The organism is Actinoallomurus liliacearum, assembly GCF_039542035.1.
In the GTDB taxonomy this organism is placed as follows: Bacteria; Actinomycetota; Actinomycetes; order Streptosporangiales; family Streptosporangiaceae; genus Actinoallomurus; species Actinoallomurus liliacearum.
This window is the reverse complement of the sequence record NZ_BAABHJ010000023.1, coordinates 111,265-555,425: the sequence shown is the minus strand read 5'-3', so window position 1 is coordinate 555,425 and position 444,161 is coordinate 111,265. Positions and strand designations below refer to the sequence as shown.

General features: G+C 71.1%; 404 protein-coding genes, 2 tRNA genes and 5 pseudogenes (1 of these 411 running past the window's edge). 184 read left to right on the top strand and 227 right to left on the bottom strand.

The window, feature by feature from the left end; all coding sequences use genetic code 11:
* The coding region (locus ABD978_RS30670; RefSeq protein WP_345357496.1) for a helix-turn-helix domain-containing protein at positions 1-310 on the bottom strand (310 nt) is incomplete at its 3' end.
* 521 nt (positions 311-831) lie between these two features.
* Here ABD978_RS30670 and ABD978_RS30665 point away from each other — a divergent pair.
* Positions 832-1,482 (top strand): choice-of-anchor C family protein, encoded by a 651-nt coding sequence (locus ABD978_RS30665; protein ID WP_345362461.1) that lies wholly within the window; start codon positions 832-834, stop codon positions 1,480-1,482.
* A gap of 103 nt (positions 1,483-1,585) precedes the next feature.
* Here ABD978_RS30665 and ABD978_RS30660 read toward each other — a convergent pair.
* Both ABD978_RS30660 and ABD978_RS30655 read right to left on the bottom strand, forming a co-directional pair.
* Positions 1,586-1,659: transfer RNA gene (locus tag ABD978_RS30660), tRNA-Ile, on the bottom strand.
* Positions 1,660-1,759: 100 nt separating this feature from the next.
* Positions 1,760-3,151, bottom strand: coding sequence for a cation:dicarboxylate symporter family transporter (locus ABD978_RS30655; protein ID WP_345362458.1), 1,392 nt, complete (start codon positions 3,149-3,151; stop codon positions 1,760-1,762).
* A 132-nt stretch (positions 3,152-3,283) separates the two neighbouring features.
* Between ABD978_RS30655 and ABD978_RS30650 the strand changes: the two genes are divergently transcribed.
* From ABD978_RS30650 to ABD978_RS30625, 6 genes are all read left to right on the top strand, one after another.
* Positions 3,284-4,909 (top strand): sensor histidine kinase, encoded by a 1,626-nt coding sequence (locus ABD978_RS30650; protein WP_345362455.1) that lies wholly within the window; start codon positions 3,284-3,286, stop codon positions 4,907-4,909.
* Entirely contained in the window at positions 4,906-5,592 is a 687-nt protein-coding gene (locus ABD978_RS30645; protein ID WP_345362452.1) for a response regulator, read from the top strand. The genes ABD978_RS30650 and ABD978_RS30645 overlap by 4 nt, the downstream gene beginning before the upstream one ends.
* Before the next feature lie 174 nt (positions 5,593-5,766).
* A complete protein-coding gene (locus tag ABD978_RS30640) occupies positions 5,767-6,306 on the top strand; it encodes an ATP-binding protein (protein ID WP_345362449.1) in 540 nt (179 codons plus the stop codon).
* A gap of 183 nt (positions 6,307-6,489) precedes the next feature.
* A complete protein-coding gene (locus ABD978_RS30635; protein ID WP_345362446.1) occupies positions 6,490-9,393 on the top strand; it encodes a helix-turn-helix transcriptional regulator in 2,904 nt (967 codons plus the stop codon).
* 89 nt (positions 9,394-9,482) lie between these two features.
* On the top strand, positions 9,483-10,718 hold the full coding sequence (locus ABD978_RS30630) for an alpha/beta fold hydrolase (protein ID WP_345362443.1): 1,236 nt from the start codon (positions 9,483-9,485) through the stop codon (positions 10,716-10,718).
* A complete protein-coding gene (locus tag ABD978_RS30625; RefSeq protein WP_345362440.1) occupies positions 10,715-13,375 on the top strand; it encodes an FAD-dependent oxidoreductase in 2,661 nt (886 codons plus the stop codon). The genes ABD978_RS30630 and ABD978_RS30625 overlap by 4 nt, the downstream gene beginning before the upstream one ends.
* A gap of 250 nt (positions 13,376-13,625) precedes the next feature.
* Here ABD978_RS30625 and ABD978_RS30620 read toward each other — a convergent pair whose 3' ends face one another.
* Positions 13,626-15,959, bottom strand: a complete 2,334-nt coding sequence (locus ABD978_RS30620) for an ATP-binding protein (protein ID WP_345362437.1) — start codon at positions 15,957-15,959, stop codon at positions 13,626-13,628.
* A 300-nt stretch (positions 15,960-16,259) separates the two neighbouring features.
* Positions 16,260-17,645 carry an FAD-binding oxidoreductase gene (locus ABD978_RS30615; RefSeq protein ID WP_345362434.1) on the bottom strand — a complete coding sequence of 462 codons (1,386 nt, stop codon included), beginning with the start codon at positions 17,643-17,645 and terminating at the stop codon, positions 16,260-16,262.
* A gap of 85 nt (positions 17,646-17,730) precedes the next feature.
* Between ABD978_RS30615 and ABD978_RS30610 the strand changes: the two genes are divergently transcribed.
* Together ABD978_RS30610 and ABD978_RS30605 are read left to right on the top strand one after the other, a co-directional pair.
* Positions 17,731-18,894 carry a MalY/PatB family protein gene (locus ABD978_RS30610; protein WP_345362431.1) on the top strand — a complete coding sequence of 388 codons (1,164 nt, stop codon included), beginning with the start codon at positions 17,731-17,733 and terminating at the stop codon, positions 18,892-18,894.
* A gap of 167 nt (positions 18,895-19,061) precedes the next feature.
* On the top strand, positions 19,062-20,228 hold the full coding sequence (locus tag ABD978_RS30605) for a sulfite oxidase (protein ID WP_345362428.1): 1,167 nt from the start codon (positions 19,062-19,064) through the stop codon (positions 20,226-20,228).
* Positions 20,229-20,327: 99 nt separating this feature from the next.
* Here ABD978_RS30605 and sigE read toward each other — a convergent pair whose 3' ends face one another.
* A complete protein-coding gene (gene sigE, locus ABD978_RS30600; protein WP_345362425.1) occupies positions 20,328-20,945 on the bottom strand; it encodes an RNA polymerase sigma factor SigE in 618 nt (205 codons plus the stop codon).
* Positions 20,946-21,276: 331 nt separating this feature from the next.
* Here sigE and ABD978_RS30595 point away from each other — a divergent pair, with 331 nt between their 5' ends.
* Positions 21,277-24,297, top strand: coding sequence for an AfsR/SARP family transcriptional regulator (locus ABD978_RS30595; RefSeq protein ID WP_345362422.1), 3,021 nt, complete (start codon positions 21,277-21,279; stop codon positions 24,295-24,297).
* On the opposite strand, the gene ABD978_RS30590 is transcribed toward ABD978_RS30595, so the two are convergent.
* Positions 24,251-24,766, bottom strand: coding sequence for a CHAP domain-containing protein (locus tag ABD978_RS30590; protein ID WP_345362419.1), 516 nt, complete (start codon positions 24,764-24,766; stop codon positions 24,251-24,253). The genes ABD978_RS30595 and ABD978_RS30590 overlap by 47 nt on opposite strands.
* A gap of 150 nt (positions 24,767-24,916) precedes the next feature.
* Positions 24,917-24,992, bottom strand: a tRNA-Asn gene (locus ABD978_RS30585).
* Between the two features lie 134 nt (positions 24,993-25,126).
* Between ABD978_RS30585 and ABD978_RS30580 the strand changes: the two genes are divergently transcribed.
* A complete protein-coding gene (locus tag ABD978_RS30580) occupies positions 25,127-25,462 on the top strand; it encodes a YtxH domain-containing protein (RefSeq protein WP_345362416.1) in 336 nt (111 codons plus the stop codon).
* Positions 25,463-25,593: 131 nt separating this feature from the next.
* Here ABD978_RS30580 and ABD978_RS30575 read toward each other — a convergent pair whose 3' ends face one another.
* The 6 genes from ABD978_RS30575 to dnaG form a co-directional block, all read right to left on the bottom strand.
* A complete protein-coding gene (locus tag ABD978_RS30575; protein ID WP_345362413.1) occupies positions 25,594-26,058 on the bottom strand; it encodes a hypothetical protein in 465 nt (154 codons plus the stop codon).
* An 11-nt stretch (positions 26,059-26,069) separates the two neighbouring features.
* Positions 26,070-27,356 carry an MGH1-like glycoside hydrolase domain-containing protein gene (locus ABD978_RS30570; protein WP_345362410.1) on the bottom strand — a complete coding sequence of 429 codons (1,287 nt, stop codon included), beginning with the start codon at positions 27,354-27,356 and terminating at the stop codon, positions 26,070-26,072.
* A 166-nt stretch (positions 27,357-27,522) separates the two neighbouring features.
* Positions 27,523-28,749, bottom strand: coding sequence for an iron uptake transporter deferrochelatase/peroxidase subunit (gene efeB, locus ABD978_RS30565; RefSeq protein WP_345362407.1), 1,227 nt, complete (start codon positions 28,747-28,749; stop codon positions 27,523-27,525).
* Entirely contained in the window at positions 28,746-29,873 is a 1,128-nt protein-coding gene (efeO, locus tag ABD978_RS30560; RefSeq protein ID WP_345362404.1) for an iron uptake system protein EfeO, read from the bottom strand. The genes efeB and efeO overlap by 4 nt, the downstream gene beginning before the upstream one ends.
* Positions 29,874-30,064: 191 nt before the next feature.
* Entirely contained in the window at positions 30,065-31,207 is a 1,143-nt protein-coding gene (gene rpoD / locus ABD978_RS30555; protein WP_345362512.1) for an RNA polymerase sigma factor RpoD, read from the bottom strand.
* 71 nt (positions 31,208-31,278) lie between these two features.
* Positions 31,279-33,159, bottom strand: a complete 1,881-nt coding sequence (gene dnaG, locus ABD978_RS30550; protein ID WP_345362401.1) for a DNA primase — start codon at positions 33,157-33,159, stop codon at positions 31,279-31,281.
* A gap of 250 nt (positions 33,160-33,409) precedes the next feature.
* Here dnaG and ABD978_RS30545 point away from each other — a divergent pair, with 250 nt between their 5' ends.
* Positions 33,410-34,672 carry an ABC transporter ATP-binding protein gene (locus ABD978_RS30545; protein WP_345362398.1) on the top strand — a complete coding sequence of 421 codons (1,263 nt, stop codon included), beginning with the start codon at positions 33,410-33,412 and terminating at the stop codon, positions 34,670-34,672.
* A 60-nt stretch (positions 34,673-34,732) separates the two neighbouring features.
* On the opposite strand, the gene ABD978_RS30540 is transcribed toward ABD978_RS30545, so the two are convergent.
* The 4 genes from ABD978_RS30540 to ABD978_RS30525 form a co-directional block, all read right to left on the bottom strand.
* Positions 34,733-35,173 (bottom strand): carboxymuconolactone decarboxylase family protein, encoded by a 441-nt coding sequence (locus ABD978_RS30540; RefSeq protein WP_345362395.1) that lies wholly within the window; start codon positions 35,171-35,173, stop codon positions 34,733-34,735.
* An 82-nt stretch (positions 35,174-35,255) separates the two neighbouring features.
* Positions 35,256-36,116, bottom strand: a complete 861-nt coding sequence (gene sigJ / locus ABD978_RS30535; protein ID WP_345362392.1) for an RNA polymerase sigma factor SigJ — start codon at positions 36,114-36,116, stop codon at positions 35,256-35,258.
* Positions 36,117-36,186: 70 nt separating this feature from the next.
* Positions 36,187-37,422: an NAD(P)/FAD-dependent oxidoreductase gene (locus tag ABD978_RS30530; protein WP_345362389.1), complete on the bottom strand. Its 1,236-nt coding sequence runs from the start codon at positions 37,420-37,422 to the stop codon at positions 36,187-36,189.
* Positions 37,423-37,499: 77 nt separating this feature from the next.
* The gene (locus ABD978_RS30525) at positions 37,500-38,891 is read right to left on the bottom strand and encodes a deoxyguanosinetriphosphate triphosphohydrolase family protein (protein ID WP_345362386.1); all 1,392 of its coding nucleotides are present in this window, start codon (positions 38,889-38,891) and stop codon (positions 37,500-37,502) included.
* 33 nt (positions 38,892-38,924) lie between these two features.
* On the opposite strand from ABD978_RS30525, the gene ABD978_RS30520 reads away from it, so the two are divergent.
* Positions 38,925-39,428 (top strand): NUDIX hydrolase, encoded by a 504-nt coding sequence (locus tag ABD978_RS30520; protein ID WP_345362383.1) that lies wholly within the window; start codon positions 38,925-38,927, stop codon positions 39,426-39,428.
* A 76-nt stretch (positions 39,429-39,504) separates the two neighbouring features.
* Entirely contained in the window at positions 39,505-41,145 is a 1,641-nt protein-coding gene (locus ABD978_RS30515; RefSeq protein WP_345362380.1) for a M48 family metallopeptidase, read from the top strand.
* 105 nt (positions 41,146-41,250) lie between these two features.
* Here the strand turns inward: ABD978_RS30515 and ABD978_RS30510 are convergent, their stop codons facing one another.
* The 6 genes from ABD978_RS30510 to ppdK form a co-directional block, all read right to left on the bottom strand.
* A complete protein-coding gene (locus ABD978_RS30510) occupies positions 41,251-41,610 on the bottom strand; it encodes a DUF7144 family membrane protein (RefSeq protein ID WP_345362377.1) in 360 nt (119 codons plus the stop codon).
* Between the two features lie 303 nt (positions 41,611-41,913).
* Entirely contained in the window at positions 41,914-43,488 is a 1,575-nt protein-coding gene (locus tag ABD978_RS30505) for a cellulose binding domain-containing protein (protein ID WP_345362374.1), read from the bottom strand.
* An 84-nt stretch (positions 43,489-43,572) separates the two neighbouring features.
* Positions 43,573-45,204, bottom strand: coding sequence for a cellulose binding domain-containing protein (locus ABD978_RS30500; protein ID WP_345362371.1), 1,632 nt, complete (start codon positions 45,202-45,204; stop codon positions 43,573-43,575).
* A gap of 283 nt (positions 45,205-45,487) precedes the next feature.
* Positions 45,488-45,907: a PPOX class F420-dependent oxidoreductase gene (locus ABD978_RS30495; RefSeq protein ID WP_345362368.1), complete on the bottom strand. Its 420-nt coding sequence runs from the start codon at positions 45,905-45,907 to the stop codon at positions 45,488-45,490.
* 39 nt (positions 45,908-45,946) lie between these two features.
* Positions 45,947-46,891 (bottom strand): YdcF family protein, encoded by a 945-nt coding sequence (locus ABD978_RS30490; protein ID WP_345362365.1) that lies wholly within the window; start codon positions 46,889-46,891, stop codon positions 45,947-45,949.
* A gap of 33 nt (positions 46,892-46,924) precedes the next feature.
* A complete protein-coding gene (ppdK, locus tag ABD978_RS30485; protein WP_345362362.1) occupies positions 46,925-49,585 on the bottom strand; it encodes a pyruvate, phosphate dikinase in 2,661 nt (886 codons plus the stop codon).
* Between the two features lie 216 nt (positions 49,586-49,801).
* Between ppdK and ABD978_RS30480 the strand changes: the two genes are divergently transcribed.
* Positions 49,802-51,685: a glycoside hydrolase family 15 protein gene (locus tag ABD978_RS30480; protein WP_345362359.1), complete on the top strand. Its 1,884-nt coding sequence runs from the start codon at positions 49,802-49,804 to the stop codon at positions 51,683-51,685.
* A gap of 184 nt (positions 51,686-51,869) precedes the next feature.
* Here the strand turns inward: ABD978_RS30480 and secF are convergent.
* The 5 genes and pseudogenes from secF to ABD978_RS30455 all read right to left on the bottom strand — a co-directional run.
* Positions 51,870-52,379: pseudogene (secF, locus tag ABD978_RS30475) on the bottom strand (protein translocase subunit SecF); the annotation flags it as partial.
* 15 nt (positions 52,380-52,394) lie between these two features.
* Entirely contained in the window at positions 52,395-54,029 is a 1,635-nt protein-coding gene (secD, locus tag ABD978_RS30470) for a protein translocase subunit SecD (RefSeq protein WP_345362356.1), read from the bottom strand.
* A gap of 100 nt (positions 54,030-54,129) precedes the next feature.
* Positions 54,130-54,684, bottom strand: coding sequence for a hypothetical protein (locus tag ABD978_RS30465; RefSeq protein WP_345362353.1), 555 nt, complete (start codon positions 54,682-54,684; stop codon positions 54,130-54,132).
* 62 nt (positions 54,685-54,746) lie between these two features.
* Complete coding sequence (locus ABD978_RS30460) at positions 54,747-56,192, bottom strand: ATP-binding protein (protein ID WP_345362350.1); 1,446 nt, start codon at positions 56,190-56,192, stop codon at positions 54,747-54,749.
* A gap of 94 nt (positions 56,193-56,286) precedes the next feature.
* Positions 56,287-56,745 (bottom strand): ATP-binding protein, encoded by a 459-nt coding sequence (locus tag ABD978_RS30455; protein WP_345362347.1) that lies wholly within the window; start codon positions 56,743-56,745, stop codon positions 56,287-56,289.
* 234 nt (positions 56,746-56,979) lie between these two features.
* Here ABD978_RS30455 and ABD978_RS30450 point away from each other — a divergent pair, with 234 nt between their 5' ends.
* Both ABD978_RS30450 and ABD978_RS30445 read left to right on the top strand, forming a co-directional pair.
* Positions 56,980-57,801, top strand: a complete 822-nt coding sequence (locus ABD978_RS30450) for a helix-turn-helix domain-containing protein (protein ID WP_345362344.1) — start codon at positions 56,980-56,982, stop codon at positions 57,799-57,801.
* Positions 57,798-57,983 carry a DUF397 domain-containing protein gene (locus tag ABD978_RS30445; protein WP_345362341.1) on the top strand — a complete coding sequence of 62 codons (186 nt, stop codon included), beginning with the start codon at positions 57,798-57,800 and terminating at the stop codon, positions 57,981-57,983. Before ABD978_RS30450 ends, ABD978_RS30445 begins: the two co-directional genes overlap by 4 nt.
* 67 nt (positions 57,984-58,050) lie before the next feature.
* Here the strand turns inward: ABD978_RS30445 and ABD978_RS30440 are convergent, their stop codons facing one another.
* Entirely contained in the window at positions 58,051-58,944 is an 894-nt protein-coding gene (locus ABD978_RS30440; RefSeq protein ID WP_345362338.1) for a LysR substrate-binding domain-containing protein, read from the bottom strand.
* A gap of 114 nt (positions 58,945-59,058) precedes the next feature.
* Here ABD978_RS30440 and ABD978_RS30435 point away from each other — a divergent pair, with 114 nt between their 5' ends.
* From ABD978_RS30435 to ABD978_RS30425, 3 genes are read left to right on the top strand one after another with little or no spacing between them, the layout of a single operon-like run.
* The gene (locus ABD978_RS30435) at positions 59,059-59,838 is read left to right on the top strand and encodes an enoyl-CoA hydratase/isomerase family protein (protein WP_345362335.1); all 780 of its coding nucleotides are present in this window, start codon (positions 59,059-59,061) and stop codon (positions 59,836-59,838) included.
* 28 nt (positions 59,839-59,866) lie between these two features.
* On the top strand, positions 59,867-61,432 hold the full coding sequence (locus ABD978_RS30430) for an acetate--CoA ligase (protein ID WP_345362332.1): 1,566 nt from the start codon (positions 59,867-59,869) through the stop codon (positions 61,430-61,432).
* An 11-nt stretch (positions 61,433-61,443) separates the two neighbouring features.
* On the top strand, positions 61,444-62,787 hold the full coding sequence (locus ABD978_RS30425) for an MFS transporter (RefSeq protein WP_345362329.1): 1,344 nt from the start codon (positions 61,444-61,446) through the stop codon (positions 62,785-62,787).
* A gap of 69 nt (positions 62,788-62,856) precedes the next feature.
* Here the strand turns inward: ABD978_RS30425 and ABD978_RS30420 are convergent, their stop codons facing one another.
* Both ABD978_RS30420 and ABD978_RS30415 read right to left on the bottom strand, forming a co-directional pair.
* Positions 62,857-64,245, bottom strand: coding sequence for a glycine--tRNA ligase (locus ABD978_RS30420; protein WP_345362326.1), 1,389 nt, complete (start codon positions 64,243-64,245; stop codon positions 62,857-62,859).
* Between the two features lie 234 nt (positions 64,246-64,479).
* Positions 64,480-65,004 (bottom strand): hypothetical protein, encoded by a 525-nt coding sequence (locus tag ABD978_RS30415; protein WP_345362324.1) that lies wholly within the window; start codon positions 65,002-65,004, stop codon positions 64,480-64,482.
* 404 nt (positions 65,005-65,408) lie between these two features.
* On the opposite strand from ABD978_RS30415, the gene ABD978_RS30410 reads away from it, so the two are divergent.
* On the top strand, positions 65,409-66,020 hold the full coding sequence (locus ABD978_RS30410) for a hypothetical protein (RefSeq protein ID WP_345362321.1): 612 nt from the start codon (positions 65,409-65,411) through the stop codon (positions 66,018-66,020).
* Between the two features lie 578 nt (positions 66,021-66,598).
* Here the strand turns inward: ABD978_RS30410 and ABD978_RS30405 are convergent.
* From ABD978_RS30405 to ABD978_RS30370, 8 genes are all read right to left on the bottom strand, one after another.
* Complete coding sequence (locus tag ABD978_RS30405) at positions 66,599-67,012, bottom strand: hypothetical protein (RefSeq protein ID WP_345362318.1); 414 nt, start codon at positions 67,010-67,012, stop codon at positions 66,599-66,601.
* A 38-nt stretch (positions 67,013-67,050) separates the two neighbouring features.
* Complete coding sequence (locus ABD978_RS30400; RefSeq protein WP_345362315.1) at positions 67,051-67,731, bottom strand: WXG100 family type VII secretion target; 681 nt, start codon at positions 67,729-67,731, stop codon at positions 67,051-67,053.
* A gap of 1 nt (position 67,732) precedes the next feature.
* Positions 67,733-68,113, bottom strand: coding sequence for a hypothetical protein (locus ABD978_RS30395; RefSeq protein WP_345362312.1), 381 nt, complete (start codon positions 68,111-68,113; stop codon positions 67,733-67,735).
* 728 nt (positions 68,114-68,841) lie between these two features.
* Positions 68,842-69,984: a S8 family serine peptidase gene (locus ABD978_RS30390; RefSeq protein WP_345362309.1), complete on the bottom strand. Its 1,143-nt coding sequence runs from the start codon at positions 69,982-69,984 to the stop codon at positions 68,842-68,844.
* A complete protein-coding gene (locus tag ABD978_RS30385) occupies positions 69,932-71,332 on the bottom strand; it encodes a WXG100 family type VII secretion target (RefSeq protein WP_345362306.1) in 1,401 nt (466 codons plus the stop codon). The genes ABD978_RS30390 and ABD978_RS30385 overlap by 53 nt, the downstream gene beginning before the upstream one ends.
* Before the next feature lie 13 nt (positions 71,333-71,345).
* Positions 71,346-71,795: a hypothetical protein gene (locus tag ABD978_RS30380; RefSeq protein ID WP_345362304.1), complete on the bottom strand. Its 450-nt coding sequence runs from the start codon at positions 71,793-71,795 to the stop codon at positions 71,346-71,348.
* 197 nt (positions 71,796-71,992) lie between these two features.
* Positions 71,993-73,180 (bottom strand): glycoside hydrolase domain-containing protein, encoded by a 1,188-nt coding sequence (locus ABD978_RS30375; RefSeq protein ID WP_345362301.1) that lies wholly within the window; start codon positions 73,178-73,180, stop codon positions 71,993-71,995.
* Between the two features lie 115 nt (positions 73,181-73,295).
* Positions 73,296-73,577, bottom strand: a complete 282-nt coding sequence (locus ABD978_RS30370; protein WP_345362298.1) for an antibiotic biosynthesis monooxygenase family protein — start codon at positions 73,575-73,577, stop codon at positions 73,296-73,298.
* A 9-nt stretch (positions 73,578-73,586) separates the two neighbouring features.
* Between ABD978_RS30370 and ABD978_RS30365 the strand changes: the two genes are divergently transcribed.
* The 7 genes from ABD978_RS30365 (at position 73,587) to ABD978_RS30335 (ending at position 77,878) form a co-directional block, all read left to right on the top strand.
* On the top strand, positions 73,587-73,913 hold the full coding sequence (locus ABD978_RS30365) for a DUF6703 family protein (protein WP_345362295.1): 327 nt from the start codon (positions 73,587-73,589) through the stop codon (positions 73,911-73,913).
* 59 nt (positions 73,914-73,972) lie between these two features.
* Positions 73,973-74,863, top strand: a complete 891-nt coding sequence (locus ABD978_RS30360) for a metal ABC transporter substrate-binding protein (protein WP_345362292.1) — start codon at positions 73,973-73,975, stop codon at positions 74,861-74,863.
* Complete coding sequence (locus tag ABD978_RS30355) at positions 74,860-75,615, top strand: metal ABC transporter ATP-binding protein (protein ID WP_345362289.1); 756 nt, start codon at positions 74,860-74,862, stop codon at positions 75,613-75,615. Before ABD978_RS30360 ends, ABD978_RS30355 begins: the two co-directional genes overlap by 4 nt.
* Complete coding sequence (locus ABD978_RS30350; protein WP_345362286.1) at positions 75,612-76,433, top strand: metal ABC transporter permease; 822 nt, start codon at positions 75,612-75,614, stop codon at positions 76,431-76,433. The genes ABD978_RS30355 and ABD978_RS30350 overlap by 4 nt, the downstream gene beginning before the upstream one ends.
* On the top strand, positions 76,430-76,798 hold the full coding sequence (locus ABD978_RS30345; RefSeq protein ID WP_345362283.1) for a Fur family transcriptional regulator: 369 nt from the start codon (positions 76,430-76,432) through the stop codon (positions 76,796-76,798). The genes ABD978_RS30350 and ABD978_RS30345 overlap by 4 nt, the downstream gene beginning before the upstream one ends.
* 116 nt (positions 76,799-76,914) lie before the next feature.
* Positions 76,915-77,151 (top strand): hypothetical protein, encoded by a 237-nt coding sequence (locus ABD978_RS30340; protein WP_345362281.1) that lies wholly within the window; start codon positions 76,915-76,917, stop codon positions 77,149-77,151.
* A 538-nt stretch (positions 77,152-77,689) separates the two neighbouring features.
* Complete coding sequence (locus ABD978_RS30335) at positions 77,690-77,878, top strand: hypothetical protein (protein WP_345362278.1); 189 nt, start codon at positions 77,690-77,692, stop codon at positions 77,876-77,878.
* A 174-nt stretch (positions 77,879-78,052) separates the two neighbouring features.
* Here the strand turns inward: ABD978_RS30335 and ABD978_RS30330 are convergent, their stop codons facing one another.
* Together ABD978_RS30330 and recO are read right to left on the bottom strand one after the other, a co-directional pair.
* Complete coding sequence (locus ABD978_RS30330) at positions 78,053-78,877, bottom strand: isoprenyl transferase (RefSeq protein WP_345362275.1); 825 nt, start codon at positions 78,875-78,877, stop codon at positions 78,053-78,055.
* A gap of 15 nt (positions 78,878-78,892) precedes the next feature.
* Positions 78,893-79,711 carry a DNA repair protein RecO gene (gene recO / locus ABD978_RS30325; RefSeq protein WP_345362272.1) on the bottom strand — a complete coding sequence of 273 codons (819 nt, stop codon included), beginning with the start codon at positions 79,709-79,711 and terminating at the stop codon, positions 78,893-78,895.
* Positions 79,712-79,828: 117 nt separating this feature from the next.
* On the opposite strand from recO, the gene ABD978_RS30320 reads away from it, so the two are divergent.
* The 3 genes from ABD978_RS30320 to ABD978_RS30310 all read left to right on the top strand — a co-directional run bounded on the left by ABD978_RS30320 (position 79,829) and on the right by ABD978_RS30310 (position 81,640).
* Positions 79,829-80,245: a hypothetical protein gene (locus ABD978_RS30320; protein ID WP_345362270.1), complete on the top strand. Its 417-nt coding sequence runs from the start codon at positions 79,829-79,831 to the stop codon at positions 80,243-80,245.
* Positions 80,246-80,351: 106 nt separating this feature from the next.
* Positions 80,352-81,389 carry a M4 family metallopeptidase gene (locus ABD978_RS30315; protein ID WP_345362267.1) on the top strand — a complete coding sequence of 346 codons (1,038 nt, stop codon included), beginning with the start codon at positions 80,352-80,354 and terminating at the stop codon, positions 81,387-81,389.
* Complete coding sequence (locus tag ABD978_RS30310) at positions 81,386-81,640, top strand: protealysin inhibitor emfourin (RefSeq protein ID WP_345362264.1); 255 nt, start codon at positions 81,386-81,388, stop codon at positions 81,638-81,640. Before ABD978_RS30315 ends, ABD978_RS30310 begins: the two co-directional genes overlap by 4 nt.
* Before the next feature lie 85 nt (positions 81,641-81,725).
* On the opposite strand, the gene leuA is transcribed toward ABD978_RS30310, so the two are convergent.
* The 3 genes from leuA to ABD978_RS30295 form a co-directional block, all read right to left on the bottom strand.
* Entirely contained in the window at positions 81,726-83,435 is a 1,710-nt protein-coding gene (gene leuA / locus ABD978_RS30305; protein WP_345362261.1) for a 2-isopropylmalate synthase, read from the bottom strand.
* Positions 83,436-83,717: 282 nt separating this feature from the next.
* Positions 83,718-84,485, bottom strand: coding sequence for a dimethylargininase (gene ddaH, locus ABD978_RS30300; protein WP_345362258.1), 768 nt, complete (start codon positions 84,483-84,485; stop codon positions 83,718-83,720).
* Positions 84,486-84,767: 282 nt separating this feature from the next.
* Entirely contained in the window at positions 84,768-85,382 is a 615-nt protein-coding gene (locus ABD978_RS30295) for a zinc-ribbon domain-containing protein (protein ID WP_345362255.1), read from the bottom strand.
* A gap of 154 nt (positions 85,383-85,536) precedes the next feature.
* Here ABD978_RS30295 and ABD978_RS30290 point away from each other — a divergent pair, with 154 nt between their 5' ends.
* Positions 85,537-86,172: a hypothetical protein gene (locus ABD978_RS30290; RefSeq protein ID WP_345362253.1), complete on the top strand. Its 636-nt coding sequence runs from the start codon at positions 85,537-85,539 to the stop codon at positions 86,170-86,172.
* Between the two features lie 184 nt (positions 86,173-86,356).
* On the opposite strand, the gene era is transcribed toward ABD978_RS30290, so the two are convergent.
* The 6 genes from era to ABD978_RS30260 form a co-directional block, all read right to left on the bottom strand.
* On the bottom strand, positions 86,357-87,280 hold the full coding sequence (gene era / locus ABD978_RS30285; RefSeq protein WP_425550778.1) for a GTPase Era: 924 nt from the start codon (positions 87,278-87,280) through the stop codon (positions 86,357-86,359).
* 51 nt (positions 87,281-87,331) lie between these two features.
* Positions 87,332-87,661: a cytidine deaminase gene (locus ABD978_RS30280; protein WP_345362250.1), complete on the bottom strand. Its 330-nt coding sequence runs from the start codon at positions 87,659-87,661 to the stop codon at positions 87,332-87,334.
* Positions 87,662-88,050: 389 nt separating this feature from the next.
* Entirely contained in the window at positions 88,051-89,361 is a 1,311-nt protein-coding gene (locus tag ABD978_RS30275; protein WP_345362247.1) for a hemolysin family protein, read from the bottom strand.
* A complete protein-coding gene (ybeY, locus tag ABD978_RS30270; protein ID WP_345362244.1) occupies positions 89,358-89,840 on the bottom strand; it encodes an rRNA maturation RNase YbeY in 483 nt (160 codons plus the stop codon). The genes ABD978_RS30275 and ybeY overlap by 4 nt, the downstream gene beginning before the upstream one ends.
* A gap of 4 nt (positions 89,841-89,844) precedes the next feature.
* The gene (locus ABD978_RS30265) at positions 89,845-90,894 is read right to left on the bottom strand and encodes a PhoH family protein (RefSeq protein ID WP_345362241.1); all 1,050 of its coding nucleotides are present in this window, start codon (positions 90,892-90,894) and stop codon (positions 89,845-89,847) included.
* 116 nt (positions 90,895-91,010) lie between these two features.
* Positions 91,011-91,361 carry a histidine triad nucleotide-binding protein gene (locus tag ABD978_RS30260; protein ID WP_345362238.1) on the bottom strand — a complete coding sequence of 117 codons (351 nt, stop codon included), beginning with the start codon at positions 91,359-91,361 and terminating at the stop codon, positions 91,011-91,013.
* A gap of 313 nt (positions 91,362-91,674) precedes the next feature.
* Between ABD978_RS30260 and ABD978_RS30255 the strand changes: the two genes are divergently transcribed.
* Together ABD978_RS30255 and ABD978_RS30250 are read left to right on the top strand one after the other, a co-directional pair.
* Positions 91,675-92,214 carry a SigE family RNA polymerase sigma factor gene (locus ABD978_RS30255; RefSeq protein ID WP_345362235.1) on the top strand — a complete coding sequence of 180 codons (540 nt, stop codon included), beginning with the start codon at positions 91,675-91,677 and terminating at the stop codon, positions 92,212-92,214.
* On the top strand, positions 92,214-92,861 hold the full coding sequence (locus ABD978_RS30250) for a hypothetical protein (protein WP_345362232.1): 648 nt from the start codon (positions 92,214-92,216) through the stop codon (positions 92,859-92,861). The genes ABD978_RS30255 and ABD978_RS30250 overlap by 1 nt, the downstream gene beginning before the upstream one ends.
* Before the next feature lie 8 nt (positions 92,862-92,869).
* Here ABD978_RS30250 and ABD978_RS30245 read toward each other — a convergent pair whose 3' ends face one another.
* Positions 92,870-93,601, bottom strand: coding sequence for a 16S rRNA (uracil(1498)-N(3))-methyltransferase (locus ABD978_RS30245; RefSeq protein WP_345362229.1), 732 nt, complete (start codon positions 93,599-93,601; stop codon positions 92,870-92,872).
* Positions 93,598-94,614, bottom strand: a complete 1,017-nt coding sequence (locus tag ABD978_RS30240; RefSeq protein WP_345362226.1) for an Lrp/AsnC family transcriptional regulator — start codon at positions 94,612-94,614, stop codon at positions 93,598-93,600. Before ABD978_RS30240 ends, ABD978_RS30245 begins: the two co-directional genes overlap by 4 nt.
* Before the next feature lie 38 nt (positions 94,615-94,652).
* Between ABD978_RS30240 and ABD978_RS30235 the strand changes: the two genes are divergently transcribed.
* On the top strand, positions 94,653-96,251 hold the full coding sequence (locus ABD978_RS30235; protein WP_345362223.1) for an MFS transporter: 1,599 nt from the start codon (positions 94,653-94,655) through the stop codon (positions 96,249-96,251).
* A 48-nt stretch (positions 96,252-96,299) separates the two neighbouring features.
* Here ABD978_RS30235 and dnaJ read toward each other — a convergent pair whose 3' ends face one another.
* Both dnaJ and hrcA read right to left on the bottom strand, forming a co-directional pair.
* Entirely contained in the window at positions 96,300-97,430 is a 1,131-nt protein-coding gene (dnaJ, locus tag ABD978_RS30230) for a molecular chaperone DnaJ (RefSeq protein WP_345362220.1), read from the bottom strand.
* On the bottom strand, positions 97,431-98,444 hold the full coding sequence (gene hrcA / locus ABD978_RS30225; RefSeq protein WP_345362217.1) for a heat-inducible transcriptional repressor HrcA: 1,014 nt from the start codon (positions 98,442-98,444) through the stop codon (positions 97,431-97,433).
* 135 nt (positions 98,445-98,579) lie between these two features.
* On the opposite strand from hrcA, the gene ABD978_RS30220 reads away from it, so the two are divergent.
* The 4 genes from ABD978_RS30220 to ABD978_RS30205 all read left to right on the top strand — a co-directional run bounded on the left by ABD978_RS30220 (position 98,580) and on the right by ABD978_RS30205 (position 101,942).
* The gene (locus tag ABD978_RS30220) at positions 98,580-99,386 is read left to right on the top strand and encodes an MBL fold metallo-hydrolase (protein WP_345362214.1); all 807 of its coding nucleotides are present in this window, start codon (positions 98,580-98,582) and stop codon (positions 99,384-99,386) included.
* Between the two features lie 152 nt (positions 99,387-99,538).
* A complete protein-coding gene (locus ABD978_RS30215; RefSeq protein WP_345362211.1) occupies positions 99,539-100,360 on the top strand; it encodes a DUF3097 domain-containing protein in 822 nt (273 codons plus the stop codon).
* A gap of 92 nt (positions 100,361-100,452) precedes the next feature.
* Entirely contained in the window at positions 100,453-101,079 is a 627-nt protein-coding gene (locus ABD978_RS30210) for a DUF4870 domain-containing protein (RefSeq protein WP_345362208.1), read from the top strand.
* 188 nt (positions 101,080-101,267) lie between these two features.
* Positions 101,268-101,942: a DUF4870 domain-containing protein gene (locus tag ABD978_RS30205; protein ID WP_345362205.1), complete on the top strand. Its 675-nt coding sequence runs from the start codon at positions 101,268-101,270 to the stop codon at positions 101,940-101,942.
* Positions 101,943-101,951: 9 nt separating this feature from the next.
* Here the strand turns inward: ABD978_RS30205 and hemW are convergent, their stop codons facing one another.
* The 3 genes from hemW to ABD978_RS30190 form a co-directional block, all read right to left on the bottom strand.
* On the bottom strand, positions 101,952-103,160 hold the full coding sequence (gene hemW / locus ABD978_RS30200; protein WP_345362202.1) for a radical SAM family heme chaperone HemW: 1,209 nt from the start codon (positions 103,158-103,160) through the stop codon (positions 101,952-101,954).
* A gap of 111 nt (positions 103,161-103,271) precedes the next feature.
* Complete coding sequence (locus ABD978_RS30195; RefSeq protein ID WP_345362199.1) at positions 103,272-103,733, bottom strand: ATP-binding protein; 462 nt, start codon at positions 103,731-103,733, stop codon at positions 103,272-103,274.
* 224 nt (positions 103,734-103,957) lie between these two features.
* Positions 103,958-104,515, bottom strand: a complete 558-nt coding sequence (locus ABD978_RS30190) for a CGNR zinc finger domain-containing protein (RefSeq protein WP_345362196.1) — start codon at positions 104,513-104,515, stop codon at positions 103,958-103,960.
* Positions 104,516-104,604: 89 nt separating this feature from the next.
* On the opposite strand from ABD978_RS30190, the gene ABD978_RS30185 reads away from it, so the two are divergent.
* Complete coding sequence (locus ABD978_RS30185) at positions 104,605-105,423, top strand: MBL fold metallo-hydrolase (protein WP_345362193.1); 819 nt, start codon at positions 104,605-104,607, stop codon at positions 105,421-105,423.
* 88 nt (positions 105,424-105,511) lie between these two features.
* On the opposite strand, the gene ABD978_RS30180 is transcribed toward ABD978_RS30185, so the two are convergent.
* Both ABD978_RS30180 and lepA read right to left on the bottom strand, forming a co-directional pair.
* On the bottom strand, positions 105,512-106,366 hold the full coding sequence (locus ABD978_RS30180) for an LLM class F420-dependent oxidoreductase (RefSeq protein ID WP_345362190.1): 855 nt from the start codon (positions 106,364-106,366) through the stop codon (positions 105,512-105,514).
* A gap of 67 nt (positions 106,367-106,433) precedes the next feature.
* Positions 106,434-108,257, bottom strand: coding sequence for a translation elongation factor 4 (lepA, locus tag ABD978_RS30175; protein WP_345362187.1), 1,824 nt, complete (start codon positions 108,255-108,257; stop codon positions 106,434-106,436).
* A gap of 209 nt (positions 108,258-108,466) precedes the next feature.
* Here lepA and rpsT point away from each other — a divergent pair, with 209 nt between their 5' ends.
* On the top strand, positions 108,467-108,736 hold the full coding sequence (gene rpsT / locus ABD978_RS30170) for a 30S ribosomal protein S20 (protein ID WP_345362184.1): 270 nt from the start codon (positions 108,467-108,469) through the stop codon (positions 108,734-108,736).
* Positions 108,737-108,883: 147 nt separating this feature from the next.
* On the opposite strand, the gene ABD978_RS30165 is transcribed toward rpsT, so the two are convergent.
* The 3 genes from ABD978_RS30165 to ABD978_RS30155 form a co-directional block, all read right to left on the bottom strand.
* Positions 108,884-109,387: a hypothetical protein gene (locus ABD978_RS30165; RefSeq protein ID WP_345362181.1), complete on the bottom strand. Its 504-nt coding sequence runs from the start codon at positions 109,385-109,387 to the stop codon at positions 108,884-108,886.
* 95 nt (positions 109,388-109,482) lie between these two features.
* Positions 109,483-110,463: a DNA polymerase III subunit delta gene (gene holA, locus ABD978_RS30160; RefSeq protein WP_345362506.1), complete on the bottom strand. Its 981-nt coding sequence runs from the start codon at positions 110,461-110,463 to the stop codon at positions 109,483-109,485.
* 129 nt (positions 110,464-110,592) lie between these two features.
* The gene (locus tag ABD978_RS30155) at positions 110,593-111,081 is read right to left on the bottom strand and encodes a nitroreductase family deazaflavin-dependent oxidoreductase (protein ID WP_345362178.1); all 489 of its coding nucleotides are present in this window, start codon (positions 111,079-111,081) and stop codon (positions 110,593-110,595) included.
* A 128-nt stretch (positions 111,082-111,209) separates the two neighbouring features.
* Between ABD978_RS30155 and ABD978_RS30150 the strand changes: the two genes are divergently transcribed.
* The gene (locus tag ABD978_RS30150; RefSeq protein ID WP_345362175.1) at positions 111,210-112,208 is read left to right on the top strand and encodes an LLM class flavin-dependent oxidoreductase; all 999 of its coding nucleotides are present in this window, start codon (positions 111,210-111,212) and stop codon (positions 112,206-112,208) included.
* 366 nt (positions 112,209-112,574) lie between these two features.
* On the opposite strand, the gene ABD978_RS30145 is transcribed toward ABD978_RS30150, so the two are convergent.
* The 6 genes from ABD978_RS30145 to hflX all read right to left on the bottom strand — a co-directional run bounded on the left by ABD978_RS30145 (position 112,575) and on the right by hflX (position 121,974).
* Positions 112,575-114,674 carry a ComEC/Rec2 family competence protein gene (locus ABD978_RS30145; RefSeq protein WP_345362172.1) on the bottom strand — a complete coding sequence of 700 codons (2,100 nt, stop codon included), beginning with the start codon at positions 114,672-114,674 and terminating at the stop codon, positions 112,575-112,577.
* Between the two features lie 994 nt (positions 114,675-115,668).
* Positions 115,669-116,463 (bottom strand): ComEA family DNA-binding protein, encoded by a 795-nt coding sequence (locus ABD978_RS30140; protein ID WP_345362169.1) that lies wholly within the window; start codon positions 116,461-116,463, stop codon positions 115,669-115,671.
* A 61-nt stretch (positions 116,464-116,524) separates the two neighbouring features.
* Positions 116,525-117,376, bottom strand: a complete 852-nt coding sequence (locus tag ABD978_RS30135; protein ID WP_345362166.1) for a DegV family protein — start codon at positions 117,374-117,376, stop codon at positions 116,525-116,527.
* Positions 117,377-117,680: 304 nt separating this feature from the next.
* On the bottom strand, positions 117,681-118,424 hold the full coding sequence (locus ABD978_RS30130) for a TMEM175 family protein (RefSeq protein WP_345362163.1): 744 nt from the start codon (positions 118,422-118,424) through the stop codon (positions 117,681-117,683).
* A 465-nt stretch (positions 118,425-118,889) separates the two neighbouring features.
* Positions 118,890-120,101, bottom strand: a complete 1,212-nt coding sequence (hutI, locus tag ABD978_RS30125) for an imidazolonepropionase (RefSeq protein ID WP_345362160.1) — start codon at positions 120,099-120,101, stop codon at positions 118,890-118,892.
* 463 nt (positions 120,102-120,564) lie between these two features.
* Positions 120,565-121,974: a GTPase HflX gene (gene hflX, locus ABD978_RS30120; protein ID WP_345362157.1), complete on the bottom strand. Its 1,410-nt coding sequence runs from the start codon at positions 121,972-121,974 to the stop codon at positions 120,565-120,567.
* 221 nt (positions 121,975-122,195) lie between these two features.
* Here hflX and aceB point away from each other — a divergent pair, with 221 nt between their 5' ends.
* The 6 genes from aceB (at position 122,196) to ABD978_RS30090 (ending at position 130,267) form a co-directional block, all read left to right on the top strand.
* Entirely contained in the window at positions 122,196-123,797 is a 1,602-nt protein-coding gene (gene aceB / locus ABD978_RS30115) for a malate synthase A (RefSeq protein ID WP_345362154.1), read from the top strand.
* 39 nt (positions 123,798-123,836) lie between these two features.
* Positions 123,837-125,279 (top strand): FAD-linked oxidase C-terminal domain-containing protein, encoded by a 1,443-nt coding sequence (locus ABD978_RS30110; RefSeq protein ID WP_345362151.1) that lies wholly within the window; start codon positions 123,837-123,839, stop codon positions 125,277-125,279.
* Positions 125,280-125,322: 43 nt separating this feature from the next.
* A complete protein-coding gene (locus ABD978_RS30105) occupies positions 125,323-126,507 on the top strand; it encodes an FAD-binding oxidoreductase (protein ID WP_345362148.1) in 1,185 nt (394 codons plus the stop codon).
* Complete coding sequence (gene glcF, locus ABD978_RS30100; protein WP_345362145.1) at positions 126,507-127,769, top strand: glycolate oxidase subunit GlcF; 1,263 nt, start codon at positions 126,507-126,509, stop codon at positions 127,767-127,769. The genes ABD978_RS30105 and glcF overlap by 1 nt, the downstream gene beginning before the upstream one ends.
* Positions 127,770-127,771: 2 nt before the next feature.
* The gene (locus tag ABD978_RS30095) at positions 127,772-129,403 is read left to right on the top strand and encodes an L-lactate permease (protein ID WP_345362142.1); all 1,632 of its coding nucleotides are present in this window, start codon (positions 127,772-127,774) and stop codon (positions 129,401-129,403) included.
* Between the two features lie 120 nt (positions 129,404-129,523).
* Positions 129,524-130,267: a hypothetical protein gene (locus tag ABD978_RS30090; RefSeq protein WP_345362139.1), complete on the top strand. Its 744-nt coding sequence runs from the start codon at positions 129,524-129,526 to the stop codon at positions 130,265-130,267.
* 22 nt (positions 130,268-130,289) lie between these two features.
* On the opposite strand, the gene ABD978_RS30085 is transcribed toward ABD978_RS30090, so the two are convergent.
* Positions 130,290-130,892: a TetR/AcrR family transcriptional regulator gene (locus tag ABD978_RS30085; RefSeq protein ID WP_345362136.1), complete on the bottom strand. Its 603-nt coding sequence runs from the start codon at positions 130,890-130,892 to the stop codon at positions 130,290-130,292.
* Positions 130,893-131,012: 120 nt separating this feature from the next.
* Here ABD978_RS30085 and ABD978_RS30080 point away from each other — a divergent pair, with 120 nt between their 5' ends.
* The 5 genes from ABD978_RS30080 (at position 131,013) to ABD978_RS30060 (ending at position 138,234) form a co-directional block, all read left to right on the top strand.
* Positions 131,013-131,993, top strand: coding sequence for an aldo/keto reductase (locus ABD978_RS30080; protein WP_345362133.1), 981 nt, complete (start codon positions 131,013-131,015; stop codon positions 131,991-131,993).
* A gap of 172 nt (positions 131,994-132,165) precedes the next feature.
* Positions 132,166-132,840, top strand: coding sequence for a response regulator transcription factor (locus tag ABD978_RS30075; RefSeq protein WP_425550781.1), 675 nt, complete (start codon positions 132,166-132,168; stop codon positions 132,838-132,840).
* Positions 132,841-132,848: 8 nt separating this feature from the next.
* Positions 132,849-134,345, top strand: a complete 1,497-nt coding sequence (locus ABD978_RS30070; RefSeq protein WP_345362127.1) for a HAMP domain-containing sensor histidine kinase — start codon at positions 132,849-132,851, stop codon at positions 134,343-134,345.
* A 437-nt stretch (positions 134,346-134,782) separates the two neighbouring features.
* Positions 134,783-136,096: a bifunctional glycosyltransferase family 2/GtrA family protein gene (locus tag ABD978_RS30065; RefSeq protein ID WP_425550777.1), complete on the top strand. Its 1,314-nt coding sequence runs from the start codon at positions 134,783-134,785 to the stop codon at positions 136,094-136,096.
* Complete coding sequence (locus ABD978_RS30060) at positions 136,093-138,234, top strand: glycosyltransferase family 39 protein (RefSeq protein ID WP_345362124.1); 2,142 nt, start codon at positions 136,093-136,095, stop codon at positions 138,232-138,234. The genes ABD978_RS30065 and ABD978_RS30060 overlap by 4 nt, the downstream gene beginning before the upstream one ends.
* A gap of 190 nt (positions 138,235-138,424) precedes the next feature.
* On the opposite strand, the gene ABD978_RS30055 is transcribed toward ABD978_RS30060, so the two are convergent.
* Positions 138,425-139,042: a LysE family translocator gene (locus ABD978_RS30055; protein WP_345362122.1), complete on the bottom strand. Its 618-nt coding sequence runs from the start codon at positions 139,040-139,042 to the stop codon at positions 138,425-138,427.
* Between the two features lie 105 nt (positions 139,043-139,147).
* Between ABD978_RS30055 and ABD978_RS30050 the strand changes: the two genes are divergently transcribed.
* Positions 139,148-139,600, top strand: a complete 453-nt coding sequence (locus ABD978_RS30050) for an Lrp/AsnC family transcriptional regulator (protein WP_345362120.1) — start codon at positions 139,148-139,150, stop codon at positions 139,598-139,600.
* Between the two features lie 567 nt (positions 139,601-140,167).
* On the opposite strand, the gene ABD978_RS30045 is transcribed toward ABD978_RS30050, so the two are convergent.
* Entirely contained in the window at positions 140,168-140,332 is a 165-nt protein-coding gene (locus ABD978_RS30045; protein ID WP_345362118.1) for a hypothetical protein, read from the bottom strand.
* 375 nt (positions 140,333-140,707) lie between these two features.
* Between ABD978_RS30045 and ABD978_RS30040 the strand changes: the two genes are divergently transcribed.
* Positions 140,708-141,931 (top strand): helix-turn-helix domain-containing protein, encoded by a 1,224-nt coding sequence (locus ABD978_RS30040; RefSeq protein ID WP_345362116.1) that lies wholly within the window; start codon positions 140,708-140,710, stop codon positions 141,929-141,931.
* 36 nt (positions 141,932-141,967) lie between these two features.
* Positions 141,968-142,105 carry a hypothetical protein gene (locus tag ABD978_RS30035; protein WP_345362114.1) on the top strand — a complete coding sequence of 46 codons (138 nt, stop codon included), beginning with the start codon at positions 141,968-141,970 and terminating at the stop codon, positions 142,103-142,105.
* A gap of 56 nt (positions 142,106-142,161) precedes the next feature.
* Here the strand turns inward: ABD978_RS30035 and ABD978_RS30030 are convergent, their stop codons facing one another.
* The 5 genes from ABD978_RS30030 to ABD978_RS30010 form a co-directional block, all read right to left on the bottom strand.
* Complete coding sequence (locus ABD978_RS30030; RefSeq protein WP_345362111.1) at positions 142,162-143,820, bottom strand: ABC transporter family substrate-binding protein; 1,659 nt, start codon at positions 143,818-143,820, stop codon at positions 142,162-142,164.
* Complete coding sequence (locus ABD978_RS30025; protein ID WP_345362108.1) at positions 143,817-144,620, bottom strand: ABC transporter permease; 804 nt, start codon at positions 144,618-144,620, stop codon at positions 143,817-143,819. The genes ABD978_RS30030 and ABD978_RS30025 overlap by 4 nt, the downstream gene beginning before the upstream one ends.
* Positions 144,617-145,597, bottom strand: coding sequence for an ABC transporter permease (locus ABD978_RS30020; protein ID WP_345362105.1), 981 nt, complete (start codon positions 145,595-145,597; stop codon positions 144,617-144,619). The genes ABD978_RS30025 and ABD978_RS30020 overlap by 4 nt, the downstream gene beginning before the upstream one ends.
* A gap of 150 nt (positions 145,598-145,747) precedes the next feature.
* Positions 145,748-145,903 (bottom strand): DUF397 domain-containing protein, encoded by a 156-nt coding sequence (locus tag ABD978_RS30015; RefSeq protein WP_345362102.1) that lies wholly within the window; start codon positions 145,901-145,903, stop codon positions 145,748-145,750.
* Positions 145,900-146,712 (bottom strand): helix-turn-helix domain-containing protein, encoded by an 813-nt coding sequence (locus tag ABD978_RS30010; RefSeq protein ID WP_345362099.1) that lies wholly within the window; start codon positions 146,710-146,712, stop codon positions 145,900-145,902. The genes ABD978_RS30015 and ABD978_RS30010 overlap by 4 nt, the downstream gene beginning before the upstream one ends.
* A 126-nt stretch (positions 146,713-146,838) precedes the next feature.
* On the opposite strand from ABD978_RS30010, the gene ABD978_RS30005 reads away from it, so the two are divergent.
* The gene (locus ABD978_RS30005; protein ID WP_345362096.1) at positions 146,839-147,270 is read left to right on the top strand and encodes an ATP-binding protein; all 432 of its coding nucleotides are present in this window, start codon (positions 146,839-146,841) and stop codon (positions 147,268-147,270) included.
* A gap of 154 nt (positions 147,271-147,424) precedes the next feature.
* Here ABD978_RS30005 and ABD978_RS30000 read toward each other — a convergent pair whose 3' ends face one another.
* Genes ABD978_RS30000 through ABD978_RS29990 form a run of 3 tightly spaced genes read right to left on the bottom strand, consistent with a single transcriptional unit; the run spans position 147,425 to position 150,233 of the window.
* Entirely contained in the window at positions 147,425-148,459 is a 1,035-nt protein-coding gene (locus ABD978_RS30000) for an acyl-CoA dehydrogenase family protein (RefSeq protein ID WP_345362093.1), read from the bottom strand.
* 2 nt (positions 148,460-148,461) lie between these two features.
* Positions 148,462-149,631: an acyl-CoA dehydrogenase family protein gene (locus tag ABD978_RS29995; protein ID WP_345362090.1), complete on the bottom strand. Its 1,170-nt coding sequence runs from the start codon at positions 149,629-149,631 to the stop codon at positions 148,462-148,464.
* 8 nt (positions 149,632-149,639) lie between these two features.
* Positions 149,640-150,233 carry a TetR/AcrR family transcriptional regulator gene (locus tag ABD978_RS29990; RefSeq protein WP_345362087.1) on the bottom strand — a complete coding sequence of 198 codons (594 nt, stop codon included), beginning with the start codon at positions 150,231-150,233 and terminating at the stop codon, positions 149,640-149,642.
* Positions 150,234-150,427: 194 nt separating this feature from the next.
* Here ABD978_RS29990 and ABD978_RS29985 point away from each other — a divergent pair, with 194 nt between their 5' ends.
* The gene (locus tag ABD978_RS29985) at positions 150,428-151,456 is read left to right on the top strand and encodes an ADP-ribosylglycohydrolase family protein (protein WP_345362084.1); all 1,029 of its coding nucleotides are present in this window, start codon (positions 150,428-150,430) and stop codon (positions 151,454-151,456) included.
* Positions 151,457-151,643: 187 nt separating this feature from the next.
* Here the strand turns inward: ABD978_RS29985 and ABD978_RS29980 are convergent, their stop codons facing one another.
* Genes ABD978_RS29980 through miaA form a run of 3 tightly spaced genes read right to left on the bottom strand, consistent with a single transcriptional unit; the run spans position 151,644 to position 153,946 of the window.
* Positions 151,644-152,201 carry a YcxB family protein gene (locus ABD978_RS29980; protein ID WP_345362081.1) on the bottom strand — a complete coding sequence of 186 codons (558 nt, stop codon included), beginning with the start codon at positions 152,199-152,201 and terminating at the stop codon, positions 151,644-151,646.
* Between the two features lie 42 nt (positions 152,202-152,243).
* Positions 152,244-153,059: a diaminopimelate epimerase gene (dapF, locus tag ABD978_RS29975; RefSeq protein ID WP_345362078.1), complete on the bottom strand. Its 816-nt coding sequence runs from the start codon at positions 153,057-153,059 to the stop codon at positions 152,244-152,246.
* Positions 153,047-153,946, bottom strand: a complete 900-nt coding sequence (gene miaA / locus ABD978_RS29970; RefSeq protein WP_345362500.1) for a tRNA (adenosine(37)-N6)-dimethylallyltransferase MiaA — start codon at positions 153,944-153,946, stop codon at positions 153,047-153,049. Before miaA ends, dapF begins: the two co-directional genes overlap by 13 nt.
* A gap of 229 nt (positions 153,947-154,175) precedes the next feature.
* On the opposite strand from miaA, the gene ABD978_RS29965 reads away from it, so the two are divergent.
* Together ABD978_RS29965 and ABD978_RS29960 are read left to right on the top strand one after the other, a co-directional pair.
* Complete coding sequence (locus ABD978_RS29965; protein WP_345362075.1) at positions 154,176-154,856, top strand: carbohydrate-binding protein; 681 nt, start codon at positions 154,176-154,178, stop codon at positions 154,854-154,856.
* A gap of 141 nt (positions 154,857-154,997) precedes the next feature.
* Positions 154,998-155,231 (top strand): antitoxin, encoded by a 234-nt coding sequence (locus ABD978_RS29960; protein ID WP_345362072.1) that lies wholly within the window; start codon positions 154,998-155,000, stop codon positions 155,229-155,231.
* On the opposite strand, the gene ABD978_RS29955 is transcribed toward ABD978_RS29960, so the two are convergent.
* Both ABD978_RS29955 and miaB read right to left on the bottom strand, forming a co-directional pair.
* On the bottom strand, positions 155,226-155,903 hold the full coding sequence (locus ABD978_RS29955; protein ID WP_345362069.1) for a class III extradiol ring-cleavage dioxygenase family protein: 678 nt from the start codon (positions 155,901-155,903) through the stop codon (positions 155,226-155,228). The two genes, ABD978_RS29960 and ABD978_RS29955, sit on opposite strands and share 6 nt — an antisense overlap.
* 7 nt (positions 155,904-155,910) lie before the next feature.
* Positions 155,911-157,401: a tRNA (N6-isopentenyl adenosine(37)-C2)-methylthiotransferase MiaB gene (gene miaB / locus ABD978_RS29950; RefSeq protein WP_345362066.1), complete on the bottom strand. Its 1,491-nt coding sequence runs from the start codon at positions 157,399-157,401 to the stop codon at positions 155,911-155,913.
* A 191-nt stretch (positions 157,402-157,592) separates the two neighbouring features.
* Between miaB and ABD978_RS29945 the strand changes: the two genes are divergently transcribed.
* From ABD978_RS29945 to ABD978_RS29925, 5 genes are all read left to right on the top strand, one after another.
* Positions 157,593-158,375 (top strand): amino acid ABC transporter ATP-binding protein, encoded by a 783-nt coding sequence (locus ABD978_RS29945; protein WP_345362063.1) that lies wholly within the window; start codon positions 157,593-157,595, stop codon positions 158,373-158,375.
* An 80-nt stretch (positions 158,376-158,455) separates the two neighbouring features.
* On the top strand, positions 158,456-159,310 hold the full coding sequence (locus ABD978_RS29940; protein ID WP_345362060.1) for a glutamate ABC transporter substrate-binding protein: 855 nt from the start codon (positions 158,456-158,458) through the stop codon (positions 159,308-159,310).
* Between the two features lie 73 nt (positions 159,311-159,383).
* Complete coding sequence (locus tag ABD978_RS29935; RefSeq protein ID WP_345362057.1) at positions 159,384-160,073, top strand: amino acid ABC transporter permease; 690 nt, start codon at positions 159,384-159,386, stop codon at positions 160,071-160,073.
* Entirely contained in the window at positions 160,070-161,023 is a 954-nt protein-coding gene (locus ABD978_RS29930) for an amino acid ABC transporter permease (protein WP_345362054.1), read from the top strand. The genes ABD978_RS29935 and ABD978_RS29930 overlap by 4 nt, the downstream gene beginning before the upstream one ends.
* Positions 161,024-161,213: 190 nt before the next feature.
* The gene (locus tag ABD978_RS29925) at positions 161,214-163,229 is read left to right on the top strand and encodes a S9 family peptidase (RefSeq protein ID WP_345362051.1); all 2,016 of its coding nucleotides are present in this window, start codon (positions 161,214-161,216) and stop codon (positions 163,227-163,229) included.
* Positions 163,230-163,362: 133 nt separating this feature from the next.
* Here the strand turns inward: ABD978_RS29925 and rny are convergent, their stop codons facing one another.
* Together rny and ABD978_RS29915 are read right to left on the bottom strand one after the other, a co-directional pair.
* Positions 163,363-164,934 carry a ribonuclease Y gene (rny, locus tag ABD978_RS29920; protein WP_345362049.1) on the bottom strand — a complete coding sequence of 524 codons (1,572 nt, stop codon included), beginning with the start codon at positions 164,932-164,934 and terminating at the stop codon, positions 163,363-163,365.
* A gap of 433 nt (positions 164,935-165,367) precedes the next feature.
* Positions 165,368-166,342 carry a DUF6597 domain-containing transcriptional factor gene (locus ABD978_RS29915; RefSeq protein WP_345362046.1) on the bottom strand — a complete coding sequence of 325 codons (975 nt, stop codon included), beginning with the start codon at positions 166,340-166,342 and terminating at the stop codon, positions 165,368-165,370.
* Positions 166,343-166,377: 35 nt separating this feature from the next.
* Between ABD978_RS29915 and ABD978_RS29910 the strand changes: the two genes are divergently transcribed.
* Positions 166,378-166,824, top strand: coding sequence for a VOC family protein (locus ABD978_RS29910; RefSeq protein WP_345362043.1), 447 nt, complete (start codon positions 166,378-166,380; stop codon positions 166,822-166,824).
* 52 nt (positions 166,825-166,876) lie between these two features.
* Here the strand turns inward: ABD978_RS29910 and ABD978_RS29905 are convergent, their stop codons facing one another.
* The gene (locus ABD978_RS29905; RefSeq protein ID WP_345362497.1) at positions 166,877-167,512 is read right to left on the bottom strand and encodes a regulatory protein RecX; all 636 of its coding nucleotides are present in this window, start codon (positions 167,510-167,512) and stop codon (positions 166,877-166,879) included.
* Between the two features lie 261 nt (positions 167,513-167,773).
* The gene (gene recA, locus ABD978_RS29900) at positions 167,774-168,889 is read right to left on the bottom strand and encodes a recombinase RecA (RefSeq protein WP_345362040.1); all 1,116 of its coding nucleotides are present in this window, start codon (positions 168,887-168,889) and stop codon (positions 167,774-167,776) included.
* A 194-nt stretch (positions 168,890-169,083) separates the two neighbouring features.
* On the opposite strand from recA, the gene ABD978_RS29895 reads away from it, so the two are divergent.
* The 4 genes from ABD978_RS29895 to ABD978_RS29880 all read left to right on the top strand — a co-directional run bounded on the left by ABD978_RS29895 (position 169,084) and on the right by ABD978_RS29880 (position 172,125).
* Entirely contained in the window at positions 169,084-169,956 is an 873-nt protein-coding gene (locus ABD978_RS29895; protein ID WP_345362037.1) for an ATP-grasp domain-containing protein, read from the top strand.
* A 68-nt stretch (positions 169,957-170,024) separates the two neighbouring features.
* On the top strand, positions 170,025-170,417 hold the full coding sequence (locus ABD978_RS29890) for a hypothetical protein (RefSeq protein WP_345362034.1): 393 nt from the start codon (positions 170,025-170,027) through the stop codon (positions 170,415-170,417).
* Positions 170,418-170,420: 3 nt separating this feature from the next.
* Complete coding sequence (locus tag ABD978_RS29885) at positions 170,421-171,626, top strand: glutathionylspermidine synthase family protein (protein WP_345362031.1); 1,206 nt, start codon at positions 170,421-170,423, stop codon at positions 171,624-171,626.
* 49 nt (positions 171,627-171,675) lie between these two features.
* On the top strand, positions 171,676-172,125 hold the full coding sequence (locus ABD978_RS29880; protein ID WP_345362028.1) for a DUF350 domain-containing protein: 450 nt from the start codon (positions 171,676-171,678) through the stop codon (positions 172,123-172,125).
* 26 nt (positions 172,126-172,151) lie between these two features.
* On the opposite strand, the gene ABD978_RS29875 is transcribed toward ABD978_RS29880, so the two are convergent.
* Positions 172,152-172,571 carry a rhodanese-like domain-containing protein gene (locus ABD978_RS29875; protein WP_345362025.1) on the bottom strand — a complete coding sequence of 140 codons (420 nt, stop codon included), beginning with the start codon at positions 172,569-172,571 and terminating at the stop codon, positions 172,152-172,154.
* Positions 172,568-172,762 carry a DUF3046 domain-containing protein gene (locus ABD978_RS29870; RefSeq protein WP_345362022.1) on the bottom strand — a complete coding sequence of 65 codons (195 nt, stop codon included), beginning with the start codon at positions 172,760-172,762 and terminating at the stop codon, positions 172,568-172,570. Before ABD978_RS29870 ends, ABD978_RS29875 begins: the two co-directional genes overlap by 4 nt.
* A 68-nt stretch (positions 172,763-172,830) precedes the next feature.
* On the opposite strand from ABD978_RS29870, the gene ABD978_RS29865 reads away from it, so the two are divergent.
* Complete coding sequence (locus tag ABD978_RS29865) at positions 172,831-177,315, top strand: ATP-dependent helicase (RefSeq protein ID WP_345362019.1); 4,485 nt, start codon at positions 172,831-172,833, stop codon at positions 177,313-177,315.
* Positions 177,316-177,401: 86 nt separating this feature from the next.
* Positions 177,402-177,797, top strand: coding sequence for a DUF6193 family natural product biosynthesis protein (locus tag ABD978_RS29860; protein ID WP_345362016.1), 396 nt, complete (start codon positions 177,402-177,404; stop codon positions 177,795-177,797).
* Between the two features lie 338 nt (positions 177,798-178,135).
* Here ABD978_RS29860 and ABD978_RS29855 read toward each other — a convergent pair whose 3' ends face one another.
* Positions 178,136-179,746, bottom strand: coding sequence for a serine/threonine-protein kinase (locus ABD978_RS29855; protein ID WP_345362013.1), 1,611 nt, complete (start codon positions 179,744-179,746; stop codon positions 178,136-178,138).
* 244 nt (positions 179,747-179,990) lie between these two features.
* Between ABD978_RS29855 and ABD978_RS29850 the strand changes: the two genes are divergently transcribed.
* A complete protein-coding gene (locus ABD978_RS29850) occupies positions 179,991-180,758 on the top strand; it encodes a hypothetical protein (RefSeq protein ID WP_345362010.1) in 768 nt (255 codons plus the stop codon).
* A gap of 212 nt (positions 180,759-180,970) precedes the next feature.
* Here the strand turns inward: ABD978_RS29850 and ABD978_RS29845 are convergent, their stop codons facing one another.
* From ABD978_RS29845 to ABD978_RS29835, 3 genes are all read right to left on the bottom strand, one after another.
* A complete protein-coding gene (locus ABD978_RS29845) occupies positions 180,971-181,099 on the bottom strand; it encodes a hypothetical protein (protein WP_345362007.1) in 129 nt (42 codons plus the stop codon).
* A gap of 30 nt (positions 181,100-181,129) precedes the next feature.
* Positions 181,130-181,723, bottom strand: coding sequence for a hypothetical protein (locus tag ABD978_RS29840; protein WP_345362004.1), 594 nt, complete (start codon positions 181,721-181,723; stop codon positions 181,130-181,132).
* Between the two features lie 346 nt (positions 181,724-182,069).
* Complete coding sequence (locus tag ABD978_RS29835; RefSeq protein ID WP_345362001.1) at positions 182,070-183,803, bottom strand: protein kinase domain-containing protein; 1,734 nt, start codon at positions 183,801-183,803, stop codon at positions 182,070-182,072.
* A 363-nt stretch (positions 183,804-184,166) separates the two neighbouring features.
* Here ABD978_RS29835 and ABD978_RS29830 point away from each other — a divergent pair, with 363 nt between their 5' ends.
* Complete coding sequence (locus ABD978_RS29830) at positions 184,167-184,367, top strand: hypothetical protein (RefSeq protein WP_345361998.1); 201 nt, start codon at positions 184,167-184,169, stop codon at positions 184,365-184,367.
* Positions 184,368-184,551: 184 nt separating this feature from the next.
* Here the strand turns inward: ABD978_RS29830 and ABD978_RS29825 are convergent, their stop codons facing one another.
* A complete protein-coding gene (locus tag ABD978_RS29825) occupies positions 184,552-185,742 on the bottom strand; it encodes an ROK family transcriptional regulator (protein ID WP_345361995.1) in 1,191 nt (396 codons plus the stop codon).
* Between the two features lie 218 nt (positions 185,743-185,960).
* On the opposite strand from ABD978_RS29825, the gene ABD978_RS29820 reads away from it, so the two are divergent.
* The 6 genes from ABD978_RS29820 (at position 185,961) to ABD978_RS29795 (ending at position 191,919) form a co-directional block, all read left to right on the top strand.
* On the top strand, positions 185,961-187,247 hold the full coding sequence (locus ABD978_RS29820; RefSeq protein WP_345361992.1) for an extracellular solute-binding protein: 1,287 nt from the start codon (positions 185,961-185,963) through the stop codon (positions 187,245-187,247).
* Positions 187,248-187,259: 12 nt separating this feature from the next.
* Positions 187,260-188,231: a carbohydrate ABC transporter permease gene (locus tag ABD978_RS29815; protein ID WP_345361989.1), complete on the top strand. Its 972-nt coding sequence runs from the start codon at positions 187,260-187,262 to the stop codon at positions 188,229-188,231.
* A complete protein-coding gene (locus ABD978_RS29810) occupies positions 188,228-189,070 on the top strand; it encodes a carbohydrate ABC transporter permease (RefSeq protein ID WP_345361986.1) in 843 nt (280 codons plus the stop codon). The genes ABD978_RS29815 and ABD978_RS29810 overlap by 4 nt, the downstream gene beginning before the upstream one ends.
* On the top strand, positions 189,070-190,530 hold the full coding sequence (locus tag ABD978_RS29805) for a glycoside hydrolase family 3 protein (RefSeq protein WP_345361983.1): 1,461 nt from the start codon (positions 189,070-189,072) through the stop codon (positions 190,528-190,530). The genes ABD978_RS29810 and ABD978_RS29805 overlap by 1 nt, the downstream gene beginning before the upstream one ends.
* A gap of 104 nt (positions 190,531-190,634) precedes the next feature.
* A complete protein-coding gene (locus tag ABD978_RS29800) occupies positions 190,635-191,102 on the top strand; it encodes an RrF2 family transcriptional regulator (protein ID WP_345361980.1) in 468 nt (155 codons plus the stop codon).
* 22 nt (positions 191,103-191,124) lie between these two features.
* Positions 191,125-191,919 carry a DNA-formamidopyrimidine glycosylase family protein gene (locus tag ABD978_RS29795; protein ID WP_345361977.1) on the top strand — a complete coding sequence of 265 codons (795 nt, stop codon included), beginning with the start codon at positions 191,125-191,127 and terminating at the stop codon, positions 191,917-191,919.
* Positions 191,920-191,965: 46 nt separating this feature from the next.
* On the opposite strand, the gene ABD978_RS29790 is transcribed toward ABD978_RS29795, so the two are convergent.
* The 14 genes from ABD978_RS29790 to ABD978_RS29725 all read right to left on the bottom strand — a co-directional run bounded on the left by ABD978_RS29790 (position 191,966) and on the right by ABD978_RS29725 (position 207,654).
* A complete protein-coding gene (locus tag ABD978_RS29790) occupies positions 191,966-192,433 on the bottom strand; it encodes a Dps family protein (protein ID WP_345361974.1) in 468 nt (155 codons plus the stop codon).
* A 180-nt stretch (positions 192,434-192,613) separates the two neighbouring features.
* On the bottom strand, positions 192,614-192,985 hold the full coding sequence (locus ABD978_RS29785; protein ID WP_345361971.1) for a helix-turn-helix domain-containing protein: 372 nt from the start codon (positions 192,983-192,985) through the stop codon (positions 192,614-192,616).
* A 111-nt stretch (positions 192,986-193,096) separates the two neighbouring features.
* Complete coding sequence (locus tag ABD978_RS29780; RefSeq protein ID WP_345361968.1) at positions 193,097-194,371, bottom strand: CinA family nicotinamide mononucleotide deamidase-related protein; 1,275 nt, start codon at positions 194,369-194,371, stop codon at positions 193,097-193,099.
* Positions 194,343-194,951, bottom strand: coding sequence for a CDP-diacylglycerol--glycerol-3-phosphate 3-phosphatidyltransferase (gene pgsA, locus ABD978_RS29775; RefSeq protein ID WP_345361965.1), 609 nt, complete (start codon positions 194,949-194,951; stop codon positions 194,343-194,345). The genes ABD978_RS29780 and pgsA overlap by 29 nt, the downstream gene beginning before the upstream one ends.
* Positions 194,948-196,390, bottom strand: a complete 1,443-nt coding sequence (locus ABD978_RS29770; protein ID WP_345361962.1) for a MiaB/RimO family radical SAM methylthiotransferase — start codon at positions 196,388-196,390, stop codon at positions 194,948-194,950. The genes pgsA and ABD978_RS29770 overlap by 4 nt, the downstream gene beginning before the upstream one ends.
* A gap of 751 nt (positions 196,391-197,141) precedes the next feature.
* Positions 197,142-197,879: a helix-turn-helix domain-containing protein gene (locus tag ABD978_RS29765; RefSeq protein ID WP_345361959.1), complete on the bottom strand. Its 738-nt coding sequence runs from the start codon at positions 197,877-197,879 to the stop codon at positions 197,142-197,144.
* A gap of 142 nt (positions 197,880-198,021) precedes the next feature.
* Positions 198,022-200,592, bottom strand: coding sequence for a DNA translocase FtsK (locus ABD978_RS29760; protein ID WP_345361956.1), 2,571 nt, complete (start codon positions 200,590-200,592; stop codon positions 198,022-198,024).
* Between the two features lie 259 nt (positions 200,593-200,851).
* Positions 200,852-202,531 carry a ribonuclease J gene (locus ABD978_RS29755; protein ID WP_345362494.1) on the bottom strand — a complete coding sequence of 560 codons (1,680 nt, stop codon included), beginning with the start codon at positions 202,529-202,531 and terminating at the stop codon, positions 200,852-200,854.
* Between the two features lie 115 nt (positions 202,532-202,646).
* Positions 202,647-203,585 carry a 4-hydroxy-tetrahydrodipicolinate synthase gene (dapA, locus tag ABD978_RS29750; protein ID WP_345361953.1) on the bottom strand — a complete coding sequence of 313 codons (939 nt, stop codon included), beginning with the start codon at positions 203,583-203,585 and terminating at the stop codon, positions 202,647-202,649.
* A 475-nt stretch (positions 203,586-204,060) separates the two neighbouring features.
* Positions 204,061-204,252 (bottom strand): hypothetical protein, encoded by a 192-nt coding sequence (locus tag ABD978_RS29745; protein WP_345361950.1) that lies wholly within the window; start codon positions 204,250-204,252, stop codon positions 204,061-204,063.
* Positions 204,253-204,442: 190 nt separating this feature from the next.
* Positions 204,443-205,552, bottom strand: a complete 1,110-nt coding sequence (locus ABD978_RS29740) for a glycoside hydrolase family 18 protein (protein WP_345361947.1) — start codon at positions 205,550-205,552, stop codon at positions 204,443-204,445.
* Between the two features lie 97 nt (positions 205,553-205,649).
* Positions 205,650-206,069, bottom strand: a complete 420-nt coding sequence (tsaA, locus tag ABD978_RS29735; RefSeq protein WP_345361944.1) for a tRNA (N6-threonylcarbamoyladenosine(37)-N6)-methyltransferase TrmO — start codon at positions 206,067-206,069, stop codon at positions 205,650-205,652.
* Between the two features lie 86 nt (positions 206,070-206,155).
* Positions 206,156-207,127 (bottom strand): zinc-binding dehydrogenase, encoded by a 972-nt coding sequence (locus tag ABD978_RS29730; RefSeq protein ID WP_345361941.1) that lies wholly within the window; start codon positions 207,125-207,127, stop codon positions 206,156-206,158.
* Positions 207,128-207,192: 65 nt separating this feature from the next.
* Positions 207,193-207,654 (bottom strand): MarR family transcriptional regulator, encoded by a 462-nt coding sequence (locus ABD978_RS29725; protein WP_345361938.1) that lies wholly within the window; start codon positions 207,652-207,654, stop codon positions 207,193-207,195.
* 96 nt (positions 207,655-207,750) lie between these two features.
* Here ABD978_RS29725 and ABD978_RS29720 point away from each other — a divergent pair, with 96 nt between their 5' ends.
* Positions 207,751-208,578 carry an alpha/beta fold hydrolase gene (locus tag ABD978_RS29720; protein WP_345361935.1) on the top strand — a complete coding sequence of 276 codons (828 nt, stop codon included), beginning with the start codon at positions 207,751-207,753 and terminating at the stop codon, positions 208,576-208,578.
* 107 nt (positions 208,579-208,685) lie between these two features.
* Here ABD978_RS29720 and ABD978_RS29715 read toward each other — a convergent pair whose 3' ends face one another.
* Positions 208,686-209,654, bottom strand: a complete 969-nt coding sequence (locus ABD978_RS29715; RefSeq protein ID WP_345361932.1) for a DMT family transporter — start codon at positions 209,652-209,654, stop codon at positions 208,686-208,688.
* Between ABD978_RS29715 and ABD978_RS29710 the strand changes: the two genes are divergently transcribed.
* The 3 genes from ABD978_RS29710 to ABD978_RS29700 all read left to right on the top strand — a co-directional run bounded on the left by ABD978_RS29710 (position 209,653) and on the right by ABD978_RS29700 (position 212,279).
* Entirely contained in the window at positions 209,653-211,050 is a 1,398-nt protein-coding gene (locus ABD978_RS29710; protein ID WP_345361929.1) for an aminotransferase-like domain-containing protein, read from the top strand. The two genes, ABD978_RS29715 and ABD978_RS29710, sit on opposite strands and share 2 nt — an antisense overlap.
* A gap of 73 nt (positions 211,051-211,123) precedes the next feature.
* The gene (locus tag ABD978_RS29705) at positions 211,124-211,663 is read left to right on the top strand and encodes a CGNR zinc finger domain-containing protein (protein ID WP_345361926.1); all 540 of its coding nucleotides are present in this window, start codon (positions 211,124-211,126) and stop codon (positions 211,661-211,663) included.
* 52 nt (positions 211,664-211,715) lie between these two features.
* Complete coding sequence (locus tag ABD978_RS29700) at positions 211,716-212,279, top strand: GNAT family N-acetyltransferase (protein ID WP_425550776.1); 564 nt, start codon at positions 211,716-211,718, stop codon at positions 212,277-212,279.
* Between the two features lie 122 nt (positions 212,280-212,401).
* On the opposite strand, the gene ung is transcribed toward ABD978_RS29700, so the two are convergent.
* Together ung and ABD978_RS29690 are read right to left on the bottom strand one after the other, a co-directional pair.
* A complete protein-coding gene (gene ung / locus ABD978_RS29695) occupies positions 212,402-213,091 on the bottom strand; it encodes a uracil-DNA glycosylase (RefSeq protein ID WP_345361923.1) in 690 nt (229 codons plus the stop codon).
* A 61-nt stretch (positions 213,092-213,152) separates the two neighbouring features.
* The gene (locus tag ABD978_RS29690) at positions 213,153-213,638 is read right to left on the bottom strand and encodes a MarR family winged helix-turn-helix transcriptional regulator (protein WP_345361920.1); all 486 of its coding nucleotides are present in this window, start codon (positions 213,636-213,638) and stop codon (positions 213,153-213,155) included.
* 151 nt (positions 213,639-213,789) lie between these two features.
* Between ABD978_RS29690 and ABD978_RS29685 the strand changes: the two genes are divergently transcribed.
* The 8 genes from ABD978_RS29685 to modA (ABD978_RS29650) all read left to right on the top strand — a co-directional run bounded on the left by ABD978_RS29685 (position 213,790) and on the right by modA (ABD978_RS29650) (position 220,966).
* Complete coding sequence (locus ABD978_RS29685; protein ID WP_345361917.1) at positions 213,790-215,415, top strand: MFS transporter; 1,626 nt, start codon at positions 213,790-213,792, stop codon at positions 215,413-215,415.
* A 25-nt stretch (positions 215,416-215,440) separates the two neighbouring features.
* Entirely contained in the window at positions 215,441-216,307 is an 867-nt protein-coding gene (locus ABD978_RS29680; protein ID WP_345361914.1) for a 1,4-dihydroxy-2-naphthoate polyprenyltransferase, read from the top strand.
* Between the two features lie 168 nt (positions 216,308-216,475).
* Positions 216,476-217,075: a malonic semialdehyde reductase gene (locus ABD978_RS29675; RefSeq protein ID WP_345361911.1), complete on the top strand. Its 600-nt coding sequence runs from the start codon at positions 216,476-216,478 to the stop codon at positions 217,073-217,075.
* Positions 217,076-217,170: 95 nt separating this feature from the next.
* Positions 217,171-217,557 (top strand): TOBE domain-containing protein, encoded by a 387-nt coding sequence (locus ABD978_RS29670; RefSeq protein WP_345361908.1) that lies wholly within the window; start codon positions 217,171-217,173, stop codon positions 217,555-217,557.
* Entirely contained in the window at positions 217,554-218,339 is a 786-nt protein-coding gene (gene modA, locus ABD978_RS29665; RefSeq protein ID WP_345361905.1) for a molybdate ABC transporter substrate-binding protein, read from the top strand. The genes ABD978_RS29670 and modA (ABD978_RS29665) overlap by 4 nt, the downstream gene beginning before the upstream one ends.
* Entirely contained in the window at positions 218,336-219,112 is a 777-nt protein-coding gene (gene modB, locus ABD978_RS29660; protein WP_345361902.1) for a molybdate ABC transporter permease subunit, read from the top strand. Before modA (ABD978_RS29665) ends, modB begins: the two co-directional genes overlap by 4 nt.
* Positions 219,100-220,143, top strand: a complete 1,044-nt coding sequence (locus tag ABD978_RS29655) for an ABC transporter ATP-binding protein (protein ID WP_345361899.1) — start codon at positions 219,100-219,102, stop codon at positions 220,141-220,143. Before modB ends, ABD978_RS29655 begins: the two co-directional genes overlap by 13 nt.
* Positions 220,144-220,219: 76 nt before the next feature.
* Positions 220,220-220,966, top strand: a complete 747-nt coding sequence (modA, locus tag ABD978_RS29650; RefSeq protein WP_345361896.1) for a molybdate ABC transporter substrate-binding protein — start codon at positions 220,220-220,222, stop codon at positions 220,964-220,966.
* 16 nt (positions 220,967-220,982) lie between these two features.
* Here the strand turns inward: modA (ABD978_RS29650) and ABD978_RS29645 are convergent, their stop codons facing one another.
* On the bottom strand, positions 220,983-221,621 hold the full coding sequence (locus ABD978_RS29645) for a TetR/AcrR family transcriptional regulator (protein ID WP_345361893.1): 639 nt from the start codon (positions 221,619-221,621) through the stop codon (positions 220,983-220,985).
* Positions 221,622-221,718: 97 nt separating this feature from the next.
* On the opposite strand from ABD978_RS29645, the gene ABD978_RS29640 reads away from it, so the two are divergent.
* From ABD978_RS29640 to mca, 3 genes and pseudogenes are all read left to right on the top strand, one after another.
* Complete coding sequence (locus tag ABD978_RS29640; protein WP_345361891.1) at positions 221,719-221,850, top strand: hypothetical protein; 132 nt, start codon at positions 221,719-221,721, stop codon at positions 221,848-221,850.
* Positions 221,851-221,860: 10 nt separating this feature from the next.
* Complete coding sequence (locus ABD978_RS29635) at positions 221,861-222,001, top strand: hypothetical protein (RefSeq protein WP_345361888.1); 141 nt, start codon at positions 221,861-221,863, stop codon at positions 221,999-222,001.
* 123 nt (positions 222,002-222,124) lie between these two features.
* Positions 222,125-222,966, top strand: a pseudogene (gene mca / locus ABD978_RS29630) (mycothiol conjugate amidase Mca).
* 15 nt (positions 222,967-222,981) lie between these two features.
* Here the strand turns inward: mca and ABD978_RS29625 are convergent.
* Entirely contained in the window at positions 222,982-224,205 is a 1,224-nt protein-coding gene (locus ABD978_RS29625) for a PP2C family protein-serine/threonine phosphatase (protein WP_345361885.1), read from the bottom strand.
* A gap of 163 nt (positions 224,206-224,368) precedes the next feature.
* Here ABD978_RS29625 and ABD978_RS29620 point away from each other — a divergent pair, with 163 nt between their 5' ends.
* On the top strand, positions 224,369-225,103 hold the full coding sequence (locus tag ABD978_RS29620) for a hypothetical protein (protein ID WP_345361882.1): 735 nt from the start codon (positions 224,369-224,371) through the stop codon (positions 225,101-225,103).
* On the opposite strand, the gene dapB is transcribed toward ABD978_RS29620, so the two are convergent.
* The 6 genes and pseudogenes from dapB to ABD978_RS29590 form a co-directional block, all read right to left on the bottom strand.
* The gene (gene dapB, locus ABD978_RS29615; protein WP_345361879.1) at positions 225,100-225,837 is read right to left on the bottom strand and encodes a 4-hydroxy-tetrahydrodipicolinate reductase; all 738 of its coding nucleotides are present in this window, start codon (positions 225,835-225,837) and stop codon (positions 225,100-225,102) included. The two genes, ABD978_RS29620 and dapB, sit on opposite strands and share 4 nt — an antisense overlap.
* Positions 225,838-225,977: 140 nt before the next feature.
* Positions 225,978-226,621 (bottom strand): annotated as a pseudogene (locus tag ABD978_RS29610) (Glu/Leu/Phe/Val dehydrogenase dimerization domain-containing protein); the annotation flags it as partial.
* A gap of 147 nt (positions 226,622-226,768) precedes the next feature.
* Complete coding sequence (locus tag ABD978_RS29605; protein ID WP_345361876.1) at positions 226,769-228,097, bottom strand: M16 family metallopeptidase; 1,329 nt, start codon at positions 228,095-228,097, stop codon at positions 226,769-226,771.
* Positions 228,094-230,451, bottom strand: coding sequence for a polyribonucleotide nucleotidyltransferase (locus tag ABD978_RS29600; protein ID WP_345361873.1), 2,358 nt, complete (start codon positions 230,449-230,451; stop codon positions 228,094-228,096). Before ABD978_RS29600 ends, ABD978_RS29605 begins: the two co-directional genes overlap by 4 nt.
* A gap of 216 nt (positions 230,452-230,667) precedes the next feature.
* Entirely contained in the window at positions 230,668-230,937 is a 270-nt protein-coding gene (gene rpsO / locus ABD978_RS29595) for a 30S ribosomal protein S15 (RefSeq protein WP_252776688.1), read from the bottom strand.
* A 240-nt stretch (positions 230,938-231,177) separates the two neighbouring features.
* Positions 231,178-232,146: a bifunctional riboflavin kinase/FAD synthetase gene (locus ABD978_RS29590; RefSeq protein WP_345361865.1), complete on the bottom strand. Its 969-nt coding sequence runs from the start codon at positions 232,144-232,146 to the stop codon at positions 231,178-231,180.
* A 100-nt stretch (positions 232,147-232,246) separates the two neighbouring features.
* On the opposite strand from ABD978_RS29590, the gene ABD978_RS29585 reads away from it, so the two are divergent.
* The gene (locus ABD978_RS29585) at positions 232,247-233,620 is read left to right on the top strand and encodes an ArnT family glycosyltransferase (protein ID WP_345361862.1); all 1,374 of its coding nucleotides are present in this window, start codon (positions 232,247-232,249) and stop codon (positions 233,618-233,620) included.
* Here ABD978_RS29585 and ABD978_RS29580 read toward each other — a convergent pair.
* On the bottom strand, positions 233,617-233,772 hold the full coding sequence (locus ABD978_RS29580; RefSeq protein WP_345361859.1) for a hypothetical protein: 156 nt from the start codon (positions 233,770-233,772) through the stop codon (positions 233,617-233,619). The genes ABD978_RS29585 and ABD978_RS29580 overlap by 4 nt on opposite strands.
* An 85-nt stretch (positions 233,773-233,857) precedes the next feature.
* On the opposite strand from ABD978_RS29580, the gene ABD978_RS29575 reads away from it, so the two are divergent.
* Positions 233,858-234,397 carry a CGNR zinc finger domain-containing protein gene (locus ABD978_RS29575; protein ID WP_345361856.1) on the top strand — a complete coding sequence of 180 codons (540 nt, stop codon included), beginning with the start codon at positions 233,858-233,860 and terminating at the stop codon, positions 234,395-234,397.
* A gap of 45 nt (positions 234,398-234,442) precedes the next feature.
* Here ABD978_RS29575 and truB read toward each other — a convergent pair whose 3' ends face one another.
* The 8 genes from truB to rimP all read right to left on the bottom strand — a co-directional run bounded on the left by truB (position 234,443) and on the right by rimP (position 242,458).
* Positions 234,443-235,309: a tRNA pseudouridine(55) synthase TruB gene (gene truB, locus ABD978_RS29570; protein ID WP_345361853.1), complete on the bottom strand. Its 867-nt coding sequence runs from the start codon at positions 235,307-235,309 to the stop codon at positions 234,443-234,445.
* Positions 235,306-236,334 carry a DHH family phosphoesterase gene (locus ABD978_RS29565; protein WP_345361850.1) on the bottom strand — a complete coding sequence of 343 codons (1,029 nt, stop codon included), beginning with the start codon at positions 236,332-236,334 and terminating at the stop codon, positions 235,306-235,308. The genes truB and ABD978_RS29565 overlap by 4 nt, the downstream gene beginning before the upstream one ends.
* The gene (rbfA, locus tag ABD978_RS29560; RefSeq protein ID WP_345361847.1) at positions 236,331-236,813 is read right to left on the bottom strand and encodes a 30S ribosome-binding factor RbfA; all 483 of its coding nucleotides are present in this window, start codon (positions 236,811-236,813) and stop codon (positions 236,331-236,333) included. Before rbfA ends, ABD978_RS29565 begins: the two co-directional genes overlap by 4 nt.
* A 71-nt stretch (positions 236,814-236,884) precedes the next feature.
* Positions 236,885-237,184, bottom strand: a complete 300-nt coding sequence (locus ABD978_RS29555; protein ID WP_345362488.1) for a DUF503 domain-containing protein — start codon at positions 237,182-237,184, stop codon at positions 236,885-236,887.
* A gap of 188 nt (positions 237,185-237,372) precedes the next feature.
* On the bottom strand, positions 237,373-240,492 hold the full coding sequence (infB, locus tag ABD978_RS29550) for a translation initiation factor IF-2 (protein WP_345361844.1): 3,120 nt from the start codon (positions 240,490-240,492) through the stop codon (positions 237,373-237,375).
* A gap of 118 nt (positions 240,493-240,610) precedes the next feature.
* Complete coding sequence (locus ABD978_RS29545) at positions 240,611-240,850, bottom strand: YlxR family protein (protein ID WP_345361841.1); 240 nt, start codon at positions 240,848-240,850, stop codon at positions 240,611-240,613.
* Between the two features lie 40 nt (positions 240,851-240,890).
* Positions 240,891-241,913 (bottom strand): transcription termination factor NusA, encoded by a 1,023-nt coding sequence (gene nusA / locus ABD978_RS29540; protein ID WP_345361838.1) that lies wholly within the window; start codon positions 241,911-241,913, stop codon positions 240,891-240,893.
* Between the two features lie 11 nt (positions 241,914-241,924).
* Positions 241,925-242,458, bottom strand: coding sequence for a ribosome maturation factor RimP (gene rimP / locus ABD978_RS29535; protein WP_345361835.1), 534 nt, complete (start codon positions 242,456-242,458; stop codon positions 241,925-241,927).
* A gap of 167 nt (positions 242,459-242,625) precedes the next feature.
* Here rimP and ABD978_RS29530 point away from each other — a divergent pair, with 167 nt between their 5' ends.
* The 4 genes from ABD978_RS29530 to ABD978_RS29515 all read left to right on the top strand — a co-directional run bounded on the left by ABD978_RS29530 (position 242,626) and on the right by ABD978_RS29515 (position 247,027).
* On the top strand, positions 242,626-243,129 hold the full coding sequence (locus ABD978_RS29530) for a hypothetical protein (RefSeq protein WP_345361832.1): 504 nt from the start codon (positions 242,626-242,628) through the stop codon (positions 243,127-243,129).
* A gap of 309 nt (positions 243,130-243,438) precedes the next feature.
* On the top strand, positions 243,439-243,894 hold the full coding sequence (locus ABD978_RS29525) for a ferritin-like domain-containing protein (RefSeq protein WP_345361829.1): 456 nt from the start codon (positions 243,439-243,441) through the stop codon (positions 243,892-243,894).
* 376 nt (positions 243,895-244,270) lie between these two features.
* A complete protein-coding gene (locus ABD978_RS29520; RefSeq protein WP_345361826.1) occupies positions 244,271-245,599 on the top strand; it encodes a threonine/serine exporter family protein in 1,329 nt (442 codons plus the stop codon).
* A 423-nt stretch (positions 245,600-246,022) separates the two neighbouring features.
* Positions 246,023-247,027: an acyl-CoA dehydrogenase family protein gene (locus ABD978_RS29515; RefSeq protein WP_345361823.1), complete on the top strand. Its 1,005-nt coding sequence runs from the start codon at positions 246,023-246,025 to the stop codon at positions 247,025-247,027.
* On the opposite strand, the gene ABD978_RS29510 is transcribed toward ABD978_RS29515, so the two are convergent.
* The gene (locus tag ABD978_RS29510; protein ID WP_345361820.1) at positions 247,028-247,207 is read right to left on the bottom strand and encodes a hypothetical protein; all 180 of its coding nucleotides are present in this window, start codon (positions 247,205-247,207) and stop codon (positions 247,028-247,030) included.
* A gap of 288 nt (positions 247,208-247,495) precedes the next feature.
* On the opposite strand from ABD978_RS29510, the gene ABD978_RS29505 reads away from it, so the two are divergent.
* The 4 genes from ABD978_RS29505 (at position 247,496) to ABD978_RS29490 (ending at position 252,539) form a co-directional block, all read left to right on the top strand.
* The gene (locus ABD978_RS29505) at positions 247,496-248,638 is read left to right on the top strand and encodes a lysylphosphatidylglycerol synthase transmembrane domain-containing protein (RefSeq protein ID WP_345361817.1); all 1,143 of its coding nucleotides are present in this window, start codon (positions 247,496-247,498) and stop codon (positions 248,636-248,638) included.
* 92 nt (positions 248,639-248,730) lie between these two features.
* Positions 248,731-249,798 carry an LLM class flavin-dependent oxidoreductase gene (locus ABD978_RS29500; protein ID WP_345361814.1) on the top strand — a complete coding sequence of 356 codons (1,068 nt, stop codon included), beginning with the start codon at positions 248,731-248,733 and terminating at the stop codon, positions 249,796-249,798.
* A gap of 19 nt (positions 249,799-249,817) precedes the next feature.
* The gene (locus tag ABD978_RS29495) at positions 249,818-250,894 is read left to right on the top strand and encodes a phenylacetate--CoA ligase family protein (protein ID WP_345361811.1); all 1,077 of its coding nucleotides are present in this window, start codon (positions 249,818-249,820) and stop codon (positions 250,892-250,894) included.
* 40 nt (positions 250,895-250,934) lie between these two features.
* Positions 250,935-252,539: an AMP-binding protein gene (locus tag ABD978_RS29490; protein ID WP_345361808.1), complete on the top strand. Its 1,605-nt coding sequence runs from the start codon at positions 250,935-250,937 to the stop codon at positions 252,537-252,539.
* A 4-nt stretch (positions 252,540-252,543) separates the two neighbouring features.
* Here ABD978_RS29490 and ABD978_RS29485 read toward each other — a convergent pair whose 3' ends face one another.
* The 3 genes from ABD978_RS29485 to ABD978_RS29475 all read right to left on the bottom strand — a co-directional run bounded on the left by ABD978_RS29485 (position 252,544) and on the right by ABD978_RS29475 (position 255,234).
* Positions 252,544-253,461: a DMT family protein gene (locus ABD978_RS29485; RefSeq protein WP_345361805.1), complete on the bottom strand. Its 918-nt coding sequence runs from the start codon at positions 253,459-253,461 to the stop codon at positions 252,544-252,546.
* A 177-nt stretch (positions 253,462-253,638) separates the two neighbouring features.
* Complete coding sequence (locus ABD978_RS29480) at positions 253,639-254,052, bottom strand: Zn-ribbon domain-containing OB-fold protein (protein WP_345361802.1); 414 nt, start codon at positions 254,050-254,052, stop codon at positions 253,639-253,641.
* A 24-nt stretch (positions 254,053-254,076) separates the two neighbouring features.
* Positions 254,077-255,234, bottom strand: a complete 1,158-nt coding sequence (locus ABD978_RS29475) for a thiolase C-terminal domain-containing protein (protein ID WP_345361799.1) — start codon at positions 255,232-255,234, stop codon at positions 254,077-254,079.
* A 322-nt stretch (positions 255,235-255,556) separates the two neighbouring features.
* Between ABD978_RS29475 and ABD978_RS29470 the strand changes: the two genes are divergently transcribed.
* Positions 255,557-256,171, top strand: a complete 615-nt coding sequence (locus tag ABD978_RS29470; protein ID WP_425550775.1) for a flavin reductase family protein — start codon at positions 255,557-255,559, stop codon at positions 256,169-256,171.
* Complete coding sequence (locus tag ABD978_RS29465; protein WP_345361796.1) at positions 256,171-257,322, top strand: acyl-CoA dehydrogenase family protein; 1,152 nt, start codon at positions 256,171-256,173, stop codon at positions 257,320-257,322. The genes ABD978_RS29470 and ABD978_RS29465 overlap by 1 nt, the downstream gene beginning before the upstream one ends.
* Positions 257,323-257,366: 44 nt before the next feature.
* On the opposite strand, the gene ABD978_RS29460 is transcribed toward ABD978_RS29465, so the two are convergent.
* Entirely contained in the window at positions 257,367-257,666 is a 300-nt protein-coding gene (locus ABD978_RS29460; RefSeq protein ID WP_345361793.1) for a hypothetical protein, read from the bottom strand.
* Between the two features lie 340 nt (positions 257,667-258,006).
* Between ABD978_RS29460 and ABD978_RS29455 the strand changes: the two genes are divergently transcribed.
* On the top strand, positions 258,007-259,362 hold the full coding sequence (locus tag ABD978_RS29455; RefSeq protein WP_345361790.1) for a hypothetical protein: 1,356 nt from the start codon (positions 258,007-258,009) through the stop codon (positions 259,360-259,362).
* A 28-nt stretch (positions 259,363-259,390) separates the two neighbouring features.
* Here ABD978_RS29455 and ABD978_RS29450 read toward each other — a convergent pair whose 3' ends face one another.
* A complete protein-coding gene (locus ABD978_RS29450; protein ID WP_345361787.1) occupies positions 259,391-260,512 on the bottom strand; it encodes a hypothetical protein in 1,122 nt (373 codons plus the stop codon).
* A gap of 233 nt (positions 260,513-260,745) precedes the next feature.
* Here ABD978_RS29450 and ABD978_RS29445 point away from each other — a divergent pair, with 233 nt between their 5' ends.
* From ABD978_RS29445 to ABD978_RS29435, 3 genes are all read left to right on the top strand, one after another.
* On the top strand, positions 260,746-261,639 hold the full coding sequence (locus tag ABD978_RS29445) for a polysaccharide pyruvyl transferase family protein (RefSeq protein WP_345361784.1): 894 nt from the start codon (positions 260,746-260,748) through the stop codon (positions 261,637-261,639).
* A 132-nt stretch (positions 261,640-261,771) separates the two neighbouring features.
* Positions 261,772-262,581, top strand: a complete 810-nt coding sequence (locus tag ABD978_RS29440; protein WP_345361781.1) for an ArsR/SmtB family transcription factor — start codon at positions 261,772-261,774, stop codon at positions 262,579-262,581.
* 61 nt (positions 262,582-262,642) lie between these two features.
* Positions 262,643-263,152 (top strand): hypothetical protein, encoded by a 510-nt coding sequence (locus tag ABD978_RS29435; RefSeq protein ID WP_345361778.1) that lies wholly within the window; start codon positions 262,643-262,645, stop codon positions 263,150-263,152.
* Between the two features lie 89 nt (positions 263,153-263,241).
* On the opposite strand, the gene ABD978_RS29430 is transcribed toward ABD978_RS29435, so the two are convergent.
* Positions 263,242-264,273 (bottom strand): SDR family oxidoreductase, encoded by a 1,032-nt coding sequence (locus tag ABD978_RS29430; RefSeq protein WP_345361775.1) that lies wholly within the window; start codon positions 264,271-264,273, stop codon positions 263,242-263,244.
* A 103-nt stretch (positions 264,274-264,376) separates the two neighbouring features.
* Here ABD978_RS29430 and ABD978_RS29425 point away from each other — a divergent pair, with 103 nt between their 5' ends.
* Positions 264,377-265,834: an MFS transporter gene (locus tag ABD978_RS29425; RefSeq protein WP_345361772.1), complete on the top strand. Its 1,458-nt coding sequence runs from the start codon at positions 264,377-264,379 to the stop codon at positions 265,832-265,834.
* A gap of 5 nt (positions 265,835-265,839) precedes the next feature.
* On the opposite strand, the gene ABD978_RS29420 is transcribed toward ABD978_RS29425, so the two are convergent.
* Positions 265,840-266,469, bottom strand: coding sequence for a hypothetical protein (locus ABD978_RS29420; protein WP_345361769.1), 630 nt, complete (start codon positions 266,467-266,469; stop codon positions 265,840-265,842).
* An 84-nt stretch (positions 266,470-266,553) separates the two neighbouring features.
* Here ABD978_RS29420 and ABD978_RS29415 point away from each other — a divergent pair, with 84 nt between their 5' ends.
* The 4 genes from ABD978_RS29415 (at position 266,554) to ABD978_RS29400 (ending at position 269,783) form a co-directional block, all read left to right on the top strand.
* Positions 266,554-266,967: an RpiB/LacA/LacB family sugar-phosphate isomerase gene (locus ABD978_RS29415; RefSeq protein WP_345361766.1), complete on the top strand. Its 414-nt coding sequence runs from the start codon at positions 266,554-266,556 to the stop codon at positions 266,965-266,967.
* A 23-nt stretch (positions 266,968-266,990) separates the two neighbouring features.
* Positions 266,991-267,530 carry an NUDIX domain-containing protein gene (locus ABD978_RS29410; RefSeq protein WP_345361763.1) on the top strand — a complete coding sequence of 180 codons (540 nt, stop codon included), beginning with the start codon at positions 266,991-266,993 and terminating at the stop codon, positions 267,528-267,530.
* 98 nt (positions 267,531-267,628) lie between these two features.
* Entirely contained in the window at positions 267,629-269,050 is a 1,422-nt protein-coding gene (locus ABD978_RS29405) for a pyridoxal phosphate-dependent decarboxylase family protein (protein ID WP_345361760.1), read from the top strand.
* A gap of 316 nt (positions 269,051-269,366) precedes the next feature.
* On the top strand, positions 269,367-269,783 hold the full coding sequence (locus ABD978_RS29400; protein ID WP_345361757.1) for a hypothetical protein: 417 nt from the start codon (positions 269,367-269,369) through the stop codon (positions 269,781-269,783).
* Positions 269,784-269,954: 171 nt separating this feature from the next.
* Here ABD978_RS29400 and ABD978_RS29395 read toward each other — a convergent pair whose 3' ends face one another.
* From ABD978_RS29395 to ABD978_RS29370, 6 genes are all read right to left on the bottom strand, one after another.
* Complete coding sequence (locus ABD978_RS29395) at positions 269,955-271,238, bottom strand: serine/threonine-protein kinase (protein WP_345361754.1); 1,284 nt, start codon at positions 271,236-271,238, stop codon at positions 269,955-269,957.
* Positions 271,239-271,297: 59 nt separating this feature from the next.
* Positions 271,298-272,332, bottom strand: a complete 1,035-nt coding sequence (locus tag ABD978_RS29390; RefSeq protein ID WP_345361751.1) for a LacI family DNA-binding transcriptional regulator — start codon at positions 272,330-272,332, stop codon at positions 271,298-271,300.
* Positions 272,333-272,420: 88 nt separating this feature from the next.
* A complete protein-coding gene (locus ABD978_RS29385) occupies positions 272,421-273,848 on the bottom strand; it encodes a GH1 family beta-glucosidase (RefSeq protein ID WP_345361748.1) in 1,428 nt (475 codons plus the stop codon).
* Complete coding sequence (locus tag ABD978_RS29380) at positions 273,845-274,720, bottom strand: carbohydrate ABC transporter permease (protein WP_345361745.1); 876 nt, start codon at positions 274,718-274,720, stop codon at positions 273,845-273,847. The genes ABD978_RS29385 and ABD978_RS29380 overlap by 4 nt, the downstream gene beginning before the upstream one ends.
* Positions 274,717-275,682, bottom strand: a complete 966-nt coding sequence (locus ABD978_RS29375; RefSeq protein WP_345361743.1) for a carbohydrate ABC transporter permease — start codon at positions 275,680-275,682, stop codon at positions 274,717-274,719. The genes ABD978_RS29380 and ABD978_RS29375 overlap by 4 nt, the downstream gene beginning before the upstream one ends.
* A 91-nt stretch (positions 275,683-275,773) precedes the next feature.
* On the bottom strand, positions 275,774-277,087 hold the full coding sequence (locus tag ABD978_RS29370; protein WP_345361741.1) for an ABC transporter substrate-binding protein: 1,314 nt from the start codon (positions 277,085-277,087) through the stop codon (positions 275,774-275,776).
* 248 nt (positions 277,088-277,335) lie between these two features.
* Between ABD978_RS29370 and ABD978_RS29365 the strand changes: the two genes are divergently transcribed.
* Positions 277,336-277,752, top strand: coding sequence for a TIGR03668 family PPOX class F420-dependent oxidoreductase (locus ABD978_RS29365; RefSeq protein ID WP_345361739.1), 417 nt, complete (start codon positions 277,336-277,338; stop codon positions 277,750-277,752).
* Between the two features lie 281 nt (positions 277,753-278,033).
* Here the strand turns inward: ABD978_RS29365 and ABD978_RS29360 are convergent, their stop codons facing one another.
* Entirely contained in the window at positions 278,034-279,116 is a 1,083-nt protein-coding gene (locus tag ABD978_RS29360; protein WP_345361737.1) for a helix-turn-helix domain-containing protein, read from the bottom strand.
* Between the two features lie 205 nt (positions 279,117-279,321).
* Positions 279,322-279,885: a TetR/AcrR family transcriptional regulator C-terminal domain-containing protein gene (locus ABD978_RS29355; RefSeq protein ID WP_345361735.1), complete on the bottom strand. Its 564-nt coding sequence runs from the start codon at positions 279,883-279,885 to the stop codon at positions 279,322-279,324.
* Positions 279,886-279,956: 71 nt separating this feature from the next.
* Here ABD978_RS29355 and ABD978_RS29350 point away from each other — a divergent pair, with 71 nt between their 5' ends.
* Entirely contained in the window at positions 279,957-281,204 is a 1,248-nt protein-coding gene (locus ABD978_RS29350; RefSeq protein WP_345361732.1) for an FAD-dependent monooxygenase, read from the top strand.
* A gap of 477 nt (positions 281,205-281,681) precedes the next feature.
* Here ABD978_RS29350 and ABD978_RS29345 read toward each other — a convergent pair whose 3' ends face one another.
* Positions 281,682-282,275, bottom strand: a complete 594-nt coding sequence (locus ABD978_RS29345) for an HAD family hydrolase (RefSeq protein WP_345361729.1) — start codon at positions 282,273-282,275, stop codon at positions 281,682-281,684.
* Positions 282,276-282,433: 158 nt separating this feature from the next.
* Here ABD978_RS29345 and ABD978_RS29340 point away from each other — a divergent pair, with 158 nt between their 5' ends.
* A complete protein-coding gene (locus tag ABD978_RS29340; protein WP_345361726.1) occupies positions 282,434-283,111 on the top strand; it encodes a TetR/AcrR family transcriptional regulator in 678 nt (225 codons plus the stop codon).
* 60 nt (positions 283,112-283,171) lie between these two features.
* Here the strand turns inward: ABD978_RS29340 and ABD978_RS29335 are convergent, their stop codons facing one another.
* From ABD978_RS29335 to ABD978_RS29315, 5 genes are all read right to left on the bottom strand, one after another.
* Positions 283,172-283,741, bottom strand: a complete 570-nt coding sequence (locus tag ABD978_RS29335; RefSeq protein WP_345361723.1) for a ferritin-like domain-containing protein — start codon at positions 283,739-283,741, stop codon at positions 283,172-283,174.
* 76 nt (positions 283,742-283,817) lie between these two features.
* Entirely contained in the window at positions 283,818-285,965 is a 2,148-nt protein-coding gene (locus ABD978_RS29330; protein WP_345361720.1) for an MMPL family transporter, read from the bottom strand.
* Positions 285,966-286,118: 153 nt separating this feature from the next.
* Positions 286,119-287,534 (bottom strand): MFS transporter, encoded by a 1,416-nt coding sequence (locus ABD978_RS29325; RefSeq protein WP_345361717.1) that lies wholly within the window; start codon positions 287,532-287,534, stop codon positions 286,119-286,121.
* Between the two features lie 66 nt (positions 287,535-287,600).
* Complete coding sequence (locus ABD978_RS29320) at positions 287,601-288,176, bottom strand: TetR/AcrR family transcriptional regulator (protein WP_345361714.1); 576 nt, start codon at positions 288,174-288,176, stop codon at positions 287,601-287,603.
* Positions 288,177-288,351: 175 nt separating this feature from the next.
* The gene (locus ABD978_RS29315) at positions 288,352-289,461 is read right to left on the bottom strand and encodes a thiolase C-terminal domain-containing protein (RefSeq protein WP_345361711.1); all 1,110 of its coding nucleotides are present in this window, start codon (positions 289,459-289,461) and stop codon (positions 288,352-288,354) included.
* Positions 289,462-289,553: 92 nt separating this feature from the next.
* On the opposite strand from ABD978_RS29315, the gene ABD978_RS29310 reads away from it, so the two are divergent.
* The 4 genes from ABD978_RS29310 (at position 289,554) to ABD978_RS29295 (ending at position 293,186) form a co-directional block, all read left to right on the top strand.
* A complete protein-coding gene (locus ABD978_RS29310) occupies positions 289,554-290,351 on the top strand; it encodes an SAM-dependent methyltransferase (protein WP_345361708.1) in 798 nt (265 codons plus the stop codon).
* Positions 290,348-291,523 carry a DUF2332 domain-containing protein gene (locus ABD978_RS29305; protein WP_345361705.1) on the top strand — a complete coding sequence of 392 codons (1,176 nt, stop codon included), beginning with the start codon at positions 290,348-290,350 and terminating at the stop codon, positions 291,521-291,523. The genes ABD978_RS29310 and ABD978_RS29305 overlap by 4 nt, the downstream gene beginning before the upstream one ends.
* A 93-nt stretch (positions 291,524-291,616) precedes the next feature.
* On the top strand, positions 291,617-292,078 hold the full coding sequence (locus ABD978_RS29300; protein WP_345361702.1) for an Lrp/AsnC family transcriptional regulator: 462 nt from the start codon (positions 291,617-291,619) through the stop codon (positions 292,076-292,078).
* Positions 292,079-292,217: 139 nt separating this feature from the next.
* Complete coding sequence (locus ABD978_RS29295) at positions 292,218-293,186, top strand: DMT family transporter (protein WP_345361699.1); 969 nt, start codon at positions 292,218-292,220, stop codon at positions 293,184-293,186.
* On the opposite strand, the gene ABD978_RS29290 is transcribed toward ABD978_RS29295, so the two are convergent.
* Positions 293,140-293,439 (bottom strand): Dabb family protein, encoded by a 300-nt coding sequence (locus tag ABD978_RS29290; protein WP_345361696.1) that lies wholly within the window; start codon positions 293,437-293,439, stop codon positions 293,140-293,142. The two genes, ABD978_RS29295 and ABD978_RS29290, sit on opposite strands and share 47 nt — an antisense overlap.
* Positions 293,440-293,512: 73 nt before the next feature.
* A complete protein-coding gene (locus ABD978_RS29285; protein ID WP_345361693.1) occupies positions 293,513-294,745 on the bottom strand; it encodes an amidohydrolase family protein in 1,233 nt (410 codons plus the stop codon).
* A 63-nt stretch (positions 294,746-294,808) separates the two neighbouring features.
* Between ABD978_RS29285 and ABD978_RS29280 the strand changes: the two genes are divergently transcribed.
* The 3 genes from ABD978_RS29280 to ABD978_RS29270 all read left to right on the top strand — a co-directional run bounded on the left by ABD978_RS29280 (position 294,809) and on the right by ABD978_RS29270 (position 298,331).
* Positions 294,809-295,321, top strand: coding sequence for a MarR family winged helix-turn-helix transcriptional regulator (locus ABD978_RS29280; RefSeq protein ID WP_345361690.1), 513 nt, complete (start codon positions 294,809-294,811; stop codon positions 295,319-295,321).
* Between the two features lie 386 nt (positions 295,322-295,707).
* Positions 295,708-296,766: an LLM class flavin-dependent oxidoreductase gene (locus ABD978_RS29275; protein ID WP_345361687.1), complete on the top strand. Its 1,059-nt coding sequence runs from the start codon at positions 295,708-295,710 to the stop codon at positions 296,764-296,766.
* Positions 296,767-296,825: 59 nt separating this feature from the next.
* Positions 296,826-298,331 carry an AMP-binding protein gene (locus ABD978_RS29270; protein WP_345361684.1) on the top strand — a complete coding sequence of 502 codons (1,506 nt, stop codon included), beginning with the start codon at positions 296,826-296,828 and terminating at the stop codon, positions 298,329-298,331.
* Positions 298,332-298,347: 16 nt separating this feature from the next.
* On the opposite strand, the gene ABD978_RS29265 is transcribed toward ABD978_RS29270, so the two are convergent.
* Complete coding sequence (locus ABD978_RS29265; protein WP_345361681.1) at positions 298,348-298,788, bottom strand: MarR family winged helix-turn-helix transcriptional regulator; 441 nt, start codon at positions 298,786-298,788, stop codon at positions 298,348-298,350.
* A gap of 82 nt (positions 298,789-298,870) precedes the next feature.
* On the opposite strand from ABD978_RS29265, the gene ABD978_RS29260 reads away from it, so the two are divergent.
* Positions 298,871-300,052 carry an MFS transporter gene (locus ABD978_RS29260; RefSeq protein WP_345361678.1) on the top strand — a complete coding sequence of 394 codons (1,182 nt, stop codon included), beginning with the start codon at positions 298,871-298,873 and terminating at the stop codon, positions 300,050-300,052.
* Positions 300,053-300,078: 26 nt separating this feature from the next.
* Positions 300,079-300,837, top strand: coding sequence for an SDR family NAD(P)-dependent oxidoreductase (locus ABD978_RS29255; protein WP_345361675.1), 759 nt, complete (start codon positions 300,079-300,081; stop codon positions 300,835-300,837).
* 13 nt (positions 300,838-300,850) lie between these two features.
* Here the strand turns inward: ABD978_RS29255 and ABD978_RS29250 are convergent, their stop codons facing one another.
* The gene (locus ABD978_RS29250; protein WP_345361672.1) at positions 300,851-301,756 is read right to left on the bottom strand and encodes a cyclase family protein; all 906 of its coding nucleotides are present in this window, start codon (positions 301,754-301,756) and stop codon (positions 300,851-300,853) included.
* 26 nt (positions 301,757-301,782) lie between these two features.
* Between ABD978_RS29250 and ABD978_RS29245 the strand changes: the two genes are divergently transcribed.
* Entirely contained in the window at positions 301,783-302,988 is a 1,206-nt protein-coding gene (locus tag ABD978_RS29245; protein ID WP_345361669.1) for a serine hydrolase domain-containing protein, read from the top strand.
* A gap of 10 nt (positions 302,989-302,998) precedes the next feature.
* Here the strand turns inward: ABD978_RS29245 and ABD978_RS29240 are convergent, their stop codons facing one another.
* Both ABD978_RS29240 and ABD978_RS29235 read right to left on the bottom strand, forming a co-directional pair.
* Entirely contained in the window at positions 302,999-303,730 is a 732-nt protein-coding gene (locus ABD978_RS29240; protein ID WP_345361666.1) for an SDR family NAD(P)-dependent oxidoreductase, read from the bottom strand.
* An 8-nt stretch (positions 303,731-303,738) separates the two neighbouring features.
* Complete coding sequence (locus ABD978_RS29235) at positions 303,739-304,365, bottom strand: isochorismatase family protein (protein WP_345361663.1); 627 nt, start codon at positions 304,363-304,365, stop codon at positions 303,739-303,741.
* Between the two features lie 79 nt (positions 304,366-304,444).
* On the opposite strand from ABD978_RS29235, the gene nfi reads away from it, so the two are divergent.
* Positions 304,445-305,116, top strand: coding sequence for a deoxyribonuclease V (nfi, locus tag ABD978_RS29230; RefSeq protein ID WP_345361660.1), 672 nt, complete (start codon positions 304,445-304,447; stop codon positions 305,114-305,116).
* A 92-nt stretch (positions 305,117-305,208) separates the two neighbouring features.
* Here nfi and ABD978_RS29225 read toward each other — a convergent pair whose 3' ends face one another.
* Positions 305,209-306,849, bottom strand: a complete 1,641-nt coding sequence (locus tag ABD978_RS29225) for a penicillin-binding transpeptidase domain-containing protein (RefSeq protein ID WP_345361657.1) — start codon at positions 306,847-306,849, stop codon at positions 305,209-305,211.
* A gap of 130 nt (positions 306,850-306,979) precedes the next feature.
* Between ABD978_RS29225 and ABD978_RS29220 the strand changes: the two genes are divergently transcribed.
* Genes ABD978_RS29220 through ABD978_RS29200 form a run of 5 tightly spaced genes read left to right on the top strand, consistent with a single transcriptional unit; the run spans position 306,980 to position 312,323 of the window.
* A complete protein-coding gene (locus tag ABD978_RS29220; RefSeq protein ID WP_345361654.1) occupies positions 306,980-307,378 on the top strand; it encodes a Zn-ribbon domain-containing OB-fold protein in 399 nt (132 codons plus the stop codon).
* Positions 307,375-307,713 (top strand): VOC family protein, encoded by a 339-nt coding sequence (locus ABD978_RS29215; RefSeq protein ID WP_345361651.1) that lies wholly within the window; start codon positions 307,375-307,377, stop codon positions 307,711-307,713. The genes ABD978_RS29220 and ABD978_RS29215 overlap by 4 nt, the downstream gene beginning before the upstream one ends.
* Before the next feature lie 46 nt (positions 307,714-307,759).
* Positions 307,760-309,334: a class I adenylate-forming enzyme family protein gene (locus tag ABD978_RS29210; protein ID WP_345361648.1), complete on the top strand. Its 1,575-nt coding sequence runs from the start codon at positions 307,760-307,762 to the stop codon at positions 309,332-309,334.
* On the top strand, positions 309,331-311,562 hold the full coding sequence (locus ABD978_RS29205; RefSeq protein ID WP_345361645.1) for an acetate--CoA ligase family protein: 2,232 nt from the start codon (positions 309,331-309,333) through the stop codon (positions 311,560-311,562). The genes ABD978_RS29210 and ABD978_RS29205 overlap by 4 nt, the downstream gene beginning before the upstream one ends.
* A complete protein-coding gene (locus tag ABD978_RS29200) occupies positions 311,562-312,323 on the top strand; it encodes a glucose 1-dehydrogenase (RefSeq protein WP_345361642.1) in 762 nt (253 codons plus the stop codon). The genes ABD978_RS29205 and ABD978_RS29200 overlap by 1 nt, the downstream gene beginning before the upstream one ends.
* Here the strand turns inward: ABD978_RS29200 and ABD978_RS29195 are convergent.
* From ABD978_RS29195 to ABD978_RS29180, 4 genes are all read right to left on the bottom strand, one after another.
* On the bottom strand, positions 312,317-313,078 hold the full coding sequence (locus ABD978_RS29195; protein ID WP_345361638.1) for an enoyl-CoA hydratase/isomerase family protein: 762 nt from the start codon (positions 313,076-313,078) through the stop codon (positions 312,317-312,319). The genes ABD978_RS29200 and ABD978_RS29195 overlap by 7 nt on opposite strands.
* Positions 313,079-313,096: 18 nt before the next feature.
* Complete coding sequence (locus tag ABD978_RS29190; RefSeq protein WP_345361634.1) at positions 313,097-313,702, bottom strand: 3,4-dihydroxy-2-butanone-4-phosphate synthase; 606 nt, start codon at positions 313,700-313,702, stop codon at positions 313,097-313,099.
* Positions 313,703-313,938: 236 nt separating this feature from the next.
* Positions 313,939-314,418 carry an FAD-dependent monooxygenase gene (locus ABD978_RS29185; protein WP_345361631.1) on the bottom strand — a complete coding sequence of 160 codons (480 nt, stop codon included), beginning with the start codon at positions 314,416-314,418 and terminating at the stop codon, positions 313,939-313,941.
* Between the two features lie 166 nt (positions 314,419-314,584).
* Positions 314,585-315,364 carry an alpha/beta fold hydrolase gene (locus ABD978_RS29180; protein ID WP_345361628.1) on the bottom strand — a complete coding sequence of 260 codons (780 nt, stop codon included), beginning with the start codon at positions 315,362-315,364 and terminating at the stop codon, positions 314,585-314,587.
* A gap of 59 nt (positions 315,365-315,423) precedes the next feature.
* On the opposite strand from ABD978_RS29180, the pseudogene ABD978_RS29175 reads away from it, so the two are divergent.
* Positions 315,424-315,819, top strand: a pseudogene (locus tag ABD978_RS29175) (response regulator transcription factor); the annotation flags it as partial.
* 67 nt (positions 315,820-315,886) lie between these two features.
* Here the strand turns inward: ABD978_RS29175 and ABD978_RS29170 are convergent.
* Both ABD978_RS29170 and ABD978_RS29165 read right to left on the bottom strand, forming a co-directional pair.
* On the bottom strand, positions 315,887-316,435 hold the full coding sequence (locus ABD978_RS29170; RefSeq protein WP_345361625.1) for a hypothetical protein: 549 nt from the start codon (positions 316,433-316,435) through the stop codon (positions 315,887-315,889).
* Positions 316,436-316,693: 258 nt separating this feature from the next.
* On the bottom strand, positions 316,694-318,094 hold the full coding sequence (locus ABD978_RS29165) for an amidase (RefSeq protein ID WP_345361622.1): 1,401 nt from the start codon (positions 318,092-318,094) through the stop codon (positions 316,694-316,696).
* A gap of 96 nt (positions 318,095-318,190) precedes the next feature.
* Between ABD978_RS29165 and ABD978_RS29160 the strand changes: the two genes are divergently transcribed.
* Together ABD978_RS29160 and ABD978_RS29155 are read left to right on the top strand one after the other, a co-directional pair.
* Positions 318,191-318,748, top strand: a complete 558-nt coding sequence (locus ABD978_RS29160; protein ID WP_345361619.1) for a TetR/AcrR family transcriptional regulator — start codon at positions 318,191-318,193, stop codon at positions 318,746-318,748.
* Positions 318,749-319,165: 417 nt separating this feature from the next.
* Positions 319,166-320,611: a GAF domain-containing protein gene (locus ABD978_RS29155; RefSeq protein WP_345361616.1), complete on the top strand. Its 1,446-nt coding sequence runs from the start codon at positions 319,166-319,168 to the stop codon at positions 320,609-320,611.
* A gap of 47 nt (positions 320,612-320,658) precedes the next feature.
* Here ABD978_RS29155 and ABD978_RS29150 read toward each other — a convergent pair whose 3' ends face one another.
* Positions 320,659-320,886: a DUF397 domain-containing protein gene (locus ABD978_RS29150; RefSeq protein ID WP_345361613.1), complete on the bottom strand. Its 228-nt coding sequence runs from the start codon at positions 320,884-320,886 to the stop codon at positions 320,659-320,661.
* A gap of 230 nt (positions 320,887-321,116) precedes the next feature.
* Here ABD978_RS29150 and ABD978_RS29145 point away from each other — a divergent pair, with 230 nt between their 5' ends.
* The gene (locus ABD978_RS29145; protein ID WP_345361610.1) at positions 321,117-321,773 is read left to right on the top strand and encodes an enoyl-CoA hydratase/isomerase family protein; all 657 of its coding nucleotides are present in this window, start codon (positions 321,117-321,119) and stop codon (positions 321,771-321,773) included.
* A 351-nt stretch (positions 321,774-322,124) separates the two neighbouring features.
* A complete protein-coding gene (locus ABD978_RS29140) occupies positions 322,125-322,532 on the top strand; it encodes a hypothetical protein (RefSeq protein WP_345361607.1) in 408 nt (135 codons plus the stop codon).
* 10 nt (positions 322,533-322,542) lie between these two features.
* Here ABD978_RS29140 and ABD978_RS29135 read toward each other — a convergent pair whose 3' ends face one another.
* The 4 genes from ABD978_RS29135 to ABD978_RS29120 all read right to left on the bottom strand — a co-directional run bounded on the left by ABD978_RS29135 (position 322,543) and on the right by ABD978_RS29120 (position 328,337).
* Positions 322,543-323,376, bottom strand: a complete 834-nt coding sequence (locus ABD978_RS29135; RefSeq protein WP_345361604.1) for a TIGR03619 family F420-dependent LLM class oxidoreductase — start codon at positions 323,374-323,376, stop codon at positions 322,543-322,545.
* A complete protein-coding gene (locus tag ABD978_RS29130) occupies positions 323,373-324,977 on the bottom strand; it encodes a hydantoinase B/oxoprolinase family protein (RefSeq protein ID WP_345361601.1) in 1,605 nt (534 codons plus the stop codon). The genes ABD978_RS29135 and ABD978_RS29130 overlap by 4 nt, the downstream gene beginning before the upstream one ends.
* Positions 324,970-327,033 carry a hydantoinase/oxoprolinase family protein gene (locus ABD978_RS29125; protein ID WP_345361598.1) on the bottom strand — a complete coding sequence of 688 codons (2,064 nt, stop codon included), beginning with the start codon at positions 327,031-327,033 and terminating at the stop codon, positions 324,970-324,972. Before ABD978_RS29125 ends, ABD978_RS29130 begins: the two co-directional genes overlap by 8 nt.
* A gap of 140 nt (positions 327,034-327,173) precedes the next feature.
* Positions 327,174-328,337: a hypothetical protein gene (locus ABD978_RS29120; protein WP_345361595.1), complete on the bottom strand. Its 1,164-nt coding sequence runs from the start codon at positions 328,335-328,337 to the stop codon at positions 327,174-327,176.
* A 257-nt stretch (positions 328,338-328,594) separates the two neighbouring features.
* Between ABD978_RS29120 and ABD978_RS29115 the strand changes: the two genes are divergently transcribed.
* Both ABD978_RS29115 and ABD978_RS29110 read left to right on the top strand, forming a co-directional pair.
* Positions 328,595-329,365 carry an SDR family NAD(P)-dependent oxidoreductase gene (locus ABD978_RS29115; protein WP_345361592.1) on the top strand — a complete coding sequence of 257 codons (771 nt, stop codon included), beginning with the start codon at positions 328,595-328,597 and terminating at the stop codon, positions 329,363-329,365.
* Between the two features lie 47 nt (positions 329,366-329,412).
* Complete coding sequence (locus tag ABD978_RS29110; RefSeq protein ID WP_345361589.1) at positions 329,413-330,027, top strand: hypothetical protein; 615 nt, start codon at positions 329,413-329,415, stop codon at positions 330,025-330,027.
* An 8-nt stretch (positions 330,028-330,035) separates the two neighbouring features.
* Here ABD978_RS29110 and ABD978_RS29105 read toward each other — a convergent pair whose 3' ends face one another.
* Entirely contained in the window at positions 330,036-330,677 is a 642-nt protein-coding gene (locus ABD978_RS29105) for a PaaI family thioesterase (protein ID WP_345361586.1), read from the bottom strand.
* A gap of 162 nt (positions 330,678-330,839) precedes the next feature.
* On the opposite strand from ABD978_RS29105, the gene ABD978_RS29100 reads away from it, so the two are divergent.
* Complete coding sequence (locus ABD978_RS29100) at positions 330,840-331,955, top strand: alcohol dehydrogenase catalytic domain-containing protein (RefSeq protein WP_345361583.1); 1,116 nt, start codon at positions 330,840-330,842, stop codon at positions 331,953-331,955.
* Here the strand turns inward: ABD978_RS29100 and ABD978_RS29095 are convergent, their stop codons facing one another.
* Positions 331,956-335,312, bottom strand: a complete 3,357-nt coding sequence (locus ABD978_RS29095) for an NACHT N-terminal Helical domain 1-containing protein (protein ID WP_345361580.1) — start codon at positions 335,310-335,312, stop codon at positions 331,956-331,958.
* Between the two features lie 158 nt (positions 335,313-335,470).
* Positions 335,471-336,343, bottom strand: coding sequence for an LLM class F420-dependent oxidoreductase (locus ABD978_RS29090; RefSeq protein WP_345361577.1), 873 nt, complete (start codon positions 336,341-336,343; stop codon positions 335,471-335,473).
* A gap of 103 nt (positions 336,344-336,446) precedes the next feature.
* On the opposite strand from ABD978_RS29090, the gene ABD978_RS29085 reads away from it, so the two are divergent.
* The 6 genes from ABD978_RS29085 (at position 336,447) to ABD978_RS29060 (ending at position 342,998) form a co-directional block, all read left to right on the top strand.
* Positions 336,447-337,259, top strand: coding sequence for an alpha/beta fold hydrolase (locus ABD978_RS29085; RefSeq protein WP_345361574.1), 813 nt, complete (start codon positions 336,447-336,449; stop codon positions 337,257-337,259).
* The gene (locus ABD978_RS29080; protein WP_345361571.1) at positions 337,256-338,506 is read left to right on the top strand and encodes an LLM class flavin-dependent oxidoreductase; all 1,251 of its coding nucleotides are present in this window, start codon (positions 337,256-337,258) and stop codon (positions 338,504-338,506) included. Before ABD978_RS29085 ends, ABD978_RS29080 begins: the two co-directional genes overlap by 4 nt.
* Positions 338,507-338,512: 6 nt before the next feature.
* The gene (locus ABD978_RS29075) at positions 338,513-339,388 is read left to right on the top strand and encodes a TIGR03619 family F420-dependent LLM class oxidoreductase (protein ID WP_345361568.1); all 876 of its coding nucleotides are present in this window, start codon (positions 338,513-338,515) and stop codon (positions 339,386-339,388) included.
* Between the two features lie 174 nt (positions 339,389-339,562).
* Positions 339,563-340,759: an RNA-guided endonuclease InsQ/TnpB family protein gene (locus ABD978_RS29070; protein WP_345361565.1), complete on the top strand. Its 1,197-nt coding sequence runs from the start codon at positions 339,563-339,565 to the stop codon at positions 340,757-340,759.
* Positions 340,760-340,863: 104 nt separating this feature from the next.
* Positions 340,864-341,862: a M56 family metallopeptidase gene (locus tag ABD978_RS29065; protein ID WP_345361562.1), complete on the top strand. Its 999-nt coding sequence runs from the start codon at positions 340,864-340,866 to the stop codon at positions 341,860-341,862.
* Between the two features lie 185 nt (positions 341,863-342,047).
* The gene (locus ABD978_RS29060) at positions 342,048-342,998 is read left to right on the top strand and encodes a polymorphic toxin type 44 domain-containing protein (protein WP_345361559.1); all 951 of its coding nucleotides are present in this window, start codon (positions 342,048-342,050) and stop codon (positions 342,996-342,998) included.
* Positions 342,999-343,087: 89 nt separating this feature from the next.
* On the opposite strand, the gene ABD978_RS29055 is transcribed toward ABD978_RS29060, so the two are convergent.
* Positions 343,088-343,975: a PhzF family phenazine biosynthesis protein gene (locus ABD978_RS29055; protein WP_345361556.1), complete on the bottom strand. Its 888-nt coding sequence runs from the start codon at positions 343,973-343,975 to the stop codon at positions 343,088-343,090.
* Between the two features lie 72 nt (positions 343,976-344,047).
* Here ABD978_RS29055 and ABD978_RS29050 point away from each other — a divergent pair, with 72 nt between their 5' ends.
* On the top strand, positions 344,048-344,944 hold the full coding sequence (locus tag ABD978_RS29050; RefSeq protein WP_345361553.1) for a LysR family transcriptional regulator: 897 nt from the start codon (positions 344,048-344,050) through the stop codon (positions 344,942-344,944).
* 544 nt (positions 344,945-345,488) lie between these two features.
* Here ABD978_RS29050 and ABD978_RS29045 read toward each other — a convergent pair.
* Together ABD978_RS29045 and ABD978_RS29040 are read right to left on the bottom strand one after the other, a co-directional pair.
* The gene (locus ABD978_RS29045; RefSeq protein WP_345361550.1) at positions 345,489-346,220 is read right to left on the bottom strand and encodes a dienelactone hydrolase family protein; all 732 of its coding nucleotides are present in this window, start codon (positions 346,218-346,220) and stop codon (positions 345,489-345,491) included.
* 321 nt (positions 346,221-346,541) lie between these two features.
* A complete protein-coding gene (locus ABD978_RS29040) occupies positions 346,542-347,198 on the bottom strand; it encodes a maleylpyruvate isomerase N-terminal domain-containing protein (protein WP_345361547.1) in 657 nt (218 codons plus the stop codon).
* 178 nt (positions 347,199-347,376) lie between these two features.
* Between ABD978_RS29040 and ABD978_RS29035 the strand changes: the two genes are divergently transcribed.
* Positions 347,377-347,859: an SMI1/KNR4 family protein gene (locus ABD978_RS29035; protein ID WP_345361544.1), complete on the top strand. Its 483-nt coding sequence runs from the start codon at positions 347,377-347,379 to the stop codon at positions 347,857-347,859.
* 217 nt (positions 347,860-348,076) lie between these two features.
* Here the strand turns inward: ABD978_RS29035 and ABD978_RS29030 are convergent, their stop codons facing one another.
* Complete coding sequence (locus ABD978_RS29030) at positions 348,077-349,369, bottom strand: M18 family aminopeptidase (RefSeq protein ID WP_345361541.1); 1,293 nt, start codon at positions 349,367-349,369, stop codon at positions 348,077-348,079.
* A gap of 169 nt (positions 349,370-349,538) precedes the next feature.
* Between ABD978_RS29030 and ABD978_RS29025 the strand changes: the two genes are divergently transcribed.
* Entirely contained in the window at positions 349,539-351,716 is a 2,178-nt protein-coding gene (locus ABD978_RS29025; RefSeq protein ID WP_345361538.1) for an MMPL family transporter, read from the top strand.
* Positions 351,717-351,882: 166 nt separating this feature from the next.
* Here ABD978_RS29025 and ABD978_RS29020 read toward each other — a convergent pair whose 3' ends face one another.
* The 3 genes from ABD978_RS29020 to ABD978_RS29010 are packed head-to-tail and all read right to left on the bottom strand — an operon-like array spanning position 351,883 to position 355,913.
* Positions 351,883-354,246, bottom strand: a complete 2,364-nt coding sequence (locus ABD978_RS29020) for a transketolase-like TK C-terminal-containing protein (RefSeq protein WP_345361535.1) — start codon at positions 354,244-354,246, stop codon at positions 351,883-351,885.
* A 9-nt stretch (positions 354,247-354,255) separates the two neighbouring features.
* Positions 354,256-355,257 carry a 1-aminocyclopropane-1-carboxylate deaminase gene (locus ABD978_RS29015; protein ID WP_345361530.1) on the bottom strand — a complete coding sequence of 334 codons (1,002 nt, stop codon included), beginning with the start codon at positions 355,255-355,257 and terminating at the stop codon, positions 354,256-354,258.
* Entirely contained in the window at positions 355,254-355,913 is a 660-nt protein-coding gene (locus tag ABD978_RS29010; RefSeq protein ID WP_345361527.1) for a GntR family transcriptional regulator, read from the bottom strand. Before ABD978_RS29010 ends, ABD978_RS29015 begins: the two co-directional genes overlap by 4 nt.
* A 182-nt stretch (positions 355,914-356,095) precedes the next feature.
* Here ABD978_RS29010 and ABD978_RS29005 point away from each other — a divergent pair, with 182 nt between their 5' ends.
* Both ABD978_RS29005 and ABD978_RS29000 read left to right on the top strand, forming a co-directional pair.
* Positions 356,096-356,920 (top strand): HipA family kinase, encoded by an 825-nt coding sequence (locus ABD978_RS29005; protein ID WP_345361524.1) that lies wholly within the window; start codon positions 356,096-356,098, stop codon positions 356,918-356,920.
* On the top strand, positions 356,917-357,291 hold the full coding sequence (locus ABD978_RS29000; protein WP_345361521.1) for a DUF3037 domain-containing protein: 375 nt from the start codon (positions 356,917-356,919) through the stop codon (positions 357,289-357,291). Before ABD978_RS29005 ends, ABD978_RS29000 begins: the two co-directional genes overlap by 4 nt.
* A gap of 123 nt (positions 357,292-357,414) precedes the next feature.
* On the opposite strand, the gene ABD978_RS28995 is transcribed toward ABD978_RS29000, so the two are convergent.
* Both ABD978_RS28995 and ABD978_RS28990 read right to left on the bottom strand, forming a co-directional pair.
* Positions 357,415-358,170: an enoyl-CoA hydratase/isomerase family protein gene (locus ABD978_RS28995; RefSeq protein ID WP_345361519.1), complete on the bottom strand. Its 756-nt coding sequence runs from the start codon at positions 358,168-358,170 to the stop codon at positions 357,415-357,417.
* A complete protein-coding gene (locus ABD978_RS28990) occupies positions 358,167-359,360 on the bottom strand; it encodes a CaiB/BaiF CoA transferase family protein (protein ID WP_345361516.1) in 1,194 nt (397 codons plus the stop codon). Before ABD978_RS28990 ends, ABD978_RS28995 begins: the two co-directional genes overlap by 4 nt.
* Positions 359,361-359,451: 91 nt before the next feature.
* Between ABD978_RS28990 and ABD978_RS28985 the strand changes: the two genes are divergently transcribed.
* Entirely contained in the window at positions 359,452-359,985 is a 534-nt protein-coding gene (locus ABD978_RS28985; protein ID WP_345361513.1) for a P-loop NTPase family protein, read from the top strand.
* A 61-nt stretch (positions 359,986-360,046) separates the two neighbouring features.
* Here ABD978_RS28985 and ABD978_RS28980 read toward each other — a convergent pair whose 3' ends face one another.
* The 10 genes and pseudogenes from ABD978_RS28980 to dxr form a co-directional block, all read right to left on the bottom strand.
* Positions 360,047-360,889 (bottom strand): RpnC/YadD family protein, encoded by an 843-nt coding sequence (locus tag ABD978_RS28980; protein ID WP_345361510.1) that lies wholly within the window; start codon positions 360,887-360,889, stop codon positions 360,047-360,049.
* Positions 360,890-361,012: 123 nt separating this feature from the next.
* Positions 361,013-361,242: pseudogene (locus ABD978_RS28975) on the bottom strand (GNAT family N-acetyltransferase); the annotation flags it as partial.
* Positions 361,243-361,297: 55 nt separating this feature from the next.
* Positions 361,298-361,708 (bottom strand): threonyl-tRNA synthetase editing domain-containing protein, encoded by a 411-nt coding sequence (locus tag ABD978_RS28970; protein WP_345361507.1) that lies wholly within the window; start codon positions 361,706-361,708, stop codon positions 361,298-361,300.
* Positions 361,709-362,136: 428 nt separating this feature from the next.
* The gene (locus tag ABD978_RS28965) at positions 362,137-362,979 is read right to left on the bottom strand and encodes a GNAT family N-acetyltransferase (protein WP_345362482.1); all 843 of its coding nucleotides are present in this window, start codon (positions 362,977-362,979) and stop codon (positions 362,137-362,139) included.
* A 238-nt stretch (positions 362,980-363,217) separates the two neighbouring features.
* Positions 363,218-364,801, bottom strand: coding sequence for an alpha/beta hydrolase (locus ABD978_RS28960; RefSeq protein WP_345361504.1), 1,584 nt, complete (start codon positions 364,799-364,801; stop codon positions 363,218-363,220).
* Positions 364,802-365,036: 235 nt separating this feature from the next.
* Positions 365,037-366,590, bottom strand: a complete 1,554-nt coding sequence (locus ABD978_RS28955; RefSeq protein ID WP_345361501.1) for an alpha/beta hydrolase — start codon at positions 366,588-366,590, stop codon at positions 365,037-365,039.
* 194 nt (positions 366,591-366,784) lie between these two features.
* A complete protein-coding gene (locus ABD978_RS28950) occupies positions 366,785-368,434 on the bottom strand; it encodes an alpha/beta hydrolase (RefSeq protein WP_345361498.1) in 1,650 nt (549 codons plus the stop codon).
* A gap of 235 nt (positions 368,435-368,669) precedes the next feature.
* On the bottom strand, positions 368,670-369,827 hold the full coding sequence (gene ispG, locus ABD978_RS28945) for a flavodoxin-dependent (E)-4-hydroxy-3-methylbut-2-enyl-diphosphate synthase (protein ID WP_345361495.1): 1,158 nt from the start codon (positions 369,825-369,827) through the stop codon (positions 368,670-368,672).
* A gap of 112 nt (positions 369,828-369,939) precedes the next feature.
* A complete protein-coding gene (locus ABD978_RS28940) occupies positions 369,940-371,121 on the bottom strand; it encodes a site-2 protease family protein (protein WP_345361492.1) in 1,182 nt (393 codons plus the stop codon).
* The gene (gene dxr, locus ABD978_RS28935; RefSeq protein WP_345362479.1) at positions 371,118-372,359 is read right to left on the bottom strand and encodes a 1-deoxy-D-xylulose-5-phosphate reductoisomerase; all 1,242 of its coding nucleotides are present in this window, start codon (positions 372,357-372,359) and stop codon (positions 371,118-371,120) included. Before dxr ends, ABD978_RS28940 begins: the two co-directional genes overlap by 4 nt.
* Before the next feature lie 330 nt (positions 372,360-372,689).
* Here dxr and ABD978_RS28930 point away from each other — a divergent pair, with 330 nt between their 5' ends.
* Together ABD978_RS28930 and ABD978_RS28925 are read left to right on the top strand one after the other, a co-directional pair.
* Positions 372,690-373,790, top strand: a complete 1,101-nt coding sequence (locus tag ABD978_RS28930) for a peptidase (RefSeq protein ID WP_345361489.1) — start codon at positions 372,690-372,692, stop codon at positions 373,788-373,790.
* Between the two features lie 64 nt (positions 373,791-373,854).
* Positions 373,855-374,892, top strand: coding sequence for a trypsin-like serine peptidase (locus ABD978_RS28925; protein ID WP_345361486.1), 1,038 nt, complete (start codon positions 373,855-373,857; stop codon positions 374,890-374,892).
* Between the two features lie 111 nt (positions 374,893-375,003).
* Here ABD978_RS28925 and ABD978_RS28920 read toward each other — a convergent pair whose 3' ends face one another.
* A complete protein-coding gene (locus tag ABD978_RS28920) occupies positions 375,004-376,311 on the bottom strand; it encodes a DMT family transporter (RefSeq protein ID WP_345361483.1) in 1,308 nt (435 codons plus the stop codon).
* 328 nt (positions 376,312-376,639) lie between these two features.
* Positions 376,640-376,783, bottom strand: coding sequence for a hypothetical protein (locus tag ABD978_RS28915; RefSeq protein WP_345361480.1), 144 nt, complete (start codon positions 376,781-376,783; stop codon positions 376,640-376,642).
* A gap of 206 nt (positions 376,784-376,989) precedes the next feature.
* On the opposite strand from ABD978_RS28915, the gene ABD978_RS28910 reads away from it, so the two are divergent.
* Positions 376,990-377,451 carry a hypothetical protein gene (locus ABD978_RS28910; protein WP_345361477.1) on the top strand — a complete coding sequence of 154 codons (462 nt, stop codon included), beginning with the start codon at positions 376,990-376,992 and terminating at the stop codon, positions 377,449-377,451.
* A gap of 196 nt (positions 377,452-377,647) precedes the next feature.
* On the opposite strand, the gene ABD978_RS28905 is transcribed toward ABD978_RS28910, so the two are convergent.
* The 7 genes from ABD978_RS28905 to ABD978_RS28875 form a co-directional block, all read right to left on the bottom strand.
* Positions 377,648-378,361: an NERD domain-containing protein gene (locus ABD978_RS28905; RefSeq protein WP_345361474.1), complete on the bottom strand. Its 714-nt coding sequence runs from the start codon at positions 378,359-378,361 to the stop codon at positions 377,648-377,650.
* A complete protein-coding gene (locus ABD978_RS28900; RefSeq protein ID WP_345361471.1) occupies positions 378,354-379,040 on the bottom strand; it encodes a TIGR00266 family protein in 687 nt (228 codons plus the stop codon). Before ABD978_RS28900 ends, ABD978_RS28905 begins: the two co-directional genes overlap by 8 nt.
* Positions 379,041-379,058: 18 nt before the next feature.
* Positions 379,059-379,679, bottom strand: coding sequence for a hypothetical protein (locus tag ABD978_RS28895; RefSeq protein ID WP_345361468.1), 621 nt, complete (start codon positions 379,677-379,679; stop codon positions 379,059-379,061).
* On the bottom strand, positions 379,676-381,568 hold the full coding sequence (locus ABD978_RS28890; protein ID WP_345361465.1) for a TraM recognition domain-containing protein: 1,893 nt from the start codon (positions 381,566-381,568) through the stop codon (positions 379,676-379,678). Before ABD978_RS28890 ends, ABD978_RS28895 begins: the two co-directional genes overlap by 4 nt.
* Positions 381,569-381,599: 31 nt before the next feature.
* Positions 381,600-381,923, bottom strand: a complete 324-nt coding sequence (locus ABD978_RS28885) for a hypothetical protein (protein ID WP_345361462.1) — start codon at positions 381,921-381,923, stop codon at positions 381,600-381,602.
* Between the two features lie 28 nt (positions 381,924-381,951).
* Positions 381,952-383,178 (bottom strand): hypothetical protein, encoded by a 1,227-nt coding sequence (locus ABD978_RS28880; protein WP_345361459.1) that lies wholly within the window; start codon positions 383,176-383,178, stop codon positions 381,952-381,954.
* An 82-nt stretch (positions 383,179-383,260) separates the two neighbouring features.
* Positions 383,261-383,839, bottom strand: a complete 579-nt coding sequence (locus ABD978_RS28875; protein ID WP_345361456.1) for a hypothetical protein — start codon at positions 383,837-383,839, stop codon at positions 383,261-383,263.
* Between the two features lie 170 nt (positions 383,840-384,009).
* On the opposite strand from ABD978_RS28875, the gene ABD978_RS28870 reads away from it, so the two are divergent.
* The 3 genes from ABD978_RS28870 (at position 384,010) to ABD978_RS28860 (ending at position 389,147) form a co-directional block, all read left to right on the top strand.
* A complete protein-coding gene (locus ABD978_RS28870) occupies positions 384,010-384,705 on the top strand; it encodes a hypothetical protein (protein ID WP_345361453.1) in 696 nt (231 codons plus the stop codon).
* Positions 384,706-385,109: 404 nt separating this feature from the next.
* Positions 385,110-388,505: a C40 family peptidase gene (locus tag ABD978_RS28865; protein WP_345361450.1), complete on the top strand. Its 3,396-nt coding sequence runs from the start codon at positions 385,110-385,112 to the stop codon at positions 388,503-388,505.
* A 174-nt stretch (positions 388,506-388,679) separates the two neighbouring features.
* Positions 388,680-389,147 (top strand): hypothetical protein, encoded by a 468-nt coding sequence (locus ABD978_RS28860; protein ID WP_345361447.1) that lies wholly within the window; start codon positions 388,680-388,682, stop codon positions 389,145-389,147.
* A 147-nt stretch (positions 389,148-389,294) separates the two neighbouring features.
* Here ABD978_RS28860 and ABD978_RS28855 read toward each other — a convergent pair whose 3' ends face one another.
* Together ABD978_RS28855 and ABD978_RS28850 are read right to left on the bottom strand one after the other, a co-directional pair.
* Positions 389,295-393,332: a hypothetical protein gene (locus ABD978_RS28855; RefSeq protein ID WP_345361444.1), complete on the bottom strand. Its 4,038-nt coding sequence runs from the start codon at positions 393,330-393,332 to the stop codon at positions 389,295-389,297.
* Entirely contained in the window at positions 393,317-395,758 is a 2,442-nt protein-coding gene (locus tag ABD978_RS28850; RefSeq protein WP_345361441.1) for an ATP-binding protein, read from the bottom strand. The genes ABD978_RS28855 and ABD978_RS28850 overlap by 16 nt, the downstream gene beginning before the upstream one ends.
* Before the next feature lie 228 nt (positions 395,759-395,986).
* On the opposite strand from ABD978_RS28850, the gene ABD978_RS28845 reads away from it, so the two are divergent.
* A complete protein-coding gene (locus ABD978_RS28845; protein WP_345361438.1) occupies positions 395,987-397,993 on the top strand; it encodes a CpaE/TadZ family protein in 2,007 nt (668 codons plus the stop codon).
* 51 nt (positions 397,994-398,044) lie between these two features.
* Positions 398,045-399,685, top strand: a complete 1,641-nt coding sequence (locus ABD978_RS28840; protein WP_345361435.1) for a hypothetical protein — start codon at positions 398,045-398,047, stop codon at positions 399,683-399,685.
* Positions 399,686-399,706: 21 nt separating this feature from the next.
* On the opposite strand, the gene ABD978_RS28835 is transcribed toward ABD978_RS28840, so the two are convergent.
* Entirely contained in the window at positions 399,707-400,165 is a 459-nt protein-coding gene (locus ABD978_RS28835) for a hypothetical protein (RefSeq protein ID WP_345361432.1), read from the bottom strand.
* A gap of 69 nt (positions 400,166-400,234) precedes the next feature.
* A complete protein-coding gene (locus ABD978_RS28830) occupies positions 400,235-401,239 on the bottom strand; it encodes a hypothetical protein (RefSeq protein WP_345361429.1) in 1,005 nt (334 codons plus the stop codon).
* A 233-nt stretch (positions 401,240-401,472) separates the two neighbouring features.
* Between ABD978_RS28830 and ABD978_RS28825 the strand changes: the two genes are divergently transcribed.
* Entirely contained in the window at positions 401,473-402,630 is a 1,158-nt protein-coding gene (locus ABD978_RS28825) for a hypothetical protein (protein WP_345361426.1), read from the top strand.
* Between the two features lie 67 nt (positions 402,631-402,697).
* Here the strand turns inward: ABD978_RS28825 and ABD978_RS28820 are convergent, their stop codons facing one another.
* The 3 genes from ABD978_RS28820 to ABD978_RS28810 all read right to left on the bottom strand — a co-directional run bounded on the left by ABD978_RS28820 (position 402,698) and on the right by ABD978_RS28810 (position 405,593).
* Positions 402,698-402,949 (bottom strand): hypothetical protein, encoded by a 252-nt coding sequence (locus ABD978_RS28820; RefSeq protein WP_345361423.1) that lies wholly within the window; start codon positions 402,947-402,949, stop codon positions 402,698-402,700.
* Positions 402,950-403,853: 904 nt separating this feature from the next.
* Positions 403,854-404,741 carry a sigma-70 family RNA polymerase sigma factor gene (locus tag ABD978_RS28815; RefSeq protein WP_345362476.1) on the bottom strand — a complete coding sequence of 296 codons (888 nt, stop codon included), beginning with the start codon at positions 404,739-404,741 and terminating at the stop codon, positions 403,854-403,856.
* Between the two features lie 309 nt (positions 404,742-405,050).
* A complete protein-coding gene (locus ABD978_RS28810; RefSeq protein ID WP_345361420.1) occupies positions 405,051-405,593 on the bottom strand; it encodes a hypothetical protein in 543 nt (180 codons plus the stop codon).
* 304 nt (positions 405,594-405,897) lie between these two features.
* Between ABD978_RS28810 and ABD978_RS28805 the strand changes: the two genes are divergently transcribed.
* Positions 405,898-407,097: an EamA family transporter gene (locus tag ABD978_RS28805; protein WP_345361417.1), complete on the top strand. Its 1,200-nt coding sequence runs from the start codon at positions 405,898-405,900 to the stop codon at positions 407,095-407,097.
* Between the two features lie 160 nt (positions 407,098-407,257).
* On the opposite strand, the gene ABD978_RS28800 is transcribed toward ABD978_RS28805, so the two are convergent.
* Entirely contained in the window at positions 407,258-408,751 is a 1,494-nt protein-coding gene (locus ABD978_RS28800) for a DMT family transporter (protein ID WP_345361414.1), read from the bottom strand.
* 343 nt (positions 408,752-409,094) lie between these two features.
* Between ABD978_RS28800 and ABD978_RS28795 the strand changes: the two genes are divergently transcribed.
* Complete coding sequence (locus ABD978_RS28795; RefSeq protein WP_345361411.1) at positions 409,095-409,457, top strand: hypothetical protein; 363 nt, start codon at positions 409,095-409,097, stop codon at positions 409,455-409,457.
* A 141-nt stretch (positions 409,458-409,598) separates the two neighbouring features.
* Positions 409,599-410,999, top strand: a complete 1,401-nt coding sequence (locus ABD978_RS28790) for a sensor histidine kinase (protein WP_345361408.1) — start codon at positions 409,599-409,601, stop codon at positions 410,997-410,999.
* Here the strand turns inward: ABD978_RS28790 and ABD978_RS28785 are convergent.
* Both ABD978_RS28785 and ABD978_RS28780 read right to left on the bottom strand, forming a co-directional pair.
* Positions 410,901-411,260, bottom strand: coding sequence for a response regulator (locus tag ABD978_RS28785; protein WP_345361405.1), 360 nt, complete (start codon positions 411,258-411,260; stop codon positions 410,901-410,903). The two genes, ABD978_RS28790 and ABD978_RS28785, sit on opposite strands and share 99 nt — an antisense overlap.
* Positions 411,261-411,326: 66 nt before the next feature.
* Positions 411,327-412,307: a S16 family serine protease gene (locus ABD978_RS28780; RefSeq protein ID WP_345361402.1), complete on the bottom strand. Its 981-nt coding sequence runs from the start codon at positions 412,305-412,307 to the stop codon at positions 411,327-411,329.
* A 48-nt stretch (positions 412,308-412,355) separates the two neighbouring features.
* On the opposite strand from ABD978_RS28780, the gene ABD978_RS28775 reads away from it, so the two are divergent.
* Positions 412,356-413,081, top strand: a complete 726-nt coding sequence (locus ABD978_RS28775) for a response regulator transcription factor (RefSeq protein ID WP_345361399.1) — start codon at positions 412,356-412,358, stop codon at positions 413,079-413,081.
* On the opposite strand, the gene ABD978_RS28770 is transcribed toward ABD978_RS28775, so the two are convergent.
* Together ABD978_RS28770 and ABD978_RS28765 are read right to left on the bottom strand one after the other, a co-directional pair.
* Positions 413,038-413,790 (bottom strand): hypothetical protein, encoded by a 753-nt coding sequence (locus ABD978_RS28770; protein ID WP_345361396.1) that lies wholly within the window; start codon positions 413,788-413,790, stop codon positions 413,038-413,040. The genes ABD978_RS28775 and ABD978_RS28770 overlap by 44 nt on opposite strands.
* 14 nt (positions 413,791-413,804) lie before the next feature.
* Positions 413,805-414,605 carry a hypothetical protein gene (locus tag ABD978_RS28765; protein WP_345361393.1) on the bottom strand — a complete coding sequence of 267 codons (801 nt, stop codon included), beginning with the start codon at positions 414,603-414,605 and terminating at the stop codon, positions 413,805-413,807.
* Positions 414,606-414,944: 339 nt separating this feature from the next.
* Between ABD978_RS28765 and ABD978_RS28760 the strand changes: the two genes are divergently transcribed.
* Complete coding sequence (locus ABD978_RS28760; protein WP_345361390.1) at positions 414,945-415,445, top strand: GNAT family N-acetyltransferase; 501 nt, start codon at positions 414,945-414,947, stop codon at positions 415,443-415,445.
* Between the two features lie 71 nt (positions 415,446-415,516).
* Here the strand turns inward: ABD978_RS28760 and ABD978_RS28755 are convergent, their stop codons facing one another.
* A complete protein-coding gene (locus ABD978_RS28755) occupies positions 415,517-417,622 on the bottom strand; it encodes an MMPL family transporter (protein ID WP_345361387.1) in 2,106 nt (701 codons plus the stop codon).
* Positions 417,623-417,733: 111 nt separating this feature from the next.
* Here ABD978_RS28755 and ABD978_RS28750 point away from each other — a divergent pair, with 111 nt between their 5' ends.
* Positions 417,734-418,489 (top strand): TetR/AcrR family transcriptional regulator, encoded by a 756-nt coding sequence (locus ABD978_RS28750; protein ID WP_345361384.1) that lies wholly within the window; start codon positions 417,734-417,736, stop codon positions 418,487-418,489.
* Here the strand turns inward: ABD978_RS28750 and ABD978_RS28745 are convergent.
* Positions 418,447-419,094 carry a thiaminase II/PqqC family protein gene (locus ABD978_RS28745; protein ID WP_345361381.1) on the bottom strand — a complete coding sequence of 216 codons (648 nt, stop codon included), beginning with the start codon at positions 419,092-419,094 and terminating at the stop codon, positions 418,447-418,449. The genes ABD978_RS28750 and ABD978_RS28745 overlap by 43 nt on opposite strands.
* A 45-nt stretch (positions 419,095-419,139) precedes the next feature.
* Entirely contained in the window at positions 419,140-419,841 is a 702-nt protein-coding gene (locus ABD978_RS28740) for an adenylate kinase family protein (RefSeq protein ID WP_345361378.1), read from the bottom strand.
* 246 nt (positions 419,842-420,087) lie between these two features.
* Here ABD978_RS28740 and ABD978_RS28735 point away from each other — a divergent pair, with 246 nt between their 5' ends.
* The gene (locus ABD978_RS28735) at positions 420,088-420,306 is read left to right on the top strand and encodes a hypothetical protein (RefSeq protein WP_345361375.1); all 219 of its coding nucleotides are present in this window, start codon (positions 420,088-420,090) and stop codon (positions 420,304-420,306) included.
* Positions 420,307-420,413: 107 nt separating this feature from the next.
* Here the strand turns inward: ABD978_RS28735 and ABD978_RS28730 are convergent, their stop codons facing one another.
* The 5 genes from ABD978_RS28730 to ABD978_RS28710 form a co-directional block, all read right to left on the bottom strand.
* Positions 420,414-421,610 (bottom strand): extracellular solute-binding protein, encoded by a 1,197-nt coding sequence (locus tag ABD978_RS28730; RefSeq protein WP_345361372.1) that lies wholly within the window; start codon positions 421,608-421,610, stop codon positions 420,414-420,416.
* A gap of 291 nt (positions 421,611-421,901) precedes the next feature.
* Complete coding sequence (locus ABD978_RS28725) at positions 421,902-422,198, bottom strand: hypothetical protein (RefSeq protein ID WP_345361369.1); 297 nt, start codon at positions 422,196-422,198, stop codon at positions 421,902-421,904.
* 527 nt (positions 422,199-422,725) lie between these two features.
* Positions 422,726-424,216, bottom strand: a complete 1,491-nt coding sequence (locus ABD978_RS28720; RefSeq protein ID WP_345361366.1) for a CoA-acylating methylmalonate-semialdehyde dehydrogenase — start codon at positions 424,214-424,216, stop codon at positions 422,726-422,728.
* A complete protein-coding gene (locus ABD978_RS28715) occupies positions 424,213-425,475 on the bottom strand; it encodes an aspartate aminotransferase family protein (RefSeq protein WP_345361363.1) in 1,263 nt (420 codons plus the stop codon). Before ABD978_RS28715 ends, ABD978_RS28720 begins: the two co-directional genes overlap by 4 nt.
* A gap of 97 nt (positions 425,476-425,572) precedes the next feature.
* Positions 425,573-425,848, bottom strand: a complete 276-nt coding sequence (locus ABD978_RS28710) for a 4a-hydroxytetrahydrobiopterin dehydratase (protein ID WP_345361360.1) — start codon at positions 425,846-425,848, stop codon at positions 425,573-425,575.
* A 42-nt stretch (positions 425,849-425,890) separates the two neighbouring features.
* Between ABD978_RS28710 and ABD978_RS28705 the strand changes: the two genes are divergently transcribed.
* The 3 genes from ABD978_RS28705 to ABD978_RS28695 all read left to right on the top strand — a co-directional run bounded on the left by ABD978_RS28705 (position 425,891) and on the right by ABD978_RS28695 (position 429,753).
* Positions 425,891-427,597, top strand: a complete 1,707-nt coding sequence (locus tag ABD978_RS28705) for a PucR family transcriptional regulator (RefSeq protein WP_345361357.1) — start codon at positions 425,891-425,893, stop codon at positions 427,595-427,597.
* 152 nt (positions 427,598-427,749) lie between these two features.
* On the top strand, positions 427,750-428,826 hold the full coding sequence (locus tag ABD978_RS28700; protein WP_345361354.1) for a DmpA family aminopeptidase: 1,077 nt from the start codon (positions 427,750-427,752) through the stop codon (positions 428,824-428,826).
* Positions 428,827-428,964: 138 nt separating this feature from the next.
* A complete protein-coding gene (locus tag ABD978_RS28695; RefSeq protein WP_345361351.1) occupies positions 428,965-429,753 on the top strand; it encodes a DUF6082 family protein in 789 nt (262 codons plus the stop codon).
* 266 nt (positions 429,754-430,019) lie between these two features.
* Here the strand turns inward: ABD978_RS28695 and ABD978_RS28690 are convergent, their stop codons facing one another.
* Positions 430,020-430,880, bottom strand: coding sequence for a helix-turn-helix domain-containing protein (locus tag ABD978_RS28690; protein ID WP_345361348.1), 861 nt, complete (start codon positions 430,878-430,880; stop codon positions 430,020-430,022).
* Positions 430,881-431,233: 353 nt separating this feature from the next.
* On the opposite strand from ABD978_RS28690, the gene ABD978_RS28685 reads away from it, so the two are divergent.
* Entirely contained in the window at positions 431,234-431,668 is a 435-nt protein-coding gene (locus ABD978_RS28685; protein WP_345361345.1) for an ATP-binding protein, read from the top strand.
* A gap of 65 nt (positions 431,669-431,733) precedes the next feature.
* Here ABD978_RS28685 and ABD978_RS28680 read toward each other — a convergent pair whose 3' ends face one another.
* Positions 431,734-432,444 (bottom strand): hypothetical protein, encoded by a 711-nt coding sequence (locus ABD978_RS28680; RefSeq protein WP_345361342.1) that lies wholly within the window; start codon positions 432,442-432,444, stop codon positions 431,734-431,736.
* Between the two features lie 314 nt (positions 432,445-432,758).
* On the opposite strand from ABD978_RS28680, the gene ABD978_RS28675 reads away from it, so the two are divergent.
* The gene (locus ABD978_RS28675) at positions 432,759-434,204 is read left to right on the top strand and encodes a glycerophosphodiester phosphodiesterase (RefSeq protein WP_345361339.1); all 1,446 of its coding nucleotides are present in this window, start codon (positions 432,759-432,761) and stop codon (positions 434,202-434,204) included.
* Positions 434,205-434,266: 62 nt separating this feature from the next.
* Here the strand turns inward: ABD978_RS28675 and ABD978_RS28670 are convergent, their stop codons facing one another.
* Entirely contained in the window at positions 434,267-435,478 is a 1,212-nt protein-coding gene (locus ABD978_RS28670; RefSeq protein ID WP_345361336.1) for a glycosyltransferase 87 family protein, read from the bottom strand.
* 432 nt (positions 435,479-435,910) lie between these two features.
* Between ABD978_RS28670 and ABD978_RS28665 the strand changes: the two genes are divergently transcribed.
* The 4 genes from ABD978_RS28665 (at position 435,911) to ABD978_RS28650 (ending at position 439,690) form a co-directional block, all read left to right on the top strand.
* On the top strand, positions 435,911-436,942 hold the full coding sequence (locus tag ABD978_RS28665; protein ID WP_345361333.1) for a S1 family peptidase: 1,032 nt from the start codon (positions 435,911-435,913) through the stop codon (positions 436,940-436,942).
* Positions 436,943-437,091: 149 nt separating this feature from the next.
* Positions 437,092-437,622 carry a PadR family transcriptional regulator gene (locus tag ABD978_RS28660; protein ID WP_345361330.1) on the top strand — a complete coding sequence of 177 codons (531 nt, stop codon included), beginning with the start codon at positions 437,092-437,094 and terminating at the stop codon, positions 437,620-437,622.
* A gap of 65 nt (positions 437,623-437,687) precedes the next feature.
* Positions 437,688-438,359, top strand: a complete 672-nt coding sequence (locus ABD978_RS28655; protein WP_345361327.1) for an ABC transporter ATP-binding protein — start codon at positions 437,688-437,690, stop codon at positions 438,357-438,359.
* Positions 438,356-439,690 (top strand): FtsX-like permease family protein, encoded by a 1,335-nt coding sequence (locus tag ABD978_RS28650; protein ID WP_345361324.1) that lies wholly within the window; start codon positions 438,356-438,358, stop codon positions 439,688-439,690. The genes ABD978_RS28655 and ABD978_RS28650 overlap by 4 nt, the downstream gene beginning before the upstream one ends.
* Positions 439,691-439,702: 12 nt before the next feature.
* Here the strand turns inward: ABD978_RS28650 and ABD978_RS28645 are convergent, their stop codons facing one another.
* Together ABD978_RS28645 and ABD978_RS28640 are read right to left on the bottom strand one after the other, a co-directional pair.
* Positions 439,703-441,196 (bottom strand): DUF2079 domain-containing protein, encoded by a 1,494-nt coding sequence (locus tag ABD978_RS28645; protein WP_345361321.1) that lies wholly within the window; start codon positions 441,194-441,196, stop codon positions 439,703-439,705.
* Between the two features lie 5 nt (positions 441,197-441,201).
* Positions 441,202-441,612 (bottom strand): HIT family protein, encoded by a 411-nt coding sequence (locus tag ABD978_RS28640; protein WP_345361318.1) that lies wholly within the window; start codon positions 441,610-441,612, stop codon positions 441,202-441,204.
* A 56-nt stretch (positions 441,613-441,668) separates the two neighbouring features.
* On the opposite strand from ABD978_RS28640, the gene ABD978_RS28635 reads away from it, so the two are divergent.
* Both ABD978_RS28635 and ABD978_RS28630 read left to right on the top strand, forming a co-directional pair.
* Positions 441,669-442,373 (top strand): ATP-binding cassette domain-containing protein, encoded by a 705-nt coding sequence (locus ABD978_RS28635; RefSeq protein WP_345361315.1) that lies wholly within the window; start codon positions 441,669-441,671, stop codon positions 442,371-442,373.
* Positions 442,370-443,062 (top strand): hypothetical protein, encoded by a 693-nt coding sequence (locus tag ABD978_RS28630; protein WP_345361312.1) that lies wholly within the window; start codon positions 442,370-442,372, stop codon positions 443,060-443,062. The genes ABD978_RS28635 and ABD978_RS28630 overlap by 4 nt, the downstream gene beginning before the upstream one ends.
* Positions 443,063-443,213: 151 nt before the next feature.
* On the opposite strand, the gene ABD978_RS28625 is transcribed toward ABD978_RS28630, so the two are convergent.
* Positions 443,214-443,717, bottom strand: a complete 504-nt coding sequence (locus ABD978_RS28625; RefSeq protein ID WP_345361309.1) for a DivIVA domain-containing protein — start codon at positions 443,715-443,717, stop codon at positions 443,214-443,216.
* 120 nt (positions 443,718-443,837) lie between these two features.
* Between ABD978_RS28625 and ABD978_RS28620 the strand changes: the two genes are divergently transcribed.
* Positions 443,838-444,161, top strand: partial view of a YflT domain-containing protein gene (locus ABD978_RS28620; RefSeq protein WP_345361306.1) — the 5' portion only. The gene runs 144 nt beyond the window's last position; only the first 324 of its 468 coding nucleotides appear in the window; it begins with the start codon at positions 443,838-443,840; the stop codon falls past the right edge of the window.

The following is a 444,161-nucleotide window of genomic DNA, read 5'->3' as shown; positions in this document are numbered from 1 at the left end:
ACCCCGGCTCATTCGCCCGCTCCGCCAACGCCAACATCGCCGACCGCTCCTTCTGATCGGCAACCCCATACAAACTCAGCAGATCCGACACATCCCGCGACCGGAACCGAACCCGCCCCAACTCCATCCGGCTGATCTTCGAATGCGACGCCCGGATCGCCTCACCGGCCTCCTCACACGTGATCCCCCGCGCCTCACGCAACCGCCGCAACTGCGACCCCAGCACAATACGCAGCACCGTCGGCCCACCACGATGATGACCGAACATGCTGCTCACGGCCTTCTCGCCATCAGGCGCAGAACCGATCATGCGCTCCCCTCAGGACACCGGAATCCGCCCAGTGTCCCACGCGCAGTGACGGATACAAGCCTCAAAGTAGCGTCGGCCCGTCGAAACCGCGTAGAACGTCGAGCCCGGCATCCGCTCGCCCGGATGCCGATGTGACTCCTGAGAACCAAGGGGACCGGGGATGCCCCCGGGAACCCCCGCGCGAACTGCGCGGCGACGGGATTCGGCCGCCGGCGCGGCGTTCGACGGGCGGCCGGCCCGACGCATTGCCCGCAGCAGGCTTTTACTTTCCACCCTGACCACATCCGGCCAAAACCACTGATCCCGACATAGGCCACAAGGCGGTCGGCGACGCCTCGCCGCACGACCGGTAAACGACGAGCAACAGGCCGTCCATATCCCCTCCAGGTTCCGATCGCTCGAATACAGAGCAAGATCACTTGATTACAGTGCGTGACAGGTGAATTCGATCGGGCGTTCCAATGCCCATTCCGGCCAATCGATACGCCGCGTACAGACCACGCCGAGACCAGGAGAAAAGCATGGCGGTTTCATTGACCCTCAGCCCACGCGTCAGGCGGACGATCACCGCGCTTCCGGCGGCGGCCACCCTCACCCTGTGCATGACCGCCGCCCAGTCCGCCCACGCCCAGAACACCGCGATGCCGCCCTTCTCCAACGGCGGCTTCGAGAACCCGGTCGTCCCCGCGAACTCCTTCACGACGTTCAACACCGGGGCCGAGATCAGCCCCTGGAGGGTCGCCGACGGAAACGTCGACCTGATCGGCTCCGGCTTCTGGCAGGCCGCGGAGGGGAACCAGTCCATCGACCTCGACGGGAACACCGCCGGAACGGTCGAGCAGTCCGTCCCCACCCATTTCGGCGGCTGCTACAACGTCACGTTCTCCCTCGCCGGGAATCCGGACGGCGGGCCGGCGGTCAAGCGCGGATTCCTGCGAGTGACGCAGCACGGCATGGGCCACCCGGCGAACCAGCGGAACTTCGCCTTCGACACGACCGGCAAGACGCGGGCGGACATGGGATACGTCCCGCAGCGGTTCAGGTTCCGCGCCCTCGGCCCTGCGGTCACCCTCGCCTTCGGGAGCGCCACGGCCGGCGCCTTCGGCCCGGTGATCGACGCCGTCTCGGTCAGCCCGACGCACCCGATGGACTGCCGCTTCGGCCACATCTGATTCTCATCGACCGACGCCTCGCGGCGGCCTCACCCGACGGCCGGCGCGAGGCGTCCGTCTTGCCGCCTTCGGCTCAGCGAGGTGATCGAACTGCTTGAGCGAGTGGGGCGGGTGGGACTCGAACCCACGACCAAGGGATTATGAGTCCCCTGCTCTAACCGGCTGAGCTACCGCCCCGAGGGTAGCGAGCATCAAGCCCCACTACCTTGCCTGCCCACGAACGCCCGCGCAACTCGAACACGGTCGAGTCGCGCGGGCGTTCGACGGCCAGGGTGAGTCAGGCGTTCGCGGGGGCGGGCGTCGCCGTGTCTCCCGGCGCGGCCGGCGGGGGGACGGTGCCGGGCTCGGCGGACGGCCGGTCGTCCAGGAGGGTCGTCTCGTCGAACGGCACCTGCCCGGCGAGGACCTCACGGGCGCGGTCGCGGTCGAACTCCCTGGTGACCGTTCCGATGATGACGGTCGCGACCGCGTTGCCGGCGAAGTTGGTGACGGCCCGGGCCTCCGACATGAAGCGGTCGATGCCGACGATGAGGCCGACGCCGTCGACGAGGTCGGGCCGGTGGGACTGCAGGCCGCCGGCGAGGGTGGCCAGACCCGCACCGGTGACCCCGGCGGCGCCCTTGGAGGCCACGACCATGAAGACGAGCAGCGATATCTGCTGGCCGATCGACATGGGCGCGCCGGTCGCGTTGGCGATGAAGAGGGACGCCATCGTGAGGTAGATGGCGGTGCCGTCGAGGTTGAAGGAGTAGCCGGTCGAGACGGTGAGGCCGGAGACGGACCGGCTCACGCCGAGATGCTCCATCTTCGCGATGAGGCGCGGGAGCGCGGTCTCGGAGGACGAGGTGGAGACGATGAGCAGGAACTCACGGCCGAGGTAGCGCAGCAGGGCGAAGACGTTGATCCGCGCGACGAGCCACAGCACCGCGCCCAGGATGACGGAGACGAAGATCGCACAGGTGAGGTAGAAGCCGATCATGATGACGGCAAGGCTCTTGAGCGCGTCGAGGCCGGTGGCGCCGACCACGGCCGCCATCGCGCCGAACGCCCCGACCGGGGCGGCCCACATCACGATCGCCAGGATCCGGAACACCAGGCGCTGAATGTGCTCGACGCCTCGAAGGACCGGCGCGCCGGCGCGGCCCATCGACTGGAGGGCGAAACCGGTGAGCAGCGCGACCAGCAGCGTCTGCAGGACCTGGCCCTCGGTGAAGGCGGACACGAGGGTCTTGGGGATGACGCCGAGCAGGAAGTCGACGGCTCCCTCACTCGCGTCGGACGCCTGCGCGTGACCGGACTGGCGCAGCGCCTGGGTGAGGTGCAGGCCCGCTCCGGGGTGGAGCAGGTTGCCGACGACGAGCCCGATCGCCAGCGCGACGGTGGACGTCAGGAGGAAGTAGCCGAGGGCGAGGCCGCCGACCGCACCGACCTTGGCGGCCTTGGCGACCGAGCCGACACCGAGCACGATCGTGCAGAAGATGATCGGACTGATCATCATCTTGATGAGGTTGACGAAGCCGGTCCCCAGCGGCTTGAGCTCGACCGCGAACCCGGGCGCGGTGAGACCGACGACGACACCGGCGATCACCGCCGCGATCACCATCAGATAGAGGAGATGGGTGCGTTCGCGGCGTCGTCCAGGCGCACGGTCTTGGGGCTCGGCAGACATGTCCGCCTCCTTCGTAGCGGGGGAAATCTGCCTGGACTATGCGCAGATCCGGTGCCTCAGTCACCGTTGCGTTCATTTCGTTCGTGAAACACCCGTTCACGGCACCGAAACACAGCGTGCACACTTGCGTGCATGCGATGGGTCTTCCGGCCTGCCGGTCGGCGGCGTCAGAGCCTGGCCGGCCGGCTCTTCGTCATGCAGATCATCGTGGTCACCTCGGTCGTCGCGGGGGGCGCGGTGCTCGCCTACCTGTACGCCGCGGCGAGCACGAAGGACACGGCGCGGCGGCAGGTGTCGGCCGTCGCCGCCGGAGTCGCCGACGCGCCCACCGTGGCCGCCGCCGTGGAGGGTCCGGATCCGTCACGGGTGTTGCAGCCGTATGCCGAGCAGGTACGGCGGGACGCCGGGGTGGCCTTCGTGACGATCATGAGCCCGACGGGCATCCGGTACACGCATCCCGACCCCCGGATGATCGGCCGGCCGTTCCTCGGCCACATCGAGCGGGCGCGGGCCGGTCGCGCCTTCACCGAGACCTTCACCGGAACCCTCGGGCCGTCGGTGCGACGCGTGGCCCCGGTGTTCGACCGGGAGCACCGGGTCGTCGCGCTGGTCAGCACGGGGATCACGGTGCGGATCCTCGACCGGCGGGTCCGGGACCAGCTGCTGGCGCTGGTGCTGCTCGCCCTGCTCGCACTGGGGGTGGGCGGCGCGGGGACCTATCTCGTCAACGCGCGCCTGCGTCGGCACACCCACGGGATGGACGCGACGCAGCTGAGCCGCATGTACGAGTACCACCACACGATCCTGCACACCGTACGGGAGGGGCTGCTGCTCCTCGATCCGCGCGCACGGGTGGCCCTCGCCAACGGCGCCGCGCGGGAGTTGCTCCGCCTGCCCGAGGATGTGGAGGGACGCGGGGTGGCCGAACTGGCCCTGCCGGAGAGCCTGCGTGACTCTCTCTCCTCCGACGGCCCGTGCGTGGACGAGATCCACCTGACCCGGGAACACGTCGTCGTGGTGAACAAATCGGCCGTCACCTCGGGCACGCGTGACCTCGGCAGCGTCGTGACCCTGCGGGACCACACGGAGCTGCAGGCGCTCAGTGGCGAGCTCGACTCGGTACGGGGCTTCGCCGAGTCGCTGCGATCCCAGACGCATGAGGCGGCCAACCGGCTGCACACCGTCGTGTCGCTCATCGAGCTCGGACGACCGGAGGAGGCCATCCAGTTCGCTACTGCCGAACTGGAGCTCACCCAGCGCCTCACGGACCAGGTCGTGAGCGCGATCGCGGAGCCGGTGCTGGCGGCGCTGCTGCTCGGCAAGGCCGCCCAGGCGAACGAGCGCGGCGTCGAACTGGTCGTGACACCGGACACCGAGATCGACGACACGGCGATCCCGGAGACGCTCGGCTCCCGCGACCTGGTGACGATCCTGGGCAATCTGCTCGACAACGCCGTCGATGCCGCCGTGGAGGCCGGCGGCCACTCCCCCCGGGTGTTCGTCACCGCCCGCGTCTCGGGCGCTGAGCTGCTGCTGCGTGTCGCCGACACGGGCGGCGGCGTCGGCCCGGACTCGGTGGAGGAGATCTTCGAGCGCGGCTGGTCGACGAAGGAAGGGGCGCGCCCGTCCGGGCGCGGGCTGGGGCTGGCCCTCGTCGCCCAGGTCGCCCATCGCCATGGCGGACGGATCGTGGTGGGCCGGGAGGTCGGCGCGGTGTTCACCGTGGCGCTGCCGCTGGCACGAGAGGCGACGGCGTGATCAGCGTCCTGGTGATCGAGGACGACCCGGTGGCCGCGGACGCGCACCGGATGTACGTCGAGCGGGTTCCCGGCTTCGAGGTCGCGGGCGTCGTGCACTCGGGCGCGGAGGCGTTCCGGGTGTTGGACCGGGGGCCGGTCGACCTCCTGCTCCTGGACTTCTACCTGCCGGACTGTCACGGGCTGCAGCTCTGCCGGCGGCTTCGCGCCGCCGGCCACCTGTCGGATGTGATCGCCGTGACCTCGGCACGTGACCTGACCACCGTACGAGCGGCGGTCTCGATCGGCGTCGTGCAGTACCTCCTCAAGCCGTTCACCTTCGCCACGCTCCGTGCCAAGCTCGAACGCTACGCGCACTTCCACGCGACCGTCGCCGGATCCGGCGAGGCGGCCGACCAGCAGGAGGTCGACCGGGCGCTCGCCACGCTCCGTAGTGCGGACCGGCCCGCCCTGCCCAAGGGGATGAGCGCCTCGACGCTGGACACGGTGACGACCGCTCTGCGGACCGCCGGGGAAGGGCTGACGGCCGGTGCGGTCGCGGCCGCCACCGGGTTGTCGCGCGTCACCGCACGCCGCTACCTGGAGTACCTCGTCGACGCCGGGCGGGCGGCCCGGGCCCCGCGGTACGGCCAGGTCGGCCGCCCCGAGCTGTACTACCGCTGGGCTACGACGCCGGGGCGATGAGCCCGGACGGCGGGGGCCGGGGAGGCCGGTTCCCGCGCGTCTCGTGAGTGCGATTGGGACGCGCATTTGCACGTGCATCTGATTGTGCATCAGTTCTTGCATCTGTTCGCGCTCCGGGGGAAGATAGCCGATCAAGCCCTACTCGGCCCGTCCGAGTCGTCTGGAGGCCGCCAGATGCCCCCTTATCGCACGAGCTGTACCTCTACCCGGCACGAACTCGCCGAGGAGCCCCCCTCCCCGACGGGCGTGCGCGACAGCGCGCACGTGCTGCCTCAGCTCACTGCGTTCGGACCGGTGTTCGGCCACTCACAGGACGCCATGTGCCCGCTGCGGGCCAACGGCGCCGCTCCCGGCGTCGCCCGCGAGTTCACCATCGGCACGCTGCGGGCCTGGGGACTGGCCGACCTGGCGGACGACGCGACGGTCATCGTCTCCGAGCTCGTCACCAACGCCCTGCGCTACGGCCTGCCCGCCGGCTTCGTGACCACCGACGACCGGCCGATCAGGCTGACGCTCGTACGCCACGGCACCCTCGTCGTGTGCGTCGTCGCGGACGCCAGCCGCCAGGAACCCCTCGTACGCGACCCCTGCGACATCGCCGAGAACGGCCGCGGGCTGCACGTCATCGAGGCCCTGAGCCGTACGTGGGGCTGGACGCCTCTTCCCCGGGCCGGCAAGGCGGTATGGGCCGCCCTCGCGGTCCCGCAGGCGTGAACCTTTCCCACGGCGGCATGCTTCTCGGAGTAACAATCTGATTACCTGCGTCCTGACACGCGGCTGACCAGGTACGACCTGAAAGACCATACGGACGCGAAAAGCCGTGTCTCGGTAAACTGCCGCTGACGACCTCTTGGGTCGGAGAAGGGCCGCGAAGCACCTCCACCGCAAGGGAACGGTATGGATCGTCGTGTCGGCGGGACGACCGGCGCATCGTCGACCGCGGGCGCGACGGGAGAAGTCGATCCCCCGCTGGTCGGACGCCGCGACGTCCTCGAGGGCTTCGGGCGGCTTCTCGACACCGCCGCCGACGGCACCTGCAGGTTCGTCGGCCTGGCGGGCGACCCCGGTGCGGGGAAGACGCGGCTGCTCGACGAACTGGCCGCCGAGGCCGCCCGACGCCGGCTGCCCGCCCTGTCCGGCCGGGCCACCGAGTTCGAGGAGATGCCGTTCGGCGCCGTGCTCGACGCGCTGGACGACCGTCTGGAGACGATAGCGAAGGAGCTGCCCGAACGGCTCGGCGCACCGGCGGCCGGGCTGCTCGCCACCGTCTTCCCCGCGCTCTCCGTGGCCGCGCCCGGTGACGTCGGCACGATGGCGCCGGCCACCAACCGGTACCACCTGTACCGCGCCGTCCGGCGGCTGCTGGAGGAGCTGGCCGCTTCCGACGGGCTCGTGCTGGTCCTCGACGACGTGCACTGGGCGGACGAGTCGACGGTCGAGCTGCTGGACCACCTGACACGTCATCCGCCGCGCGGACGGATGCTCGTCGCCGTGGCCTACCGGCCGGCCCAGGCCTCGCCCAGGCTGGCCGCGCTGATGGAGACCGCGACGCGGATCCCCGTGGACCCGCTCAGCGAGGCGGAGGTCGGCGAGCTCCTCGGCCCGGAGGTCAGCCGGGCACGCCGCAGTGCGCTGTACGAGGCCAGCGGCGGAAATCCCTTCTACCTCGACGCGCTCGCCCGCATGGGCACCGGCGTCGGGACGCCCGACGGCACGGGCGAACCGACCGAGATCGGCGAACTGCCGCACGCCGTACGCGCGGCCCTGGGCATGGAGCTGAGCGGCCTGTCCGCCACCGCGCTGCTCGTCGCGCGGGCCGCCGCCGTCGTCGCGGACGAGTTCGAACCCGCCCTGGTCGCGGTGACGGCCGAGACGTCCGAGGACGGCACTCTCCAGGCGATCAACGAGCTGGTCGCACGGGACGTCGTACGACCGGCGGCGCCGGGCCGGTTCCGGTTCCGGCATCCGCTCGTCCGGCACGCGGCGTACGAGTCGGCGGCGGCGGGCTGGCGGCACGCCGTGCACGCCCGGATCGCCGCCCGGCTGGCGGACCTGCGCGCCCCGGCGACGGCGCGTGCCCCCCACGTCGAGCGGTCCGCCAGGATCGGCGATCAGACGGCCATCGCGACGCTCGTCGAGGCGGCCCGCTCGGTCGCCGCGCAGGCTCCCGCGACCGCCGCGCACTGGCTGCAGGAGGCCCTCCGGCTCGTTCCGGACACCCCGGACATGCGGCTCGCCCTGCTGCTGGAGCTCGCGCGGGCGCAGGCGGTCAGCGGCCGGATCGCCGAGGGGAAGGACACCGCGCGGGAGCTGCTGCGCCTGTTGCCGCCCGACGACTTCGCACGCCGCGCCCGTGCCGCCCGGCTGTGCGGCATCATGGAGCGCCAGCTCGACCGGCCGCACGAGGCCCGCGCGCTCCTCCTCGACGAGCTGCGGCGGATCCCCGACACCCAGGCCCCGGCCGCCGTCGAGCTCCGCGTGCGGCTGGTGACCGAGAGCCTGATGCGCAGCGACTTCCGCGCCGCCCAGGCCGTCCTCGACCTGATGCCGGAGAACGCCGACGGCTGGGAGCCCAGTCTCGTGCTGGCCGTCGCCGCCGTGCGCCCGATGCCCGCCTACGCCGCCGGGCTGATCGACGACGCCGCCCGCTACGCGACGGTGGCCGCCGGCCTCATGGCGGTCTCGCCGGACGACCACCTCGCCGACTGGCTCGACACCGACATCTGGCTCGGTTGGCTGGAGCTGATGATGGGCCGGTACGCCGACGCCCTGCAGCACTTCGGCCGTTTCCTGACGGTGGCCCGCACCACCGGGCAGAGCTCGATGCTGCCGCACATCATGGCCGGTCAGGCGCAGACGCTCACCATGCTCGGCCGGTTGGAAGAGGCGGCGGCCGCCGCCGAGGAGGCCACGGAGGTCGCCCGCCTCCTGCGCTCGAGCGAGTCGCTGGGCTTCGCGATGACGCAGCAGTGCCTGGCGGCGAGCTGGTCCGGCGACCACGAGTCGGCCGTGCGGCTCGGCGACGAGCTCGTCGGCCTGCGGCTCGGCCGCGGAGAGTGGTGGGCCGCCATGGCCCGGTACGCCCGCGGGATGGCGCTGATCCACGCCGGGCGCCTGGACGAGGGCGCGGAGCAGCTCATCGCCGCCTGCGGTGACTTCAACGATCCCCAGCTCGATCCCGGCACGCTGGTGGCCTGCTGCGAGACGCTCGCCGACGTGGACGCCACGCGGGAACGGCCGCGGGACGCCACAGGCTGGGCCGACCGCGCCGACGTGCTCGCCCGGCCCGGTCTGGAGACGAACGGCGGCTTCGCCATGCTGGCCCGCGCGCACGCGCTGACGGCCTCCGATCCGGACCTGGCGGCCGAACAGGCCCAGGCCGCGGCCGCCATCCTCGACAAGGGCGGCATGCGGATCCACGCCGGACGGGCGAGGCTCCGGGCCGGGATCGCCTACACGGCGGCCGGCGAACGCACTCAGGCCCGGGCCGAGCTCGGCGCCGCCGCGGAGACCTTCACCGCGTGCGGCGCCCGCACCCTGCACGCCCAGGCCGTACGGGCGCAGCGCAAGGTCGGCGTGCGCGTGCCGGGCGCGACCGGCCGGGCGGCCGGCCCGCACGGCCTGTCGCGGCGGGAGTTCGAGGTGGCGACGCTGGTCGCCGAGGGGTGCACGAACCAGCAGATCGCCGAACGGCTGTTCCTCAGCATCCGGACGGTCGAGACGCACCTGTCGCACATCTTCGCCAAGCTCGGTGTGTCGTCCCGGGTCGGTATCGTCAGCGCGCTGAACCAGAACCCTTAGTCGCCCTAGGGCGGAATCAGGGTTTACCACGATGATGCGCGCGCACTTGCGCCTGCCATTGTGTGTCCGGAGGCAGGGAGGTGAGAGTCATGGAGCGACGTGTCCCGGCGCGATACACCCTCGAGGGCGTGTCCGGAGCCGAGGTGTCCGTGCATCCGTTCGCGACGCAGGACGGTCTCGGGCTCAACCTGACCCGGTTCCGGCGCAGCGATTGCGACGACGTCGTGCTCCTGCTGCACGGCCTCACGGCGTCCATCGACATGTTCATCATGCCCGAGCACCGCAACCTGGTGAGCGCCCTGCTGGACAACGGGTTCACCGACGTCTGGGCGCTCGACTTCCGCATGAGCTCCCGGCTGCCGTACGACGCCGAGACGCATCGCTACACGCTGGACGACATCGCGGCCTGGGATCATCCGGCCGCCCTGGCGGAGCTGCGCCGGCACGTCGGCGACCGGCGGGTGCACGTGATCGCGCACTGCCTGGGGTCGCTGTCGTTCTCCATGAGCCTCTTCGGCGGCGCCCTCGACGGCATCACGAGCTTCGTGAGCAACAGCGTCTCGCTGGTCCCCCGGGTCCCGGCCTGGTCGCGGTGCAAGCTCACGGCCGGCCCCGGTCTGTCGGAGTACCTCATCGGCCTGTCCTTCCTGGACTCACGCTTCGGTGAGGCACCGCCGCTCACCCGGGGCTGGATGGTCTCCCGTCTCGTCTCGCTGTTCCACCGCGAGTGCGACGTTCGCGACTGCCACATGATCAGCTTCATGTGGGGCAGCGGTCATCCGGCCCTCTACGAGCACGACAACCTGCTGCCGGTCACCCACCAGCGGATCGCGGACCTGCTCGGCCCGACCGGAGTGCACTACTTCCGGCACATCCGCAAGATGGTGTCGGCCGGTCAGGCCGTCAAGTACCACCCGGGCGACCCGCGCCACGCCGCGCTGCCCGACGCCTACCTGACGCGGGCGAACGAGGTCACCACCCCGGTCCTCCTGCTGTCGGGCGATGCCAACCGTGTCTTCCCGGGCGCGAACGCGGCCTGTCACGCGGCGCTCGAGCGGGCCCGCCCCGGGTTGCAGGAGTTCGCCTCCCTTCCCGGCTACGGCCACATCGACCCCTTCATCGGCGAGAACGCGCACGTGGACGTCTTCCCGAAGATCCTCGACTTCCTGAAGCGGCACTCCTCGGAAGCGAGCGCAGCGAGTGAGCCGATGAACGCAGCACCCTTGGTCACCCCTCCGACGAAGGAGGTCTCGCGATCGAGCGGAGCGAGTGAGCCGATGAACGCAGCACCTCTGGTCAACCCTCCGACGAAGGAGGTCTCATGAACCGCGAACACACCGACGTGGTGGTGGTCGGTTCCGGCTTCGGCGGCTCCGTCGCCGCCTACCGCCTGGCCGAGGCGGGCCTGTCCGTGGTGGTCCTCGAACGGGGGCAGGACTACCCGCCGGGCACCTTCGCCCGTACGCCGGCGCAGATGAGCCGCGCGTTCTGGGACCCGGCGGAGGGGCTGTACGGGCTGTACGACGTCTGGGGGTTCCGCGGGTTCGACTCGGTCGTCTCCAGCGGCCTGGGCGGCGGTTCGCTGATCTACGCCAACGTCCTGCTGCGCAAGGACGAGGAGTGGTTCGTCAAGGAAGAGGCGCTCCCTGAGGGCGGGTACGAGACCTGGCCGGTGAGCCGGCAGGAGCTGGATCCGCACTACGACGCGGTCGAGGGCATGCTCGGGGGCACGCCCTACCCGCTCGACCATCCGGCCTTCGCCGGCACCGCCAAGGCCCATGCGATGCAGGACGCGGCGGCCGAGCTCGGGCTCGACTGGCAGCTGCCGTCACTGGCGGTCAGCTTCGCACCGACGCCGGGGGCCGAACCCGGGCTCGGGCTGCCGATCACCGACCCCAAGTACGGCAACCTGCACGGCGTGCAGCGCCGGAGCTGCCGGCTCTGCGGGGAGTGCTACCTGGGCTGCAACGACGGGGCGAAGAACAGCCTGGACCACACCTACCTGTCCGCCGCCCGGCACCACGGCGCGGACCTGCGCACCCTGCACGAGGTCCGCGAGATCAGGCCGCGACCGGAGGGCGGCTACGAGGTCGACTACGTCCACCACGATCCCCTCACGAAGGCCCGCAAGCCGGAGTCCCGGACCATCTCCTGCGACCGTCTGGTGCTGGCCGCCGGCGCGTACGGCACGACCTACCTGCTGCTGCGGAACAAGGCGCGGTTCCCGGGGCTGAGTGACGCGCTCGGCACGCGGTTCTCCGGCAACGGCGACCTGCTGACCTTCCTGCTGCGGGCCAAGGACCGGGACCGGCTCCGGCCGCTCGACGCCAGCCTGGGCCCCACGATCACCAGCGCGATCCGGCTCCCCGACGAGGTCGACGGCGTGCCGGGCGCGGGGCGCGGCGCGTACATCGAGGATGGCGGCTATCCGAACTTCGTCGGCTGGATGGTGGAGGAGGCCGACATCGCGCACGAGATCTCGCGGATCGTCCGCCTGATGCGCGAGCGGTTCGCGGCCTTCTTCTCCCATGCGCCGGACACCAACCTGTCCGGTGAGGTGTCCGAGCTGATCGGCGACGGGGCGCTGTCGGTCAGCTCGCTGCCGCTGCTCGGCATGGGCCGCGACGTCCCGGACGGCGTGCTGCGGCTGCGCGGCGGCCGGCTCGACGCCGACTGGACGACGAAGACGAGCGAGGAGTACTTCGCGCGGATGCGTTCCACGATGAAGCGGATCGCCGCCGTGCTCGGTGCGACCTACGCCGACAACCCGATCTGGTTCCGCAAGCGCATCATCACGGTGCACCCGGGGGGCGGGGCGCCGATGGGGCGGCACCCCGGTGAGGGGGTCTGCGACCCGTTCGGGGAGGTGCACGGGTTCCCCGGCCTGTACATCGCGGACGGGGCGGCACTGCCCGGCGCGGTGGGGCCGAACCCGTCACTGACGATCGCGGCACTGTCCGACCGGATGTGCACGCGGTTGCTGGAGGACACCGGGCGCGTACACGGGACGCGCCCGGTTGGAGGGGCGGTGAACGGCACGACGCGTGGTTCCGAGGTTCACAGGGGTGCCGAAGAGCGCACGTCGCTGTCGTTCACTGAGGAGATGAAGGGGTTCTTCGCCGAGGGTGAGCATGCTCCCGGGGCGGGAGAGCAGGCGGGCCGGGATCATGGGCATCGGCTCGGGTTCCGGCTCACCATCACCGTCGACGACGTGGACCGCTTCCTGGAGGAGCCCGAGCACACCGCACGGGCTGAGGGATGGATCGACGCCGCTGTCTGCGGGGGCCGGTGTCAGATCGAGCGGGGCTGGTTCAACCTGTTCTGTCCGGGGAGTGCGCCGGACCGCAAGCTCATGCGGTATCGCCTGCACTTCACCGACGCCAAGGGCCGGCCCCGCACCCTCTCCGGGTGGAAGGACATCCGCCACCGCGCGGCGACGCGCGTCTGGCCGGACACCACGACGCTGTTCTTCCGCATCTTCGAGGGGCACGTGATGGAGAGCGACGACGACGAGGCGGCCATCGCCGGCGCCGGCATCCTGCGCCTGGGGCTGGACGACTTCGCCCGGCAGCTCACCACGTTCCGCACGGAGGGGCCGAACGGCCTGGCCGCCCTGGAGCGCTTCGGCCACTTCTTCCTGAGCGAGCTGTGGGACGTCTACCGCCCGAAGCTGTTCCACGGACACGCGCCGGACACCACCGACGCCCCTCAGACCGCCGCCGGCTCCGCGGCCACCGCAACCGACCCGGAGGCCGCTGCGGACTTCAAGAACGGCACGGCCCCGCAGGCCACCGGGGACGCGCAGGCCGTGGCCGACGCGCAGGCCGTGGCCGACGCGCAGGCCGTCGGGGACTTCGAGGTCGTCGCGAACTCCGAGACCCTCGCGTTCCCAGAGTTGGTCGCTGCCTCGGAGGTCGCCACGGACTCCCAGGTCGCCGCGGACTCCGAGGCCGCGGCGGGCAACGAACCCAGCCCGGCCTAGGGGACCGGCGCTGCGAAGGGACCCACGACGCGGCGGGCGGGATCCCGCGACGGGGAGTGTCGCTCGGGTCCCTCCGCCGCGTCGTGGCCGCTGGCCGCCGTCCCGTCACCCGGCCCGACCGGCGGGCGGGCCGGGTGACGGGCGAGCCGACGGCCGGACGGGGGTGGAGACGGGTGCGGTGCGGACGGAGACGGGACCGTCCGCGCCGCGCCTCGCCGACGTCGCCGTCACCGTTGGCGCGTCGGATCGCTCAGTCCCGCTGGTCCGGGTGACTCTGCGCGGTGACCCAGGCGGCGATCTGGGCCCGCGAGGCGAAGCCGAGCTTGGTCATGATGCGCTCGACGTGGCCCTCGGCCGTTCGGTGCGCGATCACCAGCTTCGCCGCTATGTCCTTGTTGCGCATCCCCTGGGCGACGAGCCGGGCGACCTCCATCTCCCGAGGGGTCAGTACCGACGGTGATCGCCCCCCTGCGGGCGACACATCGGTGTGTGGCCTCTCCTCCAGGGCGTAGGACAGCGCCTCCTCGTACGAGAGCGCGGCCCCCTGATCGACCGCGGCCTCGAAGGCGCGGTCGCCGAGAACCCCGCGGATACGCGACCGGCACGCGTCGCGGTACCGGCCGAGGTGCCCGAAGCCCGAAAGCGGCGCACCGACCGCGTTCCACACCGTCTCCAACGCCCCGACCAGCCGCGCCGCCCGCTCGTGGTCCTCTTCCGCGGCGGCGATCCAGCACAGCACCTCCATGCTCACCCCGCTTCCGAGCGGATCATCGAGGGTGCGATGGAACCGAAGGCTCTCCTGCTCCAGCTCACGGGCGTGCCGGATATCGCCTTGACGCCATGCCTCGACGCCGAGCGCCATCGTCGCGTACGCCCTGGCCCATCGCTCGCCGAAGAGGTCGGAGACCGCCAGGCACTCCTGCGCGGTCGACACCGCGCGCGCCGCGTCGCCGCGGTAGGAATGAGCGAGCGACAGCCGGATGAGCGTCAGCAGCAGACCCACCTGATCACCGGTGGCCCGGTGGCGAGCCACCGCCTCCTCATACAGCGCGATCGCGGAGTCGGTGTCCTGGCGGCACATGGCGATCATGCCGGAGTAGAGCGCGACGTAGGCGAGAACCGATTCCAGGCCGAGACGCTCCCCGATGGCCCTGCTCTCGTCGAGCATCGCCGCCGCCGCGTCGATGTCGTTCTGGATGACCGCGAGCCATCCGTCCGCCCAGAGCGCCCGCGCTCGGTCCTCGTCCTCCTCGGAGTGGACGGCGAGCGCGTGATCGAGCCAGCGACGTCCTTCACCGAGATAGAGACCGGTGATCCAGTGGTACAGCAGATCGGTCCCGAGCCGCACCCCGGCCCGTGCCTCTCCCGGCTCGGTGAAGCAGAACTCCAAGGCGACGCGCAGATTGGCGTGCTCGACATGGAGCCGCGCGGCCAAGGCGACCTGATCCGGTCCGACCAGCTTCGCCTGCGCCTGTGCCGCCAGCTTCTGGTAGTAGTCACGGTGCCGACGCCGTAGTGCGGCCTCCTCGCCGGACGCGATGAGCCGTTCACGCCCATACTGGCGGACGGTTTCGAGAAGCCGGTAGCGCTTCACATCCAGCCGGTCTTCGGACACGAAGATTGATTTGTCTACGAGCCCGGCCACCACCTCGACGATCTCCTCCCGGAGGATGCCCTCGCCGACGCACACCTCTTCGGCCGCCGCCAGGTCCAGGCCACCGCTGAAGACCGAGGCACGCGCCCACAGCAGTCGCTCCTGGTCGGTACAGAGTGCGTAACTCCAGTCGATCAGCGCTCGGAGCGTCTGGTGCCGCGGCAACTCATTGGCCGAGCCCGTCACGAGAAACTTGAATCGATCGTCCAGCCGGTCCAGCAACTGCCGTGTCGACAGTATCCGCAGCCGCACGGCGGCCAGCTCGATCGCCAGCGCGATCCCGTCCAGCCGGCGGCAGATCCGTTCCACGACCTCTCGATCGGCCTCGGTGAGCTGGAAGTCCGGGACCACCGCCGCCGCCCGTTCGGCGAACAGCATTACCGCGTCGGATGGCGCGGACGGCCGGGCAGCGCGGTCGGGCAGCGACAGCGTCGGCACCATGAACATCTGCTCGCCCGCGACGCCCAGCGGCTGCCGGCTGGTGGCGAGAATTCGCAGATCCGGAGCCGAACGCATCAGTGCCTGAGCCAGGGCGGCGCAGCCACGCAGCAGGTGCTCACAGTTGTCCAGGACGATGAGCATTCGCCGGTCGCGCAGATGGCCGACGAGCACCTCCAGTGGCGTCCGGCGCGAGTGGTCGTGAATTCTCAGGGCTTCGCTCGTGGCCTGAACGAGCAGTTCTGAGCTCTCCAGATCGGCGAGCTCGACCAGCGATACGCCATCCGGAAACGCCCGCTGCACCTCTGCGGCGACCCGGCGGGCGAGGCGGGATTTGCCGACCCCGCCCACTCCGGTGAGCGTCACCAGATGAGCGCCGGCCAGCAACCTTTTGACCTCGGCGATCTCATGTCTGCGGCCGACGAAGCTCGTCACCTCGACCGGCAGCCCACGCGTCGCTCGCGGCGGGGCGGCCGTTCCGGGGCCGTTCATCAGCGCTCGCCTCGGCCGACAGGGCGAGGTACCTGCCACGACATTGCAGTACAAGCCTAGGGGGTGTCCGGATGGCGGGCCAGCCGGCGACCTGGGTGGTCCGAGATCGTGGCTGGTGGGCATACGGCTCGGTCAATGGCGCTTTCCGGCCGCCCCATAAGGGAGAGAACCCGGCGACCCGGGCGGTGGCGGTGGCGTTTCCCGAGACTTCGGTATCTGCGGAGCGGGCCGGCCTTCCGTCCGAGGCTCTTCGTGCTCGGCGCCGCGCGGAGGCGATCGTCATTCGGACGGACGGAGGGGTCAGGCGAAGACTTTGCCGGGGTTGAAGATGCCGGCGGGGTCCAGTGCCTGTTTGATCGCGCGGTGCATGCCGAGCACGACCGGGCCGACCTCCTCGGCCATGCCCCGGCGTTTCAGCAGGCCGACGCCGTGTTCTCCGGTCACGGTGCCGCCCAGTCCGATCGCCTCGTCGACGATCCGCTCGAACGCCGCCTGGGCGCGTTCCCGCGCCGCGTCGTCGTCCGTCGGCGTGATCATCAGCGGGTGGAGGTTGCCGTCCCCGGCATGCGCGACGTTCGCGATCTGGATGTCGTGCTCGGCGGCGATCCGCTCGATCCGGCCGAGCATCTCCGGCACCAGCATGCGGGGCACGCACACGTCCTCGGTGAGCACCGGCCCGAGCCGCTCGACGGCCGGGTACGCGAGCCGGCGGGCCGCGAACAGCGCCTCCGCCTCCTCCGGGTCGGTCGAGCGCGCGCTCCACGTCGCTCCGGCGGCCGCGAAGCACCCCAGAATGGCGTCGGCCTCCTCCTCCCCCGCCTGGCCGGGCGTGTCGCTGCGGCCGAGCAGCAGGACATCGCCCTCGTCGGCCAGTCCCATGTGCTTCCACTCGTCGACGGCGCGCAGGCAGTGCCGGTCGATGAGTTCCAGGGCGCTGGGCACCACGCCGGCGGCGGTCACGGCGCTGACCGCCTCCCCCGCCGCCACGAGCGAGTCGAAGTACCCCACGATCGTGCGCTCGGCCGCGCGGGCGCCCCGGAGCCGCACGGTGATCTCGGTGATGACGCCGAGGGTGCCCTCCGAGCCGACCAGCAGGCCGGTCAGGTCGTACCCGGCCACGCCCTTGGCGGTGCGCCGGCCCAGCCGTACGACGTCGCCGCGTCCGACGACGGCCTCGAGCCCGAGGACGTAGTCCCGCGTCACGCCGTACTTCACGCAGCACAGGCCGCCCGCGTTGGTCGCGACGTTGCCGCCGATGGTCGACCACGGGGCGCTCGCCGGGTCCGGCGGGTACCAGAGCCCGTGCTCGGCGCAGGCCCTGCGCAGGTCGTCGTTGACGACACCGGGCTGTACGACCGCGATCCGCTCGTCCGGATCGATTCGGATGATCTCGTTCATCGCCTCGAACGACAGCACGACGCAGCCGTCGATCGCGTTGGCGCCGCCGGACAGACCCGTGCCGGCCCCGCGCGCGACCACCGGCACGCCGAGCCGCGCGCACCGGGCGACGACCTCCCGTACCTCCGCCGTCTCCCGGGGCCGTACGACCGCGACCGGCATGCCGTGCGGCGCCCACTCCGCCTCGTCGTGCGCGTAGGAGGCCAGCACGTCCGGGTCGCGGACCACCCTGCCGCCGGGGAGCGCCCGCTCCAGCTCGACCGCCAGGTCCGCCGAGATCGCCGTCATACGCCGCACCCTACGCCCGGCATGATCTCCGCGAACGGCGACGGGCAGACTGGGCGGTGACCACAAACCCCGAAAAGGTGGTGCAATGCCCGCGAATCCCCTCACCGCGTACGAGCTGACCGACCTGCGCGAGCGGCACAGCGTCAAGTGGCGCGAGTACCCCTCCGATGTCCTGCCCATGTGGGTGGCGGAGATGGACACCCCGCTGGCCGAGCCCGTCGCCGAGGCGCTCACGAGGGCGGTCGGCCGGGGTGACACCGGGTACGCGGCCGCGGGCCGGTTGCCGGAGGCGTTCGCGGACTTCGCCGCCGACCGCTACGGCTGGCGGACCGAACCGGACGCGATGCGGCTGGTGCCCGACGTGATGTCCGGGATCAAGGAGGTCCTGGAGATCGTCTCGGCGCCCGGCGACCAGGTGGTGGTCAACACCCCCGGCTATCCGCCGTTCTTCTACTGGCTGGAGCGGATCGGCCGCAAGGTCGTCCGCAACCCCCTGGCCTGCGGTCCGGACGGATACCGGATCGACCTGGACCTGCTCGAGCGCGACTTCGCCGCGGGGGCGCGGGCCTACCTGCTGTGCAGCCCGCACAACCCCACCGGCAGGGTCTTCACCCGCGACGAACTGCTGGCCGTCGCGGACCTCGCCGACCGGTACGACGTGCGGATCGTCGCCGACGAGATCCACGCGCCGCTGACCCACCCGGGCGCGCGGCACGTTCCGTTCGCCTCGCTGGACGCCCCGGCCGCCGCCCGCTCGATCGTGCTGGCCTCGGCGTCGAAGGCCTGGAACCTCGCCGGCCTCAAGGCGGCCCTGGCCGTCCCCGGGCCCGACGCCCGCGCCGACGTCGCGCTGATCCACGAGGAGGTGAGCGAGAGCGCGGGCCTGTTCGGGGTGATCGCCTCGGAGGCTGCCTTCACCCACGGCCGCCCGTGGCTCGCCGACCTGCTCGCCGGGCTCGACGCCAACCGCCGGCTCCTCGGCGACCTGCTCAAGGCGCACCTGCCCGGCGTCGGCCACCACCCGCCCCAGGCCACGTACCTGGCCTGGCTGGACTGCCGCGCGCTGGGGCTCGGGGACGACCCCGCCGAGACCTTCCTGCGGCACGGCCGGGTGGCGCTCTCGCCCGGCCCGAATTTCGGCCCGGCCGGGCACGGTTTCGCCCGCCTGAACTTCGGCACGTCGCCGGACCGCGTCACCGAGGCCGTACGCCGCATGGCGGCCGCCCTGGAGGCGGCGGACCCGCGATGACGCGGCCGAGCGCCCGGGTCTGAGCCGGCGCGGCCGGGAGATCACCTTCACCGCTGGAACACGGACGATTACTCCACTACATTGGTCGGAAAACAATAGATCAAGGAGTTTCCGTGGACCTCACTGAAGAAGGTGACTGTCGGCCGTCACGACGCACGATCCTCCGCATGTCGGCCGGCCTGGGCTTGGGCCTGGGCTCGGCGATGGCCGGTACGGCCGCCGGGACGGCCCGCGCCGACGACGGCCCGATCCTCAAGCCGCTGCCGCCCGAGCTGTTCATCGTGTACGGCACGAACGCCGAGACCCGGTGGGAGGCGATGCGCGGGCAGGGGTACCTCACGCCGACCGACCGCTTCTTCGTCCGCAACCACACCCGCACTCCGCTGATCGACGTGCGCACCTGGCGACTCCGCCTGTTCGGCAGCGGCCTGCACGGCTCCCCCACCCTCGACCGGCCGGTCGAGTTCTCCTACGAGGACCTGCTCGGGATGCCGGCCCGGACCATCGACGCGTTCATCGAGTGCACCGGGAACGGCCGGAACCTCTACACGACGCAGCAGCACCAGTCCGTATCGGGCACGCCGTGGCTGCTGGGCGGGGTCGGCGTCGCCCGCTGGCGCGGTGTCCCGCTGGCCCACGTCCTCGAACGCGCCGGGCTGACGCACCGGGCCGTGGACGTCATGCCGCGCGGCCTCGACCCCGACTTCATCGACGGCGGACGGAACATGGGGCGGGTGCGCAGGCCACTGCCGGTCGCCAAGGCGCTCGACGACGTCCTGCTGGCCTATGAGATGAACGGCCGGCCGTTGCCCCCCGACCACGGATTCCCCGTACGCCTCGTGGTGCCCGGCTGGGTGGGGATCGCCTCGATCAAGTGGGTCGGCGACATCGAGGTCTCCGCCTCCCCGCTGTCCTCTCCCTGGAACACCACCTACTACCGGATGTTCGGCCCCGGCTACCCGCCGGAGGGCAGCGCTCCGCTCACGCGGCAGGTGACCAAGAGCGCGTTCGAGCTGCCGTGGAACGCGCGGCTCGAGGCCGGGCGGACCGTCTCGCTACACGGCCGATCATGGTCCGGCGAAGGGGCCGTACGCCACGTCGAGGTCAGCACCGACGGCGGCCGGACCTGGCGGCGGGCCGCCACCCACGGACGTCGCGGCGCCCTCGGGTGGGTCCGCTGGGAGATCACCTGGCGCCCGCCGGGCCCGGGCTCGTACGAGCTGCTGGCGCGCGCCACCGACGCCACCGGGACCGCGCAGCCGGACGTCGCGCCGTACAACACGTTCGGCTACCTGTTCGGGGCGGTCGTGCGCCACCCGGTCACGGTGGCCTGACACCCCCGCGTGCCGCTGAGGCCGGTCCGCGCGCTACCTGAGACCGGCCCGCGCGCCGGCCGGTCACGGCGGCCTGCGGGCCGGGTCCGCGCGGGCTCGTTACGAGGTCGTCCAGGCCGGGTTGGTGCGCATGCGGCTCGCGCTGCGGCGCGGCTTGCGGCGGGCGGCGCGTTTCTCGGCCGCCTCCGGCTCGGGAGCCCGGTGCGCCAGCGCGTCGCGGAGCTGGGCGCGGCCGCGGTGGATGCGGCTGCGGACCGTGCCCATCTTCACGCCGAGGGTCGCGGCGATCTCCTCGTAGGACAGACCCTCGATGTCGCACAGCACCACGGCGGCGCGGTACTCCGGCGGCAGCGCGTCCAGAGCCGTCTGAATGTCGTCGTCGAAGTGACGGTCCTCGTACGCCTGGGCGGGGCTCGGCTCGCGGCCCTTCAGCCGCTCGGCCGCGTCGTCGGCGAGTCCCTCGAACCGGATGCGCTGCCGGCGGCGGACCATGTCGAGGAACAGGTTGGTGGTGATCCGGTGCAGCCACCCCTCGAACGTTCCCGGCGTGTAGTTCGACAGCGAACGGAACACGCGCACGAACACCTCTTGCGTGAGGTCCTCGGCGTCGTGCTGGTTCCCCGTCAGCCGGTAGGCGAGGCGGTAGACGCGCGCGGAGTGCTCACGCACGATCTCGTCCCAGCTGGGCGGCGTCCACGCCACCGTGTCACCCTTCACCCGTCACCCCCGATATCACTGTTCGCGGTCAAAGTCTGTCCCGTCGGGGGTAAGAGCGGTGTAAGGGAGACCCGTCATGGGACGACTCCTTCCCCGGCCGTTCGGCTGCCTTTCCTCCGACGTTGTCCAGCATGGCAGCCCGGCGCCCGGCCGACGTCGCCCGTCAGATGGGTGTACGCCCGCCCCGGCGTCGGTCGAGGGGCGGAGGCGGAGACGGCCGCCTCCTCCTCAAGGGGGAGGAACCGGCCCGGGAAAACCTTGATCATCCACACCGTAGTCGGCATCCTGGGCGCGGGGCGGCTACTCGCGCCGGACGCCCCCTGGAGCGGCGATGGAGATTCGCATCCTCGGCCCGTTCGAACTGCTCGACGGTGAACGACGGGTTCCGATCGACGCGCCCAAGCAGCGCGCCGTGCTCACCGCTTTAGTCCTGCGCGCGAACCGGGTGGTGCCGGCCGAAGAGCTCGCCGAACTCGTGTGGGGGGACGACCCGCCGTCGAGCGCGCGGCTCACCCTCCAGGGGTACGTCCTGCGGATCCGCCGCGCCCTGGCGGCCGTCCCCGACCTGACGATCCATACCGAACCCACGGGATACCTGCTGCGCGTCGACCCCGACCGGATCGACGCGCACCGGTTCGCGCGCCTCATCGAGGACGCGGCACGGGCGGCCACGGGCGGCGACACGGCCGCCGAGGCGGACCTGCTGCGGGAGGCCCTCGCGCTGTGGCGGGGAGAGCCCCTCACGGACGTCGGCTCCGACACCCTCCGGCGTGAGGAGGCGGGCCGGCTGACCGAGATGCGGGCGAGCGCGATCGAGCGGCGCGTCGACGCGGACCTCCGCCTCGGACGGCACCTCGAACTGATCGGCGAGCTGACCGCGCTCGTGGCGGCCCACCCCTTCCGGGAGGAGTTCCGCGCCCAGCTGATGCTCGCCCTCTACCGCGCGGGGCGCCGGGCGGACGCCCTCGAGGCGTACCGGGACGCGCGGGCCGTCCTCACGCGGGAGCTCGGGGTCGAGCCGGGCCCGCGGCTGCGGCGGCTGGAGCAGGCCGTGCTGACCGCCGACCCCGCGCTGGATCCGGCGCCCCGCGAGGAGCACAGCCCCTGCGTGCTGCCACCGGACGTGCCGCACTTCGTCGGCCGGCAGGCCGAGCTGGCCCGGCTGCTCGCATCCCCGCGAACGGACGCCGGCCCGGCCGTGTGCGCCGTGGCGGGCATGGCCGGGGTGGGCAAGACGTCGCTCGTCGTGCACGCCGCCCACCGGCTGGCCGAGCGGTACCCCGACGGGCGGATCCACGTCGACCTCGGCGGCACCACCGGGCATCCGATGGATCCGGCGGTGGCCCTCGACCGGTTCCTGCGCCTGCTCGGCGTGTGGGGCGGCCGGATCAGAGGCGGCGTCGACGATCGCGCGGCGCTGCTGCGCGACCGGCTGGCGGGCCGCCGCGTGCTCCTCGTCCTCGACAACGCGGCCGACGAGGCGCAGGTACGGCCGCTGATCCCCGGGACGCCGGGCTGCGCGGCGTTCATCACCAGCCGGACCCCGCTCATCGGACTGGAGTACGCCGAGTTGCTCGACCTGGACGTGCTGGACCCGGACGACGCCGTGGACCTGCTGGCCGGGGTCGTCGGACGGCAGCGGATCCTGGCGGAGCAGGACCGCGCCCGCACTCTCGTCGCCCAGTGCGGCCACCTGCCGTTGGCCGTACGGATCGCGGCGGCGCGGCTGGCCGGGCGTCCCGAGTGGACCCTGGACCGGCTGGCCGGCCAGCTCGCGGACGAGCACCGGCGGCTCGACCGCCTGGCCGCCGGGGACCTGGAGGTACGGTCCAGCATCGCGCTGAGCCAGGACGCGCTGCCGGCCGCGCACCGGCGGCCGTTCCACCTGATCGGGCTGCTCGACCTGCCCGAGATCACGCCCTGGATGGTGGCGGCGCTCCTCGACCGGCCGGTGGCCGAGGCCGAGGACGTCACCGACGCCCTCGTCGACGCGCGCCTGCTGGAACCCGGCCGCGCGGACGCCCCGGACGGCCCCCACTACCGCTGCCACGACCTCGTCCGGCTGTTCGCCCGCGAACAGGCCCTCGAGTCCGAACCGCCGCGCGAACGGGACGCGGCCGTGCTCCGGGTGCTGCGTACGCTGCTGGACCTCGCGGAGGCGGCCGACGACGCCCTGCCGAGCCGACGGCTGCGCCTGCCCGACCCGCGTCTGAGCGATCCGCACCTGGGCGATCCGCGCCAGGCCGGTGCTCGTCCGGCCGACCCGCGCCGAACGGGGTTCGCCGGGGTGGCACCGGCGGAGCCGCTCGCGTGGTTCGAGGCCAACCGCCAGACGCTGACCACGGCCGTGCACCGGGCGGCGTCCGCCGGGGAGGCCGAGCTGTCCTGGCGGCTGGCCGCCTCGCTGCTGAGCTTCCACGACCTGCGGGGCCACTGGGACGACTGGCACCGTACCCACGAGGTCGCGCTCGCGGCCGCCCGTGCCCGGGACGACCGCTGGGGGGAGACCGCGATGCGCTACGGTCTCGGCCTCCTCGCCGCCGCCCAGGATCGCTACAAGGACGCGGCCGCGCACCTGACCGCCGCCGTCACCGGCAGCCGGCGGCTCGACGCGCCGGTCCGCGCGGCCAGGGCCCTGGGCGCGCTCGGTGACGTCCACCACATCTGCGACCGGCTGGACGACGCCTTCGCCTGTTTCCAGGAGGCCCTGGAGATCGCCGACCGGCACGGCGACCTGACCGGCCGGGCCAACGGCCTGCTCAACCTGGGCCTGGTGCACCGTGATCAAGGCGACCCGGTCGCCTCACTCGCCCATCTGGACCAGGCCCTGGCGACCTTCCGCTCGGCGGGCGACGAGTACGGGGAGGCGCACGTCCTGCGCTTCCTCGCCGCGACGCACTACCACTCCCGTACCGACCTCGGGGCCGCGCACCGGCACGCGACGCACGCGATCGGGCTGTTTCGGCGGTTCGGCGACGGCCTCGCCGAGACGAGGTCGCTGCGTCTGCTGGCCATGGTGCTGACGGCCGAGGGGCGCCCGCGGTCCGGGGCCGACCTCCTCGATCGCTGTCTCGCGGCCTTCCGGGAACAGGGCGACCTGTTCGGCGAGGCGTCCACGCTGTGGGCCCTCGGCGAGGCGACGCACGAGAGCGGCGACACCGTACGGGCGATCGCGTGCCTGGAGCAGGCGCTGGCCCTCTTCCGCCGGCTCGACGTGCCGCTGTGGGAGACGCGCACCCGGGCCCGGCTGGCGGCGGTGCGCGGGGAGGGCGCCGACCCTGCCGACGGCTCCCTCCCCACCACCGTCACCGATGCGGGACCGCCCCGGGCGTCCAACCCAGGTAGTGGCTGAAGTGGCTCACGCTCGACGCGTGCCCGATCTTGCCGCTGATGCTGGTCGAGTAGAACCCGCCGTTGCCGTCGGCGATGCCGACGTGGCCGTACGAGCTGATGTTCCAGTACACGAAGGACCCGGCCGGTGGCTTGGTGCCGCTGTGGTGCGGTGCGCCGTTCCAGTGGGCGATCGCCGAGGCCCACACCCCGGTCGTGCCGTAGGCGTTCTCCACCGCCTTCTCGCAGTAGTGCTCCCAGCCGGTGCTGCCGACGTGGTTCTTCATCCACTGCACCGCGCCGGCCGGGGTGCCGTCGCCGGCGCTGAGCGGCGACACCTGCCCGGCCGAGAAGACGCTCGCGGGCGCCTTCGCGGTCACCGTACGGACGGGCGCCGCGTGCGCGGTCGCCGGGACGCCGGCGGCGACGAGGACCGCGGCGGGGACGAGTGCGGCTCCGGCACGCAGCCGGCGCCAGGAAGGACGACGCATCTGCCAACCTCCAGGGGGTGAGGGGGACATGCGCCGAGAAGCGTCGCAATCGCCGCTTGTACATCGCTTGTGCGATTGAGAACCGCCGGCCGCCGAAGACGCCCCTGGAGATGCGAATGGGCCGGGCTCACCGAGCCCGGCCCATTCGACTGGCTCCCCCGACTGGACTCGAACCAGTAACCTGCCGGTTAACAGCCGGACGCTCTGCCAATTGAGCTACGGGGGATCACACGAGAGGCCGCCCTGACCGCTGGCCGCCCCATCGCGCACAAGGTTAGCGCATTTCGCACGTGCTCGTTTCGCCGACTGGCCCGCCCTCTTCGGGGTATGTCCTACGGCGACTCAGCAGAGGAGTTGATCATGAAACACCGCGCTGTGTTCCTCGCCGGAGCGGCGACCGGGTACGTACTGGGAACGCGCGCCGGCAAGGAGCGCTACGAGCAGATCAAACGGATGTCCCGGCGTGTCGCCGAGCATCCCCGCGTGCAGGAGGCCGCCGGCGTGCTGCGCGCCCAGGCCGGCGAGCTCGCCGAGTCGGCGCGGCACAGGTTCGGCGACAAGGTCCAGACGGTGAGCGGTATGGTCCAGGAGAAGGTCCCCGGCATGCGCCGGGCCGAGCCGTCCGCCCCCACGGACGCGACCGACCGGACCCGCCAGCCCGCCCATCCCGGCGACACACCCGCCGACGTCACCTGACCACGACCGCGAGCGGGCGCGCCATCCGCACCCGCGGGGCCTCGGGCGCCCGCTCGCGCACTCCTGCGGCTCCTGGGGCCTGCCTCGACGTCCCCGCCCGGACGGCGGGGCCTGGAGACAGGCCCTACCTACTACAGGCCCGTCTGGCGGCGGATCTCCTCCAGCGCCTGCTCGGCCTGGGCCAGCAGGCCCGGATCGGCGGGGTCGAGGCCGCGGTCGAAGACGAACGACCAGCGCACCTCGCCGTCCGCCCGTGGCGGCCGGCGGCCGACGACCCGTACGCCTCCCCCGGGCAGCTTGACGTGGGTGCTGACGACGACGGTGGCGGTGACGCGCTCCCGGACGGTCTCGGGCACCGAGCCCGGCTCCGTGAGCGGCACGGTGTGCCGCCGGCCGCCGACCTCCCGTACGGCCAGGACACCGTCCTGCCAGGTGGCCTGCTCCACGCGCTCCCAGGGCAGCCGGGTGACCTCGTCCGTCCCGGGGAGGTAGAGGGCGGCATCGCTCGCGACCGTCTCACCACCGACCGCCAGGACGCGCTCGCCCCGCTGGAGGACCACGCCGTCCGGAACGCTCTTCCGCCACGTCAGTCGCATGACAGATCACGCTACAGCGCCTGGCCGGCGCTCCGGCGCGCGGCCAGCAGATCCAGCAGGAGCGCCGCCGACCAGCTGAAGTCGTGGCTGCCCTGTCCGCTGCCGTCGAACGGATCGTAGAACTCGCGGAAGCCGGACTGGCGCACCAGCCGGACGGTGGAGCCGAACAGCAGGTCCGCGACTCCGCCCAGGTCGTGGGCGCAGGCGCCGGACCACAGGAGCCAGTTGGTGTTGACCCAGGTCGGCCCGCGCGAGTAGGTCCCGCGGTCGAACGCCGCCGACTGGACGTCACAGGTCGGGACCGGATAGCCGGCCGCGCCGGCGAAGCGCGCCGACAGCAGCAGGTCGGCCAGCGCGCGGACGATCTCCGCCGGCAGCTCCGGGTCCAGGAGGGGCGCGAACCCGGCCTCGGTCGTCTCCGGGATCAGGCGCCCGGTCCGCAGGTCCCGTGGCCGGAAGCAGCCGGCCGATTCGTCCCACAGCCGGTCCAGGAGGGCGCCATGGATGCGCTCCGCGGCCTCGCGGTGCGGCCGCGGATCGGCCCCGGTGAGGTCGGCCAGCTCGGCCAGCGCGTGCGTGGAGGCCAGGTAGACGGCGTTGAACAGCGGATCCTCGACGACGAAGGGATGATCGTCCCGGAGATACTCCGCGCGATATCCGGCGGCCCGCATCCCGGCCACGAGCGCGACGTAACGGTCCTGATCTCCCCCGTGATAGGTCCGGCCCCGCGGGTCGACGGCGGCCAGCGGCGGGTCCCAGGCCGGGCTGTCGTCGAGCCCCGACTCCCACGGGTGGCACAGGCTCACCAGGCCGCTGCCGCCGATGTCCCGGTCCCGCGCGAGGTAGGCGTGCTGGGCGACCAGGCACGGGTACAGCGGGACGAGGAACGCCCGGTCCGCGCCGTCGGACGCCTGCGCCATCCGCAGCGCCGTGAGGGCGTGCAGCGGCGGCTGGGCGAGCGCGGAGGTGAGCACACCGCGCGGTGCGGCGGGCTGCTCGACGCTGCGCCACAGCTCGGGTCCGGGGAAGTAGGCGTCCCGTGGTTCCGTGGAGCTGAAGACGATGTGCGGCAGCAGGCCCGTCGCCCACTGGCCGCGGAACAACGACAGGAACTCGGTTCGGGCGCGGTCGGGCCGGTGGTGGGCCAGGCCCATGCCGACGAAGGCGGAGTCCCAGCTCCACTGGTGCGGGTACAGGCCCGGCGACGGCACCGTGGCCGTGCCGGTCCAGTTCGCGTCCAGCACGCGGGCGGCGGCCACCCAGAGGGCCGTCTCGTCGCCGGTGAGCCGTGGCCCCATTGAGCCAGAGTACGGCTCCGCGGCGTTCCCGGCGATGCCCGGCCTCGGCCATCTCGAAACGCCGGAACCGGACCGGCTGCGACCCGGCCGGCTCCGAGCCGGTCGCCATCGGCCGGGCGAGCTCCGACCGGTGACTTCGAGGCGGCCGCCTCCGGCCGGCCGAGCCCTAGGAGAAGAGGGCGTCGCCCCAGAAGCCGCCCTTGCGGACTCCGGGCGGGCAGGCCCAGATCCCCGACCCGACGTGCTGGATGTACTCGTTCATGTGGTCGGAGGCGGCGAGCTTGTTCTGCAGCACGACGAACTGCTTGCGCGGGTCCCGCTGGTAGGCGATGAAGAACAGGCCCGCGTCGAGGCGGCCGAGCCCGTCGGTGCCGTCCGTGAACGAGTAGCCGCGCCGCAGGATGCGAACGCCGCCGTTGCCGTCCGGGTGCGCGAGCCGGACGTGCGAGTCGGCGGGCAGCTTGTCGAGCGGCACCGGGTCGTGCTCGCGCTTGGCGCCGTACGCGTTGCCCTCCCCCTTCGTCCGGCCGAAGGTGTCCTGCTGCTCCTGGAGGGACGTACGGTCCCAGGTCTCGATGTGCATGCGGATGCGCCGCGCGACGAGGTAGGAGCCGCCGGCCATCCAGGACGGCCCGTCGGCGCCGGCGGCCCAGACGTGCTGGTCCAGGGCCTTGGCGTCGGTGCCGGCGATGTTGCGGGTGCCGTCCTTGAAGCCGAACATGTTCCGCGGCGTCTGCCGGTCCGGCGTCGTCGAGGAGGTCTTGCCGAAACCGAGCTGGGACCAGCGCACGGAGACGACGCCGAAGCCGATGCGGGCGAGGTTGCGGATGGCGTGCACGGCGACCTGGGGGTCGTCGGCGCAGGCCTGGACGCAGATGTCGCCGCCGCTGCGGGCCGGGTCGAGGTTGTCGCCGGGGAAGTGCGGCAGGTCGATCAGGGCGGCCGGCCGTTTCGCCCGGAGACCGAACCGGTCCTTGCCGTCCTTCTCGAAGAGCGTCGGGCCGAACCCGATCGTCAGGGTCAGCCGCGCCGGTGGCAGGCCGAGCGCCTCGCCGGTGTCGTCGGGCGGCGCCTCCCCCAGGCCGCCGGCGGCCGAGCCGTACGGGTGGCCGCCGGTGAACGCCGCGGCGGCCGCGGTCCACTCCTTGAGCATCCGGATCAGGCGGGCGCGGTCGTCGGTGACGACGTCGAACGCGGCGAAGTGCAGCCGGTCCTGGACGGGCGTGGCGATCCCGGCCTGGTGCGCGCCGTGGAACGGGACGGCCTCCTCGTCGGCGGACCGGTGGTCCTCACCGGCCTGGGCGACGCTGACCAGGCCCGCGCCGACGGCGGCGCCGGCCGCGAGCGTCGCGCCGGAGTAGCCGAACAGCCGGCGTCTGCTGAGGCCCGTCACTTGGCCACCACCGCCGCCAGCTTCGACAGCGGCTCGCCGAGCGCGTTCACCTCGTCCGACAGGTCCTTGCGGTCCTTCGCGCCCACCGTGTCGTAGGCGACGTAGCCGTCGCCCTTCTCGAACTTGGTGAGCAGCTTCTGCACCTTGGCGAACTCGTCGTCGAGCGTCGTCGCGAGGTCGGGGTTCCGCTCCTTGACGATGGCCTTGAGCAGCTCGTACACCTTCTGGGCGCCGTCGACGTTGGCCTTGAAATCGACCAGGTCGGTGTGGGAGAACGTCTCCTCCTCACCGGTGACCTTGCCGGTCGCCACCTCGTCGAGCAGTTCCTTGGCTCCGTTGGCCATCGAGGTGGGGGTGATGGACGCGGTGCCGACCTTCGCCTTGAGCGTCTGCAGGTCCTTGACGAGCTGGTCGGCGTAGGGGCCCTCGCCCTTGACCGAGCCGGTCTTCCACAGCGCCTTCTCGATCTGATGCCAGCCGGTCCACTTGTCACCCGGCTTGAGGTCCGCCTCGCGGAGGTCGACCTTCGGGTCGATGTCGCCGAAGGACTCGGCGACCGGCTCGATCCGCTCCCAGCCCACGCGGGACGGGGCGTACAGCGCCTTGGCCTGCCCGACGTCGCCCGCCTTCACCGCGGCGGCGAACTTCGTCGCCTTGGCCAGGGTGTCGTCGACCTGCTCGGCGACGTAGGTCCGGTACGCGGCGACGGCCTGGTCCAGGCGCGGGTCGACCGACTTGCCCTGGCCGGTGACGGTCAGCGGCTGGGAGGGGCCCTTGCCCGTCATGCCGGCGCTGCACATGACCTTGTACGTGCCGGCGGAGAGCTGGACGGTGACCTCGGCACCGGTGCCGGGCCCGATGTTCTCGCGCTCCGTGACGATCTTGCCGTCCGGGGCGAGGATCTCCAGCTCGTTCACCTGCGAGCCCTTGTTGGTCACCTTGAACGTCACCGCTCCCGCCGACGCGGTCTTGGCGCCGAGGTCGCAGGAGGAGTCGGTGGCCGTCACCTCGATGGCGCCCGAGCCGCCCTTGGCGCCCGCTGCGTCGTCCTTCCCGCACGCCGACAGCGTGGACAGCGAGATGAGGGCGGCGCCCGCGGCGGCGAGCACGTGGACAGGACGCATGCGGTCTCCAAGGGGGCGAAGGACGGTCAGGCGCCTGGACGAGGAGCGGGCACGCCTGTTTTAGGTCTACCTAACTTAGCTTTACCTAACCTGTCCTCGTCAAGCAGGAGCGGGGCCGGCGTGATGTGAACATCACCACGCCGGCCCCGCCCGGGACCGCTTGAACCGCCTTCTCAGGGGCGGCCGGGGAGCTAGTCGAGGTACTCCCGGAGCATCTGGGCACGCGTCGGATGCCGCAGCTTCGCCAGGGTCTTGGACTCGATCTGCCGGATGCGCTCCCGCGTCACGCCGAACTCCCGGCCGACCTCCTCGAGCGTCCGTGGATGGCCGTCCGTCAGGCCGAAGCGCAGCTGGATGATCCGCTGCTCCCGGTCCGACAGCGACCCCAGGATGCCGCCGAGCTGATCCTGCAGGAGGATGAACGCCGCCGCCTCCATGGGCACGACGGCGTCGGCGTCCTCGATGAAGTCGCCGAGGTCGGAGTCCTCCTCACCGATCGGCGACTGCAGGGACACCGGCTCCTGCGCGACCCGCTGGATCTCGACCACCCGGTCGGGCGGCAGTCCCATCTCCACCCCGATCTCCTCGGGAGTCGGCTCCCTGCCGAGATCCTGGTGGAGCTGGCGCTGCACGCGCACCAGCTTGTTGATGGTCTCCACCATGTGCACCGGGATCCGGATGGTCCGGGCCTGGTCGGCGATCGCCCGTGTGATCGCCTGGCGGATCCACCAGGTCGCATAGGTCGAGAACTTGTACCCCTTGGTGTAGTCGAATTTCTCGACCGCACGGATCAGCCCGAGATTTCCCTCCTGGATGAGATCGAGGAACAGCATTCCGCGGCCGACGTAACGCTTGGCGATGGACACCACCAGGCGCAGATTGGCCTCGATCAGTCGTTGCTTCGCCCGTACCCCGTCATGGGCGAGCAGTTCGAGGTCGGAGCGTTCGACGGGAGCGATGATGGCCGCCTTGGCCAGCTTCTCCTCGGCGAACAGTCCCGCCTCGATCGATTTGGCGAGTTCTACTTCTTCTTCTGCCGTGAGCAGCGGTACGCGTCCGATCTCGCGCAGGTAGATCCGGACCAGGTCGCTTGTCGGCGCCCGCCTTCCGAGGTCGTCCCCATCAGCTCGCGCTGAGTCCTCGTGTCCGCTCGGGGACTCGAGAACCTCCACCCCCTGCTCCGCGAGCATCCGGACGACCCGGTCGGCCGACTCCGCCGGCAGGTCGGAACGATCGATCGCGGCGGCGACGTCGTCCACCGTTATTCCACGTTCTCTGCCACGTGCGACGAGGTCCGCCACCTGGTCAACCGGCGGCGTCTCGCTAGGCAGCACCGAAGGGCCCACGGTGACAGTGTGCGGCAAGGGACCCTTATTCCGGGGGACCTATTTTTGCGTCCCAGGGGTCACAGAGAACTGATGGCTCGCTCGCGCAACATCTTTCGCTGCAGCTCAAGGGCCATGAGATCGCCGAAAAGGCGGTTGTGCTCTTCCCGGTGCTCGACCGGATTCAGCCGTCCGAGTTTGGACTGCAGTTTGGCGATCTCCCGCGTGACCTGGATCTCCTGCAATCTGGACAGCATTGCAGCGGCATATCGGTCATCCGGATCTCCGCTGGAGCGCAGCGGTTCCACGGCGAACGCGGTGACCAGAGCCCTGACCTCGTCGTTCGGCGCGGCGTCCCGCAGCCGGCCGGCCCATTCCGGTCCGCTCTGCGCCGTCACGACGCCGCCGAGCTCCGCGATCAGCGATCGCACCGCGGCGTGACCCGGGACGAGCAGTGCGTCGGCGGGCATGGCGTCGAAGGCCGGACCGAGCAGCGCGGGCCGCTGCACCGCGAGCTTCAGCGTCTCGCGCTCGACCTGGACCACCGGGTCGTTCAGGTCATGCGCCGGGCGCTGCGGGACCGGAGCCGGCTCGGGCCGCCGCCGGCGCGCGTCGCCCCGCCGGCCGTCGCCCGGACGGCCGGAGCCGTGCTCGCGCACCCGCCGGAGGACGAACTGCTCGTCGAGGAAGCCGGTCCACTTGTCCAGGTCGATGGCGTAGCGCTCGCGCATGCCCCGGTCCCTGATGCCCGCGATGATCGGCGCGGCGGCGTCGATCGCGGCGAGCCGGCCCTCGGTGGTGTCGAGGTCGTACTTGGCGATCGTCGCCTGGACCGCGAACCGGAACAGCGGCACGCGGGAGGCGACCAGGTCGCGCACTGCCGCGTCACCGTGCTGGAGTCGCAGGTCGCACGGGTCGAGGCCGTCCGGCTGCACGGCGACGAACGTCTGGGCGGCGAACCGGTGCTCCGTCTCGAAGGCGCGCAACGCGGCCTTCTGGCCGGCGGCGTCGCCGTCGAAGGTGAAGATCACCTCACCGCTGGCCTCGTCTTGGTCCAGCAGCAGCCGGCGCAGGATCTTGATGTGCTCGTCGCCGAAGGAGGTGCCGCAGGTCGCGATCGCGGTGCCGACGCCCGCCAGGTGGCAGGCCATGACGTCGGTGTAGCCCTCGACGATCACCGCCTGCCGCCGCTTGGCGATGTCCTTCTTCGCCAGGTCGGCGGCGTACAGCACCGAACCCTTCTTGAACAGCGGCGTCTCGGGGGTGTTGAGGTACTTGGGACCGTCGTCGCGCTCCTCCAGCCGGCGCGCGCCGAACCCGATGACGTCGCCGGTGAGGTCGCGGATCGGCCAGATCAGCCGGCCGCGGAACCGGTCGATCGGCCCGCGCCGCCCCTGGCTGGCCAGCCCCCCGGTGACGAGCTCCTTGTCGGTGAAGCCCCGGCCGCGCAGGTGCCGGACGAGCGCCTCCCACTCGTTCGGCGCGTAGCCGACGCCGAACCGCTCCGCGTCCTCCCGGCCGAAACCCCGCTCGGCGAGGAAGCGGCGGCCGAGCTCGGCCGCCGGGGTGAGCAACTGCTCGGTGAAGAACTCCGCGGCGGCCCGGTGCGCCTCGATCAGACGGGTGCGCTCGCCCTTCTGCCGATTGGGGACGTAGCCGCTGTCGGCGTAGCGGAGCTGCACGCCGGCCTTCGCCGCCAGGCGCTCGATCGCCTCGGCGAACGACAGGTGCTCGATCTTTTGCACGAAAGAGATCGCGTCACCGCCTTCCCCGCAGCCGAAGCAGTGGAACATCCCGTTCGAGACGTTGAAAGATGGCGATTTCTCGTCGTGGAACGGGCAGAGGCCCTTGAGCGCGCCGCCGCCCGCGTTACGGAGCTGGACGTACTCCCCCACGACCGCGTCGATCGGCGACCGTTCACGTACGAGGGCGATGTCTTCATCACGGATCCGGCCTGCCACGTCGGCAGTCTAGTCCTGACCTCGGACACCGCGGGCCGTACCGGACACCCCCGGAGGGGGCCGCGTGACCTGATCAATTGGCGCGCCAACGGTCTGGACAAATCACGGAAAGGCGCGATGTACTTACTCAACTTCGGCGGCAATGGCGGATGTCGCCGTCACTCTGCATCGAGTGGTTCGGGGACCGCGATCAACCCGCGGGAGCGACGGAGGGCCGCCATAGGTCGTCCCGGCGACACAAGGTGGAAGCATGACCGAAGTCGTCCTCGACGCGGTGAACAAGGTCTACCCGGACGGTTTCCACGCCGTGCGGAACGTGAGCCTGCGCGTACCCGACGGCGAGCTGTTCGTGCTGCTCGGCCCGTCCGGCTGCGGGAAGTCGACACTGCTGCGCATGGTCGCGGGCCTGGAGGAAATCACCTCCGGTGACCTGTGGCTCGGCGGCAGATATGCTAACGGCCTCCCGCCGCGCGACCGCGACCTGGCGATGGTGTTCCAGAGCGGCGCGCTCTACCCGCACCGCGACGTCCGGGGCAACATCGCCTTCCCGCTGGAGATCTCCGGGGACGCGTCGCCGGCCTCCCAGGAGCGCATCGTCGAGCTGTCGCGGGCGCTCGGCATCGAGGAGACCCTCAACCGCCTGCCCTCGACGCTGTCCGGCGGCCAGCGCCAGCGCGTCGCGATGGGGCGGGCGCTGATCCGCGAACCCGGCATCTTCCTGATGGACGAGCCCCTGTCCAACCTGGACGCGGGCCTGCGCACCGAGCTCCGCATGGAGATCAGCGCCCTGGTCCGCAGCATCAAGGTCACCACTCTGTACGTGACCCACGACCAGACCGAGGCGCTCACGCTCGCGGACCGGGTGGGGATCATGCGGCAGGGCGTGCTGCAGGACGTCGGCACCCCTCAGCAGGTGTACGACGACCCCGCGACGATGTTCGTGGCGGCGTTCCTGAGCGCCCCGCCGATCAACCTCATCAGGACGGGCGTCTGGGCGGACCAGGAGGAGGGGATCATCCTCGGCCTCGGGAACCAGCGGCTGGTCCTGCCCTGGTCCGATCCCCGCGCGCCCACGCTGGTGTCGCACCACGGCAGGTACCTGACGGTCGGCTTCCGCGCCGACGCCCTGCGGCCCGCGGCGGACGGCCTGATCGCGGGCCGGGTACGGGCGCTGGAGTTCCACGGTTCCGAGTGGCTCGCCTACGCGGAGGCCGGCCTGCCGCACGTCGACCCGGAGGCCCCGTACGAGAACGACCCGCCGTGGGCGAGCCCGGAACCGAGCTCCGGCGAGGGCGTGCTGCGCCGGATCCTGCGGTCCGCCGGGATCGTCGCCGAGGAGCCCACGCCCGAACCGGGCCGGCACGACGGCCATCACCGCCGGTCGGACGTGGTGTTCCGGCTCGAGTCGCGGTCCGGAGTGTCGGCGGGCGACGCCATCCGGCTGGCCATCGACACCGACCGCATGCTGCTGTTCGGCGAGGACGGCCGCCGCGTCGACCCCGTACGCCGCTGACCGCTGCGGACCCGGTGGCGCGCCGTCGCGTGGACGGCGCGCCGGCCTCGCGGGAACGCGTCAGTCCCGGTTCGGGGGCTGGGTGTGCATGGTCCCGGCGACGCGGTTCCACATGTTGATCTGCGCGACCTGGGCGACGAGGAACGCCGCCTCGTCCGGTTTGAACGCGTCGGTCACCGCGTTCCAGATCTCGTCGGAGACCTCCTCGGGGCCCCTGGTGGCGGCCTCGGCGTAGGCCAGCGCGGCCCGTTCCGCCTCGGTGTACAGCCGCGACTCCCGCCAGGCGGGCAGCTGAATGATCCGGTTCAGGTTCTCGCCGAGTTCGAGCGCCTCGTGCGTGTGCATGTCGATGCAGAAGAGGCAGCCGTTCAGCTGCGAGGCTCGGATCTTGACGAGCTCGCGGACGGTGGCGGTCAGAGGTCCCCTGCGGATCGCCTGCTCGGCCTGGAGGAACGCCTTGTAGACCTCGGGTGCCAGTTCGGCGACGTTCAAGCGCGACATCGCGTCAACCCTTCTCGGTGGTGGTTCTTCGCCAGGGAGACGAGACGGTACCGTCCGGTGTGACGGGTTCCCGGCAGGAATTTCAGGAAGCCACGCTGACGTGCGTCAGCTTCTCCGGATTGAGCACCCGCCGGATCGCCAGGATCCGGCCGTCGGCGGCGATGTCGAACGTGTCGATCACCGCGACCGCGCCGTCCCGGAAGATCGCCAGGGCGGGCTCGCCGCCGATCTCACAGGGGACGGCGTGGCCGAGCGCCCAGCGAGCGCGCACCCGCTCCAGCACCTCGGCCACCTTCCGGCCGCCGACGATGAGCTTGCGCGCCGCCGAGACCTTGCCACCGCCGTCGGTGACGTAGACGACATCGGGGTGCAGCAGCTTGACCAGCCCCTCCAGGTCACCGGTCTCGTACGCCGCGCGGAAGGCCGTGAGCACGCGCTCCCGCTCGGGCCGGGTCGCGCGCGGCCGCTCCTTGGCGGCGGCCGCCCGGCGGCGCGCCCGGGAGGCGAGCTGCCGGCTGGCCGCGGGAGTGTTGCCCAGCACGCCCGCCACCTCGTCGAAGGGCACCTCGAAGACGTCGTGGAGGACGAACGCGACCCGCTCCGGCGGTGTCAGCTCCTCCATGACGAGGAGCATCGCGGTGCCGACCGACTCGTCGACCAGCACCGGCTCGGCGGCGTCCGGCCCGGTCAGCAGGGGCTCCGGCAGCCAGGGACCGACGTAGGCCTCCCGGCGCACCCGCGCCGAGCGGAGGATGTCGTACGACCGGCGCGCCGAGACCGTCACCAGCCACGCGCGTACGTCCGCGACCTGGGACAGGTCGGCGGCCGCCGCGCGCAGCCACACGTCCTGCGCGACGTCCTCCGCGTCGGCGACGGTGCCGAGCAGCCGGTACGCCACCCCGAACACCGCCGGGCGGTGCTCCGCCCACTCCTCGTCGGTCACGGGCCGACGGTACCCGGCGCGCTCACATCGGCTCGGCGAGGGGTGCCACCGGGCCCGCCGGGCGGAGTGCTCACACCAGGTCGGCGAGGGGTACCCCCGGGTCCGCCAGCCGCGCGGCGTCCACCGGACGGCCCGACCGGATCAGCGCCTGGATGTCCCCGGCGACGTCCCAGACGTTGACGTTCATCCCGCCGACGACCCTGCCGCCCGACAGCCAGAACGCGATGAACTCCAGCTCGTCGGTGTCGCCCGAAACGTACGCGGCCGGGTCGGTCCCGCGGTACACGACCTGGTCATAGCCGCCGACCCAGGCGCCGGACGCCTCCATGCCCAGCTCGTACTGGTCGGTGTAGAAGTAGGGGACGCGGTCGTACACGACCGGTCGTCCCAGCATCGCGCGCGCCGCCGCGGGGCCGCCGTTCAGGGCGTTCGCCCAGTGCTCGACCCGGATCCGCCGGCCCAGCAGCGGGTGGTCCGCCTTCGCGACGTCGCCGGCCGCGTAGACGTCCGGGTCGGAGGTGCGCAGCGACGCGTCGACCACGATGCCGTCGTCCACCTCCAGGCCCGCCTCCTCCGCGAGCGCGCTGTTGGGCACCGCGCCGACACCGACGATCACGACGTCGGCGGGCGTCTCCGCGCCGCCCGTCGTGAGGACGGACGACTCGGTGATCTTGGCGACGTCACCCGTGACGAACTCCACGCCGTGCCTGCGGTGCAGGGCCGCGAAGACCTCCCCGAGCTCCGTGCCCAGGGAGCGGCGCAGCGGCGTGGACGGCGCGATGACCCGTACCTCGTTGCCGTACGCGCGGGCGGCGGCCGCCGCCTCCAGCCCGATCCAGCCGGCGCCGACGACCGCGACCCGCCGGTCCCCGGGCTCCAGCGCCGCGCGCAGCCGCTCGGAGTCGGGCGCGTCCCGTACGTAGTGGACGTGCTCGAGGTCGGCGCCGGGAACGGCCGGGCGCCGGGCGGACGCGCCGGTGGTGAGGAGCAGCTTGGTGTAGCCGACACGCTCGCCGTCCGCGAGCCGTACCTCGTGGGCGGCGCGGTCCAGCCCGCTCACCCGGACGCCGAGACGTAGCTCCACGTCGTTGTCTGCGTACCAGGACTCCTCGTGGACGTACGCCTTGTCGAAGGGGTCCTTGCCGGCCAGGAATCCCTTCGTCAGCGGCGGCCGCTCGTACGGCCGCCGCGTCTCCTCGCCGATCAGGACGACGCGTCCGGTGAAACCCTCCTCCCGCAGCGTCTGCGCGGCCTTCGCGCCGGCCAGGCTCGCACCGACGACGACGTAGGTCTCGGGGACGGGCATGGGCTCCTCCACTTTCTGGATCAGGGTCAGCCCAGTATCCTCCGCGCGCCCGTCTCGGGAGGGCGCAGCGCGAAGCGTCAGCCGAGGAGTTCGCGATGCCAGGCGAGCGCCGACGTGTCGGTCAGCGAGGCGAGCTGGTCGACGACGACGCGCAGCCGCGCGCGGTCGTCGGCGGCCTCGGCGTAGAACCCGCGGAACACCGGGTCGAGAACCCGCGGGGCCTGGCGCGCGACGGCATCGGCGAGTTCGGCGATGAGCTCCCGCTGCCGGGCCTGCAGCGCGCCGTGGTCCGCGCGCCCCATCACGTAGCGCGCCGCGACGCCCTTGAGCAGGGCGCACTCCAGCCGCCGCCCGCGCGGCACGACCAGGTCCGCCGCGTACCGCGTGAGCGGGCCGGTGCCGTACGCCTCGTGCGTGGCCCGCTCGGTGGCCCGGCAGAACCGGCCGATCAGCTCGCTCGTGAGGTTCTTCAGCGCGGCCGCCGCGCGCAGCGTGCCGTCGTAGGCGCGCGGCCAGTACGGCTCGGCGAGCAGTTCGGTGAACCGCTCCTCCAGTTCGGCGACGCCCGCCTCGCAGTAGAGCCGGGCGGTCAGCTCGCAGACGGCCCGGCGTTCGGCCGGGTCGGCCAGCCGCTCCAGCCGGATGTGCCCGGCGTGCAGCCCGTCCTCCAGATCGTGCACGGAGTAGGCGACGTCGTCGGCCCAGTCCATGACCTGCGCCTCGAAGCAGAGCCGCGCCCCGCCGGCGGGACGCGTATCGCTCGGCCGCTCACGCTCCTCACCCGCTCCGCGGGCACCCCGTCCCTCGGCGCCCACTCCGCTCGCCGCGTCGGATTCGCCCGCGCTCTCGGGTCCCTCACCGTCCTCACTCGCCGCGTCGGGTTCGCTCCCTGGAGCGCCGTCCCGCAGCCAGGCGAAGACCCGCCGGTCGTCCTCGTAGACGCCGTACTTCGCGCCGTCACCGACCGGCGTCCTCCTCGGCCAGGGATACTTCATCGCCGCGTCGAGCGCCGCCCGGGTGAGGTTCAGGCCGACACTGCGCCCGTCCGGCGCGAACGACTTGGCCTCCAGCCGGGTCAGCAGGCGCAGGCTCTGCGCGTTGCCCTCGAACCCGCCGCACGCGGCCGCCACCTCGTCGAGCGCCGTCTCGCCGTTGTGGCCGAACGGCGGATGACCGAGGTCGTGGGACAGGCACGCGACCTCCACGAGGTCGGGGTCGCAGCCGAACGCCTTCCCGAGCTCCCGGCCGATCTGCGCGCACTCCAGGGAGTGCGTGAGGCGGGTCCGCGGGCTGTGCTGACCGCGCTGGTCGCCCGCCGCCGGCTCGACCACCTGGGTCTTGGCCGCCAGCCGGCGCAGCGCCGCGCTGTGCAGCACCCGCGCCCGGTCCCGTTCGAACGGCGTGCGCTCGCGCCGCTTCGGCGGCTCGGGCGCCCAGCGCGCCGTGTCCTGCTCGGTGTAACGGGTCATCGGAGTCCGAGCGTATCCATCTAGAGTGCGGGCATGCCCGATGGACCGTACCGACGCCGCAGCGCCCGCGTGCTCCTGATCGACGACACCGATCGCGTCCTCCTGCTCCGCCTGCTCCATGACCACCGCCGCCGCGCGCGCGGTCACTACTGGCTGACGCCCGGAGGAGGCGTCGACGACGGCGAGGCGCTCCACGAGGCGGCGGCCCGGGAGCTGCGCGAGGAGATCGGCCTCATCGTCGCCCCGGAGGACCTCGGGACGCCGGTGGCGACGACCTCCGGGTACGCGGAGTTCAGCTGGGCGAAGGGAACGTTCCGCGACGACTTCTTCCTCCACCGGGTCACCGCGCACGAGGTCGACACCGGCGGCCTCCAGCCGTACGAGCTGAAGCACGTCAGCGGGCACCGGTGGTGGACCGTGGACGAGCTGGCCGCCACCACGGAGGCGGTCTACCCGTTCGGGCTGGTCCCGCTGCTGCGCGACCTCCTCGCCGGCCGTCGCCCGGCCGAGCCCGTCCTGCTGCCCTGGCACCACTGAACCGGCCGTGCCAAACGTCACCGCGGCAGGTTAAGGTCCTCTTCACCTCCCTGTCCGCACGTCTCGAGGGCCGCCCATGCTCACCACGTTCCGCGCCGCGGTCGCCGTCGTACTGCTGGCCGGCTTCTACGTGCTCGTCGCCGCCATCACCACCGGAACGGTCTTCTTCGACTTCTACGCGGTGAAGTACGGCCACGCGGGCGGCTTCAAGGTCGCGGCGCTGGCCACCTTCGGCGTCCTGGCGATGCTGCGCGGCGTCTTCGTCGTCGGCCGCCGCAAGGACGAGGAGCAGCCCGGCGTCGCGGTGACGCCCCACGACGAGCCGGAGCTGTGGCGCACGGTCACCGAGCTCGCCCACCAGGTCCGGACCCGGGTGCCCGACGAGATCCGCCTCGTCCCCGACGTGAACGCCGCGGTCAGCGAGAACACCCGGCTCCTCGGCCTCATCCCCGGGCGACGGTACATGTACATCGGCATCCCGCTCATGCTCAGCCTCACCGCCGACGAGATGCGCGCGGTGCTCTGCCACGAGCTCGGGCACTACAGCGGATCACACACCCGCCTGGGCGGCATCACCTACCGGGGCCGTACGTCGCTGATCAGGACGATCGAGCGGCTCCGGGACCACGCCATCATCCGCACGATCTTCCTGCTGTACGCCAAGCTGTACCTGCGGGTGTCGCAGGCGGTGTCCCGGCGGCAGGAGCTGGAGGCCGACGCCGCGGCGGTCGCCGTCTCCGGGCGGCGGCCGATGGGCGAAGCCCTCCGGAAGGTACGCGCGAGCGCGGCGGCCTGGAACTTCTACCTCGGTTCCTACTGTTCGCTGATCGGTCCCGCTCAGGCCCGTCCGGCGGACCTGTTCGCGGGGTTCTACACGCTGCTGCGCGAACCGAGCCGGCAGGAGGAGCTCGCCAAGGTCGTGAACGCGCCCGAGGAACGCTCGCCGTACGACTCCCACCCGAGCCTGGCCGAGCGCCTCGCCGCGATCGCGGCGCTGCCGGAACCGGCGGCGCGCCCCGACCCGCGGCCGGCCCTGGCGCTGCTCGCCGACCCGCGGCGCGCCGCGCTGGCGACGCAGGCGTCGATGCTGACCGACGAGGCGCTGCGCCTGCCGGTCCTGGAGTGGCCGCAGATCGTCGAACGCGGCCTCTACGCCGGAGCGAACGCCGAGGCGATGAAGGACGTGTTCACCGCCGCCGGCCAGGCGACGAACACGCCGCAGCCGACGGTCGACACGGTCCTGCGGATCCTCGCCGGCGGCGGCGCCGGCGACCTCGGCAACCGCCTCCGGATGGCCGGCTGGCAGGGCGATGACACCCGCGCCCTGGTGGCCCGCGTCGTCGCCCGCGCCTTCGAGGGCCTGCTCATCCAGGCGGGCCGCGTCCGCTACACCTTCTCCTGGTCCGACGTCGCCCGCCTGGTCGACGGCGACGGCGCCGAGGTCGACCTGACCGACCCCGTCCGCAGGGCGGTCGACGACCCCGGTCAGGTCAACTCCCTGTACGAACACCTGCTCCGTCTGGGCATCACCCCGGCATCCGCCCCGGCACCCGAGCCCGCCCCGGGCGGCGCCATCCCGGTTCCGGGCGGCACGTACCCGGTTCCGGGTGGCGCGGTCCCAGGTGCGGGCGGCACGTACTCAGGTCCTGGCGGCGCGGTCCCAGGTGCGGGCGGTGCGGTCCCTCCCCCGGGTGGAATGGCGCCCCCTCCGCGCTGATCCGTGCTTTCAGGGCCGTACCGGACGCTCGGTGACCGCGCCGCGAAGCCGAATGACCACCGCTCGGCGATCGACTCGTCGCGGTCGGCCTCAGCAGGCTTGCCGTCAGAGCGCGACCGAACCTGACGTCGGAGTCATCAAGCCATAGATGCCGACGACGCACAGGGCGATCACGATCGTCGACCACAGCGGGAAGGCGTTCAGGAAGGCGAATTGGCCAAGGATCACCAGCGCGGTGAGCGCGATGCCCGGTGTTCTCGCCCATGCCTTCCTGGCGAGGATCGCACCGCCTATGACGAGTTGCGCGACTCCCAGAATGAGCCAGATGCAGCCCCAGGCGGTGTAATCGAAGATGAGCAGCCTGCTCGACCCGACCTGGTAGTACTGGTCCTTGAGGAGAGCGGTGAGCCCGTCCAGGATGTTGAAGAAGCCCACCACGCAGACCAGCAGGCCGGCGAATGCCAACCAGCCCGATGTGGTCGGTTGTCGGGGAGCATGACTCCCCGCGGAGCCCGGCATGACAGTCCTCTGCTCGACAGGAGTTCTACAGCAGCCGTCGTTCCCCGCCCCCGGTCCGGTCATACGACCCGAGTCGCCTAGTTTTCGATTCCTGGGGAGGGCCTTGACTCGTCGCTCCGGCTCCGGACGAGGCCCGGCCCCTGGGCCGGGCGGTGCCGTCCCGCCCGCGACGAACCGCCGGCGGCCGTTCCCGTCCGGGCGGCGGACGGGAACGGCCCGCGGCTCCCCCTCCAGGGGCCTGTCGGGGCGTCAGCCCGTGAAGCCCTTGAAGATGTTGGTGAACTCGTACGTGCTCTGGCTGATACCGCTGCAGGTCGGCGAGACGGAGCCGTTCGGGCAGCCGCCGTTGTCGCGGCCGACCGACCAGAAGCCGATGTACCCGACGTGGTTGGTCTGGGCGTAGCTCAGCACCTGACCGGCGACGGCCTGCGTGGTGGTCGGGCCGGTGTCGTTCTTACCGATCATCGGGGTGAGGCCGAGCATGCCCTTGAGCTCGGCGTCGCTCTTGCCGGGCCAGACCTGCTTCATCTGCCCGAGCGTGGAGTTCGCCGCGGCGATCAGGGCGTCGCCCCAGGAGCCCGAGTACCCGAAGTCCATCAGCATCGGGTTGACGGTGACGTTCAGGCCGCGGGAGGCGGCGTCCTGCAGGATCTGCACCGAGAACGGGTCGACGCCGTAGTCCGAGGACTGCACCCGCAGCGTGTAGGTGACCGTGGTGCCGCGCGCGGCCTGCAACTGCTTCAGGGCGGTGTTGACCTGCGCGACCGGGATGGACGCCTCGACGTCGACGTCGAGGCGGTTGCTGCCGACCGCGTCGAGTGCCTTCTCGTAGGCGGCGAGCAGCGCGGACGAACTGCCGCAGGTGTTCTCCAGGTACGGCCCGGTCGCGCCGCCGGTCGCCACCGTGACGTCACCGCCGACGCTCTTCAGGTCATTGACCTCGCCGATGACGCGCGAGTCGTTCAACGGGATGGTGCCGCCCCACGACGGGTTGCACCCGGTGCTGTCCGCGAGCGCGAAGGCCAGGGTGAAGTGCTTCTGGCCCGTCGCCGTGGCCACGTCCTTCAGCGTCGGGCTGGCCATCGTGATGTCGATGTAGGGCGAGAACCGGCCGCCGCCGGTGCCGCCGCCTCCACCGCCGCCGCTGTCGGTGGTGGCGCTGACCGTGGCGCTGAACGCCGAGGCGTTCCCGGCGGCGTCCTTGGCCCGCACCTTGAAGGAGTACGACGTCGACGCGGCCAGCCCCGACACGGTCGCGCTCGTCCCCGAGACCGTCGTGGCCGGGGACGACCCCTGGTACACCTCGTACCCGGTGACCCCGACGTTGTCCGTCGAGGCCGTCCAGGACAACGACACACTCGAGGAGGTGTGCCCGGTCACCGTCAGCCCGGTGGGCGTGCTCGGCGGTTGCGTGTCCGAACCACCCCCGCCGCCGTCACAGGCGGCGCCGTTCAGCGTGCAGCCGGTCGGCGTCCCGCTCCCGGACACCACGAACCCGAACGACACCGACGCGCCCGCGGCGATCGAGGCGTTGTAGTCCCGGTTCTTGAACGTGTAGTGCGACCCCGACTGCGTCAGCAACGCGTCCCAGTACGTGCCCACCGACGACCCCGACGGCAGGTCGAACGCCACCGTCCAGCCACTGATCGCCGACGAGCCGTTGTTCGTGACCGTGAACTGTGCCTGGTAACCGCTCCCCCAGTCCGACGTCTTGGCGAACGTCGCCGTGTTCGCCGCCGCGTACGCCGACACCGCGGTCAGCACGACGGCCAGGGGCAGTAGCAGCATCCCGACGAGCAGGGACGCGATCCTGGATCTCTTCAAGGCGGGGACCTCTCTCGTGGGGCCGACTCTCGATGGGACCGGCTCCCGGCCGCGCCGGCGGGTGGAACGACCGGGAGCCGGGGCTCAACCGGTGAACTGACCGATGATCGTCGCGAAGTCGTACGGCTGCTGGGTGACGCCGCTGCACTTGCCGTCCGCCCAGCCGGTGGTTCCGGTGCACTGCCGGTCCCGGTTCAGCGACCAGAACGACAGCCGGCCGAGATGGTGCTGCTGCGCGTAGCCGAGGAGCGTACGGAAGGTGTCCTGGGTGAACAGCTCGCTCGGCTGGTCGGTGTGGCCGTTCATCAGGATCAGGCCCGTACGGGCGTAGAGGTTCGCGTCGGACAGGTCGGGGCGCAGCGCGGCGAGCTGGGTGTGCGCGGCCTCCATCACCTTCTGGACGTCGGCGGCCATGGACGCCGCCGGGCCTCCGTAGTCGAAGGCCATCACCGCGTACAGGTCGATGTCGGCCCCGTTGTCCTTGGCCCGCTGGATCTCGGCCTTGTCCAGGTCGCTGAGGCCGACGGTCGTCACCGGCATGGTGAGGGAGACCTGGAGAGCGCGCCCGGCGGCGGCCGCGTTCTGCTTGAGGATCTTGATGGCCTGGAAGCGCCGTGTCTCCCCGGCCGCGTCGCCGAGGTCGTCGCCCTCGATGTCGAAGTCGACATGGGTGAGGGCGTACTTGTCGATCACCTGCTGGTACGCCTGGGCGAGGGACGCGGCGTCGGAGCAGGCGGCGCCGAGTTCGAGACCGTTGTAGCCGCCGAAGGAGACCGCGACGTCGCCGCCCGCCGCGCGTACCGCGTCGACCTGCGCCTTGACGGCGGTGTCCGAGGAGACCGGGTGCGCGGTGTCGCCGTCCCAGGCCGGGGTGCAGCCTCCGCCGTTCGGCGCGAGGACGAAGGCGAGGACCAGCGACTTCACGCCGCTGCCGGAGACGATCCCGGAGATCGGCTGCGGGTCGTTGTCGAGGGGCATGAAGTACGGCGCCGCGCGCAGGTCCCCGGACGGCGGCGGGGTCCCGCCGCCGCTGTCGGTGGTGGCATTGACCGTGGCGCTGAAGGCCGAGGCGTTCCCGGCGGCGTCCTTGGCCCGCACCTTGAAGGAGTACGACGTCGACGCGGCCAGCCCCGGCACCGTCGCGCTCGTCCCCGAGACCGTCGTGGCCGGGGACGACCCCTGGTACACCTCGTACCCCGTCACCCCGACGTCGTCGGTCGAGGCGTTCCAGGACAGGGAGACGCTCGAGGAGGTGTGCCCGGTGACGGTGAGCCCGGTGGGCGTACTCGGCGGCTGCGTGTCCGAACCACCGCCGCCTCCCCCACCGTCACACGCCGCGCCGTTCAGCGTGCAGCCGGTCGGCGTGCCGCTCCCCGACACCACGAAACCGAACGACACCGAACCACCCGCCGGGACCGACGCGTTGTAGTCCCGGTTCTTGAACGTGTAATGCGACCCCGACTGGGTCAACAAGGCGTCCCAGTACGTGCCCACCGACGACCCCGACGGCAGATCGAACGCCACCGTCCAGCCACTGACCGCCGACGAGCCGTCGTTCTTGACGGTGAACTGGCCCTGGTAACCGCTCCCCCAGTCCGACGTCTTCGCGAACGTGGCGGTGAGCGGGCCGGCGGCGTGGGCGCGCCCGGCGGTCAGGACGCCGAGCGCGAGGAGGCCGGCGGTCAGGATGGTCAGGGCACGCGGGCGAACACGCACGGGTCCTCCTTGCGGGCACCCGCGCACAGGCGCGGGCGGGGTCGCGTCCGGCGGTCAGAACCCTGTCGCTGTCGTCGGGCGAGCCCCCGGAGGCTTCCGCCTGCGCCTTACCTGAAGCGGCAGTCGATCCGAGTAAGCCCGATGTGAACCGGAGCCGTCAATATTCTTAAGAAGCTTTCTTGTTAATTGGATCGCGGCTCCGGCGGACCGCTCGTCAGTGCGTAGACCACACGTTGTCCGCTTTGACCGGAAATTCGGTTCGAGCGGCCCGAAACCCGGCTCCTCAGTCGACGTTCCGGACGTTCAGCCCCGGATGGTCCGGATCGATGTGCCAGCTGTTGACGCGCCGGGGATGGATACGGATCACCTCATTGCTGAAGAAGCCCGGCGCCAGCGGCGGCTCCTCGACGGCCAGGGTCTCGGCGCGGCCCCGGATCTCGACGCCGCGACCCCAGCCGGGCCGGACCGCCCCCGGCTCGTCGGGGGTCATGTCGTCGACGACGAACGCCACCACGGGGTTGGCCTGGGCGTTGCGGTACTTCTGGCTGGCGCTCAGGTTCGGCCCGCCGATGTCGATCGTGTCGTCCTCGTTGAGCCGGAAGCCGACCGGCCGTACCTGGACGGCCCCGTCGGCGGCGACGGTCGCCAGGCGGCCGAGGTTCTGTCCGGCCAGATACGCGCGTTCCCTGTCAGTGAAGATCATGACTCCCGAGGCTAGGACCTCGACCAAGGTTGAGGTCAATCAGGAGTCGCCGCGCCAGCGGCCGATGAACACGTACCAGAGGTAGCCGCCCGTCTCGCGGACGATGTAGTGGAACTGAGTGTCCCGGGTGCCGACGGTGGGCCCGCTGCGGGTCGGCGAGGTGACCGCCTTGATCCCGTTGTCGTCGGCCATCGTGCGGGAGCGCAGCGCGTGCCAGGGGTCGGTGACGATGACGGCGGTGTGCCATCCCTGCCGCTTGTACTCCTTGCCCACGTCGATCATGCTCTGCAGGGTGTCGCTGCCGCTGCGCACCGCCACGATCCGGTTGTTCGGCACGCCGTGCTCGTTCAGCCACGCCTTGCCGGTGCCGGCCTCGGTGTAGTTGTCCCCGGGCCGGTTGCCGCCGACCGTGACGATGTGCGGGGCCACGCCCTCGCGGTACAGCTTCAGGGCGTGCGTCAGCCGCCACTCGAGCACGGCCGAGGGCTTGCCGTTGTACTGCGCCGCGCCGAGCACGATGATCGCGTCGGAGTGCCGGTGGTCGTCCTGCCGGGCGACGTACCAGACGCGGAACCCGGCGAACAGCGGCGTACCGATGATCAGGACGAGCAGCAGGTAGACCACCCGCCGCACCCACCGCCATCCGGAACGCCGGCGCGGCCGGGGTTCGGTCGCGCCGCCGCGCTCGGCCGCGTCCGGGCCGCCGCCGTCGAAGTCGTCCGGGCCGCCGCCGTCCACGTCGTCCGCGGCGCGCCGGTTCGCGTACTCCCGTGGCGGCTCGAGCACGCTCGTCCGGTCGTCCTGGGGGTTCTCTTCGTCGCGTCCGCGACGGGGCAGGTCCTGCCGCGTGGGGTCGGGCCGCCACTGCGGCAGGTCGTTGCGGGTACGCGCCGGTTCGGCCGGGACACCCGAGGTGTCCCGGCCGAGCTCGACCGTGGGCTCGCCACGGTCAGGTCGTTCGGTGATCGCTCCTCCGTCTCGCACGACCCGTTAGACGCGGTCGGCCGGGTCGGTGGTTCAGCGACTGTCACTCTCTGATGACTGTATAGCCGCCCGGCCCGCCTCCAGCCGCGCGACCGGGACCCGGAACGGCGAGCAGGACACGTAGTCCAGGCCGACCTCGTGGAAGAAGTGCACCGAGTCCGGGTCGCCGCCGTGCTCGCCGCAGATGCCCAGTTTGAGGTCCGGGCGGGTCTTGCGGCCCTCCTCGGCGGCCACCCGGACGAGCCGTCCGACGCCGTCGACGTCGAGGGTCTCGAATGGGGACACGCCGAAGATGCCCAGCTCCAGGTAGCGGCTGAAGAACGCCGCCTCCACGTCGTCGCGGGAGAATCCCCACGTCGTCTGGGTCAGGTCGTTGGTGCCGAAGGAGAAGAACTCCGCCGCCTCGGCGATCTGCCCGGCCGTGAGCGCGGCGCGCGGCAGCTCGATCATGGTGCCGATCGGCGCCTCGACACCGACCTCGCGCAGCACCTCCTCGGCCTGGTCGCGGATGAGCTCGAGCTCCTGGACGGCGACGACCAGCGGGATCATGATCTCCGGGTGCGGGTCGCGGCCGGCGGCCTTCTGCTCCGCGGCCGCCTCGGCGATCGCGCTGACCTGCATGGCGAACAGGCCCGGGATGACGACGCCGAGCCGTACGCCCCGCAGGCCGAGCATCGGGTTCTCCTCGTGCAGCCGGCGTACGGCGTCCAGGAGGCGGCGCTCGTCGTCGGAGGCCTCGCCGGTGGCCACCTTGACCGACAGCTCGGTCAGGTCGGGCAGGAACTCGTGCAGCGGGGGATCGATCAGCCGGATCGTCACCGGGCTGCCGTCCATCGCCTCGAAGATCTCGGCGAAGTCCTGCTTCTGCAGCGGCTTGAGCGCGTCGAGGGCGGCCTGCCGGTCCTTCTCCGTCTCGGCGAGGATGAGGTCCTCGACGAGCTGCCGCCGGTCGCCGAGGAACATGTGCTCGGTGCGGCACAGCCCGATCCCCTTCGCGCCGAACCGCCGGGCCCGCGAGGCGTCGGCGGCCGTGTCGGCGTTGGCGCGTACGTCGAGGCGGCGACGCGTGTCCGCGTGGGTCATGATCCGGTGCACGGACCCGACCAGCTCGTCGCCGTCCTCCACGGACAGCGTCCCCTCGAAGTACTGGACGACCGGGGAGTCGACGACGGGGACCTCGCCGAGGTAGACCGCGCCGGAGGACCCGTCGATCGAGAGGACCTCGCCCTCGGAGATCGTCACGCCGCCGGGCCCGGTGACCTTCCCCGCCCGTACGTCGACCTCGAGCTCCTCGGCGCCGCAGACGCAGGTCTTGCCCATGCCACGGGCGACGACGGCTGCGTGCGAGGTCTTGCCGCCGCGGGAGGTGAGGATGCCGCGCGCGGCGATCATGCCGTCGAGGTCGTCGGGGTTGGTCTCGCGGCGGATGAGGATGACGTCCTCGCCCTGCTCGGCGAGCTCGACGGCGCGGGCGGAGGTGAAGACGGCCTTGCCGACCGCCGCGCCGGGCGAGGCGTTCATGCCCTGGGCGATCTTCTCGGCCTGCGCGTCGTCGGCGAAGCGCGGGAACATCAGCTGGACGAGCTGGTCGCCGGTGACCCGGCTGACCGCCTCGTCCTCGTCGATGAGCCCCTGCTCGACGAGCTGGCAGGCGATGCGGAACGCCGCGGCGGCGGTCCGCTTGCCGACGCGGGTCTGCAGCATCCACAGCTTGCCGCGCTCGATGGTGAACTCGATGTCGCACAGGTCGCGGTAGTGGTTCTCCAGCGTCTCCATGATCTGCAGGAGCTCGTCGTAGGAGCGCTTGTCGATCTGCTCCAGGTCCGCCAGCGGCACGGTGTTGCGGATGCCGGCGACGACGTCCTCGCCCTGGGCGTTCTGCAGGTAGTCGCCGTAGATGCCCTGGTGGCCGCTCGCGGGGTCGCGGGTGAAGGCGACGCCGGTGCCGGAGTCCATGCCGAGGTTGCCGAAGACCATCGCGACGATGTTGACCGCGGTGCCCAGGTCGGCGGGGATGCGCTCCTGACGGCGGTAGAGGATGGCGCGCGGGGCGTTCCAGGACTCGAACACCGCCTTGACCGCCAGGTCCATCTGCTCGCGCGGGTCGGTGGGGAAGTCACGGCCGGCCTGCTCGCGGACGATCCCCTTGAACGTCTTTACGAGATCCTTGAAGTCGGCGGCGTCGAGGTCGAGATCGTTGCCGATGCCTTTCGCGCGCTTGGCGTCCTCGAGGGCGTTCTCGAAGTGCTCGCCGTCGATTCCCAGAACGGTCTTGCCGAACATCTGGATGAGTCGCCGGTAGGAGTCCCAGGCGAACCGCTCGTCCCCGGCGTGCTCGGCGAGCCCGTGCACGGACTCGTCGTTCAGGCCGACGTTGAGGACGGTCTCCATCATGCCCGGCATCGAGAACTTGGCGCCGGAACGCACGCTGACCAGCAGCGGGTCGTCGGCCTGTCCCAGGCGCTTACCCATCTGCCGTTCGAGCGCGTCGAGGTAACGGTCGATCTCCGCGTCGAGGCCGTCCGGAACGGCTCCGTGCTCGAGGTAGTGCCGGCAGGCCGCGGTCGTGATGGTGAAGCCCGGCGGAACGGGGAGGCCGAGATTGGTCATCTCGGCCAGGTTCGCGCCTTTGCCCCCCAGCAGATCTTTCAGGTCCTTGTTGCCCTCGGTGAAGTCGTACACGTACTTCGGCATGGGAGACTCTTTTCCCTCCGGTCCACGCTGAATGCGGCGACTCTACCCAGCTCTCGGTGAAACGATCGTCACTGTCAGCGCTCATCGATCTTTGCGCAGGTCAGCACCGGTGTAGTGGTCTATTCCAATACCGACATTCCCCCCATTTCGCCCCAATAGCCCTCGGCGCGGAGCGCGCAGGTGCAGACGCTGCCACGGCTGCGGGATGATGTGCGGATGAGGCCTGTGACCAATCCCGGGGCTGGTGAGGCGTTCGCGCCGATCGCCGATTACGGGTTCCTGTCCGACACCGAGACCACCGCGCTGGTGGCCCCGAGCGGCAATATCGAGTGGATGTGCCTGCCGCGCATGGACTCCCCGAGCGTGTTCGGCTCGCTACTCGACCGCGACGCCGGATACTTCCGCGTCGGGCCCGCGGGCATCGAGGTGCCCGCCGCCCGTCGCTATATCCCCGGCACGATGGTGCTGGAGACCACCTGGTGGACGCCGGGCGGCTGGCTCGTCGTCCTCGACGCCCTGCTCATGGGCCCGTGGCATCACGAGGACCAGCGGTCCCACACCCATCGCCGCACCCCGACCGACTATGACGCCGACCATGTGCTGCTGCGCGTCATCCGCTGCGAGAACGGCCAGGCGCAGGTGCGCCTGGACTGCATGCCGATCTTCGACTACGGCCGGAAGAGCGCCAAGTGGGAGCACACCGGCGTCGGCTACCACGAGGCCGTGGCCAAGGGGAACGGCATCGATCTGCGGCTCACCAGCGACCTGAACATCGGGTTCGAGGGCTCCCTCGCCACCGCCCGTACGCTCCTGAAAGAGGGCGAGAGCCGGTTCGTGGCGCTGTCGTGGAGCGAGCACCGGCCGCCGCAGTCGTGCGACGAGGCCCAGGAGCGGCTCACCTGGACCGTCCACCACTGGCAGCACTGGCTCGACCGGGGCCGCTTCCCCGACCACCCCTGGCGGGCGCACCTGCAGCGCAGCGCGCTCACGCTCAAGGGCCTGACGTACGCGCCGACGGGCGCCGTCGCGGCGGCGGCGACCACCTCCCTGCCGGAGGCGCCGGGTGGTGACCGCAACTGGGACTACCGCTACACCTGGATCCGCGACTCGACGATGGCCCTGTGGGCCTTCTACACGCTGGGCTTCGACTGGGAGGCCAACGACTTCTTCCACTTCATCACCGACGTCGCCGAGGCCGCGGGCGGCCACCTGCAGATCATGTACGGCATCGACGGCCGCGCCGAACTGGAGGAGTCCACACTCGACCACCTCCACGGGTACGACGGCGCGCGTCCCGTGCGCATCGGCAACGGCGCGTACGTCCAGCAGCAGCACGACGTCTGGGGCGCGATCATCGGCTCCATCTACCTGTACGTCCGCAAGCGCGACCGGCTCGACGACCGGCTGTGGACGATAATCGTGAAGCAGGTCGAGGCCGCTCTCGAGCACTGGCGCTTCCCCGACCGCGGCATGTGGGAGGTACGCGGCGAGCCGCAGCACTTCACCTCGTCCAAGCTCTTCTGCTGGCTCGCCGCCCACCGCGGCTCCCAGCTCGCCCAGATCCGCGGCGACCACGAGCGGGCGGAGCGCTGGCAGCGGGCCGCGGACGAGATCCACGCCGACATCCTCGAGAACGCCGTCGACGAGCGCGGCGTCTTCGTCCAGTACTACGGCACGAAGTCGCTCGACGCGTCGGTGCTGCTCATCCCGATGCTCGGCTTCCTGCCCCCGGACGACAAGCGGGTCCGCGAGACGGTCTTCGCGATCGCCGACGAGCTGACCCAGGACGATCTCGTGCTGCGCTACCGGGCCACGGAGACGGACGACGGGTTCGACTCCGAGGAGGGCACGTTCACGATCTGCTCGTTCTGGCTGGTGTCCTCGCTGGTACTGATCGGCGAGTTGGAGCGTGCCAAGGCCATGTGCGAGAAGCTGCTGTCCTACGCCAGCCCGCTTCAGCTGTACGCCGAGGAGATCGACGCGCACAGCGGCCGGCACCTGGGCAACTTCCCGCAGGCGTTCACCCACCTGGCGCTGATCAACGCGGTGATGCACGTCATCCGCGCGGAGGAGGAGCTGCGCGAGGTCCCCCGTATCTGACCGCCCAGAAAAGCCGAATCATCGAACATAACAGACACAGCAAATAGCGAGAAAGGCCTGAGTTGCGGCCATAAGCGGGCATTGACCCGTGCGACGGTGAACCCTACCGTTCAGTAACGGCCCCGCCAGGCCCCAGCGGAACCCGGTGCCGGTTCCCCCCTCCCGGCACCGGGTGACGCCAAAGTCAGTCCGCCCTCTCCATGACGAGCGCGACCGGCGTCGCCGTGAACACGCTCGACCAGGTCCCGACGAGGATCCCGGCCAGCAGCGCCACCGCGAAGTCCGTCAGCGAGTCGCCCCCGAACAGGGCGAGCGCCGCCAGGATGAAGATCGCTCCCATGCCGGTGTTGACCGTACGCGGCACCGTCTGCAGCGCGGCGCGGTTCGCGACCCGGGCGAACGGGGCGTCCGGCTCCGCCGACCGCAGCTCCCGGATCCGGTCGAAGACCACGACCGAGTCGTTCACCGAGTAGCCGATGATCGTGAGCAGCGCCGCGAGGAAGATCCCGTCGACGGGCCTGCCCGTCCAGGCGAACAGCCCGGTGACGATGACGACGTCGTGCAGCATCGCCAGCACCGCACCGGCCCCGAACGTCCACCGGAACCGGATCGCCAGGTAGACGAGCTGCCCGCCGAGCGCGGCGCCAAGCGCGATCACCGCCTTGTTCCGCAGCTCACTGCCCATGCTCGGCCCGACCTTCTCGTCGCGCTACTTGGTCACGGTCCCGCCGTCGCGCCGGAGTGCCGCCTCGATCCGCCGTTCCTGCTGGTCACTGAGGTTCTGCGTACGGACGGACACGCCGTCCTTGCCGGACGCCTGGACGACGGCGTGCGGGAACCCTGCGTCCGACACGACCCGGCGCGCGGCGTCCGCGCCGACCGGCCGGCTCGTGGAGTACTCGACCAGCCGACCCCCGGTGAACTCCACCCCGAGGTTCAGTCCGCGTACGGCGATCCCGGTGATCGCCAGCAGCACCGCGGCCGCCGAGACCGACAGCCAGAGACGGCGACGCCGCATCAGGTCCGGGTTCCGCCGCTCGATCCACCGCCGAACCCGCCCGGCACCGGCCAGCCCCGTCAGCGACGGGCGCGCGGCGACGGCCCGCCAGCCGGTCGCCCACTCGGCGAGCACCCGCGTGACCAGCAGCGCCGACACGAACGAGGCCAGCACACCGATCGACAGCGTGACGCCGAACCCGCGGACCGGCCCCGAGGCGAGGTAGAACAGCAGGCCGGCGGCGAGCAGGGTCGTCATGTTCGAATCCGCGATGGCCGACCAGGCGTTGCGGAACCCCCGGGTCAGCGCGGACCGCACTCCCCTACGCGGCAGCGCGGCGTACTCCTCCCGGGCCCGCTCGAAGACCAGCACGTTCGCGTCGACCGCCATGCCGATGGCCAGCACGAACCCGGCCAGCCCCGGCAGCGTGAGGGTGGCGCCAATCGCGCTGAGCACGGCGTACGAGATCAGCGCGTACGAGGCGAGCGCCACCGTGGCGACCACGCCCATCAGGCGGTACATCCAGATCACGAACAGCGCCGTGAGCAGGACCCCGATCACCGCGGCGCGGGCGCTCGCGTCGATCGCCTCCGCCCCGAGGGTCGGCCCGACCGTACGCTGCTCGGCGACGCCGACCGGCACCGGCAGCGCCCCGCCCTGGATCAGCGCCGCGAGGTCCTTGGCCTCCTTCTCCCCGAACCGCCCGGTGATCTGCGTCGATCCACCGGTGATGCCGGTTCCGCAGCGTACGCCCGGGTCGACCTGCGGCGACGAGATGACCTTGTCGTCGAGGAGGATGGCGACCCGGCGCGCCGGATCACCCGGTTCGGCGCAGGCCGCCTTCGCGGTCAGCCGCTGCCACGCCGCGTCATGGCGGAAGCCGACCGAGACGAACCAGCCGCGCAGGTCCTGCGGATCGAACCCGGCCTGCGCCCTGCCGACCTCCTCCCCGGTCAGCGCGACGGACCCGACCCGCAGCGGCCGCCCCATCTCGTCGGGCATGGCCTGACCGCCGCTGGACACCACCGGCCGGAAGGACAACTGCGCGGTACGCCCGATGACCTCCATGGCCTGCCGGGCGTCCTGGACGCCGGGCAGTTCGACGATGATGCGCTGATCGCCGGAGCGGGTCAGCGTCGGCTCCGACAGCCCGAGGGCGTCGATCCGCTTGCGCAGCACCTCCACGGCACGGTCGGTGGACCCCCGATCGGCCTTCGCGTACGGGGAGTCGTGGGTCTGCAACACGATCTGAGTGCCTCCGCGCAGGTCCAGTCCGAGACGCGGAGACGTGGTGAGGGCGATGAGAACTGAGGCGGCGATGATGGCGAACGCCAGGAGCGCTCGCACCGCCGTGGCACGAGAAATGGAATGCCTCCATACGGGCCGGCCCGGATGACCGGGCCATGATGGAACCCCGCCGTGCCCGTCAGGCCCGGCGGGATAAGGATCAGGAACCCGTGATGGAGGGCGGCCCGCGCCCGCGCGGAGTGAGCGGCGCCGTCCCACCCGGCGCCCGCACCGCATCGACGACCGTCCCGACCAAGCGCCGGTCGGCCCCGGCCGCCACCCGCCCGGCGAGAACCACCGGACCGGCCGACGCGGTATGTGCCGGCGACGAGACACCCGTCGCGACCCGAGCCCGAGGCGCGCCGCCCTTGGCGGCGAGTACGACGCCACTGGAAACGCTCGCCGCCGTGGCATACGCCGACCCGGACACGGCCGCGACCATGACGGACCTAGCCCCAGAGGCACCGGCCGCCGTAACGCCCCCGGAGACATCGGCCGGTCGGGTATCGCCCGCCGACCGGTCATCGACCGCCGGCTGCGGATCGGCCACCAGCCAGGCCGCGGCCGTTGGTTGGGCATCGACCACCGAGACTGAGACGGTCGCCGCCGGGATGGCCGCGGACGCGTGCGCGGCGATCGCGGGGTCGACGGCGAACCCCAGAATGCCGAAGAGAAGGAGCAGCATTCGGAGGCCGCGGGTCATGCGTTCGTTCACACCCGCCCCTCCGCTGCCGGTGATCTTCCCGCGCCCACCGTAACCGATGCAGCCCGTCTGCCTCAGTCGACCTCGTACAAGGTATCGAGGCCGATCAACGCGATGCTGTCCGAATTGTCCTGCAACCGTTCGTCGAAGCCGATCCCGCTGTAGCAGGCGAGGACGGTGTCGCGAACGTCGTACCCTCGGCCGCCCAGCAGGTCCCGGGCCCGGCGCAGACGGTCGACGTGCCGGACGCCCATCGCCTCACCCCACTTGCACTCGCCGAGGGACAGGACCCGGCGCGGCTCACCGGGGATCGCGGGTCCCAAGACGACGACGTCCACCTCGATTTGTTCACGTCCCCCGCTCACCACCCCGGCACCCACATCGCCGGGGAGATCGCCGAAGAAGCGGCTCGGCGCGAGCATTGCGAACTCGCGGCACATCTGCTCGAAATGCGGCCCTACGACCTGGGAAGAGAAGCGCGGCGCGGCGTCCGCCCAGATCGGCCCGGCTCGACCGCTCTCCAGCAGACCCCACCGTGGACGCATCACGACCTCATAGAAAACGATCAGCGGTTCGGCGATGCGGTAGCGGGATCGTCCGCGCCGGAACAGATCCGCGTCCCGGCGAATCAGGCAACTGTCCTCCAGAACGTTGAGGTGGTGCCCGATGTCGGCGGCCTTTCGGCCGATGTAACCCGCGATCCCGCCCCTGGTGTTGTTACCGCTCGCGACGGCGGCAAGGATCGAGTGATAAAGGGCGGTGTCGCGGACGTCGGCCTCCTCCTCCAGGAGGTAGCGCGCTTCCCGGAACAGCGGTGTTCCGGGGTCCAGCACGGTTTCAAGGACCCAATCGTCGAAATCATCGAGACCGTCCGGACTCCGGTCGTTGACGAATCTGCGGTAGGCCGGCGTACCTCCCACGATCGCGTGCAGCAGCACCGCGAGCCGCGGCCCGGTAACTCCCCAGAAGCGCGCTGCCAGCGGGTACTCGAAAGGTCGTAGGACGAGTTCGAGGTTTGCTCGGCCGCGCAGCGGTGCGCTTCCTCCGAGCAGCCCGCCCATCACCGACATCGCGGAGCCACAGAGCAGTATCGAGATCGGGGTGTGCCGCGACACCCCGCGATCCAGCTCTCGCTGCAGGATCGAGGGCAGGGCGGGTGACGCCTTGCAAAGGTACGAAAATTCGTCGATGACCACCGGTCCACGGAGGGAAGCGGCGACGGAAAAGAGATAAGTGACCGCTTCGTCCCACCCGGTGAACCGCAAGGGTACGGGCGCATCGAGATATTCGGACAGTGCGTTCGCGAAGAGCGCCAGCGATTCGGTCTCGGTCGCCTCTGTGGCGCCGAAGTAGAAGCCGTCACACTCTCGTGTGAGGGCCTCCAGCAGGTAAGTCTTCCCCTGCCGCCGTCGACCGCTCACCACTCCGAGCTGCGGCCGATCCGGCTCCCGGGAGACGAAGGCCGCCAGGTGACGCCACTCGTAATCCCGATCGAACAGGTGGTCAGGCTTCGCGATCATCCCTGCTCCAGAATGGAGGAGTGTGGTTCGTCGAAGTATAGTTCGACGAACCGTACTCCTACTTATCTGCGGCCGGCGAGCCGGGAGGGATTGGTCACGTCCTGACGCCGCGCGGTGACGTCACCGCATCGGCGGATGCGTCGCGGTCGCCGACGACGGCCCACACCGTCCTGCCGCCGTCATCATGCAGCTTCCAGCCCCAGCCGTCCGAGTGCGCCTTGACAGCTGGGAGGCTCCGGCCGTCCGTCCGCGCGGCCTGGCGATCCGGCGATGTCTCGCTCGTGTCCCACACCTCGATCAGCACGGCGCCGTCCCGACGTGACAGGGTGATGTCGACGGCGTCGCTGACCTGCATCGCGTTCTCGACGAGTTCGGCGGCGATAAGTCGCACCGTAGCGAGCCTTTCCCGCATATTCCAGGCGGCGAGCGCGATCTCTGACAGTTGATTCGATTGTTCGACGGCGACCGGATGCGGTGGGAGCGGGAACCAGAACGCGTGACGCTCCGGCTGCCCTGCCGCGATCGAACGCGGCGGGAGCGAAGGCCGGTACACGCCGTCCTCCGTCGGCCGCGCCGTCTCGCCGCCCTCCGCTTCGATGCCCGATGTAGCCGACATTCCGCCGCCCTCCGCGCTCCGACTCGGTCCGGGAAGCAGGCACGGCTTCCCTGATTGCGTGACTACGCTCACATGTTCGGTTACGCTTTGCGACGAACCGCGGCACACCGCGGTACAACCCCACGACCCGACAGCCCGAACCTGGACGCGGTTGACCCCCGGAGGCCCGCCATGGTGGCACGACGCGACCCATACGAATCCCCCGCGATCCGCGCATTCGCCGCGGAGCTGGAAGCCTGGCGCTGCGACGCCGGGCTTTCCAAGGTCGAGCTCGCCGAGACGCTCGGCTACACGCCCCAACTGATCGGCCAACTCGAAGCGGGCAAGAACATCCCCTCGAAGAAGTTCGCCGAGGACACCGACACGTACTTCAAGACCAACGGGCTGTACGTCCGGCTCTGGAAGCTGATCAACGACACCCGCCACCTCGCCGCCCTACCACCCGGCTTCTCCGACTACGTCGCCCGCGAGTCGGAGGCGTCGATGATGCACGTCTTCGAGCCCAACATGGTCAAAGGGCTCTTCCAGACCCCGGAGTATGCCTACGAGGTGCTGAGGTCCGGTCGCACCGAGGAGGAGACCGAGCAGCTCGTCGCCAAGCGCATGGAGCGTCAGGAAACTCTGCGCCGACCGGCACCGCCCCGCGTCGTCGCCATCCTCGACGAGGGGGTCATCCGCCGTGTGATCAGCGACCCACAGGTCATGCGGGGGCAAATCTGTCGCCTTATCGAGGAGGCGGGACAACCCCACGTCACCCTGCAGATCGTCCCGAGCAGCGCAGGCGCGTATCCCGGCCTCATGGGAGCCTTCACGATCCTGGGCTTCGACGACACCCCCGACCTCGTCTATACCGAGGGCCACGTGGGCGGCCAGGTCATCGCCGACGGGGCAACGGTTCGAGAGTACGCGCTACGCTACGACCTGATCAGGGGCGCGGCAATGTCCGCTGACGAGTCCCTGAAACTGCTGCACGAGGTATTGGAGAGCCTATGAGCACACCAAGCCCGTCGACCCCCACTTGGCGGAAGACCAGCCGCAGCACCAACACGGAAGGCGACTGCGTCGAGATCGCCGCCTGGCGGAAGAGCAGCCGCAGTGGCGATACGGGCGGCGACTGCGTTGAGATCGCCGCTCTGATCTACGTGCCCCGCCACGCGGAGCCTGAGTCGAGGTAACCCAGCACTGATTCACTGAGCCCCTGTCCCTACCGGACGGGGGCTCTTCGCTTGGCGGGCTCGGAGGTCACGTGTGGTCGGCCGCGTGGAGGCCTGCCAGGGCGGCGGCGGCGAAGGCGGCGAGGGCGTCGTCGGAGTGGGCGGGGCGCCAGACGACCGAGGTGGACCAGGTGAGGCGCGGCTCGTCGATCGGCCGCCAGACCAGGCCCGGGGGCAGGGCGCCCGCGGGAGGCTCGTTCAGGTGGACTCCCAGGCCGGCCAGGACCAGGCCGTGCACGAACTGCGGGTTGCGGGCATGACGGATCGCGCCCGGGAGGAACCCGTTGTCGCGGCAGGTCGCCAGCATGTGGTCGTACAGCCGAGGCGCCATCTCCCGAGGGAAGATCACCAAGGGTGAACCGCTGAGGACGCGGAGCCGTACGACCTCATGCTCGGCCGCGTGGTGCCGCTCGGGGAGGATCACGCCCAGTCTCCGGTGCACGACCGGGCCCGAGATCAGCCCCACCGTGTCGCACGGATGGCGGACCAGGCCCACGTCCAGCTCGCCCTCGCGCAGCTTGGCGAGCTGCGCCTCGGTGGTCAGTTCGTGGAGTTCGAGCAGGACGTCGGGGACACGTTCGGCGAACGTCGTCACGAGGGTCCGCAGCGTCAGCGGCACCGTGTCGGGCGGCACCCCGGCGCGGAGCACCCCGGCGGCGCCCGGACGGATGCGGCGCATCGCCTCGCGGGCCGCCTCGCTGCCCTCCAGGATCGGACGGGCGTGTTCGAGCAGCAGCGCCCCGGCCTCGGTGAGCCGGACGCGCTGCCGGGTCCGGTCGAAGAGCGTGACACCGAGTTCGCGTTCGAGATCGCGGATCCGCTGGGAGAGCGGGGGCTGGGCCATGTGCAGGCGTTCGGCGGCCCGGCCGAAGTGGAGTTCCTCGGCGAGGACGACGAAGTAGCGAAGGTGCCGCAGCTCCACTGATGAACCATATCGTTCCGATATGACGGCCGGTCGTTATTGATGTTGGCCTCTTCGGCACCTCCCCTGTTTGTATCCCGGCAAATGTCTTCGACGACGCCGGGAGGAACCCCCATGAACGAAGATCCGGCCAAGACCGTCCTGCTGGACCGTGACGGCCCCGTCGCGCTGATCACGTTGAACCGGCCGGCGAAGCTGAACGCCTGGACCGCGGCGATGCGGGATCGGCTCATCGAACTGCTCGGTGCGGCCGCCGTGGATCCGGATGTACGCGCCGTCGTGCTCACCGGAGCGGGCCGCGCCTTCTGCGCGGGTCAGGACCTGCAGGAGACGGCGGCGATCGACCCGGACGACCATGCGGCCTCCGACGCCTGGATCGACGGGTTCGACCGGCTGTACCGGGCCGTCCGCGACATCGACAAGCCGACCATCGCGGCCGTGAACGGGGTGGCCGCGGGCTCGGGGTTCCAGTTCGCGCTGCTGGCCGACCTGCGGGTCGGGCACCGGGAGGTGCGGATGGGGCAGCCGGAGGTGCTGTCCGGGATTCCGAGCATCACCGGGATCTGGGCGATGTGGGACGTCCTCGGGCGGGCCAGGACGACGGAGCTGGCCCTCACCGGCCGGCTCGTCGACGGCGAGGAGGCCGCGCGGCTCGACCTGCTGACCAGGCTCGTGGCCGCCGACCAGGTCCTGGCCTCCGCCGTCGAGCAGGCCCGCGAACTGGCCGAACTCCCACCCGGCGCGCTCGCCCTGACCAAGGGACGGCTGCGCGAACTCGACGACGACGCGCTCACCGCCTCCGTACGGGCCGCCAAGAAGGTGCACGCCGCGGCGTACGCCACCGGGGAGCCGCAGCGGGAAATGGCCAGGTTCCTCGCCGGCCGCCGCCGCTGACCGCCACCGACCTTTTGGAGCGTCACCGATGAATGACACATATACCCGCATGCGGGACGGACACCGCTGGGAGGTGCCGGAACGGTACAACATGGCCGTCGACGTCGCCGACCGGCACGACCGCCGCAACGTCGCGCTGATCTATGAGGACCACACGGGGGCGCGCCAGGAGGTCACCTGGGGCGAGGTGCAGGACCGGTCACGGCGGGTCGCCGCCCACCTGTGGGCCCTGGGCGTACGGCCCGGCGACCGCGTCGCCGTCATGCTGCCGCAGCGACCGGACACGCCGGCGACCTACCTCGGCGTACTCCGGACCGGGGCCGTCCTGGTGACGATGTCGCTGCTGTGGGCCGACGAGCCGATCCGTTACCGGCTCGCCGACTCGGGCACCGGCGTACTGATCACCGAGTCGGGCGCGGTGCACCGCGCCGGTGACTTCGGCGGCGCGGTGGTCGACGTGGACGACCCGGCGATCGAGGCGCTGCCCCCGGCCTTCGACGACGTCGACACCGCCGCCGACGATCCGGCGTTGATCTTCTACACGTCCGGTACCACCGGGGCGGCCAAGGGGATCGTGCACGCGCATCGCACGCTGCTCGGCCACAACGAGTTCCGTTACTGCCACGAGCTGCGGCCGGGCGACGTCTTCTACGGCGCCGGCGACTGGGCCTGGTCGATGGCCAAGCTCATGGGCCCGCTGCGGGCGGGCGCGACCCACCTGGTCTACCGTCCGGCCGGGGGCTTCGACCCGGCCGGCCTGCTGGCCGCCATGTCCCGGAACAAGGTCACCACCGCGCTGGTCAGCCCGACGTTCCTGCGCAAGATGCGGGCCGACGTGCCCGACGCCGGGCGGCGTCACCCGCAGTCGCTGCGGGTGGTCTGCTGTTCGAACGAGCCGCTCACCGTGGATCTGATCTCCTGGTTCCGGGATCAGTTCGGCGTCACCCCGCTGGACTACTACGGATCGACCGAGTCGTACCCGCTCATCGGCAACTTCCCCGGCGTTCCGGTCAAGGAAGGCTCGATGGGCCGTCCCCTGCCCGGCTGGGACGTCGCACTGCTGGACGAGGACGAACGACCGGTACCCGCCGGGGAGGCCGGGGAGATCTGCCTGCGGGCCCGCAGCAACCCGCAGTTCCCCCTGGGATACTGGAACCGGCCGGAGGCGTCCGCCGAGGTCTTCGGCGGCGCGTGGTTCCACACCAAGGACCAGGCGGTCGTCGACGAGGACGGCTACTACTGGTTCCTCGGCCGCACCGACGACGTGATCAAGACGTCGGGTTACCGGGTCGGTCCGTACGAGGTCGAAGAGGCGCTGCGTGCCCACCCCGCGGTGCGGGACGTCGGCGTCGTCGGTGTACCCGATCCGGTGCGCGGCCAGGTCGTGAAGGCCTGGGTGCAGCTCACGCCGGGCCACCGGCCGAGCGAGGAACTCGCCCGGCAGATCAGTGAATACGCCAAGGCCACGCACTCGCGGTTCGCCTATCCGCGGCTCGTGGAGTTCGTCGCCGACCTGCCCCGCTCGGCGACCGGGAAGATCCGGCGCGCCGAACTGCGTCAGCGCGACGCCGGTCCCCGCCCCGGCAACGGATGAGGAGAATGCCCATGACCGCGACCCCCGCTCCCCCGGCGGACCCGCGCACGGTCCGCCGTACGGTCATCCTGTCCTCCGCGATCGGCAACTTCGTCGAGTGGTTCGACTCGGCCGCCTACGCCGTGATGTCCGCGACGATCGCCGGACGGTTCTTCCCCACGTACGACCGGACCGCGGCGCTGCTGGCCACGTGGGCGATCTTCGCGGGCGGATTCGTCGCCCGCCCGCTGGGCGCCGCGTTCTTCGGGCGGTACGGCGACCGGATCGGCCGCAACCGGATGCTGGCGCTGACGGTCCTGGCGATGAGCGGCGCGACGTTCCTCGTGGGGCTGCTGCCGACGTACGCGATGATCGGCGTCGCGGCGCCGATCCTGTTGTTCCTGCTGCGCTGCGTGCAGGGTTTCTCCACCGGCGGCGAGTACACCGGCGCGTCGGCGTTCATCATGGAGTACGCGCCCGAGGGCCGGCGCGCCCGGTTCGCGTCGGCCGTCCCGGTCACCGTCGGGCTGGCCAGCGTGGCGGGCTCCGGCCTCGGTTTCCTGCTCACCTCCACGCTGAGCACGCCCGCGCTGCAGAGCTGGGGGTGGCGGATCCCCTTCCTCCTGGCCGCGCCGCTCGGCCTGATCGGCCTGTACCTGCGGTCCCGCGTCGAGGACACGCCGGTGTTCCGGGCGCTGGAGCGGAAGGACGACATCGCGCAGACTCCGCTGCGCGACGCCGTACGGAAGTGCGGCCGGCAGATCGCCACCTTGTTCGGGTACAGCATCACGAACGCGATCGGGTACTACCTGATGAGCAGCTACATGATCGCGTACATGTCGGAGGAGCTCGGCTACTCCAAGAGCGAGGCTCAGCTGACGAACGTCGTGTCGATGCTGGCCTACAGCGTCGTCTGCCCGTTCGCGGCCTCGGCCAGTGACCGGTACGGCCGCAAGCCGCTGCTGCTGGTCGCCTGCGCCGGGTTCGTGGTCGCGCCGCTTCCGGCGTTCTGGCTGATGAAGACCGGCTTCGCCGGGGCGGTCATCGGCACGTCCCTACTCGCCGTGCTGGTCGCGGTGATCGGCAGCTCGAACGTCCCGGCGCTGGTGGAGATGTTCCCCGCCCGGCTGCGGGCCAGCGGATCGGCGATCGGCTACACCGCGGCGTACGTGCTCTGCGGCGGCACGGCACCGTTCGTGGCGACCGGGCTGGTCTCGGCCACGGGCAGCTCCCTCGCCCCGGGCGTGTACCTGATGTCCATCGCCGTGGTCTCCACGCTGGTCGTACTGCTGGCCTTCCGCGAGACCCGCCACCTGCCCCTCGGCCGCGACACCGTACGCGAGGAGCCTTCGGGCACCGAACCCGTCTCGGCCTGAAACGATCTACGCCGGTGACCGCCCCGGGGACGGTCACCGGCGTAGATCGTGAATCTTCGGCCTCGTTCGTCAGCAGCCGAGCAGGCGGGTGGCGAGGAACGCCTCGACCTGGTCGAGGCCGATGCGCTCCTGGGCCATCGAGTCCCGCTCCCGGATGGTCACCGCGTTGTCCTCGAGGGTGTCGAAGTCGACGGTCACGCAGTACGGGGTGCCGATCTCGTCCTGGCGGCGGTAGCGACGGCCGATCGCGCCGGCGTCGTCGAACTCGACGTTCCAGTTGCGGCGCAGCTGCGCGGCGAGGTCCTTCGCCTTGGGCGACAGGTCGGCGTTGCGCGACAGCGGCAGCACCGCGACCTTGACCGGCGCGAGCCGGTGGTCCAGGCGCATGACCGTGCGCTTCTCCATCTTGCCCTTGGCGTTCGGCGCCTCGTCCTCGTTGTAGGCGTCCATCATGAACGTCAGCACGCACCGGTCGACACCGGCCGCCGGCTCGATGACGAACGGGACGTAGCGCTGCTCCTTGTCCTGGTCGTAGTACGACAGGTCCTGACCGGAGTGCTTGGCGTGCGTGGACAGGTCGTAGTTCGTGCGGTTCGCGATGCCCTCGAGCTCACCCCACTCGCTGCCCTGGAAGTTGAAGCGGTACTCCACGTCCACGGTCCGCTTCGAGTAGTGGGACAGCTTGTCCTTCGGGTGCTCGAAGAGCCGGAGGTTCTCCTTGGAGATGCCGAGGTCGACGTACCACTGGAGCCGGGTGTCGATCCAGTACTGGTGCCACTCCTCGTCCGTGCCCGGCTCGACGAAGAACTCCATCTCCATCTGCTCGAACTCGCGCGTACGGAAGATGAAGTTGCCCGGCGTGATCTCATTCCGGAACGACTTGCCGATCTGGCCGATGCCGAACGGCGGCTTGCGCCGGGCCGCCTGCTGCACGGCGGCATAGTTGATGAAGATGCCCTGCGCGGTCTCCGGCCGCAGGTACGCCAGGCCGGACTCGTCCTCGACCGGACCGAGGTAGGTCTTGAGCAGGCCGTTGAACATCCGCGGCTCGGTGAACGCGCCGCGCGTGCCGCAGTTGGGGCAGACGAGGCCGGCCAGGCCGTTCTCCGGCGCCTTGCCGTGCTTCTCCTCGTACGCCTCGATCAGGTGGTCGGCGCGGTACCGCTTGTGGCAGGACTGACATTCGGTCAGCGGGTCGACGAACTCCTTGATGTGGCCGCTGGCCTCCCACACCTCACGGGCGAGGATCACCGAGGAGTCGAGGCCGACGACGTCGTCGCGGCCCTGCACCATGGACTTCCACCACTGGCGCTTGACGTTGTTCTTCAGCTCGACGCCGAGCGGGCCGTAGTCCCAGGACGCACGGAGTCCGCCGTAGATCTCGCTCGACGGAAAGACCAGGCCTCGGCGCTTGCTGAGGTTGACGATGGTCTCCATCAATTCGGAACGACGGGCCATGAGTGATCTCCATCCGGCTGGCGGTCGGCGGGTTCTCCGCGTATATGAGGTACGGCGCCTGCGGCCGACCTGCGAGTCTGGCCACGGCGCCCGGGTATCAGCTTAGCGACAGGACGGTAAGCCCCGCGCTCCAATACGCCGCCACGCCCCGCCGCACCGCCGCGGAGCTCCCCATACGAACTCCGTCGGCAGCGGGCGGTCCGCCGGTCTTCGGGACCGCAGGGGCCCCTGCGGTCACAGGTGATGCATCAGATTCTCGGCGAGCAACCGTGCGATCTCCGGACTGTTGACGTGCCGCCGCGCCGCCGGCCGGTTCCCCGAGTAGGAGATCCGCGCCACCACCTCGTACCGGCGGACGAAGACCTCCATCCCCCGCGCGTCCTCCCGCCAGCACGCCAACCCGTCGACGTTCTTGATCGGGGTGAACCTGGTGTTCCCGACCTCCGGCCGGACCATCCCGTCGTACGTACGCCGTGCGGTACGAACGTCCTGGCGGTAGTGCCGTGACTTGAAGACATGAAGATCGAGAGAGAGCGCGACATCCTGCTCGGCGCTCCACCGGCATCCCCAGGCACCGCCGCCTGATGAGTCACCCGCCCCCCGGCCCTCACCGGTCAACTGCCGCACGAGCGACCGATCGAGCAACTTACAGGGATCCGACACGGTCGTCCGCTCGTACTTGTCCCCACAGCCACCGAGAACGACGCCGATCGCCACGGCCCCGAGGCCGAGCCCGGCAACGAACCTCCGCCCGGCCACAACACCACCCCGCGATCATTCCTGCCACCCCGATATCACCGGATGATCTTGCAAGGCAACCCAACCGTCAAGAGAATGATCGCCGTCGACGGCCGTCGCCCGAATAAGGACTGACGACCATCAACCACCGGCCGTACTATCCAGGTCAACGGAAGTGCACGGCCGCCAAGCAGCCCAAGCCGCATCAACCGCCGTACGTGCCGCTTATACCCAGGCGCCCTTCTTCTCAACGGCGTGGGCCATTGCGACGACGACGTTCCAAAGCGGTAACAACGCTCACCGAAGCAAAAGAGTCCGTATGATGTCGATACAGAAAGGCGTTTCGACGGGTAACCCGTACGGCCGCCAGGTCTACGACTCCGGGGGAAGGGATCGCCATGATGCGTCGGTGCGTCCGTATCGTGTTGAGCGCCACGCTCCTGATCGCGGCCGGTGGGTGCGCGACCAATTCTCACGGGGACACATCGCCGAGCGTCAACTCAACCGCATCGGCCGGCTCCGGATCGTCGCCGTCTCCAGTCTTTCGGCCGGGCGAGATTCGGTCGGTCCCGGATCCCCGGACGCTGTTCAGCTCGGCCCTGCGCAAAGAGTTGCGGTTCGATGCGTACCACGGTTCGGACTGCAAGAAGGACAAGGCCAACGAGTACATTGACCGGTGGGCCTGCTACCTGCACAACACCCCGCATAAGCGCCTACAGGACACTGAACTGCTGGCCGTCTACGTGCAAGTGCATCACCCGACTCCGACCGAGGACGCGACGAAGTTCACCAGCAGGGATTTCGCCTTGTACAGGAAGGTCTTGGGCCCTGAGTGGGCTCCTGCCAAACTAGGCGATGAAGCACTGCGAGCGGAGACGGGCGGTGCCAGTTGGATCCGACTTCGAATTCGCAACGTCATGATGGAGGTCAGCGCGGACATCCCCGACCCGGCTCCGCGTTCCGTCTCGGAGGAAAACCGCCGAGCCTGGCGGGCCGCCACGGAATTGACCCGCTCGATCACCGGACTCGCGCAGTAGGAGCCGCTCCCGACGTTCTGCCGCGCCCCCGCGGAGAGAACTAAACACTTCTTCCTGGGGATTACTTATAGACTACCGTGTACGATGATGAGAGCGTTGGGTCGTGAGTAACTACTCAAAAATTTTCTTCCAGCGCCCCAGATGGCGCTTTCGCGACGTCTTTCGGTCGTACGTCATCGACGTGGACGGACGCCCGCAGGGCAAGTTGCGGCCCGGCGAAGAGTTGTCCCTCGATGTCCTACCAGGAAGGCATTTGATACGGGCGCGTGTGGACTGGAGTGGTAGCCCTCCGCAAGAAATAATCGTAGCCCACGACTCGCAACTCTCTGTATGCGTCGAGCCGTCCGGTAATGCCCTCCAAATTTGGAAGGTCTTTATGCCTAAGGGCGCGTTGAAACTAACCGTTGAAGAGCGCCGCCTGACGACCCTCGGGAGCTTCCAATCTCCCCACCGATCGGATACTCGATGACAAGAGCGACTGTTAAACCTGCCGTCTGATACCCCGAGTCCTCCTCGGCGAATATGGGTCAGGCACACCTCGTCACTCATGCCAAATAACGATAGAGTAGCGATTCTCCCTAACTCATCTGCCAAGACTCTATTTGCTGCACGATATCAGACCAATTAGGATCCGAACGCCACGGAACAGGAAGCTTGATAACGCCTTCCCCCTTACATATCAAAACAACGCGGCGCCCCATAAAAGACTGACGAATTTCCACTCGCTCTATCATTGCTCGCGCCACCGACCTAGTCCGCCAGCTGCGTAGCACTATTTTCTCATCGTCCAGTTCGACACGCCAAACAATACCTGCAATAAAAAGGCCACCAAGTCCGATCACATAGACAGCGGAATACATAGCAATTCGAGCCTTACTCTCACCTACAAGTGACACACTGGCACTACATGCAACCCACAGCAATGTTGCACCGACCACACCTCGCCAACCAATGGTGGCCTTAATAATTACCCTCTTCGAAGCCATTGTCACCAGCCACCCAATACAAAAACGAGCAAGATAATCAAGAATCAGCTATAGCGCCACTTACGCCAGTCCCCGATCACATTCCACTTATAGGAATCAGCGAACTCTCGACTTTGATGCGGAAATGGATGGTTCATGTCCGGCCCATGCTGAACCATTCTACCAATGATCCCGTGATCTATTTCAGTAATTATCTGATCGATCTCCGCAGTCCTCGGCTCCAACTTGTGAACGTAAGAATTGTTAAGTTCTGAAAGTTTATCAAGGAACCCGGTGGCCGCTGCAGCCGCCGCCACCTTTGCTGCCGCACTCTTAAAAAGTATGCCAATTACGATACCGACAAACCAGCTACAGAGCTTAGTTATTTCACCATTCATCGCACTAACATCACCTGCCACTGAAGTAATAATGCCAGAGACCGCTCTACATTGTTTACCCAGAACGGATATCGACTCTTCATTAAGTGACTTCATCCAATTCACATAAGCGTCCTTCGCCGGACCTTCCCAATGCTGGCCGATCCTGGACACTTCCCGCTCGATCTCTCCTCTGGAGTTTTCGATATCGACCGCTAGCGCTGTCCATTGCTGAGCATGCTCACGGATTGCCGGCGGATCGCCCCAGTAGCCTTTAAGCGTTTGTTCGACGGCCTTACCGACCGAAGGGTCTATTCTATAAGCTAGAGAGATTGCCATACTAACCGGCCCAGGAAAGGTATCCGCCATATCAGCTCCTTACGCTACCACCGAGAATGTTCCCGATATCGCTCGGATCGCCAGGTATTTGATGTGTCGGAATTCTTTCACCTTGCCGCGACACAGTAGATGCCGCTTCGGCATCGCCGTAGTTTTTCGCGACCGACTGAAGCGCCGAGACAACCTCTGCCATTAGGACAGCAATACCGGGTATCAGAGTGTTCGAATACCGATCCCTCAAGGAGAGAAGCGAGGAAACGAAGTCGTCTCCCGCGATAGTGTACTCGTCGCCGTCCGTGTAGAGATCATTCAGAGAGGCCGGTATATCGGTGGTCCACCGCTCCCGAATCTTATCCAAGGCGACTGCATGCTTTTTAAGCTCATGGCGCTGAACCTTGAAACTATCAGACATCATTATCCCCTATAATCTCCGTGTTCGGCGCCTGACGTCGCCACCATAGGGAAAAGTCTCGCAGCGACTGCAGTCGAAGTCTCTGAGCCTCCAATTGCGCCGAACGGAACGCGTCGACAACTCGCTCCGCAAACCTTTGGTTGCTGATTCCTGTCGCCCTAATCATCTCGAAACTTACTATCAATTTAGTGTCCGCGAGGTTAATCGCAACGTACCCCAACTCTGATCCAATTACGCTCCGCACAAGCCTATCCTCGAAGGCTTCTACGGAAAGCGTCATAGATCGAAGGACCTCTGCACACTCAGCGATAGTGTTTCTCGTACCCTCGTCCGGGTAATCGATCCTGTCGAAATTTTCATAGATCGAGGAGTCAAAGACAATCTCTCCAAGATTCCGGAGGGAGCCGAGAACAGGGTACTTCAAGTCATCGAATTTTTCGCCGAACTGACGTCCAGCTGCACGTGCTCGAATTATTGCTGAAGTAGTTCGCTGCCCGAGGGTAGACGGATGACGTAGGGCGTGCTCAGCGAACGTGAGCGTTACGAGCTCCCCCAACCCGTTAGCTGTTGCGACAACCGACCTGTCATCATCACTGCGGGCGATAAGTTTTGCTTTGAGTACGCGAGAACTATCATTACCCGACTCAATCATTTGTCGCAATGTCACCCGAGCTAGACGCTGACTCTCAAGCATTACCTCAGCTTCTTAATAATTGATAGAAAACATGTCATCGGGACACCCGCCTTCGATTTCTTACCCTAATGAGAGCGCATACCGCTACGGCCGCCACGCCTGCGACAATCCCAACTGCCATAAGAATCGCCAATGTACCGCGTCGCTTAGTGGCGTAGGCGGGTCCCGGTGACTGCTCGATCTGCGGCTTCGAAACCGCAGATGCATGGGTACTCGCGGCCGCGCGAGCGCTCTCCCATGCACTGAACACTGGATTCGGCGCATCAGATGCGACCTTGTCGACCAAAGCATGGTAGGGACGTACCAGGCCATATCCTGTTAGGTCGTCACGGCCGCGCGGTCCGACGTCGCGGGCGGTGGCGACGATTCGCTGTACAACCTGACGGGCGCGCATATTAGGAAACTTAGACCTCACCAGAGCGACGACACTTGAGGTCAGCGCCGACGCCTGGCTTGTTCCGTCCCAATCCGGAACAAACTTTCCCGTTCGATCGATAGACCCTGCACGAACGCCTGGGGCCGCTACTGCCACATACGGCTGCCGTTGCGTTTTCACCCATGGGCTGAACAGGTGGTCCACGGCACCCACTGCAAGGACTCCCGGGCATTCCCCCGGCCACTCGGGGACGTTGCGGCCATTACCATCATTGCCCGCCGACGCAACGATGACCGCATCATGTTCGAGAGCATAGGAAACGGCTGATTTAGTCTTGTTGTCGCACCCGATAAAGTCCGGCAAGCCTTGGGAGACGTTGATTACCTCAGCACCGTGATCGACAGCGTACCGAATCCCGTCCGCGAGTTCCGCACGACCGCCTTGAGCACGTATTGGCAAGATTCTCGCACCGGGAGCAACGCCAACCATTCCAACACCGCTTCCCTGGCCAGCGATCAGGGCTGCCATTGCAGTTCCGTGGCCGTTTTCCAAGGTATCGATATCCGCGCGGCCGTCACCCTTGCCGGTCTCTACGTCGGTTCCAGATTCGACCACGCCATGCAGATCTGGGAGGTTCGCGTTGACTCCACTATCGATGACTGCGACGGTGACGCCTTTCCCCGTACTAATCGGCCAGACCTTGCTTTGGATATCCCAGGTGCCAAACCACCATTCTTCCGCTCGGGGCCTAGGCGCGCTGTATGCCGGAGGCATCATCGTCAGGACCGAAGAAATCACCATCAAACTCGATGAGATTCTCGTCGCCCAGCGCAAATGACGTCTGCGCGCTATTGACGACGTGCGTGTTCTCGCTATCGAGACCTTCCAGCAAGGCCGATTCGTGGGCGATGTAGAACGTGGATGGTTGGTTGAGGTCTTCACCGGTCTCCTTCGCCGGCTCGTCGACGAGATTGAGTAGCTCCTGGAGCTCATCGACCGTAAGCAGCTCATCGTCATTCTGCTGTCTACGTTCCAACAGATTCGGTGCGTCACCGATCACGCCAGGCACAGCACCGGCGTCACCCGTCCAGACGTCACGGTCCTCGGAAAGCCAGGTTGTCCGCCCGCGTTCCTTCTCATCTGATCCGCCGCCTCCGGATGCTAGAGGCAGCCCGTTTTCAGCACTCCGTCCAGCGCCTGAACTCGGTCCGGCAGCCTGGCCACGTTCGGCGGCCCTCGGAGGTTCCAGCTCTCCCGGGGCGTTCATTCTCCCGACACCGGCTCTCGAGATACCAGGAAGGAACGTCCCTCCTGAACTCCCGAGCCCTAGCCCCATGGGCCCTGGTGCTCCTGGCACAAGAGCCGAACCACCGGTGGCACTCCCCGGTAGAGGATTGTTCCCTAGAAGGGGTCCTCCGCCAAGGCCGCCAGGTGTGGAAGGCGTCCCTCCGGCCAGGTCGGCGCCGCCGGCACCGGGGTGAGGGGCACGACTTACTGAGCCATGTGGCGAATCTCCACCGTCTCGAGGAAGAGGCACGTGCACGCCGGAAGAGCGCGGAACATGGACTCCTCCTGATCCGGTGTAGCCTCCTCCAGTCCCTCCACCTGGGTCGTTCACTGGCCCGGCACCATCATTGCCGCGGTCGCCACGATCCGTGTACAGCGGTAGGTTCTTCTCGATTTGAGGCGGCATGCCATCCCATGTCTGGGCGATGCGCTCGTTGAGGTTCTTCATGACCTGGTCAGCCGCTGCTGCGGCAGCTGGCGAGTCGGTGTTCTTCTGAGGCCACTGGATGGCCCTGTACATCGGGAGGATCGACCCGCCATACCACTGGAGGGTCTTGGCCGTTTCGTTGCTTCGGACGACGAGCTCTCCCGCTGTCGCGTACAGCCGGCGCAAAGCCGACTGGGCGGTGTCGGCTGCGGGACCAGCCCAGTGATCGGCCAGGACCTTGGCCGCCTCCCAGAGCGCGTTCTGTACATCGATGATTGCGTTGCCCATTGCGTCATAGGCCTGGGCTACATCGGTGATCTTGCGCGGATGCGTGCCATCGATCATGTTCTTGACGTCCTCTGGGCGTCCATAAGAACCAGCCCCATGAGGTCGCTCACCGCTCTTGATAACATAGGTGTGGTGGTCAACGGCCATGATGAGTCCCGCGTCAGTCTGCCGAAGGCACGTTGTGCCAAGTGGGGTTGTCCGTTGAAGTCTGCGGCCGGTCTTGCACACCGATCTGCCGCGCATGCGACGTCAGTCCGCGCTCAACGGTGGCATAGTGGTCGGCCATCTTGCGAAGCATCTGTGCGGCTCCGGCGTACTCCCCCAAGAAGTCCGAGAGGACGCCGGTGATGCGTTCATGCGCTGCTTGTGTAGTGCCGGCGAGGGCCCGGCCTGCATCCCAGTCACCCAGGTCTGCCGCAGTGACGAGGCCACCGGTTTCAAGACCACTCAAGGCTCCAGTGCCGGCGAGGGTTTTCAGCGCTTCTTCGAGGATCGAAGCGGCGCGGGCAATCTTGGCTGGGTCCCACTTGATGTCCGGATCACCGCCCCCGACCCAGACCTTGGGGTACTGCGACCCCGGCTGTGCGCCCCCTTCGTTCAGCGGCGGCATGCGGCCGTCCCCCTTCTTGACTTGTGCACCCCCGTGCCCTGCTCAAGATTTGTCAAGTTACAGAACGACCGGCTGTCATGTCGAGGGCCGAATAACCGAAAGATTCCGCTGTGTCCGGTATACCGCCGGAGATTCGCAGGTGAACCCCTCACGACCAGATCCCACCCGGTTTCGGCTGGTCGGGTTGACTGTTTCGGTCAGCGTACGTAGCCGTCGACGGCGTCGTTGTCGATGTTCAGCGTGTAGCCCCCGTGGGTCTCGCGGTGGTCGCCGCGGTACTGCTTGATGCGGCGGTGGCCGGGCCACCAACCGCGTGGCACGTACCGGTCCTCCCACGGGTCGGGTTTCTTGTCCCAATGGGCGAACCAGAGGGCGGTGGGCTTCTTGATGCCCTTGGCATCGGCCAGGTCGCGGATGCCCGAGGTGACGCTGCTGTAGTAGCCCGGGACGTACCCGAGCGCACGGACCCGCCTGGTCCACGCGTCGACGAAGTCGAGGACCGCGTGGCGGCAGACGGGGTCGTGCCGGTGGTACGCCTCCATGTCGTAGTAGATCGGCGTGTGCCGGCGCAGTCCGAGGAGACGGGCGCGGCCGACGGCGTCCTTGGCCGCGGCCCGCGCGTCGTCGAGGGCGCTGTCGGGAGTGAAGTTGACGCGGTGCGGGCCGCAGGGCGCCTGCGGGCCGACGTAGGTCGGGATCAGGCGCCAGCCCATGGCCCGTACGGCGGCGATCCAGTCGTGCGACAGCCTGCCGTCGGGACAGGCGCGGGAGACACCGCCGATGTAGACGTTCGCGGCGACGAAGTGCTTGCGCCAGGCCTGCATGGCGTCGAGGGACGGCGCGTGGCAGGTGTCGAAGCCGTCGCCTCTCACCCAGCTGCGGCGGTGGGCGACACCGCTGTGGCGTTCGGCGGAGCCTTCGGCCGGGGGCGGATCGACGGTGATGTGGGTCAGGACGCGTTCGAGGTCCTGGGCGCTCGGGCCGTACGAGCCGGTGATGAACGCGCCGGCCTGCGGCACCGCGATCCGGATCTCGTGGGCGGCCGGATCGCGTACCCAGAGGCCCGGCGGGTGTCCGGTCTCGGCTCGCCCCGCGAGGAGGCCGGTGACGAGGGCGTTGGTCTGCGCGGTGAGGGGTTCGACGTGGATCGCCGTGGTGCGGCCGACGGCGTGGGCGGGGCAGAGCTGGTGTTCCCCGGCCGGGCCCAGGTAGAGCGCGCGCCGGTCGAAGCGGAGGCACTCCGTGGAGCGGGGGCCGAGGTGGTGGACCTCCCATCCGGCGGGCACCGGGATGCGGAGTCCCTGGTAATGGACGTCGGTGTCCGCCTGGGCAGGGCCCGGGAGCAACGTTCCGAGGATTCCGGCGAGCAGCATGGCACGGCGCAAGGCGTCCCCCCACGATCGTCGTCCGTACGACGATGATCGGCGCGGCGGGCGGGACGGTCGTGGGGCGCGCGCGGGGGCTGAGCAGGTCTTCGACGCCAGGAAGGCCGCTCTTTACTCAGGGGTCGACGATCTCGTACGCGCCCGGCTCGTCGATGGCGAGCGTCGAGAGCGGGATCAGGGCCAGCCGGACGTCGTACGCGCCGAGCGCTCGGCGATAGAAGCCGGCGCCGTCCCAGTAGGTCACCATCGCCCACAGGTCCGGCTCGTCGACGGAGCGGGCGAGGCCGCCGGAGCGGTGGCCGGGGCTGCCGGCGAGGGAGCGGAGCACCTCGTGCGCCGTCTTGACGAACGTCTCGGTCTCGGTCTCGGGGACGCGGTATCGGGTGATGGCGAGCACCCGTCCATCATGCCGGTACGCGAGGCGATCTCCCCGCGCGGGACGCCGATGCGCGACGATGGGAGCGTGGCTTCCAAACTCCAGCAGCGCAGCGCCGTGTTCTTCGTCTATCTCCACCAGCTTCCCCGCTGGGTTCCGCTGGTGGTCCTGCCCGCGCTGCTGATCGCGGGGCTGGCGGTTCCGGGGGTGGCCGGCGGCGTGCTGCTGGTGGTGCTGGCCGTTCTCCTGTGGTTCGCGTTCCTGGCCGCGCCGGTGCGCAGCGCCTCCCATCGCCTGGTCAGGCTCGTGGTGCCGCTGGTCATCCTCGTGGCGGCGGTCGGGAAGCTGGTGGGCTGACCAGCTATCGGACATGTACGGTTTTGACAATCATTTTCATATTCATCCATACTCGGACCGTGCGATACCGACGACTCCTGCCCTTCGTGCTCGGCGCCGCGCTGCTGGTGACCGCCTGCGGGGCGCGGACCGGCGGCCACGGTGACCCGAAGATCGTCGCGGCCTTCTATCCGCTGGCGTGGCTCGCCGAGCAGGTCGCCGGTCCTGACGGCTCCGTGCAGAACCTCACCAAGCCCGGTGCCGAACCCCACGACCTGGAACTGACCCCACGCCAGGTGATCGACGTGGGCGAGTCGAAGCTGGCCTTCTACATCAAGGGCGTGCAGCCGGCCGTCGACAAGGCCGTGCGCGAACACGCCAAGCATCACTCCCTCGACGCATCCTCGCTGGTGAAGACGCTGCCCGCCCCGCAGGACGAGGCCGACCACGGCGCCGAGGACCCGCACCTGTGGCTGGATCCGAACAGGTTCGCGACCGTCGCGACCGCCCTCGGAGAACGTCTCGCCGCGATCGACCCCGCGCACGCGGCGGGGTACCGGTCGCGCGCCGCGCAGGTCGTCACGAAGCTGACCGCCCTGGACGGGGAGTTCCGTACGGGCCTGCGCGACTGCGCCCGTAAGGAGATCGTCACGGGCCACTCGGCGTTCGGCTACCTGGCCGAGCGGTACGGCCTGACCCAGGTCGGCGTGACCGGCCTGGACCCCGAGGCCGAGCCGTCACCCGGCCGCCTGGCGAGTCTGACCCAGCTCGTTCGGCGTACGCAGGCCACCACCGTCTTCACCGAGACGCTCGCCAGCCCGAAGACCGCCGCCACGCTCGCGAACGAGGCGGGCGTGCGCAACGAGGTCCTGGACCCCGTCGAAGGTGTGAAGCGAGGGTCCTCCGACGACTACTTCTCGATCATGCGCCGTGATCTCGCGACGCTGCGACCAGCCCTAGGATGCCGATGACCGTTCCGTTCCGCATGACAGGCGGCGAGGTGCGGCTGGACCGCCGCCCGGTGCTGCGCGGCGTCGACCTGACCGTCGAGCCGGGCGAGGTGCTCGCCGTGATGGGGCCGAACGGCTCCGGCAAGTCCACGTTGATCCGCTCGCTGCTGGGCCTGATCCCGCTGTCGGCCGGGCGGGTGGAGCTGTACGGCGTGCCGCCGGCCCGGTTCAAAGACTGGAAGCGCGTCGGGTACGTCCCGCAGCGGCTGTCGGTCGGCGGCGGCGTGCCCGCCACCGTGCGCGAGGTCGTGTCGTCGGGCCGGATCGCCCGGCAGTCGCGGTTCCGGCCGTTCTCCGCCGCCGACCGGCACGCGGTGGACCGGGCCCTGGAGGCCGTCGGCATGGCCGACCGCGCCCGGGACTCCGCGCAGGAGCTGTCCGGCGGCCAGCAGCAGCGCGTCCTGATCGCCCGCGCCCTCGCCGGTGAGCCGGACGTCTTCGTCATGGACGAGCCGACGGCGGGCGTCGACGCCGCGAGCCAGGAGACCCTCGCCCGTACGCTCCGCGGCCAGGTCGCGGAGGGCCGTACGGTCGTGCTGGTCGCCCACGAGCTCGGGCCGATGGAGCCGTTGATCACCCGTTCCGTGGTCCTGGAGAACGGCCTGATCACGCACGAGGGCACACCTCCGAAGCCGCAGGGCGAGTGCGCCCGGCCCGGCCACGACCACGTCCACCCGCACGCCCCGGCCGAGGAGCCACACCTGCTGTCATGATCGAACTTTTGTCCTACGACTTCCTGCGCCGCGCGCTGATCGCCGCCGTTCTCGTGGGCGTCGCGGCCCCGGCGGTCGGCACGTTCATCGTCCAGCGGCGGCTGGCCCTGCTCGGCGACGGCATCGGCCACATCGCCCTGACCGGTGTGGGTCTCGGCCTGCTGACCAGCACCTCCCCCACCATCCTCGCGCTCGTGGTGTCCGCGCTGGGCGCGGTCGCGATCGAGCTGCTACGGGTGCGGACGCGCACCGGCGGCGACGTCGCCCTCGCCCTGCTGTTCTACGGCGGGCTCGCCGGCGGCGTGCTGTTCGCGAACCTGTCCGGCGGCAGCGCGAACCTCTCCAGTTACCTGTTCGGCTCGATCAGCAGTGTCGGCACCGGCGACCTGTACATCGTCGCCGGCCTCGCCGTCGCGGTCATCGTCATCCTGGCGTTGTTCGGGCGGGAGCTGTTCGTCCTGTGCCAGGACGAGGAGGTGGCCCGCGCCAGCGGCCTGCCGGTCCGGTTCCTGTCGCTGCTGATCGCCATCGTCGCGGCGCTGACCGTGGTGGTGGCGATGCGCGCGGTGGGCCTGCTGCTGGTCAGCGCGCTGATGGTGGTGCCGGTCGCGGCGGCGCAGCAGCTCACTCGCGGGTTCAAGGCGACGATCGGGCTCGCCGTCGTGGTCGGGGTCGTGGCCTCCGTCGGCGGGCTGTGGGTCTCGGTGGACGCCGACTTCGCCCCCGGCCCGACGATCGTTCTTCTGGCGATGGCCGTCTTCCTGGCCGCGGTCGGAACGGGGAGACTGGTGCGTATGCGCCGAACGGACGTGACGTGAGCGGGCGTCGGGAGGACGTGCGCCGGGCACTCTCGGGTTGTGAGAGTTTCCGCAGCGCCCAGGACATCTACGCCGACCTGCGGGCCGCCGGCTCCCGGATCGGCCTGACCACCGTGTACCGCGCCCTGCAGTCGCTGAGCGAGGCCGGCGAGGTCGACGTGCTGCGCACCGACGAAGGCGAGGCCATCTACCGCGCGTGCCGGACGGACGAGCATCACCATCACCTGGTCTGCCGCGTGTGCGGCCGTACGGTCGAGGTCGAGGGCCCGGCGGTGGAGAAGTGGGCCGCGGCGGTCGGCGCCGAGCACGGCTTCCGGGACGTCACCCACACCGTCGAGGTCTTCGGCACCTGCGCCGAGCACTGAACTCACCCCCACGGCACCCGCGCCGAGCGGTCCGGGTCAGGGCCCGTCGACGGCGTCGGCGACCCTCTCGCGGATGATGCGGCGCAGCCACGCGTGCGCCGCGTCCGGTGTCGGCGGTGCCAGACCATGTCGACCGGCGGGGACGGCACCTCGACGGGCAGGTCGAACGCGACGAGTCCGAACCGCTCGATCGTCGACGCGTGTGCAGCCGCCGGGCAGCCCGGCCGACGAGATCGGTCACCGTCAGCATGACCCGGGCCGAGGACAACCTGGGCGCCGAGGCCACCACCCGGCGGCGCAACCCCCGCTCTGCGAGCCGCGTCGATCGCCCCCTCGAACCCACCCAGTCGTGACACCGTCAGGTGCTCGGTCGCGGCGAACCGTTCGGCGGTCGGCTCGCCGTCGAGGTCGCGCGGGTGGCTGCCATCAACCTGGCCATTCCGAAGCTGTCCGCGAGCTCCCTGCATCCTTCGTCCCGCAGCTGCTCTGGATCGTCGACGCGTACGTAATGGTGTTCGCCTGCCTGCTGATCCCTGCCGGCGCCCCGGCGACCGGTACGGTCGCCAGGGCGCGCGGTGCTCGGCGCGTTCGCCGCCTCGGCGCTGGTGTTCGGCCTCTTCACCGCGTACGCGCTGCGCGCCCCGCACCCACTCGTGGATCCCCGGATCTTCCGTGTCGCGGTTGCGCTCCTACGAAGCGGCCTCTCGCAGAGGGGCCGCTTCGTCGTTGATCCGACACGGACCGCCTGCCGGAATATCCGGCGAGCCGCCGAAATGTGCGAAGTCACGGTTGCCGATCAGCCACGTTCCGTACAGTCCCCATCAACTCCGTCATAAGGACTGGAGCCGTCCCGCTACGTGCGGGGCGAAGCGCAGATGAATGGGGACTCCCATGAGCAAGAAGACCGAAGCCATCGCCTCGGGTGCAGCCGCTGTGGCGGGCGGGACCGCCATGGCGGTCACCGACGGCAGGCCCGGCATGGTCGCCGCTGTCGGGACGGGTCTGGCGATCGGCCACGCGGTGACCACCGTCCGGGATATGCGGTCGGGCAAGGACACCGGGGACGCCAAGAAGAACTGACGTAGGGCACAGCGCCCTGCCACCAACAAAGCGGCCCCTCGCAGAGGGGCCGCTTTTTCGTTGGCCCGGTATCGACACCCTGCCAGCCGTAGCAGCACAAGGACGCTGCGGCGGCGCCATGACGAAGGCGACAACCGACACCTTCGTGCTAGCGAGGGCGCGCGGCCAGGTCGCTCAGCGGGCGGGGGCGGGCTCTTCGTCGTCGGCGCCGATCTCGGCCTCGGTGACCTCGTTGGGGATCGCGCCGCCGAAGCGGCGGTCGCGGCGGGCGTACTGCTCGCAGGCCTGCCAGAAGTGGCGGCGGTCGAAGTCCGGCCACAGCACGTCCTGGTAGACGAACTCGGCGTACGCCGCCTGCCACACCAGGAAGTTGGAGCTGCGCTGCTCGCCCGACGGGCGCAGGAAGAGGTCGACGTCCGGAATCTCCGGCCGGTACAGGTACCGCGCGAAGACCTTCTCGTTGATCTTCTCAGGGCGCAGCCTGCCGGCCTGGACGTCACGGGCTATGGCCGCGGCGGCGTCCGCGATCTCGGCACGGCCGCCGTAGTTCACGCAGAACTGCAGGGTGAGGACGCTGTTCCGCTCGGTCATGCGCTCGGCGTCCTCGAGCTCCTTGATGACGCTGCGCCACAGCTTCGGGCGGCGGCCGGCCCAGCGTACGCGGACGCCCATGGCGTTCAACTGGTCGCGGCGGCGGCGGATCACGTCACGGTTGAAGCCCATGAGGAAGCGCACCTCCTCCGGCGACCGCCGCCAGTTCTCCGTCGAGAACGCGTACGCCGACAGGTACGGCACGCCGAGCTCGATCGCCCCCATGATCACATCGAAGAGGGAGTGCTCCCCCATCTTGTGGCCCTCGGTACGCGGCAGGCCGCGTTCCTTCGCCCACCGCCCGTTGCCGTCCATGACGACGGCGACGTGCCGGGGAATGAGATCCTTGGGGATCGCGGGCGGCCGTGCGCCGCTCTTGTGCGGGTCCGGCGGCTGTACGCCCCTCATGGTCCGGTGTTCTCCTCACTCATTGGTCGTGTTCGGCATCGTGCCGTGGAACAACGCCGCCCGCTCGCCCGGCACCTCGCGCTCCTGCGCGATGGTCGCACCCGGCCTCTCACGCTCCACGTGCTTGAGGGAGCGGATCCCGTGCTCCAGATGCCACTGGAGGTAGGCCGCGACGAGGCCGCTGCACTCCACCCGATGCCTCGGCTCGCTGCCGTCCGCGCGCTCCCAGTCGCCGCGCAGCAGAGCGATCATCAGGCCGACCGTCGCCTCGGCGGGACTGGCGGACCCGGGCGGACGGCAGGATCCGCACACCATACCGCCGGCCGCGATCGCGAACGCCCGGCCGGTGCGCTCCCCGCAGCGCGCGCACTCCTCGAGCGCCGGCGCGTAGCCCGCGATGGCCAGCGAGCGCAGGAAATAGGCGTCGAGGACGAGACGGGGATCGTGCCCGCCCTCCACGAGGGTCCGCAGCCCGCCGATGACGAGCAGGAACTGCCGCAGTGCCGGTTCCTTCTCGATCGGGGTCAGCTTCTCGGCGGTCTCCAGCATCGCCGTGCCGGCCGTGTAGCGCGGGTAGTCGAAGACGAGGCGCTCGCCGTACGGGCGCAGCGTCTCGGCCTGCGTGATGAGATCGAGGGAGCGGCGCTCGTACAACTGCAGGTCCACGTGCGTGAACGGCTCCAGGCGGGCGCCGAACCGCGACTTGGTCTTGCGGATGCCCTTGGCGGCGGCGCGTACCCGTCCGCTGCGACGGGTAAGGATCGTCACGATGCGGTCCGCCTCGCCCAGTTTCTGGGTGCGGAGGACGACGCCTTCGTCACGATAGAGACTCACCCGTCCATTGTCCCGCAGGCGCCGGGTGGAACCGGCAGGAACCCGCTACCGTCCAAGGTCGTTGACCTGACGATCCGATCATCACCCTCGTACTAGCCGACGTCTCAGGAGAAAACGTTGACCTGTTTCTTCGACGCCTCACACGGCATGGCCACCCAGGAGATCACCTGGACGCCGCAGTGGGGGGCGCCGCGCCCCGTACGCTGCTGTGCGGCGTGCGCGCAGCGCTGGATCGAGTTCCTCCAGGCGCAGAGCGGCTATCCGCAACCGGGATACCAGCACGGGTACCCGCAGCCGGGCTACCAGCAGGGTTACCAGCAGCCGGGTTACTACCCGGACTACGAGCACGAGCACCACCATGGGCGGCAGTTCGGTATCGGCAGTGTCGCCGCCGCGGGCGCGGCCGGGTTCGTCGGCGGCATGGTCGTCAACGAGTTGCTCGACGATGACGAACACGAGCACGTCGAGGTCATCGAGCACGTCGTCCACGAGGACGTCGTCGACTACGACGGTGACTACGGGGGCGATTGGTGAGGAAGCGCCGATAGTTCCACTGCGGAATCGGCCTTTGACGGTCCGTGACCGGATGCGGCCCGGGTAATGCGTGGTGGGGAGGGCAGTCGCGTGGGAGCGTGGCTCCATGAGATGCGCAATCGTCCCCCCACACGTCCTGGACCACATCGCCGAGAACCACCGTGACGAGCGGCTGCGCGAGTCCGCGCAGCGGACGCTGGTCATCGACAGCGGGCAGCGTGACGCGCGCGCGGCCGCGCAGCTGATCGCCTCCGCCGAGCCGACGACCGGACCCGCGGTCGCGAAGCGGACGATCCACGACGCCGGGCACCACGACCGGCTGCCCGGCAGGACGGTCCGCTCCGAGGGCGCCCCGGCGACCGGCGACCGATCCGCCGACGAGATCTACGACTGGCTCGGCGTCACCTTCGACTTCTACCGCAGCGCGTACGGCCGCGACTCGATCGACGGCGCCGGGCTGCCGCTCGTCGCGAGCGTGCACTACGCCGTCGACTACGACAACGCCTTCTGGGACGGCTCCCAGATGGTCTACGGCGACGGCGACCGGAAGGTCTTCACGACCTTCACCGGACCACTCGACGTCACCGGGCACGAGCTCACCCACGGCGTCACGCAGTACTCCGGCGGCCTGGACTACACGGGGCAGAGCGGCGCCCTGAACGAGTCGCTGTCGGACGTCTTCGGCTCGCTCGTGAAGCAGTACCACCTCGGCCAGACCGCCGACCAGGCCGACTGGCTGATCGGCCAGGGCATGTTCGCCGCCGGGGTGCACGGCGTCGCGCTGCGCTCGATGAAGGCCCCCGGCACCGCGTACGACGACCCGAACCTCGGCAAGGACCCGCAGCCCGCCGATATGGCGCACTTCGTGCAGACGACCCGCGACAACGGCGGCGTGCACATCAACTCCGGGATCCCCAACCGCGCGTTCTACCTCGCCGCGGCCGCGATCGGCGGTCACGCCTGGGAGAAGGCCGGGCGGATCTGGTACGAGACGCTCACCGGTGGTCACCTGCCGAAGGACGCGGATTTCGCGACGTTCGCCCGCATGACGGCCGAATGCGCGGGCAGGCTCTTCGGCGTGAAGGGCGCGGAGAGCGACGCCGTACGTCAGGCGTGGACGACCGTGGGCGTGGAGATCGCGTGAAGGTGGCCGTCACCCGCAGCGGAGGATTCGCCGGAATGGTCCGCCGTGCCGAGGTCGACTCGGCGGACCATCCGACGGTGGCCAGGCTGGTCGACGAGATCGACCTCGATGACGTGCCGGAGCCCACCCCGGCCGCCGACCGGTTCGTGTACGAGGTCGAGGTGGACGACCACTGCGTACCGATCGCGGAGACGGACCTGTGCGGACCGCTCCGGGAACTCGTCGACTACGTCCTGGCCCACGGCCGTTGATCGCCCTTTGTGAGGGCGCGACTCGGCCGGGCCGCTCGGCCCCCAGGGTTCGAGGGGCCGAACGGCACGTCTTTCTACAGAGAGGTCAGCGACCCGCGCGGTTGACGGCGGACAGCACCGCCTTGAGCGAGGCGGTCACCGTGTTGCCGTCGATCCCGACGCCCCACAGCACCTCGTCGCCGACCTGACACTCGACGTACGCCGCCGCCTTCGCGTCGCTACCGGCCGACAGGGCGTGCTCGGTGTAGTCCAGCACCCGGGCCTGGACGCCGACCGCGGCGAGCGCGTCGATGAACGCGGAGATCGGGCCGTTGCCGATGCCCTCGATCTCGCGGATCTCACCGTTGATGCGCAGGTCGACGTTGAGGACGTCCTTCTCGTCGACGCGGGAACTGGCACGGTGGGCCAGCAGGCCGACCCGCGGGCCGTTCGTCAGGAACTCCCCCTCGAAGATCTCCCACATCTGCTCGGGCGTCACCTCGCCGCCCTCGCCGTCGGTGTGCTCCTGGACGACACGGGAGAAGTCGATCTGCAGCTTGCGCGGCAGGTCGAGGGAGTGCTCGGTCTTCATGATGTAGGCCACGCCGCCCTTGCCGGACTGGCTGTTGACCCTGATGACCGCTTCGTACGACCGGCCGACGTCCTTTGGGTCGATCGGGAGGTACGGCAGCGCCCAGCGGAACTCGTCCACCGGAACACCGGCGGCCGCCGCGTCGCGCTCCAGGGCGTCGAAGCCCTTCTTGATCGCGTCCTGGTGGGAGCCGGAGAAGGAGGTGTAGACGAGGTCGCCGGCGTACGGGTGACGCTCGTGTACGGGGATCTGGTTGCAGTACTCGACGGTACGGCGGATCTCGTCGATGTCGGAGAAGTCGATCTGCGGGTCGATGCCCTGGGAGAAGAGGTTCATGCCCAGCGTCACCAGGCAGACGTTGCCCGTACGCTCGCCGTTGCCGAACAGGCAGCCCTCGACGCGGTCGGCGCCGGCCAGCACCGCCAGTTCGGCGGAGGCCACGCCGGTGCCGCGGTCGTTGTGCGGGTGCACCGACAGCGCGATGTGCTCGCGGCGGGACAGGTTGCGGCTCATCCACTCGATCTGGTCGGCGTAGACGTTCGGCGTGGACCGCTCGATCGTGGACGGCAGGTTCAGGATGATCTCTCGGTCGGGCCCCGGCTCCCAGACGTCCATGACCGCTTCGCAGACCTCGAGCGCGAACTCCAGCTCGGTGTCGATGAAGATCTCCGGGCTGTACTCGTAGCCGAAGTCGCAGTCGCCGAGGTACTTCTCGGCGTACTTCATCACGTGCTGGGTGCCCTGCACGGCCAGCGCCTTGCAGTCGTCCCGGTCGATGCCGAAGACCACGCGGCGGAACAGCGGCGCGGTCGCGTTGTACAGGTGGATCGTCGCGCGGGGCGAACCGGCCAGCGCCTGGGCCGTACGCTCGATCAGCTCCTCGCGCGCCTGGGTGAGGACGGAGATCTGCACGTCGGCGGGGATCCGGTCCTCTTCGATCAGCTGGCGGACGAAGTCGAAGTCCGTCTGGCTGGCCGACGGGAAGCCGACCTCGATCTCCTTGTAGCCCATGCGGACCAGCAGCTCGAACATGGCCAGCTTGCGCGCCGGGCTCATCGGGTCGATGAGCGCCTGGTTGCCGTCACGCAGGTCGGTGGACAGCCACCGCGGGGCCTTCGTGATCGTCTTGCTCGGCCAGGTGCGGTCCGGCAGATCGACCGGTTCGAAAGGGGCGTACCGGCCGAAGGGCATGGGACTGGGCTGTTGCTTGATACGAGGATTCATGGAAAGGGATGCTCCCGAGACAGGTGCCTGCGGCCGACGGTCACGTCGAAGCTCCGCGGCGAGGGAGCCGACCTGTTACAGGCCCCCGCCGCGGCCGCTAAGGAGGAGCAGCTCGCACAGCACGTCGTACAAGGTAACAGATCGCATCCGCATCGTCCCAATCGGTCCCATTCAGTGAGACGACCGAGGTGTTTCCCCGCCGACACGTCGGTCCACGGCCGTGGACCCGCGGCCGGGCGACGCGGAGTCCGCCGGGAGACTTTCGCGGTGGTCCGCCGTCGATCAGGGAACGAGGACGGACAGGCAGGTGACGCAGCCCTCCATCTTCTCGAACTCGCTGATGTCCACGGCGGAGACCTCGTACCCCTCGTCGCGGAGCTGGTCCGCCGTACGCGGCGCGGACGCGGCGATGAGCACCCGCTTCTCCCCCAGCACGACCACGTGCGCGCCTGAGGGCTCCGGCGCCACACGAAGGCCGGGCAGGACCGAGGTGTCCACCCACTCGGGGTTGCCGATGAGCGTGCCGTCCGGCAGGGCCGTCATCGCCGTCTTCAGGTGCAGGCAGCCCTCCACCTGGACCGGGACGACATGCCGGCCACGAGTGCCGAGAAGCCGGGCCGCCAGGCAGATGGCGTCCTCGTTGGTACGGCCCGAGCGGCCCACGTAGACGGTCGTCCCGACCTGCAGCACGTCACCGCCGTCCAGAGTGGCCTCGCCATCGATCCGGGCGACCTCGAGCCCCAGCTCCGTGACCACCCGCTCCACGGAGGCCACCTCCGCGCGGCGCTCCGCCGCCCCGGGCCGGGCGAGCAGGGCGAGGCCGTCGCAGACGACGACGGTGTCCTCGACGAACACGGCGTCCGGGAGGTCGTCGGCCGCCGGAAGCTCGCGCACCTGCCAGCCCGCCGCCCGCAGGGCCTCGACGTACGCCTCGTGCTGCCGCGCCGCCAACCCGGCGTCCACCGGGGTCCGGTCGATGTGGGTCACGAGCCCGTCGGCCAGGCGCGGGCTCGGCCGCCGAACCAGGGCGGTGCGCTTCTCGGGTTCCACGGACGGCTCCTGCCATGTCACGGCGATCCCCGTGTCGGGGACGCCTTTCCGGTCACTTCGCTGTCGCGGCCGCGCCGACGCGCGCGGTACCTCGGTCGGACCGACCGACCGCGCTCGCTCACGCGTGGCCCCTCGATCCTGGTGGACAGGCCATCCTCACTCACGCGCGGCCCCTCGATCCCGCCGATCGGGCCGCCCTCACGCGCACACGCCCCCTCGACCCCGCCCGTCGAGCCGCGCTCACGCGCGCGCGGCCCCACGATCCTGCCGGTCGGGCCGCGCTCACTCGCGCGCGGCCCCCTCCGTGGTGGCGATCACGCCGAACGCGTGCGCCGGCGTGAGACCCAGCCGGCCGGCGACCAGGCGGAGCGCCTGGCGCTCGATGTCGCTGAGCGCCCCGTCGGCCAGGGCGATGCGGACCGCCTGCGCCAGGAACCACTCCCGGGCCTCGGCGGTGAGCTGCGCCCCGGCGGTGGCGATCACCTCTTCCGCGTCGCGCGGCGGCTCGTCGATGGCGACCTCGAGCGCGTCGTCGTCGAAGTCGGCCGCGCCGTATCCGCGGACCGCCTCGACCGCGCGGCTCCGCGCGTCCGCGTCGTAACGGTCACCGGCGGACAGGACCAGCACCGCGGCGGCGCGCATGGCCAGGGGCAGGACCGCCTCCATCTGCTGGGCCGTCGGCAGGCGGAGGGCGCCGAGGCCGAAGCGGCCCCGGCAGGCGGTGCACTCGACGACCTCACCGGCCTTGGTCAGCGGGATCACCGGCAGGAAGAACAGCGTGAACCACCGGCGGGCCACCCGGCGCCGGTAGCGCCGATCGCCTCCACAGCGCGGGCAGTGAAAGTCACCATGACCCACCGTCCGGAAGAAAACGGCGAACCCGAAGATCAGCAACACGGGCGGCCTCCTCCTGTATCAACCTGATATCGGAGAATATCCAGCCCGTCGTCCCCTCCGGCAGAGCGGCCGGGGCTGCGCTTCCCTCCCCACGGACGGCGAAGTTGCCCGAATTCCCGGCCCGCCCGGCCTCCGGACGTTAGGCTGCCGCGGCATGACGACCCCGCCTGGTGACGATCCCCTGCCCGACGGCGGCGCCGTCCCGCCGCCGCGATCCGAGGCCGAAAGGGTGCGTGCCGCCGCCCCGGACCCCGCCTCGGCTCCCGACGGCACGGCCCTCCCGAGACCTCCCCAGGCCTGGTTCACACCGCCTCAGGTCCCGCCCACGCCCGAGCCGCCGGAACCCGCGCCCCACAGGAGCCTCGGCGAGTACCTCTGCGCGCTGGTGATCGGGGCGGCCGCGCTGCTGCTCCTGTCGGTCTTCCTGCCGTGGACGACCTGGCGCACTCCCGACCTCGGGCGGGCCATCTTCGTGGGAGTGTCGGAATCCCAGGGACACACCACGTACGGGCTGGCGGCACCGTACGGGGACATCATCGTGCTGGCCGGCACGGTCGCGCTCGGCCTGGCCCTCGCCGGCCGGGCCGTGCACGAGCGGTTCGTCCCCTACGCGGCGATCCCGGGGGCGCTGAGCCTACTGGCGTTGTTCCATCGCGGGATGACCCTCGGGGACGGATCCGTGACGGAGTCGATCACCTGGGGTTTCTGGGTCGCCGTCCTCGCCTCGGTGGCGCTGCTGGCCCTCGGCCTGGCCGCGCTCGCACGCGGCACTCAGCCGGCCCGCTCATAACGGCCGCGCCGTCGCGCGCAGGCGGGGGTCTTAGCGGCCGCATCATCACGCGCAGGCGGGTCTCAGCGGCCGCACCGTCGCCCGGAGCCCGGGCGTAGCGGCCGCGGCACCGCGCGGAGGCCGGTTCCGACGGCCGCACTCTCGTACGGAGCCCGGTCGTCGCGGCCGAGACGGCGTGCGGCGATCAGTCGTAGAAGCCGAGACGGCGGAGCTGTTTCGGATCCCGCTGCCAGTCCTTCGCCACCTTGATCCGCAGGTCGAGGTAGACCCTCGTGCCGAGGAGCGCCTCGATCTGCTTGCGGGCGCGGGTGCCGACCTCCTTGAGGCGAGCGCCCTTCGGCCCGATGACGATGCCCTTCTGGCTGGGGCGTTCGACGTAGAGCCAGGCCTGCACGTCGATCAGGTCGTCGCGGTCCTCGCGCGGTCGGATCTCCTCGACGACCACGGCGATCGAGTGCGGGAGCTCTTCGCGTACGCCCTCCAGCGCCGCCTCCCGGATGAGCTCCGCGACGAGGATCTGCTCCGGCTCGTCGGTCAACTCTCCTTCGGGATACAGCGGCGGCCCCTCGGGCAGCCGAGCGGCGAGCAGGTCGCTGACCACGTCGAGCTGGTAGCCCGACTCGGCCGAACACGGCACGACGTCGGCCCACTCGCCCAGCCGGGAGACCTTCAGCAGTTGCTCGGCGACCTGGCTCCGGTCGGCGAGGTCGGTCTTGGTCACGATCGCGACGACCGGCGTCCGCTTCACCTGGGCGAGCTCCGCCGCGATGAACCGGTCGCCCGGCCCGACCGGTTCGTTCGCCGGGATGCAGAAGCCGATGACGTCGACCTCGCTCAACGTGGAGCGGACCAGGCTGTCCAACCGCTCGCCGAGCAGCGTACGGGGCTTGTGCAACCCCGGCGTGTCGACGATGACGAGCTGGGCGTCGGGCCGGTGCACGATGCCGCGGATCGCCCGGCGCGTCGTCTGCGGCTTGTTGCTGGTGATCGCCACTTTCATTCCCACGAGGGCGTTCATCAGCGTTGACTTGCCCACGTTGGGACGCCCGATGAAGCAGGCGAACCCTGATTTAAAGCGCGTGCCGGTCGGCGTCTGGGGCGAGGTCACACCGTCGATTGTCCCGTATCCCGCGGCGCACTCCGACAGCACGTACGGCGATCAGTCCGTCAGGACCGCTCGTACGGCGCCGTCCAGGCCCGCGACGAGCACCGGCGCCTTGGCGGCGAGGTCACGGACGGCCGCGACGTCGGGGGGGCCGTCCTCGGTGACGACCGCGGCCGCCTCCAGGCTCTCCGCCCCGCTGGACACGGCCATCGCCACCGCCACCTGCAGCGCCGTCAGCTTCAGCGAAGGCAGTTCCACCGTCGCGGCGGCGTACGTACGGCCGGTCTCGTCCCGGACGGCGGCGCCCTCCGCCGAGCCCGCACGGGCCCGCGTGGACCGGGCCAAAGTGATGATCTTCGCGTCTTCCGGATCGAGCTCGCTCACGCGCCCCAGCGTACTTGCCGCCGCCTGCCCGCCGAGGCTGGGGCATGCCCGGTGGATCACGTGCCGGTCGATCCATGACGGCGAGGGATGCGCGCGGCGCCGGCCGGGCAGGACGACCCGCGGGTGTGCGATCCGTGGAGATTGCCCGCCATCTCCTCGGGATGGTCGTGCGGGGTCGTGCCGGATGCTCGGGAAAGGCCCGCCCGTGGTGCCGATATCGGGGCTCTTGCCCTCGTCCTGGACTGCGGTCGCCGAGCATTCGGTACGCCGTGGATGGCGGACCGGAGGCGTCCCGGGTGCCGGCTCGGCCGGCCGGGGTGACGAACCCGCCGCGATCGGGCTGTGATCAGCCTGGTCTCCGTGCCGCCACAGGATCCACCGGACAGGTCCTAGGCCTCGGCGTTCTCGCGCTCCTCCTCGGCGGCGGGATCCTTGGTCGGGATCCGCTCCACCAGGACCGTGCCGATGCGGTTGCGCCGGCCCGCCAGGCTCTCGGCGGTCAGCCGCAGCCCCGCCACCGTCGCCTGCGACCCGGCGATCGGCACCCGGCCGAGCGCGTGCGCCAGCAGACCGCCGACGGTCTCGACCTCGTCGACCTCGATCTCCACGTCGAACAGGTCCGCGAGGTCCTCCACCGGAAGCCGCGCGGTCACCCGCGCGGAGCCGTCCGGCAGCTCCTCGACCCGGGGCAGCTCCTGGTCGTACTCGTCGGTTATCTCCCCGACGATCTCCTCGAGGATGTCCTCGATCGTGACCAGCCCGGCCGTCCCGCCGTACTCGTCGATGACGATGGCACAGTGGATCTGCCGGGCCTGCATCTCGCGGAGCAGCTCGTCGATCGGCTTGCTGTCCGGGACGTACGTCGCCGGCCGCATGATCGACTCGACCTTCTCCACCGACTCGCCTTCGCGGAACTCGTGGCTGCGGCGGACGATGTCCTTCAGATAGGCGATGCCGACCACGTCGTCCTCGTTCTCGCCGACCACCGGGATCCGGGAGAACCCGCTGCGCAGCGCGAGCGACAGCGCCTGCCGCAGCGTCTTGTCGTGCTCGATGAAGACGATGTCGGTCCGCGGCACCATCACCTCGCGCACGAGCGTGTCACCCAGCTCGAACACCGAGTGGATCATCTGCCGCTCGTCCGGCTCGATGAGCTGCCGCTGCTCGGCGAGGTCAACCAGATCCCGCAGCTCGGCCTCGGACGCGAACGGCCCCTCGCGAAAGCCGCGCCCGGGAGTCAGCGCGTTGCCCAGCAGGATCAGCAGCCGCGGCAGCGGCCCCAGCACGCGCGCCAGCGGATGGATCACCGCCGCGCCGACCAGCGCGACCCGGTCGACGTGCTGACGGCCGAGCGTCCGCGGCGTGACGCCGATCGCGATGTAGCTGACGACGATCATCACGGCCGCGGCGGTGAGGTACGCGCGCCAGTTCGCCTCCAGCCAGGTGATGCACAGGTCCGCGACGAGGACCGTCGCGGCCAGCTCACAGCTCACCCGCAGCAACAGCAGGAGATTGAGGTAGCGCGGCGGGTCGGCGACGACCTCGGCGAGCTGCCGGCTGCCCCGCCGCTCCTCGCGTCCCAGCTCTTCCACCCGGATGCGGGAGATCCGGGCGAGCGCCGTCTCGGCGCCCGCGAACAGACCGGCCACCGCCACCAGCACGGCGGCACCGACGATCAGCCAACCCTGCACGGCGGTCATGATGAGGGCCGGGCACGCGCCGCACGCCATGAGGCGAGCAGCTCGGCCTGCAGGCCGAACATCTCCTTGTGCTCTTCGGGCTCGGCGTGGTCGTAGCCGAGCAGGTGCAGGATGCCGTGGGTGCACAGCAGGTGCAGTTCGTCCTCGGCGCTGTGACCGGCCTTCTTGGCCTGCTGTACCGCCACGGTCGGGCACAGCACGACGTCGCCGAGCAGGGCCGGGTCCGGCGGCGCGTCCTCCGTGCCCCCGGACACGTGGCCCGGCCGCAGCTCGTCCATCGGGAAGGACAGCACGTCGGTCGGGCCCGGTTCGCCCATCCACTTCTCGTGCAGCTCGCTCATCGCGTCCTCGTCGACGAGGACGATCGACAGCTCGGCGAGCGGATGGACCCGCAGTTTCTCCAGCACGTGCGCGGCCAGTGCCGACAGCGCCGTCTCGTCGGCCTCCGAGCCGGACTCGTTCAGAACCTCGATGCTCACCGGTCTAGCGCCCCCGTTGCTTGCGCGGGCCGCGACCGGACGCGCCCTGCTTGATCTGATCAGGCTGTGCGTCGTACCGGCTGTACGCGTCGACGATGGCGCTCACCAGCTTGTGCCGTACGACGTCTTTGCTGGTCAGCGTGCAGAAGCTGATGTCGTCGAGACCCTCGAGGATGTCCTGGACGACCCGCAGTCCGCTCTGCTGCCCGGAGGGCAGGTCGACCTGGGTGACGTCGCCGGTGACGACGACCTTCGACCCGAACCCGAGCCGGGTCAGGAACATCTTCATCTGCTCCGGCGAGGTGTTCTGCGCCTCGTCCAGGATGATGAAAGAGTCATTAAGGGTTCTTCCGCGCATATAGGCCAGAGGGGCGACCTCGATGGTGCCGGCGGCCATCAGGCGGGGGATCGAGTCGGGGTCGACCATGTCGTGCAGCGCGTCGTACAGCGGGCGCAGGTACGGGTCGATCTTCTCGTAGAGGGTGCCCGGCAGGAAGCCCAGCCGCTCGCCGGCCTCGACGGCCGGGCGGGTCAGGATGATGCGGTTGACCTGCTTGGCCTGGAGTGCCTTCACGGCCTTGGCCATGGCCAGGTAGGTCTTGCCGGTGCCCGCCGGCCCGATGCCGAACACGATCGTGTGCTTGTCGATCGCGTCGACGTAGTGCTTCTGGTTCAGCGTCTTGGGCCGGATGGTGCGGCCCCGCGACGACAGGATGTCGAGGGTGAGGACCTCGGCCGGTCGCTCGGACGTCTCGGCGCGCAGCATGGCGATGCTGCGTTCGATCGCGTCGGGCGTGATGGGGGTACCGGTCCGGAGCAGGTCGAGCAGTTCCTCGAAGAGCTTGGCGGCGAGGTCGGTCTCTTCCGGCCGACCGGTGATCGTGATCTCGTTGCCGCGGACGTGGACGTCGCTGTCGAAGGCGCGCTCCACGACCTCCAGGAGTTCGTCGCGGGAGCCGAGGAGGGCGACCATCGAGTGATCGTCAGGGATCACGATCTTGATCTGCGTGGGCGCGCCGTCGGGCACAGCCCCGGTATGAGTTGATTCGGCCATAGCGCGGCCTTGCGGCCTTTTCGCCCCTACCTTCCGGTCACGTCGGGTCTTCGGCTGCGTATCACCCATGGTACCGGCCCGGGCCACTCAATTTCCGACCGCGCGGGGACGCCCGCTCATCCCGGCGGCCAGCCCAGACCACGGCCGCCGAGCACGTGCGCATGCACGTGGAACACGGTCTGTCCCGCCCCGGGGCCGGTGTTGAACACCACGCGGTACCCGGTCTCCTCGATGCCTTCGGCGACCGCGACCTCGTGCGCCGCGCGGACGACCTCCGCGAGGAGGTCCCCGTCCTCGGCGGCGAGCGCCGCCGCGGTCGGATGATGGTCGCGCGGGATGACGAGCACGTGCGTCGGCGCCTGCGGGTTGATGTCCCGGAACGCGATCGTCCGATCCGTCTCCCGAACGACGTCCGCGGGCACCTCCCCGGACACGATCTTGCAGAACAAACAGTCCTGTTCCGTCAATGCACTCTCCTTCGCCAAGGATCAGCGCATGTTATCGCGCCACGAGGCGGCACGGCCGTCCGCGAATCGTTACGGCCTCCGGCGTGTAACTATGGCCAAGGCACTCCCTTGTCTGGTTATCGTTACCTTCACGCGAACCCCCAGCGCCGGATCCTTCGGTAAATCCGAGGCCGGGTGACGTTCGCACGAACCTGCCGGGTCAAGGCGTTCGTCCAATCGAGACGACAGCCGACGACGGCACTGACGGGCGGATAAGGCGAGACGAGGAATGCCCTTTCGTAAACCTCCCGGCGAGGGCACGCGTCCTACTGATGTGACCGAGACCCTCGTGGCCAGAGGAACGACGGGCGCTGTGACCGTCGCGTGGGACGCCGACCAGGCGGTTACCGCGCTTTACAGCGCCCATTACCGTTCCCTCGTACGCCTCAGCGCACTCCTGGTGCGCGACCTGGCGACGGCGGAGGAAGTGGTGCAGGACGCGTTCGTCGCCATGCACGGGGCCTGGCGGCGGCTGCGCGATCCGGAGAAAGCCCTCTCCTACCTCCGGCAGTCGGTGGTCAACCGGTCACGATCCGTACTGCGGCACCGGGCGGTCGTCGAGAAGTATGCTCCCAAGGGCCTGCCGGACGCGCCGAGCGCTGAGAACGGCGCGATCGTCGAGCTCGAGCGTTCGGCCGTGGTCAAGGCCCTGGGGGGGTTGCCGACCCGGCAGCGCGAGGCCCTGGTGCTGCGCTACTACGGTGATCTGTCAGAGGCGGAGATCGCCAACACCATGGGGATCAGCCGGGGAGCCGTCAAGAGCCACACCGCGCGCGGGATGGCCGCGCTACGCAGCGTTCTGGAGCAGCTTTAATGACCGAACCCTTCGACGAGTACGGCGAGCGTCTGCGCCGTGTCTTGCACGCGGAAGCGGAAGCGGTCACGCCCTCTCCAGAGGGGCTTGAGCAGATCCGCGGCAAGATAGCGAAGAAGCAGGAGCGACACTTCGGCGCGTGGTTCACGATCCCGTGGCTGCGGCCGCTGGCGGCCGTGGCCGCAGCGGTCGTGATCACCGGGGTCGCCGTGTCGACGACGCCGGCGCTGAAGACGTTCGTGCAGACGGGACACTTCAGCCCCGCGGACCGGCGCGACGACGGCACGTCGGCGGCCGGTGGGCAGAAGGTGGTGACCGCCTGGCCGCCGGTGAATCCGTCCCGTCCGGACGTGGGCGCGCTGCCGCACCCGTCGCCGTCCAGGACCGGCCCGTCCGGCGCTCACGTCATCCCGGGGCACAAGTGCCCGCCGGGCGAGGACCCGATCAGGCCGCCGGCCGGTTCGGCCGACGACCAGACGGCGAGCCCGGCTCCTTCCCCGCATGTCACGTGCGGCCCGGACACGGCCACGTCGGCGCCGCCGACCCAGGCGGCGTCTCCGCCGCCTCCGGCGACGCCGACGCAGGTGCCGACGACCGATACGCCGACCAACGGCGCGCAGCAGCCGTCGGCCCAGTCGTCCCCGTGAGCTGAGGATTACCAGCGGCCGCCGCGGCTGAGGAGCACGGCGGCCGCGGCCACCCCCGCGGTGGAGGTGCGCAGGACGGTGGGGCCGAGGAGCGTCGTGACGCCGCCCGCGGCCTCGAACGCGGCGACCTCATCGTCGGTGAGGCCGCCCTCCGGGCCCACGACGACGACGATGTCGCCGGTGGCCGGAACGTCGACGCGGCTGAGCGGCCGGTCGGCCTCCTCGTGCAGGATGACGGCGAGCGCGGCGCCGCGGACACGCTCGGCGGCCGTCGCCGTGTCGGCCGGTTCGGTCACCTCGGGCAGCCAGGCGCGCCGGCTCTGCTTGGCCGCCTCGCGCGCGGCGCCGCGCCACCGGGCGAGCGCCTTGGCGCGACGTTCGCCGCGCCACTGGGTGACACAGCGGGCGGCCGTCCAGGGCACGATGACGTCGACGCCCACCTCGGTCATCGTCTCGACCGCCAGCTCGCCCCGGTCGCCCTTGGGCAGGGCCTGCACCACCACGATCCGGGGATCCGGGCGGGGGACGCGCCGGCGGGCGCGGGCCTCGAGGCGCAGGCTGTCCCGCTCGGCGGAGGTGACGACGCACTCGACGAGACCGCCCACGCCGTCGGCGAGGTCGACCCGCTCCCCCGGCCGCAGCCGGCGTACGGCCGCCGCGTGGCGTCCCTCGGGCCCGTCGAGGAGGATCCGGTCGGACTCGAGGCGTGCGGGGTCGCTGAGGAAGAGGGGTGGGCTCATGGCTCCGATCGTAGGCGTGCGACGGGGTCGAGCGAGCCCGCGGCCTTGACCGTATGGAGGATCGGAGCGGTCTCGAGGGTGTGGATTCCGTCGAGGGCGCCGAGGCGCCGCGTGAGGTAGTGGTGCAACTCGGCCGGGTCCGCGCAGAGTGCCTGCGCGAGCAGGTTGGTGGGACCGGTCGTGGCGGCGACCACGGCGAGTTCGCGGTGGCCGGCGAGGGCCGTCGCGACATCGTCCAGGCGTGCCGGGGCGACGGCCATCCACAGCAGTGCCTGGGTCGTCGCGCCCAGGAGCGCGGGATCGATCTCGACGTCGAAGAAGAGCACTCCTCGGGAGCGGAGGTCGGTGAGGCGGCGCGCCACGGTGGCCTGGGACCAGCCGGTCGCCGTGGCCAGGTCGCCGTACGAGGCGCGGCCGTCACGGCGTAGCGCGTCGAGGAGGGTGTGATCTGCTGTGGACCGTGATCGGCTTCCGTCCGGGGCGGCCGGCGCGTGGGCCGGCCGGAGCAGCGCCTGCTGCCGGTCGCTGAGCGCCTGGGTGGTGCCGCGCCACGCGGTGGGGCCGCCCAGGTAGCTGTGCAGCAGGCAGTGTGCGGAGACGGCGGTGATGCCGGCCCTCCGCGGGATGTCGCGCAGCAGCAGCGCGCGGGAGACCTCTACGCCGTGCGGCGCGCGCACGATCGCGAAGATCTCCGTTCCGCCCGAGACGAGCTTGACCCAGGAGGTGTCCGGCCGCTGGGCGAGGGATCGCGCGAGGGCCTGGGTGGTGGACGGCGTGGTGGTGAGCCGGACCATCCACTGGGTCTGCCCGGCCTTACCCGGCTCCGTCAGGCCGACGACCCGCAGTCCCGCCTCCACGCGCAGCCGCCGGTAGCGGCGCGCCACGGTCTGGGTGGACACGCCGAGGACCTCGGCTATCCGGCTGAAGGGCGCCCGCCCGTCGATGTGCAGGGCGTGGACGACACGGTGATCGAGGTCGTCGAGCATGGCGGAATCCTGCACTGAATTCGGCATCGATGGAAATCATCCGCCGATTCCGCGCCGTGGATGGAATGACTCGTACCCGCCGCTCCACGCTGGCCCACGACATCGAGTCGACCGAAGGGAAGCAGACGATGGAGATACGGGACACGGTGGCCGTGGGCTCGGCGTACCGGTGGCGTTGGGCGGCGCTGGCCGCCCTGCTCACGGCGGAGGCGATGAACCTGCTGGACGCCACGATCGTGCAGGTCGCCGCGCCGGTCATCCACGCCGACCTGGGCGGCGCCGCCTCCGACATCCAGTGGTTCAACGCCGCGTACACCCTGCCGTTCGCCGTACTGCTGATCACGGGCGGCCGGCTGGGCGACATGGTCGGGCGCAGGCGCGTGTTCGCGATCGGGGTCGCGGCCTTCGCGCTGGCGTCCCTGTGCTGTGCGCTGGTGCCCGGCGCCGCCGCGCTGATCGCCGCGCGGGCGGTCCAGGGGGCGGCCGCGGCGTTGATCATCCCGCAGACGATCGGGCTGATACGCGTCATGTTCGACGGCGCCGAACTGGCCAGGGCGATGGGGAGCATCGGGCCGGTCATGGGTCTGGCGGCGATCTGCGGGCCGGTGCTGGGCGCGGTGCTCACGCACGCCGATCTGTTCGGCTCCTCGTGGCGCGCGGTGTTCCTCGTCAACATCCCGCTCGCCGCCGCCGTGCTGGCCGTGATCCCGCTCCTGCGCGAGGACCGGGCGGCGGTGCGACCGCGCCTGGACCTGCCGGGCACGGTACTGGCGATCACGGGCGCCGGACTGGTCGTCCACCCGCTGATCCAGAGCGGCACCGCGGGCCTGCCGGACGGCGGCCGGCTCGCGTTGGCGGCCGGGGTCGTGGTCCTGGTGGGATTCGGGGTCCAGCAGCGGTACGTCGCCCGGCGCGGCCGCCGGCCGCTGGTCGAGCCGAGCCTCTTCCGCGATCGGGCCTTTCCCGCGGCGCTGGCGACCTCGACGTTGTTCTTCGCGGTGATGAACGGGCTGATGCTGGTCGTCGTGGTCCAGGTGCAGGTCGGCCTGGGCGAGGACGTTCTCACCGCCGGGCTCACGCTGCTGCCGTGGTCGTGCGGAATGGCGGTCTCCTCTTGGGCGTCGGGGACTCGCCTGGTGCCCCGGTACGGGGCGCGCATGATGTTCGTCGGGCTGGCCGTCATGCTCGCCGGTCTCGTGTCCGCCATCGCCGCATACGCCGCCGCGCGGGCGGGGGCGTACCCCGTCTTCCTGCCGATGGCGCTCACGCTCTGCGGCGTCGGGAACGGACTGTTCACGGTGCCGTTCTTCACCACCGCCCTCACCCGGGTACGCCCGCACGAGATCGGCTCGGCCGCCGGTCTGCTCAACGCCGTGCAGCAGTTCGGCGGCACCCTTGGTATCGCGCTCCTCGGCACCGTCTTCTTCCACTCCCTGACGACCGGCACCCGCGCGGGCGGTACGTCCGGCGCCGCTTCGCCGCACGCGGCCGGGCTGGCCTTCGGGCTCGCGACCGGGCTGATCGTCGCGGCGGGCGGCGGCGCGGCGCTCATGCGCGCCCCGGCGAAGCGGGCCGAGCCGGGGAAGCGGACAGAACCGACCGATCGGACCGAGCCCACGGAGCAGGCACGACCAGCCGGGCAGGCACGGTCGGCGGACGGGTGAGCGAAGGCCCCCGCTCCCGGTGTCGGGAGCGGGGGCCTCGGCGAAGGGTCAGCGGCCGTTGAAGGCGTCGCGGAGACGGGAGAAGAAGCCCTGCTGGCCCGGGGCGAACTTGCCCGGCGGACGCTCCTCGCCGCGCAGGCTCGCCAGCTTGCGCAGCAGCTCCTCCTGCTCCTCGTCGAGCTTGGTGGGCGTCTCGATGTTCACATGGATCATCAGGTCGCCGCGACCGCTCTCGTTGAGGTGCTTGACGCCCCGGCCGTACATCGGGATGACCTGGCCGGACTGGGTGCCGGGCCGGATGTCGATCTCCTCGGGGCCGTCCAGGGTCTCGACGGTCAGCGACGTGCCGAGCGCGGCCGCCGTCATCGGCACCTGGACGGTGCAGTGCAGGTCGTCGCCCTCCCGCTCGAAGATCGCGTGCGGGAGCTCCACGATCTCGAGGAACAGGTCGCCGGCCGGGCCGCCGCCGGGGCCGACCTCGCCCTCGCCGGCGAGCTGGATGTGGGTGCCGTTCTCGACGCCGGCGGGAATGCGGACCTTGATCGTGCGGCGGGTGCGAACCCGTCCGTCACCGGAGCACTCCGTGCAGGGCGTACGGATCGTGGTGCCGTAGCCGCCGCACTGCGGGCAGGCGCGGGAGGTCATCACCTGGCCGAGGAACGACCGGGTGACCTGCTGGACCTCGCCGCGGCCGTGACACATGTCGCACGTCTCAGGGTGCGTGCCGGGGGCCGTGCCGGAGCCCGAGCAGGTGTCGCAGACCACCGCGGTGTCGACCGTCAGCTCACGCGTGGTGCCGAACGCCGTCTCGGACAGGTCGAGCTCCACCCGGACGGTGCCGTTGCGGCCCCGCCGTGCCCGGCTGCGCGGCCCTCGCTGGGTCGCGGTGCCGAAGAAGGCGTCCATGATGTCGCTGAACGGGAACCCGGCGCCGAAGCCGCCCGCTCCCGCCCCGGCGCCGCTGGCGAACGGATCGGCGCCCAGGTCGTACATCTCGCGCTTCTTCGGGTCGGAGAGCACCTCGTACGCCTGGGTGATCTCCTTGAACCGCTCCTGGGTGGCAGGGTCAGGGTTGACGTCCGGATGCAGCTCACGGGCGAGTCTGCGGTACGCCTTCTTGATCTCGTCCGCGCTGGCGTCACGGCGCACCCCGAGGGTCGCGTAGTAGTCGTTCGCCACTTACGACCCCGCCAGAATCTGACCGACGTAACGTGCCACTGCGCGTACTGCTCCCATCGTCCCGGGGTAGTCCATCCGCGTCGGACCGAGCACGCCGAGCCGGGCCACGGCCTGGTCGCCGGCGCCGTACCCGGTGGCCACCACCGAGGTCGTGCGCAGGCTCTCGTGCGGGTTCTCGGTGCCGATCCGCACGGTGAGGCTGGAGGGGTCCCCCACCTCGCCGAGCAGCCGCATCAGGACGACCTGTTCTTCCAGCGCCTCCAGCACGTCACGGAGGCTCTGGGACAAGTCGGCGCGCGCGAGGTTCGCCGCGCCGCCGATGATTATCTTCTCTTCGTGCTTCTCCACGAGGCTCTCGAGGAGAACCGACAGCACCGTCGTCGCCAGCGCCCGCTCGCCGGCCGATACCTGCTCGGGCAGGTCGGCGAGGGTGTCGGGGACGTCGGTCAGCCAGCACCCGTCCAGGCGCGCGTTGAGCAGCGCCCGCAGGTGCGCGATGGCCTCGTCGGACACGGGCTCGTGCGTCTCGATCGCCCGCTGCTCGACCCGGCCGGTGTTCGTGATCACCACGAGCAGCAGCCGCTCTGAGGCGATCGGCACCAGCTCGACGTGCCGCACCGACGACCGCGTGAGCGAGGGGTACTGCACGACCGCGACCTGCCGCGTCAACTGCGCCAGCAGCCGCACGGTGCGGCTGACGACGTCGTCGAGGTCGTAGGCGTTCGCGAGGAACGTCTCGATCGCGCGTCGCTCGGCCGCGGACAGCGGCTTGATCGTGGACAGCCGGTCGACGAACAGCCGGTATCCCTTGTCGGTCGGCACGCGCCCCGCGCTGGTGTGGGGCTGGGCGATGTATCCCTGCTCCTCCAGCACGGCCATGTCGTTGCGGATCGTGGCCGGCGAGACGCCGAGGTTGTGCCGATCGACCAGCGTCTTCGAGCCCACCGGTTCGTGGGTGGACACGTAATCTTCGACGATGGCCCGCAGCACAGCGAGCTTCCGGTCGTCGAGCACGCACTCACCTCCCGTGTCCACAGCCCTTCAATCTGGCACTCTTCTCCTCTGAGTGCCAAGTGTACGGCTCGGGGGCACGCAGGAGGAGACGCCGGTGGATCACGTTCTCGCGTCGAGCGTGGCAGAGTCACTCCTGTGACCTGGCACGAAATTGCGGAACGCTGTTTCCAGCGCCGTTATTCCGACTTCGACGTGACCGTGGGGGTCATCGTCGGGTCCACGGACGCCGTCGTCGTCGACACCCGCGCGAGTGTGGCACAGGGCGTGCGCCTGCGCGACGACCTTCGCGAGCTCGGCGTGCAGAACCCCATCGTCGTCAACACCCACGGCCACTTCGACCACTGCTTCGGCAACGCGGCGTTCACCGGCGGGGCACGCTGGGGACACGCGTCGCTGCCCGCCTACCTGGCCGAGACCGCGCGGCCCATGCTGGCGCGCGAGTTCCCCGGCTGGGCGGAGAAGGTCGAGACCGATCTCCTGCTCGCGCCGGACCGGCTCGTCACCGACCGCGCCGAGCTCGACCTCGGCGACCGCGTCGTCGAACTGCGGCACTTCGGCCCGGGGCACACCGACGGCGACGTGGTCGTCTGGGCGCCCGACGCGCGGTGCGCGTTCACCGGTGACCTGATCGAGCAGTCCGGCCCGCCGGCGTACGGCGCCGACTCCTTCCCGCTGGAGTGGCCGGCCACCCTCGCCGCCCTGCTGCGGACCGTCGACGGCGTGCTCGTGCCGGGTCACGGCGCGCCGGTGGATCGGGAGTTCGCGGTCCGGCAGCGGGAGGAGATCGACATGGTGGCCCGCCGGGTGCGGGAGACGCACGCCGCCGGGCTGGACGTCGAGGAGGCCCTCGCCGCGGGCGGCTGGCCCTACCCCGTCGAGACGCTCCGGGAGGCCGTCCGACGCGGCCACGACCACCTGGGCCGCCGATCCGGCTCCGGATAGCCGCCGCCCGGCTTCCGCGCCCCCGGCGCCGCACCCGAGCCGCCGCCCGTACGCGTGGCCGGCTCGACGCGGGGTGAACCGGCCGGTACGCGTCTGGGCGGGCGCGCCGGAGCGGCTGCCCCGCCCGCCGCCGGACCGGTACGGTGCGACGCGTGCGGAGCAAAGACTATGGACACGACGTTCTGTCCGGCGACTGGCGCCGGCCGCGGAAGGGTCAGATCCCCGAGGTCGCCGCCGAGCCGGGCCTGGTCGCCGAGGATCCGGAGAGCGGGTTCTGCGGTGCGGTCGTCGCCTGCGAGAAGGACGCCGTGACCCTCGAGGACCGGTTCGGCAAGCGCCGGGTCTTCCCGCTGGCGAAGGCCGGGTTCCTCATCGACGGCAAGCCCGTGACGCTCGTCCGTCCCGTACGGGCGGCGGGTCCGGCCCGTTCGGCGTCCGGTTCGATCGCCGTGCCGAACCTGCGGGCGCGGGTGGCGCGGGAGAGCCGGATCTACGTCGAGGGCCGCCACGACGCGGAGCTCGTCGAAAAGATCTGGGGGCACGACCTGCGGGTCGAAGGCGTCGTCGTGGAGTACCTCGAGGGCGTCGACCACCTCCCGGACATCGTCGCGGAGTTCGGCCCGGGGCCGGAAAGCCGGCTGGGCGTGCTCGTCGACCATCTCGTGGCCGGATCCAAGGAGAGCCGGATCGCCGACCAGGTCTCCTCCCCGTACGTCCTGGTCACCGGCCACCCCTTCATCGACATCTGGGAGGCCGTCAAGCCCTCGGTCCTGGGCATTCCCGCGTGGCCGCGGGTTCCGCGCGGGATCCCCTGGAAGGAAGGCGTGATCGCCGCGCTCGGGTGGAAGGGCGAGCCGGGCGAGGTGTGGCAGGCGATCCTCGGCCGGGTCCGCGCGTACACCGATCTCGAGCCCGCCCTGCTCGGGCGGGTCGAGGAGCTCATCGACTTCGTCACCGTGCCGCAATCGGGCTGAGGTCCGCGAAACCATCCGGCGTCGGCGTGCGTCTCATAAACTGCGCGTTCGCCGCGAAATTCGCACGTTCCGCCGGAAGGGGCAGCACGCACATGACCTATGGGCAACCGGGCCACAGGCGTCCCGGCTCCGGACCTGGCCATCACGCCGGTCCCGGGGCCCAGGCGTACGGTCCCGGGCACGGAGGCCATGGGCACGCGCCGTACCCGCAGCCGGGGTACCCCCAGGCCGGCTACGGCCAAGGAGGGTACGGTCAGGGCGGTTACCAAGGCGGATACTCTCCACAGCCGTACGGCGCGCCGCAGCAGCACCCGGGGCATGGCGCCGGCCACGCCCCGCCGAAGCCGGCGAAGCGGCGCCGCGAGCCGATGACCCCCGGCGGGCCGGTCACCGACGAGGACGAGAGGTGGGCCGTTCCCGCCTACGTCGGGATGTTCGTCGTCGGCTTCGTCGCCCCGGCCATCGTCTACCTGGCCAGGGGCCGATCCTCGCGGTTCGCGCGGTTCCACGCCGTCCAGGCGCTGAACCTGTCGATCGCGATGGTCGTCTGCAACCTCCTCGCGTTCTCGACGCTGTACCTCATCGGCATGACCGGGCTGCTGGTCATGCTGGCGGTCCTGGCCGTCGAGTTCTTCTGCGTCGTCAAGGCCGCGATCGGCGCCAACCGCTGTGAGTGGTACCGGCTGCCGTCGATCGCCGCCTGGCCGATCTTTCGCTAGGGACCCCCGTGACCGAGCCGCAGGACCCGCGACCTCCCGCGCCCCGAGACTCCGAACCGTCCGAACGGTCTGAACCTCAGGACCCGCGCCCGCCCGAGCCGCAGGACTCGCGGCCATCCGAACCTCAGGACCCGCGCCCACCCGAGCCGCAGGACTCTCGGCCGTCCTTCGAGCCGCCGGATCCGCTCATGAGCGGACCGGCGTATCCGGACGGTCCGCCGCCCGGTGGACCCTGGTTCGGACCGCCGCAGCCGGGTCCCGGTTCCGGGCCACAGCCCGGTCCGTACGGGCCGCAGCCGGGTCCCCGCCCCGGCCCGTACAACGGACCGACCGGGCCGCAATCGGGGCCGCACACCGGCCCGTACGGCCCGCCGACCGGGCCGCAGCCGGGCCCCAACGCGCAGCCGTACGGCGGACCGCCCGGACCGCCGCCCTACGGCGCGCCGCCGCATCGGCCCGGGCCCCCGTATCCCGGACCGCCGGTCCCGTACGGCTACGGGCCGCCGCGCCAGGGCTTCGCGGCGGTCGACGAGACCACGTGGGCGATGCTCGCCTACATCGGGCAGTTCGCGGTCGGCTTCGTCGCGCCGCTCGTCGTTTATCTGGCGCGCAAGGACGGCTCGCCCTACCTGCGCTTTCACGGCGCGCAGGCGCTGAACCTCGCCGTGACCAGCTTCCTCGTGATCCTCGCGGGCTTCGTCGTCTCCCTGGCGACGCTCGGGATCGGCGCGATCGTCGCCATCCCGGCCATGCTGGCGTACGGCGTCGCGCACGTGGTCTTCCTCGTCATCGCCGCGTTGCGGGCGAACAAGGGCGAGCCGTACGTCATCCCGAAGTGGCTCTGCTGGCCCATCGTCCGGTGACGGTCCGCCTCACGGGGTCAGGTCGCGGACGACCGCGTCGGCCAGCAGCCGTCCGCGCAGCGTGAGCACCGCGCGGCCCGCGTCGTACGCCTCGGGGACGAGGAGTTCGTCGGCGACCGCGCGGCGGACGGCGGTGTCGTCGAGCAGGTCGAGCGGGCATCCCTCGGCCAGCCGCAGCTCCAGCATGACGCGCTCGAACCGCCGGTCGGCGGTGTCCAGGACCTCGCGGGCGTGCGCGGGGGTGACGCCGGACGCGAGGCGGTCGGCGTAGGCGGCGGGATGCTTGACGTTCCACCAGCGGGTGCCGCCGACGTGGCTGTGCGCGCCCGGACCGATCCCCCACCAGTCGCCGCCGGTCCAGTACAGGAGGTTGTGGCGGCACCGGGCGTCCTCGTCCGCCGCCCAGTTGGAGATCTCGTACCAGTGCAGGCCGTGGGCGCTCAGGCTCCGTTCGGTGGCGAGGTAGCGGTCGGCCATGGCGTCGTCGTCCGGCGCGGCCACCTGTCCCCGGCGGACCTGCGCGGCCAGCCGGGTGCCCTCCTCGACGATCAGCGCGTAGGCCGAGACGTGGTCGGGACCGGCCTCCAGTGCGGCGTCCAGGCTGGCCTGCCAGTCCGCGTCGCTCTCCCCCGGCGCGCCGTAGATGAGGTCGAGGTTGACGTGCTCGAAGCCGGCCTCCCGGGCCCACCGGACGCACTGCTGTGGCCTGCCGGGCGTGTGCGTACGGTCGAGGACGGCCAGCACGTGCTCACGCGCGCTCTGCATCCCGAACGACATCCGCGTGAAGCCGACCTGGCGGAGGCGTGCGAGGTAGCCGGGATCGACCGTCTCCGGATTGGCCTCGGTCGTCACCTCGGCGGCCGCCGCCAGGCCGAACTCCTTGTCGATCGCGTCGAGGATCCGGCCGAGGTCGTCGGCGGGCAGCAGGGTGGGCGTGCCGCCTCCCACGAACACCGTCTGGACGGGAAGGTCGACGTCGCCGAGCACGCGGCGGGCCAGCCGGATCTCCGCGATGGCCGTGTCGGCGTACGCCTCCCGGGAGGCGCCGCGCAGTTCGGTCGCGGTGTAGGTGTTGAAATCGCAGTAGCCGCAGCGGGTCACGCAGAACGGCACGTGCACGTAGAAGCCGAACGGGCGGTCACCGAGGCCATCGAGGGCACTGGCGGGCAACGCGCCGTCGTTCGGGACCGGGTCTCCGTCGGGCAGGGTTGAGGGCACGTCTCAAGTCTGCCGTCAGCGCGGGGGTGCCCCAGACGGTGCCCCGGCCTCGACCGGCGCCGAGCGGGCCGGGGACCCTCGTCGCCTCACGAACTCCGTCGGAGGCGGTAGTCAGTACGAGAACTCCGCCCAGACCGTCGTACGGTCGGCGCTCCGCGTCACGCCCCACCGGTCCGCCACCGTGTCGATGAGGATCAGCCCCCGGCCGTGCTCGGCGTCCACCTCCGGCCGGTTCTCGAGCCGTGGCTCCGGGCCGGTGGCCCCGTCGTTGGTCACCTCGGCGCGGACGGCGTTGTCGGCGGCGGCGAGGCTGATGGTGATCTGGCCGCCCGTACCGCTCGCGGTGTGCTTGACCGCGTTGGTGGCGAGTTCGCTGACACTGAGCTTCACCGCGTCGGCCGCGGGGTGCCGCCCGCCGAGCGTCTCCCGGACGAACCGGCGCCCGTCGGCGACCGAACGCTCCGTACCCGGAAGGGTGATCGCCCCGATGATGGTCAATTCGGCCGGTGCGCCGCGGTCGAGCCCCCGCGGGTCGCCGTCCCACGTCTCCGGCCCTGCTATGGCCGCGTCCACTGGTCCTCCCTAGGTCATCGCGGACACGACCCATTCCCCTTATCGGAAGACGCAACCCGAACATCCACAAGCCCGAAATTCCGGACAGCGGCTTCGGACGGCCCGGAACCCGCCGCGACCACGGCCGACGCACCGACCGCCCCGTTCCCCCGCGAGCTTCCCTCACCCGCCGTGCCCCGCCTCCTGAGGGGGCAGTCGGCGAAGACGGTCCGCGGCGGCATGAGTCAGGAGTCGGCGGCCGCGCGGCGGCGTGCGTAGTGCCGTGCGGCGCGAACCCGGTCACCGCACCGGTTCGAGCACCACTGGCGCGCGGCATGGGTCCGAACGAAGAAGCGGATGCACCCATGGGCACCGCAGGAGGCCAGAGACGCCGCCTCCGCCCCGGTGAGCAGGTCGACGGCGTTCGCGGCGAGGTCGGCCAGCGCACCCTTGACCTCATCGGGACCGGGCCGCCGTACGCGCCTCGGCCCGCCGTCGTCCCAGGTCACCGTCGGAGCGGCGAGCGCGGCGTTCAGCGCCGCCAGGTCCCCGGGCGGCGGCGCGGACGCCCCCTCCCGCGCCGACAGCAGCTCGCGCAGGGACTCCCGGAACGCCCGCACCGCGGCCGCCTGCACCTCGTCCACGCCGGCGTCGGCGGGAATCAGGTCGCGTCGGGCGAGCCAGTCATGGACGGCGGCCGCGTCCGCCAGGAGGTCCTCGGGCACACCGGACCGCTGAATACGGGTGTTGACGAGCGCCAGCGCAGGAAAGCGCCGCTCGCCGGGGATCCCATCGCCACTCATACATCTCATGGTATCCATTGCACTTTTCCGTTAGAAACCCTAAGCTCCAGTCTCACGGAAAACTGGGATCTTTCCCATGAGGAGGACTAATGACGGATTCGCGATCGTTCCAGGGCGGTGCTGCCGCCGACCCGCGCTCCGGTCTCACGGTCACGGCCGTGGGCGGCCCGACGGCCGTCCTGGAGATCGGCGGCCTGCGCCTGCTCACCGATCCGACCTTCGACGCTCCGGGTGAGTACCGCAGCCCGTCCGGCGCCCTGCTCACGAAGACCGCCCCGGCGGCGATCGCCGCCTCAGCCGTCGGCGAGATCGACCTCGTCCTGCTCTCGCACGACCAGCACCCGGACAATCTCGACCACTCCGGCCGCGAGTTCCTCCGGACGGCGCCGGTCACGCTCACCACTCCGAGCGGCGCCGCCCGATTGGGCGGGACCGCCACCGCCCTCACGCCCTGGACGTCCTACACCGTGCGGCGGCCCGGGGCCGACGACCTGACCGTGACCGCGGTTCCGGCGCGGCACGGTCCGGAAGGGTGCGAGCCGGTCACCGGAGAGGTCACCGGCTTCGTGCTGACGGGCGCGGACCTGCCGACCGTCTACGTGAGCGGCGACAACGCCTCGCTGGAACTGGTCGAACAGATCGCCGCGCGGTTCGCTCCGGTGGACACGGCGGTGCTGTTCGCCGGCGCCGCACGCCCGGGTGTGCTCGACGGCGCGCTGCTGACCCTGGACAGCGAGCAGACCGCCACCGCCGCGCAGATCCTGCGGGCGCGCCGTGTCGTGCCCGCCCACTTCAACAGCTGGGGGCACTTCACCGAGAACGCCGAGGCGCTGACCGCCGCGTTCGACCGCACGGGCCTGACCGACCGGCTCGTCCTGCTCGGCCCCGGCGAGTCGGCCCGGATCTGACGGGCGAGCGCACGCGTCTGGCGGGTCAGAACAGGCCACCGACGGATCAGAACAGGCGTCTGGCGGGTCGGCGCAGGCGTCTGGCGGGTCAGCGCAGGTCGAGCGCGGTGGCGAGCTCGCGCCACTGCGCCCGGGGCAGCCCGCTTCGATCGTCGGTCAGGACCTGGAGGGCGGCGTGGTCCGCGCCCGCGTCCCGGTGGGCGTCGACGCGCCGCCGTACCGCCTCGACGTCGCCCCACGCGACGACCGCGTCGACGAGCCGGTCACTGCCGCCGTCGGCGAAGTCGTCCTCGGTGAAGCCGAGCCGCAGCAGGTTGTTGGTGTAGTTGGGCAGCTTCATGTAGAAGCCCAGGTGCTGCCGGGCCGTGGCGCGTGCCCGTTCGGGATCGGTGTCGAGCACCACCTTGACCTCCGGGGCGAGGAGGCGATCCGGACCGAGCACCTGACGTGCCCGCTCCGTGTGCTCCGGGGTCACGAGGTAGGGGTGGGCACCCGCCGTACGGTCGCGGGCCAGCTCCAGCATGCGCGGGCCGAGCGCGGCCAGGACCCGCTCCGCGGACGGCGCGCCGGCGGTGTCGAGGCCGTCGAGGTACCGCGTCATCGCGGAGTACGGCTTGTCGTAGGCCTTGACCAGGCCGGGGTGGCTCGCGCCCAGGCCGAGCAGGAACCGGCCGGGGTACGCGGCGGACACGGCCTTCTGCCGGTCCGCGACGTCGGCCGCGTCGTACTCCCAGATGTTGAGGATCCCGGTCGCCACGACGATCCGGGAGGTCGCCTCCAGGAGCGGCACGGCGTGGTGCACGCCGGGGCTGCCGCCCAGCCAGATCGCGCCGTACCCGAGCTCCTCCAGCTCGGCCGCCGCGTCGCGGATCTCGTTCGCGGCGCTCGGATCGTCGTTCCGGAACCCGATGCTCCAGATCCCCACCCGGCCGACGTCCACCATCGTCTCCTCCAAGATTCTCGGCTGACTCAGATCCAGCCTGCCCCGGAGGAGACGATCCGAGACGTGGTTACTTCTTCTTCTCCGCGGCGGCCGTGCCGGTCGACAACGCGGCGACGAAGGCCTCCTGCGGGACGTCGACCCGGCCGATCGTCTTCATCCGCTTCTTGCCTTCCTTCTGCTTCTCCAGCAGCTTGCGCTTGCGGGAGATGTCACCGCCGTAGCACTTGGCCAGGACGTCCTTGCGGATCGCCCGGATGTTCTCCCGGGCGATGACCCGCGAGCCGATCGCCGCCTGGATCGGGACCTCGAACTGCTGGCGCGGGATGAGCTCCTTGAGCTTGGCCGTCATCATCAGGCCGTACTCGCGGGCCTTGTCCTTGTGCACGATCTGGCTGAAGGCGTCGACCGACTCGCCCTGCAGCAGGATGTCGACCTTGACCAGGTCCGACTCCTGCTCCCCGCTCGTTTCGTAGTCGAGCGAGGCGTATCCGCGGGTCCGCGACTTCAGCTGGTCGAAGAAGTCGAAGATGATCTCGGCCAGCGGCAGGGTGTAGCGGATCTCGACGCGGTCCTCGGAGAGGTAGTCCATGCCGAGCATGACGCCGCGGCGGCTCTGGCACAGCTCCATGATCGCGCCGATGTGGTCGCTCGGTGACAGGATCGTCGCCTTGACGATCGGCTCGTACACCGCGCCGATCTTGCCCTCGGGGAACTCGCTCGGGTTGGTGACCCGATGCTCGTCGCCGTTCTCCATGACCACGCGGTACACGACGTTCGGCGCGGTGGAGATGAGCGACAGGTCGAACTCCCGCTCCAGCCGCTCGCGCACGATCTCCATGTGGAGCAGGCCGAGGAAGCCGCAGCGGAACCCGAAGCCCAGCGCGAGGGAGGTCTCCGGCTCGTAGATCAGCGCGGCGTCGTTCAGGCGCAGCTTGTCGAGGGCGTCGCGCAGCTCGGGGTAGTCGTCGCCGTCCACCGGATACAGGCCCGAGAACACCATCGGCTTCGGATCCTGGTAACCGCCGAGCGGCTCCGCGGCGGGCGCGGACGCGATCGTCACGGTGTCGCCCACCCGGGCCTGGCGGACGTCCTTGACCCCGGTGATCAGGTAACCGACCTCGCCGACGCCGAGGCCGGTGACCGGCTTGGGCTCCGGCGAGATCACGCCCACCTCGAGGGTGTCGTGCGCCGCCTTGGTGGACATCATCAGGCTCTTCTCGCGCCGCGACAGGTGCCCGTCGATCACCCGGACATAGGTGACGACACCGCGGTAGGTGTCGTAGATCGAGTCGAAGATCAGCGCGCGGGCCGGGCCGTCGGAGTCGCCCACGGGCGCCGGAACGGTCGCGACGATGTTGTCGAGCAGCTCGACGACGCCCTCGCCGGTCTTGCCCGACACGCGCAGCACCTCGGCGGGGTCGCAGCCGATGATGCCGGCCAGCTCCTCGGCGTACTTGTCCGGCTGCGCGGCGGGCAGGTCGATCTTGTTGAGCACCGGGATGATGTGCAGGTCCGCCTCGAGCGCGAGGTAGAGGTTCGCCAGCGTCTGCGCCTCGATGCCCTGCGCGGCGTCGACCAGCAGCACGGCCCCCTCGCACGCGGCCAGCGACCGCGACACCTCGTACGAGAAGTCGACGTGCCCCGGCGTGTCGATCAGGTTGAGGACGTGGTCCCTCCACGGCAGGCGCACGGCCTGGCTCTTGATCGTGATGCCGCGCTCGCGCTCGATGTCCATCCGGTCGAGATACTGGGCGCGCATCTGACGCTCCTCGACCACGCCGGTGAGCTGCAGCATGCGGTCGGCGAGGGTCGACTTGCCGTGGTCGATATGCGCGATGATGCAGAAGTTGCGAATCACCGCGGGATCGGTCTGGTTCGGTACGGGCGGCACCGGGTTCCTCAGGACGTGACGGATTCAGCGTCTTCCATGGTCCCATGCCCCGTGCCATGCTCTCGCCGTACGGCCCGGGGCTCCGGCACGGGCGGCGCCGGGCCTCCGTGTTGGGGCCGCTGAGAAACCTTGGTAGGCTGTTCCACTGCGTGTGGGCGCGACAGGTCCCGCGCCCCCAATCCATCGACTTAAGACCTGAGGCTTCTTTCGTGGCGAACATCAAGTCCCAGATCAAGCGGAACAAGCAGAACGAGAAGGCTCGCCTGCGTAACAAGGCGGTCAAGTCCGAGCTTAAGACCGCGATCCGCAAGTTCCGTGAGGCCGCCGAGTCCGGCGACGCCGAGGCCACCCTCGCCGAGCTGCGCAACGCTTCGCGCAAGCTCGACAAGGCCGTGGGCAAGGGCGTCATCCACAAGAACCAGGCGGCCAACCGCAAGTCGGCGATCGCCAAGCGCGCCGCCGAGCTGCAGGCCAAGTAAGGCCGACCGACGCGTCAGCGACACCGTGTCCCCTCGTCGGGGCACGGCGTCGTCGTGCTTTCCTCCTGTCGGGCGGGCTCGACCGGCCACCGCATCGGCCGTCGCCGCGCGCGATTCGGGACGTACCGGCATGGGAAGCCGCCGGGGTCAGCCGCATTCGTCGATCATCGCCTCCACGTCCGCCCAGATCGGGGCGTGCCGTACCCAGCCGGGCGGCTCGGCCGGCTGCGGTCCGAAGAGGATGAGGTGCGGCACGATGCCGCGCAGCGCGGCGTGCACGTCCAGCCGGTCGTCGATCATGTGGGTGATGCCGAGGTCCGTGCAGTGGCCGGCCTTGTCCGCGCGGCGGCGGCAGAAGCGGACGTTGCCGCGTGCGATGCCGGTGCGCCGGTAGAAGTCGTGGTGGTCGAGCCACTGCAGCGTCCGCTGCCGGACCTTCTCGCCGCACTTCGAGATCACCCACGTCCGTCCGCCGAAGCGGGCGACGAGCCCGGGCAGCACCTCGAAGGTTCCCGGTGTGGCCGGCGTGCGCATCGCCTCCTCCAGGCCGCCGCCGAGGAAGGTCGTGTCCTCCTCCCCCGCGTCCGTGGCGCCTCCCTGGATCACCCGACCGAAGTCGACGCCGAGGCGCGGTTCCTTGATCTTGTTCATGGAGCAAGGGTGAGGCACCGGCGAATGGGATCAAACCGATTTATCCCGTCGGCAGGAAAGACCGGCCGGTAGAAGCGTCCCGGCCGGTAGAAGCGTCAGCGTCCGGCGCGGGCGGCGACGATCTGCGCGATCGCCTTCTCCAGCGCGTACGCCGGATCCGCGCCGCCGCCCTTGACCTGGGCATCGGTCTCGGCCACGACCTGCAGCGCCCGCGCCACCCCCGCCGGCTCCCAGCCGCGCAGCTGGGCACGCACCCGATCGATCTTCCAGGGGGGCATGCCGAGTTCCTTGGCCAGCCCGGCGCCGCGCAGGCCGCGTGGCGCGCCACCGACCTTGGCGAGCGACCGTACGCCCTGAGCCAGCGCGCTGGTGATGAGGACCGGGGCGACGCCCGTCGCCAGCGCCCAGCGCAGCTGTTCCAGCGCCTCGGCGAGCTTGCCCTCCACCGCCCGGTCGGCGACGGTGAACCCGCTGACCTCCGCGCGTCCCCGGTGATACCGGCCGACCGCCTCGTCGGTGATCTTCCCACCGGTGTCGGCGACGAGCTGACTGCACGCGCTGGCCAGCTCCCGCAGGTCGGTACCGACCGCGTCGAGGAGGGTACGGGCCGCGTCCTCCCCGATGCTCCCGCCCGCCCGGCGGATCTCCGCGCGGACGAACCCGACGCGATCGCCCGGCCTCGTGATCTTCTGGCAGGTGATCTTACGGGCGCCCGCCTTGGTCAGCGCGTCGAGCAGCGCCTTGCCCTTGGCGCCGCCCGCGTGTACGACGACGAAGTCGATGTCGTCGGCGGGGTTCGCGGCGTACCGTCCGATCTCCGCGGCCAGGTCCTTGCCGAAGTCCTGGGCGGAACGCAGGACGACCACACGCCCGCCGCCGAACAACGACGGCGAGGTCAGCTCCGCGAGGGCGCCCGGCGCGAGGGAGGCGGGGGTCAGCTCATGGACCTCGACGTCGGCCTCGCGGGCACGGGCCGCGGCGACGACGTCGCCGATCGCCCGGTCGACGAGCAGTTCCTCGTCGCCGACGACCAGGGTTAGGCGTTCGGAAGACACGCATGCAGCATGCCACGGCATGAGACCTGGCATCGCCCATCCGCCGCCCTCCGCCCGGTCCGCCGCCCGTCCGGTCCGCCGTCCGCTGCCCGCGTCATCGCCGCACGGCCCGCGCCGGATTCGATGGGCTCGCGGCAAAGCCGGGTGGGCTCAGTGCGACTGGTCCCAGCCGCTCGGGCGGAAGGCGACGGCGCGCAGATCACCGATGTCGTCGTTCTTGGGGTCCTTCGGCAGGCCCATCAGCCGCGCGAGCGTGCGCCAGGCCAGCGGGTGGGCCTCCTTGTACTCGACGAGTACGGCCCGACGCTCTTCGTCGGGCAGGAAGCGGTGCTCCGGCTCCAGCAGCCGAAGATGTCCGATCCGGAGCTCCAGCGCCCGGCCCGCCCGGAGGTTCTTCACCCAGTCGGCACGGTTGCCCCAGCCGGAGAAGACGATGACCTCGCCGGCCTCATGGTCGAGCTTCACCACCTCCAGGACGGTCTCGCGGCGCAGCCCGCTGAGTCGTCCCTGATGGGCGAGGTAGAGGAAACGCTTGCCGAGCAGGAAGCCGAGGTTCCGGTGATAGATCCAAAGAGGGGCGCGAACCACACGGCGCAGGAACCCGTGCGGTCGGGGGGCACTGGAGATTCCTCGGGGCATTGTCCAATGATGCCGCCGATCAGCACGTCGCCGCACGCCGGACGGCTCGCCCGATCGAGATCGGCCGGTCCCCCGTGTGATCCGGGCCGCAGCGGGAATCCCTCCTTTCCGCCGCGGGTTGTTCGAAGGTGCCCGAACTTCAAGAACTGCCGCTTTCCGTGCTCGATCTCGTCCCTGTGAGCTCGGATACGACCCCCGGGGCCGCGCTGCGCGCCAGCATCGACCTGGCGCGGGCCGTCGAACGCCTGGGCTACCACCGGCTCTGGGTCGCCGAGCACCACAACATGCCGGGGATCGCCAGCTCCTCACCCCCGGTGCTGATCGCGCATCTGGCGGAGGCGACGTCGACCCTGCGGGTCGGCTCCGGCGGGGTGATGCTGCCCAACCACGCGCCGTTGGTCGTCGCCGAGCAGTTCGGCATGCTGGAGGCCCTGCACCCCGGGCGGATCGACCTCGGCATCGGCCGGGCACCCGGTACGGACCAGGCGACCGCGTACGCGCTGCGGCGGAGCGCCGACCTCAACGTCGAGGACTTCCCGCGTCACCTCGCCGAGCTACGGGCGTTCCTCGGTGGATCGTCGCTCGGGATCAGGGCGGTGCCCGCGGCCGAGAACCCGCCGGAGGTCTGGCTGCTGGGTTCCAGCGGCTACAGCGCGCAGCTCGCGGGCGCGCTCGGTCTGCCGTTCGCGTTCGCCCACCACTTCAGCGCGCGGTTCACCGAGCCTGCCCTGGAGCTGTACCGCTCGACCTTCCAGCCGTCGGAGACCCTGTCCCGGCCGCACGCCATGGTGACCGCCGCCGTGGTCTGCGCCGACACCGATGAGGAGGCGGAACGGCTCGCCGCGCCCATGGGCCTGTCCATGCTGCGGCTGCGGACCGGAAAGCCCGGGCCGTTGCCGACGCCGGAGGAGGCACAGGCGTATCCGTACACACCTCAGGAACGCGAGGCCATCGGCACGATCACCGAATCGCACGTGATCGGCGGCCCGGAGACCGTGCGCAAGGGGCTGCTCGATCTGCTGGACCGCACCCAGCCGGACGAGCTGATGATCTCGACCAACGTCGGTGATCCCGCCGCCCGCCTGCACTCGTACGAACTGGTCAAGGAGATCCTGCAGGCCGGGTGACCAACGACCCGACCGACCAGGCCACCGGTCGCCGCGTCCGGTAGGACTGGTCGATTTGTTCGTTGCTTCCTCGGGATGGTCGTGAGGGTCGTACCGGATGCTCGGGAAAGACCTCGCCCGTGGGCTGATATGTGGGCTTTTCGCCCTTCCCCGGACCACGATTGCCGAGCATTCGGTACGCCTCCTGACCGGAAGCCGTCCCGACCGACTACTGCACGCATCCGAGAGCCGTCAGAAACCGGCCGCCTTCATCTCACCGGCAGCACGGCCGTCCAGTACGTGGGCATTCCTGAATCGGGTTTCAGCGTGCACGCGCCCTTGCCAGTGGGCTGCGGTCGGCCGTGCTGTGCCCAGCCAACGCGCCGGTCAGCGATGACCTACGCGCCGGGTGACCACCGCGGGGCCGTTCCGGGACTGGATGACGGCGACGTCTCCGTCGCGGTCCGTACGATAGGCGCGTAATTGCAGGCGGGCGAGCAGGGACATCGTCGACGGCGCCGGATGCCCGTAGTCGTTGTGCGCGCCGACCGAGGTCACCGCGATCCGCGCGTGCACGGCGGCCAGGAAGTCCGAGTCCTGGTGCGACGAGCCATGGTGCGGGACCTTGAGGACGTCCGCGTGCGGCAGTCCGGCGGCGAGCAGCGTCTGCTGGGCCTCGACCTCGACGTCCCCGCCGAGGAGCACCGTCAGCCCCGGCCACTGGGCGAACAGCACAACGCTGGCGTTGTTCACCTCGGTTCCGGGGTCGCGGGTCGACACGGGAAGCGTGGTGAGCGGGCCGAGCACGCGCAGGGTCAGCGATCCCGCGGACCAGACATCGCCGATCCCGGCGGTGACCACGCGTCTTCCGACGAGCAGGCGCCGCTCCTCCCCTTCGCTGTCGGGGCTGATCAGGACGGTCCCCACGGCGCGGCCGCGCAGGACGCCGGGCACCCCGCCGACGTGGTCCGCGTGCGGGTGGGTCAGCACGAGCAACGGCACGGCGCGGATCCGCAGGGCGCGCAGGCAACGGTCGATCGAGTGGGGGTCGGGACCGGTGTCGACGACCACGGCCCGGCCGGGACCGGCGGCGAGCACGAGCCCGTCGCCCTGGCCGACGTCGCAGGTCACGAACAGCCAGCCGCGCGGCGGCCACCCTGGCGCGCAGGCGTGGCCGCCGATCACCACCACCGCCGCGCCGACCGCAGCGGCCGCGGCGACGCGACGCGCGCCCGGCCGGCGCAGGACGAGCGCCCCAATGAGGAGAGCGGCCGTCAGCAGTGCCGCTCCGATCGCTCCGGCCGGCCAGTCGATCGCGGCGTACGGCGCGCGGGCGCACAGCCGCGCGACGCCGGTGATCCAACCGACCGCCAGCCCGGCCGGTAGGACGATCAGCCGGGCGAGCGGCAGTGACCCCGGCGCGACCGCTGCGGCCAGTACCCCGAGCAGTGTCGCGGGTCCCACCGCGGGGGCGGCGAGGAGGTTCGCGGGCACCGCCACGAGGCTCACCTCGCCGTCGAGCAGGACGAGGACCGGAGCGCACGCGACGTGGGCCGCGGTCGACACCGCGAGCGGCTCGGCCAGCGCGCCGACCATGCGGCGGAGCAGCCGCCCGGGCACGCTCCGGGGCAGCCATCGCGTCAGACACCGTCGCCAGGGCGGACCGAGCACGAGGATGCCGGCGGTCGCGAGCGCCGACAGCGCGAAACCGTACGAACGGGCGAGCTCCGGGTCGAGGAGTACCAGCACGAGGATGGCGGCGCACAGGGCGGGAACCCCCCGGCGCTCCCGGCCGGTGACGACCGCGAGCAGTGCGACCGAGCCCATGACGGCGGCGCGCAGGACGCTCGGCGACGGACGCGCCACGAGCACGAAGCCGAACACCGCCAGCCCGGCGAGCAAGGGCACCGCGCGACGGCCGAGGCCCGTGAAACGGCCGGCCATCAGGACCGCGCCGATCAGCAGGGAGAGGTTCTCGCCGCTGACCGCCATCAGGTGCGTCAGCCCCGCGGCCTCGAACGCGTCGGCGAGCTCCGGGGCGAGCAGCGACGTGTCGCCGTCGACCAGGCCGGGCAGGACGCCGCGCTGGTCCGCCGGCAGCCGGGACGCCGCCGCCCGCAGCCGGGACCGGATGGTGCTCGCCCACCGTTGCAGGAGCGACGGCCGGCCCACGAGCGCGGGCGGCCCACGGACCAGGCCGACCGCCGCGAGCAGTTCCCCATGCCGCGGCGTGACGAGCCGCGCCGTGAGCCGAACCCGCTGGCTCGGCACCAGAGGTCGCCACGCCGGATCGTCTGCGAGCAGGAGCACTGGAACCCGCACCCGCCGTCGCCGTGTCGTGCCAAGCGCGAACTCCACCTCCTCCACCCGTGCCGGTACCAGGACGGTGTCGCGCCGACGCGTCTGCCCGGCCTTCAGCACCGCCGGGTCCCCGGTGACCACCGCGCCGAGCCGCACCGTGGCACCCCGGACCGCGAGCGCGCGCATCGGCCCGGACCCGACCGCAGTGAGCCGAAGCCCGACGCCCACGGCCGAAGCCGCGACACACGCCAACGTTCCCGCCAACACCCGCCGCGCCACCCGCGCCCGACACTCCGTCGGCGCCCGCCGCAGCTCCGAGAACCACCGCACCGCAGCCATCCACCGCCCCACCGGCACCCAGCGGACTCCCCGAAATCGCCGTTCCACCGACATCCACCGGACCGCCGGAACCTGCCCCGCCGCCGAGATCCGCGTCCTCCGAGCGCCAAGCCCTTCGGCCGGACGCTCGGAGACCGCGGTGAGGTCGGCATCGTCGGTCATCCGCTCTCGGACCGTGCGGGCCCCCAGGAAGATGGCTCCAATGGTCGAGACGGTGGCGGTCACGTACGCCACCGCCGTGCCAAGACCTAGCAACACCAGCGCAGCCGACCAGGCGCCCACCGCCGGCGCCGCCAACCGCAGGTCGTGCCCGCCGCCCGTCGAAAGGTCAGGTTCGGGCTCACCACCCAACGGCCCATGCCCGGAGGCCTCGCCCGACAGCACATCCGCAGACACCTCCTTAGTCAGCCGACCTTCGGAAACCTCGCCCATCGGCCGCTCCGGAGAAGCCTCAGCCGTCGGGCCACTCGCGAAGACCTCGCCGACCGGTGGCCCACCCGCCGAGACCCCCTCCCCCGGGCGCCCACCCGCCCAGACCTCACCCGTCGAGCCGCCCGCAAAGCCGTCACCGATCCGCGGCCCGCCCGCAGAAACCTCCCCCGTCAGTCGCCCGTCCGCCGAGACCTCACCCGTCGGGCCGCACCCAGAGCCCTCACCGATCCGCGGCCCACCCGCAGAGACCTCGCCCCTCGGCCGCCCGTCCGCCGAGACCTCGCCGGTCGGGCCGGCCGTAGCGGCCTCGTCTGTCGGCTCGTCGTCGGTGCTCACGCTCGTGGATCCCTCGGACAGGCCGCCCGAAGCGTAGCCCTCGGGCAGCGGCCGGTCGCTGTAGCTTCCGTGCTCACACGGTCACCAGGCCTTTGAGATCGCCGAACTTGGCGGCTCCGATGCCGGACACCTGCCGCAACTCTTCGACGGACCGGAAGGCACCGTGCTGAGTGCGGTAGTCGACGATGCGCTGGGCCAGCACTGGGCCGACGCCCGGAAGTTGATCGAGCTGGGCGACGCTGGCGGTGTTCAGGTCGAGCGGCGCTCTGGAGGGCGTCGCTGCGCCTGGGGGCGCGCCCGACGGGACGGCGGGCGCAGGCGTCGCGTCGACTCCGACGAGGATCTGTTCGCCGTCCACGACCCGGCGTGCCAGGTTGAGAGCGCCGGTCCGGGCACCGGGCCGGACGCCCCCGGCCGCCTTGATCGCGTCGATCACCCGCGCGCCGGACGGCAGGCTCACCACGCCAGGACGTCGCACCTTCCCGGCGACGTCGACCAGCACCGGTGACGAGGACACCGCGGGCGTGGCCAGTGCCGTGGGCACGCCGCGGTCGGGCGACGAGGCGCCCAGCGAAGCGGCCGGATGCGCCGCGGAGCGTACGACGGCCGCGGGCGCGGGCTGCGGCTCAGGGCGAGACCACCAGAGGTAGGCGGCCGCGACGAGCGCCGCGAGGAGGCCGACCGCCGCCAGCACCCGGAGACCGGGGATGCCCGGATCGAGCCGCACCCGTCCGCCGGGATCGCGGGGCGCTGAGCGTAACGCCGCGCCCGGCGGCTCATCGCCCGTGTCATCGCCGGGCCCGAACGACCGCGGTGGCCGGAAGACGTCGCGGAGCCGGTCGAATGCGGTGGGATCGAGGCTGGACATGCCGCCGACGCTAACGGACCGGTCACCTTCGGCGACGGGCCCAGCGCGGATTGTGGATAACTTACGACTCCCGGCGGGAGACCGCGACGCCGAGCATCCCGGGGCCCACATGCGCGCCGATGACCGGCCCCACCTCGCCGACGTACAGATCGTGCAGGTCCGGGACACGTTCCCGCAGGTGGCCGGCCAGAGCCGCGGCCCGTACGGGAGCCGCCAAGTGCTGGACGGCGATGTCCACGGGTCGGTCGCCGGCCAGTTCGACGGCCAGCTCCTCCAGCCTGGCGAGGGCGCGGGAGGTCGTGCGGACCTTCTCCAGGGGCGCGATGCGGCCCTCGACGATGCGCAGCAACGGTTTGATCATCAGAGCCGATCCCAGCAACGTCGCCGCCGCTCCGATCCGCCCGCCCCGGCGCAGGTGCTCCAGCGTGTCGACGTAGAAGAGGGAGCGGGTCGCGCGGATGCGCCGGACGGCCGCATCGGCCACGGCGTCGAGATCGCCGCCGCCGACCGCGGCCCGGGCGGCGGCCAGCACCGAGAAGCCGAGCCCCATGCCGAGGGAACGGCTGTCCACCACCCGGACCGGGATGGACGCCTCTTCGGCGGCGAGCCGGGCGGACTCGACGGTTCCCGACATCTCCGCGGACAGATGTATGGACGCCACCCCGATGGCCCCCGACTCGGCCGCCTGCCGGTACGCGACGGCGAAGCTCTCCGGCGAGGGCCGGGACGTCGTGACCGGACGCCAGTCCCGGAAACCCTGACCCGCCTCCGCGGCGGTTCGCCCTGAGCCCTCCTCGAAGGTCTGCCCGCCGACCCCGACCTGCAGAGGCACCACCACGACGCCGTGTGCCACGACCAGTTCGTCGGGCAGATAGGCGGTGGAATCAGTGACGACCGCGACGGGTGCTGTCATACCGGGAGTTTAGGACGACACGTCATATCAGCCGCGCAACCCGGCCTCAGCGCGTCGCTCCCCGTTACGGCTGCTCCGGTGGCGGACCGCAACTCTCGGAAAAGGTCGTCGCGCGACAGCACCTTGTCCCGCTATGCGGCGATATGGGACTGACTTTCTACGGCGTTCGCCGAGACTTTCGTACGCGCATCGGATCCGGCCGACCCCCTGCGGATCCGGCCGACGCCCCGAAGGCCCGGGCGCGCCGAAGGCCGCGCGGCTCCGGAAGATCACACGGCACCGAAGGGCCGAACGGCGCCGAAGGTCATTGAGGCGTGGTGGACGGCTCGCCGTCTCCGGCTCTGATCGACGCTTCCTCGGCCCCTTCCTCCGCGTCCGCTTCCCCGGAGCCGGTGGCCGACGCCGACGCGGGGCGCTGTACGCGGGCGGCCGGGGACCGACGGCCCACGACGAAGTAAATGATGATCGCGGCGTTGAGCGCCAGAGAGCCGATCGGGCTGACGAACGCGACCAGTCCGGACAGGAGATAGCTCACCGGGCCCACCAACGACCGGCGGCGCGCCTCACGCGCCACCTCCCGGCCTCCCGGATGCAACAGGTGCGGCCGGGCACAGAGGTGGTTCCACAGCAGTGTGAACCAGACCGCCGTCACCAGGACCGACGCCGAGTAGAAGACGGCGGCCGGGACGGCGTCGTCGCCGGTGAGGTGGTTGCCGAGCGTGGCGGTCGGCAGCGGCAGGTACGCCAGGGTCGCCAGCATGCCGAGGTTCAGGAGGAGCAGGCCGCGATCGACGCGTCGCACCTGGTGGAACAGGTTGTGATGGTGGATCCACGCGATGCCGATCACCAGAAAGCTGACGGCGTACGCCGCGAGGGCCGGCCACTCGTGGCGTAGCGCGGGCCACACCTCTTCATCGGCGGCCGGGGCCTTCACTTCGAGGATGAGCAGCGTCGCCGCGATCGCGATCACGCCATCACTGAACGCCGCCAGCCGGCTTGGGGTGACCGCGGTCGCCGCCTCCTCGGTTTCACCAACACGCTCGGACACGACAGACGACTCCAAATGATCAGCACGGTGGAGCCGCATCGTACGCGGACTCGGCCGGACAGGATGCTCGGTGAAGGTCGGACTCGGAAGATGACTTGCGGCGTTCGTCCGCTTTCGTCACCCCGGTCACCGAGCCTTCGGTACGCGCCGACGCACGGCGCACGACGCCGACCGCGCCATGGCCGCCGCGCCGACTTCACCGACGCACCAGACGCATCGCACGCTGAGGCCGCCCGTCCACGGCCCAGTTCCATACGTAGGGAGCTTGAGGCGGCCCGCCCGACGGCGCAGGGCCGAGCGTAGAGGGCCTGACCCTGCCCGCCCGACGACACAGGGTCATGTCAGGGCGCGGGCGAGGTGGGCCGTCTTGCGGTCGCGTCGAGGGGTCGCAGGGGCATACCGGCAGCGTGCCGAGGCGTCGCTGGACGGCGGCGCCTCATGCGTACGGCGTGCCGGGCTGTCGTCTTACGGCTGGACGGGGACGCCGCCGCGCCAGACGCGGAGCGCGCGGAGGCCGAAGGCCCAGGCGAACGCGCCCTCGTGGTCGGCGTCCCACAGGACCATGTCGGCGTACATGCCCGGGACGAGCGCGCCGCGGTCGGACACGCGGAGGGCGGCCGCGCCGCCGAGCGTGGCCGCGCGGAGCGCCTCGTTCACGCTGAGGCCGAACATCGCGACCGACAGCCCGATCACCAGCGGCATCGAGGTGATGCCGCACTGGCCGGGGTTGTGGTCGGTGCCGAGCGCGAGCGTGACGCCGCGGTCGAGCATGGCCCGGACCGGCGGGGTGCGGCCGTTGTGCAGGGCGCTGCCGGGGCAGACCGTCGCGGCGACGCCGCCGTGGTGCAGCGCCTTGATGTCGTCGTCGTTGGCCTCGGTGAGCAGGTCGGCCGAGGCGCAGCCGACCTCCGCCGCGACCTGGGCGGCGCCGACCCGCTCGTTGGCGCAGGCGTGCAGGCGCGCCTTCAGGCCGACGCGCTGGCCGGTCATGAGCAGGACGCGGGCCTCGTCCGGCGTGAAGTGGCCCTCGTCGCAGTAGACGTCGATGCTGTCGGCGCCCGCGGCCGCCGCGTCACCGGCCCACAGGCGGACCGCCTCGATGTAGTCGCGGCGGCGGCCGAAGTACTCCGGCGGCAGCATGTGCGCGGCGAGGAACGTCGCGTGGATGCGCGGCATCGAGGGTTCTTCCTCGAGCGAGCGCAGCATCCGGACGTCGGCCAGCTCGCCGTCGCGGGTGAGGTGGTATCCGGTCTTCGCCTCGACCGTGGTCGTGCCGGCGCAGATCCACTGCCGGAGCCGTTCACGGACGTTGTTGCACAGGGTCCAGGGGTCGGTGCCGCGGGTCACGGTGACCGTGGAGGCGACGCCGCCGCCCGCGGCGACGATCTCGTTGTTGGTCGACCCGCTCGTGCGCATGGCCAGCTCGGCCCAGCGGTTCCCGGCGTAGACCGGGTGCGAGTGCGCGTCGATGAGGCCGGGCGTGACGAGGCCGCCACCGAGGTTCTCGACGTGGTCGACATCGACGATGTCGTCGATGACACCGGGGACGCTCTGCGGAAGGTCCGAGGCGGGACCGGCCCATACGATCCGGTCGTCGTGCACGAGAATGGCCGCGTTGCTGCACACATCGGTGCCGGTCCACAGCCGGCCGATATTCGTCAGCAAACGCACGGTCATCGCGTCACCGCCCCGTTCTGCGGGCGCGCGCCGGTGAAGGGTGTCCGGACGCCATGCAGCGGGTCACCTGCTCTCGCTCGATTACGCCGGCGGCATTGCCGACGGACCCAAGTCGGAAGAATTAGGGGTGATCAGCCGACCACCTGGAGCAACGAGCCCGGGAATATCGGTTTCGTCACGGTAGTGCACGGAAGGCCACGCTGTACAGCCTCACGCGACATACCGCTTCCAAACCGCCCCAGCGGCCGACTGCTACAGGTGCATCGAAGATACCTCACCCGGAACGCCCCGCCGTACCGAACGACGGAATGCCGGGATCCTCGGTTCCGTACCACGAACTCGGTTCCGCCCCGGAACCGGCGACGGCCGAAACGGCCGCCGCCGACTCGCGAAATGAACGATTATGCCGGGCAGTGCCGTACGGCGGAATCCGCATCCGGACTCATCCGTACGGCCTTATCACTCAGGCGTGTGCGGTGACGTACGGCTCCAGCTCGCCGGCCACCCGTGCCGGCACCCGGGCGTGCAGCGCCGTGCCGTCGGGGGTGTGCTCCTGGGAGAGCACCTCACCGAGGTCGTGCACCCGGGCGACCAGGTCGCCGCGCTCGTACGGCACCAGGGCGTGGACCTCGTGGTCGCCGCGCGGGAGGTTCTCCTCGATCGCTTCGAGGAGCCCTGTCAGGCCCTCGCCGGTACGCGCCGAGACGACGACGCTGTGCGGCTCACGGCGGCGGAGCCGGGCCAGGGAGAGGGCGTCGGCCACGTCGGCCTTGTTGATCACGATGAGCTCGGGCACGTCGTCGGCGCCGAGCTCGCGCAGCACCTCGCGGACCGCGGCGATCTGCGACTCCGGGTCTATGTCGGAGCCGTCGACGACGTGCAGGATCAGGTCCGCGTCGGCGACCTCCTCCAGCGTCGAGCGGAACGCCTCGACGAGCTGGTGCGGCAGGTGGCGCACGAAACCGACGGTGTCGGCGATCGTGAAGGCCCGGCCGTTCGGCGTGCTGGCCCGCCGGACCGTGGGGTCCAGGGTGGCGAACAGCGCGTCCTCGACGAGGACGCCGGCGCCGGTCACGCGGTTGAGCAGGCTGGACTTGCCGGCGTTGGTGTAGCCGGCGATCGCGACCGAGGGGACCTGGCGGGTGCGCCGCCGGGACCGCTTCGTGTCGCGCGCCTTGCCCATCTCGTCGATCTGGCGGCGCAGCCGGGCCATGCGGGACCGGATCCGGCGCCGGTCCAGCTCGATCTTCGTCTCACCGGGGCCGCGTCCGCCGATGCCGACGCCGCCGGCGGCGCGGCCGCCGACCTGCCGGGACAGGTTGCCACCCCAGCCGCGGAGGCGGGGCATGAGGTACTCGAGCTGGGCCAGCTCGACCTGCGCCTTGCCCTCGCGGCTGCTGGCGTGCTGGGCGAAGATGTCGAGGATGAGAGCCGTCCGGTCGATCACCTTGACCTGGACGATCTCCTCGAGCTGACGGAGCTGGCTCGGAGTCAGCTCGCCGTCGCAGATCACGGTGTCGGCGCCGGTGGAGATGACGACGTCGCGCAGCTCCGCCGCCTTGCCGGACCCGATGTAGGTCGCCGGGTCGGGCTTGGAACGCCGCTGGACCATGCCCTCGAGAACGTCGGATCCGGCGGTCTCGGCGAGGAGCGCGAGCTCGCGCAGGGAGTTCTCGGCCTGAGCCTCGTCGCCGTCGGTCCAGACGCCGATGAGGACGACGCGCTCGAGGCGCAGCGCGCGGTATTCGACCTCGGTGACGTCGCTGAGCTCCGTGGACAGGCCGGCCACGCGCCGCAGCGCCTGCCGGTCCTCCAGGTCCAGCTCACCGGTCAGCGGGGTCTGCTCTGGGTCTTCGAAAGAAAAGTTCGTCATGTTCCCCCATGTCAACGCCGGAACGTCGCCGGATCTTCCCCGATGCTCCCATGCCGACGCCGGGAGCACACCTACTTATTCCGGACCGGCCGGCGCCGTCCCGAGTGTGGGCTTCCCCGAGGGGGGAGGAGTACTCCGGCCCCGTTGACCGAGCTGCGGCGATCTTAATATCGTTTCCATCAAGCAGAAGAATAATTTCACTGTGCGAAAGGATGGCGCCGATGTCCGAACCTCAAGGCGTGGAGCTGACCGGCCCGGTCGGCGAGCGTCACGATGAGATCCTCACGCCCGAGGCGCTCGGCTTCCTCGCCGCCCTGCAGCGTGAGTTCGGCGGCCGCCGGGACGAGCTGCTGCGCAAACGCGCCGAGCGGCAGGAGGAGCTGACCCGGGGCGGCACGCTGGACTTCCTGCCGGACACGGCGACCGTCCGCCATGACGACTCCTGGCGGGTCGCCAAGCCCGCGCCCGGCCTGGAAGACCGCCGCGTGGAGATCACCGGTCCGACCGACCGGAAGATGACCATCAACGCCCTGAACTCCGGCGCCAAGGTGTGGCTCGCCGACTTCGAGGACGCGAACACGCCGCTGTGGGAGAACATGGTCGGCGGCCAGCTCAACCTCCGCGACGCTCTGGACCGCACGATCGACTTCGAGACGGGCGGCAAGTCCTACCGGCTGAAGCCGGACGAGGAGCTCGCGACGATCGTCGTCCGTCCGCGCGGCTGGCACCTCGACGAGAAACACGTCCTCGTCGACGGCGCGCGAATGTCCGGCTCGCTGTTCGACTTCGGCCTGTACTTCTTCCACTGCGCGCGGCGGCAGCTCGACAAGGGCAAGGGACCGTACTTCTACCTGCCGAAGATGGAGAGCCACCTGGAGGCGCGCCTCTGGAACGACGTCTTCAACCTCGCCCAGGACCTCCTGGAGATCCCGCGCGGCACGATCCGGGCCACGGTCCTGATCGAGACCATCCCGGCGGCGTTCGAGATGGAGGAGATCCTGTACGAGCTGCGGGACCACTCCGCGGGGCTGAACGCGGGCCGCTGGGACTACCTGTTCTCCGTCATCAAGAAGTTCCGTGCCCGCGGGCGGCGGTTCCTGCTGCCGGAGCGCAACGCGATCACGATGACGGCGCCGTTCATGCGCGCGTACACCGAACTGCTCGTGCGCACGTGCCACAAGCGCGGCGCGCACGCGGTCGGCGGCATGGCCGCGTTCATCCCGTCGCGCCGCGACGAGGCGGTCAACAAGGCCGCGTTCGAGAAGGTGCGGGCGGACAAGACCCGCGAGAGCAACGACGGCTTCGACGGCTCCTGGGTCGCCCACCCCGACCTGGTGCCGGTCTGCCGCGAGATCTTCGACGGGGTCCTCGGCGAGAAGCCGAACCAGCTCGACCGGCTCCGCGAGGAGGTCTCCGTCTCCGCGTCGGACCTGCTGTCCGTGGACAAGACGCCGGGCGAGATCACCGAGGCGGGGCTGCGCAACAACATCAGCGTCGGCCTGCAGTACATCGCCACCTGGCTCGGCGGCAACGGCGCCGTCGCCATCTTCAACCTGATGGAGGACGCCGCGACCGCCGAGATCTCCCGCTCCCAGATCTGGCAGTGGCTGCACAACGACGTGAGCCTGGCCGACGGCCCCAAGATCACGAGGGAGCTGGTGGAGCGGATCATCGAGGAGGAGCTCGGCAAGATCCGCGAGTCGTACGGCGACGCGTTCGACGAGCAGCTGTTCGCCGACGCGGCGTCGCTCTTCACGGAGGTGGCGCTCGCCGACGACTACGCCGATTTCCTTACGCTCCCGGCGTACGAGCGGATGCCCTGACCCTCGCCGATCAACGAAAAAAGGGCGAGGATATCTGGTATGGCACTACTGGACGCGCTCGCGGAACGGCTCAGGGAGATCGTCGGCGCGGAGAGTGTCATCAGCGATCCGGCGGAGCTGGCCACGTACGACTGCGACGGGCTGACCTATCACCGTGCCACGCCCGGCGTGGTCGTGCTGCCGGACACCGCCGAGCAGATCGCGGCGATCGTCCGGGCCTGCGCGGACGCGGGCGTGCCGTACGTCGCGCGCGGGTCGGGCACCGGCCTGTCCGGCGGCGCCCTCCCCCGTACGGACGGCGTGCTGATCGTGACCTCCAGGATGCGCCGCGTCCTGGAGGTCGACGCCGCCAACCAGCGCGCGGTCGTCGAGCCCGGTGTCATCAACCTCGACGTCACCCGGGCGGCGCGGCCGTACGGCTACTACTTCGCACCCGACCCGTCGAGCCAGCAGGTCTGCTCGATCGGCGGCAACGTCGCGGAGAACTCCGGCGGCGCGCACTGCCTGAAGTACGGCTTCACCGTGAACCACGTCCTGGCCTGCGAGGTGGTCACGCCGGACGGGGAGATCGTCGAGCTGACCGAGGGGCCCGGCTACGACCTGCTGGGCGCGTTCGTCGGCTCGGAGGGCACGCTCGGCATCACGACCAAGGTCACCGTACGGCTGACGCGCCTGCCGGAGACCGTGCGCACGCTGCTGGCCGGGTTCGACTCGATGGAGCGGGCCGGCGCGGCCGTGTCGGCCATCATCGCCGACGGGGTGGTGCCCGCCGCGATCGAGATGATGGACGCCCTGTCCATCGAGGCGGCGGAGGCCGCGGTGAGCTGCGGCTACCCGCCCGGCGCGGGCGCCGTGCTGATCGTCGAGCTGGACGGTCCCGCGTCGGAGGTGGACGCTCAGTTCGAGCGGGTGAAGGAGCTGTGCGCGGAGGCGTTCGAGCTCCGGGTCGCCGCCGACGACACCGAGCGCGGGCTGATCTGGCGGGGCCGCAAGTCGGCGTTCGCCGCGGTCGGGCGGATCAGCCCGGACTACATCGTGCAGGACGGCGTCATTCCCCGGACGATGCTGCCGCAGGTCCTCGCGCGCATCGACGCGATCTCGCGGGAGCGCGGCGTGCGCGTCGCGAACGTCTTCCACGCCGGCGACGGCAACCTCCACCCACTGGTGCTGTTCGACGGTTCGGAGGCGGGTGCGGGCGAACGCGCCGAGGAGGTCTCCGGGCGGATCATCGACCTGTGCATCGAGCACGGCGGGTCGATCACCGGCGAGCACGGCGTCGGCATCGACAAGGTCGAGCACATGCCCCGGATGTTCACCGGCGAGGACCTGGACACGATGCAGATGGTGCGGTGCGCGTTCGACCCGGCCGGACTCTGCAACCCGGGCAAGGTGTACCCCACGCCCCGGCTCTGCGGCGAGGTCCCCGGACGGCGCAAGGGCGTGCATCCGCTGGTGGAGAGCGGAAAGGCGGACCTGTTCTGATGGCGCCTGTTCTGATGGCGGACTCACTGCCGGCGGTTCTTCGATGACCGCCCTCGACGATCTCGCGAAGGCGTGCGAGGTCCGCCCGGGCGAGGCGGGCGACGCCGTACAAGGACTGACACCGTCGTACGTCGCCGCGCCCGCGACGGTCGCGGAGGCCGCCGACCTGATGCGGGCCGCCGCCGGGCACGGGCTCACGGTCGTGCCGCGCGGTGCGGGCACCAAGACGCACTGGGGCGCGCCGCCCGACGGCTGCGACCTGCTCGTGGACACCCGCCGCCTCGGCCGGATCGTCGAGCACGCGGCCGGGGACCTCGTCGTCAAGACCGAGGCGGGGCTCGCCCTGGACGACCTGCGCGCGGTGCTCGCGGGCGCGGGGCAGCAGCTCGCCCTCGACCCGCTGCCGCCGGGCGGCACCGTGGGCGGGATCCTGGCGACCGGGAGCGCCGGGCCGCGCCGGCTGCTGTACGGCTCGGCCCGCGACCTGCTGATCGGCATCACGGTCGTCCGCGCCGACGGCGTCGTCGCGCACGCGGGCGGCAAGGTCGTGAAGAACGTCGCCGGGTACGACCTCGGCAAGCTGTTCACCGGGTCGTACGGAACGCTGGGCCTGATCGTCGAGGCGGCGTTCCGGCTGCATCCGGTGCCGCGCGCGGCGGCGTACGTCTCGGCCACGGCCGCCGACGCCGCGCAGGCCCTCGACATGGCCCAGGCCCTGCTGCACTCGGCGCTGGTACCGGCCGCGATCGAGGTGGACGGCCCCGGTCCGATCACCGTGGCGGCGCTGTTCGAAGGCGTGCCGGACGGCGTTCCGCCCCGGGCGGAGGCGGCGCGGAGCCTCATCGGCGGCCGGGTCGGCGAAGGCCCGCCGGGCTGGTGGGGCCGCCTCCCCGACGGCGAGGTCCTGGTCGAGGTACGGGCCCTGCCCACCGCCCTCGCGGACCTGCTGACCGAGCTCGAGGGCCTGCCGACCGGACTCGAGGGCGCGGCGCGGATCCGCGGGTCGGCCGGGCGCGGCGTGTGGCATGTCGCGCTGCCCGCCGACGGCGCGGACGACGCCCTGCGGCGGCTGCGCCGCCACGGCACGGCCGTCGCGCTCACGGCACCGGCGGGCGTACGGCTCGACCGGTGGGGGCCGATTCCGGCGCTGCCGCTGATGCGGCGGGTCAAGGACCAGTTCGACCCCGAGCACCGGCTGGCGCCGGGCCGCTTCGCCGGAGGTATCTGATGGAGGAGTTCCGGAGGCTGCTCGACGACTGTGTGCACTGCGGGTTCTGCCTGCCGACCTGCCCGACGTACGTCCTGTGGGGCGAGGAGATGGACTCGCCGCGCGGCCGCATCCACCTCATGGACCAGCTGGAGCGCGGCGGGCCGCTGACCGCGTCGACCGTCGAGCACGTCGACCGCTGCCTCGGCTGCATGGCGTGCGTGACCGCCTGTCCGTCCGGGGTCCGCTACGACCGGCTCATCGAGCTGACGCGGGAGCGGATCGAGGACGACCAGCCGCGGTCGCGCGGGGAGCGGCTGCTGCGCGAGCTGATCTTCGCGGTCTTCCCGTACCCGCGGCGGCTGCGGGCGCTGCGCGGGCCGCTGCGCGCGTACCGCCGGCTGCACCTCGACCTCGGGCCGCTCCTGGAACGGGTCTCCCCCACCCTGGCGGCGATGGAACGCCTGACGCCGCCGCCTGCCCGGCGCGTGCGCCTTCCGGAGCGCGTCGCCGCCCGCGGTGAGCGCCGCGCCGTCGTCGGGATGCTGACCGGGTGCGTGCAGCGGGAGTTCTTTCCCGGCGTGAACGCCGCCACGGCCCGCGTCCTGGCCATGGAGGGCTGCGACGTCATCGTCCCGAAGGGCCAGGGCTGCTGCGGCGCGCTCTCGCTGCACAGCGGGCGGGCCGAGGAGGCCAAGGCGTTCGCCCGCGCGGTGATCGAGGCGTTCGCGGACGTGGACGTCATCGTGGTCAACGCGGCCGGGTGCGGGTCGGCGATGAAGGACTACGGCGCGGTGCTCGCCGACGACCCGGAGTGGGCCGAGCGGGCGGCGGCGCTGTCCGCCAGGACCCGCGACCTCGCGGAGTTCCTGGCCGAGCTCGGGCCGCGCGCCACCCGGCACCCGCTCGAGCTGACGGTCGCCTACCACGACGCGTGCCACCTCGGGCACGCCCAGGGGGTCCGCGCGCAGCCCCGGTCGCTGCTCGGCGGCATCCCCGGCCTGCGGATCCGGGAGGTCGCCGACCCGGAGATCTGCTGCGGATCGGCCGGCGTCTACAACCTGCTGCAGCCGGAGGCGGCGAGCGAACTCGGTGACCGCAAGGCGCGGAACGTCGCGGCCACCGGCGCGGACCTGCTCGTCGCGGCCAATCCCGGCTGCACCCTGCAGATCACCACCGCGCTGCGCCGCCAGGGACGGGAGCTCCCGGTGGCCCACACGGCGGAGATCCTGGACGCGTCCATTCGGGGGATCGGCAAGGAGTCGTTTCTCTCCCGGAGGTGAGCGTGTTCCGCCAAGTGCTGGATCCCGTCGCACATTCCCTCGCCTGGAGTTCGCTGGTCGCCGCGCTGCCGCTGCTGACGCTGTTCGTGCTGCTCGGCGTCGTACGGATGCGGGCGTGGACCGCCTCCCTGACAGCCCTCGCCGTCGCGCTGCTCGTGGCGGTCTGGACGTACGGCATGCCGGTCGGCCAGGCGGTCCTGGCCGGGACCGAAGGGGCGGCGTTCGGGTTCTTCCCGATCCTGTGGATCGTGATCAACGCGATCTGGGTCTACACGATGACCGTGCAGACCGGGCACTTCGACGTGCTGCGGCGATCGTTCGCGCGGGTCAGCGACGACCAGCGGATCCAGGCGATCATCATCGCGTTCTCGTTCGGCGCGCTGCTGGAGGCGCTCGCGGGGTTCGGCACGCCGGTGGCGGTCACCTCGGTCATGCTGATCGCGCTGGGGTTCCGGCCGCTGAAGGCGGCGGTGCTGGCGCTGACCGCGAACACCGCGCCGGTCGCCTTCGGGGCGATGGCCACCCCGATCCTCACGCTCGGGAAGGTGACGTCGCAGTCGAGTGACACGCTCGGCGCGATGGTCGGGCGGCAGACGCCGATCCTCGCGCTGTTCGTGCCGCTCGTGCTGGTGAGCATCGTCGACGGGCGCCGGGGCCTGCGGCAGACCTGGCCGGTCGCGCTGGTCTGCGGGGTGGCGTTCGCGGTCGCGCAGTACGCCACGTCGAACTTCGTGTCGGTTCCGCTGGCGGACGTGGTGGCCTCGCTGGTGTCCGTGGCGGCGGTGGTCGCGATGGTGCGGCCGCGACTGCGTCCGAGCGGCCCGGCGGTCGTGGCGGGCGGCGCGGCGGACGAGCCGACGCCGGAGTTCGCCGAGCGGGTGGCCCGCCCGGACGACCGCCGGGAGGTCCTGCGCGCCTACCTGCCGTACGCGACGATCATCGCGGTGTTCGTCGTCTGCCAGATCACGGCGGTCAAGAACGCCCTCGGCGAGGCGACTCAGACGGTGCGGTGGCCCGGTCTGCACCTGAAGAGCGCGGCGGGTGGAACGCTTTCCCTGCCGACCTTCACGCTGAACTACCTGACGTCTCCGGGCACCCAGATGCTGGCCGCCGGACTGCTCACCATGATCATTTTGCGGATGTCGGTCCGCGGCGCGCTGCGCGCCTATCGCGACACCCTGGTGCAGCTGCGGTGGGCGATTCTCACCGTCATGCTCGTCCTGGCGCTGGCGTTCGTGATGAACGCCTCGGGACAGACGATCACCTTGGGCACCTGGATGGCGGGTGCCGGGGGATTCTTCGCGTTCCTGTCCCCCATCCTCGGCTGGCTCGGGACCGCGGTGACCGGCTCCGACACCTCATCGAACTCCCTGTTCGGCGCCCTGCAGGTGGCCGCCGCGGGCCGGGCCGACCTGTCTCCGGTGCTCCTGGCGGCCGCCAACAGCTCCGGCGGCGTGCTCGGCAAAATGGTCTCCCCGCAGAACCTGGCGATCGCCGCGGCGGCGGTCGGACTGGACGGCCGGGAGGGCGACATCTTCCGCCGAGTGATCATTTGGGGTTTGATCTTTCTCGCCGGTATGTGCGTGCTGGCCCTTTTGCAGGCCAGCGCCATTCTGTCGTGGATGGTGCCCTGACGAACGGTCATCGCCGCGGTAATTCTCGGTCCCGACCTGCTTTGCTATCTTTTGTCCCCTGCAAACGATCGACGCGAGGCTGCGACTCGCCCGCGTACAGGCACCGAACCGGGATGATCAATGCCAGCGAGCCACCGCTCCCATCGACGGAAGAAGGCCGGGAACACCGTTCGTCTCGGCATCGCGGGCGGTGTCACCGGCGTCGTCGGAGTGGCCGCCGTGGCCGGATTGATCTTCGCCGTCCGGTCGCACGAGAACCACGCCCAGCACGGTCCGGGCACCGTGGCGGCGGCCAGGACCGACGCCGCCGCGGCGGGGACCGCGCACGGACGGACCCTGGCCCAGCTCAAGCCCGGCCCGAAGCTCGACCTCACCACCCCGGACGGCTACACCTACTCGATCGCCGCGGTGGAGTCCGGCACCGCCGACAAGCCGCTCGCCGGGACCAGAACACCGCCGCCGGACGGCGCGACGCTCGCCTACGTCGACTACGTCATCACCAACACCGGCACCCGGCCCGCTCTGCTCGACTTCCCGGCCGACCTGTTCGTCAAGCGCTCGGTCCTGCCGGCGAGCGTCGCGAGCACGGGCCGGTGCATGCCCCAGCCCGGCGCTCCGACGGACATGTGCACGCTGCCCGACACGACGCAGGTCGTCGACACCCTCGGGTTCCCTGCGCCCCGGTCTCAGGACGGCGACCAGTTCATCCCCGCGGGCGCGAGCTACCTGGTCAGGGTCGCCACCGACCTGGGCGTGGACAAGGGCGCCCAGCGGGACGACCTCGGGCTGTACGTCTGGAACCCGCGCTTCGTCACCGACCGGCAGGCCGTGAAGGTGGAGTTCCCGCCGGCCGCCGGGTCCTGAGAAGCCTCGCCTCGCCGCCTCGTCACAGGCGGTCGGGGTGCGGGGTGCCCGCGCCGCGGAGCAGGGTGTCCACGACGAGCGTGGCGAGGGCGTCGGCGTCCATCCCGTCCGTGTTCTGTGCGGCCTGGTGGATGAGGGCGTAGTAGACGCGGCGGGTCCACGGGATGTCGACGTCCGCGCGCATGACGCCCGCCTCCCGGGCCCGGCGGAACAACCGCTCGCACGTGTCCCGCACCTCGCTGTGGAGGCGCGCCACCTCCGGGTTGGCCGAGGATGCCTGGCTCATCGCGAATCCCCAGCCGGCCTTGACGCCGAGGACGTTCGCGGTCGTCTGGTAGAGGGCGACCAGCGGCGGAGCCGTGTCCGGATGGGCGGCGTCCACCGCCGCGGCGAACCGCTGGGTGGCCCACACGGCCAGGGCGTCGATGAGCGCCTCGCGGGTGGCGAAGCGCCGGTGCACGGTGGTGCGGGCGACACCGGCGGCTTCGGCGATCTGCTCCATCGTGGCCGCGGGATCGCGGCTGAGGGTCCGCTCGGCCGCCTCCAGGATCGCCGTCATCGTCCGCTCGGCGTCCGCGCGTAGCGGCCGAGCGCCGGCGGATGTCGACTGCCGCGGTGACTTCATGGAGAAAGCATACGGCAGCGTCACGGTTCACGGCGTACTTGCATCATTTGTGTTGCAGGTTGTAGCTTCACCGCGTCCCCATTGATGCGACTAGCGACGCCTCCCGGAAGGTTGGAACACGTGGAGTACACCCGCCTCGGCCGCAGCGGCCTCTCGGTGTCCCGGCTCGTCCTCGGCACCATGAACTTCGGATCCCGAACGTCCGAAGAGGACAGCCACGCGATCATGGACCGGGCGCACGAGCACGGCATCAACTTCTTCGACACCGCCGACTCTTACGGCGAAGGCGCCACCGAGGAGATTCTGGGCCGGTGGTTCGCCCAGGGCGGCGGCCGGCGCGACAGGACCGTTCTCGCCACGAAGGTCTACCTCCCGACGGGAGACCGGCCCAACGAGGGCGGCCTGTCCGCGCTGCACATCCGGCGCGCCGTCGAGGCGTCGCTCAAGCGCCTACGGACCGACCACATCGACCTGTACCAGATGCACCACATCGACCGGAGCGCGCCGTGGGAGGAGATCTGGGAGGCGTTCGGCGTCCTGCGCCAGCAGGGCAAGGTGCTGTATTTCGGCTCGTCCAACTTCGCCGGCTGGCACATCGCGCAGGCCCAGGAGGCCGCGCGGTCCCGGCACTTCCTCGGGCTGGTCAGCGAACAGTCGATCTACAACCTGATGTCACGCTGGGTCGAGCTGGAGGTGCTGCCCGCCGCACGGGCGTACGGGCTGGGCGTGATCCCGTACTCGCCGCTGCACGGCGGGGTGCTCAGCGGCGTCCTGCGCAAGCAGCGTGAGGGCGGCGCCGTCCGCAGCGGCTCGGGCATCTGGGCCGCCGCGTTCGCCGAGCAGCGGGACTCCGTCGAGGCGTACGAGAAGCTGTGCGCCGAGCTCGGCGAGGACCCGGCCCACGTCGGGCTCGCGTGGCTGCTCGCGCAGGACGGCGTCACCGGACCGATCATCGGCCCGCGGACGACCGAGCAGCTCGACGGCTCCCTGCGCGCACTGCGGATCACGCTCGACGACGACACCCTCGCCAGGCTGGACGAGCTCTTCCCGCCGCCGGCCCCCAACGGCGCCAAGCCCGCGCCCGAGGCGTACGCCTGGTGACCACGACCCGGCGCTGATCGCCGCCGCACCCAGGTGATCAGCACCCGGCGTGCTTTGGACGGGCGGATCGCTCCCGACCTTTGAACCGGCTGAGAGTTGCATGAAAAAGCGGTGCGTGACCGTCCGCCCCGGTTCGCGCAGGTCCGAGCGCCGGTACCGTCGGATCGTGCGCATTCTGGTCGTGGACGATGAACCCGCCGTCCGAGAGTCGCTCGCCAGCAGCCTCGCGTTCGAGGACTACGAGGTCGAGACCGCCGTGGACGGGCTGGACGCCCTGGAGAGGCTCGACGCCGTCAAGCCCGACCTGATCCTGCTCGACATCCTCATGCCCCGCCTCGACGGCCTGACCACCTGCCGCCGGCTGCGCGCCCGCGGGGAGACCGTACCGGTCCTCATGCTCACCGCGCGGGACACCATCGGCGACCGGGTCACCGGCCTGGACGCCGGGGCCGACGACTACCTCGTCAAGCCGTTCGAACTGGACGAACTGCTGGCCCGGGTCCGCGCGCTGCTGCGGCGCAGCGCGCTCACCACCCGGCCGGCGGAGGAGCCCGGAGACGTCCTGGAGTACGCCGGCGTGCGGATGAACACGCTGACGCGGGAGGTCACCCGGGACGACCAGGCACTCGGCCTGACCCGTACGGAGTACACCCTGCTGGAGATGTTCCTGTCGCACCCGCGTCAGGTGCTCACCCGCGAACAGATCCTCGAGACGGTCTGGGGCTTCGACTTCGAGCCCGCCTCCAACTCCCTCGACGTCTACGTGATGTACCTGCGGCGCAAGATGGGCGAGCCCCGGCTCATCCACACCGTGCGCGGTGTCGGGTACGTCCTGCGCGAAGCATGATCTCCCGGTTGTCGCTGCGGACCCGGCTGGCCGTGCTGACGAGCCTCGCCGTGGCGGTGGCGGTCGCGGCCTGCGCCATCGGGTGCTGGTTCATCGTCCGCCGGCAGCTCGTCGAACAGCTCGACCAGTCCCTGTCCAGTCCCCGGTCCGGGTTCGGCGGCGGGCCGCCGGGCGGCCAGGGCGGTCCGCCACGTCGGGACTCCGGCCCCGTCACCGACATCTGCACCCAGCCGGCCCGCAACGGCACCGACCGGTTCCGCGACTTCCTGCCCACCATGCAGGTCGTACGGGCCGACGGCACCACCTGCGACCCTCAGGACACCACCGACCCGCTCGTGCCGGCGACCAGCGACGTCGACGTAGCGAAGGGCTTGCGCGATCTGGTCCGCCGCGACGGCCGTACCCAGAGCGGCACCCCGATGCGGGTCTTCACCCACCGCGACCCGAGCAGCGGGGTCGCGGTGTCGATCGCCAAGCCCCTCGACCCGATCAACGAGAAGCTCGACAGCCTCGCCGTGCTCCTGGTCATCGTCTCCGCCGTCGGGGTCGTCGGCGCCGCCACCGCCGGCCTGCTCATCGCCCGCGCCGGGCTGCGCCCCGTCGACCGGCTCACCGCCGCCGTCGAGCACATCGCCCGCACCGAGGACCTGGCCACCACGATCCCGGCCGACGGCCACGACGAGATCGCGCGGCTGAGCCGGTCGTTCAACAGCATGACCCGCGCGCTCGCCAGCGCGCGCGAACGCCAGCAGCAGCTCATCGTCGACGCCGGGCACGAGCTGCGCACGCCGCTGACCAGCCTGCGCACCACCGTCGACCTGATGCTGCGCAGCGAGACGACCGGTCGGCCGCTGCCCACCGCGGACAAGCAGAAGCTCCTCGGCAACGTCAAGGCACAACTGGTCGAGCTCACCCACCTCGTCGGCGACCTGCTCGATCTGTCCCGGTCGGAGTCCGCCGCCGACGCCCACGTCGTGGAGGAGGTCGCCCTGCACGAGGCCGTCGACAACGCCCTGCGCCGGGCGCGGCTGCGCGGCCCCGGCCTGCGCATCGAGGCGGACGTCTCTCCCTGGTACGTCCGCGGGCACGCCGCCTCCCTCGAGCGCGCGGTGGTGAACCTCCTCGACAACGCCGTGAAGTTCAGCCCACCGGACGGCACCATCGCCGTGCGGCTGAACGGCGGCGAGCTGACCGTACGCGACCAGGGGCCGGGCATCCCGCCCGAGGACCTGCCGTACGTCTTCGACCGCTTCTGGCGCTCCCCGTCCGCCCGTGGACTGCCCGGGTCAGGGCTGGGCCTGGCGATCGTCGCCCGAGCCGTCGCGGAGGCGGGAGGCGAGGTCCGGCTGGGGCCCGCGGAGAGCGGCGGGACCCTGGCGTGGCTCCGCCTGCCGGGGGCCGCGACGTCGCCACAGCGCCCGGAGCTGAGCCGCGACGAGCCGCGGATCGGCGTCGGCGAGGCAGGCGGCCGCCCCGGCGGCGAAGACGCTGGTGGCCGGGGCTAGCGGGACGACGACCAGCAGCAACGCGCGCGGATGGCCGGCCGCCACCCGGCGCACGCGCTCGCCGTGGGGCTGCCCGAGGACGACGCAGTCCGGGTCGGCGACGACGGTCGAGACCTCGATCTCCGCGGGCGTCAGCTCGGCCAGCCGCGCGGCGTCGACTCCGGGGCCGATGACGAGCACCCGGAACACGGCGACGTCGTCTCCGTGTCCCCCGCGCCTCGCCCGCGTTGTCGCGTCCGTTCCGCCCGAGTGCACCGGCACGTCCGCGTTCCCCGAGTACGGCGTCATGTCCGCCCCCTTTCGCCCTGATTTCAGGGTGCCGTCCGATGCTCAGGCCGCCGTTTGCGAACGATGAGAGATGGATGAGAGCCGGTTTCTCATCCCCCCTTAACAGACGGCTCAGGCGGCTCCCACGATGAGTGGCGAGCTTTGTCTCCATGACCGAGCTGACGACCTCCGTGGAGCCCCCGGGGTCCGGGCCGGCGCACGGCGCTGCCGTACGTTCCCGGCTCAGCCTCATGGGGCCTCCCCCGGGACTCACCGACGAAGACCCCCGCGACCCGCTCGTCGAGGTCGCCATTCCCGTCTACAACGAACAGCACGTGCTCGCGGCCAGCGTGCGCCGGCTGCACACCTACCTTCGCGCGACCTTCCCGTACCGCTTCGTCATCACGATCGCCGACAACGCGAGCACCGACGGAACCTGGGACGTCGCCCAGCGGCTGGCGGTGGAGATCCCCGAGGTGGACGCCGTGCACCTGGACCGCAAGGGACGCGGCCGGGCCCTCCGGCACGTGTGGAGCACCAGCGTCGCCGACGTGGTCGCCTACATGGACGTGGACCTGTCCACCGATCTGCACGCGTTCCTCCCGTTGATCGCGCCGCTGGTCTCGGGCCACAGCGACCTGGCGATCGGCACCCGCCTGTCGCGCGGCTCCGCCGTCGTCCGCGGACCCAAGCGGGAGTTCATCTCCCGCACCTACAACCTGCTGCTGCGGACGACGCTCGCCGCGCGCTTCTCCGACGCGCAGTGCGGGTTCAAGGCGGGCCGTACCGAGATCGTGCGGGCCTTGCTGCCCGCCGTCGAGGACGAGGCCTGGTTCTTCGACACCGAACTCCTGCTGCTCGCGGAGCGGAACGGCCTGCGCATCCACGAGGTGCCGGTGGACTGGGTCGATGACCCCGACAGCCGCGTCGACGTCGTCCAAACGGCAGCGGACGACCTGCGCGGCATGGCCCGGGTGGCCCGCCGGGTCCTGTCCGGCGCGTTCAACGTTCCGGTCCCCCCGCGCACGCGGGAGGCACGGCTGCCGACGGGGATGCGCCGGCAGTTGCCGAGCTTCGCGGTGATCGGCGTCATCAGCACCGTCGCCCAGCTCGTGCTGTACGCGCTGCTGCGCTTCCTCATGCCGGTGGTCGCCGCGAACGTCGTGTCGTACTTCCTGGCCGCGATCGCCAACACCGCGGCGAACCGCCGGTTCACGTTCGGGGTACGGGGCCGCCGGCGGGCCGTACGGCACCAGTTGGAGGGCGGCGTCGCCTTCCTCGTGGGCCTGGCCATCAGCACCGCCGGGCTGGCCGCGCTGAACGCCGCCTCCCCGGACGCGTCCCGCCTCGTCGAGGTGGGCGCGCTGTTCGCCCTCAACCTGTTCGCCGCCGTCGTACGCTTCGTCCTGCTGCGCGCCTGGGTCTTCCACCCGCGCCGCGCCGCCGAGGGATCGGAGCCCGTCCTTCAGGAGCAGTCCCGTTGACCACCCAACTGTCCGAACCCATCGACGCCTGGCAGGCGCCGCCCGAGAGCCGGCTGAGACGTCTGGCGCTCGGTCCCGCCAAGGACCCGCGCTGGGCCCGCCCCGCGCTGTGGGCCGTCCTCGCGCTGGCCACCGCGCTGTACGGCTGGGGCCTGTCCGAGGGCGGTTACGCGAACGACTTCTACTCCGCCGCCGTCAAGAGCGGCACCCAGAGCTGGAAGGCGTTCTTCTTCGGTTCCCTGGACGCGGGGTCCTTCATCACGGTGGACAAGCCGCCGATGGCCCTGTGGGTCCAGGAGATCTTCGGCCGGATCATGGGATTCGGCACGTGGAGCCTGCTGCTGCCCGAGGTCGCCATGGGCGTCGCGGCGATCGCCGTCGTGTACGCGACCGTCCGGCGGGCCTTCGGGCCGGTCGCGGGGGTCATCGCCGCGCTGGTCATGACGCTCACGCCGATCACCGTGGCGATCAACCGGGACAACAACCCCGACACGTTGCTCGTGCTGCTGCTGGCCCTGGCCGCGTGGGCCTGCCAGCGGGCGCTGGAATCCGGGCGGCTGCGCTGGCTGCTCGCCTCGGCGTTCTTCGTCGGCTGCGGGTTCAACGCCAAGATGCTGCAGGCGTACATCCTGCTGCCCGCGCTGGCACTCGTCTACCTGCTGTTCGCCCGCGGCGGCCTGCTCCGCCGGATCGGGCACCTGCTGGCCGCCGGAGTCGTCCTCGCGGTGTCGAGCTTCTGGTGGCTGGTGATCGTCGACCTGATCCCCGCGAGCAAACGGCCCTACATCGGCGGCAGCACGGACGGCACCGCCTGGGACCTCGTCATCGGCTACAACGGCATCGGCCGGATCACCGGCAACGAGGGCGGCGGCCCGGGTGGCGGCGGGAAGATGCCGAGCGGCGGAGGCGGCCGCGGCGGACCCGGAGGCGGCGGCATGTTCGCCGGTCAGTCCGGCATCGGGCGGATGTTCAACGACGTCCTCGGCGGCCAGATCTCCTGGCTGCTGCCGCTGGCCGCGCTCGTGCTGGTGGCCGGGCTGGTCCTCTACTGGAGGCGGCCGCGCACCGACCTGGCGCGGGCGGCGCTGGTGATGTGGGGCGGCTGGCTGGCCCTGCACTTCGTGGTGTTCAGTTTCGCGAGCGGCATCATGCACCCCTACTACACGACGGCCATGGCCCCGGCGATCGCCGCCCTGACCGGCATCGGCGCCGTCGAACTCACCCGTGCCCGCCGGCGCGGCGGGGCCTGGCCCTGGATCCTGCCCCTGGGCGTCGCGGCGACCGGTGCCTGGGCCTTCGTCCTCCTGGGGCGTACACCGGACTGGAACCCGTGGCTGGCCTGGGTGATCGCGGGTCTCACCGTGGTCGCGGTGGTCGGCCTGCTCGCCACGCGCCTGGGCCCCGGCGCCCTCGCCCGCTTCGGTGTCCTGGCGGCCGTCGTCGGCCTGGTGGCCGGGCTCGCCGGGCCGGCGGCCTTCGCGGTCTCCGCCGCCGGCAGCCACGCGAACGGCAGCAACCCGACGGCCGGCCCGAACTCCGGCGGCATGGGCTTCCCAGGGGGTATGCGCGGCGGAATGCCGGGCGGCGGACAACTGCCCGCCGCCATCAGGGAGCGGATGGCGGAGAACGGCGGCTTCCCCGGCGGTGGCTTCCCCGGCGGGTTCCCCGGTGGCGGATCCCCCGGCGGTGAGGCACGCGGCAACGCTCCCGGCGGCCGGGCGTCGGGTGGCCAGGGCGGCGGTCCCGGCCAGGGCGGCGGCCCGGGCATGGGCGGGGAGGCGAGCTCGCAGATGATCTCGTACCTGGAGAAGAACCAGGGCGGCGCCACCTGGCTCGTCGCGGTCAGCAACTCGCAGAGCGCGGCCTCGATCATCCTGCAGACCGGCAAGCCGGTGATCTCCATGTTCGGCTTCGGCGGCAGCGACCGCGCCATGACGGCGCAGAAGCTCCAGGAACTGGTCAAGGCCGGGAAGCTGCACTACGTGATGACCGGTGGCGGCTTCGGCGGACGCGGCGGCCCCGGCGGCGGCGACTCCGAGGTGACCTCGTGGGTCACCAAGAACTGCACCGCCGTCAAGGCCACGGAGTACGGCGGCTCCGCGCAGAGCACCGAGTCCTCCCTCTACCGCTGCGGCTGAAAGACCTCACGGGCCCGGCACCCTCCCCGCGCCGGGCCCGCGACCGCGGCACCGCCGCACCGCCGGCCGGTCGTCCTGCCCGGCCGCGGTCGGCCGCACGCGACGGAATGATGAGGGTCCGCGGGGGAGCCGCAGACCGCGGCTCTGTAGGCCGAGTCCAGGGCAGCGCCGGCGCTCCCCGTCTGTCGAGCTAGGCGAGAAGGCGCTCCGCGACGAGCAGGGCGCCGATCACGATCATCGCGATGCCTGAGCAGCGGGTCACCGCGTGGGCGACGGCCGGGCGCGTTCGCAGCACCGTCCGCGCGGCGGTGCTCACGCCCGTGTAGACGGCGGCGCAGTTGGCGGTGTGCACCAGGCCCAACAGCGCGATCTGGGCTGCGAACGGCCAGGCGGCGTTGTGGGCGGCGAACTGCGGTAGGAGGGCCAGGAACAGCAGCAGAGCCTTCGGGTTCAGGCCGCTGATGCCGACGCCCTTGGCCGTTCTCCTCCCCCACGAGCCCGCGTCCTGGTCCACGGCGGCCTGGGGTGCCGAGGGGCGGACCACCGTCGTGATCCCGAGCCAGACCAGGTACACCGCGCCGACCGTCGTCAGCGCGGTCAGCAGCATGGGCGAGCGGGCGACCAGCGCGGCCACTCCGGCCGCGACCACAGCGGTCAGCGCCAGGTAGCCGACCAGCAGACCGCCGACGGCGGGTAGGAACGTCCGGTCACGCAGTCCGGCTGCGATCGCGTAGGCCCAGTCCGCGCCCGGGACCAGCACCAGCAGGATGGACACCGCCCAGAACGCGGCGACGCTGCCGATCGCCATGGTTCGCCCCCTTTCGCTTCCTCGAGGGGAAGACTAGGCCGGATCGCCGAGAATGTGCTTCCAACCTTTTCCCGTATATCCGGCCGTAGTGGAAGAATTTCCCTCATGGACGACGTGGACCGGAAGATCCTGGCCGAGCTGCAGCGTGACGGCCGCCTGACCCTCACCGAACTCGCCGAACGGGTTCGTCTCAGCATCTCTCCGTGCCACCGCCGCCTACGGGCCCTGGAGCGCTCCGGCGCGATCACCGGCTACCACGCGCGGCTCGACGCCGGGGCCCTGGGCCTGACCTTCGAGGCTTTGGTCTTCGTCACCATGCGCTACGAGGACCGCGAGACCGTCGCCGCCTTCGAGCAGGCCCTCGCCGAGATCCCCAACGTCCTCCAGGCGCAACGCCTGTTCGGCGACCCCGACTACCTGCTGCGCGTCGTCGCCCGTGACCTGGCCGCCTACCGCCGGCTGTACGACGAGCGTCTTGCGACGCTGCCCGGTGTCCAGCGCCTCAGCTCCACCCTGGTCATGAAGAGCGTCGTGGAGACGCGCCCCCTACCCCTGTGACCCAGGCCCCGTCTCGATCGAAGAGAAGCACGCCCTGCCAGAGCGCCGCGCCCCATCAACGGACCAAGGGCTCGGTGTCCGAGTCATCCAGCCGGGATCGAGCATCGACGCCGCCGTTGACATTCCAGACCCGGCAAATCGGTCATCTGTCTGTCAACATCGGCGGCCACGTGACCAGGGCGGCGCGACCTCCCCGCCCCAGGGCACCCCGACGCTCGGCAAAGGACGGCGACGGACGGCGATCCGTCCCTTTCCTCCCGGTCTCTGGTCGCGTTCGCCGAGCCTTTCGCACGCTCCGGCTCCGTGCCATCGAGTCCGGCTACGGTCGGCTGTCCGCAAAACGACGCGTTCCGGCGCCGAGGGTCCATCGCGTCCCCTGACGAGGCGAGGGCCAGGGCCACGAGTGCGCGTTGATGACCGCTCTGGTCAGCTCTTCCGTATCAACGGCTTCGACCAGTCGCCATCCGACCGACATGTTCACGAGCGCCCACCACACTCCGGTCCGTCGGCCGAACCAGAACACCAGGCCCGGAAATCGGCGTCGCAGCACTGCGGCCGAATCGGCCCTCACCACCTCTCGCCTGGTGCCGCGTCCCGCTTCTTGATGTACTCGGCGATCCGAGCCGCCGCGCCCGCCGGGTCGTCGGCAGCATGGAGGGCCCGGTCGTCGCGCTGCCAGACGAACGACTCCCCCGAAGGATCGATCTGGATCCATACCTTGCGGCTCGCCAAGCCTCCTCGTACTGATATCGCCGGGCGCGCATCGCTCAGCCCGACGTTCACTCCGAGCTTCGCGAGTTCCCGGCACAGATTCACCAGTGCCGTCAAAGCTTGATTGCGGTCTATCTCATTCACTTATGTCTCTTTCGCTGTGTTCCGATCCACTTCTGGACGGGGATAAGGCATCGTGATCGCACGACGCCGTGGATGATCACGCCGAGAACCAATCACTCAACGTGTCAAACTGACTGCGGACCGGAACTTACGCACGCACAAGCACCGGGACTTTCACTTCCGAGTGAAAGTCGCCGACGCAATAAGGACGCACACTGAGAGAGCAGATAAGGCCACAGCGGCAAAACCCCCGAAATCACCCGAGGAGCGCGCATGCGCGACGAGCAATCGGCGGGCGGGCGCATCGCGACCTTCCGAAAGCTCAAAGGTTGGTCTCAGCGCAAACTCGCCGACCGCGCAGGTGTCTCCTACAGCCTGCTGACGAAGGTCGAGGCCGGGCACAAGCCGGCCACTCCAGCGTTGATCAGTGCGGTCGCCCGTGCTCTCAGCCTGAACGTTTCGCAGATCACCGGGCAGCCGTACGCGCCGGACACCCCGACGGACGTAGAGGTCTTCGAGCACATCGCCGTCCTGCGCCGAGAAGTCGCCGCGTACGACCTGCCTCCGACTCAAGATGATCGACCCAGGCTGCTCACCGACTTGCGCTCCGCCGTCACGGAACTGGCTGATCTTCGGCACGGGGTCAATCTCCTGAAGCTCGGTGAGAAGCTCCCGAATGTCCTGAGGGATCTGCGGCTCGCGGCTCACCGCTACGAGGAACACGAGAAAGAAGAGGTCTACAAGCTGCTGGCCGAGACCTACGCCGCGGCCGGCCAGCTGACCTACAAGATGGGCTATGCCGACCTCTCGTCCATCACCACGGATCGTTATCAGTGGGCCGCCGCGCAGTCCGGTGATCCCCTCGCCGTACACATCGGCGAATATCTGCGCGCCGGTGAGCTCATGGTCGCCGGCGACACGGCCTCGGCCGCTGCGCTGATGAACGCTTCACTTGACCGACTCGAACCCGAACTGGGTGACCGGCGCGGCGACGGGTGGGAACCTGTGTGGGCGGTGTGGGGCAATCTTCACCTTAAGGCGGCACTCGTCGCGGCCCGTTCCGGCCGACCGGACGCGAAGCCGAGCACCTGGCAGCACTTCGAGCAGGCCAAGGAGGCCGCCGAGCAGATCGGCCATGACCGTGACGACTACCGGTTGTTCTTCGGGCCGACCAATGTCGACATCTGGAGTGTCGCCTTGGCCGTCGAACTCTGCGACGACGCAGCCGCCATCAGCACGGCGAAGAACATCCACCTCCCGGACAGCGCTCCCAGAGAGCGTCGCTCCCACCATTTCATCGACGTGGCCCGCGCCCACGTGTGGCGCAACGATCCGGAAGGCGCACTTCGGTGCCTCTTCCGAGCCCGCGAGATCTCGCCGCAACACACCCGCTTCCACCCGCAGGTGCGCGAGACGACCTACGCGCTGGGCCGCATCGAGCGACGCACCAACCCATCACTGAGATCATTCGCGAATTGGCTCGGCATGGATGACTGACGATGCTTCCTCCAGCGCAGTCATATGGAGTACGGGATGAGTGAATCGCCCGCCGAGGATGCCTGGCTCAACGCACTGGCCGACGAAGCCGAGTTGGAGGGCACGGAAGGCTCCGTCTCGATCGATGAGATGCGCGCCAAGCTTGCAGCGGCGCTAACGGGCTCGTCGCCGTGATCATTGGCGGATGCTGCTCATAGAACGCAGTATTCGCAGGGGATCACGCGGTGCGGTTACCTACGGAAGCCGATGTCGGTCCAGATCGGGTCACTCAGGCCGAAGGCGCCCCAGTTGGCGAGAGAACTCCGGACCGGGACGATCTGGGGGCGCTGGTACAGCGGAAGTGAGTGCGTCTCGTCCCAGATCATCCGGTCTGCCGCGTTCGCCGCGCGCCGGGCATGGTCCGGGTCGAGGTCCCCGACGGCCTCGGCGAGTCTCCGGTCGAGCCGTGCGGAGCCGATGCGGGCGAGGTTCTGCTGGACGGCGCCCCCACGCGGCCGGGCGTACACCGACTCCAGGTTCGAGATGGGGTACGGCGTGCCGTGCCAGGTGAACGGGGCGATGTCGAAGGCGCCGGGCAGGAGGTACCGGTCGAAGAAGTCGCCGTCGGGCACCGGATGGAGCAGCAGGCGCACGCCGACGCGGCGCAGCATCGCCTGGATCAGTTCTCCGCTCTGCCGGCTCGTCGTCGCGCTCTCCGGGAAGACGAAGCGCAGGGTGAGCGACCGGCCGTTCTTCCGGCGCGCCTCCCCGGCGGGCGTCCAGCCCGCCCGGTCCAGCAGCCGCCGGGCCTCGGCGGGGTCGTACGCTCCCGCTCTTCCGGCGTTGTCCTGGTACCCGCGCTGAGTGTCGACGTACACGTGGTCGTTCATGACCTCCGGCCGTCCCGGGAGACCGTGCAGCGCCGACCGGGCGACGGTGGGACGGTCGATGGCCATCGCGACCGCCCGGCGCACCTCTGGAGCCGAGAGGATCGGTCCGGCGCCGTTGAAGGTGAGCTGGGTGAAGTCCGGTCCGGCCGCCCGGCGCACCACCACCCCAGAGGTTCCCTGGAGACGTGCGTACGCGGCGGCGTCCGGCCCGGCGTCGAAGCCGTCGATCTCGCCGCCGAGCAGGGCGCCGGGCATGGCGTCGCGGGCGAGGTACCGGAAGACGATCCGGTCGAGCTTCGCGCGGCTCCCCCACCAGGCGGGATCCCGGACGATCGAGACCGTCTGCGCGGTCCGGTCGATGCGTTCCAGCCGGAACGGGCCCGCGGTGACCGGGAGCCGGTTCAGCCACGCATGGTCCCAGCGCTCCGGCGTGCCGATCGTCTTGGCCGGATAGAGCGGGCTGAACAGCTCGGGCCACTCGCCGAACGGCCGGGCGAAGGTGACCACGACCTGCCGGTCCCCGGTGCCGCGCTCGACGCTCCGGATCCGGTCGTACCCGGTGGACGTGGCGATCGAGAAGGCCGGGTTCTTGCCGCGGGTCGCCCGCCAGAGCGCCTGGAAGTCGCGGTAGCCGATCGGCGTGCCGTCGGACCAGCGGGCCTTCGGGGCGATGTCGTAGACGACGACCTGGCGCGGCCTCGTACGGGCGACCCTGACGCGGGCGAGGTAGTCCGGGTTCGGGTGCACCGTGCCGGTGGCGTCGGCGCGGAACAGCCACGGCAGCGTCGCGCGCAGCACCGTGACCGCGTCGAGGTTCGGCCCGCCGAGGTGCCAGTAGTTCCACTGGGTGCGGAACTCCCCGGCCGCCAGCCGCAGGGTGCCGCCGTCCCGGACCGCGTCGCGCGGCACCGGGCCGATGTCGTACGGGGCGAGCGCGGACGGCCCGCCGGGGCGGGTGCCGCCACAGCCGACGAGGGTGATCAGGACGGCGGCGCTCAGCGCCACCCGCACGAGGGTCATCCGCGCTCCCGGAGCGAAGGGGGACCCAGCAGGCCGGTGCCGGCCAGGTCGACGGCGAGCAGGAGGAGGATCAGCAGGCCCACCGGAGGCAGGAACAGCCAGGGGAAGACCGTCGCCGAGGAGGTTCCGTCGGCGAGGAGCGTGCCGAGGGAGACGTCCGGTGGGCGGACGCCGAACCCGAAGTAGGACAGGCCGGACTCCGCGACGATGGCCGTGCCGGTGTTCAGGGTCGCGTCGGCGAGCAGCAGCGACACCAAATTCGGCAGGAGATGCCGGCGGACGATCATCCAGGCGGGTGCGCCCAGCTGACGTGCCGCCAGGACGTACCCCTCCTCGCGCAGGGAGCGTGTCGCGGCCCGGACCGCTCGCGCCGTGACCGGCCACAGGAGGCCGGAGAGCAGAAGGGCGGTCCCCGCCGCGCCCACGGCGACCGGCGACGCCACCGCGGCGATCAGGAACGGCGGGAAGATCAGGAGCAGGTCGGTGCCCCACAGCAGCAGCCGGTCCGGCCATCCACCGAGGTATCCCGCCATGGCGCCGGTGACGGCCGCCAGGCTCGTGGCCCCGGACGCCACCACCAGGCCGATCACGAGGGATCGGCGCAGGGCGCGCAGCGTGACCGCGTACATGTCGCGGCCGGCCGGTGTCGTGCCGAGCCAGTGCGTCACCGACGGCGGCTCGCCGAACGCGGTCACGTCGACGCCGGTCCAGCTCCATCGGGTGAGGTACGGACCTGCGTACGCGGCCGCGCCGAGCAGGGCGAGCAGCGTCAGGCCCGCCAGCCGCCGTCCGTGTCTCATGTACGGGTCCGCGGGTCGAGGGCCGCGACGGCGAGGTCGGACAGCAGACCGGCGCCGACGACCACCGCGGCGGCGAAGCAGCAGTACGCGGCGACCGCGTTGACGTCGCCGCGGTGGACGGAGTCGATCAGCCACTCGCCCATGCCGTGCCAGGCGAACACCTTCTCGGTGCAGGCGGCGCCGGCGAGGAGGGCCGCGCACCCGTACGCCGACAGCGGGACCACCGGGATCACGGCGACGCGCAGCGCGTGCGCGGTCAGCGCCCGGCGGCGGGTCAGCCCCTTGGCGACCGCGGCCCGTACGAACGCGGCGCCGGTGGTGTCCCGCAGGGTGCCGCGAAGGTATCGGGTGAGGACCGCCGCCCGGCCGAGGGCGATGGTCAGCGTCGGGAGGATGAGGTGCCGGGCCCGCTCGGTGATCCCGCCCAGGGACCCGCCCGGCCGGCCGGGGGTGTACTCCCCCGTCCAGGCGATGATCCTCGTTCCAACCCGGGAGTTGAGCCACTGTGCCGCCGTCTCGGCGACGGTGGCCAGGACGACCACGGGGACGGCGAGGACGGTGAAGCCGCCGACCGCGATGAGGCGATCGAGGAGCGCCCGGCGGCCCGTCGCGCCGACGAGACCGAACCCGACCCCGAGGGCGTCGCCCAGGAGCACGCCGGCCAGCAGCAGGCGCAGGCTCACGCCGACCCGCCGGCCCATCTCCTCCGCCACCGGGGTGTCGTCCAGGGCGACGCCGAAGTCCCCGTGTGCGACGCCGGACGCCCAGGTGAGATAGCGCACGGGCAGGGGCGTCCGGTCGTCGGCGTTCAACCGGGCGAGCCGTGCCTCGACGGCGGCGCGCGGCGGTCGCGGACTCCGCGCCTCCAGCTCCGCCCGCGGATCGAGGGACGCCGCGGCGAGAAGGTAGGCGAGGCTGACCGCGACGGCGAGAAGGAGCACCTGACCGACTGACCTGCGCAGCAGGACGCCCGCCATGCACACCTCCTCCGCGCGCCAGAGTTATCCGACCACGTGACGTTATCGGCCGGTCACGTTACGCGCAGGGAGTCGGCGGGATGTCCGCGATGGCGGATCCGTCGGTCTTTGACGTGAAGCGGCGGGGTGGTCACCTGCCCCGCCGCGTCCTCAACTCCTACGGTCGCCGGTCTGCGGCGTGGCCACGCACGCCACCTCGACGCAGTTGCCGCCGTTGCCACTGCTGCGGGTGGACTTACGCCAGGTCGCGACCTGGACGCACGCTCCGCCGTTGCCGCTGCCCCGTGTCGACTTGCGCCAGCTCATTTCCATTGTTCGGCCACTTTCTTGATGAGGTTGATGGACGCCTGACGCGGGAGCGCCTCGGCGCGAAGCGTCTCCCACATCCGTTTCACGATCGCCAGGTCATGCGCGCTCTCCGCCAGCTGGCCGTACAGCGCGGTGTCGAGGTAGACGAACTCGTCGCCGTCCATGGTCGCGATGGCGAAGGGCCCGGCCAGGCCGGCGTACGCGCCGACGTCCTTCGGGATCACCTGGACGACGATGTCCGAGCGCGACTCGCACAGCTCGACCAGGTGCAGGAGCTGCGCACACATGACCTTCGGCCCGCCGACGGCCCGGTGCAGGACGCCCTCGTCCACCACCGCGACGAACATCGGCGGGTCGTCGCGTTCCAGGATCTGCTGCCGCTCGATCCGGGTCCGCACCTGGGCCTCGATGTCCTGCGAGGCGGGCTGGCCGCTCCTTTCGAACACCGCGCGCGCGTAGTCCGGCGTCTGCAGCAGGCCCGGGACGACGAGCGCTTCGAAGGAGTTCAGGGCCGTCGCCTGCTCTTCGACGATCCGCCACCTATCGAGCCAGTCCGGGATCAGCTCCCGCTCGACGAGCTCCTTCAGCAGCCGCCGCAGGGCCCCGCCGGTCTCAAGGGCGTCGTCACAGCGCTTGACGAAATCCACTTTCGGTTTGCGCCGCGCGGTCTCCACCATCCCGACCGCGGACTCCGAGTAATTGATCGCCTTCGCCAACTGCAACTGGCTCATCTTCCGATACTCACGCCATGACCGTAACTCAGCGGCGAAGTACTCCAGCCACGTACGGCCGTCATTGAACCTCACAGCTCCCTCACAACCGCTTCACAGACCGGGCGCGCACGCTCACGGTAACGCCGTCTTTCCTACGAGAGTACGTCTCTCCCGGTAGATGTGGGAGGTGAATCGCGCACCATAAGGAAGGCGCAAGAGATGCGAACTTCACCGCGTTCGGGCTGCATGCTCATCGCCGCCCTCCCGACCGCCGCCGGCCAGGCCCGTGCCTACACGCGATGGGCCCTTCGCAGTTGGCGACTCGACGTGCTCATCGACACCGCAGAACTGCTGGTCAGCGAGCTGGTGACGAACGCGGTGACGGCGACGGGGACCGTGACCTGCGCCGTTCGCGCCGGCCGGCGGGATGGGAAGCCATCGATCTATCTCTGCCTTTCGGCTTTCGCCGGGACGCTGCTGATCGAGGTTTGGGACAGATCTGACGACCCGCCGGACAGGCGGACCGCTTCGGACGACGATGAGAACGGCCGCGGACTGTTCCTCGTCCAGGCCCTCTCAAAGGACTGGGGATATGAATCATTACACTCGGGAGGAAAAATCGTATGGTGCGAGTGCCCCATCCTCGAGTGACGCCCGGTAAAGACCATAGGCGTCTCTGTCAATATATATCCGACTTACGGGGCACCCGCCGCGCCTGCCGCGAAGGACATCCCCCGAAAAAGCAGAGCGGCCGAGGAGTGTCCTGCTGCGGACATTCCCCGGCCACTCCCCATGGAGTCGGGCCTCAGTCGAGGAGGAAGGCGGCGACCTCGGCGCGCTGGTCGCGGGCGGGGCCGTCGAAGGCCGCCAGCCATTGGGCGCGCTTGTAGTAGCGGTGCAGCACGTGCTCCCACGTGAAGCCGATGCCGCCGTGCCCCTGGATGGCGTTCTCACAGGCGAAGACCGCCGCCTCGCCCGCGTGGGCCTTGGCGGCGAGGCAGGCCTGGCGCGCCATCGGGTCGTCCTCGGCGACGCACCACGCGGCCCAGTAGGCCAGCGACCGCGCCTCCTGGAGCCGTACGTAGACGTCGGACGCCTTGTGCGACACGGCCTGGTAGACGCCGATCGGCTTGCCGAACTGCTGCCGCTCCTTGGCGTAGGCGACGAGCAGGTCCAGCGCGCGCTGTGCGACGCCGACCGACTCGAGGGCCGCCGCGGCGTACGCGCGGTCACGGATCCGGCCGAGCATCTCGGCGGCCGCCTCCCCGGTCACCAGCGGGCGCGCCGGCGCACCCTCGAACCGGACGCTCGCCAGTCGGCGCGTGCCGTCCAGCCCACCGTGCGGCGTGACGACGGCGTCGGAGGCGTCGACGGCGTACAGCCCGTCGGTGGCCGTCACGACGAACAGGTCGACCACCGCGCCGTCCGGGACGAGGACCTTCTGACCCGTGAGCCGCCCGTCGGACACCGACGCGCCGGCCGGGTCCAGCAGCCCCTGGCGCATGCCCGGCTCCGCCCACGCGAGCGTGGCGGTCAGCCGGCCGTCCGCGACCTGCTTGGCGGCCTCGTCGTCCAGCGCGGGAGCGGCCAGGACGGTCGTGGTGAAGTACGGTGCGGCGAGCGGCCGGTAGCCGGTCTCCTCCAGCAGCACGGCCTGGTCGAGGAAGGTCAGTTCGGCGTCGAGCCAGCCCATCTCGGCGAGCTTCGGCCAGACCTCGGCGTCGACGCCGGTCTCGGAGTCGGCGAGCTGCGCGAGGCGGACGTCGTCGTAGCGGTCGGCGAGGAACTCACGGGCGAAGCCGCGCAGTTGCTCCTGCTCTTCGGAGAACGCGAAATCCATGATCAACGTCCCTTCGGCAGGCCGAGGACCCGCTCGGCGATGATGTTGCGGAGGATCTCCGAGGTGCCCGCCTCGATCGTGTTGCCCCGGGACCGCAACTGCCAGTACTGCCAGAACCCGCTCCACGGCGCGTCCTCGCCGGTGACCTGGGCGTGCAGGCCGAATACCGACTGGGCGAGCGAGGTGAGGCGCTGGTTGGCCTCGCTCCACGCGAGCTTGACGCCCGAGCCCTCCGGGCCGGGGATGCCGGTCTCCAGCAGCGTGGTGAGGGCCCGGTAGTTGGTGAAGCGCAGCGACTGCATCTCGATCCACTCGCGGGCGACCGCGTCGCGGATCAGCGGGTCGTCGGCGGGCCGCCGGCCGTCCGGCCCCTCCTCCCGTACGAGGTCGACCAGGCGGTTGACCATGCGCTCGAGCTCGGCGGACAGCGCGAAGCCCAGCGTGCCGCGCTCGTGCAGCAGCGTGGTCATGGCGACCTTCCAGCCGTCACCGGGCCGGCCGAGGATCGACTCGCGCGGCACCCGTACGTCGTCGAAGAAGATCTCGTTGAACTCCGGGTCGCCGGTGATCTGGTGCAGCGGGCGTACGGTGACGCCGGGCGCGTGCATGTCGACGATGAGGTAGGACAGGCCGGCGTGCTTGGGCGCGTCCGGGTCGGTGCGGACGACGAGGATGCACCAGTCGGCCTTGTGCGCGTAGGACGACCAGACCTTCTGCCCGTTGACCACCCAGTGGTCGCCGTCGAGGACGGCGCTCGTACGGCCGGCGGCCAGGTCCGAGCCGGAGCCGGGCTCGGAGAACCCCTGGCACCAGATCTCCTCGCCGGACAGCAGCGGTTTGAGATAACGCTGCTTCTGCTCGTCGGTGCCCCAGGCGATGATCGTGGGACCGGCCATGTTCAGGCCGATGACCCCCGGGTGACCGGGGGCGTCGGCGCGGGACAGCTCCTCCAGGTAGATGGCCTGGTACGTCGGGGACAGGCCCCGTCCGCCGTACTCCTCCGGCCAGGTGATCCCGACATAGCCGGCGGAGTAGAGCCGCCCGCCCCACGCGCGCAGCGCGTCGAAGTCGCCGCGACCCGCCTCGACCGCGCGCTGCGGCGCGTTCTCCTCAAGCCACGAGCGGAGCTCCGCGCGGAACGCGGCCTCCTCGGGTGTGTCGCGAAAGTCCACGCTGCCTCCTACATGCCGATCGCCCGGCAGTAGAGCCGGGTGAGCTGTTCGACGTCGCCGTCATCGTGGGGGCGGCCGAGGACGTACCAGGTGTACGCCGTCCGGCCGATCATCGTCGCGAGCGCGACCGCCGCCGTGCGCGGCTCGACGTCGTCGGGTACGAGCCCGGCCCGCTGCCACTCACGGATGGCGCGTTCCTGACGGTCGTAGAAGACCCCCCAGGCCCGCAGATAGGTCTCGCGCATGGCCGGCGAGAACGTGGCGACCTGCTCGAAGACGGCCATCAGCCGGGCGTTCTTCCGGTACGCGCGCAGGTACGCGCGATTGGCGCTCGCGATGCGCGCGGTCGGGCCGTCCCCGTTCAGCGGCTCGGCCCGCATCACGGCGAGCAGGCCGGCCAGCATCGCGTCGATCAGCTCGGCGAAGACCGCGTCCTTGTCGGCGAAGTGGGTGTAGAAGCTGCCGTACGCGACGCCGGCCCGCTCACAGATCTCGCTGATCTTGGCATCGAGGAAGCCGCGCTCCTCGAACACCTCCCGAGCGGCCGTCAGCAACGCGGCGCGGGTGCGCTCGGCCCGCGCCTGGCGCTTCACGGGGGTCATGGCGGCCATCGTAACCGAAACCGATTCGGTTATCGACAATCCACCTTCCCCGCATCGGGCGACCGCTCAGGTGTCGGCGTCCACCAGGGCAGGCGCAGCGCGGCCGGCGCTTCGGCGAGAGCCGGCACGCCGGTCCCGCAGCGCGCCCCCGGCGAGAAGCAGGAGCCCGGTCACGGACGTGACAAACTGCGGTCGTGATCGTTAATCGGAGGGCCGTCCTCGACAGCGTCATGGGATTGTCGCTGGGGGACGCGTTCGGCCGACGGTGGTTCTTCCGGTCCGGTGCCGAGGCCTGCCGGGAGATCGCCGCGCGCCGCCTTCCCGACGTCCCGGGGTCCGACCAGGGCTTCGGGCCCGGCCAGGTGTGGCACTGGACCGACGACACCGCGATGGCCCTCAGCGTCGTGCGCGTGCTCCTGCGGCACGGAGAGATCGTCGAGGAGGAACTGGCCCGCGCGTTCGCCGACACCTACGCCGCCGATCCGGGCCGCGGGTACGGCGCCGGGATGCACGACCTGCTGCCGCAGCTGGGAGCGGAGCCGGGTGCGTGGCACACGGCGACGCGCGCGCTGTTCGACGGGCAGGGCAGCCTCGGCAACGGCGGGGCGATGAGAGCCGCTCCGCTGGGCGCCTGGTTCGGCCCCGACCTCGAGCTCACCGTCGAGCAGGCGAGGCGGTCCGCGCACGTCACCCACGCCCATCCGGAGGGCATCGCCGGTGCGATCGCGGTGGCCGTCGCCGCGGCGCTCGCCGTGGCCGGCTGGACCGACCACGAGGCCCGGTGGCGGCAGAACCCGGGCGTGCCGCCGCAGCCTCCGGTCGAGAGCGCGCTCTGGGGCGCCGACCTGCTCCGGGAGGTGGCGGCCCACACGCCCGCAGGGTCGACCCGGGACGGGATCCTGCGCGCCGCGGACCTACCGGGCGACATCCCCGCCTGGAAGGCCGCCGACATCCTCGGCAACGGGCAGCGGATCCGCGCCGACGACACGGTCCCGTTCGCCCTGTGGTGCGCGGCCCACCACCTCGGCAGCCTGACGGAGGCCCTCTGGACGACCGCCGAGGGCCTCGGCGACGTCGACACCACCTGCGCGATCACCGGCGGTGTCGTCGCCGCACGCAACGGACGCGGCGACATGGGACGCGCCGGCCCCGCCATCGCCCCCGGCGAGTGGCTCCACCTGGTCGAGACCCTCCCGGACTGGGCCTACCAGGGTCTCCGCTGACCCGGCCCGACGGCCGACAAGCCACCGGCCACGCGGTTCGGGGCAGCCCCGGCCACGCAGAAGTCTCGGAAAACGACCTCCTCCAGGCCTGGAACGCCGCGAATTGTCCGGTTCACAGGCCGGAACACACGGTCGTCGCCGAGCCTTCTGCACGACGCCGGCGACGACGTGACGGACGGCGGCGCGGTCAGCGCGACTGGGTGATGTGGGTGTGGAGGAAGTCGCGGAGCGCGTCGATCCGGGCTGCCTCGGGCAGGCCGTGCTTCGGGAGGGCGAAGCTGGCCTCTCCGCTGGGCCGCTTCAGGATGAACTGCCGTTTCGTCTCCTCGACCTGTGCGAAGTAGGACCACGGCATCTTCATGGTGAGTTCGTCGGTCCGGCTGGTGAGACCCTCGTCGGACAGCTCGACCTCGTACGGTGTCCGGACCTCGGAGTGACGCGCCCGTTGCCGGTGCGCGACGCGGAGCGGGGAGAGCGACCTCAGCCGCTTGCCGTTCACCCAGATGATGGCGCACGACCAACCGAGCATCCACCCGATGAGCTCGCCGTCCGGTACGGGGCCGGAGCCGTCCATGCGCGTCAACACCGCGATGAGGACGATGCCGACCGGCATCAGGGCCGTGATGATGCCCTTCGACGCGGCACGGCGGCTCTTCTGGACGCTGTCCGCGACGAGCTCTGCGATGTCTTCGACCGTAGGCACGTACGACAGCGTGAACACCGGCGGCGGAACCTCATCAGGCATGGCCCGCATCAAACCGGTACGAGGCCGGAAGCGGCAATTCGGTCAGCGGACGGTGAGGCGGTCGAGGTTGACCTCGCCTTCGGCGAGGAGGACGGCCGGACCGCGCAGGAAGCTGGTCGTGCCGTCGAGGATGACGGTGACGACGCCGCCCGGCACGGCGATCTCCCAGGTGCCGGTCGTGCGGCCCTCGGCCCGGGCGGCGGCCACGGCCGTCGCGACGGTGCCCGTACCGCAGGAGCGCGTCTCGCCCACTCCCCGCTCGTGGACCCGCATCTCCACCCGGCCGTCGCCGACCGGCTGGAACAGCTCGACGTTGACGCCGTCGGGGAAGACCGCCGCGTCGACGTCGGGCGCGCGCGTCAGGTCCAGGGCGGCGACGGGCTCGTCGATCGCGCAGGCCAGGTGCGGGTTGCCCATGGAGACGCGCAGACCCGCGTACGACCGGCCGGCCAGCACCGCCCGGCCCTCCCCCAGGATCCGCGGGGCGCCCATGTCCACCGTCACGTCGCCGGTCGCGCCCAGGCTCACCGCGCGCACGCCCGACCGCGTCCCGACCGCGAGGTCGCCGGGGGCGGCCAGGCCGGTGTCGACGAGGTACCGCGCGAAGACCCGCACGCCGTTGCCGCACATCTCCGCGATGCCGCCGTCGGCGTTGCGGTAGTCCATGAACCACTCGGCGCCGAGGTCCTCGAAGCCCAGCGCCTTGGCACGCACGACGCGCAGCACGCCGTCGGCGCCGATCCCGGCGCGCCGGTCGCACAGGGCCGCCACGAGGGACGGCGTCAGGTCGAGTGAGCCATCGAGGTCCGGCACGATCACGAAGTCGTTCTCGGTGCCGTGTCCCTTCACGAAGCGCATGAGCCGATCGTATCCAGCGCGGTCTCGACCGGCGCGTCGTAGGGGATCCAGCGCACCCGGGGGTCGCGGCGGAACCACGACTCCTGGCGGCGGGCGAACCGCCGGGTGGCCCGGATCGTCTCCTGCTTCGCCTCTTCCTCGGTCCACTCCCCCGCCAGGAAGCGGAGCACCTGCGCGTAGCCGAGCGCGCGGCTCGCCGTGAGGCCGTCGCGCAGCCCGTACGGCTCCAGGCCGCGGACCTCGTCGACGAACCCGGCCTTCCACATGCGCTCGACGCGTACGGCGATGCGCTCGTCGAGTTCGGGACGAGGGACGGTCAGCCCCAGTTGCACCGAGTCGCCGGTGTCTGCGTAGGAGGGCATCGAGGCGGTGAAGGGCCGCCCGGTCATCTCGATCACCTCGAGCGCCCGGACGATCCGGCGTCCGTTGCCGGGCAGGATCGAGGCGGCGGCGGCCGGGTCGAGGCCGGCCAGCCGGGCGTGCAGCGCGGCGGACCCGTGCTCGGCGAGCTCGCCCTCCAGCCGCGCCCGCAGCTCCGGGTCGGTGCCGGGGAACTCCAGGTCGTCCAGGACCGCCCGGACGTAGAGGCCGGACCCGCCGACCAGCAGCGGCACCCGCTCACGGCCGCGGATCTCCGCGACGGTCCGGCGGGCCAGCTCCTGGTACTCGGCCACGCTGGCCGTGCGGGTGACGTCCCACACGTCGAGCAGGTGGTGCGGCACCCCGCGCCACTCCGGCTCGGCGAGCTTGGCGGTACCGATGTTCATGCGCCGGTAGAGCTGCATCGAGTCGGCGTTGACGATCTCACCGCCGAGCCGCAGCGCGAGCTCCACCGCGAGGTCGGACTTTCCCGCGGCGGTCGGGCCAACAACGGCGATCACCTTCATCTCCCCCACCGGCTCAATTCTGCCGTTTCCGCCGAGGTGCCGCCGCCACCCCCTCGCGGCGAGGCGCAGGACACCGGGCAGGCCGGTCAGGAACACCCGGACTTTCCGTCATGCGTTCTTGTCGGACCGTCGGGCGCGGGCTACTATCGAGCCTGACTTTTAGGAAACTTTCCAGAAAGTCAATCGGAGCGCTCCCGGTCCCCTCCCCGCCCCCGACCTAGGAGGATCGATGCTGCTTCGCAAGTGGCTTCCCGGCCTGCTCGCGGCCGCCCTGTTCACCGTCATGGGCGCCACCGCGGCGGAGGCCGGCACCGTTCCGCCCGGCGCCGCCCGTTCCTCGGCCCACCCGGCGGCCACCTGCACGGTGACCAGCACGCTCGCCGGCGACCACCTGACCACCCTGCAGATCGCCCAGATCGCCAAGAACAACGGCTTCACCGGCAACGGGCTGGTCGTCTCGGTGGCCGTGGCGCTGGCCGAGAGCAGCGGCTGGACCCGCGCGGTCCTGGTCGACTCGGACTGCAGCCGTGACCGCGGGCTGTGGCAGATCAACTCCTACTGGCACTCCGAGGTGTCCGACGCCCAGGCGTTCGACCCGAACGGCGCCGCGCAGGCCGCCTACCGGATCTCCTCATCCGGTAACGACTGGACGCCGTGGACGACCTACACCAACGGCGCGTACCAGCAGCACATGGCCGAAGCCCAGCAGGCGGTGGACCAGCTGAACGGAGGCGGCGGGAGCGGCGGCACGGGCTGCGCCGGGCTGCCCGCCTGGAACGCCGGGACCGCCTACACCGGCGGGGCGGCCGTCTCCTACAACGGCCACCGCTGGACCGCCAAGTGGTGGACCCAGGGTGACGTGCCCGGCGCGAACGCGCAGAACGTCTGGACCGACAACGGCTCCTGCTGACCCGCACCGCGCCCGGCTCCGGCGGTCCCGGGGCCGGGCGCACGGTCTCACCTCGATGGGTTCCGCCGCCGGATATGGGGGCAGAGGGCCGATAGAGGGTGCCGAGGGGCGGTACCCCCCAAGAGGCGTCAGGAGGCCCGGATGTCCTTCATGGACAAGGTCAAGAATCTGCTCGGCCAGCACGGCGACAAGGTCGACGAGGCCATCGAGAAGGCCGGCGACATGGCCGACCGCAAGACCGGCGGGAAGTACTCACGACAGATCGACACGGCCCAGGAGCAGGCCCACAGGTACGTGGAACGCTCCGGCGGACAGCAGCACACCCCCGAGAACCGCGAAGGAGGCGCCGACCCGATGGGCGGCCGGCCGTCATAGCGCGCGGCGGGCCCAGCTCCCGACGAGATACCCCACGCCGTACGGCGCCTCGGCCGCCAGCAGCTCCGCGTCGAACGACGCGTCTCCGGCCGCGCCGGCCAGCACCTGCCACGGCGCCCGCCCGGCCGCCCGCAGCTCGGCCGCCAGGGCGGGGTCGAGCCCGGCGAGAACGGTAGGGTCGCCCGCGCCCAGCGCCGCGGCCACCGCCGCGTCGAAACCGGCGGCCCGCGCGTCGAAGTAGCCCGGCGCGGCCTGGCTGCGGCACGCCGACGCGTCGCCCATCACCAGCAGCGCGACGGCAGGGGCCCGATCCGCCAGCTCCGCGCCGAGCCGGAGGCAGTCATCCGGCGAGGCGTCCTCGGCGACGCTCCGGAACACGGCCGGCCGGTCGCCGAGGAGCCACCGGCCGATGGTCAGGGACAGGGGCAGCACGGGCTCGCCCGGCCCGACCGTCAGGTCGACGCCGTACGGCCGCAGGCCGCCCGCCGCGTCGGAGCCGAAGTCGCGATCGCCCGGCCCGGATCCCACCACGATGAGCAGATCGGCGGGGCGGATCCGACGCACCGCCGCGTCGCACGCCGCCCGCAGGCCGTCGAGTTCGGCGGCCGCACCGCCCGCCACCTCGGGCACCAGCAGCGGCGGATGCGGGCACACCGCCGCGGAGGTCAGCACGGCGAGGTCACGGGCAGGAGGAGACCGGCGGCGTCGCGGGCCGGCCGATGCCCGGCATGCCCAGCGAGACGCCCTTCGGCGCGGCCGTGCGCCGCTCCCAGGCGTCGCCCGCCCGGGTGCGCCGGACGGCGCGGACCGGTCCGTCCGCGACCAGGTGGTGCGGGGCGGCGTAGGTGACCTCGACGGTCGCCATGTCACCCGGCCGGGGCGTCTCGGTGTCCGCCTCGCCGAGGCCGAAGTGGACGAGCCGGTTGTCGGGCGCCCGCCCGGACATCCGGTGCGTGCGCTGGTCCTTGCGGCCCTCGCCCTCGGCGACGAGCACCTCGAGGGTGCGGCCGAGCTGCTTCTTGTTCTCCGCCCAGGAGATCTCCTCCTGCAGGGCGATGAGGCGCTCGTACCGCTCCTGCACGACCTCCTTGGGCACCTGGTCGGCCATCTCCGCCGCCGGTGTGCCGGGCCGCTTCGAGTACTGGAAGGTGAACGCTCCGGCGAACCGCGCCTCGCGCACGACATGCAGCGTCTGCTCGAAGTCCTCCTCGGTCTCCCCCGGGAAGCCGACGATGATGTCCGTGGTGATCGCGGCCTCCGGGATCGCGGCGCGGACCCGCTCGATGATCCCGAGGTAGCGCTCCTGGCGGTAGGAGCGCCGCATGGCCTTCAGCACCGGGTCGGACCCCGACTGCAGCGGCATGTGCAGCGACGGCATGACGTTCGGCGTCTCGGCCATCGCCGCGATCACGTCGTCGGTGAAGTCGCGCGGGTGCGGCGAGGTGAACCGGACCCGCTCCAGCCCCTCGACCTGCCCACAGGAGCGCAGCAGCTTGGCGAACGCGCCCCGGTCGCCGAACTCCGCGCCGTAGGAGTTGACGTTCTGCCCGAGGAGGGTGATCTCGCAGACGCCCTCGGCGACCAGCGCCTCGACCTCGGCGAGGATCTCGCCGGGGCGGCGGTCCTTCTCCTTGCCGCGCAGCGACGGCACGATGCAGAAGGTGCAGGTGTTGTTGCAGCCGACCGAGATCGACACCCACGCGGCGTACGGGGACTCGCGGCGGGTCGGCAGCGTGCTCGGGAACGTCTCGAGCGCTTCCTTGATCTCGACCTGCGCCTCTTCCTGGACGCGGGCGCGCTCGAGCAGGACCGGCAGCGAGCCGATGTTGTGGGTGCCGAAGACGACGTCCACCCAGGGGGCGCGCTTGACGATCGTGTCGCGGTCCTTCTGCGCCAGGCAGCCGCCGACCGCGATCTGCATGCCGGCGTGGCTCTCCTTCACCGGCCGCAGGTGGCCGAGGTTGCCGTACAGCCGATTGTCGGCGTTCTCCCGTACGGCGCAGGTGTTGAACACGACGACGTCGGGCGTCGCGTCGTCGTCCGCGCGGGCGTAGCCGGCGTCCTCCAGCAGCCCGGCGAGCCGCTCGGAGTCGTGCACGTTCATCTGGCAGCCGTACGTGCGGATCTCGTACGTACGGGGCCGGTCGTCGAATGTCGTGGGCGCGCTCATCTCATAGGAAAGAGTACGCGCGCCCGGCGCCGGACGGTGACTCGATCACACTCGCGCCGCGCCGGCCCCGTACAAGATCGACTTCAGGGGGCCGGCGCCACTCCGCCGCAGGCAAATGCGCACTGCAACGTGACCGGATCGGTACCTGGGCTCCGCTTTCTTGGCAATTCCGTGACGTACGCTTTGCGCACATGACGGACAGCGGCAAGGAGGCCCGGGAGGCCGAGGTGAGCGGCGGCGGACCTCTCGTCGTGCTTGAGAACGTGAACAAGTACTACGGCGAGCACCATGTCCTCAAGGACATCGACCTCACCATCCATCGTGGCGAGGTCGTGGTCGTGATCGGCCCGTCGGGCGGCGGCAAGTCGACGCTGTGCCGCACGATCAACCGGCTCGAGCCCATCGAGGGCGGCACCATCCGGATCGACGGCAAGCCGCTGCCCGAGGAGGGCAGGGCGCTGGCGCAGCTGCGCGCCGACGTGGGGATGGTCTTCCAGTCGTTCAACCTGTTCGCGCACAAGACGATCCTGCAGAACGTCACGCTCGGTCCGATCAAGGTTCGCAAGACGGACAAGACCGAGGCCGAGCAGCGCGCGATGGAGCTCCTCGAGCGGGTGGGCATCGCCTCGCAGGCCGAGAAGTACCCCGCGCAGCTGTCCGGCGGCCAGCAGCAGCGCGCCGCGATCGCCCGGGCGCTCGCGATGCGGCCCAAGGTCATGTTGTTCGACGAGCCGACCTCGGCCCTCGACCCGGAGATGGTCAAAGAGGTCCTCGACGTAATGATCAACCTGGCCGCCGAGGGCATGACGATGGTCGTGGTGACCCACGAGATGGGGTTCGCCCGGGCATCGGCCAACAAGGTGGTGTTCATGGCGGACGGCCAGATCGTCGAGGAGAACACCCCCGGAGAGTTCTTCACCAACGCGCGGAGCGACCGCGCCAAGGACTTCCTCTCCAAGATCCTGACGCACTGATCGCGACCGGTTCGACGGATCTGGACTCATCCGACCCGAGGAACCGCGGGCGCGGTTCTGCCACTACACAGGGGATAGAAATGCGAGTACGTCACTTCGGGGTCGTCGCCGCCGCGCTCGCGGTGGCCACGGCGGGCATCTCCGGCTGTGCCGCGAAGAAGAACACCACGGTGGTCGACAAGGCCAAGGACGGCAAGAAGATCGTCATCGGCGTCAAGTACGACCAGCCCGCCCTCGGCATGAAGACCGGCAGCGGGGTCGAGGGCTTCGACATCGACGTGGCCAAGTACGTCGCCAAGAAGCTCGGCGTGAAGGACGACAGCAAGATCGAGTTCAAGGAGGCCCGGTCGGCCAACCGGGAGACCTTCCTGCAGAACGGCACGGTCGACATGGTGATCGCCACCTACTCGATCACCGATGCGCGTAAGCCGAAGGTCACCTTCGGCGGCCCGTACGTCGTCACCCACCAGGACCTGATGGTCCGGGCGAACGACAGCTCGATCACGAGCCTGCAGTCCCTCAAGGGCAAGAAGCTGTGCGCGGTGTCCGGGTCTAACTCCTGGAAGAACATCACCGAGGGCACCAACAAGCTGAACGCGAAGGTCGCCGCCGTGACCGTCCCGGCCCAGGGCTACGAGGAGTGCATCACCAAGCTCAAGGGCGGCTCGGTCGACGCGGTCTCCACCGACGCGACCATCCTGGGCGGCTTCGCCGTCCGTGAGGGCTCGGCGGTCAAGGTCGTGAACGCGCCGTTCACCGACGAGAAGTACGGCGTCGGCCTCAAGAAGGGCGACACCAAGACCTGCAACGCCGTGAACGACGCGATCAAGTCGATGTACTCCGACGGCACCGCCAAGCAGCTGTGGGAGAAGTGGTTCGCCAAGGCGAACCTCCCCTTCGACGCGACCGCCCCCACCCCGGAAGGCTGCAGCTGAGCCGCAGGTACGGGATCGGCGCCGGTGGGCCGCACGGGCTCACCGGCGCCGCTCGTAAGAGCGTAGGAGTGAGATGAACTGGAACGTACTCCTCGACTTCAGCCCGTTGGCGGACAACACTGACAAGCTGCTCTCGGCGTTCTGGGCGAACATCCGGATCTCCGTGACGGTGGGCATCCTGTCCATCGTGATCGGCACGCTGATCACCGCGATGCGCGTCTCGCCGATCCGGGTGCTGCGGATCGCCGGCACGTTCTACGTCAACACGCTGCGGAACACCCCGCTCACGCTGGTGCTGCTGTTCTGCAGCCTGGGGCTGAGCGACACGCTGAAGTTCAGGATCTCCAACACGTCGACCGTCAACTTCTTCTGGCTGGCGGTCATCGGCATGTCGATCTACACCGCGGCGTTCGTGGCCGAGTCCCTCCGGGCCGGCATCAACACGGTGCCGATGGGACAGGCGGAGGCGGCGCGGGCGATCGGGCTCACCTTCACCCAGTCGCTGCGCATGGTGATCATGCCGCAGGCGTTCCGCGCGGTCATCGCGCCGCTCGGCAGCGTCATGATCGCGATGATCAAGAACACGACGGTGGTCCTGGTCGCGAGCTACTACGAGGCGGCCTCGCTGATGAAGGACATGTTCGAGCAGTACGGCGCGACCCTGCCGATCTTCGTCGGCTTCGCGGTCGGCTTCATGTGCCTCACCCTGCCGACCGGGTTCTTCTTCAACTGGCTGGCCAAGCGAATGGCGGTGGCCCGGTGACGACCGTGACGGACACCAAGCCGGCGCCCCCGCGCGCCAAGAAGCGGCAGGCGTCGGTCCTGTTCGACGCGCCGGGTCCGAAGGCCCGGATGCGGCACAACATCCTGACGCTCATCGCGGCGATCGTCATCCTCGGCATCATCTACGTCGTCATCGCCCGGTTCCACAAAGAAGGCCAGCTGCAGGGCAAGCTGTGGAAGCCGTTCATCCAGGGCTCGACCTGGACGGACTACATCCTTCCCGGTATCGGCGGCACGCTGAAGGCGTCCCTCGCCGCGGCCGTGCTCGCACTGATCTTCGGCGTGGTCTTCGGGCTCGCGCGCCTGTCCGACCACCGGTGGATCAGGATCCCGGCCGGGGCGATCGTCGAGTTCTTCCGCGCGATCCCGCTGCTGATCCTGATCTTCTTCGTCTTCAGCGGGCCGCCGACGATCGCGAACGCCCTGAACCGGGAGTTCCCCGAGGTCAGCGCGTTCGCCGCGCTCGTCATCGGGCTGATGCTCTACAACGGCTCCGTGCTGGCCGAGATCTTCCGCGCGGGGATCAACTCGGTGCCCCGAGGCCAGTCGGAGGCGGCGTACGCGATCGGCCTGCGCAAGGGCGGCGTGATGCGGCTCATCCTGATCCCGCAGGCCACCACCGCGATGATGCCGGCGATCGTCAGCCAGCTCGTCGTCCTGCTGAAGGACTCGGCGCTGGGCTGGATCATCGCGTACGAGGACCTGCTCAACACGGGGTACCGGCTCATCCCGACGCAGTACGGCAACCTCATCCCGGCCGCGATCGTGATCGCGCTGATCTACATCGCGATGAACCTGTCGCTCAGCTACCTCGCCACCTGGCTGGAGAAGCGCAGCCGGCGCAGCCGCAAGAGCTCCGCCAAGACGCTCGGCACCGGCGGTGCCCTGCCCGGCGCGGGGATGTCGCAGGACGCCGTCATGCCCACCTGAGCAGGCGACGACGTGAAACGGGCCGGTGGTCGATCCACCGGCCCGTTTCACGTTCACGCCGTCTCAGGAGCCGGCGTGATCCCGGACCGCCGAGACCGGCCCGAGCGGCTGGGCGGACGCGGCGATGTTCGCCCCTGTCAAGTCTCGGGTCGAGGTCCCATGAGCGCCCGGTTTGCGAGACGATTCCGATATGACCGCTCGCGCTACCGCCCCCTATGGATCCTGGTCCTCTCCGATCTCCGCCGCCGACGTGGCCCGCGCGCGCCTGCGACTCAGCTACCCCACCATCCACGGTGATCGGGTGTGGTGGCAGGAGACCCGCCCGGATAAGGGCGGCCGGACCACGATCGTGCGGTCCGGCGTCGACCTGCTGCCCGCGCCGTGGAACGCCCGTACCCGCGTGCACGAGTACGGCGGGCGGTCCTACATTCCCCTTCCCGACGGCGACGTGGTCTTCGCCAATTACGAGGACCAGCGGCTCTACCGGCTGACTCCGGGCGAGCTGCCGCGCCCGCTGACCCCGGAGCCCGCGCAGCCGGCCGGCCTCCGCTACGCCGACTTCGCGCTCGCGCCGGACGCCCAGCACATCTGGTGCGTCTGTGAGGGCCACACCACCGCGGGCGTACGCCGGGCGATCGTCGCGGTCCCCGTCGACGGCAGCGCCGCGGAGAACGCCGGGGCGATCCGCGAGCTCGTCAGCGGCGCCGACTTCTACGCCTTCCCCACACCGTCCCCGGAGGGCGGTCACCTCGCCTGGATGCAGTGGAGCCACCCGCGAATGCCGTGGGACGGCACCGAGGTGCGGGTCGCCGCGTTCGACGAGACGGGCGCGCTGGACCGGCCGCGGCAGGTCAAGGGCGGCCTGAACGAGTCGGCGCTGGCGCCCACCTGGCTCAGCGAGTCCCGGCTGTACGTCGTGTCCGACTGGCCGGGCTGGTGGAACCTCTACGAGCTCGGCCTGCACGGCGAGTCCCCGCAGGCGCTGTACCCGGCCGAGGAGGAGTTCGCCGGAGCGCTGTGGCAGCTCGGCGGCCGCCCGTACGCCGTCCTGGACGACGGCCGCATCGCGGTGCTGCACGGCCAGGGCGACCAGCGGCTCGGTCTGTACGACCCGGAGACGGCCGAGATGGTCGACTTCGACCTGCCCTACACCGACTGGAAGCCCCAGCTCTCCGCCGACGGAACGAGCATCGTGGGCATCGCGGGTGCACCCGACATCCCCTGGTCGGTGGTCGTGGTGGACGCCGACAGCGGCGAGGCGAAGGTGCTGCGCAGCGAGCTCGACTCCCCGCCCGAGGCGGCCTATCTCCCGCTGCCGCGAGCCCAGGAGCTCGAGGGCCCGTTCGGGCGCCCGGTGCACGCCTACGTGTACCCGCCGTCCAACCCGGCCTTCCAGGCCCCTGCGGGCGAGCTGCCGCCGTACGTCGTGTTCGTGCACGGCGGCCCGACCGATCATGGCACGAGCGTGCTGGACCTGGAGATCGCCTACTTCACCAGCCGGGGCATCGGCGTGATCGACGTGAACTACGGCGGCTCCACCGGATACGGCCGTGCCTACCGCGAACGGCTGCGCCGCCAGTGGGGGATCGTGGACGTCGAGGACAGCGTGGCCGCCGCCGAGGCGCTCATCCGCGGTGGCGCCGCCGATCCCGGACGGCTGGCCATCCGCGGCGGCAGCGCCGGCGGCTGGACGACGCTCTGCGCGGTGACGCAGACGGACCTGTTCAAGGCGGGCACCTCCTACTTCGGCATCTCCGACCCGCAGAACTGGCTCAAGGAGACCCACGATTTCGAATCGACCTACCTGTACGGGCTGATCGGGCCGATCCCCGGCTTCGAGCGCGCCTACGAGGAGCGCTCCCCGATCGCGCGCGCGTCGGAGGTCGCCTGCCCCGTACTGCTCCTGCAGGGCCTGGACGACCCGATCGTCTCCCCGCCGCAGTCCGAGCGGTTCGCCGAGGCGATGGCGCGCAAGCAGACGCCGTACGCGTATCTCACGTTCGAGGGAGAGTCGCACGGGTTCCGGCGCGCCGACACGGTCATCGCCTGCCTGGAGGCCGAGCTCGCCTTCTACGGGCAGACGCTGGGGTTCGACCCGAAGGACGTCGCGCCGATCGAGCTCACCGTCGGCCGCCCGCCCGCCGACCAGGCCGGCGCACCGGGGCAGGAGGCCGCCGTTTCGGAGGACGCCGAGACCTCCGCCTGAGGCCCCCGGGCCCGCACGCACCCGGCCGGGCCGCCCGGCCGGGGACCGGGGCATGGTCCCGGAGCGAGGTGGGCCGCCGCCGATCGGGAAGAGCCCGGCCGGTGCGGCGGTCCGGTCGGCCGGGCCGCGGTCGTCAGCGGGCGAACTCCGTGGCGCGCGACTCGCGGACCACGGTGATCCGGATCTGACCGGGGTAGGTCAGCTCCTCCTCGACCTGCTTGGCGATATCGTGCGCGATGACCTGCGCCTGCAGGTCGTCCACCGAATCGGGCCGCACCATCACCCGGATCTCCCGGCCGGCCTGCATGGCGAAGACCTTCTCGACGCCCTCGCGCGTGGCCGCGATCTCCTCGAGCCGTTCGAGCCGCTTGACGTACGCCTCCAGCGACTCGCGCCGCGCACCCGGGCGGCCTCCGCTGATGGAGTCCGCCGCCTGGGTCAGCACCGCCTCCACGGTGCGCACCTCGACCTCGTTGTGGTGCGCCTCGATGGCGTGCACGACGTCCTCGTCCTCGCCGTACCGCCGGGCGATCTCCGCGCCGATCAGCGCGTGGCTGCCCTCGACCTCGTGCGTCAGCGCCTTGCCGATGTCGTGCAGCAGCGTGCACCGCTTCAGCAGCGGAATCGGCAGCCTCAGCTCGGCCGCCATGACCCCGGCCAGATGCGCCGACTCGATGAGGTGCGCCAGGACGTTCTGCCCGTACGACGTCCGGTACCGCAGGCGGCCCAGCAAGGTGATCAGCTCCGGGTGCATGTCGGTGAGCCCCAGTTCCAGCAGGGCGTCCTCACCGGAGCGCACGCACAACTGCTCGACCTCGGCCTTGCTGTGCTCGTAGATCTCCTCGATCCGCTGCGGATGGATCCGGCCGTCGAGGACCAGCTTCTCCAGCGTCAGCCGGCCGACCTCCCGGCGTACGGGATCGAAGCAGCTCAGCAGCACCGCCTCGGGCGTGTCGTCGATGATGAGGTTCACGCCGGTCGTCGTCTCGAAGGACCGGATGTTGCGGCCCTCACGGCCGATGATCCGGCCCTTCATCTCGTCGCTGGGCAGGTGCAGCACCGACACGACCGACTCCGCGGTCTGCTCGCTGGCGACCCGCTGGATCGCCAGGGTCACGATCTTGCGGGCGCGCTTCTCGCCCTCTTCGCGCGCCTCGTTCTCGATATCCCGCGTGATCAGGGCGGCCTCGCGTTTGGCCTGATTCTCGATCAGGGTGACGAGCTCGGTCTTGGCCTGGTCGGCGGTGAGCCCGGCGGCCTGCTCGAGCACGCTCTTGCGCTCGTCGTCGAGCCGGTCGAGTGCGGCCCGCCGTTCCTTCAGCGCCTGCTTGGCGTCGGCCAGCTCACGGGCGCGCTCCTCCAGGCGGCGCACCTCGTCGTCCAGCCGGTGCTCGCGCTCGGCGAGCCGGGCCTCGCGGCGCTCGAGATCCTCGCGGAGCGCCCGCAGGTCCTCCTTCAGCGACTTGATCTCGTCCTCGACCTCGGACCGCGCCGCCGCGGACGCCTCCCGCGCCTTGACCTCGGCGTCGCTGATGATGTCCTGGGCGTCTGCCCGGGCCTTGGTGACGATCTCGTCGGCGCCCCGCTGCGCCTCCGCCTGCTCCTCGTTCGCCGCGGCCGTACGGGCGGCGGCGTCGAAACGGCGCAGCACGATGAGGACCAGGACGACCAGCGCCAGGATGACCACCAGTGCCGCACCTGTCACGACGTAAATCACGGCACTGACCCCTCTCCTCGACGCTGCGGCATCAGGAGGCCCTGATGTCGGCGACGCGAGGCGTTACGGGCGCGCCGTGCGGTCCCGGGACGGCCGCGACCAGCACCTCCGGTCGGCTGCCGGACGCGCATGGTCAGGCGGGCTCCGGAGCGTTCCAGAACCCTGGCTATGCGAACCACCGGCTGCGGGAGCCGGGCACAACACCTTCCAACTGGTCGAACGCGGTCAGTCCTATGGAAATCCGCACTGCGCGGAGTAACACCTCACTGCGGTAACCGTAAGCGGCCAAGAGGTAATGGGCAAGAAAAGACCCCACGTTCCGGACGATTCACTCGATCTTTCCTGTAACGGTCCATGTCAGGGCCGAGGCAGAGGTGTGAGCGGGTCACCGCCGACGGCCGGTTTCGAGGAGCCCGTCGGGTCAAGCCGGGAAGTCATGCCCTGTGTCACCGGGCCGACCGGCCGCCGCCGCGGACGGGTGGCGTTCGGCCAGCAACGCGGACGGCGTCAGCCCTGCCAGGACGCGCGCCTCCCGGCTCAGATGCGCCTGATCGGCGTATCCGGCGGAGACCGCGAGCTCGGCCAGCGACCGCTCCGGCCGGACCGGGCCGGACGGCGTACGAGCCCGGTCCGGCCGCGTACGGGCCCGATCCGACTCCGGCCGCGTACAGGCCCGATCCGACTCCGGCCGCGTACAGGCCCGATCCGACACCGGCCGCGTACAGGCCCGATCCGACACCGGCCGCGTACAGGCCTGGTCGGACAATGTCAGGAAGCGTTGGAAGCGGGCCACGCGCCGCAGGGTCCGCGGCTCCAGCCCGGTCGCGGCCAGGAGCAGACGGCGCAACTGGCGCTCGGAGAGGTCGATCTCCCCGGCGAGGTCCGCGACCCGTGTCCCGGTTCGCATGAGACGGCGGACGGCGTACTCGATCCGCCGGTCCTCCGGCGGCCCGTCCACAGCGGGCGACCAGCGCCGGCCGTGCCACACGCCGTCCGCCATCCGTCCCGCCTCCGCGGCCGGGAACAGCTCGCGGAGCGGCACCTGGAGGTCGCGCAGCTCGTACGCGGGCAGGCCGAGCACCGTGCCGATGGCGGTGGTACGGATGCGCAGCCCCCGCAGGCGTTCCCCACCGCGCAACCGGGGCAGGACGGGCTCCGTCGCGGGCCCGACGACGACCGCGCTCCCGTCCGCCGAGACGATCACATCCGCGCAGGCGTCCGGCAGCACCCGCTGCACGTAGCCGTCCACCCGCTCGTCGACGCTCTGCTCCCACCAGCACCGCACGAACGGGTGCGGCTCCGCCGGAGCGACCTCACGGTAGAGCGACGCCGCGTCCGGCCCGGCCAGGGACTCCGCGTCCGGCCAGGTCGAGGCCGTTGTGTCCGATCCGTTCAAGACCGCCTCCCCGCGCCCGCGCCATGCTGGGGACCATGGAACAGCGAGCACACTTCATCACTCTGTCGACACCCGACCTCGACGCCGCCCGCGCCTTCTACCGCGACGGGCTCGGCTGGACACCGCTCCTGGACGTCCCCGGCGAGATCATCTTCTTCCAGATCGCCCCCGGCCTGGTCCTGGGCCTGTTCGAGGCGACCAAGTTCGTCGCCGACATGCAGGGCACGGCGGCCGACGGGAAACTCGGCGGCCTCACCCTGTCCCAGAACGTCGCGACCCCCGCCGACGTCGAGGCCACTGTGAAGCGCGCCGTCGAGGCCGGCGGAACGCTCGTCAAGAGCCCGCAGACCGCGGAGTTCGGCGGCTACCACGGCCATGTCGCGGACCCGAACGGCGTCGTCTGGGAGATCTGCCACAACCCGGGCTGGCGGGTCGACGAGACCGGCCGCGTCCACCTGACACCGATCGAGAACACGCCCTGACGCGCGCTCCGGCCTGCGGACCGGAGCACCGCGGACGATCCCGCGAGCGAGATCAGTCGTCGAACGACAGGTCCGGAACGTCATCGGCGCCTTCGGCCTCCAGCGCCTCGCGGACGACGCGGTACGCCAGGCCGCCGGAGTAGCCCTTGCGGGCGAGCATGCCCATCAGCCGCCGGGTGCGTTTGACCGGGTCGAGGCCACGGGTGCCGGGCAGTCTGCGGGCGACCAGTTCGCGGGCCGCTGCCTCCTCCTGCTCCGGGCCGAGGTCCTCCATGGCCTCGCTGACCGTCTCGTCGGCGACGCCGCGCCGCCGCAGCTCGGCCGCGAGCGCCCGGCGGCCCAGCCCCCGCCCGGCGTGGCGCGACTCGACCCAGGCCCGTGCGAACGCCGCGTCGTCGATCAGCCCGACCTCGGAGTAGCGGCCCAGCACTCGCTCGGCGACGTCGTCGGGCACGCCCTTGCGGCGCAGCGCGTCGGCGAGCTGGGCGCGGGTCTTGGGGGCGAAGGAGAGCTGCCGCAGGCAGATCTCGCGCGCCACCGCCTCCGGGTCGGCGGGCGGGCCCTGCGCCGCCGGGCTGCCCGGCGTCGGCCCCTCGGCGAGGCGGCCCCCGCCGCGCCTCCGCCCCCGCCGCCCCGACCTCCCGGCCGCCGACGTCTCACCGCCCGCCGGCATGCCCGCGCCGCCCATCTGGATCTCCGCGTCGTCCGCCGGAAGAGCTTCGGCACCCGTCGGATCGGCCGTACCGCCCGCCGACGGGTCCGCGCCTGCTGTCGGGACGGCCGCGGGGCCCGTCTGCGCGGCGGCCGGGCCGGGCTCCTGAGCGCGGGCGGCGTCGCCAGGGAAGATCTCCGCGCCGGGTTCGGTCCGGCGCGGCGCGGGACGCCGCCACCCCTCAGGAGCGGTCATGGGTCAGCCCCTCGATCGGTCCCGCCGAAGGGCGACCCGGGATCACACGTCTCCCGGCTTCGGGGTCTTCGCGGCCCGCTTGGCCGGTGCGGCCTTGCCCGCCGCGGCAGCGGCAGCCGGAGGAGCGGCGGGAGCGCTCGCCGGCTCGGCCGGTGCGTCGAGGCGCGGCCCCACGCCGAGCTTCTCCTTGATCTTCTTCTCGATCTCGTCGGCGATGTCCGGGTTCTCCTTGAGGAACCGCCGCGCGTTCTCCTTGCCCTGGCCGAGCTGGTCGTTCTCGTAGGTGTACCAGGCGCCGGACTTGCGCACGAAGCCGTGCTCGACGCCCATGTCGATCAGGCCGCCCTCGCGGCTGATCCCGACGCCGTACAGGATGTCGAAGTCGGCCACCTTGAAGGGCGGGGCCATCTTGTTCTTGACGACCTTGACGCGGGTGCGGTTACCGACCGCGTCCGTGCCGTCCTTCATCGTCTCGATCCGCCGCACGTCGAGCCGCACCGAGGCGTAGAACTTCAGCGCCTTGCCACCGGTGGTCGTCTCGGGCGAGCCGAACATGACGCCGACCTTTTCCCGCAGCTGGTTGATGAAGATCGCTGTGGTCTTGGTCTGGTTGATGGCACCGGTGAGCTTGCGGAGGGCCTGGGACATGAGGCGGGCCTGGAGGCCGACGTGGCTGTCGCCCATCTCGCCCTCGATCTCGGCGCGGGGCACGAGCGCCGCGACGGAGTCGATGACGACGACGTCGATCGCGCCGGAGCGGATCAGCATGTCGGTGATCTCGAGGGCCTGCTCACCCGTGTCGGGCTGGGAGACGAGGAGGGCGTCGATGTCGACGCCGATCTTCTTGGCGTACTCCGGGTCGAGCGCGTGCTCCGCGTCCACGAACGCGGCGATGCCGCCGGCCTTCTGCGCGCTTGCCACGGCGTGCAGGGCGAGGCTCGTCTTACCGGAGGACTCCGGACCGTAGATCTCGACCACGCGGCCACGCGGGAGGCCGCCGATGCCCAGGGCGACGTCGAGGGCGATCGAACCGGTCGGGATCACCTCGACCGGGGGGCGCCCCTCCTGGCCCAGCCGCATGACGGAACCCTTGCCGAACTGCCGCTCGATCTGCGCGAGCGCCGCCTCGAGGGCCTTCTCGCGATCGTTTGCTGCCATGTGAGGTGTCCCTGTGGGGTCGATGCCTGCTGTTGTCGGAAGCGACGTTACGGGGACCCGCCGACAATTTTCGAGGGTCCGGCCCACCACTGTGGACAACGTCGTCGCTTCCTTCACTCTAGCCGAACACGTGTTCGATCATGAACGGACGCGCCGATTCCCCCGGGAAAGACCCGGCGTCTTGCCCTACGCTGATGTCCAGGATCATGCCGGTGACCATCCTCATGTGCGCCGACCCGTTGCACCCCCGGCGGGTCGACGAGCACTTCGCCCGAGAGGCCGAGGCCGTACGCGCGCTCGGCGGGTCGGTCGCGCTCATCGACCATGACGCCCTGCAGCACGGTGACGTCGCCGAGGCCGTACGCCGGGTGCCCGACGGGCTGGGAACGGCCTGGTACCGCGGCTGGATGGCGACGACGGCGCAGTACGCAGCGCTCGCCGCCGCACTGGCCGCCCGCGGCGTCGTCCTCGCCGTTCCGCCGGACGGCTACGAGAAGGCCCATGAGCTGCCCGGCTGGTACGACACGTTCGCGGGCGTCACGCCCGCCAGCGTGTGGCTGCCGCTGTCCCCCGGCGCCACCCCGGCGGCCGACAAGCTGGCCGAGCTCGTACGCCCGCTGCGGTCCGGACCGGCGGTCGTGAAGGACTACGTCAAGTCGCGCAAGCACGAGTGGGACGAGGCCTGTTACATCCCCGACCTCGCCGACGTGGAGCGGCTGCACGCCGTGGTCGCCCGGTTCGTCGAACGCCAGGGCGACCTCCTGGCCGGCGGCGTCGTCATCCGCGAGTACGAGCGGTTCGACGGCGGCGAGGCCCGCGTGTGGTGGGTCGACGGCGAGCCGGTGCTGATGGGCCCCCACCCGGACACGCCGGACCGGTATCCGCGCCCGCAGGCGGACCCGATCGCGCCGTGCGTGCGCGCGCTCGGCTGCCGGTTCATCACGACGGACCTGGCCCGGCGCGAGGACGGGCTCTGGCGGGTGGTCGAGGTCGGCGACGGTCAGGTGAGCGATCTGCCATCAGTGGCCGAACCTGCGGATCTGTACCTCAGCTTCCCGATCAGGTAGTGCTTTCGTCGGGATCTTGGCTCTAGACTTACCGGTCATCACTCCCAACTCCGGAGATCCGACCGCAAATGCCCCCGAAGGACGCCCGCCGGATGATGCGGTCCGGCATCGTGCAACTCAGCGCGGTGAGCCTTCTGTCATTGACCGTCGTCGGTTGCTCCTCGCGGAGTGAGACCGCGTACTGCGTCGACAGCTGGGCACCGGTCGGCAGTTCCTACCGCGTCGTCCCCGACTACTTCTGCGACAACGGCGGATCGTACGGGCGTTACTACTGGTACTACGGTGGCCGGTACCGCAACAACGGCTACGTCTCGGGGGGCTCGTCGGTCCGCCCGAGGCGGGGCACCCGGATCGTCTCGCGCGGCGGCCGGGTGATCTCCAGCGGCAAGAGCCACAGCAGCGGCCATGGCGTCTCGCGGGGCGGGTTCGGTCACCACGGCAGCAGTTCGCGGGGAGGCTGAACGGTGCGGCGCGGGCATTCGGAGCCCCGGGCGCGCTGGGATCAGATCGTCGAGTCGCAGGGGCTGGCCTATCACCGCACCTCGCATCCCGAGCATCTGACCCGGCCGTACTGGGACGAGTCAGTGCACTACACGTTCGAGATGGACGAGGTGCTCGCCCTCGAGGAGACGGTCGAGGAACTGCACCGGATGTGCCTCGCGGCGGTGGAGCACGTCGTGAGCACCCGCCGGTACGCGGTGTTCGGCATCCCGCAGTGGGTGTGGCCGCTGATCGAGGCGTCGTGGCGGCGCCGCGACCCGTACCTCTACGGGCGCTTCGACCTGTGGTACGACGGCTCGGGCCCGGCGAAGCTTCTGGAGTACAACGCCGACACCCCGACCTCGCTGCTGGAGAGCTCGATCATCCAGTGGTACTGGGTGCGCGACACCCACTCCGACGACGACCAGTGGAACTCCATCCACGAGCGGCTCGTCGACCGCTGGAAGGAGATCGCCCCGGCCGTCCGGTCCGGCACGCCCGGAGTGCCCGCCGGTTCGGCCGTGCACTTCGCCTGGACGAACGAGGACGAGACCGGCGAGGAGGTCATGACGATCGCGTACCTGCAGGAGACCGCCGAGCAGGCGGGCATCCCGGGGATCGCGATCGCCATGGAGGACATCGGCTGGCACCACGACCGCGGCCGATTCGTCGACCTCCAGGACCGCGACATCACGGCGTTCTGCAAGCTCTACCCGTGGGAGTGGATCGTCGGCGAGCCGTTCGGGCGGAACGTCCCGCGGGCCGGCTGGGTCGAGCCCATCTGGAAGATGCTCCTGTCCAACAAGGCGCTGCTCGTACTGCTGTGGGAGCTCTACCCCGGCCACCCGAACCTGCTGCCGACCTACCTCGGCACCCCGGGCTCCCTCACCTCGTACGTGCAGAAGCCGCTGCTGGGACGTGAGGGCGCGAGCATGCGGATCGTCACGCCGGACGGCGTGCAGACGGCCACGTCGGGCGAGTACGGCGCCGAGGGCTACGTCTTCCAGGAGTTCTGCCCGCTGCCGGACTTCGAGGGCGAGCACCCCGTGCTCGGCGCCTGGGTGGTCGGCGACGAGGCGGCCGGGCTGGGCATCCGCGAGACGTCCGGGCTGATCACCGACGACACGTCGTCGTTCGTCCCGCACCGCATCCCGGCCGAGCCCGAGGACGGCGGAGTGGGCCCTTCCTGACCGGTTTTCCCCTGGGACTCCCCCGACCTCGCCAAAGGAGAGAAGACAGATGGCCCTGGCGTTCTCACACGACTTCGGCACGGCACTGGGCAAGGGCGCCGGCGCGATCGCCGCGTACACGGCCGTCGGCCTGGTCCTGCTGCTCATCGGCTTCTTCGCCGTCGACGTGACCACGCCGGGACGGCTCACCTCGATCATCCGCCACGGGCGGAACACGAACGCCGCGATGCTGGCCGTCTGCGGCATCGTGGGGGTCGGGCTGGTCGTCGCCTCCTCGATCTACGCCTCCGGCGGCCGGCTGAGCGAGGGGCTGATCGCGACGCTGGTCTGGGGACTCGTGGGCATCGTGGCCCAGCAGATCGGGTTCCTGATCACCCGCGTCCTGCTGCGCGTCGACGTGGCGGCGCTCATGGCCGCCGAGTCCCTGGAACCGTCCGCCGTGCTCCTCGGCGCGACGCAGATCACGATCGGCCTGATCACCGCGGTCGCCGTCATCTGACGACCCGGCGGCCGACCGCGGACCGGCTACCGGCCGTCGTACGGCGCGAGCCGGGGGCGTACGGGCGCCGTGCCGCGGCTCACCGGCAGCCCGGCGGCCCGCCATTCCTGGAACCCGCCGATGACGTCCGTGGCGTTGGCCAGCCCGAGCGCGCGCAGCGACGCGGCGGCCAGCGAGGACGAGTAGCCCTCGTCGCAGATCACGATCCACCGCACGTGATGGTCGGTGGCCTCCGGGATGCGGAAGCCGCCGTGCGGATCGAGCCGCCACTCCAGATGGTTGCGCTCGACGACGATCGCGCCGGGGATGTCGCCGTCGGCCCGCCGCTGGTACTCCGGACGCGTGTCGACGAGGCGGGCGCCCTCGCGCACCGCCTCCGCGGCCTCCAGCGGCTTGAGCCGGACGAGCCGCGTACGCACCTCGGCGAGCAGCCGGTCGACGCTCACCGGAGCCGTTGCGGAACGTCGAAGGTGGCGCAGACGGCCCGCCAGACGTTCTTGGCGTCCTCGCCGTCGGCCAGCGCCTGCTCGACCGTGCGACCGTCGAGTTCGGCCATGACGTAGTCCTTGGCCACGCTCTCGGCGTAGCCCTCGCCGAACTGCTGGTTCATCCGATCCCAGAACACCGTTAGTCGCACGTGCCCCAAGCTACCGCCCGCCGTCGCCGGCGAACGATTCGGTCGGTGGGGGAAGGCACACTGGCAGAATGAACCCCGTCGACCGTTTCTCGGCCCCGACCCGGGCCTGGTTCACCGGGGCCTTCGCGGCGCCCACGACGGCCCAGACGGGTGCCTGGGAGGCGATCGCCCGCGGTGACAACACCCTGGTCGTGGCGCCGACCGGGTCGGGCAAGACCCTCGCCGCGTTCCTGTGGTCGCTGGACCGGCTGGCCTCCACCCCGCCGCCGGAGGATCCGAAGCGGCGCTGCCGGGTGGTGTACGTCTCGCCGCTGAAGGCCCTGGCCGTGGACATCGAGCGCAACCTGCGCGCCCCGCTGACCGGGCTGCGGCAGACGGCGCGGCGGCTGGGACTGGACGAGCCGGACATCGGCGTCGCCGTGCGCTCCGGGGACACCCCGGCCGACGAGCGCCGCCGGTTCGCGACGAAGCCGTCCGACATCCTGATCACGACGCCGGAGTCGCTCTTCCTGATGCTGACGTCGCAGGCGCGCGAGGCGCTGCGCGGCGTGGAGACGGTGATCGTCGACGAGGTGCACGCCGTGGCGGCCACCAAGCGCGGCGCCCACCTGGCGCTGTCCCTGGAGCGGCTGGACGCGCTGCTGGAGCATCCCGCGCAGCGGATCGGGCTGTCGGCGACGGTCCGCCCGGTGACGGAGGTGGCGACCTTCCTCGGCGGAGTACGGCCCGCGACCGTGGTGCAGCCGCCGCACGGGAAAGAGGTCGACCTGCGGATCTCGGTTCCGGTGGAGGACATGACCGAGCTTCCGCCCGACCCGCGCGGCGAGGACGACTCCCCGCTGCGGGGGCGCAACCTCTGGCCGCACGTCGAGGACGCCGTGCTCAACCTGATCGAGGAGCACCGGTCGACGATCGTGTTCGCCAACTCCCGGCGGCTGGCCGAGCGGCTGAGCGGACGGCTCAACGAGCTCTCCTGGGAACGGCAGAACGGCGAGGCGCTGCCGCAGGACTCCTCCCCGGCGGAGATGATGGCGCAGGCGGGGGCCTCGCGCGGCGCGCCCGCCGACGTCGTACGCGCGCACCACGGCTCGGTCTCCAAGGAGGAGCGGGCCGGCATCGAGGAGTCGCTGAAGGCGGGCCGGCTGCCGGCCGTGGTGGCGACCTCCAGCCTGGAGCTGGGCATCGACATGGGCGCGGTGGACCTGGTCGTGCAGGTGGAGTCGCCGCCGTCGGTGGCGGCCGGGCTGCAGCGGATCGGCCGGGCCGGGCACCAGGTCGGGGCCGTCTCCAAGGGCGTGATCTTCCCCAAATACCGGGGCGACCTCGTGCAGACGGCGGTCGTGGCCGAGCGGATGCGCGACGGGCGGATCGAGGAGCTGCGGTATCCGCGCAACCCCCTGGACGTGCTGGCCCAGCAGATCGTCGCGATGACCGCGATGGACGAGTGGCCGGTCGACGAGCTGGAGACCCTCGTACGCCGGGCGGCGCCGTTCGCGACGCTGCCCCGGTCGGTGCTGGAGGCGACCCTCGACATGCTCGCGGGCCGGTACCCCAGCGACGAGTTCGGCGAGCTGCGGCCCCGGCTGGTGTGGGACCGCGTCGCGGGGGTGCTGCGCGGCCGGCCCGGCGGGCAGCGGCTGGCGGTGACCAGCGGCGGCACGATCCCCGACCGCGGCCTGTTCGGCGTCTTCCTCGTCGGCGAGAAGTCCTCACGGGTCGGGGAGCTCGACGAGGAGATGGTGTACGAATCGCGGGTCGGCGACGTGTTCGTGCTGGGCGCGAGCTCGTGGCGGATCGAGGACATCACGCCCGACCGCGTGCTGGTCTCCCCCGCGCCGGGCCATCCGGGGAAGCTGCCGTTCTGGCACGGTGACGCGCCGGGGCGGCCGGCGGAGCTGGGCCGGGCGCTGGGGGCGTTCAGCCGTGAGCTGGCCACGCTCGAGCCGGACCCGGCCCGCGCGCGGTTGGGCGAGGCCGGCCTGGACGACTGGGCGGCGGGCAACCTCGTGGCCTACCTCGCCGAACAGCGGGAGGCCACCGGCTACGTCCCCGACGACCGGACGCTGGTGGTGGAGCGGTTCCGCGACGAGCTCGGCGACTGGCGAGTCGTCGTGCACTCGCCGTTCGGGGCGCGGGTGCACGCGCCGTGGGCCCTCGCCATGGCCGCGCGGCTGCGGGAGCGCTACGGCGTGGAGGCGCAGGCCGCGCACTCCGACGACGGCATCGTGCTGCGGGTGCCCGACACGGGCGCCGAGTTCGACGAGACCGGCGCGGCCCCGCCGGCGGGCGACCTGGCGGTGTTCGACCCCGAGGAGATCGAGCGGATCGTCACCGACGAGCTGGGCAACTCGGCGCTGTTCGCGTCACGGTTCCGGGAGTGCGCGGCGCGGGCGCTGCTGCTGCCCCGCCGGAATCCGGGCCGGCGCATGCCGCTGTGGCAGCAGCGGCAGCGGGCCGCGCAACTGCTGTCGGTGGCGAGCCGCTACCCCTCGTTCCCGATCGTGCTGGAGACGGTGCGCGAATGCCTGCAGGACGTCTTCGACGTGCCGGGGCTCATCGCGCTGATGCGGGAGCTGGCGAGCCGCAAGGCGCGGCTCGTCGAGGTCGAGACGCAGGTGCCGTCGCCGTACGCGCGATCCCTGCTGTTCGGGTACATCGGCGCGTTCATGTACGAGGGCGACGCCCCCCTCGCGGAGCGGCGCGCCCAGGCCCTCGCGCTGGACTCGACGCTGCTCGCCGAGCTGCTGGGCCAGGCGGACCTGCGGGAGCTGCTCGACCCGGAGGTGGTCGCGGAGGCCGACCGCGAGCTGCGGCGGCTGACGCCCGACCGGCACGCCCGCGACCGGGAGGGCACCGCCGACCTGCTGCGCGAGCTCGGGCCGCTGAGCACCGACGAGCTGGTCGAACGCGGCGTCGATCCGCAGTGGCCGGCCGAGCTGGAGGACGCCCGCCGGGCCATCCGGGTGCGGATCGGCGGCGCCGGACGCTGGGCGGCGATCGAGGACGCCGCCCGGCTGCGCGACGCGCTCGGCGTCCCGCTGCCCGTGGGCATCCCGGAGGCGTTCCTGGAGCCGGTCGCCGACCCCCTCGCCGACCTGCTCAGCCGGTACGCCCGTACGCACGGGCCGTTCCACGCGGCCGACGTGGCGGCGCGGTTCGGGCTCGGCGTCGCGGTGGTCACCGACGGGCTGCGGCGGCTGGCCGCGGCCGGCCGGGTCGCCGAGGGCGACTTCACGCCCGGCGAGCGCGGCACGGAATGGTGCGACGCGGGCGTGCTGCGGATGCTGCGCCGCCGGTCCCTCGCCCGGCTGCGAGCCGAGGTGGAGCCGTCGCCACCGGAGGCGCTCGCCCGATTCCTGCCCGCCTGGCATGGCATCACGGCGCGCGGCTCGCTGCGCGGCATCGACGCGCTCGTGCACGCGATCGAGCAGCTGCAGGGCGCGGCGGTGCCCGCCTCCGCCCTGGAGTCGCTGGTCCTGCCCGCGCGCGTGCCCGGCTACTCCCCCACGATGCTCGACGAGCTGACCGCCTCCGGCGAGGTCGTGTGGGTGGGACAGGGCGGGCTGCCGGGCGGCGACGGCTGGGTGTCCCTGTACCTCGCGGACACGGCCCCGCTGCTGATGCCCGGATCCGACGAGATCACGCTGACGCCGCTGCACGAGCGCGTCCTGGAGTCGCTGTCCGACGGCGGCGCGGTGTTCTTCCGCACGCTGTCCGACCGCGTCGGGTCGACGAACGACCAGGAGCTCGTCACCGCCCTGTGGGACCTGGTGTGGGCGGGTCGGCTCACGAACGACACCCTCGCGCCGCTGCGCGCCCGGCTCGGCTCGAGCCGTACGACGCACCGGTCCCGGACGCGGCGGCGGCCGGCCATGCCGTCGCGCACCGGCCCGCCGACCGTCGCGGGCCGCTGGTGGCTGCTGCCCGAGCCGGAGGACGACGCGACGCGGCGCGGGCACGCGCAGGCCGAGACGCTGCTCGACCGGTACGGCGTCGTGATCCGCGGCGCCGTCATGGCCGAGCGGACGCCGGGCGGATTCGCGGCGGTGTACCCGGTGCTGAAGGCGTTCGAGGAGTCCGGGCGGGCCCGGCGGGGCTACTTCGTCGAGGGCCTGGGCGCGGCGCAGTTCGCGCTGCCCGGCGCGGTGGACCGGCTGCGGGCGACGCGTCCCGACGCCGACGCGCCGCACGCGGTGGTGCTCGCCGCGACCGACCCGGCCAACCCGTACGGCGCGGCGCTGCCCTGGCCGGAGCGGTCCGGTGAGGTGGCGAGCGGGCACAAGCCCGGCCGCAAGGCGGGCGCGCTCGTCGTACTGGTCGACGGCCGCCTCACGCTGTACGTCGAGCGCGGCGGCAAGACCCTGCTGTCCTGGGGCGAGGACGACCTGCAGCCCGCCGTGGACGCGCTGGCCCTGGCCGTACGCGAGGGCGCCCTCGGCAAGCTCACCGTCGAACGCGCCGACGGCGAATCGATCGTCGACTCCCCACTCGCGGCCGCCCTGGAGGCCGCCGGCTTCCACCCCACCCCCCGCGGCCTCCGCCTCCGCGCCTGAGCGTCCGCCTGAAAAGCGGAGGGTCGACGGTTCGGCCCCGTCCTACCTGACCCGCTCCGCTGGCGTACGACCAGGGTGAGGAGTTCGTGAAGTTGACCGGCCGGTTAGAGGTGCTGGACCAGAATCCTGCTCTGCTGGCCGAGTCGGAGTGGCAACACCTGTGTAAGGAAGCCGGGGAGGTGAACTGGCCCGAGCACCACGCGCTGATTGAGGCCGCGTACGCCGAGCCACGGCTACGACAGCTCTACCCGTTCACCAGCCATTGGTCGTTGCGGTTCTCCACCGAGACTCGGCCCAACCTCAGCCGTGAGGTCTTGGTGTGCTTGCACCCACGGCACGGCAAGGACTACATCGTCACAGCCGGCTACACGGGACGGATTCTGGGCGGGACCGCCGCAGCCGAGGAGGCGGTTTCGCTGGCCGCGCACCACCTTCCCGCCGGTCTCAGGCCCGTCATGTACGGAGGAGCCGGATCGGCTTAGCTTGATCACTGGCATTCGCTGCCTCCTAGTGGCACTACATGCCAGGGATCAAGGCTGAGACGGCCCTCGAAAGGACACCGCGGGGCTTTCACCGTCGAGTTGGTCGACACGGCAGAACTCGTCCTCGACACCAACGCCCAGGAGGTCATCACCTGCCGGCGCGCCACCGCGCGTATCGAGGCCGATCGCGCGCACTACGAGGAGGCGCTCGACCGACCTCCGGCGACTTCGGCCTGGTCGAGGTCACACCGTGAGCCCTGGATGAGGGCACAGAGTCACCGTCCACCACTAGACGACCAACGAGATCGATCGCTCGTCAGGCGCGCTGGGGCAGCCTGTCAGCGGTGGTTCGGGAGGGATCGGGCGATTTCGCGCGCGGCACCGATCGCCCCGAAGTATGCGGCCGCTGAGCCGCTCGGGTTGGTGACCATCATCTTCACGACAATGTTGCTGACCCGAAACCAGATGACGGCCGAGCCGCTGCCGTCCATGTCTTCGCCGGATTCCGTGGTGACGGCCTTCTCGTCGCCGACCTCCAACTCGCTTCTCAACGGGTCGGCGGCGCGATGCCTGTTCATACTGGAGTGCGCACGGTCTTCCGCCGAGTGCCACCAGGACCGGGTGTACCGGGTGGTGGACAGGACCTGGAGATCGAGGTTCCCATTGGCCAGACTCCACCATTCGCAGTGGTCGCCGACTGCGTGACGTGGCTGCGGAATCGCCTTGTCGAGGGCAGCCGAGGTGATCCCGCCACAGGCCGGAGCTGTGGAGAACCTCCCCTCGCCGATGATGCGCAATGGGTTCCAGGCCACATTCACCACAATGGCGGCCACGCCCACGAACACCACGAGTGCACAGATCGAAGCGATCGTCGATGGCTTCACCGAAGCGTTCGACTTGACTGGACGCGTGCCCGGAACGAACCCGCGGGGAGCGGAGATGGGGGGTTCCGCAATGTTCGGTGCGACTCCCACCCTGTGGAGACCCTCTGGCGGACGTCCGCCGGAGTGAGCGGCCTGTACCGGCACCGGGCCGTAAGGCCTCTCCGATGCCTCGTACGTTTCGGGGTGTCGCCAGGACGCAGGGTTCAACGTGGTGAGCTCCCCCAGCGTCCGGCCTGCGGCGTCGCTCGCTTCGGTCACCGCTCGCAGTCGCTGCCGTGTCACTTCGGCGCTCAGCCGTTCGGCCGGCTCCTTGATCAGGAGGCCCTTCAGGACCGGCGCGAGGGGGCCGGCCTGAGTCGGCGGCTCAGGTTCCTCTGTGAGGACCATGCCGATCAGGGCGGGGATCTCATCGGCGCTGTAGGCACGCCTGCCCTCGACGGCGAAGTAGAGCACGGCGCCAAGCGACCACAGGTCCGACTCGGGACCGACCGGGCGTCCCCGTAGGCGTTCCGGTGCTATGTATCCCGGAGATCCGATCAGCGCCCCGGTCTGGGTCAGCGCGGTCGCGCCTGCCATCGCCGCGATGCCGAAGTCGGTCAGGACGATGCGATCGTCATCGCCGACCAACACGTTTCTGGGTGTGACGTCCCGGTGCAGGATTCCCGCAGCGTGGGCGGTGTCCAGCGCGTCGAGCATCTGCAGGCCGATCGCCGCGACCCGGTCCGGGAAAAGCGGGCCGTGTTCGTTGACCAATTGGTCGAGGGACCTGCCCGGTACGAGCCGCATGACGATCCACGGCAGGTCATTCTCGGTGACCACGTCGTACACATTGATGATCGCCGGGTGATCGAGATGCGCGGCGGCCTTGGCCTCACGAACGAATCGCGCAAGCATGCCTGCACGGGTTGCGTCATCCAGACCGCTGGGGAGCAGAATCTCCTTCACTGCGACGTCACGCTCGAGGTACTCGTCCCGGGCGCGCCAGACGATCCCCATTCCGCCGCGGCCGAGCGAGTCCAGCAGCCGGTAACGCCCTGCGATGATTCGTTCTGCGGAACTTGGCATGGCGGGACGATATCGCTCAGGCATCACTCGGCTCGACGCATCAGCCAGAACCGTCGAACCACAGGAGAAATGCCGGTCGCGTCGATGCGGCAGCGTTTCCGAAGGGAATCGCCATGCCCCCGGACGCCTTCCGCCACGTCGACCGCCTCCGCGCCTGAATCCGGTTGCCGAGGTACAGAGCAACGTGTGAACCGCCGTGAGGTGACGCGCATCCAACCTTGACCCGCACAATCGAAGGAGCCGCATGCCGTCATCGGGATTGAGCGTCGAGCGACAGGACGAGATTCTCCAGGAGATCGGAGAACTGTTGGCCGGCGCACTGCGGCCTGGCTGGTCACGGGCGACCTTCACCTGGACCGGGATCGTCGGCGGCGGTGTCCTGTCCTCGCTCACGGTGCTGGACGAGGAGGGGCGCAGTAGGACTGACACTATCCCCCGTGGGATGAACAAACTGTGCGGCCGGTTGAAGGACGGGATGTACCGGCCGGGCGCCGGCACGTGGCTCACCATGACCTACACCCTGTCCGCGGACGGCGGTCACACGGCGGACTACGACTACAACGGCGAACCGGAGTTGGGCGGGTTCGAACCCGGGCAGTACGCCAAGGAGGTCGCCGCCTTCCCTCGTGACCCCGAGCACACGCCGGACTGGCTCTCGGCGGCCCTCGAGCGGGTACCCAACTTCTACGCCGCCGTCTATGCCGAGCCCGGTGAGCAGTACGAGATTGAGATCGGTCCGCACCTCGGCGAGGTGGCACGGGCGTTCGATCACGGAGGATGGACCGTCGGGCCGGGGGAGTACCGGAACGAGTTCGAGTTCACCACGGAGTGGGCGAGTCTGCGGACGCTGTCCCAGTACGGGCTGGTGCGCCTGGCGGGAAAGGTCGACCCCGATCGATGGGATGACCTGATCGCCTTCCTCACCGGGCAAGGCTGGAACTTCGGCGCCTCCCTCTACGAGGGCGAGAAGATCGTCGCCAACGTTGACCCGGCCCGCCCACCGGCGGTCTGACCGGAGGCGGCACGCCCGGCGACCGCTTCAGACCTCGGCAGCGATCACTGAGGGGAGATCGGCGAAGCGTGCCTTGGAATCGCGGGCGGATCGGTTTAGCTTGATCACTGGCCGTCGCTGTCTCCTAGTGGCACTGGATGCCAGGGATCAAGGCTGAGAGGTCGCCTGGTCCACGCCCGCGATCGACGCGGCGAGGCTTTGGAGCCGGCCCGTCAGTGGCAGTGGGTCCAGCCGCTGGTCCAGGCGCCCGTCGGGGAGGAGCCGCCCCAGCGGACGCACTTGTCCTTGGCGGGCAGGCGTACCGGACCGGGCAGGCCGCCGGTCTCGGCCGGAGGCTCCATGGGCGCGTGTCCGGCCGGCCGGGGATACGCCTAGTGGATGATCTGGCCTGCGGTCGTCCAGTCCGTGGTGATGGCCTTCTGCGCGGCGGCCAGTGTCACTGTGCCGGCGCATACGGCTTTGTACAGCTTGAACTCGATGTCGTCCTTGGGATTCGGTGACGCGCCGGGTTCAGGCCACAGGTTCTGTGGGTCGCGTGGTGCGCCGCCGAGGCTCAGCGGAATGAAGTGGTCCTCTTCGTAGGAGCGCGGACTGGTGTCGGTGTAGCCGTACTCGCGAATCTGCTGCCGCTTCAGCGCGTCGGTATAGGCGACGGGTGGGCGGATCGTCTTCGTGTAGCCGGAGATACAGATCGTGTGGTGAATGTTCGCTTGGGTCACGGCGGGGTTGAAGGCGCCAGGGGTGCAGTGCGGGTCCGGATGGGTGGTGGCCGGGTCAAGGCTGGAGGCGTGACAAGACCCGGGCGCGAGGGTGCTGGTCGGCTCCGGAGCGGCGGTGTCCGTTGGTCTCCCCGCGGATCGCGAGGAGCCGGCCTTGTCGCGATGCGATGAGACCTGCGAGGCGGTGGAGTTACAGCCGGCCAGCAGCAGACACGCAGCAATGGCGGCCGTGATGGAGCGAAGCATGAGGGGACCTCCCAAATCGGGGGAAATCCATCATGCGACCAGATAGATGATCGATTCGGAGAAATAACTGGAATCAGACATGTCCGTGGAGCATGTCCATCGAACGGAAAGTACGGTCGACGGCAACGGTGCCGGCAACGGCGGCCCCGCCTACCTCAGTGGACGAGCTACGAGCAGGGGTGTCCGTTTTCCTGGTTAACGGAAGCCTGAGCAGGCTGCCAACGATCCGGGCACGTACCGGATGCTCGGGAAAGGCTCCGCCCGCGGTGGTGACATGCGGACTTTTGCCCTCGTCCTGGGCTGCGGTCGCCGAGCATTCGGTACGCCGTGGGCGGCGGAGGGACGGTCAGTGGCAGTGGGTCCAGCCGCTGGTCCAGGCGCCCGTCGGGGAGGAGCCGCCCCAGCGGACGCACTTGTCCTTGGCTGGCAGGCGTACCGGCCCGGCGAAGAACGGGTTGCTCGCCGACCTGGTGCCCTGGCCGCCGTCCTTGACCGCCAAGGTCGCGGTCATGCGAGGCTTGTCGCCATTCGACTTGGGGACCATCGTGACGACGCAGTTCGCGCCGCTGGCGTCGTTGTAGAGCAGATGGACGGTCGCCCCACCGAGCCCATGGCTCTCGATCTGGTGGAAGCCGGGGCCGCACAGCCGCTCGGGGGTGTACGGGTTGGCCCGCATGGTCTTCTTCGGCGTCGGCGAGTGCGACGGCGTCTTCTTGTGCGTGGGCCGGTGCGTCGGCGTGTGCGACTTCTTGGCCTTGTGCTTCTTGACGCTGGGGCTGGGCTCGGCGGCGTTCTGGCCGTCCCCGCCGTTGTTCATCGCCGCGTACACGGCGCCGCCGCCGGCCAGCAGGATGACGCCGGCGACGACCGCGGCGACGATGCCGCCCGTGCCGCCTCTCCTCGGCGCCGGCTCCCGGCCGTACGCGGGCGCGGGCGGCGTCACGGGCGGGAGGTTGTACGTGCCGCCGTCGGACGGCTGGTAGCCACCTGCGGAGCCCGCACCGTACGGCGGCATCCCCCGGGTGGACGACGTGGGCGGGCCGGCGGCGGGCATCCGCATCGTGCCGGCGCCCTGCGGACCGGCCGGGGGCAGCACCTGCGTCCCGCCGCCCTGCGGGCCTCCCGGCGGGAGCACCTCGGTACCGCCTCCGGGCCTGCCGCCCGGCGGCAGCACCTCCGTCGCACCGCCCGTCGCGCCGGCCGGCGGGAAGGCGCCCCCGCCGGGCATCGGCACTCCGGGCCCGCCGGAGAGGTCGAGGAGGCCGGTGGCGCCCTGCTGGCCCATCAGCGCGTCCATGAGCTGCCGGGCGGTCGGGCGCCGCGCCGGGTCCTTGGCGAGGCAGGCGGCGACGATCTGCCGCAGCCGTCCGTCCAGGGCCCCGAGGTCGGGCTCGTCGTGGAGGATGCTGTGGATCACCGTGGGGATGGACTTGTTGCCGAACGGCGGCTTGCCCGAGGCGGCGCACGCGATCGTGACGCCCCACGCGAACATGTCGGTCGCCGGGCCGACGCGCCCCTCGGTCAGCTGCTCGGGCGCCATGAAGGCGGGCGTGCCGACGACCTGGCTGGCGGCGGTCGTCCCGGTCGCGTCGAGGGCACGGGCGATGCCGAAGTCGATCACCACGGGGCCGTCCGGGCCCATGAGGACGTTGCCGGGCTTGAAATCCCGGTGGACCACGCCGGCCTGGTGGATGGCCGCGAGGGCGGTGGCGGTGTTGATGGCCAGCCGGTCGAGGGCGGCGCCCTGGCGGGGCCCCTCCTCCCGGAGCTGCTGCTGCAGCGAAGGACCCGGAACGTACTCGCTGACGATGTACGGGCGGTCGTCGGCCATGCCGACGTGCAGGACCTGAGCGGTGCAGAAACGGGCGACCCGCTTGGTGACCTCGACCTCGCGGACGAAGCGGGTGCGGGCCCCGGAGTCCTCCATCAGCTGGGCCTGCAGGACCTTGATCGCGACGGACTCGCTGGCGCCACGGCCGAGGTAGACGATGCCCTGGCCGCCCTCACCGAGCCGCCCGACGACCTCGTACGCCCCCAGCCGCCGGGGATCCCCGTTCGTAAGCGGCTGGACATTCGGCACGGCGGGCCTCCCGATAGATCAACACAGTCGCCGCAGAACCTATCAATGCGGCCGGAACGATCCGTACACGACGGCGGAGAACGTACGTCTGCCTACATTGCGTAATCGGCGCGTCGCCGGCCGGCTCGGAGGGTGAGGCGGCACTTCGGGGACGCCATCAGCACATCCCTCAGCGACCCGGCCGGTTCTTCGTGCGCTCGGTCGATGCGAGTGGCGACGGCAGTCACGGCGCGGCCGAACCGGTTGCGTCGTGGCGCCCCCTGGGACGGTCTGAACTGCGACCTCCGTGGGTCGTGTCACTAAGGAGAAGGAGCACGCTCCCGTACGCAGGAGTCGTGTTCCCCAACGGAGAGGAACACCCTGATGTCGAACCAGGACGAAATCCAGGCGCACCGCGACGCGGGTAACGCGGCCCGGAAGCGGCACGCCGCAGCGGCCGGGGACGCACTGCTCGCGACCTTCTCGGGGGACGCTGCCGCTCTCGAAGCAGCCCGGCAGAAGTCCATCGCGGCCGAGGGGGACTACAACCGCCACGCGGCGGAGATCGAGCGCCTGGGTGGCTGAGCTCAACCGCCTCGCGAGGGCCTGAACACCGAGCCGGCCGGGTCGCCCTGCGACCCGGCCGGCTTCTCGCGTGCTCGGTCAGGCGGGACGGCCACGAGGTGCCGGTCCGGCTCGGCAGCCGATGGGAAGGCGGGAGCCCGGCCGTGCCCGTTCCCGTACACGTCCCGCCCGGCGGCGCCGCCGCTCAGGCGGGCGGGGCGGAGAACACGTCGTCGCGGGCGCGGTCGACGGCGGCGAGCAGCGCGCCGCGCAGGACGGGGTTCCCCTCCACCTGGGTGAGGGCGACCCGGGGACGCGTCGGGCAGATCCGCCCGACGGCCTCCTCGACGAGCCCGGCGAGCCGCTCCCCGCCGGCCCGCCCGACGTCTCCGGCGATCACGACGAGTCCGGGGTCCAGCACGATCGTCACGGACGCGACGCCGTACGCCAGGCGCGCGGCGAACTCGCGCATGAACGGCTCGCCGTCCTCCCCCGCCTCGGCCGCCGTCCGCACGCACTCGGTCGCGGTCGAGGCGGCGAAGCCGTACCGGCCGGCGAGCTCGCGGATCGCGTCGGCGCCGACGAGCGCGCCGAGACCGCCGCCGAGTGCCGGCATGCCCCAGGTCACCGACTCGGTGTCCTCGTCGGGCAGCGGCATGCCCGGCACGGGAAGGTAGCCGATCTCCCCGGCGCCGCCGGAGACGCCGCGGTGCAGGCGGCCGCCGAGCATGACGGCGAGCCCGACGCCGCGGGTCGCCCACAGCAGGGCGAAGTCGCCGACGTCCCGGGCCGCGCCGTCGGCCCGCTCTGCGAGCGCGGCGAGGTTCACGTCGTTCTCGATCGTGACCTCGAGCCGCAGGTCACGGCGGAGCGCCTGGAGGATGCCCGCGTGCCAGTGCGGCAGGTCGTAGATGAACTGCACGTCCCCGGTGCGCGGGTCGATGACGCCGGGGGTGCCGAGGACGAGCGCGTGCAGTTTGGCGAGCGGGATCCGGGCCGAGCGGCAGGCCTTCACGACGGCGTCGTGGATGACGGAGACCGGGTCGTCCGCGCCGTTCGGGTCGACGGTCACCTCGGCGGCGATCTCGCCGGTGATGTCGGCGACGCCTGCCGTCACGCGGTTGGGGCCGACCTCGAGGCCGGCGACGTACGCGCTGGAGGGGACGACGGCGTACAGGGCGGCGTTGGGCCCTCGGCCGCCGGCCTGCTCGCCGACGACGGACACGAGGCCGCGCTCCTGCAACCGGGAGAGCAGCTGAGACGCGGTGACCTTGGACAGGCCCGTGTGCTGCCCGATCTGCGCCCGGGTGAGCGGGCCCGAGCTCACGAGGAGATCCAGGGCGGATCGGTCGTTGAGCTCGCGCAGCAGCCTCGGTGTCCCCGGGCGACTCGGCATCTCCGGCCCCATTCCGTATCGATTTGGTGACGGCCTATTGCTTAGGAAAGTTTCTTGTTAGTTTAGCAGCCAAGCAACCCGTTACCCCAAGTTTAGGCATGAGCCGCTACAGCGCCGGCTGTAGGAGCGCTTCACCACCAGCGCATACGACACACCGCACGGTACGGACCCCGTGCGGCGACGTACGCACCGGTGGCGTGACCGAAGGGAGTTCCATTATGCGGTTCACCAAGGCCGCCGCCACAGCCGCCGTCCTCACGGTCGCCGTCGCGGGCTGCGGCGGGAACGACAAGAAGGACGATTCGGCCGGAGGCAAGGACCCGGCGAAGATCGTCGTCTGGCAGATGGGCGACGGCAGCCCCGAGCAGACGAAGTTCCTCGACGGCGTCAAGGCCGAGTTCCAGCAGAAGCACCCGAAGACCGACGTCCAGGTGCAGTACATCCCCTGGCCGCAGGCCACCCAGAAGTTCCAGACGGCGATCGCCGGCGGCTCCGGCCCCGACGTGACCGAGGTCGGCAACACCGACGTGCAGTCCTGGGTCGAGCAGGGGGCCTTCGCCGACATCAGCGACAAGCTGAAGGGCTGGACCGAGGGCAAGGACCTCAACAAGGGCGCCCTCGCCAACGACCAGGCGGACGGCAAGACGTACGCCGCTCCCTGGTACGGCGGCGTCCGGGCCGTCTGGTACCACAAGGACTGGTTCAAGGCGCTGGGCATCCAGCCTCCGACGTCCTGGGCCGGCCTCGTGGACGCGGCCAAGAAGATCCAGGACAAGAAGGGCGTGCCGGGCATCGCCGCGCCGAGCGACTGGACGAACGGCATCCTCAGCTTCGTCTGGGCCAACGGCGGCGACGTCGCCGCCAAGCAGGGCGGCAAGTGGACGGGCACGCTCTCGCAGCCCCAGGCCAAGGAGGCCGTCCAGTTCTACGCGGGCCTCGTCAGCAAGGACAAGGTCGCCCCGGACAAGTACGTCGGCAAGAACGAGCTGCAGGGCCCCCAGCAGGACTTCGCGCTCGGCAAGGTCGGCATGTACATGGACGGCAGCTGGGCCCTCCCGCAGCTGCAGAAGATCAACGCCAAGGACTCCGCGAACTGGGGCGTCTTCCCGATCCCGGGCAAGGACAGCGGCCTCGCGCCGGTCTTCTCCGGCGGCTCGGACCTGGCGGTCTGGAAGGACAGCAAGTACAAGGACGTCGCGTTCGACTACCTGACCGTGCTGGACAGCAAGAAGAACGCGCAGGCCTTCGCCTCCACGCTGAAGTTCCTGCCGCAGTTCACCGACGTCCTGCAGAGCGCGACGTACAAGAACGACCCGATCATGGGTCCCTTCGCGCAGGCCGCCGCCAGCGGCGTGCGGTTCACGCCCACGAGCAAGGGCTGGGCCGACTACGAGGGCGCCAAGAAGGTGCTGCCGAACGCGGTCAAGGCCATCATGCAGGGCAAGTCTCCCGACGAAGAGCTGCAGAAGGCCGACGAGCAGGCCGGTTCCCTGCTCAACCAGTAAGGGACCGCCTCCATGCTCGACACCGCTCAGCCGGTGCGGCGGACGCCGGGCCGGGACACCACCCGCCCGGCCCGGCGTCTTCGCCGCCCACGTTCCGGGCCGTACCTGCTCATCCTGCCGGCGCTCCTGGTCATCGGCGTGCTGCTGATCTGGCCCGTCGTCCAGATCGGCCGGATGTCGTTCGAGAAGGTCGGCGTGCGGCAGCTCCGCGGGGAGCCGGCCGAGAACGTCGGTCTCGCCAACTACCGGCAGATCCTTGGCGACGGGTTCTTCTGGACCACGTTCCGCCACACGGTTCTGTTCGCGGTCGTCGCGGTCACCGCGACCCTGCTGATCGGGACGCTCGTCGGCCTGCTGATCAACCGGCTCGGCAGGAAGATGTCGGCCTTCGTGGCGGGCGGCGTGATGATCGCGTGGGCGACGCCGCCGATCACCGCCGCGATCATCTTCTCCTGGCTGTTCGGCACCACCGGCGGCCTGGTCAACTGGTTCCTCGACCTCCTGCCGAACGCGCTGGTGGGCTCGGGCTGGACGAACTACAACTGGTTCGCCACGCCGCTGCCGACGTACACCGTCCTGACGATCTGCGTCGTGTGGATGTCGTTCCCGTTCGTCGCGGTCTCGGTGCTCGCCGGGCTGCGGACGGTGCCGAGTGAGCTGTACGAAGCGGCCCGCGTCGACGGCACCAATCCATGGCAGAACTTCTGGAAGATCACCTTTCCGCTGCTTCGACCGATCTTCGGCGTCCTGCTGGCGCTCTCGGTGATCTGGGACTTCCGCGTGTTCACCCAGCTGTTCGTCATGTCGGGCCTGGCCAACCGCGACTCGTTCAACCTGTCGCTGTACGGCTATTCGGAGGCGTTCGGCTCGCTCAACGCCAGGTACGGCCTCGGCTCGGCGATCGCCGTGGTCCTCACCCTGATCGTTCTGCTCGTCACCGCGATGTACGCGCGGATGGTCATCCGTCAGGAGGGAGCGGCATGAGAGCTCCGCTGTGGCGTCGTATCACGCTCAACGCCGCCGGCATCGGCGTGTTCCTCATCTCGGCCTTCCCCGTGTTCTGGATGGTCTCCACGGCGTTCAAACCGAACGGGGAGATCTTCAGCGCCACGCCGCACCCGCTGCCGGAGCACCCGACCCTGGGGCACTTCCGCTTCGTCGTGGACGGCGGCGTCGCCGGGGTCTCCTTCTGGCACTACTTGGCGAACAGCGCGATCCTGGCGATCTCGACCGTGCTGATCTCCGGGCTGCTCGCGCTCCTGGCGGCGACGGCCGTGGCGCGGTTCCGGTTCCGGTTCCGCACGACCTTCCTGATCATGCTGCTCATCGTGCAGATGGTCCCGTGCGAGGCGCTGGTCATCCCGCTGTTCGTCGATCTGAAGCGGATGGACATGCTGAACAGCCTGGTCGGCCTGACCGCCGTGTACGTCGGGTTCGCGCTGCCGTTCGGCATCTGGATGCTGCGCGGATTCGTCGCGGCCGTGCCCAAGGAGCTGGAGGAGGCGGCGGCGCTCGACGGCGCCGGACACCTGCGGATCTTCTTCCGGGTCCTGCTCCCCCTCGTGGCGCCCGGCCTCGTGGCGACGAGCGTCTTCTCCTTCATCACCGCCTGGAACGAATTCCCGTTCGCCTACACATTCCTCAAGGACCAGGACAAGGCCACCTTGCCCATCATGTTGCAGTTCTTCTTCGGCCGTTCCGGAAACGATTGGGGCCCGATCATGGCGGCGTCCACGCTGCTCACCCTCCCCGTCATCGCGTTCTTCCTCATCGTGCAGCGCCGGATGGTGTCCGGCCTGGTGGCAGGGGCGGTGAAGGGTTGATGAGCGACCCGTCTCTCGAGCGCCTCGCGAACGCCACGCTGCTCGCCCCCTTCCCCGGTGCCACTCCGCCGCGCTGGGTCCTGGAGGGCCTGGAGCGGGGCATGAGCGGAGTGACGCTCTTCGCCATCAACGGCAACGTGCCGGGCACCGCCGGGCTGGCCGGGCTCACCGGGGAGTTGCGGCGGTACGCCGATCCGCTGATCTCCATCGACGAGGAGGGCGGCGACGTCACGCGGCTCGCCCATGACACCGGCAGCCCGTACCCGGGCAGCGCGGCGCTCGGCGCCCTCGACGATCCCGCCGTCACCCGGCGGGTGTACCGCTCGCTCGGCGCCGAACTGCGGGAGGTGGGAGTCAACCTCGACTTCGCCCCGTCCGCGGACGTCAACACCGCCGATGACAATCCGATCATCGGAACCCGGGCGTTCGGCTCCGACCCCGAGACCGTCGCGCGGCACGTCGCCGCGGCGGTCGCCGGGTTGCAGGAGGCCGGGGTCGCCGCGTGCGCCAAGCACTTCCCCGGCCACGGCGCGACCTCCCAGGACTCCCACCTGGAGATCCCGACGGTGGACGCCGACCTGCCGCTGCTGGAACGGCGCGAGCTCGTCCCGTTCCGTGCCGCCATCCAGGCGGGGGTCGCCTCCGTCATGACCGGCCACCTCCGCGTTCCGGCCCTCACCGGCGACGCTCCCGCGACCCTCTCGCACGCCGCGGTCACCGGGCTGCTGCGCGGTGCCCTCGGGTACACGGGGCCGGTCGTCACCGACGCGCTGGACATGCGCGCCGCCAGCGACGCGATCGGCATCCCCGAGGCGTCCGTCCGCGCCCTCCTGGCGGGTTCGGATCTGCTGTGCCTGGGCTCGAAGGAGTTCGAGGACAGCGTGCGCGCCATCCGCGAGCACATCGTCGAGGCCGTACGCCAGGGGCGGCTGCCCGGCGAGCGGCTCGAGGAGGCCGCGGAGCGGGTCGCCGGGCTCAAGGCGTGGCTCGCCACCGCCGGCAGCGCGGAGGTCGACCGCGCGGTGGGGCTGGAGGCCGCCCGCCGGGCCGTCCGGGTCACCGGTACGCCCTCGGTCTCCTCCGACCCCGTCGTCGTCGAGATCCAGGCTCCGTCGAACATCGCGGTCGGGCCGGTCCCCTGGGGTTTCGGCCCCTGGGTGCCGGGCGTGGTGCGCGTGGAGGCCGCCGACGCCGACGCCCGGGACCTTTTGGAACGTGCCCACGGGCGCTCGCTCGTCATCGTCGTCCGGGACGCGCACCGGTACCCCGGGCATCGCGGCCTGGTGACGGCGCTGCTGGCCGCCCGTCCGGACGCCGTCCTGGTCGAGATGGGGGTTCCGGTCTGGCGGCCGGAAGGAGCCGCGTACGTCGCCACGTACGGCGCCACGCGCGCCAACGCCCGGGCCGCGGCGGAGGTGATCGGTCTTCTGGAGCCGGTGTCCGGTGACGCTCTGGCGTAGGGATCGGCCCGAAACAGGGCGGATGGCGGGAAAAAACCCGAACACCGATCGGAAAACGGGGACGCTTGGCGTGATCAGTTCCGTCGAGGCGGGATAATCGGAACATGCGATTGTCCGCCCGGGTCGATTACGCGCTCCGCGCGTCCGCCGAGCTAGCCGTCGGCGGCGAACGCCCCGTGACGGCCGTCCAGCTGGCTGAGGCGCAACAGATTCCCCCGAAGTTCCTGGAGAACATCCTCAGCCAGCTGCGCCGTTCGGGTCTCGTCCGCAGCCAGCGCGGGCCGGAGGGCGGCTACTGGCTCGCCCGCCCGGCGAATCAGATCTCGCTGGCCGACATCATCCGGGCCATCGACGGCCCGCTCGTCGGCGTACGTGGGGAACGGCCGGAGCACCTGGGGTACGAAGGACCGGCACGCGCGCTGCAGACCGTGTGGATCGCCCTGCGGGCGAGCGAGCGGGCCATCCTCGAACAGGTGACCCTCGCCGACGTCGCCTCCGGCGAGCTGCCCCCCGCGGTCAACAAGCTGACCGAGGACCCGGCCGCCTGGGACTCCCCCGCCTTCCGGCCCTGAGGTCGCCGGGTCGGGGGACGCCATGCCGGAGGGAGACGTCGTCTGGGCGGCCGCGAGGCGGCTGCACGCGGCGCTCGCCGGACGGGTGCTCACGCGCAGCGACTTCCGGGTGCCGCGCTACGCCACCACCGACCTGACCGGTCGTTCGGTCATCGAGGCGGTCTCCCGCGGGAAGCACCTGCTCATCCGGGTCGAGGGCGACGTCACCGTGCACACGCACCTGCGCATGGAGGGGACCTGGCGGATCCGGCGGGCCGGCCCGCCGCCCCCGCGCGACCACCGCCTGCGGCTGGTCCTGGCCAACGCCGAGTGGCAGGCGCTCGGGTACTCCCTCGGCGTGGTGGAGGTCGTGCGCACCTCGCGGGAGGATCGCGTCGTCGGCCACCTGGGACCTGACCTGCTCGGCCCGGACTGGGACCTGGCCGAGGCGGTGCGCCGCCTCCGGGAGCGCCCGGAGCGGGCGATCGGCGAGGCGCTGCTCGACCAGACCCGGCTCGCCGGCATCGGCAACCTCTACAAGGCGGAGGTGCTGTTCCTGCGGGGCGTCGACCCGTGGTGCCCCGTCGGCGCGGTGCCCGACCTGGAGGCCCTCGTCGAGCTCGCCCGCCGGCTGCTGGACGCCAACAAGGATCATCAGGACCAGATCACCACGGGCGAACGCCGGCCGGGCGCGCAGAACTGGGTGTACGGACGCGCCGGCCGCCCCTGCCGGCGCTGCCGCACGACCATCCGGCGGGCGGACCAGGGCGACCGGCCCGAGGAGCGGATCACGTTCTGGTGCCCCTTCTGCCAGCCGCCGCACGAGCCGGCGTCCTGAGCAGAACATGGCAGCGGAGCTCCTCCTCCGCCACGTCGCGCCGCGCTCAGCGCTGGGCCTCGAACATCCAGTGCTGCTTCTCCAGGTCCTGCGCGACGGCGATCAGCAGGTCCTGGGTGACGAGGTCCGAGTCGTCCGTGGTCTCGATGCGGTCACGGAACCGCTGGATCATCTGGGCGAGCAGGTCGGTGACCGCGGCGACCACCTTGTCGTCCTGCAGGTAGCCCGCGTCGAGCTGGTGGACCTTGGTCGTGTCGGCGACCGTACGGGCCCGGCCGTCCGGGTTGACCCCGATCGCCACCGCCCGCTCGGCGATCGTGTCCGCGTGCGCACGGGCCAGGTCGACGAGCTCGTCGAGCTGGAGGTGAAGGGAGCGGAAGTTGCGTCCGGTGAGATTCCAGTGCGCCTGCTTGCCCAGCAGGTGCAGATCGACGAGATCCACCAGCGACTCCTGCAGGACGGCGCCGGTCACCTTGCGCGCATCGTCGGGAAGCGGGCTCTTCACGGTCGACATCGCCGAGTCTCCTTCTCAGTCAGGTCAATGTCCCCTTGCAGGGGCGACCCTTCCCGAGAAGGGACCGGATAACCGTGTGATCGGTCTCGCGCCGGGGACCCGACGCTCCGGCGCGCGGACACGAACGCCCTGGTCGCGGACGTCCGCGACCAGGGCGCTGTGCGCGTTTCGAACGGGCCGTCAGGCCGCGACCATGTCGGCGCGGAGCGCGTTCTCGATCGTCTCGGGGGTGTTGGGGATGGCGTCGGCCGAAATCCTGTCGCCGTCGAGCCGCTCATGCTCCGGCGGCGCACCTGCCATCACGGGCTCCTGCTGCAGCTCGGCCAGCGCCAGCTGATCGGAGACGTCGCGCAGCACGTGCGATAGCGGCACGCCGAGGGCTTTGCAGATCGAGGCGAGCAGCTCCGAGGAGGCTTCCTTCTGTCCCCGCTCAACCTCGGACAGATAACCCAGCGACACCCGTGCCGCCGCGGAAACTTCCCGGAGGGTACGGCCTTGGCGCAGCCGCAGCTGCCGGAGTACGTCGCCGAGCAGCTGACGAAGCAGGACCATGTCTCGCTCCCTCCGTGAGTCCTGACTCATCTACCGGTTCCACCGTACCTGTCTTCACGATGCACGTGGCAGACCGAAACTTTCATGTTCGCTTCCGACGTAACGCTGTAATCACCCCGGCTCTTCCCGGTTGCCCGCCGTGACGGCCCAACTCTCACTGGAGTCCAGTGTGAGCAGATGACGCCGCAGCAGGTCAAGTGCATGGACGACGGTCATCCTGCGAATCGGGCCGCGGGCGCGTTCCCCGTCACCGGCCACCGGCAGCCGAACCGAGCGAACCGTCGCGGAACCGCCGGTTTCGGCCACCGCGACGTGAACCGTGCCGACCGGCTGCCCGTCCTGCGGGTCGGGGCCGGCCACGCCGGTCACGGCCAGGCCATAGGAGGCGCCGAGGCGCTCGCGGACTCCGGTGGCCATCGCGGCGGCGACGTCCGGATGGACGGCGCCGTGCGCGGCCAGCAGGTCCGCGGGGACGCCGAGAAGCGAATGTTTGAGAGGGGTCGCGTAAGCGACCACACCTCCTAGGAACGTCGCGGACGACCCGGGCATTCCGGTGAGCTCGGCGCCGAGCAGGCCGCCGGTGAGCGACTCGGCCACCGCGACGGTGGCGTTCCGCTCCGCCAGGAGGCGATGGACGACGCGGTCGAGGTCGAGGTCCTCCTCGGCGTACACCGAGCCGCCGAGCAGCTCACGCGCCAGCGCCGCGGCCTCGGCCACCCGGTCCTCGGCGGTACCGGTGATCCGCACCCGGACCTCGCCGGGCGACGGGTAGTAGGCGAGCCGCACGCCGGGAAGCGCCTCCACCGGAGCGAGACGCGCGGCGACCACCGACTCCCACACCGTCGCCGTGCGCAGCACGCGGGCCGCCACAGGAGTCCCGGCCAGTTCGGGCAGCACATGCTCGTCGACGATCGCGCGCATCTCCTCCGGCACGCCCGGCACGGCGTACGCGACGCCGCCGGGAAGGACCACGCGCAGGCCCGGCGCGGTGCCGGCCGGGTTGGGCAGCCGCCGGGCGCCCTCCGGGACGTCGGCCATCCGCAGCGCCGACTCCCGCAGCGGCACGCCGCGGCTGACGGCCCGCTCCCGCAGCCGGGCCTCCAGGGCCGGGTCACGGCGCAGGGCGACCCCCGCGGCACGGGCCAGCGCGTCCCGGGTCACGTCGTCGGAGGTGCCGCCGAGGCCGCCGGTGACGATGACGGCGTCCGCGCGCTCCAGGGCCTCTCTCAGCGCCGCGACGATCGTCTCGGTGTCGTCGGGGACGACCACGCCGCGGACGACCTCCACGCCCGCCTCCGTGAGGCGCCGCCCGAGCCACCCGGCGTTGCCGTTGAAGATGTCGCCGCGCAGGAGCTCGTCACCGACGTTCAGCAGCTCGACTCGCACGCCCGTCCTTCCACAGTCTCCAGGCCTTGGCCAGGTAGTCCAGGCCCGTCACGACGGTGACCACCGTGGCGGCCCCCATGACGATCCAGCGCAGCGGGTCGAACGGGCCGGGCATGATGTACAGGCCGATGGCGATCACCTGCAGCGTCGTCTTCAGCTTGCCGCCACGGCTGGCGGCGATCACGCCGTACCGGATGACGACGAACCGCAGCAGCGTGATGCCCAGCTCCCGGACGAGGATGGCGATCGTCACCCACCACCAGAGCCGCCCGAGCAGCGAGAGGCCGACCAGCGCCGATCCGACGAGCGCCTTGTCGGCGATCGGGTCGAGGATCTTGCCGAAGTCGGTGATGAGGTTGCGCCGGCGGGCGAGCTCCCCGTCGACGCGGTCGGTGAGCGACGCCACGACGAACATCCCCAGCGCCGCGACCCGCCACCAGGTCCCCTCGATGAACAGCAGCCAGACGAAGAACGGGACGAGCACCAGGCGAACGACGGTCAGCAGGTTCGCGATGTTGAGCACACCCGCCTGCGGGGCCACCGGCGTGGCGATCGGGTCGTCGCCGGCGGAGGTCGTCATGCCCCGTCCACGACGGCGAGCAGGTCGACGCCCATCGCCTCGACGACGCGTGAGCGTACGATCCGCCCGACGGGCGCCTCGCCCTTCAGGGTCACGACGCCGTCGATCTCGGGGGCCTGGTGCGCGGCCCGGCCCTCGCCGGGCTCCTCGACCAGCACCTCCACGATCGATCCGATGCGCTCCTCGGCGCGCTGGGCGGTGAGCTCCTCGGCGAGCGAGGACAGGTCGGCGACGCGGGCGTCGATCTCGGCGGCGTCGAGCTTGCCGTCGAAGCCGACCGCCTCGGTGCCCTCCTCGTCGGAGTAGCCGAACACGCCGACGGCGTCGAGGCGGGCGGCGGTGAGGAACTGCGCGAGCTCGTCGACGTCGTGTTCGGTCTCACCGGGGAAACCGACGATGAAGTTGGAGCGCACGCCGGCCTCGGGGGCGAGCGCGCGGATCTGCTCGAGCAGGCCGAGGAAGCGCTCGCGGTCGCCGAACCGCTTCATCCGGCGCAGCAGCGGGCCGCTGGCGTGCTGGAAGGACAGGTCGAAGTACGGCGCGACGCCGGGCGTCGTGGCGATCGCCTCGATCAGTCCGGGGCGCAGCTCGGCGGGCTGCAGGTAGCTCACCCGGACCCGCTCGACGCCGGGCACGGCGGCGAGCTCGGGCAGCAGCGTCTCCAGCAGGCGGATGTCGCCGAGATCCTTGCCGTAGGAGGTGGAGTTCTCGCTGACCAGGACGATCTCGCGGACGCCCTGACCGGCCAGCCAGCGGGCCTCGTCGAGGACCTCGGTGGGCCGGCGCGAGACGTACGCCCCGCGGAAGGCCGGGATGGCGCAGAACGTACATCGCCGGTCGCAGCCGGAGGCGAGCTTGAGCGGGGCCGCCGGTCCGCCGCCGAGGCGCCGCCGCAGGACGCGCGGGCCGCTCGCCGGGGCGACGCCCTCGGGCAGGTCCGGCGCGTCGAGGGCGGGCGGCGGATCACCGTGGCCAGGGACGTGGACGTCGGCCCCGGACCGCTGGACCGGGCTGAGCGGCAGCAGCTTGCGCCGGTCCTGCGGAGTGTGGGCCCGGTGCGGACGGCCGGCGAGGACGTCGTCGAGGCGCTCGCCGATGGCGGCGTAGTCGTCGAAGCTCAGCACCGCGTCGGCCTCGGGCAGCGACTCGGCCAGCTCCGCGCCGTACCGCTCGGCCATGCACCCGGCCGCCACGACCCGTGCCCCGGAGTCGGACGCCGCGAGCAGGGTGTCGATCGAGTCCTTCTTCGCGGCGTCGATGAAGCCGCAGGTGTTGACGAGGACGACCGAGGCGTCGCCGGAGTCGTCGAGCGTCCAGCCCGCGCTCTCCAGGCGTGCCGCGAGCTCCTCGGAGTCGACCTCGTTGCGGGCGCAGCCGAGGGTGACCAGGGAGACGGTCCGGCGATCCGCCGAGTCGGTGGGTTGGTCGGCGGTGCTCACGCGCGGTGCTCCCCTCTCGCGGGGCGCGTGCGCTGCGCGGCCGCGGGCTCAGTACGCGGGGTGGACATGCCCCATACGGTACTGGCCCGCACGAGGCGGGCGGCCGTCAGCGTCTCTGATCAGCTAAGCGGTCCCATGCCAGACGTGGTGTCTGGCATGGGTTGTATCCACCTGGGTGGGGAGGCGTGGGCGTGGAGGTGGAAACCGGCACCCAGTGCTGCTCCTCGTGGCCGGTGGCCAGGGGTGGGTGTGCTGATCGTGGTCACGTCCTGGTTCCGGTGGGCTGCGCGGGGCAGCCGGACCCGGTCCGTTGGTGCGTGTCCCGCCGGACGCTGGCCGGCAGGACCGCGTGGGCGGGCTGCCGGGGAGGGAACCTCGCGTCGCCTGGGCGCGAGGCGGTTGGCGCGTGGCGGGGTGGGGCCGGTCTTGGTCCGGTCCTTCCGGCTGGTCTTCCCGATCGTGATGACAGCGTTGGCTTAGCTGAAGGCGAGGTCGGCGTGCACTTTCCGGCCCGCCGGGCGCAGGGTCGGCAGGTGGATTACTGCGTCCGCCGGGATGGTGGGTGGGAGGGCGAAGGGGATCGCCGCGCGCACCCGATCCCACTCCTGCGGGGCGCGCTTGCCGGAGGCAGGAAGCTGCCGTCGAACGCGTGGATGGCGTTGCGGAGGCTGGGCTGGAGCGTCTGTGCCCCGGATGGGGTGAAGGTCAACGACCGGATCGTGGAGGAACCAGGCATGACTAATGAGGTCGATCAGCCTTTCTGCGGATCTCCCGGGCCGAAGGCGAGCCGGACGACCTGGCCGTCCGGGCCGGGTGAGCCGAGGTCCTTGCCGTTCACGGTGAGGCGCACCCCGCCACCGTTGCCGATGACCAGGCGGATGTGCTTCTTGGCCGACCACTCCTGGGACTGACCGGCGCGGATGACGCCGCTGAACAGCTGCTTGCCCTTGTCGTCCTCGACGCTGAGCCAGCTCGCCCGCTTGGCCTTGAGGCGGACGGTGACCTCCTTGCGGGGCGCCTGGGCCACGGCGGCGGTGTGCGACGGGCGGGCCGTCGCCGTCGCGGTGGCGGCCGGCGCGGCGGCCCGCTCGGCGGACTTGTGGCGCTCCTCACCGGTGGCCACCCGGAAGATCCCGTACAGCACGACGGCGACCAGGGCGACCGCCATGGCGGCGCTCCAGTTCGGCGAGCGGCGTTCCAGGATCTTGACGGGGGTCTTCGCCTCGAACGCCAGCCGCGCGGAGACCGCCTGCGGCGGGCCCCCGTGCGCGTCGTCGTACTCCTGGACCAGCGGCTCCGGGTCGATCCCGGTGGCGCGCGCGATGCTCCGGATGTGGCCGCGGGCGTAGAAGTCCCCGCCGCACATGCTGAAGTCGTCGCGCTCGATGGCCTGGAGCACCGTCTCGCGGATGCGAGTCCGGCCGGCGACCTGCGGGACGCTGAGACCCGCCTCCTGGCGGGCCTTCGCGAGGGTGCCACCGATCGTCACGACACGCCTCCTGGGAACCTCGTGGCGGTGTTCAGGTCCACGCCGCCGGGTCGCTTCCCCGCTCCATGATCAGTCTATGAAGGCGGGGCGTGAGAAGCGATGTGCAACGCGCACTAAGTCAGCTACCCCAAGATCTCGATCGCTACTCTCCGCGCAGGGACGCGAGCACACCGGGTAGATCGTCGGGTTTGACCAGGACGTCACGTGCCTTCGACCCCTCGCTGGGGCCCACTATGTTGCGGCTTTCCAGCAGGTCCATGAGGCGCCCCGCCTTCGCGAACCCGACGCGCAGCTTTCGCTGCAGCATCGAGGTCGAGCCGAACTGCGTGGAGACGATCAGCTCGGCCGCCTGGATCAGCAGCTCGAGGTCGTCGCCGATGTCCTCGTCGATCTCCTTCTTGCGCGTCTCCGCCGCGGCGACGTCCTCGCGGTAGTCGGGCTCGGCCTGCTTCTTGCAGTGCTCGACGACCTCGTGGATCTCCTTCTCCGAGACATAGGCGTTCTGCAGCCGCATCGGCTTGCTCGCGCCCATCGGCAGGAACAGCGCGTCACCCTGGCCGACAAGCTTCTCCGCGCCCGGCTGGTCGAGGATGACGCGGCTGTCGGCGAGGCTGGAGGTCGCGAACGCCAGCCGGGACGGGACGTTCGCCTTGATCAGGCCGGTGACGACGTCGACGCTGGGCCGCTGCGTGGCGAGCACCAGGTGGATGCCCGCCGCGCGGGCCAGCTGGGTGATGCGCACGACCGAGTCCTCGACGTCGCGGGGCGCGACCATCATGAGGTCGGCGAGCTCGTCGACGATCACGAGGAGGTAGGGGTACGGCTGGTAGACGCGCTCGCTGCCCGGCGGGGCGGTGAGCTTGCCCGCGACGACGGCCTTGTTGAAGTCGTCGATGTGGCGGTACCCGGAGGCGGCGAGGTCGTCGTAGCGCCGGTCCATCTCGCCGACCACCCACTGCAGCGCCTCGGCGGCCTTCTTGGGGTTGGTGATGATCGGCGTGATCAGGTGCGGGATCCCGGCGTAGGAGGTGAGCTCGACGCGCTTGGGATCGACGAGGACCATGCGCACCTCGTCCGGGGTCGACCGCATGAGGATCGAGGTGATCAGGCCGTTGATGCAGGTCGACTTACCGGCGCCGGTGGCGCCCGCGATGAGCATGTGCGGCATCTTCGCGAGGTTGGCCACGACGGTGCGGCCCTCGACGTCCTTGCCGAGCCCGACGAGCATCGGGTGGTGGTCGCCTGCCGCCACCGAGGACCGCAGGGTGTCCCCCAGGCTGACGATGTCCTTGTCGGTGTTGGGGATCTCGACGCCGATCGCGGACTTGCCGGGGATCGGGGAGATGATCCGCACGTCGGCGCTCTTGACGGCGAGCGCGATGTTCTTGGCCAGCGCGGTGATCCGTTCGACCTTGACGGCGGGGCCGAGCTCGATCTCGTACCGGGTGATCGTCGGGCCCCGGGTGAAGCCGGTGACCTGCGCGTCGATGTTGAACTGGTCGAGCACCTCGGACAGGGCGTTCACGACGACGTCGTTGGCCTTGGTACGCGGCTTGACGACCGATCCGGCCTTCAGGACGCCGGGAGGCGGCAGCCGGTAGGTGCCGTCGCCCGTCGACGAGGTCGACAGGGTGAGCTGCTCGGTGATCCGCGGCGCCGGCGTCGGGTCGGGCGGCATGGGAGGCTCCGGCGGCTCCGGAGGCGACAGCAGCTCGTCGGCGAGGCTCGGCCCCTCGTCCTCCTCGAAGATCTGGTCGGCCCGCGTGGTCCGGGTCTCGGACACGACCGGCGTGTCGTACGGCTGGTGGTGCTCTCCGACCTCGACCTCGGCCTTGCGGGACCGTTTCCGATTCTTTGCGGTCTTCTCCGGCTCCTCCGGTGCCTCCTCCGGCTCGCGCAGCAGCATCCGGTCCCGCAACTCGGCGAGCCGGTCCGGCACCCGGTGCACGGGTGTCGCGGTCACGACGAGCACGCCGAAGCCGACCAGCAGCAACAGCAGCGGGACCGCGACGAAGGCGGTGACGGTGCTGGTGAGCGGCGCGGACAGCAGCCAGCCGAGCAGGCCGCCGCTGCCCTGCAGGGCGTGCTCGCCCGCGCTGGGGTACGGCGTGCCGTGCGCGATGTGCACGATGCCGACGATGCCGCCGACCAGCGCCGCGCAGCCGATGAGGATGCGGCCGACGTCGCCGTTGCGCTCCGGATGGCGCAGCAGCCGCCAGGCCGGCAGGAGGCAGATCAGCGGCAGCACCATGGCCAGCGATCCCAGGCAGTCCCGGATCACTCGGCCGAGGTTCTTCAGCGCCCAGGTGTGCGGGTCGAACCAGGTGGCCGCGGCCAGGACGATCGCCAGGCCGAGGAAGGCGAGGCCCTGCCCGTCGCGGCGGTGCTCCTCGTCCAGCTCGCGGGCCCCGCGCCCGAACGTCCGCGCCATCCCGCCCACGGCGCGGGCCAGGAGCAACCACACCTGGGCCACGAACTGCCAGAAGCCGAGGAAGAGGGTGCTGATCGGATCGGGCCGCTGCGGCGGGCGGGAGCGCGCCGCCGGCCGGGACGCCGCCGGTGCGCGCTTGCGCGTCCCCGACGCGCGTGCCGGGGTCTTCGCGGCCGAACCCTTGCCCCCGGCCGCCGGTTTACGGGCGGCGGGCCTTCGCGCCGTGCCGCCACGCGTACCTGAGGAGGAGCCCTTAGCACCCCCGGGCGTACGTGTGGCCATGATGCCGAGACTAGCGGCGCCCCGCCCGCCGCCGTTGAACCTCGCCTTACGGCGTGTCGTCGATCGGCCGTCGGCGGGCCGAACCCGCCCCGCCCGGCCGGTCCCCGGACGCGAGTCCGGAGGACACGAACCGGCCCCGGACGGGCATCCGCAGGACACGAACAGGTCCCGTCCGGCCGGTCCCCCGGACGCGAGTCGGGGGGACGCGAACCGGTCCCGTCCGGTCCGGTCCGTGCGGACCGGACCGGCTCGGGGTGGATCAGACCTCGACGATGACCGGGATGATCATCGGGCGGCGGCCGTAGGTCTCGTTGACCCAGCGACCCACCGTGCGGCGTACGACCTGCCGCAACTGGTGGATGTCGTTGACGCCGTCCGCGGCGGCGGTGTCCAGTACGTCCTCGATGCGCGGGATGACCGGCTCGAAGCTGTCGATCCCGGCTCCGCGGGCGTGGATCTCCGGGCCGCCGAGGGGCTTGCCGCTCTCGGAGTCGACCACGACGACGATGGAGACGAAGCCCTCGTCGCCGAGGATGCGGCGGTCCTTCAGCGAGGTCTCGGTGATCTCGCCGACCGACAGGCCGTCGACGTAGACGTACCCGGCGCGGACGGCTCCGGCGATCTGCGCCTTGCCGTCGACCAGGTCGACCACCACGCCGTCCTCGGCGATGATGACGTTCTCGTGGGGGACGCCGGTGAGCTCGGCCAGCCGGGCGTGCGCCCGCAGGTGCCGCCACTCCCCGTGGACCGGCATGAAGTTGCTCGGCCGGGTCATGTTCAGCACGTACAGCAGCTCGCCGGCCGGGGAGTGACCGGAGACGTGCACGAGCGCGTTGCCCTTGTGCACGACCCGCGCGCCCCAGCGGGTGAGGCCGTTGATGACGCGGTTGACGGCGTTCTCGTTGCCGGGGATGAGCGACGACGCGAGGATCACCGTGTCGCCCTCCTCGATCCGGATCTGGTGGTCCCGGTTCGCCATCCGGGACAGCGCCGACATCGGCTCGCCCTGCGAGCCGGTGCAGACCAGCACCACCCTCTCGGCGGGCAGGTCGTCGATCTCCTTCTGGTCGACCATGATCCCGCCGGGCACCTGCAGGTAGCCCAGGTCCCGGGCGACGCCCATGTTGCGCACCATGGACCGGCCGACGAGGCAGACCTTGCGGCCGCTGGCATGCGCGGCGTCCAGGACCTGCTGCACGCGGTGGACGTGCGAGGCGAAGCAGGCGACGATGACGCGCTTCTCCGCCACGCGGAGCACGTCGCCCAGGACGACGCCGATGTCGCGCTCGCTGGTGACGAAGCCGGGGACCTCGGCGTTGGTGGAGTCCGACAGCAGCAGGTCGATGCCCTCGGCGCCGAGGCGGGCGAACCCGCCGAGGTCCGTGAGCCGGCCGTCCAGCGGCAGCTGGTCCATCTTGAAGTCGCCGGTGGCCAGCACGAGGCCGGCGGGCGTGCGGATGGCGACCGCCAGGGCGTCGGGGATCGAGTGGTTGACCGCGAGGAACTCACAGTCGAACGGTCCAAAGGACCGCCGGTCGCCCTCGGCCACGCGCAGCGCGACCGGGTTGATGCGGTGCTCGGCGAGCTTGGCCTCCAGCAGCGCGAGGGTCAGCCGTGAGCCGACGACGGGGATGTCCGGCCGCTCCCGCAGGAGGTACGGCACGGCGCCGATGTGATCCTCGTGGCCGTGAGTGAGGATCACCGCCTCGATGTCGTCGAGGCGGTCACGGATGTAGTCGAAGTCCGGCAGGATCAGGTCGACGCCGGGCTGCTCCGTCTCGGGGAACAGCACGCCGCAGTCGACGATCGCCAGCCGGCCGTCGTACTCGAACACCGTCATGTTGCGGCCGATCTCGCCGAGGCCGCCGAGCGGCACGATCCGCAGACCGCCCTGGACGAGCGGCCGCGGAGTGCCGAGACCGGGATGCGGATGACTCATCCCCATGCCCCCTCACCTGATCGAGCGGGGGCATGGTCTTGCGCGTTGGTCACGCGCCCTCCTACCTATTCAGCGGCTCGCCTCTCCGGCGATGCCTTGGGAACCTGTGGTCCGCTCACGGACCCTCCACGATCTTGACGCCGCCGGCGACGAGGTCCTCGCGCAGCGCGGCGGTGAACTCCGGCGTCGCGTCCACCAGGGGCGGGCGGACGGTGCCGCCGGGCAGCCCGAGCAGGGACAGCGCCGCCTTGGTGGCGATGACGCCCTGAGTGCGGGTCATGAGGGCGGTGACGACCGGCAGCAGCCTGCGGTGGATCTCCGTGGCGCGCCGCGTGTCCCCGCCGAGGAACGCGTCGATCATCTCGCGCAGGTCGGCGCCGACGACGTGCCCGACCACGCTCACGAAGCCGGCCGCGCCGACCGACAGCCACGGCAGGTTCAGCGCGTCGTCGCCGGAGTAGAACACCAGATCCGTCTCGGCCATCACCTGCGAGGCCCCGAACAGATCGCCCTTCGCCTCCTTCACCGCGATGATCCGCGGGTGGTCGGCGAGCCGCAGCAGCGTCTCCGCGGCGATGGGCGTGCCGGTACGGCCGGGGATGTCATAGAGCATCACCGGCAGGCCGGTCGCGTCGGCCACCGTGGTGAAGTGGCGCGCGAGTCCTTCCTGCGGCGGCTTGTTGTAGTACGGGGTGACGACCAGGAGGCCGTGGGCGCCGGCCCGCTCCGCCTGGCGCGCCAGCTTCAGGGTGTGCTGGGTGTGGTTCGTGCCGACGCCGGCGACGATCGTCGCGCGGTCGCCGACCGCCTCGAGGACGGTGCGCAGCAGGCGCTCGTCCTCCTCGTCGCTCGTCGTCGGCGACTCTCCCGTCGTCCCGCTGACGACGAGGCCGTCGTTGCGCTGCTCGTCCACCAGGTACGCGGCCAGCCGTGCCGCCCCGTCGTAGTCGATGGTGCCGTCGGCGGCCATGGGGGTGACCATCGCGGTCAGCATCCGGCCGAAGGGCGCGGAGTCGTCACGTCCCTGCGGCAGGGCGTTCGTGCTGGGTGCCATGTTCCGAACTTACCGGGCATCGGCGGTGGCCGGGAGCCGCGGGGACCTCCGTGTCGCCTCGTCCGGGCGTCGTCCCGGCACCCGGAACACCCCGTGTTTCCTGGGTTTTCGCCCGGTCATGAGGCCCTGACGAGGAAGACGCCGCCAGAACACGCTCGGGGGTACGCGTTCTGACGACGTCACCTTCAGCATCGGAATTCAGAAAACCGGCGTTACCGGAGAACCTTGACGGCCTCTCGTACGTTGGAGTGAGTGGGACGGGGTTCCGCCGGGGTCTGGCGGGGCTGGCGGAGCCTCTCCCGGCGGAGGATGCGCGCCTCGGTGGCAGGGGTCTGGGGCTCTCCGCGTCGGTCACCCACCCGACCGGCGCACCGGCCACCGAGGCGCGCGCATCCGCGCCTGAGGGGCATCCGGTGGATCACCGGACACCCCTACGGCGCGTCTGACGAATCCGCTGTCAGACCCGCCTAGCCCGTCAGGCGTCCTGCCGGGCGTCGAGATGCTCACGCAGCTTCAGTTCCAGTTCTTCCCGGCTCCGGGCGCGGAGGCACTCGTTGCGCCGTACCGCCCACCAGTGACCGGAGCCGCCGAGCCCGAACCGCCAACCGGAGTAATCGGCCGCCAGCTGCTGCAGCTGACCGGCCGCCCCCTGGACAGTGTCCTCCATGTGCATCTCTCCCGAACCTCCCACACCGCCAGCCGCGGCGATCCGCACCACGGTCGCCGGAATTCCTTCCCCGCGTGAGGACGAATCGACCACATGGCCGCGAGCGGTCAGGGGGTCCGCGGGGAAGCGTTTCACCTGCGAAGACAGGTCATTTAATCAGCTTTTGCGGCATGTATCGCAAGCGTCAGATTTAGTTGTCCATCGTGTCGCTCGCGCGCTGACGGACGGTGCCCGCGCGCGTACGGCGGGACGTCATCCGAGGGCCGCTCCGGGGTCGCCCCGGACCCCGGTCAGCGCGGTTCGCCCAGCCATCCGGCGCGGTACGCCGCCCAGTCGCGGTCGCTCGTCGTCCAGTCGGCGTAGACCGCCACTCCGTACGGCCCCGCCGGGGTGGCCGGCGCAGCCGCGCGACGCCCTGCCGCACACCGCGCAGCGCGGTGGGCAGGTCCTCGGCCCACGGCGTCGGCGACCGGTAGGTCGGCGCCCCCATGAAGACGGTCACGCGATCGCCGATCAGCGACAGCGTCCGCTCGGTGTGGTGGGCGAAGTGCCATCCGGCGAGCGCCCGCGTCGGCGCCTCCGAGTCGTACGTCATGATCGCCACTTGGTCGACGCGGTCCGCGACGGCCTTCAGGTACGCCGCCGTGGGCCGTGGCGGGTAGTGGGTGCTCCCACGCGGGAGCACGAGCCGGAAGAGTGGCTGCGTCCAGTCGGCGAGTCCCGGTTGCTCCAGCGCGACCGACAGCAGCCGTCCCCGGGCGCGCGTCACCTCCCGCGTGCGCGTCAGCAGGTCGAGGAAGTTCCGGTCGTCGGGGTAGATCGGCTCGATGTCGTAGTGGATGCCGGCGAACCCCACGTCGAGGAGGGCGCGATCGGTGTCCAGGATGTGCGCCCGCGTCGCCGGCGCGCGCAGGTCCAGCGGGCCGCCGCCGGAACGCTCGACCTGCCCGACGTACGCCTGGGCGCGCACGCCCGGCGCCAGCCGGCGCAGCGCCGCGAGCAGCTCCGCGGCGTGGCCGTACCGCGCCGGCGGGATCCGTCCGTCGCCGGTCAGCGGGCCGACGTGGAAGAAGACGTCGGTGATCCGATTCCGGGTGAGCGTGCCGGCGAGCGCGCGGTACTCGGCCTCGGTGCGCGCCTCCCCCGCCCACTGGTGCCGGGCCCACAGCGCGTTCGCGGTGCCGCCGTACACCGGCGGTTCCGGCTGCCAGTCGAACCACGCGTACCCGAAGAAGATCATCGAGGCGCCGAGCATGGTCGCGCAGACCCACGCCACCGCCCGGACGAGTCGCCGTGTCATGCCCCTCCCTGATCAGGAGGTCCGACGCTCCGGATCGCCCGCCGGTTCGCCCAGGGATGTCCGGCCGGGCAAAGATCCACCGGGCACCCCTGGGTGATCAGCGTTCGGCGACGTCCTGGTCGAGGACCGGCTTGACGTCGACGATCGGCGTGCCGTCCAGGGCCTCCAGGTCCTTGACCAGGACGCGGAGCCCGTCGACCCGCAGGATCGTCACCCGGTGCAGGCCGATCGGGTTCGGCCGGTCGGGCGACCGCGTGCTGAACACCCCCTGGGGCGGCCGGGCCAGGTCGCCGCGCGGGTGGACGACCAGGGCGTCACGGGACGCCCGGTCGAACCACGTCAGCACGATGACCTGGGCCCCCTCGGTCAGGTCGCGCAGGCCCTCGCGGACGTCCTCCCGGAACACCAGCCACGCGTCCGGCGCTCCTTCGTCGCCCTGCCGTGGCGCCGCGGCCCGGTCGGTCAACGGCGACTCCACCCGGCCGATGGGGTGCACTTCGTACGAACCGTCGGTCACCGTATCTCCTCACGATCGCGCGTCGCCGCCATCATGACGGGCGATGGCGGCGGCGCTCCCCGCTTTCGACGAAGAACGAAGGCCGGTCAGGCGACGATCAGCAGGGCCTTGCCGAGGACCTCGCGGGCCTCGATCGCGGCATGGGCCTCGGCGGCGTCCGTCAGCGGGAACGTACGCCCGATCACGGGTTCGATCCGGCCCGCCGCCGCCTCGCCCAGGGCCCGCTCGGCCAGCCGCCGGTACTCCTCCGGCCCGAACTGCAGGTCCTGGATGCCCCGTACGGTGAGGCCCCGTCGTGCCACCGCGCCGGGGTCGACCGGGGCGAACCCGCCGCTGGGCGCCCCGTGCGCGGAGATCCGGGCCCCGTCCGCCGCGACCGCGATCGCCGCGCCGCCGATCTCCCCGCCGGCGCCGTCGAAGACGACGTCGGGGCCCCTGCCTCCGGTCGCCTCCCGCACCCGGTCCGCCCATCCCGGCTCGCTGTAGTCGACCACGACCTCGGCGCCCAGCTCACGGGCGAGGTCGAGCTTGCGCTTGCCCCGCGCGGCGGCGATCACGTGCGCTCCGGCCGTGCGGGACAACTGCACCAGCAGCGTCCCCATGCCCCCGGCCGCCGCGACGACGAGCACCCACTCCCCCGGCCGGACCCGCGCCGGGTCGAAGACGCCCAGCGCGGTCACCCCGTCGTGCAGGAGGGCCGCCGCGGTGGCCGGGTCCAGCCCGTCCGGCACCGGCAGCAGCCCGTCGGCCGGGACCACGACGTGGGTGGCGTAGCCCCCGTCGGGAGTCCGGGTGGCGACCCTCCGCCCGGCCCAGGCGGGGTCCACCCCCTCGCCGACGGCGCTCACCTCGCCGGTGACGGCGCCGCCGGGCACGTAGGGGGGCCGCACGTCGAAGTACTCGCCGCCCCAGCCGGACCGGATCTGCGTCTCGACGAACAGGGTGTCCGCCGCGGAGACCGCCACCACGACCTGCCCGGGTCCCGGGACGGGATCCGGGCGGTCCACCGGAACGAGCACCTCGGGACCGCCGAACCTTCCAACCTCGATCACCCGCATCGTCACCACTCCCCTTCGTAGGACCTGTGTTCGTGACGAGCGTGGAACATGAACCTTGGTTGAGGTCAACTCGGTTCGGCCCGCAGGCGGGCGAGCGTCTCCGGCGTCAGCCGCCGGGCCAGCCGCTCGAGCAGGTCGGCGACCTCCGCGACCTCCCCCGGCTCGTCCGTGCCGAGGGCGGCGGCCAGGGCGCCGTCGATGGGCGTCGAGCGGACCGCCGCGACGCGTTCGGACACCTGCGGCGCCTGCCGTACGAGCATCCGCCGCCGGTCCCGGGGGTCGGGCTCCGCCACCACGGATCCCGCCTCGCGCAGCCGGGCGACGGCGCCCGAGACCTGGCTCTGCGGCAGTCCCGTGCGGGCGGCGATCTCACCGATCGCGCTGTCCGGGTGCGCCACGACGTCGCTCGCCACGATGAGAACCGTCCGGACGCTGGTCGAGTACTCCGGCAGCCCCTCGGTCGGCATGGCCTCTTCGCCGATCTTCATCAGCGTCCGGCCCAGCAGGAACAACTCCACTCCGTTCATGACGGCACGATACATCGAATCAGATGCATCGATGTTGATGTATCTGATTCGATGCTTTATCGTCTCGATCACCACCGCTCGACCGAGGGAGTTCACATGAAGACGGCCACGATCGCCGTGTCGGGAGCCACGCTCTACTACGAGATCCGCGGAGCCGGTCCGCTGCTGCTCGTCCTGCAGGGCGGCGACGGCGACGCCGGGCGCAACGCCGACCTCGTCGCCCGGCTCGCCGACGACTACACGGTGGTCACCTACGACCGCCGCGGGCTGTCCCGCAGCCACCTGGACGACCCCGGAGCACCGGTGACGCTGGAGACACACGCCGACGACGCCCACCGTCTCCTCGCCGAGCTCACCGACCGCCCGGCCCTGCTGTTCGGCTCCAGCTTCGGCGCCCTGACCGGCCTCATCCTGGCGAGCCGCCACCCCGCGCGGGTCGACACCCTGGTGGCCCACGATCCGGCCACCGCCCGCCTCCTGGACGACGCCGCGCGGGCCCGGATCACCGGAGAGCTCGCCGACCTGGAGGAGATCTTCCGCCGCGATGGCGTCCTCGCCGCGCTGAAGCGCCTCGGCGAACTGGTCGCCGCCGACTTCGCCGACCGGGAGCCCGACGTGCGCCTCCCCGAGCCGCCCGACGCCCGGCGCATCGCCAACCTGGAGTTCTTCTTCTCCCGGGACATCACCGCGATGGTCGAGGCGCCGTTCACCGCCGCCGACGCCACCGCGCTGAAGGAGTCCCCGGTGCGGGTCGTCCCGGCCGCCGGCCGCGCCTCCCGGAACATCTGGAACTACGAGTGCGCCGAGGCGCTGGCCGCCCTCCTCGGCACCGGCGTCGTCGAGTTCCCCGGGGGCCACAGCCTCTCCACCCACCCGAAGGCCTTCGCCGCCCGGCTCCACGAGGTCCTCGCCGACCGCGGATGAGCGCTCCCCATGGCCGCCAGAACGCTCGGAGAAGGCTCGCGCCCCCGTCCGTTACAGCGCGATCCACCGCTTCCCGTCGCGACCTTCACCGAGCGTCCCGCCGTCGTTCAGCCCTTCCCGGCCGCGCCGGGCGACGCCACCTCGGGGGTGGCCGCCGGGCGGGCGGCGGCGGTGCGTGAGACGCGGGCCCGCTGGGCGATGAGGACGCAGAGCAGCACACCGGCCGCCGCGACGACCGTGCCGGCACCGGCATGCTCGCCGAGCAGCAGCCAGGACCAGAGGAGGGTGAGCAGCGGCTGGGCGAGCTGAACCTGGCTCGCCCGCGCCACCCCCGCCTTCGCGAGCCCGGCGTACCAGGCGAAGAACCCGAGGAACATCGACACGCCCGACACGTACGCCAGGCCGGTCACCGCCGCGCCGCTCCAGTGCCCCGACGTCGCCGCGAACAGGGCCACCGTGACCGGGATCGTGATCGGGGCGACGAGGACGAGCGCCCACGACACCACCTGCGGGCCGGGCATCTCGCGGGCCAGGCGGCCGCCCTCGGCGTATCCGAGGCCGGCCGTCAGCATCGCTCCGAGCAGCAGCGCGTCGGCGGGAGCGAACCGCCCCACCCCGTTCCGCAGGGTGAACGCGACGATCAACGCCGCGCCCGCCAGGCTCGCCGCCCAGAAGACGGAAGAGGGGCGCTCGCCGGCCCGTACGACGGCGAAGACCGCGGTCGCGACGGGGAGCAGGCCGACCACCACGGCGGCGTGCGACGAGGAGGACCCGTGGTCGAGGGCGAGCGTGGACAGGAGCGGGAACCCGAACACGATGCCGAGGGCCACCACTCCCAGAGAGGCCCACTGACGCCCGTGGGGCCACGGGGCGCGCATCAGCCGCAGCGCGACGGCGGCGAGGACCGCGGCGATCCCGGCGCGCCCGATCCCGATCAGGTACGGGCCGAAGTCGCGCAGCGCGAACTCGGTGGCCGGGAAGGTGAAGGAGAAGGCGAGGACGCCGAGCGCGGCGGCGCTGAAGCCCGGAGGCAGCGCTACCGCACTCCGTCGAGTAGCGTTATCATGATTTCTCATGAATAACGATAGCAGTATCGCCGGCCTCGCCACAGAGCTGCGGGCCGCGGTGGCGAGGCTGCGCCCCGGCGACCGGCTGCCCTCCAGCCGGTCGCTGATGAGCCGGTACCAGGTCAGTCCCGTCACCGTGGCCGCCGCGATCCGGCTGCTCGCCGCCGAGGGCCTCGTCGTCGCCCGGCCCGGCAGCGGCACGTACGTCGCGGAGCCGCCGCGGCCGACGCCCGCGGAGCCGGCGGACCTGGACTGGCAGGCGGTGGCCCTCGGCGACCGCACCGTCGACGCGGCCGGCGTGGTCGGCCTGCTCTCCCAGCCCCCCGAGGGCGTGATCGCGCTCAGCGGCGGCTACCTCGCGCCCGCCCTGCAGCCCGTCCGGGCCCTGGCCACCGCGGCCGCGCGGGCGGTCCGCCGGGCGGACGCCTGGGAGCGCCCGCCGCTGTCCGGCCTGCGCGACCTGCGCGAGTGGTTCGCCCGTACGGCGGGCGGTGACGTCACCGCGGCCGACGTGACCATCACCAGCGGGGGTCAGGGCGCGATCAGCCTGATCCTGCGCGCCCTGCTGCCATCCGGCGCCCCGATCCTCGTCGAGTCGCCGACCTACCTCGGTGCGCTCGCCGCGGCCCGTGCCGCCGGGCTGCGCCCCGTTCCGGTGCCGGTCGACGACCAGGGCCTGCGCACCGACCTGCTCGCCGACGCGTTCGCGGCGACGGGGGCACGCGCGCTGTTCTGCCAGCCGACCTTCCACAACCCGACCGGTACGGTGCTGTCCGCTCCGCGTCGCGAGCAGGTCCTGGACGTCGCCCGCGCGGCGGGCGCGTTCGTGGTCGAGGACGACTACAGCCGCCATCTGGCGATCGACCCGCCTCCTCCGCCCCTGGTCGCGTCGGACCGGGACGGCCGGGTCGTGCACATCGGCTCGCTCACCAAGATCACCGCACCGAGCCTGCGGGTCGCCGCGGTGATCGCCCGCGGACCGGTCGCCGAGCGCATCCGCTCGGCGCAGGTCGTCGAGTCGTTCTTCGTCGCCCGCCCGCTCCAGGAGACCGCCCTGGAACTGGTCACCTCTCCCGCCTGGCCGCGTCACCTCCGCACCGTCGGCGAGGCGCTGACGCGGCGGCGCGACGCGCTCATCTCCGCGCTCGCGGCGGCGGGCCTGCGTCCCGCCGTCCGGCCGCGCGGAAGCCTGCACCTGTGGGTCGGCCTGCCGGACGGCGTCGACGACGTCGCGCTCGCCGAGGCCGCGCTGCGGGCGGGCGTCCTGGTCAGTCCCGGGCGGCGCTACTTCCCCGCCGAGCCGCCGAAGCCGCGCATGCGCCTCAGCTACGGGACGGCGGCCGGCGAGACGGAGCTCGCCGAGGGCGCGGCCCGCTTCGCCAAGGCACTGGCCGCCGCGTCGTAGCCACCGCATCGGAACCGGTGTTCGAAGTACGCTGGTGTCGAGGCGGAGGCTGTGGGTTCCATGAGGAGGGCGCATGACCGGTTCGGAGAGCGCCCTGCTGCTGCGTGACTTCGTCAACACCTACGACGTGGACTGCGACATCGACGACTTCGCCGCGCCCTGGGACCTCAGCGGCTGGCTGACCGAGCGCGGGCTGACGCCGGCCGGCGCCCGCGCGGACCAGTCCGACCTGGCGTTGGCGGTGGCCTTCCGCGAAGGCCTCCGGACCGCGATGCTCGGCCATCACGGCCCGGCCGCGGCGGCTCCGTCCGCCGACCTCGATCGGGTCCTGGCCGCGCTGCCCCTCCGCGTGTCGCTCGACGGCCCGGCACTGCTCCCGCTGGCGGGCGGGGTCCGCGGTGGGCTCGCGACGATCGCGGCGGCGGTCATGCGAAGCGTCGCCGAGGGCGACTGGGCCCGGCTGAAGGTGTGCCGGGAGACGACGTGCCGGTGGGCGTTCCTCGACACGTCGAAGAACCGCTCCCGCAACTGGTGCTCGATGCGGATGTGCGGCAACCGGACGAAGACCCGCGCCTACCGCGCGCGCCGCCGGGCCACCGCCTCCGGTACCTGACGCCGCTCCACCCCGGCGGGCGGATGGGCGGTACCGTCGTCGGCATACGAACGTGAAACGAGCGGGGGTCGAGACACCGGTGGGCGTGGTGGGGGTACGGGCGGCGTATCCAGGAGACGTGGCCGCCGTCGCGGAGATCCAGGTACGGGCCTGGCGAGAGGGGTACCCCGGCGTCATCCCCGAGGCGGCGCTGGCCGAGATGACCGGTCCGGAGGCGGTCGCCCTGTGGCGTGAGCGCTGGACGGAGGCCGTGGCCGCCCCGCCGAGCCCACGGCACCGGCTGCTGGTCGCCGTGGACGAGGGTGTGATCACCGGGTTCGCCGCGCACGCCCCCGCCGGGGATCCCGACCAGGACCCGCAGACGACCGGCGAGCTGCTCACCCTCCTGGTCGACCCGGCCCACGGGCGGGCCGGGCACGGTAGCCGCCTGCTCGCCGCCACCGTCGACCATCTGCGCGAGGACGGCTGCACGACGGCCATCACCTGGGTCTTCGCCGCCGACGACGCGCTCCGGGGCTTCCTGACCTCGGCGGGCTGGGCGCCCGACGGGACGCACAGCAAGGTCGACATGGGCGAGCCGGTCGCGATGGTGCGCCTGCACACCGCCATCGCCTGATCCCGTGACCCGGCTCCGCCGGAAGGCCCGGCGGAGCGGCGGGACGGTGCCACCCCCTGGGACGGCGGAGCCCACGGGGCAGCGGAACCGGCGGAACGGCGGTGCCCGGCGGACGGTGGGTGCTACTTCGTGCTGTCGAGGGTCCAGTCGATCTCGGGCTCCCCGGCGTCGGCCAGGGCCTTGTTGACGGCGCTGAACGGCCGGCTGCCGAGGAAGCCCCGCGGGTTCATCGGGCTGGGGTGCCCGGCCTCGAACACGACGTGCTGCGCGCCGGTGACGAGGTCGCGCTTCTTGCGGGCGTAGGCGCCCCAGAGCACGAACACCACCCGCTCGCTCCTGGCGTCCAGGGCCCGGATCACGGCGTCGGTGAACTCCTCCCAGCCCTTGCCCGCGTGGGAGCCCGCCTTTCCGGCGCGCACGGTCAGCACCGCGTTGAGCAGGAGCACTCCCCGCTCGGCCCACGGCGTCAGGTCCCCGGTGGTGGGGACCGGGACGCCGAGGTCGTCGTGGAGCTCCTTGAAGACGTTGCGCAGCGACGGCGGGATCCGCACGCCCGGCCGGACGCTGAAGCTCAGCCCGTGCGCCTGACCCGCGCCGTGGTAGGGGTCCTGCCCGAGGATGAGCACCCGGGCGTCGTCGGGCGCGCACAGGCGGAAGGCGCTGAACAGGTCGGGCTCCGGCGGATAGACGGTGCCCGCGGCGTACTCCGCGGCCACGAAGTCGCCGAGCCGCCGGGTGGCGTCGGGGTCGAGCAGCGGCTCCACGCGCTCGCGCCAGGCGTTGGGAAGGTGCTCCAACAGGTCGAAGGACATGCGCGGCAACCTAACACCACGGCCGGACGGATTTCCGCTCATCCGCCCCCCACCGCGCCGGTCAGAGGGCGGGCCTGGAGGGCGCCGGGTCGGGCAGCGCGTCGTCCATCGACTGGAAGCGCAGCACGGTGGCGAGGAGGAAGTCGCGGACGATCCGCTCGTCGCCCGGGGGCAGGTGGTCGAGCATCGGCTCCATCTGGCTGTCGGCCGCGCCCTGGGCCTGCCGGAGCTGGCGGCGTCCCGTCTCGGTGAGCGCGAGGCGGACGAGACGGCGGTCGGCGACCTCCCGTCGCCGTTCGATCCAGCCCGAGCGCTCGAGATGGTCGACCGTGTGGTTGAGTGTCGAGGGGGCGATGCCGCAGTGCCTGGCGAGTTCCCGCTGGGTGAGGGCCGATCCTCGCTCGAGGGAGGCGAGGACGGCCAGGCCGTGCGGGGTGAGGCCGTAGCCGCCCATGAGCCGTTGCCAGTGCATGGCGACGACGTGACCGGCGACGGCCAGCAGGCGGGACAGCGACATGCGTTCGAGGTCGGCCTCAGAGGTTCGCACGGCAGACATTCTCTGTGCTCAGGGCGCGGAGGGCCAGCGGAGCAGCCGAGCCGTGAGGTCACCGTGAGGGGCCCGGAGGGGGTCTGGGAAGTCGGGGGTAGGTTTGACGCCGAACCATTCAGGATCGAACAGACCGATCTGGAACCCTTCCATGACCTTGCGCTCGGCTCCTCCCCTGCCCGCGTCCTCGACCGGCTCGCCCGGACGGCGCCGCTGGCTGGGGATGGTGGTGATCAGCCTCGCGGTCTCGCTGATCATCGTCGACGCCACGATCGTCAACGTCATGCTGCCCCGGATCGTGACCGAGCTGCGGCTGACGACGACCACCGCCGAGTGGATCACGTCGATCTACTCCCTCGTGTTCGCGGCGCTGCTGATCCCGTTCGGGCGGGCGGCCGACGCGTACGGCAGGCGCCGGATGATCGTCCTCGGCACGGTGGTGTTCGTCCTGGCGAGCGTGCTGGCGGCCCTGTCCGGCAGCGGACCCGCGCTGGTCGGGGCACGGCTCCTGCAGGGGGTCGGCGCGTCGATGATCCTGCCGGGCGCGCTGTCCACGGTGACGTCCGTCTTCACCGGCCGGGACCGTGCGATCGCGTTCGGCATCTGGGGGTCGCTCATCGGCGGCATGGCCGCCCTGGGCCCGCTGCTCGGCGGCTGGCTCGCGACGTCGTACGGCTGGCGCTGGGCGTTCGGCGTGAACGTTCCGCTCGGCGCGCTGATCGTCGCCGGCACGGTGCTCCTGGTGGCCGAGACGCGTGACCCGGCGGTGCGCCGCGTCGGCGACTGGCCGGGCACCGTGCTCAGCACGGGCGGTCTCGGGGCGCTGGTGTTCGCGCTGATCGAGGGCCAGCGGTACGGCTGGTGGGCGGTCACCCGGCCGTTCGCCGCCGGGCCGCTCCACTGGCCGGACGTCGGCGTGTCGCCGATCCCGGTGGCGCTGGCCGCCGGGGTCGTGATGCTGGTGGCGCTCGTCGTGGTCGAGCGGGCGCGGGCGGCGGCGGGCCGGCCGGTCGTGCTCGACCTCTCGCTGTTCCACATCCCCGACTTCCGGCGCGGCAACGCGGCGGCGTCCCTGATCAGCGTCGGTGAGCTCGGGTTGATGTTCGTGCTGCCGCTGTTCCTCCAGGACGTGCACGGGAACTCCCCGTTGCAGGTGAGCGTCGCGATCCTGCCGCTGGCCGTCGGGACCTTCCTGGCGGGCGGAATGTCGGCGCGGCTGTCGCGCCGCCTCGGCGCGGCCCGGACGCTGCAGGCCGGAATGGCCCTCGAGGTGATCGCGGCAGCGCTGATCGGCCTGACCACGCGCGCCGACACGACCGGGTTCGAACTGGCGCCATGGATGCTGATCTACGGCCTCGGCCTCGGCATGACCAGCGGGCAGCTGACCCGGATCGTGCTGCGCGACGTCCCGCCCGCCAGCACAGGCCTCGCCTCCGGCACCCAGTCGACGGCGCGCCAGGTCGGGTCCGCGCTGGGGATCGCGCTGATCGGCGCGGTCTTCGCGGTGGGGCTGAGCCACGCGATGACCGCCCGGCTGCACGAGGCGGGTCTGCCGGCCGGGCAGGGCTCGGCGTACGCCGAGCGGCTGCGCGACAGCGCCGGGACGTTCGCCCGCGACCTGCGCCGGGAGGACCCCCGGCTGTCCCGGGCCGCGAACGAGAGCCTGGCCACGGCCACCGACCGCGCGGCATTCGCCACCGCCGCGCTGCTGGCCGTCGGCCTGCTGCTGACCCTCCGGCTGCGCTCCGGCACGGGTCCGGAAGAATCACCCGCATGATCATCGGCTTCGAGGAAGGGCGATAGTGGCGACCCTCTCCCAGTGGGTCGCCGGCTCGCGGCCCCGAACCCTCCCCAACTCCATCGTCCCCGTCGCCGTCGGTACCGGCGTAGCGATCGGCTACGGCCACTTCGTCTGGTGGCGCGCGCTGCTGGCGCTGGTGGTCGCCATGCTGCTGCAGATCGGGGTGAACTACGCCAACGACTACAGCGACGGGATCCGCGGCACCGACGAGGTCCGCGTCGGTCCCATGCGGCTGGTCGGCTCGAAGGTCGCGCCGCCGAAGCAGGTCCTGGCTGCGGCCTTCGGCTGCTTCGCGCTCGCCGCGGTGGCCGGTCTGGTCCTCGCGGCGGTCACGACCTGGTGGCTGGTGCTGATCGGCGCGGTGGCGATCGCGGCCGCCTGGTTCTACACCGGGGGCTCCCGCCCGTACGGCTACCGCGCGCTGGGCGAGCTGTCGGTCTTCGTCTTCTTCGGCCTCGTCTCGGTGGTCGGCACGGCGTACGTGCAGCTGGAGAGCCTGCCGTGGGCGGCGTGGGTGGCCTCGATCCCGGTCGGGCTGCTGTCGTGCTCGATGCTGGTCGTCAACAACCTGCGCGACATCCCCACCGATGCCAAGTCCGGCAAGCGCACGCTCGCGGTCCTGCTCGGTGACCGGCGCACGCGGGTGCTGTACAGCGGCTGCTTCGTCGCGGCGTTCCTGTGCGTGCTGGCGGTCGCGGTCTCCCGGCCGTGGGCGATGATCACGCTGTTGTCGGCGCTGTGGGCGATCGCGCCGAACGCCAAGGTGCTGCGCGGCGCGAAGGGCCCGGCGCTGATCGCCGTGCTCGGCGAGACCGGCCGGCTGCAGATCATCTTCGGCGCGCTGTTCACCCTCGGCCTGGCTCTGTAGGAGTCGTCCTCGGCCCGGCCCTCTGACGGTCGTCCCCGGGCCCGCTCTCTGACGGTCTCGGGGACGTGAGCCGGATCACTTCCCCTTCGGGATGATTGAAGTTTCAATTAGCGTTCACAACCGTTGCCGGTGGAGCGACCACCGGAGACGACCCGAAGAGGAGTCACCGTGAGCGACTCGCTGAGCATCGACCCCACCGCTCAGGACATCCTGTTCCGTACGGCCCGTACGGCGAACACCTTCACCGACGAGCCGGTCTCGGAGGAACAGGTGCGCGCCATCTACGACCTCGTCAAGTGGGCGCCCACGGCGATGAACATCCAGCCGCTGCGCGTGGTCCTGGTCCGGTCCCCGGAGGCCCGTGAGCGCCTCGTCGCGCACATGGCGGAGGGCAACAAGGCCAAGACCGCGGCCGCGCCGCTGGTGGCGGTCCTCGCGGCCGACAGCGACTTCCACGAGCACCTGCCGACCGTCTTCCCGCACCGCCCCGGCGCCCGGGACGACCTGCACGGCGCGCCCGAGGTCCGCGCCAGGATGGCGGCGTTCAACGGCGCGATCCAGGTGGGCTACTTCATCGTCGGCGTTCGCGCCGCCGGCCTGGCGGCCGGGCCGATGGCGGGCTTCGACGCCGAAGGAGTCGCCAAGGAGTTCTTCCCCGAGGGCGGCCACCAGGTGCTCGCCGTCGTCAACATCGGCAGGCCCGGCCCCGACGCCTGGTTCCCGCGCAACCCGCGGCTGGAGTACGACCAGGTGGTCACCACCGTCTGAGCACGCGACCGCGAGGCACAACGGACGTATCCCCTCGCATCCGACACGGGATATCGGCTCGGTTGCCCGCATCCGCGATGGTTACACTGATCCGCGTGACGGCGTTCCGGATCAGTGAGGTCGCGTCCCTGCTCGGCGTCAGCGCCGACACGGTGCGACGGTGGATCGACTCGGAGAAACTGCCCGCCCGACGGGACGAGCAGGGCCACCGGATCGTCTCGGGGGCGGACCTGGCGGCCTTCGTCCGCTCCCCCGCCGATCGGGGCGGCACGGCGCCGTCCTCGGCCCGCAACCGGCTGCGCGGCATCGTCACCGAGGTCGTCCGCGACGGCGTCATGGCACAGGTCGAGATCCAGGCCGGGCCGTTCCGCGTCGTCTCCCTCATGAGCCGGGAGGCGGCCGACGAGCTCGGCCTGGAGCCCGGCGTGGTCGCCGTGGGGGTCATCAAGTCCACCAACGTCGTCGTGGAGTTGCCTTCATGATCGGTCATCGCACCACCCTCCGGACCGCCTCGATCGTCGGGCTCGCGGCCGCCCTCGCGGCCGGCTGCGGCGACAAGGGGGTCAAGAAGGACTCCGGCGACAAGGCCGCCACGCGGACGGTCGTGGTCTTCGCCGCGGCCTCCCTGACCGAGTCGTTCACCTCCCTGGGCAAGGCGTTCGAGTCGAGCCATCCCGGCGTCCGGGTGAAGTTCAACTTCGGCGGCAGTTCGGCCCTGGCCCAGCAGATCGACCAGGGCGCCCCCGCGGACGTCTTCGCCGCGGCCAGCCCCGCCACGATGAAGCAGGTCACCGACGCGGGCCGGGCGTCGACGCCGCGCGTGTTCGCGCGCAACCGCCTGGAGATCGCGGTCCCGAAGGGCTCCTCCGGCAAGGTCACGTCGCTCAAGGACCTGACGGACCCGAAGGTGAAGGTCGTGCTCTGCGCCCCACAGGTGCCCTGCGGCGCGGCGGCGCTCAAGGCCCTCGCGGCCGCCAAGCTCACCGTGAAGCCGGTCTCCCAGGAGCAGGACGTCAAGGCCGCCCTCACCAAGGTGCGGCTGAACGAGGCGGACGCCGCCCTGGTCTACCGGACGGACGTCAAGGCGGCCGCCGGGCAGGTCCAGGGCATCGACTTCCCCGAGGCCGCCCAGGCGATCAACGACTACCCGATCGCCGCGCTCACCAAGGCGCCGCAGCCCGGCCTGGCCGGGGAGTTCGTTCAGTCGGTGCTCTCCACGCAGGGCCAGGCGACGCTGCAGCAGGCGGGGTTCGAGAAGCCGTGAACCGGCGGGCGCCCTGGGTGCTGGTGCTTCCGGCCCTCATCGGGCTCGCCTTCCTCGTCCTTCCCCTCCTGGGCCTGCTGGTGCGCGCGCCGTGGTCGACGCTCGGCACGCGCCTGGTCCGGTCCGAGATCCTCGACGCCCTGCGGCTGTCGCTGGTCAGCGCGACGCTCGCCACGCTGCTGTGCCTGCTCGTGGGAGTTCCGCTGGCCTGGGTGCTGGCCCGGATCGACTTCCCCGGCCGGCGGCTGGTGCGGGCCCTCGTCACCGTGCCGCTGGTCCTGCCCCCGGTGGTCGGTGGCGTGGCGCTGCTCCTGGCGCTGGGCCGCAACGGCCTCGTTGGGCGCTGGCTGGACCGCTGGTTCGGCGTGACGCTGCCCTTCACGACCGCGGGCGTGGTGCTGGCGGAGGCGTTCGTGGCCCTGCCGTTTCTCGTGATCAGCGTGGAGGGCGCAGTGCGCGCGGCCGACCTGCGCTACGAGGACGCCGCGGCGACGCTCGGCGCCTCGCGGTGGACGACGTTCCGGCGCGTCACGCTGCCCCTGATCGCGCCGGGGGTCGGCGCCGGGGCGGTGCTGTGCTGGGCACGGGCGCTCGGTGAGTTCGGCGCCACCATCACGTTCGCCGGCAACTTCCCGGGCCGTACGCAGACCATGCCGCTCGCCGTCTACCTCGCGCTGGAGAACGACCCGCAGTCCGCGATCGTGCTCAGCCTCGTGCTGCTGGCCGTGTCGGTCGTCGTACTGGCGGGCCTGCGGGGGCGATGGGTGTCGTGATCGACGCTCGGCTGGTCGTACGGCGCGGGACCTTCACCCTCGACCTGGCGCTCACCGCCGCGCCGGGCGAGGTCGTGGCGCTGCTCGGCCCGAACGGCGCGGGCAAGACCACCGCGCTGCGCGCGCTCGCCGGCCTGACACCGCTGTCGGAGGGGCACATCCGCGTCGACGGCGAGGAGTGGCACGACCGGCCCGCCGAACGCCGCGCCGTCGGCGTCGTCTTCCAGGACTACCTCCTCTTCCCCCACCTGTCCGCCCTGGAGAACGTCGCGTTCGGCCCGCGCTGCCAGGGTGCCCGCCGACGGGAGGCGCGCCGGCTCGCGGCCGAGTGGCTGGAGCGGGTGGGCCTCGCCGACCAGGCGGCCCGCAGGCCCCGCACGCTGTCGGGCGGGCAGGCGCAGCGCGTCGCGCTGGCCCGCGCCCTGGCCGTACGGCCCCGGTTGCTGCTGCTCGACGAGCCGCTGTCCGCCCTGGACGCCCATACCCGCCTGACGGTGCGCGCCGGGCTGCGCCGCCACCTCGCCGACTTCGACGGCGCCGCCGTCCTGGTCACGCATGACGCCCTCGACGCCATGGCGCTGGCCGACCGGCTCGTGGTCATCGAGAACGGCGGCGTCGTGCAGGAGGGAACGCCCGCACACGTCGCCCGGCACCCGCGCACCGACTACGTCGCCCGGCTCGTCGGCCTCAACCTCTACCGGGGAACGGCCCATGGCCACTCCGTCACCCTCCCCGGGAACACCGTCGTCTTCAACACGGCCGAGGCCTTGGACGGAGACGTCTTCCTGGCCTTCCCCCCGTCGGCCGTCGCCCTCTTCCGTACGCGCCCCGACGGCAGCCCCCGCAACCTCTGGGAGGCGACGGTCGGCGGGTTCGAACCGCACGCCGACCAGATCCGGATCCACCTGGAGGGACCCGTTCCCGCGGCCGCCGACGTGACGCCCGCGGCGCTCGCCGAGCTTCGCCTCGCCGAGGGGGATCGCGTATGGGCCGCGGTGAAGGCCACCGAGACGCACGCATATCCGGCCTGACGGCGACACACGGATATCTGCGCCGACGGCGCGTTGTTTTCGGTGATGGCGGAAGGGTCGCCCTAAAGTAGCGCGCATGCCCCCCATGCCACGCGTCGCCGCGCTGGCCGCGGTCGCGCTGGCGCTGGCCGGCTGCGGCATCGCCTCCGGCGACGAGCGGATCAACCTGACCGTCCTGGCCGCCTCATCGCTGACCGAAGCGTTCGAGGAGCTCGGCACGGCGTACGGCGCGGCGGCGAAGAACGTGACCGTGCGGTTCGAGTTCGCCGGCTCGCAGGATCTGGCGATGGACGTCGAGGAGCGGGAGCCCGCCGACGTGCTGGCCACCGCGGACCAGGCGTCCATGGACACCGTGGCCGACAGGGTCACCGGCCGTCGCGCGTTCGCCTACAACTCCATGACCATCGCCGTGGCACCCGGCAATCCGAAGCACATCCAGGGACTCGCCTCACTCGCCGACAGCCGGCTGCGCGTGGTCCTGGGCGGCCCGATCGTGCCGGTCGGACGGTACGCGGCCCAGGTCCTGGCCAAGGCGGGCGTCACCGTACGGCCGCGGTCGGAGGAGGCCGACGCGCGCACCGTGCTCACCCGGGTCCGTACGGGCCGGGCCGACGCCGGGATCGTCTACGTGACCGACATGAGGTCGGCGGGCATCTCGGCGACGAGCGTGCCGATCCCGGCCCAGCAGAACGTCACCGCGACCTACTTCGCCGCCGCGCTGCGCGCGAGCGACCACGAGGCGGCGGCGAAGGCTTTCGTCGCCTGGCTGCGCTCCCCCACCGCTACCGCGATCCTGCGGAAGTACGGCTTCCCGACGCCGTGACCGCCCTCCGCGCGCCTCACGATCGTTCGCCGCGTACCGCGTAGTCGGCCAGCGAGGCGTCCAGCAGGCCGAACACCTGGCGGGCCGAGCGGGTCAAGGCGGCGGCGATCTCCTGGTCGCTCCGGCCCTCCAGAGCCAGGTCCATGGCGTGCTGGAACAGGGTGCGGTGGGCGGCGGTGAGCAGCGCGGCGGCGGCCCTGGGCGTGAGGTCGCCGGGAGCGGCCGACGTTTCGGCGGCGAGCGTACGAGCGAGGGCGTCCTCGCGCTGGTCGTGCAGCTCGCGCAGCCGGGCGGTCAGGCCGGGGCTGTCGGCGATCATGCGGGCGAAGTCCCGCCCGGTGAAGCCGATCGCGGGGTCGTGCCGTTCGACCGCGGCCAGGAACTCGCGGCGCAGCGCGGCCAGCGCGGACTCGCCGTCGGCCCGGGAGGCGACGGTGCGGGCCAGGGCGGCGGTGAAGGTCTCGTGATAGTCGAGGGCGAGGTCCTCCTTGCGCGGGAAGTAGTTGGTGACGGTCATCTTGGCCACCTGGGCGGCGGCCGCGATCTCCGCGATGGTCACCGCCTCGAAGCCGCGCTCGAGGAACAGCCGCGTCGCGGTGTCGGAGATCGCCTGGCGGGTCTGCTGCTTCTTCAGCTCACGAAGTCCTGCGGGCATGGCACTCATCCTCTCATAGGCTCGTTCTAAATTAATGCTTGACACAAACTTAGGTTCGACCTAAGTTCGACCTCGCAACCGAACGAGAGGAGCACGTATGAACATGCGCATCACCCCTCCGGCAGGACGCCGCAAGGGCCGCGCCCAGGACGCCGGGCCGATCCGTCGGATCCGCCCGGCCCACCGGCCGGTGCCGCCCCGGCCACGGCGTGGCAAGAAGGGCCGCTGAGGCGAGCGCCGTGCACGTTCCTGCCGCCTCCGGAGAGGTCGAGGCCGTGCCGGCGAGGCTGCGGCTCCTGGCGTCGGGCGCGCCCGGCGTCCCCGCCGACGCGGACCTCACGCCCGCGCTCCCGAGCGCGGGCGTGGGCCCGGGCCGGTGAGTGGGCGCCTCCGGCCGGCCCGCCGCTTCCCACCCCGACCGCGTTCCTCCGCCGCCTGGCGGACTTCACCGATGAAAGGCAGCTGTGAATCTGCGCATCACCCCCGGCGAACCGCTTCGCCTGATGAGCGTGCACGCCCATCCCGACGACGAGTCCAACAAGGGCGCGGCGACACTGGCCAAGTACGCCGCCGAAGGCGTGGACGTCCTGGTGGTCACCTGCACCGGAGGAGAACGCGGCGACGTGCTCAACCCCGCCATGGACCGGCCCGGCGTCCGGGAGAACCTCGCCGCCATCCGGCGCGCCGGATGGCGGCCGCCCGGCGGATCCTCGGTGTCCGGCAGCGGTTCCTGGGGTTCGTCGACTCCGGGCTGCCCGCGGACGGCGAGCCGCTGCCCGACGGGTGCTTCGCCCGCACGCCGCTGGATGAGGCGACCGGACGGCTCGTGGCGCTCATCCGCGAGTTCCGCCCGCACGTGATCGTGACCTACGACGAGACCGGCGGCTACCCGCACCCCGACCATGTCAGGACGCACGAGGTCACCGCGGCCGCCTTCGACGCCGCCGGGGACGCCGGCCGCCACCCCGAGGCGGGGCCGCCGTGGCGGCCCGCCAAGCTCTACTACCACGGCGCCCTGTCCAAGGCGTGGTTCCAGGCGCTGCACGACGCCATGACCGCCCGCGGCCTCGACTCCGGCATGCGCGAAGTGCTGGCCGAGTTCCCCGATGACGTCCCCGCGCCAGAGTTCTCCGCGCGCGTCCCCTGCGCGGAGTACTTCCCGGTCCGGGACCGGGCGCTGCTCGCGCACGCCACGCAGATCGACCCGAACGCCGGTTTCATGCTGCACGACCGCGACGTCGAACGCCTGGTGTGGCCCACCGAGGACTACCACCTGGCCCGCTCCCACGTCGAGGTCACGCTGCCCGAGGAGGACCTGTTCGCCGGCCTGCGCGCCGGCCGCTGAGCGCGTGGCCGAGGCTCAGAACGCGTACTTCGGTCGCAGGTTCTGGGGCCGCCACTCCACGAGCACGGTGGTGGCGTCGTCGGCCAACCGGCCGTGCTGGAAGTCGAGGATGGCGCGGTTGAGGCGGCGCAGCGTCTCGGGGGCGGGCAGGCCGGCCGCGCCGTGGCGGATGACGAAGTCGCCGAGGCGCCGCACGCCGAACTGGCTGCCGTCGGCCGCCCGCGCCTCGACGACGCCGTCGGTGTAGAGCAGCAGCCGGTCCTGCGGCTGGAGCTGCTCGGTGTAGACGGGCGGACTCTCGTCGAGGTCCGGCCCGTCCCGGTCGCTCACCAGGCCGAGCGGCAGCCGTGGCCGGTGGAAGAGCTCCTTGATGACCTTGTTCCCCCGGATCAACAGGGGTGGCGGGTGCCCACAGGGAACCCACCTGAACAGGCCGGTGCCGACGTCGAGGTCGCACAGCAGCGCGGTGGCGAACCGGGACGTGCCGAACTGGCTGGCGATCGCGTGGTCGGCGTACGCCACCATGTCGGCGAGCTCTCCGCCGGCGCGGCGGGTGTTGCGGCAGCTGGCCAGCGCGACGCTGGCGATCAACCCGGCCGGAAGGTCGTGCCCGACCGCGTCAAGGATCGAGACGTGCAGATGGTCACCGACCAGCGAGTAGTCGTAGGCGTCTCCGCCGACCCCGTAGATCGGCCTGATCGCGCAGGCGACGACGACCTCCTCGGTGGCGAAGGTCGGCGGGGCCATGAACGCCCACACCATCTCGGCCTGCAGCGCCATCTTCTGGCTCCGCCGGACCTGGGCGTGGGTGTCGCTGTAGTGGCTCTTGCTGACGACCAGGAGGCCCGCCAGCGAGGCGAACGCCCGGCACCAGTCCAGCGCCTCCTCGCTCAGGTCCTCGACGAGGAGTTCCAGCACGCCCAGCCGTTCGCTGCCGTCCATGAGCGGCAGCCACACCAGTTGCGATCCGTCCTCGTCCGTCGGGCCGCGCCGGATCTCGATGGCCCGGTAGCTCCGCCCGGCGACGGTCGAGTCGATCCGCAGGGCCGGCACCAGCCGGCCGTCCGCACGCGGTATCGGCCGCAGGTGCTCCTGCTCCAGATCGGCGAGGTAGATCGTCGCGTCCCGGACGCCGAGCGGGCGTCCCTCCTCGGCGATGATCTGCGCGGTCGTGCCCGGCCGTAGCAGGTGGGAGCGGTTCAGCACCTGCGAGAGGACCTCTCCTACCAACTCGTCCATCTCGTTGACCGCCTACCCTGCCGCGTTCGCGGTGAAACGGTGCGGCGGCGGACCTCCCGGGCCGCCTGAGTCCCCGGTGCACGGCGGGTCGAAGTGCACCGGATGCCCAACGGCGCGACAATGTTCGCCGCAGCGAACACTTCCCCCGTACGGAGTTCATCCTGTGGGCCTCGCCGACCTCGACAGCGCCGACCTCGTAACAGGTCCCCCCGGCGGCGACCAGGGGCTGTGGCTCGTGGCGGACGACTGGGCGCCGGACCGTGAGGCACTGGAGTACGTCCAGCTGATGATCAAGGTGGCGGGCGCACTGGCGCACGCCGAGCGGCTCGGCAGCGAGGGACACCGCTCCACCGTTCTGGTGCACAGCACCGGCCAGCCGCCCGAGAGCGTGCTGCAGTTCCTGTGGGACCGCGACATAGCGGCGACGATCGGCAGTCCCCTGCGCCCCCGCCCGGCCACCGGACGCCCGGCCCGCCATCCCAACCTGCTCGACGGCACACCGGACCTGGGCGCCCTGCAGGGCGCGAACGCGGCCGAGTTCGCCGCCCGGCACGGGCTGGACGGCTCGGTCGAGTCGCTCGTACTCCTGGACGACGCGCTGGAGGAGCGGCGGCGCCTGCACGGCCTGCGCGCCGACGACGAGGACGAGAAGTTCTCCGACGGGGACCTGATCGTGCTCGCCGGGGCGTACGCGGGCGAGGTGCTGCGGCGGCACACCCGTGAGGCCGCCTGGTGGTTCGGGCCCCCGGGCCGCTCCGGTCCCCTGCACCTGCGGGCGGGCCTGGGCCACGGGACGCGCATCGACGTGCTGGGCCGCGTCCGCGCCTACCTCCGGCGCGGCTCCCGCGAGTCGGTCCAGACCCTGGTCGCGACCCTGCTGACCCGCCTCAACGCCTAGAGGCCGAGCAGCGACTCGATTCCGATCGTGAGGCCGGGCAGTTCGGCGACACGGCGGACGGCGAGCAGCACGCCGGGGCTGAACGACTCGCGGCTGAGCGAGTCGTGCCGGATCGTCAGCGTCTCCCCGTGCCCGCCCAGCAGCACCTCCTGGTGCGCGATCAGCCCGGCAAGGCGGACGGCGTGCACGTGGACGCCGTCCACGTCGGCGCCGCGCGCTCCGTCGAGACCGGTCGTGGTCGCGTCCGGAGAGGGGCCCACGCCGGCCTTCTCCCGCGCGGCCGTGATCAGCTCGGCGGTGCGCCGGGCCGTGCCGCTCGGGGCGTCCGCCTTGTGCGGGTGGTGCAGCTCGACGATCTCCACCGAGTCGAAGAACGGCGCGGCCTTCTGCGCGAAGCTCATCATCAGCACCGCGCCGACGGCGAAGTTGGGAGCGATCAGGACGTTCGTACCGGGCCGCTCCGCGAGCCGGCCGCGCACCGTCGCGAGCCGCTCGTCGTCGAACCCGGTGGTGCCCACGACGGCGTGCACGCCGTTCTCGATGAGCCAGCGCAGGTTGTCCATGACCGCGTCGGGATGGGTGAAGTCGATGGCGACCTCGGCGGCCTGGAGGGGTGCCCGGTCGTCACCGGCGTCCACCGCCGCGACCAGCTCCAGGTCCTCCGCGGCCTCGACCGCCCGGCACAGCTCGGCCCCGACGCGCCCACGCGCCCCCAGCACCCCGACTTTGATCACGACGTCCTCCCGGTCCGGTTGCGCAGCCGAGCCTATCGCCGAGCCCCGGACGACCGCGTTCCGGCCCGGGCCGGGGACAGGCCACGGGTCCCCCATCCGGGAGCCGGATGAGGGACCCGTGGGCCGCGTCAGGGTTGGAGATAGCCGGTGGCCTCGGTGCGTACCTGGGAACCGCCCCAGCTCAGGCCCTTGCCGGTGAGGACACCGGACTCATAGCGGTTGGTGATCCGCTCGTACTGGCCGAACAGGTAACCGATCTCGCGGCCACCGACTCCGATGTCGCCCGCGGGAACGTCGGCGTACTCGCCGAGGTGCCGGTAGAGCTCGGTCATGAAGGCCTGGCAGAACCGCGTGATCTCGCCGTTGGAGCGGCCCTTCGGATCGAAGTCCGAGCCTCCCTTGCCACCACCGATCGGCATGCCCGTGAGGGCGTTCTTGAAGATCTGCTCGTAACCGAGGAACTTGATGATGCCGAGGTAGACGCTGGGGTGGAAGCGCAGGCCACCCTTGTACGGGCCGAGCGCGGAGTTGAACTCCACCCGGAAGCCCCGGTTGATCTGCACCACGCCGGTGTCGTCGACCCACGGAACGCGGAAGATGATCTGCCGCTCGGGTTCGCACAGCCGGCGGATCACGGCCGCGCGGCGTACTCGGGATGCTTGGCGACGACCGGACCGAGGCTGGTCAGGACCTCGTGCACTGCCTGGTGGAATTCGTCCTCGCCGGGGTTGCGGCGCAACACCTCGTCGTAGATCTCAAGCAGTTTCTCGTCCAGACCGGGCACGCTGCCGTTCCTCTCCGCCGTTCTGCCGCCGCTCGGCGATCGTAAGATCCTTTGCGGCCGGGCGCTCGCCAGGACAAGTCATCAGGCGAACGCCAGAGAGGGGTCCTGAGGCCGTCGCAGCCTCAGAACCCCCCTCGAAAACGTGTGTCAGAGCGTGAAGTCGCGGCCCTCGAACGGCCCGATGGCGGTCATCGTCATCGGGCGGCCCAGGATCTCGCGGCCGACCGTACGGACGTCGTCCAGCGTGACGGCCTCGATGCGGCCCAGGATGTCGTCGACCGAGAGCAGGCTGTCGTAGACCAGCTCGCTCTTGCCGATGCGGCTCATCCGCGACCCGGTGTCCTCCAGGCCCAGCACGAACGATCCGCGCAGCTGGCCCTTGCCGCGTTCGAGCTCCTCCTCGGTGATGCCGTGCTCGGCCACCTTGGCGACCTCGTCGCGGCAGATCTCGAGGACCTCGTCGACCTTGGCCGGCAGGCACCCGGCGTACACCCCGAAGATGCCGGTGTCGGCGTACTGGGAGTTGTAGCTGTACACCGAGTACGCGAGCCCGCGCTTCTCCCGGATCTCCTGGAACAGGCGGGAGGACATCCCGCCGCCGAGCGCGGCGTTCAGCACGCCGAGAGCGAACCGACGCTCGTCGACGCGGGTGATCCCGACCGTGCCGAGGATGAGGTTCGCCTGCTCGGTCGAGCGGACGATCGAGCGTACGCCCGACGTGGGGGACGCGCCGGGGCCGCCGATCCGCGGAGCGCTGGGCAGTTGCGCGGCGTCGCCGAGCACGCCCGCGAACGCCGTCTCGACCAGGCGCACGACCTCGTCGTGGTCGACGTTTCCGGCGGCCGCGACGACGAGGTTCTGCGGGACGTAGCGGTCCCGGTAGTACCGCGCGATGCGGTCCCGGCCGATGCTGCTGATCGACTCGACCGTGCCGAGGATCGGCCGCCCCAGCGGGGTGTCGCCGAACAGCGCGGCGGAGAACTCGTCGTGCACGGCGTCGGTGGGGTCGTCGTCGTGCATGGCGATCTCTTCGAGGATCACCCCGCGCTCGGCGTCGACGTCCTGCGGCTCGATGAGGGAGTCCGTCACCATGTCGGAGACGACGTCGATGGCCAGCGGCATGTCGGAGTCGAGCACCCGCGCGTAGTAGCAGGTGTACTCCTTGGCGGTGAAGGCGTTCATCTCGCCGCCCGCCGCGTCCATCAGCGAGGAGATCTCCAGCGCGGTGCGCTTGCGGGTGCCCTTGAAGAGCAGGTGCTCGAGGTAGTGGCTCGCGCCGGCGTCCTCGATCGACTCGTCACGCGACCCGACCCCGGCCCAGATGCCGAAGGCCACCGAACGCACGGTGGGCACGGTCTCGGTGACGACGCGCAGCCCGCCCGGCAGGACCGTCCGCCGGACCACCCCGGCGCCGTCGGCGCCGGGGTGAACGACGAAGGTGGAACCGGGTTCCTGTTCCCTCGCGAGGAGCGTCATGAGTTGCGGTCGCTGTCGCCGCGGCCGCTGCCGCCGCCGCTGCGGGTACGACGCCGGCGGGGGCGCTCACCCCCGTCGCGGCTCTCGCGGCGCTCCGGACGCTCGGCCTGGGCGGTCTCGGCGTCGTCGGACGACGGGGCCGCCGCCTCGTCACCGGCGCCGCCGGCCTCCGCGGCCGCGGCCTCCCGCTCGACCACCTCGACCGGCACCAGCGACAGCTTGCCGCGGGGGTCGATCTCGGTGACCTCGACCTGGATCTTGTCGGCGACCTTGATGACGTCGTCGATGTTCTCGATCCGGCCGCCACCGTGCAGCTTGCGGATCTGGGAGATGTGCAGCAGGCCGTCCTTGCCGGGCAGCAGCGACACGAAGGCGCCGAACGTGGTGGTCTTCACCACGGTGCCGAGGTAGCGCTCGCCGACCTCCGGCATGTGCGGGTTGGCGATCGAGTTGATCGCCTGCCGCGCGGCCTCAGCGGACGGGCCGTCGGTGGCGCCGACGTAGATCGTGCCGTCGTCCTCGATGGTGATCTCGGCGCCGGTGTCGTCCTGGATCGAGTTGATCATCTTGCCCTTGGGGCCGATGACCTCGCCGATCTTGTCGACCGGGACCTTGATCGTGATGATCCGCGGCGCGTGCGGGCTCATCTCGCCGGGGGCCTCGATGGCCTCCTGCATGACGTCGAGGATCGCCAGCCGGGCGCCCTTGGCCTGCTTGAGCGCGGCGGCCAGGACGTTCGCCGGGATGCCGTCGAGCTTGGTGTCGAGCTGCAGCGCGGTGATCACGTCACGGGTACCGGCGACCTTGAAGTCCATGTCGCCGAAGGCGTCCTCGGCACCGAGGATGTCGGTCAGCGTGACGTACTCGTCACCCTCGTTGATCAGGCCCATCGCGATGCCGGCGACCATCTGCTTGAGCGGCACGCCGGCCGACAGCAGCGACATCGTGCTGGCGCAGACGGAGCCCATGGAGGTGGAGCCGTTCGAGCCGACCGCCTCCGAGACCTGCCGGATGGCGTACGGGAACTCCTCGCGGGTCGGCAGCACCGGGATCAGGGCGCGCTCGGCGAGGGCGCCGTGCCCGATCTCGCGCCGCTTCGGCGAGCCGACGCGGCCGGTCTCCCCGGTGGAGTACGGCGGGAAGTTGTAGTTGTGCATGTAGCGCTTGGTGCGATCGGGGTTGAGCGTGTCGATCATCTGCTCCATGCGGAGCATGTTCAGCGTCGTCACGCCCAGGATCTGGGTCTCGCCGCGCTCGAACAGCGCCGAGCCGTGCACGCGCGGCACGACGCCGACCTCGGCGGTCAGCTGGCGGATGTCCTTCACGCCACGGCCGTCGATGCGGACCTGCTCCGTGATGACCCGCTCGCGCACCAGCTTCTTGGTCAGCGCGCGGAACGCGGCGCCGATCTCCTTCTCGCGCTCGACGAAGTCCGGGCCGACCTTCTCGGCCGCCAGGGCCTTGACGCGGTCGAGCTCGTTCTCGCGCTCCTGCTTGCCGGCGATCGTCAGCGCCTGGGCCAGCTCGGTGCGGACCGCGGCCTCCACGGCGGCGTACACGTCATCCTGGTAGTCCAGGAAGATCGGGTACTCGGCCGTCTCCTTGGCCGCCTCCTCGGCGAGCCGGCTCTGCGCCTGGCAGAGCACCTTGATGAACGGCTTGGCGGCCTCCAGGCCCTCCGCGACCGTCTCCTCGGTCGGCGCGACGGCGCCGTCGGCGATGAGCTTGAGCGTGCCGGGGGTCGACTCGGCCTCGACCATCATGATCGCGACGTCGCCGTCCTCGAGCACGCGGCCCGCGACGACCATGTCGAACGTGGCGTTCTCCAGCTCCGAGTGGGTCGGGAACGCCACCCACTGGCCCTCGATCAGCGCGACGCGCACGCCGCCGATCGGGCCGGAGAACGGCAGGCCCGCGAGCTGCGTCGACATGGACGCGGCGTTGATCGCGACGACGTCGTACAGGTGATCCGGGTGCAGGGCCAGGATCGTCTCGACGACCTGGATCTCGTTGCGCAGGCCCTTCTTGAACGAGGGGCGCAGCGGCCGGTCGATCAGCCGGCAGGTGAGGACGGCGTCCTCGCTCGGCCGGCCCTCGCGGCGGAAGAACGAGCCGGGGATGCGCCCGGCGGCGTACATGCGCTCCTCGACGTCGACGGTGAGCGGGAAGAAGTCGAGGTTCTCCTTCGGCTTCTTCGACGCGGTGGTGGCGGACAGCACCATCGTCTCGTCGTCGAGGTAGGCGACGGCCGAACCGGACGCCTGACGGGCGAGTCGGCCCGTTTCGAATCGGATCTTGCGTTCGCCGAACTTGCCGTTGTCGATGACGGCTTCGGCGCTCTTCACACCATCCACGATGTGAAACCTCCTCGGGTTTTGGGTGAACCCGCACGCGTACCCGGAGGTGCAGCGCTCTGGTAAGAGGTGCCGGTCTTCGATCGAAGCCGTCGGATCCGTCTCGATCCGAGGGCCACTACCGAGGACCGGCCCCCGACGCACCGTAGGGGCGGCCGCGCGGGTCTGTGGAGTTATACGAAGAGAGGGAGCGGCATGGCCGCTCCCTCCCGGACGCTATCGGCGGAGGCCGAGGCGCTCGATCAGCTGCCGGTACCGGTTGATGTCCTTCTTCTGCAGGTATCCCAGAAGACGGCGGCGGCGGCCGACCATCAGAAGCAGGCCACGACGGCTGTGGTGGTCGTGCTTGTGCGTCTTCAGGTGCTCGGTGAGCTCGTTGATCCGCTTGGTGAGCAGCGCTACCTGAACCTCGGGCGACCCGGTGTCACCCTCGACGGTGGCGTACTCGGCCATGATCTGCTTCTTGGTGGCGGTGTCCAACGACACGGCTCTCCTTCTCGTTCGGGTACGCGATCATTTGGAACGCACCCGGGAACCATGCGTACCCACAGTCTCCCGAGTGGAGGGGCCACGACTCGGGTCGAGCCGTATCGCCCTGCGCGGGGGCAGCCGACTACTGCCGGTCACTTCCCCAGCGGCAAATCACGGTACCACGTCATGCCGGGCAGCCCATTACCAAGCTAACGCGGGTGTCCGCCGGGATGTTCCCCCGACGCCTCCGCCCGGTCAGGAACCGGTGATCTCCCGGGCGCGTTCGACGTCGCGGCGCATCTGGTCGATGAGGGATTCGATCGAATCGAACTTCAGCGTGTCCCGCAGCCGGACCGCGAAGTCGACGCTCACGTGCTCGCCGTACAGGTCGAGGTCGTCGCGATCCAGGGCGTACGCCTCGACCGTGCGCTCCTGACCCTCGAACGTCGGGTTCGTGCCGATGGAGATCGCCGCCGGCCAGCAGGCGTCCGGGAACCCGGCCGAGTCGTCGTTTCGCGCCCGCCCGTAGCCGGCGCAGTTCAGGTAGCCGGCGTACACCCCGTCGCTGGGGATGGCCGTGTGCGACGGCGTCTCCAGGTTCGCGGTCGGGAAGCCCAGCTCACGGCCGCGCCGCGCCCCGCGTACGACGACGCCCTCCACCCGGTGCGGGCGGCCGAGCAGCTGCGCCGCGCCGTCGACGTCTCCGGCGGAGAGCCGCTCGCGGATCCGGGTCGAGGAGATCGGCTCGCCGTTGGCGACCAGCGGGACGCCCTCCGCCTCGAAGTCGTACTTGTCGCCCAGCTCCCGCAGCAGGGCGACGTCACCGCGCGCCTTGTGGCCGAAGCGGAAGTCCTCCCCCACGACGACGCGGGCCGCGTGCAGCCGGTCGACGAGGACCGACTGGACGAACTCGTCGGGCCCCATCCGGGACAGCTCCAGCGTGAACGGCAGGATCATCACGGCGTCGGCCCCGAGGCCCGCGAGCAGCTCGGCGCGCCGCTTCGGCGAGCACAGCAGCGGCGGGTGCGTGCCGGGCCGGACGACCTCGTCCGGATGCGGATCGAACGTGATCACCACCGAGGGCAGTCCCAGCTCGCGCGCGAACTCCGAGGCCCGGGCGACGATGCGCTGGTGTCCCCGGTGCACCCCGTCGAACACCCCGATGGTGACGACGGACCTGCCCCAGTCGGCGGGAACCTCGTCGAGGCCATGCCAGCGTCGCACCTGCCCACCCCTTTCGCGGTCGTCTAAAGCCTGCCACACCGGTGACAGCGGATCGGTTTCGACTCATGATCAGGCCATGCCCCTCGCCTGGAGACCCGTCTTGACGGTCGGCATCGCGGCCGGCGTCGTACTGACCGCGCTGAGCGCCCGGTACGGCTATCACCGCGACGAACTCTACTTCCGCGTCATCGGCGCCCATCCGGCGTGGGGGTACCCGGACCAGCCGCCGCTGGTCCCGCTGTACGCCGCGGTCGCCGGAGGCTCGCTGATGCTCCTGCGCCTGCCCGCGACGCTGGCGTTCATGGCGGGCGTCGTACTGACCGCGCTGATCGCCCGGGAGATGGGCGGCGGTCGGCGCGCCCAGACGGTCGCCGCGCTGGCCTGGGCGGTCACGCCCGCCTTGGCGGTCGGTGGGCACCTCATGCAGCCGACCATCTTCGACATCGTGGCCTGGACCGCGGTGACCTTCCTGGTGACCCGCTGGGTACGGGTCCGGGACGACCGCCTGCTGCTCGGCGTCGGCCTCGTCGCCGCCGTCGCGCTGCAGATCAAGTTCCTGATCGTGTTCTTCCTCGCCGCGCTGGCCGTCGGGGTGCTGCTGGCCGGTCCCCGGGAGCTGCTGCGCCGCCCGCTGCTCTACGCCGGCGCGGCGGTCGCCGTGCTCGCCGCGCTGCCGGGCCTGTGGTGGCAGGCCCGGCACGGCTGGCCGCAGCTCGAGATGGGCCGGGTCATCGCGGCCAAGGGCACCGACGGCGGCCGGCCGGGCTTCCTGCCCTGGCAGGTGATCGACACGGGCGTCTTCACGGCGCCGATCTGGATCGCCGGGCTCGTACGGCTGTGGCACGGGCCATGGCGCCTGTTCGTCTGGGCGTACGCCGCGCTACTCGTCGTCTTCCTGATCACCGGCGGGAAGCACTACTACATGATGGGCGCGTACCCGGCGCTGTGGGCCGCCGGCGCGCAGGTGGCCGAGCGGTGGCGGCTTCGGTGGGTGATGTTCGGCGTCGTGGCGCTCACGACCGTCGGCCTGCTGCTGCCGGTCTATCCGTTGCGGACCCTGCACGCGACGCCGGAGGCGGCGATCGGTTACGACGCCCGCGAGACCGTCGGCTGGCCGGAGCTCACGGCGGCGGTCGCCAAGGTGTACCGCCCGGGCTACGTCATCCTGGCGGGCGACTACGGCGTCGCCGGGGCGATCGACCGGTACGGCGCGGCGTACGGCCTTCCGAAGGCCTACAGCGGCCACAACGGGATGTGGTACCTCGGCCGGCCGGCGGACGACGGTGCTCCGGTGATCGTCGTGCGGGCGTCCCGCGACCAGCTCACCCCGTACTGGTCGGACGTCCAGGTCGCCGGGCGCGTGGACGACGGCGTGGGGATCCACAACGAGGAGCAGGGCCGGCCGATCTGGATCTGCCGGGGTCAGCGCGTGTCCTGGGACCGGCTCTGGCCGCGGCTGAAGACGCTCGCCTAGACCGGACGATCGGCCGCGTACGGGCGCAGGCGGACCTGGACCTCGCCGCAGACGCACCGGCTGTAGGTCACGACGCCTTCCGATGTGAGGTGCCGGGACAGCACCTCGCACACGTCCGAGCCGGGCCAGCCGCAGGTCGGGCACTCGCTCACGAGGGATTCCACCTATGCGTCGCGTCGTGTAAGCCTTTAGATTGAGAAGACGCTTACAGCTTCTCATATACGGGAAAATGCGGCAATGCGGATTACGGGCTACAAGAGCCATGGCGTCGGCGCCGCCGCCGCGCTCGTCAACGCGGTCACGAGCCATGACGGGGACGCCGGCGACGACGCGCTGCGGGCGGTCCTCGCCGAGCACGGATTCTTCGTGCAGCGCTTCACCCCGGCGACCGCGGCGGCATTGCGGCCCTGGGCCCGGGCGCTGCGTCCCTTCTTCGAGGCCGAGAGCCTCGACACGGCCGTCACGCTGCTCAACGGGCTGCTGTCGGACGTGCCGATGCACCCGCACCTGGCCGACCACGACGAGCTGGGGCTGCACGTCCACTACGCGCCGCCCGAGGTCGAGCTGGCGCACCGGGTCCGCGCGACGACGCTGATGAACCTCGCCGAGCTGCTGTGCGACCACGGCCTCGACCGGATCGGCGTGTGCGCGGCCGCGGACTGCGACCGGGTGTACGCCGACGACTCGCGGGGCGGACGGCGGCGCTTCTGCTCCGACGCCTGCGCGAACCGTACGAACGTCGCCGCCTACCGCGCCCGCCGCCGCACCGCCGACTGAGGTCCGCCTCGCGGTGCGCGCGACGTGACCGGACGGCGCGCCGGGTCAGGACACGAAGACGGCGAGGGGCTTGGCGACCGGGCCGTGCTCCTCGACGAGGGCCAGCAGGGTTCCGTCGGGGGCGAAGACCCCGATCGGGCCCTGGCCGAGCCCGGTGGCGGCCAGCGTGCCGCCGTGCGCGACCTTGCGCGCGTCGTCCTCGGAGACGTCCATCCGCGGGAACGCGGCGGCCACGGCCTCCTCCATCGGCAGCATGGTGAGCTTCTCGGCGAGCTGGTCCACCGTGTGCGCCATCGACAGGTCGTACGGGCCGACGCGGGTGCGGCGCAGCGCGGTCAGGTGGCCGCCGACCCCCAGGGCCGTCCCCAGGTCGCGGGCCAGCGCCCGGATGTAGGTGCCGCTCGAGCAGGTGATCGTCGCGGGGACGTCCAGCAGGTCGCCCTCGGGGCGCAGCTCGCCGATCCCGAACTCGTACACGGTGACGGGCCGCGGCTTGAGCTCGACCTCCTCGCCGGCGCGGGCCCGCTTGTAGGCGCGCTTGCCGTTCACCTTTATCGCGCTGACCTGCGGGGGGATCTGCTCGATCGGCCCGGTCAGGTCGACGACGGCGTTGCGCACGGCGTCCTCGGTCACCTCCGCCGCGGAGGCCGCGGCGGTGAGTTCGCCCTCGGCGTCGTCGGTGTTGGTCGACTGCCCGAGCCGGATGACCGCCTCGTACGTCTTCTCGGTCAGTGCCAGGTGCCCGAGCAGCCGGGTGGCCTTCTCCACCCCGATGACCAGGACACCGGTCGCCATGGGGTCGAGCGTGCCGGCGTGTCCTACGCGGCGGGTGCCCGCCAGCCGGCGCATCTTGCCCACGACGTCGTGGGAGGTCCAGCCGGCCGGCTTGTCGACGATGACAAGTCCGTTCATGGGCGTGCCGCTACCTCGTTCTCGGTCAGGAGGTCGCGCAGCCGCTCGACGGCCGGCTCCACCTCGCCGTGCAGGGTGAATCCCGCCGCCATCCGGTGGCCACCGCCACCGAGGGCCACGCAGGCCGATCCGACGTCGATGCGGCCCTTGGACCGCGTCGACACCTGCCAGGCGCCCTCGTCGTCCTCCTTGAAGACGACGGCGACCTCCGCCTCGTCCGTCCGGCGGACGACGTCGATGACGCCTTCCAGCAGGTCGTACGGGAGGTCGTGGGCGGCGCGGTCGGCGCGGGTCACGGTCGTCCAGACCAGGCCCAGCCCGTTCGCGACGTCCGGCTCCAACCGGGCCCGGCCCAGCGCGGCCGCCAGCACGGGCAGGTAGCCGAACGGCGCGCGGTCCCACACCTCGCGGGCGACCCGCTCGGGCCGGATGCCCGTCGCCATCAGCCGCTGCGCGAGGGCGTGGACCTCCGGCGTCGTGGAGCGGTACTTGAACGAGCCGGTGTCGGTGACCAGCCCGACGTACAGGTCCAGCGCGATGTCGTGGGTGAGCGGCACCCCGAGCAGGTCGATGAGGTGCTCGGCGACCACGGCCGTGGCCGCCGCGCCGGGGTCGACCAGGTGCGTGGTGCCGAACCGCGTGTTGGACGCGTGATGGTCCATGACGATCAGCTCCCCGGCCTTGCCCGCGTTGGCGGCGAGCGTGCCGAGGCGGTCGCTGCTCGCCGCGTCGAACGTGATCATCACGTCCGGCTCGGCGGGGAAGTCGGCCGGGTCGGTGAGCAGGTCGAGGCCGGGCAGGAAGCGCAGGATCCGCGGTACGACGAACGCGTCACCGAACGAGGCCGTGAACGCCTTGCCCAGCACGCGCAGCGCCTGCGCGAACGCCAGCATCGAACCCAGCGCGTCGCCGTCCGGGCAGACGTGGCAGGCGAGGCAGACCTCGTCGGCCCGCTGGATCGCGTCGACCGCCCTGGCCCACTCGTCGGCGGCGATGGCTGGGACCTTACCCGGCGCGGAGCTCACGACCGGGAGTATCCCGCGTCGTCGCCGCCGTCGCTGTCGGTTTCGTCAACATCGCCGGAGATCAGCGTCTCCCGGTACGGGTTGGCGTCACCCGCGGGCCGGGCGTTCTCGGCCGCCTTGGCCACCCGCTCGTCGGCGGCGCGCGCCTTGGCGAGCAGGTCGTCGATCTGGCGGGCGTTCTCCGGCAGCGCGTCCGGCACGAAGGTCAGGCTGGGCGTGTGCCGCACGCCGGTGCGCTTGCCCACCTCCGAGCGGATGACGCCCTTGGCGCTCTCCAGCGCCGCGGCGCTGTCGGCGCGCTCGGCGTCACTGCCGTACACGGTGTAGTAGACCGTCGCGTCCCGCAGGTCGTTGGTCAGCCTGGTGTCCGTCACGGTCACGAAACCGAGCCGCGGATCCTTGATCCGCCGCTCCAGCATCTCCGCGACGATCTGCTGAATGCGATCGGCGAGCTTTCGGGCCCGCGCGGGGTCGGTCACAGTTCCTCCATTGTCGTTCGGCCGCTGGGGGCGGCCGGTACGTGTCCTCGCCGATGCCTCGCGGGCCTCGATCACGCCTCTTCTTCGTTGAAGAGCCGCTGCCTGGTGGACAGGAGCTCGATCTCCGGTCGCCCGGCGATGAGACGCTCGCAGGCCTCGAGCACCTCGACGCAGTTGCCCGCCGTGTCGGACACGACCGCGACACCGATCTCCGCCCGCCGATGCAGGTCGAGGTGACCGGTCTCGGCCGCCGCCACCGCCGGGAACCGGCGCCGTACCTCGGCGACGATCGGGCGGACGACGGAACGCTTCTGCTTCAGCGAGCGTACGTCGCCGAGCAACAGGTCCAGAGTCAGCGATCCCACATACACAACGGTCACCCCGCGCGATCCGTTCCGGTCATCCGCATCATCACCCTAGGGGAACGGACCGACAGCCAGGACCCGTCTCGAGGTCCCCGTCCGCAGCGCGCGGGACTTCGAGACAGGCCTAGGTGGCGTGCGACAGAGCCGCACGCCACCCACGCCGGGTCGGCCGTCTCAGGGCCTTCGGGTCTGGATCAGACTCGCGGCTTCTCCCGCATCTCGAAGGTCTCGATGATGTCGCCGATCTTGATGTCGCCGTAGCCGACCCCGATACCGCACTCGAAGCCCTCGCGGACCTCGGTCGCGTCGTCCTTGAACCGGCGGAGCGAGGACACCGTGAGGTTGTCGGCGACCACCACGCCGTCGCGGATCAGACGCGCCTTGCTGTTGCGGTTGATCGTGCCGGACTGGACCATCGAGCCCGCGACGTTGCCGATGCGCGGCACCTTGAAGATCTCGCGGATCTCCGCCGTGCCGAGCTGGGCCTCCTCGAACTCGGGCTTGAGCATGCCCTTGAGGGCCGCCTCGACCTCTTCGATCGCCTGGTAGATGACCGAGTAGTAGCGGATGTCGACGCCCTCGCGGTCCGCCAGCTCCTGAGCGTTGCGCTCGGGACGGACGTTGAAGCCGATGATGACCGTGCCCTGGGACGTGAGCGCGAGGTTCACGTCGTCCTGGGTGATCGCACCGACACCGCGGCGGATGACGCGCAGACCGACCTCGTCGCCGACGTCGATCTTGAGGAGCGCGTCCTCCAGGGCCTCCACCGAACCGGACACGTCGCCCTTGACGACGAGCAGCAGCTCCTGCACCTCGCCCTTCTCGAGGTCCTTGAACAGCTCCTCGAGGGTGCGACGGCCGCGGCTGCGGAGCAGCTCGGCGTTGCGCTTGCGGGCCTGACGGCGGTCGGCGATCTGCCGGGCCATCCGGTCGTCGTCGACGACGATGAAGTTGTCGCCGGCGCCCGGCGTGGCCGACAGGCCCAGCACCAGGACCGGACGGGACGGCAGCGCCTCATCGACGTTGTTGCCGTTCTCGTCGAGCATCGCCCGGACGCGGCCGAAGGCCTCACCACAGACGATCGAGTCGCCGACCCGCAGCGTGCCGCGCTGCACGAGCACGGTCGCCACGGAACCGCGGCCCTTGTCGAGGTGCGCCTCGATCGCGACGCCCTGCGCGTCCTGGGCCGGGTTGGCCCGCAGGTCGAGCTCGGCGTCGGCGGTCAGCACGACCGCCTCGAGCAGGTCCTCGATGCCCAGCCGCTGCTTCGCCGAGATGTCGACGAACTGCGTCTGGCCACCGAACTCCTCGGCGACGAGGCCGTACTCGGTGAGCTGGGCACGCACCCGCTGCGGGTCCGCCCCCTCCTTGTCCACCTTGTTGACCGCGACGACGATCGGCACACCGGCCGCGTTCGCGTGGTCGATGGCCTCGGTGGTCTGCGGCTTCACCCCGTCGTCGGCGGCGACCACCAGGACGACCAGGTCGGTCGTCTCGGCACCACGGGCACGCATGGCGGTGAACGCCTCGTGACCCGGGGTGTCGATGAAGGTGATCTTGCGCTCCTCGCCGTCGACCTCGGTCGCGACCTGGTAGGCGCCGATGTGCTGGGTGATGCCGCCGGCCTCGCCGGCCACCACGTTGGCGTTGCGGATGGCGTCGAGCAGCTTCGTCTTACCGTGGTCGACGTGGCCCATGACGGTGACCACCGGCGGCCGGGAGACGAGGCTCTCCTCGCCGCCCTCGTCCTCGCCGAACTCGATGTCGAAGGACTCGAGCAGCTCGCGGTCCTCGTCCTCCGGGCTGACGACCTGGACGTCGTAGTCCAGCTCGGTGCCGAGGACCTGCAGCGTCTCCTCGTTGACCGACTGGGTCGCCGTCACCATCTCACCGAGGTGCAGCATCACCTCGACGAGCGACGCCGGGTTGGCGCCGATCTTCTCGGCGAAGTCGGTCAGCGAGGCGCCTTGCGGCAGCCGGATGGTCTTGCCGTTACCACGGGGAACACGCACGCCGCCGATCGCCGGCGCCTGCATGTTGTCGAACTCTTGACGCCGCTGCTTCTTGGACTTGCGACCGCGTGCGGGACGCCCGCCCGGACGGCCGAACGCGCCCTGCGTGCCACCACGGCCGCGACCGCCGCCACCGGGGCGCGGGCCGCCGAAGCCGCCGCCGCCACCCGGACGGCCACCGCCGCCGGCACCGGCCGGGCCGCCGAAGCCGCCGCCGCCACCACCGGGACGACCGGCACCGCCGGGACGACCGCCGCCACCACCGGGACGGCCACCGCCGCCGCCACCACCGGGACGACCGCGACCACCCGGGCCGCCGGGGCCACCCGTGTCACGCTGCGGACGGGACGGCATGTTCATCGGGCTGGGCCGCGGGCCTCCCGGCCGGGGCGGCATGCTGCCCGGATTCGGACGGGGACCGCCCGCACCGGGAGCACCCGGACGGCCGCCGGGCGGCGCCGGACGCGGCGGGGCGCCCGCCGGACGGTCGCCACGAGGCGCGCCGCCGGGACGGTCACCACGAGGCCCGCCCGGACGGTCGCCGCGCGGACCCGCGGGGCGGTCGCCGCGCTGGCCGGGGGGACCCGGGCGCGGACCCGGCTTGGCCGAACCCATGCCGGTGTTGGTCGAAGAGAACGGGTTGTTGCCCGGACGCGGGCGACCGCCGCCGGGACGCTGGCCGGGCGCGGCCGGACGCTGCCCACCGGGACCGCCCGTGCCACCGGAACCGCCGGGACCGCCCGCGCCACTGGGACGCGGACCGGGCTTCGGCGCGGAGCCGGGACGACCGGCCGCAGGCGCCGGACGGGGACCGGGCCTGGGCCCGGGAGCACCGCCGCCGCCCTGCTGGGCGGGGCCGGGCCGGGGCGTCGCGGGACGCGGCGCGGGCTGACGGGGACCCGGCTTCGGAGCCTGAGGGGCGGACGGCGCCTCGGGGCGCGCCGCCTCCGGCTTGAACTCGGGCTTCAGATCCTGCCGGGACTGCTGCTCCTGGCGAGGCTGCTGCTCCTGGCGAGGCTGCTGCTCTTGGCGCGGCTGCTGTTCCTGCCGCGGTGCGGCCGGCTTCGGACCCGGAACGGGCCTGCGCGGACCCGGCTTCGGAACCGGAGCCGATCCTCTTCTGTCGGCGGACGACTTGGCCGGCCCGCCACCGAATGCTTCTTTAAGTCTGCGTACTACCGGCGCCTCGATCGTCGAGGACGCCGAACGGACGAACTCGCCCATCTCGTTGAGCTTGGCCATGACGGCCTTGCTCTCAACACCGAACTCCTTGGCGAGCTCGTACACCCGGACCTTTGCCACTGCACTCCCTACTCGGCCCGGGGAAACGTCCACGGACCGTCGCTACCTTGCGGTAATCATCGCTGCGTGCTCATCGAGCGCTCATAGCAATCTCGACCTGCTTCCGACTAGACGTCGCTTACGAACCGCCCTGCTCTGTCTCGAACCAGCGCCGGAGCGCACTGATGTCGAGCGGTCCCGGCAGGCGGAATGCCCGCGAGAACGCCCGACGACGCTCGGCCAGCTCAAAACACGCCAGGTCGGGGTGCAGGGAGGCGCCCCTTCCCGGCAGTCGCCCGTGCGGATCGGGGACAATGGAGCCCTCGATCACGACCAGGCGCAGCAGGTCGGACTTGGCCGTACGAACCCGGCAGCCCACACACGTGCGCCGTGGGGCCGCTCGGCCACAATTCATCAGTCTACCGCGTCGAGGCGTCGGCGGGACCGGCCGCATGCTCCCCTTCGGTAGAAGATCCCGACTCGGTGTCGGGACGGATATCGATCCGCCAGCCGGTGAGCCGTGCGGCGAGACGGGCGTTCTGCCCTTCTTTTCCGATCGCCAGGGAGAGCTGGTAGTCGGGCACCACGACCCGCGCGGCCCGCCCTTCGGCGTCGACGACCTCGACATGGTTAACCCGCGCCGGGGACAGTGCATTCCCGACGAACTCGGCAGGTTCGTCCGACCAGTCGACGATGTCGATCTTCTCGCCGTGCAGCTCGTGCATGACGTTCCGGACCCGGCTGCCCATCGGCCCGATGCAGGCGCCCTTGGCGTTGACCCCGGCCTTACGGGACCGCACGGCGATCTTCGTACGGTGACCGGCCTCCCGGGCGATCGCCGCGATCTCCACGGTGCCGTCCGCGATCTCCGGAACCTCGAGCGCGAAGAGCTTCTTCACGAGGTTCGGATGGGTACGGGACAGCTTCACCAGCGGCCCGCGGTGCCCCTTCTTGACCTGCACGACGTACGAGCGGATCCGCTCGCCGTGGTCGTAGTTCTCACCGGGGACCTGCTCCTCCGGCGGCAGCACGCCCTCGAGCTTGCCGAGGTCGACGAGGACGTTGCGCGGGTCCTTGCCCTGCTGGATCACGCCCGCGACGATGTCGCCCTCACGCCCGGCGTACTCGCCGAACGTCAACTCGTCCTCGGCGTTGCGCAGGTGCTGCAGGATGACCTGCTTCGCGGTGGTCGCCGCGATCCGGCTGAAATTGGTCGGCGTGTCGTCGTACTCCCGGACGCCCACGCCCTCCTCATCGGTCTCCGTCGCCCACACGGTGACGTGACCGGTGTTCCGGTCGAGCTCGACGCGCGCCTTCGGCGCCGCACCCTCGGTCCGGTGGTACGCGATGAGCAATGCTTCCTCGATCGCCTTGACCACGAGGTCGAGAGAGATGTCCTTCTCACTCTCGAGACTCCGCAGGGCGGTCATGTCGATGTCCACGAGGCCTCCCCCTAGTCCTCGTCGCCGGCGGCGTCGTCGCCCCGGCGATTGAACTCCACCTGGACCAGTCCGCGGGTGAGCTCGTCGTAGCCCAACCGGCGCTCACGGCCGTCACTGTCCAGTACGACGGCCGTGTCGTCGGCACTCACGACCCGGCCGGTGAGGTCTCCGCCCTCGGAGAGCGTCGCGCGGACGAGACGGCCGGCCGCGCGCCGCCAGTGCCGCGGCTGCGTGAGCGGCCGGTCGACGCCCGGTGAGGTCACCTCGAGGACGTACGGGGCGGAGCCCATCGCGTCACTGTCGTCGAGGGCCTGCGAGATCTCCTGGCTGACGTCCGCGACGTCGTCGAGGCTCACCCCGCCGTCGGCGTCGACGATGACCCGCACCTGCCGGCGCTTGCCGGCCGGGGCCACGATGACGTCCTCCAGGTCGTACCCGGCACCGGCGACCACGGGTTCGAGCAGTCGCATCAACGCGGCCCGCGCCTCGTGCCCGGATCCGCGCCGGCCCGCCTGAGCGCTGCCATGGCGGCCGTCCACGCTCATGTGGGCCTCCTTCATGCCTGATGGGACGGTGGCCGCCCGATGCGCCCACTCCGCACCCAAGACTATCCACAGCCGAGGGGGCCGGGTGCCCGCATCGCCAGCAGGCGGGCACACCCTTGTGGAATGCTTGCGCAGCGGAGTGCAAGAGATCACGAACGGAGGCACGCTTGGACGCGCTGCGGTTCCCGGCTCCCACGCGGCGCGCGGCGATGCTCGGTGGCTCCGCCGCGGTGCTGGCCACGATCACCGGATGCACCAGTGTCGGACAGGCGCAGGCACCGCCGCCCGGCCCCACGGTGTCCGTGCTGACCGCCGCGATCGACAACGAGGCGGCGCTCATCGCGCTGTACGAGGCGGTGCTCGGCGCGCACCGGAACCTGGCCGACCGGCTGAAACCGCTGCACGATCACCACACGCAGCATCTGGCGGTCCTGAGACGCCACTACGTCCCCGGCACGAAGACCGGCACCGCCACGCCGAGCCCACAGGCGACCGCGACCGCGCCGGGCACCGAGTCGCACGCCCTCGCGGCGCTGCGGTCGGCCGAGCGCAAGGCCGCGAGCGCCCGCGCCGACGACGCCCGCCGGGTCGACCCGGCACTCGCCCAGCTGCTCGCCTGCATCGGCGCCTGCGAGGCAGGCCACGCCCAGGCCCTCACCGGGGGCCTCTGATGGATGCGATGGTCACCCCTCCGACGAAGGAGGTCCCGTGAGTGAGCGCAGCGAGCGAACCATGAGCACAGCACCTCTGGTCACCCCTCCGACGAAGGAGGCCCCGTGAGTGAGCGCAGCGAGCGAACCATGAGCACAGCACCTCTGGTCACCCCTCCGACGAAGGAGGCCCCGTGAGTGAGCGCAGCGAGCGAACCATGAACACAGCACCTCTGGTCACCCCTCCGACGAAGGAGGCCCCGTGAGTGAGCGCAGCGAGCGAACCATGAACACAGCACCTCTGGTCACCCCTCCGACGAAGGAGGCCGCATGACCGGCACGCAGGACACGGTCGCGGCGTTGCAGGCGGCGCTCGCCGCGGAGCACGTCGCGGTCTTCGGGTACGGCGTGCTCGGTGGTCACGTCTCGCCCGCCCAGCGGCAGAACGTCACGCTGATCTGGAACGCCCATCGCAGCCGACGCGACCGGCTGCGCGGCTACATCCAGAGCGCCGGAGGCCGTCCGGTGGCCGCGGCCGCCGCCTATCGGCTGCCGTTCAAGGTCACCTCGGAGAGCAGCGCGGCACGGCTCGCCGCCACGCTCGAGGACGGCGTGATCGCGGGTTACGCGGTGCTGGCGGGCGCGAGTGATCCGAACCTTCGCCGCTACGCCGCCCAGGCGATGCAGGAGGCGGCGGTGCGCGCGGTCCGCTGGCGGGACGCGCCGCCGTCGGAGGCGTTCCCGGGGCTGCCGGCCGGCGCCCTCTCTCCCAAACCGGAGGGCTGACGGCCCGTCTTTCCGAGTCGAGGACCGTCCGCCCGAGCCGAGAGCCGACGGCGCGTCCGCCCGAACCGAGGGCTGACGACTCGTCGTCCTGAGCCCAGGGCTGACGGCGCGTCGTCCCGAGCCGGACGGCCGACCGCCTCCCCGGCCGGAAGGCCGACGGCCTGCCCATCCGAGTGAAGGGCCCTCCCATCCGAGCCGGAGCGCCGACGACGCGTCGTTCCGAGCCCGAGGGCCGACTGCCCGTCTCGTGAGCCGGAGGGTTGACCGCCCGTTTCGCGGTTCCGGATAACCTGCCCCGGGACAACCGTTATTGGGGGTTACGGGCTGACTTATGGGCGTTGCGGCGAATCGACTCCGAGAGACGTTGCGGACGCTGATGGGCGACGTGTCCATCGAACCGCTTGAAGAGGAGCCCGGCGACTCCGTGTCCCCGCGCGCCCTCGATCTCGTTCTGCGCGTGGGTGAGCTGCTGCTGGCCAGCGGCGAGGCCACCGAGCGCGTGAACGAGTCGATGCTGAGCCTCGCGGTCGCGTACGAGCTGCCCCGCGCCGACGTCGCGGTCACCTTCACCGTCATCACGGTCAACGTCCATCCCGGCAACGGCGCGATGCCGGTGACCGGCGGGCGGGCCATCCGGCGCCGCTTCCCCGCGTACTGGCGGCTGGTCGCCCTGCACGCGCTGGTTCAGGAGGCGTCTCTCGGCCTGCTCGACGTCGAGGAGGCGCACCGCCGGCTGGCGGAGATCAAGCGGATGCCGCCGCCGTACCCGCCGTGGCTGATGATCGTCGGCCTCGGACTGATCGCCGCGTCCGCCAGTGTCATGGTCGGCGGCGGGCCGCTCGTGGCGGGCACGGCGTTCGTGGCGACGATCCTGGGCGACCGCGCGGCCGCCGCGCTGGCGCGTCGCGGTGTCGCGGAGTTCTTCCAGCTCACCGTGGCCGCCGCCATCGGCGCGGCGAGCGCCTCGCTGGTGATCGCGATCGGCGCCCCGAGCCACGCCTCGGCGATCGTGACCGGTGCGGTCCTGGCGCTGCTGCCGGGACGGCCGCTCGTCGCCAGCATCCAGGACGGCATCACGGGCGACCTGATCAGCGCGGCCGCCCGGCTGCTCGAGGTGTTCTTCATCGTGGCGGCCATCGTGTCGGGTCTCGGGGTGGTGGTGTACGTCGCCGTGCGCCTGGGGGTCCCGGTCGACGTGGGCGCCCTGCCGACCGCGCCCACGTCCCTCCTGCCCGTGACGGTCATCGCCGCAGCGGCCGTGTCGCTGACGTTCGCGGTGTCCCTCGCCGTCCCACGCCGGGCGCTCGCGGCGGCCGCGCTGGGCGGCGCGTTGATCTGGGTGGTATACGTCCTCGCGCGGGGCGCCGGCGTGACGCCGGTGCTCGCCTCGGCGATCGGCGCGGTGGTCGTGGGCCTCCTCGGGAACCTCCTGGCCCGCCGCCGCCAAGAGCCCGCGCTCCCGTACATCGTGCCCGCGATCGCGCCGCTGCTGCCCGGCACGGCGCTGTACCGGGGGATGATCGAGCTGAACGTCGGACTCCCCCAGACCGGAATGCTGAGCCTGATCGGCGGGATCTCGGTGGCGCTGGCCCTGGGCGCCGGCGTCAACCTGGGCGGGGAGTTCGTGCGCTCGTTCCAGCGGGTGGGCCTGGGCGTCTCCGGCCGGGGCGCCCGCCCGGCCGCCCGCCGCACCCGCGGCTACTGACCGCCGATCGCCGGCGTCCGCCGCCGTCTACTGGGCCGGGCGCCTCACCCTGCGACCTGGTCGAGACGCTGACCGGCTTCGCCCGTACGCTCCGCGCCGCCGACGTGCCCGCCGACCCCCGAGCGGCTCCAGGCGATGATCGGCGCGTCTCTGGGCGATGGCGCCTGCCCGCCGCCTCTCCGGACGGTGGCCCCTGCCATGGCCTGCTAAGCGCGTGGCCTGGGCGGCGCGCTCGGGAGTCGCCCGGTCGTAATCTCTCCCATGCGGATTGGCGGGCGATTCCGAGTGCTTCGCGCGATCCTGCTGCCAGGTGACGCCGCGTCGGCGCAGCTCCCGCGCCCACGCGCGCAGGTCGGCCTCGGCCTGGTCCGATCACCGGCCGATCACGGGGGCACCTAGCAAGCGTTTGGTTATGATCACGCTGTGAGCGACGAACTCGACGACCTCCGTACGACCGTCCGCGCCTTCCTGGCCGAGGAGTGCCCGCCCACGGCCGTACGACGGCTCATGGCCGACCCGGCCGCGCACGACGCGGCGCTGTGGCGGCGGCTCGCGGGCGAACTCGGGCTCACGGGACTCGCCGTCCCGAAGGAGCACGACGGAGCGGGCTGCGGGCTCACCGAGCTCGCCGTCGTCTGCGAGGAGCTGGGCCGGGCGCTGACCCCCGTCCCGTACCTGGCCACCGCGGTGCTCGCCGCGTACGCCGTGCGGGAGGGACGGCTGCTCGCCGGGATCGCCGACGGTTCCCTGCTCGCGACCGTCGTCCTGGGCGGGGATCTGACGGCGGACGGCGACCGCCTGACCGGTACCGCGCCGTACGTCCTCGACGGGTGCCTCGCCGACGTCATCGTCTGCGCGGCCGCCGGCCGGGTGTACGCGGTGCGGGGCGCCGACGTCGTACGGACTCCGCACGTGACGTTCGACCAGACGCGACGGCTGGCGCGCCTGCGGTTCGACGGCGCCCCGGCCGAGCGGATCGACGGCGACCTGAGCCGCGTGCGCGACGTCGCGCTGACCGCGCTCGCCGCCGAACAGGTCGGCGGCGCCCAGCGCTGCCTGGAGACGGCCGTCGAGCACGCGCAAACCCGCGTCCAGTTCGGCCGGCCGATCGGCTCCTTCCAGGCGATCAAGCACAAACTCGCGGACGTGCTGCTGCGGGTCGAATCCGCGCGGTCCGCCGCCTACGAGGCGGCGCGCGTCGCCGACCAGGAGCCGGAGTCCCTGCCGGTGTACGCCGCGCTCGCCGGGTCGTACTGCGCCGAGGCGTACCTGCACGCGGCGCGTGAGGCGATCCAGGTCCTCGGCGGCATCGGGGTGACCTGGGAGCACGACGCCCACCTGCACCTCAAGCGGGCGACCGCGTCCGCGCGGCTCTTCGGGACGCCCGAGGCTCACCGCGGCCGGCTCGCCGCCGCCCTGGCGCTGTGACTACCTGCCGACCTTCCGGTAGATGATCGTCAGCACCACCACGAGGACGATGAGGGCGACGAGGACGATCATTCCTTTGATCAGGTAGTCCATCGCGAGCTCGCGGAGGATCCGGTCTCCGTCGCCGTCCGCGACGTCCCGAGCGCCCGCGGACGACAGGCTCCGCACGGCCCGGCTCACTCGCCCGATCCTTTCCCGTCCCGCGCCGGAGCCTCGTCGAGGTATCTCAGGAAGGCGCGGACAGCCGCCTGTCGAGCGCCGCCGGATGCCTCCGGACGTCACGCACCCCGCCGGCGAAGAGGGAAACGCGAGCTCCCCAGGTGCCCCGCCGGCGATGAGGGGAACGTGAGGCTTTCGGGCGGCCCGCCGGTGACGTAGGACACACCGGCCCTCCCGGGACCGGCGCCGGGGAATGCCGGCCCGCCGGCGACTCGTTCAGCGAGCGAGACCCCCGCGAGGTGCCCCCCTGTGACCGACATCCCCCCGACGTCCGACGACGCCCCATCCGCGGCGCGCCCTTCGGCGCGCCGTCGGTGGCTGCGCTGGACGGGACGCGCGGCGATGTTCGGGGCGATCGGCGTCTCGGCGTGGGCGTTCCGCGATCAGCTGCCCGACGCGGGCGCGCTGTGGGACGTCGCGACCGGTGCGGCCCCCGGCTGGCTGGTCGTGGTGGTGCTGACCCAACTGGCCTCGATGACGATGTTCACGCGCGTGCAGCGGCGGCTGCTGCGGGCGGGCGGAGTCCGGATGTCCCTGCCCCGGGCCCTGCAGATCACCTACGCGGGCAACGCGCTGTCGACCACGCTCCCGGTGGGCCCGGCGGTCAGCGTGGCGTTCACGTTCCGCCGGTTCCGCCGTGCCGGGGCGACGCCACGGCTGGCGACGGCCGTGATCGTCCTGGGCGGCGTCGTGATGAACCTCGGCTACGCCGTCGTCGGCCTGACCGCCCTGGTGGCCGAGCCGCACTCCCGGTCCACGGCGATCACCGGCCTGATGGCCCTGGCCGGCGCGCTGTGCGGTGTCGCCCTGCTGTGGAAGTGGCGGCGGGACGCCATGAACCGCCTGGCGCTGCGCGTGTTCGGCCCCCTGCTGCGGCACCGCCTCGCCGCGCCGCTCACCGACATGTGGCAGGGCCGCGGCGCCCTGCGCCTGAGGCCGCTCGACTGGGGCGTCCTCGGCCTGATGGCCGTGCTGAACTGGTCCTTCGACATCCTCTCCCTCACGGCCGCCGCGCACGCGGTGGGGGTGCACACGCCGCTGTACGCCGTCGCGCTCACCTACTACGCCGCCCAGGCCGCCGGCAGCGTCGTCCCCCTGCTGCCCGGTGGGCTCGGCGCCATCGAGGCGAGCCTGGCCGCCTCCCTGGTCGCGTTCGGCGCGCAGGCCGTCCCGGCGGGGGCCGCGGTGGCGCTCTACCGGCTCGCGTCCTTCTGGGGCGTCATCGGCGTCGGCTGGCTCGCCTGGCTGGCGATCCGGCTCGGCGACGAGGACCTGCCGCGGCTCGGCGCGCGGACGACGCCCGGCGGCGGGGCGGTGTCGCCGCCCCCGGCGCTGCTGCCGGTCGGCGCGGCCTCCGCCGTTCCGGCGCCGGACTCGGCCGAGTCCGCCTGACCCGCTCGGCCGCCCACGCCTTGTTGCCGTGCGATCGCACTGCTACGCTTCCCAAGCGAGCGCTTGGTCATTCGGAGCACACTGCCGGAGGCGTGATGTCCCTACGGGTCAGCGTGGGTTACGAGCTCGAGGTGCGCGGGCGCACCCGCGAGGTCGAGCGACGGGCCTTCGAGAACGTCATCGATCAGGTCGTCCTGGCCGATCGCCTCGGCTACGACACGGCATGGTTCGTGGAGCACCACTTCACACGCGGGTTCTCCCACTCCTCCGCGCCCGACCTGGTCCTGGCGGCCTGCTCGCAGCGGACCGAGCGCATCCACCTCGGCCTGGGCGTCGTCCTGCTGCCGTTCCAGCACCCCGTGCGCACCGCCGAGCGGGTCGCCACCCTGGACGTCCTCAGCGGCGGACGGGTGGAGTTCGGCACCGGGCGGGGGGCGTCCCCCCTGGAGTACCAGGCGTTCCAGCGGCCCTTCGAGCAGTCCCGGCGGATCTGGGAGGACACCCTCGAGGCGGTGCTGGCGATCTGGACCGCCGACGGCGAGCCGGTGACGAGGTCCGGCGAGTTCTTCGAGGTGCCGAACGTCGCGGTGTACCCGCGCCCGGTCCAGGAGCCCCACCCGCCGGTCTGGGTCGCCTCGACCTCGCTGGACGGCTACCTCGCGGCGGCCCGCAAGGGCTACAACCTGCTCGGCATGACGATGCTCAAGGGCCTCGACGACGTGGCCGAGGACATCGCCGAGTACAAGGAGTGCCTGGCGAGCAACGGTTTCGACCCGGAGACCCGGCGGATCGCGCTCATGATCCCCTGGCACGTGGCGCCGTCGAGGGACGAGGCCGTCTCGAGGGCCGCCGACGCGATCCTGTGGTACATCCGCCGCCAGGTGAACCTCGTCACGCCCCCGGACTACTACGACGCCCGGCACGCCACCCACCGGGTGCTGGGCCAGCTCGCCGCCGGCCTGCCGCCCGAGGAGGCCATGGAGACGCTCCGCGAGCACCACATGGTCGTCGTGGACGACGTCGAGGGCTCCCGCAAGGCCGTCGAACGCATCCAGGCCGCCGGGGCCACCGACCTGATCCTCCAGGCCCAGGTCGGCGGCCTGGCGAACGATCACGTCACCGCCTCGATGCGGCTGTTCATGGACGAGGTGATGGGGTGACCCCGACGAAGGAGGGCTCATGACCTGGACCACCCGCGACGCCCTCCCGGTCCCCCGTGACGCGGCGGGGCTGCTGCTCGTCTCCCCCGAGGCCGACGTGGTCGTGCCGCTGAGCGCCGAGGACCGCGCCGCCGCGCTGGACCTCGCCAGGACGACGCTGCGGGCCGCCGGCGTCGGACCGGCCGACCGGGTGGTGGTCGCACTGAACAACGACGGCGAGGCGACCGGCGCCCTGCTCGCGCAGGCGTGCGCCGAGATCGCCCAGGCCGCCGCCGCCCCCGGCCCTCGGGGCCGGCTCCGCCTGCACCACGCCCTGGAGGCGGTGCGGGCGACCACGCTGATCACGACGCCCACGGGCGCGATGGACCTGCTCGCCCGGCTGCACCTGGAGTTCCTGCTCGACCCGCTGGACCTCGGCCTGCGCCGGATCCTGCTCGCCGGGGAGATCCCCTCTCCGGGCACGTACGCCCAGCTGGCGTCCGAGTTCGAGGCGGAGGTCGGCGAGCTGTACGTCGACCCGTTCTTCGGCCTGCCGATGGCGCACCGGTCCGCGCGCGACGCCGCGTACGCCCCGGCCCGCGACGGGCTGCTGGGCGTGGCGCCGATCGGCAAGGACGTGCTGCTGGAGCCGCCGTACGAGGCCGGGGCCGCGGAGATCGTGGTCACTCCCGCCTGGCACTCCACGCTGTCCGGCGCGACGCTGCGCACCGGGCAGGTCGTGCGCCTGACCGGCGGCGCGGGAATCCCCGGGCCGGACCACACCGTGGGCGAGCACATCCTCGTGCGGGGGCGGTGGCTCTCGCTCCCGCGCGTGGCCGCGGCCCTGGCCCGGATCGACGGCATCGCGCACTGGGACCTGCGCGTCTCCCGCGCGGGCACGCTCGACTCCGCCGCGCTGCACGTCACGTTCAACCGCGCGACGCTCGTGCGGAACCCGATGTGGCGGTCGCGCATCCAGCAGGCCCTCGTCGCGATCACGCCGGTGGCCATCGAGGTCGTCGTCGAGGAGGACGTCGCGGAACAGGCCCGCCCGGGATCGGTGACCGACCTGCGCGGACACCACCTGGGCCGGGACAGGGCGGCCGTCACGGAGTGACGGGAGGCCGTTCCCCACCCCACAGGAGCGGAGGCGTGTCATGGAACCGGTGCCGGACTGGGGGACGATCCCGCGGATGCTGCGCGACCAGGCGGCACGCCATCCCGACGACGTCGTCGTCGTGGACGGCGACACGACGCTGACGCTGCGCGCGCTCCGGGAGGAGGCCGCGCGGGTGGCCCGCGGGCTGCTCGCCCTCGGCGTCGGGCCCGGCGACCGCGTCGCCGTGTGGGCGCCGAACTCCGCGGCCTGGGTGGTCATCGCGTACGGCGTCTGGGACGCCGGGGCGGTCATCACCCCGCTGTCGACCCGGTTCCGCGGGATCGAGGCCGCCGCCCTGCTCCGCCGGACCGGCGCGCGGGTGCTGTTCGTGGATGAGGGGTTCCTCGGCTTCTCCTACGTCGGCGCGCTGGAGGAGGTGTGCGGCGGGCCGGTCGGCGGACGACCGTACGGCGACCTGCGGGAGCTGCGGCACGTCGTCACCCTCGCCGGGACCGGCGCGCCCGCTCCGGCCCTCTCGTATGAGGCCCTGCTGGCGGCCGGCGAGGAGGTCGGGGACGCCGAGGAACGCGCCCTGGCGGTCGGTCCGGACGACCTCGCCGAGATCATGGCCACCTCCGGCACGACCGGTACGCCGAAGGGCGTCATGCTGCCCCAGGCGCAACTGCTCCGCGGCTACTGGGACTGGGCCTCGATCGTGACGCTCCGCGCGGACGACCGCTATCCGATCATCGCGCCCTTCTCGCATGGATTCGGGATCAACGCCGGGCTGCTGGCCTGCGTGCTGAAACGCGCGACGATGATGCCGATCTCGGTGTTCGCGCCCGACGCGCTGCTGGAGATGATCGAACGGGACCGGATCAGCGTCCTGGCGGGCCCGCCGACGCTGTTCCACCGGATCCTGGAGGAGGTCGACGGGCGCGACGTGTCCTCGCTGCGGGTGGCGATCTGCGGGGCTGCGGCGGTGCCGCCGGAGCTGATCCGGCGGCTGGTCGAGCGGGTCGGGCTGGACCGGATGATCAACGCGTACGGGCTGATGGAGGGCACCGTCGTCTCGATGACGCGGGCCGGGGACCCGGTCGAGGTGATCGCCGCCACCACCGGCCGGCCCGTGCCGGGCGTGACGGTGCGGGTCGTGGACGACGACGGGAGGGACCTGCCGGCCGGCGGGCGCGGGGAGATCCTCGTCGGCGGGTACGGCGTGATGCGCGGCTACTGGGATGACCCGGAGCGCACGGCGGAGGCCGTGGACGCCGACGGGTGGCTGCACACCGGGGACGTCGGCGCGCTCGACGCGCGGGGCAACCTGGCGATCGTCGACCGGAAGAAGGACATGTTCATCGTCGGGGGCTTCAACGCCTACCCGGCGGAGATCGAGGCGCTGCTGCTGCACCATCCGGCCGTCGCCCAGGCGGCGGTCGTCGCGGTGCCGCACGAGACGCTGGGCGAGGTCGGGTGGGCGTTCGTGGTCCCCTCGGCCCCGGTCGAGCCGGCCGAGATCGTCGCCTGGGCGCGCGAGCACATGTCGAACTACAAGGTCCCCCGGCACGTCACGCTCGTCGACGCCCTGCCCGCGAACGTCAACGGCAAGGTCGACAAGCAGGCGCTGCGCACCCGCGTCCGCGTCGGCGTCCGCGTTCGCTAGGAGGTCAGCCCGCCTGGTCGGAGGTCACGAGGGCCGGGGCGCCGAGCACCTCGACGGGCTCCTCGTCGTGGCGGGGCAGCAGCACGACCACGATGATCGACGCGGCGAACCCGGCCGACCGCAGCACGAGGCGGACCGGGTCCTCCGGCAGGGGCTCGCCGAAGACCGCCGTGCCGGCCATGACGGTGTACACGCTGCCGACGACGCTGGAGACCGGCACCACGATCGAGGCGCGGCCGCGCTGCAGGCCGGTCTGGAACAGCAGCAGGCCCGCGCCCGACAACAGGATGTACAGGTAGGGATAGGGCGAGGCGATCGTGCGGCCGACGACTCCGCCCGCGTGGTCGGCGAGGAAGCCGGCGACGCCCTTGGTCTGCAGCGCGCCGGCGCCGTACAGCAGACCGGAGGCGGCGCCGTACAGCACGCCGGGCACCGGACGGCCGGTGCGCCGCCCCGAGCGCATGGCGGCGAGGAACGCGCCCATGGCCAGGACGACCGTGCCGGCCGACACGGCGAGGAGCACGCCCGTGTCGGCGCGCAGGCCGAGCCGGGTGGGCTCCATCGACAGGCAGACCAGCAGCAGCGACAGCGCGAGCACGCCCAGCCCGGTCCACTCGCGCGGTGTGGTGCGCTCCCCCAGGAACACCGCGGAGAACACCACCAGGAGCGCCAGGCCGGCGAGCTGGATCGGCTGCCCGACGCTCAGCGGGACCAGCGACATCACCCCGAGTTGGCAGAGCAACCCCATCCCCATGACGAGGAAGCCGGTCACCCACGCCCGGCTGCCGCACAGGACACGGACGAGGTGGCCCACCCGGTGCGCGCTGATCGGGGGCAGGTCGCGCAACGCCCGCTTCTCGAGGACGAAGCCGGCGTTGTACAGGACCGTCGCGATCAACGCGAGGATGATGCCGAAGAACAAGCAGCCTCCTGGGCTACAGGGGAAGAAGCAGAGCGATATGAGGCGCGTCGCGCGGCCGGATGACGCCTGCGAGCTGGATGGAGGCGTGCGGTGACACAGGCCGCTCCCGAAAATACCGGATCCACCGCAATACGACACACCGACCCGGCGAAAAGCGCGACACGCGGGGCGGACGTCTCAGCGGGGCCGCCAGCGCACGAGCGTGAGATCGTCGCCGACGTCCGTGAAGACCGCCTGAACCGGCATGCCCGGCGTCACGTCGGCCGGGTCCGCGCCCGTCAGGTCGCCGTACATGAAAAGGTCGTCGGCCTCGTCGAGCCGCACGTGCAGGACGGCGTAGGGCACCTCGTCGGCGAAGGCGCGCATGAAGATCTGGTGGTTCACGATCCAGCTCGCGACGCGCCCGGTCCCCCGGACCGGCGCCCAGGCGCTCCGCCGGGACCGGCAGCGACCACAGATCGCCCGGGGCGGGAAGCGAAGCGCTCCGCAGTCGCCGCACTCCTGGACCAGCAGCTCATGCCGGCGGACCGCCTCCCACCACGGCGCGGAGTCGCGATCGGCCTGCGGTCTCGGCCGCTCAGCCAGACTCAAGCGCTCTCCTCCTTCGTCGAAGCCTCATCGGTCCGCCCGGAGGATCAGCGCCGAGGTGCCGGCCAGCACGTAGCCGGGCTGGGCCGTGGACAGCGCGACCTCGGCGCCGCTCACCTGCCGGTCACCGGCGGTGCCGCGCAACTGGGCGACGGCCTCGGCGACGTGGTTGATGCCGTGCACGTACCCCTCCGAGAGGAAGCCGCCGTGGGTGTTGACCGGCAGCGGGCCGTCCAGCCGGGTCGCGCCGGAGGCGGCGTACGGGCCGCCCTCCCCCTTGGCGCAGAACCCGTAGTCCTCCAGTTGGACGAGGACCGAGTACGTGAAGCAGTCGTACAGCTCGGCGACGTCGATGTCCTCCGGGCCCACGCCCGCCGTGGCGTAGAGCCGGGGGGCGATCCGCGCGGCCTCCGAGACGGTGAAGTCGCCGCCCTGGCCGGAGAAGAAGCTGTCGCCGCCGCCCCAGACGGCGCCGGAGATCAGGACCGGCGGCGCGGCGAGGTCCCGGGCGCGTTCGGCGGAGGTCACGACGACCGCGCAGGCCCCGTCCGTCTCCAGGCAGCAGTCCAGCAGCCGCAGGGGTTCGGCGATCCACCGGGAGGCCAGGTAGTCCTCGATCGTGATCGGGTCGCGTTTCAGGGCGCGCGGGTTCTTGACGGCGTTGGCGCGCTGACCCACCGCGATGGAGCCGAGCTGCTCGGGCGTCGTCCCGTACTTGATCATGTGCGCGCGGGTGAACATGGCGAACTGCTGCGGCGGGGCGAAGTAGCCGTACGGCGCCTGGTACTGCGCGTCGAAGACCGGCGCGACGCCACGTCCGGTGCCGCCCATGCGGAACTCCGAACGCGCGTTGATCGCGCGGTAGCAGACGACGGTGCGGGCGACGCCGGTGGCCACCGCCATGGCCGCCTGCCCGATCACCGCGTGCGAGACGCTGCCTCCACCGAACTGGTCGAGGTACCAGTTCACCTCCGGGATGCCGAGTGCCGGGGCGACCACCCACGGCGGTGTGGAGTCGCCGACGCGGTGGGTGGCCAGCGCGTCCACGTCGTCGACGCCCAGCCCGGCGTCGTCCAGGGCGGCGAGGATCGCGTCGATGGCGAGGGTGAGCGTCGAGACGCCGGAGTCCTTGCTGAACGGCGTGTAGCCCACCCCGGCGATCGCCGCCCGATCCCGCAACCCCATGCGCCGTCCTTCGCTACCCACCAAGCGCTCGGTCAAGTCTCTCGGACGGTAGAGCCCGCCCGGCCGCATGTCAACGATCACCGGGTGAACCGGCAGGTCATCGACCGGAGTACCCCCGAACCGTAGAGGGGGGGCCTCGATCACCGGCCGAGGCCAGGACCTAGGACTTTGGGCGGATTTCACTACCCGACCGGAATGCGCGCGGTACGGCGGCGCTTTACTGAATGACGTGGAGCACGGGCGGTGGCCGGTCACCTTGACACCCCAGCAGCCCGCCGCCTATCGTCCAAGCAAGCGCTTGGCTAAGAGAAAGGATCCGGTCATGCCCGACGGCGCGACCGCCGCCACGTCGATCCCCCTGGGCTCGGCTGCACGATCCTCCGGCCAGAACACGTCACGGCGCGCGCCCGGCTCGCCCAACGGAACACCCCGCCCGGGCGCCACCGAGCAGGTCACCGACATCGACAAGATGCGGTTCCGTAACATCCTCGGCCGGTTCGCCACCGGGGTGGTCGCCATCACCGCGATCGACCCCGAGACCGGCCGGCCCACCGGTCTGGCCGCCAACTCCTTCACCTCCGTGTCGCTGGACCCGGCGCTCGTCTCCTTCTGCGTCGCCCACACCAGCTCCACCTGGCCCCGGCTCCGCGGCGCCGACCGGCACTGCGTCAACATCCTGTCCGCGCCGCAACGCGAGGTCTGCCTGCAACTCGCCACGAAGGGCGGGGACAAGTTCGCCGGCCTCGACTGGACCGAGTCCCCCGGCGGCAGCCCGGTCATCGACGGCGCGCTCGCGTGGCTGGAGTGCTCCGTCGAGGCGGAGTACGTCGCGGGCGACCACGTCATCGTCGTCGCCCAGGTGCATCAGCTCGACAAACACCACGACGGCGATCCACTCGTCTTCTACAAGGGTGCCTACGGCCGCTTCGACGGCTGATGGACACCGGCTTCCGGGCCGAGGTGCGCGGCTGGCTCGAGGCGAACCTCACCGGTGAGTTCGCCGAGGCCCGCGGGCTCGGCGGTCCCGGACGCGAACACGAGGGATTCGACCTGCGCCGCGCCTGGGAGCGGCGGCTCGGCGAGGCCGGCTGGACCTGTCTCGGCTGGCCGAAGGCGTACGGCGGGCGCGAGGCGACGCTGGAGCAGCAGGTCGTCTTCCACGAGGAGTACGCCCGCGCGAACGCGCCCCACCGCGTCGGCCACATCGGCGAGGGCCTGATCGGGCCGACGATCGTCGACTTCGGCACCGAGGAGCAGCGGCGCCGGTTCCTGCCGCCGATCCGCTACGGCGACGAGCTCTGGTGCCAGGGCTACTCCGAACCCGAGGCGGGCTCCGACCTGGCCAACGTGCAGACCCGCGCGGAGCGGCGCGGCGGCGAGTGGGTGATCACCGGGCAGAAGGTCTGGACCTCGCTCGCGCACCTGGCGGACTGGTGCTTCGTCCTCTGCCGTACGGAGCCGGGTTCCCGGCGCCACCACGGCCTGTCGTACCTGCTCGTCCCGATGCGCCAGCCCGGCGTCGAGGTACGCCCGATCGTCCAGCTGACCGGTACCAGCGAGTTCAACGAGGTCTTCTTCGACGGCGCCCGTACGGACGCGACCAACGTCCTCGGCGCGCCCGGTGACGGCTGGCGCGTCGCCCTGGCCACCCTCGGGTACGAGCGCGGCGCCTCGACGCTCGGTCAGCAGATCGGCTTCCGGCGGGAGTTCGAGGAGGTCGTCGCGGCGGCCCGGCGTACCGGCGCGGCCGAGGACCCGGTGCTGCGCGACCGGCTGGTCCGATCGTGGATCGAACTGGAGATCATGCGCCTCAACGCGCTGCGCACCATGTCGTCCCTCGCGGCAGGCGAGCCCGGCCCGGAGGTGTCGATCGCCAAGCTGTACTGGTCGGAGTGGCACCGGCGGCTCGGCGAACTCGCCGTCGCCGCCCTCGGGGACGAGGCGCTCGTCGCGGACGCCGGACCGTACGAGCTGTCGGAGCTGCAGCGGCTCTATCTGTTCAGCCGCGCCGACACCATCTACGCCGGATCCAGCGAGATCCAGCGGAACATCATCGCCGAGCGCACCCTCGGCCTGCCCCGAGCCTGACGGGCGGTACTGGAGGCCGTCGTCGCCTCCAGCACCGTCTCTCCTCAGTCGTGCTCGCCCGTTGTCGCGAGCACCCGCAAGACGCGTTCGACGGCGTCGTCGAGATCATCGACGCGAGCGATCCGCTCGGCCCACGACCACCAGTACCACCAGCCGTCGTCGGAGTTCTCGGCGAGGATGTGCTCGGCGAGAACCGACACCTGTGGGTTCACCACATGCAGGCTCGGTGGTCCGACCCGTGGGACCGTCAGCCGTACGGCGAAGCCCCGCCCCCGGAGCTCGTCGCCGAGGCTTTCGAGATATTGGATGCGTGTCCGCGCTAAGGCGGCCGTCTCATTCGACACGCTGCGATCACCCCTCCTGGAACGGATCCGTTCCGATCGGGGATCAGCATTCCCGCGACGTGCTGCGGCGCGCAATCCGCAGCACCGAACACGCATGAACTTGCGATTCGCAAGCCCGTCAGGGGTGAGGAAAGTCCGTTCCGGTGGCAGGTTTCCCCTCCCGACCGGCATGCTCGCCGGAGAGAACTTTCGCCGAGATGTTCCGTCGTGCCGCCAACTCCGGAGGCCGCACGCACGTCATAGACGGCGTAAACGGAGAGGGGCGTAAATGGAACTCGACGCGGGATCACGGTCATCGGCTCAGGGAGCGGGGTGGCATCGCCTGCACTATCCGGTGGCTGTGTTTCTGATCGTCTTCGGCGTGACCCGGGTCGGCTCGCTGCTCGACTGGTCCGGTCGCCACCACGACGCCGCCAAGCTGCTCGGAGTGGGCGGTGGGGCGGCGACGGCGCTGCTGGGCCTGTCCACCGTCGGTGAACTGCTCCTCACCGTCGCCGCGGTCCTCGCCGTGAGCCGCCGCCGTGGCGTGTGGCTGCTGGTCGCGATCGCCGGATGGTCGCTGGAGTTCCTGGTGCTGATCGTGGTGGCCGGCGTCGCCGGGAACGTCTCCCGGATCATCGAGCACGGCGTGTTCCTCCTGGCCTTCGGCGTGCTGCTGATGGCGACCTACCGGTGGAGCGCGGCCACGCGCGCCGCCGACGCCTCCGACGTCCCTGACGCGGCGGCCGCCTCGCCCGCGCAGCTCATGCTCGCGCCCCTGACCCCGGCACCGCCTCCCGCCGCCTCGGCGGATCCCTCCACGGCGCTGCCCGTGCCCCAGGACTCCACCGCCCCGGCGCCGCCGTCCACCCCCTCCGCGCCCCGCCAGGACCGCACCAGGACACTGGTCGCGCCGTCGGGCCACGCAGAGACCCCGGTGCCGCAGTCGGCCCCCTCCGCCGCCGCAGCGCCGCCCGAGGACCCGGCAGCGACCCTGGTCGCGCCGTCGGCCCCCTCCGGGACTCGAGCCGAGAAGGCGCCCGAGCGACGGCCGGTGGCCGGGCCGCCGAGCGTCGACATGACCCGGCAGGACCTCAGGGTGCGCAAACCGGACGGCGAGGGCGAGCACGTGGACGAACCGGCCGGCACGCGCCGGAAGGCCGGTGCCTCGGCGAGCGACGTCACGCACCGGGACGGCGTACGGTTCCCGAGCGAGGTCACCCGCCGGGACGGCACACCGGTCCCGAGCGACGTCACCCGCCGGGACGTCCGGACGGCCGAGGACGAGTCCGACGGCAGACGGACCGCCGCCGAGGAGCCGGCCGAGGACGAGTCCGACGGCACAGGGACCGCCGGAGAAGAGTCCGACGGCACGGGAACCGCCCGAGAAGAGTCCGACGGCACGGGAACCACCGAGGAAGAATCCGGCGGCACGGGGACCGCCGAGGAAGAGTCCGGCGGCGCGCCGCCCTCCGACGAGGAGCCGGCCGGCGACGCGGGCGGGGCGACGAGGAGCGACATCCCCATCCGCTCGCGCGACGTCCCCATGCGCCCACGCGACGTTCCCGTGCACCCACGGGACGCCGAGCCGTCGGCCGACGGCGACATCGACGCCGAGGCCCACGCGAGCGCCGACGCCGACGCGAGTGCCGACGCCGACGCGAGTGCCGACGCCGACGCGAGTGCCGACGAGACGATGCTCGACCACGACAGGTGAGGACCCGCGGCGGCGGACGACCGCCCGCCTACGGCGACACGGCCGGCGTCGTGCCCCGCAGGCGGGTGACCAGGTCGAGGAACTCGTGCCTGGCGCGTTCGGGGTCCTCGCCGCCGAGCAGTTCCTCGACGAGGTCGGCCAGCGGCCAGGCCACCACCACGCCGTACCGGGCGAGGTAGAGGGCGACGGTGCGGATCCGGTAGGCGTCGGCGGTGTCGAGCCAGGCACAGCCCACGAGCCGCCAGATCCAGCGCCGTGCGCGGCGCGCGTCGTTGACCTTCAGTACCGAGGTGACGTCGATGAGCGTGGCGCCACGCGGGCCGCCGACCAGGATGTCGTTGTCATCCCACTGCGAGCCGAAGACCGGCCAGGCGATCCCCCAGGGCCGCCCCGGTGGCGGATGCCCGGCCAGCCGGCGCATCTCGTGCAGGGCGCCGGAGCCGTGCAGGCGTTCGACGAGCTGCACCAGCTCGGTGACGGCGTCCTCCTCGACCGCGGTGTGCAGTTGCTCGACGGTCGGTACCCCCTCCCGGAAGGCGCCGAAGAAGGGCTGGTCGACCGGGTCGTTCCGGAAGACGTACGAGAACATCGCCAGCAGCCAGCACAGGCGGGCAAGACCCTTCTCCGCGCCGACCTGCCCGAAGGGCGCGTAGGTCGCGAAATACGCGCGCATCCGGTCGAACAAGTCGTCGAGCACGGTTTCAGCGGTGGAATAGGGGAACCTGGCGTATCGCGCGGCCCCGTCCTCGGCCACGTACCGGTCCACGCCGTGTTCGTTCGCCAGGTCCAGCCACCCGGTGAACGTCGGCCGCAGATCCAGCGCCCTGTGGCGCTCGTCCTTTCCGAGGCGAATATGCGTCGGATAGAGCCCGGCCTGCCGATGCGCCCAATCCCGACTCGCCAGGCCGCTGCGCACCAGTCCGTACAGCACCGAATACGGCGGGGCCGACTGTACGAGCGTGGCCATCCGCATCCCGAACGCCCGGTCCACCTGCGCCCAGTGTCGCCTTCCGACCCGCCCGGCCGGGCGCACGACGGGCACGCCCTTGGTCTCCGCCGTCAGGCGCTGGACGACCTCGCCGGTCCCGGTCATGCGTTCGGCGCACCATTCCCCGAGCTCACCGAAGTACAAATGCGAGATAAGCGACACAACGGCGACTATAACCATCGCTTTCGAAACGACATCTGTGATCGGCCGCGCGTTCGCGTACAGATCGCTCGGTGAAAGCGGCGCCGCGTCGACGATTCGTACCGTTCCATCCCCATCTACGCCCGTGATCGCCGAGCATTCGGCGTCTCCGCCGCCCGGCCATGGTGGAACGGCCGCGTCGCACCCCTGGCCGGTTGCGGACTGAACCCGGGCCGGTGGGGCAGGGGTGACTCATGCGGGTATTGGTGACCGGATGGTTCAGCTTCGTCCATGGCGAGGTGACGGCCGGGGACGCCCTCGCCCTGGATTCCGTCGCCTCGGCGCTGACGCGGGCCGGCATCCCGTACGACGAGGCGTGGAGTCCGGTGTTCCGGCCGGACGCCATGTCGCTGCGGGAGGCCGACCCGACGCGCTACACGCACCTCGTCTTCGTGTGCGGGCCGATCCACGGCGACCAGGTCCGCGGCCTGCACGAACGGTACGCCGGCTGCCGTCGGATCGCGGTCGGCGTCTCGGTGATCGACCCGGCCGACCCGGCCGTCACCGGCTTCCACCGCGTGCTGGCCCGGGACGGGCTGGGCGCGCCGGGCCGCGATCTGGCGGGCCCGCCCGAGGGCGCCCCGCCGGTCGCCGGGGTCGTCCTGGCGCGGGGACAGGGAGAGTACGGCGCGCGCCGCCGACACGACGACGTAGCGGCGCGGCTGACCGGCTGGCTCGGCGGGCGCGACTGCGCGGCCCTCCCCCTGGACACCCGGCTCGATCCGCGCGACTGGCGGTTGTGCTCGACCGCCGACCAGTTCGTCGCGGTCGTGCGGCGGCTCGACGTCGTGGTGACCACTCGGCTGCACGGTCTGGTCCTCGCCCTGCGCTCCGGGGTGCCGGCGCTGGCCGTCGACCCGGTTGACCGCGGCGGCAAGGTGTCGGCGCAGGCCGGCGTCTGGGAGTGGCCGGCGCTGCCCGCGAGCGCGGGCACCGCCGAGTTCGACGCGGCCTGGGCGTGGTGCCTGTCCGAGGAGGGCCGGCGCACCGCCCGCGACCGCGCGGCCACGCCCCCGGCCGCCCTCGACCGCCTCGTGGACGAACTGACCGCCGCCCGCTCCCCGGGGCCGGCCTGGGGCGTGCCCTAGGCGAAAAGCTCCAGATCCCGCTCACCTTTCGTGGCACGGGCGCGTCTGAGGGACGCGCGGTGAGCGGCGCCGGAGCCTCCGGCCAGGTCCCGCATTTGACATTATGCAGGTAGATGCCTGCATAATTAGGGTGTGAGCTCTGAAACCGACGCGATGGACCTGGTCTTCAAAGCGCTGGCCGACCCCACACGACGCCTGCTGCTCGACCGGCTACGCGAACACAACGGCCAGACGCTGCGGGAATTGTGCGAACGACTGAACATGGCGCGCCAGTCGGCGACACAGCACCTCGACATCCTCGAGCGAGCCAACCTCGTGACCGTCGTACGGCGCGGACGGGAACGCCTGCACTACCTCAACCCGGCGCCGGTCCACGAGATCGAGGAGCGCTGGATCTCAAGGTTCGACAGGCCCCGCCTGCAAGCGATCAACGAAATCAAGAACAAGGCAGAGGAATACGCCATGACCGACGAATCCGCATCCGTGCCGACCTACGTCTATGTCACCTACATCCGGGCGAGCGCGGAGCAGGTGTGGAGGGCCCTGACCGACTCGGACCTGACCGCACGCTACTGGGGGCACGCCAACGTCTCGGACTGGCAGCCCGGCTCGTCCTGGGAGCACCGGCGCACCGACGGATCGGGCACCATCGATGTCGTCGGCCGAGTGATCGAGACCGAGCCCCCGACGCGCCTGGTCATCACCTTCGACGACGCCCCCGAGACCGACTCGCCGAGAGACCCATCGGTCGTCACCTTCCTCGTCGAACCGCACCACGACATCGTCCGCCTCACCGTCTCCCACGAGAACCTGCCGAACCGGGCGATGCTCAATGGGATCTCGCAGGGATGGCCGGCGGTGCTGGCGAACCTGAAATCGCTGCTCGAGACCGGCGAGGTCCTCCCGCAGGCGCCATGGGAGATGGATCGCGCGCACGCCTGAGACGGCGGTGGCCGCGCCTCTTCCCCTTTCACCCGGCGCACGACCTCGGAGAGAAGACCTGATGGACACAACCCCCCTGCGGGACGCCTACCGAGCGCTGCTGGACGCCGCCGCCACAGTGGCCGACTCCGGCGACACCGGCCTCGTCCCGCCGACCGGCGAATGGGACGCCGACCAGATCCTGGCGCACGTCGCCATCCTCAGCGGCATCACCATCGCCGCCGTCTCCACCATCACCTCGGGCGCCAACGCGACGTACGACAATCGCACGGCGCTCGACTCCTGGACCATCGAGCGCATCATCACGCTCGCGGGCGGCAACGCGGGCCTTCGGGACCGCGTCCGCCATCAGGCGGACGCCGTGTGCGCGCTCGCCGGACCGGTGCTGAGCGACACCGAACTCGACACCCCCCTACCGGCGCTGCTCCTGTCCAACGGCACCATGCTGCTCGATCAGCCCATACCGCTGAGGGACCTCATCACCGGCCTGGCCGAAGTGGAGCTGCCCGGCCACACGCGGCAGCTCCTGGCCCTCCTGCCGAGCGGCCCCCGCGCCGAAGCCCTGTCGTGATCGCCGGGCCTGCGGCGAGGGGCGGCCGGTGGCCTTCGTCGTGATTCCGAGGTCCGGCCCGGCCGCCGCCCGTACCTCCTGAAGCGCCGTCAGCGGCGGCTGGTCAGCAGTTCGCGGAGCCGGCCGCCGGGCGGGTGGGGCGTCAGGGGCGGCGTCGGGAGGCCGGCACCCGTGCGGAGGCCCTCGAGGAACTCGCGCAGCGCGTCCAGCGAGGAGTACCGCGGCGACCAGCCCAGGTCACGGCGGGCGCGGCCGGTGTCCATGATCGGTATCCGGAGGACGGCGTCGAACAGGCCGGGTGAGGCGGGCACCAGGTTGAGCTGCCAGCCTGCCCAGACCGCCCCCCGTACGAGTGCGGCCGGGACCCGGACCCGCCGGGCGCCGAGCAGGTCGGCCAGTTCGGCGGCGCCCACGACCGGGTCGGCGGCGACGTTGAAGGGCCCGCGCGCGTCGCCCAGCGCGGCCAGGCGGTACGCCTCGGCGGCGTCGGTGGTGTGCAGCGTCTGGAAGCGCAGGCCCGGGATGTCGGGGACGACCGGCAGCAGCCCGGCCCGGAGGTTCGGCACCAGCGGACCGCCGAAGATCCGCCGCTGTTCCTGGGCGGCCTCCCGCTTGAAGATGAACCCCGGCCGCAGGCGTACGACCCGGCGGTCGGGGTGCGCCGCCTCGAAGGCGTCCAGGACGCGCTCGACGTAGGCCTTCTCCCGGGTGTACGAGGCGCCGGGCCAGCCGTGCGTTGGCCAGGACTCGTCGACGGCGCGGTCCTTGGGGCCCGGGGAGTAGGCGCCCACCGACGAGGCGTACACCAGGGCCGGCACGCCGGCCGCGGCGACGGCGTCGAAGACGCGCGTGCTCCCGATGACGTTGGTCCGCCACGTCGCCGCGGAGTCGTGGGTCGGGTGGAACGCCCATGCCAGGTGGATGACCGCGTCGGCGCCTCGGAAGAGAGGCGCGAGGTCGGCCGTCACGACGTCGGCGGCCGCCCATTCGGTCTTCGGAGCCGTCCAGTCGGGCTCGCGCCGGGCCAGTCCCAGCACCGAGTCGACGCCCGGGTCCCCGCCGAGCGCCTCGACCACGCTGGTCCCGACATTTCCGGTCGCTCCGGTGACCACGATGCGCATGCTCAAGCGCTACCCGGCCGGGCCCGCCCTAACCCGTCACGCCATCTGCCCTGGTAGCGGCACGGTTGAGCATAAAACCGCTCTATAGGGGAGAAAGCCCGGCATGAAAAACGGCAGAACGATCGAGACGAGAATCCCCGCACGTCTCGATCGACTTCCCTGGGCGCGCTGGCACTGGCTGATCCTCCTCGGGCTGGGGACCGTTTGGATCCTCGACGGACTCGAGGTCAATGTGGTGGGGGTGATCGGGCCCCGGCTGACGGACAAGGCCGGGGGCCTCGGGCTGACCGACTCCCAGGTCGGGCTCGGGGCCGCGTGTTACGTCGCGGGGGCCTGCGCCGGCGCGTTGTTCTTCGGCTATCTGACGGACCGGTTCGGGCGCAAGAAACTGTTCCTGATAACGCTCGCGGTCTATCTGCTGGCGACCGTGGCGACCGCCTTCTCGTTCAATCCCCTCTGGTTCTACGCCTGCCGCTTCGTCACCGGGACCGGCATCGGCGGAGAGTACGCAGCGGTGAACTCAGCGGTCGACGAACTGATCCCCGCGCGGCTGCGCGGCACCGTCGACGTGGTGGTCAACGGGTCCTTCTGGCTCGGGACGACGTTCGCCGCGCTGTTGTCCGTGCCCGTCCTGAACGCCTCGGTGCTGCCGAAGGACGTGGGCTGGCGGCTCCTGTTCGGGATCGGCGCCCTCCTGGGCGTGGGCATCCTGTTCGTCCGGCGGATGGTTCCGGAGAGCCCGCGCTGGCTGTTCATCCACGGCCGGGCCGACGAGGCCGAGAAGATCGTCGGCGACATCGAACGCACCGTCTCGGAGGAGACGGGCAAGAGGCTCGACGAGCCCGAGGAGAGCATCGAGATCCGGCAGCGGCGAACGGTGGGCTTCCGCGAGATCGTCCGGACGGCCGTCAAGCTCTACCCCCGGCGCACCGTCCTGGGGCTGTCCCTGTTCGTCGGCCAGGCGTTCCTCTACAACGCCGTGTTCTTCACGTACGCGCTGGTGCTCTCGAAGTTCTTCAAGGTCCCGGACGACCGGACGGGCTGGTACCTGGTGCCGATCGGACTCGGCAACTTCTTCGGCGCCTTCGTCCTCAGCCGGCTGTTCGACCGGCTCGGCCGCAAGATCATGATCTCCGGGACCTACATCCTCTCCGGACTGCTGCTGATCGGCACGGCGATGCTCTTCCGCGGCGGGCACCTGTCCGCCACGACGCTGACGGTCTGCTGGGTGATCGTGTTCTTCTTCGCCTCGGCCGGCGCCAGCTCCGCGTACCTCACCGGTTCGGAGATCTTCCCGATGGAGACCCGGGCCATGGCCATCGCGTCGTTCTACGCGATCGGCACGGCGGTGGGCGGCATCATCGGCCCGGCGCTGTTCGGAAAGCTCGTCGACACCGGCAAGGAGTCGGCGGTGAGCGACGGCTACCTGCTGGGCGCGGCCCTGATGATCGCCGCGGGCATCGTGGAGATCTTCGTCGGGGTCGAGGCGGCAAGCCGCTCGCTCGAGGAGGTCGCGGCGCCGCTGTCCGCCCAGGAACAGCCGGAGAAGGCCGCCGCCTGAGGGGGTCAGGAGATGAGGCGGGCGACGGCGGTCATGGTGCCGGGGGCGACCTCGGTGAAGCCGCCGTCCCGTACCGCGACGTCGGCCTCGGCGACGCTTCGATCCCAGTCGTCCGCCTCCACGACCCGGACCCGCAGGCCCGGCCACTCGCCACGGGCGCGCAGCAGCAACTGCGCCGCGTGACCGCACTGCGCGGCGATCTTTCCGGTGGTCATCGCGACGCCGGGATCGACGGTGACCAGGGCGTACGGCGGCTCGGGCGGAGGTTTCGGCTCGTCGTCGCGCGGCAGGTCGGTGCCGCCGACCTGCAGCTTGGCGATCTCCGGCGGCACCTCCGTGACCGGTCCGGGCACGAACGCCCGCGCCAGCGCGCCGTCATGGTCGGCCAGCACGCCGGGCAGCGCGTCCAGGGCCTCCCAGCGCGCGCCCCGGGCCCGGCGCGCCACCTTGCGGATGCGCCGCGACTCCCAGGCCGCCACCGCGTCGTGCCACTCCCCGCCCGGCGCCGAGCGCGGGTCGGTCAGCAGCCGGACGACGGCCATCGCGGCCGCCTCGCAGATCGCCAGGTGCGACGGCGGCGCGGCCTTCTCGATGCGCAGGGCGAGTTGCATCGCCCAGGCGGGTTCCTCGGTCACGCCCCAATGTCTACCAGCCCTCGCCGGTCGTCCCACCGGGAGTCTCCCTCGCGCACCGCCGTACCGGCGTGCCAGGGTGAGCGTATGAAGGTGGTCTTCGGCGCGGACGACGAGAACGAATGCACCCGTGCGGTGCTCGAGCACCTGGGCAAGGTCGCCGAGCTGCGCGTCATCGACGACCTCGAGAAGTGGCCCGACTTCTCCCGGGAGGCGGGCCGCGCGGTGGCGAGCGGCGAGGCCGACTACGGCGTGCTCATGTGCTGGACCGGCACCGGCACGTCCATCGCGGCCAACAAGGTCCCCGGCGTACGCGCCGCGCTCGCGTGGGAGCCGTGGATCGCGCGGAACGCCCGGCTGTGGAACGACGCGAACGTCCTGGCCCTCAGCCTGAAGCGCCTCGCGCCGGACGTCGCCGTCGAGTGCGTGAAGGCGTTCCTCGAGACCGAGCACGAGGATCCCGAGGAGACCCCCAACATCGACCTGATCCGCGACCTCTGACGATCCTGTGGGACGCTGACCGCATGATCCAGATCTCCAGTCGTGTGGTCTATCAGAACCGGTGGATGACGGTGCGGGAGGACGACATCCGGCATCCGGACGGCTCCCCCGGCATCTACGGCGTCGTGGACAAGCCCACCGCGGCATTGATCATCCCGATGGAGAACGACGGGTTCCACCTCGTCGAGCAGTACCGCTACACGCTGTCCCGCCGGTCGCTGGAGTTCCCGCAGGGCACCTGGCCGGACGACCGGGAGACGAGCGTGGAGGAGCTGGCGCGCGCGGAGCTGGCGCAGGAGGCGGGCCTGCGCGCGGCGACGCTGGAGCGCATCGGATCGTTCGGGATCGGGGTGGGGTTCACCAACCAGCGCTGCGACGTGTTCCTCGCGACCGGCCTGACGCCCGGGGACACGGCCGACCGCGACCCGGAGGAGCAGGGGATGACGCAGCGCTGGGTCGCCCGCACGGACCTGGAGCGGATGATCCGCGACGGGGAGATCGTCGACGGCTGCAGCATGGCCGCCTACACCCTCCTGACGCTGAACGGAACGGGCGGGCGATAGCCGCACGGAGGAGTCCGCGGCGCGGGAGGGCCCGGGGAAAGGCCGATCCCCACGATTGGCCATCGACACGCGACGAAGCGGCGTGATCGGCTACCCGCATGAGTCTTCCCCTCGACGACATCCACGCGACCGGCAAGGCCCTGGAACTGGTCACGGAGGCGGCCGTCCCGTACCTGGACTCGCTGTCGACCCGGCCGGTGAGCGATCCGGACACCGCGGCGTTGATCGGTGAGCTCGGCGGGCCGCTGCCCGAGCGAGGCGACGGCACCGTCGACGGCGTCGCGCGTCTGCTCCGGATCGGTACCTCCGCGGCCACCCACTCGGCCGGGCCGCGCTTCTTCCACTTCGTCGTCGGCGGCAGCACTCCCGCCGCACTCGCCGGTGACTGGATCGCCTCCCTGCTCGACCAGAATCCGGGCAACTGGGCGGCCTCCCCCTTCGGCACACAGGCCGAGACGGTGGTCCTGGGCTGGCTGAAGGACCTGTTCGGGCTCCCCGCGTCCTACGGCGGAGTGCTCACCACCAGCGCCACCTCCGCGAACTTCACGGCGCTGTCGGCGGCGCGGTTCTGGTGGGCGGAGCGGCACGGCGTGGACGTCACCACCGACGGACTGGCGGGGTTGCCGCCGATGCCGGTCTTCTCCAGCGGATACGTCCACGTGAGTACCCGCAAGGCCCTGCAGATGCTCGGCCTGGGGCGCGACACGGTGCGAAGGTTCGCCCGGGACGACGCGGGCCGGATCGACCTGCACGCGCTCGACCGGGCGCTCGCGGAGGCCGACGGTCCCGCGGTGATCGTGGCGAACGCCGGGGACGTCAACACCGGCGACTTCGATCCGATCGATGAGATGGCCGAACTCGCCGAGCGGCACGGCGCCTGGCTCCACGTGGACGGCGCGTTCGGACTGTTCGCGGCGGTGTCACCGCGGACGCGGCATCTGGTGAGCGGGATCGAACGAGCCGACTCCGTCATCAGCGACGGCCACAAGTGGCTGAACGTCCCGTACGAGAGCGGGTTCGCCTTCGTCCGGGACCCCGCGCTGCTGGGCCGGGCCTTCGGGGCGTGGGACGCGCCCTATCTGCCCGGGGAAGGGGACGAGCACGTCAACTACCAGTTCCTCGGGCCCGACTCCTCGCGTCGGGCGCGAGCCCTCCCGATCTGGGCGACGCTGCGCGCCTACGGGCGCGAAGGTCACCGGGCGATGGTGGAGCGGCATCTCGACCTCGCCGCGCACCTCGGCCGGCTCGTCGAGGAGGCCCCGGACCTGGAACTGCTCGCGCCGGTTCAACTGTGCGTCGTCTGCTTCCGTTACCGGCGACCCGACGTCACGGATCTGGACGCGCTGAACGCCCGGCTGGGTGCCGAGCTGCTCGTGGACGGGCGGGTCTTCGCCGGTACGACCGTCTACCGCGGGATGACCGCCCTCCGACCGGCGATCGTGAACTGGCGGACCACCGAGGCCGACGTCGAGCTGCTGGTCTCGATCGTCCGGGAGATCGGCGCGCGGCTCAGCGGATGACGGTGGAAAGGGGCGGCTCGCCGAGCGGCGTCTCGCCGCGGCTCGGCGGGTGAGGCTCAGAACCGCGCTGCGATGAACGACCTCAGCCCGCCCGAACGGCGTCCTCGTTCCAACGTGAAGGCACTCCGCCGTTCACTTCTTTGCAACTCCGTCGCAACCACGCCGGAACGCGCACCACGAAAGTGCATCATCCACGTGCGAGCGCCGAAAACGACCGTTGACGCGGATATCGGTCATCAGTATCTTGATTTTCGCCAAGACCGGATCAGGGTGCACTGGGCATACCTTTCCCCGGCCGCAGGCTTCAGGAGGATCCATGAAAATCAGGAGCATGGCTGCGGCCGTCGCCGTGACCGGCGCGATCGCCGGCGCCGGCGTGGCCATCGCGCCCGCCGCGATGGCTGACACGATCTGCGGATCGGGCTACACCCAGTTCTATTCGTCGAATGTCTACACTTCGGGTGGCCTGTTCGCCGGCACCGTGAAGGTCTTCGATTCTCCGAACAACTACAAGTGCGCATACTTCACGGTGAGCAGCGGCACTAAAGGCTCCGCCGGATGGGGCCACAGCGTCAATATTGAGCCTAGTTCCGGCGGAACCGCACACCACGACTCCGGCTATTACAACAGTTACGCCGGACCGGTCTACGCCGGCCCGGGCTGCGTAGACGTCTGGGCAAGCGCGTACGGGGCGGAAGACGGCTTCTTCTCCAAGTCGAACCTCTGCCATTGATCCTGCCGAGGCCCCGCCTCGAGCTTGCGTAAGGTCGGTTGGGCCGCACCACGGCCCAACCGATCTGCTTTTTCCAGACCGGCTCCAGGTCGGTGCCCAGCCGTGGATACCGGGATCGGCCGCTCGCCGAAGGGCCGGGCCGGGGTCTCCCGCATCATGGGCCGCAAGACACTAGACGGCGGGGAGTTCGCCGAGGAGCGTGTCGGCGCGGTTCTTCGTCAGGCCGCCTTCGCCGAGGCGAGTGATGATCTTCTGGCGGAGGTCCGTCAACCGCTGCCGCAGGTCGACGCGCTGACCGGCGGCGACCTCGTTCGTCAGGGTGGTGATGATGTTGTCGAGGTCGACGGCCACGTCGGAGCGGACCTCCCGGACGGCCATGCCCTCGTCCACCGTGCGCCGCATCTGGGTGAGCGCCTCGACCGTGCCGGACGGGGTCGGCGCCATCCGGGTCCGGACCCGGTGAGCCTGGGACGGTGGCGCCGGCGGTGCGGCCGCGGGCGTCGTCGACGGCGATCCGGTGGTCACGGCGCCCGGTGTGGTCGTGGGTGCGATGGGCTCCGAGGTGTGGGGAGAGGCCGAGGAGTCCGCAGGGCTGGACGGCGCGGTCAGCGCGGTCTTGGAACCGGGGTCGCCGGAGCTCAGCACGATGGCGATCACCGCGGCCGTGATCGCGGTGGCGGCGCCGGCGGCCAGCGGCACCCGGCGCCGCTGGACTGCCGGGGCGGTCAGCACCCGGGTGATCGGGTGCAGAGGCCTCCTCGGCGTGGCGGCGTCGGGGTCGACGGCGGGCTCGGCGTCCACCCCCAGTGCCCTGGCGATCTCGGCGGCGGTCGGCCGGTCCGGCGCGGAGCGGGCGACGCAGCGTGCCTGCAGGCCGCCGAGGGTCTCCCCCGGTTCGGGGCGGCGGCCCTTCACCGCCTCGAACCACACGACCCCGAGGGAGTACACGTCGGCGGAGGGCGACAGGTCGTTCTCGGGCGGCAGGTAGTCGGGCGTGCCCATCCGCGCGTCACCGGCGATGCCGAAGTCGAGGACCTTCACCCCGGACGACGTGACGAAGATGTTGGTGGGCTTGATGTCCCGGTGCACGATGCGTGCGGCGTGCGCGGCGGCCAGCGCCGAGGCGATCTGGCCGATCACCCGCTCGACGTCGGGGACCGGACGGAGGTCCGCGAGCGTCGAGCCGGTGAGCAGCTCCATCACGATGTACGGCGTGCCGTCCGACTCGCCGTAGTCGTGCACGGTGACGATGTGCGGGTGGGACAGGGCGGCCGCCGCGCGCGCCTCGTCCCGGAACCTCCTGCGGAACTCCGGGTCCCGGGCCAGTTCCGGGTCGATGAGCTTGACCGCGACCTGCCGGACCAGGACCTCGTCCCGGGCCAGCCAGACGGATGCCATGCCACCACGGCCGATCCGCTCACTGAGGCGGTACCGGCCGGCCAGAAGTGACTGCATCGGGCCAGTCTTCCCCAACTGTCGCGTTTCGCACGGCCTTTCAGTGGGAGCCGGGCCTTTCAGTGGGAGCCGGGCTTCGCGCCGCCCAGAGAGGATTCGCGGGGCACCAGATGGGTGTCCACGATGACCACGGGACGCGCGATCTCCTCGCCGCGGATGCGGGCGACCAGCAGCCGCGCCATCTCCCGGCCCATCTCCTCCAGCGGCTGGTGCACGGAGGTGAGGGGCGGGTCGGTGTGCCGCGCCGTCGAGGAGTCGTCGAACCCCACGACCGCGACCTCCCGGGGGATGTGGAGCCCGCGCTCCTTGAGCACCCGCATGGCGCCGACCGCCATGGGGTCCGAGGCCGCGAACACGGCGTCCAGCTCCGGTTCGCGGGCGAGGAGTTCGCGCATCCCACGCTCCCCGGACTCCTCGCTGAAGTCCCCCCGCACGACCGGGCCGGTGAGCCCGGCGGCGGCGAGGGCGTCGTGGTACCCGTCGAGACGGTCGACGCCCACCTGCATGTCCTGCGGGCCGCTGATCGCGCCGATCCGGCGGCGTCCCAGGCCGATGAGATGCTCGACGGCCTGCCGGGCGCCGCCCCGGTTGTCGGCGTCCACGCAGCTCACCGGCACCACGCCGACGGGCTTTCCGCCGAGCACGGTCGGCACGCCGTTCTCCTCCAGGTGGCGGGGCAACGGGTCGCCGCCGTGCAGGGAGATCAGCAGGACCCCGTCGACGTGCTGGCCGGTGAGGTAGCGCTCGAACCGCGCGTGCTCGTCCTCCGACTGGGCGATCACCAGCAGCAGTTGCAGCCCGGTGTCCGCGAGACCGGCGCTGATCCCCCGGATGATGCCGGCGAAGTACGGCTCGCCGAAGACGCGCTCCTCCGACTCCGAGACGAACAACGCGACCGTGTCCGTACGGCGGGTGACCAGGGCACGAGCCGCGCGGTTCGGGACGTACCCGAGCTCGTCGATGGCCCGCAGCACGGCCTCGCGCGCCTCCGCGCTGACCTTCGGCGAACCGTTGATCACCCGGGAGACGGTGCCACGGCCCACACCGGCCCGTGCGGCGACGGCCTCGAGGGTCGGTCGCCGCCCGCTCGTCACGTGGTCACCGGCCGAGGCATCGAGAGCGCTCTCACGCCCGACGAAAGGTCCCACGACGGCGGGCGACGCGATGGTCGGTCGACAGTGTTCACGCGCTCATTCTGCCGAGCCCGCCCTGCCCGATCACCGAGGAGTACCACTGTGCGCTGGTCTTGGGGATCCGCGCCTGGGTCAGGAAGTCGACGTAGACGAGCCCGAACCGCTTGGCGTACCCCCAGCCCCACTCGAAGTTGTCCATCAGTGACCAGGCGAAATACCCGCGCAGCGGCACGCCCGCGCTGATCGCCGTGTGGCAGGCGCGCAGGTGCGCCTCGATGTAGGCGACGCGGTCGGGGTCGTCGACCCGCGGCCCGTCGCCGTTCTCGCCCTCCGCCACGACGTCGTCGAACGCCGCGCCGTTCTCCGTCACGTACAGGGGCACGGACGGGTACTCCTCGGCGACGCGGGTGAGCACCTCGGCGAGCCCGGACTCGTCGATCTCCCAGCCCATCGCGGTGACCGGCCGGCCGACCTGGACGAAGCCGACGTGCTCGCTGCCCGGCCACGGCGAGGCCTCGGCGAACGGCGAGGTGATCGCGCGCGCCGCGCCCTCCTTGCCGGTGACGAAGAAGCGGTTGTAGTAGTTGATCCCGAGCTGGTCGACCGACCCGCCGATGATCTCCATGTCGCCGTCGTGCACGTCCGGGGCGAGGTCGCCCAGGTCGGCGATGACGTCCTCGGGGTACTCGCCGCGCAGCAGGGCGTCGAGGAAGAGGCGGTTCTGCAGCCCGTCGATGCGTCGGGCGGCGTCGACGTCCTCGGCCGCCTCGCCGGCCGGCGACACGGCGTACAGGTTGACCGACGCGCCGACGTTCCTGCCCTCCCCGCGCAGCGACTGCGCGGCGAGGCCGTGCCCGAGGAGCAGGTGGTGGGCGGCGCGTACGGACGCCCCCGGCTCGCGACGGCCCGGCGCGTGGTCCCCGGAGGCGTACCCGAGGAAGGCCGCGCACCAGGGCTCGTTGATCGTCGTCCAGTTGACGACCCGGTCGCCGAGCGCGTCGCAGACGACCTGGGCGTACTCGGCGAAGCGGTACGCCGTGTCGCGATTGGGCCAGCCTCCGGCGTCCTCCAGCGCCTGGGGCAGGTCCCAGTGGTACAGCGTCGGCCACGGCTGCACGCCCGCCTCGAGGAGGGTGTCGACGAGGCGCCGGTAGAAGTCCAGGCCCTCGGTGTTGATCGGTCCGGTGCCGTCCGGCCGTACGCGCGACCAGGAGATCGAGAACCGGTACGCCGTCAGGCCGAGGGAGGCCATCAGCGCCACGTCCTCGCGGAACCGGTGGTAGTGGTCCGTGGCGACGTCGCCGGTGTCGCCGCCGAGCACCTTGCCCGGGGTGTGGGCGAAGGTGTCCCAGATCGACGGCCCGCGCCCGTCCTCGTCCACCGCCCCCTCGATCTGGTACGCCGCGGTCGCCGCGCCCCAGACGAAGCCGGTGGGGAACCTGATCTCCGTCTCCGCGCGTGATTTCTGGATCGTCATGCCTTGACGGCCCCTTCCATGATTCCGCCGATGATCTGGCGGCCGAACACCACGAAGACGACGAACAGCGGGATGGTCGCCACGACCGTGCCGGCGAACATCAGCGTGTAGTCGTTGAAATAGGCGCTGTTCAGCAGTGCCAGGGAGTACTGCACGGTCGGGTTGTCGGGGTTCAGCACGGCCCGTGGCCAGATGAACTCGTTCCAGGTCGACATGAAGGTGAACAGCGCCAGCACCGAGGCCGCGGGCCGCAGCGCGGGCAGCACCACGCTCCAGAAGATCCGGAACGTCGACGCCCCGTCGACCCGGGCGGCCTCGATGAGCTCGTCCGGGATGGCCTGCGAGGCGTACTGCCGCATCATGAACACGCCGAAGCCCGTGACGAGGAACGGGACGATCACCGCCTGGAGCTTGCCGGTCCAGTGCAGGTGCACCATCACCATGTACAGCGGGATGATGCCCATCTGCACCGGCACCATCATCGTGGCGATGACGACCAGCAGAAGCGCGTTCTGGCCCTTGAAGCGCAGCTTCGCGAAGGCGAAGCCGGCGAGCGACGCGAAGAACACCGTGGACGCGGCGACGACGGCCGAGGCGATCGCGGAGTTGACCAGCGCCTTGGCGAAGTGCGCCTGCTCGTTGTCGAACACCCGGCGCAGGTTGTCGCCGAGGTGCTGGCCGGCGATGAACGGCGGCGGCACCGCGCCGACGACCGCGTTGGTCCGCGTGGCCACGACGAACATCCAGTACAGCGGGAACGCCGACAGGACGATCGCGAAGATCAACACGATGTACGTGAGCGGGCTGGCGGCCCACAGCCGGGCCGAGCCGGCGACGGCCTGCCGGGAGCGGCGGGCGACGGCTTCCTTCACTTGTCACCACCTCCGGCGAACCGGCGGATCAGCAGGAAATTGACCACGGAGAAGACGAGGATCAGCAGGAACAGCATCCAGGCGACCGCGGAGCCGTAGCCGTACTGGTAGCGGTTGAAGGCGTTCTCGAACATGTACATCGCCACGGTCTGCGACTGCCGCAGCGAGCCGCCGTTCATGTACCCGAAGTTGAACAGCAGCGGCTCGGTGAACAGTTGCAGGCCCCCAATGGTGGAGATGATCGAGGTGAAGATGATCGTGGGCCGCAGCATCGGCACGGTGATCCGCCAGAACTGCTGCCGCCGGGACGCGCCGTCGATCGCCGCGGCCTCGTACAGGTCGCGCGGGATCGCCTGCATGCCGGCCAGGAAGATCAGCGAGTTGTAGCCGGTCCACCGCCAGTCGACCATGGTCGAGACGGCCACCCAGGAGGCCCACCGGTTCGCCTGCCAGTCGATCTTGTGGACGCCGAAGAAGTGCAGGACCCAGTTGGCCATGCCGTAGTCGCGGCCGTACAGCTGGGTGAACACGATCGCGACCGCCGCGACGGACGTCACCAGCGGCAAGAGCACGCCCATCCGGAACAGCGTCTGGAAGCGCAGCCGCCGGTTCAGCGCGTTGGCCAGCAGCAGCGCGAGCAGCAACTGGGGCACGGTCGCGATGACGAACATGCCGAAGGTGTTGACGACGGCGTTCCAGAACTGGTCGTCGGTCATCAGTCGCGTGTAGTTGCGCAGGCCGACGAACTCGTGGCCGCCGATCATCTCCCAGCGGTGCAGGGAGACCCAGAAGGTGTACCCGAGGGGGAACAGCCCGAAGACCAGGAAGAGGATGTAGAACGGCGAGATGTAGAGGTAGGGCGAGACCTTCAGGTCCAGCCGGGAGAGCCGGGCGCGCAGGCGGCTCCGCTCGGACGGCGCGGCGCGCGGTGCGGCCGGGGCGGGCCGCAGGTCGACGGCCATGTGCGAGGTCCTTTCGTCGAAGACGGACGGGCGTGGAGACGGGCGGCGCCGGCCGACGCGTCCTGGGGAAGGCCGGCGCCACCCGCCGGTCTCAGAGCCCCGCTGCCTTCTTGGCGTCGGAGACGGCCTTGCCCCAGCCGGACGACGCGGAGAGCTTCTTCTGCGCGATCGCGCGCAGGTCCGCCTCGACCGCCTGCCGGACCTCCTGGTTGTCGGCGCCGAGGTAGACGGGCTTGAGGCTGGTCGCGGTGGCCCCGTAGATCTGGCCCACCGGGGCGTTGTTGAAGTACGGGTTGTTGAACGCCTTGACCGCCGGGTCGTTCAGCGCCTGCGGGGAGGACGGCAGGTTGTTGGCCGCCTTGAACGCGGCGATCTGGCCCTGCGGGCTGGTCAGGAACTTGACCAGTTCGGCCGCCTCCTTGGGGTGCTTGCTCTGCGTCGGCACGGCCAGCCAGGAGCCGCCCCAGTTGCCGCCGCCGCCCGGCACGCCGGCGACGTCCCACTTGCCCTGCTGCTCGTCACCGCCGTACTGCTTGATGAGACCGAGCATCCACGCCGGGCACGGCGCGGTGGCGAAGGCGTCCTTCTTGAGCGCCTGGCTCCAGGGGTCGGACAGGAACTGCACGCCGTTGGCGAGCCCGGCGTCCGACATCTTGACGGTCTCGTCGAACGCCGCCTTGACCGCCGGGTTCGACTCCATGACGAACTTGTTGCTCTGGTCGAAGTACGTCTGGTTGGACGCCTTGCCCGCCTCCTGCATGAGGATCGTGTTGTAGTAGGTCTCGGGGCTGTCGATGAACTTCGTGCTGCCGCCGATCTTCGAGGTGAACTTCTGGCCCACCTTGATGAAGTCGTCCCAGGTCGGCCAGAGCTTGGTGACCTCGTCGCGCTGCGAGGGCAGTCCCGCCTTCTTGAACAGGTCGGCGCGATAGCACAGCGACATGCTGCCCATGTCGGTGCCCAGGCCGATGAGCTTGGAGCCGTCGGGGCTCAGGCCGCCCTGCCACTTCCAGGGCACGAAGTTGCTCTGCAGCGACGACGCGCCGTACTGCTTCAGGTCCACGAACTTGTCGGGCTGGCTCTTGAACTTCACCATGATGCCCTCTTCGATCGCGACCACGTCGCCGGCGCCGGCGCCCGCCGCGATCCACTGCTGGAGCCGCGGGGTGTAGTCATCGAGCTTCGGGACGTTCCGCTCGTTGATCTTGATGTTCGGGTGCTGGGCCTGGAACTGCTTGTACAGCTCCTGGTAGCCGAAGGTGCCGAAGTCGTCGACGTTGAGCGTGATCTTCTCGCTCGAGCCGCCGGAGTCGTTCGACTTCCCGTCGTCGCTGGAGCACGCCGACGCCGCCGCGAGCGCGGCGGACAGCACGATCGCCAAGGCGCCGACTCGCCCGCGATGCATGTTGACCCTCATGACGGACCCCTCTCAGGTCGTCTCCATAAGCGGGGGGTTCTACCTGACTCCTCGGTGAGCCCGGTTCGTTCTGTGGGAGCGCTCCCACGAAGGGAAGCCGGGAGTCATGGTGGATGTCAATAGCCCGAAACATATTCGTTACGCGGCCGTCACGGCCTCCTTGCCTTCGGCGACACGGCCCCTCCGCCGCACGCCGCCTGCCGTCTCAGGCCGCTCCCCCATGGCAACCTCGAAGAATGAGGCTCCCGGAGCAGATCGCGCGCACCCGCTTCGCGTCGGCGCGCGCCGTGCGCATGGCGACCATGGACGAGACGGGGCGTCCGCATCTGGTCGTCATGACGTTCGCGGTGGACGGCGACCGGATCTACTCCGCCGTCGACGCCAAGCCGAAGCACACCCGGGACCTCAAGCGGCTGCGCAACATCCAGGCCGACCCGCGCGTCGCCGTGCTCGCCGACCACTACGAGGACGAGTGGTCCCGTCTGTGGTGGGTGCGCGCCGACGCCACGGCGCAGATCATCGAGGACCCGGAGGCCATGGCCGCGCCGATCGGCCTGCTGCGCGGGCGTTACCGGCAGTACCGCGCCCACGCCCCCGAGGGCCCCGTCATCGCCCTGACCGTCCACCGCTGGACCGGCTGGTCCGCCTCCTGACCACCCCGGCCGCCCCTGGCCGGTTTCGCTCGCACCCCGGACCAGCGAGCGGCCGGGCCGGCACAGGCCGACCCTCATCGACCCGGCGGCCGAGCGAGCCGTGCCGCGACCAGCCGGTCGTACAGTTCGAGCGGGCTCGCCGCGACGACGACCCGACTCCGACTCCTGCCCCGGACGGCGATCCACCGCCTGCCGTCCCACAGGAATCCGATGTGCGGAAACTCCGGCCGTCGCGAGGGACGACCTGTCCCCCCTCGCGTCGGCAAGCCGGACGACTCGGGCTAACCGGTTGGAAGAACTCCGATTCGCTCGGCGAGTCTGACGGCGTCGGCTTTCAGGGGACCGGTCGCAGCGCGCACCAACTCGACGGCGACTCCGCGAGTCAGCGGAGAGAACGGCACCTCTTCCGGTGACTCCAGGTAGGCGAGTTCGAGATACCGTCGGGCGTCATCCAACTGACGTCGCTGCATATGACCGGCGGCGATCTCTCCGTACAGGCGTCCTCGGCGTTCGCGGGAGGGCACCTCCTCAGGAACGATCCGCTCGGCTCGTGCGACGGCCTCGCCGAAACGACGCAGTTCCGCCGCGAGACTGACGCCGTGAATATCCACGTTCGAGGGCCCGAATATCGTCTGCGGATGGGAATATCCGCTGGGCAGATTCCGGGCGACCCGGTCGGCCGCGTCCCACTGCCGCCAAGCCTCGCCGTCCTGCCCCTGATATGCCGTACTTATCGCCATATGCAGACATAGGCTGCCATAGAGGCCAGCGGCATCCTCGTCGTTCTCCACGTGCCGCCGCAATTCGGCGGCCGCCTCTCGTACGGTACGCAGGGCCGCGTCCGCGTCGATGGACCGGAGCACATGACCATGCGTCCAGGCGCCGAACGCCAGACTTACCGGGTCGTCGGCCATTTGAGCGGAGCGCGCCGCCCGGTCGGCAATGATTCGGCCGACCTCCGGCTCGACGAGATCGACGGCGAGGTGCTGCGTCAAGCCATATGCGCTCGTTAGCGCGGCGTGGGCCCTTCGCCGTTCCACCCCTTCAAGGACGATGGTCGCCCGTTCCAGATCACCGATCAGGGCGGGCAGCACGCTCGCCACGGCCGGATGCGCCGGACCTTCCCACGCGCTGACCGGCATGGGCGTCGCCCCGTCGATCAAGTCAGAAAGATCATCGACTTTGAGCACTCGCGCCAACCGTACGAGCGCGGGAATCGAGATACCCCGCTGTCCTGCCTCGATCCGTTTCAGCCAATCAGAGGAGTAGCCGACCAGGTTCGCGACCACAGCCCGCGTCGTCCCACGCTTTTCCCGGAAGTGACGGATACGTTCGCCTGTGGTGAAGTCAGCGGGGAGATCCATGGAGTCCTCCAGGGGAAAGGAGTCCGGGAAATCAGCATATGCGGACGGCGTTGACCTACAGGACCTCCAGCGGCAAGGCCACGCCTCCCGACGGCACGCCGATCCGTACCGAGGGAGAAACTTTCTCCGCCGTCCATCCAGGACAAGAGAAGGCGACGGAACTCGTGACCGGAGAAGAGCGTTGCCGCCGCGGCTAGTGCGATGATCACGAACGTTCGTCGAGACCGTTCAGGATGAGGGCGAGGCCTCCCTCGAATGCCGACTCGTGATCGATCAGCGGCACGTCGGCCGGTAGATCCGCGCTGTCGCCGGGGTCGGTTTCTGCCTGCTCTTCCAGGACGCTGCCGACTGTGAAGCGGCTTGCGGCCAGCATCGCCATCTGCGCATCCCGCTCAGGGACGCCGGAGGCCACGAGGAAGTCCATCTTGCGGCGGATCCGGTCGAGGTCGCCGGTGGGGGTGCTGCCGGCGTGGAGCCGTGCGCCGTCCCGGCGCATCAGCAGGGTGCGCCTGAAGCTGCGTGTGTTGTCCGCGAACCAGTCGCGCCAGTCGTCGTCGGGCGTCGGCAGGGGCGCGGTCGCATGGGGTGTCATCGCCGCCTCCGCCATGGCGGCGAGGAGGTCCTTCTTGGTGCGGAAGTACCAGTAGAGGGACGGCTGCTCGACGTTCAGTCGCTTCGCCAGCCTTCTCGTGCTGACGGCGTCCAGCCCGACCTCGTCGAGCAGGTCGAGCGCCTCAGCGATGACGGCCTCGCGGTTTATCTTGGTCACGTTGACAATCTATCGCTGATAGATGACCCTGGGAAAGGAATCTTTCACCGATAGATTTAGGAGGGATGGGCATGGCGAAAGGATCGGACAAACAGCCTCTGAGGGTCCTCGTCGCCGGCGGTGGGATCGCGGGGCAGGCCCTGGCCCTCTGGCTCACCCGGGGCGGCCACCAGGTGACCGTTGTCGAACGCGCTCCGGCGCTGCGGGCCGCCGGGGCTCAGGTCGATCTGCGAGGTCAGGGCATCGAGGCCGTCAAGCGAATGGGGCTTCTCGACGCCGTCCGCGGCAAGCTTGTGGACGAGGCGGGCGTCGCCTTCATCGACGCACGCGGCAGGCCCAAGGCGACGATCATGGCCAACGCCTCGGGGAAGGGCCGGCAGACCCTCACGTCCGAGTACGAGATCATGCGCGGGGACTTGGTACGCATCCTGCACGACGCCACCAAGGACGACGCCGAGTACGTCTTCGGCGTGAGCGTGGAAGGCTTCGAGCAGGACGCCCACAAGGTCGTCGGGCACTTCTCCGATGGGTCCTCCGGCGAATTCGACCTCCTGGTCGGCGCGGACGGGCAGGGATCGCGCATCCGGCGAGCGATTCTCCCGGAGGGTCTCGACCCGTACTGGCGGGTGGGCATCCACATGGCCTACTGGTTCGTTCCGCGCATCGCGTCCGACAGCAATATCCGGGACACCTACATGATCCCGGGCGGCCGTCAGATCATGCGCCGCAGCCACAACCCGACCGAGACCCAGGTGTACTTCGTCCTACGGGAAAAATCAGAGGAAGCCTCGGCAATCCACCGAGCGCCCGTCGAGCGACAGCAGGAGTTCTGGGCGAGCAGGTTCCGCGATGCCGGATGGCAGACCGAGCGCTTCATCGAGGGCATGAAGACCAGCCCGTTCTTCTACTCCCAGGAGATCGTCCAGGTCCGCACCGACACCTGGTCGAAAGGCCGCGTGGTCCTGGCCGGTGACGCCGCGCACTGCGCCTCCCCCTACAGCGGCATGGGCATCTCCGGCGGCCTGGTCGGCGCCCACGTCCTGGCCGGAGAGATCAACCGGCACCCGGGCGACCTGCCGACCGCGCTGGCGAACTACAACCGCGTGCTGCGGCCCTTCGTCAACGAGATCCAGGGCGAAGTCAACCCGCGCCTACTGCGCCTGGGCCTGCCGATGACCCAGCGTGCGATCGATGTCTTCCAGGCCACCACCGCGCTCGCCTGCTTCCTGCACGTCCCCGACCTCGCCGCGCGCCTTTCGACGCAGGACCGCGGCGGCAACTGGCAGCTCCCCGAGAACCCGGCACTGACCAGCGTCTGAAAGCGACCACGCAGTTCGCACCAACGGCCGCCACGCCCACGCCCGACCGGCGGTGCGAACTGCGGCAGGGCGAAGGCTCCTGCCCACAGCCTTCAGCCGTAACTCCTCGCGGAACTGCTGACGTTCGGCGGTCAGCCCGCCCCCCTGTGGATACCGCATGCCTGCTTCGCCGTCGCTATGGTCACTTCGCCGTCGCTGTGGCCGGGCTTCGTCCCGATCACGCGTTTTGTCCCGTCAACGCCGCCGGCAAGGCTTTATGCCGCCGGGCATGGGGACGACGCCGGTGGTCAGGACGGTGCAGTCGCCGTGTCGGTTCGTCGCTGGAAGTTGCTGATATCCGGTCTCTAACGGCTCGGGCGCCGGTGACCTCACCGCAGGCAGCGGCCCGACCGCCGACTAGGCCGAGGCCGACAGGGCCCCGATCGCGGGCACCGGCCGCCACGGCGCCGGGCCCGGTGAACGTAAGTGGTCACCGCACTAGGTGGTCAGGGCGCGGATCTGGTCGACGGAGTGGAAGACCTCGGCGCGCATGCCGACCTCGCGGGCGGCCACGACGTTGACCTCGGTGTCATCGATGAACAGGCAGTCGGCCGGCGCGACCCCGAGGCGCTCGGCCGCGATCTCGAAGGCGCGGTGGTCGGGTTTCGCCACGCCGATGGCGCAGGAGTAGGTCAAGGCGTCGAAGTGCGCGAGCCACGACCTGTGCCGCTCCTCGAACACCGGGACCAGGTCGGCGATGATGTTCGACAGCAGGCCGAGCCGGCGGCCCTGCCCCGCCAGCTCGCCGACGAGGGACACCATGGCCGGGTCGGCGTTCGTCCAGCTCGCCAGGTCGGCCGCGGTCAGCGCGTCGATCGTCGCGGCCGGGAACCGTACGCCGAGCCGGTCGGCGACCGCCGTCCAGTACTCCGCGCTCGACTGTCCCGCGTCATACGGTTTACGGAGCGCCCAATAGGCGTCCCAGAGCGCGTCGGGTGCGACGCCGGCGATGTCCTCGATCCGGCGCTTCGCCGCGGGCGTCTGCGTCAGCGCGATGACACCGAACAGGTCGAACACGATCGCACGCGACATGCGGTCCTCTTCTCAGGCGGTGACCAGGGGCGATGCGAGCCTATGCGGCGCCGGGGCCGGCCGGCGACGGCCGGTGCCCGCGCGGATCACCGAGCCGGTGACGGGACGTGACCCATTCATTTGAACAAGCGGTTGGGCAGACGGGCCATAATGAGGGGGTGACGACCACGCGCAAGGACAACGGACGGCCGCGGGCCGATGCCCGCACCGGCACCTCGGGGGGCGCCCGCCGTCGCGCGAAGGGCTCATCGACGCTCGCCTCCGAGCGCCGCGAGCACCTCGTGAAGCTCGCCGCCGAACTGTTCGCGGAGAAGGGCTACCAGGCCACGACCGTTCGCAACATCGCGGACGAGGCCGGGATCCTGTCCGGGAGCCTCTACCACCACTTCGACTCCAAGGAGTCGATCGTGGATGAGATCCTCACGTCGTTCTTCGACGAGCTGGCGGCCGCGAACCAGGCGGCCCTGGCCGAGGGCGGCGAGCCACGCGAGGTCCTGTCCGAGCTCGTGCGCATCTGCTTCGGCACGCTGGTCCCGCACCGCGCCGCCATCATGGTGCTGCAGAACGACTGGAACTACCTCAAGCAGTTCGACCGGTTCGACTACCTCAACAAGGCCGAGGCCGAGACCGAGCGGCTGTGGGTCGGCCAGATCAAGCGCGGCCAGGAGAGCGGGCTGTTCCGCGAGGACATCGATCCCAAGCTCACCTACCGGATGATCCGCGACACGATCTGGGTGACGGTGCGCTGGTTCCAGCCCGAAGGACGGCTCGACGCCGACGGGCTCGCCGACCACTACATCAAGGTCCTGTTCGACGGCATCTCCCAGCACCGCTGAGAGCGCGCCGGGGCACCTCGGGCCGATGCCGCCATCGGCCCGAGGCGCCCGGCGGCGTGGTCAGGCCCCTGCCGGGGGCTCGTCCAGCCTCTTGAGCTCGTCCGGCAGGCGTTCGAGCAGGCCCCGCAGGTCGTCGGCGTGCTCCTCCTCCTGCGCGAGGATCGTCTCGAACACCCGCTTGGTCGTCGGGTCGCCGTCCCCGATCCACTGAATGATCTCGGTGTAGGACATGATCGCGACGCGCTCGGCGACCAGATCCTCCTTGATCATCTCCACCAGGTCGAGGCTTCCGGCGTACTCGGCGTGCGCCCGGGTCGCGAGCGTGTCGGGGTTGAAGTCCGGCTCGCCGCCGAGCTGGACGATGCGTTCGGCGAGCATGTCCGCGTGGTTCTGCTCCTCCTGGGCGTGCTCCAGGAACTCCCCGGCGACCGCCTCGGCGTGGATGCCGGTGGCGGTGAAGTAGTGCCGCTTGTATCGCAGGACGCAGACGATCTCCGTGGCCAGCGCCTCGTTGCAGATCTGGATGACGCGCTCCAGGTCGGCGCCGTACGCGTCGGTCACCGGGCCCTTGTCGATCTCGGTCTTGGCCCGCTCGCGGATCGTCTTGATGTCGGTCAGGAATTCGGCCATGGCGTTCGTACCTCCCGCCCCTGACCTACCTCAGCGCGCACGGTCTACACCGGTGATCGGTCATTCGCTCGGGCGTTCACCGCCCGGACTCGACGCGGGCGGGTACGGCCGGTGCCGCGACGGGTGGCTCGGCGACCGGCAGCAGGCGGGCGAGCCACCCCGGCAGCCACCAGTTCACCGCGCCCAGGAGCTCCATGACGGCGGGGACGAGCACCATACGCACGACCGTCGCGTCGATGAGCACGGCCACGCCCAGGCCCAGGCCGATCTGCTTGACCGCGATGTCCCCGCCGAGCAGCACCGACAGGAACACGCACACCATGATGGCCGCGGCGGCCGTGATCACGCGGGCGGTGCGGGCGAGCCCCCGGGTGACGGCCTGGCGCGTGGGCGCCCCCGCGTCGTACTCCTCCCGGACCCGCGAGATGAGGAACACCTCGTAGTCCATCGACAGCCCGAACAGGATCGGGAACATGAACAGCGGCACCCAGGCGGTCACCGGCATCCCGGTCGGGAAGCCGAGCGCACGCCCCAGCCAGCCCCACTGGACGACCGCGGTGAGCACGCCGTACGCCGCCCCGATGGACAGCAGGTTCATCAGCGCGGCCTTCAGCGCGATGGCCACCGACCGGACCAGCACGAGCAGCAGGATCAGGGACAGCCCGACGACCACCGCGATCAGCCACGGCAGCCGGGAGATCACCCCGTCGGCGAAATCGATCGTGCCGGCGTTCGGCCCGCCGACGTAGACCCGCGGACCGCCGGCGCGGTGCCGCTCGGCCATGGCGTCGCGCAGCCGGTGCACGAGCCTCGGCGTCGCGGCGTCCTGCAGCCCCGTCCTCGGGTACGCGACGAACATGGCCGTCGTGCCGTCCTGGCTGGTCCGTACGGGCGTCACCGAGGCGACCCCCGGCGTGCCACGGACGGCGTCGGCCACCGGCCGTACGTCACCGGGGAGCCGGGCCACGAGGACCAGCGGCGCGTCGTACCCGGCGCCGAACCCGTCGGCGAGGATCCGGTGCGAGGCGTAGGCGCTCGTGTCGTGCGGCTGGGTGCTGGAGTCGGTGAAGCTCAGCCGCATCGACAGCGCCGGCACCGCCAGGACGAGCAGCGCGATCGCCGAGACGGACAGGGCGATTGCCGGACGCCGCTGGATCACTCCGGCCCACCGCTCGGACAGGGGCCGGCGCGCGTGCCGCCGGGTCACGCGGCGCAGCCCGAACCGGTCGATGTTCCGGCCGGTGAAGCCGAGCAGCGCGGGCAGCAGGGTCACGGCGGTGATCATCGTCATCAGCACCGTCAGCGACGCGGCGACGGCGACGGCGTTGAACAGCCGCTGGCCCATCACGAACAGCCCCATCAGCGCGACGACCACGGTTGTGCCCGCGAACAGCACCGACCGTCCCGCGGTGGCGATCGCCACCACGGTGGCGTGCTCGGGGTCGGCGCCCTCCTCGGCCAGGGTCTCGCGGTAGCGGGTGACGATGAACAGCGCGTAGTCGATGCCGACGCCGAGCCCGATGAGACCGGCGACGATCGGGCTGAAGGTCGGCGCGGGCAGCAGATGGCCGAGCAGGGAGATGCCGGCCAGGCCGGTGCCGATGCCGAAGATCGCGGTCACGATCGGCAGGCCCATCGCCAGCAGCGAGCCGAACGCGAGGAGCAGCACGATCACGGCCGCGAGCAGTCCGATGCCCTCGGTCGGCCCGCCACCGGGGGTCTCCGCGTTGATCACGGCGCTGCCGCCGAGCGCGAGCGTGAGGCCGTCTCCGGACGCCTTCCGCACGTCGGAGATCATCGCGGTGACGTCCTTCACCTGCATGTCGTCCGCCCTCACGTCGAGCTGGACCGGGGCGAACGCCGTCCGGTGGTCCGGCGACACCTGGCCGGGCACCTGGTACGGCGAGCTCACGGACGTGACATGCGGGGCGCGGGCGAGGTCGCCGAGCACCTTCTCGACCCGGGGCCGCGCGGCCTCGACGCCGCCGTCGGCGCGGACGGCCAGGGTGAGCGTGTCGCCGTTCCGGCCCGGGAAGTGCAGCTCGATCAGGTCCTGCGCCTTGGCGGACTCGGTTTTGCCGCCGGTGAAGTCGTTGTCGGCCGGCGCGGCGAAGCCGAACCCGATCGCGATGACGATCGCGGCGCCGACCGTCCAGGCCGCGAGGACCAGACGCCTGCGGCGGTAACAGAAACGGGCCAGCCGCGCGAGCGGTCCGTCGTACATGGGATCACCTCGTGGGACGAGTCAATGGCGTCCTGAGATTCGCGGTCGATCGTGCCCGCGCGCGTCAGTCCGGCGATGACACTCCAACGGCCGCCGTACTCCGCGGGGAGTACGGCGACCAGGCGATCGGATGGGCGTTCACCGCGTCGCGGCTCAGGCGGAGACCAAGGCTTCGGATTCGTCCGTGCCGAGCCGGCGCTGCGCGCTCACGGTTCTGGCCAGTCGCATCGCCAGCACCGTCATCGTCAGCACGAGGGCCAGTGCGATCCATGCGGCCACCTCCGCGGCTGTGGCGTACCCGCCGTGGTCGAGCACCGCGAAATAGATCCCGCCCACGACGGCCACACCGGTCACGCCGGCGAACTGCTGGGTGGTGGAGAGCGTGCCCGAGGCGACACCCGCCTTCGCAGGAGCGATCCCGGTCATCGGCGCACCGATCAGTGACGGCAGGATCAGGCCGTTGCCGATCCCCATCAGGCCTGTCGCGGTCAGCAGCCACGGAACGGCGATGTGGTCGCCTTCGGCCTGCAGTCCGACCGCGATGAGCAGCACGCTCAGCCCGGTGATCACCGTACCGGCGGTCATGACCCGCAGGCCGTACTTCGCGATGAGGCGCTTTCCCGTCAGTGAGGCGACCATGGCCAGCACCGCCGTGGGCGTGAAGATGAGTCCCGCGCCGAGCGCGCTGTACCCGAAACCGGTCTGCAGGGTCAGGCTGATCACGAAGATGAAGCTGGTGAAGAAGGCCATGAAGGCGGCGTTGATGGCGAGGCCGATGGTGAAGACCTTGCCGCGGAACAGCGTCAGGTCGAGCAGCGGCTGACCGCCGCGGGCGGCGAGGCGGCGCTCCCATGTGAGGGCGGCCCAGAACACCGGCGCGGAGGACACCAGCAGGACCCAGGCCCACACCGGCCAGCCCTCCTGCCTGCCGAGGACCAGGGGTACGAGTGCCAGCGCCAGCGACCCGGAGACGCCGAGGACCCCGATCCCGTCCACGGCCGGGCGGCCGGCGACGGTCGTGCGCGGCAGCGCGGCGGAGGCGAGGGCGAAGACGGCCAGGCCGACGGGGAGGTTGATGAAGAAGATCACCCGCCAGCCGAGGCCGAACACGTCGGCGCCGAGCAGCAGGCCGCCCAGCAGCTGGCCGCACACGCCGCTGAGTCCTCCGGTGACGCCGAACCACGCCAGCGCGCGTGGCCGCTGTTCCGCGGGGAGGACCGTGGTGATCAGGGCGAGCACCTGGGGCACCATGGCGGCGGCCGTCAGCCCCTGGAGCATGCGGGCCAGTACGAGCTGGGTGGAATCCTGCGCCAGGCCGCACAGCACAGAGGCCACGGTGAAGGCCGCCACTCCTGTCAGGAACAGCCTGCGGTGGCCGAAGATGTCGCCGAGCCGCCCGCCGAGGACCAACCCGGTGGCATAGCTGAAGACGTAGCCGCCGACCACCAGTTCCAGCGCCGCCGCTCCGGCGCCGAGGTCGGACTGGAGGGCGGGAAGAGCGACGTTGACCACGTTGCCGTCGAAGCCGTACATGAAGAAGGCCGCCAGGATGACGGGGAGCAGGAGCATGGATCCTCCGTTGTTGATGGATCAGTCAAAAACTCTGGCATGCGAAGGCCGTATCCCCGGCCCAGGTCAGGCGCGCAGGTCGGCGACCACCGCTTCGACCGTCTCGTGCAGCGACTGCCGGTCATAGCCGGCCTTGGCCTGCACGAGCAGGCCATGGAAGGTGCCCATCACCTGGCGGGCGAGCAGGCGGGCCGGGCGGTCGGCCCGGATCTCACCCTGCGCCCTGCCGTCCTCGATCGCCTCCACCAGCACCGCTTCGAGCTGCGTGAGGCACCGGCGGGCCAGCGCCGCCAGCTCGGGGTCCACGCTCGCCAGTTCGGTGACCGTGTTGACCGCGAGGCAGCCGCGACGGTCGGCCGCCGCCCGATCCACGCCACTGAGCATGAGCCGCCGGATGCGCTCCAACGGCGGCCGGTCCGCCTGGATGGCGTTCTGCCCGGCGGCGCCCTTGTCCCGGTAACGGTGGAGTGCCAGCTCGAACAGGCCCCGCTTGCTGCCGAAGGCGTTGTAGAGGCTGCCACGGAGCATCCCGGTCTCCGCGAGCAGATCCTCGGTCGAGGTCCCGGTGTACCCCTTGGTCCAGAACGTCTCCATCGCCGCCTCGACGGCCGCGTCGGCGTCGAACTTCCTCGGACGTGCCATGAGAGCAGCTTCCCAGTTTTTGATAGATCCGTCAAAAACACGGCGGCAACGTCCCGGACATTCGCGGGTGACGGCTGCAGGCGCACTCACCGAACAGGATGATCCCCGCCAGCAGCCCAGAACTACGCCGCGCCGGCCCTCATCACAGTCGGGCCGGCCTCACTTCCGTCGCAGCTCAGGAGCCGTCGTCAGGGCGGGTGAGGATGGCCGCGCCGCCGTAGGAGCCGCCGAAGCCGGTGCAGAGCGCGACCTCGGCGTCGGCGACCTGGTTCACCCCGTCGCCGCGCAACTGCCGGACCGCCTCGGCGACGTTGTTGAGGCCGTGGACGTACCCCTCCGACAGCAGGCCGCCGTGCGGGTTGACGGTGGCCAGGCCGTCGCGGAGCGTCCCGGCCAGGTCGGAGCGGGCGCACAGTCCGAAGTCCTCCAGTTGGCGCGGGACCAGCCAGGAGTACGCGTCGTACAGCAGGGCCACGTCCACGTCGGCCGGCGTCATTCCCGCGGCGGCGTAGAGCGGGCCGGCGACGTAGGAGGAGAAGATCCTCGTCACGTCGTCGGTCCTGTCCATGGCCGAGGCGCCCGGGCCGCCGCCCCGCACGACGGTGTGGATGCGCGGTGCGGCCGGTGCCCGGTCGGCGGACGTGATGACGAGCGCACAGGCGCCGTCCGTCTCCTGGCAGCAGTCGGCGCGGCGCAGGGGCGAGGCCACCGGCGGGCTCGCCCAGTAGTCCTCCCCCGCCCGGCGCAGCGCACGGGGATTGGCGGCGGCGTGCGTGCGCGAGTTGCGGACGACCGCGCACAGGTCCTTCTCGGTGAGGCCGGTGTCGTGCAGGTAGCGCTGGGCGGCGAGAGCGAACTGCTGCACCGGACCGGCCGACCCGTACGGATGGGTGAACTGCTCCTCGACCCCCTCCCCCAATTTCAAGGAGAGGGTGTTCATCCGCCGTCCCGAGCGGCCGTTGAGGGCGCGGTAGACCAGCACCGTACGGGCCAGGCCCGCGTCGATGAGCATGGCGGCGTCGCCGAGGATCGAGGCGCACTGGGTGCCGCCGCCGTAGATCTCGTTGTGCCAGCCGAGCTCGATCCGCAGCTCCCGCGCGACGTGGATCACCGGGGCGGAGTCGCCGAGGTGGTAGCTGAGGATCGCGTCCGGCCGCTGCCCGGCCTCGTCGATCGCGCGGCGGGCGGCCTCGACGGCGAGTTGGAGCTCGGACCGGCCGGAGTCGCGGGACAGGTCCGTCATCCCCACCCCGGCGATCGCCGCCTTACCGGAGAAGCTCTGCATCCCAACAGTCTGCACAGCCAAGCGCTTGCTCGCCAGAGTCGGAACTCAGTGATCACGCCTCGCCGGATGATCTACGAAGACATACTGGCCCCGTGACAGCAGACGACGATCGGATGCCCTCCGCCATCGACGTGACCGTGCCGAGTTCGGCGCGGATGTACGACTACGCGCTCGGCGGAAAGGACCATTACGCGATCGACCGGGAGACCGCCGACCGGATATTCGCGGCGTTCCCCGCGCTGCGGGAACTGGTGGCGGCAAACCGCGGTTTCCTGCAGCGGGCGGTCCGGTTCCTCGCCGAACAGGGCGTCCGGCAGTTCGTCGACCTGGGCGCCGGCATTCCGACCTCGCCGAACGTCCACGAGATCGCCCGCGAGGTCCATCCGGACGCCCGCGTGGTGTATGTCGACCATGACCCGATCGTCGCCGCGCACAGCAGGGCCCTGCGGGCCGACGGGAAGGCCGTCACCGTCATCGAGGCGGACATCCGGCAGCCCGATCTCGTCCTCGCCGCGCTGGAGGACAAGGACGTCATCGACTTCGACGAGCCGGTCGGCATCCTGTTCATCGACGTGCTGCACTTCGTCACCGACGACGAGGACCCGGCCGGGATCGTCGCGCGGTTCCGGGACCGGTTCGCCCCGGGAAGTCATCTCGTGTTGTCCATCGCGTGCCGCGACGGAGTCGACCCGGAGAGCGCGGACAAGGTCACCGCGGCGTACCAGAACGCCACGACCCCGCTGATCCCGCGCACCCGGGAGCAGATCGAGCCGCTCTTCGACGGCTTCGAACTCGTCCCCCCGGGGCTGGTGAACATGGCCTGCTGGCGCGCCGACGGACCGGAGATCCCGGGCGGCCTCGCCGGCGTCGCTCGCACGCCGACCGAGTGAGCTCAGCGCGGCCGGACGGTGACCGGGGCATCGAGGTGCAACGGCTCCGGCGCCTGTTCCGGTTCTTCGCGGCCACACAGTGCCGTGGCCGTTCCCCGGTGTACGAGACGCTGAGCGAGGGCGTCGCCGACGACGACGGGCTGCTGGACCTGCTCATGTCCACTCCCGACGAGCAGCGGCGGCCCAGCCTGCTGTTCGCGGCGGTGAACCTGCTCCTGGCCTCGGATGCCGGTTCGGCACTGGCCGATTACTACCCGATCCACGGCGGCCGGCGGCCGGTCGACGGCCGGCTCGTGCCGACCTTCGCCGCCTTCTGTGCCAGGCATCGTGACGAGCTCGGCCGGCTGCTGTACAGCAGGTCCACTCAGACCAACGAGATCCGCCGCTGCGTGGCTCTTCGCCTGGGCCTCGCGCACGTGTACCGGCGCTGGCCGGGACCACTCGCCCTGACCGAGGTCGGTGCCAGCGCGGGTCTGAACCTGCTCCTGGACCGCTACCGCTACCGCGTCGGCGACCAGGAGACGTCCTCGGCCGCGGCCTCGCCGGTGACGATCGCCTGCGAGGTACGGGGCAGCGTTCGCACCGGCCAGATCTTCGGGCCGATCCTGGAGATCACTCACCGACTGGGCATCGACCGGCATCCGGTGAACCTGGCCGACCCCGGTGCCCGCGCCTGGCTGGAGGCGTTCGTCTGGCCCGAGCAGACCGGCGACCTCGCGGTCCTGCGCGGTGCCATCGACCTCGCCGTCTCGACCGCGGACGCGACCGTCGTACCGGGCGACGCGACCACCGACACCGCCCGGCTGATCGGCGAGTTGCCAGGGCGTGAACCTGTCGTGGTCTTCACCGCTTCACTGCTCAGCTACCTCACCGCCGACGCCAGGGCGGCCTTCGCCGCGCAGCTCCGGCAGGCCGCCGAGCACCGGCCCGTGGCCTGGGTCTTCGCCGAGGCCCCCGGTCTCGTCGCGGCCACCGACCCCTGGCTGGCCGGGCCGGCGGGCCCGGTGGCGCAACGCAACTCGCTGTTCCTCGTCGGAGCCGGCCTGCTCGGCGATGGGCGCCGTGAGGACGCCCTGCTCGCCTTGGCCGACCCGTATCTCCGCTGGATCGCCCCGGCTCGGGACGAGACCGACGACTTCCAGTGGCTGCCGGCGAGCACAGACGCCGACTGACAGGTAGCGGACCGAATATCCTTCGGCGAACGAGTCGATGAGCCGACGTATCGCGTACGGCGTTCGGCGTGGCGGCGACGAGTGGAGGATCACATGGACGCGGTGGATCAGGCGATCCTGCGGCGGCTGCAGCGAGACGGGCGGCAGACGAACCGGGAGCTGGCCGAGGCGGTCGGGATCGCCCCGTCGACCGCGCTCGAGCGGACGCGGGCGCTGCGCGCTCGCGGCGTCATCACCGGCTTCCACGCGGCGGTGGACCCGGCGACGCTGGGCCGGAGCGTGCAGGCGCTGATCTCGATACGGATCCGGCCGCAGTCCCGCGAGGCCATCGAGTCGGTCCGCGACACCATGGCGGCACTGCCCGAGACGCTGGGCGTGTTCGTGGTCACGGGGAACGAGGACGTCCTCGTGCACGTCGCGGTGCCCAGCACGGCGTACCTCCGCGACTTCGTGCTCGACCGGCTGGCCCGGCGCAAGGAGTTCGTGGACGTCCGTACGACGGTGGTCTTCGACTACGTCCAGCCGGTCGAGCAGTCCGAACTTCCGTCGGCGTAAGACCGTCATCGCCGAAGTCCGTACGCCTGGATCACTCCCATGACGATCCCGGCCGAAGGATGCTCGGCCTGAACCCTCTCAATCGAACGATCGTCGGCTGAACGGCCGTCTCTCCGCACTTCCGCCTAGCGTTCTCCGCATGGAGCAACGAAATGACCTGTCCGGGGTGGGACTCGTGCTGGCGGCCGGCGTGCTGTGGGCGACGGTGGGGCCCGCGCAGGTTCTCGCGGACTCGGCGGCCGGGCCGGTGGCGCTGGGCGGGGCCCGGATCCTGGCGGGTGGAGTGGTGCTGGCCCTGGCGGTCCTCGCGACGCGCCGGGGAGCCTTCCGTACGCTGACGCGGAGCGCGTGGCCGTCTCTGCTGGCCGCCTCCTGTGCCACCGGAATCTTCCAGGCGGCGTTCATGAGTTCGGTGGCCCGTACCGGCGCGGCCGTGGCCACCGCGGTGGCGTTCGGCGTGGCGCCCGTCAGCACCGGCGTCGTCGAGCGGATCGCGCTCGGCACCCGGCTGTCGCGTGGCTGGGCGGTCGGCACGTGCGCCGCCGTCGTCGGCTGCGCCCTGGTGATGACGCCGGACGGACCGGTGCACGTCGACCCGTACGGCGTGCTGCTCGGCGTCGTTTCCGGCGGCTGCTACGGCGTCTACACGGTGGCGGCCAAGCGGCTCACCGGCGGTCGCGTCGACATGCCGGCGGCGGTGTCGGTGACGCTCCTCATCGGCGGCTCGTTCCTGGCCCCGTGGACGCTGTCACGCCCGCCGGCCCTCGGCACGGCGCGCTCTCTCCTGGTGGTCGGCTGGCTGGGCCCGGTCACGGCGGCGCTGGCGTACTCGTTGTTCGTCGCCGGGTTGCGCCGGGTCACCGCGGCGACGGCGGGCACCCTGTCGCTGGCCGAGCCGCTCGTGGCCACGGCGCTGGCCGTCCTGTTCCTCGGCGAGCGGATGTCCGTGCCGGTCGCCGCGGGGTCCGTGCTGCTGCTGGGCGGGCTGGCGGTCGTCTCGGTCCCCGGGCGCCCCTCCCGGCGCTCGGCGCGCGCGGGAGGGAACGCGGACGCGCCGCAGGTCAGAGCTCGTACTGGACCGCGGCGCGTTCGGCGAGGATCGGCGTGACGTACTCGTCGATGACCGCGCGGTGCACCGGGTGGTCGCGGTAGACGGCGTAGGCGTCGCGGTCGGCGAAGTCCGCGACCACGGCGAAGTCGAAGTTGCCGGCGTTCACGCCGGCATCGTCGCCGACGTGGTAGTCCTCGATCTCGGGGATGGCGCCGGGCAGGGCGGTCAGCCGCTCCACCAGGTCCCGTTTCCGCTCGTCCGTCGCGTTCTCGTTCCAGCGGAATATCACCACGTGCCGGAATCCGGCCATGTCGCCTCCTCGATCGATGTTTCGCCGACGACGATACGAGAAGGGCTCTGGCGGACGGCGCGCGCCACCCGGTTCACGCGGCGAGGTGCGCCGCCGAACGTTCGGCCAGGTCGAAGGCCTGCCGGAGGTCGGCCCGCACCAGCCGCCCGCCCCGCTTGACGATCTCCCCGCCGACCAGGACCGTGTCCACGTTGCTCAGGTCGGCCGCCGTCACCACGGCGGCGATCGGGTCCCCCAGCGGCACCAGGTTCGGGGTGTCGGCGCGGAGCAGGACGAGGTCGGCCTGCTTGCCGGGCCGCAGCGACCCGATGCGGTCGCCCAGGCCGAGCGCGACGGCGCCGTCGAGCGTCGCCATCCGCAGCACGTCCGCCGCCGAGACGGTGGGGTCGTCGGCGCGCGTCGCCGCGAAGGCCGCCCGCATCAGTCCGAACATGTCGCCCGCGACGCTGGTCACGGCGTCCGCGCCGAGCGTGGTCCGGACCCCGGCGGCGCGCAGGCGGGCGAGCTCCGGGCGGCCGAGGCGCATCTGGTCCTCCAGGACCGGGGAGACCGAGGCGGTGCCGCCGCTGTCGGCGATGAGCGTGAACTCCTCGTCGGTGACCCCGTTCAGGTGGATGTAGGTGGTGTCCGCGCCGAGCAGGCCCCGGTCGCGCAGCCGCTCGATCGGACCGGGGCCGTTGACGTGGACGCTGATCCGCAGGCCCAGCTCGCGGGCGAGGCGCCAGTCGGCCTCGGTGTCCTCGATGCTCGAGAAGCCGGGTCCCCAGGCGGCGAGCGTCATCGAGACCCGGCCACCGACGAGGCCGAGCGCCCGGCGCACCTCGTCGGGCCGCCGCGCGTCCGGTGCCGGATGGGCGTACCCGAAGACGGCGCGGATGCCGGAGTCGCGCAGCGCGGCGACGGCCGCGTCGGTGTGCTCGGGCGAGCGCTGGATGTGCGACCAGTCGAGCAGCGTGGTGATCCCGGAGTTCAGGCATTCGAGGGCGCCGGCGAGGTTGCCCGCGTGGACGTCCTCCGGGCGGAAGCGGGGCGCGGCCCCGTACACGATCGCCTCGAGGTACTCGCCGAGAGAGGGGTACGGGGCGGTGGACCGGAGCACGCTCTGCCAGGTGTGCCGGTGGGTGTCGACGAAGCCGGGGAGCACGATGTGACCTCGCGCGTCGATGACCTCGGCGCCCTCGGCGGGCAGGCCGGGGCCGACCGCGGCGATCACACCGTCCTCGATCAGGAGGTCGGTCGCGGGCGTGGCGTGCGGCGCGGGCTCGGTGTCGATGACGAGCCCGTGCCGGATCAGGATCCGGGACATGAGAATACCTTTCTAGAAAGCTTTTCTGAAAGCTATCACGGTGACCGACTAGGCTCAACGGCCATGGAACGGCCGGATCGCGTGGACGCCATGCTCGCGGCCTGGCGCGCGGAGGACCCCGAGGTCGCGACGCTGACGCTGGAGCTCACCAAGCGCGTCGGACGCCTGGCCGCGCTGTGCTCGGAGGCCACTCAGCGGGCCCTGGAGGAGTTCGGCGTCACCTACGCGGAGTTCGACGTGCTGGCGACGCTCCGCCGGTCCGGCCGGCCGTACCGACTCAAGCCGGGCACGCTCGCCGAGTCATCGATGCTGACGACCGGCGGCACCAGCAACATCCTGCAGCGACTCGGCGCGGCCGGCCTCGTACGACGCGAGCCGGACCCGGACGACCGGCGCAGTTCGTGGGTGTGCCTGACCCCGGAGGGTCTCGACCTGACGAACCGGATCGTCGCCGCGACCGGCCGGGAGCACGAGGCGTTGTTCGGAGGGGTCACCGAGGAGACCGGACGGGCACTGGCGGACCTCCTTCGCGAGGTCCTCCTCACCCTCGGCGACGAGGCACCGCGCAAGCGCTGACCGGCGCCTCGAGCGGACCGGCCGGACCCGCGTCTCGAGAGGAAAGGCCTGGCCGGCGGCTCGGAAGGAAAGATGAAGGGCGGCCGGGTCGTCGCCCGGCCGCCCCACCGCGGGGCCTATCAGGCCCAGGACACGCCGCCCATCGCAGCCTCCTTCCCCGACCGCCTATCAGGGTCGCCGCTCCCCCGAGCGTGTGCGTGGACATAAATGCTAAGGAAACGATCACTGCGGGCAAATACGTCGTTTGACATATTTTGTGGCGATCACCGCCTGTATGCGGCAATTCACCGCTGGTATTCCACCATTCGGCCTTCGCCGGGACTCCATCGCGGACGCCAAGCCTGATACGCTACCAAGCGAGCGCTTGGTACGGAGGTGCCGTCCGCATGAAGTTCTCCACTTTCCAGCTCTTCCACCGGTTCGAGGGGCAGACCGTCCGGGAGGTGTACGACTACCAGATCGAGATCGCCGAGCTCTGCGAAGAGCTGGGCTTCGACGGGCTGTGGGTGGCCGAGCACCACTTCCGCGACTACGGCGTCGTACCGAACATCTTCACGCTGCTGGCCAACCTCGCCGCGCGCACCGAGCGGATCCGGCTCGGCACCGGGATCGTCGTGCTGCCCCTCCACAACCCGGTGCACGTGGCCGAGGAGGCCGCGATGGTCGACCTGCTGTCCGACGGCCGGCTGGAGATGGGCGTCGGCCGCGGCTACCAGAGCGTGGAGTTCGAGAGTTTCGGCGTCGACCTGGGCGAGGCCCGCGAACGCTTCAACGAGGCGCTCGACATGATCATCGCGCTGTGGACCCAGGACGACGTGCACTTCCAGGGCAAGTACTACGGCACGGGCAACGAGGTCTCCCTCACCCCGCGGCCGGTGCAACGGCCCCACCCGCCCCTGCACGTCGCGGCCGTGAGCCCGGAGACGGTGGAGCTGTACGCCGCGCGCGGCCTGCCGATCCTCGCCGACCCCGCCGCGCCCTTCAAGAAGATCGCCAAGGCGGCGGAGACCTGGCACGCGACCGCGCGGGCCAACGGCGTCGACACCGAGGGGGTCGAGCTGGTGGCCAGCCGCTCGGTGTACGTCGCGCCGACCGTCGAGCAGGCCCGCGCCGACCAGGCCCGCTTCGAGAGCTCCTTCGACCGGTCACGCATCTTCAACCGGCAGAGCGCGCCCATCGACTCCAGGACCGGTGAGGTCGCCAAGGGGTTCGAGTACTGGCAGGACCGCTATCTCAAGGGCGGCGAGGTCGGCGCCGACTTCCGCTGGGAGCAGCTCGAGGTCATCGGCGACCCCGACCGGGTGATCAACCAGATCAAGATGATCGCGGACTTCGGCTTCACGAACCTGATGTGCGACTTCGGCAGCACCCGGCCCGTGCCGATCGAGGAGATGAGGAAGGTCCTGAGGTTCTTCGCCGCCGAGGTGATGCCGGCCTTCCGCTGAGGAGCCGCCTCCCCGCAGCGAAACCCCGCCCGCCCTCGGGATCCTCGACAGGAGACGTGATGTCCGTACACGGGTTGACCCTCGGAGACGTCCTCGGTGAGCACCGGCGCGGCCGGCCGCTCGGCCTGGCGGTGGTGGACGCGGACGTCCGGCTGACCTATCCGCGACTCGACGAACGGGTGAACCGGCTGGCGAACGCGCTCGCCGCCGACGGGGTCGGTCCCGGCGAGCGCGTTCTGTGGCTCGGCCGCAACTCCTTCCGGATCCTGGAGCTGCTGCTGGCCGCCGCCCGGCTCGGCGCGATCCTCTGCCCGGCCAACTGGCGGCAGAGCGCCGACGAGCTGACCTTCGTGCTGGACGACCTGCGGCCCGCCGTCGTCGTGTTCGAGGAGTCCGAGGCCGCCATGCAGGCCCGCGCCCGTGCCGCCGCGCCGGCGCGCTGGATCGCGGCGGGCGAGGAGTACGAGGCCTACGCCGCCGCCGGAGCTCCCGAGGAGCCGACGGTCGCGGTCACGCCCGACCTGCCGGTCCTCGCCCTCTACACGGCGGCGTTCGACGGCCGGCCCGCGGCGGCGCTGCTGAGCCACTCGGCGCTGATCGCACACGCGATGGCGATGCTGCACATCCGGCAGATGGAGGACGGGTTCACCTACCTGGACTGCGGACCCCTGTTCCACGTCGGGACCATGATGTTCTGCCTGGCCACCTTCCAGCTCGGCGGGACGAACGTCTTCACGCCCGCGTACGACCCGAAGGAGGTCTGCCGGCTGATCGAGGCCGAGCGCTGCACGCAGGCGTTCCTGTTCGGACCGATGATCGACCAGCTCGTCGAGGCGAACGCCGGCGGCACCTACGACCTGTCGTCCCTGCGCTTCGTCGCGCACTCCCCCGAGTGGGACGCCATGATCACCGTGGACGACAGCCCGTGGTGCGCGTCCACGATGGGCGGGTACGGGCAGACCGAGGTGGGCGGCATGCTGACGTTCCTCGGCCTGGCGCCGGGCGGGCAGGGGTACGCCGGCCGGCCGTCCCCGCTCGTCCACGTGCGGATCCTCGACCCGGCCGGCGACGAGGTCCCTCCGGGCGAGACCGGCGAGATCTGCGCGCGGGGCGCCACGATGTTCGGCGGCTACTGGAACCGGCCCGAGCTGAACGCCGCCAAGGCGGCCGGCGGCTGGCACCACACCGGCGACCTCGGCCGCCGGGAGCCGGACGGCACCATCACGTTCATCGGCCCGCGGCTACGAATGATCAAGTCGGCGAACGAGAACATCTACCCCGCCGAGGTCGAGCGGGCGCTGAAGGAGCACGAGGCCGTCGCGGACGCGGCCGTGATCGGCGTGCCGGACCCCGAGTGGGGCCAGAACGTCAAGGCGATCGTGGTCCTGAAGGACGGCGCGTCGCTGACGCGGGAGCAGGTCGTCGAGCACGTGCGGTCGCGGATCGCCTCGTACAAGAAACCGCGGCACGTGGAGTTCGCCGCGTCCATCCCGAAGAAGGGCTACACGCCGGACTACGACGCCCTCGACGCGGCCTACGGCGGAGGCGGCTACCCGGGCCGCTGACCGTCCTGTTCGGTGGTCAGCCGACGAGGGCCTGGAGCAGGTCGCGCAGGGATTCCTGTTGGGTGGGGTCGAGCGCGGCCAGCGGCGAGTGGGCGTTCAGCCGGTCCAGAACGTCGGCCCGGCGGCGTTCGCCCGCGGGTGTGAGCACGATCCGCTTGGCGCGCCGGTCGGTCGGGTGAGGCTGCCGCTCGATCAACCCCTGCTCTTCCAGCCGGTCGAGAACGAACGTGGCGTTGGAGGCCTCGCAGACCATCCGCTTGGCCAACTCCCGCGCGGTGATCGGTTCCGACAGCTCTCGTAGTGCGATCACCTGGGTGGGGGTCAGACCCAGCTCGTCGGCGACGGCGCGCACGTGGACGTCCAGCTTCTGGGTGAACCGGTGGATCAGCTTGCACACGTCCCGGTCGATCTGCCCCTCCGTCACCGGGTCCGCCACCGCATCACGCCGCTCCGCCATGCCAGCAGTCTAGTCGAACTGTTTCGAGTCATGATAGTTATGACTCGCAACATACGAGTTCGAAACACTTTGAGGCGATGCCATGCCTTTTCTGGTCTTCTCTCTCATGCTGGTGGTCTTCGGCCTGACCACCGGGGAGTTCGTCATCGCGGGGATCCTGCCGGACGTGTCGCGCGAGTTGTCGGTGTCCATTCCGGCGGCGGGGCTGCTGGTCAGCGCGTACGCCCTCGGCATGATCGTTGGCGGACCGGTGGTCACGACGCTGACCGCGCGGCTGCCCCGCCGCCCGCTCATCGTCGGGCTCATCGTCACCTCCATCGCCGGGAACGCCGCCTCGGCCCTCGCGCCCAGCTACCCGGTCCTGCTGGCCGCGCGCTTCGTCGCCGGTCTGGTGGTGGCCACCTTCTTCGCCGTCGCGATCTCCACCGCCGTCTCCACCGCCCCCGCCGGCAGGCAGGCCTCAACCGTGGCGCGGTTGACGCTGGGCATGAACCTGGGGATCGTCGCCGGCACTCCGCTGGGCACCGTCATCGGCCACGACCTCGGCTGGCGGGCGACCTTCGCCGCCGTGGCCGCGTTCAGCGCCGCCGCCCTGGCCCTGGTACTGCGGTCGGTCCCCGACCGGCCCGCCCCGACCGTCGGCTCTCTGGCGGGTGAGCTGCGGGTGTTCACCGGACGGGACGTTCTGCTGGCCATCGCCCTGACCGCGGCGGGAAACCTCGGGGTCGTCACCGTCTTCAGCTTCCTGGCGCCCCTGGTCACCGACGTCAGCGGGTTCTCCGACGAGGCGGTGCCGGTGCTGTTGCTGGTGTACGGAGCCGGCGCCGTCATCGGCAACTTCCTGGGCGGATGGCTGGCCGACAAGGCACTCATGCCCTCGCTCGCCGGCCTGCTGGCCGTCCTGGCAGGGGTGCTCGCGGTGGGCGGGGCGATCAGCGGTCACCGGCTGCCCGCCGCCGTGCTGTGGTTCGTGCTCGGCGTCCTGGCGTTCGCGATCATCCCGGGCATGCAGACCCGCGTGCTGGCCACCGCCCAGGCCGCCCCCACTCTCGCCATCGCCGTCAACGCCTCCGGCTTCCAGCTCGCCGCCGCGTTCGCCGGATGGCTCGGTGGACGGCTCATCGACGGTCCCGGACCGCGTTCGATCTACCCCGTCGCCGCCGCCCTCACCATCGTGGGCCTGCTCATCGCGCTCTACTCGCTACGACGCGACCGCCGTCCCGCCGCCGCGCCCACTCCCCAGGAACCGGCCGCCCACCACTGACGATCGCACGAGGAAACAGATCATCCATGCATACGACGGAACGGCCGTTGAACGGCAAGGTCGCCCTGGTCACCGGCGGATCTCGAGGCATCGGCGCGGCGACCGCCCGCGCGCTCGCGGCCGGCGGCGCCGCGGTGGCGATCAGCTACACCGCCTCCGCCGGCAAGGCCGACGACGTGGTCACCGCCATCGAACGCGCGGGCGGGCGCGCCGCCGCCCACCGTGCCGACCAGAGCGACCCACGCCAGGTCGCCGACCTGGTGCACCGTGTGGCCGCCGGCTTCGGCCGACTCGACATCCTGGTCAACAACGCCGCGGTGTTCGTCACCGGCAGAGTCGACGACACCGAGGCCGACCTGGCCGCCCTCGACCGGCAACTGGCCGTCAACCTCGGCGGCGTCACCGCCGCCGTCCGAGCCGCCGCCGCCGTCCTGCGGGACGACGGCCGCATCATCACCGTCGGCTCCATGCAGGCCACCCGGCCCGGGTTCCCGGGCGTGGCCGACTACGTCGCCACCAAGGCCGCCATCGTCGGTTACACGAAGGGAGTCGCCCGCGACCTGGGCCCTCGCGGCATCACGGTCAACGTCGTCCAACCCGGCTCGGTGGCCACCGACATGAACCCACCGCACGGTCCTTTCGCGGACGTTCAACGTGCCGCCAACGCGATGGGACGCTTCGGCACCCCGGAGGAGATCGCGGCGGGCATCGCCTTCCTGGCCGGTCCGAACGCCTCCTTCATCACCGGCACCGTCCTCGACGTCGATGGCGGCTACCTGGCGTGAGCTCGGGGAACGGTCACAAGACGGCCAGGGGGTTGATCGGGCTGGCGGTGCCGCCCTCGATGGCCAGCGGCGCCGCCACGAACAGGAAGTCCGTACGGCCGGTGGCGGCGAGCTCCTCCAGCCAGAGCATCTCGGCCAGGTGGATCCCGTGCCGCCACAGGAAGATCAGGTGGAGGTCGTCGTCGAGGTCCTCGTCGGCGAGCTGACGCTCGTTGAGGCCGCCGATCGCGGCGTTGTCGCACGCCACCATCGCGACGTCCCGGCCCGCCAGCCAGCGCCCGGCGCCGGCCGACAGGCCCGGCTGCCCGGCCCAGTACGCCTCCGGGGAGTCCTGCCAGGTCAACGGCCAGCCCGTACGGACGACGGCGATGTCGCCGGGGCGGACCTCCACCCCGCACGCCGCCAGGTCCTCGGCCGAGACGCGGTCCTCGGCGGCCAGGTGACGCACGCCCCGGAGCCGCGGGACGTCGAACAGCACCCCGCGGCCGACCACCGGACCCGCCTTGTCGATGCCGCACCGCGTCGCGCCGTACGAGCGCACCCGCCCGGCCGGGTGCCCGTTGTAGAGCCGGTCGCCGGTCCACATGTGGCACAGCGCGTCCATGTGCGTGGTCGTTCCGTGCGGCGTGACGACGATGGCGTCGTCGGCCATCCGCAGGCCCGCGCCGATCGGGCGGGCGCCCGCGGCGTAGTCGCCCGCGTCGACCGACATGAAGTGCTGGGGCAGTGGCCGTCCGCGCAGGTGCGGGACGGTGGTCGGCGCCGGGGAGGACGTGGCGCCGCGGATCGGCAGCGACAGGCTCAGCGGCCGGCCCTCCCGGACGCAGGCCGTGGCGGCCCGCACGACCTCCGGGGTGAGGAGGTTCAGCGCACCCCGTTCGTCGTCGGTCCCCCATCGGCCCCAATTAGACTCGCTCACAATTGTTCCCTCCAGGAGTGAGGCACATGATCGAAGGTCACTGCGATCCGGCGTTCGAGGCGGTCCGGACGGCGTTCACCGACGGCTTCGAACGCGGTGAGGAGTTCGGCGCGGCCGTGGCGGTCTACCTGGGCGACCGGTGCGTCGTGGACCTCTGGGGCGGTGTCGCGGACCGCAGGTCCGGCCGGCCCTGGGAGCGCGACACCCCGTGCCTGGCCTTCTCCTGCACCAAGGCGGTGACCGGCACGTCCGCCCTCCTGCTGGCCGAGCGCGGCCTGTACGACCTGGCGGCCCCCGTGACGTCGTGGTGGCCGGAGTTCGGCGCCGCCGGCAAGGAGGCCGCGACCGCCGAGCACCTGCTGTCGCACCAGGTGGGGCTGCCCGCGCTGAGCCGCGACGTCCCGGTCGCCGAGGCCCACGACCCGGCCGCGGTCGCGGCGCTGCTGGCGGCGCAGGCGCCGGAGTGGAAGCCCGGCACCGCGCACGGGTACCACGCGCTGACGTACGGCTGGCTGGCCGGGGAGATCGTCCGCCGCTGCTCCGGCCGTACCGTCGGCGAGTTCGTGCGCGACGAGATCGCCGGGCCGCTCGGCCTGGACCTGCACGTCGGCGCGCCCGACGACGTGATCGAGCGGACCGCCCGGCTCAGCGCGGGCCGGAAGGTCGACAAGGGCGCGTCGGCGCGCAAGGGCGGCCCGAGCGCTACCGGCGAGGTGCCCCGGCCGATGAACCCGAACGACCCCCTCGCCAAGATGATGGCCGGGTTCCGCGACCCGAACAGCCTGCTGAACCGGACGTTCGGCAACCCCGACATCAACCGCCTGCCCGGCGGCAACAACAACCCGGAGATGCTGCGCGCCGGCTGGCCCGCGCTCGGCATGGTGACGACGGCCCGGGCGCTCGCCGGCTTCTACCGCGACCTGCTGGCCGGCCAGATCGTCTCCCGTACGACGCTGCGCGACGCCGTCGTACGCCGGGTGGCCGGCCCGGACCGCGTGATGTACATCGACAGCTCCTTCGGCCTGGGGTTCATGCGGCCGTCGCTGGTCTTCCTCACGCCCAAGGCGGGCTGGGACTCGGCGTTCGGGCACACGGGCCTCGGCGGCTCGATCAGCCTCGGCGACATCGAGAGCGGCCTGGCCCTCGCCTACATCCCGAACCGCATGGGCGACGAGGTCTCCGGCGGCGTCCGCGCCTACCGCCTGCTCGAGGCGGCGTACGCGAGTCTGTAGGCGGTCCACGTCAGAACATGGTGATGCCGCCGCTGACGGACAGGGTCTGGCCGGTGATGTAGCCGGCCCGGTCGGTGCAGAGGAACGCGACGAGGCCCGCCACGTCGGCGGGCCGGCCGATGCGGCGCAGCGGGATCTGCCGGGCGAGCTTGTCCACCAGCCCGGGATGGCGGTCGGCGACGGTGCGCACCATCGGGGTGTCGGTCGGGCCGGGGCAGACGACGTTGCTGGTCACGCCCTGCCGGGCGGCCTCGCGCGCCAGGGTCTTGGCCAGCCCGAACAGCCCCGCCTTCGTCGCGGCGTACGCCCCCTCGCCGCCGGAGCCCGCCCGCGCGCCGTCGGAGGAGATGAACACCAGCCGCCCCCAGCCGCGCATGCCCGGCAGCAGCAGGCGCGTGAGGTACATGGGGGCGCGCAGGTTGATCTTCCACATCAGGTCCCAGGACGCCGGGTCGCTGTCGACGAACGGCTCGACGATGCTGATCCCGGCGTTGTGGACGAGGATGTCGGCCGCGCCGACGCGGCCCGCCAGGTCGTCGATGCTCCCCGGGTCGGCCAGGTCGACCCGCTCGGCGACCGCGTCCGGGAGGCCGGCGGCGGTCGTACGGGCGGCGTCCTCGTCGAGGTCGGCGACGACGACGCGGGCGCCCAGCCCCGCGAGGTCGGCGCAGATCGCCGTGCCGATCCCGCCCGCGCCTCCGGTCACCAGTGCGGTGCGCCCGGCGAGCGACAGCCCTTCCATCCGGCCTCCTAGGGGGTCTTCCAGGCTCGTACGAGTTCACCGGCGGTGGCGCGGGCGGCGAGCAGGCCGACCGTGTGGGTCAGGACGGCGTCGGCGTAGTCGGCGGGGACGCCCGCCATCGCGTCCGTGACCGCCACGACCCGGTAGCCGAGGTTCACCGCCTCGAGGCACAGGCCCGGGACGCCGAGGTTGAGCGAGACGCCGACGGCGACGACGGTGCGGACGCCGAGGGAGCGCAGCGTCTGGTCGAGGGAGGTGCCGGTGAACGGCGAGAAGCCGTGGTAACGCCGCGACTCCAGGTCCGCCGGGTCGGCCAGGTCGGGCACGACCTCGATCGCCGGGGTCCCCTCCAGCATGTGCGCGGGGTCGCGCAGCAGCCTGCGGATGAACGGGGCGTTGTCGGTGTGGCTGCCCGCGCGGTCGGCGCGGAACGCCGCGGTGCACTGCACGACCGGGACGCCGGCGGCCCGCGCCGCCGCGGCGACCCGCGCGGCGTTGTCGACGACGTCGCGCTCGGCGCAGGCCTCGGCGAGCGCGGGGAAACTCGTCAGGTCGCCGACCACGCCCCGCTGCATCTCCATCACCAGGACGGCACTGTGCCGCGGCGCCGCGAGTTCGGTCAGGGTGATCGGCATGCCGCAACGATAAGCGAGCGAGCACTTGCTTGGGTAGCCCGATCGGCGGTCCGGCCGGATGCCGGTAGCGTGACCCCTCGTGGATGTACCGGATCTCCCCCCGTGGCCGGCCACCGTCCGTGAGGCCGAGGCCGTGCAGGACCGGCTGCGTACCCGCGTCGACCTGACCTGCCCGGACTCGCCGTCCGTACGGACCGTCGCCGGGCTCGACGTCGCGTACGCCGAGGACCGGCTCGCCGCCGCCGTCGTCGTCCTGGACCTGGACGCCCTCGAGGTCGTCGAGGAGACCGTGGTCCTCGACCGGCCGACGTTCCCGTACGTGCCGGGGCTCTTCGCGTTCCGCGAGCTGCCCGCGCTGGTCGAGGGACTGCGACGGCTGAACGTCACCCCCGACCTGCTCATCTGCGACGGCCACGGGCTCGCTCACCCGAAGCGGTTCGGCCTCGCCTGCCACCTGGGCGTGCTGACCGGCCTGCCGGCGATCGGCGTCGGCAAGACGCGGCTGGTCGGCGCGTACGACCGGCCCGGCGCCGACCGCGGATCCTGGAGCGCCGTCATGGAGGGCGACGAGGTGGTCGGCCGCGCGCTGCGCACGCAGACGGGCGTCCGGCCGGTGTTCGTCTCCGTCGGTCACCGCGTCGACCTGGACACGGCGTGCGCCGTGACCCTGCGACTGACGCCGCGCTACCGCCTGCCGGAGAGCACCCGGCGCGCCGACCACCTCTCCCGCAGCGCGCTCGCGGCGGGCTGAGCCCCGGGCCGGGCCGGGCGCCCCGGCCCGGCGGCGAGGACGCGGTGGCGCCCCAGCCCCGTCCGGAGGATCTTCGTCCGGCCGCGCGGCCCCTAAAGCGCCTTGAGGAAGCGGGCGGCGATGGGCGCGGCGGCCTTGGCACCGAAGCCGCCGCCCTCGACGACGACGGCGAACGCTACGTCACCGCGGTAGCCCATGAACCAGGCGTGCGTCGGCGGCTCCTTGCCCTTCTGCGCCGAGCCGTACTCCGCCGTGCCGGTCTTGCCCGCCGTACCGGACGGCAGCCCGGCCGGCTTGGCGGTGCCGGAGGTCACCACGGCCCGCATCATCCCCTCCAGCTGGCTCCTCGCCGTGGAGTTCAGCGGAGTCGCCTTGGCCTTCTGCGGAACGTGCGGTTCGGTGACGAACACGGGCGGCCGCCAAGTGCCGTCCGCGACGCCGGCCGCCACGCCCGCGATGCTGAGCGCGTTGGCCAGGTCACGGCCCTGACCGAAGCCGGCGACCGCCTTCTCCGCGTCACTGGTCGGCGTGGGGAAGCTGCCGGCGGTGGCCGTGACACCGGGATCGATCTTCTGATTGAAGCCGAGCGCGGTCGCCGCGCTGCTCAGCTTCGCCGCGCTGAGCAGCTTCTGGGTCTGGAGGGCGAAAGCCGTGTTGCAGGACTCCGCGAGCGCGTCCTTGAACGTCATGCTGGCCGCGCCGCCCTCGCCCTCGGAATTGTGGATGACCTGCCCGCCGACGTTGGCGGTCTTGGGGCACTGGACGGGGGACGAGGGGGTGAGCCCGGCCTGCAGCAGCGCGTACGCGGTGACCACCTTGAAGGTGGAGCCGGGCGGGTAGGTGCCCTGCAGCGCGCGGTCGAAGCCGCCCGGGATGTTGCCGACCGCGAGGATCTGCCCGGTCGCGGGGCGGATCGCCACCATGGACGTCGGCTTGCCCTGGCCCTGCAGCGCGTTCGACATCGCCCGCTGGACGTGCAGGTCGAGGCTGGTCTTGACGTTCTGGCCGGGCTTGCCGGTGAAGCCGCCGACGGACTTCACGGTGTGCTCGGACGCGTCGGCGGTCGAGATCGTCGTGGTGGGCGTGCCGGCCAGCCGCTTGTCGAAGCGCTGCTGGATGCCCCACTGCCCGACGACGTCACCCTTGGCGTACGGCGTACCGAGCTTCTTGGCCTGCTTGTCGGTCAGCGGCGCGGTGCCGCCGACCAGCTGCTGGACGGAGCCGGAGACGTCGGGGCCGTCGATGGGCGTGCCGTCGGCGGCGAAGACGCTGCCACGCTTGAGCCACTTGGACGAGGTCGTGAAGTGCTGACCGGCGTGCAGTTCCGGATGGACGGCCTCCGGCGCCCAGGCGACCTTCCACTCGCGGTGGCTCGTGACCAGCCGGAGACTCCCCTGGTACTTCCAGTCCCCGGCCGGCAGCGTGAGCGTCGCGGTAAAGGGGGCGGTCGCCTGCTTGCCGTGTTTCGTGACCGTCCCGAGTGAGACCCCGACCTTCGTGGTCCCCAGGTCGGTGCGCAACCCCTGGTAGTACCGGTCGAAGTCGGCCGGCGGTGTGACGGTCGCGGCCCGCATCGCCGCCAGGTCGCCGCGCCGCCAGCCCGCCAGGAAGTCCTCGGCCGTCTGCGCCGGGCTGCCCTTCGTACGCAGCAGGACGTACGCCCCGCCGCCCGCGACGCCCAGAACCACGACCAGCGCAGCGGCAATGATCAGCCAGAGTTTTTTGTTTCCCATCAGCCCCGTTTTTCACTGCGTTTACGTTTGCCCCGCGCGGACAATCGTAGTGGCCCCCGTCAAAGCGGTCCGGGGATGGGCGAACCACATCTCTTGCCGACCAACCAAGCGTGCGCTAGCTTGGCGAACGATGGACCCGCGCCCGCTGCCCCGGCCGAGCGCGCTGACCGCGCCCTACTGGGAGGCGTGCCAGCGTGGCGAACTCGCCGTTCAGCGCTGCCGCGACTGCGGCCGCCGCGTCCACCTCCCCGAGCCCGCCTGCCCGCACTGCGGTGGCGCGGACCTGCCGTACGAGGCGGTGTCCGGGCACGGCCGGGTGCACACCTTCAGCGTCGTCCACCGCGCGTTCCTGCCGGGGTTCCAGGTCCCGTACGTGATCGCCTGGATCGACCTGCAGGAGGGCGTCCGGGCGTTCGGCGGCATCGTCGGCGACCTCGCGCCGGAGGACGTGCGGATCGGCATGCCCGTGCGGGTCCGCTTCGACGACCTCCCCGGATTCGGCCGCATCCCCAACTGGAGGCCAGCGTGAAGATCGGCAACGTCCTCTATCCGGTGCGCGACGTCGACCGGGCCGTCGCCTTCTACCGCGACGGGCTCGGGCTCGCCGTGAAGTTCACCGACGGCGGCCGGTTCGCCGCGCTGGACGCCGGCGGCACGACGTTCGCGCTGGCGGGACCGGCCGAGGACGTCACCGGCGGGCACCCGGCCGCCTCGTTCAAGGTGCCCGACGTCACGGCCGCCGTGGAGCGGCTCACCGCGGCCGGCGCGCGACTCGTCGGCGGCCCGGACGAGGGGCCGCACGAGACGCGCGCCGTGCTGCTCGACCCGGACGGCAACCCCCTCGTCGTCTACGCGCCCCGCTGACCGCTCGACCCCCGAACCAGGACCCTCCCCGCACCAGGAGACCCCAGTGGCGCGATCACCATTCGGCAACTACGGGCATGCGATCCTCACCGCCGGCGCGCTGCGCGCCCCCGAAAAGGTGGCGCTGACCTACTGCGGCAGGCCCGGCCTCACCTACGACGGACTGAACCGGAAGGTCAACCGGGTGGCGCACGCGCTGCTGGAGGCGGGGATCCGCCCCGGAGAGCGCGTCGCGTCGCTGCTGAACGAGACGCTGCACGTCGCCGAGGTCTACCTCGCGCAGATGAAGCTGGGCTCGGTGGTCTGCGCGCTCAACCCCTACTGGCCGGAGGACACGCTCGCCCAGGTCGTCGAGCACTCCGAGTGCACGGCCTTCGTGTACGACGCGAGCGTCGAGAAGCTGGTCGCGGCCGTACGGCCGAGGCTCCCGGGCGTGCGGCTGTGGCTCCGGGTGGGCGGGGCCGCCGAGGACGCCACCGACCTGGACGCGCTGGCGACCGCGGCGGCGGAGGACGAGCCGCCGCTGGGCGGGCACGGCGACGACCTGATGGCGCTGTTCTACACGTCGGGGACGACCGGCCTGCCCAAGGCGGTCCGGCACACCCACGCCTCGAGCCTGGCGTCGGCGCAGATCTGGCTGAACATCCCGCACGGCGCCGACTCGGTGATGGGCACCGGCGCGATCATCTGGGGCATCGGCTTCCCGGCGCTGGTCGGCCCGGCGTTCTACGCGGGCATGCGGCTGGTGCTCGAACAGGACTGGGGTCCGGCCAACTTCCTCAAGGTCGTGCCACGCGAGCGCGTCACCCACGTCAGCCTGATCCCCAGCTTCTTCTCGGCCCTGCTCGGCTCCGACGAGCACACCGACGTGGACCTGTCCTCGCTGACCGCGATCGTGCTCGGCGGCGAGCCGCTGCTCCCCTCCCTCCGCGAGAAGATCATGAAGCGGCTGCCCGGAGCGGCGATCTTCAGTTACTACGGCCAGACCGAGGCGCCGTACACCTGCATCGGCCGCCAGGACGACGGCAGTCAGGACATCGCCTCCGTCGGCCGGGCCCGGACGTCCACGGCGGTGCGGGTGACCGGCCCGGACGGCGAGCGGCTCGTGAACCAGGTCGGCGAGATCAACCTGACCGGGCCGAACCTCATGCAGGGCTACGACAAGCCGCCGGACCGGACCGCGCAGGTGCTCCGCGACGGCTGGTACGTCGGCGGAGACCTCGGCATCCTCGACGAGGACGGCTTCCTGACCGTGCTCGGCCGCCGCGAGGACGCCATCCTCAAGAGCGGCGTCTGGTCCCAGCCGAGCGGCCTGGAGGACGCGGCCATCGAGCTGGACGGCGTCGCGGAGGCGGGCGTCGTGGGCGTTCCGGCGCAGCCGGAGGGCGAGGACGCGGTCGAGCAGCGCGTCCTGGTGGCGGTCGTCCCCCGTGCCGGGACGACTCTCGACGCCGAGCAGGTCCGGGCCCGGCTCGCCGCCCGGCTGCCCGCCCACCAGGCACCCGACCTCGTCGTCGTCGCGGACGAGCTGCCGCACACCCAGGACGCCTCCGGCGGCCCGGGCAAGCTGTTGCGCCGCGAGATCCGCACCCGCTACGCCGACCTCCTGGAGCGCCCGTGACGCAGGTCGAGGAGCCCGGCGTGGTCGCCGAGCACGTCGTCAAGGACCTGATCTCCGGGTTCGGGATCGCGGTGCCGCGCGGCGCGACCGCCCGGGCCGCGGAGGACGTCGCCGCCGCGGCGAGCGGGCTGACCCCGCCGCTGGTCGTCAAGGCGTACGGCCCCGGGCTGGTGCACAAGAGCGACGCCGGGGCCGTGCGGCTGGGGCTCGGTTCACCGGTCGAGGCCGCGCGGGCCGCCGCCGAGATCCGGGCGGCGCCGGCCGGCTCCGGCATCGCGATCGAGGGCTACCTGGTCGAGGAGCAGGCGGCGCCGGGCGTCGAAGTGATCGTCGGAGCGGTCCGCGACCCGTCGTTCGGGCCCGTGGTCCTGGTCGGCCTGGGCGGCGTCTGGACCGAGGTCCTCCACGACACCGCCCTGCGGCTGTGCCCGATCACCGAGGACGACGCCCGGGAGATGCTGTCGGAGCTGCGCGGCGCGGCCCTCCTCGACGGCCTCCGCGGCTCGCCGGCGGTCGACCGGGACGCCCTGGTCAAGGTCCTCCTCGCGGTCGGCGGGCCGGGCGGCGTCGCCGAGAGCCTGGACTTCCGCGAATTCGAGCTGAACCCGGTCATCTGCACGCCCGAGGGCGCGGTCGCGGTGGACGCCCGCCTCCTGCGCCCGGCCCCTGCCACAGCGGACGCCCGCCTCCCGCGCCCGGCCCCCGCGACAGTGGAGGCCCGGCTGCCGCGCCAGGGCCCCGCCGTAGTGGACGCCGACCTCCCGTCCCCGGCCTCAGTGGAGGCCCGGCTGCCGCGCCCGGCCTCCGCCGAGCAGGGCGGGCGGCCGCGCCCGGAGGCGACGCCGCAGGACTTCGCCCGGCTGTTCGCGCCGCGCGGCGTCGCGGTGGTGGGCGCCTCCACCAAGCGGCCGAACTTCGGCAACATGTTCCTCGGCTTCTACCGCGCGGCCGGGTACGCCGGCCGGTTCGTGGCCGTCCACCCGACCGCCGACGAGATCGACGGGGTGCCCTGCGTGCCCTCCCTGGACGGGTCCGGCGTCGACTACGCGCTCGTCGCCGTCCCGGCCGAGCGCTGCCCGGACGTCGTACGCGAGGCCCGCGGCGTCCCGTTCGTCCAGGTGATGAGCGGGGGCTTCCGGGAGACCGGCGCGGCGGGCCTGGAGGAGGAGCTCGTCGCCGCCGCCCGCGCGGCGGGCGTACGGCTGCTGGGTCCCAACTGCATGGGCGTGTACTCCCCGGCGGGCGGCCAGACGTTCATCGGCGGGCGGCCGGGCCCGCCCGGGCGGATCGCGCTGGTCTCGCAGAGCGGCGGGCTCGCCGGCGAGGTCGTCAGGGTCGGCGAACGCCGCGGCCTGGCGTTCTCCAAGGTCGCCACGGTCGGCAACAGCGCCGACGTCGGACCGGCCGAGCTCCTGCGCTACCTCGCCGCCGACGACGACACCTCGGTGATCGGCCTCTACCTCGAGGACCCCCGGGACGGCAGGGCGCTGTTCGAGGCGCTGCGGGCGGTGTCCAAGCCGGTCGTCGCCCTCGTCGGGGGGCGCTCGGCGCAGGGCCACCGGGCCGCCGCGTCGCACACCGGCGCGATGGTCGGCGACGCGCGGATCTGGGCGGCCCTCGGCCGGCAGGCCGGGCTGCCGCTGGTGACCGCCCAGGACGACCTGATCGGCGCGCTCGACCTCCTCGACCTGCACGCCGGGCGGGACGTGCCCGCGTCCCCCGACGTCCTCGTCATCGGACCGAGCGGCGGGGCGGGCGTGCTCGCCGCCGACGCTCTCGACCGCGCGGGGCTGCGGCTGGCCCCGCTGCCCGACGTCGACCTCGGCCTGCCCGTCGGCGCCGTCCCCGGCAACCCCCTGGAGATCCCGGTCGGCCCGCGCGGCAGGCCGGACCTCGTCGGGCAGGTCGTCACCGCGATCCAGCGGGCCGCGCGGCGGCCGTACCCGGACGTGATCACCCACGTGAACGTGCAGAGCTTCTTCACGTTCGGTGACAGCGCCGAGCCGCTCCTCGCGTACGCGCACGCGGTCGGGGAGCTGCAGCGCGGGCTGACCGGCACGAGGGTGACCCTCGTGCTGCGCAACGCCGAGTACGCCCCGCCCGGCATCGAGGACGAGCTGCGGGCGATCGCCCGGGCCGCGGGCGTACCCACCTATCGGAGCATCGAGGCGGCGGCCACGGCGGTCGCGGCCGCCAAGGTCCGCGACCAGCGGCGGGAGTGTGTGTGATGGGCAGATTGGACGAGAAGGTCGCGCTGATCACCGGCGGCGCGCGGGGAATGGGCCGGGCGCACGTGAGGCGCTTCGTCGCCGAGGGCGCCAAGGTGGTCTTCGGCGACGTCCTGGAGGAGGAGGGCGGCAAGCTCGCCGCCGAACTCGGTGACGCGGCGCGGTTCGTGCCGATGGACGTGACCAGTCCGGACGACTGGCGGACCGCCGTCGACACCGCCGTCACCGCCTTCGGCGGCCTCACCGTGCTGGTGAACAACGCCGGGATCATCAGGCACAAGCCGATCGAGGACATGTCCCTGGAGGAGTGCACCCGGGTCATCGAGGTCAACCTCATCGGCCAGTGGCTCGGCGTCAAGTCCGTCATCGAGCCGATGCGGGCGGCCGGCGGCGGGTCGATCGTGAACGTCTCCTCCACCGAGGGCTTCATCGGCGCCGCCGGGCTGGCCGCCTACAGCGCCAGCAAGTTCGGCGTCCGCGGACTGACGAAGGCGGCGGCGCGCGAGCTCGGCCAGTACGGCATCCGGGTGAACTCCATCCACCCCGGTGCCATCCTCACCGCGATGACCATGGACCCGGACGTCGTCGCGGCGACCGCGAGCAGCGCGGAGGCGTTCTTCAACGCTCTGCCGCTCAAGCGGATGGGCAAGGCGGAGGAGGTGCCGGGGCTGGTCGTCTACCTCGCCTCGGACGAGTCCGGCTACTGCACCGGCAGCGAGGTCCTCATCGACGGCGGCATGCTCACCGGCGCCGGCTACTGACCGCGCGAACCCACCGTACGGTCCAGGAAGGCCCGGATCCGGCCGTCGGTCGCCGCCCTCGTCCACAGCTCCACGGTGGTCGGCTCGGCGACGCGATCGAGCCGTTCGTTCACCTCCTGCCGGAGCTGCGCCTTCGTGTACCGGAAGGTGTCGGCCGGGATGTCGGTGGCCGTCCTGCCCGCGACGGCCACCGCTTCGTCCACCAGCGCGTCCGGATCGGTCAGTTCGTCGACCAGGCCCAGCGCCAGGGCCGCGTCCGGCTCGTGGTTCGCACCGTCGAAGATCACCTGACGGGCGCGGACCGGTCCCAGCGCGAACCGCATGATCTCCAGCGCCGGGGCCGGGAACGGCACCCCGACCCGCAGCTCGGGGACCCCGATCCGGCCGGTCCCCGAGGCCATGATCCGGCGGTCACAGGCCGCGGCGAGCACGCAGCCACCGGCGATCGCGTGCCCGTTGACCGCGGCGACCACCGGCTTGCCGAGGTCGAAGACGGACCGGAACGCGCCGCCGAGCGCGGGCAGGAACTCCGCCACGTACGGGGCGCCGCCGTCCACGACGCGCTTGAGGTCGACGCCCGCCGAGAACACCCGTCCGGTCCCGGTCAGCACCACGGCCCGGGCGGGTCCCTCCGGGTCGTCCAGCTCGCGCATCGTCTGCTCGATCGCCCGGCACAGCTCCAGATCCAGGGCGTTGACCTTGCCATGGGCGAGCCGTACGACCGCGACGCCGTCCACCACGTCGACCTCGATCACCGCGTTCCCTCCCGTTCCCTAAAGGTGCCTTCTCAGGTCGTCCACGTCGAGCGGGGGCAGCCCCCAGCGCAGCGCGGCGAGCTCCAGGTCGGCGGCCGTCGCCATGGTCCCGTCGGAGTTCATGACCTCGCGGCACACCCCGACCGGCGGCAGCCCGGTCGCCACGCACATGGCGACGGTGGCCTCGGTGTGCCCGGCGCGCTCGGAAAGACCACCGGGACGTGCGGCCGGCGGGAAGACGTGCCCCGGCCGCAGGAAGTCGTCCGGTCTGGACCGCGGGTGCGCCAGGCGGCGTACGGTCGCGGCGCGCTCGGCCGCCGACACGCCGGTGCCGGTTCCGGCGGCCAGGTCCACGGGGACGTGCGGCCGGGTGCCGTGCCGGTCACCGGGCCCGGGGATGGGGCCGATCTCCAGCCGGTCGAGGGTCGATCGGCGCCGGGTCTCGGCCGAGAGCCCGGCCTCCAGAAGGTCCGGCTCGTGGCCGGACCGGACCACGCTCAGGCCGACGCCGTTCAGGCAGATCGAGCCCGGCGCGGCCGCGGCGACCTCGGGCGCGCTGACCACGATGTGGGCCTGGTCGGCGGCGACCACCGTTCCGACTTCGCGCACATGCCCGGTGAACATCCGGCACCACCTCTCGACAGCGGCAGGACGGTCCTGGCCGCGAAGGATCAGGGGCCGCGAGCAGGGGCCCGAGAGGTGGCGGGGTGTCACCGCGTGGCCCGGAATCGCACCGAGTCGTCCCGCCTCGATCAGCGGAACCGGCGGGCTGTCACCGCCGCACCTTGGAATCGCGCCGATCCACCTCTACCACCCGCCGGCCGTCAAGATCAATAGGAGGTGCCGCTCCCGATCGAGCGTTACCGGGTGGGCGGATCCGCCAGGTCGGCCGCACCGCCGAACGTCGCCGCGGCCTGCCGGCCGTTCGCCTGGTTCTCGGCGACGTACGGTCGCAGTTCCGCCTCGTAGGCGCCGAACGCGGCCGTGGGGTCGCCGCCCGCCGAGGCCAGGGCGCGGACGAGCGTCCATGCGCCGATCAGCGCCTGTGAGGTGCCCATTCCGCTGGTCGGCGCGGCGCAGTACCCCGCGTCCCCGACCAGCGCGACCCGGCCGGTCGACCAGCGGTCCAGGTGGACCTGGCAGGACGAGGAGAAGTAGAAGTCGTCGGCCCGGCTCATCGCCTCCAGCAACCGGGGCGCCTCCCAGCCGTGCCCGGCGAAGGCGGCGCGCACCGCCTCCTCCTGCTCCTGCCGGCCGCGCCGGTCCAGGGCGGGTGAGGCCGTGGCGCGCTCGCCCTGCTGACCGGCCTGATGCTGCAGTGGCTGGTGGACCCCGACCACGCGCCCAGCGGCGCGGACGTGATCGCCGAGCTTCGATCACTCGCCGCGAAGATCTGACTCCGAACCGAGTCGCGCTCGGCCGGCTCGGCACCCGGATGCGCGCGGTCGGCGTCCATGCCGCCGGCAGGACCCGCGGCGGAGCCTTGCCGGCCGTGGTCGACGAGGTTCACTCCGGCCGCCTGGACGCGGTGTCCGCCAGTTGGCGGATCCGGGCGGCGATCTCGATCCAGATGGGCCTGGGGACGTCGTGGCCGACGCCCGGCAGGATGGCCAGCCGCGCACCGGGGATGCGTGCCGCGGTCCTGCGGGCGGCTCGGGGCCGGATGAGGGGGTCGCCGTCGCCGTGCAGCACCAGCGTGGGCACGGCGATCGAGCCGATCGCGGGGCCGTGCCACTGCGCGCCGATCTGGCGGCTCTGCGCCTGCGGGTCGTGGATACCGGTGTCGGCGACGCGTTCGGCCACCTCGCGCGCCGCCTGTTCGTCGAACGGATAGCCGGGCGAGGCGCAGAGGCGAGCGACGGCGACGCCGGCTTCGACGGTGCCCTCCGGCGTGTCGGGGAACCTCAGGCGGGCGAACTTGGCGAGGGTGCTCAGGCGCATGTAGCGGAGGGTCCCCAGGCCGGCGGCGTCACCGGGGAGGGCGGACATCGAGGTCAGCGTGCAAACCCGGCCGGGATGGCGCAGGGCGATGCGCTGGGCGATGGCGCCGCCGAGCGACTGGCCGAACACGTGCGCCGATGACCATCCCAGAGCGTCCAGGACGCTGATCGCGTCATCGGCCATGTCCTCGGCGGTGTAGGCGCCCCCGCGCCTGCCGAACAGCGCGGCGAAGGGGTTACGGGTGCGGGTGGGCGGCAGGTGCGTCGATTCTCCGGCGTCGCGCTGGTCATAGCGGGCTACGGCGAAGCCCTGCGCGGCCAGCAGCTCGCACAGTCCGTCCGGCATCCACCGGGCGCGAGGCCCCGAGCCCCGTGACCAGCAGGAGGGGTTCCCCCTCGCTGCCGATCGTCCGGGCGCTCGGCGACGGCGCCGCCGGTTTCCTGCTCAAGGCCGGCGACCCCCGCGAGCTGATCGCCGGCGTACGGGCCGTCGCCGACGGCGGGGCGTGCCTGTCCCCGCAGGTGGCCCGGCGGGTCATCACCGAACTGAACCGCGAAGGACTGTCCCGCAGGACCGAGGCCCGGTCGCGCCTCGGCACCCTCACCGGCCGCGAACGCGAGGTCCTCGCCCTGGTCGGCGGCGGCCTGTCGAACGCGCAGATCGCCCGGCGCCTCCATCTGGTCGAGGGCACGGTCAAGGCGTACGTCAGCGCGATCTTCACCCGGCTCGGCGTACGCAACCGCGTCCAGGCCGCGATCCTCGCGTACGAGGCGGGCCTCGTGGCCGGCGACGGCCACTGAGATCGTGGGAGGCCCTGGCGGACGCCGGACCCCGGAGACGACGTCGTCGAGGCGCCGGACGCGCTGCTCAGCGCTCGGCGGCCTTGCGCAAGGCCAGGGTCACTCGCGCCAGTTCGTCGGCGGAGGCGATCGAACTGGCGACCACCCCCACAGTGGAGCCGTCGCCCCACGCGCAGCCGGCGCCGCCGTGCGATCCCGGCGCACAGCGCAGGACGCCGCCGAGCGGTCCCGGCGGGTAGTCCTTGGGGCCGATCAGCGGCATGGCCGCGAGGGCGGAGTCCACCTCGAAGGACGGCGGGTTGGTCCGGAGCTCCTGCGCGATGGTCGGGTGGTCGCCGGCCGCCAGCCCGAGGAAGGCGAGCCGCTGCCGGGCGTCCCCACGCCGCTGATAGACGCCGATCTTCATCTTCGCGGCGTACACCGAGTTCTGCTGGGCTTGGGCGTTGCGAATGGTCTGGATGACCCGGTCGGCGTCCGCGCCGGTCATCCGCGTGTAGTCGTCGAAGGAGCCCGGAACCGTGATCATGTGCTGCGCACCGGCCGGATGCGAGGAACCCGCCGTCCGGCCGTACGCCGCCGGCCGCACGCCCGACGACCCGCAGCCGACGAGCACCATGCCCGGTATCAGAGCGAGCGCCCCGACGGACGGCCGGAAGGCCGCCCACGCAAGCTCCCTTGACCGCCTCCGACCGCTGAAGGTCGCCATATCCGCCAAGCTACGCGGCCGAAGCCCGGCGATTACCCGCTGAAGGAACAGATCACTTAAACGCACCCCCAAGCCGGACAAGACCGAATAGTCGCCGCCTTGATCCCTGGGGTCTGCTGCCTTTAGGGGACAGCGGACGCCAGGGATCAACGGATACGGGTTCCGGCGCTACGCCACGCCGTGGGCGGTTTTCTCGGTGTCGGCGGGGTGGCGGTCGGGCCAGCGTTCGGCGGCCTCGAGCTGGGCGGCGAGGGACAGGAGGGTGGCCTCGTCGTTCTCCCGGCCGAGGAACTGGGCGCCGATGGGCAGGCCGCCCGCGCTGAGCCCGGCGGGGACGCCGATGGCCGGCCAGCCGAGGACGTTCCACGCCCAGCAGAACGGGCAGGCCCCGGCGGCCAGGTGGCCGGTCGCCAGCCAGCCGCGGCCGGTCAGCGCGCCGATGCGCAGCGGAAGCCGTGCGGTGGCCGGGGTGAGCACGACGTCGGCGCGCTCGAAGATCCGTCCGATGCGGCGGGCCGTCCGGGGTTCCAGGCGGCGCGCGATCGGCACCAGCCGGCGTCCGAAGTGCCGGCCGAGGAACGCCTCGGTGATGGTCGCCGGTTCGGGCTCGGCGTCGGGCGTCGCCTCGAGCCAGTCGGCCACCCCGGCGGTTCCGCGCGGGAGGAAGTTCAGGCCGATCAGGCCGTAGTCCGGGTCGGCGGGGAACACGTCGTGGCCCAGGTCGGTGAGCGCGTTCGCGAGGCGCAGCACCGCGCTCCGGATCTCCGGGTCGACCGCCGACGGCACGCCGAACGGCGTGCGGAACGACAGCGCGATCCGCAGCCGCCCGGGCTCACGCTCGACGGCTCGCCGGTACGGCTCGGCGGGGGCCGGCGGGCGGTGGATGTCCTCGGGGTGGTTGCCGGTGAGCACGTCCAGGAGCAGGGCGGCGTCCTCGACCGTACGGGTCAGGGGGCCGGCGACCGCGATGCCGTAGAAGGAGTCGATGTGCGGCCAGATGGAGACGCGGCCGCGCTGCGGCTTGAGGCCGACGAGCCCGGTCCATGCGGCGGGGATGCGCAGGGAGCCGGCGCCGTCGGAGCCGACCGCGCCGGAGACCATGCCCGCCGCGACCGCCGCCGCCGAACCCGCGCTCGACCCGCCCGGCGTGCGCTCGCGGTCCCAGGGGTTGCGCACGGTCCCGAAGCCGGTCTCCCCGGTCGGCCACTGCCCGAGCTCGCTCGTGTTGGTCTTGCCGACGATGATCGCGCCGGCCGCGCGCAGCTTGCGCACGACCTCGCTGTCGGCGGTCTTCGGCTGGTGGCTGCCGCGGCAGCCGAAGGGCGTGATGTGCCCGGCCAGGTCGGTGTCGTCCTTGATGGCGACGGGGACGCCGAGCAGCGGGGGGCGCTCCCGTCCGCGCCACCGGTCGGCCTGGTCCGCCTCGTCGAGGGCCTGCTCGGCGCAGGTCACACGGAAGGCGCCGAGCGTGTCGTGCTCGATGCGGTCGAGGGAGTACTCGACCAGCTCGCGGGCGGAGACCTCTCCCCTGGCCAGCCGGGCGGCGTCCGCGGTGAGTCCTTCGATCACAGGATCCCCCCGAAGGCTGGATTCGTTCGTTCGAACGAACGATAATCCGAGAAGGGCCTCGAGGAGAAGGCCGGAATACGCCAGACTTGCCCCGCGATGGAAGACACACGAGAACGCATCCTGCTCGCCACGTTGCGCCTGATCGGTGAGCACGGCGTCGGCGCAGTCACCAACCGGCGCGTCGCGGCCGCCGCCGGCGTCGCGCTCGGCTCGCTGACCTACCACTTCCCCAACCAGGCCGAACTCCTGCGCGAGACCCTCAACCGGTACGTCGACGAGGAGATCGGGCGGATCAGCGAGATCGCCGCGCGGCTCGAGGGGATCGGGCCGGAACAGGCCGTCGTCGAGACCGAGCGCGCCATCGCCGACCTGCCGGACGGCCCCGAAGAGGTCGCCACCCTGGAACTGCACCTGCACGCCTCCCGCGACCCGCTGGTCCGGGAGGCCGCGGTCCGTTCGGTGGCGGCCTACGACCAGTTGGCGACGGCGATCCTGACGGCCCTGGACATTCCCGATCCGGAGGCCAAGGCCCCCACCGTGGTCGCGCTGCTGTACGGCCTCGCGGTCCGCCGCCTGGCGACCGGCGACCCCTCCGGCACCGCCGAGGCGCTCCGCCTGCTGCTGTACGGCGCGGCGGGGCCTCGCCCAGAGTGACCCGAGGATGGCCCGCCCGCCGCGAGGCGCTCCTCCCCCGGCCGGAGTGACCCGAGGATGGGCCGCCCGCGCCGGGGCGCTCCTCCCCCGGCCGGAGTGACCGGGGATGGGCCGCCCGCCGCCGGGGCGCTCCTCTCCCGGCGGGCCCAACGGCGGCGGGCGCGTGTACGGCGCACCGGATCCGTCCCCTCTCACGGGTCCGGGCTGACCGCCACGGACGACCGCGGCCCGGAGCGGAAAGGTGACGCCCCGTTGCGGTCGCGGAACGTACGGTAGACGAAGCAGGGTTGCAAACACGTTGCAACCGGCCGATGACCCACGGCGATGATCGCAGGTCGCCAGTTTGGCCGAATCGCTTGCGGCCGGGGGCCGCAGCCCCAATGCTCGGGGCAGACACGCCCCCAGTGGAGAAGCGCCATGCGAAGCAGCCACGTGTGCGACAACCCCGCGGACTGCGATCTCCGGACCGCCGTGCTGCACGAGGCGGCCGGCGCCGGGCAGGCCCGCACCGACCGCACGCTGATCCGTGAGTCGTGGCGTCGTTCGCTGAACGCGGGGGTCGACCCGGAGATGCGCGCGGCGCCGCAGGCGATCGACGCCGCGCGGGTCGCGGACGTACGGGCGGCCCATCCCCTCGACCGGCACCTGCCGCGGCTGCGGGACACGTTGCGCGGCGTCGCCGACGCGACCACCCAGCTCATGGTGATCACCGATGGCGACGCCCGGGTGCTGTGGAGCGAGGGCCCGAGCGACGTACGGCGGTGCGCGGACGCCGTCGGGCTGATCGAGGGGTTCCGCTGGTCCGAGGAGGCCATCGGCACCAACGGCATCGGCACGGCGCTCAGCACCCGGGCCCCGACCTACGTCCAGGCCACCGAGCACCTGGTGCGCGTCCTTCAGCCCTGGTCGTGCGCCGGCGCGCCGGTCGTCGACCCGGACACCGACGAGGTGATCGGGTGCGTGGACATCAGCGCGACGGTCGACCAACTGCACCCGGCCGTCGTCGCGCTCGTGGAGGCCGCGGCCCGGCTCGCCGAGGCCTGGCTGACGCTGGAGATGAACGACCGCGACGAGTGCCTGCGCGCCCGGTACCTCCGGCACGTGCGCGGCGACACCCGTGCCCTGGTGACGACGACCGGGCGGATCCTGGCCGCGGATCCCGACGGGTGGCGGGGCGGACGGGTCATGGTCCCGGAGGCCGGGGCCCGGGTCGCGCTGCCCGACGGCCGTACCGCGGTGGCGGAGACGATGGGCCAGGCGTACCTCCTGCGCGCCACCGGCTCCGACAACCGGTGCTCGCTCACCCTGCGGCTGCTCGGCGACGAACAGCCGTGCGCCTTCCTCGACGGCCGGCGCGTCCCCCTGTCCCTGCGGCACGCCGAGCTGCTCGCGCTGCTGGCGCTGCATCCGAGCGGTCTGTCCTGCGAACAGTCGTCGCTGTACCTCTACGGGGACGAGGGCAATCCGGTCACCGTGCGCGCGGAGATCCATCGGCTCCGCGGCCAGCTCGGGAACATCGTCCGGGCCAAGCCGTACCGTCTCGACTGCGAGGTGGAGGCCGACTTCCTGACCGTACGGCGGCTGCTGGCGACCGGAGACGTCGCGGCGGCCGTACGCCTGTATCCGGGGCCGCTGCTGCCCCGCTCGGAGTCCCCTGCCGTGCAGGCGGCGCGGGACGAGCTGACCGCGCAGCTCCGCCGGCAGCTACTGCACCGGGGCGACTCCGAGGCGCTGTGGTGTTACGCGCAGGCGGCGGCCGACGACCTGGAGATCCTCATGAAGCTGGCGGCGGTGCTGCCGCCGGGCGATCCGCGGCGGGTCTCCGCGCAGCTCCGGCGGGACCGCGCCCTCCAGGACGGCTGACCACCGGGCCCGCCGCTCCCGTCCGCGCGCGGCGGCGGACGGCTCCGTCAGGAGCTCTGCGGGGGCTTCGGCGCGTCCTCCACCATGTCGTCGAACTCGCCGTCCTTGACCCCGAGGATGAACGCCTCCCACTCGGCGGGGGTGTAGTAGAGCGCGTCGCCGTCGGGCTTGGCGGCGTCGCGCATGACGATCATGCGGTCGGCGTGCTTGTGCTTGATGGGCACGTCTGCGCCGTCGACGAACAGGATCTCGACGGATCCGGACTGCTCGCTCATGCCGTCCCTCTTCTGCTCGGGTGCTCGGGGGAACGCTCCCGCCGGACGCGACTGACCTCCAGGCTATCGGGCGTGCGCGTCGTCGCGAGGCCGAAATACCGGTGGAGCCGGGCCGGACCCGGACGTCCCGGTCTCCGTCCGTTCGCGCCGCCACGCCCCTGCCCTGACGGGCGCGGAGATGAGATGCTCGTCCCAAGCAGTTACTCATCAGTAGCAATGGGAGAGACGGCATGATCGAGCTACGGCGGGACGGGGACGTTCAGATCCTTCGCATGGACGCGGGCGAGAACCGCTTCGGCCCCGATTTCCTGGACGAGCTCGAGAAGGCGCTCGGCGAACTCGAGTCCGCGGACGGGCGGCGCGCCCTGGTGACGATCGGCACCGGCAAGTTCTTCTCGAACGGCCTCGACCTGGAATGGCTGTCCGAGAACCCCGACCGGCTGGAGCCCTACCTGCACCGGGTCCACGCGGTGTTCGCGCGGTTCCTCACCCTGCCGATGCCCACGGTCGCCGCGATCAACGGTCACGCGTTCGCCGCCGGGGCCATGCTCGCCCTGACTCACGACCACCGCGTCATGCGCAGCGACCGCGGCTACTTCTGCCTGCCCGAGGTCGACCTCGGGCTCTCCTTCACGCCCGGCATGGCCGCCCTGGTCCAGGCACGGCTGTCGAACCTCGTCGCGCACGAGGCCATGCTCACGGGCCGACGGTACGGTGCGGAGGATGCGCGCGAGGCGGGCATCGTCCATCAGACCGCTCCGGAGGCCGAGGTCCTGGCCACCGCACTCGAGGTCGCCGCCCCCCTGGCCGCCAAGGACGGCGCGACGGTCGGCAAGATCCGCACGGCCATGTACGAGCCGGTGCTGGCCGCTCTCTCCGCCCGCTGATGCCGGCGGACGACGACAGGGGGTTTACTTTGCAATCCCGATCGATATAGTAGACATATGGGCCGGCGCTCCTGCGGCAGCCATCGCGGGCTGGTCCTCGGGTGAACCGTCTCGGCGGCCGAGCGCGTCCGGTTGAACGAGACGGCGGCGGGGTGGGCCCCGAGTGGCAGCGGGGCCCACCCCGCCCTTCCCTCCGGCACGCAAGCGCGTCCCCGGACGCTCCTTCATCCGGACCAATCCATTCCTGCGGTGACCTTCTGCCGCGAAAGTCACAAATACCGGCAGGCCATCTCGCTAGCATCCCGTGGTCTTTCCTTACTGATCGAGAAATCCAGCGAGGTGACACGGGAAATGACACCCATCAGGCGGATACTCGTGGCCGGGCTGGCCGGCGCGGCGGCGGTCGTCGCGCTGAGCGCCCCGGCGTCCGCGAGCCCGACCGGCACTGTCCACGCCGACAGCACGATCCACTGGAACATCGTCAAGGGCGTCAGGAGCTACGGCTGCTACGCGGCCATGGACGCCAAGAAGTCGAAGGGCAAGTGGTACGTCCGCGGCCGCTACTACCGGTACGCGGGCGCCTCCACGTGCTATTTCGCGCTGGTCCGCAAGTCGTCGCACAGCTCCTACAGCTGGCATTACCACGACAAGGGGCAAAACGTTTGGGTGTACGGCGGCTGGCACAAGGACTCCGGCTACAAGTCGCACTCCTGCGCCACGACCGACACGCTCAACACCAAGTGCACCAAGTCGTGGTGACGCCGCCGCGTCAACGGCGGGCGACTCCGTAGTCGACGGCGAAGCGCCGTAGCGCGTCGAGGGCCTCGCTGGTGCGTGTCCACGGCCGTACGATCATGCGGTCCACGCCCAGCGCGGCCCACGCGCCGACCTCCTCCGGCCCGGCCAGTTCGTACGCGTGCACGGTGATCTCGAAGGGCCGGTCGCGGTCGCCGAGATGGCGGCGGAGCCGGTCCAGTTGCGGGCGTACCGACTCGAGGGTGTGCGGCATGCCGATCCAGCCGTCGCACCGTGCGACCGCGCGGCGCAGGGCGGCGGGCGACTCCCCGCCCGCGAGGATCGGAATGCCGCGCGGCTTCGGCTCGAAGGCGACCTCACCGAAGTCGAAGAACTCGCCGTGGTGCTCGACGACGTCCTCGCTCCACAGGCGGCGGGCCACGTCGATGGCCTCGTCGAGGCGCCGGCCCCGGCTCGCGAAGTCGATCCCCGCCGCCTGCCACTCCCCCGCGTACCAGCCCGCGCCCACGCCCGCGATGGCACGCCCGCCGGAGACGTGGTCGAGCGTCGCGAACGCCCGCGCGGCGACGAACGGGTGGCGCAGCGCGAACAGGTACACCGCCGTGCCGAGCCGGATCCGTTCGGTGACGGCGGCGAGCGCGCACAGGTGGGCCGGCGCGTCGAACAGCGGGGTGGACGGCACGATGCCGGGTCGGCCGGTCCCGGGGTACGCGGCGGTCGACAGGTCGGTGGCGAAGACGAGGTGCTCGGGCATCCACACCGACTCGAAGCCGAGGCGGTCGGCCTCGACCGTCAGGTCCCGCCAGATCCCGGGATGCACGAGCCCCAGGGGGACGCCGAATCTCACCGGGTGACCCTCCCGTCGCGCAGGTCCCGCGCCGCGACGTCCGGATCGCGGTCGGCCGGGTCGCCGTAGCCACCGCCACCGGACGTCTCGACCACGAACGCCTCGCCCCCGCGCAGCGGAGAGCGCGTCGCCTTGGGCGGCAGCGGCTCGCGGGTGCCGTCGGAACTTTCGCGGAAGTAGCCGCCCGCCCGGCCGGGAGCGCCGCCCTCCGCCCCGGCGGGCGGGTGGCTCAACCGGTCGCCGCGCGTGTCGACGTGCGCGTCCTCCAGCACCCGGATCACCGTGCGCGTGCCGAGCCCGCCCCGCCAGCGGCCCCGTCCGCCGGAGTCGGGGATCAGCGCGACCTCCTCGATCCGCACCGGCAGCCGCGCCTCGATGGGCTCGACCTGCGGGATGATGTTGCGGCCGCCGCCGAACAGCGCACCGGTCGCGTCCGGCCCGTCGCGGCCGTACCGCGCGCCCATGCCGCCCAGTTCGAACGCCATGTGCAACCACGGGCGGGTGGCGCCGCTGACGCTGAAGGCCTGCAGAATGCCGGAGGCGGCCGCGCCGCGGCCCGGCAGCGCCCGCGTGAGCGCGGCGAAGACGGCCTCCTCGGCCGCCGCCACGGTGGCCCACCGGCCGCCGCCCGGGTACGGCTTCGTGCAGTTGACGAGGCTCCCCTCGGGCATCCGTACCTCGACCGGCGCGAAGCAGCCCTCGTTCATCGGCAGTGCCGGATCGACGAAGCAGCGCAGCGCGTACATCACGCCGCCGAGTGTCTGGGAGAACCCCGAGTTGACCGGCCGGGCGACCTGCGGATCGGTGCCCGCGAAGTCGACGAGCACCCCGTCGTCGTGCACGGTCACCGCGACGCGGACCCAGTGCCGCCCGTTGCCGTCCTCGACGGCGTACTCCCCCGTATAGCCGCCCCTCGGCAGCCGCGCGAGCTCCTCGCGCATCCGCGCCTCGGTATGGGCGAGATAGCCGTCGATCCCGGCCGCGAGGTCCTGCTCGGCGGCGAGCGCCTCGACCCGGCGCGCGGCGACGTTGACCCCGGCGACCAGCGCCCGCAGGTCGCCGAGCAGCCGGTCGGGCGTGCGGCTGTTGGCGGCGAGCACCCGCGTGAGGCCCTCGTCCCACCCGGCGGCGGTGGCGATCCGGACCGGCGGCAGTTGCAGCCCCTCGAGGAACACGTCGGCCGCGTCGCTGGCCATGCCGCCGGCGGACAGGCCCGACAGGTCCGCGACGTGGATGAGCGTGCCGGTGAAGTAGGCCGGGCTCCCGTCGACGAAGACCGGCCGGAAGACCAGGAGGTCGTTGGCGTGCACGCCGCCCTGGTAGACGTCGTTGGAGCAGAAGACGTCCCCCGGGCGCATGCCGGCGAGCGGGTAGGCGTCGATGACATACGGGAGGGCGCTGCGCAGGCTCGCGCACTGCACGAGCGCGGTGGACAGCGAGTGCGCGACCAGGCGCCCGCTCGCGTCGAGGATCGCCGCCGCCGCGTCCGCCCCCTCGACGATGAAGGTGGAGTACGCCGAGCGGACGACGACGATGCTCGCCTCCTCGGCCGCGACGCGAAGGGCGTTGCGGAGGATCTCGGCGGTCAGGTCCTCACGCATCCGCGTCCTCCCTCTCCAGCGAGACGGCGCCGTGGTCGTCGAGGACCCCGCTCCAGCCGGGCGGCACGACCAGCGACGCCTGCGGTTCGGTGACGACGCACGGGCCGGTGAACCGTTCGCCGGGGACGCAGGCGGTCCGCTCGCGCACCGGCACTTCGCGGAACGCCCCGCCGAACCACGCCCGCCGGGTCCGGTCCGGAGCCGGGCGCGGCGGATCCGCCCCGCCCGGGTCCGCCGCTCCGGCGGGCAGGGACACGCGCGCCCGGGCGACGGTCAGCTCCGCGGGGTCGCGCAGGTCGATGCCGTACGACTCGCGGTACCGGGCGTAGAACTCCTCCACCGCGGCCTCGATGACGTCGCGGGTGACCGGTCCGGGGCGGAGCTCGACGGTGAAGGCGTGCGCCTGCCCGGCGAACCGGAGGCCGACCGAACGCGTGACCCGGCCGCGCGCGTCGCCGAGGCCGAGGTCGGCGCGGCCGGCCGCCTCCAGGTCGGCGAGCACCGTCTCCAGCGCCGCCGGGTCGGCAGCGGCGGCCGGGGCGAGGAACGACCGCGACCGCTCGATCGCCAGGTCGGCGTGCAGCAGCCCGACCGCCGACCCGACGCCGCAGCGCGCCGGGACGAGCACCCGGCGGATCCCGAACCGCTCCGCCAGCCCGGCGGCGTGCGTCGGGGCCGCGCCGCCCAGGGCGACCAGGGTGAAGCCGCGCGGGTCGATGCCGCGCCGGACCGTGACGACGTGCACGGCGGTCCCCATCTGCGCGCCGGCGATGTCGTGGACCGCCGCGGCCGCCTCGACGACGTCGACGCCGAGCGGCTTGGCGACGTGCCGGGCGAGGGCGTCCTCGGCGAGGTCGGGCCGGAGGCGGAGGTCGCCGAAGCCGTCCGGGTCGAGGTAGCCGAGCACGAGGTCGGCGTCGGTGACCGTCGGCAGCGTGCCGCCCCGCCCGTAGCACGCCGGGCCGGGCGCGGCCCCGGCGGACCGCGGGCCGACCCGCAGCGCCCCGGCCTCCACCCAGGCGATCGAGCCGCCGCCCGACCCGACCTCGGCCAGGTCGATCGCCGGGACCTTGATGGGCACGCCGGTGCCCGGCCGCCGCCCGCCGAAGCTGCCCTTGCCGCCGACCTGGAACTCATGAGTGACGCCCGGGCGCCCGTCCCGTACGAGCCCGGCCTTGGCGGTCGTGCCGCCCATGTCGAAGGAGATGAGGTCGGCGAGCCCGTGGCGGGCGCCCTCGCGGGCGGCCGCGACCACTCCGGCGGCCGGGCCGGACTCGATCGTGTAGACGGCGCGGGACGCGGCGAGCCCCGCCGGCAGCACGCCGCCCGCCGACTCCATCACGTGCACCGGCGCGGTGATGCCGGCCTCGGCCAGGCGATCGCGCAGCCGGCGAAGGTAGGCGCCCATGACCGGACCGACGTACGCGGACATGAGCGTGGTCGTCGCCCGTTCGTACTCGCCGACCTCCGGCCAGACCTCCGAGGAGGCCACGACGGGGGTCCCCGCCGGGAGCCGCTCGGCGATGATCGACGCGAGTCGTCGCTCGTGGGCGTCGTTGGCATGGGAGTGGAGCAGGCAGATCGCCACGGCGGCGACGCCGAGGTCCGCGACGCGCTCGGCGACCCGCCGGGCGGCGTCCTCGTCCAGCGGGGTCAGGACGGTGCCGTCGGCGGCGAGGCGTTCGGGGACCTCGAAGGTGTGGGTCAGGGGCACCGGCGGCTCGCCCGGCGAGTACGCCAGGTCGTACCGCTCCTCCTCGACGCGCGCCTGGCGGCCGAGCGCGAGCATCGAGCGGAAGCCCCGCGTCGTGACGAACGCGACGGCGGCGCCCCGGCGTTCGAGGATGACGTTGGTGGCGAGCGTCGTCGCGTGCGTGAACCGGTCGACCGACGCGGGCGCGACTCCCGCGTCGGCGAGCACCCGGCGGACGCCGCGCAGCAGCCCCTCCGTCGGGTCGTCCGGGGTCGTCAGCGTCTTGGCGACGTGCACCCGGCCGTCCGCGACGAGGACCACGTCGGTGAAGGTGCCGCCGATGTCCGTGGCCAGTGCCGTCACACGACCTCCACCCAACCTAGCGACCGCTTGGTGAAGCGTAGAAAGCGGTCCGGCCGCTGTCAACGGCGGTCCCCGCCCGGCAGGGGTCGTACGGCAGCGGGTCGTACGGCTCGAACGGACCTCCGCCCGTCAGACGGAGGTCACTTCCGTTCGCCCGCGGTCTTGCTCGGAGACTCCCCCTCGTGGCGACGCAACTGCCCGCCATGCCCCTCGGTGAGCTCGCGCTCCAGCCTGGGCTCGCGCCCCGTGATCGCACGAGTGGGCCTCCCGACCCTGGCCCGGCCAGGCCTCTGCCCCGCTTCTCGCGCTCCTCGCCCCGTCTTTCGCCCCTCTCCCACGGTCGGCCAGGCCTTCGTCTCCCAGAACTTCCAGCCCTCCCGGATGGTGGGGAACGTGGCGACGCCCGTGTTGATCCTCAACCGGCCGCAGTTATGGAAGATCTTCCACTCGTCGAAGCCGACTTTCAGGCCGAACACCCGGTACCGCACATGTCCGATCATTCCCTTGGTGACGTGAACGGTGTACTGGTGCCCGCTCTCCACGGAATGCTCCTGCTCGACCTCCGGCCGCAATTCCTTTCTGACGCGGGCGAGGAAGTTCTGCACGGTGACGTCGGTGTCGACCTCTTTCTCGAGCTCGACGTGCAGCCGAACGAGGTGGACCCGCCTGATCCAGACCTGGATGTCACCGCCGGGGCCGTCGACGTAATAGGAGTCCGGCACGAACAGGTCGACGGGCTTCTGGAATCGGAGGCGGAAGTAGACGCGCGGATCGCACCCCGCGATGAAGTTCTTCAGCGGCGTACGGCGCGGCCGGGGGAAGGCGGTCGGCGTCCGCGAGGCGGACGCCGACGGACTGGCGCCGATCGAGACGTTGATGCCGTCGGACTTCGCACTGGCCGACGTGGTGGCACTGGCCGACGCGGTCGCACTGGGGGACGCGGTGGCGGTCGCAGTCGCGGTCGCGGTGGCGGTCGCAGTCGCGGTGGCCGTGGCGGTCGGCGTCGTGGTCGCGGTGGGAGACACGGTCGCGGTCGCGGTCGGGGCGGGGGTGGGCCGCGGACGCGGCCCGGGATCGGCCATGGGGGCCCTCACGGTCCGGCGGGGTTCGCGCCGTCTCGGCCCGGCACCGTCGGGCGCGCCGGCGGCCGGCCACGGATCCCGGCCGGCCGCGGACGCGGTGACGCCGCCGCGGTCCGGAGACGCGGTGGCGGGGGCGAGGGACGAGACGGCCGCGGCGACGAGGACGCACAGGGACCCGATGGCGGCCGAGGCCGTCACCGTCGCCAGAGGAGATGGAACCACGGCGCTCATCCGAGGATTACGCATTGGTGCACCATTCCCTTGGAACGCAGCATTGCGCGATAAATACCGTAGGCGAAGATCAATTCTTTCCCAGGGCCGACGGTAACACGGGGTCGACAGAAATCCCGGAAGGCGCGTTCACATGTTTCCCGGGCAGACATTTACCGCAATTCCGCTTCTCCGGTTGATTCGTGAGAGTGACACCGAGCTAGCGTCCGCTTGGTACGATGCGGCGTCGCGCTACCTCGGGAGGTCCAGTGCTGTCCGGAAAGGTCGCTGTCATCACCGGGGCCGGTCCGGGCCTGGGCCGCACGCTCGCCGGGCTGATGGTCGAAGAGGGCGCGCGGGTCGTGGTGTCCGCGCGCTCGCGGGCCGCCCTGGAGGAGACCGCGGCCGCCGGCGGAGCACTCGCGGTGCCCGCCGACGTGCGGGACCCCGACCAGGTGCAGGCGCTGGCCCGCACGACCGTCGACCGGTTCGGCCGGATCGACGTGCTCGTCAACGCGGCGTTCCCCGGCACCCACCGCAAGAACGTCCTCGACATGGACCCCGACTACCTCGAGCTCTGGCGCTCGGCGGTGGAGACGGCGACGTACGGCACCCTCCTCGCGTGCCGTTACCTCGCCCCGTACATGGTCGAGGGCGGCGGCGGATCCATCGTCAACGTGACCTCTCTGTCGAGCCGCACCGGCTATGCCGGCCGGAGCGACTACGCCACCGGCAAGGCGGGCGTCCACCTGCTGTCCCACTGCCTCGCCGACGAGCTCGGCCCGCTGGGCGTCCGGGTGAACTGCGTCGCGCCGGGCTGGATCGCCAGTGACGCGCTCACGACGTGGATGGAGACGCGCGCGCGGGACGAGGGCACGACGTTCCAGACCGTGTACGACCACGACGTCGACCGCATGGCGCTCCGGCGGATCGCGACCGAGGAGGACGTCGCCCGTGCGGTGATCTTCCTGGCCGGCGACGGGGCCAAGGCGATCACCGGTGCGACCATCGACGTCAACGGGGGTCAGCTGTTCACGTGAGGTCGAGGAAACCCATACCGTCGTGGCCGCGTCTTACGATGGTGATCGTGCCGGGGTCGTACACATGGTCGCGCCTGTCCGAGGCCGACGTGGTCGAGTTGCGCGATCTCGTGTCCGGACGCTCCACCGTGCTGCGCCGCCCCCCTTCCGACCTGCTGGCCATGGACGACATCGTCCGGCTCGAGGCCCTCGCGTTCCGGGAGAGCGCCGGGCCGCAGGCGGAGCTGTTCGGCGCGCTGGACACCGACCCGCTGCGGGTCCTCACCGGCATGAACTGGCTGATCGCCTTCTGGGCGGTGCTGTGGGACCTGCGCGCGGGCGAACCCGCCGGAGACCTGATCCGGACGCTCGACTACGACGGCCCCTGGCGCAAGGGCGCCACCCCCGAGCAGGAGCAGGTCTGGCGGTCGATGAGCCAGCGGGTCCGCACCGGCGTGTTCGCCGCGCTCACCGGGAACCCGGAGTCCCACCGGGTGTACGCCGACGACGTCCGCCGGCTCGCCCCGGACGTCTTCCTGCACGTCACCCTGACCATCATGGACGCGCTGAGCCGCAACCTCGGCCGGCAGGGTCTCGAGCTCTCGGGCATGGCGGCCGAGCTGGAGGCCTACACCGAGCCCGGCCGGCCGGGCGGCGGGCCGTCGTTCACCCCACCGCGCTGAGCACCCGTTCAGCGGGTCGGCATGACGAAGACGGCGGTCGCCTCCGCGGTGACCCGCCCGTCCGGCCCCAGGATGCGGCTCTCGACGAACGTCTTGCGGCCTTCCACGCGGACCGCCTTCGCCTCGGCGGACAGGGGAACGCCGAGCGGCGTCGGCCGCCGGTAACGCAGGTCCAGTCCCGCGGTCATGCCGGGTGTGCCGTTGGCGGACGCCGCGACGCCGGACAGGTGGTCGAGGACCATCGCCGACACACCGCCGTGGACGAAGCCCGGCGGCCCCTCGTACAGCACGCCGAGGGTGAACTCGCTGCGCGCGGTCCCGTCGGGCGAAACGCTGATCTCGATCGGCGGGGCGAGGGGGTTCAGCGCGCCGGTGACCGGGCTGCCGAGCTGGCGGACGATCCCGCCCTCGCCCACCTGGGCGCCCGGCGGGATGCCCCGGCCGGCCTCGGCGAGCCGCCGGGTCAGCAGCTCGACCTCACGGGCGACGACGGCGACCTCGCTCTGGTCGGCGCGGGTCAGGACGACCAGTTCCGACAGCTCCCGTACGCGCGCGGCCAATTCGGCGAGGCCGGCGATCCGGACCTCATCGAAATCCTGCCGGTCACGCTCTTCGAACACCCGCTGCATGGCCGTCCACGCTCCGGTCACGGGACCTCCTTCGTCGGAGAAGTGACCAAAGGTGCTGCGCTCATGGCTCGCTCGCTCCGCTCACTCACACGGCCTCCCCGCCTCGCTGCCGAACTGGATTCTAGACCGACGATCCTCGGCGGTCACTCGACCAAGCAAATGCTTGGTGTTACCGTCCCCTCCATGGCTGGAGAACGGGTGGCGCGCGCGGCGGTGGTCCGGGAGTTCGGCGTTCCGATGGAGCTGACCGAGATACGCGTCCAGCCGCCGCAGAGCGGCGAGGTCCTCGTACGGATCGCCGCGTCCGGAGTGTGCGGCTCCGACATCAAGGCGCTCGACGGGCACAGCCCGGTCGCGCGGCAGCCGCCGCTGGTGCTCGGTCACGAGAGCGCGGGCGTGGTGGCCGAGGTGGGGCCGGGCGTCACGAGCGTACGGCCGGGCGACCACGTGGTCATCGCGATGAACGGCCCGTGCGGGCGCTGCCGCAACTGCTCGCGCGGCCGCGTGCACCTGTGCTCCGGCCCCGCACGACTCAACGCGATCATGGGCCTGATGGGCGACGGCACCACCCGCCTGACGGTCGACGGCGTCCCCGCCCGGCCCATGATCGGCATCGGGTCGTTCGCGGAATACGCCGTGGTCGGCGAGGCCGCCTGCGTCAAGGTACGCGCCGAGGCGCCGCTCGACCTCCTCGCCCTGACCGCGTGCGCCGTCGTCACCGGCGTCGGCGCCGTCCTGAACACCGCCCGCGTCGAGACGGGGGCGAGCGTGCTCGTCGTCGGCTGCGGCGGCGTCGGCCTGAACGTCGTCCAGGGCGCGGTCCTCGCGGGCGCCACGACGGTCATCGCGGCCGACGTCGTACCCGCCAAACTGGCGCTCGCCGAGGAGTTCGGCGCGACGCACACGATCCTCGCCGAGGACCTGCCCGCCCAGGTCGGCGAGATCGTACGCGGCGGCACCGACTACGCCTTCGACGTCACCGGCAACGTCGACGTGCTCGCTCAGGCGTTCGCGGCGACGCAGCCGGGCGGCACCACCGTGATGGTCGGCAGCCCGCCCGCCGGCCGGCCGCTGTCGATCCCCCCGCAGACGCTGTTCGCCTCCCGGCGCCTGCTGGGCACCCAGGGCGGCGACGCCGTGCCGCGCCGCGACCTCCCTCTCCTGGCCGACCTGCACCGCCGCGGCCGCCTTGACCTGGAGCGCCTCGTCAGCGAACGCGTCCCCCTCGACAAGATCAACGACGCGATCGACCACGTACGCTCCGGCGCCGTCGCCCGCTCGGTGATCGTCTTCGACTGATCAGCCCGCCTGCAGCCGACGCCCGAGCAGGTGCCCGTTCCGCACGTCCTGACCAGGCTCGAGGTAGACGGTGAGCCCGCGCAGTCCGACGAGCGGCGCCAGGTCGATCCCCGGCGCGACGCCCTTCAGGAATAGCCGCCGCAGCTTGCGCAGGCCGCCGAGCGGGCTGAGATCGGTGACATCACTGCAGTGACGGAGCCAGAGCGTCTGCAACTCCGTCAGTCCGGCCAGCGGGTCGAGGTCGTCGATGCCCGTGTCCTCGAGGTCGAGGAAGTACAGGCGGCGAAACTCGGTGATCGGTGTGAAGTCGGTGACGCCACGACAGCCCCAGATACCGAGTTCCTCGAGATCAAGCCCGGCGAGGGGACGCAGGTCGGTCACCCAGGGCGAGTGGTTGACGTGCAGGAATTGCAAGTTCGCCGCCCGTCTCACCAGATCCTCCAGCCCTGACTCGAGAGATGAACCGATGAGGCGCAGGCTACGGAGGCCCTCCAGCGGAGGAAGTGCGTCCAGATCGGTCAACGCCGGGCATTCTTCGAGCGTGAGGTCTCTGAGCGAGATCTGCGCATGCAGCGGAGAGAAGTCGGTGACCTCCTCCAGGTGGACGAGCCCGATCGCGTTCAGCGCCGGGAGGTCGCGAACGAATTCCAGGTCGCGCAGGCCGGACGACGACAGCCGAAGATTTCGCAGGTTCGGCAGCCGGCGCAGCGGCGCCATGTCGCGCACGACGGCCGAGGTCGAGATGTTGACCCAGGTGAGGCTGTCGGCGTGGGCTGTGAGAGGGCTCAGATCACCCGACTCCATCCGGCCGAGGATGAGATCGCTGATCGGTTGATCGAGATCGTGGAGGAACGAGAGGTCGGCCAGCCCTTCGCCGGCGGAGTTCAGCGATCTCAGCTGTCGGACGTGCCGAGCCGCGGTCAGGAGCCGCGGCGGGACGGTCACCCAGCGGTCGGCCAGCGGGGTGTCGGCCAGTACGCGCCGGGCGTATTCATCCGGGTCGAAGTACTCCCAGCCCTTGATCAGCTCCTCCTGCACCAGGAAGCGGGAGTCGGCGCCGTAGCCGGCGAGCAGGTCGAGGGCGTGCGGTCCGTTCACCAGCCAGGCGGTGCGAACGACGGCGCGCGCGGCGGCGGGCGTCAGGGCGTCCAGGCTCTTGGGCAGGCGGTCGAGGATCGTCTCGCCGACGCTCGACAGGGAACGCGCCGAGGCCAGGTCGCGTGGCGGAACGAGGTCGTCGAGACAGGCGTCGATGGCCTGTCGCAGCTCGGCCGGGATGGCGGGCAGGGTCTCCAGGCAGCCGGCGACGAGCAGTTTGAGGCGCCGTGCGTGGCGCGGTTCGCCGTCGATTCGGCGGAACAGGCCGCCGAGCAGTTCGGCGCGTTGGGGGGCGTTGGCGTGGCCCGCGGCCATGATGATCGTTTCGCGCCACTGGTCCTTGTGGGCCTGGGTCAGCAGTGGTTCGAGGTCGCCGTCGTCGGCGAACTGCTTGGCCGTCAGGTACTCCTGCACGGTGCGGTGGACGAAGTCGATCCGCCCGGGGACGGGCTCGCGCAGCACGCCGCTGCGCTCCAGCAGGTGATCCAGCACCGCTGCGCCGTCGGTGGGCGCGCTCGGCATCGTCGCCAGCCGCGTGCCGATCCAGCGGATCACCGCGTCCTTGGGCAGTTCGGTTCGCCCGGTGACCGACAGCCGCCAGGCCAGGTCCTGCAGGATCAGCATCTTCTGGGCGCGTTCGAGGACGATGGCGTCGTCGAGCGCGATCTGCCGCTCGACGTCGCGGCGTTCGAGCAGCAGCTCCAGCGCCGCCGCGTACAGGCCCATCCGGTCGCGCGGCAGCTGCTTCTCCCGGTCGAGGTTGAGCGCGCACAGCATGGCGGCGAGCAGCGGGCTGCCGGCGAGGGACCGCAGGTGCGGCGCCGACTCCAGCCGCGCCAGCAGCGCGGCCTCGAAGCCGGGCAGCTGTTCAGGAGCGCAGGGCAGGTCCCCTGCGTCGCGCACGGCCTCGTGCCAGTGCCGGATCAGCTCCCTGACGTCCGCCGGGGTCATCCGCTCCAGCAGGGCGGTGGCGAACCCCTCCCCCGCCAGCCAGTCGGCGCTCGCCGCCGCGGGCCGGGAGGTGACGACGGCCCGCAGCCCCGGGTACGCGGCGAGCAGCCCGCTGAGCCACGGCCGTAGTGCCCGGCGGCGCGCGCCCGGCAGCTCGTCGACCCCGTCGATCATCAGCAGCGCCCGGCCGCTGCCGAGCACCCGGTGCACCCAGCCGGCGGGCATCAGCCCGGCGATCGGGTCGGCGACGCCTTCGAGGAAGCGCTCGGGCGTCGGCAGTGTCCCGCCGGTGTGGCTGCGCAGCTTGATCAGGAAGGGCACGCACCCGTTCCAGTCCGCCAGGTCCCCGGTGAAGGTGCCTCGCGCGGCTGAGATCGCCAGCCAGCGCAGCAGCGTGCTCTTGCCCGAACCCGCCTCCCCGCGGATCAGCGTCAGCGGCGCCCGCCCGAGCGCGGTCTCGACCCGCAGCGTCGCCTCCGCGGCCTGCGGCTCGTCCCCGCGCCACTCCTCGATCGGCAGCGGCCGGGCGGCGGACCGCCGGGACCGGCCGTGCTCGGCGGGGTCCTCGTCCGTGGACACGCTGAGGCTGATGTAGGCCACGCTCAGCGTCGTACGGGGCCGGTACCGCTCGACCCGGACGCCGAACAGCTCCAGGACGTCCAGGGTCGTGCTGACGTGTTCGAGGTAACGCCGCCGGAAGGCCTCGTCGGTGGCCATCCCCTCCGGCGCGTCGAGCGTGCGGACCGGAAGCCGCGCGAGCAGCAGCGACACCTGGTCCGCGACGGCCGTCAGCCGCGCCAGCGTCTCGGTGGACGCCCTAGGCCCGAACTGCGGCAGCTGCTGGACGATGCGCGCGAAGCAGTCGCAGCACTCGTCCAGCACCACGTCGTACAGTCGCGCTCCGGCCTCCCCGAGCTGCCCGTCGAGCGCCCGATGCGGCAGCCCGGCCCGTACGTGCGCGGCGAGGCGCGCCGGGTCCAGGTCGGTCGCCAGCAGCGCCCGGTCGGACAGGTCGGCGTCGGCGAAGGTCTGGGCGACCTCGGCCAGCGCGGCGGCCTTGTCGTTCTCGCGCAGCCCGCCGTACTCATGCCCGCACAGCGTGAGCAGCCGTTCGGCGACCTGGTCGGCGATGTCGTCGATCTGCCGCTCGAACCGGCGGCGCATGATCCGATCCGGGAACCTGGTCTGCATCAGGTCGACGAGGTCTCGCGTCCGCTCGCGCTCGGCGGACCACCCGGTCAGCCAGGTCTGGGCCAGGTGGTGACCCAGCGCCTTACCGATGGCGACGGCCACGGCCTCCAGTGCCATGCGAAGCCTCCCAAGACAGCCCGAAGCGCATTATCGCGGAGTACTCCGCCTTAGACGCCGCTTAGCCGCTCAAGGCTCCCCGCAAGGCGATCCGCCGCCGGATGGCACCACGGCGCGAAAACCGACAAAAGCGCTCTAACGGAACGCTGGCAGCATCTTTATCCGAGCCCTGCGTCCGGTGCCGTTGGGCGCAATTGTTCAAATGCACTCACGTAGGTGGCGGCATAGGTGTCGAGGACCGGGAGGACCGCTTCTCTCGGACCCGAGGGGACGCGGAGGACGACCTCGTCGATGCCGAGGGAGGCGTAGTAGTCGAGCTTGCCGGGGGTCGGGTCGGTGCCGAAGGGGATGATCGGGACCGGGTCGCGGCCGGCGCGGGCGCAGGCGTCGCGCAGGGCGGGCAGCGCCTCGCGGACGCCCGCGCCGCCGATGGGCAGCCAGCCATCGCCGTACTCCGCGATGTGCCGGAAGAGCGTCGGGCCCGCCGCGCCGCCGAGCAGGACCGGGATCCGCCGCGCCGGTTTGGGCCACGCCCACGACGGGGTGAGGCGCACGAAGTCCCCCTCGTACGACGCCTCCTCGCGCTCCCACAGGGCGCGCATGGCGAGGACGTGTTCGCGGGCGCGGTCGCGGCGGGTCTCCCACCGCACCCCGTGGTCGGCGGCCTCCTCGCGGTTCCAGCCGAAGCCGACGCCCAGGGCGACCCGTCCACCGCTGAGGTGGTCGATGGTCGCGACGGCCTTGGCGGTGACGATCGGTTCGCGTTCGGCGATGAGCGAAACGCCGGTGCCCAGGACGATCCGTTCGGTGACCGACGCGGCGGCGGCCAGGGCGACCAGCGGGTCGAGCGTCCGCGCGTACTCCTCAGGCAGGACCGGGTCGCCGGTCGGCGGCGGGGTGGCGCGGCTCACCGGGATGTGCGTGTGCTCGGGCAGGTAGAGGGAGGCGAACCCGCGCCGCTCGGCCTCGACGGCGAGCTCCGGGACGGCCATCGCCCGGTCGGTGGCGAACATCGTGACGCCAAGCCTCATCGTCCCTCCGAAGGTTGTTCAACCAAGCGATTGCTCGGTAATTATAGATTGATGTAGCGTGCGCTTGTTCGGTGCAGCCGGGCACGACGGAAAGGGGCGCGCCATGCCGTTCGCGGACCTCGCGGACCCGGGCCGGCCGGGAGGCGACGTTCGGCTCTTCTACACCGACGACGGAACCGGCGACCTGCCGCTCCTCCTCGTGCACGGCTGGGGTTCGGACTCCCAGGAATGGGCCTGGCACCTGCCGGACCTGGCGGCGCGTCACCGCGTCATCTCCGTCGACGTGCGCGGCCACGGCAACTCCTCGGTCCCGCCGAGCGGGTTCCACCCGCGCGACATGGCCGCCGATCTCGTACGACTGCTGGACCATCTGGACATCCCGCAGGTCATCGGGGTCGGTCACTCGATGGGCGGCCAGATCGTCAGCATCCTCGCGGTCGAGCACCCCGATCGGGTCAAGGCGCTCGTCTGCGTGGATCCGGGCTACGGCCATCCCCCCGAGATCTCGGCGGCCGCTCCGGCGCAGGTACGGGCGCTGCGGGCGGACGCCGGCGCCGCGCTGCGGATCGACGCGTGGTGCTACACGCCGGTCACCCCGCCGATGATCAAGGTGTGGCACGCCCGGCGGCTGCTCGCCATGCCGCCGCACGTGCTGGCCGAGGCGTTCGCCGGGCTGTTCACCGGCGAGGACCAGATCGGCAGCCGGCCGGCCTGTGACGACTACCTCAAGCGCCGCGAGTGCCCGGTGCTCACCTTCCGTTTCGACCCGGCCCTGTCCGCCTGGGACGAGTCGCTGTCCACGCATCCCGCCTCGACGACCGTGACCTGGCCCGGCTCGGGCCACCGCCTTCATGAGGAGCGCCCCAGGGAATTCCTGCTCGTCATGAACCGATGGATCAAAGGGGTAACGCAGTGAAGTTCGCCATCTTCCTCAATCCGCAGATTCCGGGGTCGGGCTACAGCGCCGAGGCGAACGCCAGGGCGAAGCGGCCCATCGGGCGGGACACCGAGTCGTACCAGAGACTGCTGCACGAGGTCCGCGAGATCGCGGTGCACGCGGACCGGGTCGGCTTCGACGCCCTCATGATGACCGAGCACCACTTCCACTCCGAGGGCATGGAGTTCTCGGTCAACCCGCTGATGTTCCTCACCGACCTGGCGGCCCGCACCGAGCGGATCCTGCTGGCCCCGCTCGGCCTGGTCCTGCCGGCGTGGGACCCGATCCGCGCCGCCGAGGACGTCGCGCTGCTCGACCAGTTCTCCAAGGGAAGGCTGCGCCTCGGCGTCGCCCGCGGCTATCAGAACCGCTGGATGAACGTGCTCGGCCAGCGCTGGCACGCCGCGGCCGCGCGGTCCGACGGTTCGGCGTCCGACAACCGCAACTTCGACGTCTTCGGCGAAGTCCTGAAGATCATGAAGATGGCGTGGACGCAGGACACGCTGAAGTACAAGAGCGATGTCCTCGACTATCAGGTGCCGTTCCCGTACGACGGCATCGAGGGGTGGCCGGCCACCGAGTGGACGAAGACGTTCGGCGCGCCGGGCGAGATCGACGACGAGGGCGTGATCCGCTCGGTGGCGGTGTGCCCGCGGCCGTACCAGAACCCCTATCCGGAGCTGTGGCAGCCGTTCACGATCAGCGACCGGTCCGTGATCCGGGCGGCCCAGGAGGGCATCCTGCCGTGGCTGTTCACGCCGAACCCCGACGACCACGCCGCCAAGGCCCGGCTCTACCAGGAGGAGTCGGCCAAGTGCGGCCGGGACTACAAGCTCGGAGAGCACACCGGCATCCTCAAGATCGTCGGCATGGCGGACACCCGTGAGGACGCCATCGAGACGTACGGGCGGAACATGCCCAAGGACTTCGCCGCGTTCTTCGGGCCGTTCGGGTACCTCGAGGTCATGCGCAAGAAGGAGGACGACAAGCACGTCCCCATCAGCCCGGAGAAGGGCGATTTCAAGCGCATGAACGAGGTCGAGATGGCGCTGCTCGGCGGGCCGGACGACGTCAAGCGCGGCATCCAGCGGATGCTCGACCGGATGCCCGACCTGGAGTGGTTCGGCCTGTACATGCAGGGCCAGCAGGGCGTGCTGCCGCTCGACACCGTCAAACGGAACCTGGAGCTGTTCGCCACCAAGGTCATCCCCGAGTTCGCGGACTGATCGGCCGTGGAATTCTGGCTGGGCGGATTTCACGAGACCGGGGAGTTCGTCGGGCTGGCGCAGGCGGCCGATCGGCTGGGGTACGACACCCTGACCGTCTCGGACCACCTGTTCCACGCCCGCTATGAGTCCCGCTACCCGTACTCCAGGACGGGCGAGCCGCCGTACGACGCGGCGACGCACTGGCCGGACGCCTGGGTGACCATCGGTGCGATGGCCGCGGTCACCTCCCGGCTGAACTTCGCCACGAACGTCTACATCGCCCCGGCCCGCGACCTGTTCACCGTGGCGAAGGCCGTGTCGACCGCGGCGGTGCTGTCCGGGAACCGCGTCCGGTTCGGCGTCGGCGTCGGCTGGTGCGCGGACGAGTTCCGGCAGACCGGCCAGGACTTCCACACACGCGGCCGCCGGCTCGACGAGATGCTGCCGGCCCTGCGTGCGCTCTGGCGCGGCGGGCCGGTCGAGCACCACGGCGACCGGTACGACTTCGGACCGCTGAGCATCGCGCCGGCCCCCTCCGATCCGATCCCGGTGTACGTCGGCGGGGACAGCGACGCGGCGCTGCGCCGTACGGCCCGGTTCGCCGATGGGTGGATCGGCAACCGGATCTATTCGGAGGACCGGCTGGCCGAACTGCTCGAACGCCTGTCCGCGCACCTCGCCGACCACGGTCGCAAGCTCGACGACCTGCGGGTCATCGCGCCGATCGGGGCGATGCCGAGCCCGTCGCTGTACCGGAAGTGGCGGGAGCGTGGCGTCGACGGGACGATGGCCGCCCCCTGGTGGCTCGCCACGGAGGAGGAGAAGCGGCGCTGCTCCGGCCTGGCCCTCAAGATCGCGACCATGGAGCGCTTCGCCGAGGAGGTCATCGCCCGGGTGTGAGCGCCCGGCCGTGCGCCCTCATTCATTGCATCAGAGTCCGCCCGAGGGGACCCGACGCTTCAGGGCGGGGAGGAATCGGACATCTGTGCAGCAGGGCAGGGATAGCCGAATCCCTGCCGCGGCGATTCGGTGTCCCCAGCACTTGCGAGACATTGACATGATACTTTGCTGGTTATGACCACTGGCGTGAAGCGTGCTTTTAAGTACCGCTTCTATCCGACCGATGCGCAGGCAGCCGAGCTGTCGCGCACGTTCGGATGCGTCCGGAAGGTCTACAACCTGGCGCTTGGGGCCCGCACCGATGCCTGGGCGCTCAGGCAGGAGCGGATCACCTACAACGCCATCTCGGCGATGCTGACCGCCTGGAAGAAGACCGAGGAACTGGCCTATCTGAACGAGGTGTCCTCCGTTCCACTTCAGCAGGCGCTGCGGCACCTGCAAACAGCGTTCGCGAACTTCTTCGCTAAGCGGGCGAAGTATCCGCGTTTCAAGTCGAAGAAGAGGTCCCGGGCGTCGGCGGAGTACACCGCCAGCGCGTTCCGCTTCCGCAATGGAAAACTGACCCTGGCCAAGATGAGCGAACCGCTGGACATCGTCTGGTCGCGGCCCCTGCCCGAGGGGGCGGCGCCTTCCACGGTGACCATCTCCCGCGATTCGGCGGGCCGCTGGTTCGTGTCCCTGCTGTGCGAAGATCCCGGCGTCAAGCCGCTGCCCGGCACCACCACGACGGTCGGGGTGGATGCCGGACTGGATCACCTGTTGACCCTGTCGACCGGGGAGAAGATCGCCAACCCCCGGCACGAGCGCAGAGACCGCGCCAGGCTCGCCAAGGCTCAGCGGGAACTGTCCCGCAAGGCCAAGGGGAACGGCGCAAACCGGGTCAAGGCCCGCAGGAAGGTCGCCCGCATCCACGCCCGCATCGCCGACCGACGCCAGGATTTCCTGCACAAGCTCACCACTCGGCTCGTTCGTGAAAACCAAACGATCGTGATCGAGGACCTTACCGTCCGCACCATGGTAAAGAACCACAAACTCGCCCGCGCCATCTCCGATGCCGCCTGGGCGCAATTCCGGAGCATGCTGGAGTACAAGGCCGCCTGGTACGGCCGTAAAGTGATCCCGGTCGACCGCTGGTTTCCCTCCTCCAAACTGTGCTCGGCCTGCGGAACCGTGCAGGAGAAGATGCCCCTCAACGTCCGCACCTGGACGTGTCACTGCGGCACGACCCACGACCGGGACGTGAACGCAGCTAAGAACATTCTGGCCGCCGGGCTGGCGGTGTCGGCCTGTGGAGCCGGTGTAAGACCTGGGCGGAGTATTCCGCCCAGGCCGTCGACACTGAAGCAGGAAAACCTGCGGCGCAATCCGTAGGAATCCCACTCGTTCACGAGGGGGAGGAAAGTCAAGGAGAGGATGGAGCCGGCCGCCGCCCGCCGCGCGCTCGACGCCGCCAAGGACGCCGACCGGCGGCCGCGGTGATCGTCACGCTGCTCCTCCTGGGGCACGCCCTGTTGCTGGCGACCGCCGGCACGGCCGCGCTCCGGCGCGCCGGGTGGCCGTCGCGCGCTCCCCGCCTCGCCATCGCCGCCTGGTTGGGCATGTCCGCCTCCATCGTCGGCTCGCTGATCCTGGCCGGGCTGAACGCGACCACGGCCGCGACGAGGGCCGGAGTCGCCCCGGGCCGGTGCTACGGGCCCGTGCACTGGCCGTGCGCCCCCGACGCCTTCTCCGAGATGGGCGTCCTGGCCGCGACCGGCGCCGTCGCCGCCCTCGCCGTGACGGCCCGCGTCACGTGGTGCCTGATCGCCGAGTTCCGTACCGCCGCCCGCGAGCGAGGGTTGCGGCTCGACGCGCTGGCCCTGGTGGGCCGCGCCGACACCCGGCTCGGCGTGACCGTCGTCGACCACGCGACGGCGGCCGCGTACTGCGTTCCCGGCCGGCGGGGCCGGATCGTCGTCACCAGCGGCGCGCTGGCGGCCCTCGACGACGCGCAGCTGACCGCCGTCCTCGCCCACGAGCGGGCTCACCTGCGCCAACGCCACCACCTCGCGCTGACCGCGAGCCAGGCCCTCGTCCGGGCGTTCGGCCCGCTTCCGCCCTTCACCACCGCGCGGGAACAGCTCGCCTTCCTGGTCGAACTGGCCGCCGACGACGCCGCCGCGAAGCGCTCCGGCCGTCTCACCGTCGCCGAGAGCCTGCTCACGCTGTCCGGCACGGTCCCGGCCGGGACACCGGTGCCCGTACTGGCCGCAGGCGGTTCGGCGACGGGCGCCCGCGCGCGCCGCCTCATCGCCGGCACCCGGCCGCTCGGCCCCGTCCGCACCCTGCTGGGGTTCGCCGTCGCGGCGGCGGTCCTCACCGCTCCGCTCGCGGCCGCCGGACCGGTGCTCACCACCGCGGTGGCCTGCTGCGGCTCCTCATCCGCCGCCGGTCACGTCCTCTGCACACCGATCTGTCCGGGCCAGGCTGCCTGACCTTCCGGTTCTCGGTCCCGCCGACCTGACGCCTCAACTCCGGAAACGGCTCGCGCGCCGAAGGCCGTCTCGGGGAGGCCGATCCGGATTGTTCGCCATTGATTGTCCGCATGACCTGCACGGTGACGAACAAAGACGCAGAGCCTACTTCTGGGATGACCGCTTCCGCAGAAGGAGGATCTGCCGTGAAACGTCTCCCGGCTCCGACCACCCGCACTCCGTTGCGCCGCCTCGTCCTGGCGCTCGCCATCACCATCACGACGACCCTGGCGATGTCCGTGACGGCCCTCGGGACACAGCCCGCCCACGCCCAGCCCGACGCCCCGGCCGGCGAGCTTCGGCTCTCCGAGGACGGCTTCACCGCCGATGAGACCGGTTTCGCCTACATCGTCGATTACATCTGGCGAGAGATGACGCAGAACGCCACGAGTGACCGGATCGACACGATCAAGACAGAGCTCGGGACGAACCCGGATCCGACGCCGGCCCTGACGTCCTTCGGCGCCCTGGTCTGCCCGAACTGCGAGTGGGACCACAAGCCGAAGCTCGCCGCGATGTACCGGCTCCAGGATGGCACCGGGCTGTTCAGCGATGTTCCCGGCACCGACGTCCGCGTGAACTACGACGTCTGGTCCAACATCCACTACGGCTACGTGGGCATGGCCGCGGGCTTCGACGAGACCACCGCCCAGGACACGCAGCAGAAGATCGACAACAACGACCCGGCGGACAACCTCTCGGTCCAGGTCGGCATCGGCCTCTACAAGAAGGCGAAGCCCGACCGGCTCACCCGAGATGACCTCGCCCAGGCGGTGACCCGGGCGGCGACCGACCGGACCGACGCCTGGGTCGCCGACGGCTTCCACGTCAGACCGCGGCTGACCGCCGGCCAGACCCTCCCGTACGTCATCGCCACGGCCGACGGCACGGTCGTGTCCAACCCCTCGCCACTCGGCCCCACCGCGCTTACGGCCATCGGACCCTTCGACGTGGGTGACAAAGGCCTCGTCTACTGCGCCGACGGAACCGGTTCCGACGCGGGTTGGTACCGCGTCCGCATCCACGGGCACGCCGGATACGTCAAGGCCGGTGCGCTGAGCCTCGTCAAGGGCGGACACGCCGTACCGGCCTGCTGATTCCCCGCTCGTCGACGGAGCCTCACCAGGCGCGCGCCACCGTGTCCGCGGCGCGCGCCTGGACAGGCCTCCGACGAGCGGCGCGGACCTCAGCCGCCGATCGGAGCCGCCGTACCGCTCACTCGAATCCCGGAGTCCGCCCCGGACGGCACGTCCACGACCAGACGACTCGGCCGACCCATGTCCTCGCCCTGGTGGATCGTCACCCGGGCCGGCGACACGACGAGGTCCAAGTCGCGCAGGTACGCGCCGAAGGCCGCGGCCGCAGCGCCGGTGGCCGGGTCCTCGACGACCCCGCCCGGCGGGAACGGGTCGCGCGCGTGGAAGACCGTCTCGCTCTCCCGCCACACGAGCTGAACGGTCGTCCACCCCCGGCGGGCCATCAGGTCGCCCAGCGCTTCGAAGTCGTAGTCCAGATCGGCGAGCCGCTCGCGGGAACCGGCGGCGAGAACCAGGTGGTCGTTGCCCGCGTTCGCGATCCGCGGCGGAAGGGCCGGGTCCAGCTCGGCCACGTCCCAGCGGAGAGCGGTCAGCGCCGCGGCGAGGTCGGCGTCGTCCGCCGCGCGAACGGCGGGCGGGACGCTGGTCAGGGTGGCCATGATCCGGCCGTCCTCCTCGCGGGTCCCGACCGCCACCTCTCCGGCGGACGTACGGAACACGACGTCGCCGGCCCCCTCGCGCTCGGCCAGCGCGACGGCCGTGGCGATCGTCGCGTGGCCGCAGAACGCCACCTCGGCCAGCGGGCTGAAGTACCGGATCCGGTAGCGGCGCTCATCCGCCGCCTCCTCGATCAGGAACGCGGTCTCCGAGTAGCCCACCTCGGCGGCGATCTCCTGCATCCGCGCCTCGTCCATCCCACGGGCGTCGAGCACGACACCGGCCGGATTGCCGCCCGCCCCGTTCACGTCGAAGGCGGTGTACCGAAGGACGGCCGCCGGAGCTGCCTGAGTCTGGGTCTGTGATGCGGTGTTCGTCATGGCCATGATTCTGCGGGCCCGGGTACCATCGCGTCCAACGATAAAGATCGATCAGAGGGATCGAGAACTCCGATGGACACGCGCCTGCTCCGCAGCTTCCTCGCGGTCGTACGCGCCGGCGGGATCACGGCGGCCGCCGCCGAGCTCGGATTCGTCCAGTCGACGGTCACCACGCACATCCAGGCGCTCGAACGCCTGACCCGCACCCCGCTGCTCGACCGGCACCCCGGTGGCGTCTCCCCCACCCAGGCGGGCACGCTGCTCGCCGAACGCGCCCAGCAGATCCTCGACCTCGAGGACCGCATGCTCGCCGAGCTGGCCGCCGACGCCGCCCGGCCCACCGGTCCCGTACGGCTCTGCGCCCCGGAGTCGGTGTGCGCCTACCACCTGGCACCGCTCCTCGCCACGTTCCGGGAGCGGCTGCCGGAGGTCCGCCTCTCGCTCTTCCCCGCCGACACCCGTACCGCGCTGACGGCGATCACGGAACGCCGCGCCGACCTCGCCCTCCTCCTGGAACCGTCGGTCGACCCGCCCCAGGCCGACGTGGCCGACCTGGGCCGGGTCGAGCTGTCCCTGGTGGGGTCCACCGCCTGCGACCTCCCCCGCGACCGCCCGATCACCCCCGCGGAACTCGCGGCGACGGGCGTCCTCCTGCTGGAGGAGGGCTGCGCGTACAGTGACGACCTCGCCGCCCTGATGTCCGCCGCCGGAACCCCGGTGGCCCAGCCCCGGTTCGGCGGCGTCGAGACGGTGAAGCGCTGTGTCGCGGCCGGTCTCGGCCTGGCCCTGCTGCCGACCGTCACCGTCGCCGAAGAACTCGCCGACGGCCGTCTCGTACGGCTGCGGCCTCCCGACCTGGCCGAGCAACGGCTCTGGCTACTCCGCCCCCGCTCCCGCTGGGCCTCCCCGGCGATCCAGGCCGTCCAGACCCTGCTGACCGAGACCATCCCCGCCACCTCCGCGCCCTGACGACCAAGACCGCCCCGGCCAGACCCACACCCTGATCGACACCATCGCGGCCAGCCCCCTGACAACCGAGACCGCCCCGATCAGGTCCGCACCCTGACGACCGAGACCGTCCCCGTCAGGTCCGCGTCCTGACGACCGCGCCGGTGAGTTCTTCCGGGTCCGCCGCCTCGACGAGACTCCACCCGCTCCGCACGGGGAGCATCGCCACCAGCGCCGAGGGCGGGGACCGGCCACCGCACGGTGTCCGGGAAGCAACGCCGGAGGAGCACGGTCAGCTTTTCCAACGACGGCGACTGTGTCGAGGTCGCCGTCGTGGCGGCCGCGTACGGTTTGAGATCCCTGCCGGGATAGCGCCCCGGATTTCGGTGCCGTGAGCAGCGGAAATCCGGGGCGTTGCCGAGTTGCGGGCCGCCCGTCCGCGCACCTCGCCGACGCCGACGCCGACGCTCGGCCACGCGGAACGGTCACGCGGAACGGCCTGGCGCGAACGTGCCGGCCGGGAACAAGGCCCGACCGGCGCGTCGCGCACTACGAGGCGGCGGTGCTAACCGAAGTGCCGGGCGAAGAACTGCAGCGCGCTGCCGGTCTCGAACTCGGGCACCTCCCCGTGCTTGCCGGGGTTGGCATGCAGCGTCTTGTCCGCCGACGCCAGGGCGTCGAACAGCGCCAGGCCCTCGGCCCGCGGCACCCGATCGTCGTCCCACTGAAGCAGGAACTGCACCGGGGCGGTGACCTGGGCGGCGGCCTCGGCCAGCCCGTCCAGGCCGAGTAGGCCCAGCACCGCCGCGCGGACCCGGGGTTCCGCGGCGGTGAAGGGGACGCCGAGGCCGCAGCCCATCGACATGCCCCAATAGCCCACAGGGCCGGCGCCGACGAGGTCGAGTGCCTGGACCGCGGTCAGGGCCGCCTGCCATTCCGGGACGGCCTGCTCGGCCAGGAACTCGTGCATGGTGGCGAGCCGCGCGGCGACGTCCTCCCCCGCGACCATGCCGGCCCGCAACTCGGCCACGATCCGGGTGAACTCCTCGGTCTTCGGCCGATCGCCGTGGTTGGGCGCGTCGAGCGCGACCACCGCGAAGCCGCCCTCGGTGACGAAGCGGTGCGCGCCGGCCACGATGCCAGGGGCCTTCTTGTGCTGCCCGCCGCCGTGTCCCATCAGGATCAGGGGGCGAGCTCCGGCGGCGTCTTCCGGCGTCCACAGCACGCCGGGAACCTCGTCGAGGGTGAACAGCTGTTCGGTGACGCCGTCCGACGACGTCTGAGAGATGAAGCGCAAAGCGTTTCAAGCCTTTCGGGATGCCTTCTGCGGGCGCTCCCTAGACCATGCGTGGGAGGGAGCCCCGACCTGTCACAGCGTTGATCGGTCTCACCTCCTCAGTTCGCAATGGTGCACGGCGGCGCCAAACGTACCACGACGTCTCACATCGCTCACGCCGCCTGACGCAGCACCTGCACGCCCCAGGACCCGCATCCTCGCCGAGGTCACAAGCGCCTGGACGACCTGTCCGCCCACAAGGGCGCCGAAATCCGCCGCTGGGCCAAGAAACACAAGGTCGAACTGCGCTTCACCTCTCCTTCGCGGCGGAGACGTCTGAGCCTATGCCCGGGGTGTGCCGTCCCAGCGCCATGTGCTGAGACGAGGATGTCCGGGTAGTTCGGCGCGTCCAGTGGCCCACAAGAGGGTGGGCCACGTATCCGTGGACGACGGCGCATCCGGAAACAGCCGGGCGAGCACCCGAGAGCACAGATCGGCAGGCGGGCTCCATGCGAGATCGAGCCCTTGTGCCAGGTCGTGCGTGTGCACCAGGGTCTCAACGATCCCCATCGCGGCGAAGCCCTCGGGGTCTGAGACGCCGAAGACGTGGTGGGCGCGGGTCTGCGGAGGCGTCGTGCGCACCATGGCGACCAGCAGGGCGCCGCTCGCTTCCAGGACCTGCAACAGGCCGGCGGGCCCCGCCTCGCGGTTCGCGTGAATGGCGTTCGCTGGGCCGCCGGGTCGTCGGCTCTCCCATACGAAGGGCACCTCGCCGTCCAAGGGCGGTTTTCTGGGGCCCAGTTGCGCAGCGTAAGCGAAGAGGTCGTCGCTGAGGTGCTCAACGGTCTCCCAGCAGTCCCATTCAAGCGAACCGGCCTTGCCTTCCCAAGCGCCTGGGGGCGCCTCGCGAAGGACTGCCACAGCGAGCTGCACAGCGAGGTCGAGGTCATCCGCGGTGACGGGGGGCCGGGAGAGGCTGACATCGGCTGATCGGGACATGGCAGGACCGTACCGCGACCAGACGGAGCCACCCCTCCCATTGATCACCGGCCCAGTACCCTGGCGAAGGTTCGCGGTCGCAGCACTAGCGACTTTCTCGTCTCAGTGGGCGCCGCGGAACGAGCATCCTGCCCCACGGGTCGCGCCGGGCGGATGGGGGCGGAGTAGGGTCCGGCGGGTGAGTGGTGTCGCGTCCGTGGTGACGCTCGTCCGGCTGTGCCGGAACCATCCCGGGTGCTGTCGCTGGACGGGCGGGCTGGGTCCGCAGGACATCTGGCGGGCCGAGTGTGAACTCGGGACCTCCTTCCCGCCCTCCTATCGGCACTTCCTCGCCGAACTCGGCTCGTGCGAGGTGGACGGTACGGAATTCCTCGGCGGCTACCGGACGCCCGCGATGGGCGACCGGCTCCTCGGCACCGTCAGCGAGACGCTCGACGCGCGGACGGACCCTCGCTTCCCGCCGCACCTGTTGGTGATCCAGTACGACGGGATGGGCGGCCTCGCCTCGCTCGACGTCTCACACCGGAACGCCGCGGGTGAGTATCCGGTCGTCGTCTGGGATCCAGGATCGAACGACCGCGATGGGCCCGAACGGCTCGCCGACGACTTCGGCGCCTACGCGCTGCGGCAGTGTGTCAGGGCACTCACCCGCGACGACTGACCGGCGGGCCGCAGCGAGCGGCGTTCGCCGAGCAGTACGCGCCCATCCCGTCCGGCGTCCGCGGCCGTCAAAGAATTCCCGAGGAGCGTTCTCCGTCTGCTGCCGTGGATCGGGACAGGTCCCATCACGGCCCCGATCCACGCCGACCGTGATCGGCGAGGCTCGTGGCGGACGGGGATGGCGCTTCGGTGTGATCGTGATCGGTGCCGGGCCGGTCTCAGGTCTCCAGGAACGCCTTCAGTGCGCTCGCCAGGAGGTGCGGGTCGTCGGCCCCGCACAGCTCGCGGGCGGAGTGCATGGACAGGCAGGGAACGCCGACGTCGACCGTGGTGATCCCGTGGCGGGCGGCGGTGATGGGGCCGATCGTGGTCCCGCACGGCATCGCGTTGTTGGAGACGAACTCCTGGCACGGGACGCCCGCCCGGTCGCAGGCGGCGGCGAAGACGCCGCGGCCGACCCCGTCGGTGGCGTACCGCTGGTTGACGTTGATCTTGAGGATCGGCCCGCCGTTCGGCATCGGGCGGTGGGTCGGGTCGTGCCGCTCGGGGTAGTTCGGGTGGACGGCGTGGCCGGTGTCGGCGGAGACGCAGATCGTCCCGGCGAAGGCGCGTGCCTTGTCGTCGTACGAGCCGCCGCGGGCGAAGACCAAGCGCTCGAGGACGGTGCCGAGCAGCGGACCCGAGGCGCCGCTGTCGGCCTGGCTGCCGTTCTCCTCGTGGTCGAAGGCGGCGAGGACCGGAATGTAGGACAGGCCGGGTGAGCCGGCGACCGCGGCGAGCGCGGCCGTGCCGGCGTGCACCGACAACTGGTTGTCGAGCCGCGCGGCGGCCAGCAGCTCCCGGTCCCGCCCGAGGTAGGCGGGCGGCTGGACGTCGTGGGCCATCAGGTCCCAGCCGACGATCTCGGCGGCGTCGACTCCGGCCTCTTCGGCGACGAACTCGATCAGCATCCCCTCGTGGACGTCACCGATGCCCCAGATCGGCTGCGTGTGCCGCTGCCGGTCGAGGACGACACCGTTCTCGTTGACGCCGCGGTCGAGGTGGATGGCGAGCTGCGGCACGCGCAGCAGCGGGCGGTCGACGGCGATCAGCCGCGTGGTGGCGTCGCGCAGCACGATCCGGCCGGACAGGCCGAGGTCCCGGTCGAGCCAGCTGTTGAGCAGCGGCCCCCCGTAGATCTCGACAGCGACCTGACGCCAGCCCTGGGCGGCGAAGTCGGGACGCGGCTTGACGCGGAGGTTGGGCGAGTCGGTGTGCGCGCCGATGATCCGGAACGGCGTCTCCGGCCTCGCCCCCTCCGGGACGTACCACGCGACGATCGCCCCGCCGCGTACGACGTATCGTCCGCCCGTCTCCCCAGTCCAGGGGTCCGTCTCCGCCACGTGGCGGAACCCGGCCTTCTCCAGGCGCTCGGCGGTACTGGCGACCGCGTGGTACGGCGAAGGGCTGGCGGTGATGAAGTCGGCGAGGTCGTCCGTGTGGCCGCGGTCGAACTGGGACTGTGCGCTCATGAGTCAAGAATAGGGACAGCGGCTCGCGTCAAGGTGTAGCTGGCGTCACCGTCCAAGGGTGGTCACCCCCCGGGCCCGGCCGGGTGCTCACCGGCTGGGGTTCGGGCCCCCGGATTTCTAGCGTCTTCAACGAAGAGACGTACCCGCCGGACGGTGAAGGGGAACGCGGATGAAGGAGAACCTGGCCGCTCGGCTGGGCGGCTGGAGCGCACGCCACAGGAAGACGGCGATATTCGGGTGGCTGCTGTTGGTCGTCGCGGCCGTGCTCATCGGCGGGATGGCAGGGCAGCGGCAGCTGACCAACGGTGAGGAGGGCACCGGTGACTCCGGGCGGGCGATCCGCATCCTCGAGGACGCCGGCATCAAGAGCCCGGCCACCGAGATGGTGCTGATCCACAGCGCGGCCCCGGACGGGTTCCGCGCGGCGGCCGCGGACGTGACCCGCGCGATCCGGGACAGCGGGCGGGCGGCGACCGTGCGCGAGCCCCTGGTGTCCAGGGATCACCGCGACGCGCTGGTGCAGTTCGACCTGGCCGGTGACCCGAAGACGGCGGCGGACCGGGTGGCGCCCGTTCAGGCGGCGGTGGCGCGGGCGGGGGCGGGCCACCCCGGAGTCCGGGTGGAGGAGTTCGGCGACGCGTCCGGCGAGCGGTGGTTCAACAAGACGATGGGCGCGGACTTCTCCCGCGCGGAGCTGACCGCCGTGCCGCTCGCGCTGGGCATCCTGCTCGTCGCCTTCGGCGCGCTGCTGGCCGCCGTGGTTCCGGTGGCCATCGCGCTGACGGCGTTCCTGGCGGCCAACGGGCTGCTCGCCGTGATCAGTCACGCCATGCACATGGACGGTTCGGCGAGCTCGGTGATGCTGCTGATGGGCCTCGCCGTCGGCGTCGACTACTGCCTGTTCTACCTGCGCCGAGAGCGCGAGGAGCGCTCCGCCGGACGGGACCGGGAGACCGCGCTGCGCATCGCCGCCGCGACCTCCGGCCGGTCGGTCCTGGTGTCCGGGCTGACGGTCATCGTGGCGATGGCCGGGATGTTCCTGTCCGGAATGATGATCTTCGAGGGCTTCGCGGTCGCGACCATCCTCGTGGTGCTGATCGCGGTGATCGGCTCGGTGACGGTGCTGCCCGCGCTGCTGTCGATGCTGGGCGACAAGGTGGAGTTCGGGCGCATCCCGTTCCTGCGTCGCAGGCGGTCGACCGGGCGATTCTGGAACGCCGTCCTGCGCCCGGTGCTGGCCCGTCCGGGCGTTTCCGCCGCGCTGGCCGCGGCGTTCCTGCTGGCGCTGGCGGCGCCCGCGCTCGGCATGCACACCGAGAAGCTGCGGATGGAGCAGCAACTCCCGAAGAACACGCCCCTGATCGTGACCTACCACCGCATCAACGCGGCGTTCCCCGGCGGTCCCGACCCGGCCCTCGTCGTGGTGAAGGCCTCCGATGTCCAGGCGCCCCGGGTACGGCAGGCGATCCAGTCGCTGCGGGACGCCGCGCGACGGGACGGGGAGTTCGGGCAGCCGGTCCGCGTCCAGGTCCACACGGCGGCGAACGTCGCCACGATCAGCGTGCCGCTCGCCGGCAACGGCTCGGACGCCACCTCACGGCACGCGCTGGCGACTCTGCGGCAGCGCCTGGTGCCCGCGGCGTTCGGCGGGGTCGCGGAGGCGCGCGTCGGCGGCACCCTGGCCTTCTCCACCGACTGGAACGCCCGGCTGCGCGGCGGCATCGTGCCGGTCTTCGTGTTCGTGCTGGGCGTCACCTTCCTGCTGATGCTGATCTCGTTCCGATCCGTGCCCATCGCCGCCACGGCCATCGTGCTCAACCTGCTGTCGGTCGGCGCGGCGTACGGGGTGATGGTCGCGATGTTCCAGCACGGGTGGGGCGCGGGCCTCGTCGGCACCCACGGCGTCGGCGCCATCGAGGCGTGGCTGCCGCTGTTCGTCTTCGTCGTCTTGTTCGGGCTGTCGATGGACTATCACGTCTTCGTGGTGTCGCGGATCCGCGAGGCGTACGACCGCGGCACGCCCACCACGGCGGCGGTGGCACAGGGCATCCGGGCGACCGCCGGCGCCGTGACCAGCGCAGCGGTGATCATGGTGGCGGTGTTCGCCGTCTTCGGCACGCTCTCGATGCAGGATTTCAAGCAGATGGGCGTCGGGCTGTCCATCGCCGTGCTGCTGGACGCCACGATCGTACGGGCGGTGCTGCTCCCGGCGGTGATGACGCTGCTCGGCGAGCGGAACTGGTACCTCCCGCGCGCGCTGTCCTGGCTTCCCGGCCTGTCCCACGGCGAGGCGCCGGCCGCCGCGCCCACCGCGCCGCAGCCGGCCTACGTCTCGGCGGATCGCTGAGCCTCCGCCGAGCCTCGGCTGAGCGTCCGCCGATCCGCTGAGCGTCCGCCGATCCGCTGAGCGTCCGCCGATCCGCTGAGCGTCCGCCGATTCGCTGAGCGTCCGCCGATTCGCTGAGCGTCCGCCGATCCGCCGGCCCGTCGACCGGGCCGGCGGATCGGCGCGGTCAGCCGAGCGCGAGCGCGGCCAGGGCGGCGTTGACGATGGAGCCCGGGAGCAGGTCGTGCAGCTCGTACAGCTCGGCGATCGAGCCGGACTGACCGAACTGGTCCACGCCGAGCGGCACGCACGGCACGCCGAACGCCGAGCCGAGCCAGGCCAGGGCGTGCGAGGCGGCGTCGTGCACGGTTACGATCGGCGCGCGGACCGGGAACGCCGCGCGCAGCACGCCCGCCTCGGACGGCGTGCTCGCCGTCCGGACGCCCTGCCGCAGGGTCCGCTGCCACGCGGAGTACAGCCGGTCGGAGGAGGTCACGTCGATGACGTGCGCGGCGATGCCCTCCTCCTCCAGCTCACTGGCGGCGGCCAGCGCCTCGGGCAGGACGGCGCCCGACGCGGCGAGCTGCACGGCCGGGCCCTCGACGTCCGAGCGGTGCAGGAGGTACGCCCCGGCGAGCACCTGCCGGCGCAGCACCGCGTCGCCGAGGCGCTCCCGCGCCTCCTCGAACGGCGCCTGGTCCAGCGGCCGGGTTGTCAGCCGGAAGTAGTAGGCGCCGTCCTCGGCCGGAACCGCGGTGGTCGTCTCGGCCGGGCCGGCGGCGATCCGGCCGAGCGCGTCGCACAGCAGCCAGTCGAGGGCGGTGGCGTACGCCGGCTCCAGGTAGGTGACGTTGGGCAGCTCGAGCCCGATCGAGGCGGTGATCGTCGACTGGTGCGCCCCGCCCTCCGGTGCGAGCGTCACCCCGGACGGCGTGCCGGCCACGACGAACCGCGCCCCGGAGTAGACGCTGTAGATGAAGGCGTCCAGCCCGCGGCAGACGAACGGGTCGTACACCGTGCCGACCGGCAGCAGGGGCTGCCCGTGCAGGTCGCCGGCGAGCCCGAGCTGGCCGAGGAGCAGGAAGAGGTTCATCTCCGAGATGCCGAGCTCGATGTGCTGGCCGGAGGGTCCCTCGGTCCACTTCAGCAGCGGGTCGACGCTCCATGCCCGCTGCTCGGCGGGCGCGAAGACGCCCTTGCGGTTGATGAACCCGGCGAGGTTGGTCGACGTCGCCACGTCCGGCGCGGTCGTGACGAGGTACGGCGCGACCTCCTCCGCGCGGGACAGGTCGACGAGGATCTTGCCGAAGGCGTCCTGGGTCGAGACCGGACGCGAGGTCCGCACCCCGGTCGCCGCCGGCACCTTGACGCCCAGGGAGCCCGGCGCGGGCGTGCGGCGCAGCGCCTCGCGCCGCTGGTTGCACAGGATGCCCTCGGGCGTCGCCGGATCGAACCGCTCCCAGTCGTCGGTGAGCCGCAGCGAGGCGCGCAGCGCGTCGATCTGCTCGCCGGTCAGCAGCGCGGAGTGGTTGCGGGGATTGCCGGCGATCGGCAGGCCGTGGCCCTTCACCGTGTACGCGAACACGACGCTGGGCCGGTCGGTGACGGCGTCGCACTCGGCGTACGCCTCCAGCATGGCGACCGGGTCGTGGCCGCCCAGGTCCTGCACGAGTTCGGCGAGCTCGTCGTCGGGCAGGCCGGCGACCGCCTCGGTGACCTCGGCCGGCGCCCCGTCCAGGAACGTCTCGCGCAGCTTGGCGCCCGTGAGCCCGAACAGCGCCTGGTAGTGCTCGTTCGGCATGGCGTCGATCCAGCCGCGCACGGCGGCGGGCGCCTCGCGGAGCCGCCGGCCGTACTTGACCTCGACGACGTGCCAGCCCGCCGCCTCGAACTGGCCGCGCCACTGCGCGATCCGCATGCCCGGCACGACGCGGTCCAGGGACTGCCGGTTGAAGTCGACGATCCACATGACGTTGCCGAGACCCTGGGTCGCCGGGTCGGCGATGGCCTCCCAGACGTTGCCCTCGTCGAGTTCGGCGTCGCCCAGCAGTGCGACGAACCGCGCCTTCGGGCCCGCGCCGCCGTGCCAGTGCGCGTCGACGTAGCGGCGGACGGCGGCGGCGAACAGCGGCGCCGCCGCGCCGAGGCCGACCGAGCCGGTGGAGAAGTCGACGTCGTCGGGGTCCTTCGTACGGCTCGGGTAGGACTGCAGGCCGCCGCGGGCGCGCAGGGTCGTGAGGTAGGAGCGGTCGAGGTCGCCGAGGAGGTACTTGATCGCGTGGAAGACCGGGGAGGCGTGCGGTTTCACGCTCACCCGGTCCTCGGCGTTCAGGTGCGCGAACCACAGCGCGGTCATCGCCGTCACCAGCGACGCGCTCGACGCCTGGTGCCCGCCGACCTTGACGCCGTCGCCGGTCCGGCGCTCCCGGTTGGCCGCGTCGACGATGCGCACGGCCAGCCAGAGCACCCGGCGCTGGATCTCCTCCAGCACACTCAGGTCGACGCCGGCCAGGTCCACACCCGCGACCTCATTGTCACGAACGTCCTGCATGTCAGCCTCTCAGCGAAAGAGCGCGCTGTATCCGTTCAGCGCGGGTTGCCCCCCGAGATGAGCGTAAAGGACGTTTGCTCCTGACTCGATCTCCCGGTTCGTCACGAGATCGACGAGCCCGGCCATGGACTTGCCCTCGTAGACCGGGTCGGTGATCATCCCTTCCAGCCGCGCGGCCAGCCGCATGGCCTCCAGGGTCTGCTCGTCCGGGATCCCGTAGGTCCCGGCGTGATAGCGCTCGTCCAGGACGATCTCGTCGTCGGCGACCGCCGTCCCGATCAGCTCGGCGGTGTTCCGGGCGATCCGGGCGATCTGCTCCCAGGTCTCCTTCGGCTTGGCGGAGCCGTCGATGCCGATGATCCGGCGGCCCTTCCCCGCGAACCCGGCGATCATCCCCGCCTGGGTGCTCCCGGTGACCGAGCAGACGATGATCGTGTCGAAGTGGACTCCGAGCTCCCGCTCCTGCTCCTCCACCTCGCGCGCCCAGTTCGCGAAGCCGAGCCCGCCGAGGCGGTGGTCCGACGCGCCCGCCGGGATGGCGTACGGCCGGCCGCCCCGGGCCCGTACGTCCTCCAGGGCCTGTTCCCAGCTCTCCTTGAACTCGATGCCGAACCCGGCCTCGATCAGGCGCACGTCCGCGCCGAGCAGGCGGGACAGCAGGATGTTGCCCACCCGGTCGTAGACGGCGTCGGGCCAGTCGACCCAGCTCTCCTGGACCAGCACGCACTTGAGGCCGAGCCGGGCCGCCACGGCGGCGACCTGCCGGGTGTGGTTGGACTGCACACCGCCGATCGAGACGAGGGTGTCGCAGCCCTGAGCCAGCGCGTCGGCGGCGAGGTACTCCAGCTTGCGCGTCTTGTTGCCGCCGTACGCGAGGCCGGAGTTGCAGTCCTCGCGCTTGGCCCACAGCTTCACCCCGTTGCCGAGGTGCTCGGTCAGCCGGGGCAGCGGGTGCACGGGCGAGGGCCCGAACAGCAGCCGCTCGCGGGGGAAGTCGTCCAGTGTCGTCACGAGGTCTCCTTGTCCAGAAGGTCGCCGAGCGTGGCCCAGATCTCGGCAGTGGCGGCCACGGCCGCCTCGGTGTCGCGTGCGGCGCACGCGTTGATCAGGCGATCGTGCAGGGCGATGGAGCGCCGGCCCGGGAGCGAGCCGAACCGCAGCCGCTCCAGCCGCCGGATCAGCGGCACGTACCGCTCGATCGTCGCGGCCACCGCGCGGTTGCCCGCCGCGGCCACGGGAACGTCGTGCAGCTCGTCGTCGGCCGCCAGCGCGGCGGGGACGTCCCCGGCGTCGAGGGCGGCGGCGAACCGCGCGTTCGCCGCGCGCATCGCCTCGATGTGCCGCTCGGTCAGCACCGGCACCGCCGCGCGCACGGCGAGCTCGTGCATGGCCCGGACGACGACGTACGCGTCTCGCACGTCGCGGACGACGAGCGGCGTGACCCGGGTGTAGGCGTGCGGCTTGGTCTCCACGAGCCCCTCGTCGGCGAGGCGGGCGAGCGCCTCGCGCACCGGCGTGCGGGACAGCCCGACCCGCTCGGCCAGCTCGCCGTCCCGGATGATCTCGCCGGGTGCGAGGTCGCCCTCGACGATCGCGTCGCGGAGCATGCGGTACGCCTGGTCGCGGAGGAGAGACCGATCGAGGCGGGGGAGGCGGTCAGATGGCATGCAATATATTAGATACTGCATTGTTCACCGCGTCAACACCGTCTGTGACATCTGCATCATCACGCCGACCTCCCTGTTCATAGGATTTTCCCGATCACCGGAGCGTGTGCGCGTCAGCGGCGGGGGCCGGCATGCGCGCACGTCGTGCTCGCATGCCGCCACACGCCCGGTACCTTTGGCCCGTGCTGCCGAACGTCACCGCCACGCGCTACGTGACACCCCTACGGGAGGGCGGGTCCCTGCCCGCCATCGTCGAGGCCGACGACCTGGGCACGTACGTCGTGAAGTTCCACGGCGCCGGGCAGGGGCGCAAGGCCCTCATCGCGGAGATCATCGCCGGTGAGCTGGGCCGGCGCCTCGGCCTGCGGGTGCCGGACCTCGTCACCGTGGACGTCGAGCCGGTCATCGCCCGCCACGAGCCGGACCCCGACATCCAGGACCTGCTCAAGGCCAGCCCCGGTCGCAACCTCGGCGTCGACTACCTGCCGGGCTCCCTCGGCTTCGACCCGCTGGCCTGGACGCCCGAGGCCGACTTCGCCGCGGCCGTGCTGTGGTTCGACGCGCTGATCGGCAACGTCGACCGCAGCTGGCGGAACCCCAACCTCCTGGTCTGGCACGGCGACGTCTGGCTCATCGACCACGGCGCCAGTCTCTACTTCCACCACGCGTGGGCCTCGGCGGAGAAGCTGATCTCCCGGCCGTACGACGCGGGCGACCACGTGCTGGCGACCTTCGTCGACGATGCCGGACTGGCCCGCGCCTGCCGCGACCTCGGTCCTAAGGTCACCGAGGACCTGCTCCGCGAGGTCGTCGCCCTGGTCCCCGAGGAGTGGCTGGCCGACGAGCCCGGCTTCGGCTCCCCCGCCGAGGTCGCGGCCGCGTACGTCGCACACCTGGGGACCCGCGCGGCCACACCGGAGATCTGGCTGCCCGCGGTGGGCGAGGCCAGGCCGGCGACGCCCCGGACCGAGCACCGCCCGTCGGCCCGACCGAATTGGCTGGGATGAAGATCTTCGAGTACGCCGTCCTGCGGGTGATCCCCCGCGTCGAACGCGGCGAGACCATGAACGTCGGGGTGATCCTCTACTGCCAGGCCGAGGACTTCCTCGGCTGCCGGACCCACGTCGACGACGTACGGCTCCGCGCGCTGGCCCCGGACCTCGACGTCGACGGCGTCCGCGCCGCGCTGCAGGCGGTCGACGGCGTCTGCTGCGGCGGCCCGCGGGCCGGTCAGGCCGCGGGCGAGTCCCTCGGCTCGCGGTTCCGCTGGCTGACCGCGCCGCGCAGCACCGTCGTCCAGCCCGGCCCCGTCCACTCGGGCCTCACCGCCGACCCGGCCGCCGAACTCGACCGCCTCCTCGACGTCCTCGTCCGCTGAGCCGTCTCACGGGCACGCCGCCCACGAGGACGGCGCGCACGCCCGCCACGGCGAGGCCGCCCACGGGTCCCGTCACGGGAAGGCCACGCGCAGGCCTGTCACGGGGAGGCCGCCACGGATCCGTCACGGGGAGGCCGCCCGCGGGTCGCGGAGGAAGGTCGCGATCCCCCGCTGGAAGTCGTCGAACTCGACGGGCGGCCCGCCCGTCTGCGCCTTCGCCGCCGCCCACGCCGGCGTGAGCACGGCCCCGACCGCGTGCTTGGCGGCCCGGACGGCCGCGCCCGGGTGGCGGCTGATGGCCAGTACGAGCCTGCGGGTGGCCGTGGCCAGTTCCTCGTCCGGGACACAACGGGTGGCGAGTCCCAGGCTCACGGCCTCGGCGGCGGGGACGAGACGCCCGGTGTAGAGCAGTTCCCGCGCGACGCCGGGCCCGGCGAGCACGGCCAGCCGGGCGGCGAAGGCCGGGCTGACGAGGATGCCGAGTCGCGCTATCGGCATCCCGATCCGCGCGCTCTCCGCCATGACCTGCAGGTCACAGGCCAGCGCGAGCTGACACCCGGCCCCGGCGGCGACGCCCTCCACCTGCGCGATCACCGGTACGGGAAGGTCCTCGATCGCGGTGCACGCCGCCTCCATGGCGGCGAAGCTGTCCGCCACGTCCGTGACGTCCGCCTCGACCCACTCCCGCACGTCGGACCCGGAGCTGAACATGCCGCCCTGGCCTCGCACGACCACCACCCGCAGCTCGGCCTCGCGGGCGAGCCGCCGGAACGTTTGCTCGAGTTCGCGCCAGTCCGCGCTGGACAGCGCGTTCCCGCGATGCCCGTCGCCGACCGTGACCTCGGCGACTTCGACGTCCCGCTGCGTTCTGATCTTCATCGAACGGCTCCCTCCTCGCGCATCGCGGCGATCTCATCGGGGCCGAGGCCGAGCTCGGCGAGGACCTCATCGGTGTGCTCGCCGAGACCGGGCGGCGCCGAGCGTACGGCCGGCGGATGCGCGGACAGTTTGAGGGGCGAGCCGACCATCCGCAGCCGGCCCGCCCCAGGGTGGTCGACCTCGACGACCATGTCCCGGGCGCGCACCTGCGGGTGATCCAGCGCCTCGGGCACCGTGTTGATCGGCCCCGCCGGCACCCCCGCCTCGGTGAGGGCCTCCGCCCACGCGGCGCTGGTCCGGGAGCTCAGCGCCGCTCGCAGGAGCCCCAGCAGTTCCTCCCGGTGGTGCACCCGATCGGCGTTGGTCGCGAAGCGCGGATCCTCGGCCAGGTCGCCGCGCCCGACCGCCGTCGCGAACCGGCGCCAGAGCCCGTCGTTCCCGATGGCGACCATGAGGTGACCGTCGGCGGTGGGCAGCGCCTGGTACGGCACGATCGACGGGTGGGCCGAGCCGTACCGGCGCGGGGTCTCGCCGGTCGCGAAGTGGTTTCCGGCGACGTACGTCAGCCAGGAGATCTGCCCGTCCAGGAGCGAGATGTCGATGTGCTGGCCGCGACCGGTGAAGCGGCGGGCGTGCAGCGCGGCCAGAATCCCGATCACCGCGTACATTCCGGCGCCGAGGTCCGCCGCGGACGTGCCCATCCGCACCGGAGGCCCGTCGGCCGCCCCGGTGACGCTCATGATCCCGCTCATCGCCTGCGCGATGAGGTCGTACCCGGCGCGCTCGGCGTACGGGCCCGTCTGCCCGAACCCGCTGATCGAGGCGTACACCAGGCCGGGGTTGCGGGCCGACAGCTCCTCGTAGCCGAAGCCGAGGCGGGCCGCGGTACCCGGCCGGAAGTTCTCCAGGACGACGTCGGCCCGGTCGGCGAGCCGCTGGACGGCCTCCCGGCCCTTGTCGGTCTTCAGATCGACGCTGATGGAGCGCTTGTTGCGGTTGATGGACAGGAAGTACGTGGCGTCGTCCCCCTGGAACGGCGGCCCCCACTGCCGGGTGTCGTCGCCCTTCCGCGTGTCCTCGACCTTGATCACCTCCGCACCGAGGTCCGCCAGGATCATGCCGGCGAAGGGGCCGGAGAGGATTCGGGACAGTTCGAGCACCCGGACGCCGGCGAGCGCGCCGTCAGCCATGTCGTCTCCCATCAGCGGAGAAATCGGACCTAGCACCAATGGTTCCCCGGCACCCGGCATCGCCACCGCACGCGGCCGGTAGCGTTCTTCGGTGGCCGAAGCGATGAACAGGGTGCTGATCGCGGGCATCTCGGGGGCCGGCAAGACGACGCTCGCCCGCAAGCTGTCCGAGCGGTACGGGCTGCCCCGCTACGAGCTGGACGCGCTGCATCACGGGCCGGGCTGGGTCCCACGCCCGGAGTTCGAGGCCGACGTGAAGGAGTTCAGCGCTCAGGACCGGTGGGTGACCGAGGACCAGTACCACCGCGCCCTCGGCGATCTGTTGTGGGACCGCGCCGACACGGTGATCTGGCTCGACCTGCCGCGCCGCGCGGTGATGTGGCGGGTGATACGGCGCTCGGTCATCCGCGCCGTCGACCGGCGCCCCCTGTGGAACGGCAACAAGGAGAGCGTCCGCAACTGGTTCGAAGCGGACCACCCCATCCGCTGGGCCTGGTCACAGTTCGGCGGGAGAAGAGCGGCGACCGCCGAACGCGCCACCCGCCACCCGGACGTGATCGTCATCCACCTGCACACGGCCCGCCAAGCCCGCCACTGGCTCCGCGAGGCAGGCCGACACAGCTGATCGATCGCTGAGGCGGCCGCGCGAGACGACGATCAGCCGAACACGTCGCTGAAAGTGCGGCTCAGCCGAACAGTTCGTCGACGGTCTCCGCGACGACGGCCTGCTTGAGCCATGCTTCGATCTCCTGAGCATCCCTACACGCCTGGATGCGGACACGAGCGCTTTCCGGCACCTCGATGCCCCTGGTCTCTAGGACCGTGAGAACGGCGTGGACCCCTTCTTCCGCGCGGCCTTCCTCGAGGCCTTCTGCCTTGCCGCGGCCGAAGTGTTCCTTTGCGAAGGGGCTGTAGACAGGCCAGGTCTTTGCGGACACGAGCTCCTCCAGCATGCGTCGGACGGCTGGCGCGGCCATACCGTGAGCGTATTCATAGTACTGCGTTCCGTAGCCGGGCTCCACTGCAGCCAACCCGTCGACGAATGCCTTCACCACGGGCTTGTGCTGTAGCCCGTGCATCATCACCGCCATCGCGGCGAGCTCCGGATGGGCCGCCGCCTCGTCCGGATCTGTGATGGCCGGCACGTCGTCCGGGCCGAGCACCGCGGCACGGAACACATAGCCGGGCAACTCGGTCTCGATCGGCGCGGCGTAGTAGGAGGCGGTACTCGGGTCGGCGCACACGCAGAGCACAGTCACCGGCCGACGCAACAGCAGCCACAGCGACGCGGCATACCGCGGTAGCTGCCGTCGCTTTGAATCGGCTTTCTCCTGCTGGACTTCCACAATTATCCCGTGCCGTGGCCCCTGGGGAGGACCCACCGTGATCACCGTGTCCGGCCGGAAGTCCTGCGACGGCCGGTCATTGAAGTCGTTCGACTCGACCTGCACTGGCACCGCATCGGGCACCTCGATGCCCTTGAGCTCGCGGAGGAACTCCACCGCGAGCTCCGGCCGCTCGCGGAACATCTCGTTGATCGTGTCATGTCGGGGGGACGGCATGTCACCTAAAGCTACAGTACGATCGCTAAGGGTGACGCATTTACTCGAACCTTGATTCGAACCGTCTCCGAAGACAGCACCGGGCAGACGTCAGAACATGACGGACATGAAGGTGTCGACGTCGCGGAAGCCGACGCGGCGGTAGGTGGCGCGGGCCGGGGCGTTGAAGTCGTTGACGTACAGCGTGACCGCCGGGGCGATGCTGCGCAGCGCCTCGGCGACGACGGCGGCCATGCCGTGCACGGCGTACCGGCGCCCGCGCGGCTCCGGGGGTCGACCCACACGCCCTGGACCCGGCAGGCGTACGGGGTGACGGCACCGGGCTGCGGCGAGCCCCTAGAGGAGTCCTGAGGCAATGGAACGGCGAAGGACTTTCTACACGTGGATGAACCGTTGTGATCCGCTGTTGCCCATTACGTCGATCGTGAAGCTCTTCTGCCACCCGAATGGGGTCACCTCCACCTGGTGGGGCGTGGTCTCCACGAGCCTGTCACGCAGGGCGACGATGGTCTGATGCGAATCCTCGGGCGACGCCAATGTATGCGAGAGATGCGCGAAACCGTTGATCACAATGGATTTCACGTCGGTCTTCGCACAGACCCGGCGTATCGCCTTCGCGGCGTGGCGGATCTTCTCCAGATCTCCGGGCTCGATCGTGATGAGGAGCAACAGGCAATTATCCCATGCGAGCGACGATAGCGCCGCGTCGTCGGGCTCGACGATGGACTGCGTGGGATATTGCAGAACGTATTCGACGGCCCGGCATTCGAGACATAGGATCTTCACGGGTGTACTCAGCCTGAATCTGTGAGAGAAGCACTGGGCCAATAGTTGACGGACTTGTCGGGTGAACGTCGGCGATACCGGCCGGAGGTACGAGCCGGCGCGGAGCACGCGGGACCTGTCACCAGGCGGCTCCAGAATATCGTCCCGTTCTACGCCGAGATCAACAGATATCAGATGAATAAATGCCGTCGAACACCGACCTGACGACCTCAATCCGCCGCAATTGCGCTAGTCAACTCACGTCGCACCCGTCTCCGGCGGAACCATCTCGGTATTGGTGGCCTATTCCACGCCTTCCGACACCGCTGGAGGGATTCTCGGAATAGCGGCAAGTGACATAGGCATTGCCATACGGGCCGATCGAACCGGCCGACGGCCGCCTGGCCCGCCCGATCGCCGGAGGCACCTACGGCCGTGGCCCAGACCTTCTAGAACATGACGGACATGAAGGTGTCGACGTCGCGGAAGCCGACGCGGCGGTAGGTGGCGCGGGCCGGGGTGTTGAAGTCGTTGACGTACAGCGTCACGGCGGGGGCGATGCTGCGCAGCGCCTCGGTGACGACGGCGGCCATGCCGTGCACGGCGTACCGGCGCCCGCGCAGCTCCGGGTCGACCCACACGCCCTGGACCTGGCAGGCGTACGGGGTGACGGCACCGATCTCGGCCTTGAACACCACGCGGCCGTCCTCGATGCGGGCGAAGGCCCGCCGGGAGCGGATGAGCTCGGCCACGCGGGCGCGGTACAGCACTCCCCCGTCGCCCGCCTGCGGCGAGACGCCGACCTCCTCGGTGAACATCGCCACGCACGCCGGGTAGAGGACGTCGAAGTCGTTCATGGTGACGCGGCGGACGGCCGGGTCGGGTTCGACGGGCGGCGGCGACACCGTCGACATGACGGGCTGGGCCGCGCGGATGGCCCGGGGCGGGCCCCAGAAGGGGCGTAGGGCGTTCCACATCTCGGTCGCCGCGGGCACCGGGCCGACGATCGACGAGCAGCGGCGTCCCTGCGAACGCGCCCGGTCGGCGAAGGACCGCGCGGCCTCCCGGTCGGCCGCGACCGGGACGAGGTTCGCGCCGGAGTAGCACAGGGAGGTCAGGCGCCCGCCGCGGTGGAATCCCCACAGCTCGGCGCCGAGGCGGGCCGGGTCGACGCCGGCGGCGTACACCCGCGAGCCGACGAAGACGTTCGACACCGGGTCTGCGTCGAGGATCTCCAGGACCGCCGCACGGTTGCGGTCGTCCAGGAGGCGCACCGGAGACGTGCGCAGCATCGGACTCACGTTCTCTCCCCGGCGGGTGATCCGGCGCGTTGGAGAGCGGGCCGGCGTGTCGACACGTTCGCTCCGCTCACCTTGTAAGGGTACGGGAGGATCCCGGCAAGATCGGTAATCAGGTGCGGCATGCCTCGCCCGACTGCCCCGGCGGGTGCGCGAAGGACCCCCGGCCGGAGCCGAGGGTCCTCCGCGCGTGGTCCCGGTCAGCGGGACCGCGGATCTCCGCGCCGTGGCGTCACGGACGCCCGATGAGCGGGCGGGCGGGCACCTTCGGGGCGATCGACCGGGCCGCCGCGGCGGCGTCGGACGGGACGGGGTCCGGAAGCGCCTTGCAGGTCGCGTCCGGTCCGGTGCCCGGCTTGTTCTTCGGCAGCGTGCCGTCGCTCAGGTAGGCCGCGACCTTGTCGTCGAGGCAGGCGTTGCCATTGAGCGTGTTGGCGTGGGTCTTGCCGCCGATCTCGGCCACCAGGCGGGACGGCAGGAGCTTGTGCATCTCCACACCGCCGGGGTACGGCGTCGCGGCGTCCAGCGTGGACTGAACGAGGAGCGCCGTGGACATGTCCTTGGCCTTGATCTTCAGGGCCGGGCCGCCCTGGAACGGCCAGTACGCGATCGGCGCGTTGAACCAGACGTTCGACCAGGTGTTGTAGTGGATGCCCTGCTTGTAGAGCTTGGCCGCGTCGGCGTGCCACTTGCTCCAGGACCGGGGCCACTTGGCGTCCGCGGCCTGGACGGCGTTGTAGACCGCGAAGCCGTTGTCGTCGGCGCTCTGGATGTAGTCCGTGTAGAGGCTGACGAGCGGGCCCGCGTCGCCATTGTTGACGTACGCCGCGAACACGTCGGCGGTCGGCTCGTACCAGCCGACGCTGTACCCGGCGTTGAGGAACGTGTCGTCGAGCTCGTCACCGCCGAGCTTGCCACCGATCGGCTTGCTGAACGCGGCGGCCCGGATGCTGTAGTACTTCTTCTCCACGGCGGCCTCGGTCTTGCCGAGGTGGTAGTGGGAGTCGTACTTGGCGATCCAGCCGAAGAAGAGCTTGATGTTCCGCTCGAACGCCTTGTCCTGGGACAGCTGCGCCTTGTACCAGACCTCGCGGACGTCGACGTTGCCGTCGAGGACCATCCGGTTCACGCGCTTGGGGAACAGCGTGCCGTACGTCGCGCCGAGGTAGGTGCCGTACGAGAAGCCGTAGTAGCTGATCTTGCTCTGCCCCAGCGCGGCGCGGATCGAGTCGATGTCGCGGGCCGCGTCGGTGGTGCGCAGGTGCGGCAGCAGCCAGCCGAACTTCTTGGCGCAGGCCTGGGCGTACGCCTTCGACCTGGCCTTCCACGCCTCCTCGGCCTTGGCCGAGTGCGGCACGTAGTCCGGGCGGATCGGGTCGGAGTAGTGCGGGTCGCACGTCAGCGCCGGCTGGCTCAGGCCGACGCCGCGCGGGTCGAACCCGATGATGTCGTACTGGGCCGGGACCTCCGCGTGGCCCACGCCGGTGAACCAGTTCGCGAGCCCGCCGGCGAGGTACAGGCCGCTGCCGCCGGGGCCGCCGGGGTTGGCGAGCAGCACGCCCTTGTAGTGCGTGGTGTCGGTGTGCTTCAGGCGCGACACCGCGATCGAGATCTTCTTGCCGCTTGGGTGCCGGTAGTCCAGGGGCACCGACAGCTGGCCGCACTCGGCGTTGTCGAGGTACGGCTGGTCGGCCGGGCACTTGGCCCAGGCGATCTTGGCGGTCGCCGGTGTCGTCTCCGCCTGCGCCGAAACGGTCACCGCCGCGCCGGAGAGTCCGACTCCCGCCGCTGCCGTGATGACCATCAGTCTCTTCACATGACCCCCTCGCGTACGGGCGCATGAGAAGCCCGCACTGGTAGGAATGCGAAGAATTGTGTCCGGTGCGAGAAAAGGGACGGAAGAGGCTCGAGTAACCGTTGTTCGATCGTGACGGCCCGACGGTTCCGGCCACCTCGGATGCGGGTTCCGGCCACCTCGGATGCGGATTGCGGCCATCGAGAACGCGGGTCCCCGGCGATCCCGGTCGCCGGGGACCCGCTCCCGTCACCCGCTACGGACGGCGGAGCACCGGCGGGAACACGTCCGCGGTCAGCGGGCGGACGGCGGCCGTGGACGGCGGGACCGGCTCGGGCAGGCGCGCGCAGTGCGACCGGTTCGGCGGCAGGGTGCCGGTCGCGAGGAAGGCGGTGAACTTCTCGTCGACGCAGGCGTTGCCGCGCTGCACGATCCCGTGCGTACGCCCGCCGTCCTCGATCACCAGGCGCGATCCCGCGAGCCGGCGGTTCATCTCGACCCCGCCGGCGTACGGCGTCGCGGCGTCGTTCGTCGCCTGGAAGAGCAGCACGGGAGGCAGGTCGCGCGTCCGGCCGACGTCGGCCGGTCGCCCGGACCCGGCCGGCCAGAACGCGCACGGCGCGTTGTACCAGGCGTTGGCCCACGTCTCGAAGCGGAAGCCCGCGGTGTACAGCCGCCCGTTGTCCCGGCGCCACCGCGCCCAGTCCCGCGGCCACCGCACGTCGCTGCACTGCACGGCGTTGTACACGGCGTAGCCGTTGTCGTCGGTGGTGGCGCCGAACCGGTTGTACGCCTCGACCAGCGACGCGACGTCACCGGCCTGGTACCGGGCGAGGGCGTTCGCCAGATACGGCCAGTACGCCCCGAGGTCGATGTATCCGGCGATCAGGAACGTGTCGTCGAGTTCGTCGGCGCCCACGACACCGCCCGCCGGAACGGCCGCGACCTTCTGGCGGGCCGCGAAGAAGGAGTCCCGGACGGCCTGCGCGGTCGTGCCCAGGTGGTAGGCCGCGTCGTACTTGGCGATCCAGGCGAACAGGGCGTTGATGTTGCCCTCGAACGCCCGGTCCTGGTCGAGGTTGTCGGTGTACCAGACGCCGCTCGGCCGGACGCTGCTGTCCAGGACCATGCGCCGGACCCGCGCCGGGAACAGCGTGGCGTACACCGCGCCGAGGTAGGTGCCGTACGAGGCGCCGTAGTAGTTGATCTGCTGCTCGCCCAGGGCCGCGCGGATGGCCTCCATGTCCTTGACGGCGTCGACGGTCGTCAGGTGTGACAGGAACGAGCCGTACTTCCGCCCGCACGCCTGGGCGTAGGCCGCCGATCGGCTCAGCCAGGCGGACTCCAGCGCCGGCGTCCGCGGCACGTAGTCGGGGCGTACGGGCTTGAAATAGCCCGGATCGCAGCTGAGCGCGGGGCTGCTGCCGCCGACGCCGCGCGGGTCGAACCCGACGACGTCGTAGGCGGCCCGCAGGTCTGCGGGGAGGTGGTTCGCGACGCGCAGCGCGAAGTCGCGGCCCGTGCCGCCGGGGCCGCCGGGGTTGACCAGCAGCGCCCCCTGGTAGCCCGTCGTCCCGGTGTGCCGGGCGCGGGACAGCGCCAGGCTGATCTGCGCTCCGCGCGGATCGGCGTGGTCGAGCGGCACTCTGAGGGCGGCGCACTCGAGTCCGCCGAGGCTCTCCTCGGTGCACGGTGACCAGGCAAGCCCCGTGGCGGGTTCGGCGGGATGGGCCCGCGCCGTGAGCGGCGCGATACTCAGCGTGACCAACCCGGCTCCGGCGACGGCCGTCGTGATGGCGAGCTTGTTCACGTAACCCCTTTCACACGGGGAGTCCGGGACCGAACTCCCCGTCGTGCGTACGCACGATGGTGGTGATTCCGGGACGCGGCCGGAGGGGGCACGGCGAAGACCGGCCAGGACCGGCCAAGATTCGAGCGCCGCCGCGAACTGCGAGAGAGCCCCCGGCCGACGCGGCCGGGGGCTCTCGAGACTCTACTCAGTGATCAGTGTTCGCCGATCGCCGCCGCGTCGGCATTCGCCGAAGTGGCCTTGGCGGCGGTCGCGCCCGGCACCGGCAGCGCCGGGGCCTGGCAGCGGGCGTCCACGCCGGGCTTGTTCGGTGGCAGCGCGCCCCAGCCCAGGTAGGCGGAGACGAGGGTGTTCGCGCACGTGTCGCCGTTCGGGGTCAGCGCCACGCCGTGGTTGATGCCGCCGTTCTCCACCAGCAGGCGGGAGTTCGGGAAGCGCTTGTGCACCTCGACCGCGCCGGCGTACGGCGTGGCCGCGTCGTTCGTGGCCTGGACGATGAGGATCGGCGGCAGGCCCTTCTTGCCCTGGATCTTCACCGGCGTGCCGCCCGGCACGGGCCAGTACGCGCACGGCGCGTTGTACCAGACGTTGCCCCAGGTCAGGAACGTGTTGCCCTGCCGGTAGAGCTGCCAGTTGTCGTGGTCCCACTTCTTCCAGTTCGTCGGCCACTGCCGGTCCACGCACTGCACGGCGTCGTACACCGCGTAGCTGTTCTGGGTGAGGAAGTCGTCGGTGGGGAAGCCGCCCCACTGGTCGAGCAGCGGCTGCGGGTCGTGCTTGACGAAGTAGTCCGACAGCGCCTGGGCGTGGTCGAGCCAGGTGTAGTCGCGGTAGGCGTCGGCCTGGACGGTGTCGTCCAGTTCGTCGGGGCCGAGCTGCCCGTTGATCGGGTCCTTGGCGAGCGCCGCGCGGATCTTGTAGTAGTTCGCCTTCACCGCGGCGTGCGTGGCGCCGAGGTGGTAGACCGCGTCGTACTTGGCGATCCAGGTCAGGAAGATCTCGAAGCGCTTCTGGAACGCCACGTCCTGGTCGAGGTTGACGTCGTACCAGACCCCGCTGGGCCGTACGACGCTGTCCAGGACCATGCGGCGCACGTGCGTCGGGAACAGCGACGCGTAGACCGACCCGAGGTAGGTCCCGTAGGAGTAGCCGTAGTAGCTGATCTTGTGCTGGCCGAGCGCCTTGCGGATCGAGTCCATGTCGCGCGCCCAGTTGGCGGAGGTCTGGTACTTCAGCGCGGAGCCGTACCGCCGGCCGCAGTCCTGGGCGTACTTCTTCGCCTTCGCCCGCCAGGCCAGCTCCTCGGCCTTGGAGCCCGGCGTGTAGTCGGGCCGGGCCTTGCCGGGCGCCTGGAAGGACGGGTCGCAGATGATGCCCTTGCCGGTGCCGTCGATGGAGCTCGCGCCGACGGCGCGCGGATCGAAGCCGATCCAGTCGTACGTCGCGCCGACCGACGTCGGCAGGCCGTACGTCCCCTTGGCGAACCGGGTGGGCAGGTCGCGCCCGTGCCCGCCGGGGCCGCCCCGGTTCAGCAGGACGACGCCCTGGTAGTGCCGGGTGTCGGTCGCCTTGGCACGGGTCAGCGCCAACGTGATCTGACGGCCGTGCGGATGGGCGTAGTCGAGCGGGACCCGCAGGGTGCCGCACTCCAGGCCCTGCAGTTTCGTGCCCTCGATCGGGTCGTTGTCCGGGCACGGCGTCCAGGCGATTCCGGCGGCCACTGCCTGGGCGGACTCTCCGGCCGGGGCGGGCGTCGGTGTCGCGGAGCCGCCGGCGGCCACCGCCGGGCCGACGCCGGTAAGGGTCAGGCCGATCGCGGCCGTGACCACTACGAGCTTCTTCACTGGTCCCCTCCTCCGCGCGGCTCCCCACTGAGCCCCGCAATTCGGTGGATGCCGGGGCATTGTGCGCGTGTGACAGGTGGGGCGATCAAGAGTTAGGGATCAAGGATGCAGAATCGTGACAAATACCGAAACATCCGTATTGGCGGCGGACAAGGCAACTCATCGGTGCATCAGAAAAGGAGACGGCCCTTCCGGAGTAATTCCGGAAGGGCCGTAAAACACGTGTGTAAAGGCGTCAGGACACGGTGACGTCGGCGCCGGGGCCGTCGCCGGTGACGTCGACGCCCATCTCCTCGGCGATCCGGACGGCCTCCTCGATGAGGGTCTCGACGATCTGCGACTCGGGCACCGTCTTGATGACCTCGCCCTTCACAAAGATCTGCCCCTTGCCGTTCCCGGACGCCACGCCGAGGTCGGCCTCGCGCGCCTCGCCCGGGCCGTTCACGACGCAGCCCATGACCGCCACCCGCAGCGGGACCGGGAAGTCCTTCAACGCCGCGGTGACCTCGTCGGCCAGGGTGTAGACGTCGACCTGGGCCCGGCCGCAGGAGGGACAGGAGACGATCTCCAGGCCGCGCTCGCGGAGGTTCAGCGACTCCAGGATCTGGATGCCGACCTTGACCTCCTCGACCGGCGGGGCCGACAGCGAGACCCGGATCGTGTCCCCGATGCCCTCGGCCAGCAGCGCGCCGAACGCCACCGCCGACTTGATCGTGCCCTGGAACGCCGGACCCGCCTCGGTGACGCCGAGGTGCAGCGGGTAGTCGCAACGGGCCGCCAACTGACGGTAGGCGTTGATCATCACGACCGGGTCGTTGTGCTTGACCGAGATCTTGATGTCCCGGAAGTCGTGCTCCTCGAACAGGGAGCACTCCCACAGCGCCGACTCGACGAGCGCCTCGGCGGTCGCCTTGCCGTACTTCTCCAGCAGGCGCTTGTCCAGCGAGCCGGCGTTCACGCCGATGCGGATGGGGACGCCCGCGTCCTTGGCGGCCCGGGCGATCTCACCGACCTTGTCGTCGAACTTCTTGATGTTGCCCGGGTTCACCCGCACCGCCGCGCAGCCCGCGTCGATCGCCGCGAAGACGTACTTGGGCTGGAAATGGATGTCGGCGATGACCGGGATCTGAGACTTACGGGCGATCGCGGGCAGCGCGTCGGCGTCGTCCTGAGACGGCACCGCCACGCGTACGATCTGGCAGCCCGAGGCGGTCAGCTCCGCGATCTGCTGCAACGTCGCGTTGACGTCGGAGGTCAAGGTGGTGGTCATCGACTGGACCGACACCGGCGCGTCGCCGCCGACCGGCACGTTGCCCACCATGATCTGCCGCGACTTGCGACGCGGGGCGAGCGGCCTCGGTTTGGCCTGCGGAATTCCAAGATCGACGGTCATCGGCAACGCGGCGCGGAGCTCACGCTCCGGTGCGCCGCGCCCTCCTTCCAGTGGGTGCTCGGCATTGGTCCCAAGCCTAGGCAACCGACGGGGATGCTGCACACGCGAGGGCTTACTGGGGGAGTTTGAGTGGATTTATCAGGTCGGCGAGTACCAGCAGAACGCCCAACCCCACCAGCAGGACGACGAAGGCGTACGTCACCGGCATCAGCTTGGTGAGGTCGACGGGCCCCGGATCGGGCCGGCCCCGTATCCGGAAGATCCATACCTTGATCCGTTCGTAGCAGACCACCGCCAGGTGACCGCCGTCCAACGGCAGGAGCGGGAAGAGGTTCAGCAGCCCGACGAAGAGGTTCAGCGAGGAGACCAGCAGCAGGAACATGCCGAGCTTCGCGCGCCAGCTGTCGCTGGAGGAGAACACCTGCCCCGAGGTCTCGGCTCCGCCCACGATGCTGCCCGCCTGGCCGCCCGGCGTGTTGGCCCGCTCGCGGGAGAACAGCTTCGGGATCGCCTTCGGCACGTCCACCACGATCCCGCCGATCGCGACCGTCATCTGACCCGTGAGCCGGCCCGCGAACCGCACCGCCGCGACCGGGCCCATCGTCCGGATGCGCGGCACCGGCTCGACCCCGAGGTAGCCGTGGCCGGCCAGCCGCCCGATCCGGACCGTCACCGTACGCCGGGCACCGTGCCGCTCGACCACGACCGGCACGCTCTCCTCCGGCCGGGTCCCCTGGATGAGGCGGGACAGGCCGTTCCAGTCGCGGACCGGCGTCCCGGCGAAGGACACGACCCGGTCGCGCGGCCGCAGGCCCGCCACCGAGGCGGGTGACACCGGGTCGCGGTCCGTGCAGACCGCGCCGCTGACCGGCACGCAGGGTGAGACCCGGCGGACGGCGGTGGTGGCGTTCCCGGTGTCCGGGATTCCCACCGCCGCCGCGAGGACGACCAGCAGCACGAACGCCAGGATGATGTTGATCACGACGCCGGCCACGATCACGACCACTCGCTGCAACGCCGGCCGGCGATAGAACGCCCGCGCCTCGTCGGCCGGGTCGATCTCCTCCAGCGGGGTGTAGCCGACGATCTTCACGAAGCCGCCGAGCGGGATGGCCTTGACCCCGTACTCGGTCTCGCCCCGGCGGCGCGACCACAGGGTCGACCCGAAGCCCACGAAGAACTGCGTCGCCTTCATGCCGAAGCGCTTGGCCGTCAGGAAGTGACCCGCCTCGTGCAGCACCACGGAGAGGAGCAGCGCGAGGACGAAGGCCAGCGCTCCGAGCAGATAGGTCAACCAGACGTCAGCTCCCGTGCTCGCGTCCGTGCCCACCGATCGGCGGCGAGCACGTCGTCCACGGTGAGCCCGCCGCCGGAATCCTCCCTGTTCAGCGGACCCGGAGCGGTCATGTGCTCGGACACTACCCGCGCGACCGTGTCGACAATCGCCGAAAACGCCAGCCTTCCGGCGAGGAAGGAGGCGACGCACTCCTCGTTCGCGCCGTTGTAGACGGCCGGGGCGGTGCCGCCGGCCGAGCCGACCTCCCGCGCCAGGCGCACGGCGGGGAACGCCTCGTCGTCGAGCGGGAAGAACTCCCAGGTCTGCGCCCGGGTCCAGTCAAGGGCGGGCGCCACGTCGGGCACCCGGTCGGGCCACGCGAGGCTGAGGGCGATCGCCAGGCGCATGTCCGGCGGGCTCGCCTTGGCGAGCGTCGCCCCGTCGACGAACTCCACCATCGAGTGCACGATCGACTGCGGGTGCACCACCACCTCGATCCGGTCGAACGGCACGTCGAACAGCAGATGGGCCTCGATGACCTCCAGACCCTTGTTGACCAGCGTCGCGGAGTTGACGGTGACCAGCGGCCCCATCGCCCAGGTCGGATGGGCGAGGGCCTGCTCGGGTGTCACATCGGCCAGCTCGGCGCGCGTCCGTCCCCGGAACGGGCCGCCGCTCGCGGTCACGACGAGGCGGCGCAGCTCACCGCGCGTGCCGCCGCGCAGGCACTGGGCCAGCGCGGAGTGCTCGGAGTCGACCGGCACGATCTGGCCCGGCTTGGCCCGTCGTTTGACGAGCGGGCCGCCGATGATGAGCGACTCCTTGTTCGCCAGCGCGAGGGTGCGCCCGGCGTCGAGCGCCGCGAGGGTCGGCCGCAGGCCGGCCGCGCCCTCCACGCCGTTCAGCACGACGTCGCACGGCCAGGCGGCGACCTCGGCGATCGTTCCCGGCCCGGCGAGGAGCTTGGGCAGGCGGTACTCCCCCGCGGAGTAGCCCCGTTTCTGTGCCTCGGCGTACAGGGCGAGCTGGAGGTCCTCGGCCACCGATCCCCGGGCGACGGCGACCACGTCGGGTCGCAGGTCGAGGACCTGGCGGGCGAGCAGGTCGACCCGGCCGCCACCGGCGGCCAGTCCGACCACCCGGAATCGGTCGGGGTTCCGGCGGATCACGTCGATGGCCTGGGTGCCGATCGATCCGGTCGAGCCGAGGATCACGACGTCTCGGCGGGCTGCTGCGGACGGGCTGTCGTCGGGCATCACGCCCCCATTGTCCCCCGTCCCGCGCCTCCGACGGGCTCGAGTCCGCCCCGACCGACCCGAGTCCCCCGACCAACGCGCATCCCCCGACCAACCGACCCCGACCGACCTCCCGGCCCAGACCGACCTCCCGGCCCCGACCGACCTCGAGTCCGCCCCGGCCAACCGACCCCCACCGACCTACCGGTCCCACCCGCAAATCGGGATGGACCCTGCAATGTCGCGATTCCTGTACGTAGTCAACCGAACACGCTTCGCGCTAGGGTTCCGGCGACCGTCTCACGATCGCGGCCGCCTCCCCCATGACGGCCGCAGAAGGGCACCAGGGTCATGACGAAGTCCCCCCGCCTCGCGGCCGTGTCCGTGCTCACCGGCGCGCTCCTGTCCATTCCCCCGCTGCCCGCGTCGCAGGCCGATGCGGCACGCCCCGCCGACCGAGCGGGGAGCCCGGGCCCGTCCGACATCGCCTCGCCGCAGGCGGCGCCCGGCCTCGGACTCCCCGGACCGTCCCGCGGCCGTGCCCGACCCGGCGAACCCGTCGGCCGTCCGCGCCTGTCGCCTTCGAGCCCGGACACCGGCGGCCTGACGCCGGCCGTCCACCTGATGGCGGAGTCCCGTACGGACCGGGAGCGGCTCATGCGGTGGTGGACGCCCGCCCGCATGCGCCGGGCCCTCCCGCTCGACGGTCTCGTCGCCGGGGAGCCGGCGGGACGGCCCGTCCCGGGCGGGCGCCCCGCCGAGACCCCGGCGTCGGCGCCGTCCACCGGCGCGGCCTGGACCTCCGGCGGCAAGGTCGCCCGGACCACGGGGCGGGTCTTCTTCACGTACGCGGGGCGGCCGGCGTCCTGCTCCGGAGACTCGGTGGCCGGCGCGAGCCAGAGCACGGTGCTCACCGCGGGGCACTGCGTCCGGCTCGACGGCGCCTGGCATACGGACTGGGTGTTCGTCCCCGCCTACCACGACGGTCAGGCGCCGTACGGGAAGTGGACGGCGACGCGGACGCTCACCACTCCGCAGTGGGAGGCCCGCGAGGACCTCGACTACGACGTGGGCGCCGCGATGGTGGCTCCGCAGGACGGCCGGACGCTGACGAGCGTCGTCGGCGGTCAGGGCATCGCGTTCAACCAGCCGCGCCACCGGCCGATGTACGCCTTCGGCTATCCCGCCGAGGCCCCGTACGACGGGTCGAGGCTGGTCTACTGCAGCGGCACCGCCAAGGACGACAAGAAGACCCACGACGTCGGGCTGACCTGCGACATGACCGCCGGGTCCAGCGGCGGCCCCTGGTTCCTCGGCTTTGACGCCCGGACCGGCACCGGCACGCAGAACTCGGTCAACTCCTTCAAGTACGACGCGGCGCCGAAGGACATGTTCGGGCCGTATTTCGGCGCCGCCGTCAAAGCCCTCTACGACAAAGCACAGAACACCTGATCGAGGGCATGGCTTTACCAGAAGTCACCATGTGACCACGAACGGTCATGCAGACTTTCGACCCATGTCCAAGGCCGCCCGCATCACCTACGCCGTGTCCACCGTCGGTGCCCTCCTCGGCACGCTCGGCGCCGGGGTCTCCCAGCCCGGGCCGGGCGTGGCCGGGGTGACCGACCACGTGATCGCCATCAGTCGGTCGGCGACCCTGCGGTACTGGACCGTCCGGCGGATGCGGCGCGCGCTCACCCCGCCCGAGCGGGTGCGCCGGGAGCCGGCGGTCGCCGGGCCGCGTTCGGCCGCAGGCCTCCGGTCGGCAGCGGCGACCGACGTGACTCCGGTGGCCGCGACGCGACCGGAGATCCCGCCGGCCGCGGCCGGGGCCCCCGCCGCCGGCACCGTGGACCGGCACACCGGACAGAGCAGCCCCGGGACGGCCTGGGCCTCGCCCGGCGCGGTGCGCGCCACCACGGGGAAGGTCTTCTTCACCATCAACGGCGCCGACTTCGTGTGCTCGGCCGGCACGGTCAACGGCGCCAACCGCGACGTCGTCGTCACGGCCGGCCACTGCGTGCAGGACGCCGCCGGTGTCTGGGCCCGCAACTGGATCTACGTGCCCGGGTACGACCAGGGCAGCCGGCCGTACGGCGCGTTCACCGCTCGGCACATGTTCGTGCCGAGCGCGTGGTCTGCGAGGCACGACGAGAACCATGACGTGGCGATGGTGGCGCTGGCGACGGTCGGCGGGCGCCACGTCGCCGACGTGGTCGGCGCCCAGAACCTCGCGTTCGACCAGCCGCGGGGCTCCCTCGTGTACGGCTTCGGCTACCCGACGGGCGGCCACTACGACGGCGAGCGGCTGGCCTACTGCAGTGGTCTGCCCCATCCGGACACGCATCGGCTGACCCAGGACCAGGGGTTGCGCTGCGACATGTCCGAGGGTGCCAGCGGAGGGCCGTGGCTGGCCCGTTTCAACGCCACGACGGGCACGGGCGTGGTCACCTCGGTCAACAGCTTCAAGTACTCCGACGACCAGGCCACGATGTACGGGCCCTATTTCGGTGCCGCCGTCCGCCGGATCTACGAGCAGGCACAGCACGCGTGACCGTAGCCCGACAGCATGAACGGCGGGGACGTCTCCCCGCCGTTCTGTTCAGCGCCCCCCGTCAGGGGCGCTTCGTGCGTCCCCCGTCGGGGACGCTTCGCGCACACCCCATCAGGGGCGCGTGTCCTCCTCGTCGCCCGCCCCGGTTTTCTGAGTGGCCCTGGGAACCGTCAGGGCCGCCTCCCTTCCGCGCGAGCGCTTCAACTTGTCGATCACGGCCCGCACCTTGGCCGTGAGGCCTCCGCCGTACCGGGCCATGATCTGCTCTTCGAGCTGCGGCCTGATCGTGGCCCTCTGGTCGGGGGCCACCACCTCCCCTTCGGAGCCCTTCTCGGCCTCCTCGGAGCCGATGGCCGCCGCCATGGACCCCATCGCGGACGACGCCGCTTCGGCCGCGACGTTCTCCTCCTCGGTCTTGGACGATCCCAGGAGGAAGACCGCCGACACACCCCCCACGAAGATCAACAGGTTCGCGATGACCGGCCAGGTCGACGTGGCCTGGTGGATCACCGCGATCTGCACGAGCAGGCTGATCGGCGACCCCAGCGGCTGAAGGGCCGCGTACACGGAGTCGGACAGCCGGCTCGCGGCGAAGACGTTGAGCAGCGTGGGCAGCGCCATCCAGGTGAAGCCCAGCAGGGCGATCAGACCGAACAGCCGCCAGTCCGTCCATCCCCAGTCGAGGGGGTGCCCCGTGACGATGGACGCGATGTAGGCACCCCCCAGGAGAAGCACCCCGCAGACCGGATGCGTGATCGCCGCGGTCGCCGTGCCCTCCTTCCTGTTCGCCGCCTTCTGGAAGAGCCACGTGAAGGTCCCTTGCGCGACCGCTCCCAGGCCGGCGACGAGGATGCCGTTGAACGAGCCGTGCCCCTGGCTGGACGACAGCAGGAACACCGCGAACCCGCCGAGGGTCAGGATGGCCGGGAACACCCAGCCCCTTCCCTTCGAGTGCAGGATCATCACCACGAGCGTGCCGAGCCCCATGATCGGGACGACCGTTCCCACCGGGACCATCGCGGTCGCGGTCGCGAAGGCGACGGTCGTCGCGGCGCTCGCGACGCCGGTGCCGACTCCGAGCCACCAGAAGGTGGAGTCCTTGCCCCGCAGCCTGCCGGTCGAGGCGGCCACGCTGAAGAACAGAATGCCGGAGAAGAGCGTCGCGAACCCCATGGGGACCACGGCCCCCATCGGGACCACGCCGCCCATGGCGCTGAGCTTGCCCCCCGCAGCCCCCGAGCACACGAGCGAGATCAGAGCGGCTGCCAGGCCGGCGAGCATGGCCCGCCGGAGGTTGAACTGAGCCGTCACCGCCGCGCGAAGCAGCAGCAACGGAACGGTGACCAGCCGGAAACGGTAGTCCCGCCACCGGTGGTTCCGCGTTTTAGCGCCGCGCAGAGCGGCCCTGAAACGTGACATTTGATGACTCTCTTCGTTGTCACGGTGCAGGGAGCTCAGGCGACTGCCGGCTCCCTGTCACCTATGGATGGATGACAAAGAGCCGGATGCTCTTTTTTTCAGTTGTGTTGCGATCTTAATGATCAGATCACCCGGTGGGAAGAGGCGTGATCTTAGTGCAATGTCACAGCGCGCCGGACCCCCATCGCCCGGCGTCACGGCATCCCATCGGCCTCCACGCCCGACCGCGACGTCAAGCCCCCGAAAAGCAGAAGCGGCCCCCCTGAGGGGGGCCGCTCGATGTGCTAGGGGGCTGGGTCAGGAGCCTGACCCGTCGCCGATGTCAGCGCTACTGACCCGGCCTGCGCGGGGGGCGGGTCAGGGCGGGCATGCCGCCGTGGTCGCCGTTGCCCTGGGAACCGCCGTTGCCCTGGGAACCGCTGCGGCCCTGGGAACCGCCCTTGCCCTGGGAGCCGCCCTTACCGTTCGTCATTGTCGGTTTCCTTCCTTTGCGTTGTTCGTGCCCACGTGCAGCACGCTCGGGAAGTACCGTGCGCGGTTCGGTCTCCGGCGCAATGGTCCGTGATCGTTTTTCTGCCTCGCATGCCGGAGCCGGTCGTCCCCGGACAGTACGAGGCGGCCTCTCCAAAACGAGCGGCCCCGCGCTGACCGCGCGGAACGACAAAGCGGGAGACGAACATGTACGGCACCCAGAACACGCCCGAGACGGCCACCGTGCGGATCACCGGGCGGGAGATGGTGAAGGACACCGAGGTCGCGTTCACGCTGACCGTCCGCTCCGAGGAGCTCCAGACTCCGACCGACGAGGAGCTGCTCGAGCTCCTGGTCAACATGACGCGGGCCGCGACCTCCAAGGACGTGCGGCTCACGTCCCTGCAACACGAGGGGCGGGAACTGCTGCCCGAGAACGAGGTCGAGGTGCATGACGGCCGTCCGGTCATCGAGCTGGACGGACGGATGTCCCTCGACGGCATCGAGCTCGCGGTCACGATCGTGCTCAGCTTCGAGGAGCCCGAGGCGATCACCGCGGACGAGCTGGCCATGCTCGTGCCCGTCGCGACCAACGGGACGGAAGCGTGGGGCCTGCAGCTCACCTCGTTCCGGTACCACGGCGAGGAGCTGCTGCCGCAGACGAGCTGACGCTCGTGCCCTTCCCTGAGCTGACCGGGGAGGGGTGAACGCGCTGGGTGTCCCGGCGGTGACACGACGACAACGTCGTGATCCCGCCGGGACGCTCTCTCCCGTGACGCATCCGCTACCGCTCGGGTGCCGAGACGCCTCCGAGTGCGGTCACACGCCCAGACGTACGCCGCCGGTGCCAGGAGAGGGCGGTCCGTCAGGGGTTGTTCTCGTGCCAGAGGCGTTTCATCGTCTGCTGCGCCTCGGCGGGCGAGTCGAAGACGCGAGGGGCGCGGTCCAGGACCGTCTTCAGGTCGTCGGCGGAGCAGACCCACACGCCCTTCGGGGTCGCGAAGGGCCGGTTCATCATCCCCGGGACGCAGACGACCGCCAGCACGGGCTTGCGGCCGAGCGCGCGGGACAGCCGCCGGGCCTGGAAGGCGGCCTGCCCGGTCGGGTTCTTCGGCAGCACGCGCCGTCCCACCCGCATGGTGTCGCCCTCGACGAAGACCTCGCCGTGCCCGGTCTTCACCTCGACGGCCGCGGCACCGCCGGTCGCGGTGAAGACGACCGCGTCGCAGTCACCACCCCGGTCCGCGAGCTTGATCGAGTACCCCGCCGCGATCGAGCCGGTGCGGCGGATCACCGTCCGTACCTCCCGCTCGGAGCGGGCGCCGATCGCGGCCTTGCCCGCCTGCCGCAGCACCCGCCGGGAAGACGCCCACGTGTACCAGCAGCCGCCGGCCGCGGCCACCGCGACGACGACCGCCAGCGCCCGCAGTGGGGCGACGCCGGTGTACACGGCCCCGATGAGAGAGCCGACCGTGACGAGGGCCAGCACCACCGCCGCGGCCCCGTACAGGGTGCCCTCTCCGCGCCGCTTCCACTTCTGCCGGCTGACGTAACCGCCGGCGTCTCCGACCTCATACATGGGCGTTGTTCCCCTCGGGGAACAGCCAGCCGCGCAGAGTGGCCGCCGCCCGGCTCTGGATCAGCACGTGGCCGGGGCCGTGGAACTCGCCGACCCACAGCTCACCGGTGAGCACGGCCTTGAGCGGTCCGCCGAGCGGCCCGCTCTTCATCTTCATCCCCGCGGACCACGCCACCAGGTGCCCGGAGTCGACGATCAGGTGCTCTCCGCGCGGGACCTCGATGTGCTCGATGCCGCCGTACGTGGCGAGGGCGACCTGGCCGGTGCCGGTGAGGCCGACCGCGGTCAGCCCCTCATGCATGAGAAGCGGGGTCGTACCGGACGAACGGGTCGTGACGTCCACTGTGGGGGCATAGGCGAGGACCGAGCCGGTCTGCGCCTTGAGCGGGCCCGTCTGACCGACGTCCAGCACGGCGATGTCGCCCGGGAACGGCGGTACGGCCCGTACCCAGCCTCCCCCGCGGCGGCTCGCGGTGTACTTGGCGACGACCAGGGTCTGCTCGGTGAGCAGCTTGCGGGTCAGCCCCCTGGCGAGGCCGCCGCCCCCGAACGTCGCCGTCACCGACACGTTGCCGGAGAGCGCGGCCATGGAGGATCGTTCGACGAAGACCGATTCACCCGCGGCCAGCCGGCAGACCGCGGCGGCATAGGCCGGTCCGCACGTGACATCGATGTGCATGAGGTTCTCCCGGCTCGATCAGGCGCCGCGCGCTCGCGCCCGGCGGGTCCGTTCGGCGTCGGCGCGGCGGGGTGTCGGACGGCCCTTGGGCTGCTGCGGGTCGCGGGACCGGCCGCCCGGTGCCTTCGCGCCGCGCGACCGCCTGCCGAGACGGTCCCGCAGTGCCCTGATCCAGGTGAGGCTCTGCGACGTCCCGTCGCGCGCCAGGTCACGAGTGCCGCGTACGAGGGCCAGCACGAGGCCCGCGATGAGGAAGTTCAGCAACATCGCGAGGCCGGCCGCCTCTCCCCAGTCGGCCGCCTGCCGGGCGCTGCATCGGCTCGTGCCGAGTTCGCCGGGGCACGCGCTGGGGATCAGTACGACGAGCGCCCCCACGACGGCGGCGACGGCGCAGAGGACGGCGGCGGCGGTGAACCTGCCCACCGTCCTCTTCCAGCGGCGGTGGAGCCGTACGGTCGCGCGGACGGCCATGGCCGCGACGATCCCCGCCGCCGCGACGACCAGCAGGTCCACGGTTCCGAAGTGGACCCGATCGCCGTACTCGAAGCGGAGCAGCCCCAGGGACACCGCCGACAGTGCCACCCCGAGGAGCACGATGATCACGGCTTCGGTCGCGACCGCTCGCAGCCGTGTCCTCATGCCCGCTGCGCCTCGTACCACTGGAGTTCCTGGGACCGCATGGGCATGGCCACGTACGCGACCCTGCTGTCCGGCTTGTTGACGCGCAGATAGGCCTCGCCGGTGCCCAGGTCGCGCAGCTCCTTGGCGGTGACGATGAACTCTTCCTTGACGGCGACGGTGCCCATCTCGACGGCCCTGCCGTTCTCGACCCGCTGGGAGACCTGCCCGTTGTCCCGCATGCCGAGGAACTCGGCGCACTTCTCCGCGGACTCGGGCGACGACTGCGCCATGGCGATCAGCCAGTTGATGTTCTGCGTCAGCCGCGACCAGTCGTCACCGTCGGCGTCGATCCAGTCCGTCGGTCCTTGGGTGCACAGGATCATGTTGAACAGCGCCGACCGGACTCGCGACAGCATGTTCATCGCGATGTCCCGGTCGATGAAGTTCGCCTCGTCGACCACGATCAGCCGTGGCCGGTCCTTGGGCGCGCGGCCCTGGATGCGCTGTGCCGCGTAGACGGACAGGCGCTGCAACGAGGACGAGGACAGGATCTTGGCCATGTCCGGCTGGCCGAGCGAGTTCAGCCCGACGTACGTGAGCCCCTCCAGCCGGACGTCGATCATCTTCCGGTCGTTGCCCGGAATGAGGATGCGCCGTCCCGCGGTGGAGTCGTACAGGCCGGTCAGTTTCGTTCCGAAGCTGGCCGCCGACTTGGACTCGTCCTGGCTCGGCGACAGGACGTTGGTGTACCGGTTCCGGCAGTAGCCCATCCCCTCCACCGCGTCGATCGCGATGACCCGCTCCTTGACGGCGTTCTTCATGGAGGTGCCCATCTCCATGATCTTGCCGAGCTCGAGCATGGTCGGCGGGTGGAAGCGGTCCGGCGCCACCTCGGCGGCCTGGTGGCACAGTTGGACGACCTGCTGCAGGACCTTCCGGTTCAGCGCCTTCCAGTACGCGTCGTCGAACTCGACCAGCGACATGATCGTGTCGAACGCCTCGTCGGCGCTCATGTCGGCGAGGACGTTGAACCAGTACTTCGGGTCGTGATCGCCCAGCGCGATCTCCTGGAGCGGCACCCGGTGCATCGCGGAGTACGCGCGCAGGAAGTCGCGCAGGCCGCCCGGCTCGGTGTCCTCCTTCATGTCGATGACGGTGACGTCGAAGCCCATGTCGAGCGCCGCACCGATGATCCACATCAGGGTGATCGTCTTTCCACTGCCGGTGGATCCGACGACGCAGCCGTGCATGCCCATCTCGCGGGTGCTCAGCCGCACCAGCCGACCGCTCGACCCGAGGCCGATCGGGATCGACTTCTCCTTCAGCGGCATCCTCCGCGTCTTCTCGTTCGCGAACGGACCGCGCACGGCGGGGATGTCCCTCGGGGTCAACCGCTGGGAGACCCGCCGTTTCAGAGAGTCCCGGCGGCCCTTCCTCGGCGTGATCGAGTCCTGGACCAGCCTCCTGCGGAACAGGAATCCCCGGCCGGAGACCCTCGTCGAGGGCGGCGCGAGGAGGGCGCCGCCCACGCCGGCGGCGATCGGCGAACCGAGGATGGTGCCGCCGGCGCCGGCGATCAGCACCGCCAGGCAGAGGACCACGGTGACCGGCACCTGCGAAGGCTTGGTCGTTCCGACGTTGATGAAGCTGAGCAGCCAGTATCCGTAGCTGAGGGCGTTGTCCTTCAGGTACCAGGCGAACCCGACCAGACCGCCGGCCGCCATGATGATCCAGTCGCGGCGGGCGAGCCAACGGCGCAGCAGAAAGAAGAGCACTGAGCCGCACACGGCCGGAACCAGCGCCAGGACGACGACGGCGAGACCGGCGAGCCCCAGGGCGATGATGAGGTAGCCGGTGCTGTCCTCGGGCTCCCCGGGCCGCATTCCCCGGTTCATGCCGTAAGACATCCCGGCACCTCCCTCTGGACGCATCAGAGCGTCAGCCCGTGACCTTTTGCGCGCTGTCGAACACCTTCTGGAGCAGACCGCTCATGTAGCTGACCGCGGAGACGGTGATGTCCAGCCTGAACAGCAGGCCGCCGACCACGAGGCCCCAGAAGAAGACCTTGAAACCTTCTCCCGGGCGACCGTTGGTGACGTTCTTGACCATCTTGAAGATGCAGACGACCAAGATGATGATGCCGGCGACACCGCAGAGCGCGATGACGGCTTTGCCGATGTCCGATCCGAGGAAGCTGTTGGCGCCGTCTTCTCCCGTGCCCGTGCCGACGGCGAGCACACCATGCAAGTCACTCATGTTCATGTGTTTCCTCTGGGTTGTGCGTTTCCGGTCAGGAATTCAGGGCGTTCGAGTACGGCTCCAGCTCCGCCGCGGACCCCGCCGGTCCCCAGGCGAGGATCGGCGGCTGCGCTCCGGCCGGTGCCCCCACCAAGAGGTCGAAGTCCGCGAAGGTGACGAACTGGTTGGTGCCGTTCGTACCGGAGACCGTCCCGCCGGATGGCGATCTGGCAAGCAGGACCCTCGCACGGACCACCAACTGTCCCTTGTCGGCCTTGATCGCCGACATGATCTGCACGGCCGCGGGCGAATCGGGCAGCGTGAACCCGCTGAGACCGACGTAGTGATGATGGCTGTTCTGGTCGCCGGTGAGCGCGAGGAGGCTGGTGGCGTCGCCGTTGACGTAAGCCTTGGCCCAAGCCCCGACCTGGGTCTTCACCTGCTCGCTCACGTCCGTCGTCAGGCCGTTGAAGTTGGTGTAGTCACCAACTCCGGCGGGTGCGCCGGAGCCGCCCGTCCACACGGAGAACGTCGGTGCCGCCGACAGCCGCGGGCCCTGCGGGGTGATGACCAGCGGGACGTCCAGTTTCAGGACGTTCGAGGCGGGCGCCTGCGCGACGTCATTGCTGGTCGTGGGCGACGGCGACGGAGACGGACTGGCGTTCGGGGCGGCCGAGGATCCGGCGGTCGGCGCCGCACCGGGAGTCCCGGAAGGCGCGCCGGCCGCCCCGGGCTGCCCCGCCGGGGAGCCGGTCCGCTGGGCCGGTGAGGTCTTCTTGGCCCGCGGGGCGCCGTTCCCGGGCGACCCCGGTGCCGGCGTCGGCGAGGACGAGGACGAGGAGTTCGGGAGGACGACCAGGAAGTGATGCACCTCGAACTCGGTGAAACCGGCCTTGGCCGAGCCGAAGCGCTCGGGGGTGAACCCCACCCAGCTCAGCGACTGGTACTGCAGGGGAGCGCTGTCCTGCCCGGAGAGAAGGTTGGGGGCCGCCTTCGCGAGGTCGTCCGTATTCAAGGTGTTCGCGCGCGGCACGGCCTGGTAGGCGCCCGACAGGAAGTTCACCGCCGCCGTGTACGCCAGGTCGCGTCCCTTCGGATCGACCGCCGACAGGTCCGGCTTCGAAGTTCCCTTGGCCAGCGTGAAGAACACCGCGACGACGCTCAGGGCCGCGGCCAGGAAGAGGGCGTTCAGGATCCTCCTGGCCCGCTTGCGCGCCGTCGGCTCGTTCGAGCGCCGAGCAGGCACCATCACGAAACGGGTGGGGGACTCCGCTGGCATCTTCTCCTCCTGCTACTTACGCCCGGCACAGAGAACAGTTCGGGCGTGACGTGGATGCGCAAACGTCAGATGCGGCGGATCGTCACTTTCGCCTCTTACGACGCGGCTGGCTGGACAATTCGGTGGACGCGGTGAGCGGCCGACCCTGGCTGCGAGGTGCGACGGGGAGCCTGGTCATGTTGGGTATCTCCTGCTGCGGGACGCCGCGTTCATCCCATCTCGCGCCGTCGATCGGGACGCCTCCCGGCAGTATCCGGATGGTCCCCGCGGCGGTCCGGCGAAGCGGGGCGATGCCCACATAGAGCCGCACCTGCCTGCCGTCGATGACGAGTTTGCGCTTGCGGGCGCTGTTGGCCTGCAGACCGAACCACATCGCGAGAGACTCCCCGCGGAGTGGAGAGAAGCTGACGAGGGCCCACCCCACCATGCCGCCCACCGTGGGCCCGTAGATGAGCGCGTTCATGCCGACCCCGAAGACGAACAGCGACGCCACGAAGCCCAGCACGGCACCGACGCCCACGGCGAGGAGCGTGGTGAGCTTGATGGTCCGGGGCAGCGTGATCTCCTTGTTGATGCTGCCGATGACGGCCGGCGGCGGCTTGAGCATGTTGGTGGCCGCGAGCATCACCGGCCCCCTCATGTCCTCGGCCTCGTCACTCATGCGCCCTCCTCCGTCGGAGGAGTGACCAGAGACGCTGTGCTCATGATTCGCTCACTCCGCTCACTCATGTGTCCGACCGTCCGTGGTCCCGGGCGGATCGCCAGCACCGCGGCCGTCCGCAGGATGTCTCACCGGTTGCCCCCCGGCCGCCGCAGGCGACAGTCAACGACATGCCGAAGATGACCGACTACGTCCGCGAGGGGTTCAACCGGCGCCGCGGCCCATGGCACCGCACCGAACTCCCCGAATGGTGGAACCTCGCGGTCTGGGTCTCGCTCGCCGCGGTCGGCCTGATCCTTCTGCTCAGCGCGCTGCTGGAGCCGGACTCGTCGACCGACACGACCTCTTCGTCGCAACCGCCGGCCTATTCGGTGCAGAAGATCAATCCTTACGCCACGCCCTCCGCCTCGAGCGAGTCCACGGCCGGCACGCCCACCCCGGACGCGAGCGGCTCCACAGGGAGCGGGTCCGCGGCCGGCACACCCGCCCCAGGCGCGAGCGGCTCCACAGGGAGCGGGTCGACCGGGGACTTCGCCGCCACGGCGGCGGTCCAGGTACCGAAGGTCGGCGGTGGAACGGCCGTGGTCCCCGCCGGCGCCCGGAATGTCGCCTCGGCGGCCGCGAAGGCCGCGGCCACCGGGGATTGGACCGGCATCCCGTTCATCGGCCGCACCAGGCCGCCCAAGGCCCACCGCACCCCGCAAGGCTCGGTCATCGGGCAGCTGACCGTCACCGATCCGGCGGTCACCGGGAACACCCTGTACCTGTTCAGCGCGACGATCACCCATGGTGGAGCGGCCAAGGCCTACCAGTACCGGGTCGCGGTCGAACGCGACCAGTCCGGCTACGCGGTCCACGCGCAGTAGGAGACCAAGTCGTCCGCCGCGGTGGCCACCGCGGGACCCGTCCGGGGGGCGTTGCCTTATGCAGGCGTCGCCGGACGGTCTTCTTCAGTCAGTCCCCCCGCCCGCGATCCGATCGCAGACCCTCAGCGAGGCGCCGCGTGAACGAGGCAGGCAACACCCCTCCTCAGCCGCCCGTCCCTGCCGGGCCGCCCCCGAGCCAGCCACCGGCGGCACCACCGCCGGAGACCGGTGAACCGGGTGAGTCGTCCGGCTACGACCCGCGCGCGGAAGCCGCTCCACCGGCGCGAGCCAAGGACCTCATCAAAGACAACGCTCCCTCCGGCGGCGGAAGCGGCGGACCGCCGAGTACGGAACCGGAGTTCGGCGGAGGCGAGAGCGGCTCCGGCGGCGGGAGCGCGAACCCGATGCGCAACCCGGCGGGACCGAACGTCCCCAAGCCGCCGGGCGGCTCCGCGGGCGAGGGCGGCGGAGCCGCGAAGGGGCTCGCGCAGAAGGCCGGCGGGCTGGGATCGAAGGCGGGCGGGGCGGCGAACCGCATGCCGCGCATGCCGGAGGGCGACAACCTCAAGGAGAAGGGCGCCAACGCTGCGGGGCAGGTGGCCGATCAGGCCGCCCGCAAGTACGCCAACTCGATGGGCGTCCCGGACAAGGCGTACGACCTCGGCAAGAAGGCGCTCGCTTCAAAGCCCGGCCAGGCGCTGATGAACAAGACGCCGGGCGGAAAGCTGCTGAACAAGACCCGCCTCGGGAGGTCGTTCAAGGACGGCTTCATGGGCGACGCGGACAAGAAGAAGGGGAAGAAGGGCGGCGGCAAGGGCAACCAGAAGGGAGATGCGCCCGGGTCGGGCTCCGGTTCGGGCGGCAAGGGCAAGGTCCTCGTCGCCGGTAGTGCCGGCATGCTTCCCATCGTCCTGCTCCTGCTGCTCCCCATGGCCCTGGGCGCGGCCTCAGACAAGGACGCGCCGGGCCAACCGGACAACCGGTCGAACACCCTGGTCGCCAAGTACTTCCCCAACAAGTGGCAGCAGGTACTGGAACAGGCCGCCGACCGCGCGGCGGCCGGGGGTGCCCCTGACTACGCCACCGTGCCCTGGACGGTCCTGGCCGGCATCGTCGCGACCCAGACGGACTTCGCGCGCTACAGCCCGTACGACAGCACCGACCGCGATCCGGGGCGTACGGCCCCGGAGATCGCGCAGACCGGCGGATCCGGGAGCGGGGACGACATCACGGGGGGCAACACGGTAGGCGCGGGGCCCGAAGCGATCAAGGGGGTCACCGGAGCCGGCGAGTCGAAGCCGATCGCGTCCGGTCACCCCGGCCCGCCCGCCGGCGACCTCAGCCACCAACTCGGCTGGTTCATGTGGGCCATGCGCATGCACGAGTCGACTAACAACTACAAGGCGGGACGCAGGGAGGCCGCCTGCGGCGCATATCAGTACATGCCCCTCACCTGGAACAAGTACGGCGGCTATGCCACCGCCTGCGACGCACCGCCGAGCATCCAGGACAAGCGGGCGAAGAGCGACTTCATCACCTCCTGGAACAAGTGGCACATGTGGCAGTCGGTGGCGATCAAACACTTCACCGGCTCGGATGTATGGGCGAAGACACCGAGCAAGTGGGATGAATGCCCGGCGGCCTGTGCGGCGAACGGAGGTGGCATCAACCCCACGGGGTGGGCCTACGTCGACGACGTGATGAAGAAGATGGCCGAGGCCGCCAAGAAGTACCCCGACACCGGGGCGCAGCCGGCCGCGTACTGGTCGGGTGGCAGCACGGCACGGTCGGCGGACATGGGTCCCCACTCCGCCACATCCTCCATCAGCCGCTCGAACGCGGCCGCGGCGGATCTGCGGGCCGTCACCGCCGCCGACCTGTACGCGGCGGATGCCGCCGATCGGACGGACAGCGGTGAGGGAGTGCTGGCCGACGGCTGCGCGGTGAACAACCCCAGCCCGCCCATCGGCGGTAAGGACACCCAGGGATCCGGGCCGTACCTCATCACTCCGAGCGCGGCCGACGACATGCGGAAGAGCTTCCTCGACCCGCAGAATCCGTGCAACTCCTCGCTTTACGTCGCCCGCAAGCTCAGCGAGGCGGCGAAAAAAGTGCACAGCGACCCCTCCAGCCCTCGATGGCTGGCCGACGGGTCGGCGAATGACCAGGCCAACGCCCGTAAGTACTGGAGCAAGGCCATCGAGGTCTCAGGCCTCTTCGTGGAGCGCACCGCACAGCCGGACGCGCCGTGCGCCCTGCCGCCGCAGGATTCCAAGAAGCCCTGGTCGGCCGACCTCAAGATCATCTGGATCTGGCATTGCCAGGTCACCCGCATGCCGAAGCTGTACCTGGTCACCGGCGGCCAGTCCGTGAACAAGAAGTTCACCTACACCGTCGAGGAAGACCGGTCTGCCGCGGAACAGACCCTCATCAACGAGGCGATAGAAGTCAGCTACGCCGCCAGTAAGTGGAAGACCGACAAGTGCGACGACAAGTCGAAGGACCGCCAGGGCATCTTCCCGATGACGCCGCAGGAGGCCGCCAAGGCCGGAGTCGCCGACCGGTGTGACGATGAGAAGAACATCGAGGGTGCCGCGAAGCTCGTGCTCCCCGGCGAGGCGGTTCCCCCGGAGAAACGGGACAAGAAGAAGGGCGACTTCCAGCCGATGGTCGGCGGTTGGCAGTCGCTGAGCATCGCGATGGGCCAGGATCTCGACATTTTCTCGGTCATCGGCCCGAGCACATCGCTCGTCGCGTCCGACGCGTGCACGAAGGTGATGACCACGTTCCTCAAAAAGGTCGCACCGCTCGCGACGGAGTTCGCGACGCTGAAGAAGGCGCCCGACGAGAAGGACCTGGACGCCTGGCGGCAGAAGCTGGCCACCCTCGAGACCACGAACCAGATCGCCGATCCGGGGGCCGACCCCGCGTGCATGGTCGGATCCTGGTCACCGGGGTTCAACGGCGAACTCGCCGACCTCGCCACCAGTCTGGCGGGCGCAGACGCGGCCCTCGCGGACAACCTGACCGGCCTGGGCAACTACTACCAGGCCGCGGACGCCGCCGTGAAGGCGACGGACCCGGTGGTGGGTCAGGACCCGCTGGTCATCCCCCGGCTGGCACCACGCCCGCTCAAAGAGATCCAGGCACCGACCGCCGCGGACGCGACGCAGGCATGGGCGAACCTCGGCACGTCGGACGGTACGACGCTGCCTCTCTCCCAGGTCGCCATCGACTACGCGTGGTTCTTCGGCGGCGTCATCAGCCCGTTCAACAGTGCCGGCAAACGTATCGGTTCGCTCGCGGACGGATCCGCCGGTAACGGGTCGACGACGGGGGGCGCGCCCGGCGGAGGGCCGGCGACCCTCGGTGACCTGAACGGGCCACTCGGCGAGCGCATCGTCGCCTGGGCCAGCAAGTGGATCGGGCTGCCGTACCAGTTCGGCGGCGGAGACGCCCACGGGCCCACCGTCGGCACCAACTCGAACGGCAGCGGCAAGCCCGGCTTCGACTGTTCCGGCCTCACGCTGTACGCGGTGTACAACGCGACCGGCGGACAGGTGAGCCTTGCGCACTACGTCCCCACGCAGTGGGAGAACTCGCACGTCCACCGCGTCTCCTACAGCGAGCTACAGCCGGGCGACCTCATCGCGATGCACGGCTGGGGCCACGTGGGCATCTACATCGGCGGTGGAAAGATGATTCACGCTCCGCATACCGGTGACGTCGTCAAAATCTCTGACATCACGAGCGGGTGGTATCGGGACGTGTTCATCACCGGAGGGCGGGTGACCCTGTGAATGCCAGGACCTTCTGGACCGACTGGATCGATGCCAGCAAGGTGTGAAATAATCCCCATCACGCTACAAAGAAGAGCCATCCGGGTCCCCGGTGGCGTCAATTGAGGTGACGCACAAGGGGGCCGGACGACGATTCCAGCCCTCGCGCACCGTGAACAAGAAGGAAGTGTTGACATGCGCAAGGGCAAGAACCTTATTCTCCTCATCGTCGGCGCTATCGCTGCCATCGCCCTGGCGGTGGCGGTGGCGGTGATGGTGTCTCGCGGCTCCGATGGCTCCGGTGGCCCCGAGCACGGTCACCAGAACGCGGCGCAGCAGAAGTACGACCAGTACACGTTCTCCGGAATCGACAACTCGCCTTATCAGCGGGAACTGCTCAGGTGGACGGCCAAGCACTCCCAGGGTGAGGTCCCCATCACCATCACGCTGGTTCAGCAGGAGAAGGCGGGCCCCTCCGATCCCGACTGGGACCCCACGGGAACAACCGGCACCTACTACGGCACCCAGACCGGCAAGAAGATCACGTTCCAGTACGAGGGTGGCACGGTCAACGGCACGATCGGGCCCGACCATCACCTGCGGCTGGACCACGACTTGGTCCGCCAGACGAGGAACCTGACGCCCGAGCCCGACTCTCAGTGACCGTGGCGAGCTACAGGTGGCCCACACGAACCGACCGAAGAACAAGCGGGTTCCTGAAGGACCCGCTGAAACCTGACCGGCCTCCACCCGCTACGGGAGGAGGCCGGTTGCACGTCCGCCCCTATGGATCACCGCGGGGCGTAGGTGTCACGTGTTGATGTGCAGCTCTTCGTACATCGCGTCCAGGAGCTCCCGCATTCTGGGGTGGTTGGACGACGACGTGCGCGGGCTCAAAGCCACGCTCGCTGCTTGCCGTTCGATCTCCCGCTCGATGTCCTCGACCTTCCTGAGCAGAAGGAAGTTGTCGATCTCCTCGCCGTTCGCCTGCTCTGCGAGCTTCTTCTTGAGATCCTCGAGGGCGGCATTCGCCGTCCCCGCGCTGCCGGCGTTGGAGGGCATCCGGGATATCGCGCCGACGAGCCTTTCCATCTCCTGACGCCTCTCTTCCTGCCGGGTCTGCAGATCGGCGTTGAACTGTTCGATCTCCCGTTTGACCGCGTCGAGGTCGTCCATGTCGGTGGCCGGATCGTTCGCCGTGGCCCAGACCTTCCAGGCCGTGCGTGCTGACGAAGAGGCGTCGAAGGTGTCCTGGGCGAGCTTGGTGAGCTCATCGATGTCCTGGGCGCGGGAGCGGCACAGGTCGTTCAGGTCGGCGAGCCTCTTACGGAGATCCGCCGGGTCGTAGGAGGCACTGTTCCGGTGCAGCGCCTCGATCTTCAGCACGACGCTTCTCATCGCGTCGATGTTCTGGTCCAGCTCGACCTGAACGTCCTGGGCCGTTCCGGCCCGGCCGCTCGGCAGCACGACCTTGATGTTCTTGTAGTCGCTGATATCGTCGCGCGCGGCCGTCATCACCTCTACCGCATTGAGGTTGTGCGTGGTGATCCTTTGGTCCTGGACCCATTCCCGGCTGGCCCGAACGGCGGCGTCTTCCGACCGACGGGGTCGGATGTAGAAATTCGAGAGTTCTTCATCCTGTGCGCCATTGAAGAACGCAACCGCCCGCTCCCGGCCTTCGGGGGTACGCGTGTCGATACCCTTCATGGCGGTCAACATGTTGACCGCCTCACCCTCATTGTTGATGGCGCCGCGTTCCCGCATGTGGGCGTACTGCCGCGCGATGTAGTCATCGTCGCTCTCGCCCGGTCGCTGCTCAAGCGTACGACGATCGAGAAGATTGACGGGATGCGCCAGCGCTTCCAGGGGGGCGCCCTGGTCGAATCTGCGCTCCCCCGTGTGCGGGTCGAAGGACACGAGTTTGGGCAGCCACAAGCCATGGTTGCCGAGCATGATCTGATCCCGAGCGAGGCCGGTTTTATTGACCAGTTCGTCCAGCGCTCGCTCCTTTTCCGCGTCGTTGGCGAACCCCTTGAACGCGGTGTTGATACCCGATGCGCTCCCGCCGCCCCACTGGCGGGCACGTGCCGCGTTGACTCCATCAACGACGTATTCGGTGGTCAGAGTCCGCTTTTCCTCTTTGTCATTGACCCTGATGATGTTGCGATGATGGATGTCGGCCTGCCGCTTGGCCATATGCGAGTTCTTCGCCGTGACGACGCCGGCGGCAGCCCCCGGCTTGAGGCTGCCGTCCGTCCCGTTCTCGATCAGGCTGGCCAGGCGAGCCGCGTCCTTCAACCGCCCGTTGGCGTGCTGCGCCGTCTTGCCGAGGGCCGCGGCACCTGCGGCCGTCATCGCCCCCATCGCACCCAGTGCGGCGACCGCAGGCAGCACCGCGGCTCCGGCCACTGTCGCCGCGGGTAGCATCGCGGTCGCCGCGACGCCGGAGGCGGCAATGGCCGCGTACGCCGCCGCGCGCTGCGCGGGCGAACCGGACTTGGCCTTGCGGATCAGATCGTTCCTCTTACGGAGAACGGCCGCCCGTGCTGCCCCGTACTTGTCCTTCGTCCACCCCGCGACCGGATCCACCACCGCCCTTTTCCCAGCGGCCTTGAGCTTGTTGCCCACCGCACGGGTCGCCTTGTTGCTGAGCATCCGGCGCTGCAGTGACCGTTCGTCCAGCGCGCCCAGCCGCTTGTTACCGACGCCGATCCGGCCGAGCCCTCTGGAGATGCGGTCGGCCGCGCCCCGGTTCAGGTCCTTGTCGCCCGTGGCCTTCAGCATCGCCGCGCCGGCGAAGCCCAGCGCACCGGTCATCTTGGAGAGGTCCCCGAGCCCGAGCCACTTGGCGCCCTTCTTGAACAGCAAGAGCGCGAGCAGGGGGGTGCTGCCTTCCAGCACCTGCTCGAAGAAGTTGGGTGTGGAGTTGGAACCGATGGAGGCCTGAACCACCGAATAGGACAGGTCGATGAGATCGGTCAGGAACGCCATCGCCAGAGTGAAGACGGCCTTCGCCCCCGCGGTGGCCCCCGTGGCCTTCAGGGCTTTCTTCCCCGATTCCATTCCCGCTGCCGTAAGGATCAAAGACAGCGGCAGGATCATGCAGAGAGCGGCCAGTGCCACGCTCGTCAGCGTCAGGCCGATCGCCATCGGGCCGAGGACGAACAGGAAGACGATGGCGACGATGATGGACAGCAACCCCTGGGTGATGCGTTCGGCCTGGTTCGCGCCGAGCCAGCCGCTGACGAAGTCCCAGTCGGCCCGGCAGGCCCGGGCGGTATCGGCATTCTCGGACGCGACGCAGTCACCGAGCTTGTCGTTCAACTCGTCACTGCCGTTGAAGTAGAACGTGTTGATCTTGTACGCGCCGGTGATCAGGTCCGCCATGAAGTTGCCCATGCCCGTGGCCGCGTCTTGGCCGTAGAGCTGGGTGCAGCCGTCGGCCTTGCCGGACATATTGTTGGCTTTGTCCCACTGCGGGATGGTGTTATGGCTCTCTCCCCCGTTTTTGCTCATGCAGGCGCCCCAGGCGACCATGATGACCTGCTCATTGCTGGTGGGCGAGATGAAAAATCCTCGCTTTATGCCCTGTGTCGTTGTGCCCGGCTTGAGCCCCGTCGACAGGTCGTAGGCTTCCAGCTTTTTATCGAGGTCGACATCGGAGTTAGCCTCGAGATCGCGGCAGGCCGCGTGAGCGGGGCTGGGGTAATCCTTGGTCCCGTCGCCGAACTGGGCGGCGACCCAGGACCGGACCATCGTGATCTCCCAGATCTTACTGACCTGCTGCATCCCCCCGACGCCGTCGCTCATTTCGGTGTTGTCGTTGTCGATGCCGTATTTGTCGTAAAGCGCTTTGTCGAGCTTCACGCAGGTCACGTTTCCGGCCGTCGCGGGATCGCTGTCGTAGAACGCCGACGCGCTGTTGGTCCCCAGGTCTGTCAGGGTGGTCAGTGATCTCGACATCTGGCCGAACCAGCCCTGCACCGATTTGGCCATCCACGGCACGGTGTACTTCGCCGTCGGATCGTTCACGTGCTGAGCGGACTGGTCGCCGATGAAGAAGATCATGCCGGTGGCCGTCAGGAACACCATCAGCAGCCGCATCGCGGACGCCGGGCCATTCTTCCCACCGTTCCAGCGTTTGATCACCGCTGTCAGGACGAACAGCCAGACCGGGATGAGGAACCACGACGCCCACATCGAGATGTCGTGGACGGCGGTGTTGATTCCCGGCGCCGCCCAGCACACCATGTCGAAGGTGTAGCCGAAGCCCATGAGCGTGCCGATCAGCCGCCAGACCAGGCCGGCCCCCATGAACAGCAGACCGGCGATCATCGAGACGAAGAGCCGGGTCTTCATGATCCAGGCGTTGTCCACGGTGAACAGGCCGAAGGACGTCCACCGGTTCAGCGGCAGGAAGTCTCTTTTCTCGTCGTACTTCGAACAGACGCCGGTGGTGTCGACGCCGTCGACATGCGGGCGCGAACCTGCCGCGAGCACCTGACCGTTCACGTCGGAGGCGACGGAGGCCACCGTCACCGAACCGGCCGATGTTCCCGTGGTCGTACTCGCCGAAGCCGTGGGCGAGCCGGACGACGCCGCGACGGTCGTGGACTCGCGCGAGTGTCCCCCGAGTCCGAAACCGTTATTGGACAGCAGCGCCAGGCCGCAGAAAACCGTGACGACGAAGAACCACGCCAGCAACTGGAACCCGCGGTGCGGCCCGGAACGCGCCTTCTCGGCGGCGCCACCCGGCTTCCCGGAGCGCGGCTTCGCGGCGGCGCCCCGCGTCCGGCGCGACGGTCCGGACCGCGGTCGTTCGGCACGCGAGCTCAGCCGACGAGCCATGAATCGGTTCCCCCCTCGGTCGCCGCGGCGGCCGCTGCCGCGTCCTGTTCGGCGCGCTCCACCGCGTCCCGCTCCAGGCGCCGCTGCTCGCGCTTGCGGCGGTCCAGCGGGTTCGTGCTGTACGCCGCCGCGGCGTCCGGCGGTGTGGGGCCGAGCACGACCTGCGCGTGCTGGCCCGCCAGATCACGGAAGATGCCGCGGGCCCAGCGGGCGGGCCGGTCGCCCTCCGGCGGCAGCGGGCCGAACTCGCGGATCTCCGCCAGCCGCTGCGGGGTGGGACGCAGTCCGCACAGCCGTACGGCCGTCTCCGCCTCCTTCTTCTCGTTCAGCTTCAGCACCATCACGCGGCTGAGGTAGGACTCCAGGTCCTTGGTGACCACGTCGGCGATCCGCTGGGTGAGGAAGACCGGGAGGATGTTGAGGGACCGGCCCTCACGGGAGATCCGCTGCAGTGACGCCAGTCCCTCGGGCTGGGACAGGAAGGTCCACGCCTCGTCGACGATCAGCACGCCGGCCCGGTTGGCGATGAGGATCTCCAGTGACGCCCGGATCACCAGGCGTACGGCGGCCAGCGCGATCCGTTCGGAGACGGAGTACTCGCTCGCGGTCTTGCCCTCAGGGAGGCCGAGATCACGGTCGAAGTCGACGAGGGTGAGCCGCTGCGTCGTCATGTCGAGTCTCGGCAGCGGTTTGAGCGCGACGCCCAGGGAGAACATGCTGGACGCCTCCATCTGCTGCTCGATGAGGCCGCGCAACCGGTCGGCGTCCTCCCCCGGGATGTACTGCAGCGCCTCCCACACGCACCGCGCCCCGTTGAGCGCCCCGCGCTTCAGCCCCGAACCCAGCGCCAGCCGCTCCTGCAGTGTCAGGCCGTCCCGGAAGTCGTCCAGGGCGGACAGGATGTGCACGTTGGCGATCTCCGCGGCGATGGTCGGCGGCGCGTACCGGAACGGGTCGAAGGCACCGGGGGTCTCCTCCAGCGCCGACATCGAGATCCGCCCGCTCGGCACGCCGAGGGTGTTCGCGTAGTCGACCATGCCGTACAGCGAGTCGCCGCCCTTGGGGTTGACGAAGATGGCCGGAAGGCCGTTCAACGCGGACTGGACGGCGATGGACTGGGCGAAGAACGTCTTTCCGCTACCGGGGTCGCCGAAGATCCCGAACACCGGCGGCAGGTTCTTCTTCGGGGCACCGAGCGGGTCGATGAAGAAGGGCGTGCCGTCCGGGTCGATGACGCCGCCGAACACTCCCGCCTCGTCCCCCAGCCGGGAGAACGACTGCAGACCGGCGTGCGAGACCATCGGCACGTTGACGTCCTGGAGGAAGGGATTGACCCGTACGGACGAGCACGGCAGCGTCTCCTCCAGTGCCTGGATCTGCCGGTGCTCCAGGGCCTTCATCTGGATCCCGTAGGTCTGGTTCAGGAACTCCAGGTAGGTCTCGGTCTCCTCGGTGACCTCGCGTGCCATGATGAAGCTGCAGTTCGCCAGCATCGGCTGGTTGGACCCCGCGAGGTAGTCCTCGATCTCCTTGGCCTGCTGGAAGGTCTCGGAGAGCTCCACCTTCTCCAGGTCCTGGGTCTTCTGCTCCTCCTCCATGTTGGCGATGATCCGCCGCTGCGCCCGGCGGGCCCGCGCTCGCGTCAGGTTCGCGGGTTCGAGCTCGGCGCGGATCGAGATGACGTGGGGCGCGTCACCGGGATGGCTGATCGCGTCCATCGCCCACTGCGCCTGCGGGGAGGGCATCACCGGCTGGTCGAAGCGCATGATGGCGGCCATCTCCAGCTCGCCGACGCCGTTCACCACAAGGCGGGTCGGCAGTTCCTCGATCACCGCGTCGGGCCCGTTCCCGAGGTTGTACCAGGCCTCGAGCTGGTCCAGTTCCTGCCGGGTCGGGATCTGCGCGTCGCTCCGGTCGAAGATCGCCCTGACGAGCTCGATGTCCTTCTGGTAGGTGTCGAGCTTCGGCACGTCCTCGCTGATGGTCTCCTTGAGCAGCTCGGTCATGCTCTTCAGGACCGAGCCGCGGTTCGCCGTGCTCTTGGTCGCCTTGTCCAGCAACGACGAACGGAGCTGAACGCCGACGAGGAGCACACGCCTGGGCGCCAGGAAGCCGAACGCACCAGCCTGGTAGGCGCGCAGGTCGTCGGTGTTCTCCTTCGGCGGGACGACCAGGTCGTCCCAGCTGATCGACACCACGTGGATGTTCCGGTTGCTCGACAGGGTCGCCAGGCCGCCGATGGGCTGCCGCGAGGTGTTGCCCAGGTCGCCGAGTAGCTGGGCGAACGGCGATGCCAGCGACAACTGCTGTTCCGGGTCCTCCCACTTCATGGGCGACAACGGCAGCGCGCGGTACATCCAGACCTCGCCGTTGTAGCCGACGTAGATGCCGTCAGTGGTCCGCCACGCGTACGGGGTCGTCCACATCGTGCCGGTATCGGCATCCGACCGGCCTGCCCGGCTGGTCCCGGTCAGTCGCTGAAAGGTCCCTTTGAGGCTGGGCATTCGGGGTCATCTCCCGGATCGTACGAAGCTCTCTGCCAGACAGTCCGGCAACTACCACTGGCGGCAGCCGCCGGTATCCGCACAGTCCGATTCATAGGCCTAGTTCGGTCGCCTGACCGATGATCAAAGCACCAAACTGAGGACACTGTGATGGCTACCGCACCGACCGTCGTCGTGGCGGGGGACACCGGCATCGGGCGGAAACTACGGGAGACCCGGAAGTTCGCCGCGGTGTTCGACGTCGCCTCCGCGAAGGAGCTTCGTCATCTCTCCAGGCGGGGAGAGGTCGCCGCACCGGCGGCGTTCATGTTCGCGCCCGGGTTCGTCGAGGACGTCAGAGGCGCGGGCGTGGAGGTTCTGGCGAACAGCCTCGCGAGCAACGGGTTCACCGTCCTCGTCCACAACTATTTCGCGGAACGCGGCGACTCCTTCAACGACGCGGTGAAGGTCACCGAGCGCCAGGTGAGGATGTCGCAGTTGCTGGCGGCCCTCGGTTCCGTGGACGGCGGGCCGGAGCCGGACCCGGGGTCCCCTCCTCGGCAGGAACCGGCGTCCCGCCCTCAGCCCGAACCGGCGTCCCGCCCTCGGCCGGAACCGGCGTCCCAACCTCGACCCGAACCGGCGCCGCGCCCTCGGCCGGAACCGGCGCGGCAGGCCGAGCCCGCACCGCCCGCGAACGCCGCGCGACAGGCGACTCCGCCCGCGCCGCGGACGTCCGCTCCCCCGGCGCCGTCCCAGCCGTCCACGCAGGCCCAGGTGTGGCCCCCGCAGTCGCAGCCGCAGACGGGATGGCCCACCCGCGTAGACACGCCACCCTCCCCTCAGCCGGCCCCGCAGGCGCAGACCGGATGGCCCACCCACGTGGACACGCCACCGTCCCCCCAGGCGGCTCCGCAGCCGCAGACCGGATGGCCTACACCCGTAGAGACACCGCCCTCCCCTCAGCCGGCCCCGCAGGCGCAGACGGGATGGCCCACCCACGTGGACACGCCACCCTCCCCTCAGCCGGCCCCGCAGGCGCAGACCGGATGGCCCACCCACGTGGACACGCCACCCTCCCCTCAGCCGGCCCCGCAGGCGCAGACCGGATGGCCCACCCACGTGGACACGCCACCCTCCCCTCAGCCGGCCCCGCAGGCGCCCACGATGGCGCCGGCTCCGTCCGACACGTCTTGGCCTGCCGTACCTCAGCCGACCTCGGCTGCCGCCCCTCACGGAGGCGTCCCGCCACAGGCGAACGGGTGGACCCGTCCGCAGCCGGGGAACGTGCCGCCGGCGGCCGCACCCACGGCCACCAAACGTGGCCGCGTCATCGCGGTCGCCTCCGCGAAGGGCGGGGTGGGCAAGACCAGCGTGACCGTGAACCTGGCCATCCACGCGAGCCGGATCCTGCAGTCCGTGGGCCGTGGCGACTCGGTGGTGCTCGTGGACACCAATTTCCAGCAGGCGGACGTCGCACGTTTTCTGAACGTCAAATCACCGACGGTACTCGACCTTCTCAAAACGTCCAGCGGCTTTTCATCCGAGACCATTCGGAATCAGATCGCCCACGTCCCACAGCTCGGCCTCTACGCTCTACTCGGGCCGCCCGATGCCATCAACGCCGATCCTTCGCTGGTGAACTCATTGCCGTATCAGCGGATCATCAACGCGCTGCGCAAGACGTTCGACTTCGTGTTCATCGATACGCCGGTGGCCGAGGTCTACCACACCACCTTCTCCGATCTGATCCTTCCCGCCGCCGACGCCATCCTCGTTCCGGTCGAGCCCAGTCGTGTCACCTTGGAGTCGGTCCAGTCCTGGCTTCGGGCGATCACCATGCCCAGGCACTCCCGGGGAGGCGGCGTTCCCCCGGAGAAGTTGTCGCTGCTCCTCAACCGGGCCCGGGCCGACGTCGACTGCAGTCCGGAGGACGTCATGGACCTGCTGCCGGGCTGGCGTTTCGTGGGAATGATCCCGGAAGATCACGAATGGATGCGAGCAGCGAACAATTACCAACCGATCGCACTCCGCGCGGACCCGGCACTGGACACCGCCTTCCGCAGCATCCTGCAGGTCCTCACCGAAGACCCGATCTTCGGAACCGCACCGATTCAATCGTCGGCGAAGACCGTGTCGAGCCGGTTCAAGAAGATCCTGGGCCTGAGCTCCGACTGATCAGTTACTTACCGCCGACGACGCATTTCTCTTGGAAGGACCCCGACAACCATGGCATCTTCACAAGGTGACTCCAGCGGAGTCGACTTCTGGACCACCCTGGGCATCGGTGAGGACGGCTCCGACTCGCTCGACGCGGAAGAATCGCAGGGCGAGTCCGGGAACGGCAAGAAGGCCGCTTCCCAGCGAGGTGAATCGGCGGACGACACGTCCGAGAAGGCCCCCGGATCCGGAAAGGTCGCGGTCGCCGAACGACCGGCGTCGGCGAAGCAGAAGCGGTCCAAGCGGAAGGGCCCTGCGAAGCGGACGGAGGTCAACCCGGAGGCGACGGTGCGGGAGGGCCAGGCCGAGTGGGCCGCGATGTTCTCGTCCTGGAATCCGTCGGCCGGAAACGTCTCGTCCGAGCAGGGCGCCGCCAAGGAGGACGCCGCCGAGCAGACCACCGCCGAGCCCGTCCCACCGGCCCAACAGGCCCCACAGGCGGCACTGGCGGCGCCCGCGGCGCCGCAGGCCCCACCGGCTCCGGCGGCTCCACCGGCTCCGGCGGCCGCAGCGGCCAGGCCGGCGGCTACGGCGGCCCCGAACCCACCGGCGCCCACGGGACCGCCCGCCCCCACGGGACCGCCCGCACGGGAAGCCGCGGCGCGGCCCGAGCCGGAGTCGGCGCCCGATCCCCGAGCGACACCGATCAAGCCTCCCCACAGGTCGCCACAGGCCGAGTCGGCGGTCGGGCACCGGCGAGCCGACGCGGTGCCGGCGGAAGCTCCGGCGGACCTGGCCGCGGCGCCGGAATCGAAGACTCCGCACGCGTCGACGCAGGACTCACCGTCCGAGGATCGCCCCGCGCCGGCCCCGCAGCGCCGTCCCCGCAGCCATGAGGAGGCGGCCACACCGGTCAGATACGAGTCGCCGGCGTCGATGCGGGTGACGCAGCCCGTCCAGGCGGCCGAATCGAGCCGTTCGGTGCAGCAGGTGTCGCCCGAGTACGCGCCGGGTCCGTCCACCTCGCCGCAGAACTCCCTGGTGGCGCACGCCCAGGCGCCGGCACCCCAGTCGGGGGCACTGGTGGGCTCGCTGCTGCACGGCTGGCGCGACCTCGCGGAGCTGTGGCGCGACGAGCGCGTCCACGAGGTGCACATCCGCGGCACCCAGGTGATGATCGCCGGCACCCTCGGTGTCTACCAGATGCCCGACTTCAGCAGCCTGAGCGCCGCTCACGACGCCGTCCAGGCCATGGCGCAGGCGGGGGCCCGGGTCAGCCGCGTCGGTGACTCGATCATCATCGCCCGACGGCATCGGGTGAGCCCGAGCCCGGCCTCGCTCATCACGGCCGGCGTCCTCAGCGAAGAGCAGGTCTCCCAGGTCCGTACGGCGCTCGAGCAGTTGCGGTCGGTGACCCTGACCGGCCCGGCCGCCCCGGTCGTCATGCGCTCACTCGCCTCGCTGATACCGGCGGGCAGCCGTGTCTTCGAAGGACCGTACGGGGTGCTGCCGACCGGGTGCGTCACCACCGCGAGCCCGCTGGACGCCGACTACGTCATCGGGGTACGCCCGGGAGCGCTGGTCGAGAAGATGGCCGCGGCGGGCCAGATCGGCGCGCTGATCGCCAACCCCGAGACGCGGTTCATGCCGACGGTGGAGCTGATGGTGTCCGGACGGTCGGCCGCGCTGGGGAAGGTCACGGCCCGCTGATCGTCCGCCCCGGCCAGGGCCTCACGGCACCCGCGGGACTTCGAGGACCCGGGCTCGAGCCACGGCCTCGACCAGCGGGGCCGTGAGGCCGCTTAATGGGGTACGCCGTGCCGTCGCAGAAGGCCGAGCGTAGGGGACGCCCCTCCGCCGGCCGGCGGATCCGCGCAGCACGAACCCGCGCACCGCGTCCGCCCAGAGGGTGCCCCCCGATGTCTCCGCCACGCGGACCGGCCGGGCGCCGGGGGCCGCGGAGAGGCCGCCCAGCCTCCAGCCGGTTCGCCGGGCGGCGTCCGCGAAGGCGACGACCTGGTCCAGGTCACGCCGGAGCCGTCGCAGATCGGCGCCGCTGAAGTACACCGGCAGACCACCGAACGCGACGGCGCTGCGACAGCCGAGCCGATCGGCGATCTCGACCACCCGATCCAGCACGCTGCGGTGCAGGAGACCCGTCCGCTCTCCGTCCACGACGAGTCCCACCATGCTCAGCAGGCGCTGCGATCCGGTGATCGCTTCCTCCGATCGGCCGGAAGGTCGGCGGCGAGGATCCGCTCAGGCCGCGCACATGTTGATCACACGGTCCGAGTTCAGGATGAAGTTCGCCGCCTCGTCCGGGGTGATGTCGAGCACGTCGACGGCCAGCCGGACCGGACCGGCCTTCTCGGGGTCGCAGCGGTGACAGCGGGCTCGGTTGTCCCCGAACACCTTCACCGACGGACTCTGGCCACCGTCGCTGTGCCGGCCCGGGCGAGGGCAGTACCACAGGCCCCGCTCGTCGGGCGAGGAACCGAGCCGCCGGAGCAGCTCCCGGATGTCGACCGCGTTGGCCTCGGCGAGCCGGCGGTTCCGCGCCGAGACGGGGACCGGAGACACCACCTCGGCTCCCTTCCGCGCGGCCCGGAACTCCTGTCGAAACCGTGCCGCCTCCCGGCGGACCGCCTCGAGGTCGATCCCCTGGTTCGGGTCCTCCTTCGAGACGGGGGCCGGTTCGGTGCCGGTGGACAGATAGGGGAACCGGTCGTCCGCCCGCCGGCGCAACGCGGCGACGAGCACGAACATGGCCAGTGCCTCCCTGGCCGTGTCCGGCGGCACCATCCGGAGGCGTGCCGCGTAGCGGATCACCGACGCCGCCTCGGGGCTGACCAGCCCCTGCTCGCCGGCGCCGAGCTGCACGGTGGGGACTCCCTCCGCCGTCGGGCCCCCGACCTGAGCCCAGACGAGGAACTCCGAAGGCTTGCCGGCGTCGACGAAGGCTTCGGCCTGGCGGTCCAACCGGGAGAACTCCAGCACGGTCCCGTCGGCGTAGGCGTCGATCCGCCGCCCGGCGAATCCGCACAGCGCCGCGTACGTGGCGAGTCCGCTGATGCCCTCCGGCGCCAGGAAGATGACCCGGGCCCGGAAGTCGGCCGGCGTCAGCCCGCTGGCCCGCAGGCCGTTGATGACGGAGGTGATGGCGTCACCCTCGCCCGGGACGAGGTCGACCGTCTTCGCCACGTTGGGAACGGGCGGCGACCCGGCGGTGCGGATGGCGAGCACGTAGTCGGTCAGCTTGTTCATGGATCTCCTTTGCGGTCACCCCCGACGGCATTACGCCTGACTGTCCTGTGCGGCACGCGACCCGCATGTCCCCTTTTGGATACTTGCCGACCTGGCGTCCTCACAGACGGTCCGATCAGGAGGGTGAGCACCGGCCTGGGCGGCCGGTGCCGCGCCTGGCCAGTCCGGCCAGGCGTTCGACATTACCGCCGACCGGCCCGCCGGTCAGCGGCAGGACACGAAAACGAGGCACAGTGGCTCCTACGACGAACATTAAGGAAGAGTTCTACGTCCGGCGCCTCTTCAACAACGACGTCCCGGTGTTCGTGGACGCCACCCGGCATGTCAAACAGGACCTTCCTTACCCGCTCAGCGCGAAGAAGTCCCTGAAGGCGACCTGCGGCGTCCGGACCGACGACGAGGTGGTCGCGTTCAGTCTGCGGAGCTACACCAGCAGGCAGGCGGAACGGGAGGTCGAGAACGTCGAGACCCAGGTCGGCGGGAAGGTGGTGTCCCAGAACATTCTTCACCTGCGGATGCCTCGGAAGACGTTGCACGGTCTGAACGAGACCGCCCGCGAACTGTCGGCCGTCCTGGGCGACGAGGTGATCGTCGAGTTCGGTGAGACGCTGTACGTCCTGCAGCTCTCCCGCACCGGCGGTGAGGGAGAGCTGAAGCTGGTCGGCAAGTTGGACCGGTCCGATGCGGGATATGTCAGGTCCAAGATCGACGAGGCCGACGTCGAGTTCGAACTGCCGATCAGTGGCGTCCGCCTCCGTCTCTTCATGCGCTCCCCGATCCGGGAACGCATCCTCGCCTACAGCTTCGGCGGCTATCTGACCCGCAAGCCGGGTGAGATCGAGACCATCACCCGTGCGACGGCGCTGACCCTGAACAACGTCCTCGGCCTCTCGACCTTCCGCATGCTGTCCGGGCTGGAGACCGTCGACGTCCCGGCGCTGTCGCCGGAGGCCGGGCACCGGCGGCGCCAGCCCTCCGCGCGGATCGCCTTCGACGTTCCGGTGATGCTCTTCGCCCAGGACAACACGCCGGCGGCCCGTGGACACATCGCCGCGGAGATCGACCTGGACGGCGTGGATCCGGTCACCGGTGGGCTGCAGATCGTGGTGAGTGAGAACGACCGGCTCGAGTGGAACCCGGCGCTGGCCGGCCAGACGGGGTTCCAGGCCTACGAGCAGGTGCTCGCGGAGACCATCGCCTCCGTGGTCCACTCGGTTCTCGGTGCCGACAAGGTCCGCGACATCGCCTACGACATCATGCTGTCGGAGCTCAAGCCCGAGGCCGTCGCCGAGATCCAGGCGGCCACCGGGGACTTCCCCGGACTGGCCGCCAACCCCGCTCAGGCCGAGGTCCGGCCGACGCAGCCGGCACCCGGCGTTCCGGTCGCCTGACGACGGCGGGCACGGATCCCGGCCCGGCACAGGCCCGGGATCCGTGCCAGGTACCGGCCGGCACGCCTCACGGCGCGCTGGGATGCCAGATGATCGAAGAGAGCGTGAGCAAGGCGCTCAGGCAGATGACGGCGAAGGTGACGAGCCTGGCGCTCAGCACCGGGCCGTCCACTCGCGGCAGCCGGTCCATCCAGGCCGTACGCGTCGTTCCGCCGCCGCCTCCGCCGTCGTCCACGTCGGGGTCGTCACCGTCGTCGAGGAACCAGGTGTTCTGCACCGTCTGCGGGGATCCGTCCTGGGCGGCACCGCTCGCGGGCACGCCCCACCCCGAAGCCGACGGGGCCGGGCGGGTGTCGCCCGCCGTCACGCCCCAGCCCGGAGCCGAACCGGTGCCGCTCGCGGGCGCCCCCCAGTCCGAAGCCGACGGCGCCGAAGCGGTATCGCTCGCGGACACGTTCCAGCCGGAGGCCGACGGCGCCGGTCCGGCATCGCTCGCAGGTGCGTCCCAGCCCGAAGCCGACGGCGCGGGTCCGGTGTTCCCGCCCGCCGGCCGGGCCGCCGTTCTCCCACTGTCCACCGCGGCAGTACGGCCCGGCGCGGCTCCCGGTGGCGCGTCCCAACCGGAAGCCGAAGGAGTCGAACCGGTGCCGCCCGGGGGCGCGTCCCAGCCGGAAGCCGACGGCGCCTGCGCGGCGGTACCGTCCGTCTGCCGGCCCGCTGGTCCCCTGGTGTCCGCTGCGGCGGCACCGCCCGGCTTGGCTCCCGGTGGCGCGACGTCCATCCCGTTCCACGAGTCGAACGAGTCCCAGCCCTGGCCCTGCGACCCGCTCGACGGCGGGCCGGCCGATGGGTTACGCGGCGTGGCCGGCGCCTTCTCCGGCGCCACCGGTGGCTTCTTCGGGGTCACCGGCGGCTTTCGCGGCGGCGCCGGCGGCTTCTTCGCCGTCACGGGCGGCTTTCGCGGTGGCTCCGGTGGCTTCTTCGGGGTCACCGGCGGCTTTCGCGGCGGCGCCGGCGGCTTCTTCGCCGTCACCGGCTGCTGTGGCGGCGCCGGCGGATTCTCCGAGGAAACGGACGGGAGGGTAGCGCCGAGCTCCGCTCCGCCCCACGTGGCCGAGGGCTCGTTCGCGATCTCCTCGGTGTCGTCAATGATGACCCAGGAGTCCTCCTCTGGAGGCTCCGGTCGGTTCGCCGCCCCACCCTGGTCGTTCATCGGTTCCCCCTCAGGCGACTTCCGCGATCGGCCCACGCAGTTTGGCCAGCGCCTTCTGCTGGATCTGCCGCACTCCTTCGCGCGAGAGCCCGAGCCTGTCGCCGATGAGGTGGAGGGGCTCCTCCGGTTCGCCGTCCAGCCCGAACCTGCGGGTCAGGACATAGCGTTCGCGGGCGTCGAGACCCGGCAATCCGTGGTCGCTGACCGTACGCAGGTCGAATCGGAGCAGCACCTCATCCTCGACGCTCGGTGATGGATCGGCCAGCCGCTCCGCCCAGGGGGTCTCCTCATCGCCGGAGTTGCCGCTCGGCGCATGCAGGCTGTCCAGCCTGGGCGCGTCCAGGACACGGCGCACCTGGGCCTCCGTGGTCCCCGCCCGCCGGGCGATGTCCGCGTAGTCGTAGGGAGCATCCGTTCCGAACTGGGCGGAGAACGCCTGCGTGGCCGCCAGGATCACCGGGCGCTTCTCGAAGTCACCGGGATTGAGATTCGGGTGGTCGGCGTCTCGTACCGCACGCAGGACCTCCCGCTGGATCGGCTTGAAAGCCCAGCTCGAGAAGGGTCCGCGGGACGGATCGTAGGAGGAGATCGCCCACAGGAGGCCGACCTTTCCGGCGCTCTCGAAGTCCTCACTGTGCTCGTTGCACTTCGAGGTGAACATCGCGACGTACCGGCGTACGAGACCGTAGTTCGCCGTCATGATCTCCAGCGTGACGTCCTCGAGTTCACGTTCGGTCCGCCGCAGCGCGACCTCGGAGAAATCGTCGACCTCGCCGGCGTCGACCTTGGCGCGCAGGTCCGCGAGCAGCTCCCGAAGTCGTATACAGCGGGCGAAGAGCTCGTCGTTGCGGCTGCGGTAGTCGTCGTTGGCTCGGCGCTCACCACCGGCCGGCTGCACGATGTCCAATCCCGGTCCTCCCGAAGCTAGTGCCGCACCCAGTTCTAAGGTGATCAACCCGGCTTTGGCCCCAAAATTGGAGGAGTGTTGACACGCCGGGCGAACGGGTGAAGGCGCTCCGTACGGGACGGATGGGCCATCCGACGTCGGCCGGGGCAGCGAGCTTCCAGGTGGAAGGCAGTATCCGTCGGCTACTGCGAGCCGACATGCGTCCAGGGACGGCAAACGTCGTTGACAAAAAATTGATCTGCCGTGGACCTGCCGTTGATTCGGCGGTGACCGGATGGCAGGCGACGGTCGGGAACGCCGTCAACGCATACGGCGGCCGCCTCCGTAGCCACCTCCGTAGCCGCCGCCGTAACCCCCGCCGTAGCCCCCGTACTTGAACATCCCGTCGTCGAAGAGCAGGGAGTAGACGGCGTAGACCACCACCCCCATGGCCGCCAAGCCGGCCAGGCCGATCCCGGTGCCGCCCACGGACTTCAGCGGCGTCGCCGCCGCGGTGCAGACATCGTGCTTGCACACGGCGTCCTTGTGGTTCTGGAGCCACTTGTCGGGCGGTGACGTCACCCGGACGTGCGGGGCACGGTCGATCAGCACCGCCGTCTGCCGCACTCCGTCCTCTTCCGCCGTGGCCCCCGGTTTGAACTCCTTGCCGAGGTGGATCGCGCGCCGGTCGCCGTAGATCGCGTTGGTGACCTTGCCCTCGAACCATGAACGGTTGGCGATGCAGATCAGCGCGACGATGCCCATGAGCGCCACGAACCCGGCGCCGACGAGCACGCCGCCGCAGCCAAGCCTCCTAGCGCGGTAGTACGGCACGACAAAGATCTGTCCGGAGTTCAGCGGCACGGCAACCCCGCCGACGGGTCCGTTTCTCCTCCGGGTGTCTCCGCAGTCCGTGGTCTCGTCCCGTTCCCGCACGTCGTACGGAGGCGGTGACCGCGCGGGACCGCGTCGATGACCCTCGGACCTGGGCCGTGAGGGTTCCTGGCGTGACACGCCCGTTTCCGAAAAGTGACCCGGGCCATCCGTGTCTGAGGCGCTCAGGCGTTGCCGCTTCCGGTCTGCTCCGTACGGTCACACATGTCCGATTCCAAACGAACGGACCGTACCGGGGTCTTCCCCGGGCGTAACAGACAGGGAGTGAATTTTCATGGAAAAGGGTAAATCGCCACGCCTCATCGGCGTGGCCGAACTGTTCGTCGCCATGGTGGCGACGAATCTGTCGAACGTCCTGCTCGTCGTCCTCAGCGGCAAGGGCTTTTCCGCCCTGATGGTCGCCGGGTTGGTCACCGCCATCGGCGGTGCGCTGATGGTCCTGCCCATCACGTGGGCGGGTTTCAAGTACGACCTGTCCACGGGGCGTAAGCGCATCGCGTTCCCCATCCGGTGGACGGGGTTCCGGATGCACGACCTGCGGGCGCAGGGCTGGAACATCGCGAAATTCTCGGTCGTGAGCCTGGTGCTGAACCTCTTCTACGGAGAGGGCGTCGTCAACTGCTCGCTGGCCGTGTTCGTGGCCTTGGAGACCGCCGGCCTGCTGTTCACGCCGGCGCTGATGAACCTGTTCTCGCCGGTGACGCTGCACGTGTGGAAGAACCGGAGCCTGCGTGGCTTCAGCGGGCCGCTCGTCTCGATGGCAGGTCTCCGGGGCTTCAAGTGGCCGCTCGTCACGATGGCGGGCGTCCTGTTCCTCATTCAGCCGGGTGCGGGAACGACCAACCCGCTCGGGATCGCCTGCGCCTTCCTGACCGGCGCCGGCATGGCCGTCCGACTCGTTCTGACGAAGAAGCTCCCGGCCGGACAGGGGAACCTGGTTCGTGGCTGGTCCGGCTTCAACGCCGGGCTGGGGCTCATGCTGCTCGCCCCGCTCGTCGAGACGAACAACCCCGTCCTGTCGGGCTGGTTGGTCATCGTCGTGCTGGCGGCGGCCTTGACCAACACCACGATCCCGAGCGTCGCGGAAGTGTCCGCGACGCGGAAACTGGAGGCCACCACCGTCTCCGTCATCCTGGCGGCGACTCCGGTGGTCGCCCTGGCCATCGCCTGCCTGCAGGGCTGGCGCCTGCCGAGCCTGGCCGAGTGCACCGCCATCGTCCTGGTGGTGGCGGGAGCGGTCGGTGCCGCTCGGTCCGACAGCGCCGAGCAGGCGGCTCTGACGGCTCTGTCTCAGGGGGACGCCCTTGAGCAGACCGACGAGCCGGACGCTCCCACCGGGACGTCCAAGAGCGAGAACAAGAAGCCGAAGCCGCAGCGGCTGCGGCGGAAGTCCAAGAAGGCCCCGAGCTGGAAGAAGCACGCGGGACGCCGGAAAGCGGGCCGCCGCCGCCCGAGGCCGAAGAAGAAGCACTGACCGAGACAGGTGAGGGCCTGAGAATGACTGAGGCCCCGGGGAAACCCGGGGCTTCGCGTTGTTGGGGGCGCGTATCGGGACACGCGGATACCCCGAACAGGGCTCAGCCCCGGGAGATCACCCCCCGGGGCTGCTGTTCACTTCCGGCTCGTGCCTTCAGTCACTTCTTGCGGGCGTTCTTGGGCCGACGGCCCTTCGCGCCCACCTGGGTGTTCTCGCGCCCCCGGGCGTGCGCCTTGTCGTACCCGCGCCGCTTGCGCCAGGACTTCGCCTTCCGCTGCGGCTTCGGCTGCTTCTCCTTCTCCTCCTCCACGTCCTCGTCGTCGTCGAAGACCGGCCACCCGGGGTCACCACCCGGCGTCATGTCCTCGTCCCTGAAGGCGTGGTGCTTCTGCTTCTCCCTGGCCAGCTCTTCCTTCGAACCGGTGAGGGTTGCGCTGAGGACCGAGACCGCGAAGATCGTGCAGATCCCGGTCACGACCGATGCGCCCAGGGCCTGATTCAGGATCACCAGACCCACCAGACTGCTGAGCACCGGTCCGTTGGCCGACAGGAGGCCGGCCATCCTCTTGGGCAGGTGGAGCGGCCCCTGCGAGACGTAGTACAGGACCGCCCCGGCGACCGAGAGGAAGCCCGCGATGAGCCCCCGCGTGAAGACCTCCCAGGTCCAGTGGACCGTGAGGAGGGAGGGCGCTCCGATGATCAGGCCGGCCACCATCGAGATGACCGTTCCCTTGAGCTGGATGCCCGCGTGGGCCATCGCCTTTCCTGCCCCGATCATGACGGCTGAGCACACCGCGCCGCCCAGGGCGGCCAGCAGTGCCATACCGTCGATGTGCTGGCCCCAGGGGATCATCATGATCGCCCCGGCGGCCGACCCGAGCGGCAGGACGAGGGAGAGGATCTTCTTCGTGTCCCACCACTCGATCAGGTTCGCCTTGTTGCGGTTCCGCCACTCGATCAGCATGGCCTTGTCGATCGAACGGAGTTTCGTGATCAGGCCGCCGCTGGGAAGCGGCAGTCCGACGAGCGGCAGTCCGCGGAGAGCCAGGGCCGCGATCACCACGGACATGGTGATCCCGCCCATGGCGGTGATCGCGTTGCCGCTCGCGAACGGCAACTTGATCGTGTAGTACGAGGCCAGCAGGCCGGCGCCGTACCAGGCCGCCAGGAACGGCAGGACCGTCAGGACCCAGCGGTGCTCCTTCTTCTCCTCCCAGGCCTTGAAGCGGCGCAGGAGCGTGTGCACCACGGGCATCCCCTCGGTGCGGTGCTCCAGCCCCTTGATCACCTTGTCGCGCCGCTCGGTGAGCGGCTTGGCTCCGCGCAGGGGCTTTTCGTTGATCCAGCGTTTCCCGGCGAACAGCAGCGCGATGGCGATCGGCGTGCTGAACACGTAGGAGATGGTGGTGGCCTGGATGGCCGCCAGCGCGTGGCTCGCCGTCAGCGGCTGCATGACGGCCGTCCCGGCCTTCTGGCTCACCGACCCGCCCAGGTGAGCGGTGGCGGCCACCAGCCATACCGCCCCGGCCAGTGCGCCGAGGAGCCAGTTGACCGCACGACGCGGGTGGTGGATGACCAACCCGCAGGCGGAGCCGATCCGGCCGAGGAGCCGGTTCGGCAGCGGAGGGATTTCTCCCCTGTTATTTTTCATTTCGGTGCTTTCTTGTCCGTGTCGTCGCGCACGCTTTATGCGATGCGCGGGGTCTGCACTGCACTGCTTCCGGCCATCGATGCCGAAGAAGAGTGCGTCGCAGCGCCCACAGTGACGGTCCGCAGGGACGCCCGCGCGGCAAGAGAACTTCAGGTGAACGCGACCCCAAGCGTCACGTACGAGAGATCGCCGCGGAGGTCGCACCGCCCCTCGGCGGACACGGGCGGAATTCGCGCCCATACCTGGTTGCGGTGAGCGGCACCCCACGGACAGTAGGCCTCGACAAGAGTCCGCGCCGGACACAGCACCACACCCGGCGACTACAACGAAGGAGAGGTCGGCCATGGCTGACAAAGGACAGGCGACCGACACCGAGGCCACCCAGCCCGCGAAGCTGATCCTCAAGGCGGACCGCAAGCTCGTCGCCGCTCACGAAGCCGCGGCCGATCGGGTCACCGCCGCCGAGAGGGAGCTCGCAGCCGCTCGCGAGGCCGCGGCCAAGGACGTCGAGGCCGCGGCGGACTTCAAGGCCGCCGCGGAGGCCGAGGTGGCCGCCAGGGAGGCCCGCGACGCCTTGCTGGAGGCGCTCCGGCGGCAGCACAAGGTCGTCAAGGAGACCCGCGGGAAGAGGCGCGCCAAGGAGTGGGAGCTGACCGTCTTCGGGAGGATCCTCGACCTCCTGGGCAAGCTCGTCTCCTCGCGCTGAACCACCGCCGTACCGGCGGCTCAACGGCCCGGCCCCCGCCACCTTCATGGTGGTCAAGGGGCCGGTTCCCTTTTCCCGGTGATCGGCCCTGGGTCACGGGACAGCCTCCCCATGATTTCTCTCGGCACTACCATGAGTGTGGTGATCACGGCGGTGCTCGAAATCGGTGTCTGGGGAGTGTTGGCGCTCGTCGCCTGCGGGGCCCTCATCCTGGCCGCCGACGCGCTGCTCACCCGGGAGATCGCGGTGTGCGTCGCCCGGCCGCCGCTCGAGCTTCCGCGCCTGGCCGCGAAACGGCGGACGGCCGCCGCGGACCTGGTTCCGCTCGCCGACGACCTGCGGCGTGCGTCGCGCGCGGACCGGTTGGTGCTCACGATGTCGCTGCCCTCCGGCGACACACGGGTGGACGTGCCGGTCGACGGCCGTGGCCTGCGGCCGGATGACCACGGCGGGCTCGCGGACCTCCGCCGCGACGGAGTCCCCCATCGGATCCCCCGCCGGGCGCTGCCGGACGGATGGCGGGCCGGCGTGTACCTCGGGATCCAGGCCGGTGACGGGCGGAACGCGGGCCTTCTCCTGATCGGCTGGACCCGGCCGACCGGCCCGTATCTGGCGTCCCGGATGGTCTCCGGCGTGCCGGGTGGGGCGCTGACGGGCGCGGCCCGGGCTCTGGGCGCGTTCTGGGACGACGTGTGGGATCGCCACGAGATCGGGAGGGAACGAGCTCGACTCGACCTCACGGCCGCGGACGGTGCGGCGCAGAGATTCAGGGACGCGCGGCAACTGTTGCTGGACTCCATACGGCACGAGCTGCACGGCCCGCTGACCACGGTCCGCGGTCACGCCCAGCTGCTGGGCGCGTTCCTACCGGACGACCCCGACGCGACGGACTCGATCGAGGCGATCCTCGACGCCGTCAAGATGATGCACCACACCGTCAAGGGCCTTGCCGCCGTCGGCGCCTCGGATCCGTCCGCGCCGCCCGCCATGACGGCCGAACCGATCGACGTCACGGCGCTGCTACGCCGAACCGTGCGGACCATCCCGTCGGTGGCGGCGCGTACGCTGATCGACGTTTCTCCCGGCAGCACCGTACGCGCCGATCCGTGGGGGCTGCGGCAGTGCCTGCTGGCGGCCCTCGGCAACGCGCAGAAGTACGCGCCCGACGGGAAGATCACCGTGACGGCGCGCGAGGTCGACTCCTACGGCGTCATCGGCGTCGCGGACGAAGGCCCCGGCATCCCCTGTGGCGAACGTGCCCACGTGCTGCGGCCGTACTACCGGACGCCCGCCGTGGGGAACGCTCCAGGCTCGGGGCTCGGGCTCTACATCGCGGACCTGCTGATGACCGCGATGGGCGGCCGGGTCGAACTGGCGACCGCCCCGTCCGGCGGCCTGCAGGTCGACTTCTGGGTCCCGCGTCCGTTAATCCGACCAGGCCGGTCAGCCGCCCGCGAGGGCGGAGATGAGACCACGGAGCTCGTCGAGGTCGAACGGCTTCGGGAGAACGCGGGTCAGGGCGCCGTCGTCCAGGTCGCCTGAGGTGCCCGCGGCGGCGGTGAGCACCAGCACGGGCAGACCCGCGGTACGGGCGTCGGCGCGAATCCGGGCCACGAGATCGGCCCCGTCGATGTCCGGGAGCATCCGGTCCAGGATCAGCAGCCGCGGCAGGGCCACGGTGGTGAGCCGGTGCCAGGCCTCGCCGCCGTCCCCGGCCAGGTCCGCCTCGTGACCGGCACGTTCCATGATCATTTGGAGCAGTCGCCGGACACCGGGGTCGTCGTCGACGATGAGCACCCGCATCTGGTCTCCGGTCCGATGGGCATCCGTGGTTCAGACGCTACCAGCGCCCGGCCGGTGCCACCTTTCTCAAGAAATCTCGCAGGCCGGAGAGCGTCCGCCGGCGGCGCACAGCCACTTCACCGCGTCCGAGACGGAGCCGACCGGGACGATCCGCATCGTGCCGCCCCGCGCCGCCCGCACCGCGATGTCGCGCTGAAGGGCCGGCACGAAGAACACGTCCGCGTGGGCCGCCATCGCGGCCTTCACCTTCTCCTCGACCTCGCCGACGGTGGTCACCGAGCCGTCGAGGGCGACTCCGCCCGTACCGGCGACGTGGCGCCCCCCGATCAGATCTCCCGAGCCCAGCGCGTCGACACGGGCGAGTGTCAGGATCAGCCCCGCCGACGGGCCCTGTACGACGCCGAGCGGATAGGTGGTCGCGGCGACTCTGGGATCCACCCGTACCGCGGCGAGCGAGGCAGCCGGTATCCGCTTGATCGTGGACGTCCCCAGCGACTCGCCGGAGGCTCTGGGGGCCACGAGGACGCTCACGTTCGCCGGGTCCACCGTGGCGGACGACAGATCGGTCTGGTCGCGGAGCGGTGCCAGGTGCCGGGCGTCACCCGCGGCCAGGAGCACGTCACCGGGGTGCAGCCCGCTCGTGGCCGTCGTTCCCGTCACCCCGGTCACCTGGAGCCCGGCGCTGCCGGTCGGTGTCCGTCCGTCGGCGAGTTGAGCGGCGACGAGTGCCGCCGTGGCCTGCGACCGGTCCATCGCCTCGGTCATCGACTGACTCGCCGCCGGGCTCGCCGCCCCGCGCACCCGGACCGTGCGTTCCCCCTTGAATTCGGCCAGTGCCCACCGGAACCAGGTGCTATGCCGTACGACCACCGTCGTGACCAGCCAGGATCCCCGCTGCGGCGAATCGATCCGGATCACCGGGCCGGGTACGATCCGGTCGTACGGCGAGCCGGTCAGGCCGAAGCCCGCGAGCATGAGCAGGGAGAGGATGACGGCGTAGCGTATGCGTCTGGTCTTTTCCCTGTCACGCGTTGTGGCATCTGCCATGATCAGCTCTTGTCGGGTTCAAGATCGCATTGGGTATTGTGAGGATCCGTGCCACAGGTTCTCCTCGTCGACGACGACCCGCGATTCGTCAAGGTGGTCGCCAGCCTTTTGAGCAGGCGCAACCTTCAGGTGAAGTCCGTGTCCAGCGGGGAGCTGGCCCGGCAGGCGCTGAGAAACGGGGACATCGACCTCGCTCTGCTCGACCTCAACCTCCCTGACATCGACGGGCTGTCCCTCATCCACGAGCTGCGCGAAGAGGGAAACGACACGCCCGTGATCCTGCTGACCGCGCGCAGCAAGCCACACGAGCAGGTCCTCGGGCTGCGGCTCGGCGGCGACGACTACATCACGAAGCCGTTCGACCCCGAACTCCTGCTCGCTCGGATCCACGCGGTGCTGCGCCGTAGCGGCACGGGCCGGACGACGGACCGGGGGCGAAGCGACCTGGTGGACCTGTCGCCCGCCCTGGCCGGCCGTTCGCCCGTCCTGGTCGACCTGGCGGCGCGCCAGGTCTTCAGGGACGGGGTGGCGGTGCGGCTGGCCCCGATGGAGTACGCCGTGCTGGAGTTCCTGGTGCGCAACCGCGGCCGCGCGGTCTCCAAGGAGGAGATCATGGTGCAGGTGTGGGGCACCGACCGGGGCGTCTCACGCACGCTCACCGAGCACATCTCCCGGTTGCGCCGCAAACTCGGCGAGGGCCTGGTGGTGACCCGGACGGGGTACGGATACATCATTCCGACCGCTCCTGAGGGCCCCGCAGCCAGAGCTCAGTGACGAGGACGTTCTTCTTCTCCACCCGGCACCACATCTGGTGACGCTGACTCTCCATGGTGGTGCGCCACCGGGCCATCCCCAGGTCGCGGCCGATTCCGTTCTTCGGCCGGGCCGGCCAGGGCAGCCCGACCTGCCGCCCCAGTCGTTCGATCTCGCTCCGGGTCAGGTGGGCGGAGACCGACCGTACGGTGTGGATCGTGTACTCCTCATGCCGCCGGACCGATACCTGCTGATGGACGAGTCCCAGTAGCGCGGCATGGGTGCGGAGCACGTCCCTGACCATCTGCTCCGCGAGTCCTCCGGGCCTCCGCTCCTCCTCGAGCTCTCCGAGCAGTCCGGCGAACCCGTCGATCGCCGAGGCGAGGAGTTCGGTGTCCTCCCCGGAGTTCTCGCCGGCGGCCTCGGCGAGCAGCCTCGCCGTGACCGCCGCGATCGACAGCTCGCCCTTCATCCGATGGACGAGGCCCAGGACGAACCGATCGTGCCACTCCTCCGGTCGCGTCTCCCCGTCATGGCGTACGAGGAGGGCGGACGTCCCGCTCAGCGGGATCGCGGTCAGCGGACCGCTGCTGAACACGGACTGCCAGGTCAGTGCCTGGCCGGCGAGGATGAGGGATTCCCGGTCCAGGGAATCCTCACCGTCACCGCTCAGATCTTCGACACCGCGGGGCGGGGACCCCGCCTTCGCGTGAACGACCGTGGGAAGCATCGTCGGATGTGATCTCAGACCTCGTCCGCCGAAGCCGGCGCGGCCACCTCGGCCTGATCCGCCTTGAGCCGGTCCATCGCCTTCCGCAGGTCGGTGCCGGCCTTGACGACCTGAACGTAGAGGCCGGTCAGCTGCCCGGCGAGCTGCGCGTTCAGGCCACCCGCGCCGATGCCGCCGGAGAGCTGGTGCTCCTCGACCGCCACGACCGCGTCATCGCGTTCGACGAGGACCTCGGTGACCGATACGGGACTCATCGCGTTGCGCAGGTAGGTCGCCCGGTCGCTGGAGTATTCGATGATCTCCAGCTTCTCCCTGCCGAAGGCGCGGTTCAGCAGCCGCTCCGCGCCCTTGATGCGGCTGGCGCCCCGGCCGATGCAGGCGCCCCGGGCGTCGACCCCCAGAGTCGTCGGGGCCACGGCGACCTTCGCCTTGGTTCCGGCGACCCGTGCCACGTTCTTGATGACGACCTTTCCCGCGAGGATCTCGTCGACGAACCCCGACAGGATCCGCGCGACCAGTTCCGGCGAGGTCACCGACAGCAGCAGCCGCTCCGCGCCTTCCCGCTCCCCCTCCGCGATGCCGGTGACGAGGGCGATGAGGGTGTCTCCAGGCGCCAGCGGGGGCGGCGGCGTCCCCTCGGGCAGGTCGTACGTGTCGGCGTGCAGCAGGAGCGCGTTCCAGGCCCGTCCGCTGCCGGCGTCGTAGACGGCGCAGGTGAATCCGTCAGGGCCGGTGCCCTTGATGTGCGCGGTCACCGTCGTGCCGACGAGTGGTGACTCGAGCTCGAGCTCGCTCAGGATGGTTGACACGGTCATGGACCCTCTCGTTTGGCAGGCTCTGTGTCGCCTGGTCTCACCCGCACTCTAAGGTGCGGGCTCCTGACCTCTAAAGTCCGTGCGCTGCCGGTTTCGCAACCCGAAATCGTAAGACTTCCTCGCCTTCCGTCTCTCCGCGACCGCGAAACCCGGCCTCCATCGGCCACATCGCGTCGAGCCGCCCGGTCGCGTCCGGGCATCCGGCCCGACCCGACACGCCCGACCGCGAACCACCCGCGCGCGGGCGAACGATTCCCTACTGTGGCCCGGCATGAGCGAGCGCAGTGAGCGAATCGGCAACGCAGCGCCCCTGGTCGCTCCGCCGACGAAGGAGGCCGCATGAGCGAGCGCAACGAGCGAATCGAGCTCGTCGAGGCGTCCTTCGACGATCCGATCGTGACCGGCCTGCACGACGAGCAGGCCGCCGAACCGGCCGTCCGGTTCGGCGGCGCGGTCGGCCGCCGCTCACCGGCCGAGCCGGGAACCACCTTCCTGGTCGCCCGCGCCCGCATGACGCTGATCGGCTGTGTCGGGCTGCGCTGGGTGAGCGGTGCGGGGACCGATGGGAACGGGCCGTCATCCGCCGATCAGATCGCCGAGGTCGGCCACGTCTACGTACGGCCGGACTTCCGCCGCTTGGGAGTGTCCCGGCTCCTGCTGCGGGCCGCGGAGGACCTCGCTCGACGGCGCGGCTGCCGGACCGCGCGGCTCGTGGCCATCGACCCGCGCGACGCGGGGCTGTGCGAGTTCAGCGGGTACGTCCCCATTCAGCCGTTCGGCCCGCAGTTCGTGCGAAGCGGCTGCTTCGAGAAGAGACTGCGGGCCGAGACCGGCCGCTGACCCGGCTCAGGCGGGCCGCGACCGGCCAAGGCGGCCTCAGCGGGATGACGCGGCGTCCCCCGCCGAGCGGCTCAGGCGGACTCGCGGAGGGCGACCCGGGCGTGGAGGCGCCGGAGCGGGCTCGGCAGCCACCAGTTGGCCCGGCCGAGGAGCCGCATCGTCGCGGGCACCAGCAGCGCCCGTACGAGGGTGGCGTCGACGACCACGGCGACGAGGAGTCCGACGCCGATGAGCTTGATGAAGGAGATCCCCGACGTCGTGAACGCGGCGATCACGACGGCCAGCAGGAGGGCGGCGTTGGTGATGATCCGGCCGGTGCTCTGCAGCCCGGCGGCCACCGCGACGGTGTTGTCCCCCGTCCGCTGCCATTCCTCCCGGACCCGGCTGAGCAGGAACAGTTCGTAGTCCATCGACAGCCCGAACGCCACGGCGAGGATCAGCACCGGCTGCGACGCCTCGACCGTGCCGGTGGAGGTGAAGCCGAGCACGCCCGCGAGGTGGCCGTCCTGGAAGCCCCAGACCATCACGCCGAACGCGGCGCTCAGCGACAGCGCGTTCATCACCAGCGCCTTGAGCGGCAGGAGGATCGAGCCCAGCGCCGCGAACAGCAGCGCGAACGTCACCATGCCGACGAACAGGGCGGCCCGGGGCAGGACGTGGCCCAGGCTGCTCAGCATGTCCGTCAGCTGGGCCGTCTCCCCGCCGACGTACACCGTGCCCGGCGCGGGCAGCGACCGGATCCGTTCCACCAGGTCGCGGGCCGGCCGGGACTGCCGGTCGGCGCCGTACCGGACGGCGATGCGGGTCACGTCCCGGCCGGTGTCGGCGACCTCCGCCGCGGCGACCCCGGGCACGGCGCGCAGCCGGTCGAGGTAGGCGTCGACCTGCGGGCGGGACACACCGCCGGTCACCACGACGTCGATCGGCGAGACCGAGCCGTGCGCGAAGTCGCGGTCGAGGGCCGTCGCCACCGTACGGCTCTCGGCACCGCTCGGCAGTGCGCGGACGTCCACGCTGCCGAACCGGATGCCGAGGAAGGGCGCGCCGAGCGCGAGCAGCACGACCGTCGCGCCCACCGCGTACGCCACGGGGCGGCGCATGACGCTGTGCGCGAGCCGGAACCACGCTCCGCGCCCCTCCCGGTCGCCTTGCCGCCGTGGCAGCACGCGGAGAGCGTCGACCCGGCGGCCGAGGACCGCGAGCAGGGCCGGCAGGACCGTGAGGGCGGCCACCATGTCGACGAGCACCACCGCGATGCCGCCGAGCCCCATCGACCGCAGGAACATCTGCGGGAAGAGCAGCAGGCCACCGAACGCGATGGCGACCGTAACGCCCGAGAACGCGACGGTGCGGCCCGCCGTCGTCATCGTGCGCGTGAGCGCCTCCCGTTCGGAGTCCGTCCGGCCGAGCTCCTCGCGGAAGCGCGTCACGATGAACAGCGAGTAGTCGATGGCCAGGCCGAGCCCGAGCATGGTGATGATGTTGACGGCGAACGTGGACACGTCCGTGGTCATGGCGGCCACGCGCAGGACGGTGAACGCGCCGAGGATGGCGACGACGCCGATGGCGAGCGGGAGCAGCGCGGACACCACGCTCCCGAAAATGATCACGAGCAGCACCAGGAGGATCGGCATCGAGATCATCTCGGCGCGCGCCAGGTCCTTGGAGGTCTGTTCGTGGAGCTGGCTGTTCACGGCGACCGTGCCGCCGCGCAGCGTGGTCAGGCCCGGAGCGGTGAACCCGTCCCGGATCTTCTCGTACGTCTTGACCCGCGCGAACACGTCGGCGCCGCTCAGCCGCACGGCGACGTAGGTGGCGTGCCGGTCACGCGAGACGAACGCCGGTGATCCGGTGTTCCAGAAGGTCGTGACACCCCGGACCTGGTCGCGGGGCAGCCGGGCGAGGGTTCCGGTGACGGCGTCGCGGAAGGCCGGATCGTCCACGGTGCGGGACGCGCTCTCGTAGAGCACGACCAGGTCTCCGGCGGGCGGGCCGATCCGCTCGTTGATGAGCGCGGTGGCCCGGGCCGACTCCGAATGCGGGTCCTCGAAGCCGCCGCTCTTGAGCGAGCCGAAGACCTGTGTGCCCCAGACGGCGGCGATGACGACGAAGACCGCGGCCGCGGCCAGCACCCACCGACGTCGGCGGTGCATCAGGCGGCCGGATGACTCGAGCATGGGTCCGCTCCCCGAGATAATGTGTGGTAACAGCGATCAGGAAAGTGAACAGCGTTTACGGTGAACATCGTAAACGGAAGCATACGTTGTTAACTAACGTCAAGGAGAAGTGTGACGACCCGCCGCGAACGCCTGCGCGAGGCCACCGTGCGTGAGATCCAGGAGGCGGCACGTCGGCACCTGCGGGCCCACGGCCCCGCGGGCATCTCCCTGCGGGCCATCGCCCGGGACATGGGCATGACCGCCCCGGCGCTCTACCGCTACTACGCGAGCCTGAACGACCTCCTCGCGGCCATGATCGAGAGCTACAAGGCGGAGATCGGCGAGGCGCTGGAGGCCGCCCGGGACGCCGTGCCCGCCGACGACCTCGGCGGCCGCCTCGCCGCCGCGGCGCGGGCGTTCCGCCGCTGGGCGCTGGACCACCGGCCGGAGTTCACGATGGTCTTCGGCGCTCCTCCGCCCGGCTACGAACCGCGGGCGGAAGGTGAGATCCCCTCGGCGGGCGGTCTCGGCGTGGTCTTCTTCACGCTGCTCACCGACCTGTGGCGGCGCGAGCGGTTCCCCGTTCCGGCCGACGAGGACATCCCGGCCGGGCTACGCGAGCAGCTCGAGCACTTCAGCACGTCCTGCGGACTCGACCGCGCCGACCTGCCGCTCGGCCTGATCCGGGTCTTCGTGGGCTGCTGGGTCCGGCTCTACGGACTCGTCGCGATGGAGGCGTTCGGGCACGTCCACTTCGTACTCGACGACGCCGAGCCGCTGTTCGAGGCGGAGCTCGCCGAGGTGTCCGCGATGCTCGGCATCACGCGGCCGCTCCCTCCGGGTCACAGCCCTTCGGCGAGCGCCGCCCAGAACGCCGCCTCGTAGGCGTGCAGCAGACGGGCGGCCCGCAACGCCTCTCGCGGCTCCTCACCGGCCGCCAGGCCCTGCTCGATGACGGCGGTGGCCTGCTCGGCGAAGCCGGGTGGCGGAGCGGCGAAGTACCGGAAGAAGGCGACGGCCTCCTCGGCGAGGCCGTACCGCGCCGTCAGGGCGTCCGCCGCCCGCCCGCAGTAGGCGCCCCACTCCTGGAGGTTGGCCAGCATCGCGAGGGCGAGGCCGCTCCGCGTGCCGGACAGCGCGCTCCACGCGAGGTACGCGGGGTAGGCCTGAGCGAGGGGACGCGGCTCGTACGCCCGAAGGTCCTCCTCCGTCCAGCCGAGGGCGGCGGCGAACCCCGTCAGCAGGCCCAGCGCGGTGCCCTCACCGCCCGCCAGCGCCAGGAACAGGTCGCCCGCCGGCGGTTCGGGGAACCGGGCGGCGACGACGGCGAAGCTGCGGCGGTCGCTGCTCACGATGTGCCACTGCTCCCCCGCCAGCCAGGTCAGCCGCTCGCGCGGCACGGCCGACGCCTCCAGGAGCTCGAGGAAGCGGTTGCCTCCTGGCGGGTTCTCCGCGCGGGCGCGGCGGACGAGGTCCTCGGCGGCGCTCATGCGGCCTCCCTCATGCCTCCGCGCCGCCATGCGGCGTCAGGCGCGTCAATCGGAACCCGCCGTCTCGGCGGTCCGGTTCCGACCGTCCTCGGCGGGCCGGACGGGAGGCCGCCCGTCCAGGCCGAGGCGCTCGCGGATCTCCCGCTGCACGGTCTCCGGATCATGCCGGGCGTCGACGGCGAAGACGTACTCCTTGCGCCGGAACAGTTCCAGAACCGGGTCCGTCTTGTCGTGGTAGTCGCGCAGGCGGGCCGCGAGCGCCTCAGGCGTGTCGTCCTCGCGGGTGACCAGCTCGCCGTTGCACACGTCGCAGCGGTCAGCTCGTTTCGGACGGTCCTCGATGAGGTTGTAGTCCATGCCGCAGACGGAGCACAGCCGCCGGGACAGGACCCGGCGGCGTACCTCGGAGTCCGGCAGGTCGAGGTAGATCACGCCGTCGATGTCGTAGCTCTCCAGGAAGAACTCGGCCTGGCGCCGGCTGCGCGGGAACCCGTCGATGATGAAGCCGTAGTTCCAGTCGTGCTGCTCCAGCCGGTCGCGCACGATCCGTTCGACGAGGTCGTCGCCGACCAGTTCCCCGGCCGCCATGACCCGGCGGACCTGAGCGCCGATCTTCGTGTGCTGCTTGACGTGCCACCGGAAGATGTCGCCGACGCTGATCTGGACCAGGTCGAAGTCGCGGGCCAGCGCGGCGGCCTGGGTGCTCTTACCGCTTCCCGGCACGCCCATGATCACGTACTTCCGCATCGTCAGCAGAATGGCACAGCTCACGCTCCGCTGTCAGCCCGGATGAGAATGGACACGCCGATCGGAGTTCCGGCTCGCTTCCACGACAGTTGAGTACTGACCAAAACCCAGGGCTAATCCCGAAGAATCGTATGCGCCCGGCAATTCTCCGAGGCTTTGCCCCGCCTTGTGGTTTCCCACACTTACGCCTCACCGGTACACCGATAGAAAGGAGGCCGAACGGAGCCGAGGAGTTGGGGGGACGTCATGGCCCGTTCCACACCGACATTCGATCCGGAGGGTCTCACCATCGAGCAGCGCTGGGGCGAGGCGTGCGTGATCTGCCACAAGAAGTGGCCTCGACCACGCGTCCACGTCGGCCGGCTGCCGGATGACTCTCGTGTGTTCGCCTGCGACGACTGCGCCCCGGCGCTGCGCATCCCGGTCCAGCAGAGCCGGGGCCGGCGCGCGAAGATCAGGGCTTAACCGGAAAGGAGCGTCCCGGGTCCGGGGGGAGCCCGGGGCGCCCGATGAGAGACGCGCGCTCGGCGGGGGCGGCCGAGCGCGCGTCTCCTCGTCTCAGGGCCGTGGACTCAGTTTCGGGCGGCCTGCCAGGCACGGGTCCAGGCGGCGTAGTCCGTACAGCCCTCACCGTTCCCGCCACAGTCCTCCGTCGGCGTACGAGAGAAGACGATCTTGTTCAGGTAGGCCCGGTCGCCGACGTGGTACGCGCTGCAGAACTGCGGGCGCAGCCGGTCGTGGCCGCACGCCTCGGGGTTGGCCGGGGCGACGCCGTCCCACTCGGCCACCTGCTGCTGCACCTCAGGGGAGCTCACCCAGTTCAGCCACTGGTACATGCAGTTCGGATGGTCCGCCCGGGCGCCGATCATCCAGGCGTCCATCCAGCCGGTGACGCCCTCGCGCGGCGTCACTCCGGCGACGGAGCGGCCACTCCGGCTGAGCACGTCGACCTGGTACGGCCAGGCCTGGGCCAGCGCGGCCTGCCCGTCGGCGAACGGGGCGATGGCGTCGGACGGGTTGAGCCAGTAGGTGCTGACGTACGGGTGCTGCTCGGCGACGACCGAGGCGGCCGCGGCGAGCTGCTTGGCGGTCAGCGCGTACGGATCCTTGATGTGCAGCTTGGGCTGGTGCGCCTTGAGGTAGAGGGCGACGTCGCCGAGCGTCAGCGGGCTGTCGCGGACGACCAGGCGACCGGAGTACTTCTTGGCCTCCGCCGGGTCGAACAGCGCGCCCCAGCTGTCCGGCGCCTGGTGCACGGCCCGCTGGTCGTACATGAGGAGGTTCGCCCCCCATGTGAAGGGCACCCCGTAGGACTTGCCGCCCTTGGTCACCTGCGCGCGGAGGACCGGTTCGAGGTCCTTGTACCCGTCGATGAGGTCGGGATTGACCGGCACGACCTGGCGGTCCGCCACGAGCTGCCCGGCGATCTCCGGGGGCGCCGCGATGCCGTCGTAGTGCAGGTTCGGCTTGGACATCAGCTGCAGCATCTCTTGCGGGTTCGCCGCGTACTTGATGTCCACCCGGCACCGGGTCTTCTTCTGGAACGGGGTGATCCAGTCGACCCGAGGGTCGTTGGAACCGTCCTCGGCGTAGCCGCTCCACGTCAGCAGGGCGACCGAGCCCTCGCCCGGGCCGAGGGTGTCCGCCGCCCGGACGACCTCTTTCTTCGTCGTGGGGGTGCCGCCGCCTCCGCTGCAGCCGGCCAGGCCGAGCACGCCGGCCAGCACGGTGGCCCACACGGCTGCCGTGCGCCGTCGTGAACGCCTCATGCCGCTCCTGTCCTCATCCGAAAACACGTCTGCCGCGAGCGTAACGACATGAGCGGTCCGGTGCGGACGGGACCCGGGAGGTAGCCGGCGGGACCCGGGAGGTGAAGAGATGGAGGTCCGGGCAACCGTGCCGGGGGCTACACGGTTGCCCGGACTCCCTGCGGCCTCAGGAGAGCGCCCCTCTGCAGTCACGCCTGTCACGGAGGTGTTGGAGGGGGAGGCGGCGTGACTGGCAAATGCTCACCTGAGACCGCGGCTTCGGTGCGGTCCCGTCGGGTCGCGGGCGGCGGGTCATCGGAACGGGCCGCCGGGCCTGGAGGCCGCGGGGAACCTGCTCCGCGCCGCGCCCGGAGACGGGGCGCCGCGTTGGTAGGGGACTCGGGGGCGCGCTTTGAGCGCCTCTATGGACTCGACCAACTCCTTCACGGTCGGAGCCTCGATGAACTCACCCGGCTCCCGGTCGTGCGGGGGGAGCGCCCACCAGTGGCCGGTCGCATCGCCGAACCAGATCGTCCACTCCGGGTAGCGCGCCGCCAGCACGGCGAGCAGTGAGAACGGCGTCTGGTCGGGCGAGTCGTCGGCAGACATGGGGTGCTCCCTGGTAACCGGGGAACTTCTGAAGTTTGCGCCAACAGCTATCGACAAACCGAGTGTGTCGTATGCCACAGAGGAGGTCAAGGGCTGCAGCTAGTATTTGTAGTTTCGCCGGTCAAACGGTCGAGTTAGTGCAAACCAATACCCCACGTCGCGTTGCGACCTTTCGGGTGGATCCGGCGCGCCGACGCGCCCCCGAGCGCGCTCCGACGATCTTGTGCAACCCCCGCGAACGGTCCCCTCGCCCATGGTGACCCACCCCGCCGCCGGAGGCCACCCTCCGCCACCCCGCTTTGACCTCCAGGTGACAGGACGCCGTTTTCGCGCGGGCCGGAAATCTCTATATGCGCGAATTCGGATCGCTCCACACATATCTGAATTTCCCCCGAGCGCATAAAGCGGTCATGTACCGCTTTTTTGCCCAATGGCCGCATGACGGACGAGCCGCCGCTGGGCGGACACGGCACCGACGAGCCACGTGGCCGCACCCGTCGAGACGGATGCGGCCACGCCCCGGCCGGTCATCCGTTGGTCGGGAAGCCCAGGTTGACCCCACCGTGCGACGGGTCGAGCCACCGCGAGGTGACCACCTTCCCGCGCGTGTAGAAATGCACGCCCTCCGTGCCGTGCATGTGGGTGTCACCGAACAGCGAGGCCTTCCAGCCGCCGAACGAGTAGTAGGCCATCGGCACCGGAATCGGGACGTTCACGCCGACCATCCCGACCTCGACCTCGTTGCAGAACCGCCGGGCCGCGCCCCCGTCGTTCGTGAAGACGGCGGTGCCGTTGCCGTACGGGTTCGCGGCGATCAGCGCCATGCCGGTCTCGTACGACGCCGTCCGTACGACCGACAGGACGGGACCGAAGATCTCATCCCGGTAGCAGTCCATCTCGGGCGTCACGTGGTCCAGGACCGTCGGACCCAGCCAGAACCCGCTCCCGTCCGGCAACTCGTGCTCGCGCCCGTCGACGGCCAGCGTGGCGCCCTGGGCGACACCGCCGTCGAGGTAGGAGGTGACCTTGTCGCGGTGCGGCCCGGTGATCAGCGGGCCCATCTCCGAGCGGTCGTCGTCGCCGGGGCCGACGGTCAGCTTCGCCACCCGCTCCTTGATCTTGGCGACGAGCTCGTCGCCCACGGGGTCGACAGCGACGACCGCCGAGATCGCCATGCACCGCTCCCCCGCCGAGCCGAACCCAGCGGAGACGGCCGCGTCGGCGGCCAGGTCCAGGTCGGCGTCGGGCAGCACGAGCATGTGGTTCTTCGCGCCGCCGAGGGCCTGGACCCGCTTGCCGTGCGCCGTGCCCGTCTCGTAGACGTAGCGTGCGATCGGGGTGGAGCCGACGAAGCTCACGGCGCGCACGTCGGGATGGGTGAGCAGCGCGTCCACCGCCGTCTTGTCCCCGTGCACGACGTTGAAGACCCCGTCGGGCAGCCCGGCCTCCCGCCACAGCTCGGCGAGGAGCAGCGAGGCGGACGGGTCCTTCTCCGAGGGCTTGAGCACGAAGGTGTTCCCGCAGGCGATGGCGAGGGGGAACATCCACATCGGCACCATCGCCGGGAAGTTGAACGGCGTGATGCCGGCGACGACGCCCAGCGGCTGACGGATGGAGTAGGAGTCCACACGGGTGGAGACGTTCTCCGAGTAGCCGCCCTTCTGCAGGTGCGGGATGCCGCAGGCGAACTCCACCACCTCCAGGCCGCGGGCCACCTCGCCGGCCGCGTCCGCCCGTACCTTGCCGTGCTCGGAGGTGATCGACGCGGCGAGTTCGTCGCGGTGCCGCGCGACGAGCTCGCGGAAGGCGAACAGCACGCCCGCGCGCTTGGTGAGCGACGCGTCCCGCCACGCCGGGAACGCCTCGCGCGCGGCCGCCACGGCCGCCTCGACCTCGTCGGCCGAGGCGAAGTCCACCCGGCCGCCCACCTGCCCGGTCGCCGGGTCGTAGACGTCGCCGTGGCGCTCCGCCGTCCCCGTCCAGGGCTTGCCGCCGATCCAGTGCGTGATCTGCCTCATGCGATCGCCTCCAACGCGTCGACGAGGATGCCGAGGCCTTCCCGGCCCTCGTCCTCGGTCAGCGTGAGCGGCGGCGCCATGCGCAGCGTGTTGCCGTACAGCCCGCCCTTGCCGACGAGCAGGCCGCGCGCCTTGGTCTCCTCCAGCGCCCGTACGGCCAGCTCCGGCTCGGTCAGCTCGACGGCGAACATCAATCCCTTGCCGCGCACGTCCGTGACGTACGGCATCCGGGCGGCCGCCTCGCGCAGGCCGTCGATGATCTGTCCGCCGACCTTGGCCGCGTTGGCCTGCAGGTCGTGGTCGAGGATGTAGTCCAGGGTCGCGTTGGCGGCGGCGGTGGAGATCGGGTTGCCGCCGAACGTCGACAGGCCGGTCGCGTGCAGCGAGTCCATCAGCTCGCCGCGCGCGACGAGGCCGCCGATGGCGAAGCCGTTCCCGAGCCCCTTGGCGAAGGTCATCATGTCGGGCGTCACGCCGTGGTTCTGGATGCCCCAGAAGTTCTGGCCCGTGCGGCCCCAGCCCGTCTGCACCTCGTCGGCGATGAACAGGATGCCCTGCTCGGACAGGACCTCCTGGTACGCCGCGTACAGCCCGTCCGGCGGACACGTGTAGCCGCCGACGCCCTGGATCGGTTCGGCGATCACGGCCGCCACGTCACCGGCCGTGACGGTGGCGAGGGTGTGCCGCAGATCCTCCACGCACACCGTGATGTAGTCGTCGTCGGACAGCCCGCGGAACTGCGGGAGGTGCCGGTCCCCGCCGTGCAGGAAGTACACGCTGAGCGGCGAGAGCGCGTTGTTCTTCCACGTGCGGTTGCTGGTGACCGCGGTCGCGCCGAAGGATCGGCCGTGGTAGCTCTGCCGCATGGCGAGGATCTGGTTGCTCTTGCGCGCGTACGTCGCGAGCAGCAGCGCGGTCTCGTTCGCCTCGGTGCCGGAGTTGGTGAAGAAGACCTTGGCGTCGTCGATGCCGGAGAGCCGGGCGATCTTCTCGGCGAGCTCTACCTGACCGCGCAGGAGGTAGAGCGTCGACGTGTGCACGACTCCCGTGCGGAGCTGACGCTCGACGGCCTCGCGTACCTCGGCGAGGTCGTAGCCGAGCGTGTTGGTCACGATGCCGGCGAAGAAGTCCAGATAGGAGCGGCCGTTCGCGTCGGTGACACGGCTGCCCTTCCCGCTGACGATCTCGATCGGCTCGTCGTAGTAGAGGGCCATCCAGTTGGGCATGACCGCGCGGTGGCGTGCTAGCAAGTCCGACATAGCACGAGTCTTCCCGCAGAACGCCCCGGAGCACCAGCCAGCAGACTGTCAGCTCCGACCCGCCGCATCTGGCAACCTGTCGCCCGGTGGCACCCGGTCAGAGTTCGTTGATGCGGCGGGCGAGGCGGAAGTCGTACTCCGTCAGGCCTCCCGCCACGTGCGTGCTCTGCGTCAGGGTGACCTTGTTCCAGCGGATCGTGATGTCCGGGTGGTGGTTCAGCTCCTCGGCGACCTCGGCCACGCGGTTGACGAACGCCATCGCCTCCCTGAAGTCCGCGAACCTCACGGTCTTGACGATCGCGTCCTCGGCGAGCTCCCAGCCCGGCGTCGTCGCCAGCTCTCGGTCGATCGCGTCGCCGTCCATCCGCTCCATCGGGGTACCTCCTCACGTCGGCGTTTGCATAGCATCACAGATGTGCTGCCCACTCTGGCCGACGTCTTGCGGCTCGACGCGGTCCGGCGGGGCGAGCCGCGGATCATCGCCGGCGCGGACCACCTCGACGCCCGTGTCCGCTGGGTGCACTCCGCCGAGGTCACCGACATCGCCCACCTGCTGCGCGGCGGTGAGCTGGTGCTCACCACCGGGATCGCGCTGCCGGACGATCCGCAGCAGCTCCGGGCGTACGTCGCCGACCTGGCCGAGGTGGGCGTCAGCGGCCTGATCGTCGAGCTCGGCCGCAAGTACGCGGCCACGCTTCCCGACGCGTTGGCCGCGGCGGCCGAGGAGCACGGCCTCCCGCTGATCGCCTGGGCGCGGGAGACTCCCTTCGTGGACGTCACCGAGGCGGTGCACGCCCGGATCATCGACGCGCAGCTGGCCGAGCTGCGCGCCTCGGAGAAGCTGCACGAGGTCTTCACCCAGCTGTCCGTCGACGGCGCGCCGCCGGCCGAGGTGGTCCGTCAGGTGGCCAGCCTCGTCGGACGCCCGGTCGTGCTGGAGAACCTCGCCCACCAGGTCCTGGCCGCCGAGCTGGCCGGCAGCGACCCGGCCGAGCTGCTGACCGGCTGGGAGACCCGTTCGCGCTCCGTACGCCCCGAGGAGCGCACGGCGTACGACGAGTCCTCCCGGTGGCTGGTCACCGTCGTCGGCGCCCGCGGTGAGGACTGGGGGCGGCTCATCATCACCTCGATGGACCCGCCCTCGCCCCGTGACGTCGTCCTCGTCGAGCGGGCCGCGACCACGCTCGCGCTCGGCCGGCTGCTCGACCGGCACGCCGAGAGCCTCGAACGCCAGGCCCACGGCTCGATCATCAGCGGCATCCTCGCGCACGCGTACGCCGACCCGCAGGAGGCGGCGGCCCGCGCCCGCGCGCTCGGCGTCTCGCTCACCGGCCGGCGCCTGCTCGGCATCGTGGTGCTCCCCCGCCCCTCGGCGCCGTCCGGTCCGCCCCCGGCGCTCGGCCTGGTGGGCGACGCGTCGGCGGCCACCTCGGTGACGGACCTGGCCGAGGCCACGGCCGCCGCCTGCCGCGAGGCGAACCTGTCCGCGCTCGTCGGCGCCCTCGACGAGAGCTCGCCGCAGGCCCGGGTCGGCGTACTGGCGTCCCTTCCGTCCCGCGCCGTCGAGGACGACGTCCTGTGCGAGGTCGCGCGCCGCCTCCGCGCCCACCACTGCGGGTCGGCGCCGGCGGGCCGCGCGGACCGGGACGCGCGACCGCGCGGGGGCGCGGACGCCTTCGTCATGGCCGTGGGCTCGACCGTGGAGTCCGTGCGCGACGTGCGCCGGTCGTTCCTGGAGGCCGAGCAGGTCGCCGGCGTCGCCGCCGAACGCAACGACGGCCGGCTGTTCTACCGCCTGCCCGACCTGCGGCTGCGCGGCCTGCTGCACCTGCTGCGCGAGGACGCGCGGCTGCAGACGTTCACCGAGCGGGAGCTCGGCCCGCTGCTGACCTACGACGCGCAGCGCGGCAGCGACCTCGTCCACGTGCTCGGTCTCTACCTCGGCAGCGGGCGCAACAAGGTCCTCACCGCGCAGCGGGCCCACCTGTCCCGGCCGGCGCTGTACGAGCGGCTGCGCCGCATCGAGCGGGTGCTCGGCGCGGACCTGGAGGACGTCGAGTCCTGCGCCTCCCTGCACGTCGCGTTGCTCGCCCTCGACGCCCTCCGCAAGGACCGCACCTGACCGCTCGGCGCCCCGCCGGTTCCGAATGCTCGGCGAAGGCAGCGCCGAAACCCGGCGGACCGGGACCCGTCACGGCCACCCGGCGCCCTCCACCGAGCATTCGGTACGCCATGATCATTCAGACCGGACACGTCACCCGACCGGAGGCCCCCATGAGAGTTCGCGATCTCGGCGTCGTCATCGGCGGCGGAACACCGGGACCGGCCAACGCGATCACCGACGTGGCCGGGGTACGCGTCGGGCACACGACCGTCATCAGGGGCGACGGGCCGCTCCGGGTCGGCGAGGGCCCGGTGCGGACCGGCGTCACGGTGATCCTGCCGCACGCGGGCTCGATCTTCGACGAGCCGCTGTACGCGGGCCACCACTGGCTCAACGGCAACGGCGAGCTCACCGGGATGGCATGGGTCCGCGAGGGCGGCATGCTGACGACCCCGATCGCGCTCACCAACAGTCACAGCGTCGGCGTCGTACGCGACGCGCTCATCGAGATCGAGGTGCGCGGACGGGGCCGGGGAGCGTGGGGGCTGCCGGTCGTCGGCGAGACGTGGGACGGCGTGCTGAACGACATCGACGGGCAGCACGTCACCGCCGCCCACGTACGGGAGGCGTACGACGCCGCGACCACCGGCCCGGTCGCCGAGGGCAACGTCGGCGGCGGAACCGGGATGATCTGCCACGGCTTCAAGGGCGGGATCGGCACCGCGTCACGGGTGGTCGACGGCGGCTGGACGGTGGGGGTGCTCGTGCAGGCGAACCACGGGCGCCGCGAGCGGCTCACCGTCGCGGGGGTTCCGGTGGTGATCGACGACGTGCCCCGGCCGGTGCCCCCGGAGTTCGAGGGCGCCGGGTCGATCATCGGCATCGTGGCGACCGACGCACCGCTGCTGCCCCACCAGTGCCGCCGCCTCGCCCAGCGCGCGGGGCTCGGGGTCGCCCGCACCGGCGGGGCGGGCGAGAACACCAGCGGTGACGGCTTCCTGGCCTTCTCGACGGCCAACCGCGGCCACCTGCCGTCGGACGCGCTGGGCGTGCAGCCGCCCCGCGTGCTGACCGTCGACGTCCTGCCGGACGCCTACATCGATCCGCTCTTCTACGGCGCGATCGAGGCCACCGAGGAGGCCATCGTGAACGCCCTGCTCGCCGCCGAGACCATGACCGGCCGCGACGACATCACCGCCCACGCCCTGCCCCAGGACCGCCTCCTGGCGGCTCTAACCCGCCGTTGAGACCGACCGTGACCGTCCCGACGTACCGCGCGCCCGCGGGACCGCATCCGCCGGGGAGGAGAACGCGCTGTGACGGGCACGGTCGAGCACTCCCATGCGTCGTAGATGCGGAGAGATTCGTCTCGATGTGAGGTGACCATGGACGCCCTTCCCTCCGGACAGCGCTCACCGTGGATCAACGACATCACCGGCCCGATCCGCCGCGCATCACGGCCTGCCGCGCTCGTCTGCGTCGGGGTGATGATCCTGGCGCTGATCACGCTGTCACCGCTGGCACTCGAATTCATCGCCGACAGAGGCCATGTCGACTGGACTCGGCTGGGCAACGTCGGCCAGGCGTATGGAGCGATCTCGGCGATCCTCAGCGCCTTCGCGCTCGTCGCCGTCTCCATATCGCTCGCCCTCCAGGCGAAGGAGAGCTTGGCCAACAGGCGGCAGGTCAACCGCAGCATTCACATGAGGCTTGCAGAGATCGCCATGAGCGACCCGGTCTACATGCAGTGCTGGGGGCCTGGAGCAGACAAGGTCTCCCATGATGAGAGCCGGCGCACTCAGTTCTTGAACCTGATGGTGTCGTTCTGGTACATGCAGTGGGAGCTGAGAGACGTATCGGACGAAGGCCTGAGATCAATGGCCGTCGACAACCTCTTCCATACCGACGCCGGGCGTAGGTTCTGGCTTGATCAGAGAGAGCAGTGGACCGCCAATTCGATCGGGTCTCGCCTGAACAGATTCCGCGAAGTGTTGGATGAGGCCCTCGCTTCGGCACTCCGATCCGGACTCGACGACCAGGCCACGGCATACCAGGGCAAGGGAACGACCAGACTGGAGCCCCGACAGACGGCCGGAGTGATCGCTGTCGCATCGACCACCACGGCAGTGTGCCTCCTGGCCCGCCGACTCCTGCGCGCTCGGAGGCTTCAGTGATCGCGGCTTGTCTCGCGCCAGGCGAGAAGCCGCGCTCCGCACCGCGCTCGTACCGGCGAACGCGATGCGAAACGGAGGCCAGGCGCCGTGATGCCCGTACGGCTCCTCCTTGCCGGATTCTGTTATTTCGCCGGAGGACCGCCCGGCCCGTCGCTGCCGGCACCCGGTCCGTCGATCCAGGTCACTTCGACACAGCCGCTCGAGGCGTTGCTACGGATGGACTTACGCCAGGGAGGCATGGACTTATCGGTCATATGCACCTTTCCTTAGGTTTCTTCTTCCATTAGTCGGCGGATGAACGCGGCCGACTCGCCGATTCCCAGCGCTTCGGCGACGAGATGATTGAAGACGAGCGAGTACGCATGCACCTGTGCGCCGTCCTCGATGTACAGGGCCCCGTTGAGCGCCTCTATGTAGCCGACGTCCGGCATGTAGCGCTCCGGGAACTCCAGGATCGCGAACGTGCCCTCCACTCCCGGATGGGCACCCACTTTGTGGGGCAGGACCTGGAGCGTGACACCAGGGCATTCGGCCAGCTCGACGAGCCGTGTGTACTGGGCCCGCATGACGCCCTCGCCGCCGATCATGCGGCGCAGGGTGTTCTCGTCGATGACGCACCACAGCTCCAGCGGAGGGTCTCGCTCGGTCAGCAGCGCCTGCCGGTTGAGGCGGACCTCGACGCGTCGCTCGACCTCCGAGTCGGGGGCGAGCTGCATGAGGCCGGCGCGGATGACCTCGCGCGCGTAGTCCTCGGTCTGCAGCAGGCCGTGGACGACCAGCGCGTCATAGCAGCGCAGTGAGCGCGCCTCGGCCTCCAACGCGATGTAGGTGGCGTACGCGGCGGGCAGGGTGTCGGTGTAGCGGTGCCACCAGCCGCGCTCGCGAGCGCCTCGGGCCAGTTCGGCGATGTCACCGCGGCGGCGGCCGTCCACGTTGTAGACGTTCAGCAGCCGTTGCAGCTCGGTGGGCTTGATCCGGCGAACGGCGGTCTCCATCCGGCTGAGGGTCGCGCGGCTCCAGCCCAGTCGCTCTGCCGCCTGGTCGAGGGTTAACCCGGTCTGTTCGCGAAGACGCCGCAGCTCGATGGCGATGCGGCGTTCGCGGATCGTGGGGGAAGGATCCGGCACGCACCCAGTGTGACGATGTTACTCACTGCGAGCAATCGATTTCGGATAGTTACTGAAGAGTAAACTGTGAGAATTCTCAGTGAATCGCTTGCGCACTTACGCAGCGGGGAAGCACTATGCGTAAGAACCCGAACACGCGATGTGATCGAGGGAGTTGCTCGACTTGGACGCGGCGGTGAACCGCAGGCGCGCCCCTGCGGCGTCGGCGGCTTGAGTCCGCCCGACTCCGGCAGGGCCGGGCCGATTTCGGTCCACCCGACGGGTCCCGTGTCGTCTTCCCCAGGGCCATGGGGAGATCGGGCGTCACCCCCGGCCCTCGGCACTCAGCCCATTCGACGGGAGGGCGCACCACCGTGACCGCCACGCTCCACGAGACGACGTCGACCGCATTCACCGCCCCGATGTGCTGGCGACGCACCTTCCCCGGCCGCCCGGACCAGGCGCGGCTCGTCCGCCGGTTCGTGGCCTTCCTCCTGGAGGACTGCCGGCACGCCGACGACGCGGTCCAGGCCGTGGCCGAACTCGCCGGCAACGCCCTCATCCACACCCGCTCCGGCCGGCCCGGCGGCACGTTCATCGTCGAGGTCCGCCGAAGCGACGGCTGCCTGGCGGTGTCGGTGACCGACCAGGGCGGCTCACTGGAGGACAGCGGCCCGCACCGGAAGCGGCACGACGACGACCTGGCCGAGAACGGCCGCGGGCTACCGATCGTCGCGGACCTCGCCACCCATGTCAGGTGGGCGGGCGACCCCGAGCACGGCCACACGGTGACCGCCGTCTTCACCTGACGCGCGCCGTTCCTCTCGCCCGCCTTCTCCCGCCGACGCGCCAGACGCCTACCCCAGGTCGGGGATCACAGGAAGGCGGTCAGCTTCTTGTGATCCACCCGCCTGCCGAGGCAGACGACCAGACGATCGCCGAGCTTCCAACTCTGCTCGGTGGGGTGAAAGTAGATGAGTTCCACAGGGTGGCCGTCCGCGTCGTGCTTCGGCATGCCCGCGCGACGGCAGCCTTCTACGCTTTTCCGCTCGACCGCATCGTCGCCCGGCCACGGACCGTCTGGAAGACGCGGCGTCGAGACGACCTCCAGTTCATGCGGCGTGAAACAGCCGGTAATGGCGGCCTTCCCCGGCCACGATTCACCGGAGGCATCGAACACGGCGCCGACCTCACCATCATGCGGTCCAGCACACGACCGAGGGGCACTGGCCTCGATGATCTTTCTCGCCCCATGGTCCTGCTTCTTCGCCGTCTGGTCATAGCACTGCCCGACTGACAGGGTCAGCGCCGCCGGCGTGTTCTCAGACCCACTCGCGTCGGGAGCGATCCTGCCGAGTCCCCACGCGATGAGCGCCAGTGCCACCAGGTTCATCAACAGGGCATAGAGCAGGAAGCCCATCCGCCGATCCGTGCTACGGCGGACCCGCTGGAACGCCACGATGACGAAGATCACCGATACGGGGATGAGCCCGACCGTGGCGAACACCGCCGCCGCGACCGCCGCCCGACTCCGCCCCTGACTCGGCAGCCGAACCGGCTCAAACGAAGGAGAACTAAAGGTCATGACGAGATTTCTAGATCGATCGAACGCGGGGACTGATGCTCCGCCGCAGTAGTCGGCGCCTCACTGGTCCTCCCGCCTTACGGCCAGTCAGGTCGAAATCGAGAAAAACGATCAGAAACGTAACGCCTGGTCAGCGAGTTCCCTAGAGGGGATGAAGTGATCTACACCACTCTCGATCACGTAACCCCGAACCGGGCCTCCGTGATGGCGTGCGACAACACCGACGATCCGCCCGCAGGTGAGGGAACCGACCTTGGTTGCGGTTCGATATCGCAGCGGACAATTGCCGCCTAGCGGTCTAGCCTCTGCTCCTTGTGCGAAAGACCATGCTGAGCCTGGCGGCCGTGGGACTCACCGTCGTCGGATCCGCGACGGCCGTACAGGCCGCCCCCTTCTCTCCTCAGCGCTCGACGACTCGGTCACCGCGGCTGGCCGACCTCCCCCAGCGCTTCTTCATCGCCCACCGGAATGCCGGAGCGTTCCTCGCTCCGGAGAACACCGAGCAGGCGCTCAAGGCCGGTGTCGCCGACCCGGACGCCGATCTTCTGGAGTTCGACGTCCAGGTGCTCAAGGACGGCGTCGGCGGCGTCATGCACGACCCGACCGTCGATCGTGTCACCACGGGCACGGGGAACGTCGCCGACTATGACAGCGTCGCCTTCCAGAAGCTGGTGATCGACGCGCCGTCCTGGTTCGGCGGCAAGGCCACGACGACGCATCCGCTGCTGTTCACCCAGGTTCTCAACGAGTTCGCCGGCAAGAAACGGCTGCTGGCGCACCCGAAGACCACCGAAGCGATGCGCCTGGTCATCGACGAGCTCACCCGGCGGAACCTGACCGGCACGGTGATGGTCCAGACGTTCTCCCGCTCGGACGCCGTGCTGGCCGAGCAGGCGGGCATCACCGCCCAGGTGATCGTCGGCGGGGCCCAGCAGGCGACGATCGACACTCCCGAAGCCATCAAGGCGGACGGTTTGAAGCGCGTGTCCGTCTGGTCCGCGCTGCCCGACAGTCTGATCGCCTCGTACGTCAAGGCCGGGCTGACGGTGGCCTGCTACGACGTCAACCGGCAGTACCGGCGGGACGAGCTCTATCGGCTCGGTGTGCAGGGCATCGACACCAACGACCCGCCGTACGTCCGCGGTGACGTCGCCCGCTACCGGCGCACCCGCGATCCCTTCACCACGCAGAACTGGTGGTACGGGCAGATCAGCCAGTCGCAGTATCCGGAGGCGCTCGGTCCCCGGCAGCGGGGGCGGTTCATCGCGCCGGGCTGGTGGCACGTCAACCTCGGCGATTACCCCCTGCTGGCCCTCCAGGGCTGGGCGGTGCTGCCGAAGTCGTACACGCTGCGCCTGAAGATGCGGTGGGACAGCCTGGGGACGGACAAGAGCCGGTGGGGCGGCGTGTACTTCTCCGCGGTCCGCGACTCGGCGTTCACCAGTGCCGACTCACCGCTGAACGGCGGCTACCTGGCCGTCCTGCGCCGCGACGGCACTCTCATCCTGTACCGCAAGGACGCCGGGCACACCACGCGGCTGAAGAGCGTCAAGACCCCGGTCCTGAAGAAGGGCACCACCGCGACGCTTCGCATCTCGGTGACGAAGTCGTCCGTGACGGTGGTGCGTTATGACGGCCCCGACAAGTCGATCACCGCCAAGGACTCCCGCTATCGCGGCAGGTACCTCTACCTCGGCCGCTACGCGAGCACGGGCCACCAGGGCCCGGGGTTGTCGTTCGGCGGCGTCTCGATCGGCTGACCGCCCCCTACGGGCACCGCGCCGCCGGGTGCGGGATCGGCTCCCGGACCCGGCGGGCGCGGTCACTTGGTCGCGGGGACGAGTTCGGTCTCCGTGACGGGAAGCCCTTCAACGGGCTGCGGGCGGCGCCGGTACCAGGGAATGGCCAGGGCCAGGAGCGGGAGGACGGCCACCGAGCTCATCGCCCACCATTCGTGGTTCTCCCACCAGCCGGTGTCGTCGAACTGCGTCAGGTAGATGTACCCGGTGCCCGCCCAGACCGCGGCCAAGGCCATCGCGGGCCGGCTCCACCGGGTCGGCCGCGCGCACAGGAACGGCACGAACCACAGCAGGTACTGCGCCCCGAGGCGCGGCGTGACGAGCATGAAGGCCAGGAGGATCGCGGAGGTCTGGTCGATGCGGTCGGCCCGCCACCAGAGCCACATGACCAGCGCGATGGTGGTGTACAGGATGATCTGGCCGATCTTGGCGGCCGTCGGGGCCAGCGTCCAGTCGCCACCCGTCATCAGGGCGGTCCAGCCCCATTCGCCGACGATGGGCCGCACCTCACCGAGGTACCGCGCGACGTTCAGCATGTCGGCCCAGTTGGAGCTCACGACCAGGGGAAGGGTCACGAGGAAGAAGACGGGGACGGCACCGGCCGCGACCAGACCGTACAGGCGCTGCCGCCAGTTCGGCAGGATCGCGAGGACCACCGGCAGCAGGATGATCGGCCAGCTCTTGGCCGACAACGCGAACCCGAACATGGCGCCCGCCCAGGCGCCGTTCAGGCCGGTCCCACCGTTCTCGGCGCCGGTCCGCGCGGACCGCGCGAGGATGTAGGCGCCGACGAGGAAGACAAGGGAGATCGGCTCGACCTGTCCGTGGATGACGGCGACCATGAGCGCGATCGGGTTGCAGGCGTACTGGAACCGCGCCGCCGCGGCGTGTTTCCGCCCGGCGAGACGCCCGACCAGCGCGATCAGCACGACGTCCGCGATGAGGGTGCAGACCCGGCCGGCGATCTCCCATGGCAGGCCGGTGGCCAGCGCCAGGGCGTAGAAGTACGGGATCATCGGCAGGAAGTGCCAGGACCCCTGACTGGCCAGCACGGGGTCCTGATGATGGAGGATCGCCCGACCGGCCGCCCTGAAACCCTCGTTGTAGTCGACGGGCTGCCAGGAGTCGCTCGACGCGGAGATCAGCAGGATCAGCCGCAGCCCGATACCGACCGCCAAGGCGACGGGCAACGTCGGCCGCCAGCCGCGCCACTGCGCGACGCCAGCCAGGATCATGCCTGCGACCAGGACAAATGCTGTGAATTCCGGATGGTCCATTGCTAGCCAAGACTCTCACACGCCGACGTCGTTACCACGCTCGGCCCAGGGACTCACAGCGAACTCTCAGGTTCTCTTGACCTTCGCGGCTCTTCTCCCGGTGCCCGAATCCTGACCGGAGCCCTGACGCGGGAGCCGACCGGACCTCGGTTCCGACACCCCCATCAGCCCGGATACCAGCTAGTATGCGAGTGCTTGTGGCTGACCGATTCTGGACTAACGTTTGACCTTGCGGCTTTTGACTAGGTTTGTGAAGATCTGCGCAGGCCAGGTAATCGGATCTCGACCCCGCCCGGGCGGCTCCCCTCCGCCCATGAGCCGAGCGCCATTGCCATGCCGTCCCTCGGGCACGCCACCGGGGCGCGCCCGCCACCCCTGAGGGAGGCTCGTGTGAGATTCACTGCTCCTCGGCGTGCTGGACTCGTCGCGGCGGCCGCCACGCTCGTCGGCGGCTCCCTGCTGGGCGCGTCGGCCCAGGCGTCCGTCTCGCAGCCGGATCCTTCGCACCTCGCCACGAAGCTGGCCCAGAAGCTGGGCTCCCGCTCCGCCGGCGCGTACTTCGACCAGGCCGCGAAGAAGCTGGTCGTGACGGTCAGCTCGAAGTCGGACGCCTCGGCCGTACGCGACGCCGGCGCCGTCCCGAAGATCGTGCCGTTCAGCGGCGCCCAGCTCCAGAAGGCCATCGGCGTCCTCGACCGCACGGCCAAGGTGCCCGGCACGGCCTGGGCCGTGGACCCGGCCACCGACCAGGTCGTGCTCTCCGTCGACAGCTCGGTCACCGGGTCCAAGCTCGTCCAGGTCACCTCCGCGGCCCAGCAGCTCGGCAGCGCCGTCCGGATGGAGTACGTGCCCGGCGTCTTCAGCCTCGACGGCTCCGGCGGCGACGCGATCTACGGCGGCCAGTACCGCTGCTCCCTGGGCTTCAACGTCGTGAGCGGCAGCACGTACTACTTCCTGACCGCCGGGCACTGCGGCAACATCGCGTCGAGCTGGTACAGCAACTCCAGTCACACCTCCTTGATCGGCACCACGCGGTCGAGCAGCTTCCCGGGCAACGACTACGCGATCGTCACCTACGCCAGCGGCGTCTCCCACCCGGGCACGGTCGGCAGTGTCGACATCACGTCGGCCGGCAACGCCTACGTCGGTGAGTCGGTGACGCGCCGCGGCAGCACCACCGGCATTCACTCCGGCTCCGTCACCGCGCTCAACCAGACGGTCAACTACTCCGAGGGCACCGTCAGCGGCCTGATCAGGACGACGGTCTGCGCCGAGGGCGGCGACAGCGGCGGCCCGCTGTACTCCGGCGGCACGGCGCTCGGCCTGACCTCCGGCGGCAGCGGCAACTGCACCTCCGGCGGCACCACCTTCTTCCAGCCCGTCACCGAGGCGCTCTCGGCGTACGGAGTGAACGTCTACTGATCTCTCGCCCAACCCCACTCGCGGGCCCCCGGAAGCGCGGCATCTTCCGGGGGCCCGTCCCTTGCCCGACGAGGCCCGCCGACCATGACCGGACCCGCCGAGCGCCAGCTATTCACTCAATGAATACATCGAGTGTATAGTCACGACTCATGTCGACCGGGCACGTCCTGCTCGGGTTGCTCACCGAGCGGCCCAAGCACGGATACGAACTGAAGCGCGAGCATGACGCGCGGCTTCCGGGCGCCAAGCCCCTCGCGTACGGACAGGTCTACGCGACCCTTCAGCGGCTTGAGCGCGACGGCCGTGTGACCGTCGCCGGCACCGTTCAGGAGGCCGGGCCGGAACGCACCGTCTACGAGATCACGGAGGAGGGCACCGCGGAGGTTCACCGATGGCTCGCGCAGACCGAGCCGCCCGCGCCGCACGTCTCCAGCGCGCTGTTCACCCGGGTGGTGGTGGCGCTGCTCGCTCAGGGGACGGCCGACGCCTACCTCCTGCGGCAACGGGCGGCGCACCTGGAACGCATGCGTGAGTTGACCGCGCGCAAGCGCGGCGCCGGCGTCTCGGTCGGTGAGGTACTGGCCGCCGACTACGCGCTGCACCACCTCGACGCCGACCTGCGCTGGATGGAGACGGCCCGGCAGCGCATCGAAGACCTGACTCAGGAGATCCGCCCGTGACCGAGCGGAGCGGGGGAATCGGAGACGCAGCCCCTCCGAGTCGCCCCTCCGACGAAGGAGGACACATGACCCTGTTGGAAGCCCACCGGATCGAGAAGGCGTTCGGCCGCACCTACGCCCTGCGGGGCGTGTCCCTGGCGATCGAACGCGGCGAGACCGTGGCCATCACCGGGCCGAGCGGCTCGGGCAAGTCGACGCTCCTGCACTGCCTGAGCGGGATCATGCGGCCGGAGACGGGCGAGGTGCATTACGCGGGGCGCCGCGTCGACGGCCTCGACGAGGCGGCCCGGACCCGGCTCCGGCGGGAGGAGTTCGGAATCGTCTTCCAGTTCGACCGGCTCGTCCCCGAGCTGACCGCCGTCGAGAACGTCGCGTTGCCGCTGCTGTTCTCCGGGCGCGGCCGGGCCGAGGCGACGACCGTCGCGCGCGACCGGCTGGAGGAGGTCGCGGCGCTGGACGTCGCCGACGCCCGTCCGGCGGAGCTGTCCGGGGGCCAGCTCCAGCGCGTGGCGGTCGCCCGGGCGCTCGTCACCGGCCCGAAGGTCATCTTCGCCGACGAGCCGACCGGCGCGCTCGACTCGGTCGCCGGCGAGCGCGTGCTGTCCCTGCTGGTAGCCGCCGCGCGGACCAACGGCGCGACCGTCGTGATCGTGACCCATGACAACCAGGTCGCGGCGCACGCCGATCGAGAGATCGTGCTGCGCGACGGCGTACTGGCCGGGGAGGTGGTCGTGTGAGGACGCTCCTCACCGTGGCGGGCATGCTCGGTAAGGGCGGCTCGCCGGAGGAGCGGGCCCGCAGGCGGCTGATGGCGGTCGGAGCGGGCCTGGCGACCTGGTTCCTGTTCGGCGCGGCGAACGTCCTGGCGTTGCGCGGCCGGCTCGACGACCGCTTCGGCCCGATCGGCGATCCGGGGACGCGGGACGGCACCGCCTTCGGAATCGCGCTGCTGCTCCTGCCGGTCGCGGCGTTCCTCTACCAGTCGGCGCGGCTGGCCGCGGCCGACCGGGAGCGGCGGCTGTCCGCGCTGCGCCTGGCCGGCGCGACGCCGCGAGAGGTCCGGCTCCTGGGCGCGGTCGAGGTCACCCGCGCGGCCGCCCTCGGCACGGTCGTCGGGGCCGCGGCGTACCTCGTGCCGCAGCTGGCCGCCCGCAGGACGCTCGCCTCGGGGTCGCGCGCCGACGTCGCCGTCCCGCCCCTGTGGTGCCTGGCCGCGATGGCGATCGTGATCGTCGCGGCGGCGCTCTCGGGCCTGCTCGCCGGGCGGCACGTCATCGCGACGCCCCTCAGCGTGACCCGCCGCGCCGGCCGGGGCCGACCGCGCTGGTACGGCCTCCTGCTGCTCGTCCCGCCATTCCTGGCGCCCGTGGTCCGTCTCGTTGCCCGCGCGGCGGGCGAGGAATCCGCCGTCACCGCGGGGGTGCTCCAGATCTCCGTACTCCTCCTGCCCGTCGGACTGATGCTGTCGGCGGGGTGGGTGATCTGGTTCTCGGCGCGGTGGGTCGGGCGCCGGGCGCGCTCGGCGGAGGTCCTGCTGGCGGCACGCGCCCTGGAGGCCGACGCCCGCCCGTGGGGTCGGACCCTCGCCGTCGTGGCGCTGACCGTCGCGGTCGGCAGTGGCACCGGTCCGATCGAGGCGGACGTCATGGCGGATCGTGGGAGGCTGGAGCCCTTCTGGATGACCAGCTTCGCGCTCGTGAGCCTGGCCCTGTTCGTGGCGATCCTGGTGACGACCGCCGCATTGCTCGTCCACCAGGCCGAGTCCCTCCTCGATCGCGGCCCGATGCTTGCCGAGCTGCGCGCGCTCGGCGCGCACGAAGGGGATCTGCGTCGCTTCCTCACCCGTCAGGCGCTCATCGCCACGGTTCCGGTCTGCGGACTGAGCGTCGTGGGCACCCTGATCTCCGAATGGCCGGCCGTCATGTTCCATCCCGCATGGATCGCGTGGACGGTGGCCCATGCCCTGCTCATGGGCGGCCTCGGTGTCCTCGCCGCCGTACTGGTGACGACGGCCTCCCGGCGCCGGCTGCGCCGCGCGATCGCTCCGGAGCGTCTGCGGACCGAGTGACCGGGCGGTGGCTCAGCGGGTGGCGCGCAGATCCGGAGTGGCGGCCGGGTCGTGCAGCACGACCCAGCCGTCCTGGCGCAGCACGACCGTGTACCCCCGCTGGAGCAGGTACCGTACGCGGTCGCGCTGCGCCCCCAGGCCCGGGAAGGGGAACGTCGTACGGGCGGTGTCGGCGACCACCCAGGGGGCCCAGCGGACGCGGGTGTCCCACAGCAGCACGCGGGCCCGGCCGGACAGTTGCGGCCCCACGGCGTTCGCGGCCTCGACCAGCGCCCCGTGGGGCACGGCGGCGACCGCGTGGACGGCGGCGCGCGCGTGCGCGTCGCGGCGGTAGAACGCCGGGTCGAAGAAGTTCTTGAACGCGAAGCGCGGTACGACGACGGCGGCGGCCACCAGCGCGGCGACCGGCCAGACGAGATCGAGGCGGAGTCGCCGCCCGCGTGTGCCCGGCACGCGGAGCCGGGACAGCCGGCAGGCGCCGTCGACGCCGGCCGCGACGAGCAGGGCCGCCAGCGCGACGTTGTAGTGGAACCTCGGCTCCCACCAGTTCCCGAAGCGGTTCGCGAGCATGCGCTCGGCCAGCAGGGGCAGCACCGCCACGGTGATCGGTGAGGCGAGCGGCACCAGCAGCAGCGGCAGGATGAGCCACCCCATGGTCGTCGCCTTGACGTTCGGGGTGACGAGGAGCTTCAGCGCCGTCCACGGGTGCGTCAGGGCGTACGCGGCGGCGTGCGGCAGGTCCCGGCCCAGGGCGTCATAGGCCCAGTAGTAGTCCGCCGCGCCGCCGAACGCCGGGATCAGCACCCGGGAGGCCAACCAGGTCCAGCCGAGACCCGCAACTATGAAGACGGCGGCCAGGCGCCGCTCCCCCGGCCGGGTGAGCAGGTACAGCCCGAAGCCGGCGACGAGCAGCCCCATGTCCTCCTTGACGAGCAGCAGCGCGCCCGCGGCCAGCAGGCACTGCCACCGGCGGCCGGCGTCGTGGCGTTCGAGCATCAGCATGGACAGCGCGGGCGTGAACGCCATCTCGTGGAAGTCGAAGGCGACCGTCTCGGCCACCGGCCAGGCCAGGGCGTACACGCCCGCGACACAGTGCGCCGCCCACGCGCCGAGCCGCCGCCGTGTGAACATCCACAGCGGCACGATCGTCAGCGCCAGGATCACGGACTGGGCGATCAGCAGGGTCTGCGGGCCGTCGTGGATCCAGTAGAGCGGCGCCAGCAGCGCGAGGATCGGCGAGAAGTGGTCGCCGAGCACGGTGAAGTGCGGGCCGAAGCCGTTGTGCACGCCCTTGACCATCGCGGTGGGCAGGTGCAGGCGGCTGTAGGAGCGGACGGCCTGATCGAAGATCACCAGGTCGTACGTCGTGGTGCGGAAGGTCCAGTACCGCACCAGCGAGAACACCGAGTACGCCACCGCGGCCGCGACGACGAAGGCGCCGACGGCGACCGCGTCGCGCCGGACCCGCCCCGGGCTCACGTCCGGGCCGGTCGTCTCGGCCGTCACCGCCATCATCCGAGCGCGCCGCGGATGCGGTCCGCGTACGCGCGGGCCTCGTCGTCGGAGTCGTACTTCGTCCGTGGCCAGAAGAACCCGCGCAGCCCGTCCTTGCGGTTCCGGGGAACGACGTGGACGTGCAGGTGGGGCACGCTCTGACTGATCCGGTTGTTCATCGCGACGAAGGAGCCCGCCGCGCCGAGCGCCGTCTCCATGACGGCCGACAGCCGCTGCCCGGCGGCGAACAGCGGCTCGAGGAGGTCGGCCGGCAGGTCCGCGAGGGTCTCGTAGTGGGTGCGCGGCACGAGGAGCGTGTGCCCCTTGAACAGCGGCCGGCTGTCCAGGAACGCGACGACGGGGCCGTCGTCGAGCACCACGTGGGCGGGCCGCTCCCCTTTCACGATCTCGCAGAACAGGCAGTCCATGGTGGGCATTCTTCCGCTTACGTTCGTCTTATCGGCCGGCAATAGGCTCCTGGTTCGTGCGATTCAACCAGGTCGCCTTCCGGTACCGCCGCCGCGCTCCGTGGGTGCTGCGCGACGTGACGCTGACCGTACCCCGCGGCCGGATCATCGAGGTGAACGGCCGCAATGGAGCGGGCAAATCAACACTGCTCCGGCTGATCGCCGGGGTCGTGCCGCCGGTCCGGGGAGGAGTCAGCGGCCGGCCGCCCTCTGTCGGGTACGCCCCGGAGCGGTTTCCGGCGGGTCAACCCTTCACCGCGCGGGCCTACCTCGGGCACATGGCGGCCGTACGGGGCGTTCCGCCAGCGCGGATCGGAGAGTGGGCCGAACGGCTCGGCTTCACCGACCTCCTGGACACCCGGCTGCCGGACCTGTCAAAGGGCAGCGCGCACAAGGCCGGACTGCTCCAGGCCCTGCTGGCCGCGCCCGGGCTGCTCGTGCTCGACGAGCCGTTCGCCGGCCTCGACGCGCGGACCCGTGCGGCGCTGCCGGCGCTGCTGGCCGAGCTCGCCGCGGGCGGATCGTCCGTCGTCGTCAGCGACCACCAGGGCGACCTCCGGAGCGTGCCGGGCGTCGTGCGCTGGCAGGTCGCGGGGCAGACGGTGGACGAAGGGAACCTCCCCGAGGAGCACGCGGTCGTCGAGGTGATCGTGCCGCGCTCCCAGGCGGAGGACCTCGTCGGCCGGCTCAAGGCGGACGGCTACGAGGCGCGGTGCCGATGATCGCCACGATGCGCTTCCAGCTCAGCGGGTACGCGCGGTCGACGCGCGCCCTGGCCCCGGTGCTCGCCCTCGTGCTGCTGCTGGCGATCGTCTTCTCCGGCCCGCTCGGCGGCACCCCGGCGGAGGTCCGGTCCGGGGCACTCACGGCGCTCGGCGACCTGGCCGCGCTGTACTTCCCCATCTGCGCCTGGGCGGCGCGCGGGCTGCTGGACACCGAGCCGGACGCTCAGCGGCACATCGGCGTGGTCACCCTCGGGCGGTTGCGGACGGTGGCCGGCGGGCTCGGCGCGGCGTTCGCGTTCAACGTCTGCCTGGCGCTGGTCGCCGGCGCCTATCCCCTGGTCGAGGCCGTGCGACTGGGCGTCCGGTTCTCGCAGCTGCTGCCGGCGGCCGCCCTGCTGCCCCTCTCCGCGCTGGCCGCCACGGCGCTCGGAGCGCTCAGCAGCCGGGCGATCGTCCCCTCCCCCGGCCGGTCGGTCCTCGTGCTGCTCGGCGTGTACGTCGCCGACCTGCTGCTGGGGCTCGGTCCGCTGCGCTTCCTCACCGTGCCCATGATCGAGTGGATGGGGGCGGCCGGCCGTGGGCCGTCCGCGTTCACCGCCGCCCTGCCGGGGTTCGCCGCGCGCGCTCTCGTCTGGGCGGCCCTCGCGATCGCCCTGTACGCCCACCTCCGCCGTACGCGCGCCTAGAGGGCTGGGGCGTGTCCCGTGGATCACGTGCTGGTCGATCTGTGTGACGGCGCGGGATGCGTGCGGCGCCGGCCGGTCCGCCCGCCGGGTGGGGCGTCGTTTCTGGCGGTGAAAGAGGACGGGCCACCCCGCAAGATCCACCGGACAGGTCCTAGGCGAGGCGGTCGATCTCGGACGCCAGGTGCTCGAGGAAGCCGTCGACATCGGACTGGGCGTACCCGGGCCGGAGCCGGGTGGTGGCGAACCGCGCGGCCCGGATGCCGGCCGACCGGGGTCTGCGTCCGCGCACTTCGACGATCAGCCGGTCCAGGAAGGCGTCGACCTCCCGCTCGTCGTATCCCTCGCTCAGCCGGGTGGTGACGAAGCGTACATTGCGCACGAGCCCGATCAGCCGGTCCGCCTCGGCCGCCGACAGCCGCCGCCGCTCGCCGTCCTCCCTGGCCTCCAGCTCCCGCACGTACTCCTCGAGCCTCTCGTCGACCGCGCGTCCCCGGTAACCGCGCAGGGCGATCGCGAACCGCACTCCGCCGACCTCGGCCGCGGTGACCGGCGGCGCGAACAGCTGAGCCCGGCCGAGAGTCCCCTCGATCCTGGCGATGAACGCGTCCACCTGATGACGGTGGTAGCCGCGGGCGGCGAGCGGGAAGTCCGGCATGGCCGCATTGTCGCTGAAACCGGCCCGGCGGCCCATCACAAACCGGAAAAAGGGTGTGCGCGCCCCGACCAGCGGAATATCTGTCAAGGGGGTCATCACACGGACCAGGGGGGCTGACAGATGACGACAGAGAATCCCGCCGGACCGAACAAGGTCGTACTCGGCAGCTACTCGAGCCACCCTGCGGCACAGCGCGCCGTGGACATCCTGGCGGGAGGCGATTTTCCGGTCGAGCACGTCACCATCGTCGGCTCCGGGTTGCGGCTCGAGGAGCGGGTGCTCGGCCGGTGGACGGTAGGTAAGGCGTTGCTGGCCGGCTTGAGTTCCGGAGCCTGGGTCGGTCTGCTGATCGGGCTTGTGTTCTGGATCGTCAGCCCCTGGCACGCCGGCGCGGTGGTCTCGGCGATCATCCTGGGCGCGATCTTCGGTGCGGTCTTCGCCGGG

Excerpts from the sequence above, each read along its gene's own strand:
- ABD978_RS30665 (WP_345362461.1), top strand. The coding sequence starts at position 832 with ATGGCGGTTTCATTGACCCTCAGCCCACGCGTCAGGCGGACGATCACC.
- ABD978_RS30655 (WP_345362458.1), bottom strand. The coding sequence starts at position 3,151 with ATGTCTGCCGAGCCCCAAGACCGTGCGCCTGGACGACGCCGCGAACGC.
- ABD978_RS30650 (WP_345362455.1), top strand. The coding sequence starts at position 3,284 with ATGCGATGGGTCTTCCGGCCTGCCGGTCGGCGGCGTCAGAGCCTGGCC.
- ABD978_RS30640 (WP_345362449.1), top strand. The coding sequence starts at position 5,767 with ATGCCCCCTTATCGCACGAGCTGTACCTCTACCCGGCACGAACTCGCC.
- ABD978_RS30635 (WP_345362446.1), top strand. The coding sequence starts at position 6,490 with ATGGATCGTCGTGTCGGCGGGACGACCGGCGCATCGTCGACCGCGGGC.
- ABD978_RS30630 (WP_345362443.1), top strand. The coding sequence starts at position 9,483 with ATGGAGCGACGTGTCCCGGCGCGATACACCCTCGAGGGCGTGTCCGGA.
- ABD978_RS30625 (WP_345362440.1), top strand. The coding sequence starts at position 10,715 with ATGAACCGCGAACACACCGACGTGGTGGTGGTCGGTTCCGGCTTCGGC.
- ABD978_RS30620 (WP_345362437.1), bottom strand. The coding sequence starts at position 15,959 with ATGAACGGCCCCGGAACGGCCGCCCCGCCGCGAGCGACGCGTGGGCTG.
- ABD978_RS30615 (WP_345362434.1), bottom strand. The coding sequence starts at position 17,645 with ATGACGGCGATCTCGGCGGACCTGGCGGTCGAGCTGGAGCGGGCGCTC.
- ABD978_RS30610 (WP_345362431.1), top strand. The coding sequence starts at position 17,731 with ATGCCCGCGAATCCCCTCACCGCGTACGAGCTGACCGACCTGCGCGAG.
- ABD978_RS30605 (WP_345362428.1), top strand. The coding sequence starts at position 19,062 with ATGTCGGCCGGCCTGGGCTTGGGCCTGGGCTCGGCGATGGCCGGTACG.
- ABD978_RS30595 (WP_345362422.1), top strand. The coding sequence starts at position 21,277 with ATGGAGATTCGCATCCTCGGCCCGTTCGAACTGCTCGACGGTGAACGA.
- ABD978_RS30590 (WP_345362419.1), bottom strand. The coding sequence starts at position 24,766 with ATGCGTCGTCCTTCCTGGCGCCGGCTGCGTGCCGGAGCCGCACTCGTC.
- ABD978_RS30580 (WP_345362416.1), top strand. The coding sequence starts at position 25,127 with ATGAAACACCGCGCTGTGTTCCTCGCCGGAGCGGCGACCGGGTACGTA.
- ABD978_RS30575 (WP_345362413.1), bottom strand. The coding sequence starts at position 26,058 with ATGCGACTGACGTGGCGGAAGAGCGTTCCGGACGGCGTGGTCCTCCAG.
- ABD978_RS30570 (WP_345362410.1), bottom strand. The coding sequence starts at position 27,356 with ATGGGGCCACGGCTCACCGGCGACGAGACGGCCCTCTGGGTGGCCGCC.
- efeO (WP_345362404.1), bottom strand. The coding sequence starts at position 29,873 with ATGCGTCCTGTCCACGTGCTCGCCGCCGCGGGCGCCGCCCTCATCTCG.
- ABD978_RS30545 (WP_345362398.1), top strand. The coding sequence starts at position 33,410 with ATGACCGAAGTCGTCCTCGACGCGGTGAACAAGGTCTACCCGGACGGT.
- ABD978_RS30540 (WP_345362395.1), bottom strand. The coding sequence starts at position 35,173 with ATGTCGCGCTTGAACGTCGCCGAACTGGCACCCGAGGTCTACAAGGCG.
- ABD978_RS30530 (WP_345362389.1), bottom strand. The coding sequence starts at position 37,422 with ATGCCCGTCCCCGAGACCTACGTCGTCGTCGGTGCGAGCCTGGCCGGC.
- ABD978_RS30525 (WP_345362386.1), bottom strand. The coding sequence starts at position 38,891 with ATGACCCGTTACACCGAGCAGGACACGGCGCGCTGGGCGCCCGAGCCG.
- ABD978_RS30520 (WP_345362383.1), top strand. The coding sequence starts at position 38,925 with ATGCCCGATGGACCGTACCGACGCCGCAGCGCCCGCGTGCTCCTGATC.
- ABD978_RS30515 (WP_345362380.1), top strand. The coding sequence starts at position 39,505 with ATGCTCACCACGTTCCGCGCCGCGGTCGCCGTCGTACTGCTGGCCGGC.
- ABD978_RS30495 (WP_345362368.1), bottom strand. The coding sequence starts at position 45,907 with ATGATCTTCACTGACAGGGAACGCGCGTATCTGGCCGGACAGAACCTC.
- ppdK (WP_345362362.1), bottom strand. The coding sequence starts at position 49,585 with ATGCCGAAGTACGTGTACGACTTCACCGAGGGCAACAAGGACCTGAAA.
- ABD978_RS30480 (WP_345362359.1), top strand. The coding sequence starts at position 49,802 with ATGAGGCCTGTGACCAATCCCGGGGCTGGTGAGGCGTTCGCGCCGATC.
- ABD978_RS30460 (WP_345362350.1), bottom strand. The coding sequence starts at position 56,192 with ATGATCGCGAAGCCTGACCACCTGTTCGATCGGGATTACGAGTGGCGT.
- ABD978_RS30450 (WP_345362344.1), top strand. The coding sequence starts at position 56,980 with ATGGTGGCACGACGCGACCCATACGAATCCCCCGCGATCCGCGCATTC.
- ABD978_RS30445 (WP_345362341.1), top strand. The coding sequence starts at position 57,798 with ATGAGCACACCAAGCCCGTCGACCCCCACTTGGCGGAAGACCAGCCGC.
- ABD978_RS30435 (WP_345362335.1), top strand. The coding sequence starts at position 59,059 with ATGAACGAAGATCCGGCCAAGACCGTCCTGCTGGACCGTGACGGCCCC.
- ABD978_RS30430 (WP_345362332.1), top strand. The coding sequence starts at position 59,867 with ATGAATGACACATATACCCGCATGCGGGACGGACACCGCTGGGAGGTG.
- ABD978_RS30425 (WP_345362329.1), top strand. The coding sequence starts at position 61,444 with ATGACCGCGACCCCCGCTCCCCCGGCGGACCCGCGCACGGTCCGCCGT.
- ABD978_RS30420 (WP_345362326.1), bottom strand. The coding sequence starts at position 64,245 with ATGGCCCGTCGTTCCGAATTGATGGAGACCATCGTCAACCTCAGCAAG.
- ABD978_RS30400 (WP_345362315.1), bottom strand. The coding sequence starts at position 67,731 with ATGGCGGATACCTTTCCTGGGCCGGTTAGTATGGCAATCTCTCTAGCT.
- ABD978_RS30395 (WP_345362312.1), bottom strand. The coding sequence starts at position 68,113 with ATGTCTGATAGTTTCAAGGTTCAGCGCCATGAGCTTAAAAAGCATGCA.
- ABD978_RS30390 (WP_345362309.1), bottom strand. The coding sequence starts at position 69,984 with ATGGTGATTTCTTCGGTCCTGACGATGATGCCTCCGGCATACAGCGCG.
- ABD978_RS30385 (WP_345362306.1), bottom strand. The coding sequence starts at position 71,332 with ATGGCCGTTGACCACCACACCTATGTTATCAAGAGCGGTGAGCGACCT.
- ABD978_RS30380 (WP_345362304.1), bottom strand. The coding sequence starts at position 71,795 with ATGCCGCCGCTGAACGAAGGGGGCGCACAGCCGGGGTCGCAGTACCCC.
- ABD978_RS30365 (WP_345362295.1), top strand. The coding sequence starts at position 73,587 with ATGCCGGTACGCGAGGCGATCTCCCCGCGCGGGACGCCGATGCGCGAC.
- ABD978_RS30355 (WP_345362289.1), top strand. The coding sequence starts at position 74,860 with ATGACCGTTCCGTTCCGCATGACAGGCGGCGAGGTGCGGCTGGACCGC.
- ABD978_RS30350 (WP_345362286.1), top strand. The coding sequence starts at position 75,612 with ATGATCGAACTTTTGTCCTACGACTTCCTGCGCCGCGCGCTGATCGCC.
- ABD978_RS30335 (WP_345362278.1), top strand. The coding sequence starts at position 77,690 with ATGAGCAAGAAGACCGAAGCCATCGCCTCGGGTGCAGCCGCTGTGGCG.
- ABD978_RS30330 (WP_345362275.1), bottom strand. The coding sequence starts at position 78,877 with ATGAGGGGCGTACAGCCGCCGGACCCGCACAAGAGCGGCGCACGGCCG.
- ABD978_RS30315 (WP_345362267.1), top strand. The coding sequence starts at position 80,352 with ATGAGATGCGCAATCGTCCCCCCACACGTCCTGGACCACATCGCCGAG.
- leuA (WP_345362261.1), bottom strand. The coding sequence starts at position 83,435 with ATGAATCCTCGTATCAAGCAACAGCCCAGTCCCATGCCCTTCGGCCGG.
- ABD978_RS30290 (WP_345362253.1), top strand. The coding sequence starts at position 85,537 with ATGACGACCCCGCCTGGTGACGATCCCCTGCCCGACGGCGGCGCCGTC.
- ABD978_RS30275 (WP_345362247.1), bottom strand. The coding sequence starts at position 89,361 with ATGACCGCCGTGCAGGGTTGGCTGATCGTCGGTGCCGCCGTGCTGGTG.
- ABD978_RS30265 (WP_345362241.1), bottom strand. The coding sequence starts at position 90,894 with ATGGCCGAATCAACTCATACCGGGGCTGTGCCCGACGGCGCGCCCACG.
- ABD978_RS30250 (WP_345362232.1), top strand. The coding sequence starts at position 92,214 with ATGACCGAACCCTTCGACGAGTACGGCGAGCGTCTGCGCCGTGTCTTG.
- ABD978_RS30245 (WP_345362229.1), bottom strand. The coding sequence starts at position 93,601 with ATGAGCCCACCCCTCTTCCTCAGCGACCCCGCACGCCTCGAGTCCGAC.
- ABD978_RS30240 (WP_345362226.1), bottom strand. The coding sequence starts at position 94,614 with ATGCCGAATTCAGTGCAGGATTCCGCCATGCTCGACGACCTCGATCAC.
- ABD978_RS30235 (WP_345362223.1), top strand. The coding sequence starts at position 94,653 with ATGACTCGTACCCGCCGCTCCACGCTGGCCCACGACATCGAGTCGACC.
- ABD978_RS30210 (WP_345362208.1), top strand. The coding sequence starts at position 100,453 with ATGACCTATGGGCAACCGGGCCACAGGCGTCCCGGCTCCGGACCTGGC.
- ABD978_RS30205 (WP_345362205.1), top strand. The coding sequence starts at position 101,268 with ATGAGCGGACCGGCGTATCCGGACGGTCCGCCGCCCGGTGGACCCTGG.
- ABD978_RS30190 (WP_345362196.1), bottom strand. The coding sequence starts at position 104,515 with ATGAGTGGCGATGGGATCCCCGGCGAGCGGCGCTTTCCTGCGCTGGCG.
- ABD978_RS30185 (WP_345362193.1), top strand. The coding sequence starts at position 104,605 with ATGACGGATTCGCGATCGTTCCAGGGCGGTGCTGCCGCCGACCCGCGC.
- ABD978_RS30180 (WP_345362190.1), bottom strand. The coding sequence starts at position 106,366 with ATGGTGGACGTCGGCCGGGTGGGGATCTGGAGCATCGGGTTCCGGAAC.
- ABD978_RS30165 (WP_345362181.1), bottom strand. The coding sequence starts at position 109,387 with ATGAACAAGATCAAGGAACCGCGCCTCGGCGTCGACTTCGGTCGGGTG.
- holA (WP_345362506.1), bottom strand. The coding sequence starts at position 110,463 with ATGCCGTGGCATGCTGCATGCGTGTCTTCCGAACGCCTAACCCTGGTC.
- ABD978_RS30155 (WP_345362178.1), bottom strand. The coding sequence starts at position 111,081 with ATGCCCCGAGGAATCTCCAGTGCCCCCCGACCGCACGGGTTCCTGCGC.
- ABD978_RS30145 (WP_345362172.1), bottom strand. The coding sequence starts at position 114,674 with ATGCGCGCGCTCGCGGTCCGGGGTGCCACGGTGCGGCTCGGCGCGGTG.
- ABD978_RS30140 (WP_345362169.1), bottom strand. The coding sequence starts at position 116,463 with ATGTCCAGCCTCGATCCCACCGCATTCGACCGGCTCCGCGACGTCTTC.
- ABD978_RS30135 (WP_345362166.1), bottom strand. The coding sequence starts at position 117,376 with ATGACAGCACCCGTCGCGGTCGTCACTGATTCCACCGCCTATCTGCCC.
- hutI (WP_345362160.1), bottom strand. The coding sequence starts at position 120,101 with ATGACCGTGCGTTTGCTGACGAATATCGGCCGGCTGTGGACCGGCACC.
- hflX (WP_345362157.1), bottom strand. The coding sequence starts at position 121,974 with ATGACGAACTTTTCTTTCGAAGACCCAGAGCAGACCCCGCTGACCGGT.
- aceB (WP_345362154.1), top strand. The coding sequence starts at position 122,196 with ATGTCCGAACCTCAAGGCGTGGAGCTGACCGGCCCGGTCGGCGAGCGT.
- ABD978_RS30110 (WP_345362151.1), top strand. The coding sequence starts at position 123,837 with ATGGCACTACTGGACGCGCTCGCGGAACGGCTCAGGGAGATCGTCGGC.
- ABD978_RS30105 (WP_345362148.1), top strand. The coding sequence starts at position 125,323 with ATGACCGCCCTCGACGATCTCGCGAAGGCGTGCGAGGTCCGCCCGGGC.
- glcF (WP_345362145.1), top strand. The coding sequence starts at position 126,507 with ATGGAGGAGTTCCGGAGGCTGCTCGACGACTGTGTGCACTGCGGGTTC.
- ABD978_RS30090 (WP_345362139.1), top strand. The coding sequence starts at position 129,524 with ATGCCAGCGAGCCACCGCTCCCATCGACGGAAGAAGGCCGGGAACACC.
- ABD978_RS30085 (WP_345362136.1), bottom strand. The coding sequence starts at position 130,892 with ATGAAGTCACCGCGGCAGTCGACATCCGCCGGCGCTCGGCCGCTACGC.
- ABD978_RS30065 (WP_425550777.1), top strand. The coding sequence starts at position 134,783 with ATGACCGAGCTGACGACCTCCGTGGAGCCCCCGGGGTCCGGGCCGGCG.
- ABD978_RS30055 (WP_345362122.1), bottom strand. The coding sequence starts at position 139,042 with ATGGCGATCGGCAGCGTCGCCGCGTTCTGGGCGGTGTCCATCCTGCTG.
- ABD978_RS30050 (WP_345362120.1), top strand. The coding sequence starts at position 139,148 with ATGGACGACGTGGACCGGAAGATCCTGGCCGAGCTGCAGCGTGACGGC.
- ABD978_RS30040 (WP_345362116.1), top strand. The coding sequence starts at position 140,708 with ATGCGCGACGAGCAATCGGCGGGCGGGCGCATCGCGACCTTCCGAAAG.
- ABD978_RS30035 (WP_345362114.1), top strand. The coding sequence starts at position 141,968 with ATGAGTGAATCGCCCGCCGAGGATGCCTGGCTCAACGCACTGGCCGAC.
- ABD978_RS30030 (WP_345362111.1), bottom strand. The coding sequence starts at position 143,820 with ATGACCCTCGTGCGGGTGGCGCTGAGCGCCGCCGTCCTGATCACCCTC.
- ABD978_RS30025 (WP_345362108.1), bottom strand. The coding sequence starts at position 144,620 with ATGAGACACGGACGGCGGCTGGCGGGCCTGACGCTGCTCGCCCTGCTC.
- ABD978_RS30020 (WP_345362105.1), bottom strand. The coding sequence starts at position 145,597 with ATGGCGGGCGTCCTGCTGCGCAGGTCAGTCGGTCAGGTGCTCCTTCTC.
- ABD978_RS30015 (WP_345362102.1), bottom strand. The coding sequence starts at position 145,903 with ATGAGCTGGCGCAAGTCGACACGGGGCAGCGGCAACGGCGGAGCGTGC.
- ABD978_RS30005 (WP_345362096.1), top strand. The coding sequence starts at position 146,839 with ATGCGAACTTCACCGCGTTCGGGCTGCATGCTCATCGCCGCCCTCCCG.
- ABD978_RS30000 (WP_345362093.1), bottom strand. The coding sequence starts at position 148,459 with ATGGATTTCGCGTTCTCCGAAGAGCAGGAGCAACTGCGCGGCTTCGCC.
- ABD978_RS29990 (WP_345362087.1), bottom strand. The coding sequence starts at position 150,233 with ATGACCCCCGTGAAGCGCCAGGCGCGGGCCGAGCGCACCCGCGCCGCG.
- ABD978_RS29980 (WP_345362081.1), bottom strand. The coding sequence starts at position 152,201 with ATGCCTGATGAGGTTCCGCCGCCGGTGTTCACGCTGTCGTACGTGCCT.
- dapF (WP_345362078.1), bottom strand. The coding sequence starts at position 153,059 with ATGCGCTTCGTGAAGGGACACGGCACCGAGAACGACTTCGTGATCGTG.
- miaA (WP_345362500.1), bottom strand. The coding sequence starts at position 153,946 with ATGAAGGTGATCGCCGTTGTTGGCCCGACCGCCGCGGGAAAGTCCGAC.
- ABD978_RS29965 (WP_345362075.1), top strand. The coding sequence starts at position 154,176 with ATGCTGCTTCGCAAGTGGCTTCCCGGCCTGCTCGCGGCCGCCCTGTTC.
- ABD978_RS29960 (WP_345362072.1), top strand. The coding sequence starts at position 154,998 with ATGTCCTTCATGGACAAGGTCAAGAATCTGCTCGGCCAGCACGGCGAC.
- miaB (WP_345362066.1), bottom strand. The coding sequence starts at position 157,401 with ATGAGCGCGCCCACGACATTCGACGACCGGCCCCGTACGTACGAGATC.
- ABD978_RS29945 (WP_345362063.1), top strand. The coding sequence starts at position 157,593 with ATGACGGACAGCGGCAAGGAGGCCCGGGAGGCCGAGGTGAGCGGCGGC.
- ABD978_RS29940 (WP_345362060.1), top strand. The coding sequence starts at position 158,456 with ATGCGAGTACGTCACTTCGGGGTCGTCGCCGCCGCGCTCGCGGTGGCC.
- ABD978_RS29935 (WP_345362057.1), top strand. The coding sequence starts at position 159,384 with ATGAACTGGAACGTACTCCTCGACTTCAGCCCGTTGGCGGACAACACT.
- ABD978_RS29925 (WP_345362051.1), top strand. The coding sequence starts at position 161,214 with ATGACCGCTCGCGCTACCGCCCCCTATGGATCCTGGTCCTCTCCGATC.
- ABD978_RS29910 (WP_345362043.1), top strand. The coding sequence starts at position 166,378 with ATGGAACAGCGAGCACACTTCATCACTCTGTCGACACCCGACCTCGAC.
- ABD978_RS29905 (WP_345362497.1), bottom strand. The coding sequence starts at position 167,512 with ATGGGCGGCGCGGGCATGCCGGCGGGCGGTGAGACGTCGGCGGCCGGG.
- recA (WP_345362040.1), bottom strand. The coding sequence starts at position 168,889 with ATGGCAGCAAACGATCGCGAGAAGGCCCTCGAGGCGGCGCTCGCGCAG.
- ABD978_RS29895 (WP_345362037.1), top strand. The coding sequence starts at position 169,084 with ATGTCCAGGATCATGCCGGTGACCATCCTCATGTGCGCCGACCCGTTG.
- ABD978_RS29890 (WP_345362034.1), top strand. The coding sequence starts at position 170,025 with ATGCCCCCGAAGGACGCCCGCCGGATGATGCGGTCCGGCATCGTGCAA.
- ABD978_RS29880 (WP_345362028.1), top strand. The coding sequence starts at position 171,676 with ATGGCCCTGGCGTTCTCACACGACTTCGGCACGGCACTGGGCAAGGGC.
- ABD978_RS29865 (WP_345362019.1), top strand. The coding sequence starts at position 172,831 with ATGAACCCCGTCGACCGTTTCTCGGCCCCGACCCGGGCCTGGTTCACC.
- ABD978_RS29855 (WP_345362013.1), bottom strand. The coding sequence starts at position 179,746 with ATGCCAAGTTCCGCAGAACGAATCATCGCAGGGCGTTACCGGCTGCTG.
- ABD978_RS29850 (WP_345362010.1), top strand. The coding sequence starts at position 179,991 with ATGCCGTCATCGGGATTGAGCGTCGAGCGACAGGACGAGATTCTCCAG.
- ABD978_RS29845 (WP_345362007.1), bottom strand. The coding sequence starts at position 181,099 with ATGGAGCCTCCGGCCGAGACCGGCGGCCTGCCCGGTCCGGTACGCCTG.
- ABD978_RS29840 (WP_345362004.1), bottom strand. The coding sequence starts at position 181,723 with ATGCTTCGCTCCATCACGGCCGCCATTGCTGCGTGTCTGCTGCTGGCC.
- ABD978_RS29830 (WP_345361998.1), top strand. The coding sequence starts at position 184,167 with ATGTCGAACCAGGACGAAATCCAGGCGCACCGCGACGCGGGTAACGCG.
- ABD978_RS29825 (WP_345361995.1), bottom strand. The coding sequence starts at position 185,742 with ATGCCGAGTCGCCCGGGGACACCGAGGCTGCTGCGCGAGCTCAACGAC.
- ABD978_RS29820 (WP_345361992.1), top strand. The coding sequence starts at position 185,961 with ATGCGGTTCACCAAGGCCGCCGCCACAGCCGCCGTCCTCACGGTCGCC.
- ABD978_RS29815 (WP_345361989.1), top strand. The coding sequence starts at position 187,260 with ATGCTCGACACCGCTCAGCCGGTGCGGCGGACGCCGGGCCGGGACACC.
- ABD978_RS29810 (WP_345361986.1), top strand. The coding sequence starts at position 188,228 with ATGAGAGCTCCGCTGTGGCGTCGTATCACGCTCAACGCCGCCGGCATC.
- ABD978_RS29805 (WP_345361983.1), top strand. The coding sequence starts at position 189,070 with ATGAGCGACCCGTCTCTCGAGCGCCTCGCGAACGCCACGCTGCTCGCC.
- ABD978_RS29800 (WP_345361980.1), top strand. The coding sequence starts at position 190,635 with ATGCGATTGTCCGCCCGGGTCGATTACGCGCTCCGCGCGTCCGCCGAG.
- ABD978_RS29795 (WP_345361977.1), top strand. The coding sequence starts at position 191,125 with ATGCCGGAGGGAGACGTCGTCTGGGCGGCCGCGAGGCGGCTGCACGCG.
- ABD978_RS29790 (WP_345361974.1), bottom strand. The coding sequence starts at position 192,433 with ATGTCGACCGTGAAGAGCCCGCTTCCCGACGATGCGCGCAAGGTGACC.
- ABD978_RS29785 (WP_345361971.1), bottom strand. The coding sequence starts at position 192,985 with ATGGTCCTGCTTCGTCAGCTGCTCGGCGACGTACTCCGGCAGCTGCGG.
- pgsA (WP_345361965.1), bottom strand. The coding sequence starts at position 194,951 with ATGACGACCTCCGCCGGCGACGACCCGATCGCCACGCCGGTGGCCCCG.
- ABD978_RS29760 (WP_345361956.1), bottom strand. The coding sequence starts at position 200,592 with ATGGCCACACGTACGCCCGGGGGTGCTAAGGGCTCCTCCTCAGGTACG.
- ABD978_RS29755 (WP_345362494.1), bottom strand. The coding sequence starts at position 202,531 with ATGAGTCATCCGCATCCCGGTCTCGGCACTCCGCGGCCGCTCGTCCAG.
- dapA (WP_345361953.1), bottom strand. The coding sequence starts at position 203,585 with ATGGCACCCAGCACGAACGCCCTGCCGCAGGGACGTGACGACTCCGCG.
- ABD978_RS29745 (WP_345361950.1), bottom strand. The coding sequence starts at position 204,252 with ATGGAGGACACTGTCCAGGGGGCGGCCGGTCAGCTGCAGCAGCTGGCG.
- ABD978_RS29740 (WP_345361947.1), bottom strand. The coding sequence starts at position 205,552 with ATGACACGGCGACTCGTCCGGGCGGTGGCGTGGGTCTGCGCGACCATG.
- ABD978_RS29730 (WP_345361941.1), bottom strand. The coding sequence starts at position 207,127 with ATGCGGGTGATCGAGGTTGGAAGGTTCGGCGGTCCCGAGGTGCTCGTT.
- ABD978_RS29725 (WP_345361938.1), bottom strand. The coding sequence starts at position 207,654 with ATGAACGGAGTGGAGTTGTTCCTGCTGGGCCGGACGCTGATGAAGATC.
- ABD978_RS29720 (WP_345361935.1), top strand. The coding sequence starts at position 207,751 with ATGAAGACGGCCACGATCGCCGTGTCGGGAGCCACGCTCTACTACGAG.
- ABD978_RS29710 (WP_345361929.1), top strand. The coding sequence starts at position 209,653 with ATGAATAACGATAGCAGTATCGCCGGCCTCGCCACAGAGCTGCGGGCC.
- ABD978_RS29715 (WP_345361932.1), bottom strand. The coding sequence starts at position 209,654 with ATGAGAAATCATGATAACGCTACTCGACGGAGTGCGGTAGCGCTGCCT.
- ABD978_RS29705 (WP_345361926.1), top strand. The coding sequence starts at position 211,124 with ATGACCGGTTCGGAGAGCGCCCTGCTGCTGCGTGACTTCGTCAACACC.
- ung (WP_345361923.1), bottom strand. The coding sequence starts at position 213,091 with ATGTCCTTCGACCTGTTGGAGCACCTTCCCAACGCCTGGCGCGAGCGC.
- ABD978_RS29685 (WP_345361917.1), top strand. The coding sequence starts at position 213,790 with ATGACCTTGCGCTCGGCTCCTCCCCTGCCCGCGTCCTCGACCGGCTCG.
- modA (WP_345361905.1), top strand. The coding sequence starts at position 217,554 with ATGATCGGTCATCGCACCACCCTCCGGACCGCCTCGATCGTCGGGCTC.
- ABD978_RS29655 (WP_345361899.1), top strand. The coding sequence starts at position 219,100 with ATGGGTGTCGTGATCGACGCTCGGCTGGTCGTACGGCGCGGGACCTTC.
- modA (WP_345361896.1), top strand. The coding sequence starts at position 220,220 with ATGCCCCCCATGCCACGCGTCGCCGCGCTGGCCGCGGTCGCGCTGGCG.
- ABD978_RS29645 (WP_345361893.1), bottom strand. The coding sequence starts at position 221,621 with ATGCCCGCAGGACTTCGTGAGCTGAAGAAGCAGCAGACCCGCCAGGCG.
- ABD978_RS29640 (WP_345361891.1), top strand. The coding sequence starts at position 221,719 with ATGAACATGCGCATCACCCCTCCGGCAGGACGCCGCAAGGGCCGCGCC.
- ABD978_RS29625 (WP_345361885.1), bottom strand. The coding sequence starts at position 224,205 with ATGGACGAGTTGGTAGGAGAGGTCCTCTCGCAGGTGCTGAACCGCTCC.
- ABD978_RS29605 (WP_345361876.1), bottom strand. The coding sequence starts at position 228,097 with ATGACGCTCCTCGCGAGGGAACAGGAACCCGGTTCCACCTTCGTCGTT.
- ABD978_RS29575 (WP_345361856.1), top strand. The coding sequence starts at position 233,858 with ATGCGGATTACGGGCTACAAGAGCCATGGCGTCGGCGCCGCCGCCGCG.
- truB (WP_345361853.1), bottom strand. The coding sequence starts at position 235,309 with ATGAACGGACTTGTCATCGTCGACAAGCCGGCCGGCTGGACCTCCCAC.
- rimP (WP_345361835.1), bottom strand. The coding sequence starts at position 242,458 with ATGAGCGTGGACGGCCGCCATGGCAGCGCTCAGGCGGGCCGGCGCGGA.
- ABD978_RS29525 (WP_345361829.1), top strand. The coding sequence starts at position 243,439 with ATGACCGGCACGCAGGACACGGTCGCGGCGTTGCAGGCGGCGCTCGCC.
- ABD978_RS29520 (WP_345361826.1), top strand. The coding sequence starts at position 244,271 with ATGGGCGACGTGTCCATCGAACCGCTTGAAGAGGAGCCCGGCGACTCC.
- ABD978_RS29495 (WP_345361811.1), top strand. The coding sequence starts at position 249,818 with ATGACCTGGACCACCCGCGACGCCCTCCCGGTCCCCCGTGACGCGGCG.
- ABD978_RS29490 (WP_345361808.1), top strand. The coding sequence starts at position 250,935 with ATGGAACCGGTGCCGGACTGGGGGACGATCCCGCGGATGCTGCGCGAC.
- ABD978_RS29475 (WP_345361799.1), bottom strand. The coding sequence starts at position 255,234 with ATGGGGTTGCGGGATCGGGCGGCGATCGCCGGGGTGGGCTACACGCCG.
- ABD978_RS29470 (WP_425550775.1), top strand. The coding sequence starts at position 255,557 with ATGCCCGACGGCGCGACCGCCGCCACGTCGATCCCCCTGGGCTCGGCT.
- ABD978_RS29465 (WP_345361796.1), top strand. The coding sequence starts at position 256,171 with ATGGACACCGGCTTCCGGGCCGAGGTGCGCGGCTGGCTCGAGGCGAAC.
- ABD978_RS29445 (WP_345361784.1), top strand. The coding sequence starts at position 260,746 with ATGCGGGTATTGGTGACCGGATGGTTCAGCTTCGTCCATGGCGAGGTG.
- ABD978_RS29435 (WP_345361778.1), top strand. The coding sequence starts at position 262,643 with ATGGACACAACCCCCCTGCGGGACGCCTACCGAGCGCTGCTGGACGCC.
- ABD978_RS29430 (WP_345361775.1), bottom strand. The coding sequence starts at position 264,273 with ATGCGCATCGTGGTCACCGGAGCGACCGGAAATGTCGGGACCAGCGTG.
- ABD978_RS29425 (WP_345361772.1), top strand. The coding sequence starts at position 264,377 with ATGAAAAACGGCAGAACGATCGAGACGAGAATCCCCGCACGTCTCGAT.
- ABD978_RS29415 (WP_345361766.1), top strand. The coding sequence starts at position 266,554 with ATGAAGGTGGTCTTCGGCGCGGACGACGAGAACGAATGCACCCGTGCG.
- ABD978_RS29410 (WP_345361763.1), top strand. The coding sequence starts at position 266,991 with ATGATCCAGATCTCCAGTCGTGTGGTCTATCAGAACCGGTGGATGACG.
- ABD978_RS29405 (WP_345361760.1), top strand. The coding sequence starts at position 267,629 with ATGAGTCTTCCCCTCGACGACATCCACGCGACCGGCAAGGCCCTGGAA.
- ABD978_RS29400 (WP_345361757.1), top strand. The coding sequence starts at position 269,367 with ATGAAAATCAGGAGCATGGCTGCGGCCGTCGCCGTGACCGGCGCGATC.
- ABD978_RS29395 (WP_345361754.1), bottom strand. The coding sequence starts at position 271,238 with ATGCAGTCACTTCTGGCCGGCCGGTACCGCCTCAGTGAGCGGATCGGC.
- ABD978_RS29385 (WP_345361748.1), bottom strand. The coding sequence starts at position 273,848 with ATGACGATCCAGAAATCACGCGCGGAGACGGAGATCAGGTTCCCCACC.
- ABD978_RS29375 (WP_345361743.1), bottom strand. The coding sequence starts at position 275,682 with ATGGCCGTCGACCTGCGGCCCGCCCCGGCCGCACCGCGCGCCGCGCCG.
- ABD978_RS29370 (WP_345361741.1), bottom strand. The coding sequence starts at position 277,087 with ATGCATCGCGGGCGAGTCGGCGCCTTGGCGATCGTGCTGTCCGCCGCG.
- ABD978_RS29365 (WP_345361739.1), top strand. The coding sequence starts at position 277,336 with ATGAGGCTCCCGGAGCAGATCGCGCGCACCCGCTTCGCGTCGGCGCGC.
- ABD978_RS29360 (WP_345361737.1), bottom strand. The coding sequence starts at position 279,116 with ATGGATCTCCCCGCTGACTTCACCACAGGCGAACGTATCCGTCACTTC.
- ABD978_RS29350 (WP_345361732.1), top strand. The coding sequence starts at position 279,957 with ATGGCGAAAGGATCGGACAAACAGCCTCTGAGGGTCCTCGTCGCCGGC.
- ABD978_RS29345 (WP_345361729.1), bottom strand. The coding sequence starts at position 282,275 with ATGTCGCGTGCGATCGTGTTCGACCTGTTCGGTGTCATCGCGCTGACG.
- ABD978_RS29335 (WP_345361723.1), bottom strand. The coding sequence starts at position 283,741 with ATGGCCGAATTCCTGACCGACATCAAGACGATCCGCGAGCGGGCCAAG.
- ABD978_RS29330 (WP_345361720.1), bottom strand. The coding sequence starts at position 285,965 with ATGTACGACGGACCGCTCGCGCGGCTGGCCCGTTTCTGTTACCGCCGC.
- ABD978_RS29325 (WP_345361717.1), bottom strand. The coding sequence starts at position 287,534 with ATGCTCCTGCTCCCCGTCATCCTGGCGGCCTTCTTCATGTACGGCTTC.
- ABD978_RS29320 (WP_345361714.1), bottom strand. The coding sequence starts at position 288,176 with ATGGCACGTCCGAGGAAGTTCGACGCCGACGCGGCCGTCGAGGCGGCG.
- ABD978_RS29315 (WP_345361711.1), bottom strand. The coding sequence starts at position 289,461 with ATGCAGAGCTTCTCCGGTAAGGCGGCGATCGCCGGGGTGGGGATGACG.
- ABD978_RS29300 (WP_345361702.1), top strand. The coding sequence starts at position 291,617 with ATGGACGCGGTGGATCAGGCGATCCTGCGGCGGCTGCAGCGAGACGGG.
- ABD978_RS29295 (WP_345361699.1), top strand. The coding sequence starts at position 292,218 with ATGGAGCAACGAAATGACCTGTCCGGGGTGGGACTCGTGCTGGCGGCC.
- ABD978_RS29290 (WP_345361696.1), bottom strand. The coding sequence starts at position 293,439 with ATGGCCGGATTCCGGCACGTGGTGATATTCCGCTGGAACGAGAACGCG.
- ABD978_RS29285 (WP_345361693.1), bottom strand. The coding sequence starts at position 294,745 with ATGTCCCGGATCCTGATCCGGCACGGGCTCGTCATCGACACCGAGCCC.
- ABD978_RS29280 (WP_345361690.1), top strand. The coding sequence starts at position 294,809 with ATGGAACGGCCGGATCGCGTGGACGCCATGCTCGCGGCCTGGCGCGCG.
- ABD978_RS29275 (WP_345361687.1), top strand. The coding sequence starts at position 295,708 with ATGAAGTTCTCCACTTTCCAGCTCTTCCACCGGTTCGAGGGGCAGACC.
- ABD978_RS29270 (WP_345361684.1), top strand. The coding sequence starts at position 296,826 with ATGTCCGTACACGGGTTGACCCTCGGAGACGTCCTCGGTGAGCACCGG.
- ABD978_RS29265 (WP_345361681.1), bottom strand. The coding sequence starts at position 298,788 with ATGGCGGAGCGGCGTGATGCGGTGGCGGACCCGGTGACGGAGGGGCAG.
- ABD978_RS29260 (WP_345361678.1), top strand. The coding sequence starts at position 298,871 with ATGCCTTTTCTGGTCTTCTCTCTCATGCTGGTGGTCTTCGGCCTGACC.
- ABD978_RS29255 (WP_345361675.1), top strand. The coding sequence starts at position 300,079 with ATGCATACGACGGAACGGCCGTTGAACGGCAAGGTCGCCCTGGTCACC.
- ABD978_RS29245 (WP_345361669.1), top strand. The coding sequence starts at position 301,783 with ATGATCGAAGGTCACTGCGATCCGGCGTTCGAGGCGGTCCGGACGGCG.
- ABD978_RS29240 (WP_345361666.1), bottom strand. The coding sequence starts at position 303,730 with ATGGAAGGGCTGTCGCTCGCCGGGCGCACCGCACTGGTGACCGGAGGC.
- ABD978_RS29235 (WP_345361663.1), bottom strand. The coding sequence starts at position 304,365 with ATGCCGATCACCCTGACCGAACTCGCGGCGCCGCGGCACAGTGCCGTC.
- ABD978_RS29225 (WP_345361657.1), bottom strand. The coding sequence starts at position 306,849 with ATGGGAAACAAAAAACTCTGGCTGATCATTGCCGCTGCGCTGGTCGTG.
- ABD978_RS29220 (WP_345361654.1), top strand. The coding sequence starts at position 306,980 with ATGGACCCGCGCCCGCTGCCCCGGCCGAGCGCGCTGACCGCGCCCTAC.
- ABD978_RS29200 (WP_345361642.1), top strand. The coding sequence starts at position 311,562 with ATGGGCAGATTGGACGAGAAGGTCGCGCTGATCACCGGCGGCGCGCGG.
- ABD978_RS29190 (WP_345361634.1), bottom strand. The coding sequence starts at position 313,702 with ATGTTCACCGGGCATGTGCGCGAAGTCGGAACGGTGGTCGCCGCCGAC.
- ABD978_RS29180 (WP_345361628.1), bottom strand. The coding sequence starts at position 315,364 with ATGCCGGACGGACTGTGCGAGCTGCTGGCCGCGCAGGGCTTCGCCGTA.
- ABD978_RS29170 (WP_345361625.1), bottom strand. The coding sequence starts at position 316,435 with ATGGTGCTCGTCGGCTGCGGGTCGTCGGGCGTGCGGCCGGCGGCGTAC.
- ABD978_RS29160 (WP_345361619.1), top strand. The coding sequence starts at position 318,191 with ATGGAAGACACACGAGAACGCATCCTGCTCGCCACGTTGCGCCTGATC.
- ABD978_RS29155 (WP_345361616.1), top strand. The coding sequence starts at position 319,166 with ATGCGAAGCAGCCACGTGTGCGACAACCCCGCGGACTGCGATCTCCGG.
- ABD978_RS29150 (WP_345361613.1), bottom strand. The coding sequence starts at position 320,886 with ATGAGCGAGCAGTCCGGATCCGTCGAGATCCTGTTCGTCGACGGCGCA.
- ABD978_RS29145 (WP_345361610.1), top strand. The coding sequence starts at position 321,117 with ATGATCGAGCTACGGCGGGACGGGGACGTTCAGATCCTTCGCATGGAC.
- ABD978_RS29140 (WP_345361607.1), top strand. The coding sequence starts at position 322,125 with ATGACACCCATCAGGCGGATACTCGTGGCCGGGCTGGCCGGCGCGGCG.
- ABD978_RS29130 (WP_345361601.1), bottom strand. The coding sequence starts at position 324,977 with ATGCGTGAGGACCTGACCGCCGAGATCCTCCGCAACGCCCTTCGCGTC.
- ABD978_RS29100 (WP_345361583.1), top strand. The coding sequence starts at position 330,840 with ATGGCTGGAGAACGGGTGGCGCGCGCGGCGGTGGTCCGGGAGTTCGGC.
- ABD978_RS29095 (WP_345361580.1), bottom strand. The coding sequence starts at position 335,312 with ATGGCACTGGAGGCCGTGGCCGTCGCCATCGGTAAGGCGCTGGGTCAC.
- ABD978_RS29090 (WP_345361577.1), bottom strand. The coding sequence starts at position 336,343 with ATGAGGCTTGGCGTCACGATGTTCGCCACCGACCGGGCGATGGCCGTC.
- ABD978_RS29085 (WP_345361574.1), top strand. The coding sequence starts at position 336,447 with ATGCCGTTCGCGGACCTCGCGGACCCGGGCCGGCCGGGAGGCGACGTT.
- ABD978_RS29070 (WP_345361565.1), top strand. The coding sequence starts at position 339,563 with ATGACCACTGGCGTGAAGCGTGCTTTTAAGTACCGCTTCTATCCGACC.
- ABD978_RS29055 (WP_345361556.1), bottom strand. The coding sequence starts at position 343,975 with ATGACGAACACCGCATCACAGACCCAGACTCAGGCAGCTCCGGCGGCC.
- ABD978_RS29050 (WP_345361553.1), top strand. The coding sequence starts at position 344,048 with ATGGACACGCGCCTGCTCCGCAGCTTCCTCGCGGTCGTACGCGCCGGC.
- ABD978_RS29040 (WP_345361547.1), bottom strand. The coding sequence starts at position 347,198 with ATGTCCCGATCAGCCGATGTCAGCCTCTCCCGGCCCCCCGTCACCGCG.
- ABD978_RS29030 (WP_345361541.1), bottom strand. The coding sequence starts at position 349,369 with ATGAGCGCACAGTCCCAGTTCGACCGCGGCCACACGGACGACCTCGCC.
- ABD978_RS29025 (WP_345361538.1), top strand. The coding sequence starts at position 349,539 with ATGAAGGAGAACCTGGCCGCTCGGCTGGGCGGCTGGAGCGCACGCCAC.
- ABD978_RS29020 (WP_345361535.1), bottom strand. The coding sequence starts at position 354,246 with ATGCAGGACGTTCGTGACAATGAGGTCGCGGGTGTGGACCTGGCCGGC.
- ABD978_RS29010 (WP_345361527.1), bottom strand. The coding sequence starts at position 355,913 with ATGCCATCTGACCGCCTCCCCCGCCTCGATCGGTCTCTCCTCCGCGAC.
- ABD978_RS29000 (WP_345361521.1), top strand. The coding sequence starts at position 356,917 with ATGAAGATCTTCGAGTACGCCGTCCTGCGGGTGATCCCCCGCGTCGAA.
- ABD978_RS28995 (WP_345361519.1), bottom strand. The coding sequence starts at position 358,170 with ATGAAGATCAGAACGCAGCGGGACGTCGAAGTCGCCGAGGTCACGGTC.
- ABD978_RS28990 (WP_345361516.1), bottom strand. The coding sequence starts at position 359,360 with ATGGCTGACGGCGCGCTCGCCGGCGTCCGGGTGCTCGAACTGTCCCGA.
- ABD978_RS28980 (WP_345361510.1), bottom strand. The coding sequence starts at position 360,889 with ATGTTCCGCGAGCGGCCGGAGCTCGCGGTGGAGTTCCTCCGCGAGCTC.
- ABD978_RS28965 (WP_345362482.1), bottom strand. The coding sequence starts at position 362,979 with ATGCTGCGCACGTCTCCGGTGCGCCTCCTGGACGACCGCAACCGTGCG.
- ispG (WP_345361495.1), bottom strand. The coding sequence starts at position 369,827 with ATGACCGTCGATCTTGGAATTCCGCAGGCCAAACCGAGGCCGCTCGCC.
- dxr (WP_345362479.1), bottom strand. The coding sequence starts at position 372,359 with ATGCCCGACGACAGCCCGTCCGCAGCAGCCCGCCGAGACGTCGTGATC.
- ABD978_RS28930 (WP_345361489.1), top strand. The coding sequence starts at position 372,690 with ATGACGAAGTCCCCCCGCCTCGCGGCCGTGTCCGTGCTCACCGGCGCG.
- ABD978_RS28925 (WP_345361486.1), top strand. The coding sequence starts at position 373,855 with ATGTCCAAGGCCGCCCGCATCACCTACGCCGTGTCCACCGTCGGTGCC.
- ABD978_RS28920 (WP_345361483.1), bottom strand. The coding sequence starts at position 376,311 with ATGTCACGTTTCAGGGCCGCTCTGCGCGGCGCTAAAACGCGGAACCAC.
- ABD978_RS28915 (WP_345361480.1), bottom strand. The coding sequence starts at position 376,783 with ATGACGAACGGTAAGGGCGGCTCCCAGGGCAAGGGCGGTTCCCAGGGC.
- ABD978_RS28910 (WP_345361477.1), top strand. The coding sequence starts at position 376,990 with ATGTACGGCACCCAGAACACGCCCGAGACGGCCACCGTGCGGATCACC.
- ABD978_RS28905 (WP_345361474.1), bottom strand. The coding sequence starts at position 378,361 with ATGTATGAGGTCGGAGACGCCGGCGGTTACGTCAGCCGGCAGAAGTGG.
- ABD978_RS28900 (WP_345361471.1), bottom strand. The coding sequence starts at position 379,040 with ATGCACATCGATGTCACGTGCGGACCGGCCTATGCCGCCGCGGTCTGC.
- ABD978_RS28895 (WP_345361468.1), bottom strand. The coding sequence starts at position 379,679 with ATGAGGACACGGCTGCGAGCGGTCGCGACCGAAGCCGTGATCATCGTG.
- ABD978_RS28890 (WP_345361465.1), bottom strand. The coding sequence starts at position 381,568 with ATGTCTTACGGCATGAACCGGGGAATGCGGCCCGGGGAGCCCGAGGAC.
- ABD978_RS28885 (WP_345361462.1), bottom strand. The coding sequence starts at position 381,923 with ATGAACATGAGTGACTTGCATGGTGTGCTCGCCGTCGGCACGGGCACG.
- ABD978_RS28880 (WP_345361459.1), bottom strand. The coding sequence starts at position 383,178 with ATGCCAGCGGAGTCCCCCACCCGTTTCGTGATGGTGCCTGCTCGGCGC.
- ABD978_RS28875 (WP_345361456.1), bottom strand. The coding sequence starts at position 383,839 with ATGAGTGACGAGGCCGAGGACATGAGGGGGCCGGTGATGCTCGCGGCC.
- ABD978_RS28870 (WP_345361453.1), top strand. The coding sequence starts at position 384,010 with ATGCCGAAGATGACCGACTACGTCCGCGAGGGGTTCAACCGGCGCCGC.
- ABD978_RS28865 (WP_345361450.1), top strand. The coding sequence starts at position 385,110 with ATGCGCAACCCGGCGGGACCGAACGTCCCCAAGCCGCCGGGCGGCTCC.
- ABD978_RS28860 (WP_345361447.1), top strand. The coding sequence starts at position 388,680 with ATGCGCAAGGGCAAGAACCTTATTCTCCTCATCGTCGGCGCTATCGCT.
- ABD978_RS28855 (WP_345361444.1), bottom strand. The coding sequence starts at position 393,332 with ATGGCTCGTCGGCTGAGCTCGCGTGCCGAACGACCGCGGTCCGGACCG.
- ABD978_RS28850 (WP_345361441.1), bottom strand. The coding sequence starts at position 395,758 with ATGTGGACGACCCCGTACGCGTGGCGGACCACTGACGGCATCTACGTC.
- ABD978_RS28845 (WP_345361438.1), top strand. The coding sequence starts at position 395,987 with ATGGCTACCGCACCGACCGTCGTCGTGGCGGGGGACACCGGCATCGGG.
- ABD978_RS28840 (WP_345361435.1), top strand. The coding sequence starts at position 398,045 with ATGGCATCTTCACAAGGTGACTCCAGCGGAGTCGACTTCTGGACCACC.
- ABD978_RS28835 (WP_345361432.1), bottom strand. The coding sequence starts at position 400,165 with ATGGTGGGACTCGTCGTGGACGGAGAGCGGACGGGTCTCCTGCACCGC.
- ABD978_RS28830 (WP_345361429.1), bottom strand. The coding sequence starts at position 401,239 with ATGAACAAGCTGACCGACTACGTGCTCGCCATCCGCACCGCCGGGTCG.
- ABD978_RS28805 (WP_345361417.1), top strand. The coding sequence starts at position 405,898 with ATGGAAAAGGGTAAATCGCCACGCCTCATCGGCGTGGCCGAACTGTTC.
- ABD978_RS28800 (WP_345361414.1), bottom strand. The coding sequence starts at position 408,751 with ATGAAAAATAACAGGGGAGAAATCCCTCCGCTGCCGAACCGGCTCCTC.
- ABD978_RS28795 (WP_345361411.1), top strand. The coding sequence starts at position 409,095 with ATGGCTGACAAAGGACAGGCGACCGACACCGAGGCCACCCAGCCCGCG.
- ABD978_RS28785 (WP_345361405.1), bottom strand. The coding sequence starts at position 411,260 with ATGCGGGTGCTCATCGTCGACGACGACCCCGGTGTCCGGCGACTGCTC.
- ABD978_RS28780 (WP_345361402.1), bottom strand. The coding sequence starts at position 412,307 with ATGGCAGATGCCACAACGCGTGACAGGGAAAAGACCAGACGCATACGC.
- ABD978_RS28770 (WP_345361396.1), bottom strand. The coding sequence starts at position 413,790 with ATGCTTCCCACGGTCGTTCACGCGAAGGCGGGGTCCCCGCCCCGCGGT.
- ABD978_RS28765 (WP_345361393.1), bottom strand. The coding sequence starts at position 414,605 with ATGACCGTGTCAACCATCCTGAGCGAGCTCGAGCTCGAGTCACCACTC.
- ABD978_RS28760 (WP_345361390.1), top strand. The coding sequence starts at position 414,945 with ATGAGCGAGCGCAACGAGCGAATCGAGCTCGTCGAGGCGTCCTTCGAC.
- ABD978_RS28755 (WP_345361387.1), bottom strand. The coding sequence starts at position 417,622 with ATGCTCGAGTCATCCGGCCGCCTGATGCACCGCCGACGTCGGTGGGTG.
- ABD978_RS28745 (WP_345361381.1), bottom strand. The coding sequence starts at position 419,094 with ATGAGCGCCGCCGAGGACCTCGTCCGCCGCGCCCGCGCGGAGAACCCG.
- ABD978_RS28740 (WP_345361378.1), bottom strand. The coding sequence starts at position 419,841 with ATGCGGAAGTACGTGATCATGGGCGTGCCGGGAAGCGGTAAGAGCACC.
- ABD978_RS28735 (WP_345361375.1), top strand. The coding sequence starts at position 420,088 with ATGGCCCGTTCCACACCGACATTCGATCCGGAGGGTCTCACCATCGAG.
- ABD978_RS28730 (WP_345361372.1), bottom strand. The coding sequence starts at position 421,610 with ATGAGGCGTTCACGACGGCGCACGGCAGCCGTGTGGGCCACCGTGCTG.
- ABD978_RS28725 (WP_345361369.1), bottom strand. The coding sequence starts at position 422,198 with ATGTCTGCCGACGACTCGCCCGACCAGACGCCGTTCTCACTGCTCGCC.
- ABD978_RS28720 (WP_345361366.1), bottom strand. The coding sequence starts at position 424,216 with ATGAGGCAGATCACGCACTGGATCGGCGGCAAGCCCTGGACGGGGACG.
- ABD978_RS28715 (WP_345361363.1), bottom strand. The coding sequence starts at position 425,475 with ATGTCGGACTTGCTAGCACGCCACCGCGCGGTCATGCCCAACTGGATG.
- ABD978_RS28710 (WP_345361360.1), bottom strand. The coding sequence starts at position 425,848 with ATGGAGCGGATGGACGGCGACGCGATCGACCGAGAGCTGGCGACGACG.
- ABD978_RS28700 (WP_345361354.1), top strand. The coding sequence starts at position 427,750 with ATGAGAGTTCGCGATCTCGGCGTCGTCATCGGCGGCGGAACACCGGGA.
- ABD978_RS28695 (WP_345361351.1), top strand. The coding sequence starts at position 428,965 with ATGGACGCCCTTCCCTCCGGACAGCGCTCACCGTGGATCAACGACATC.
- ABD978_RS28680 (WP_345361342.1), bottom strand. The coding sequence starts at position 432,444 with ATGACCTTTAGTTCTCCTTCGTTTGAGCCGGTTCGGCTGCCGAGTCAG.
- ABD978_RS28670 (WP_345361336.1), bottom strand. The coding sequence starts at position 435,478 with ATGATCCTGGCTGGCGTCGCGCAGTGGCGCGGCTGGCGGCCGACGTTG.
- ABD978_RS28660 (WP_345361330.1), top strand. The coding sequence starts at position 437,092 with ATGTCGACCGGGCACGTCCTGCTCGGGTTGCTCACCGAGCGGCCCAAG.
- ABD978_RS28655 (WP_345361327.1), top strand. The coding sequence starts at position 437,688 with ATGACCCTGTTGGAAGCCCACCGGATCGAGAAGGCGTTCGGCCGCACC.
- ABD978_RS28640 (WP_345361318.1), bottom strand. The coding sequence starts at position 441,612 with ATGGACTGCCTGTTCTGCGAGATCGTGAAAGGGGAGCGGCCCGCCCAC.
- ABD978_RS28630 (WP_345361312.1), top strand. The coding sequence starts at position 442,370 with ATGATCGCCACGATGCGCTTCCAGCTCAGCGGGTACGCGCGGTCGACG.
- ABD978_RS28625 (WP_345361309.1), bottom strand. The coding sequence starts at position 443,717 with ATGCCGGACTTCCCGCTCGCCGCCCGCGGCTACCACCGTCATCAGGTG.